The organism is Halotalea alkalilenta (assembly GCF_001648175.1).
In the GTDB taxonomy this organism is placed as follows: Bacteria; Pseudomonadota; Gammaproteobacteria; order Pseudomonadales; family Halomonadaceae; genus Halotalea; species Halotalea alkalilenta_A.
The window spans coordinates 2,272,630-2,727,868 of sequence record NZ_CP015243.1; the positions used below are offsets into that span (position 1 = coordinate 2,272,630).

419 protein-coding genes, 2 tRNA genes, 5 pseudogenes and 1 riboswitch (2 of these 427 running past the window's edge) are annotated in these 455,239 nt (G+C 64.5%); of the genes and pseudogenes, 246 read left to right on the forward strand and 180 right to left on the reverse strand.

The genetic code is table 11. The features are described 5' to 3' along the window. On the forward strand, positions 1–199 hold the 3' end of the coding sequence (locus A5892_RS10100; RefSeq protein WP_064122694.1) for an NAD(P)H-dependent glycerol-3-phosphate dehydrogenase. Its footprint begins 872 nt before the window's first position; the window shows 199 of its 1,071 coding nt (coding positions 873–1,071); its start codon lies off the left edge, out of view; it ends in the stop codon at positions 197–199. A gap of 41 nt (positions 200–240) precedes the next feature. Continuing rightward, on the forward strand, positions 241–726 hold the full coding sequence (gene sixA, locus A5892_RS10105) for a phosphohistidine phosphatase SixA (RefSeq protein ID WP_064122695.1): 486 nt from the start codon (positions 241–243) through the stop codon (positions 724–726). A gap of 9 nt (positions 727–735) precedes the next feature. Here sixA and A5892_RS10110 read toward each other — a convergent pair whose 3' ends face one another. After that, positions 736–1,674: an AEC family transporter gene (locus tag A5892_RS10110; RefSeq protein ID WP_064122696.1), complete on the reverse strand. Its 939-nt coding sequence runs from the start codon at positions 1,672–1,674 to the stop codon at positions 736–738. Between the two features lie 489 nt (positions 1,675–2,163). Between A5892_RS10110 and A5892_RS10115 the strand changes: the two genes are divergently transcribed. Then, positions 2,164–3,102, forward strand: coding sequence for a patatin-like phospholipase family protein (locus A5892_RS10115; protein ID WP_064122697.1), 939 nt, complete (start codon positions 2,164–2,166; stop codon positions 3,100–3,102). Positions 3,103–3,210: 108 nt separating this feature from the next. Here the strand turns inward: A5892_RS10115 and A5892_RS10120 are convergent, their stop codons facing one another. From A5892_RS10120 to A5892_RS10145, 6 genes are all read right to left on the reverse strand, one after another. Next, the gene (locus A5892_RS10120; protein WP_150123522.1) at positions 3,211–3,957 is read right to left on the reverse strand and encodes a helix-turn-helix transcriptional regulator; all 747 of its coding nucleotides are present in this window, start codon (positions 3,955–3,957) and stop codon (positions 3,211–3,213) included. A 147-nt stretch (positions 3,958–4,104) separates the two neighbouring features. Beyond that, positions 4,105–4,740 carry a YbhB/YbcL family Raf kinase inhibitor-like protein gene (locus A5892_RS10125; RefSeq protein ID WP_064122699.1) on the reverse strand — a complete coding sequence of 212 codons (636 nt, stop codon included), beginning with the start codon at positions 4,738–4,740 and terminating at the stop codon, positions 4,105–4,107. A gap of 470 nt (positions 4,741–5,210) precedes the next feature. Further along, a complete protein-coding gene (locus tag A5892_RS10130) occupies positions 5,211–5,852 on the reverse strand; it encodes a LysE family translocator (RefSeq protein WP_064122700.1) in 642 nt (213 codons plus the stop codon). Positions 5,853–5,940: 88 nt separating this feature from the next. Continuing rightward, the gene (locus tag A5892_RS10135) at positions 5,941–6,801 is read right to left on the reverse strand and encodes a helix-turn-helix transcriptional regulator (protein ID WP_223302621.1); all 861 of its coding nucleotides are present in this window, start codon (positions 6,799–6,801) and stop codon (positions 5,941–5,943) included. Positions 6,802–7,228: 427 nt separating this feature from the next. Next, positions 7,229–8,125, reverse strand: coding sequence for a UTP--glucose-1-phosphate uridylyltransferase GalU (gene galU / locus A5892_RS10140; RefSeq protein ID WP_064122701.1), 897 nt, complete (start codon positions 8,123–8,125; stop codon positions 7,229–7,231). 44 nt (positions 8,126–8,169) lie between these two features. Further along, positions 8,170–8,412 carry a hypothetical protein gene (locus A5892_RS10145; RefSeq protein ID WP_064122702.1) on the reverse strand — a complete coding sequence of 81 codons (243 nt, stop codon included), beginning with the start codon at positions 8,410–8,412 and terminating at the stop codon, positions 8,170–8,172. 845 nt (positions 8,413–9,257) lie between these two features. On the opposite strand from A5892_RS10145, the gene A5892_RS10150 reads away from it, so the two are divergent. The 11 genes from A5892_RS10150 to A5892_RS10200 all read left to right on the forward strand — a co-directional run bounded on the left by A5892_RS10150 (position 9,258) and on the right by A5892_RS10200 (position 23,850). Then, positions 9,258–10,382 carry a polysaccharide export protein gene (locus A5892_RS10150; RefSeq protein WP_150123523.1) on the forward strand — a complete coding sequence of 375 codons (1,125 nt, stop codon included), beginning with the start codon at positions 9,258–9,260 and terminating at the stop codon, positions 10,380–10,382. A gap of 92 nt (positions 10,383–10,474) precedes the next feature. Beyond that, complete coding sequence (locus tag A5892_RS10155) at positions 10,475–12,679, forward strand: polysaccharide biosynthesis tyrosine autokinase (protein ID WP_064122704.1); 2,205 nt, start codon at positions 10,475–10,477, stop codon at positions 12,677–12,679. Between the two features lie 63 nt (positions 12,680–12,742). After that, positions 12,743–13,801: a glycosyltransferase family A protein gene (locus A5892_RS10160; RefSeq protein ID WP_064122705.1), complete on the forward strand. Its 1,059-nt coding sequence runs from the start codon at positions 12,743–12,745 to the stop codon at positions 13,799–13,801. Positions 13,802–13,881: 80 nt separating this feature from the next. Then, positions 13,882–14,976: an EpsG family protein gene (locus tag A5892_RS10165; RefSeq protein WP_064122706.1), complete on the forward strand. Its 1,095-nt coding sequence runs from the start codon at positions 13,882–13,884 to the stop codon at positions 14,974–14,976. A 57-nt stretch (positions 14,977–15,033) separates the two neighbouring features. Continuing rightward, positions 15,034–16,002, forward strand: coding sequence for a glycosyltransferase family 2 protein (locus tag A5892_RS10170; RefSeq protein WP_064122707.1), 969 nt, complete (start codon positions 15,034–15,036; stop codon positions 16,000–16,002). Between the two features lie 120 nt (positions 16,003–16,122). After that, on the forward strand, positions 16,123–16,914 hold the full coding sequence (locus tag A5892_RS10175; RefSeq protein ID WP_064122708.1) for a glycosyltransferase family 2 protein: 792 nt from the start codon (positions 16,123–16,125) through the stop codon (positions 16,912–16,914). 92 nt (positions 16,915–17,006) lie between these two features. Next, positions 17,007–18,515, forward strand: a complete 1,509-nt coding sequence (locus A5892_RS10180) for a lipopolysaccharide biosynthesis protein (protein ID WP_064122709.1) — start codon at positions 17,007–17,009, stop codon at positions 18,513–18,515. 85 nt (positions 18,516–18,600) lie between these two features. After that, positions 18,601–19,953: an undecaprenyl-phosphate glucose phosphotransferase gene (locus tag A5892_RS10185; RefSeq protein WP_064124430.1), complete on the forward strand. Its 1,353-nt coding sequence runs from the start codon at positions 18,601–18,603 to the stop codon at positions 19,951–19,953. Between the two features lie 73 nt (positions 19,954–20,026). Next, positions 20,027–21,037, forward strand: coding sequence for a UDP-glucose 4-epimerase GalE (gene galE, locus A5892_RS10190; protein ID WP_064122710.1), 1,011 nt, complete (start codon positions 20,027–20,029; stop codon positions 21,035–21,037). A 224-nt stretch (positions 21,038–21,261) separates the two neighbouring features. After that, positions 21,262–22,287 carry a helix-turn-helix transcriptional regulator gene (locus A5892_RS10195; RefSeq protein ID WP_064122711.1) on the forward strand — a complete coding sequence of 342 codons (1,026 nt, stop codon included), beginning with the start codon at positions 21,262–21,264 and terminating at the stop codon, positions 22,285–22,287. Positions 22,288–22,869: 582 nt separating this feature from the next. Further along, positions 22,870–23,850 carry an AraC family transcriptional regulator gene (locus A5892_RS10200; RefSeq protein ID WP_064122712.1) on the forward strand — a complete coding sequence of 327 codons (981 nt, stop codon included), beginning with the start codon at positions 22,870–22,872 and terminating at the stop codon, positions 23,848–23,850. Between the two features lie 70 nt (positions 23,851–23,920). Here A5892_RS10200 and A5892_RS10205 read toward each other — a convergent pair whose 3' ends face one another. Both A5892_RS10205 and A5892_RS10210 read right to left on the reverse strand, forming a co-directional pair. Then, positions 23,921–24,274 carry a hypothetical protein gene (locus A5892_RS10205; protein WP_064122713.1) on the reverse strand — a complete coding sequence of 118 codons (354 nt, stop codon included), beginning with the start codon at positions 24,272–24,274 and terminating at the stop codon, positions 23,921–23,923. A 147-nt stretch (positions 24,275–24,421) separates the two neighbouring features. Then, positions 24,422–25,015 (reverse strand): Smr/MutS family protein, encoded by a 594-nt coding sequence (locus A5892_RS10210; RefSeq protein ID WP_064122714.1) that lies wholly within the window; start codon positions 25,013–25,015, stop codon positions 24,422–24,424. A gap of 139 nt (positions 25,016–25,154) precedes the next feature. Between A5892_RS10210 and prmB the strand changes: the two genes are divergently transcribed. The 3 genes from prmB to yccS all read left to right on the forward strand — a co-directional run bounded on the left by prmB (position 25,155) and on the right by yccS (position 29,472). Next, positions 25,155–26,159, forward strand: coding sequence for a 50S ribosomal protein L3 N(5)-glutamine methyltransferase (prmB, locus tag A5892_RS10215; protein ID WP_082890388.1), 1,005 nt, complete (start codon positions 25,155–25,157; stop codon positions 26,157–26,159). After that, positions 26,149–27,240, forward strand: coding sequence for a chorismate synthase (gene aroC / locus A5892_RS10220; protein ID WP_064122715.1), 1,092 nt, complete (start codon positions 26,149–26,151; stop codon positions 27,238–27,240). Before prmB ends, aroC begins: the two co-directional genes overlap by 11 nt. A gap of 63 nt (positions 27,241–27,303) precedes the next feature. Then, positions 27,304–29,472 (forward strand): YccS family putative transporter, encoded by a 2,169-nt coding sequence (yccS, locus tag A5892_RS10225; RefSeq protein WP_064122716.1) that lies wholly within the window; start codon positions 27,304–27,306, stop codon positions 29,470–29,472. A 52-nt stretch (positions 29,473–29,524) separates the two neighbouring features. On the opposite strand, the gene A5892_RS10230 is transcribed toward yccS, so the two are convergent. Together A5892_RS10230 and A5892_RS10235 are read right to left on the reverse strand one after the other, a co-directional pair. Next, positions 29,525–30,433, reverse strand: a complete 909-nt coding sequence (locus A5892_RS10230) for a nucleoside-specific channel-forming protein Tsx (protein ID WP_082890389.1) — start codon at positions 30,431–30,433, stop codon at positions 29,525–29,527. An 84-nt stretch (positions 30,434–30,517) separates the two neighbouring features. Beyond that, positions 30,518–31,441: a LysR family transcriptional regulator gene (locus A5892_RS10235; RefSeq protein ID WP_064122717.1), complete on the reverse strand. Its 924-nt coding sequence runs from the start codon at positions 31,439–31,441 to the stop codon at positions 30,518–30,520. A 262-nt stretch (positions 31,442–31,703) separates the two neighbouring features. Here A5892_RS10235 and leuC point away from each other — a divergent pair, with 262 nt between their 5' ends. The 12 genes from leuC (at position 31,704) to A5892_RS10295 (ending at position 44,571) form a co-directional block, all read left to right on the forward strand. Continuing rightward, positions 31,704–33,155, forward strand: coding sequence for a 3-isopropylmalate dehydratase large subunit (gene leuC / locus A5892_RS10240; protein WP_064122718.1), 1,452 nt, complete (start codon positions 31,704–31,706; stop codon positions 33,153–33,155). 16 nt (positions 33,156–33,171) lie between these two features. Then, positions 33,172–33,813 carry a 3-isopropylmalate dehydratase small subunit gene (leuD, locus tag A5892_RS10245; protein WP_064122719.1) on the forward strand — a complete coding sequence of 214 codons (642 nt, stop codon included), beginning with the start codon at positions 33,172–33,174 and terminating at the stop codon, positions 33,811–33,813. A gap of 27 nt (positions 33,814–33,840) precedes the next feature. Continuing rightward, positions 33,841–34,923, forward strand: coding sequence for a 3-isopropylmalate dehydrogenase (leuB, locus tag A5892_RS10250; protein WP_064124432.1), 1,083 nt, complete (start codon positions 33,841–33,843; stop codon positions 34,921–34,923). Between the two features lie 189 nt (positions 34,924–35,112). Further along, positions 35,113–36,225, forward strand: coding sequence for an aspartate-semialdehyde dehydrogenase (gene asd / locus A5892_RS10255; RefSeq protein ID WP_064122720.1), 1,113 nt, complete (start codon positions 35,113–35,115; stop codon positions 36,223–36,225). Between the two features lie 150 nt (positions 36,226–36,375). Further along, a complete protein-coding gene (gene truA / locus A5892_RS10260) occupies positions 36,376–37,317 on the forward strand; it encodes a tRNA pseudouridine(38-40) synthase TruA (protein WP_064122721.1) in 942 nt (313 codons plus the stop codon). Beyond that, the gene (locus A5892_RS10265; protein ID WP_064122722.1) at positions 37,314–37,937 is read left to right on the forward strand and encodes a phosphoribosylanthranilate isomerase; all 624 of its coding nucleotides are present in this window, start codon (positions 37,314–37,316) and stop codon (positions 37,935–37,937) included. Before truA ends, A5892_RS10265 begins: the two co-directional genes overlap by 4 nt. A gap of 124 nt (positions 37,938–38,061) precedes the next feature. Then, positions 38,062–38,985, forward strand: coding sequence for an acetyl-CoA carboxylase, carboxyltransferase subunit beta (accD, locus tag A5892_RS10270; RefSeq protein WP_064122723.1), 924 nt, complete (start codon positions 38,062–38,064; stop codon positions 38,983–38,985). A 55-nt stretch (positions 38,986–39,040) separates the two neighbouring features. Beyond that, the gene (gene folC / locus A5892_RS10275; RefSeq protein ID WP_064122724.1) at positions 39,041–40,342 is read left to right on the forward strand and encodes a bifunctional tetrahydrofolate synthase/dihydrofolate synthase; all 1,302 of its coding nucleotides are present in this window, start codon (positions 39,041–39,043) and stop codon (positions 40,340–40,342) included. A 30-nt stretch (positions 40,343–40,372) separates the two neighbouring features. After that, a complete protein-coding gene (locus A5892_RS10280) occupies positions 40,373–41,254 on the forward strand; it encodes an SPOR domain-containing protein (protein ID WP_064122725.1) in 882 nt (293 codons plus the stop codon). Further along, positions 41,251–41,781, forward strand: coding sequence for a CvpA family protein (locus A5892_RS10285; RefSeq protein ID WP_064122726.1), 531 nt, complete (start codon positions 41,251–41,253; stop codon positions 41,779–41,781). The genes A5892_RS10280 and A5892_RS10285 overlap by 4 nt, the downstream gene beginning before the upstream one ends. Before the next feature lie 26 nt (positions 41,782–41,807). Then, a complete protein-coding gene (purF, locus tag A5892_RS10290) occupies positions 41,808–43,322 on the forward strand; it encodes an amidophosphoribosyltransferase (protein ID WP_064122727.1) in 1,515 nt (504 codons plus the stop codon). A gap of 46 nt (positions 43,323–43,368) precedes the next feature. Continuing rightward, the gene (locus A5892_RS10295; RefSeq protein ID WP_064122728.1) at positions 43,369–44,571 is read left to right on the forward strand and encodes an O-succinylhomoserine sulfhydrylase; all 1,203 of its coding nucleotides are present in this window, start codon (positions 43,369–43,371) and stop codon (positions 44,569–44,571) included. A 102-nt stretch (positions 44,572–44,673) separates the two neighbouring features. On the opposite strand, the gene A5892_RS10300 is transcribed toward A5892_RS10295, so the two are convergent. Beyond that, positions 44,674–45,684 carry a LysR family transcriptional regulator gene (locus A5892_RS10300; RefSeq protein WP_064122729.1) on the reverse strand — a complete coding sequence of 337 codons (1,011 nt, stop codon included), beginning with the start codon at positions 45,682–45,684 and terminating at the stop codon, positions 44,674–44,676. A gap of 186 nt (positions 45,685–45,870) precedes the next feature. Here A5892_RS10300 and A5892_RS10305 point away from each other — a divergent pair, with 186 nt between their 5' ends. After that, positions 45,871–47,196 carry a D-amino acid dehydrogenase gene (locus tag A5892_RS10305; protein ID WP_411431765.1) on the forward strand — a complete coding sequence of 442 codons (1,326 nt, stop codon included), beginning with the start codon at positions 45,871–45,873 and terminating at the stop codon, positions 47,194–47,196. 91 nt (positions 47,197–47,287) lie between these two features. Here A5892_RS10305 and A5892_RS10310 read toward each other — a convergent pair whose 3' ends face one another. Continuing rightward, positions 47,288–48,478, reverse strand: coding sequence for an amino acid aminotransferase (locus A5892_RS10310; protein ID WP_064122731.1), 1,191 nt, complete (start codon positions 48,476–48,478; stop codon positions 47,288–47,290). A 194-nt stretch (positions 48,479–48,672) separates the two neighbouring features. Between A5892_RS10310 and slyA the strand changes: the two genes are divergently transcribed. The 3 genes from slyA to A5892_RS10325 all read left to right on the forward strand — a co-directional run bounded on the left by slyA (position 48,673) and on the right by A5892_RS10325 (position 51,355). After that, positions 48,673–49,128, forward strand: a complete 456-nt coding sequence (slyA, locus tag A5892_RS10315; RefSeq protein ID WP_064122732.1) for a transcriptional regulator SlyA — start codon at positions 48,673–48,675, stop codon at positions 49,126–49,128. A gap of 78 nt (positions 49,129–49,206) precedes the next feature. Further along, positions 49,207–50,268 carry an HlyD family secretion protein gene (locus A5892_RS10320; RefSeq protein ID WP_064122733.1) on the forward strand — a complete coding sequence of 354 codons (1,062 nt, stop codon included), beginning with the start codon at positions 49,207–49,209 and terminating at the stop codon, positions 50,266–50,268. A gap of 52 nt (positions 50,269–50,320) precedes the next feature. Beyond that, positions 50,321–51,355 carry a DUF2955 domain-containing protein gene (locus A5892_RS10325; RefSeq protein ID WP_064122734.1) on the forward strand — a complete coding sequence of 345 codons (1,035 nt, stop codon included), beginning with the start codon at positions 50,321–50,323 and terminating at the stop codon, positions 51,353–51,355. A gap of 54 nt (positions 51,356–51,409) precedes the next feature. Here A5892_RS10325 and cfa read toward each other — a convergent pair whose 3' ends face one another. Then, a complete protein-coding gene (gene cfa / locus A5892_RS10330) occupies positions 51,410–52,561 on the reverse strand; it encodes a cyclopropane fatty acyl phospholipid synthase (RefSeq protein WP_064122735.1) in 1,152 nt (383 codons plus the stop codon). Between the two features lie 152 nt (positions 52,562–52,713). Further along, complete coding sequence (locus tag A5892_RS20480; protein ID WP_190295590.1) at positions 52,714–52,857, reverse strand: hypothetical protein; 144 nt, start codon at positions 52,855–52,857, stop codon at positions 52,714–52,716. Between the two features lie 46 nt (positions 52,858–52,903). Between A5892_RS20480 and A5892_RS10335 the strand changes: the two genes are divergently transcribed. Next, on the forward strand, positions 52,904–53,206 hold the full coding sequence (locus A5892_RS10335) for an MTH1187 family thiamine-binding protein (RefSeq protein WP_064122736.1): 303 nt from the start codon (positions 52,904–52,906) through the stop codon (positions 53,204–53,206). Between the two features lies 1 nt (position 53,207). Here the strand turns inward: A5892_RS10335 and A5892_RS10340 are convergent, their stop codons facing one another. Together A5892_RS10340 and A5892_RS10345 are read right to left on the reverse strand one after the other, a co-directional pair. Further along, positions 53,208–53,549, reverse strand: coding sequence for a hypothetical protein (locus A5892_RS10340; RefSeq protein WP_064122737.1), 342 nt, complete (start codon positions 53,547–53,549; stop codon positions 53,208–53,210). Continuing rightward, complete coding sequence (locus tag A5892_RS10345) at positions 53,546–54,463, reverse strand: LysR family transcriptional regulator ArgP (RefSeq protein ID WP_064122738.1); 918 nt, start codon at positions 54,461–54,463, stop codon at positions 53,546–53,548. The genes A5892_RS10340 and A5892_RS10345 overlap by 4 nt, the downstream gene beginning before the upstream one ends. An 89-nt stretch (positions 54,464–54,552) precedes the next feature. Here A5892_RS10345 and A5892_RS10350 point away from each other — a divergent pair, with 89 nt between their 5' ends. After that, the gene (locus tag A5892_RS10350; protein ID WP_064122739.1) at positions 54,553–55,158 is read left to right on the forward strand and encodes a LysE/ArgO family amino acid transporter; all 606 of its coding nucleotides are present in this window, start codon (positions 54,553–54,555) and stop codon (positions 55,156–55,158) included. A gap of 10 nt (positions 55,159–55,168) precedes the next feature. On the opposite strand, the gene A5892_RS10355 is transcribed toward A5892_RS10350, so the two are convergent. The 4 genes from A5892_RS10355 to A5892_RS10370 all read right to left on the reverse strand — a co-directional run bounded on the left by A5892_RS10355 (position 55,169) and on the right by A5892_RS10370 (position 58,613). Beyond that, positions 55,169–55,912 (reverse strand): SIMPL domain-containing protein, encoded by a 744-nt coding sequence (locus A5892_RS10355; RefSeq protein WP_064122740.1) that lies wholly within the window; start codon positions 55,910–55,912, stop codon positions 55,169–55,171. A gap of 26 nt (positions 55,913–55,938) precedes the next feature. Beyond that, positions 55,939–56,541, reverse strand: coding sequence for a cob(I)yrinic acid a,c-diamide adenosyltransferase (cobO, locus tag A5892_RS10360; protein WP_064122741.1), 603 nt, complete (start codon positions 56,539–56,541; stop codon positions 55,939–55,941). Positions 56,542–56,631: 90 nt separating this feature from the next. Continuing rightward, positions 56,632–57,879, reverse strand: a complete 1,248-nt coding sequence (locus tag A5892_RS10365) for a NupC/NupG family nucleoside CNT transporter (RefSeq protein ID WP_064122742.1) — start codon at positions 57,877–57,879, stop codon at positions 56,632–56,634. Positions 57,880–57,974: 95 nt separating this feature from the next. Beyond that, positions 57,975–58,613, reverse strand: a complete 639-nt coding sequence (locus tag A5892_RS10370; protein ID WP_064122743.1) for an SH3 domain-containing protein — start codon at positions 58,611–58,613, stop codon at positions 57,975–57,977. Positions 58,614–58,809: 196 nt separating this feature from the next. Between A5892_RS10370 and serS the strand changes: the two genes are divergently transcribed. Then, positions 58,810–60,093, forward strand: coding sequence for a serine--tRNA ligase (gene serS / locus A5892_RS10375; RefSeq protein WP_064122744.1), 1,284 nt, complete (start codon positions 58,810–58,812; stop codon positions 60,091–60,093). A 102-nt stretch (positions 60,094–60,195) separates the two neighbouring features. After that, complete coding sequence (cobA, locus tag A5892_RS10380; protein WP_082890391.1) at positions 60,196–61,383, forward strand: uroporphyrinogen-III C-methyltransferase; 1,188 nt, start codon at positions 60,196–60,198, stop codon at positions 61,381–61,383. Between the two features lie 41 nt (positions 61,384–61,424). On the opposite strand, the gene A5892_RS10385 is transcribed toward cobA, so the two are convergent. The 4 genes from A5892_RS10385 to A5892_RS20965 all read right to left on the reverse strand — a co-directional run bounded on the left by A5892_RS10385 (position 61,425) and on the right by A5892_RS20965 (position 63,816). Beyond that, positions 61,425–61,634 (reverse strand): hypothetical protein, encoded by a 210-nt coding sequence (locus A5892_RS10385; RefSeq protein WP_064122745.1) that lies wholly within the window; start codon positions 61,632–61,634, stop codon positions 61,425–61,427. After that, positions 61,631–61,939: a hypothetical protein gene (locus A5892_RS10390; protein WP_064122746.1), complete on the reverse strand. Its 309-nt coding sequence runs from the start codon at positions 61,937–61,939 to the stop codon at positions 61,631–61,633. The genes A5892_RS10385 and A5892_RS10390 overlap by 4 nt, the downstream gene beginning before the upstream one ends. 850 nt (positions 61,940–62,789) lie before the next feature. Continuing rightward, positions 62,790–63,605: an amino acid ABC transporter substrate-binding protein gene (locus tag A5892_RS10400; RefSeq protein WP_317627691.1), complete on the reverse strand. Its 816-nt coding sequence runs from the start codon at positions 63,603–63,605 to the stop codon at positions 62,790–62,792. Beyond that, on the reverse strand, positions 63,595–63,816 hold the full coding sequence (locus A5892_RS20965) for a hypothetical protein (protein WP_317627692.1): 222 nt from the start codon (positions 63,814–63,816) through the stop codon (positions 63,595–63,597). The genes A5892_RS10400 and A5892_RS20965 overlap by 11 nt, the downstream gene beginning before the upstream one ends. A 130-nt stretch (positions 63,817–63,946) precedes the next feature. Between A5892_RS20965 and A5892_RS10405 the strand changes: the two genes are divergently transcribed. Continuing rightward, entirely contained in the window at positions 63,947–64,255 is a 309-nt protein-coding gene (locus tag A5892_RS10405; RefSeq protein ID WP_150123525.1) for a hypothetical protein, read from the forward strand. Positions 64,256–64,466: 211 nt separating this feature from the next. Here A5892_RS10405 and A5892_RS10410 read toward each other — a convergent pair whose 3' ends face one another. Both A5892_RS10410 and A5892_RS20485 read right to left on the reverse strand, forming a co-directional pair. Beyond that, positions 64,467–64,721: a hypothetical protein gene (locus A5892_RS10410; protein ID WP_223302622.1), complete on the reverse strand. Its 255-nt coding sequence runs from the start codon at positions 64,719–64,721 to the stop codon at positions 64,467–64,469. Between the two features lie 163 nt (positions 64,722–64,884). Continuing rightward, positions 64,885–65,031, reverse strand: a complete 147-nt coding sequence (locus A5892_RS20485; RefSeq protein ID WP_190295591.1) for a hypothetical protein — start codon at positions 65,029–65,031, stop codon at positions 64,885–64,887. A 20-nt stretch (positions 65,032–65,051) separates the two neighbouring features. Between A5892_RS20485 and A5892_RS10415 the strand changes: the two genes are divergently transcribed. Next, positions 65,052–65,249 carry a hypothetical protein gene (locus A5892_RS10415; protein ID WP_064122749.1) on the forward strand — a complete coding sequence of 66 codons (198 nt, stop codon included), beginning with the start codon at positions 65,052–65,054 and terminating at the stop codon, positions 65,247–65,249. 350 nt (positions 65,250–65,599) lie between these two features. Here the strand turns inward: A5892_RS10415 and A5892_RS20490 are convergent, their stop codons facing one another. The 4 genes from A5892_RS20490 to A5892_RS10430 all read right to left on the reverse strand — a co-directional run bounded on the left by A5892_RS20490 (position 65,600) and on the right by A5892_RS10430 (position 68,940). Continuing rightward, positions 65,600–65,740: a hypothetical protein gene (locus tag A5892_RS20490; RefSeq protein ID WP_190295592.1), complete on the reverse strand. Its 141-nt coding sequence runs from the start codon at positions 65,738–65,740 to the stop codon at positions 65,600–65,602. 227 nt (positions 65,741–65,967) lie between these two features. Then, on the reverse strand, positions 65,968–66,858 hold the full coding sequence (locus tag A5892_RS10420) for a LysR substrate-binding domain-containing protein (RefSeq protein WP_064122750.1): 891 nt from the start codon (positions 66,856–66,858) through the stop codon (positions 65,968–65,970). A 46-nt stretch (positions 66,859–66,904) separates the two neighbouring features. Beyond that, positions 66,905–68,059, reverse strand: coding sequence for an acyl-CoA dehydrogenase family protein (locus tag A5892_RS10425; protein ID WP_064122751.1), 1,155 nt, complete (start codon positions 68,057–68,059; stop codon positions 66,905–66,907). Between the two features lie 50 nt (positions 68,060–68,109). Further along, positions 68,110–68,940: an IclR family transcriptional regulator gene (locus A5892_RS10430; protein ID WP_064122752.1), complete on the reverse strand. Its 831-nt coding sequence runs from the start codon at positions 68,938–68,940 to the stop codon at positions 68,110–68,112. A gap of 280 nt (positions 68,941–69,220) precedes the next feature. On the opposite strand from A5892_RS10430, the gene A5892_RS10435 reads away from it, so the two are divergent. The 12 genes and pseudogenes from A5892_RS10435 (at position 69,221) to A5892_RS10495 (ending at position 84,467) form a co-directional block, all read left to right on the forward strand. Beyond that, positions 69,221–70,009, forward strand: a complete 789-nt coding sequence (locus tag A5892_RS10435; protein ID WP_064122753.1) for an enoyl-CoA hydratase — start codon at positions 69,221–69,223, stop codon at positions 70,007–70,009. Next, positions 70,009–71,535, forward strand: a complete 1,527-nt coding sequence (locus A5892_RS10440) for a 3-hydroxyacyl-CoA dehydrogenase (RefSeq protein ID WP_064122754.1) — start codon at positions 70,009–70,011, stop codon at positions 71,533–71,535. Before A5892_RS10435 ends, A5892_RS10440 begins: the two co-directional genes overlap by 1 nt. A gap of 48 nt (positions 71,536–71,583) precedes the next feature. Beyond that, a complete protein-coding gene (locus A5892_RS10445) occupies positions 71,584–72,807 on the forward strand; it encodes a CaiB/BaiF CoA transferase family protein (protein ID WP_064122755.1) in 1,224 nt (407 codons plus the stop codon). A 55-nt stretch (positions 72,808–72,862) separates the two neighbouring features. Continuing rightward, on the forward strand, positions 72,863–73,615 hold the full coding sequence (locus A5892_RS10450; RefSeq protein WP_064122756.1) for an electron transfer flavoprotein subunit beta/FixA family protein: 753 nt from the start codon (positions 72,863–72,865) through the stop codon (positions 73,613–73,615). Beyond that, positions 73,612–74,547: an electron transfer flavoprotein subunit alpha/FixB family protein gene (locus tag A5892_RS10455; protein WP_064122757.1), complete on the forward strand. Its 936-nt coding sequence runs from the start codon at positions 73,612–73,614 to the stop codon at positions 74,545–74,547. Before A5892_RS10450 ends, A5892_RS10455 begins: the two co-directional genes overlap by 4 nt. Positions 74,548–74,573: 26 nt before the next feature. Further along, on the forward strand, positions 74,574–76,238 hold the full coding sequence (locus A5892_RS10460; protein WP_064124435.1) for an electron transfer flavoprotein-ubiquinone oxidoreductase: 1,665 nt from the start codon (positions 74,574–74,576) through the stop codon (positions 76,236–76,238). A gap of 31 nt (positions 76,239–76,269) precedes the next feature. Next, complete coding sequence (pcaF, locus tag A5892_RS10465) at positions 76,270–77,472, forward strand: 3-oxoadipyl-CoA thiolase (protein ID WP_064122758.1); 1,203 nt, start codon at positions 76,270–76,272, stop codon at positions 77,470–77,472. A gap of 521 nt (positions 77,473–77,993) precedes the next feature. After that, the gene (locus A5892_RS10470; RefSeq protein ID WP_064122759.1) at positions 77,994–79,619 is read left to right on the forward strand and encodes a flavin-containing monooxygenase; all 1,626 of its coding nucleotides are present in this window, start codon (positions 77,994–77,996) and stop codon (positions 79,617–79,619) included. Positions 79,620–79,695: 76 nt separating this feature from the next. Further along, on the forward strand, positions 79,696–81,123 hold the full coding sequence (locus A5892_RS10475; protein ID WP_064122760.1) for an NAD-dependent succinate-semialdehyde dehydrogenase: 1,428 nt from the start codon (positions 79,696–79,698) through the stop codon (positions 81,121–81,123). A 48-nt stretch (positions 81,124–81,171) separates the two neighbouring features. After that, positions 81,172–81,948 carry an SDR family NAD(P)-dependent oxidoreductase gene (locus A5892_RS10480; RefSeq protein WP_064122761.1) on the forward strand — a complete coding sequence of 259 codons (777 nt, stop codon included), beginning with the start codon at positions 81,172–81,174 and terminating at the stop codon, positions 81,946–81,948. 188 nt (positions 81,949–82,136) lie between these two features. Next, entirely contained in the window at positions 82,137–83,048 is a 912-nt protein-coding gene (locus tag A5892_RS10485) for a helix-turn-helix domain-containing protein (RefSeq protein WP_064122762.1), read from the forward strand. Between the two features lie 315 nt (positions 83,049–83,363). Continuing rightward, positions 83,364–84,467, forward strand: a pseudogene (locus A5892_RS10495) (IS3 family transposase). Positions 84,468–84,476: 9 nt separating this feature from the next. Here A5892_RS10495 and A5892_RS10500 read toward each other — a convergent pair. Then, positions 84,477–85,373: an aldo/keto reductase gene (locus A5892_RS10500; RefSeq protein ID WP_082890393.1), complete on the reverse strand. Its 897-nt coding sequence runs from the start codon at positions 85,371–85,373 to the stop codon at positions 84,477–84,479. Positions 85,374–85,514: 141 nt separating this feature from the next. Next, a pseudogene (locus tag A5892_RS10505) lies at positions 85,515–86,153 on the reverse strand (Gfo/Idh/MocA family protein); the annotation flags it as partial. Positions 86,154–86,566: 413 nt separating this feature from the next. Between A5892_RS10505 and A5892_RS10510 the strand changes: the two are divergent. The 3 genes from A5892_RS10510 to A5892_RS10520 all read left to right on the forward strand — a co-directional run bounded on the left by A5892_RS10510 (position 86,567) and on the right by A5892_RS10520 (position 89,568). Then, positions 86,567–87,577 carry an AraC family transcriptional regulator gene (locus A5892_RS10510; RefSeq protein ID WP_223302624.1) on the forward strand — a complete coding sequence of 337 codons (1,011 nt, stop codon included), beginning with the start codon at positions 86,567–86,569 and terminating at the stop codon, positions 87,575–87,577. Between the two features lie 97 nt (positions 87,578–87,674). Further along, positions 87,675–88,481: an MBL fold metallo-hydrolase gene (locus tag A5892_RS10515; protein WP_064122763.1), complete on the forward strand. Its 807-nt coding sequence runs from the start codon at positions 87,675–87,677 to the stop codon at positions 88,479–88,481. Between the two features lie 202 nt (positions 88,482–88,683). Next, the gene (locus A5892_RS10520) at positions 88,684–89,568 is read left to right on the forward strand and encodes an SDR family NAD(P)-dependent oxidoreductase (protein WP_223302625.1); all 885 of its coding nucleotides are present in this window, start codon (positions 88,684–88,686) and stop codon (positions 89,566–89,568) included. Between the two features lie 253 nt (positions 89,569–89,821). On the opposite strand, the gene A5892_RS10525 is transcribed toward A5892_RS10520, so the two are convergent. Beyond that, positions 89,822–90,715 carry a LysR family transcriptional regulator gene (locus A5892_RS10525; RefSeq protein WP_064122764.1) on the reverse strand — a complete coding sequence of 298 codons (894 nt, stop codon included), beginning with the start codon at positions 90,713–90,715 and terminating at the stop codon, positions 89,822–89,824. A gap of 186 nt (positions 90,716–90,901) precedes the next feature. Between A5892_RS10525 and A5892_RS10530 the strand changes: the two genes are divergently transcribed. The 12 genes from A5892_RS10530 to A5892_RS10585 all read left to right on the forward strand — a co-directional run bounded on the left by A5892_RS10530 (position 90,902) and on the right by A5892_RS10585 (position 106,773). Further along, a complete protein-coding gene (locus A5892_RS10530; RefSeq protein WP_190295593.1) occupies positions 90,902–92,455 on the forward strand; it encodes an ABC transporter substrate-binding protein in 1,554 nt (517 codons plus the stop codon). A 12-nt stretch (positions 92,456–92,467) separates the two neighbouring features. After that, complete coding sequence (locus tag A5892_RS10535; RefSeq protein WP_064122766.1) at positions 92,468–93,409, forward strand: ABC transporter permease; 942 nt, start codon at positions 92,468–92,470, stop codon at positions 93,407–93,409. After that, entirely contained in the window at positions 93,406–95,370 is a 1,965-nt protein-coding gene (locus A5892_RS10540) for a dipeptide/oligopeptide/nickel ABC transporter permease/ATP-binding protein (RefSeq protein ID WP_190295594.1), read from the forward strand. The genes A5892_RS10535 and A5892_RS10540 overlap by 4 nt, the downstream gene beginning before the upstream one ends. A 1-nt stretch (position 95,371) precedes the next feature. Further along, positions 95,372–96,493 carry an ABC transporter ATP-binding protein gene (locus A5892_RS10545; RefSeq protein ID WP_064122767.1) on the forward strand — a complete coding sequence of 374 codons (1,122 nt, stop codon included), beginning with the start codon at positions 95,372–95,374 and terminating at the stop codon, positions 96,491–96,493. A gap of 32 nt (positions 96,494–96,525) precedes the next feature. Then, positions 96,526–97,890, forward strand: a complete 1,365-nt coding sequence (locus tag A5892_RS10550) for an LLM class flavin-dependent oxidoreductase (protein ID WP_223302626.1) — start codon at positions 96,526–96,528, stop codon at positions 97,888–97,890. A 128-nt stretch (positions 97,891–98,018) separates the two neighbouring features. After that, on the forward strand, positions 98,019–99,377 hold the full coding sequence (locus A5892_RS10555; protein ID WP_064122769.1) for an LLM class flavin-dependent oxidoreductase: 1,359 nt from the start codon (positions 98,019–98,021) through the stop codon (positions 99,375–99,377). A gap of 34 nt (positions 99,378–99,411) precedes the next feature. Further along, positions 99,412–99,939 (forward strand): flavin reductase family protein, encoded by a 528-nt coding sequence (locus A5892_RS10560; RefSeq protein ID WP_064122770.1) that lies wholly within the window; start codon positions 99,412–99,414, stop codon positions 99,937–99,939. Between the two features lie 462 nt (positions 99,940–100,401). Continuing rightward, the gene (locus tag A5892_RS10565) at positions 100,402–101,904 is read left to right on the forward strand and encodes an ABC transporter substrate-binding protein (RefSeq protein ID WP_190295595.1); all 1,503 of its coding nucleotides are present in this window, start codon (positions 100,402–100,404) and stop codon (positions 101,902–101,904) included. Between the two features lie 59 nt (positions 101,905–101,963). Continuing rightward, positions 101,964–102,881 carry an ABC transporter permease gene (locus tag A5892_RS10570; protein ID WP_064122772.1) on the forward strand — a complete coding sequence of 306 codons (918 nt, stop codon included), beginning with the start codon at positions 101,964–101,966 and terminating at the stop codon, positions 102,879–102,881. Beyond that, positions 102,878–103,762 carry an ABC transporter permease gene (locus A5892_RS10575; RefSeq protein ID WP_064122773.1) on the forward strand — a complete coding sequence of 295 codons (885 nt, stop codon included), beginning with the start codon at positions 102,878–102,880 and terminating at the stop codon, positions 103,760–103,762. Before A5892_RS10570 ends, A5892_RS10575 begins: the two co-directional genes overlap by 4 nt. Positions 103,763–103,771: 9 nt before the next feature. Further along, positions 103,772–105,160 carry a M20 family metallopeptidase gene (locus A5892_RS10580; protein WP_064122774.1) on the forward strand — a complete coding sequence of 463 codons (1,389 nt, stop codon included), beginning with the start codon at positions 103,772–103,774 and terminating at the stop codon, positions 105,158–105,160. After that, entirely contained in the window at positions 105,157–106,773 is a 1,617-nt protein-coding gene (locus tag A5892_RS10585; RefSeq protein ID WP_064122775.1) for a dipeptide ABC transporter ATP-binding protein, read from the forward strand. The genes A5892_RS10580 and A5892_RS10585 overlap by 4 nt, the downstream gene beginning before the upstream one ends. A 421-nt stretch (positions 106,774–107,194) precedes the next feature. Here the strand turns inward: A5892_RS10585 and A5892_RS10590 are convergent. Both A5892_RS10590 and A5892_RS20240 read right to left on the reverse strand, forming a co-directional pair. Then, positions 107,195–107,279 (reverse strand) — tRNA-Leu (locus tag A5892_RS10590). 241 nt (positions 107,280–107,520) lie between these two features. Continuing rightward, positions 107,521–107,784 (reverse strand): hypothetical protein, encoded by a 264-nt coding sequence (locus tag A5892_RS20240; RefSeq protein ID WP_150123526.1) that lies wholly within the window; start codon positions 107,782–107,784, stop codon positions 107,521–107,523. Between the two features lie 483 nt (positions 107,785–108,267). Between A5892_RS20240 and A5892_RS10595 the strand changes: the two genes are divergently transcribed. Continuing rightward, positions 108,268–108,999 carry a double zinc ribbon domain-containing protein gene (locus A5892_RS10595; protein ID WP_064122776.1) on the forward strand — a complete coding sequence of 244 codons (732 nt, stop codon included), beginning with the start codon at positions 108,268–108,270 and terminating at the stop codon, positions 108,997–108,999. 83 nt (positions 109,000–109,082) lie between these two features. Here the strand turns inward: A5892_RS10595 and A5892_RS20495 are convergent, their stop codons facing one another. Both A5892_RS20495 and A5892_RS10600 read right to left on the reverse strand, forming a co-directional pair. Beyond that, positions 109,083–109,253, reverse strand: a complete 171-nt coding sequence (locus tag A5892_RS20495; protein WP_190295596.1) for a hypothetical protein — start codon at positions 109,251–109,253, stop codon at positions 109,083–109,085. A gap of 312 nt (positions 109,254–109,565) precedes the next feature. Continuing rightward, positions 109,566–109,751, reverse strand: a complete 186-nt coding sequence (locus A5892_RS10600; protein ID WP_027349101.1) for a hypothetical protein — start codon at positions 109,749–109,751, stop codon at positions 109,566–109,568. 15 nt (positions 109,752–109,766) lie between these two features. Between A5892_RS10600 and A5892_RS10605 the strand changes: the two genes are divergently transcribed. The 7 genes from A5892_RS10605 to A5892_RS10635 all read left to right on the forward strand — a co-directional run bounded on the left by A5892_RS10605 (position 109,767) and on the right by A5892_RS10635 (position 114,355). After that, on the forward strand, positions 109,767–109,991 hold the full coding sequence (locus A5892_RS10605) for a hypothetical protein (RefSeq protein WP_150123527.1): 225 nt from the start codon (positions 109,767–109,769) through the stop codon (positions 109,989–109,991). A 276-nt stretch (positions 109,992–110,267) separates the two neighbouring features. Further along, complete coding sequence (locus tag A5892_RS10610) at positions 110,268–110,429, forward strand: YqaE/Pmp3 family membrane protein (RefSeq protein ID WP_064122778.1); 162 nt, start codon at positions 110,268–110,270, stop codon at positions 110,427–110,429. Positions 110,430–110,504: 75 nt separating this feature from the next. Continuing rightward, the gene (locus A5892_RS10615; protein WP_150123528.1) at positions 110,505–110,714 is read left to right on the forward strand and encodes a hypothetical protein; all 210 of its coding nucleotides are present in this window, start codon (positions 110,505–110,507) and stop codon (positions 110,712–110,714) included. Positions 110,715–110,761: 47 nt separating this feature from the next. After that, positions 110,762–111,751, forward strand: coding sequence for a serine/threonine protein kinase (locus A5892_RS10620; protein WP_064122780.1), 990 nt, complete (start codon positions 110,762–110,764; stop codon positions 111,749–111,751). Positions 111,752–111,836: 85 nt separating this feature from the next. Beyond that, on the forward strand, positions 111,837–112,394 hold the full coding sequence (folE, locus tag A5892_RS10625; protein WP_064122781.1) for a GTP cyclohydrolase I FolE: 558 nt from the start codon (positions 111,837–111,839) through the stop codon (positions 112,392–112,394). Positions 112,395–112,467: 73 nt separating this feature from the next. Continuing rightward, complete coding sequence (locus A5892_RS10630) at positions 112,468–113,940, forward strand: NAD-dependent succinate-semialdehyde dehydrogenase (protein WP_064122782.1); 1,473 nt, start codon at positions 112,468–112,470, stop codon at positions 113,938–113,940. Positions 113,941–114,118: 178 nt separating this feature from the next. Next, positions 114,119–114,355: a DUF2061 domain-containing protein gene (locus A5892_RS10635; protein WP_064122783.1), complete on the forward strand. Its 237-nt coding sequence runs from the start codon at positions 114,119–114,121 to the stop codon at positions 114,353–114,355. Positions 114,356–114,508: 153 nt separating this feature from the next. On the opposite strand, the gene purH is transcribed toward A5892_RS10635, so the two are convergent. The 8 genes from purH to ppa all read right to left on the reverse strand — a co-directional run bounded on the left by purH (position 114,509) and on the right by ppa (position 123,337). After that, positions 114,509–116,095, reverse strand: a complete 1,587-nt coding sequence (purH, locus tag A5892_RS10640; RefSeq protein ID WP_064122784.1) for a bifunctional phosphoribosylaminoimidazolecarboxamide formyltransferase/IMP cyclohydrolase — start codon at positions 116,093–116,095, stop codon at positions 114,509–114,511. 89 nt (positions 116,096–116,184) lie between these two features. Further along, positions 116,185–116,502 (reverse strand): DNA-binding transcriptional regulator Fis, encoded by a 318-nt coding sequence (gene fis / locus A5892_RS10645; protein ID WP_082890399.1) that lies wholly within the window; start codon positions 116,500–116,502, stop codon positions 116,185–116,187. Beyond that, positions 116,499–117,521 (reverse strand): tRNA dihydrouridine synthase DusB, encoded by a 1,023-nt coding sequence (gene dusB, locus A5892_RS10650; protein ID WP_064122785.1) that lies wholly within the window; start codon positions 117,519–117,521, stop codon positions 116,499–116,501. Before dusB ends, fis begins: the two co-directional genes overlap by 4 nt. Before the next feature lie 132 nt (positions 117,522–117,653). Next, positions 117,654–118,565 (reverse strand): 50S ribosomal protein L11 methyltransferase, encoded by a 912-nt coding sequence (gene prmA / locus A5892_RS10655; RefSeq protein ID WP_064122786.1) that lies wholly within the window; start codon positions 118,563–118,565, stop codon positions 117,654–117,656. A 109-nt stretch (positions 118,566–118,674) separates the two neighbouring features. Then, positions 118,675–120,018: an acetyl-CoA carboxylase biotin carboxylase subunit gene (gene accC / locus A5892_RS10660; protein ID WP_064122787.1), complete on the reverse strand. Its 1,344-nt coding sequence runs from the start codon at positions 120,016–120,018 to the stop codon at positions 118,675–118,677. A gap of 56 nt (positions 120,019–120,074) precedes the next feature. After that, entirely contained in the window at positions 120,075–120,530 is a 456-nt protein-coding gene (accB, locus tag A5892_RS10665) for an acetyl-CoA carboxylase biotin carboxyl carrier protein (protein WP_064122788.1), read from the reverse strand. Between the two features lie 210 nt (positions 120,531–120,740). Beyond that, positions 120,741–122,576 (reverse strand): protein-disulfide reductase DsbD, encoded by a 1,836-nt coding sequence (dsbD, locus tag A5892_RS10670; protein ID WP_064122789.1) that lies wholly within the window; start codon positions 122,574–122,576, stop codon positions 120,741–120,743. A 224-nt stretch (positions 122,577–122,800) separates the two neighbouring features. Then, positions 122,801–123,337, reverse strand: a complete 537-nt coding sequence (gene ppa / locus A5892_RS10675; protein WP_064122790.1) for an inorganic diphosphatase — start codon at positions 123,335–123,337, stop codon at positions 122,801–122,803. A gap of 303 nt (positions 123,338–123,640) precedes the next feature. On the opposite strand from ppa, the gene A5892_RS10680 reads away from it, so the two are divergent. Continuing rightward, complete coding sequence (locus tag A5892_RS10680) at positions 123,641–125,353, forward strand: protein kinase domain-containing protein (RefSeq protein WP_223302881.1); 1,713 nt, start codon at positions 123,641–123,643, stop codon at positions 125,351–125,353. 82 nt (positions 125,354–125,435) lie between these two features. Here the strand turns inward: A5892_RS10680 and A5892_RS10685 are convergent, their stop codons facing one another. After that, on the reverse strand, positions 125,436–126,704 hold the full coding sequence (locus tag A5892_RS10685) for a 6-phosphofructokinase (protein WP_064122791.1): 1,269 nt from the start codon (positions 126,702–126,704) through the stop codon (positions 125,436–125,438). Between the two features lie 283 nt (positions 126,705–126,987). On the opposite strand from A5892_RS10685, the gene mpl reads away from it, so the two are divergent. Further along, entirely contained in the window at positions 126,988–128,370 is a 1,383-nt protein-coding gene (gene mpl, locus A5892_RS10690; RefSeq protein ID WP_064122792.1) for a UDP-N-acetylmuramate:L-alanyl-gamma-D-glutamyl-meso-diaminopimelate ligase, read from the forward strand. 68 nt (positions 128,371–128,438) lie between these two features. Here the strand turns inward: mpl and A5892_RS10695 are convergent, their stop codons facing one another. Next, the gene (locus tag A5892_RS10695) at positions 128,439–129,851 is read right to left on the reverse strand and encodes a bifunctional DedA family/phosphatase PAP2 family protein (protein ID WP_064122793.1); all 1,413 of its coding nucleotides are present in this window, start codon (positions 129,849–129,851) and stop codon (positions 128,439–128,441) included. Positions 129,852–130,069: 218 nt separating this feature from the next. On the opposite strand from A5892_RS10695, the gene A5892_RS10700 reads away from it, so the two are divergent. The 12 genes from A5892_RS10700 to lipA all read left to right on the forward strand — a co-directional run bounded on the left by A5892_RS10700 (position 130,070) and on the right by lipA (position 141,654). Next, positions 130,070–131,365 (forward strand): glutamate-5-semialdehyde dehydrogenase, encoded by a 1,296-nt coding sequence (locus A5892_RS10700; RefSeq protein WP_064122794.1) that lies wholly within the window; start codon positions 130,070–130,072, stop codon positions 131,363–131,365. A 13-nt stretch (positions 131,366–131,378) separates the two neighbouring features. Then, the gene (gene nadD, locus A5892_RS10705; protein ID WP_064122795.1) at positions 131,379–132,023 is read left to right on the forward strand and encodes a nicotinate-nucleotide adenylyltransferase; all 645 of its coding nucleotides are present in this window, start codon (positions 131,379–131,381) and stop codon (positions 132,021–132,023) included. Between the two features lie 124 nt (positions 132,024–132,147). Next, the gene (rsfS, locus tag A5892_RS10710) at positions 132,148–132,498 is read left to right on the forward strand and encodes a ribosome silencing factor (RefSeq protein ID WP_064122796.1); all 351 of its coding nucleotides are present in this window, start codon (positions 132,148–132,150) and stop codon (positions 132,496–132,498) included. Next, positions 132,495–132,962 (forward strand): 23S rRNA (pseudouridine(1915)-N(3))-methyltransferase RlmH, encoded by a 468-nt coding sequence (gene rlmH, locus A5892_RS10715; RefSeq protein WP_064122797.1) that lies wholly within the window; start codon positions 132,495–132,497, stop codon positions 132,960–132,962. The genes rsfS and rlmH overlap by 4 nt, the downstream gene beginning before the upstream one ends. A 103-nt stretch (positions 132,963–133,065) precedes the next feature. Then, a complete protein-coding gene (gene mrdA, locus A5892_RS10720; RefSeq protein WP_064122798.1) occupies positions 133,066–134,976 on the forward strand; it encodes a penicillin-binding protein 2 in 1,911 nt (636 codons plus the stop codon). Positions 134,977–135,012: 36 nt separating this feature from the next. Next, positions 135,013–136,149: a rod shape-determining protein RodA gene (gene rodA, locus A5892_RS10725; protein WP_064122799.1), complete on the forward strand. Its 1,137-nt coding sequence runs from the start codon at positions 135,013–135,015 to the stop codon at positions 136,147–136,149. 88 nt (positions 136,150–136,237) lie between these two features. Beyond that, positions 136,238–137,275 carry a lytic murein transglycosylase B gene (gene mltB, locus A5892_RS10730; protein WP_223302628.1) on the forward strand — a complete coding sequence of 346 codons (1,038 nt, stop codon included), beginning with the start codon at positions 136,238–136,240 and terminating at the stop codon, positions 137,273–137,275. Further along, the gene (locus A5892_RS20970; protein WP_082890402.1) at positions 137,272–138,144 is read left to right on the forward strand and encodes a septal ring lytic transglycosylase RlpA family protein; all 873 of its coding nucleotides are present in this window, start codon (positions 137,272–137,274) and stop codon (positions 138,142–138,144) included. Before mltB ends, A5892_RS20970 begins: the two co-directional genes overlap by 4 nt. A gap of 85 nt (positions 138,145–138,229) precedes the next feature. Next, positions 138,230–139,468 carry a D-alanyl-D-alanine carboxypeptidase family protein gene (locus A5892_RS10740; protein WP_082890403.1) on the forward strand — a complete coding sequence of 413 codons (1,239 nt, stop codon included), beginning with the start codon at positions 138,230–138,232 and terminating at the stop codon, positions 139,466–139,468. A gap of 106 nt (positions 139,469–139,574) precedes the next feature. Then, entirely contained in the window at positions 139,575–139,889 is a 315-nt protein-coding gene (locus A5892_RS10745; protein ID WP_064122800.1) for an HP0495 family protein, read from the forward strand. Continuing rightward, a complete protein-coding gene (gene lipB / locus A5892_RS10750; protein WP_064122801.1) occupies positions 139,886–140,671 on the forward strand; it encodes a lipoyl(octanoyl) transferase LipB in 786 nt (261 codons plus the stop codon). Before A5892_RS10745 ends, lipB begins: the two co-directional genes overlap by 4 nt. Continuing rightward, the gene (lipA, locus tag A5892_RS10755) at positions 140,668–141,654 is read left to right on the forward strand and encodes a lipoyl synthase (protein ID WP_064122802.1); all 987 of its coding nucleotides are present in this window, start codon (positions 140,668–140,670) and stop codon (positions 141,652–141,654) included. The genes lipB and lipA overlap by 4 nt, the downstream gene beginning before the upstream one ends. Positions 141,655–141,743: 89 nt before the next feature. Here lipA and A5892_RS10760 read toward each other — a convergent pair whose 3' ends face one another. Continuing rightward, positions 141,744–142,085 (reverse strand): HopJ type III effector protein, encoded by a 342-nt coding sequence (locus tag A5892_RS10760; protein WP_064122803.1) that lies wholly within the window; start codon positions 142,083–142,085, stop codon positions 141,744–141,746. Between the two features lie 160 nt (positions 142,086–142,245). Here A5892_RS10760 and msrP point away from each other — a divergent pair, with 160 nt between their 5' ends. Together msrP and A5892_RS10770 are read left to right on the forward strand one after the other, a co-directional pair. Beyond that, positions 142,246–143,268, forward strand: coding sequence for a protein-methionine-sulfoxide reductase catalytic subunit MsrP (gene msrP / locus A5892_RS10765; RefSeq protein WP_064122804.1), 1,023 nt, complete (start codon positions 142,246–142,248; stop codon positions 143,266–143,268). Continuing rightward, entirely contained in the window at positions 143,265–143,927 is a 663-nt protein-coding gene (locus tag A5892_RS10770; protein WP_223302629.1) for a ferric reductase-like transmembrane domain-containing protein, read from the forward strand. The genes msrP and A5892_RS10770 overlap by 4 nt, the downstream gene beginning before the upstream one ends. Here A5892_RS10770 and A5892_RS10775 read toward each other — a convergent pair. Then, entirely contained in the window at positions 143,911–144,936 is a 1,026-nt protein-coding gene (locus tag A5892_RS10775) for a zinc-binding alcohol dehydrogenase family protein (RefSeq protein ID WP_064122805.1), read from the reverse strand. The two genes, A5892_RS10770 and A5892_RS10775, sit on opposite strands and share 17 nt — an antisense overlap. Positions 144,937–145,026: 90 nt before the next feature. Then, entirely contained in the window at positions 145,027–146,286 is a 1,260-nt protein-coding gene (locus A5892_RS10780; protein ID WP_064122806.1) for a metal-dependent hydrolase family protein, read from the reverse strand. Between the two features lie 177 nt (positions 146,287–146,463). Here A5892_RS10780 and A5892_RS10785 point away from each other — a divergent pair, with 177 nt between their 5' ends. Continuing rightward, positions 146,464–147,087 (forward strand): NUDIX hydrolase, encoded by a 624-nt coding sequence (locus A5892_RS10785; protein WP_064124445.1) that lies wholly within the window; start codon positions 146,464–146,466, stop codon positions 147,085–147,087. Between the two features lie 148 nt (positions 147,088–147,235). Here the strand turns inward: A5892_RS10785 and A5892_RS10790 are convergent, their stop codons facing one another. The 3 genes from A5892_RS10790 to pyk all read right to left on the reverse strand — a co-directional run bounded on the left by A5892_RS10790 (position 147,236) and on the right by pyk (position 149,707). Further along, positions 147,236–147,703, reverse strand: coding sequence for a GNAT family N-acetyltransferase (locus A5892_RS10790; protein WP_223302630.1), 468 nt, complete (start codon positions 147,701–147,703; stop codon positions 147,236–147,238). 68 nt (positions 147,704–147,771) lie between these two features. Next, positions 147,772–148,245, reverse strand: a complete 474-nt coding sequence (locus tag A5892_RS10795; RefSeq protein ID WP_064122807.1) for a methylglyoxal synthase — start codon at positions 148,243–148,245, stop codon at positions 147,772–147,774. Beyond that, on the reverse strand, positions 148,238–149,707 hold the full coding sequence (gene pyk / locus A5892_RS10800) for a pyruvate kinase (protein WP_064122808.1): 1,470 nt from the start codon (positions 149,705–149,707) through the stop codon (positions 148,238–148,240). Before pyk ends, A5892_RS10795 begins: the two co-directional genes overlap by 8 nt. A gap of 377 nt (positions 149,708–150,084) precedes the next feature. On the opposite strand from pyk, the gene topA reads away from it, so the two are divergent. The 4 genes from topA (at position 150,085) to A5892_RS10820 (ending at position 155,059) form a co-directional block, all read left to right on the forward strand. Continuing rightward, positions 150,085–152,706 carry a type I DNA topoisomerase gene (gene topA, locus A5892_RS10805; protein ID WP_064122809.1) on the forward strand — a complete coding sequence of 874 codons (2,622 nt, stop codon included), beginning with the start codon at positions 150,085–150,087 and terminating at the stop codon, positions 152,704–152,706. 13 nt (positions 152,707–152,719) lie between these two features. Further along, positions 152,720–153,175, forward strand: coding sequence for a DUF6586 family protein (locus A5892_RS10810; protein WP_064122810.1), 456 nt, complete (start codon positions 152,720–152,722; stop codon positions 153,173–153,175). Between the two features lie 102 nt (positions 153,176–153,277). Next, positions 153,278–153,520 carry a hypothetical protein gene (locus tag A5892_RS10815; RefSeq protein WP_027349140.1) on the forward strand — a complete coding sequence of 81 codons (243 nt, stop codon included), beginning with the start codon at positions 153,278–153,280 and terminating at the stop codon, positions 153,518–153,520. A gap of 747 nt (positions 153,521–154,267) precedes the next feature. Then, a complete protein-coding gene (locus tag A5892_RS10820; protein ID WP_064122811.1) occupies positions 154,268–155,059 on the forward strand; it encodes a hypothetical protein in 792 nt (263 codons plus the stop codon). Here the strand turns inward: A5892_RS10820 and A5892_RS10825 are convergent. From A5892_RS10825 to A5892_RS10910, 19 genes are all read right to left on the reverse strand, one after another. Next, positions 155,024–155,305, reverse strand: a complete 282-nt coding sequence (locus A5892_RS10825) for a DUF2274 domain-containing protein (protein ID WP_064122812.1) — start codon at positions 155,303–155,305, stop codon at positions 155,024–155,026. The genes A5892_RS10820 and A5892_RS10825 overlap by 36 nt on opposite strands. Continuing rightward, positions 155,302–156,594 (reverse strand): TrbI/VirB10 family protein, encoded by a 1,293-nt coding sequence (locus A5892_RS10830; protein WP_064122813.1) that lies wholly within the window; start codon positions 156,592–156,594, stop codon positions 155,302–155,304. The genes A5892_RS10825 and A5892_RS10830 overlap by 4 nt, the downstream gene beginning before the upstream one ends. Positions 156,595–156,596: 2 nt before the next feature. Next, complete coding sequence (gene trbG, locus A5892_RS10835; protein WP_064122814.1) at positions 156,597–157,589, reverse strand: P-type conjugative transfer protein TrbG; 993 nt, start codon at positions 157,587–157,589, stop codon at positions 156,597–156,599. Beyond that, a complete protein-coding gene (gene trbF, locus A5892_RS10840; RefSeq protein WP_064122815.1) occupies positions 157,586–158,290 on the reverse strand; it encodes a conjugal transfer protein TrbF in 705 nt (234 codons plus the stop codon). The genes trbG and trbF overlap by 4 nt, the downstream gene beginning before the upstream one ends. Positions 158,291–158,308: 18 nt before the next feature. Continuing rightward, a complete protein-coding gene (trbL, locus tag A5892_RS10845) occupies positions 158,309–159,706 on the reverse strand; it encodes a P-type conjugative transfer protein TrbL (RefSeq protein WP_064122816.1) in 1,398 nt (465 codons plus the stop codon). Next, positions 159,703–159,993, reverse strand: a complete 291-nt coding sequence (locus tag A5892_RS10850) for a hypothetical protein (protein ID WP_064122817.1) — start codon at positions 159,991–159,993, stop codon at positions 159,703–159,705. Before A5892_RS10850 ends, trbL begins: the two co-directional genes overlap by 4 nt. A gap of 12 nt (positions 159,994–160,005) precedes the next feature. Beyond that, on the reverse strand, positions 160,006–160,734 hold the full coding sequence (gene trbJ / locus A5892_RS10855; RefSeq protein WP_064122818.1) for a P-type conjugative transfer protein TrbJ: 729 nt from the start codon (positions 160,732–160,734) through the stop codon (positions 160,006–160,008). Continuing rightward, a complete protein-coding gene (trbE, locus tag A5892_RS10860; protein ID WP_064122819.1) occupies positions 160,731–163,220 on the reverse strand; it encodes a conjugal transfer protein TrbE in 2,490 nt (829 codons plus the stop codon). Before trbE ends, trbJ begins: the two co-directional genes overlap by 4 nt. A 10-nt stretch (positions 163,221–163,230) precedes the next feature. Further along, positions 163,231–163,515 carry a VirB3 family type IV secretion system protein gene (locus A5892_RS10865; protein ID WP_064122820.1) on the reverse strand — a complete coding sequence of 95 codons (285 nt, stop codon included), beginning with the start codon at positions 163,513–163,515 and terminating at the stop codon, positions 163,231–163,233. Continuing rightward, complete coding sequence (locus A5892_RS10870) at positions 163,512–163,889, reverse strand: TrbC/VirB2 family protein (protein ID WP_064122821.1); 378 nt, start codon at positions 163,887–163,889, stop codon at positions 163,512–163,514. The genes A5892_RS10865 and A5892_RS10870 overlap by 4 nt, the downstream gene beginning before the upstream one ends. Beyond that, positions 163,886–164,956, reverse strand: coding sequence for a P-type conjugative transfer ATPase TrbB (gene trbB / locus A5892_RS10875; RefSeq protein ID WP_064122822.1), 1,071 nt, complete (start codon positions 164,954–164,956; stop codon positions 163,886–163,888). Before trbB ends, A5892_RS10870 begins: the two co-directional genes overlap by 4 nt. After that, entirely contained in the window at positions 164,953–165,429 is a 477-nt protein-coding gene (locus A5892_RS10880; RefSeq protein ID WP_064122823.1) for a ribbon-helix-helix protein, CopG family, read from the reverse strand. Before A5892_RS10880 ends, trbB begins: the two co-directional genes overlap by 4 nt. Next, positions 165,426–167,438 (reverse strand): conjugal transfer protein TraG, encoded by a 2,013-nt coding sequence (locus tag A5892_RS10885; protein WP_064122824.1) that lies wholly within the window; start codon positions 167,436–167,438, stop codon positions 165,426–165,428. The genes A5892_RS10880 and A5892_RS10885 overlap by 4 nt, the downstream gene beginning before the upstream one ends. A gap of 236 nt (positions 167,439–167,674) precedes the next feature. Next, the gene (locus tag A5892_RS10890) at positions 167,675–167,938 is read right to left on the reverse strand and encodes an EexN family lipoprotein (protein WP_064122825.1); all 264 of its coding nucleotides are present in this window, start codon (positions 167,936–167,938) and stop codon (positions 167,675–167,677) included. 8 nt (positions 167,939–167,946) lie between these two features. Further along, positions 167,947–168,879 (reverse strand): LysR family transcriptional regulator, encoded by a 933-nt coding sequence (locus A5892_RS10895; protein ID WP_064122826.1) that lies wholly within the window; start codon positions 168,877–168,879, stop codon positions 167,947–167,949. An 8-nt stretch (positions 168,880–168,887) separates the two neighbouring features. Then, the gene (locus tag A5892_RS20755) at positions 168,888–169,460 is read right to left on the reverse strand and encodes an MFS transporter (RefSeq protein WP_223302631.1); all 573 of its coding nucleotides are present in this window, start codon (positions 169,458–169,460) and stop codon (positions 168,888–168,890) included. A 20-nt stretch (positions 169,461–169,480) separates the two neighbouring features. Further along, a complete protein-coding gene (locus A5892_RS20760) occupies positions 169,481–170,086 on the reverse strand; it encodes an MFS transporter (RefSeq protein ID WP_223302632.1) in 606 nt (201 codons plus the stop codon). Beyond that, entirely contained in the window at positions 170,083–171,201 is a 1,119-nt protein-coding gene (locus tag A5892_RS10905) for an alkene reductase (RefSeq protein ID WP_064122827.1), read from the reverse strand. Before A5892_RS10905 ends, A5892_RS20760 begins: the two co-directional genes overlap by 4 nt. Before the next feature lie 3 nt (positions 171,202–171,204). Continuing rightward, entirely contained in the window at positions 171,205–172,536 is a 1,332-nt protein-coding gene (locus A5892_RS10910; RefSeq protein WP_223302633.1) for an SGNH/GDSL hydrolase family protein, read from the reverse strand. A gap of 122 nt (positions 172,537–172,658) precedes the next feature. Between A5892_RS10910 and A5892_RS10915 the strand changes: the two genes are divergently transcribed. Continuing rightward, positions 172,659–173,570, forward strand: a complete 912-nt coding sequence (locus tag A5892_RS10915) for a LysR substrate-binding domain-containing protein (protein ID WP_064122828.1) — start codon at positions 172,659–172,661, stop codon at positions 173,568–173,570. A 129-nt stretch (positions 173,571–173,699) separates the two neighbouring features. On the opposite strand, the pseudogene A5892_RS21080 reads toward A5892_RS10915, so the two are convergent. The 3 genes and pseudogenes from A5892_RS21080 to A5892_RS10925 all read right to left on the reverse strand — a co-directional run. Continuing rightward, positions 173,700–173,813: pseudogene (locus A5892_RS21080) on the reverse strand (LysR family transcriptional regulator); the annotation flags it as partial. Between the two features lie 22 nt (positions 173,814–173,835). Then, entirely contained in the window at positions 173,836–175,008 is a 1,173-nt protein-coding gene (locus tag A5892_RS10920) for an MFS transporter (RefSeq protein WP_064122829.1), read from the reverse strand. Continuing rightward, a complete protein-coding gene (locus A5892_RS10925; RefSeq protein WP_064122830.1) occupies positions 175,005–175,544 on the reverse strand; it encodes an NAD(P)H-dependent oxidoreductase in 540 nt (179 codons plus the stop codon). The genes A5892_RS10920 and A5892_RS10925 overlap by 4 nt, the downstream gene beginning before the upstream one ends. A gap of 78 nt (positions 175,545–175,622) precedes the next feature. Here A5892_RS10925 and A5892_RS10930 point away from each other — a divergent pair, with 78 nt between their 5' ends. Then, complete coding sequence (locus tag A5892_RS10930; RefSeq protein WP_064122831.1) at positions 175,623–176,636, forward strand: metal-dependent hydrolase; 1,014 nt, start codon at positions 175,623–175,625, stop codon at positions 176,634–176,636. A 27-nt stretch (positions 176,637–176,663) separates the two neighbouring features. Further along, complete coding sequence (locus tag A5892_RS10935) at positions 176,664–177,053, forward strand: ArsR/SmtB family transcription factor (RefSeq protein WP_064124448.1); 390 nt, start codon at positions 176,664–176,666, stop codon at positions 177,051–177,053. Positions 177,054–177,083: 30 nt separating this feature from the next. Here the strand turns inward: A5892_RS10935 and A5892_RS10940 are convergent, their stop codons facing one another. From A5892_RS10940 to A5892_RS10980, 9 genes are all read right to left on the reverse strand, one after another. Beyond that, entirely contained in the window at positions 177,084–179,078 is a 1,995-nt protein-coding gene (locus tag A5892_RS10940) for a relaxase/mobilization nuclease and DUF3363 domain-containing protein (protein ID WP_064122832.1), read from the reverse strand. Positions 179,079–179,514: 436 nt separating this feature from the next. After that, complete coding sequence (locus tag A5892_RS10945) at positions 179,515–180,114, reverse strand: S26 family signal peptidase (RefSeq protein WP_064122833.1); 600 nt, start codon at positions 180,112–180,114, stop codon at positions 179,515–179,517. Further along, a complete protein-coding gene (locus tag A5892_RS10950; RefSeq protein WP_043213136.1) occupies positions 180,111–180,668 on the reverse strand; it encodes a DUF2840 domain-containing protein in 558 nt (185 codons plus the stop codon). Before A5892_RS10950 ends, A5892_RS10945 begins: the two co-directional genes overlap by 4 nt. Next, the gene (locus A5892_RS10955) at positions 180,665–180,928 is read right to left on the reverse strand and encodes a hypothetical protein (RefSeq protein ID WP_064124449.1); all 264 of its coding nucleotides are present in this window, start codon (positions 180,926–180,928) and stop codon (positions 180,665–180,667) included. The genes A5892_RS10950 and A5892_RS10955 overlap by 4 nt, the downstream gene beginning before the upstream one ends. After that, positions 180,925–181,563, reverse strand: a complete 639-nt coding sequence (parA, locus tag A5892_RS10960; protein ID WP_064122834.1) for a ParA family partition ATPase — start codon at positions 181,561–181,563, stop codon at positions 180,925–180,927. Before parA ends, A5892_RS10955 begins: the two co-directional genes overlap by 4 nt. 241 nt (positions 181,564–181,804) lie before the next feature. Continuing rightward, entirely contained in the window at positions 181,805–182,662 is an 858-nt protein-coding gene (locus tag A5892_RS10965) for a replication initiator protein A (RefSeq protein WP_190295597.1), read from the reverse strand. A 26-nt stretch (positions 182,663–182,688) separates the two neighbouring features. Next, positions 182,689–182,973: a helix-turn-helix transcriptional regulator gene (locus tag A5892_RS10970; protein WP_011657225.1), complete on the reverse strand. Its 285-nt coding sequence runs from the start codon at positions 182,971–182,973 to the stop codon at positions 182,689–182,691. 75 nt (positions 182,974–183,048) lie between these two features. Beyond that, a complete protein-coding gene (locus A5892_RS10975) occupies positions 183,049–183,846 on the reverse strand; it encodes a DUF2285 domain-containing protein (protein ID WP_064122836.1) in 798 nt (265 codons plus the stop codon). A 336-nt stretch (positions 183,847–184,182) separates the two neighbouring features. Next, on the reverse strand, positions 184,183–184,533 hold the full coding sequence (locus A5892_RS10980; RefSeq protein ID WP_064122837.1) for a DUF2958 domain-containing protein: 351 nt from the start codon (positions 184,531–184,533) through the stop codon (positions 184,183–184,185). A 318-nt stretch (positions 184,534–184,851) separates the two neighbouring features. Here A5892_RS10980 and A5892_RS10985 point away from each other — a divergent pair, with 318 nt between their 5' ends. Continuing rightward, positions 184,852–185,145 (forward strand): helix-turn-helix domain-containing protein, encoded by a 294-nt coding sequence (locus tag A5892_RS10985; RefSeq protein ID WP_082890406.1) that lies wholly within the window; start codon positions 184,852–184,854, stop codon positions 185,143–185,145. Between the two features lie 70 nt (positions 185,146–185,215). On the opposite strand, the gene A5892_RS10990 is transcribed toward A5892_RS10985, so the two are convergent. The 4 genes from A5892_RS10990 to A5892_RS11005 form a co-directional block, all read right to left on the reverse strand. Continuing rightward, positions 185,216–185,530 (reverse strand): DUF736 domain-containing protein, encoded by a 315-nt coding sequence (locus A5892_RS10990; RefSeq protein WP_033959579.1) that lies wholly within the window; start codon positions 185,528–185,530, stop codon positions 185,216–185,218. A gap of 783 nt (positions 185,531–186,313) precedes the next feature. Further along, positions 186,314–186,499, reverse strand: a complete 186-nt coding sequence (locus A5892_RS10995; RefSeq protein ID WP_064122839.1) for a hypothetical protein — start codon at positions 186,497–186,499, stop codon at positions 186,314–186,316. A gap of 62 nt (positions 186,500–186,561) precedes the next feature. Further along, complete coding sequence (locus tag A5892_RS11000; protein ID WP_064122840.1) at positions 186,562–188,610, reverse strand: ParB/RepB/Spo0J family partition protein; 2,049 nt, start codon at positions 188,608–188,610, stop codon at positions 186,562–186,564. Positions 188,611–188,688: 78 nt separating this feature from the next. Then, a complete protein-coding gene (locus tag A5892_RS11005) occupies positions 188,689–189,516 on the reverse strand; it encodes a DUF932 domain-containing protein (protein WP_064122841.1) in 828 nt (275 codons plus the stop codon). Positions 189,517–190,276: 760 nt separating this feature from the next. On the opposite strand from A5892_RS11005, the pseudogene A5892_RS20765 reads away from it, so the two are divergent. The 9 genes and pseudogenes from A5892_RS20765 (at position 190,277) to A5892_RS21020 (ending at position 201,981) form a co-directional block, all read left to right on the forward strand. Then, positions 190,277–190,725, forward strand: a pseudogene (locus tag A5892_RS20765) (DUF6988 family protein). Between the two features lie 253 nt (positions 190,726–190,978). Next, positions 190,979–192,133 carry an AAA family ATPase gene (locus tag A5892_RS11015; protein ID WP_064122842.1) on the forward strand — a complete coding sequence of 385 codons (1,155 nt, stop codon included), beginning with the start codon at positions 190,979–190,981 and terminating at the stop codon, positions 192,131–192,133. Beyond that, positions 192,130–194,355 carry a S8 family peptidase gene (locus A5892_RS11020; protein ID WP_019184004.1) on the forward strand — a complete coding sequence of 742 codons (2,226 nt, stop codon included), beginning with the start codon at positions 192,130–192,132 and terminating at the stop codon, positions 194,353–194,355. Before A5892_RS11015 ends, A5892_RS11020 begins: the two co-directional genes overlap by 4 nt. Before the next feature lie 54 nt (positions 194,356–194,409). Further along, positions 194,410–195,189: a hypothetical protein gene (locus tag A5892_RS11025; RefSeq protein WP_064122843.1), complete on the forward strand. Its 780-nt coding sequence runs from the start codon at positions 194,410–194,412 to the stop codon at positions 195,187–195,189. After that, positions 195,186–195,779, forward strand: a complete 594-nt coding sequence (locus A5892_RS11030) for a hypothetical protein (protein ID WP_064122844.1) — start codon at positions 195,186–195,188, stop codon at positions 195,777–195,779. The genes A5892_RS11025 and A5892_RS11030 overlap by 4 nt, the downstream gene beginning before the upstream one ends. Positions 195,780–195,782: 3 nt before the next feature. Beyond that, a complete protein-coding gene (locus A5892_RS11035) occupies positions 195,783–199,211 on the forward strand; it encodes a UvrD-helicase domain-containing protein (protein WP_064122845.1) in 3,429 nt (1,142 codons plus the stop codon). Between the two features lie 96 nt (positions 199,212–199,307). Then, positions 199,308–200,237 (forward strand): multiubiquitin domain-containing protein, encoded by a 930-nt coding sequence (locus A5892_RS11040; protein ID WP_064122846.1) that lies wholly within the window; start codon positions 199,308–199,310, stop codon positions 200,235–200,237. Next, positions 200,237–201,643, forward strand: coding sequence for a ThiF family adenylyltransferase (locus tag A5892_RS11045; RefSeq protein WP_064122847.1), 1,407 nt, complete (start codon positions 200,237–200,239; stop codon positions 201,641–201,643). The genes A5892_RS11040 and A5892_RS11045 overlap by 1 nt, the downstream gene beginning before the upstream one ends. Positions 201,644–201,798: 155 nt before the next feature. Beyond that, entirely contained in the window at positions 201,799–201,981 is a 183-nt protein-coding gene (locus A5892_RS21020; protein ID WP_230626872.1) for a DUF6527 family protein, read from the forward strand. Here A5892_RS21020 and A5892_RS11050 read toward each other — a convergent pair. The 3 genes from A5892_RS11050 to lexA all read right to left on the reverse strand — a co-directional run bounded on the left by A5892_RS11050 (position 201,939) and on the right by lexA (position 204,765). Beyond that, positions 201,939–202,688 carry a DUF1016 N-terminal domain-containing protein gene (locus A5892_RS11050; RefSeq protein ID WP_223302635.1) on the reverse strand — a complete coding sequence of 250 codons (750 nt, stop codon included), beginning with the start codon at positions 202,686–202,688 and terminating at the stop codon, positions 201,939–201,941. The genes A5892_RS21020 and A5892_RS11050 overlap by 43 nt on opposite strands. Continuing rightward, positions 202,685–203,884, reverse strand: a complete 1,200-nt coding sequence (locus tag A5892_RS11055) for a tyrosine-type recombinase/integrase (RefSeq protein WP_064122849.1) — start codon at positions 203,882–203,884, stop codon at positions 202,685–202,687. Before A5892_RS11055 ends, A5892_RS11050 begins: the two co-directional genes overlap by 4 nt. A gap of 251 nt (positions 203,885–204,135) precedes the next feature. Next, positions 204,136–204,765: a transcriptional repressor LexA gene (gene lexA / locus A5892_RS11060; protein WP_064122850.1), complete on the reverse strand. Its 630-nt coding sequence runs from the start codon at positions 204,763–204,765 to the stop codon at positions 204,136–204,138. Positions 204,766–205,032: 267 nt separating this feature from the next. Between lexA and nagZ the strand changes: the two genes are divergently transcribed. The 4 genes from nagZ (at position 205,033) to A5892_RS11080 (ending at position 211,013) form a co-directional block, all read left to right on the forward strand. Next, on the forward strand, positions 205,033–206,061 hold the full coding sequence (gene nagZ, locus A5892_RS11065; RefSeq protein ID WP_064122851.1) for a beta-N-acetylhexosaminidase: 1,029 nt from the start codon (positions 205,033–205,035) through the stop codon (positions 206,059–206,061). Positions 206,062–206,105: 44 nt separating this feature from the next. Next, entirely contained in the window at positions 206,106–206,687 is a 582-nt protein-coding gene (locus A5892_RS11070) for a hypoxanthine-guanine phosphoribosyltransferase (protein ID WP_064122852.1), read from the forward strand. Between the two features lie 341 nt (positions 206,688–207,028). Then, entirely contained in the window at positions 207,029–209,692 is a 2,664-nt protein-coding gene (gene mprF / locus A5892_RS11075; protein ID WP_082890409.1) for a bifunctional lysylphosphatidylglycerol flippase/synthetase MprF, read from the forward strand. A 1-nt stretch (position 209,693) separates the two neighbouring features. Beyond that, positions 209,694–211,013, forward strand: a complete 1,320-nt coding sequence (locus A5892_RS11080) for a virulence factor family protein (protein ID WP_064122853.1) — start codon at positions 209,694–209,696, stop codon at positions 211,011–211,013. A gap of 61 nt (positions 211,014–211,074) precedes the next feature. On the opposite strand, the gene mfd is transcribed toward A5892_RS11080, so the two are convergent. Then, the gene (mfd, locus tag A5892_RS11085) at positions 211,075–214,560 is read right to left on the reverse strand and encodes a transcription-repair coupling factor (RefSeq protein WP_064122854.1); all 3,486 of its coding nucleotides are present in this window, start codon (positions 214,558–214,560) and stop codon (positions 211,075–211,077) included. A gap of 251 nt (positions 214,561–214,811) precedes the next feature. Here mfd and A5892_RS11090 point away from each other — a divergent pair, with 251 nt between their 5' ends. Together A5892_RS11090 and sthA are read left to right on the forward strand one after the other, a co-directional pair. Then, entirely contained in the window at positions 214,812–215,726 is a 915-nt protein-coding gene (locus A5892_RS11090; protein WP_064122855.1) for an FAD:protein FMN transferase, read from the forward strand. Positions 215,727–215,766: 40 nt separating this feature from the next. Then, positions 215,767–217,176 (forward strand): Si-specific NAD(P)(+) transhydrogenase, encoded by a 1,410-nt coding sequence (sthA, locus tag A5892_RS11095; protein WP_064122856.1) that lies wholly within the window; start codon positions 215,767–215,769, stop codon positions 217,174–217,176. A 1-nt stretch (position 217,177) separates the two neighbouring features. Here sthA and A5892_RS11100 read toward each other — a convergent pair whose 3' ends face one another. Further along, positions 217,178–218,062 (reverse strand): hypothetical protein, encoded by an 885-nt coding sequence (locus A5892_RS11100; protein ID WP_064122857.1) that lies wholly within the window; start codon positions 218,060–218,062, stop codon positions 217,178–217,180. Positions 218,063–218,484: 422 nt separating this feature from the next. On the opposite strand from A5892_RS11100, the gene A5892_RS11105 reads away from it, so the two are divergent. From A5892_RS11105 to murB, 9 genes are all read left to right on the forward strand, one after another. Further along, positions 218,485–219,723 carry a lipoprotein-releasing ABC transporter permease subunit gene (locus tag A5892_RS11105; RefSeq protein ID WP_064122858.1) on the forward strand — a complete coding sequence of 413 codons (1,239 nt, stop codon included), beginning with the start codon at positions 218,485–218,487 and terminating at the stop codon, positions 219,721–219,723. Then, a complete protein-coding gene (locus A5892_RS11110; protein ID WP_064122859.1) occupies positions 219,716–220,396 on the forward strand; it encodes an ABC transporter ATP-binding protein in 681 nt (226 codons plus the stop codon). The genes A5892_RS11105 and A5892_RS11110 overlap by 8 nt, the downstream gene beginning before the upstream one ends. 150 nt (positions 220,397–220,546) lie before the next feature. Further along, positions 220,547–222,868 carry a DNA internalization-related competence protein ComEC/Rec2 gene (locus tag A5892_RS11115; RefSeq protein ID WP_064122860.1) on the forward strand — a complete coding sequence of 774 codons (2,322 nt, stop codon included), beginning with the start codon at positions 220,547–220,549 and terminating at the stop codon, positions 222,866–222,868. Between the two features lie 57 nt (positions 222,869–222,925). Next, positions 222,926–224,674, forward strand: a complete 1,749-nt coding sequence (gene msbA, locus A5892_RS11120; protein WP_064122861.1) for a lipid A export permease/ATP-binding protein MsbA — start codon at positions 222,926–222,928, stop codon at positions 224,672–224,674. Continuing rightward, entirely contained in the window at positions 224,671–225,714 is a 1,044-nt protein-coding gene (gene lpxK, locus A5892_RS11125; protein WP_064122862.1) for a tetraacyldisaccharide 4'-kinase, read from the forward strand. Before msbA ends, lpxK begins: the two co-directional genes overlap by 4 nt. Before the next feature lie 52 nt (positions 225,715–225,766). Next, positions 225,767–225,997, forward strand: a complete 231-nt coding sequence (locus A5892_RS11130; protein ID WP_064122863.1) for a Trm112 family protein — start codon at positions 225,767–225,769, stop codon at positions 225,995–225,997. Positions 225,998–226,007: 10 nt separating this feature from the next. Continuing rightward, complete coding sequence (gene kdsB, locus A5892_RS11135; RefSeq protein WP_064122864.1) at positions 226,008–226,814, forward strand: 3-deoxy-manno-octulosonate cytidylyltransferase; 807 nt, start codon at positions 226,008–226,010, stop codon at positions 226,812–226,814. After that, positions 226,811–227,326 carry a low molecular weight protein-tyrosine-phosphatase gene (locus tag A5892_RS11140; protein ID WP_190295599.1) on the forward strand — a complete coding sequence of 172 codons (516 nt, stop codon included), beginning with the start codon at positions 226,811–226,813 and terminating at the stop codon, positions 227,324–227,326. Before kdsB ends, A5892_RS11140 begins: the two co-directional genes overlap by 4 nt. Continuing rightward, entirely contained in the window at positions 227,323–228,351 is a 1,029-nt protein-coding gene (gene murB / locus A5892_RS11145) for a UDP-N-acetylmuramate dehydrogenase (protein WP_223302636.1), read from the forward strand. The genes A5892_RS11140 and murB overlap by 4 nt, the downstream gene beginning before the upstream one ends. Positions 228,352–228,435: 84 nt before the next feature. Here the strand turns inward: murB and rne are convergent, their stop codons facing one another. After that, positions 228,436–231,777, reverse strand: a complete 3,342-nt coding sequence (rne, locus tag A5892_RS11150) for a ribonuclease E (RefSeq protein ID WP_064122866.1) — start codon at positions 231,775–231,777, stop codon at positions 228,436–228,438. Positions 231,778–232,478: 701 nt separating this feature from the next. Here rne and A5892_RS11155 point away from each other — a divergent pair. From A5892_RS11155 to sppA, 3 genes are all read left to right on the forward strand, one after another. After that, a complete protein-coding gene (locus tag A5892_RS11155) occupies positions 232,479–233,471 on the forward strand; it encodes an RluA family pseudouridine synthase (RefSeq protein ID WP_223302637.1) in 993 nt (330 codons plus the stop codon). Positions 233,472–233,566: 95 nt separating this feature from the next. Further along, on the forward strand, positions 233,567–234,262 hold the full coding sequence (locus tag A5892_RS11160; RefSeq protein WP_064122867.1) for an HAD family hydrolase: 696 nt from the start codon (positions 233,567–233,569) through the stop codon (positions 234,260–234,262). 31 nt (positions 234,263–234,293) lie between these two features. Further along, positions 234,294–235,340 carry a signal peptide peptidase SppA gene (gene sppA, locus A5892_RS11165; RefSeq protein WP_064122868.1) on the forward strand — a complete coding sequence of 349 codons (1,047 nt, stop codon included), beginning with the start codon at positions 234,294–234,296 and terminating at the stop codon, positions 235,338–235,340. Positions 235,341–235,343: 3 nt separating this feature from the next. Here the strand turns inward: sppA and A5892_RS11170 are convergent, their stop codons facing one another. Then, positions 235,344–235,925 carry a Maf family protein gene (locus A5892_RS11170; RefSeq protein WP_064124453.1) on the reverse strand — a complete coding sequence of 194 codons (582 nt, stop codon included), beginning with the start codon at positions 235,923–235,925 and terminating at the stop codon, positions 235,344–235,346. Between the two features lie 108 nt (positions 235,926–236,033). On the opposite strand from A5892_RS11170, the gene A5892_RS11175 reads away from it, so the two are divergent. The 17 genes from A5892_RS11175 (at position 236,034) to A5892_RS11255 (ending at position 251,788) form a co-directional block, all read left to right on the forward strand. Then, the gene (locus tag A5892_RS11175; RefSeq protein WP_064122869.1) at positions 236,034–236,552 is read left to right on the forward strand and encodes a YceD family protein; all 519 of its coding nucleotides are present in this window, start codon (positions 236,034–236,036) and stop codon (positions 236,550–236,552) included. 46 nt (positions 236,553–236,598) lie between these two features. Further along, positions 236,599–236,775 (forward strand): 50S ribosomal protein L32, encoded by a 177-nt coding sequence (rpmF, locus tag A5892_RS11180; protein ID WP_027349662.1) that lies wholly within the window; start codon positions 236,599–236,601, stop codon positions 236,773–236,775. A gap of 49 nt (positions 236,776–236,824) precedes the next feature. Then, on the forward strand, positions 236,825–237,853 hold the full coding sequence (gene plsX / locus A5892_RS11185; protein WP_064124454.1) for a phosphate acyltransferase PlsX: 1,029 nt from the start codon (positions 236,825–236,827) through the stop codon (positions 237,851–237,853). 81 nt (positions 237,854–237,934) lie between these two features. Next, positions 237,935–238,894: an ACP S-malonyltransferase gene (fabD, locus tag A5892_RS11190; protein ID WP_064122870.1), complete on the forward strand. Its 960-nt coding sequence runs from the start codon at positions 237,935–237,937 to the stop codon at positions 238,892–238,894. A gap of 6 nt (positions 238,895–238,900) precedes the next feature. Beyond that, complete coding sequence (gene fabG, locus A5892_RS11195; protein ID WP_064122871.1) at positions 238,901–239,644, forward strand: 3-oxoacyl-ACP reductase FabG; 744 nt, start codon at positions 238,901–238,903, stop codon at positions 239,642–239,644. Between the two features lie 97 nt (positions 239,645–239,741). Further along, a complete protein-coding gene (gene acpP / locus A5892_RS11200; protein ID WP_027349658.1) occupies positions 239,742–239,975 on the forward strand; it encodes an acyl carrier protein in 234 nt (77 codons plus the stop codon). A gap of 408 nt (positions 239,976–240,383) precedes the next feature. Beyond that, the gene (gene fabF / locus A5892_RS11205) at positions 240,384–241,616 is read left to right on the forward strand and encodes a beta-ketoacyl-ACP synthase II (protein ID WP_064124455.1); all 1,233 of its coding nucleotides are present in this window, start codon (positions 240,384–240,386) and stop codon (positions 241,614–241,616) included. Between the two features lie 63 nt (positions 241,617–241,679). Next, the gene (gene pabC / locus A5892_RS11210; protein WP_223302638.1) at positions 241,680–242,462 is read left to right on the forward strand and encodes an aminodeoxychorismate lyase; all 783 of its coding nucleotides are present in this window, start codon (positions 241,680–241,682) and stop codon (positions 242,460–242,462) included. A 36-nt stretch (positions 242,463–242,498) separates the two neighbouring features. Further along, a complete protein-coding gene (gene mltG, locus A5892_RS11215) occupies positions 242,499–243,581 on the forward strand; it encodes an endolytic transglycosylase MltG (RefSeq protein ID WP_064122873.1) in 1,083 nt (360 codons plus the stop codon). Positions 243,582–243,592: 11 nt separating this feature from the next. Then, a complete protein-coding gene (gene tmk / locus A5892_RS11220) occupies positions 243,593–244,255 on the forward strand; it encodes a dTMP kinase (RefSeq protein ID WP_064122874.1) in 663 nt (220 codons plus the stop codon). Further along, a complete protein-coding gene (holB, locus tag A5892_RS11225) occupies positions 244,252–245,262 on the forward strand; it encodes a DNA polymerase III subunit delta' (protein ID WP_082890413.1) in 1,011 nt (336 codons plus the stop codon). Before tmk ends, holB begins: the two co-directional genes overlap by 4 nt. Before the next feature lie 37 nt (positions 245,263–245,299). Further along, positions 245,300–246,127, forward strand: coding sequence for a TatD family hydrolase (locus A5892_RS11230; RefSeq protein ID WP_223302639.1), 828 nt, complete (start codon positions 245,300–245,302; stop codon positions 246,125–246,127). A 10-nt stretch (positions 246,128–246,137) separates the two neighbouring features. Continuing rightward, positions 246,138–248,333 carry an ATP-dependent helicase gene (locus A5892_RS11235; protein ID WP_223302640.1) on the forward strand — a complete coding sequence of 732 codons (2,196 nt, stop codon included), beginning with the start codon at positions 246,138–246,140 and terminating at the stop codon, positions 248,331–248,333. Positions 248,334–248,396: 63 nt separating this feature from the next. Beyond that, positions 248,397–249,230, forward strand: coding sequence for a sulfurtransferase (locus A5892_RS11240; protein ID WP_064122875.1), 834 nt, complete (start codon positions 248,397–248,399; stop codon positions 249,228–249,230). Between the two features lie 265 nt (positions 249,231–249,495). Next, positions 249,496–250,200 carry a protein TolQ gene (gene tolQ, locus A5892_RS11245; RefSeq protein WP_064122876.1) on the forward strand — a complete coding sequence of 235 codons (705 nt, stop codon included), beginning with the start codon at positions 249,496–249,498 and terminating at the stop codon, positions 250,198–250,200. A 12-nt stretch (positions 250,201–250,212) separates the two neighbouring features. Then, positions 250,213–250,644: a protein TolR gene (gene tolR / locus A5892_RS11250; protein WP_064122877.1), complete on the forward strand. Its 432-nt coding sequence runs from the start codon at positions 250,213–250,215 to the stop codon at positions 250,642–250,644. A 10-nt stretch (positions 250,645–250,654) separates the two neighbouring features. Continuing rightward, positions 250,655–251,788: an energy transducer TonB gene (locus A5892_RS11255; RefSeq protein ID WP_064122878.1), complete on the forward strand. Its 1,134-nt coding sequence runs from the start codon at positions 250,655–250,657 to the stop codon at positions 251,786–251,788. Between the two features lie 71 nt (positions 251,789–251,859). Here A5892_RS11255 and A5892_RS11260 read toward each other — a convergent pair whose 3' ends face one another. The 8 genes from A5892_RS11260 to A5892_RS11295 form a co-directional block, all read right to left on the reverse strand. Beyond that, a complete protein-coding gene (locus A5892_RS11260; protein WP_064122879.1) occupies positions 251,860–252,636 on the reverse strand; it encodes an ABC transporter ATP-binding protein in 777 nt (258 codons plus the stop codon). Then, positions 252,633–253,466: an ABC transporter ATP-binding protein gene (locus tag A5892_RS11265; protein ID WP_064122880.1), complete on the reverse strand. Its 834-nt coding sequence runs from the start codon at positions 253,464–253,466 to the stop codon at positions 252,633–252,635. The genes A5892_RS11260 and A5892_RS11265 overlap by 4 nt, the downstream gene beginning before the upstream one ends. Further along, positions 253,463–254,377 carry a nickel transporter permease gene (gene nikC, locus A5892_RS11270; RefSeq protein WP_064122881.1) on the reverse strand — a complete coding sequence of 305 codons (915 nt, stop codon included), beginning with the start codon at positions 254,375–254,377 and terminating at the stop codon, positions 253,463–253,465. The genes A5892_RS11265 and nikC overlap by 4 nt, the downstream gene beginning before the upstream one ends. Beyond that, positions 254,374–255,444: an ABC transporter permease gene (locus A5892_RS11275; RefSeq protein ID WP_064122882.1), complete on the reverse strand. Its 1,071-nt coding sequence runs from the start codon at positions 255,442–255,444 to the stop codon at positions 254,374–254,376. The genes nikC and A5892_RS11275 overlap by 4 nt, the downstream gene beginning before the upstream one ends. A gap of 3 nt (positions 255,445–255,447) precedes the next feature. Continuing rightward, positions 255,448–257,061 (reverse strand): ABC transporter substrate-binding protein, encoded by a 1,614-nt coding sequence (locus A5892_RS11280; RefSeq protein WP_064122883.1) that lies wholly within the window; start codon positions 257,059–257,061, stop codon positions 255,448–255,450. 68 nt (positions 257,062–257,129) lie between these two features. Then, positions 257,130–258,194, reverse strand: coding sequence for a dipeptidase (locus tag A5892_RS11285; protein WP_064122884.1), 1,065 nt, complete (start codon positions 258,192–258,194; stop codon positions 257,130–257,132). 209 nt (positions 258,195–258,403) lie between these two features. Continuing rightward, on the reverse strand, positions 258,404–259,216 hold the full coding sequence (gene xthA / locus A5892_RS11290; protein WP_064122885.1) for an exodeoxyribonuclease III: 813 nt from the start codon (positions 259,214–259,216) through the stop codon (positions 258,404–258,406). 2 nt (positions 259,217–259,218) lie between these two features. Further along, the gene (locus tag A5892_RS11295; protein WP_064122886.1) at positions 259,219–259,461 is read right to left on the reverse strand and encodes a hypothetical protein; all 243 of its coding nucleotides are present in this window, start codon (positions 259,459–259,461) and stop codon (positions 259,219–259,221) included. A 258-nt stretch (positions 259,462–259,719) separates the two neighbouring features. Here A5892_RS11295 and rhlB point away from each other — a divergent pair, with 258 nt between their 5' ends. Both rhlB and dinG read left to right on the forward strand, forming a co-directional pair. Continuing rightward, the gene (rhlB, locus tag A5892_RS11300) at positions 259,720–261,096 is read left to right on the forward strand and encodes an ATP-dependent RNA helicase RhlB (RefSeq protein WP_082890414.1); all 1,377 of its coding nucleotides are present in this window, start codon (positions 259,720–259,722) and stop codon (positions 261,094–261,096) included. 66 nt (positions 261,097–261,162) lie between these two features. Continuing rightward, positions 261,163–263,331 (forward strand): ATP-dependent DNA helicase DinG, encoded by a 2,169-nt coding sequence (gene dinG / locus A5892_RS11305; RefSeq protein WP_064122887.1) that lies wholly within the window; start codon positions 261,163–261,165, stop codon positions 263,329–263,331. Positions 263,332–263,370: 39 nt separating this feature from the next. Here the strand turns inward: dinG and A5892_RS11310 are convergent, their stop codons facing one another. Further along, positions 263,371–264,447: a 3-deoxy-7-phosphoheptulonate synthase gene (locus A5892_RS11310; RefSeq protein ID WP_064122888.1), complete on the reverse strand. Its 1,077-nt coding sequence runs from the start codon at positions 264,445–264,447 to the stop codon at positions 263,371–263,373. 354 nt (positions 264,448–264,801) lie between these two features. Here A5892_RS11310 and rpoE point away from each other — a divergent pair, with 354 nt between their 5' ends. From rpoE to A5892_RS11335, 5 genes are all read left to right on the forward strand, one after another. Then, positions 264,802–265,422, forward strand: a complete 621-nt coding sequence (gene rpoE, locus A5892_RS11315; protein ID WP_027349638.1) for an RNA polymerase sigma factor RpoE — start codon at positions 264,802–264,804, stop codon at positions 265,420–265,422. A 93-nt stretch (positions 265,423–265,515) separates the two neighbouring features. Beyond that, the gene (locus tag A5892_RS11320) at positions 265,516–266,229 is read left to right on the forward strand and encodes a sigma-E factor negative regulatory protein (protein WP_064122889.1); all 714 of its coding nucleotides are present in this window, start codon (positions 265,516–265,518) and stop codon (positions 266,227–266,229) included. A gap of 161 nt (positions 266,230–266,390) precedes the next feature. Continuing rightward, positions 266,391–267,251, forward strand: coding sequence for a MucB/RseB C-terminal domain-containing protein (locus A5892_RS11325; RefSeq protein ID WP_190295600.1), 861 nt, complete (start codon positions 266,391–266,393; stop codon positions 267,249–267,251). Positions 267,252–267,359: 108 nt separating this feature from the next. Beyond that, positions 267,360–268,823, forward strand: coding sequence for a DegQ family serine endoprotease (locus A5892_RS11330; protein WP_082890415.1), 1,464 nt, complete (start codon positions 267,360–267,362; stop codon positions 268,821–268,823). A gap of 261 nt (positions 268,824–269,084) precedes the next feature. Continuing rightward, positions 269,085–269,831, forward strand: a complete 747-nt coding sequence (locus A5892_RS11335; protein WP_082890416.1) for a helix-turn-helix transcriptional regulator — start codon at positions 269,085–269,087, stop codon at positions 269,829–269,831. Here A5892_RS11335 and A5892_RS19860 read toward each other — a convergent pair. Continuing rightward, positions 269,788–270,489 (reverse strand): acyl-homoserine-lactone synthase, encoded by a 702-nt coding sequence (locus A5892_RS19860; protein WP_082890417.1) that lies wholly within the window; start codon positions 270,487–270,489, stop codon positions 269,788–269,790. The genes A5892_RS11335 and A5892_RS19860 overlap by 44 nt on opposite strands. 329 nt (positions 270,490–270,818) lie before the next feature. Here A5892_RS19860 and lepA point away from each other — a divergent pair, with 329 nt between their 5' ends. The 12 genes from lepA (at position 270,819) to A5892_RS11395 (ending at position 286,564) form a co-directional block, all read left to right on the forward strand. After that, positions 270,819–272,636, forward strand: a complete 1,818-nt coding sequence (gene lepA, locus A5892_RS11340) for a translation elongation factor 4 (protein ID WP_064122892.1) — start codon at positions 270,819–270,821, stop codon at positions 272,634–272,636. A gap of 41 nt (positions 272,637–272,677) precedes the next feature. Continuing rightward, positions 272,678–273,436, forward strand: a complete 759-nt coding sequence (gene lepB / locus A5892_RS11345; protein WP_064122893.1) for a signal peptidase I — start codon at positions 272,678–272,680, stop codon at positions 273,434–273,436. A gap of 49 nt (positions 273,437–273,485) precedes the next feature. Continuing rightward, positions 273,486–274,175, forward strand: coding sequence for a ribonuclease III (gene rnc / locus A5892_RS11350; protein ID WP_064122894.1), 690 nt, complete (start codon positions 273,486–273,488; stop codon positions 274,173–274,175). After that, the gene (gene era, locus A5892_RS11355) at positions 274,175–275,110 is read left to right on the forward strand and encodes a GTPase Era (RefSeq protein ID WP_064122895.1); all 936 of its coding nucleotides are present in this window, start codon (positions 274,175–274,177) and stop codon (positions 275,108–275,110) included. The genes rnc and era overlap by 1 nt, the downstream gene beginning before the upstream one ends. A 28-nt stretch (positions 275,111–275,138) precedes the next feature. Then, entirely contained in the window at positions 275,139–275,855 is a 717-nt protein-coding gene (recO, locus tag A5892_RS11360) for a DNA repair protein RecO (protein ID WP_064122896.1), read from the forward strand. A gap of 68 nt (positions 275,856–275,923) precedes the next feature. Further along, the gene (locus A5892_RS11365) at positions 275,924–276,715 is read left to right on the forward strand and encodes a hypothetical protein (protein WP_064122897.1); all 792 of its coding nucleotides are present in this window, start codon (positions 275,924–275,926) and stop codon (positions 276,713–276,715) included. Between the two features lie 37 nt (positions 276,716–276,752). Further along, the gene (gene cysM / locus A5892_RS11370) at positions 276,753–277,658 is read left to right on the forward strand and encodes a cysteine synthase CysM (RefSeq protein WP_064122898.1); all 906 of its coding nucleotides are present in this window, start codon (positions 276,753–276,755) and stop codon (positions 277,656–277,658) included. Between the two features lie 104 nt (positions 277,659–277,762). Beyond that, positions 277,763–279,010, forward strand: a complete 1,248-nt coding sequence (locus tag A5892_RS11375; protein WP_223302641.1) for a TRAM domain-containing protein — start codon at positions 277,763–277,765, stop codon at positions 279,008–279,010. A gap of 64 nt (positions 279,011–279,074) precedes the next feature. After that, positions 279,075–281,339, forward strand: a complete 2,265-nt coding sequence (gene relA / locus A5892_RS11380; RefSeq protein WP_064122900.1) for a GTP diphosphokinase — start codon at positions 279,075–279,077, stop codon at positions 281,337–281,339. After that, the gene (mazG, locus tag A5892_RS11385) at positions 281,326–282,156 is read left to right on the forward strand and encodes a nucleoside triphosphate pyrophosphohydrolase (protein WP_064122901.1); all 831 of its coding nucleotides are present in this window, start codon (positions 281,326–281,328) and stop codon (positions 282,154–282,156) included. Before relA ends, mazG begins: the two co-directional genes overlap by 14 nt. Before the next feature lie 265 nt (positions 282,157–282,421). Continuing rightward, positions 282,422–285,118: a phosphoenolpyruvate carboxylase gene (gene ppc, locus A5892_RS11390; RefSeq protein ID WP_064122902.1), complete on the forward strand. Its 2,697-nt coding sequence runs from the start codon at positions 282,422–282,424 to the stop codon at positions 285,116–285,118. A 150-nt stretch (positions 285,119–285,268) separates the two neighbouring features. Next, positions 285,269–286,564 carry a PQQ-dependent sugar dehydrogenase gene (locus A5892_RS11395; protein ID WP_064122903.1) on the forward strand — a complete coding sequence of 432 codons (1,296 nt, stop codon included), beginning with the start codon at positions 285,269–285,271 and terminating at the stop codon, positions 286,562–286,564. A gap of 29 nt (positions 286,565–286,593) precedes the next feature. On the opposite strand, the gene A5892_RS11400 is transcribed toward A5892_RS11395, so the two are convergent. After that, a complete protein-coding gene (locus A5892_RS11400; protein ID WP_064122904.1) occupies positions 286,594–288,576 on the reverse strand; it encodes a DNA topoisomerase 3 in 1,983 nt (660 codons plus the stop codon). 72 nt (positions 288,577–288,648) lie between these two features. Continuing rightward, the gene (locus tag A5892_RS11405; RefSeq protein WP_064122905.1) at positions 288,649–290,544 is read right to left on the reverse strand and encodes a hypothetical protein; all 1,896 of its coding nucleotides are present in this window, start codon (positions 290,542–290,544) and stop codon (positions 288,649–288,651) included. Between the two features lie 163 nt (positions 290,545–290,707). Here A5892_RS11405 and A5892_RS11410 point away from each other — a divergent pair, with 163 nt between their 5' ends. After that, entirely contained in the window at positions 290,708–292,519 is a 1,812-nt protein-coding gene (locus A5892_RS11410) for an SEC-C domain-containing protein (protein ID WP_064122906.1), read from the forward strand. Positions 292,520–292,623: 104 nt separating this feature from the next. Here the strand turns inward: A5892_RS11410 and A5892_RS11415 are convergent, their stop codons facing one another. Beyond that, positions 292,624–293,988 (reverse strand): AmpG family muropeptide MFS transporter, encoded by a 1,365-nt coding sequence (locus A5892_RS11415; RefSeq protein ID WP_064122907.1) that lies wholly within the window; start codon positions 293,986–293,988, stop codon positions 292,624–292,626. Between the two features lie 83 nt (positions 293,989–294,071). After that, positions 294,072–295,781 carry a proline--tRNA ligase gene (locus A5892_RS11420; RefSeq protein ID WP_064122908.1) on the reverse strand — a complete coding sequence of 570 codons (1,710 nt, stop codon included), beginning with the start codon at positions 295,779–295,781 and terminating at the stop codon, positions 294,072–294,074. Between the two features lie 502 nt (positions 295,782–296,283). Here A5892_RS11420 and A5892_RS11425 point away from each other — a divergent pair. Then, the gene (locus A5892_RS11425; protein WP_082890418.1) at positions 296,284–297,774 is read left to right on the forward strand and encodes an SLC13 family permease; all 1,491 of its coding nucleotides are present in this window, start codon (positions 296,284–296,286) and stop codon (positions 297,772–297,774) included. A gap of 118 nt (positions 297,775–297,892) precedes the next feature. Continuing rightward, positions 297,893–298,627, forward strand: coding sequence for an RNA polymerase sigma factor FliA (fliA, locus tag A5892_RS11430; RefSeq protein WP_064122909.1), 735 nt, complete (start codon positions 297,893–297,895; stop codon positions 298,625–298,627). Positions 298,628–298,638: 11 nt separating this feature from the next. Here fliA and A5892_RS11435 read toward each other — a convergent pair whose 3' ends face one another. Then, positions 298,639–299,250, reverse strand: coding sequence for a TetR family transcriptional regulator (locus A5892_RS11435; protein ID WP_064122910.1), 612 nt, complete (start codon positions 299,248–299,250; stop codon positions 298,639–298,641). Between the two features lie 200 nt (positions 299,251–299,450). On the opposite strand from A5892_RS11435, the gene A5892_RS11440 reads away from it, so the two are divergent. From A5892_RS11440 to A5892_RS11455, 4 genes are all read left to right on the forward strand, one after another. Then, a complete protein-coding gene (locus tag A5892_RS11440) occupies positions 299,451–300,656 on the forward strand; it encodes an efflux RND transporter periplasmic adaptor subunit (protein ID WP_064122911.1) in 1,206 nt (401 codons plus the stop codon). 11 nt (positions 300,657–300,667) lie between these two features. Further along, a complete protein-coding gene (locus A5892_RS11445) occupies positions 300,668–303,874 on the forward strand; it encodes an efflux RND transporter permease subunit (RefSeq protein ID WP_064122912.1) in 3,207 nt (1,068 codons plus the stop codon). Between the two features lie 238 nt (positions 303,875–304,112). Then, on the forward strand, positions 304,113–305,345 hold the full coding sequence (locus A5892_RS11450; RefSeq protein ID WP_064122913.1) for a pyridoxal-phosphate-dependent aminotransferase family protein: 1,233 nt from the start codon (positions 304,113–304,115) through the stop codon (positions 305,343–305,345). Further along, positions 305,342–306,574, forward strand: a complete 1,233-nt coding sequence (locus A5892_RS11455; protein WP_064122914.1) for an allantoate amidohydrolase — start codon at positions 305,342–305,344, stop codon at positions 306,572–306,574. The genes A5892_RS11450 and A5892_RS11455 overlap by 4 nt, the downstream gene beginning before the upstream one ends. Positions 306,575–306,612: 38 nt before the next feature. Here A5892_RS11455 and uraD read toward each other — a convergent pair whose 3' ends face one another. Next, a complete protein-coding gene (gene uraD, locus A5892_RS11460; RefSeq protein WP_064124461.1) occupies positions 306,613–307,134 on the reverse strand; it encodes a 2-oxo-4-hydroxy-4-carboxy-5-ureidoimidazoline decarboxylase in 522 nt (173 codons plus the stop codon). Between the two features lie 162 nt (positions 307,135–307,296). Between uraD and uraH the strand changes: the two genes are divergently transcribed. Beyond that, positions 307,297–307,626 (forward strand): hydroxyisourate hydrolase, encoded by a 330-nt coding sequence (uraH, locus tag A5892_RS11465; protein WP_064122915.1) that lies wholly within the window; start codon positions 307,297–307,299, stop codon positions 307,624–307,626. Positions 307,627–307,863: 237 nt separating this feature from the next. Here the strand turns inward: uraH and A5892_RS19865 are convergent, their stop codons facing one another. The 5 genes from A5892_RS19865 to xdhA form a co-directional block, all read right to left on the reverse strand. Next, positions 307,864–308,913 carry an alpha/beta hydrolase family protein gene (locus A5892_RS19865; protein ID WP_082890420.1) on the reverse strand — a complete coding sequence of 350 codons (1,050 nt, stop codon included), beginning with the start codon at positions 308,911–308,913 and terminating at the stop codon, positions 307,864–307,866. Between the two features lie 543 nt (positions 308,914–309,456). Then, positions 309,457–310,773 carry a guanine deaminase gene (gene guaD, locus A5892_RS11470; protein WP_064122916.1) on the reverse strand — a complete coding sequence of 439 codons (1,317 nt, stop codon included), beginning with the start codon at positions 310,771–310,773 and terminating at the stop codon, positions 309,457–309,459. After that, positions 310,770–311,642 carry a xanthine dehydrogenase accessory protein XdhC gene (xdhC, locus tag A5892_RS11475; protein WP_064122917.1) on the reverse strand — a complete coding sequence of 291 codons (873 nt, stop codon included), beginning with the start codon at positions 311,640–311,642 and terminating at the stop codon, positions 310,770–310,772. Before xdhC ends, guaD begins: the two co-directional genes overlap by 4 nt. Next, positions 311,639–314,095 (reverse strand): xanthine dehydrogenase molybdopterin binding subunit, encoded by a 2,457-nt coding sequence (gene xdhB / locus A5892_RS11480; protein ID WP_064122918.1) that lies wholly within the window; start codon positions 314,093–314,095, stop codon positions 311,639–311,641. The genes xdhC and xdhB overlap by 4 nt, the downstream gene beginning before the upstream one ends. Then, entirely contained in the window at positions 314,095–315,498 is a 1,404-nt protein-coding gene (gene xdhA / locus A5892_RS11485) for a xanthine dehydrogenase small subunit (RefSeq protein WP_064122919.1), read from the reverse strand. The genes xdhB and xdhA overlap by 1 nt, the downstream gene beginning before the upstream one ends. A 302-nt stretch (positions 315,499–315,800) precedes the next feature. Between xdhA and A5892_RS11490 the strand changes: the two genes are divergently transcribed. The 6 genes from A5892_RS11490 to A5892_RS11515 all read left to right on the forward strand — a co-directional run bounded on the left by A5892_RS11490 (position 315,801) and on the right by A5892_RS11515 (position 320,977). Next, positions 315,801–316,664, forward strand: coding sequence for a MurR/RpiR family transcriptional regulator (locus A5892_RS11490; RefSeq protein ID WP_064122920.1), 864 nt, complete (start codon positions 315,801–315,803; stop codon positions 316,662–316,664). A gap of 209 nt (positions 316,665–316,873) precedes the next feature. Further along, positions 316,874–317,704: a transporter substrate-binding domain-containing protein gene (locus tag A5892_RS11495; RefSeq protein ID WP_064124462.1), complete on the forward strand. Its 831-nt coding sequence runs from the start codon at positions 316,874–316,876 to the stop codon at positions 317,702–317,704. Between the two features lie 65 nt (positions 317,705–317,769). Beyond that, positions 317,770–318,438 (forward strand): amino acid ABC transporter permease, encoded by a 669-nt coding sequence (locus A5892_RS11500; RefSeq protein ID WP_064122921.1) that lies wholly within the window; start codon positions 317,770–317,772, stop codon positions 318,436–318,438. Continuing rightward, the gene (locus A5892_RS11505; protein WP_190295601.1) at positions 318,435–319,091 is read left to right on the forward strand and encodes an amino acid ABC transporter permease; all 657 of its coding nucleotides are present in this window, start codon (positions 318,435–318,437) and stop codon (positions 319,089–319,091) included. Before A5892_RS11500 ends, A5892_RS11505 begins: the two co-directional genes overlap by 4 nt. After that, on the forward strand, positions 319,072–319,800 hold the full coding sequence (locus A5892_RS11510) for an amino acid ABC transporter ATP-binding protein (RefSeq protein ID WP_027349263.1): 729 nt from the start codon (positions 319,072–319,074) through the stop codon (positions 319,798–319,800). The genes A5892_RS11505 and A5892_RS11510 overlap by 20 nt, the downstream gene beginning before the upstream one ends. A gap of 37 nt (positions 319,801–319,837) precedes the next feature. Next, entirely contained in the window at positions 319,838–320,977 is a 1,140-nt protein-coding gene (locus tag A5892_RS11515) for an amidase (RefSeq protein ID WP_064122922.1), read from the forward strand. A 192-nt stretch (positions 320,978–321,169) separates the two neighbouring features. Here A5892_RS11515 and puuE read toward each other — a convergent pair whose 3' ends face one another. Genes puuE through A5892_RS11530 form a run of 3 tightly spaced genes read right to left on the reverse strand, consistent with a single transcriptional unit; the run spans position 321,170 to position 323,646 of the window. Further along, complete coding sequence (gene puuE, locus A5892_RS11520) at positions 321,170–322,108, reverse strand: allantoinase PuuE (protein WP_064122923.1); 939 nt, start codon at positions 322,106–322,108, stop codon at positions 321,170–321,172. Positions 322,109–322,135: 27 nt separating this feature from the next. Then, positions 322,136–322,870 carry an aspartate/glutamate racemase family protein gene (locus tag A5892_RS11525; protein ID WP_064122924.1) on the reverse strand — a complete coding sequence of 245 codons (735 nt, stop codon included), beginning with the start codon at positions 322,868–322,870 and terminating at the stop codon, positions 322,136–322,138. Between the two features lie 59 nt (positions 322,871–322,929). Further along, entirely contained in the window at positions 322,930–323,646 is a 717-nt protein-coding gene (locus A5892_RS11530) for a GntR family transcriptional regulator (protein ID WP_082890421.1), read from the reverse strand. A 472-nt stretch (positions 323,647–324,118) separates the two neighbouring features. Between A5892_RS11530 and A5892_RS11535 the strand changes: the two genes are divergently transcribed. Continuing rightward, positions 324,119–325,540 carry an NCS1 family nucleobase:cation symporter-1 gene (locus A5892_RS11535; protein ID WP_150123530.1) on the forward strand — a complete coding sequence of 474 codons (1,422 nt, stop codon included), beginning with the start codon at positions 324,119–324,121 and terminating at the stop codon, positions 325,538–325,540. Between the two features lie 224 nt (positions 325,541–325,764). Here A5892_RS11535 and A5892_RS11540 read toward each other — a convergent pair whose 3' ends face one another. Beyond that, positions 325,765–327,261 carry a CoA-acylating methylmalonate-semialdehyde dehydrogenase gene (locus A5892_RS11540; RefSeq protein ID WP_064124465.1) on the reverse strand — a complete coding sequence of 499 codons (1,497 nt, stop codon included), beginning with the start codon at positions 327,259–327,261 and terminating at the stop codon, positions 325,765–325,767. Positions 327,262–327,787: 526 nt separating this feature from the next. Here A5892_RS11540 and A5892_RS11545 point away from each other — a divergent pair. The 8 genes from A5892_RS11545 to A5892_RS11580 all read left to right on the forward strand — a co-directional run bounded on the left by A5892_RS11545 (position 327,788) and on the right by A5892_RS11580 (position 335,997). Then, complete coding sequence (locus tag A5892_RS11545) at positions 327,788–328,681, forward strand: OmpA family protein (protein WP_027349255.1); 894 nt, start codon at positions 327,788–327,790, stop codon at positions 328,679–328,681. 191 nt (positions 328,682–328,872) lie between these two features. Beyond that, positions 328,873–330,774 (forward strand): threonine--tRNA ligase, encoded by a 1,902-nt coding sequence (thrS, locus tag A5892_RS11550; RefSeq protein ID WP_064122926.1) that lies wholly within the window; start codon positions 328,873–328,875, stop codon positions 330,772–330,774. 69 nt (positions 330,775–330,843) lie between these two features. Continuing rightward, the gene (infC, locus tag A5892_RS11555; RefSeq protein ID WP_211266599.1) at positions 330,844–331,344 is read left to right on the forward strand and encodes a translation initiation factor IF-3; all 501 of its coding nucleotides are present in this window, start codon (positions 330,844–330,846) and stop codon (positions 331,342–331,344) included. Positions 331,345–331,455: 111 nt separating this feature from the next. Next, positions 331,456–331,650, forward strand: a complete 195-nt coding sequence (gene rpmI / locus A5892_RS11560) for a 50S ribosomal protein L35 (RefSeq protein WP_027349252.1) — start codon at positions 331,456–331,458, stop codon at positions 331,648–331,650. 36 nt (positions 331,651–331,686) lie between these two features. Continuing rightward, positions 331,687–332,040, forward strand: a complete 354-nt coding sequence (gene rplT, locus A5892_RS11565; RefSeq protein ID WP_027349251.1) for a 50S ribosomal protein L20 — start codon at positions 331,687–331,689, stop codon at positions 332,038–332,040. Positions 332,041–332,206: 166 nt separating this feature from the next. Further along, positions 332,207–333,208, forward strand: a complete 1,002-nt coding sequence (pheS, locus tag A5892_RS11570; protein ID WP_064122927.1) for a phenylalanine--tRNA ligase subunit alpha — start codon at positions 332,207–332,209, stop codon at positions 333,206–333,208. A gap of 51 nt (positions 333,209–333,259) precedes the next feature. Then, positions 333,260–335,656, forward strand: coding sequence for a phenylalanine--tRNA ligase subunit beta (pheT, locus tag A5892_RS11575; protein ID WP_064122928.1), 2,397 nt, complete (start codon positions 333,260–333,262; stop codon positions 335,654–335,656). Positions 335,657–335,682: 26 nt separating this feature from the next. Further along, positions 335,683–335,997, forward strand: a complete 315-nt coding sequence (locus tag A5892_RS11580; RefSeq protein WP_064122929.1) for an integration host factor subunit alpha — start codon at positions 335,683–335,685, stop codon at positions 335,995–335,997. 90 nt (positions 335,998–336,087) lie between these two features. On the opposite strand, the gene tatA is transcribed toward A5892_RS11580, so the two are convergent. Next, on the reverse strand, positions 336,088–336,279 hold the full coding sequence (tatA, locus tag A5892_RS11585) for a twin-arginine translocase TatA/TatE family subunit (RefSeq protein WP_064122930.1): 192 nt from the start codon (positions 336,277–336,279) through the stop codon (positions 336,088–336,090). 150 nt (positions 336,280–336,429) lie between these two features. Between tatA and A5892_RS11590 the strand changes: the two genes are divergently transcribed. Beyond that, positions 336,430–336,876 carry a flavodoxin domain-containing protein gene (locus tag A5892_RS11590; RefSeq protein ID WP_064122931.1) on the forward strand — a complete coding sequence of 149 codons (447 nt, stop codon included), beginning with the start codon at positions 336,430–336,432 and terminating at the stop codon, positions 336,874–336,876. Between the two features lie 61 nt (positions 336,877–336,937). On the opposite strand, the gene ppnN is transcribed toward A5892_RS11590, so the two are convergent. Both ppnN and A5892_RS11600 read right to left on the reverse strand, forming a co-directional pair. Then, positions 336,938–338,353: a nucleotide 5'-monophosphate nucleosidase PpnN gene (ppnN, locus tag A5892_RS11595; protein ID WP_064122932.1), complete on the reverse strand. Its 1,416-nt coding sequence runs from the start codon at positions 338,351–338,353 to the stop codon at positions 336,938–336,940. Positions 338,354–338,391: 38 nt separating this feature from the next. Beyond that, positions 338,392–338,673: a hypothetical protein gene (locus A5892_RS11600; RefSeq protein WP_064122933.1), complete on the reverse strand. Its 282-nt coding sequence runs from the start codon at positions 338,671–338,673 to the stop codon at positions 338,392–338,394. Between the two features lie 157 nt (positions 338,674–338,830). On the opposite strand from A5892_RS11600, the gene A5892_RS11605 reads away from it, so the two are divergent. Further along, complete coding sequence (locus A5892_RS11605) at positions 338,831–339,757, forward strand: LysR family transcriptional regulator (RefSeq protein ID WP_064122934.1); 927 nt, start codon at positions 338,831–338,833, stop codon at positions 339,755–339,757. 634 nt (positions 339,758–340,391) lie between these two features. Here the strand turns inward: A5892_RS11605 and A5892_RS11615 are convergent. Then, positions 340,392–341,009, reverse strand: coding sequence for a CBS domain-containing protein (locus A5892_RS11615; RefSeq protein WP_064122936.1), 618 nt, complete (start codon positions 341,007–341,009; stop codon positions 340,392–340,394). Between the two features lie 234 nt (positions 341,010–341,243). Beyond that, a complete protein-coding gene (locus tag A5892_RS11620) occupies positions 341,244–341,747 on the reverse strand; it encodes a hypothetical protein (RefSeq protein ID WP_064122937.1) in 504 nt (167 codons plus the stop codon). Positions 341,748–341,978: 231 nt separating this feature from the next. On the opposite strand from A5892_RS11620, the gene A5892_RS11625 reads away from it, so the two are divergent. Further along, entirely contained in the window at positions 341,979–342,542 is a 564-nt protein-coding gene (locus A5892_RS11625; RefSeq protein ID WP_064122938.1) for a hypothetical protein, read from the forward strand. A gap of 16 nt (positions 342,543–342,558) precedes the next feature. Here the strand turns inward: A5892_RS11625 and A5892_RS11630 are convergent, their stop codons facing one another. Next, entirely contained in the window at positions 342,559–342,828 is a 270-nt protein-coding gene (locus A5892_RS11630; protein ID WP_150123531.1) for a hypothetical protein, read from the reverse strand. Positions 342,829–343,071: 243 nt separating this feature from the next. On the opposite strand from A5892_RS11630, the gene A5892_RS11635 reads away from it, so the two are divergent. Continuing rightward, positions 343,072–344,493: an ethanolamine ammonia-lyase subunit EutB gene (locus A5892_RS11635; protein WP_064122940.1), complete on the forward strand. Its 1,422-nt coding sequence runs from the start codon at positions 343,072–343,074 to the stop codon at positions 344,491–344,493. Continuing rightward, the gene (gene eutC / locus A5892_RS11640) at positions 344,490–345,299 is read left to right on the forward strand and encodes an ethanolamine ammonia-lyase subunit EutC (protein ID WP_064122941.1); all 810 of its coding nucleotides are present in this window, start codon (positions 344,490–344,492) and stop codon (positions 345,297–345,299) included. The genes A5892_RS11635 and eutC overlap by 4 nt, the downstream gene beginning before the upstream one ends. Before the next feature lie 9 nt (positions 345,300–345,308). Here the strand turns inward: eutC and A5892_RS11645 are convergent, their stop codons facing one another. The 4 genes from A5892_RS11645 to cobW form a co-directional block, all read right to left on the reverse strand. After that, positions 345,309–346,814, reverse strand: coding sequence for a cobyric acid synthase (locus tag A5892_RS11645; protein ID WP_064122942.1), 1,506 nt, complete (start codon positions 346,812–346,814; stop codon positions 345,309–345,311). Between the two features lie 53 nt (positions 346,815–346,867). Next, on the reverse strand, positions 346,868–347,323 hold the full coding sequence (locus A5892_RS11650; protein WP_064122943.1) for a universal stress protein: 456 nt from the start codon (positions 347,321–347,323) through the stop codon (positions 346,868–346,870). 85 nt (positions 347,324–347,408) lie between these two features. After that, complete coding sequence (cobN, locus tag A5892_RS11655) at positions 347,409–351,275, reverse strand: cobaltochelatase subunit CobN (RefSeq protein ID WP_064122944.1); 3,867 nt, start codon at positions 351,273–351,275, stop codon at positions 347,409–347,411. 10 nt (positions 351,276–351,285) lie between these two features. Further along, positions 351,286–352,365, reverse strand: a complete 1,080-nt coding sequence (cobW, locus tag A5892_RS11660) for a cobalamin biosynthesis protein CobW (protein ID WP_064122945.1) — start codon at positions 352,363–352,365, stop codon at positions 351,286–351,288. A gap of 121 nt (positions 352,366–352,486) precedes the next feature. Here cobW and A5892_RS11665 point away from each other — a divergent pair, with 121 nt between their 5' ends. After that, positions 352,487–353,791: an MFS transporter gene (locus A5892_RS11665; protein ID WP_223302642.1), complete on the forward strand. Its 1,305-nt coding sequence runs from the start codon at positions 352,487–352,489 to the stop codon at positions 353,789–353,791. Here A5892_RS11665 and A5892_RS11670 read toward each other — a convergent pair. The 4 genes from A5892_RS11670 to A5892_RS11685 are packed head-to-tail and all read right to left on the reverse strand — an operon-like array spanning position 353,788 to position 357,822. After that, positions 353,788–354,189: a cobalamin biosynthesis protein gene (locus A5892_RS11670; protein WP_082890422.1), complete on the reverse strand. Its 402-nt coding sequence runs from the start codon at positions 354,187–354,189 to the stop codon at positions 353,788–353,790. The genes A5892_RS11665 and A5892_RS11670 overlap by 4 nt on opposite strands. Beyond that, complete coding sequence (locus A5892_RS11675) at positions 354,186–355,487, reverse strand: cobyrinate a,c-diamide synthase (protein ID WP_064122946.1); 1,302 nt, start codon at positions 355,485–355,487, stop codon at positions 354,186–354,188. Before A5892_RS11675 ends, A5892_RS11670 begins: the two co-directional genes overlap by 4 nt. Further along, positions 355,487–356,095, reverse strand: a complete 609-nt coding sequence (gene cobO / locus A5892_RS11680; protein ID WP_064122947.1) for a cob(I)yrinic acid a,c-diamide adenosyltransferase — start codon at positions 356,093–356,095, stop codon at positions 355,487–355,489. The genes A5892_RS11675 and cobO (A5892_RS11680) overlap by 1 nt, the downstream gene beginning before the upstream one ends. After that, on the reverse strand, positions 356,092–357,822 hold the full coding sequence (locus A5892_RS11685) for an AAA family ATPase (RefSeq protein ID WP_064122948.1): 1,731 nt from the start codon (positions 357,820–357,822) through the stop codon (positions 356,092–356,094). Before A5892_RS11685 ends, cobO (A5892_RS11680) begins: the two co-directional genes overlap by 4 nt. Positions 357,823–357,999: 177 nt before the next feature. Then, a riboswitch (cobalamin riboswitch) is annotated at positions 358,000–358,208 on the reverse strand. Between the two features lie 91 nt (positions 358,209–358,299). Between A5892_RS11685 and cobT the strand changes: the two genes are divergently transcribed. The 8 genes and pseudogenes from cobT (at position 358,300) to A5892_RS11725 (ending at position 364,155) form a co-directional block, all read left to right on the forward strand. Then, positions 358,300–359,388: a nicotinate-nucleotide--dimethylbenzimidazole phosphoribosyltransferase gene (cobT, locus tag A5892_RS11690; protein ID WP_064122949.1), complete on the forward strand. Its 1,089-nt coding sequence runs from the start codon at positions 358,300–358,302 to the stop codon at positions 359,386–359,388. Beyond that, positions 359,385–360,176: an adenosylcobinamide-GDP ribazoletransferase gene (cobS, locus tag A5892_RS11695; RefSeq protein ID WP_064122950.1), complete on the forward strand. Its 792-nt coding sequence runs from the start codon at positions 359,385–359,387 to the stop codon at positions 360,174–360,176. Before cobT ends, cobS begins: the two co-directional genes overlap by 4 nt. 10 nt (positions 360,177–360,186) lie before the next feature. Further along, complete coding sequence (gene cobU, locus A5892_RS11700) at positions 360,187–360,708, forward strand: bifunctional adenosylcobinamide kinase/adenosylcobinamide-phosphate guanylyltransferase (protein WP_064122951.1); 522 nt, start codon at positions 360,187–360,189, stop codon at positions 360,706–360,708. A 7-nt stretch (positions 360,709–360,715) separates the two neighbouring features. Continuing rightward, positions 360,716–361,243, forward strand: a pseudogene (locus tag A5892_RS21025) (histidine phosphatase family protein); the annotation flags it as partial. A 94-nt stretch (positions 361,244–361,337) separates the two neighbouring features. Continuing rightward, positions 361,338–362,270: an adenosylcobinamide-phosphate synthase CbiB gene (cbiB, locus tag A5892_RS11710; protein ID WP_064122953.1), complete on the forward strand. Its 933-nt coding sequence runs from the start codon at positions 361,338–361,340 to the stop codon at positions 362,268–362,270. Between the two features lie 14 nt (positions 362,271–362,284). Beyond that, a complete protein-coding gene (gene bluB / locus A5892_RS11715; protein WP_064122954.1) occupies positions 362,285–362,941 on the forward strand; it encodes a 5,6-dimethylbenzimidazole synthase in 657 nt (218 codons plus the stop codon). A gap of 99 nt (positions 362,942–363,040) precedes the next feature. After that, a complete protein-coding gene (locus A5892_RS11720; RefSeq protein WP_064122955.1) occupies positions 363,041–363,559 on the forward strand; it encodes a hypothetical protein in 519 nt (172 codons plus the stop codon). Between the two features lie 92 nt (positions 363,560–363,651). Then, positions 363,652–364,155, forward strand: a complete 504-nt coding sequence (locus A5892_RS11725) for a GNAT family N-acetyltransferase (protein ID WP_064122956.1) — start codon at positions 363,652–363,654, stop codon at positions 364,153–364,155. 2 nt (positions 364,156–364,157) lie between these two features. Here the strand turns inward: A5892_RS11725 and A5892_RS11730 are convergent, their stop codons facing one another. Beyond that, complete coding sequence (locus A5892_RS11730; RefSeq protein WP_064122957.1) at positions 364,158–364,850, reverse strand: class I SAM-dependent methyltransferase; 693 nt, start codon at positions 364,848–364,850, stop codon at positions 364,158–364,160. A gap of 212 nt (positions 364,851–365,062) precedes the next feature. On the opposite strand from A5892_RS11730, the gene A5892_RS11735 reads away from it, so the two are divergent. From A5892_RS11735 to A5892_RS11745, 3 genes are all read left to right on the forward strand, one after another. Then, the gene (locus tag A5892_RS11735; RefSeq protein WP_064122958.1) at positions 365,063–365,290 is read left to right on the forward strand and encodes a DUF1737 domain-containing protein; all 228 of its coding nucleotides are present in this window, start codon (positions 365,063–365,065) and stop codon (positions 365,288–365,290) included. Between the two features lie 111 nt (positions 365,291–365,401). Further along, positions 365,402–365,593, forward strand: coding sequence for a YaiA family protein (locus tag A5892_RS11740; protein ID WP_064122959.1), 192 nt, complete (start codon positions 365,402–365,404; stop codon positions 365,591–365,593). Positions 365,594–365,659: 66 nt separating this feature from the next. Next, positions 365,660–365,995: a hypothetical protein gene (locus A5892_RS11745; RefSeq protein WP_064122960.1), complete on the forward strand. Its 336-nt coding sequence runs from the start codon at positions 365,660–365,662 to the stop codon at positions 365,993–365,995. Between the two features lie 125 nt (positions 365,996–366,120). Here A5892_RS11745 and A5892_RS11750 read toward each other — a convergent pair whose 3' ends face one another. After that, a complete protein-coding gene (locus A5892_RS11750; protein WP_064122961.1) occupies positions 366,121–366,474 on the reverse strand; it encodes a hypothetical protein in 354 nt (117 codons plus the stop codon). Positions 366,475–366,845: 371 nt separating this feature from the next. Next, complete coding sequence (locus tag A5892_RS20260) at positions 366,846–367,091, reverse strand: hypothetical protein (RefSeq protein ID WP_150123533.1); 246 nt, start codon at positions 367,089–367,091, stop codon at positions 366,846–366,848. Between the two features lie 44 nt (positions 367,092–367,135). On the opposite strand from A5892_RS20260, the gene metE reads away from it, so the two are divergent. Then, positions 367,136–369,439, forward strand: a complete 2,304-nt coding sequence (metE, locus tag A5892_RS11760) for a 5-methyltetrahydropteroyltriglutamate--homocysteine S-methyltransferase (RefSeq protein ID WP_064122963.1) — start codon at positions 367,136–367,138, stop codon at positions 369,437–369,439. A gap of 27 nt (positions 369,440–369,466) precedes the next feature. Here metE and A5892_RS11765 read toward each other — a convergent pair whose 3' ends face one another. The 4 genes from A5892_RS11765 to A5892_RS11780 all read right to left on the reverse strand — a co-directional run bounded on the left by A5892_RS11765 (position 369,467) and on the right by A5892_RS11780 (position 373,667). Beyond that, positions 369,467–370,960 (reverse strand): tripartite tricarboxylate transporter permease, encoded by a 1,494-nt coding sequence (locus A5892_RS11765; RefSeq protein WP_064122964.1) that lies wholly within the window; start codon positions 370,958–370,960, stop codon positions 369,467–369,469. A 31-nt stretch (positions 370,961–370,991) separates the two neighbouring features. Beyond that, positions 370,992–371,423 carry a tripartite tricarboxylate transporter TctB family protein gene (locus A5892_RS11770; protein WP_064122965.1) on the reverse strand — a complete coding sequence of 144 codons (432 nt, stop codon included), beginning with the start codon at positions 371,421–371,423 and terminating at the stop codon, positions 370,992–370,994. A gap of 20 nt (positions 371,424–371,443) precedes the next feature. Continuing rightward, on the reverse strand, positions 371,444–372,391 hold the full coding sequence (locus A5892_RS11775) for a tripartite tricarboxylate transporter substrate binding protein (RefSeq protein ID WP_064122966.1): 948 nt from the start codon (positions 372,389–372,391) through the stop codon (positions 371,444–371,446). A 349-nt stretch (positions 372,392–372,740) separates the two neighbouring features. After that, positions 372,741–373,667, reverse strand: a complete 927-nt coding sequence (locus A5892_RS11780) for a TauD/TfdA dioxygenase family protein (RefSeq protein WP_064122967.1) — start codon at positions 373,665–373,667, stop codon at positions 372,741–372,743. A 369-nt stretch (positions 373,668–374,036) separates the two neighbouring features. On the opposite strand from A5892_RS11780, the gene A5892_RS11785 reads away from it, so the two are divergent. Genes A5892_RS11785 through A5892_RS11795 form a run of 3 tightly spaced genes read left to right on the forward strand, consistent with a single transcriptional unit; the run spans position 374,037 to position 376,748 of the window. Continuing rightward, positions 374,037–375,074, forward strand: a complete 1,038-nt coding sequence (locus A5892_RS11785; RefSeq protein WP_064122968.1) for an ABC transporter substrate-binding protein — start codon at positions 374,037–374,039, stop codon at positions 375,072–375,074. Further along, entirely contained in the window at positions 375,061–375,876 is an 816-nt protein-coding gene (locus A5892_RS11790) for an ABC transporter ATP-binding protein (RefSeq protein ID WP_064122969.1), read from the forward strand. Before A5892_RS11785 ends, A5892_RS11790 begins: the two co-directional genes overlap by 14 nt. Then, positions 375,873–376,748, forward strand: a complete 876-nt coding sequence (locus A5892_RS11795; protein ID WP_064122970.1) for an ABC transporter permease — start codon at positions 375,873–375,875, stop codon at positions 376,746–376,748. The genes A5892_RS11790 and A5892_RS11795 overlap by 4 nt, the downstream gene beginning before the upstream one ends. A gap of 55 nt (positions 376,749–376,803) precedes the next feature. Here the strand turns inward: A5892_RS11795 and A5892_RS11800 are convergent, their stop codons facing one another. The 4 genes from A5892_RS11800 to A5892_RS11815 all read right to left on the reverse strand — a co-directional run bounded on the left by A5892_RS11800 (position 376,804) and on the right by A5892_RS11815 (position 379,077). Then, positions 376,804–377,193: a hypothetical protein gene (locus tag A5892_RS11800; RefSeq protein ID WP_064122971.1), complete on the reverse strand. Its 390-nt coding sequence runs from the start codon at positions 377,191–377,193 to the stop codon at positions 376,804–376,806. A 31-nt stretch (positions 377,194–377,224) separates the two neighbouring features. Beyond that, a complete protein-coding gene (locus tag A5892_RS11805) occupies positions 377,225–377,734 on the reverse strand; it encodes a hypothetical protein (protein ID WP_064122972.1) in 510 nt (169 codons plus the stop codon). 151 nt (positions 377,735–377,885) lie between these two features. Beyond that, positions 377,886–378,356, reverse strand: a complete 471-nt coding sequence (locus A5892_RS11810; protein WP_064122973.1) for a universal stress protein — start codon at positions 378,354–378,356, stop codon at positions 377,886–377,888. Between the two features lie 250 nt (positions 378,357–378,606). Continuing rightward, positions 378,607–379,077 (reverse strand): universal stress protein, encoded by a 471-nt coding sequence (locus tag A5892_RS11815; RefSeq protein WP_064122974.1) that lies wholly within the window; start codon positions 379,075–379,077, stop codon positions 378,607–378,609. Between the two features lie 339 nt (positions 379,078–379,416). Here A5892_RS11815 and A5892_RS11820 point away from each other — a divergent pair, with 339 nt between their 5' ends. From A5892_RS11820 to A5892_RS11835, 4 genes are all read left to right on the forward strand, one after another. Next, positions 379,417–379,899: a hypothetical protein gene (locus A5892_RS11820; protein ID WP_064122975.1), complete on the forward strand. Its 483-nt coding sequence runs from the start codon at positions 379,417–379,419 to the stop codon at positions 379,897–379,899. A gap of 117 nt (positions 379,900–380,016) precedes the next feature. Then, positions 380,017–380,424 (forward strand): hypothetical protein, encoded by a 408-nt coding sequence (locus A5892_RS11825; RefSeq protein ID WP_064122976.1) that lies wholly within the window; start codon positions 380,017–380,019, stop codon positions 380,422–380,424. A gap of 260 nt (positions 380,425–380,684) precedes the next feature. Continuing rightward, positions 380,685–382,193: an argininosuccinate lyase gene (locus tag A5892_RS11830; RefSeq protein WP_064122977.1), complete on the forward strand. Its 1,509-nt coding sequence runs from the start codon at positions 380,685–380,687 to the stop codon at positions 382,191–382,193. A gap of 157 nt (positions 382,194–382,350) precedes the next feature. Beyond that, positions 382,351–382,686, forward strand: coding sequence for a hypothetical protein (locus A5892_RS11835; protein ID WP_064122978.1), 336 nt, complete (start codon positions 382,351–382,353; stop codon positions 382,684–382,686). Between the two features lie 1,265 nt (positions 382,687–383,951). On the opposite strand, the gene A5892_RS11840 is transcribed toward A5892_RS11835, so the two are convergent. The 3 genes from A5892_RS11840 to A5892_RS11850 form a co-directional block, all read right to left on the reverse strand. Continuing rightward, entirely contained in the window at positions 383,952–385,406 is a 1,455-nt protein-coding gene (locus A5892_RS11840; RefSeq protein ID WP_082890426.1) for a CoA transferase, read from the reverse strand. A 95-nt stretch (positions 385,407–385,501) separates the two neighbouring features. Beyond that, a complete protein-coding gene (locus tag A5892_RS11845) occupies positions 385,502–387,085 on the reverse strand; it encodes a sodium:solute symporter family transporter (protein ID WP_082890427.1) in 1,584 nt (527 codons plus the stop codon). Continuing rightward, a complete protein-coding gene (locus A5892_RS11850) occupies positions 387,079–387,336 on the reverse strand; it encodes a DUF485 domain-containing protein (RefSeq protein ID WP_064122979.1) in 258 nt (85 codons plus the stop codon). Before A5892_RS11850 ends, A5892_RS11845 begins: the two co-directional genes overlap by 7 nt. Before the next feature lie 423 nt (positions 387,337–387,759). Here A5892_RS11850 and A5892_RS11855 point away from each other — a divergent pair, with 423 nt between their 5' ends. Continuing rightward, positions 387,760–388,680 (forward strand): LysR family transcriptional regulator, encoded by a 921-nt coding sequence (locus A5892_RS11855; protein ID WP_082890428.1) that lies wholly within the window; start codon positions 387,760–387,762, stop codon positions 388,678–388,680. Positions 388,681–388,851: 171 nt separating this feature from the next. On the opposite strand, the gene A5892_RS11860 is transcribed toward A5892_RS11855, so the two are convergent. After that, positions 388,852–388,928 (reverse strand) — tRNA-Pro (locus tag A5892_RS11860). Positions 388,929–389,006: 78 nt separating this feature from the next. Continuing rightward, entirely contained in the window at positions 389,007–389,165 is a 159-nt protein-coding gene (locus A5892_RS19670; RefSeq protein ID WP_043446121.1) for a YqaE/Pmp3 family membrane protein, read from the reverse strand. Positions 389,166–389,328: 163 nt separating this feature from the next. On the opposite strand from A5892_RS19670, the gene A5892_RS11865 reads away from it, so the two are divergent. Further along, a complete protein-coding gene (locus A5892_RS11865) occupies positions 389,329–389,751 on the forward strand; it encodes a CidA/LrgA family protein (RefSeq protein ID WP_223302643.1) in 423 nt (140 codons plus the stop codon). Further along, complete coding sequence (locus A5892_RS11870) at positions 389,748–390,476, forward strand: LrgB family protein (RefSeq protein ID WP_064122980.1); 729 nt, start codon at positions 389,748–389,750, stop codon at positions 390,474–390,476. The genes A5892_RS11865 and A5892_RS11870 overlap by 4 nt, the downstream gene beginning before the upstream one ends. Here the strand turns inward: A5892_RS11870 and rarD are convergent. Then, positions 390,454–391,359 (reverse strand): EamA family transporter RarD, encoded by a 906-nt coding sequence (gene rarD, locus A5892_RS11875; protein WP_064122981.1) that lies wholly within the window; start codon positions 391,357–391,359, stop codon positions 390,454–390,456. The genes A5892_RS11870 and rarD overlap by 23 nt on opposite strands. Beyond that, positions 391,356–391,490 carry a hypothetical protein gene (locus A5892_RS20910; RefSeq protein WP_263281377.1) on the reverse strand — a complete coding sequence of 45 codons (135 nt, stop codon included), beginning with the start codon at positions 391,488–391,490 and terminating at the stop codon, positions 391,356–391,358. Before A5892_RS20910 ends, rarD begins: the two co-directional genes overlap by 4 nt. A gap of 159 nt (positions 391,491–391,649) precedes the next feature. On the opposite strand from A5892_RS20910, the gene A5892_RS11880 reads away from it, so the two are divergent. Genes A5892_RS11880 through A5892_RS20500 form a run of 3 tightly spaced genes read left to right on the forward strand, consistent with a single transcriptional unit; the run spans position 391,650 to position 392,972 of the window. Beyond that, positions 391,650–392,432 (forward strand): amidohydrolase, encoded by a 783-nt coding sequence (locus A5892_RS11880; protein WP_064122982.1) that lies wholly within the window; start codon positions 391,650–391,652, stop codon positions 392,430–392,432. Positions 392,433–392,489: 57 nt separating this feature from the next. Beyond that, complete coding sequence (locus A5892_RS11885) at positions 392,490–392,789, forward strand: hypothetical protein (RefSeq protein WP_064122983.1); 300 nt, start codon at positions 392,490–392,492, stop codon at positions 392,787–392,789. An 18-nt stretch (positions 392,790–392,807) separates the two neighbouring features. Next, entirely contained in the window at positions 392,808–392,972 is a 165-nt protein-coding gene (locus tag A5892_RS20500; RefSeq protein ID WP_155834136.1) for a hypothetical protein, read from the forward strand. Positions 392,973–393,063: 91 nt separating this feature from the next. Here the strand turns inward: A5892_RS20500 and ycaO are convergent, their stop codons facing one another. The 7 genes from ycaO to gloB all read right to left on the reverse strand — a co-directional run bounded on the left by ycaO (position 393,064) and on the right by gloB (position 402,709). Beyond that, positions 393,064–394,803: a 30S ribosomal protein S12 methylthiotransferase accessory factor YcaO gene (gene ycaO, locus A5892_RS11890; RefSeq protein ID WP_064122984.1), complete on the reverse strand. Its 1,740-nt coding sequence runs from the start codon at positions 394,801–394,803 to the stop codon at positions 393,064–393,066. 132 nt (positions 394,804–394,935) lie between these two features. Further along, positions 394,936–396,570 (reverse strand): ABC transporter ATP-binding protein, encoded by a 1,635-nt coding sequence (locus tag A5892_RS11895; RefSeq protein WP_064122985.1) that lies wholly within the window; start codon positions 396,568–396,570, stop codon positions 394,936–394,938. Beyond that, entirely contained in the window at positions 396,567–397,646 is a 1,080-nt protein-coding gene (locus A5892_RS11900; protein WP_064122986.1) for an ABC transporter permease, read from the reverse strand. The genes A5892_RS11895 and A5892_RS11900 overlap by 4 nt, the downstream gene beginning before the upstream one ends. A gap of 2 nt (positions 397,647–397,648) precedes the next feature. After that, on the reverse strand, positions 397,649–398,716 hold the full coding sequence (locus A5892_RS11905) for a microcin C ABC transporter permease YejB (protein ID WP_064122987.1): 1,068 nt from the start codon (positions 398,714–398,716) through the stop codon (positions 397,649–397,651). Beyond that, complete coding sequence (locus A5892_RS11910; protein WP_223302644.1) at positions 398,713–400,560, reverse strand: extracellular solute-binding protein; 1,848 nt, start codon at positions 400,558–400,560, stop codon at positions 398,713–398,715. Before A5892_RS11910 ends, A5892_RS11905 begins: the two co-directional genes overlap by 4 nt. Before the next feature lie 96 nt (positions 400,561–400,656). Further along, positions 400,657–401,775 (reverse strand): transglycosylase SLT domain-containing protein, encoded by a 1,119-nt coding sequence (locus A5892_RS11915; protein ID WP_064122988.1) that lies wholly within the window; start codon positions 401,773–401,775, stop codon positions 400,657–400,659. A 115-nt stretch (positions 401,776–401,890) separates the two neighbouring features. Continuing rightward, a complete protein-coding gene (gene gloB, locus A5892_RS11920) occupies positions 401,891–402,709 on the reverse strand; it encodes a hydroxyacylglutathione hydrolase (RefSeq protein WP_064122989.1) in 819 nt (272 codons plus the stop codon). Positions 402,710–402,845: 136 nt separating this feature from the next. On the opposite strand from gloB, the gene A5892_RS11925 reads away from it, so the two are divergent. The 7 genes from A5892_RS11925 to A5892_RS11955 all read left to right on the forward strand — a co-directional run bounded on the left by A5892_RS11925 (position 402,846) and on the right by A5892_RS11955 (position 408,317). Further along, complete coding sequence (locus A5892_RS11925; protein ID WP_064122990.1) at positions 402,846–403,640, forward strand: methyltransferase domain-containing protein; 795 nt, start codon at positions 402,846–402,848, stop codon at positions 403,638–403,640. Then, on the forward strand, positions 403,627–404,133 hold the full coding sequence (gene rnhA, locus A5892_RS11930; RefSeq protein ID WP_411431749.1) for a ribonuclease HI: 507 nt from the start codon (positions 403,627–403,629) through the stop codon (positions 404,131–404,133). Before A5892_RS11925 ends, rnhA begins: the two co-directional genes overlap by 14 nt. Before the next feature lie 43 nt (positions 404,134–404,176). Further along, complete coding sequence (gene dnaQ, locus A5892_RS11935; protein WP_064122992.1) at positions 404,177–404,920, forward strand: DNA polymerase III subunit epsilon; 744 nt, start codon at positions 404,177–404,179, stop codon at positions 404,918–404,920. Next, positions 404,913–405,722: an NAD(+) diphosphatase gene (nudC, locus tag A5892_RS11940; protein WP_082890431.1), complete on the forward strand. Its 810-nt coding sequence runs from the start codon at positions 404,913–404,915 to the stop codon at positions 405,720–405,722. Before dnaQ ends, nudC begins: the two co-directional genes overlap by 8 nt. Before the next feature lie 77 nt (positions 405,723–405,799). Further along, on the forward strand, positions 405,800–406,846 hold the full coding sequence (gene sohB / locus A5892_RS11945) for a protease SohB (protein WP_064122993.1): 1,047 nt from the start codon (positions 405,800–405,802) through the stop codon (positions 406,844–406,846). A gap of 5 nt (positions 406,847–406,851) precedes the next feature. Further along, positions 406,852–407,511: a 7-cyano-7-deazaguanine/7-aminomethyl-7-deazaguanine transporter gene (locus tag A5892_RS11950; protein ID WP_064122994.1), complete on the forward strand. Its 660-nt coding sequence runs from the start codon at positions 406,852–406,854 to the stop codon at positions 407,509–407,511. 29 nt (positions 407,512–407,540) lie between these two features. Continuing rightward, positions 407,541–408,317, forward strand: a complete 777-nt coding sequence (locus A5892_RS11955) for an alpha/beta fold hydrolase (RefSeq protein WP_064122995.1) — start codon at positions 407,541–407,543, stop codon at positions 408,315–408,317. A 48-nt stretch (positions 408,318–408,365) separates the two neighbouring features. Here A5892_RS11955 and mntR read toward each other — a convergent pair whose 3' ends face one another. Further along, on the reverse strand, positions 408,366–408,809 hold the full coding sequence (mntR, locus tag A5892_RS11960) for a manganese-binding transcriptional regulator MntR (RefSeq protein WP_064122996.1): 444 nt from the start codon (positions 408,807–408,809) through the stop codon (positions 408,366–408,368). A gap of 301 nt (positions 408,810–409,110) precedes the next feature. On the opposite strand from mntR, the gene A5892_RS11965 reads away from it, so the two are divergent. The 5 genes from A5892_RS11965 (at position 409,111) to cysB (ending at position 413,839) form a co-directional block, all read left to right on the forward strand. Beyond that, positions 409,111–410,280 (forward strand): Re/Si-specific NAD(P)(+) transhydrogenase subunit alpha, encoded by a 1,170-nt coding sequence (locus A5892_RS11965; protein ID WP_064122997.1) that lies wholly within the window; start codon positions 409,111–409,113, stop codon positions 410,278–410,280. Then, complete coding sequence (locus tag A5892_RS11970) at positions 410,277–410,705, forward strand: NAD(P) transhydrogenase subunit alpha (protein ID WP_064122998.1); 429 nt, start codon at positions 410,277–410,279, stop codon at positions 410,703–410,705. Before A5892_RS11965 ends, A5892_RS11970 begins: the two co-directional genes overlap by 4 nt. Next, positions 410,698–412,095: an NAD(P)(+) transhydrogenase (Re/Si-specific) subunit beta gene (locus A5892_RS11975; RefSeq protein WP_064122999.1), complete on the forward strand. Its 1,398-nt coding sequence runs from the start codon at positions 410,698–410,700 to the stop codon at positions 412,093–412,095. Before A5892_RS11970 ends, A5892_RS11975 begins: the two co-directional genes overlap by 8 nt. Before the next feature lie 118 nt (positions 412,096–412,213). After that, the gene (locus A5892_RS11980) at positions 412,214–412,522 is read left to right on the forward strand and encodes a winged helix-turn-helix domain-containing protein (protein ID WP_223302645.1); all 309 of its coding nucleotides are present in this window, start codon (positions 412,214–412,216) and stop codon (positions 412,520–412,522) included. 345 nt (positions 412,523–412,867) lie between these two features. Then, positions 412,868–413,839 (forward strand): HTH-type transcriptional regulator CysB, encoded by a 972-nt coding sequence (cysB, locus tag A5892_RS11985; RefSeq protein WP_064123000.1) that lies wholly within the window; start codon positions 412,868–412,870, stop codon positions 413,837–413,839. A 76-nt stretch (positions 413,840–413,915) separates the two neighbouring features. On the opposite strand, the gene A5892_RS11990 is transcribed toward cysB, so the two are convergent. From A5892_RS11990 to A5892_RS12000, 3 genes are read right to left on the reverse strand one after another with little or no spacing between them, the layout of a single operon-like run. Next, entirely contained in the window at positions 413,916–414,869 is a 954-nt protein-coding gene (locus A5892_RS11990; RefSeq protein ID WP_064123001.1) for an aliphatic sulfonate ABC transporter substrate-binding protein, read from the reverse strand. Further along, a complete protein-coding gene (locus A5892_RS11995; RefSeq protein ID WP_064123002.1) occupies positions 414,869–415,663 on the reverse strand; it encodes an ABC transporter ATP-binding protein in 795 nt (264 codons plus the stop codon). Before A5892_RS11995 ends, A5892_RS11990 begins: the two co-directional genes overlap by 1 nt. Before the next feature lie 24 nt (positions 415,664–415,687). Then, entirely contained in the window at positions 415,688–416,797 is a 1,110-nt protein-coding gene (locus tag A5892_RS12000; RefSeq protein WP_064123003.1) for an ABC transporter substrate-binding protein, read from the reverse strand. Positions 416,798–417,005: 208 nt separating this feature from the next. Between A5892_RS12000 and A5892_RS12005 the strand changes: the two genes are divergently transcribed. The 3 genes from A5892_RS12005 (at position 417,006) to A5892_RS12015 (ending at position 420,327) form a co-directional block, all read left to right on the forward strand. Next, complete coding sequence (locus tag A5892_RS12005) at positions 417,006–418,037, forward strand: ABC transporter permease (RefSeq protein ID WP_064123004.1); 1,032 nt, start codon at positions 417,006–417,008, stop codon at positions 418,035–418,037. Between the two features lie 111 nt (positions 418,038–418,148). Then, positions 418,149–419,132, forward strand: coding sequence for an ABC transporter substrate-binding protein (locus A5892_RS12010; RefSeq protein ID WP_064123005.1), 984 nt, complete (start codon positions 418,149–418,151; stop codon positions 419,130–419,132). A 49-nt stretch (positions 419,133–419,181) separates the two neighbouring features. Next, positions 419,182–420,327 (forward strand): acyl-CoA dehydrogenase family protein, encoded by a 1,146-nt coding sequence (locus A5892_RS12015; protein ID WP_150123534.1) that lies wholly within the window; start codon positions 419,182–419,184, stop codon positions 420,325–420,327. Between the two features lie 37 nt (positions 420,328–420,364). Here A5892_RS12015 and A5892_RS12020 read toward each other — a convergent pair whose 3' ends face one another. Further along, positions 420,365–421,321, reverse strand: coding sequence for an ABC transporter substrate-binding protein (locus A5892_RS12020; protein ID WP_223302646.1), 957 nt, complete (start codon positions 421,319–421,321; stop codon positions 420,365–420,367). 476 nt (positions 421,322–421,797) lie between these two features. On the opposite strand from A5892_RS12020, the gene A5892_RS12025 reads away from it, so the two are divergent. The 8 genes from A5892_RS12025 to yidD all read left to right on the forward strand — a co-directional run bounded on the left by A5892_RS12025 (position 421,798) and on the right by yidD (position 428,370). After that, on the forward strand, positions 421,798–422,715 hold the full coding sequence (locus tag A5892_RS12025) for an ABC transporter substrate-binding protein (RefSeq protein ID WP_223302647.1): 918 nt from the start codon (positions 421,798–421,800) through the stop codon (positions 422,713–422,715). Beyond that, positions 422,712–423,350 (forward strand): cysteine dioxygenase, encoded by a 639-nt coding sequence (locus A5892_RS12030; RefSeq protein ID WP_064123008.1) that lies wholly within the window; start codon positions 422,712–422,714, stop codon positions 423,348–423,350. Before A5892_RS12025 ends, A5892_RS12030 begins: the two co-directional genes overlap by 4 nt. Then, a complete protein-coding gene (locus tag A5892_RS12035) occupies positions 423,347–424,999 on the forward strand; it encodes a rhodanese-like domain-containing protein (protein ID WP_064123009.1) in 1,653 nt (550 codons plus the stop codon). The genes A5892_RS12030 and A5892_RS12035 overlap by 4 nt, the downstream gene beginning before the upstream one ends. Before the next feature lie 79 nt (positions 425,000–425,078). Then, entirely contained in the window at positions 425,079–426,176 is a 1,098-nt protein-coding gene (locus tag A5892_RS12040) for an LLM class flavin-dependent oxidoreductase (protein WP_064123010.1), read from the forward strand. 30 nt (positions 426,177–426,206) lie between these two features. After that, on the forward strand, positions 426,207–426,995 hold the full coding sequence (locus A5892_RS12045; protein ID WP_064123011.1) for a class II aldolase/adducin family protein: 789 nt from the start codon (positions 426,207–426,209) through the stop codon (positions 426,993–426,995). A 90-nt stretch (positions 426,996–427,085) separates the two neighbouring features. After that, positions 427,086–427,556: a Fur family transcriptional regulator gene (locus A5892_RS12050; protein WP_027349174.1), complete on the forward strand. Its 471-nt coding sequence runs from the start codon at positions 427,086–427,088 to the stop codon at positions 427,554–427,556. A 48-nt stretch (positions 427,557–427,604) separates the two neighbouring features. After that, positions 427,605–428,048 (forward strand): phosphoribosyl-AMP cyclohydrolase, encoded by a 444-nt coding sequence (hisI, locus tag A5892_RS12055; RefSeq protein ID WP_064123012.1) that lies wholly within the window; start codon positions 427,605–427,607, stop codon positions 428,046–428,048. Further along, on the forward strand, positions 428,035–428,370 hold the full coding sequence (gene yidD, locus A5892_RS12060; RefSeq protein WP_064123013.1) for a membrane protein insertion efficiency factor YidD: 336 nt from the start codon (positions 428,035–428,037) through the stop codon (positions 428,368–428,370). Before hisI ends, yidD begins: the two co-directional genes overlap by 14 nt. Here yidD and A5892_RS12065 read toward each other — a convergent pair whose 3' ends face one another. Further along, complete coding sequence (locus A5892_RS12065; RefSeq protein ID WP_064123014.1) at positions 428,371–428,787, reverse strand: SufE family protein; 417 nt, start codon at positions 428,785–428,787, stop codon at positions 428,371–428,373. Between the two features lie 63 nt (positions 428,788–428,850). Further along, positions 428,851–430,002 carry a tyrosine-type recombinase/integrase gene (locus A5892_RS12070; protein ID WP_411431750.1) on the reverse strand — a complete coding sequence of 384 codons (1,152 nt, stop codon included), beginning with the start codon at positions 430,000–430,002 and terminating at the stop codon, positions 428,851–428,853. Between the two features lie 269 nt (positions 430,003–430,271). Here A5892_RS12070 and A5892_RS12075 point away from each other — a divergent pair, with 269 nt between their 5' ends. After that, complete coding sequence (locus A5892_RS12075; RefSeq protein ID WP_064123015.1) at positions 430,272–431,672, forward strand: amidase family protein; 1,401 nt, start codon at positions 430,272–430,274, stop codon at positions 431,670–431,672. A 17-nt stretch (positions 431,673–431,689) separates the two neighbouring features. Here the strand turns inward: A5892_RS12075 and A5892_RS12080 are convergent, their stop codons facing one another. The 6 genes from A5892_RS12080 to A5892_RS12105 all read right to left on the reverse strand — a co-directional run bounded on the left by A5892_RS12080 (position 431,690) and on the right by A5892_RS12105 (position 436,416). Continuing rightward, the gene (locus A5892_RS12080; RefSeq protein WP_064123016.1) at positions 431,690–431,941 is read right to left on the reverse strand and encodes a hypothetical protein; all 252 of its coding nucleotides are present in this window, start codon (positions 431,939–431,941) and stop codon (positions 431,690–431,692) included. Positions 431,942–432,197: 256 nt separating this feature from the next. Beyond that, positions 432,198–432,668, reverse strand: a complete 471-nt coding sequence (locus tag A5892_RS12085; RefSeq protein WP_064123017.1) for a nuclear transport factor 2 family protein — start codon at positions 432,666–432,668, stop codon at positions 432,198–432,200. Between the two features lie 119 nt (positions 432,669–432,787). Then, complete coding sequence (gene cynS, locus A5892_RS12090) at positions 432,788–433,276, reverse strand: cyanase (RefSeq protein WP_064123018.1); 489 nt, start codon at positions 433,274–433,276, stop codon at positions 432,788–432,790. Further along, on the reverse strand, positions 433,273–434,298 hold the full coding sequence (locus tag A5892_RS12095; RefSeq protein WP_223302648.1) for an ABC transporter ATP-binding protein: 1,026 nt from the start codon (positions 434,296–434,298) through the stop codon (positions 433,273–433,275). Before A5892_RS12095 ends, cynS begins: the two co-directional genes overlap by 4 nt. A 10-nt stretch (positions 434,299–434,308) precedes the next feature. Next, complete coding sequence (gene ntrB / locus A5892_RS12100; protein WP_064123019.1) at positions 434,309–435,148, reverse strand: nitrate ABC transporter permease; 840 nt, start codon at positions 435,146–435,148, stop codon at positions 434,309–434,311. Beyond that, positions 435,145–436,416, reverse strand: a complete 1,272-nt coding sequence (locus tag A5892_RS12105) for a CmpA/NrtA family ABC transporter substrate-binding protein (RefSeq protein WP_223302649.1) — start codon at positions 436,414–436,416, stop codon at positions 435,145–435,147. Before A5892_RS12105 ends, ntrB begins: the two co-directional genes overlap by 4 nt. 290 nt (positions 436,417–436,706) lie before the next feature. Here A5892_RS12105 and A5892_RS12110 point away from each other — a divergent pair, with 290 nt between their 5' ends. Together A5892_RS12110 and A5892_RS12115 are read left to right on the forward strand one after the other, a co-directional pair. Then, a complete protein-coding gene (locus A5892_RS12110) occupies positions 436,707–438,617 on the forward strand; it encodes a sigma 54-interacting transcriptional regulator (protein WP_064123021.1) in 1,911 nt (636 codons plus the stop codon). Positions 438,618–438,930: 313 nt separating this feature from the next. After that, positions 438,931–439,896: a DNA-binding protein gene (locus A5892_RS12115; RefSeq protein ID WP_064123022.1), complete on the forward strand. Its 966-nt coding sequence runs from the start codon at positions 438,931–438,933 to the stop codon at positions 439,894–439,896. A 181-nt stretch (positions 439,897–440,077) separates the two neighbouring features. On the opposite strand, the gene A5892_RS12120 is transcribed toward A5892_RS12115, so the two are convergent. The 3 genes from A5892_RS12120 to nfuA all read right to left on the reverse strand — a co-directional run bounded on the left by A5892_RS12120 (position 440,078) and on the right by nfuA (position 443,616). After that, a complete protein-coding gene (locus A5892_RS12120) occupies positions 440,078–441,421 on the reverse strand; it encodes a DUF445 domain-containing protein (RefSeq protein WP_064123023.1) in 1,344 nt (447 codons plus the stop codon). A 34-nt stretch (positions 441,422–441,455) separates the two neighbouring features. Next, complete coding sequence (locus tag A5892_RS12125) at positions 441,456–442,766, reverse strand: Nramp family divalent metal transporter (protein ID WP_064123024.1); 1,311 nt, start codon at positions 442,764–442,766, stop codon at positions 441,456–441,458. A gap of 235 nt (positions 442,767–443,001) precedes the next feature. Beyond that, a complete protein-coding gene (gene nfuA / locus A5892_RS12130) occupies positions 443,002–443,616 on the reverse strand; it encodes a Fe-S biogenesis protein NfuA (protein ID WP_064123025.1) in 615 nt (204 codons plus the stop codon). A gap of 325 nt (positions 443,617–443,941) precedes the next feature. Here nfuA and metH point away from each other — a divergent pair, with 325 nt between their 5' ends. Both metH and rlmA read left to right on the forward strand, forming a co-directional pair. Then, positions 443,942–447,655 carry a methionine synthase gene (metH, locus tag A5892_RS12135; RefSeq protein WP_064123026.1) on the forward strand — a complete coding sequence of 1,238 codons (3,714 nt, stop codon included), beginning with the start codon at positions 443,942–443,944 and terminating at the stop codon, positions 447,653–447,655. Between the two features lie 52 nt (positions 447,656–447,707). Then, positions 447,708–448,571, forward strand: a complete 864-nt coding sequence (rlmA, locus tag A5892_RS12140) for a 23S rRNA (guanine(745)-N(1))-methyltransferase (RefSeq protein ID WP_223302650.1) — start codon at positions 447,708–447,710, stop codon at positions 448,569–448,571. Between the two features lie 12 nt (positions 448,572–448,583). Here the strand turns inward: rlmA and smrA are convergent, their stop codons facing one another. Continuing rightward, the gene (gene smrA, locus A5892_RS12145) at positions 448,584–449,177 is read right to left on the reverse strand and encodes a DNA endonuclease SmrA (RefSeq protein WP_150123535.1); all 594 of its coding nucleotides are present in this window, start codon (positions 449,175–449,177) and stop codon (positions 448,584–448,586) included. Beyond that, a complete protein-coding gene (locus A5892_RS12150) occupies positions 449,174–450,490 on the reverse strand; it encodes a YihY family inner membrane protein (protein WP_190295602.1) in 1,317 nt (438 codons plus the stop codon). Before A5892_RS12150 ends, smrA begins: the two co-directional genes overlap by 4 nt. A 197-nt stretch (positions 450,491–450,687) precedes the next feature. Between A5892_RS12150 and wrbA the strand changes: the two genes are divergently transcribed. Together wrbA and pdxH are read left to right on the forward strand one after the other, a co-directional pair. Further along, on the forward strand, positions 450,688–451,281 hold the full coding sequence (wrbA, locus tag A5892_RS12155) for an NAD(P)H:quinone oxidoreductase (protein WP_064123027.1): 594 nt from the start codon (positions 450,688–450,690) through the stop codon (positions 451,279–451,281). Between the two features lie 45 nt (positions 451,282–451,326). Continuing rightward, the gene (pdxH, locus tag A5892_RS12160) at positions 451,327–451,971 is read left to right on the forward strand and encodes a pyridoxamine 5'-phosphate oxidase (RefSeq protein WP_064123028.1); all 645 of its coding nucleotides are present in this window, start codon (positions 451,327–451,329) and stop codon (positions 451,969–451,971) included. A gap of 32 nt (positions 451,972–452,003) precedes the next feature. On the opposite strand, the gene A5892_RS12165 is transcribed toward pdxH, so the two are convergent. After that, complete coding sequence (locus A5892_RS12165; RefSeq protein WP_064123029.1) at positions 452,004–452,681, reverse strand: dienelactone hydrolase family protein; 678 nt, start codon at positions 452,679–452,681, stop codon at positions 452,004–452,006. An 84-nt stretch (positions 452,682–452,765) separates the two neighbouring features. After that, on the reverse strand, positions 452,766–455,239 hold the 3' portion of the coding sequence (locus A5892_RS12170) for a bifunctional acetate--CoA ligase family protein/GNAT family N-acetyltransferase (RefSeq protein WP_223302651.1). The gene runs 388 nt beyond the window's last position; 2,474 of the gene's 2,862 nt are visible here — the last part of the coding sequence; the start codon falls outside the window, past its right edge; it ends in the stop codon at positions 452,766–452,768.

Below are 455,239 nucleotides of genomic sequence, written 5' to 3' on the forward strand. Positions count from 1 at the left end.
CTACGCCAAGTCCCAGCGGGAAGGCATCTACATGCCGCTGGTCGATGGCCTCTATCACGTGATGTTCGAGGGCGTCGCTCCCTCCGAGATGGCACGAGCGCTGATGCGTAGCGACCATTCGAGCGATGTCGAGTTCACCCTGTCCAGGGAGGAGGCGCGTCGCGCCCATCAACGGCTCGACCAAGGCCCGATCCCATGAATGCCGGCCCGACATCGGGCCGGTCTTGAAAGGAGAACCGCATGAAGCTCTATGTGATGCGCCATGGCGAAGCGCTATCGGGCAGCCCCGATCCCGAACGTCGGCTCAGCGAACTCGGCGTGCGCGAGGCCAACGCCAGCGCCAATTGGCTCGCCGAGGCGCTGGGAGAGGCGGCGTCGCGGCTCGAGATCGTCTCCAGCCCCTATGAGCGGGCCCAACGCACCGCGCGGGAGGTGGCGCGCGGGCTTGGCATCGAGCGCTCGCTGGTGCTGCCACTGCTCACACCCGATGCGCCGGTCGAGGCGGTGATCGAGTGGCTGGGCGAGCAGCCAGGGGACGGGGACTGGCTGGTGGTCAGCCATATGCCGTTGGTCGCCGAGCTGGTCGGCCGGCTGGTCGATGGCAATACGCGCGCACGGCGGCCGATGTCCACCGCCGAAGTCGTCGAACTGGAGGCCGATGTCTGGGCCGCCGGCTGTGCGACCCTTGAGCGTTACTATCTGCCGAGTCCGCTGCCAAGCCCGTGACCCGGGTGCCTAACCGATCAGCTGGATCACGAACAGGCCAAAGGTGATCGTCACCACCGAGATCAGCGTGGTCAGCGCGATCACGCTGGCGGCGAGCCGTGCATTGGCGCCCATCGACTGCGCCATGATGAAGCCGGCCGCCGCGCTGGGGCTTGCGAAGTAGAGAAACAGCATGCCGAGTTCCGGGCCGCGAAATCCGCAGGCCCAGGCGCCCAGGGTGGAAAGAAGCGGCAGCCAGACCATCTTCAGCAGGCTGGCTTCGATCGTCGCCCGTCCGGTATCGCGAAAGGCGGCAAGCGATAGCGTGCCGCCGATGCACAAAAGCGCCAGCGGCAGGGTGAGGCTTGCGAAGTAATGGCCGGTGGTGGAGACCCACGAAGGCATCGGCAGGCCGAGCGAGCGCCAGCAGAAGGCGGCGAACACCGAGAGGATCAAGGGGTTCTTCGCCATGCCAAGCAGGATGTTGCCGACGCTGACCCGCCGCTCCGGCCGATAGAGCGAGAGCACCAGCACCGAGAGCGCGTTGTAGAGTGGAATCAGCGTCGCTATCAGCAGGGCGCCGACGCTCAATCCGTAGCTGCCGTACATGCCGCCGGCGAAGGCGAGGCCGAGAATCGCCCCGTTGCCCCGAAACGCGCCCTGGACGAACGCGCCGCGGTCGGCGCGCTCCACCCAGCGCAGCGCCCATAGCCAGCTGAGCAGGAAAGTCGCCAGGGTGGCGATGGCGAAATAGACCGGCAGCCACGGCTCGATGGCGCTGAGATCGGCTTCGAGCGTGTTGAGGAAGATCATCACCGGCATCGCGCCGCGAAATACCAGCGCCGAGGCGGTATCGATGAAAGGACGGTCGATCCAGCGCCAGCGCTTGAGGACGACGCCGAGCATCAGCATCGAGAAGATCGGCAGGGTGACGTCGAGGGTTCGGGCAAGGGTTTCCAGCAGGCTCATGGTGATTTCCTCGCGGGCGCTTGAGCCCCGTCCGGCGCTGCCTCCGGGGTGAACGGCAATGAACTGCCACGCCGCGGCCCGAGGCGGCGTGGGCGCGGGCTTCCACCTAGAGGGTCAGGAAGGCGAACAGCAGGGCCGCGGCGGCGATCAGCAGGAAGAGCGGCGAGCGCCAGCGGCGCGAGGAAGAGGGTCGTGACACGATATCGTCCTGGTTGTTGTGTGGATGGCGATGACGGCGGGCGGGCGAAGCTCGCCCCTGCGCGACCGACGTTCTAACATGGGCCGCCTGTGGGCAACGACGCCTGGCCCGGCTGGGTCAAGGCGACCATCGTAGACGATTTCACTACCCGGAACGAGCCGCCCCGCGTCCCACCGGGGCAGCGTTCGGGAGAACCGCATGGAGATGGCCGAGCTGAGACGTAGACGTGAAGCGGCTGCGCCCCGCTATCCGAGCTTCGAAGCGGCGCTGGCGACGCGCGGGGGCGTCTCATGAGCCCCCGCGCGGTGCTCGCGCTCGGCAGCGGTGGGGCGCGAGGCTATGCCCACATCGGCGTGATCGAGGAGGTCGAGTCGCGCGGCTACGAGATCGCTGCGATCTCCGGCTGCTCGATGGGCGCGGTGATCGGTGGTATTTATGCCGCCGGGCACCTCGACGACTATCGCGACTGGGTCTGCCGGCTAGGCTATCTCGACGTGCTCCGTCTGGTCGATCTGACCTGGAGCGGTGCAGGTACGATGCGCGCCGGCCGGGTGATGGGGCATCTCGGCAAGTGGCTGGAGGGAATCGACATCGAGTCGCTGCCGATCCCGTTCACCAGCGTCGCCACCGATCTGGTCCGCCAGCGCGAGGTATGGTTCCAGCGCGGCTCGCTGATGCGTGCGATTCGTGCGTCGATCGCAATCCCAGGCGTGATCACGCCGGTGAGCATCGATGACCGGCTGCTGGTCGACGGTGGCCTGGTCAATCCGCTGCCGATCCTGCCGACGCTTTCGGTGCGCAACGACCTGGTGATCGCGGTCAATGTCACCGCGCTCTCGCCGCAGAACGTGGGTATCGACCAGCTGCTGCCGGCGGCGCTGCGAGAGGAGCTGGACGGCGACCGGCGCACGCGCTTTCCCTGGCGCTGGCGCAAGAGGGCGCTGGATGCGCCGGCGGCGCCGTCCAGCGAGCGCCCGAGCCATCGTCGCCGCGCACAGGCACTGGGCAGGATCGAACTGATCCTGCGCTCCTTCGACATCACCCAGGCATCGCTTGCGAGCTACAAGATCGCCGGTAGTCCGCCTGATGTGCTGATCGAGATTCCCAAGACCGTGTGCGGCAGCTACGAATTCCATCGTGCCGCGGAGCTGATCGTGCTTGGCCGCTACCTGGCGGCTAAGGCGCTCGATCGCTACGAGGAGGGGGCCGCGGGCCATTCATTGGCTTGAGGAATTGGTCTCTGCGGAATTGGTCTGCGGAATTGGTTCGAAGAGACGAATCCAGGATATCACCAAGGTAGCGGTGCCGGCCGCGATGGCGACAGGGCCGCTCTTCTGTCAACGAACGGCAGAAGGCAGGTAGCCGAAGCGTGCGCGGAATCGGTCGGCGAAACGCGCGCGAGACTGGTATCCGCAGGCCTGCGCAATGCTGGGAATGCTCCAGGATGTCGTCTGGAGCAGCATCATGGCATGGTGCATGCGGATGTCGACCAGTAGATCCTCGAAGCGCACGCTTTCGCCTGCCAAGCGACGTCGCAGTGTGGCTTCGCTCATCGCCAATGCACGTCCCGCCTCATGCGCCGTCCAGCGCTGATCCGGCGCTTCGCCAAGCAATCTGCGCAAGCGCCCGGCCGTGCCGCTTTGCTTTGCGTCCATGAAGGCATGGCCTCGTTCAGTGAGGGCCAGGAGAAAGTCCATTAACCGGTACTTGAGCCGTTCGTCGCTCACACGCTTGGCTTCCACGCTTTCGATCACGCACCGGAACGTCGATTCCAGATCGTCATCCAACCATGCCTGCCGATAAGACTCCCGGTTGCCATTGTTCGGTGGGGGCGGGGAGTGATCACGGTGAAATGCCTCCAGCAAGGTTGTCGAGATCGTCAGGAAAATAGAGCGGAAGCGCTTCTCCTGGCCTCCCGGCGTTTTCAGCAAATCGGCACATGCGCCCGGCTCGACGAGCAGCAACGACGCCTGTGCGTCGACCGATAGCGGGCTGACAGCATCATCGAGATCGAGTCGCCCCGCGACGACGAGAAGCACGGTGGCGTCGTGGAACAGAAATCGTGGCGTGTGCTGGGCCTGCATCAGGACAGGCTGCGCAAGACTGCAAAGGCCACGCCGCAGCACCGGTGCGCCAGAGGGCGACGACCAGTGCGTGCGGATGACTGCTTCCGTCGGGACGGAAGCAGTCCGACGTGGCGATGCCGTGACCGGCTTTCGTTTGCTCACAGGTCAATCAAGAGGTACGGATGGGTTGAGGCGATACAGGCCGGTCAGACTGGCTTGCCCCAGCACCGGCGCGGCGGCCAGGGCCGCGCGTACGCTGGCACCCGTCAGCGGTCCGTCCACGGCAAGCGTAGGCGTTGCCAGCGCATAGACCGTGAAGATGTAGCGATGAACCAACCTGTCGTTCCAGGGCGGGCATGGCCCATCGTAGCCATAGTATTCGCCCTTCATCTGTGCGTCGTCGGCAAACCAGGCGGTGTAGTCGTTGATGCCATGACGCAAGCCATCGGCAGCAAGAGGGCCAGGCTTGCCGCGTGGCGTCACACCGCTGGAATGCGAGCCGGCCTCGATCTGCGTGATGCCGGCGGGAATGTCGAGCAGCAGCCAGTGGAAGAAGTCGATGCGCGGTAGCTCGACAGGCACTTCGCGGCCTTCCTGGTTCACATCGTCTCCTCGGCTTGGAACATCAGGGTCGTGGCAGATGATCACGAAGGATTGCGTGCCTTCGGGGATGTCACTCCATGCTAAGTGCGGGTTTCGGTTCGACGACAGTGCAACGTGTGCGGCGGCATCGGGTATCCCAAAAGCGAATTCGCCAGGAATCGCTTGGCCGTCCTGGAAGCTGTAGCTGATGAGTTGCATGTGAGGTTTCGTCCTGGGCGTCGATGAAAGAGGGCGATATTACGCAAGGCTGCGCACAGTACGGAATTCTAGGGCCGCATGGATTTTTGAAAACGTCACATCCAGTCAATCATTTTCCCTATCCAGTCAATGTGATCGCTTTTGCTTCGTTTCCCTGATTGTCGGCGACGAATTCCAGATGCAGCGCATATGACGGTGCTGGTTCCTTTCAGTCCCTCTGCGGATACCACATGGTGCTCGATGCTACGAGCTTTGGAAGACACGTCTCCAATACCTGAGAAGTGTGCTGGAACGGCTATCGGCGGGTGTCTCGAGCGTCCCGTGACTCGCCAGATAGTCGGGCGCGGCGACCAGTGGCAGCCGGTAGTCGCCAAGATGCCCGTCCTCCCCTTGCATCGTTGCTGGTTTGGCGCGCCATTTTTCTGCGGTGCCTGAAGGTGAGACTTCGCGCCTGCGGTATCGCGTGGTTCTCAACGCACCAGGAGTAGGAGGACACCCACCGCCAGCAGGATCAGCATGGCGCCGGAAATGCGTTCAAGCCACGGCAGCGCTCGCGCAAAGCGACGCAGGACGGCGTGGTTGCCGATCATGACCGCGACCAGCAGATCCCACAGCAGCACGACGCTGAACATCCAGGTGCCGTAGATCGCCTTCCAGCCGCTGCTGGCGTGTGGCCCCGTCAGCATCGCGGCCAGACTGGCGTAGAACAGCGCATTCTTGGGGTTGAGGATGCCCGACAGGAAGCCCATGCCGGCGGCGCGGCGCCACGCGCCGAAGCGAAGGCTGGATCGTGCGGCGTGCCTATCCTTGGCTGGTACATTTGTCAGGTCGCTGGTGCCGGCATAGCGAATGAACAGCCCTCCGAGATAGAGCAAGTAGATGCAGCCGGCCAGTTGAAGGATCACGAACCAGGCGCTGTCTGGTTTCAGTGCGGCGGTGCCGGCGAAGGCGGCCACGATGAACACGCCATTGGCGACGGCGATTCCTAGGCAGGCGCCGCTGGCGACCCGCCAGCCGGCGCACAACGAGGTGCGGGCGATCAGGAAGAAGTCGGGGCCGGGAGAAAGCAGCGCCAGGAAATGCGCTGCGGCAATCATCAGGAAAGGCTGCATTCAGGACATACTCGTAGCTTTTCTACGCAGTGTGCGAGTCGGGGCACTTTCTGTATTGAAGAAAATTGCAGCCGCGCCGCTTGCGGCGTCAGGCTCTGAAGCGGCCGGGCGTCACCCCGGCATGCGCCTTGAACACCCGCTGAAAATGGGCCTGGTCGGCGAAGCCGAGATGCAGGGCTATGTCTGCAAGACGGTCTCCGCTGCGAATCCAGTCCCTGGCGAGATTGACACGATGGTTGAGCTGCCAGGCGTGCGGCGTCATGCCGGTGACGGCGCGGAACGCTCGGATCACCTGATAGCGGCTCATGCCTGCCAGGCCTGCCAACTCGTCCAAGGTGGCACTGGCGGTGGGCGAAGCATATAGATGGTCCAGGGCGGGCCGAATCTGCTTCGCCAGGTCCGATGGCACGACCGGGCCTTCGATAGAGAGCCCCTGTTCGGTGTCGTAGTCTCCGACGAACTCGATCAGCGCGGCTTCTTTCTCGATCGGGTCGCCTTCCTCGAACAGCAGCGCGTTGAGTCGGCAGAAGCGCGCATAGACCGCCGGGGCGGTCACGATGCGTACAGGCTCGTCTTCCATCGCGTCGGTTCTGGTGTACTCCCGCCGAATAGCCTGGAGCCAGGCGGCGTCCAGGTGCAGCATCTGGTAGCTCCAGGCGGTATCGGGAGCCGGGTTGCACGCATGGACACGCGATGCGGGCACGTAGACGAGCGTTCCAGGGGACAGGGAGACCGGGCCATTGGCGGCGCCGGTGAAAACGCTGGTGCCGCCATCGACGGCGCCAATTGAAAAGGTCGGGTGATGGTGGCGCTTGTAGCAGGCCCGGCTTTGGCAGGCCCGGCGGCTCTCGGCGAAGGGCAACACCGGATCGCGCCAGAATGCTTGGGTATCGCTGCGCTGGGCCGCACAGTTTGGACGGCTAGTCATCGTTTCGAGATCGACGTCCATACAGGTCTCGCAAATCGTTGTTAAAAAAAAGTGTGGTGTCTCGGCAACAGTCATCCCCCGGATCGCTGGCAATATTAACTTTCGAGCCTCAAACAAGCATTCATTAGCGTCCCCGGCCAAGCAACATGGCCGGGCCGTGCTGTTGTGCTGCGCATCGAGGCCTTGCGCGCATCCCTGCTGGATGAAGCCGAAGGCGCCGACATGCTGATGCCGCCTCGCCAGAAGCCAATTTTTGAACTACGCCACCACAGGCTCGGAACGAGCGTCGGCGCTGGGGTCTTGGTTCGACTCGGCCCGTTGCTCTCCGGCTATCCGAGCATCCTGCGCAAGCGATGCGAGTCGAAGGACACGAACGGCTGGTGGCCAGGCTTACCGCGAACGATGGTAGGCCCGGCTCACCACGGAGGTTTTTTTCTGTGAGCAGATATCAGTCGGTGTACTTGGCGAGGATCTCCTTGAACTCCTTGCCGAACTTCGGATGACGCTTGGCGAACGACAGCGTCGCCTCGAGATAGCCGAGCTGGAAGCCGCAGTCGTAGGTATCGCCGACCATCCGATAGGCATCGACGCCGCCCTGGGCACGCAGCTGGTCGATCGCGTCGGTCAGCTGGATCTCGCCGCCGGCCCCTGGGGCGGTCTGCTCGAGCAGGGCGAAGATCTCGCCGGGCAGCAGGTAGCGGCCGATCACCGCGAGCGTCGAGGGCTCCTCGCCGGGTTTCGGCTTCTCGACCATGCCGGTGATCATCGCGCTCTCGCCGGGGGCGGGGGCATCGCCTTCGAGTGCGACGATGCCGTACTTGTAGGCGACTTCCCTGGGCACGTTCTCGACCATGATCTGGGCGTGCCGGGTGCGATCGAAGGCGTTGATCATCCCGCCGAGGTCGTTGGGCACCTGGTGGGCGAAGGTGCAGCCATCGGCGTCGACCAGCACGTCGGGCAGCATCACCACGAAGGGCTCGTCGCCGACCACGGGCTTGGCGCAGAGCACGGCGTGGCCGAGGCCGAGGGGTTCGGGCTGACGGACGCTGATGATGGTGACGTCATCGGGGATGATGTTGCGCAGCTCCTCGAGCAGCTCGGTCTTGCCCTTGGCCTCGAGCTGGGTCTCGAGCTCGAAGTGCTTGTCGAAGTGGTTTTCGATCGCGGCCTTGGCGGAGTGGGTGACCAGCACGATCTCCTTGATACCGGCGGCGACGGCCTCCTCGACGACGTACTGGATCACCGGCTTGTCGACGATGGTGATCATCTCTTTGGGGATCGCCTTGGAGGCGGGCAGGCAGCGGGTGCCGAAACCTGCAACGGGAAGCACGGCCTTGCGGATCATTTGAAGCCCTCCTTGGGCTGGGGCGAGAGCATCGTCTGCAGTACTCACTGAGTGCCGGTGGTACCGGTCGGCTGTGCGGTGCCGTTACCGCTGTCTCCGGAAGAGAGCAGCAGGATGCCTATCGCCGCCGCGGAGATCGCCACGGCGCCAGCTATCTCTCCAGTGGAGTAGCTCGGCGCCGCGCTGCCGGCGCCGTCGCCGGGAGTGATCGGTTCCTGCGCGATAGCGGTGACGCTGATCGCGCAGAGTAAAGGAAGTGAAGAGAGCAATAGCGGCATTCGTTTCATCGGGAACCTCATTTATCGATGGAAGTGCGACGTTGGCCCGCGGTGTCCGACGAGCGTGCTCGTCATCGCCGTGTTCGCAAGGATGTTAGGGGCGCCAAATAATAAATGGCAACTTACGTCAGGCTGGGACGAATCCCCTGGTTGGATTCTTCGTGATTTTAATTTTTGATTGCCAATCAAGGCCTTTTCAATCGTCCGTGTTGACACGATTTGCAGACTGGAATCAAAACGTCGGAAAAATACGCGGAAATGGGATATTACGTAGGGAGGCTGACATTTTTTGAATCTGGTGCCCCTTTTCAGGCAGTGTAGACTGACCTTAGTCGATACGTGGTGTCCAAAAACGAAATCTTATCGACCCAAGCTGGAAAAATCAGGGAACGTGTCGATGGAGAAAGGGATGGGATTCCGTTGTTATGTCCCCGTGATGGAAAGATAAGTAAAAAATCCTGAAATACAATGGGTTATGCATCCGCATGGTGGGCATTCATGCGGTCTGGGATAAATAGAATAGTGTTTGGGATAACGGTCGTCGGGGCTTGTGAAAAAAGCCTTGCGAACCCCTTTCGTCAATGAAATATCGAATATTCCATCAGGCTGAAATGAGCACTGAGGGCGGTAGCGTGGTAGCGCCTGGAGAAAGGTCGACAACCTTGACGACACGTCACATGCCTATGTTTAAACATTTAAGTTTCGATGTTTTATACGCAGGGTATGTGTTCTCGAATCCGTTTCTTAACCTGAGTGACACCCGATGGCAGTCACTGCGGTGCAGGGCCGCAGGACAATCGCCGGCAATGAAAGTGTGACTCTGATAAATCAACTCGATGGGCCGAGGAACACGTATGAAACGTCGATGCCGTCAGTGGCTACTATCCATTTGTTTCGTCCCGGCGATCGCGGGCTGCGCCTTCGCTCCAGGGGGCGCGATACCTTACGACACCGCGGGCGACGACATCGACGAGTTGGTCGACATCGAGCCGATCACGCTTGGCCTGGTGCGCGCCCAGGCCGCCGAAAGCGCTCGGCAGGGCGCACTCAACGATCGCTCGCTGACCTCTTCGCGCTCGCTCGCCCCGGACTACAGCTATCGCATCGGGCCGGGCGACATCCTCTCGGTGATCGTCTATGACCATCCAGAGCTGACCAACCCGGCGGGCAGCGATCAGAGCCCGGAGCAGTCGGGCAATGTGGTCGAGCCGGACGGCACGCTCTATTACCCCTATATCGGTCGGATCAGGGTGGCGGGGCTCACCGCCCTCGAGGTGCGCGACGAGCTGGCTCGTCGGCTCGCTGATGGGTATATCGCATCACCGCAGATCTCGGTCAGGGTCGCTGCGTTCAATTCCCAGAAGGCCTACGTCACGGGCTCGGTGGACAGGCCCGGCGCGCAGATGATCACTAATGTGCCGCTCACCATCCTCGATGCGGTCGCGGCGGCCGGCGGCCTCAGCGACGCTGCCGACTGGCACAACGTGGTGCTGACCCATCGCGGGCAGGATATCCGGCTCTCGGTATTCGACATGCTGCAACGTGGCGACTTCGCCCAGAACCGCCTGCTCGAAGATGGCGACGTGCTCCACGTCCCCGAAGTCGGCAACCAGAAGGTCTACGTCCTCGGCGAAGTGATCCAGCCGCGAGCGATCTCGATGGGCAATACCCGCTACTCGTTGACCGATGCGCTCTCCCAGAGCGGTGGAATCAACGAGGGCAGCGCCAACGCCACCGGGATCTTCGTGATTCGCCGGGCACCGGAGGGCAGCCAGAAGATGGCCACGGTCTATCAGCTCGACGCGCGCAACAGCGCCGCGCTGATGCTCGGCACTGAATTCATGCTCAAGCCCACCGACATCGTCTACGTCACTACTACTGCGCTCGGCCGCTGGAACCGCACCATCAGCCTGCTGCTGCCTTCAGTGGGGTCGATCTACGACATCTCCCGAACCACTCAGAACGTACGCGACCTCTGATCGCCTCGCGTGACTGGCGGCGGGGCTCGCCCCGCCATGCATTCGACCAACCGCCTGCTCCTTTGGAGCGGGACCGTACAGGACGAGACCCCATGACCGTCGAAATCCGCAACATACCGCCGAGCCAGACCGCGCCCACGAGCGAGGAGGAGATCGATCTCAACCGCATCGCTGGGCTCATCGTCGATCACAAATGGACCATCATCGGCGTCACTGCGCTGTTCGCGACGCTAGGCACGCTCTATGCGCTGCTGGCCACGCCGATCTACCAGTCCGATGCGCTGGTCCAGGTGGAGAAGGAGAGTCCGCTTACCACCCCGATGCTCAACGTCAACTCACTGCTCGGTGACTCCTTGCCGCAGGCCGACGGAGAGCGACGGATCATGATGTCGCGCCACGTGCTCGGCCAAGCCGTGACGGACGAGCGTCTGGACGTGATGATCGAACCCAAGCTGGTACCGCTGATCGGCGGCTTCCTGGTTCGCAACGAGTTCCCTCGTCCGGAATTCGCCCGCGGCAGCAGCATGGTCTGGGCGGGGGAGGGGATTGGCGTCGGCCATTTGGACGTCGACCCGGTCTATCAGGGCGAGCCCTTCACCCTGCGTGTGGTCGATGCCCAGAGCTACGCGCTGTCGTTCGAAGGCAGGATGCTCGGCATCGGGGTGATCGATGAGCCCGCATCGTTTCTCGATGGCAAGGTCAACCTGACCGTCGATCGGATCGAGGCGCCAACCGGCGCCGAGTTCGACATCACCCAGAGTTCCGTGCTGGTGGCGGTGGATGACCTGCGCAAGCGCTTCTCGGTCGCCGCCGAAGGCCAAGAGACCGGTGTGATGTCGCTCTACCTGAACGATCCCGATCCCGAGCGCGCTCGCCGGGCACTGAGCTCGATCGTCCAGCTCTACCTGGCACAGAACATCGAGCGCTCCAGCGCCCAGGCGGCGCAGAGTCTCGAGTTCCTGCAGCAGCAGATTCCCAAGATCCGCGACCAGCTGGACCAGGCGGAGAACGCGCTGAGCCAGTATCGCACCCAGCACGGCAGCATCGACCTGCCGCTCGAGAACCAATCGATCCTGCAGCGCCTGGTCAACGTCGACAGCCAGATCACCGATCTCGAGTTCAGCGAGGCGGACATCTCGACGCGCTTCCAGCGCAACCACCCGACCTACGCGGCGCTGTTGCAGAAGAAGAGCCAGCTGCAGCGCGAGCGGGACTCACTCAATCGCCAGATCAACGGGCTGCCCGACACCCAGCAGCAGATGCTGCGGATGCAGCGTGACGTAGGGGTCAACCAGGAAGTCTACGTCCAGCTGATGAACCGTATGGAAGAGGCCAACATCGCCCGGGCCAGCACCGTCGGCAACGTAAGGATCATCGATGACGCCAGCGTCAAGCCGACGCCGATCTCTCCGAAGCGCGCGCTGATCGTGGTGATCTCGCTGCTGCTCGGCGCGATCATCGGCGTGGTCTGGGTGGTGCTGCGCGGAATCTTCAATCGCGGGGTAGAGAGCGCCGAGGAGATAGAAGGGCTCGATCTGCCCGTCTACACCACCGTGCCGGCCTCCAGCGAGCAGGCCAAGCTCACCCGCAAGGTCAAGAGCGGCAAGAAAGACAAGCTGGTCAGCGCCGATCTGCTGGCGCGGCGCTTCCCTGGTGACCAGTCGATCGAAGCGCTGCGCAACCTGCGTACCAGCCTGCACTTCGCGATGCTCGAGTCGCGGGACAAGGCGCTGATGATCACCGGGCCCAGCCCCGACATCGGCAAGAGCTTCGTGTGCATGAACCTCGCCGCGGTGTGCGCCCAGGCCGGCCAGCGGGTGCTGCTGATCGACGCCGACATGCGCAAGGGCTATCTCCACCACACCTTCAAGCTTTCCGGTCGCCCGGGGCTTTCGGAGCTGCTTTCCAACACGGCGACCCAGGCGGAGGTGATCCATCCGACCGGTATCGAAGGGCTGGACCTGCTGCCGCGCGGCGGCCTGCCGCCCAACCCCTCCGAGCTTCTGATGCAGCCGAGCCTGCAGCTCCTGCTCGAGAGCGCCAAGGACAGCTATGACCTGGTGATCATCGACAGTCCGCCGGTTCTCGCGGTCACCGACGCCGGGATCATCGGCCATCAGGTCGGCACTACGCTCTTGGTCGCACGGTTCCAGCGCAACACCCGCAAAGAGATCGACGTCGCCCGCAAGCGTCTGGTCAATGCGGGAGTCTCGGTGAAAGGGGTGATCCTCAATGCCGTCGAGCGCAAGGCCACCACGGTCTACAGCTATGGCCACTACGAGTATCGCTACGGCTAGAGGCTCGAGCCGGTCGCCGGGCGAGCGCCCGGCGTATCACCCGCCTGGACTAGGAGGAGTTGGATGGAGTCGGTCGAAATCTCAGTGATCGTGCCGGTCTACAACGTCGAGGCCTATATCGAGGAAGCGATGGTGTCGCTGCTCGATCAGCTGACGGCGGGGGTCGAAGTGATCGTGGTCGACGATGGCAGTCCCGACGGCTCGATCGGCCTGGTCCGCAGGGTGCTCGAGAGATACCCGCAGTGGCGCGACCAGGTACGGATCGTCACCCAGCGCAATGCCGGGGTGAGTGCCGCGCGCAATCGCGGCATCGCGCTCGCCGAGGGGCGCTATCTCGCCTTCCTCGATCCCGACGACCTGCTGCTGAAAGGCTATTTCGAGGCGCTCGGCGCGGTGCTGCGGGAGCATCCCGAGGTCGAGGTGGTCGGCTTCAATGCGATCTACTTCACCCACAGCGAGCGCGGCGAACCGCGCGGCACCCGGGCGCTCGACATCCATCGCGAGCCACGCCACTACCGCGCCGGCGCCCCGGATGCCGAGGCCCGGATGGCGCAGGTGATCCACTCGGGGCAGTGGTATGTCTGGGCCGGCCTCTACCATCGTCGGCTGTTCGACGGCAGGGAGTTCGATCGAACGCTTTCGATGTTCGAAGACGCGATGCTGATCCCCGAACTCTATCTGGCGGCCGGTGAGATCGTCTGTCTCGACCGCGCGCTGCTTGGTTACCGGATCAATCCCTCCAGCGCGGTCAACAGCGTCGCCGAGCGTCAGCTCGATGATATCCGCCGGGTGATCGCCCGCTACCGTGAGCTGGTGCGCGCGCATCGCGGCGAGCAGCGCTCCAACCACGCGCTGTCGGTGTTCTGCGGGCTGGTGCGCGACTACCACTTCACCCTCCAGCGCCGTTATCCGCTGCGCCGTGCGGTGGAGATGATGCGCGGTGAGTTCGCTTTACTGATCGAAGGCCGCCCGGACCTTGACCAGGCGCTGGCCGACCACCTTGCCGGGCTCGAGTTCAAGCGGCGCTCGCTGTTTCGACATCCCTATCTCTACAACCTGAGCAAGCGCCTGGCGCTGCAGCTGCGCGCGCTGTCGCGCGGGCAGCGTCCGCGAATCGCCTAGGGCGTGCCGAGATGCCCCGGCGCCATGCCTTGCTCGACGTCCACCACCCAGGCCACGCGAATCGTGAGATCGAGGGGACAATGCTCAATCCCATCATGTTCTACCTCTGTTACATCGCGCTCGGGTTCATCTCGTTTCTGAGCTGCGTGCTCCTCGGTGTGGTCCGCCAGCGCCGATGGGGTGTGACGGTGTTCTACTGCCTGATCGTCGCGATGGTCCTGCTGGTGGGCATGCGCGGCCTGCAGGTCGGCACCGATACCTGGCAGTTCGCCAGCTGGGTCTCGGCATCGAACTCGGTCACCGACGTGATCTTCTGGGTCGAGGTGGTCTACTTCGGCCTGGGCGTGCTCGGCTACAAGCTCGGTGGGATGCAGTTCTACCTGCTGCTCACCGCGGCGGTGACGATCGGCTGTCTGTTCGCTGGCCAGCGGCGCCTGCTGCTGCTGCACCGTGATGCGGTGGAGCAATTCGGCCTCGGGCTGGTGCTGCCCTTGGCATTCTTCCTCACCATCTCGGCTTCCACCTTCATCTTCCTGGTCGCCAATCAGGTCCGCCAGGCGATGGCGGTGGGGTTCTTGCTGCTGGCGATCAGTTTCCTGATCGAGCGGCGCATGGTCGCGGTCTGCTGCTGCCTGTTTCTGATGATGTTCTCCCACGTGGCCAGCATCATGATGATCCCGGTGATCCTGCTGGTCAGGCCGCTGAAGACCTCGCAGCCGATGTTCGTGGTCTCGATGGTGATGTTGATCCTCGGATGCGCCCAAGTGTTCAGGCTGGTGGTGGAGTCGTCCGGGATCGATTACGTGGCCGAGCGTATCCGCGAGGGGATCTACACCGAGACCAAGCTCTCGATCTACTTCAAGACCGTGGTGCTCTATTTGTTCGCCACGCTGTTCACCTTCCTCAAGCTGCCGAACCGAAACCGCGTCTACGTCTATGTGCTCAATATCTATCTGCTGGTGGTCGGCATCTCGGGCATGGCGATCGAGTTCGGCGAGGGCGCCAACCGGATCCAGCGTTTCGTCGTCCTGCTGCTGCCGGTACTGACCGTGATGGCGATGACGGCCGCGCGAAACAAGCAGCAGCTTTTCTACCTCATCTCGGCGACCAGCATTCTCTATTTCTTCTTCGTCATAGCCAACGGCTCGTTTCGAGCCACGCTGGGGCTCTACTAGAGCGTGTAGACACGCCCTTGGCCTGCATTCCTTTTTCCCCATCAGCGAGAAGCGCGCATGAAGATCAGCGTGATCATTCCTGTCTATAACGTGCGGGACTACCTCGATGCCTGTCTCGACTCGGTCGCCGGCGCGATCGATGCCATGCCGGCCCAGTGGCGCGGGGCGGTCGAGGTCCTGGTGATCAACGACGGCTCCACCGATGGCTCCGAGCGGCTCGCGATGAGCCACTGCGAACTCAGGGGGTGGCGCTACTTCAGTCAGCCCAATGCTGGCCTCTCGGCTGCGCGCAACGTGGGGATAGAGCAGAGCGGTGGCGACTATCTGACCTTCATCGACTCCGATGACCTGATCGCGGTGGATTTCTTCTCGCACCACGTCGAGGTGCTCAAGGCACTTGCTCCCGACTGCCTGACCATGGGGTCGTATCGCTTCGACGATGCGGGCGTGCGGGTCGCGGTCAATCCGTCGCCCTCGCCACGCGTCACCGGCAGCGACTGGATGATGATGCTGCCGAAGACCACCTGGGCGCGCTTTTACAAGCGCGAGCTGTTCGATGGGGTGCGCTTTCCGGTCGGCAAACTGTTCGAGGACATGGCGACCACGCCGCTGCTCAAGCAGGCGGTGTCGAGGCACGTCTACTCCCCGGGGGAGTACTACGGCTATCGGCGCCGGGTAGGGTCGATCACCAGGAGCACGTTGAACAAGCAGTTCGATGCGATCGAGGCGATCGCGCAGCTGCGCACCGAGCTGCCCGTCGAGGACTTCGACCGACTGCTGGTCAGCGAGAGCTTCTCCGTGCTGATCCCCTTCGCCCGCGCCGTACCGAGACGCGAGTGGGCACTGTTTCGAGATCACTGGTCGGCGGCGCTGGCGCTGTTTCCCGCCACCGGCTGGCGCGCGATGGCGCAGCATCTGCGCCACTACGGCTTCCAGCGTGACCGCTCGCTGGTCTCCTTCGCGATCCTGAAAGTCCTTTCGATCTTTCGCTCGAGTGCCAGTACCGCCCCGCGCAAGGCCGAGTAGCCCAGGGCGAGGGTGCACGCACCCGAGCCGCCATTTCTTTTCCCATACACCGCGTTTTCTCGCTCTATCGATGCGAGAAGGCGCCCCGTTGCCTCTGACTCGAACCTGGAGAGAACGACCATGGACTTGAGCATCGTGATTCTGAGTTGGAACGAGTTGGGCGTGCTCGATCGCTGCCTCGACTCTTTCTACGACCGTTTCGACTTCTCTACCGGTGAGATCATTTTGATCGACAATGGATCCACCGATGGCACCCTGGTGCATGTCAACCAGCGCTATCCCAAGGTCATCACTTATCGCTTCGAGCACAACATGGGGGTCAGCGTCTCGCGCAACAAGGCCGTGGAGCTCTCCAGTGGCCGGTTCATCATGACGCTGGACAACGACACCATCATCGATGACTGTCACTTCGTCGAAGCGATCGACAACCATTACAAGCGCTATCCGGAAACCGGCGTGCTGGGTTTCAAGCTGCTCAACTCGGATGGCAGTTTCCAGCAGTCCTTCCGGCGCTTCCCAGGCTGGATCCAGCCTTTCGCCGCCCGCGTCGAAGTGCTGCAGAAGATTCCGTTCTTCGCCAATGTGCAGAACCGCCACATGATGAGCGATCTCGACCCCGCAAGCCTCGAATTCCCTCTGGTGGTGGACTACATGCTCGGCGCCAACCAGATCTATCGCCGCGCGCTGTTCGACAAGCTCGAAGGCTACGATTCGAAGATCTTCTATGGCCCGGAGGACTTCGACTTCTGCATGCGGGCGGGGCGGCTGGGACTGGTCAATTACGTCAGCGACACCTTGAGCATCACCCATGCTTATCAGCGTAAGACCAAGAAGAAATTCAGCCGGATGACCCTCAGGCACTTCTATTACTACTACTACGTGATGATGAAAAATGGCGTGCGCCACGGCTGAACTTCCAGAACAAAAACCGAGGTGAGCAGAACAAGGGATGCGGCGCTACATGCCGTCGACCATCGCGGATTCGTGCAAGGGCGGCCGTCACGATGCTGAAGAAAAAACTGATCATCACTACTGGCAACCAGGTCTATGGCATCCTGCTCGGCTTCCTGGTAGTGCCGATTTACCTGCACTACCTGGGTGTCGAGGCCTATGGCCTGGTCGGCCTGTTCGCGATGACCCTGGCCTGGCTTGCGGTGCTCGACGCGGGCATCGGCGCCGGGATCATCCGCGAGAGTGCGAGATTCAAGTCCGGCGCGGTCGAAAGCGGCGACTACTCCGCGGTCATCCGGCTGCTCGCACGATTCTTCCTCGCCACCAGCATCATTTTAGTGCTGGTCGGGGTGCCGCTTTCGCCGTGGATCGCCACCGGTTGGCTCAACGTGGAGCGTCTGGAGCACTCGAGCGTGGTGGTGGCACTGATCTCGATCATCGTATCGGTGGCGGCGCGCTGGCAGTCCGAGCCTTTTCGCAACGTGCTGGTGGGCCATGAAGAGCAGATATGGCTGAGCTGCTTCAATGCGGTGGCGCTGTCGCTCAAATACCTGGGCGGCGCCCTGATGGTCTGGTTGCGCCCGGGAGACATCGAGGCTTTCTTCTACTACCAGGGCGTCGTGGCGCTGTTCGAGGCGCTGGTGATCCGCATCAAGGGCGGTCGCTACGTGCCTGCGGCCGCGGCGCTGCGTAAGCCGATCCGTGAGCTTTTGGCACCGCTGCTCGGCTTCATGCTCGGTGCGGCCTTCGCCAACGTTGCCTGGATCGCGATGACCCAGGTCGACAAAGTGAGCCTGTCGAAGTTCATAAGCCTCGAGTCGTTCGGCGTCTTCAGCACTACCACGATCGCCGCCAGCGCGGTGATGATGCTCAACCTGCCTTTCTACCAGATCGTTCTGCCGCGGCTGACCGCGCTCAAGGCAGCGGGCGACGAGCAGGGCTTTTTCGACTTCTTCCGCCTCGCCACCCAGATCACCGTCGCGGTGATCACCGCGGTGGCCAGCTGCATGGCGCTGTTCTCCTACCATCTGCTCTGGCTCTGGACCGGCAACGCCGAGGTCGCCGCCATGGGGGCTTCGGTGCTCGCGCTCTACGTGGTCGGCAACGCGCTGCAGGTGATCTACACCTTCTGCTACAGCCTCCAGTACGCCTGCGGCAACCTGACGTTCAACACCCGCGCCTTCGCCTGCTTCCTGCCAGTGTTCGTGCCGGTGATCGTCTGGGCGGCCTATCACTACGGCGCAGTGGGCACTGGCGCTGCCTGGGTCGGGATCAATCTGTTTTTGCTTTTCGTCTGGTCGAGGGTGGTCTTCGCTCGCTTCGTCGACGCCGCGTTCTATCGGCGCTGGATGGTCGCCGACGTGCTGCCGTTGATGCTGCTCGGCCTGCTGGTGCCGTTCGGCTTCTACTGGGCGCTGCCGGAGGCGGTGTGGGCCGGGCGTCTATCGACGCTGCTGACCCTACTCGTGCTCGGCGTCTGCGCGCTGTCGGCAGCGCTCAGCGCCCTCTACCTGCGGGTCAATCTTGCCGCGCTGCTGGCCCGTCGCCCTCGTTGGGGCTGAGCGCCATGCGCAGGCGTTTTCCATCGCGATCGTCGGTGGCGATCGCATCCTCTTCATCCGCCGTCCATCGTTCAAGGTGTCGATCATGAAAACCACCAACCCGATCCGTGGCCTCGCGCCCGTCGCCGATCTAGCGGCGATCTTCTCCGCTGGTTGGATCTGCTACTCGGTGCTGTTCGATGAGTACCTGCTCGCCAACGACTATTTCCTGTTTTTGAGCGGTATCTCGCTGCTGGTGATGTGCGCCAACCTGTGGCTCGGCGGCTACAGCAAATGGCGCAACACCTCGCTGGTCGAACGCACGGTGCGGCTGATCAAGGTCTGGGCGATCGTCTTCGTGCTGATGAGCGTGGTGCTGCTGTTCAGCGGCCACCAGAGCCCGGAGCCGCGTACCTGGCTGCTGTTCACCATGCCGCTGTCCTTCGCCTTCGTCTGTGCGCTGCGCGCTGCGTTGATGGGGCTTTCGCTCTACTACCACTCGCGCCCGCGTCATCGTAAGCCAGTGCTGCTGGTGGGCCCGGCGGGCTCGGTGATGACGGTGGCGCGCAATCTGCGTCGCAATGCCCACGAGGGCTACGGCATCGCCGGGGTTTGCCGGCTGCGCCCAGGTACTGCATTCGATGCCCAGGCAATGGCCTGGCTGGCGCGCCAGGTGAGCCGCAAGCAGGCGCAAGAAGTGTGGATCTGCATGCCGTTCTCGGACAGCGCGGTGATCGCACCGATCATGCATGCGCTGCGCCACTCCACCGTGCAGATCCGGCTGATTCCTGAGTTCGCACCGCTGCGGCTGATCAATTTCCAGGTCAATCGGGTCTCGGGCCTGCACGCGTTCGACCTCAGCGTCACCTCGATGACCGGCTGGGCGTCGTTCAGCAAGCGTCTCGAGGACATCGTCATCTCGGCGCTGATCCTGGCGCTGATCTCACCGGTGATGATCGGTTTGGCGATCGGGGTCAAGCTGACCTCGCCAGGCCCGATCTTCTACCGCCAGGAGCGGGTCGGCTGGAATGGAAGGCCGTTCAATATGCTCAAGTTCCGCTCGATGCCGGTCGATGCCGAGAAGGCCGGCGTGCAGTGGGGCAACGCCAAGGGCAAGACCACCACGCGATTCGGCGCCTTCATTCGCCGTACCAGCCTCGACGAGCTGCCGCAGTTCATCAACGTGTTCCTCGGTGACATGTCGATCGTAGGTCCTCGTCCCGAGCGCACGGTGTTCGTCGAGCAGTTCAAGGAGGAGGTGCCCAACTACATGAAGAAGCATATGGTCAAGGCAGGGATCACCGGCTGGGCCCAGGTCAACGGCTGGCGTGGCGATACCCGGCTCGACAAGCGAATAGAATGCGACCTTTGGTACATCGAGAACTGGTCGCTGGTGCTCGACGTCAGGATCATCCTGGCCACTGCGTTCAAAGTGTTCACCGACAAGACCGCCTATTGACCTGGCAGCGGCGGGTCGCCTTCGAGGGCGGCACGCAAGCGCGGCTTCATTCATCCAGCAGGGAGAGACCCGCATGATCCTAGTCACCGGAGGCGCAGGCTACATCGGCTCGCACACCGTCCTGGTACTGCTCGAGGCCGGCTACGAAGTGGTCGTCTACGACAATCTCTGCAACGGCTCCCGCGAGGCGGTTCGCCGGGTCGAGACGCTCAGCGGCAAGCGCGTTGCCTTTGAGCAGGGCGACATCCGCGACCGTGCCCGGCTAGACGAGGTGCTCGGGCGCTACCCGATCGAGGCGGCGATCCACTTCGCCGGGCTCAAGGCGGTCGGCGAGAGCATGGTCAAGCCGCTCGAGTACTTCGACAACAACGTCGCCGGCAGCACTCATCTGCTGCAGGCGATGGCAGACGCTGGCGTATTCAAGATCGTCTTCAGCTCCTCGGCGACCGTCTATGGCGATCCGGGGACACCGGTGTTCAGCGAGGAGATGCCGACCGGCACGCCGACCAACAACTACGGCTACACCAAGCTGGTGGTCGAGGAGCTGTTGAAGAAGCTCCAGGCCGCCGACCCGCGCTGGCGTGTCGCGCTGCTGCGCTACTTCAACCCGGTCGGTGCCCACGAGAGCGGCACGATCGGCGAGGACCCGGCGGGCGAGCCCAACAACCTGCTGCCCTATATCGCCCAGGTGGCGGTCGGCAAGCGCGAGCAGCTGCGGGTGTTCGGTGACGACTATCCGACCGCGGACGGCACCTGCCTGCGCGACTACATCCATGTGATGGATCTAGCCGAAGGGCATGTACGCGCCCTCGATGCGCTGGCGCGGATCGACGGGGTGGGGATCTGGAACCTCGGCGGCGGTCGCGGTCATTCGGTGCTGGAGATGATCGATGCCTTCGCGCGGGCCAGCGGTCGCGAGATTCCCTACGTGGTCGCGCCTCGCCGCGCGGGCGACCTGGCGCAGTTCTGGGCCGACCCGAGCAAGGCCAAGCACGAGCTCGACTGGCAGACCAGGCGCGGCCTCGAAGAGATGATGCAGGACACCTGGCGCTGGCAGTCGCAAAATCCCGACGGCTATCGCTAGTCCCTGGCTTGGCTTGTGAGGCGTCGACAGGCTTCACCAGCCCCCGCTTTCTCCCCCTTTCCTCCGGGCGCTCGTCCGGCGGTTTGACGTATTCCTCGGCATTCTCCGACTCGCCTCGAATCACTTCTCCGTACGCGCGCTCAGGCTTTCTGATTCGCAGCGCTGTCGCACGGAGGTAAGAGCGCGTGCTCGGCATTCGATTCCAATCATAAGGAGAAGCGAACGTGTCTCCGGCAGCCAGGCATCAAGACTCCGACCCGGGTAGAAGCAGCGGTAACTATGAGAGCAAGCTGGCGCAGTGGCTCTTGGGCATCAATACCGCCCAGGTCGTCCAGAGCGGCGGTGGTGAAGGTGGGCCGGCGTTCAGCTGGCGCGAGTCGGAGCAAAGTGGCGATAGCGTGATCGCCGGTTCCTTGAAGAGCGAGGAGACCCGTTTCAACCGCACCGCAAGCTGTATCGCGCTGGCCCCCGACCATCTGTTGATCCTGCTGGTCGAGCGCGGTGAATTCATCAGCAACGTCTATGGCGAAGAACGCTTGGTCCACCAGGGTGACCTGATGATCCAGGACGCCTCTCAACCTTGCAGCCTGCGCTTCGACCCGCAGTTGGGACCCGCGATTGCGTGTGAGTTTCTCTATCTGGTGCTCTCGCGCAGCGTGCTTGGCTATCTCGAAGGGCTCGAGCGCTTGCACGGACGTGTGGTGCCGAGGGGCGAGCCGCTCAACCACCTGCTCGGTGGCCACCTTAAGCTTTTGCTGAGTATCGCCGACCAGCTCAGCGAGGAAGAGCGACGCTGTGCCGGGCGCGGCACGGTGGGGTTCTTCGTGCATGCGCTCGAGCTGCTCTGCGGCCGCGTGCGTGCGCAGCCGGAGCCGGCCAATGCGCTGCTCAGCGGCATCTGCACCTACATCGAGCAGCACCTCGACCAGCCGCTCGATGTGGGTACGCTGTGCCGGCGATTCGGGATCTCGCGCTCGAGCCTCTATCGCCTGTTCGAGCCGCTGGGCGGCATCGCCACGCACATTCGCCACCGCCGATTGATTCGCGCACGCCAGTACCTGCTCTCGCCCGCTCATTCGCATCTGAGCATCGCCGCCATCGCGCGCCGCTGCGGACTGGAAGCGAACACCTTCACCCGGCTCTTCAACCAGACTTATGGGGTGTCCCCGCGGGAGGCCAGGATCATGGCGATCAAGCTGGGAGGCGATCCGCTCAAGCTGGCGCAGACGATCTGGCGCGACGCTCCCTGAGCGCCGACGCGGGACGCGTTGTAGGAATTTTCTCATAGTCGAAGGCGGCTGATTCTCTTGCCTGGGAAGAGTGTTAAATTTCTTTCGGCGGCGCATCGGACATAATGAGAAAAAATAATATATAGAGGTCCAGAATGTCTCATCGAGGCGCCATTACGTTTCGTGTAGCCAGTTTTAATTTGAACGAAATGGACGATCTATGAGATGAAAATGGGATGGTCATGAGGCCTAAGAGATTCCTACACTAAAGTCATAAACCAGACGCGGTGTAGGGACATGCATCGGTCTCGCTCCCTGTCCGGTAGTGGCTGGCGATACCCGCCGTCACTGGGGTGGGAGGGGTGTCAGATGGCTTGGCGGGATTTCCCATTGGCCGTTGAATGCGTCGATTCGAAGCGATCATCGCGCAGGCAAGAGGTTGCTGTTATTTAGATTTTTACATGAAATAAATAAATAATCCGCCGCTCGCGAGGTTTTATGTATCTCTCTGGTGGGGGCAAAAATACAGGCATCCAATGAAAGGGGAGTGTCATGACCATGATTGCCGGGTGTTCAAAGCTCGAAGAAATAAATGAAAAACAAATGTTCGAACGGAAGCTGGCCAGCTGGTTAATCGGTGTGCGTTCGGTCGAGGCCATGCAATCCCCTTGGAAGGGCAGCGCTTCAAGCTTCTCCTGGCATGCGCGGGGAGAGTATTTCTCGAGCCTGGTGGCCGGGACGGTGACGATGGGGGGGCAGTCGGTCAACCGTGGCATCTCGAGCCTGGCGCTGGCCCCTGACCACCTGCTGCTGCTGCTGGTGATCGAAGGCGAATTCATCAGCAGCGTCTATGGCGAAGAGCATCCGGTGCGCCAGGGTGACCTGATGTTCCAGGACGCCTCCCAGCCCTGCAGCTTCCGCTTTGCCCGTGAGTTCGGTGCGCCGCGCGCCTGCTCGATGCGCTACTTGATCCTGCCGCGCGAAATGCTCGGTCTCGACGGCAACGTTGCCCAGCTGCATGGCAAGGTGGTGCGTCACGGTCGTCCGCTGGCGACGCTGCTCGAGCGCTATCTGGCCGCTTTGCTGGCCTTGGGTAGCGAGCTCGGAGAAGAGGACAACGAGACGATCGGGCGTGCCACGGTCGAAATGCTCAAGCCGCTGCTGGCACCGCTGTTCGCCGCTAAAGAAGAGGGCGCGCTGGTAGCCAATTCGACTCTGTGCGCGATTTGCGCCCATATTGAGCACAATCTTGAAACCGCGCTCTCGGTCGACAGCCTCTGCCGGCGCTTCGCGCTCTCACGCTCGAGTCTTTATCGCCTGTTCGAGCCGCTGGGTGGAATCGCATCCTACATCCGCAGCCGCCGCTTGGTGCGCGCACGCCAGTACCTGCTGTCGCCGGCGCTTTCCCACCTCAGCATCATCGCCATCGCGCGCCGCTGCGGCCTGGAAGCCAACACCTTCACTCGGCTGTTCAGCCAGGCTTACGGCGTTTCTCCCCGCGATGCCCGGACCATGGCGATCAAGTATCGCAACCACCCCGAGCAGCTCGCCCAGGCAGTGGTACTGAATCACAGCGCTTCCTGACTCCACGACGCTCTCTTTCGAACCGCCCGGCCTAGCCGGGCGTTCGTGTTTTTGGCGCCGATGAAACCGATCAGGCACCTCGCATAGCGCCGAACCAGGGGCCACCGCCTTCGCGCATCGATGGCGGATAGAGCCGTTCGTAGCGCTGGCGAGCGTAGGCATCGGCGAACAGCTGGTGATAGAGCGCATCCGCAGTGCCCGCGCCTGTGAATGGGACGATAGCGAGTATCTCGAGCAGCCCGATGTCGCGTAGCGACTCGACCTCCGCTGTGTCGGCGCGGAGATAGCCCATCCAGCCATGCTCGCTTTCGACCTCGAGCAGCGGATCACGCTCGAGGGGAACGAGCAGATGGGTCAGGCCACGCTGGGCAAAGGCGGTCTCCAACCAGTCGCGATGCGACGCGCAGACGATCAGATCGAACATGCTGGGATCTCGCCAAGATATAAGGGGGCAAAGCGTTCGCTGGCCGCACGGATCACATCTTGCTAACGATCCGTGGGTGGAGAAAGGCAATGGGACGAAGGGAGCAAAGACAGGGACAAGGATGCGGCCAGGGGCCGCGCTCGGGGCTTAGCGGGCGCGCTTGAGCAGCACGTAGAGGGCGCCGGTGCCGCCGTCGCCGGGCGTGGCGGAACTGAAGGCGAGCACTTCAGGCCACTCCCGCAGCCAAGCGTTGACGTGGCTTTTGATCAGCGGATGACCGGCGGCGGCGCTCCACGCCTTGCCGTGCACCACCAGTACGCAGCGCAGGTGCTGCTCGAGCGCATCACCGAGAAACCCCTCGAGTTCGCGGCGTGCCTCCTCGACGCTGTAGCCGTGCAGGTCGAGCCCCGCCTGCCACTCGATCTCGCCGCGCTTGAGCCGCGTGATCAGGCGCTGGTCGAGATCGTTCAGCGCGAACAGCAGCGGCTGCGAGGGGCTCACCGGTTCGACCCGGCCGTCGCTCAGCCGGGAGGGCGCGTCGAGCGGGCGGTCGAGCGTTTCGGCGGCGCGGCGGCGCGCCTCGATCGCGTCGCGCTCGGAGGCTGAGCTGCGGCGGCCGGGATCGGCGCGGTTGCGCAGCTCGGCCTTGAGGCGTTCGACCCCTGCTTTGCGCAGGGCGCGGCGAAACAGTGCGGCTTCGTCTTCTTCTGCGCTGGATCGGTCGAGGTCGTCGTCGGACATACCGGTCTCCTGTGCTGTGCGCTTCGACGGCGGGGCAAACCAGCCGCGCAGTATAGCGGCTCGCTGCTGGCTTGGCTGTTGCTCGGCTGCGCGGAAGGTTAAACTGACCTTCCTCTGAATCGCCTACCTGCGGATGCCGATGTCGAACACCGTCCCACCGTCGTCTTTCTCGCTCGCCCCCCTCGATCCGCTCGCCGATACCGACGAGGCCCTGGCCGAGGAGCTCCTGACCCTGCGCGACTGCCTGCGCTGGTGTGCCAGCGCCTTCGCCCATGGGCAGCAGGGCAAGCCGCTCTACTATGGCCATGGTACCGACAATGCCTGGGACGAGGCAGTCGCGCTGGTGCTCGGCGCGCTGCGCCTGCCACCCGACAGCGGTAACGAAGTGCTCGACGCGCGGCTGCTGCGCGGCGAGCGTGAGCGAATCATCGCGCTGGCCCGGCTGCGGGTCGAGCAGCGACTACCGCTGCCCTATCTGCTGGGCGAGGCGCACTTCGCCGGCCACTTGTTCTGCGTCGATGCTCGGGTACTGATCCCTCGTTCGCCGATCGCCGAGCTGATCGAGGACGGCTTCTCTGCCTGGTTCCCCGAGCGCGACCCGGCAAGCGTGCTCGATCTCTGCACTGGCTGTGGCTGCATCGGTATCGCCGCTGCGCTGGCGCTGCCGACCAGCGAGGTGATCCTCGCCGACCTGAGCCAGGATGCGCTGGCGGTGGCGAGACGCAACATCACCCGCTTCGAGCTCGGTGGCAGGGTCAAGGCGGTCCACTCCGATCTGTTCTCGGCGCTCGAGGGGCGGCGCTTCGAACTGATCGTCTGCAATCCGCCTTACGTCGATGCCCGTGATCTCGCCAACATGCCCGCCGAGTTCCGCCACGAGCCGGCGCTGGCGCTCGGCTCCGGAGCCGATGGCCTCGAACTCACCCGTCGGCTGCTGCGCGAGGCGCGCGCGCATCTCACCGACGACGGTGTGCTGATCACCGAAGTGGGCAACTCCGAACGCCAGCTGGTCGAGGCCTTCCCCGAACTGCCTTTCGTCTGGGTCGAGTTCGAGCGCGGCGGCCACGGCGTGTTCGCGCTCACCGCCCGGGATCTCGACGCGCTTTCCACCGATATGCACCAGGAAGACTCCGATGTCCGGTAACACCTTCGGTACTCTGTTCACCGTCACTACCGCAGGCGAAAGCCACGGCCCAGCGCTGGTCGCGATCGTCGATGGCTGCCCCCCGGGGCTGCCGCTCGAAGCGGCCGATCTTCAGCGCGATCTCGACCGTCGCCGCCCCGGCAGCTCGCGCCATACCACCCAGCGGCGCGAGGCCGACGAGGTCAGGATTCTCTCCGGGGTGTTCGAAGGCATGACCACCGGCACCCCGATCGCGCTGCTGATCGAGAACACCGACCAGCGCTCGAAGGACTACTCGAAGATCAAAGACCAGTTCCGTCCGGCCCACGCCGACTACACCTACCACCACAAGTACGGCCGGCGTGACTATCGCGGCGGCGGTCGCTCCAGCGCCCGCGAGACGGCGATGCGGGTCGCCGCCGGGGCGATCGCCAAGCGGCTGCTGGCTCGCCACGGCGTCCAGGTGCGTGGCTACATGAGCCGGCTCGGTCCGATCGAGCTGCCGTTCGTCGCTTGGGAGGGGGTCGACGACAATCCTTTCTTCTGCGCCGACCCGTCGAAGCTCGACCAGCTCGATGCCTACATGGAGCAGCTGCGACGCGACCAGGACTCGATCGGTGCCGAGATCACCGTGGTCGCCGAAGGCGTGCCGCCGGGTCTCGGCGAGCCGGTGTTCGACCGTCTCGATGCCGATCTGGCCCATGCGCTGATGGGAATCAACGCGGTCAAGGGGGTCGAGATCGGTGCGGGCTTCGCCTCGGTCGCCCAGCGCGGCAGCGAGCATCGTGACGAGCTCACCCCCGAGGGGTTCCTCTCCAACAACGCAGGCGGGGTGCTCGGCGGCATTTCCAGCGGCCAGCCGATCGTCGCCCGGCTGGCGCTCAAGCCGACCTCGTCGATCACTACACCGGGCCGCTCGATCGATGTCCGAGGCCAGGCGGTCGAGGTGATCACCAAGGGGCGCCACGACCCTTGCGTCGGTATCCGCGCGACGCCGATCGCTGAGGCGATGATGGCGCTGACCCTGGTCGATCACTGGCTGCGCCACCGGGCGCAGAATGCCGACGTGCACGTCGACACCCCGGTGCTCGGCCAGCGCTGAAGGCGTTTCCGGTTCGTCACCGCGCCCGCTGCGGGGCGCCCGTCGCGGGAGATCGATTTCGTCATGCCGCTGCCTTCCCCGGTCGCCTCGCTGCGCAGGCTCTGGACCCTGGACAAGTTCGCACCGAGCGCCCGGGTCTTCGTCGCCCTGGTCGGTGCGCTCGGTTTCAGCCTCTGGCAGGGGGAGCCGGCGCACATGGTGGCGCTGTTTCTCGGCATCATCGCCTGTGCGCTGGCCGAGACCGACGATGGCTGGCGCGGGCGGCTGCGCGCGCTGGCCTTTACCCTGGCCTGCTTCACCATCGCCGCCTTCGCGGTCGAACTGCTGTTTCCCTATCCGCTGCTCTTCGCCCTCGGCCTTGGTGCCACCGCCTTCAGCCTGACCCTGCTCGGTGCGCTGGGGGCGCGCTACGCCACGATCTGTACCGCCACGCTGATCCTGGCCATCTACACCATGATCAGCGTCGAGCAGCGCGGCGTGGTCTTCGATGCGCTATGGCGAGAGCCGCTGGCGTTGGTCAGCGGGGCGGCTTGGTATGGGCTGGTCTCGGTACTTTGGCAGGTCTGCTTCGCCCACCAGCCGGTGAAGCTGCGCATGGTGCGGGTGCTCAAGCTGCTCGGCGACTACCTGGTGCTCAAGGCCTCGCTGTTCGAGCCGGTGAGAGGGGTCGACCTGGAGGCGCGGCGGATCGAGCTGGCGCGCCAGAACGCGCGGGTGGTGGAGGCGCTCAATCTCGCCAAGGAGGCGCTGTTCAGTCGCCTGCAGGGCCGGCGGCCCGATGGTCGGCTCAGCCGCTACCTGCGGCTCTACTTCATCATCCAGGACCTCCATGAGCGGGCCACCTCGACCCACTACCCCTACGCGGCGCTGACCGAGGCTTTCTTCCATAGCGACGTGCTGTTCCGCTGCCAGCGGCTGCTGAGCCGCCAAGGGGTGGCATGTCGCGGGCTGGGCCAGGCGATGCTGATGCGCCGGCATTTCGACCATCGTGAAAGCGAACAGGCGCTCGAGGACCTGCGTGCCTCGCTCGACCAGCTCGGTTCGGGCTCGGACCCCTCGCAGCGGGGCCTTTTGCGCTCGCTCGATGCGCTGGCGAGGAACCTCACCGAGCTCGAGCGCCAGCTGGCGCTGGCCGACAACCCCGAGGCGCTCGACGCGGCGCACGACCCCAGCCTGTTCGATCGCTCGCCGCAGGGGCTGCGCGACGGCTGGGAGCGCGTGCGGATGCAGCTGACCCCGCGCTCGGAGATTTTCCGCCACGCTTGCCGTCTCTCGGCGGCGCTGGTGGCGGGTTATGGCGCGTTACACCTGATCCACCCGACCCAAGGGTACTGGATCCTGCTCACCACCCTGTTCGTCTGTCGTCCGAGCTATGGCGCCACGCTGCGTACCCTGCGCCAGCGCGTGGTCGGCACGATCATCGGGCTGCTGGTGGGGTGGGCGTCGATCACGCTGTTCCCCGCCCCGATGCTGCAGGCGATCCTCGCGGTGGCGGCGGGGGTGGTGTTCTTCGCCACCCGTGAGAACCGCTATACCCTCGCCACCGCCGCGATCACGCTGCTGGTGCTGTGCTGCTTCAACCAGATCGGCGATGGCTTCGGCCTGATTCTGCCCCGGCTGCTCGATACCCTGCTCGGTGCGGGGCTGGCCGGGCTCGCGGTGCTGCTGGTGCTGCCCGACTGGCGGGGCCGGAGTCTCGAGCGCCAGGCCGCCACCTCGCTCGAGCGCGCAGCGGGCTACCTGGGCGAGATCGTGCATCAGTTCCAAAGCGGCCGGCGCGATGACCTCGCCTATCGGCTCGCCCGGCGTGACGCCCACAACGCCGATGCCGCGTTCTCGGCGCTATTGGGCAACATCCTGCTCGAGCCGCAGCGCCATCGGAGCGAAGCCGAGCCTGCGCTGCGTTTCTTGATCCAGTCCCACAGCCTGCTGGGACACCTGTCGGCGCTGGGTGCGCATCGTGACAGGATCAGGATATCGACCGAGCACGACCCGCTGGCCACGACCGCGAGCGAGATCGTTCAAGCGTTGGAAGCGATCGCCGCCGGACTGCGCGGGAGCGGGGAGCGGCGCTGGCTGTCGGCGTGCGAGCGGCGCCAGCCGGCGGTATCGGAAGAGAGCGTGGGAGAAGAGAACGATGCGCGGCGCCTGGCGATAACGCAGTTGGAGCTGATCCAGGCGCTGCTGGTGCCGCTCGACGATGCGGCGCGCAAGCTGGTCGCGGACGCCTGAGCGCCGCGAACCATGTCAAGCACCGTAGGGTTGGGCGGTAGTCGGACCTTACCTAGAACTTGTAGCCGGCGATCAAGTAGTAGCCCCAGCCGTTGGATGAAACCCTGAACGGGCCGTCGCCGAAGTCCAGCTGGGTGCCGTCCTTCCACTGGCCGCCGTTGTGCCAGTAACGCGCCACCGCCGAGAACTGCCAGTGGGTGTAACCGAGCGAGAGGATGTTGGTCGCCGCCAGCGAGTTGTTGGTGCGAATCGGCGACTCGTCGCCCAGGTCGGAGCCGAAGTCGTAGTTGGCGAAGCCGATCCAGTTCAGCGAACCGCCCCACAGGTCGGCGAGCGGATAGAAGTACTTGATCTTGAAACGGTAGCCATCCCAGCTGTTCTCGTTCTCGGCGCCGTAGTTCTCCCACTGGTAGCGCGCATAGATGTTGGCCGAGAGGCCGAGCTTGGTACCGGTGTCGATGTCGGTGCCGAGACCGAGGAAGAGGGTGTTCTGGCGATTGTCGCTGTTGTGGCCCCAGTCGAAGATGTAGTTGCTGGCGATGTAGAACTCGTTGAACGGGCCGAAGCCGAGCTTGCGACCGGTCATTTCGTCGATCGAGAGCCTCGGTTCAACCTCCAGGAACATCGGCGAACCGTCGTCCCAGATCCCGCTGTCGGCGGCGTTGCCGATGCCGAAGAACTTGGGAAAGTCGATGTAGCCGTAGACGTCGAGCGGGCCCTTGCGACCGAAGAACTCGTACTCGAGATAGAGATCGTCGACCTTCTGGGGACCGAATCGGGTATGGCCGCTGCCGACTACGTTGACCGCCTGGTTGAGCCAGTCGGAAAGATAAGGGCTGCGGCTATCGTCGGTGGCCTGGTAGCTGAGTGTCTCGCCGCTGGCATCGTCCGACTGGGCGAAAAGGGGGAGCGGCGCGAAAGCGGCGAGGGTGGCGCCGGCGCCGACGAGGATGGCCTTCATTATGTTGTCGTCCCTTGCAGAGTGCGGTCGTTTTTGTTGATCCGGCTGGTGGATCCGGTCGACCCGATTAAACCTGCATTTGAGCTATTTGTTAACTCCTTCGTGAACACTTGTTCCGTGCGCAGTGCTGCCGTTAGCAGCGCGCTCGCGTTCGAGCAGCGCGATCATTCGCCGCGCCGCGCCGGAAAGCGTGCGGCCGCGATGGTGGAGGTAGCCGAGCGGGCGCAGCAGCGGCGGATGGACCAAGGGCAGCGGGCGCATGCCTTCATCGATCATGGTCTCCGGCAGCACGCTCCAGCCGAGCCCGATCGAAACCATCATCTTCAATGTCTCCAGGTAGTTGGTCGACATCGCGATGCGCACCTTGAGCCCCTGGCGGGCGAAGTGCTCGGTGACGATGGTGCGGGTGAAGGTCTGCTCGCCGGGCAGCACCGCGTCGAAATCAGCGAGCATCGACAGATCGAGCCCTGGGGCCGTGAGCAGCGGGTGCTCCGGTCCGCAGACGTAGCGCAGCCGATCGATCCATACCGGCTGCACCAGCAGGCTCTGGTGCGGCGAGGGGGCCAGGGTCACCACCGCGAGCTCGAGGCTGCCGTCGAGCACCCCCTGGTAGGCCTGTTCCGAATCCAAAAAACGCAGCTCCATGTGCACGTTGGGATGGCGCTGGGTGAACGCCTTGAGCAGCGGCGGCAGGCGATGCAGGCCGACGTGGTGGCTGGTGGCGAGGCTCAATCGGCCGCCCACTTCGCCGTCGATGTCGGAAAGCTCGCGCCGGGTCTCATCCACCATGGTGATGATCTGGCGCGCCCTGGGCAGCAGCCGCTGGCCGCCATCGGTAAGGGTGACGCGACGCTGGATGCGGTCGAACAAACGCTGGCCGAGCAGCTCCTCGAGCACCGCGATGCGCTTGCTCACCGCGGGCTGGGTGAGGTGCAGGCGCTCGGCGGCGAGCGAGAACGAGCCGGTTTCGGCGACGGCGAGAAAGGCGATGAGGCTTTGGGTGTCCATCCTGCGAACTCGATGACGGGGCGTTTGGGCAAGTATATCCTTTTGGAATGGCTCGAATAACTAACATGAATTGCTTTTATTCATGGGAAGTCGATAGGATAGGCATATATCGCAAGGCATGGCGAAAAACGCAAAGTTCATTGCGGCTACATCGCCAGGGTAGGAAAGTTACTTTCAATAAGAGCTTGTATGAGCCCTTTTTCTGTCTTCCCTCATGGCTGTCCGTGGCCGGAGCGAGGACGACGCGTTGAGGAGATAGGCAATGGCAGCCCAGACACTCTATGACAAGCTGTGGGACTCGCATCTGGTGAGTTCCCGTGACGACGGTACTTCGCTGCTCTATATCGATCGCCAGCTGCTCCACGAAGTGACCTCCCCGCAGGCCTTCGAGGGCCTGCGTCTTTCCGGGCGCAAGCCCTGGCGGCTGGACGCCAACCTGGCTACCGCCGACCACAACGTGCCGACCACGTTGATCGAGCGTCGGGCCGGCGTGGCCGGGATCCAGGACGACGTCTCGCGGATCCAGGTCCAGACGCTGGACGACAACTGCGACGACTTCGGTATCGAGCTCTACTCGATCAACGACCTGCGTCAGGGCATCGTCCATGTGGTCGGGCCGGAGCAGGGCGCGACCCTGCCCGGGATGACGGTGGTCTGCGGTGACTCCCATACCTCGACCCACGGCGCGTTCGCCGCGCTTTCCCATGGTATCGGCACCTCCGAGGTCGAGCATGTGCTCGCCACCCAGTGCCTGCTGCAGCGCAAGATGAAGAACATGCAGGTGCGCGTCGAGGGCGAGCTGGGCCGCGGCGTTACCGCCAAGGACATCGTGCTCGCGGTGATCGGCGAGATCGGCACCGCGGGTGGTACTGGCTATGCGATCGAGTTCGCCGGCTCCGCGATCCGCGCGCTCTCGATGGAAGGGCGGATGACGATCTGCAACATGGCGATCGAAGCGGGTGCCAGGGTCGGTCTGGTCGCGGTCGACCAGACCACCATCGATTACATCGGCGGTCGCCCCTTCGCGCCCAGCGCCGAACAGTGGGAGGCCGCGGTGGCCTACTGGCGTGGCCTGGTCTCCGACCCGGGCGCGCATTTCGACAAGGTGGTCGAACTCGACGCCAGCACCATCGAGCCGCAGGTGACCTGGGGCACCAGCCCCGAAATGGTGGTCGGGATTCGCGGCCAGGTGCCTGATCCGATGGATGCCGAGAGCGATACCCGCCGCCGTGGGATCGAACGGGCGCTGGAGTACATGGGGCTGTCCGCCGGCCAGGCGATCACCGATATCCGGCTCGATCGGGTATTCATCGGCTCGTGCACCAACTCGCGGATCGAGGACCTGCGCGAGGCCGCGCGGGTGGCCAAGGGCCGGCGCGTCGCCTCGACGATCAAGCAGGCGATGGTGGTGCCGGGTTCAGGCCTGGTGAAGAGGCAGGCCGAGAAGGAAGGGCTCGACAAGGTGTTCATCGAGGCGGGCTTCGAATGGCGCGAGCCGGGCTGCTCGATGTGCCTGGCGATGAACGCCGACAAGCTCGGCGCCGGCGAGCACTGTGCCTCGACCTCCAATCGCAATTTCGAGGGCCGGCAAGGCTACGGCGGGCGTACCCACCTGGTCAGCCCGGCGATGGCGGCGGCGGCGGCGATCGCCGGCCATTTCGTCGATGTGCGCGAATTCGACCATACCCCGGCGCCCCAGGCGCTGAGCGCCTGAGCAAGGGAGCAGAGAGATGCAGAAATTCGTTCGCAAAGCGGGTCTGGTGGCGCCGATGGATCGCGCCAACGTCGATACCGACCTGATCATTCCCAAGCAGTTTCTGAAGTCGATCAAGCGCAGCGGCTTCGGTCCCAACCTGTTCGACGAGCTGCGCTATCTCGACGAGGGTTTTCCGGGCCAGGACTGCAGCCAGCGGCCGAAGAACCCCGACTTCGTGCTCAACCAGCCTCGCTATCAGGGGGCAAGCGTACTGCTGGCGCGGGCCAACTTCGGCTGTGGCAGCTCGCGCGAGCACGCTCCCTGGGCGCTGGAGGATTTCGGCTTCCGCGTGGTGATTGCGCCGAGCTTCGCCGATATCTTCTTCAACAACGCGTTCAAGAACGGGCTGCTGCTGATCACCCTGAGCGATGAGAAGGTCGAGCAGCTGTTCGCCGAGCTCTACGCGCATGAGGGGTATCGTCTCGATATCGATCTTGCCAATCAGGTGATCAATACGCCTTCAGGTGAGAGCATCGCCTTCGAGGTCGACGCCTTTCGCAAGTACTGCCTCGAGAACGGGCTCGACGACATCGGCATCACGCTCGAGCAGGCCGATGCGATCCGAACGTTCGAGGCGCGCCATCGCGCCAGCCAGCCGTGGCTGTTCCGCGGCTGATGGAGAGACTTTTCTTTGGATGACGAGATGAAAGACCAGATTCTGATTCTGCCCGGCGACGGCATCGGCCCCGAGATCACCTTTGAAGCGGTCAAGATTATCAAGGCGTGTCAATCGGCCGGGCTCGACGTCGAGCTCGGCTACGGCAAGGTCGGCGGCGACGCGATCGATGCCACCGGCCACCCGCTGCCCGATGAAACGCTCGACGCCGCGCGCGGCGCGCGGGCGATCCTGCTCGGTGCGGTCGGCGGTCCCAAATGGGACAAGCTCGAGGACATCTCGCGGCGACCCGAAAAGGGGCTGCTCGGGATTCGCAAGGCGCTCAACCTGTTCGGCAACCTGCGCCCGGCGATCCTCTATCCGCAGTTGGCCTCGGCGTCGAGCCTCAAGCCCGAGATAGTGGCCGGGCTCGACATCATGATCGTGCGCGAGCTTACCGGCGGGATCTACTTCGGCCAGCCGCGCGGCTTCAGCGAGCGTGATGGCGGGGTGCGCTACGGCTACAACACCTACGTCTACGACGAGGAGGAGATTCGCCGGATCGGCCGGGTCGCCTTCGAAATGGCACGCAAGCGCAGCAAGCGGGTCTGCTCGGTGGACAAGGCCAATGTGCTCGAGGTCACCATGCTGTGGCGGGAAGTGATCACCGAGCTTGCCAAGGAGTACCCCGACGTCGAGCTGAGTCACATGTACGTCGACAACGCGGCGATGCAGCTGGTCCGTGCGCCGAAGCAGTTCGACGTGATCGTCACCGGCAACATGTTCGGCGACATCCTTTCTGATGAGGCGGCGATGCTGACCGGCTCGATCGGCATGCTGCCCTCGGCTTCGCTCAACGAGCGCGGGCAGGGGATGTTCGAGCCCTGCCACGGTAGCGCGCCCGACATCGCCGGGCAGAATCTCGCCAATCCGCTGGCGACGATCCTTTCGGTGGCGATGATGCTGCGCTACTCGTTCGACCAGCCGGCGCTGGCGGCAAGGATCGAGGCGGCGGTCGGCGAGGTGCTCGACCAGGGCCTGCGCACCGCGGATATCGCCGCGCCAGGGGATCGCCAGGTGAGCACCCGCGAGATGGGCGATGCGGTGCTGGCCGCTTTCCAGGCCGGTTGAGGATTGGGTTGAAAACAGCCCCTGGGTGCGGTTGAAAGTCGCTCGCCGTGCCCCAAGGGATCAACGACGGTCGCTTCGGTGTCCGTCCCGCGCCGTCGTCTCGCCGGTCGAGACGACGGGCGAAGTACATTCATGGCCGCCTCGTGCGTGCGGCCATGCAGCGATCCGTGATGGATCAGCGAGGAGAATATGCTCAAGGTAGGTTTCGTTGGTTGGCGTGGCATGGTCGGTTCGGTGCTGATGCAGCGGATGGGGGAGGAGAACGATTTCGCCGGTATCGAGCCGACGTTCTTCTCTACCTCCCAGGCGGGCCGCCCGGGTCCCGACATCGGTGTCGCGGTGCCTCCGTTGGAGGATGCCTTCGACATCGAGGCGCTCAAGTCCCTCGATGTGATCGTCACCTGCCAGGGCGGCGACTATACCAAGGAGATCTATCCCCGGCTGCGCCAGGCGGGCTTCGACGGCTACTGGATCGACGCGGCCAGCACCCTGCGCATGGATGATCGCGCGGTGATCGTGCTCGACCCGGTCAATCGGCAGGTGATCGACGAGAGTCTCGACCGCGGGGTCAAGACCTACGTCGGTGGCAACTGCACGGTGAGCCTTGCGTTGATGGGGCTCGGCGGGCTGTTCGAGGCGGGCTTGGTCGAGTGGATGACCTCGATGACCTACCAGGCCGCCTCCGGCGCCGGCGCCCAGAACATGCGCGAGCTGCTGGCCCAGATGCAGGGGCTCAGCGGCGCGGTGGCGGGGGAGCTTGCCGACCCGGCCAGCGCGATCCTCGACATCGATCGCAAGGTCACCGCGGCGATGCGCGACGGCTCGCTGCCAACCGAGCGCTTCGGCGCGCCGCTCGCAGGCTCGCTGCTGCCGTGGATCGACAGCCGGCTGGACAATGGCCAGAGCAAGGAGGAGTGGAAGGGCGGCGTCGAGACCAACAAGATCCTCGGTCTTGCCCAAGGCACCATTCCGGTCGACGGCCTCTGCGTGCGGATCGGTGCGATGCGCTGCCATGCCCAGGCGTTCACCATCAAGCTCAAGGCCGACGTGCCGCTCGACGAGATCGAAGCGCGGATCGGCGAGCACAACCAATGGGTCAGCGTGGTGCCCAACGACAAGCCGGAGACCCTGGCCCAGCTCACCCCGGCCGCGGTCACCGGTACTCTCCAGGTCCCGGTGGGGCGGCTGCGCAAGCTGGCGATGGGCGCAGAGTACCTCTGCGCCTTCTCGGTGGGTGACCAACTGCTGTGGGGGGCCGCGGAGCCGCTGCGGCGGATGCTCACGATCCTGCGCGAGCGTTGATGGCGGATGGGGCATAGGCGATAATCCCAAGGACCAGGCGGTGCGTTCGATTCCCCGGCGCGCCATCGAAGCAAGGGCAGGCCATGGCCTGCCCTTGCGCTTTTCCCCACCGAGCGCCTGGCGCTCGCCTGAGCCGAGTCCACCGTACCGATGTCGCTGTTTGCCCCGCTCGATGAATCCTCGCCCTTGACCGGGCGCATCGCCCTCGGGATCGAATACGAAGGCAGCGCCTACTATGGCTGGCAGCGCCTGCGCCACGGTCCTTCGGTGCAGCAGACGCTGGAGGAGGCGCTGGCGCGGGTCGCCCGCGCGCCCGTCGAGCTGGTGGTGAGTGGACGCACCGACACCGGCGTCCATGCCAGCCGCCAGATCGCCCACTTCGATGCGCCGTCGCCGCGCAGCCAGAAGGCCTGGGTGATGGGAGCCAATGCCAACCTGCCACGCGACGTGCGCGTGCACTGGGCGGTGTCGGTGGCCGATGATTTCCATGCGCGCGCCAGCGCCATCGCCCGGCGCTATCGCTACCTGATCTACAATGCCGCCAGCGCCCCGGCGCTGGGCAGCCGACAGCTCACCTGGCACCGCACCCCGCTCGACGAGCGGCGGATGCACGCCGCGGCCCAGGTCTTGGTCGGCGAACACGACTTCTCCGCCTTCCGCGCTGCCAAGTGCCAGTCGAGCACGCCCTGGCGCCACCTCCACTTCATCGAGGTGCGCCGTTTCGGCCCGCTGGTGATGATCGACGTCCAGGCCAATGCGTTCCTGCATCACATGATCCGCAACATCGCCGGGACCTTGCTCGCGATCGGCGACGGCCGGCGGCCGGTGGAGTGGTGCGCCGAGCTGCTCGCCGATGGCGTGCGCGCGGTGGCCGGCGCGACCGCGCCGGCCCAGGGGCTACACTTCATCGATGCCAGGTACGCGGCGATCGAGTGGCTGCCGCGTACGCCGCTGGGGCCGCTGCCGCTGGCCTTTCTCGGCGAGTGGAGCGGCGAGCGGGAGGTGCCGATCGGTGAGTATCTGCGCCGGATTCGCAAGCGTCGCGCGGTCGCCGCCCGCCCATGTACCCAGACGGAGGGCCTCGACGAATGAGGACCAGGATCAAGTTCTGCGGGCTGACCCGCGAAGATGACGTCGATGCGGCGGTCGAGGCGGGTGCCGATGCGTTGGGCTTCGTGCTCTGGCCCGGCAGCAAGCGCGCGGTGACCCTCGAGCGGCTCGAGGCGCTGAGCGCCAGGGTGCCGCCCTTCGTCGCCCGGGTGGGGCTGTTCGTCGATCAGGATGCCGAAGTCATCGCGGCGGCCGCGCCCTGTCTCGACCTGCTCCAGTTCCATGGCGACGAGCCGCCGCAGGCATGCGCCGGATTCGGCACCCCCTGGCTCAAGGCGCTGCGGATGCGCGAGGGGCTCGATCTCGACGCCGCGGCGCAGCGCTACGCCGGTGCCCGCGGGCTGCTGCTCGACGCCTGGCGTCCCGGCGTTCCCGGTGGCACCGGTGAGACCTTCGACTGGGCGCGGATTCCCGCGTGGCTCGCTTCGCGCATCGTGCTCGCCGGCGGGCTCGACGCTGGCAACGTGGCCGAGGCGATTACCCGGGTGCGCCCCTATGCGGTCGATGTCTCCGGTGGCATCGAGGCTGCGCCCGGGCGCAAGGATCACGAGCGGATGGCGGCCTTCGCCGCCGCGGTGCGGATGGCCGATCGCTCAGACTGAAGCTCGTTCGCTACCACTTTATGCCGCTGCACCGTTACAATGACGCCCTCGGAGCCATTGCCTCCGACCCTTTTTCCACCCCCGCGTCGCGGGGCTGAACACGCTTTAGGGATACCCTGAGTTCATGAGCTGGCTGGATAAAATCGTACCGTCGATGGGCCGCACCCGCCGTGCCGATCGGCGCAACAGTATTCCCGACGGTCTATGGCACAAGTGCCCGAAATGCGAGGCGGTGCTCTATCGACCGGAACTCGAGCGCCACGACAACGTCTGTCCCAAATGCGATCACCATCTGCGCATGGGAGCGCGCAAGCGCCTCAACTGGTTTCTCGACGAAGAGGGCCGGGAGGAGCTGCTCGAGGATCTGATGCCGGTCGACCGGCTCAAGTTCCGCGACTCCAAGCGCTACAAGGATCGTCTCGCGGCGGCGCAGAAGGATACCGGCGAAAACGATGCGCTGATCAGCATGCGCGGTCGACTCAACGGCCTCGAGGTGGTGGTGGTGGCGTTCGAGTTCGGCTTCATGGGCGGCTCGATGGGCAGCGTGGTCGGTGAGAAGTTCGCCCGCGCCGCGGAGCTCGCCCTCGAACAGCGCATTCCGCTCGTCTGTTTCTCCGCCAGCGGCGGGGCGAGGATGCAGGAGGCGCTGTTCTCGCTGATGCAGATGGCCAAGACTTCCGCGGCGCTCGAGAGGCTGCGCGAGAACGGCATCCCTTACGTCTCGGTGCTCACCGACCCGGTATTCGGTGGGGTTTCCGCCTCGCTGGCGATGCTCGGTGACATCAACGTCGCCGAGCCCAACGCGCTGATCGGCTTCGCCGGCCCCCGGGTGATCGAGCAGACCGTGCGCGAGAAGCTTCCCGAAGGCTTCCAGCGCAGTGAGTTCCTGCTCGAGCATGGCACCGTCGACATGATCATCCACCGTTCGCAGCTCAAGGAATCGCTGGGGCGGATGTTGCGCAAGCTGGTCGCGGCGCCGGTCGCGCCGCCGCTCGAGCGGGCCCCAGTGGACGCCGACGCGGACTGGCCTTCCGACGTCGAGCCTTGATCGTGACTTGCGCCCGCGCCACCCGTAGTCGTCATTCGTCGAGAGGCATCGCCTGATGTCGGTCAACCATGGCGAAGCGCTCGAGCATTGGCTCGAGCGCCTCGCTCGCCAGCATCCGCTGACCATCGATCTCGGCCTCGAGCGAGTGGCTGGGGTCGCGGCCCGCCTCGGCCTGCTCGAGGTACCGCTGGCACCCCGGGTGATCACCGTCGCCGGCACCAACGGCAAGGGTTCGACCGTGGCGATGATCGAGTCCTGCGCGCGGGCCCACGGGCTGAGCTGTGTGAGCTACACCTCGCCTCACCTGCTGCGCTACAACGAGCGGGTGCGGGTCGACGGTCGCGAGATCGGCGATGAAGAGCTGATCACAGCCTTCGAGCGAATCGAGGCCGCCAGGCGCCAGGGTGACGAGATCAGCCTCAGCTACTTCGAGGTCGGCACGCTTGCCGCCGCCCTGGTGGTCAAGCAACGTGCGCCGGATATCGCCGTGCTCGAGGTCGGTCTCGGCGGCCGACTCGACGCGGTCAATCTGTTCGACGCCGACGTCGCCGTCGTCACCACCATCGCCCAGGATCATGCCGAGTATCTCGGCACCGATCTCGAGGTCATCGGCCGTGAGAAGGCCGGCATCATGCGCGCCGGCGCCTGTGCCGTGCTCGGCAGCCGCTCGATGCCGGTCTCCGTCGCGGCCCGCGCCGCAGCCGTCGGCGTCGCCCGCCTCGCCACCCTGGGAGAGACGTTCGACCATGCCCGCGACGCCGAGTCCGGCTGGCGCTGGCGCGGCGAGGATGCCAGCGGCGCTGCGCTCTCCTTCGCCCCGCTGCCGGACCCAGGACTGCCGCTCGACAATGCTGCGAGCGCTGTGCAGGCGCTGGTGCTCGCCGGCGTGCCTCTCGAACACGAGCGGCTGGTCGCCGGCTTCGCCGAAGTCCATCTGCCCGGCCGGCTGCAGCGGATCCAGCGCTGGTGGCTGGATGTCGCCCACAATCCCCATGCCGCACGCTATCTGGCCGAGCGGCTGCGTGAACGCGATCGGCACCAGCCACGCCAAGGCAGGCGGCTGGTGCTGTTGGCGATGCTTGGCGACAAGGATGCCGATGGGGTGATCGAGGCACTGATGCCGGTGGTGGATGGCTGGGTCTGTGCCGGTCTAGATGGCGAGCGGGGCCGTTCGGGCGCCGATCTGGTCGCAAGGATATCCGCCCAGGGCGGTGACGTGTTCGAGGTCGCCGAGGGGGTGGTGGAGGCGATCGAGTGGATCGAGGCCGATCCACAGTCCGCGGGGGACGAAGTGCTGGTATGTGGGTCGTTCTTCACCGTATCGAAGGCGCTCGAGTGGCTGCAGGAGCGTGTCTGAGCGCGCAGGCTTAAGGCAAGGAGTGTGCGGATGAAATATGGGATACGGGAAAGGATCATCGGCGGCATCATTCTGATCGCGCTGGCGGTGATCGTGGTGCCGATGTTCTTCGGCAGTCCGAGCGAGCGGGAGTCGGGGCCGGGACCGACGATGACGATCAACCAGCAGCCGATCGAGGTGCCACAGCGCGATATCGCGCCGCCGCAGTCCGAACTATCCTCCGCGCCCGACGACGGCTCCGATCCCTCAGCGGACGTCTCTCAATATGCCCAGCTGCTGCCGGAAGAAACCCCATCCGGCAATGGCGCGACGGTCGAGCCCGAGGCGGCGGCATCGGCCGGCGCGGCCCAGGAGCCCGCTCCTGCGGCCAACGCGCCCGCCGAGCCGACACCGATAACCCCGGTGCAGGCGCCCGAGCGTCCGGCACCCCCGCTGCAGCAGGCCGAGGCACCCGCGCCTCCCGCGGCCGCACCGTCCGCGCCAGCCCAGGCGCCCGAGCGTCCGGCGGCTGCGCCCCCCCAGCAGGCGCCCAGCCGCAGCGAGCCGAGCGCTTCGCAAGGCAGCGGGTCGCTCGCTTCCAGTGATCCGATCATGGCCGCCGCCAACCGTCATCGCGGTGACAGCGGTGCCAGCAGTCCATCCGCGGGCTCATCCTCCAGCGCCGCCGCGCCTTCGAGTGGCAACTGGTCGGTGCAGGCCGGCAGCTTCGGCCAGGGCGCCAATGCCGATCGCCTGGTCGAACAGCTGCGTGGCCTTGGCTTCGACGCCTACAAGATCTCTCGCGGTGCCAACAGCGTGGTGATGGTTGGCCCGTTCCAAAGTTCGGAAGCCGGCGAGAGTGCGCGCCAGCAGCTCCAGCAGCGCGCTAACATCAACGGCTTCGTGGTTCGCAATACCGGTAACGCTGGATGAGTCTGACCTGGCTCGACTGGGTCTTCATCGCGATCCTGGCACTTTGCGTGCTGCTGGGCGCGATGCGCGGCCTGATCCGCGAGGGCCTGGGGCTGGTGGTGTGGATCGTTGCGCTGCTGACTGCGCGAGCCTTCTGCATCCAGGTGGGTGAGCTGTTCGTCGACTACATCGATAATCCGAGCGTGCGTGTGGTGGTCGGTTTCGTGCTGGTCACCTTCGTGGTGGTGATTCTTGGCGGCCTCTGCATTCGATTGCTCAACGCGATGGTCGAATGGGTCGGAATGGGCAGTTTCAACCGCGTGCTCGGGGCGTTGTTCGGCGCGGCCAAGGGCAGTGCGGTGCTGGCGCTGATCGGCGTGGTGATCCCGCTCACGCCGTTCGCCCAGATGGAGGCCTGGCAGGGGTCGCAGCTGCGTCCGATGGTGGCGAGTCTGCAACAGGTGATCGTCGATCAGTACCAGCGGCTCCAGGAGCGTCAGTCCCCGCTCGAAGAGCTGCGCCAAGATCGGAGCGTTCCGGTCACATGAGGTTCAACTAACGAGGTGGAAACGCGATGTGCGGTATCGTAGGCCTGATGGCCAACTCGATGGTCAACCAGGCGCTGTATGACGCGCTGACGGTCCTGCAGCACCGTGGACAGGACGCTGCAGGGATGATGACCCTCGACCAGGGTCGCTTCCTGCTGCGCAAGAGCAACGGACTGGTGCGTGACGTGTTCCGCACCCGTCACATGAAGCGTTTGCAGGGCAACGTCGGCATCGGCCACGTTCGCTATCCCACGGCGGGCTCCTCCTCCGAAGCCGAATCGCAGCCGTTCTACGTCAACTCGCCCTACGGCATCTCGCTGGTGCACAACGGCAACCTGACCAACTCCGAGCAGCTGCAGCAGGAGCTGTTCAGTACCGACCTGCGCCATATCAACACCAGTTCCGACTCCGAGGTGCTGGTCAACGTCTTCGCCCACGAGCTTGGCAAGCAAGGCCACGACCTCGGCCCCGACGACGTGTTCGACGCGGTGCGCCGGGTGCACAGGCGCTGCAAGGGCGGGTACGCGGCGCTCGCGATCATCAACGGCCTTGGCATGGTGGCGTTCCGCGACCCCAACGGCATCCGCCCGATCGTGTTCGGCAAGCGCGATACCGACCAGGGGCCGGAGTTCATGATCGCCTCCGAATCGGTGGCGCTGGACGTCGCCGGCTTCGAGCTGATCCGCGACATCGGGCCGGGCGAGGCGGTGTTCATCGACCTCGAGCGCAACCTCTTCACCCGTGAGTGCTACGAGGCGCCGCGCTTCACGCCGTGCATCTTCGAGTACGTCTATCTCGCCCGCCCCGATTCCGTCCTCGATGGCGCCAGCGTCTATCGCACCCGGATGCGGATGGGGCTCAAGCTCGCCGAGAAGATCAGGCGTGAGTGGGTCGATCATGACATCGACGTGGTGATACCGATCCCGGACACCAGCCGTACCGCGGCGCTGGAGCTTGCCCAGCATCTCGGTGTGACCTACCGCGAAGGATTCATCAAGAACCGCTATATCGGCCGTACCTTCATCATGCCGGGTCAGACCATGCGCGAGAAGTCGGTGCGCCAGAAGCTCAACACCGCCGACATCGAGTTCCAGGGCAAGAACGTGCTGCTGGTCGACGACTCGATCGTGCGTGGTACCACCTGCAACGAGATCATCCAGATGGCCCGCGAGGCGGGGGCGAACAAGGTCTACTTCGCTTCGGCCGCACCCGCGGTCCGCTATCCCAACGTCTATGGGATCGATATGCCGGTGGCGATGGAGCTGATCGGCCATGGCCGCACCGATCAGGAGGTCGGCGAGTTGATCGGCGCCGACCGGCTGATCTATCAGGACCTCGATGATCTCAAGGCGGCCTGCCGGGAGGTCAATCCCAGGCTCACCGAGTTCGACTGCTCGGTGTTCGACGGCCGCTACGTGACTGGCGACATCGACGCCGACTATCTGGCCAACCTCGAGCTTTCGCGCAGCGACGCCGCCAAGAGCCGCCAGGAGAGCGGGGCGGTGATCGAGCTGCACAACGACATCGACGGCGACGAATGAATCCGAGCGGCGCCCGAGGGCGCCGCGTGGTCTAAGGAGAACGATGATGAGCGAGCAGGACCTGGACCCCGAGGAGTTCGCGCTCGATACCTTGGGTATCCGCGCGGGTCACCAGCGCACTTTCGAACAAGAGCACGCCGAGCCGATCTTTCCGACCTCGAGCTTCGTCTACGCAAGCGCCGCCGAGGCCGCGCGCAAGTTCTCCGGCGAGGAGCCGGGCAACGTCTACTCCCGCTTCACCAATCCGACGGTGCAGACCTTCGAGCGCCGCCTGGCCGCGCTCGAGGGCGCCAAGCGTGCGGTGGCGACCAGCTCCGGCATGGCGGCGATCCTCTGCACTGGGCTCGCGCTGCTCGAGGCTGGCGACGAGATCGTCGCTTCGCGCTCGCTGTTCGGCTCGTCGGTCAGCCTGCTGGCCAAGTACTTCGGCAAGTTCGGTGTCACCACTCGCTTCGTCGAACTCTCCGATCTCGATGCCTGGGAAAGCGCGATCAGCGAAAAGACCAAGCTGCTGTTCGCCGAGACGCCGTCCAATCCGCTTTCCGAACTGGTCGATATCGCAGGCCTTGCCGAGATCGCTCATCGTCACGGCGCGCGGCTGGTGATCGACAACTGCTTCTGCACCCCCGCGCTGCAGCGCCCGCTCGAGCTCGGTGCCGACCTGGTGGTGCACTCGGCGACCAAGTATCTCGATGGACAGGGCAGGGCGATCGGCGGTGCGGTGGTCGGCAACGACGAGCAAGCGTTGGAAGAGATCTTCGGGGTGGTGCGCACCTGCGGACCCTGCATGAGTCCGTTCAATGCCTGGATCTTCCTCAAGGGGCTCGAGACCCTTGGCCTGAGGATGCGTGCTCACTGCGACGCCGCGCTCAGGCTCGCCCGCTGGCTCGAAGCCCAGCCGGCGGTGACCCGGGTCTACTACAGCGGGCTCGAATCGCATCCCCAGCACGAGCTGGCCAAGCGCCAGCAGCGTGGCTTCGGTGCGGTGCTCGGTGTCGAGCTCGCCGGCGGGCAGCCGGCGGCGTGGCAGGTCATCGACTCGACCCGGATGATCTCGATCACCGGCAACCTCGGTGACGTCAAGACCACGATCACCCATCCGGCGACCACCACCCACGGCAAGCTCAGCGACGAGCAGAAGGCCGCTGCCGGGATCACCCCGGGGCTGCTGCGGATCGCGGTCGGCCTCGAGGCGATCGAGGACATCCAGCGGGATCTCGCCCGTGGCCTCGATGCGCTGGCTCGTTGACGCGCGCAAGCGATGAGTTGAAGTCCAGCGGGCCGCCTCAGGGCGGCCCGCTGCGTTTCTGACTTCGGGCTCGCCTGCGCGGGTCATCCAGGTGGCGCTGGGTCACAGCGGGGTGTTCTCGCCGATCGGTGTATGACTCGGTGCGAGCCTCGGCGGCTGGTCATCGACGAATCCGTACATGTCGGCGAAGCCTGGTATGTCGCGCTCCCACAGCGGGGGATGGCCGCCGATCATCGATTGCAGGCAGTCGATGAAGCCGCGGGTCTTCTGGGCCAGGAACTGGCGATGGGGATAGACCACGTGCAGATCCGCCCACGGCAGCAGCTTGAGCGTCGGCAGCAGCGGCACCAGGCGCTCCTGGTGGATCGCCTCGCTCGCGCTGAAGGCGGGAACGACACCGAAGCAGAGCCCGTCGAGTATCGCCCCGAGCAGCATTTCCGGGTCATTGGCCATGTAGCGTGACTTGATGCTCGCCTTCTCGACCACGCCGCTGGCGGTGATGTAGTTGACCCGGTCGAGGATCATTCCGTCGCGGGCGTAGATCACCGCCGGGCACTTGATCAGTTCGTCGAGGGTCGAAGGCATCCCATAGCGCTCGATGAAGGCCGGCGCCGCGACCAGGACCGGGCGATTGCGGGCCAGGGGGCGGGCGATCAGCGAAGAATCGCGCAGCTGGGTGATGCGGATGGCGAGATCGTAGCCGCCTCCGATCAGATCGATGATCTGGTCCTCGAGACGCAGATCGATATGCATCTGCGGGTATTGGCGCAGGTACTGGCGCAGCACCTTGGGCAGGAAGTGGCGGCCGAAATTGCTCGGTACCGAGATCTTCAACGTGCCGAGCGGCTCATGCTGGCTCAGCTGGGCGAGCTCCTCGACGCTTTCCATCGCCTCGCGCATGCGCAGCGCGTGGGGGTAGATGGCGTTGCCTAGCCCGGTAAGCGATACGCTGCGGGTGGATCGGTTGAACAGCCTGACCTGCAGCTCCTCCTCCAGCTGGCCGATCTGCTTCGAAATCACCGAGCGGTTGACGTTGCGGTGATCCGCCGCGCGGCTGAAGCTGCCGGCCTCGACTACGTCGGCGAAGAGCAGCAGCCGGGATGCCTTGTCCATTGATTTTCGAACTCCTTGCGATGCTTCTCGACCCTCCGACGTGAGCGAAGAAGCTCGGCGTAGATGATCGTCTCGTTGTGGTTGGTGATTTTAGGATAGAGCTCCGAGGACTGGGGGAAATAAAGCAACATGGCTGGAAATGAGGGGCGATAAAGGAAAATATCGCTGGATGGCTGACTCTATACTCTGCCAGTTCGCAAACATCGCCCCCCTGGGCTTCCCGCAGGTCACAATCAACAAGGGACCAGCATGCACGTACTCGTTCTCGGCAGTGGCGTCATCGGCGTCACTAGCGCCTACTATCTCGCGCGCCTTGGGCATCAGGTTACCGTGGTCGACCGCCAGCCCGCTCCGGCGCTGGAAACCAGCTTCGGCAACGCAGGCCAGGCGTCGTTCGCGATGTCCTCGCCGTGGGGCGCGCCTGGTATTCCAGCCAAGGCGGCGAAATGGCTGCTGCAGCGCCATGCGCCGCTGAAGATCCAGCCGAGTCTCGACCCCGCGATGCTGCGTTTCATGATCCGCATGTATGCCAACTGTACCCCGGAACGCTACGCGATCAACAAAGAACGCATGCTGCGGGTGGCGGAGCACAGCCGTATCTGCCTCGATGAGATTCGAAGCGCCACCGGCATCGACTACGAAGGGCGCCAGCGCGGTTTGCTGCAGCTGTTCAGAGACGATGCGCAAGTCGAGGCCGCGGCCAAGGACATGCGGGTGCTCGAGGAGTGCGGCCTTCGTCACCGCTTGCTGTCCGAGGCGCAGTGCGTCGAAGTCGAACCAGCGCTGGCCCGGGTGCCCGGCAAGTTCCGTGCCGGCCTGCACATGCCCGACGACCAGACCGGCGACTGCTATCTGTTCACCACGCGGCTGGCCGAATACTGCGTTGAGCGCTATGGCGTGGAGTTCCGCTTCGGTGTCGCGGTGCGCGGTCTCGAGCGCGATGGCGATCGGATCGGCGGCGTAATCACCGATCAGGGGCGGCTGAGCGCCGATGCCTACGTGCTGGCGCTCGGCAGCTATTCACCGCTGGTGGCCAAGAGCGTCGATATCCAGCTGCCGATCTATCCGGTCAAGGGCTATAGCCTCACTTTGCCGGTCACCGACGAGCAGGGCGCACCGCAGTCGACGGTGATGGACGAGCGCTTCAAGGTGGCGATTACCCGCTTCAACGATCGTATCCGCGTCGGTGGTACCGCCGAGCTCGCGGCCTTCGATCTTGGCCTGCCGGCTAAGCGTCGTCAGACGCTTGAGATGGTGGTGGGGGATGTGTTCCCGAGCGGTGGGGACCTCGATCGGGCGACTTTCTGGAGCGGCCTGCGGCCGATGACGCCCGACTCCACGCCGTTGATCGGCGCGACGCCCTACGCCAACCTATGGCTCAACACCGGGCATGGCACGCTGGGTTGGACGATGAGCTGTGGCAGCGGCCATCTGCTCGCCGAGCTGGTCGAGGGGCGCGCGCCTTCGATCGATACCGCCGGGCTCGACCTGAGCCGCTATCGCGCGGCTTGATCGCGATCCTCGGATGAAACGACGCCCTCGCAGCGATGAGCTGCGAGGGCGTTCTTTCTTCGTCTGCCGCTCGGGCGGCCGGCGGAGTGAGTTACTGGCAAACCGCGGCGAAGGCGCGGGCGACGTAGTCGAGCTGCTCCCGGCGCAGCCCGGCGACGTTGGCCCGGCCCGAGCGCACCATGTAGATGGCGAACTCGTCGCGTAGCCGGTCGACCTGCTCGGGCGAGAGGCCGGTGTAGGAGAACATCCCTCGCTGGTGTGCGACGTGGGCGAAGCGTTCGCTCAGCCCGAACGGTGCCAGCGAGTCGACGAAGGCGCGGCGCAGGCCGTTGATCCGTTCGCGCATCTCGTCGACCTCGGCGACCCAGCGGCTGCGCAGCTCGGGATCACCGAGGATCTCGGCGACCACTGCGCCGCCGTGGGCCGGCGGGTTGGAGTAGTTCTCGCGCGCGGTGATCGCCGCCTGCGAGCGGACGTTCTCCATCTGCTCCTGGTTCTTGGCGATCAGGATGAAGCAGCCGGTACGCTCGCGATAGATGCCGAAGTTCTTCGAGCACGAACTGGTGATGATCATCTCGTCCAGCGACTCGGCGAGCAGGCGAGTGCCGAAGGCGTCCTCGTCGAGGCCGTCACCGAAGCCCTGGTAGGCGAAATCGACCAGCGGCAGCAGGCCGCGACGCTGGATCAGCGCCAGTACCTGGCGCCACTGATCATGATCGAGATCGAAGCCGCTCGGGTTGTGGCAGCAGGCGTGCAGCAGGACGACGTCGCCCTCGGGCGCCTGCTCGAGTGCCGAGATCATGCCTTCGAAGTCGAGCTGGTTATCGGCGCTGACGTAAGGGTAGCGATGCATGTCGAGCCCGGCGGCCTCGAAGATGCCGAGATGGTTCGGCCAGGTCGGGTCGGAGAGCCAGATGCTCTTGCCGGGCAGGTTGGCCTTGATGAAGTCCGCGGCAAGCCGCAGCGCGCCGGTGCCGCCGGGCGACTGGGTGGCGCTGGCGCGATGGGCGTCGAGTACCGGCGAGCGCTCACCGAGTACCAGCGACAGCACGGCATCGGTATAGCGGGGATCACCATGGGAGCCGATATAGCTCTTGGTACGCTCCTGCTCCAGCAGGCGTGCCTCGGCGAGCTTGACGCTCTCGAGCACCGGAGTGTCGCCGCGATCGTTGCGATAGACACCTACACCTAGATCGACCTTGACGGGATTGGTGTCTTGCCGGAACGCATCGATGAGACCGAGGATGGCGTCTCCAGGAACACGGGCGATCTGCTCGAACATGGTGGCTTGACTACCTCGTACTGGACCGCGTGCCGTAGGCGGCAGCGGGGGTGGTGGAATGTTGGGGCCATCACTATGCCACTGCGGCAAGGTGGCTTCCACCGGCAATCGGCAGGGAGGGTTGGGAGAGGGTTGGGAAAAAAACTTATCCTGCTTAGGTTTTTATTGAGCAGGATAAGCTTTATCATGGCTGAATGATCGACCTGGACCGTTTTTCCCAACGCCCGCTCGGCATGCGCCTGGCGATGCTGGTGCGCCACTGGCGCGCCGCCATCGATGAGCGCATGCAGCCGCTAGGGCTCACCCAGTCCCGCTGGGCACTGCTGTTCCAACTCGAGCACCTCGGCGATGGGGCGATCCAGTCGAGCCTGGCCGCGGCGCTCGGCATCGAACTGCCGTCGCTGATGCGCACCCTCGAGCAGCTCGAAGCCGAGGGGCTGATCATGCGCACGCGCAGCGCCGAGGATCGCCGCGCTCGCTGCGTCGCGCTCACCCAGCAGGGGCGCGAGCGGCTGAATGCCGCGCGCAGCGTCGAGGCCCGTGTGCAGCGCGAACTGCTCTCTGGGCTCGATGACGAAGAGCGTCGCCTGCTCGACCGACTGATTGAACACCTGACCATCAACCTCGCCGACCTCAGGCGCGATGATTGAGCCCGTAGCGGGTGATCGGGCCTGACGCCGTCAGCACCAGCATCGAAATCGACAACTGCAAGTACCGAGAAATAGTCCATGACCCCCGAGCAGCGCTTCAATCGCTGGGTGCAGACCGCACTGCTGGTCTTCACCGCAGCCTTTGTCTACTTCATCGTCGCCGATACCCATATGCCGATGACACCAGAATCGCGTTTGCTGCGTCCGGTGGTTCCGGTGGCACCGCAGGTGGGTGGACGCGTCAGCGAGGTGATGGTGCGTAACAACCAGCACGTGCGAAAGGGCGAGCCGCTGTTTCGCATCGATGATCGCAGCTATCGGCTGGCGGTGGTCGAAGCAGAGCTCGCGCTCGAGCAGGCCGAGCGCGAGAACAAGGAGCTCGACGCCCAGATCGCATCGGCCGAGGCGGATCTGCGTGCCACCCAGGTCGAAGCCGAAAACCAGGCCCGGGACCTGAAGCGCTACGAGGCACTCGCCGCCAGACAGAGTATCGCCGCCCAGGTTCGCGACCAGACGCTGGCCGCCTACCGCAGCGCCGAGGCCCAGGTGAGCGCTGCCCAGGCCAGGATCAGCGAGCTGCGGACCCAGCGTGGTGAGACCGGGGAAGACAACCTGCGTTTGCGCCAGGCGCGTAACTCGCTCGATCGCGCTCGCTTGGAGCTCGACTACACCGAGGTGCGTGCTGATCTCGACGGCGTGGTCAGCAATCTCCAGTTGAGCGCCGGCGACTATGTCGCGACCGGCTCGGCCGCGCTGGCGCTGGTTGGAGACCGCCCCGATCTGGTCGCCGACTTCCGCGAGAAGAGCCTGCGCTACGCCCACTCGGGCACCGCTGCCGCGGTGACCTTCGACGGCCTGCCCGGACAGGTCTTCGACGCCCGCGTCGAGGGTTACGATGCCGGTGTGCGCAATGGCCAGTTCCTCGCCGACGGCATGCTCGCCGACCCGATCGAATCCGATCGCTGGGTACGCGACGCCCAGCGCATGCGTGTCCACGTGGGCCTAGTGGATGTCCCCGAACGGGCGCTGCCGACCGGCGCACGGGCCACGGTGCAGCTCTATCCCGGCGACAACCCGCTGGCGCACCTGCTGGGCCGCGTCCAGATCCATCTGATCAGCCTGGTCCACTATGTCTACTGAGAGCGGCGTACGGGATGGCCGCCGCTACGTAGCCCGGCTGCGGTGGTCACGGATGTTCCCACTGGCCGATCATCCGCTCGGGCGCAACGATCTGCGCCAGTGCCTGCGCATCGCCACGGCGGCGACGCTGGGTTTCACCATCTGTAAGCTGTTCGACTGGAACTATGGCGTGTTCTTCACCGTCTATCCGGTGCTGCTGGTCGGATTGGTCCCCGTGTTCAACGCCCATGTCGCTCGCCAGTTCGTCGCCGCCGCGATGATCAATAGTGTCGAGGTGGGACTGATCGCAGGTTTCTTCAGCCACCTGCCATTGGTGATGACGCTGGTGGTGTTCGCGCTGTTCTTCGTTCGATTCAGGCTGATGAGCCGCGGCCTGCTGTTCTTGTTCGGCGCCTCGAGCCTGGTCAGCCTCAGCGTGATGTTCCACTTCGCCAGCTACGAGACCACCGACCTGCACGACATGCTGACCAGCAACGTGGTGGCGAGCTCGATGGCGGTGGTGCTGGCTGCGCTGGTGACCTATCTGTTTCCCGATGTCGAGCCGCGCAAGCCGCCGCCCCGAGTGCACAAGCCGGCCAACCGGATTCGCCACGAGACGCTGATCGGGACCATCGCAGCCACGCTCTCTTTCGTGGTCTTCCAGGTGCTGGATCTGGAGGACTCGCTCTCCGCCCAGGTCGCCTCGATCCTGATCCTGTTCCCGATGCACTATCGCGGGGTGATCATCGCCGCGCGCTGGCGGGCGATGGGGATCATCCTGGGCTGCTGCTTCGGTCTGGTCGTGCAGCTGGTGCTCTACGATTTTTCCGACCAGCTGCTGCTGGTGCTGCCGCTGCTCTGGGTGTGCCTGATGATCGGGGCGCGGATGCACGTGACCGAGAAGGTCGGGTCAGGGGTCGGTTTCGGTACCATGACGACCGTGGGCATTCTCTTCGGCCAGTATCTCGAACCCAACCAGGACCTGGTCTACAGCGATCTCTACCGGATCCTCTCGGTATGCGTGTCGCTGGTGGTGACCGTGACGGTGGTATTCATCTTGCACTTGCTGCTCAATCGGTTTCCCTCCACCCGGCTCGAGATCGACTGACACCCATCAGCGGCCCTAAGGCCGCTGATGGGTTGGATGGCTCGCTGCCCGCGCTCAGCGCGGTGCGTCGTAGCGTCCTTCGCGGCGGTTGGAGAACACCACCTGCCAGAGCTGGATGTCGCGAGCGCGGAAGGCGCCGGCGCAGATCAGCAGGTAGTAGCGGAACATCCGATAGGTGCGCTCATCGTAGTTCGCGCTGATCGAAGGCCAGGCGCTTTCGAAGTTGGCGTGCCAGGCCATCAGGGTGCGGTCGTAGTCGGCGCCGAAATTCTGCCAGTCCTCCATTACGAAAAGCTCTTCGCTCGGTTTCACCAGCTGAACGATCGAGGGCAGGATGCCGTTGGGGAAGATGTACTTGTTGATCCACGGATCGGCGCCGACGTGGGTGGCGTTGCTGCCGATGGTGTGGAGCAGGAACAGGCCGTCCTCGGCGAGCAGGTTCTTCACCGCCCGGAAGTAGGTCGGATAGTTCTTGTGCCCGACGTGCTCGAACATACCGATCGAGACGATTCGGTCGAAACAGCCGCTCAGGTCGCGATAGTCCTCGAGGATGATTTCCACCGGCAGGCCCTCGCAGCGCTTCTTGGCATAGGCGGCCTGCTCCTTGGAAATGGTGATGCCGGTGACCTGGCAGCCATAGTGCTTGGCCGCGTGATAGGCGAAGCTGCCCCATCCGCAGCCGATGTCGAGCACCTTCATGCCTGGTTCGAGGCCGAGCTTGCGGGCGGCGAGGTCGAGCTTGGCCAGCTGTGCCTGGTGCAGGTCGGTGGCTTCTTTCCAATAGCCGCACGAGTAGCACATGGTCTCGTCGAGCATGCGTTCGAACAGGTCGTTGCCGAGATCGTAGTGCTTCTCGCCGACGATGAAGGCGCGGGTCTTGCTCTGAAGATTGATGAAGCCGGCCCGCAGGGTATAGAAGAGATGATGCAGCGGATTCTCCGCGCGCTGGCCGAGACCGTGGCGCAGCATGCGCAGGATCATCTCGTCGATCTGCTCGCAGTCCCACTGGCCATCCATGTAGGACTCGCCGAGTCCCAGCGAGCCGCTGCGTATCACTCTGCCGAAGAAGGCGGGGTCGTGGACTTGGATATCCCAGGGATTGTCGCCGTTGATCGCGACGCCGGAGCCCTCGAGCAGGGACTCGGTAAGGCGTCGGCTGCGCGTGTCGGGCAGCTCGCTTGAATCGAAAGCAGTATTGCTGGCCATGACTCCTCCCCGTTGAACACCCTTCCCGATAGGACGTATGGACACATCTATGCGTGTCTTCCCTGGCGCGGCCGAGGCGGTTCATGGGAGATGGAACGGCCTTGCGCTCGCGCTAAACCTCGCTGAATCTTAAAACAGGCTTGGCAATCCTGCTAATCATTGTCGGCTATTACATCGATCGACGGTTTCAAGTTCGCCTCCTTGGGCGCCGAACCCGTTTTGTGATCGGCCGCTATGCAGGCGAAGATGAGGGTTTCCAGCTTGGCACAGGCAAGCGAAATGGCGGAAATCGACATTCGCTGCGTCCACTGCGCCAGCGGTAAACGACTCGGAGGTAGCGAAATGAAGGTCATCGTCGATTTATGCGTGGTGCCGCTCGGGGTCGGCGTCTCGGTCTCGCCCCACGTCGCCGCCTGCCAGCGGGTGCTCGAGGAGGCGGGGCTCGAGCACCGGATGCATGCGTACGGCACTAACATCGAAGGAGAGTGGGACGAGGTGTTCGGGGCGATCAAGCGCTGCCACCAGGTGGTTCACGAGATGGGCGCGCCGAGGATCACCACCACGCTCAAGCTCGGCACGCGCATCGACCGGGAGCAGAGCATGGACGATAAGGTCGAGAGCGTGCGCCGTCTGCTCGAGTCGTGACTCATGCCCGCTGGCATCGATAGACCAGGACGCCGAAGCCGGAGTCGCCCTCGATCTCGGCGCTGACCAGGCGCCCGCGTGCGATAGCGGCGGGTGGCAGGGCAAGGCGTGGCTGCGCTGGCTGCCATTCGTAGGCGACCGGCTTGCCGCCACATTGCTCGGTGGCCATCGCCACCGCCTGCGCTTCGGCCTGGGGGGCGTCGGCCGCCGCGGTCTCGATCGATGCGCTGGATGGGGAAGAGGGCCCGCTTGCGCAGCCCGCCAGCATATGGAGCAGCCCAAGCGCAATGGCGCTCTGGAGCGCCCGGCGCTGGGGATGGCCGCATCTTCGTGCTGGGGTCATGGCGTTCTCCTTGCCTGCGCTGCGCCCGTTTCGGCCCCGAGCAGCCACTGCGCCGCTCGGGCGAGCAGATGGTCGGTCAGGGTGTCGAGCAGCTGGCCGCCCTGGCGCCAATGGTGCCAGTAGAGCGGCACCACGATCCGCGTGTCCCATTCGAGCACCGCCAGCTCGCCGGCCTCGATCGCTTCGCGCGCCTGCAATTCGGGTATCAGCCCGTAGCATAGACCGTTTCTCACCATCGCCAGGAAGCCTGGCGAAGAGGGGCAGCGGTGGTGGGGAAAGGCCGCGGTAACGCCGTGCTCGGCGAGATAGCGGTGCTGCAGGTGGTCATCGTTGCCGTAGATCACCGTCGGCGCCCGGGTCAAGGCGCTCTCGTCGATGCCATCGGCAAAGTAGCGGTCGATGAATCCAGGGGTCGCCATCGGCAGATAGCGCATGCCACCGAGGAAGTGCGCCCGCGCGCCCTGCACCGCGCGCGGCGATGCGCAGACGCAGGCCGCCACTTCACCATCGCGCATGCGGCTCAGCGCCTGGTCCTGATCCTCGATCACCAGATCGAACAGCACCTCGTGCTGGCGGCCGAAATCTCCACTGGCGTCGAACCACCAAGTGGCGAGGCTGTCGGCGTTCACCGCGATACGCATCCGCTGGCCGCCTTCGCCCAGCGCCGGCAGGGTGTCGACCAGGTCGTACTCGAGCAAGCGCACCTGCTGGACGTGGTTGAGCAGCCGCTGTCCGGTTTCGGTTGGCGCAAGACGCGGCGCACGCACCAGCACCGGCTGTCCGAGCCGCGCCTCGAGCAGTTTGATTCGCTGCGATACCGCCGACTGGGTCAGGCCCAGCGCTCGGGCGCCGCGCTCGAAGCCGCCTTGATCGATCACCGCGCTGAGCGCCTCGAGGAGTTTATAGTCGATCATCGATTAGCCTAATGGGGTATTAGGTGAATTAGTTTAATTGATGATAGTCAGGTCGCGTATGTTTGTCGCTCGATCACGAGGGTAGAGAGATGAGCATGCTGGCATCGTGGCTGGACGGGTGGATCATGGGGCTCGGGCTGATCGTGGCGATCGGTGCACAGAATGCCTACGTGCTGCAGCAGGGCATGCGTGGGCGCCATCCCTGGATGGTCGCCTCGATCTGTACCCTTTGCGACGTGGGGCTCACCGCGCTGGGTGTGTTCGGTGTCGCGAGCGCGCTGCAGGCCTGGCCCAAGGCGACGCGGATGCTCGCTTGGGCCGCCGCTGCGCTACTGCTGCTGCTCGCGGGTCAAGCATTCTGGCGGGCGGTGTTCCAGCGCCGGGGACTGCATCCGCTCGACGCGCCGGCGGGTTCGCGGCTGGCCACGCTGTTCGCCACGCTGGCGGTGAGCCTGCTCAATCCCCACGTCTATCTGGATACGGTGGCGATGCTCGGCGGCATCGGCGCGACCAGGCCGTCGCCGCTGGGGTTCGTGATCGGCGCGGCGTGCGCATCGGCGGCCTGGTTCTTCTCCCTCGTCGCTGGCGCTCGACGGTTCGCCGCGACCCTCGCCTCGGCGCGGTCATGGCGCTGGATCGATGGCGCGATCGGCACCGTTCTCCTGGCGATCGCGATCAGGCTGCTGCACGGCTGAGGGGCGAACGTCACTCCTCGAGCGCGTAGCGCAAAATGATCCGGGCCTCGACGCCGATTTCGCCGGGATTGTAGTCGACCGCGTCGGCGGCGCGACTTTCGGCCATCGCCATCATCCTCGGCTGGAAGTGCGGGGCCTCTCCCTCGACCGCCTCGAGCACCGGGCCCAGCTCGAGCGAGAGGCTCGCGGCGATCGCCCGTGCCTTGCCCTCAGCGCGGGCGACGGCCGCGGCCAGCGCACGATCCTCGACCGCGCCACGATCGGCGACGTCGTAGCTCACCCCGTCGAGGCGGTCGACGCCGGCTTGGGTCAATGCTTCGAGCACGGTGGGCAGCCGGTCGAGCTGTTCGATGTCGAGCTGGATCGGACGTTCGACACTGATCCGGCTGCGGTTCGGCTGCCCATCGCTGCTGGCGTAGAGCATCTCGGGTTGAATGCTGATGCTGCCGGCGTGGATGCGCTCACGCGCGACGCCTGCGGCAACCAGCGTATCGATCAGTTGGGACATTCGGCGCTCCAGCGCGCTGCGCGCTTGCTCCAGCTCGCCTGGCGCCGCGCTTTCGCCCTCGTCACGCAGCGGAGTCTTCTCCCACAGGGTGGCGTTCAGTCCTGCGCGATCGGGCACGATCTGCACTTGGCCCTCACCGCTGACTTCGAGCGTGGCGGGCTTGGCCTGAGCGGCCAGGGGCAGCGCGAGTGCACAGGCGCAAAGCACCCCGAGGGTCAGGCGGCGGGACAACGTGGTGGTGGTCATGTCGGGCTTCCTTGTCGGGTGGGGCATCAGTAGTCGATGCCCCGGCGGGCCTTGAGCCCCTGGTTGAAGGCGTGGCGCGTTTCCTGCATCTCGGTGATGGTATCGGCCATCTCGAGCAGCTCGCGGTGGGCATTACGGCCGGTGATGATCACCGTCTGCTCGGGGGGGCGGTGGGCCAGCGCGCGCATCACCCTTTGGACATCGAGATAGCCGAATTTGAGCATGTAGGTGAGCTCGTCGAGCACCACCAGGTAGCGGCTCGGGTCGGTCATCATCCGCTCGGCGTGGGCCCAGGTCGCCTCGCAAGCGGCCCGATCGGTATCGCGGTTCTGGGTTTCCCAGGTGAAGCCGGTGGCCATCACCACGACCTCCAGCTGGGGATCGTCGGCGAGCCGCTGGCGCTCGCCGCACTCCCATTCTCCCTTGATGAACTGCACCACGCCGACGCCATAGCCATAGCCCAGCGCGCGGGCCACCGTGCCCCAGGCCGCGGTGGTCTTGCCCTTGCCGTTGCCGGTGAAGACCAGCAGCAGCCCGCGCTCGACGCTGGCGGCGGCGACCTTGGCATCGACGTGCTGCTTGAGTTTCTCCATTGCGCGCTTGTGGCGGCGCTGACGCTCGTCGCTCATCCCGGGGCCTCCTGTGCATGCGGTTCGGCATGCATCATAGCGCGTACGTCGCGCCAGGACGTGTCGACGAGAGTCCTGGCCCGGGATGGCTCAAAGCGCGAGCAGCAGCCCCGCCAGGCAGGCGCTCATCAGGTTCGAGAGCGTGCCCGCGAGCACCGCCTTGAGGCCGAGGGAGGCGACGTCGCCGCGGCGATTGGGGGCGATGACGCCGAGACCGCCGAGCAGGATCGCGACCGAGCTCAGGTTGGCGAATCCGCACAGCGCGAAGATCACGATGGCCTGGGAGTGGGGCGTCAGCGAATCACGCACCGCGACGAAGTCGATGTAGGCGACGAATTCGTTGAGGATGGTCTTCTGGCCGATCAGGCTGCCGGCGGTGATCGCCTCGTCCCAGGGGATGCCGATCAGGAAGGCGAGCGGCGCGAAGCAGTAGCCGAGGATCAGCTGCAGCGACAGCTCCTCGATCCCGAACCAGCCGCCGATGGAGCCGACCATGCCATTGAACAGGGCGATCAGCGCGACGAAGGCGATCAGCATCGCGCCGACATTGACGGCGAGGCGCAGTCCGTCGCTGGCTCCCGCCGCGGCGGCGTCGATGACGTTGCGCGGACCTTGCTGCTGGGCATCGTCCGGCTCTACTTCTTCGAGCCGCTGGTGGGGGCGGCCGGTCTCGGGGATTATCAGCTTGGCCATCAGCAGCCCGCCGGGAGCGGCCATGAAGGAGGCGGCAAGCAGGTAGTTGAGATCGATACCGAGTGCGGCATAGCCGCCGAGTGTGGAGCCCGCGACGCTCGCGAGCCCGCCAGCCATCACCGCGAAGAGCTCCGAGCGGGTCATCTTCGGTACGAAAGGCTTGACCACCAGGGGGGCTTCGGACTGGCCGACGAAGATGTTCGCCGCCGAGTTGAGCGACTCGGCGCGGCTGGTGCCTAGGGCGAGCTGCAGGCCGCGGCCGATCACGTTGATCACCCAGCGCATGACGCCGAGGTAATAGAGCACCGCGATCAACGAGGAAAAGAACACGATGATCGGCAGTACCCGGAAGGCGAAGACGAAGCCGCCATTGCCGAAGACCTCGAACATCTGAGGGCTGACCAGACCGCCGAAGAGAAAACTGATCCCGGCGTCAGCGGAGCCGAGCACGGCCTGCACGCCATTGCTGATCCATTGCAGCAGCTGACCGCCCCAATCGGTATAGAGCACGACTACGCCGATCAGCGCTTGAATGGCAAAGGCAATGGATACCGTGCGCAGGCGGATCGCCCGGCGATTTTCGCTGAAGAGCAGGGCAATACCGATCAGCACAGCGATGCCGATCACCCCCATGAGTATGTTCATCGCGTTACCAGATTGTTGATTGTGGTCGTTAAGCTGGCGAGTGTGAACGAAGGTTCTGCGGATTTGAAGCAGTTGTTCAAGGCCGTCGTGCGCGGTCAATGAATCGGAGCGAGCAGCGCCTCGCGAACCCAGCCAGGTGCGGCGTCAGATGCGGTTATTCGTACCCAGCCGTCGCGTCGGGCATGGATCGTCACCGTCTCATTCAGGCGCAGCGCGCCGACCTGTGGAGCCCCTGGGCCTGGATAGTTGAATACCCCGGCTTGATCGACCGCTGCGCGGGCCTGGGCGAGCACGCCGTCGGCGTTCGCGGGGGGAGTAGGTGTAGTAGTCGTGGGCTGCTCGGCGCCCATCGGGCGGCAGACCAGCGAACGGGGTGCGGCGAGCTGCTGCTGGAGTGCATCGACCTGGAGCGATAGCTGGTCGACCAGCGTGGCGAGGCGCTGGTTGGCGGCGACCAGCGCCGCGACCGACTGGCGCTGATCGCCATAGCCATCGAAGCCGCCGTAGTAGCCCCGGTTGAAGCCGATGCCGACGCCGATCGGTGCCCGGGAGGCGGCCGCGAGCGCCTGTCGGTTGGCCGCATCCACTTCGGAAAGGTCCAGGCGTGGGGTGCCGCCGGCGTTGAGCGCGGGCGGCTGTTCGCAGATCAGGCGCTGTTCGGACTGGGCCAGCGCCGGGGTGCAGGCCAGCGGCAGGGCGAGAAGCAGCAGCGCGGTCGGGAGGCTGGGGCGCATGTCGATCTCCTCGCCAGTTGAAAGTCACGCAGGGCCAAGGCCCGGGTCCGAAGGTGGCATCAGAGTACCCGAGCGGCTCGATCGGTGACAGCCGCATGCCCGAGCCCGCTGGGCATGGAGCGCGAGGCCGCTTTTCCCTACAATGCGAGTTCGGCGCCGTTGGCGTCTTCCCTCTCGAACCCTGGAAAGTAGCCCGATGCTCGATCCCAAACTGCTGCGCAGCGACCTCGAAGGTGTCGCTGCACGTCTCGCCCTCCGCGGATTTTCACTCGATCTGCAGCGGATCTCCTCGCTCGAGTCCCGGCGTCGCGAGTTGCAGACCCGGGTGGAGGAGCTGCAGGGCGAGCGCAACGCCCGCTCCAAGGCGATCGGCCAGGCCAAGGCCAAGGGAGAGGATGTGGCGCCTCTGCTCGCCGAGGTCGAGTCGCTCAAGGGGCGTCTCGGCGATGCCTCGGGGCAGCTCGATGAGTTGCAGGTGGAGTTCGACTCGATCCTCGCCGGATTGCCCAATCTGCCCCACGACAGCGTGCCGCCAGGGAAAGATGAAAGCGACAATCTCGAGGTCGCGCGCTGGGGCGAGCCGCGAGCGTTCGAGTTCGAACCACGCGACCATACCGATCTCGGCGGGCTCTACGGTGGGCTCGACTTCGAGGCCGCGGCGAAGCTCACCGGCTCGCGCTTCGTGGTGATGCGCGGTGAGGTCGCGAGGCTTCACCGCGCGTTGACCCAGTTCATGCTCGACAAGCAGACCCTCGATCACGGCTACGAAGAGCACTACGTGCCCTACATGGTCAACGCCGCCTCGCTCCAGGGCACCGGGCAGTTGCCCAAGTTCGCCGAGGACCTTTTCGCGCTCGAGGGCGAGCAGGACTATCGGCTGATCCCCACCGCCGAAGTGCCGTTGACCAACCTGGTGCGTGGCGAGATCCTGCCGGCCGAACGGCTGCCGCTCAAGCTCACCGCGCACACGCCGTGCTTTCGCAGTGAAGCGGGGGCCTATGGTCGCGACACCCGTGGAATGATCCGCCAGCACCAGTTCGACAAGGTCGAGATGGTCCAGGTGTGCGCGCCGGAGCACTCCTACGAGGTGCTCGAGGAGATGCGTGGCCACGCCGAGGCGGTGCTTCAGGCGCTGGGCCTGCCTTACCGGGTGGTCGCGCTGTGCGGTGGCGATCTCGGCTTCTCCGCCGCCAAGACCTATGACCTGGAAGTGTGGTTGCCGAGCCAGCGGACCTATCGTGAGATCTCGTCGATTTCCAACTGCGAGGACTTCCAGGCCCGGCGGATGCAGGCGCGCTTTCGCAGCGCCAGCGACAAGAAACCGCGACTGGTGCATACCCTCAACGGTTCGGGGCTGGCGGTCGGACGCTGCCTGATCGCGGTGATGGAGAACTACCAGCGCGTCGATGGTTCGATCGAGGTGCCCGAGGCGCTGCGTGGCTACATGGGTGGGGTCGATCGGATCAATTCGCCGCGCTGAGCGGCGGCTCGCAGTCGACCAGCTTTGGCCGCGCTCCGGTGTGGCATTATCATTTCGGGCCCGGCATCGCTGCCGGACGCATCGTGCTTACCGGGATAACGCATGGCTCTAGACCTGATCTGTTCCCTGCGCTTTTTCGATCTCCGCCTCTTCGGCGGCGGGCGGGAAGCGCTGGCCATTGCCGAGCGCCTTGGCGACCTGAGGCTTCGCATCCATGCGCAGTCCCTCGCTGGAGGACTGTCGGCCCTGGCTGCCTCGCGTGGCTGGGCGATCGAATCAATGCCGCCTTCCCCTGCGCGTGGGCAGTGCTGGCTGGTCGCGACCGGTGACCCGCTGCAGGACGACGAACTCGTGGCGCTGGCCGAACGGGCCGGCGTTGCCGTTTTCGTGCCGCGTTGGCCCGAGCGCTCGAGCGTCCGGCTGCCGCTCGAGGTTGGGCGCGCGCCCGACTCATCCGCCGCTTCGTCGCGCAACCGCTTTCAGCCTGGCCGGGTCAGCCTGGTCGGTGCCGGTCCCGGCGATCCGGAGCTTCTGACCCTCAAGGCGTTGGCTCGACTGCGTGAAGCCGAGGTGCTGATCCATGATCGACTGGTCAGTGATGAGGTGCTGGCGCTGGCCGCCCCTGGCGCTCGACGGCTCTACGTCGGCAAGGCGCGCTCGCGCCACAGCGTACCTCAGGAGGGGATCAACCAGGCGCTGGTCGACTGGGCGCGTGCCGGATATCGGGTGGTGCGGCTCAAGGGCGGTGATCCGTTCGTCTTCGGCCGCGGTGGCGAGGAGCTCGAGCGCCTCGCCGAGGCCGGGATCGATTTCGAGGTGATCCCGGGAATCACCGCGGCGATCGGGGTCTCTGCCTATACCGGTATCCCGCTGACCCACCGTGATCACGCCCAGTCGGTGCGATTCATCACTGGCCATCTAAGCAATGGCAGCATCGATCTAGACTGGCCGACCCTGGCGGCTCCTGGTCAGACGCTGGTGTTCTACATGGGGCTGGGTAGCCTCGAGGTGATCGCCCGCCAATTGATCGAGCACGGGATGGGCCCGGACACGCCAATCGCACTGGTCGAGCAGGGCACCACCGCGCGCCAGCGCGTCCACGTCGATACGCTGGCTGGTATTGCAGCCAGCATCACGGGGCTCGATATCGCGCCGCCGACGTTGATCGTGGTAGGTGGGGTAGTCTCGCTGTATCGCTCGCTCTCATGGTTCGAGCGCGCCAGCGCCGCGAGCCTCGGGTGGCGCAACGGCAAGCATCCGAGCCCGCTGGATCGCGCCGGCGAGGCCTGAAAGCGCCTCCCGGCAGTTTCAAAACAGGGGGAGCGGTCGGATCAGCGCAGCGCCGGTAGCGCATGCTGGAAGTACAGCGCCGCGAGCGCTAGTGCGACGGGAATCGTTATCACCATCGTGACCACCAGATACCAGCGCCGCTCCTCGCTGTGCAGGATCTTGCGATAGCGGTGTTCATGGACCCGGTCACCCTGATCGAGCCGGCGCAGCCGTTCGCGCGCGCTCGAAGCGGAAAAAGGCCGCCAGCTCACGGCGTGCTGCTTTGTGGCTGCTGCTGTCGCCTGAGCTGGTCGAGTCCCTGCTGAGACTGGTTCAAACGCTGGCGGTCGAGGCGCTCGGAGGTTTCAGTCGGCCCCTGGTTCGAGTTGAGACGACTGCGCTGTTGCTGGACATCCCGCTGGGTACGGTTGATCTGATTCTGGCGCTGGCTCTGTTCGAAGCGCTGCTGGGGGGATTGCACCGCAGTGCCGCTGCTCTGGGCCAGTGAAGGGCTGGCCCAGAGCGCCGCCAGAGCGAATGGCGCTGCCCAGCGGGCGATGAATGAGAAAGGTTTCATGTTCAAAGCTCGCATCGAGGATGGTGATGCCTGCCCGAGGAGCCGCCAAGGATGGCTCATTGGATCAGGCGGAGAGCCGCTGCGAATCGAGGGGCTGGATGCGTCTGATCTGGATCTCCTCGCGCAGTGCCATCTCGTACGCGGCTTGGCGGAATTCCGCCATGGTACATATCTCGTGGCCGTTTGGGCAGCACAACATGCTGTCGTCAGGCATGGGCTCCGGCCAGTGGAGCGGGGAATTGCAGATCTGGCATTTCGCGCCTTTGAATGGCGACTCTTTCTTAGTGATTGGCATAGCGGCTGCCTCCTAGCGATTGTTTGCTCTTCCTGAGCGACTTCCTCAATTGCGTTCGCCCAATGACCGGGCCGGACGCAGTGACCATGACGCCGTCGGCGCAGATCTGAGGAGGTGAAACATTGTGCCTATGTTGTACACGGCTTTGCCACTTTTGCGCCATTGGCCAATAGTTTGCCCAGGGTTTCGCCCGTGGACTCGCCGCGTCGCGCACGTTCTGCTCCACCTTTCCGTGTCGCTGGCCACTACTCTGCCAGGGCGTGTTGTCATTTCAGTGACGAAGGCAGCGGCCGGCTCGTTTACAAAAAGTTACTCTGGCGGTGCGAACTAAACCCGAGAGCTCCTGTCTATTTAATCGCAAGACATCCTTCTGGGTTATTTGGCCCCTTGAAACAAGGGGCTTTTCTTTTTCCAGAGAGGCCAATAGCAGGGGCCAGCAGAGAGTGCATTATCGATGTTTTCCCTGCTGCCTCCCAGGCAGCATTCCCTGCGTACTTGAGCCCAGCGTTCGCTGGGCTTTTTTTCGCCCCGGGCCCGGGGCATCGAGCGCGACGGTCAGCGCACCGGCGGAGCGTACTGGATGCCGCCTGCGTTCCACAGGGCGTTGACGCCACGGGGAATGCCGAGGGGAGACTGCTCTCCGACGGTTCGCTCATAGACCTCGGCGTAGTTGCCCACCAGCTTGACGATGTTGTAGGCCCAGTCGTTGGATAGCCCCAGCTGCTCACCGAAGTTGCCGTCCTGGCCGAGCAGACGGGCGATGTCGGGATTGGGTGGCTGGTCACGCATCTGGTCGACGTTCTCGCTGGTCACGCCCAGCTCCTCGGCGTTGAGCATCGCGTAGAGCGTCCAGCTCACCACTTTGCCCCAGTCCTCGTCACCGCGACGAACCATCGGTGCCAGTGGCTCCTTGGAGATCCGTTCGGGGAGGATTTCCGCGCCTTCCGGATCGGCCAGGTGGGTGCGCAGCCCAGCGAGCTGAGAGGCATCGGAGGTCAGCACGTCGCAGCGCCCACCGTCGAACGCACTGACCAGCACGTCCGGTGTCTCCGCGGTGACGGGCTGGTAGCTCATGCCATGGGCGCCGAAGTAGTCCTGCATATTCAGCTCATGGGTGCTCCCCGAGGTGATGCAGACCGTGGCGCCGTCCAGCTCGCTGAGGCTTGAGACGCCGAGTGATTTCTTCACCAAAAATCCCTCGCCATCGTAGAAGGTCACGCCGCCGGGAAAGGTGAGTCCCAGGCTATTGTCCCTCGCTGCGGTCCAGGTGGTGTTGCGAGACAGCAGGTCCACCTCGCCTCCTTGAAGCACGGTGAAGCGTTCGGTGGAGGTCAATGCGCGGTAGATGACCTTGTCCGGATCACCCAGCACCGCGGCGGCGTCCCCGGCAGAGTTCCACGTCGATACCTGTCCAGCGGCCTTGCTGGTCCGGCGCGGAGAAACCGCTGATTCCCGGACTGACGCCGCAAGCTACGCTGTCACGCTGCTTGACCTGGTCGAGCGTGGCGGCGGCGCTGGCCTGTGACCACCACAATAGAGCGGCACCTGCGAAACCGAATACCGTCAACTTGGCAACACGCATTCATCTCTCCTCTTTGTTATGGACCACTGGCGATCAGCCAGGGCAAAGCAACGAATAATGAATGCAAATCATGTGCCGGTCGGGCAGGGCGCAGGACCTTTCAAGTTACTGTTGATCTCGCAACCCTGCGGTGGAAACGGCGTTCACCAGCGAAAGTCATCCTCGCTCGTTGTCACTGCTGCGCATCGACAAGTGCCAGGCGCATGACAAGTGCAAGGGGCGATCGCATGATGGCAAGGAAAGCATTCCAATACAGAGGGGGATCATGACCGCGGCCAAACTAGGACGAATCGCCGTCAACTGCGTGATCATAACCGTCGCGATGTTCTTGGGCGGATGGTTGAGCTACGGGAGCCTGGAAAAGGTCTGGCGTATTCTGCTGGCGGTCAGCCTGTTGTCCTGCGTGATCATCAATCTGAGCATCCTGAAGTCACCTTAGTGTGGAGCGCTTATGCGCACAGGCGCTCTTTGCGATCACCAATGAAATCCGATCGCCGATGAGGACATGGCAGTGATGATCGAGCTGGGGAGCAGGCTGCTGCCGGGCTTTACGCACAGAACCCGCCGGAGCGGGTTAGCTGGGTATTCGGTTGGCGCAAACCGCGCTGCCGGCGGGGCTCGAAGACTCGGCGGCTAGACCGAGCCCGCGCTTAGTTCGTGCCGGAGGTACCGGTGGTGCCGGTGGTCCCTGTCGTGCCAGTCGTTCCACCCGTGCCGGAAGTACCGGTGGCCGAGACTGCGGTGCCGACCATCGTCGAGGCAGTGGAAGGTGCGCCCTGCGCGACCGGCGCGGGTGAGGACGATGCGGCTGCGCCTCCGGCCTCCGCGCCGGCTTCCTGCGCCCAGGTGGGAAGAGCGAAGAGCGAGGCGAACGCCGCGCCCGCAAGCATGGATCGGATTTTCATTGCATGAATCTCCTGGCCGAAAAGAAATGGAAGACAGATCTACGGCTTTAGGATATTCGACCAAAGATGACCGCGTCATTAAGAGTCACCAAAGAGACGCATTAATATACCAAAATGCTACAAAGTGGCTCAGCTGAGCGGGGTTTGTGCAATTGTTCGAAGCTCAAATGGATTCGACGTTTTCATCGCCAATATCGTCATTCGTCGAATCCCACGGACGCTGCTTGGCCCATCTTTGGTCGCGCCCATCGAACAAAGCTTGCATGCGTAATGGCCCTATTCCACCTTGTCCCTGGCTGGAAATATCCATCGACTCCAGGGAGGTGCTGGATGAAAAAGCGCTACGTCGTAGAGAACCGCTTGTCCGCAGCGGTGGGCTTGACGAATCCGGCGGTGGAAAGCATGAAAAGCGACAGATATCCCGGCTGGGTCATCGTCGAACGCCGGGGAGGGCGTGAAGTCAGGGGGCCCTTCTCATCGCTCTCCGAGGCGCAGGCACGGGCGAGCGAGATGAACGGCGGTCAATGACTGCGTCTCTCGCAAAGCGCGTCGGATCAGGGGCACTCGTCCAGGCCGCATTCCCTACGGGGCGGGCGGCATGCATCGGCGCGGGAGCAGGGGATGGAGTCAGCGATTGGTACCGATCATCAAGTATCGGGGATTCAGTGGGCTTCTAGTCCTTTGCCACTCTTGTACCCTGTTGCCAGGCAGGCATCGTGGAGGGTGCCCTCCGCCCTGTTCCAGGTTCTGCGCCACGGCGCGATAATGGGAGGTGCCTGCCGCTGATCATTGGCTACTGATGATGGCGCCAGAACGGAGCCCGTAGCGCTGCGTTCTGGTGTCCTGTCAGCTGTCTTGCCCGGAGGCGTCCGCTCTCCTCAAGTCCATACCGGCTCATTCGGCATGTCCGGCGGCTCCTGCGGTGGCGGATTGAGCGGCGGCTCGGATGGCGGCTCCGGTTCGGGGGGCGGCGCGGGAGGAGGCTGATCGTCCGGCGGAATCGGGAATGGATCGCTCATGGCGCTCTCCGTTTGGCGGGTTCATTCAAAGCGTAGCAGTGTTCTGAACAGTGGTTCGTGCTTTATGTCTTGGGCGCGTCCGTTCAATAAGCTTGGGCAATCTTTTAATAGCAACGCCGCTTTTGGTAGTTCTGCCTCGCTCGTACTCTTTTTCTTATTGCAGCCCGCCATTGGCCGGTGACGACGCCCGCCGTCGCAGTCCAGCGATGCGGTTGGCCACCGAGCCGCTAGAACTTGCCCCGCTTTCGCAGTTCGATCAGCGCATAGACATGCTCGAGCACGCTCGCCATGACTGGATCATGCTTGTCGTCGTGGCGCAGGCACATGATCAGCGGAGAGCTCAATCCCGCGGTGCTGATCCCTTCATAGACCACATCCTCGCGCACCAGCCGCCGTACGGTGCGTGGTACCAGCGTGATCCCCATCTCGCAGGCGACCAGGCCGATCGCGGTTTGCAGTTCGTTGGTCTCTTGCAGCACCTCGATGTGCAAACCTCGCTGGTGGAACATGCCCAGTACGACATCGGCATAGCTCGGTCTCGGCCGGGCGGGGTAGACGATCAACGGCTCCTCGGCGAGGCGCTCGATCGAGGGACGGGTGCCGACCAGCGGGTGGCGGGCGGGCAGGGCGGCGAGTACCGGTTCTTCGAACAGCACCTCTTGGCGCACGCCGGGGCCATCGAGCCAGATCCGGCCGAAGCCGATATCGATCTGGCCACTGTGCAGCGCCGCGACCTGCTGCACTGAGGTCATCTCCTGCAGCACGATCTCCAGTGCATCGATCTGGCGCAGCCGGCGTACCAGGGTGGGCAGCTGGCCATAAAAGGAGGAAGGCACGAAGCCGATGCCGAGTCTGCGTTTGCCCTTGCGCGCGAGGCGCTGGGTCGCCTCGATGCTGAAGCTGAGTCTCTCCAGCAGCTGGGTGGCGATGCCGCACGCGGCGTGCACCTGCTCGGCGGCGCGGACGATCTGTCGACGCCGCCGCAGACGCTCGTGGCACTGGCCGTGAAGCTCGCCGGCGCACCGCTCGAGATTCTCGAGCACGTTGGCCATGTGCCTTCGGTCGAGGCGCCGCAGGTGTTCGCCGCTCGTCTCGATGCGTGGCTTGCGCCCGCGCATGCCCCGGCGTCGGCGTAATCGGTCGGGGCGGACGAGCGGGGGGCCTTTACTGCTGGGCTTCCCGAATCATGTTGCGGGAAATGATGACCTGCTGAATTTGGGTGGTGCCTTCATACAAGCGGAAAAGCCTGACGTCACGGTAGAAACGCTCTACCGCGTAGTCGCTGACATAGCCCGCGCCACCGTGGATCTGGACGCCGCGATCCGCCACTCGACTACACATTTCAGTGGCAAACATCTTGGCGCAGGATGCTTCGGTACTGACACTGAGGCCATCGTCACGTTTGCGGGCGGCATCCAGCACCATGCATTTGGCGGCATAAATTTCAGCCTTGCTGTCGGCCAGCATTCCCTGAATCAGCTGGAATTCCGAGATCGGGCGGCCGAACTGCTTTCTCTCCATCGCATACCTGAGCGAATCATCGAGCACCCGCTCCGCCGCGCCAACCGCAATGGCTGCGATATGCAAGCGCCCCTTGTCCAGCACCTTCATGGCGGTCTTGAAGCCAACGCCTTCGTCTTCACCGATCAAGGCGCTGGCCGGCACCCGTACGTTTTCGAAGATGACGTCGGCTGTATGGGCGCCTTTCTGCCCCATTTTCTTATCGCATTTGCCGACCGTGATGCCCGGCGTGGTGGCCTCGACGATGAAAGCGCTGATGCCTTTGGCTCCCTTGAGCTCGGGATTGGTGCGGGCCATGACGGTGAATATGCCAGCGTGGGGTGCGTTGGTGATGTAGCGTTTGGTGCCGTTGATCAGGTAGTGATCGCCATCTCGAACAGCGGTGGTTCTCAGCGAAGCGGCATCGGAGCCAGAATCCGGCTCGGTCAGGCAGAAGGAGCTGAGGATTTCCCCGCTGGCCAATTTCGGCAGATAGGTGGCTTTCTGCTCTTCGGTGCCATCGAGCAGGATGCCGATGGAGCCGATACCGTTGTTGGTGCCAATGAATGAACGGAACGCCGGAGACGTGCGTCCCAGCTCGAAGGCGATATTGACCTCCTCTTCCATGGTGACACCGAGACCACCGAATTCTTCGGGAATGGTGAGGCCGAACAGGCCCATGTCACGCATCTGCGATACGATGTCTTCAGGGATTTCGTCGGTTTCCGCTACCTCTTCCTCTCTGGGAATGAGCGCCTCATTGACGAAGCTACGAATTGAATCAAGAAGAATATGCATCGTTTCTTGATCACGAATCATCTGTACTTCTCCCTTGTGAATGAGGCGATTTTAAAAGCAGCTTGAATGCTTCATCTCGTTTCGGCTTCGATGTTATTGACTATCTGCACCAGTCTGGGGCCAATGACGTCTTCGAGTTTTTCCCGTGATACCTGAAACTCGGGACCACCGCAGTTGAACGAGAGAATGCCTAGCTGCGGATGATGGAATGGAACGGCAGCGGCATTGACCTTTCTCTGCCATTCGCCGATCGACAGGCAATAGCCATAGTCCGCGTAGTCCCTGAAGGAGCGTTCCAGCGCTTTTCGAATCTCGGGCCACTCAGTGGGGAAGCGCTCTTTGATATGGTCCATCAGCAGCTCGGCCTCTGCGCTGGGCATGGCCGCCAGGCACGCACGACCCGCGGCGCTTTGATGAATCGGCAGGCGCGTTCCGATCTGGCGGCGCATCGTGGCGCTGGAGGTACTCTGGACGACATCGAGATAGACCATATCCAGGCGGTCCTGCGCCGACATCGCTACGGTAGCTTCGACCTCATTGGCGAGCGCCACCATCATCGGCTGGGCGATGGAGCGGATGGGAAGGTTGGAGATCATCGCATAGCCGAACGACATCACGCCGACGTCGAGCTGGTACCTGCCCCTCGGTAGCTGTCGCAGGTAGCCCAACCGCGCCAGTGTGTAGGTGAGGCGACTGATGGTCGGACGTGGCAACCCCGTCTTCCGGGCCAGATCCAGGTTGCTCAGCACGCTGTCACGCGGGGAGAAGCAGCGCAGGAGTTCCAATCCTCGCGCCAGGGCGGTGACGAACTGCCGGTCTTTTTCCTGCTCTTGCGTGGCGTTCATCGGGTCTATCAAGACAGTTAAATCGCCCTGAATGTCGGCTTTACCCACCTTGATCACCCTCGGCTGCTCTGACTGGTGTGCGACTCATCTTGTACCTCCCAATTTCGCAATGTCAATTTAACAAAATGATTGTCTGCATAGCGGACTTTATTTCTCTGGCATCAATGGATCGGGATGTCTCCTCTGTTTTTTATAAACAATTGATTATAATCACATTTTTATAAATATACTTGAGTCGCGTTGACAGATATGCAAGCACGACCTAGCATTTTTTGACTTTATCGAAATTAATGTCCGCATAGCGAACATTGTGGCGCTGTGCATCAGGAGAGTCAAGATGAGCGATCACCAAGATTCGGCTGTGAGCCTGGAATCGCTGGATGGCGGGGTGGCGGTAGTGCGCATCCATCGTCCCGAAGTCAAGAACGCGCTGAATGCAGCCGTGCGGCGCCAGTTGGCTGAACAATTCACGCTCTTGGCCCAGCGCCAGGATGTTCGTACCATCGTGCTGACGGGGGGAGATGACTTCTTCGTCGCTGGTGCCGATGTCAGGGAGTTCGCTTCGTCCTCCCCGACACAGATGTACCAACGCCACAATGAAAGGCTTTGGGAGCCGGTCGGTCGCTGCCCTAAACCGGTGATTGCGGCGGTGAATGGCTTCGCCCTGGGGGGAGGATGCGAGCTGGCTATGCATTGCGACATGATCGTAGCCGGCGAGTCCGCGCGGTTCGGCCAGCCCGAAGTGAAACTCGGCCTGATACCCGGCGCGGGCGGCACCCAGCGTCTCGTTCGAGCGGTGGGCAAATTCCAAGCGATGCGCATGCTGATGACCGGTTGCATGGTCGGTGCGTTTGATGCGCTGCGCATGGGCCTGGTCAGTGAAGTGGTCGCTGATGATCAGACGCTTGCGCGCGCTAAGGCGCTTGCCCACGAGGTTGCGGGAATGCCGGCGCTTGCGATCGAGCAGATCAAGGAAGTCGTGCTGTCAGGCGCCGACCTGCCTTTGGAGAATGCGCTGCTGCTCGAGCGTAAGGCCTTCCAGCTGCTTTTCGATACCGCCGACCAGAAAGAAGGTGCCGCCGCGTTTTTAGAAAAACGTAAGCCCAACTACCAGGGAGAGCTTTGATGTCGCGCTCACTGACCCGGATGGGCATCGTTGGTACCGGCGTGATGGGGGCGGGTATCGCGCAAATTGCCGCGCAGGCGGGCCTTGAGGTGTATTTGTTCGACAGCCGTGAGGGCCTGGCGAGTGCCGCTCGCGATGGGCTCGGCAATACGCTTGAGAAGCTTGCGAGCAAGGGAAAGATTTCTTCTGACTCGGCGCGAGCCGCGCTGTCTCGATTGAAAGTCGTCGAGTCGATGGAAGGGCTTGCGGATTGCGATGTGGTGGTCGAGGCGATCATCGAAAACCTGGAGATCAAGCGGGATCTGTTCGCCGCTTTGGAAGAGGTGGTGACCTCTGACTGCCTGCTGGCGACGAATACCTCTTCGTTATCCGTGACATCGATTGCTTCGGGTTTGCGAATGCCCAGCCGAGTGGCCGGTTTTCACTTCTTCAACCCCGTGCCGCTGATGAAGGTCGTGGAGGTCATCGGCGGAATCGATACCGATGCAGCCACCGTCGATGCATTGCTCGAGTTGGCGCAGCGCCTGGGTCATACCGGAGTGCGTGCCAAGGACACCCCCGGTTTCATCGTCAATCATGCAGGGCGTGCCTACAGCACCGAAGGCTTGAAGATCCTCGAGGAAGGCGTCGCACGACCTGAGGATATCGACCGTATCCTCAGGGAAGGGGCAGGGTTTCGGATGGGACCTTTGGAGCTCTTCGACCTGACCGGGCTCGATGTGTCGCATCCGGCGATGGAGTCCATTTACGAGCAGTTCTATCACGACCCACGCTATCGCCCATCCTACATTTCTCGGCAGATGCTGAAAGGGGGCCGGCTCGGGCGCAAGACGGGCACTGGTTTCTACCAGTACGAAGCGGGAAAGAAGGATGCTTCACCGACCCAGCCAGTGCCGCGGGTCGACAGCCTGCCACCCGTCTGGGTGGGTTGCAGTGACAGCGCCGTGCACCGGGAAGTGGGGTCGCTGCTCGATTCGCTGGGCGGCAAGGTGGAAGGTGGCGAGCGTCCGAGCGATGAGGCGCTTTGTCTGTTGCTACCGTTCGGTGACGATGCGGTGAGCGCGAGCGTGCGTTTCTCGAGCGATCCGGCTCGCACCGTATGTCTCGACGCTTCGATCGATCTCGCCCGCCACAGGACCTTGATGGCGACCCAGGTGACCCGCAGGGAGATGCTCGATGCCGCTCACGCGATGATGTCGACCGATGGCGTCGGCGTCACCGTCATTCGAGATAGCGTCGGTTTCGTCGCGCAGCGAGTGCTTGCAAGCGTCGTCAATCTGGCCTGTGAGATCGCTCAGCGGCAGATCGCCAGTCCCGGGGACATCGATAAGGCCGTGCGGCTGGGGTTGAACTATCCCCAGGGGCCGCTGCAGTGGGGTGATGCGCTAGGTGCGAAACGAATACTGGCCATTCTCGAGCGCATGCTCGAACTGACCGGCGATCCACGTTATCGCCCCAGTGCGTGGCTGCGTCGCCGCGCGGTATTAGGTCTCTCTCTCTCGTCTCAAGAACCCTCCGTATGCTGACATCGTGATTTTTATTAAAAGTTTCAATAATTATCGATAGGTGAGTTGATGGGCGCACTTACTGGTATTCGTGTTCTTGACTTGAGTCGGGTGCTGGCAGGTCCCTGGTGCAGCCAGATCCTTGCCGATCTCGGGGCCGACGTGATCAAGATCGAGCGTGTCGGGGCGGGTGACGATACCCGTGCCTGGGGCCCCCCCTATATGAAATCGCCAAGCGGAGAGGAGACCTCCGAGGCATCTTATTACCAGTCTTCCAATCGGAATAAGCGCTCCGTGGCGGTCGATATCTCTTGCGCTGAGGGCCAAGAGATCGTGCGTGCCCTGGCGGCCGAGAGCGATGTCTTCATTGAAAATTTCAAAGCTGGTTCATTGAAGAAGTATGGGCTGGATTATGAAGCCCTGTCAGAGGTGAACCCCCGGCTGGTCTACTGCTCCATTACCGGCTTCGGCCAGACTGGCCCGCGCGCGCGCGAACCCGGTTATGACTTCATCGTCCAGGGTACGGGGGGGCTGATGAGCATTACCGGTGAGCGTGATGACCTGCCTGGCGGTGGCCCCCAGAAGGTCGGGGTCGCGGTGGCGGATGTGATGACGGGGCTCTATTCGGTCATCGCCATTCAAGCGGCGCTCCTGGCACGCGAGAAAATCGGCAAGGGGCAATACTGCGATATGGCGCTGCTGGACGTGCAGGTGGCAGCCTTGGGCAATCAAAGCCAGAACTATCTGAGCACGGGGGTTTCTCCAGGTCGCTATGGGAATGCCCATGCCAATATCGTTCCATACAATGTGTTTCGTGCCGTCGATCAGGATTTCATCATTGCCTGTGGCAATGATCATCAATTCATCGCGCTATGCAATGCCATCGGCCTGCCTGAATTTCCGCTGGATCCACGATTTTCCAAAAACGAGGATCGGGTCAGGAATCGTGCGGACGTCACGAGGATCTTGAGTGACCATTTCAAGCAGGATAAGGCTAAGGTTTGGGTTGACAAGATATACAGCGTTGGCGTCCCTGTGGGGCTGATCAATGATATCGCCGGGGCGCTAGCGGAGCCCCAGGTGGAAGCGCGTGGGATGGTGGTCAATATCCCTCATTGCATGAATCCTGATTTCAAGATGGTCGGTAGTCCAATCAAACTGTCGGCCACCCCGGTGGAATATACGAGGCCTGCTCCTTTGCTGGGTGAAGATACGGATGTCGTGCTCAGTGAGTTTATTGGTATTAGCTCGGAACAACTTTCCATCCTGAAAAGCAAGCGGGTCATTGGTTAGGTCTCGAAGAGAGCGCTTTGACGATTTCGAAGCTCAAGTTCTGGAGGAGTCAGGTATGAAAGTACTCGTCGCGATCAAACGCGTCATCGATTACAACGTCAAGATTCGGGTCAAGTCGGACCACTCCGACGTCGACCTGACCAATGTCAAGATGGCGATGAATCCCTTCTGCGAGATCGCTGTGGAAGAGGCGGTGCGCTTGAAGGAGAAGGGGGTGGCCACGGAGGTGGTCGTGGTAACCATCGGGCCGAAGGCCGCCCAGGAGCAGTTGCGCACCGCGCTGGCACTAGGTGCCGATCGCGCCATCCACGTCGAGACCGAGCTGCGCGTCGAGTCGCTGGGCGCCGCCAGGGCGTTGGCCAAGATAGTCGAACAAGAGCAGCCGGGCCTGGTGATCCTCGGCAAGCAGGCGATCGATACCGACAACAACCAGACCGGGCAGATGCTCGCTGCGCTGACCGGGCTGCCCCAGGGTACTTTCGCCTCCGAAGTGGTGATGGAAGGGGAAAGGCTGCGTGTGACCCGCGAGATTGATGGCGGGCTGGAGACCCTGGAACTGACCCTGCCGGCGATCGTCACCACCGACCTGCGCCTGAACGAGCCGCGCTACGCGAAGCTCCCCGACATCATGAAGGCCAAGAAGAAGCCACTGGAGGTCAGGACGCCCGCGGATCTCGGCGTCGAGTTGGCGAGCAGGATCAAGCTGCTCAAGGTCGAGCCGCCGGCCGAGCGTCAAGCGGGCATCAAGGTGGGGTCGGTGGACGAGCTGATCGACAAGCTGAAGAACGAAGCGAAGGTGATCTCATGAGCATCCTGGTTCTGGCCGAACATCACAACGGCGTCCTGGCCGACGCCACCGCCCACGTCGTCGCGGCGGCTCGACAGATCGGCGGTGAGCTCCACGTGCTGGTGGTCGGCGAGAGCGTCGCCGCCATCGCCGAGGCCGCGAGCAAGCTCGATGGGGTGAGCAAGGTGCTGGTGGCCGATCACGCCAACTATGCCCACCTGCTGGCGGAGCCTACCGCTGCGCTGCTGGCGCAGCTGGCCGACGACTATGGCCATGTGCTGGCGGCCGCCTCCACCACCGGTAAGAACGTGTTGCCGCGGCTCGCCGCGCTCAAGGGCGTCGGCCAGATCTCCGAGATCATCGCCGTGCAGGGCGTCGATACCTTCAAACGGCCGATCTACGCCGGCAACGCCATCGCTACCGTGCAGAGCGAGGACACCCTCAAGGTGATCACCGTGCGTGCCACTGCCTTCGACGCCGTGGCTGCAACGCAAAGTGGCGGCGGTGCGGCCATCGAGGCGATCGATTTCGTGGCGAACAACGACCAGTCCACTTTCATCGAGGAGCAGCTGGCCGAGAGCGATCGACCCGAGCTGGGCTCGGCCAAGGTGGTGATTTCCGGCGGGCGCGGCATGGGCAGCAGCGAGAACTTCCAGCTGCTCGAGCGTATCGCCGACAAGCTCGGTGCCGCCATCGGTGCCTCTCGGGCCGCGGTGGATGCCGGCTTCGCGCCGAACGACATGCAGGTCGGCCAGACCGGCAAGATCGTGGCCCCGGAGCTCTACATCGCCGTGGGCATCAGCGGTGCCATCCAGCACCTGGCCGGCATGAAGGACGCCAAGGTGATCGTGGCGATCAACAAAGACGAGGACGCACCGATTTTCCAGGTGGCGGACTATGGCCTGGTCGCTGATCTGTTCGAGGCCTTGCCCGCTCTGGAACGGCAACTCTAACGCCCGCGCTGATGAAGGAGCTTTCGGTGGAGCAGGTAGAACGCGACGCAATGGAGTTCGATGTGGTGATCGTCGGCGCCGGGCCTTCTGGCCTGTCGGCGGCCTGCCGGCTGATGCAGCAGGCCGGCGAGGCGGGGCGTGAGCTGACGGTCTGCGTGGTGGAGAAGGGCTCCGAGGTGGGCGCCCATATCCTCTCGGGGGCGATCTTCGAGCCTCGCGCCTTGCAGGAGCTATTCCCCGACTGGAAGGAGCGCGGCGCGCCGCTCACCACCCCGGCCGTTCGCGACGAGGTCTATCTGCTCAAGGACGACACCAAGGCCGTGAAACTGCCCAATGCCCTGGTACCGCCGAGCATGCACAACACCGGCGGTGACATCACTCGCTACGTGATCAGCGCCGGCAACCTGTGTCGCTGGCTGGCGGAGCAGGCCGAGGGACTGGGCGTGGAGATATTCCCCGGCTTCGCCGCCCAGGAGGCGATCATCGAGGACGGCGTGGTACGCGGCATCGTCATCGGCGACATGGGCGTGGCGGCGGATGGCACCCCGCAGGACGGCTATACGCCGGGCATGGAGCTGCGCGCCAAGTACACCCTGTTCGCCGAGGGCTCGCGTGGCCACCTGGGCAAGCGGTTGATCGAGCGCTTCAAGCTCGATCAGGGTCGCGATCCCCAGCACTATGGCATCGGCTTGAAGGAGCTTTGGGACATTCCCGCCGAAAAGCACCAGCCCGGCTTGATCCTCCATGGCTCCGGCTGGCCCCTGGACAAGCAGACCCAGGGCGGGTGGTTTCTCTATCACGCCGAGAATCGGCAGGTCGTGGTTGGCTTGATCGTGGATCTCTCCTACCGCAATCCCTGGCTGTCACCGTTCGATGAGTTCCAGCGGCTGAAGCACCATCCGGTGCTCAAGCACCAGCTCGAGGGCGGCGAGCGGGTCGCCTACGGCGCCCGCGCGATCACCAAGGGCGGCTTGAACTGCCTGCCGAAGATGACCTTTCCCGGCGGGCTGCTGATCGGCTGCGACGCCGGTACGCTGAACTTCGCCAAGATCAAGGGGCTGCACACCGCCATGAAGTCGGGCCTGGTGGCGGGGGAGACGGTCTTCGAGGCGATGATCTCAGGCGATGAGGGCGGCCAGGAGCTGAGCGCCTTCACCGCGAAGTGGGAACGGAGCTGGGCCCATGCCGAGCTGGAGGCCAGCGCCAGTTTCGGCTCGGCCATCCATAAGTACGGCACCGTGCTGGGCGGGGCCTACAACTTCACCAACCAGCTGCTCGGTGGGCGGCTGCCCAATCCCCACGACACCACCGCGGATCACGCCACCCTCAAGCCCGCCGGCGAGTGCGAGAAGATCGTTTATCCCAAGCCCGACGGCAAGCTCTCGTTCGACAAGCTCTCCTCGGTGTTTCTGTCCAATACCAACCATGAGGAGAACCAGCCCTGCCACCTCAGGTTGACCGATCCCGAGCTGCCGATCCGCGAAAATCTGCCCAGGTATGCCGAACCCGCCCAGCGCTACTGCCCGGCGGGGGTCTACGAAGTGGTCGAGGACGATCATGGCAAACCGCGATTCCAGATCAACTTCCAGAACTGCGTGCACTGCAAGACCTGCGACATCAAGGACCCGGCCCAGAACATCACCTGGGTAGCGCCGGAGGGCGGCGGCGGCCCGAACTATCCGAACATGTGAAACAGCCTCTTCACTTCCACAGGACGAAATCATGAGCGACGTTTATCTCTGCCATCCACGGCGCACCGCCATCGGCCGCTTCGGGGGATCCCTGTCCAGCGTGCGTCCCGACGATATGGCGGCTTCGATCATCAAGGCGGTGCTGGCCGGGGCACCGCAGCTGGATCCGGCGGCGATAGAAGAGGTGTTCATGGGCTGCGCCAACCAGGCCGGCGAGGACAACCGCAACGTGGCGCGCATGTCCGCGCTGTTGGCCGGGCTGCCGACCTCGGTGCCCGGCACTACCCTCAACCGCCTGTGCGGCTCGGGCATGGATGCGGTGGGCACCGCCTACCGCGCGATCAAAAGCGGCGAGATGGGGCTGGCCCTGGCTGGCGGCGTGGAGTCCATGTCGCGCGCGCCCTATGTGTTGGGCAAGGCCGACAGCGCCTTTTCCCGCGGCCAGCAGATCGAGGACACCACCATCGGCTGGCGTTTCATCAACCCGCTGATGAAGAAGGTCTACGGCGTCGACTCCATGCCGGAGACCGCCGAGAACGTCGCCGAGCAGTTTTGCATATCCAGAGAGGACCAGGACGCCTTCGCCCTGCGCTCACAGCAAAAGGCGGCGGTGGCTCGGAAGAGCGGGCGCTTTGCCGAGGAGATCACCGCCATCGAGATCCCGCGGCGCAAGCAGGAGCCGTTGATCTTCGATACCGACGAGCACCCGCGCGAGACCAGCCTCGAGATGCTCCAAAGCCTGAAGGCACCCTTCCGCCAAGGTGGCAGTGTCACTGCCGGCAATGCCTCGGGGGTCAACGACGGTGCCGCCGCCATGCTGGTGGCGAACCAGGAGACGGTGACCAAGTTCGGCCTCGAGCCCATGGCGCGGATCCTCGGCATGGCCACCGCCGGCGTCGAGCCGCGCATCATGGGGTATGGTCCGGTGCCCGCGGTCAATCGGCTGCTCGCGCGCACCGGCGTCTCCCTCGATGAGATCGACGTGATCGAGCTCAACGAGGCCTTCGCCGCCCAGGCGTTGGCTTGCATGCGCGACCTGGGCCTCGCGGACGACGACCCGCGGGTCAATCCCAACGGCGGCGCCATCGCCCTGGGCCACCCGCTGGGTATGTCTGGTGCCCGTTTGCTGCTGACCGCCGCCCATGAACTGCGCCTGCACGGCAAGCGCTACGCGCTGTGCACCATGTGCGTGGGCGTTGGCCAGGGGATTGCGACCTTGATCGAGCGGGTCTGACCCAGGGCCTGGTTCAAAGCCTGAGTGCTTGACCGGGGCAGGGGCGATGATGAGTAGCGTACGCCGGCAGCTCGTCATCGCTTCGCCCGTGGGTTGAAAGAAATGCTCGATCCCGCTGATGGCGCGTCAGGCGCCTGAATAACATGGGTATATTTTCTATGAATAATAATATCTAAGACTAAAGACCTATAAAGAATTCATCGTTTTTGGACAAGGGCTGACTCATAGACATAAGTCTAGGGAAGTAGGCTGGTTCAATTCAAAGGTGAATATCTTCAATATCGAAGTGCGGACAGTCATCACTATTCATCCTATGAAATCACCTTGTGTGATTGATCTTCAAAGATAGCGGCTTGATAGATCATTTTATTCGCACGCTGACCTGTACACAAAGAAGGTCAGGACGGATCGACTCGTCTTTGGAAAATGGGAAAAGGCGATCTCGGTTCATGGAGATACCCTCCAATGACAATAAATTTCATGAAATTTCATATGGATCGATATTTTGAAGGAGGTGTGATGTGAGTGATGAGAAGCACGTTGACGCAATTGTCGTCGGAGCCGGGTTCAGCGGTCTGTACATGCTCAAGAAGCTGCGTGACGAGCTAGGGCTCGATGTCGTGCTGTTCGACAAGGCGGGCGATGTGGGAGGCACCTGGTACTGGAACCGCTATCCTGGCGCACTGTCTGATACCGAAGCCTATTTGTATGTCTATTCATGGGACAAGGAACTCCTTCAAGATCATGCCATCACGCATCATTATGCGAATCAACCGACGATCATTGGTTATTTGAAAAATGTCGCCGCTCGGCATGATCTGAGAAAGAACATCGTATTCAATACAGGCATTTCGTCAGCCATCTATGACGAAAAAAACGGCCTTTGGCATGTTACTACCGACAAAGATGACGACTATACCTGTCGCCATTTCGTCACGGCGCTGGGGCTGCTGTCGGCTTCCAACGTTCCGAATATCGAAGGGCGGGAGACCTTCAAAGGGCAGAGCTATCACTCCGCACAGTGGCCTGAAGGGGTCAACTTGGAAGGAAAGAAAGTGGGGGTGATCGGCACCGGTTCGACCGGCACCCAGATCATTACCGCCATCGCCCCTGTCGTAGGCGCGTTGACCGTATTTCAGCGTAGTGCCCAATACACGGTTCCCGCAGGGAACGGGCCCGTCGCAGAAGAGTATGAAAAAGCAATCAAGGAAAACTACGATGAAATATGGGAGGGCGTTTGGAATTCCAGCCTGGGCTTTGGGCTGAATGAGACCTCGCGCTCCCTACACGATGTTTCCGAAGAAGAGCGTGATGCCATCTTTCAACAGGCATGGAAGAAAGGCGGCGGCTTCCGCTTCATGTTCGAGACCTTCGGTGATATTGCAACCGATGAAGTCGCGAATAAATATGCGCAGGACTTCATTCGTCGAAAAATTAGAGAAATCGTCAAGGATCCGGTCACGGCTGAAAAGCTCTGCCCCAAGGATTTGTATGCCAAGCGTCCGATATGTGACAGTGGTTACTATTCAGTCTACAACCAAGATAATGTAAGTCTCGTCGATGTGAAGGCGAATCCGATCAAGAGAATCACGCCGAACGGGATTCTGACCGAAGATGGCGTCGAGCATGCACTGGATGTCATCATCTTCGCCACGGGTTTTGATGCCGTAGATGGTAACTACACGAAATTCGAGGTTCGCGGACGTGGTGGGAAAGACCTGAAAGAACACTGGAAAGAAGGTCCTTCCAGCTATCTGGGGATGTTCAATAACGGATATCCCAATATGTACATGGTGCTTGGTCCGAATGGACCTTTCTCCAACCTGCCGCCCGCCATCGAGCTCGAGGTCAGGTTCATCAGTGATCTGATCAAGCATGCCGAAGAGCAAGGGTTCGCCACGGTAGAGGCGACGGGCAAGGCGGTCTCGACATGGTCCGATGCCTGCGACGAGATTGCGCACATGACCCTTTTCCCCAAAGCGGAGTCATGGATATTCGGCGCCAACATTCCGGGCAAGAAGAATCAAGTATATTTTTATATGGGGGGCATCAAGGCATTCAAAGAGGCGCTGGAGCGAACCAAGCTGAATGGTTATGAAGGGTTGACGCTGACCTATGCGAACGTAGAAAAAGCCGGGACCGCATAACGATATCCTATCGACGTCGTGGACCGGTCGGAATTGAGGTCCACATTCGGATAAGTTTTCATCAAAGGGGTTCAGTATGTATGCGGATCTTGGTTTGTTCATCAATGGAAGGCTCGTCAATATTGAAGGCGGGGATAGATCGTCCGTCCATAACCCGGCCAATGATGAGGTCATCGGGAGCTTTCCCAACGCCTCGGTGAGCGATCTCGATGATGCTTTGGCATCCGCCGAACGGGCTTTCTCCACTTGGAAAAATAGCTCGCCTCTCGATCGCAATGCCGTACTCCACCAGGTGGCAATGAAAATCAGGCAAGGCTATGAACCCATCGCCAGGAAGCTGACCCTGGAGCAGGGCAAGCCTTTTGCTGAGGCTGTGGCGGAGGTGCTGTCGTGTGCCGAGCATGCTGATTGGCATGCACAAGAGTGCAGAAGAATCTACGGCCGCGTCATTCCCGCGCGCGATTCATCCGTACAGCAAGTGGTCATTCGTGAGCCGGTCGGCGTATGTGTGGCTTTTTCACCTTGGAACTTTCCCTTTAGCCAAGCCTTCAGGAAAGTCGTGGCTGCGATCGGCGCTGGCTGTACCTTGATACTGAAAGGTTCCAGTGATACACCCGCCTCGGTACTGGAAATAGCGAAGCTGTTTCATGATGCGGGATTACCGGATGGCGTCTTGAATGTCGTCTCCGGTGATTCATCGATGATTTCTGAATATCTGATCGCCTCACCGATAATAAAAAAGATTTCCTTTACAGGATCGACGCCTATCGGTAAGCGGCTGGCATCCTTGGCCGGCGCTCACATGAAGAAGTGTTCTATGGAACTGGGCGGACATGCGCCCGTCATCGTATGCGATGACGCCGATATCGATAATGCGGTCAAGCGACTGGTGCCTTTCAAATTCAGGAATGCCGGGCAGGTCTGCATATCCCCGTCGAGATTCTATGTCCAAGCCAATGTCTATGAGGAGTTTTTGGACAAGTTCGCCAAGCTCGCCAGCGGGATCAAGGTGGGGCCTGGGTGGGAGACGAATTCCACGATGGGGCCCTTGGTTCATGCCAGGCGAATTCAGGAGATGGAGGAATTCGTGGATGACGCGAAGCGCTTTGGCGCGAGAATTGCCTTAGGGGGAACGAGACATGGCAGCGCTGGAAATTACTTCGATCCAACAGTCATCGCTGATGTTCCTGAGCACGCCAAACTGATGACCGATGAACCTTTCGGCCCTGTCGCAGGCATTGCTCCATTTCAGCGTGTCGAGGATGCGGTAGCCTCAGCCAATAGCCTGCCGTATGGGTTGGCCTCCTATGCCTTCACGACATCGATAGAAAACTCGCATTTTATCTCAAGGTCTTTGGAAGCCGGTATGGTTTCAATTAACCATATCGGTTTAGCGCTGGCGGAAACGCCATTTGGTGGAGTGAAAGACAGTGGCTATGGGCGTGAAGGTGGCGCTGAAACTTTTGATGACTATTTGACGAGCAAGTTCATCACCCAGAAATAATCATCTGATTCGCGACATCAATGCTTTTTGAATGGGGAGTACCAGCGTATGAGCCTCGAAGGAAAGGTGGCACTCGTTACTGGTGCCGGCAGAGGGATTGGCGAGGGCATCGCAACGGCACTGGCCCAGGCGGGGGCGTCAGTCGCGGTTGCCGACATCGATATCGCCATTTCCCAGCAGACATCGGACCGGTTGAAGAGAAGCGGCTGGGACAGCCTGGCGCTCCAAGTCGATGTGACCGACAAGAAATCGGTTTCCAAGATGATAGCGGATGTCGAGCAGCATTACGGAAAGGTCGATATCGCAGTCAATAACGCTGGCATCGTGAGCCTGTATCCGATCGGTGATCTTGCGCCCGAGGAGTGGGATAAAGTCCTCGCGGTCAATGCGAAAGGGGTTTTTCTCTGCACCCAGGCGGAAATCACTTCGATGAGAAAGCAGGGGTATGGGAGAATCATCAATATATCTTCGATTGCCGGGAAAAGCGGTTTCCCCGAACTTTCTCATTATTCGGCATCGAAGTTCGCTGTCATCGGCTTTACCAATGCCGTTGCCAAAGAGGTAGCGACAGAGGGGATTACAGTGAATGCACTTTGTCCTGGGATAGTGGGGACGGGGATGTGGCGTGGAGAAACGGGCCTTTCCGCAAGATGGGCCTTGGAGGGTGAAACTGAAGAAGCGTCTTGGCAACGTCACCAGAAAACCTTTCTCCCGCAGGGGGTTGCACAGACCCCGGAAGACATGGGGCAACTGGCGGTGTACTTGGCCAGTGCGCCGCATGTGACCGGTCAAGCCATTGCGGTAGATGGTGGTTTTTCAATTTAAGTGATCCATTTCAATAGTCTATATTCATATGAAATGAATGGAGAGGGGAGTCATCGCCTGTCTGGGCCACGAGTTGGCCTGGACGCATTGTACTATAGTTTATTTGAAGACATGCTCGATCTATTGTATAAGTGGCTATTAGTCTTATCCAGTAGTTTTTCTTATATGGTAGGACGAGGGGTTCTTATATGAACGCTACTCTCTTGACACCCGACAAAATGTTGGATGTTATTCCCGGGAAGGTCACTTGCGCTGGCACCGTAGGTGCCGGTCGTCACCTTCCCGTGTCGTTCAGGGGGTATCAGTTCGATAAAACCGAAGTTGTCATCCCGAGTTTGCGTGATTATAAGCTGGTCAGGTGGAAGAAAGGTTCTCAGAATTTGGGGTTCTTCGAGAATGGCAGCTGGAAAAAGTCTTCGGCTGCTGATGGAAATATCACCCTGCTCTCCAGAGGAAGCGCTTCAAGCTGGTATTGGATGAATGATATCGAGGTAACTCATATTTATATATCCCATGGCTTGATCAATAAAATCGCCAATGAAACGTTTGATCGCGATGTGGATGATCTTTCCATAAGGCACTATCCTTTGGTTGACGATGAGATACTGTCCAGGTTGATGTCGACGTATGAGGATGAGTGTTTGAGCACCGCTGCCGGAAGCAGCATCTATCTTCAGACTCTTGAAGTGCAAATGTGCATACACCTGATAAGAAACTACGCCCAGTGCTCGCTCAAGGATGTTTTTCGCACATCAAAACTTTCCGACAGAAAGAAGAAGCTGTTGGAAGAGTATATTGAAGAAAATCTGTCTACAGCCCTGTCGGTTCAAGCGCTTGCAGATGTGGCGGGGCTTAGTCAATCGCATTTCATCCGTGTCTTTGCTTCAGACTATGGATGCTCCCCGCACTATTATGTTCAAGCGCGACGTCTTCATCGCGCGAAACAATTGCTGTCCTCTTCTTCATCCTTGCCGATCAAGGCCATCGCGCTTGAATGTGGGTTTTCTGATCAGAGTCATATGACCAGGGTGCTCAAGAGCAAACTGTCGTTGACGCCCAAACAATACAGAGACCAGTGTTTCAGCAAGATGACGAGATGACCAAGGGCCGTCGAGGCGAGTCAATCGTTTCGCTCGTTTTCCATATCACCGCTCGCCATGACGTCGTTGTTCATTCACAGCATGCATCCCAGCTACCGCCCTGAATCGACCCTCATCCTGCATTTCTCAGCAGCCATCCCGGGTATTCGATCGGCAACCTGCTGACAGCGTCGAGCGCCGACATGTCTTCATCGTCCAGTACGACCGCGGTGGCCTGAACGTTCTCGAGCAGTTGCTCGACTCGTTTCGACGTCCCCCCGCACTTGAGTAGCAGGCAGCTTTGGAGTCCAATCCCGAACGAGAAGGAGATTGGACGTGAAGAAGCGTTTCAGCGAAGAACAGATCATCGGCTTCCTGCGTGAGGCCGAGGCCGGCCTGCCGGTCAAGGAGCTGTGCCGCCGGCATGGCTTCAGCGAGGCGTCGTACTACCTGTGGCGCAGCAAGTTCGGCGGGATGAATGTTTCCGAAGCCAAGCGGCTCAAGGAACTCGAAGTCGAGAATGCGCGTCTGAAGAAGCTGCTGGCCGAGCAAGTCCTCGAGAACGAGGTGATCAAGGACGTACTGCGAAAAAAATGGTGAGCGCACCGGCCCGTCGTGAGCAGGTGCGCTACATGGTCGGAAAAGGACTCAGCGAGCGGCGCGCTTTGCGCGCGGTGGGCATGAGCGCCAGCGCACTGCGTTACACACCTCGTCCGGATCGCAATGTCGAACTGCGGGCGCAGATCCAGGCATTGGCGCATCGGCACAAGCGCTACGGCGTGGGCATGATCTATCTCAAGCTGCGGCAAGGCGGCCATACCGTGAATTACAAACGCGTGGAGCGGCTGTATCAGCACGCGAAGCTGCAGGTGCGGAGACGCAAGCGCAAGAAGGTGCCGGTGAGCGAGCGGCAACCGCTGATCCGTCCGGTTGCGGCCAATGAAGTGTGGTCGATGGACTTCATCTTCGACCGCACGGCCGACGGCCGCGTCATCAAGTGCCTGGTGATCGTGGACGACGCGAGCCACGAAGCTGTGGCGATCGAAGTCGAACGCGCGATTTCCGGGCACGGGGTCAGTCGTGTGCTCGACCGCCTGGCGCTAAGCCGTGGCCTGCCGAAGGTGGTCCGAACGGACAACGGCAAGGAGTTCTGCGGCAAGGCGATGGTGGCCTGGGCGCACGAGCGGGGCGTGATGCTGCGCTTGATCCAGCCGGGCAAGCCGAATCAAAACGCTTACGTCGAGTCCTTCAACGGGCGCCTGCGCGACGAATGCCTCAACGAACACTGGTTCCCGACGCTGCTGCATGCCCGAAGCGAGATCGAGCGCTGGCGGCGGGAATACAACGAGGAACGACCAAAGAAATCACTCGGCGGGCTGACGCCCGCCGCCCACGCAAAACAACTGGCAGAAGCTCAGCTACAGTAACCCCGGGCTCTAAATGGTCCCGCTACTGAAAGCGGGGGGACGTCGGTTTCGCACCGATGATGACGGTGGAGACGACCGGCTGTTTCAACAACCAGGCGATCGCAATCTGCGCCGGACGGCAGCCGTGCTTCTCCGCGATGGTGTTCAACACCTCGATCAGCGGTGCACCTCTGACGCGATCGATCGGTGGGAAGTCCAGCTCTGTCTGTCTGCCACCCTCGCCGGTGCCACCGCCGGAGTATTTTCCGCTCAGATACCCGCCCGCGAGCGGACTCCAGACCATGAGACCGACCTGTTCAGAGGCGAGCAAGGGGACGATATCGCGCTCGACGTCGCGGCCTACCAGCGTGTAGTACGCCTGCAGCGAAGTGATAGGCGCGAGTTGGTGGGCACGGGCGATCCCGATCGCTTTCATGATCTGCCAAGCGGCCCAGTTCGACAGTCCAACGTAGCGGACGTCGCCGGCGCGCACGAGTGTATCGAGTGCCTCCAGCGTTTCCTCGATCGGTGTCGCCGGGTCGAAAGCGTGGATTTGATAGAGGTCGACATGGTCGACTCCTAGCCGGGCGAGACTGGCACGGCATTCGCCCAGGATGTGCCGGCGCGAAGTGCCTTGCCTGTTCGGTCCCTGGCCCATGGAAGCCGCGGCCTTGGTGGCAATCACGACGTCCTCCCGTGCGACATTGAGGTTGCGCAAGCACTGGCCCAGGATCTCTTCGCTGCGTCCATTGGCATAGACGTTCGCTGTATCGAAGAGGTTGATGCCCGCACCGAGCGCGGCCTCGACCAGCGCATCGGCATCCTCCTGTTCCAACCTGCCGACTTGCCCCCAGAGGCCGTCGGTGCCGCCGAAGGTCATGGCACCGAAGCAGAGCTCCGATACGAACAACCCGCTGTTACCCAGTTTGCGCATGCGCATCACGCACCTCCTGAAATGGATTTCAACACCAGTGGTCTACTGCGTCGCACACCCGGCGAACCGGTTCGGGGCAGGGCATACGCTGAGACCATCTCGGCGCTCGACCTCGAGCGCCGATGGGAGCGATCGAATCGCGCGCTCTTAGCTACCGATGAGCGCTCGCCGGCCCGACTGCGCCGCTTGCTCGACCGCGGCAACCAGGCGGCTGTTGTGAAGTGCGTGAGCGAACCCGGGCGTCCGGTAGCTGCCCGCGATGAGATCACGCGCGAGAGAGGCGTAGACCTCGCCTACGTTGATCGCAGCTCCCGTCCAGAAGCCGGCGGCGGCTGTTGGACCAACACCGGTGGCGACAGGTGCATCGGGTGCTGCGAACTCGACGCTTGCCGAGAGGGTGAGATCACCGACTTGCGCGCCGGTTAGGTGGCTGCCGGTGACCTTCAGCCAACCGTGCGATCCACGGATGTCGAAGACGAAATTGGCCTCATCCGGCGGTACGCCGGCCAGGACCTGGACCGAGACAGGGGCGCCGCTTGCGGTCTTGGCGATCAGGTCGACGTGATCGGCAACATCGCGAACCGAGGTTTCGCCGGTATCGACGATGGCGATCTCCGGCCAGAGAAGCTCGGTGCGCGCGTCGACTTCCGTGATCTCGCCGAGCACGGCCTCGATCACGTCCAGGACATGAGCCGTGGTGATGGTCATGAAGCTTGCGCCGGAAGCCGCCTTGTTGAAGTAGTCATATGCGCTGGTCGACTGCGGGCCGTAGCCGAAGGTCGTCGCGCTGACTCGTGCCTTCCCGACGGGTCGCCACTGCCTTCAGAACCAGCGAAGGCTGCGATTCGAGCGCCGGTATGTGCGATGCCCCAGCCCAGCTCGCTTGCGTGTCCGCCCCTATGATTCCAACACGGAACTTGTTGTCCGACATGTCTCTATACTCCGCTATGTCTGCGCTCGGACACCGATTGGCGCCGTTGCTGGAATATAGTGATTGTCTTCCACTGCGAGCTATGTGGATCCTCTCAGCGATTGGCTCGCTACGCTCATTCGTGCGCAATGCTGACTCTAGCGGTGGGCGTTACCTCGACGGCGAAATGCAGTTGTCCGGGATGTCGTTTGAGATGATCGAGCGCGCTCTTAATAGGATATGCATAGTGCTTGGCGCTGTTCGCTGGTGAACTGGAGCAGGATCTCGGATGGGATGCCTGCCAACCGAACACGACCCGGAAGCGTTGCCGGTGCGGGTCTTCAAGTATCGATCACTCGAATCAGGACTTGTGGCTCTCATGATGAAACCAAAGTTTTCCGACCTTATGAACGTCATCGAACGCCATGCCCGGTATGATTACCTGACGCCGATCGACGGGCTCAAAGTGGGTCGAACCGACCAGCCTTCCGAAGTGAGCCATTCCATCTATCAACCCTCCTTCGGACTGGTCGCCCGTGGCGTGAAGGAGTTGATGGTTGGCGAGACCCCATTTCGCTACGCTGCAGCGGAGTCCTTGCTGTGCGCCGCCGACGTCCCGGTCACTTCGCAGGTCACCGAAGCCAGTCCATCCGCCCCCTATCTTGCGATCCATCTCGACATCGATCCGGCCGTCGTCGCTGAGCTTCTCCGCGAACGGTCCGGTCATCGACCAAAGGCGGACGATACTCTGATTGCAGGCAAGTACCCACTCGACCCGGAGCTTTTCGATCCTCTGATTCGATTGCTCTCGCTGCTGGAGCGACCACGCGACATACCGGTCATGGCGCCGCTGATCCGGCGGGAGATCATTTGGAAGCTGTTGCATACCGAACATGGTCCGCTGCTCAGTCAGCTCGCTTTCGCCAATGGCCACGCCACGAGAATCGGGCGGACAACGGCCTGGATCAGAGAGCACTACGCCGCGGCGCTGAGTATCCCGGAGCTCGCCGCGAAAGCGAACATGAGCGTTCCGAGCTTTCACCGGCATTTCAAGGCGGTGACGTCGATGTCGCCGGTCCAGTTCCAAAAGCGTGTACGGCTACAGGAGGCGCGTCGGTATCTTTCCGGGGCCGACACGATCTCGTCCGTGGCCTATGACGTGGGCTATGGAAGCGTGTCGCAGTTCAATCGCGATTATCGTCGCCTCTTCAACCTGACGCCGAGCGACGATGCCGCAGCGCTACGCGCCACTCTCAAGCGTGAGCTTGGCAATGTCCGACAATCCGCCGCCTCGAACTGAGATCCAAAGCGTGGGCGTTCGCCGCTTGTGGTCGCGGCAAACGCGCCGACGCAGCGGGCACCCATCAACGGCCTGCGGGCCTTTTGAGGTAAGTACGATGGTATATCTCAAGCGAGGGCCTACCCTGGTGCATCGGACATACCGATGCCTCATCGCGTGGGCTTGTGGCACTCTTTTGTTCTGCGCAGCCGCATTTGCCGATGCCGCGGCGCAGCCGTCTCAACGCACCATCGACAAATTCCGCTCAGCAAGTGGCGACATCACCGTCAGCCCGGTACGGCAGATGAGCGTGGTGATCGAGGGGCCAGGCGGCGTCATCTATACCGATCCTACCGGGGGCCTTGCCCGATATTCGGACTATCCCGCCCCTGACGTCATCTTGATCTCGCACGAGCATGATGAGCATTTTGATGCGGACACGCTGGCGGCTATCGTTGGCCCCGACACGCAACTAGTCGTGCCGCCTTATGTCATGCAAAGGCTGCCCGTGGGTTTGAGAGGCGCCGCCGTCTCGCTGGCGAATGGTGAAAAGTCCGATTTCGGATCGATCGAGGTGGAAGCGATCCCGGCTTATGGCATCAATGGAAGATCCGAGCGTTGGCATCCTCGCGGGCGGGGAAATGGCTACGTGCTCACCGTCGATGGCCGCAGGATCTATGTCGCTGGTTCAACCGACGCTACGCCCGAGATGCTGCAGCTAAGCGATATCTATCTTGCTCTCTTGCCTCTCTACCCACCCTACGCGTTGGGGCCCGACGCCGCGGTGCGTGCGGTTTTGACCTTAATGCCTGAATTTACCTATATCTATCAATACAGAAGTGTACGCACGCGCAATGAATTCTTGCGAAAGATCGAAAGTGCGTCGACGGAATCAAACATCATCGCACGTAATATAGATTCCTGAGCCCAGTTCATTGCTCATTATTTCATTGTCCTTGAGTGGTAACCCCACTCGGCTGGTGGCGCTCATGCCAGACGGTTAATTCAATAGAGTATCTGACCGATATTTGATTCGATCTGCATATTCATGCATATCAATGGGATTTATTATCGCAATTATCGGTAGATCATAAAGGTGTTGAATTTTTACATTGAGAGAGCATCCCATGCGAAATGAAGACCCAATTGGAATCACCAGGCGAAATATGCTGATCGGTACAGCCACTGGCATTGCGGCAATGGCGGCATCTGCGGGTAACGCCTCTATGCAAGAAATGCCCGGCACCGGTCAAGAGATGAAAGATAGCCGAGTGAATGAGCTGGTTGGCAAACGCGTGCTGGTGACAGGCGCCTCGCGAGGCATCGGTGCCGGCATCGCATTGGCGTTTGCGGATAGGGGAGCGGACGTCGTCATTACCTATTTGCATTCGACCGACAAGGCGGCGGAAGTCGTCCGGGCCATCAAGGCGAGAGGTCGGCGTGGTCTGGCCGTTCAGGCTGACAGTGCTGATCCGGCGGCCGTGCGGCGCTCGGTTGAAGATACGGTCAACGGACTCGGTGGCCTCGACATTCTCGTCAACAATGTCGGCATCTCCCGCTCTGGGCCGCTGGCGGAAATGAGCTTCGCCGATATCGACGCGGTCTTGAACGTCAACGCACGCGCCGCCGCTCTCGCCTCGCAAGCGGCTATCCCGCATCTCAAGCAGGGCGGGCGCATCATCACCGTCGGCTCGTGCCTCGCCGAACGTGTTCCGTATCCCAACCTGACGATCTATTCGATGTCGAAGTCCGCGCTCCTCGCTTTCACCCGAGGCCTTGCTCGTGAGCTCGGGCCTCGAGATATCACCGTGAATCTGGTTCAACCGGGGCCGATCGACACCGACCAGAACCCGGCCGATGGCGAGTGGGCCGAGCCGAATCGCCGCCTGACATCGCTTGGCCGCTACGGCAGTCCGGCCGACATAGCGGCTGCAGTGACATTCCTTGCAAGTCCCTCCGCTCACTTCATGACCGGGTCCGTGGTCACTGTGGACGCTGGCTTCAATGCCTGAACGGGGATACTGGATACGTGCAGTGGGCCCGATCGATATCGGTTCCTGCGATGGTTGCTGGTCACGAGCTCAGCGACAGCGTTGGTTCGTCCGCCGATGACGCATCGAGCTACTGAAGCGGACTACCGCGTCGCAGTAGCTGTATCTAAAGCACTCATCCGCCGGCAGCTACTGCTATGGGTGTGGCGAAGCTCAACCATGTGCAATCCTGCATAACTTCTATTCATGCAGGGCATCGCGCTGCCTCTTACGTTCAGCCCGCGGGATATGAATTCGCCATGGAGATGATGTGTTCAGAAAGAAGATTTGCCATCAATGTCTTGGGCTTATGGACATTGCGCAGCAGATAGACCGGTGTGGATATGGGTGTCGAAAAGCGTAAGACGCGGGACTTTCTGGGATCGTGTAGCCGTGCCGACTCCTCATCGAGGAGGCCTATCCCTGCGCCGGCTTCGACGACCTTGCACATCATCGCACCGAGCGAGATCTCGATCTTGCTGGAAAATCCATAGCCGCGCATCAGCATCATCGCCTCGAAATTACGCTGCAACTCATCTGGCGCACTAAGAGTGATGATGCGGCACTCGTCTAGATCGGAGAAATCGATTTCTCGCTTTGCCGCCAAAGGATGTCCCTTGGGCAGAATGCATACGGCGTTGAGATCAAAAAGCTTGGTTTTTTCGAGATTTGCATCCTCCGATCGCGCTTGGGAAATGCCCAGGTCGAGTTCGCCCCGCGCCACGAGCTGAACCGTTTCCGGTGAACTCCGACTGCGGAAGGCGAGCGTGGCATCGGGGTAGTTACGCATGAATTTGGCCGTCGCCTGCGGCAGCCAGGAAATCGACAGTGCGGGAATGCAGCTGATTTCGAGTCGAGCATGCTCCATCTGCTGCAGGTTGCGGGCGAAGGCTTCGAGATGCGCGTAGCCGTCCGTCATCCGCGAGGCTTCCAGATAGAGCGCCCGGCCTTCATCGGTTGCCTGCAATCCTTTGATGCCTCGCAGGAATAGCTGAACACCTAACTCATTTTCCAATATTTTCAATGACTTGCTCACGGCAGGCTGGGAGAGGTCCAGCTTTTCCGCAGCGGCGGTCACGGAGCCGCATTCGATCACAGCGACGAAAACCTCGAACTGCCGGTAGTTCACAATGCATAACTCCAGGATATGAACGCCATGATTTTATGAGTTGACGTAAAGTTTGGCCGGCGATAACGTTCCTTCAGATCGATGCGCCGAGGTGGGCGCCGCATCCAGAAAACAACAAGCCGTGGAGCAAGGCCACTTGGCCCTGCAAGCGACAGAATATCTACAACTATAACAACAGGATCTTCTATGCAACCGCTTCTTTTTTTTGGATTTTTCGTCAGAAGAATAACTTTGGCGCTGCTCATTGCCACGGCCTTTCCGATTGCCGCACAGGCTGCTCCTGATGGCAGTCTCACCATCGCAGTGGGGGCCGACGCTACGACGTTCCATCCGCATGTCAATTCGCTGCCGGTTGGTAACGCCGTCGACATGTTGGTGTTCGAACAGCTCTTCCGCATGGGCGAAGACAATAGCGTCGTTGCGCAGCTGGCCGAAAGCTGGGGCTGGTCCGAGGATGGGATGACCTTCAGTGTCCAGGTCGAGACCGGGCATGTCTTTTCCAACGGTGATCCACTCGATGCTCAAGCGATTGCCGCCTCCTTCAATCAGTTGCTAGATCCCAATAGCGGGTCGATCTATGCCGGACTTTATGCCTCGCTAGGCCGTGCCGAGGCGCAGGGTGAAGATACGGTCGTTTTCCATTTGAACGAAAAGAACGGCCATATTCTGATGCTGCTGGCCAACAGCGCAGCCGGGATCATCGACGTCAAGGCGAATGCCGAGATGGGCGCGGGCTATGGCCGCAAACCGATTGGATCCGGCCCTTATATCGTCGATGAGTTCATCGGTGGCGAGCGCTTCAGTCTCGTCCCGAACCCTCTATACAAAGGTGACTTCGCCGCGACGCTCGAGAAGATCACTTTCATGTCGGTGCCCGAAGACGGCGCGCGCATGGCGCTGATCGAAACCGGCGAGGTGGATATCGTCGATCGCGTACCCGCGGATTCGATCGAAGCGGTGAACGACTCCGGCTTGGCCAAAGTCATCCTGCCGGACAGCATGTTCTCGATCAGTATGGAACTGATCAATTCCGGGGCGCTTGCGGATCCGAGGGTGCGCGAGGCGTTGAACATATCGATAGATCGCGAGGGTATGATCCAGGGCATTCTCGGTGGCCTGGCGACGCCTTCCGTCGGCATGGTCGGGCCCGGTACGGAGGATGCGTTGCGCGCGACCTTTGCGCCAAAACCCTATGATCCGGCCAGGGCCAGGGAGCTATTGGCCGAGGCGGGCTATGGCCCCGGCAAACCGCTGCCCTTGGTGGTGACCTGTCCGAATGGCCGTTACATCAAGGATTCCCAGGTCTGTCAGGCGCTGGCGGCGCAGTGGCAAGCGATCGGTATCGACGCCAAGCCACAGGTGATGGATCTGTCGAACTGGTCGGCCAATAGTCGTTTGCCTTTGGCCGAACGCAAAGACGATATGACCATGGTCGGCCGCGCCACGGCGGGGATCGATTTCACCTTGTATCGGCTGTTCAAGACCGGGGTGAGCACCAATATCTCGGGCTTCAGCGACCCCGAAGTCGACAGGCTGCTGGCCGAAGGGCGGGCATCCAGTGATGCCGATGCGCAGAAGCGGATCTACGGCGAGATCCAGCAGATCATCTGGGATGCGAATCCCTATGTCTTCCTCTGGTATCAGAAACAGGCGCTGGGAGTCGCGGACCGGGTGAAGAACTTCATCATCCGTCCCGATGAAACCATGGTCTTCGACAATGTGTCGGTATCGGATAGCTGAGAGGAGCGATGAATGTACGTCCTCAGGCGCCTACTCGTCGCGGTCCCCACACTCTTTGCCGTCAGTATCCTGGCATTCTGGTTCGTCGACATGATTCCCGGCGACCCTGCCGCCCAGCTGGCGGGGAACATGGCCTCGGATGAGGAAATCGCGGCCATCCGCGGCCATCTCGGGCTCGATCGCTCGCCGATCGCGCGCTATGGCCTGTTTCTGAAAGGCATCGTCGATCCGGAGATCGCTGTCTCGTATCGCACTAGCCGCCCTGTGGTACAGGAAATCGGCGAGCGTTTGCCGAAAACGCTCATCGTCGCGGTCGGCGGACTGGTTCTAGGGGTAGTGTTCGGCGTCGTCACCGGCGTGATCTGCGCCCTGCGTCAGGGCGGCTGGTTCGACGCCATCGTGACGACCATCACTCTGGCCGGGATTTCGATGCCGATCTATTGGCTCGGTTTGCTGTGCATCTGGCTTTTCGCGGTGGAGCTGCGCTGGTTGCCAGCGGCAGGGGCGACGACGCCCTGGCACTTCGTGCTGCCGGTGGTGGTGGTGGCGACGCGCCCGGCTGCGCTGTTCAGCCGTCTGGTGACCGCCAATCTGCTGGAAGTGATGGGCAAGGATTATCTCGATACCGCGCGTTCCAAAGGGCTGAGCGAAACTCGCGTCATCGTGCGCCATGCGTTGCGCAATTCGCTGGTGGCCGCGGTCAGCGTCGCGGGCGTGCAGTTCGGTGGGATGCTCGGCGGATCCGTGGTGACCGAGACCGTCTTTGGCATCCCTGGACTCGGACGCTTGTTGGTGGAGGCGGTCGGCAGCTCCGACTATCCGGTGATCCAGTATTGCGTGCTGATGTTCGCCGCCGTGTTCATCGTCATCAATCTCGCCGTCGACCTGATCGGCCAATGGCTCGATCCCCGCACGCACGAAAAGTCGGCAGCCACGGGGTATGGACGCCCATGACCGTTCCCATCTCCGAAGATCTCTGTGCAACGCACATGCCGAGGCGTCGCAAACCTTCCTTCCAGCTGCTGCGGCGGCTGCTATCCTCGCCCAAGGGCGCGATCGGTCTCGGTATCGTCACCATCATGGTCTTCATCGCGCTGTTCGGCCCCCTCATCGCGCCGCTCGATCCCTACCAGCAGGATTTCCTCGCCACCCTGAAGGGGCCCTCTGCCGCGCATTGGTTCGGAACGGATCAGCTCGGCCGCGACCAGTTCAGCCGGATCCTGTACGGGGCGCACGCTTCGCTCGGGATCGGCATCGGTGGCGTCGCCGTGGCCTTCCTGTTCGGCGTTCCACTCGGTCTCGCGGCGGCATGGTTTCGCGGCTGGCTCGACCAATGGGTGATGCGCTGCGTCGACATCATGCTCAGCTTTCCCGATATCGTCTTCGCGCTGGCGCTCGTCGCTCTGCTGGGGCCGAGTACGACGAACGTGATCATCGCCGTCGGCGTGGTCTCGATCCCGGTGTTCATCCGCACCGCGCGCGCCGTCGCGCTCAGCACCCTGGCTGAACCTTTCGTCGAGGGCAGCGTAGCGCTTGGCTGTTCTCCATTGCGGGTGATGGCGCGGCATGTGCTGCCCAACATCGCGGGGATTCTGGTGACGCTGTCGAGCCTGCTGTTCGCCTCGACGCTGCTGACGGCTTCGGGGCTGAGCTTCCTCGGGCTCGGCACCCAGCCACCCGAACCCGAATGGGGCGCGATGCTGGGCGAAAGCCGCTCCTATATCCGCAGCCACCCCTACATGGCGACTTTCCCCGGCTTGTTTCTCGCGTTCTCGGCGCTTGGCTTCAATCTGCTCGGCGAGGAGCTTCGCAATATCTACGACCCTACCGCCTCGAAGACGCGGCGTGTGCGTTGGTGGCGCAGGCTTCGGGCGAAACCTGGCCGTGAACGATCAGCAGGCAGCGTTGCCGCGCCGGCGCTGGGGGCGGGGCAGGCGGACGTTCTGGTTCGCGCACGTGATCTGGAGGTGTCCTATCTGACCGATTCAGGTGCGCTGCCCGCCGTACGCGGAGTCAGCTTCACGCTGCGTCGGGGGCGCACGCTGGCGGTCGTCGGCGAATCGGGCTCGGGCAAAAGCACGCTGCTGCGGGCGGTTGGCACCATTTTGCCGCGCGGACAGGCCCGGATCACCGCTGGCATCCTTGCGATCGAAGGCGAAAATGTCGACGCCATGTCGGCCACTCGGCTGCAGCAGCTGCGCCGCAGCCATATTGGCGTAGTGTTCCAGGATGCATCGAGCGCGCTGAATCCGGTCATGACCGTGGGAGCGCAGTTGATCGAAGCGATCCTGTCGGGCAATCCGATGCCCAAAGCGCAGGCCCGCAGCCGTGCGGTGGAACTTCTTACCGCGGTGCAGATCGCGGACCCGAAGCAGCGGCTCGATCAATATCCACATCAGTTTTCGGGTGGGATGAAGCAGCGCATCGTCATCGCCATCGCGCTGGCCCAGGATCCCGATATTCTGCTGGCGGATGAACCGACCTCGGCGCTGGACGTAACGATTCAACAGCAGATCCTCGTGCTGCTGCGTCGAATGCAGTTGGAAAATCGGATGGCGATGATGCTGGTGACCCACGATCTCGGGCTGGTGTCGCGCTACGCCGATGATGTGGCGGTGATCTACGGCGGCCGGATCGTCGAGACCGGTTCGGTCGAGGATGTGTTCCGCCATCCGTTGCATCCCTATACCCAGGCGTTGCGGGCGGCGGCGCCGACGCTGCATGGCGCAGGCGAGGGCAAGCGGCTGATGGCGATCACCGGTGACCCGCCGATGCTCGGGCAGTTCCCGCCGGGATGCAGCTTCGCCCCGCGCTGCAGCCGCGCCCAAGGGCGCGCTCGATGCCAGACCCAGGCCCCCGCAGCGCGCGCCGTCGGCGGTCAGCTGGTTGCTTGCCATTTCGCCGAGGAGCGCTGAGATGCCCTATGGCGATGCCTCGAGCGACGTGATCCTGAGCATACGCGGCCTGTCGGTCGAGTTCACCCTGCCGCGCCCGCTGTTCAGCAAGGCGCCCGGCCGCCGCGTGCAGGCCGTCGACGACGTCAGTTTCGACGTGCCGCGCGGATCTTGCTTCGGCATCGTGGGGGAATCCGGTTCGGGTAAAAGTACGCTGGCGCGTGCGATCACCGGCCTGGTGCAGGTCTCGGCGGGCGAGATCCTGCTGGACCAACAGCCGATCCAGTCGCTGAAGCCGCGTGAAAAGCGCAAGCTCCGGCGGCGAATACAGATGGTGCTGCAGGACCCCCGGGCCTCGCTCGACCCGCGTCAGACGGTCTACGAGGTTCTGCGCGAGGCGCTGATCGTCCACGGTATCGAGCGCAGTCGCGAAGGTCAGCGGCGGCGGATCGCACAGGCGATTCGTCAGGTCGGGCTGAATGTCGCGCATCTAGGGCGCTACTCGAACGAACTTTCAGGCGGGCAACGACAGCGCGTCGCCATCGCGCGGGCAATCATCTGCGAGCCGGAAATCGTGGTTCTGGACGAGCCGGTCAGCGCGCTGGACGTGTCCGTACAGGCGCAGATCATCAACCTTCTGGTTGATTTGCAGGAAACGCTCGGGCTGACCTATCTGTTCATCACCCATGATCTGGCGCTGGTCAGCCGGTTCGCCGATGCGACCGGGGTGATGTATCTGGGCCGGTTCGTCGAGCATGGTCCGACTCGACGGGTGTGCGACGCGCCTGCCCATCCCTATACCGACAGCCTGCTCTCGATCGTGGCGCAAGACGACCCGGAAGCGGCAAGGGCCAACCCCGTGCGCTTGCTCGAAGGCCAGGTGCCCAGTCCGCTTGCGCTTCCTACGGGCTGTGCTTTCCACACCCGTTGCCTCCATGCCCGAACGTTAGCGACGCATACGGACCCGCACAGGCTGGTGATCGCGGACGGGCATCGCTTGCCACGTCTTTGCGTCGAGATGCGCCCACAGGCTGGGCCGCGTGGTGGCACCCGCGCTACGCCCGAAGACTGTCTTTGCCATTTTCCTCTTCGCCGCGCGCCGGCGCAGACATCCGAACCGCAAATGCCGGTGGCAGGCCGGTAATGGAGATCAAAATGACGCAACCGAGATCGATGATGAAGATAGGCATCAACATGGTGCAAAACGGCGGCCATAGTTCTGGCTGGCGCCATCTGGATGCCGACCCCGACATCGCCAATGATTTCGAAGGCTATGCCCGGATCATCAAGATGGCCGAGGATGCCAAGATCCATTTCGTTTTCCTCGCCGATGGCGCGGCGGTGCGCATCCCGCACAGCAATGCCGAAGAGCTTAGCTATCATGGCCATATCGACAGGTTCGAGCCGCTGACGCTATTGGCGGCGCTGGCCGCGATCACGTCGAAGATCGGGCTGATCTGCACGGCATCGACCACCTATAACGAACCCTATACGCTGGCGAGGAAGTACGCCTCACTCGACCATATCAGCCACGGTCGGGCGGGCTGGAATCTGGTGACCGGCTGGAGCGAGGACGAGTCGCTGAACTTCAATCGCGATACGCTGATGGAGCATGCGCAACGCTACGCGAGAGCGAACGAGTTCGTCGATGTGGTCACCGGTCTGTGGGACAGCTTCGACGATGACGCCTTCATTGCAAACAAGGCCAGCGGGCAGTATTTCCGCCCCGAAGGCATGCATGTGCTGAACCACCAGGGTGAGTTCTACAAAGTGCGCGGCCCGCTGAACCTGCGTCGCTCGCCACAGGGGCATCCGGTGATCGCGCAGGCCGGCAGTTCGGTGCCCGGGCGCGACCTCGGAGCGCGGGTCGCGGACATCATCTATACGGGACAGAAGGACCTGCAACTGGCGCAGGAATTCTTCGCGGATATGAAGGCAAGAGTAGCGGCGGCGGGCCGCGACCCGTCCCAGGTGCTGGTGATGCCGGGCCTGATGCCGATCATCGGCGCGACCGAGGCCGAAGCGCAGGCCCGGATGGCGGAGCTCAAGTCCCTCGTCCACCCCGAGGTGGGGATGCAGCTCATTTCCAAGACCTTCGGCGATCTGAGCCATCTTGATCCGGAGGACCCGGTGCCTTTGCCGCTGCCGGAATCGAATGGGGTCAAGAGCGCGCGCGATCAATGGGAGCGCCGCCTGCGGGAAAAACCGATGACGGTGCGTCAGGTCTATGAAGAGATATCCCTCTCCTCAGGGCACTGCGTGGTTTGTGGAACCGTCGAAACCATCGCCGATCACATGCAGCGCTGGTTCGAAAGCGGTGCCTGCGACGGCTGGAACCTGATGGCTCCCTATTTCCCGAGTGGCGCCGAGGACTTCATCACCAAGCTCATCCCGGAACTGAAGCGGCGTGGCATATTCCATCGCGAATATGAAGGAGAGACCTTGCGCGCTAATCTCGGTCTAAACCCGGTTCCCGACCTGAAAAACAAATCGAACGATGGGCGCTCGAAAAGCGATGATCGTATTTCGATGTCGAACTGAGTCCTCTCTACCCGCGCTCTTGCGGGAGAGATTGTCGAAAAGTGTGATGTCTTCGATTCGATATCACAGGTGCGTTTCGCAGTGAAACCGCAGTGCCCGACCTTGTTCCTGCCAGGAAAGGAAAAACCATGGCCCAGACTCGCCAAATAAAGCTCGGATTATCCTGTCGATACCTGGGTTATCACGTCGCCGCCTGGCGTCACCCGGACGTTCCGTCGGGTGGCGCGCTCAGCCTGCAACACTTTCTCAAGGTCGCAAGAAAGGCCGAAGCTGAAAAGATCGACATGATCTTCTTCGCAGACAGCGTAGGTGTACGCGAGGACGACCTGCCGCCTGGTTCCGCCGCCCGCAGCATGAAGAATGCGGAGCTGGAACCAACCACGCTGTTGTCGGCTATCGCCGCTTGCACGCAAAGCATCGGTCTCGTGGCGACCGCATCGACAAGCTACAACGAGCCGTTCAACGTCGCCCGCCGCTATGCCTCGCTCGATCACATCTCCGGGGGGCGGGCCGGCTGGAACGTCGTCACCTCTTGGTCTGAGCAGGAGGCCTGGAATTTCGGCCGTGACCAGCATTTCGATTACGACACGCGCTATGCGATGGCGGATGAATTCGTCGATGTCGTGGCGGGACTGTGGGACAGCTGGGAACCGGACGCCTTCTTGCGGGACAAGCAAAGTGGCCTGTTCTATGACCCGGAGAAGCTGCACATCCTCAATCACCAGGGGCGCTTCTACAGGGTCAGAGGGCCGCTGAACTCGGCGCGCACGCCGCAGGGAAGACCCATCATCGTGCAGGCCGGAGGCTCCGAGCCGGGGCGGGATCTTGGCGCGCGGGCGGCAGACGTCATCTACTCCTCTGCCCATTCGATCGAGAAAGCGCAGGCCTATTATGCCGACATGAAGGCCCGCGTGGCTGCCTATGGTCGCGATCCCTCCGAGCTCCTGATCATGCCCGGCGTGACTTTCTATGTCGGCGAAACGATGGAGCGGGCCAAAGCCAAGCAAGACTTGTTGCAGCAATTGATCGAGCCGCAGGTGGGCCTGTCGATCCTTTACCACCATTTTGGTGACCTGCGCGATTACGATATCGATGGTCCACTGCCGGAGCCCAAGCATGCCAAGGTCAAGTCACTGGCCGACAGTCTTTACCAGATGGCGCAGGAGAATAATCTGACGATCCGGGATGTCTACCTGACGGTGGCGGCGGGAAATTCTGGCTGGACCATCGTGGGGACGCCTGAGTCGATCGTCGACGAACTGCAGAGTTGGTCGGAAAAAAATGCCGCGGATGGATTCAATATCTGCCCCGCGACGCTGCCCAACGGCATGGAAGACGTCGCTGAATTCATCCTGCCGGAGCTGCGTGCGCGCGGCATGTTCCGCACCGAATACGAAGGCCCGACGCTGCGCGAGAACCTCGGATTGGCGCTGCCGGAACTGGGTGACATCGTCTCACGCCATGGCCGCAAGGTCGTATCACTATGAGCATGCCGCGCGGGCGATATCGGGAGTGGGCCGAATGACGACAGTGACCGACAACGTCGTGGAAGGGGACGCCGCCACCTTTCGCGGATTGTGGCGCGGTGTTGGTTCGACCGTGGCGTTGATCGCTACCGAGTGGGAAGGGCAGCGTCATGCCATGCTGGCAACCGCGGTTACTTCGGTGTCGATGGAGCCGCCTTCGCTGCTGATCTGCGTGAACCGTGCAGCTTCGGCCCACGACGCATTGACGCGCAGGGGAGCGTTTTCGCTCGGCATTCTCGGCCACGCAGTGCGCGATCTGGCGGCGGCGATTGGACGCGCCTCGGGGCCTGAGCGGTTTGCGCAAGGGGATTGGCACGGCCTCGCGGCCGCCGGACGGCAGACCGATGGCCTGCCGTGGCTTGGTCAGGCGCAGGCAACGCTTTTTTGCGTGACCGATCAGCGTTTCGATTATGGTACCCATACCGGCCTGATCGCCCGCATCGACCGGGCGATCGGAACCTCGGGCGACGATCCACTGATCTATTGCCAAGGCAGCTACGGGCGGTTTTCCGCAGGGATGTGATCCCGGCGCACGTTCTACAGCATGGAGATACCGTAGGTCGGTACTGCCAAAGGCGATGTGTTCGTCGACAAAGAGGTGATCGGGCCTGACAGCTGGAGCTTTAGCGAGTCATGCAGACATATCACTCTCGCTCGATGGAATGCTCGATCGAGATGGTGGAAAAAGGGTCCAAGAAGCCTTACAAGAGATCATGGCTATGCGGCATGCTCCTCCGGCATTAATTCAACAGATGTGTTGCACATGGAGTCCGCAACCGCCATCCGAGTTTGTCGCAGAGTGGGGGGATCTGAACGCCAAGCGGGAGTCGATGCCGAAGGACGCTGCATGAAAAAGTAACGGCGTCAGGCATCGTCCATGTTGACAGTCCCCAGGCTTTAAAGAACTATAGATACAACATTACGTTCCTTAGGGTAACGTTTCTAAAAACAATAAAGGCGTCACGATCCTTCAATAGGAATGGATATGAAACGAACTCTTGCTTATACCGCCGCGATTGTTCTTGGCCTGGGTGCGGTGCCTGCAGTGGCCGGACCATCGGACAATTCGCTGGTCTGGGCTTCCGACAGCATGCCATCCAGTATCGACTTCTATACCCATACGATTCGTGAGGGTATCGTTCTCGGACACCACATCTGGGACACGCTGATCTATCGCAATAACGACACTAACCAGATCGAACCGCATCTGGCCGAATCTTTCGAGTGGATCGACGACACCACGATAGAATTCAAACTGCGACATGGGGTCAAGTTCCATGACGGCAGCGACTTTACGGCGGATGATGTCGTCGGCACGGTCGAATATGTGACTTCCCACGCGACTGTTCAGTCGATCTTCTTTCTCGAAGGAGCTGAGAAGATCGATGACTATACCGTGCGGTTGAAGACCAAAGGCGTGTTTCCCGCCGTGCTGGAATATCTTGCCAACGTCCTTCCGATCTATCCGTCGGATTATTATGCCGAGGTCGGACCTGAGGGTATGTCGCGCCAGCCCATCGGCACCGGGCCCTATCGCGTGACCGACGTCGTCGCCGGCGAGCGGGTGAAGATGGAAGCCTTCCCCGACTATTTCGGCGGCGTGAAGGGCAAGCCTTCTATCGAAAAGCTGGAATTCCGTCGTATCGCAGAGTTCAACACACAAGCCATCGAGCTGATGACCGGCAACCTGGACTGGATCTGGCGCGTCCCGCCGGATGCGGTACAGCAGTTCGAGGGCCAGTCGCAGCTCAAGGTCGAATCCGGTGACACGCTGCGCATCGGCTTCATCGGCATGGATGCCGCAGGTCGCACCGGTGACACTGCGCTGAAGAATCTCGAGGTGCGCCGTGCGATCAACCATGCCATTAATCGCGACGGCATCCGCGAAGCGATGATCGGCCCTGGTTCGCAGACCATCGACACTGCCTGTGCACCACCTCAGTTCGGCTGCATCGCGACCGAGGTCACCACCTATGACTACGACCCCGCGAAAGCGAGGGAGATGCTGGCCGAAGCGGGCTATCCCGACGGATTTTCGCTCGACTTCTATGGTTATCGCGACCGTCCCGTGGTCGAGGCGATCATCGGCGATCTGGCTGCTGTGGGTATCAGGGCGAACCTGACCATGCTGCAGGCCTCGGCCATCGCGCAGGCTCGGACCGAGGGACGCACGCCGATGTGGTTCCAGGCGTGGGGGTCGTCCTCGATCCTGGATGTCAGTGCGGGACCGGGCTACTGGTATGACGGGTCCTCCGTCGACTATGCCCGCGATGCCGAAACGACGGCGCTGCTTAACGAAGGCAACACCACCATCGATCCCGAAGCCCGCAAGGCCGCTTATGCCAAGGCGCTCGGGCGCATCTCGGATCAGGCGTTCCAGGTGCCGATCTTCACCTATGCACTGAACTACGTTTACGACGGCAAGCTGAATTTCACCCCCGTGCCCGACGAGACGCCACGCTTTTTCGAAGCGAGCTGGAACGAGTGATCCCATGTCCCGCGCCGGTTCCGGCGCGGGACCCTCCCACTATCGGTGATCGGTGAGACATGGCTCGATATCTGATGCAGCGGATCGGTCTGGCGCTGCTCGTCTGCGTTGCCGTTTCGCTTTTGGCCTTCACCCTTCTGAACGCGTCGGGCGACGTCGCGATCGCGGTGGCGGGCGAGGAAGCCACCGCCGCCCAGATCGAGGCGATCCGCGAAGATCTGGGTCTCAACCGGCCGCTGGCGGTGCGTTATGGCGAATGGTTGGCCAGCGCGGTACAGGGGGATTTCGGTAACTCGCTATTTTTCCGACAGCCGGTGGCCGAGCTGATCGCATACCGGCTGCCCAATACCATGACGCTGGCGGTGATGGCGCTTGGCGTCATGCTCGCGCTGTCGGTTCCCTTGGGCGTCGCGGCCGCACTGAAGCCCAATAGCATCATCGACCGCGCCGCGATGCTGATCGCGGTACTGGGGCAGGCCATGCCCAATTTCTGGTTCGCGTTGATCCTGATCGTGGTGTTTTCGCTGACCCTGGGCATCGCGCCGCCGTCGGGCTCGGCCACGCTGGGGCATTTCGTGCTGCCCGCCATCGCGCTTGGATATTACTCCACCCCGCCGATGATGCGGCTGATCCGGCAGGGCATGATCGAGGCGCTGTCTTCCGACTACATTCGCACAGCCCGGGCCAAGGGCATCAGCGGTTGGAAAGTGGTGTTCAAGCATGCGCTGCGCAACGCGGTCATCCCGGTGGTTTCGCTGACCGCCGTGCAGTTCGGCAATATGCTGGGTGGATCGGTGGTGATCGAGACGGTGTTCGGCATTCAAGGGCTCGGCTTCCTGGCATGGGAATCCATCTCGCGCATGGACCTGCCAGTGGTGCAGGCGGTGCTACTGATCGTCGCCGTCTTCTACGTCGTCATGGTCCTGCTGGCCGACTTCATCAACGCCTGGCTCGACCCGAGGATCCGTACCCAATGAACGGTCCGGAACTCATCCTCCCCAAAACGCGCCGCAAGGGTTTTGCCGCCCGCGCCTTCGCCAACCCGGCCTTCCTCTGCGGCGCGGTCGTGCTGGGCCTGATCTTCGTCATGGCGGTCTTTGCGCCCTTGATCGCGCCTTACGATCCGCTGGCGCAGAACATGACGAACCGCACCGCTTCGCCCTTCTGGCTGGCAGGGGCGGACTGGGCGCATCCCTTCGGCACCGACGGTCTGGGCCGTGATTATCTGAGCCGGATCATCTATGGCGCGCGCATCTCGTTGCTGATCGGGATATTCACCGTGATCACCTCAGGGATCATCGGCACCGTGATGGGGGTGTTGGCGGGCTATTTCGGCGGCAAGGTCGATCTGGTGATCAATTTCCTGATCATGACGCGCCTGACGCTGCCGGTCATCATGGTGGCGCTGGCGGTAGTCGCGATCTTCGGCGGCTCGCTCATCGTCGTCGTGTTGGTGCTGGGACTATTGCTGTGGGACCGCTTCGCGGTCGTCATACGCTCCGCGGTGATGCAGATCCGCAATCAGGAGTACATCCAGGCCGCGCAGTCGATGGGTTATTCCACCCCGAAGCTGCTGGTCAAGGAACTATTGCCCAACATCTTCGATCGCTTCGCCGTCATCGCTACTTTCGAAATGGCGCACGCGATCCTGCTCGAGGCCTCGCTGTCCTTCCTCGGTCTTGGCGTTCAACCGCCGACACCCTCATGGGGCCTGATGGTGGCCGAGGGGCGCCAATATCTACTGTTCGACAGCTGGCTGATCCTGATCCCCGGTGCCGCAATCTGCGTTCTGGTGCTGGCGATCAACATGATGGGCGATGCTTTGCGCGATGTGCTGGCCCCCGAAAACAGGAACTGAGAGACCGACATGACCCGTTCGACCGTTGTCGCCGATGCCGGAGCCTATGTGACCGGAGGTGCCTTTCTGAACGAGATGCGGGAGCGCCTGGCGATCCCGTCCGAAAGCCCTCGCGAAGACAGCGCCCCTGACCACCTGCGCTATCTGAACGAACAGATGCGCCCAATGCTTGAAGGCATGGGCTTCACCTGCCGGATTCTGCCGAACCCGAAGCTCGAGCGTGTCCCCGTGATGTTCGCCGAGCGGATCGAGGACTCGTCCCAGCCCACCATTCTGACCTATGGCCATGGTGACGTACTGTGGGGCATGGCAGGCGACTGGAAGGAGGACCGCAGCCCGTGGGAGGCGACGCTTGCCGACGAGCGCATCTATGGCCGGGGTGCCGTCGACAACAAGGGACAGCACACGATCAACCTCGCCGCGCTGCGTCTGGTGCTGGAAGCGCGTGGCCGTCTTGGTTTCAACGTCAAGGTGCTGATCGAGATGGGCGAGGAATCCGGTTCTCCGGGTCTTGCCGAGATCGCGCAGGACCACAAGGACCTGCTGGCGGCGGACGTGCTGATCGCGTCTGACGGGCCGCGCGTTTCGACCCATGTGCCGACGGTGTTCCTTGGCGCACGCGGCGGGCACGGGTTCCATCTGATCTGCGAGCTGCGTGACGGCGCGTATCACTCCGGCAACTGGGGGGGGCTGCTGCCCAACGCGGGCATCCGTCTGGCCCACGCGCTGGCCACGATCACCGACGCCAAGGGACGGATCAACATCCGCGAATGGACACCGGGCGCGATTCCCGCGAACGTTCATGCCGCGCTGAAGAATATCGAGATGGAAGTTGGCCCCGACGATCCCGAGACCGACCCCTCATGGGGCGAGCCGAACCTGACCGGTCCCGAGCAGGTCTATGGCTGGTGCAACTTCGAGGTGCTGGCCTACCATTGCGGCCGCCCCGAAGCTCCGGTGAACGCCATTCCCGGCTCGGCAAAGGCCACCTGCCAGCTTCGCTATGTCGTCGGCGTGGACCGCGAACGCATCCTGCCTGCCCTGCGCGAACATCTGGATGCAAACGGCTTCCAGGATATCCGCATCCAGCCTATGGATCGTGGCTTCTTCCGCGCCACCCGCACCGACCCCGACAATGCCTGGACCCGTCTGGTGGTGGCCTCGATCAAACGAACCACCGGCAAGGAGCCCGCGGTTCAGCCGAACTTCGGCGGCTCGCTTCCCAACGAGGTGTTTGCCGAAACGCTTGGCATGCCTACCATCTGGATCCCGCATTCGCACCCGTCCTGTTCGCAGCACGCGCCGGACGAACACATGATGGTCAGCGTTGCAAAAGAGGCGGCGGAGATGATGGCCGGTCTGTTCTGGGACATCGGTGAAGGAAAGCTGCGGCCATGACGCAGGCCGTCCTATCGGTGCGTGGCCTTACGGTCGATCTGCCCAAAAATGGTGATCGTCCCCATGCGGTCAGCGGCCTTTCCTTCGACATCCACCCGAACGAGATCGTCTGCGTGGTGGGCGAAAGCGGTTCGGGCAAGTCGGTCACAGCCTTCACCGCAATGGGTCTGTTGCCCAAGGCACTGAAGCCTTCGGGCGGGCAGATGCTGTTCGAGGGACGGGATCTGCTGAAGATGTCGGGCCGTGAACACGCTCGGTTGCGCGGCAAGCGCATTGCAATGGTGTTTCAGGAGCCCATGACCGCGCTGAATCCCTGCTTTACCGTAGGTGACCAGATCGAGGAGATCTTCACGGCCCACACCGAGTTGGCTAAAGCCGAACGCAAGGCTCGTACGATGGCCCTGCTGGAGGAGGTTCGCCTTCCTGACCCGTCTCGCATCTATTCAAGCTTTCCGCATCAGCTTTCGGGCGGGCAGCGCCAGCGTATCGTGATCGCCATCGCGCTTGCGATGGACCCGACGCTACTGATCGCGGACGAGCCGACGACAGCGCTGGACGTGACGACGCAGGCGCAGATTTTGTCGATGTTCAAGACTTTGAAATCTTCGCACAGTGCGGGAATCCTGTTCGTCACACACGATTTCGATGTGGTGGCGGAAATCGCGGATCGTGTCGTGGTGATGCAAAAGGGCCTCATCGTCGAACAGGGCAGCGCGGATGAGGTGCTGAACGATCCCCAGCACCCTTATACCCGCCAGCTTATCGCCGCCGTCCCTCGTAAGCGCGAGGATACGCCCGAACCGCTGAGTGACGAGATCGCGCTGCGTGTGCAAGGGCTGAAGAAGAGCTATCACGTCGCCGGCACGCTGACGAGGAGGGCGCGCACGGTTCACGCGCTGCACCCGACGGATTTCACCGTCCGCAAGGGTGAGACGCTGGGCATCGTCGGCGAAAGCGGCTCGGGCAAGACGACGTTGGTGCGCTGTCTGATCCGCCTGCTGGACCCCGACGACGGTGCGATCTGGATCGGCAACCGCAACTTCGCACAAGGCTCGCGGGCGAGCCTGCGGGCTGCGAGGAAGGACATCCAAATCGTCTTTCAGGACCCCTATGGATCGCTCAATCCCCGGCGCTCGATCGGCGAGCAGCTGATCGGCGCACCGATGAACTTCGGCGTCTCGCGCAGCGTCGCCTGGGAGCGTGCAAAGCGGCTGATGAAGATCGTGAGGCTGGAGGAGGAGGCGCTCTACCGCTATCCGTCACAGTTCTCGGGCGGGCAGCGTCAACGTATCTGCATCGCACGCGCGTTGATGGTCGAACCCAAGATCCTGATCGCGGACGAAGCGGTGTCCGCACTGGACGTGTCGGTGCAAAAAGAGGTGCTGCTGCTCCTGGCCGACATCAAGCGCAACATGGGACTGACGATTTTGTTCATCACCCACGACCTGCGTGTCGCCGCGCAAATCTGTGACAACCTGATCGTGATGAGCAAAGGCGGTATCGTGGAGCGTGGGACCGTGGCCGAGGTTTTCGGCAATCCGCAGCAGCCCTATACCCGCCAGCTTCTGTCGGCCATGCCGGGACGCAAGTGGGAGACGCCGGATTTGGCGTGACGAAAAGGGATAGGGTGCGAAGCCGGACCTTAATTATTAGTAATATGAAATAATGGCTTGTCGTTGCGGCACCACGTCGACATTGCTCCGCTCAGCCATGCGCATAGGCGAGTCAGCAACTCTGAGCTGGAAATACTACTTTGGATAGCTGAGTCCATGTGCGTTCCCAACAGGCTTGAACGGGTTCCGCTTCTGGGCTGCCGCTCATGTTGGTGGATGCATTGGGCAGGATTGTCCATAGCATTCGACAAGAATAGTGCCGCATAGTGTAGGTACCGAGAAGTACGCACACCTCGCGCCTCATCGTGTCAGGGATGCGGTCGAGAAACTCGATTCACAATCCACTCACACGCAAAATCCTGTGCTGTTGGATGATTTTCTGGAACGAAGGAAAAGAGTAGGAAGAACAATTATTTAGAAATGGTGCCGGCCATGGGACTCGAACCCACACACCTTTCGGCACAGGAACCTAAATCCTGCGTGTCTACCAATTCCACCAAGCCGGCACGGCGGGCGACATTATGCCTGCCGAGGCTTGGTGAGTAAAGAGTCATCAACGCCCGGTGCGCAGGGGCCGTGTGCTTCGGGCGCTCCTTACGGTGTTTCCCTCGCAAGTCGGAGTTGCGCTCGGACCTCTGCATAGGGGCAGTGCGGGGCAGCGCACTCGTTATGCTGGGGCGGTGTGGGGGATGTTGAAAAGGCCCAGTGATACGTGGATAGGCCTCGATCTAGTGACAGGATCCGTTTTCATGCGCTGCTCAAGGACTCGAAGAGTTCTTTCACGCTTTTTCTGTCTGTCTTGACGGTGATTTCCACGCAGTCGGCCAGTTGATTGATTATGAATATGCCAGGCTTGGACTGAGGTTTTTTTCTCAAGGTATTTCTGTCATATAGGTAGGCGTGCACATAGATGGACCCCTTGCACCGTGATCCATAAGACTCCAGCGCTTTGCGCAATTCTCCTATGGTTCTTTTCTGGCCAATATGGAAAGGCGACTTTTGATCGTACACGATGATCTCTCCCTGCCGATTGAGAGCTATACGGTATATCACAGGGTTTTCAGCAGAAGAGGTCATTTAAATTATGTTTTTTAGATGTTTTTGTAAAATGAATTGGCGATGGATGAAATGGTGGTCTGGGGGACGAAATGAACGACTGGGGTGGGTTAACAACGGCGCCACTGGATGAAATAATCGTTCGGTTAATGGTCAAGGTATAACCGGTAAACCCTCGTTTCGCCCAATGCTGTTATCAGCTTCAGGAAGATTCGAATATCGCCTTGCAGCGATTCACCCATTGAAAAGCCGGTATTCAAAAGACGGATGCAGTCAGCCGGCGTGGCAACTTGAACCGACGTACCTGAAGATGCCGCAACAGTTACGGGGTGTTCGCCATGCCTTTCGTTGCGGGTCGGGCCCAATGGAAGGATCGGCCTCAAGCAAGCCATTCGCGCGACGATGGAAAGATTGGGTCGGCGCGAGTGAGGAGGCGGGATGCGGGTATTTCCTTGGTGGGAGAGGGCGCTGCTGCGCCTGCTTCCTGGACATTGCCCCTTGTGTCTGGGCGTGCCACTGCGTGGGATGCCATGGTGCGCTGCGTGTTTCGCGGCGCTGCCGCGCAACCGGGCGGCGTGTCTTGGCTGCGCCGAGCCGCTGCCGGGCGGTGCGCGTGGCTTGCACTGCTCACGCTGTTTGAGCGCGCCGCCGTTGATGAGCTCGAGCAGGGCGCCGCTGGTGTTTTGCGATGAGATCGCTTGGCTGGTGAGGCGCTTCAAGTTCGAGGGGGACTTCCGTGCCGGACGTCTGCTGGTGGAGTTGGCGCTGACGGTGCTGATCGAGTCCGATGAGCGGGACTGGGGCGCGCGATTCGACGTACTGCTGGCGGTGCCTTCGGACGCAGTGCGCGTCCGCGAGCGCGGATTCGACCATGCCGACTGGCTGGCCCGACGCTTCGCCAGGCGGGTCGGCATGCCCCTGCTGCGCGCACGGCGCCTGCGGGCAACCGGCAGTCAGCGTGGGCTCGGACGTCGGGCGAGGCAGCGCAATCTCACTGAGGTCTTTAGCTTGGCCATCTCACCTCCGCCTCGTGTGCTGCTGTTCGATGATGTGATGACGACAGGCGCGACGTTCGAGGCGCTGGCGCAGTGCTGCTTCGATGCGGGATGCCTCGAGGTTGCGGCGCTGGCGCTTGCGCGCACGCCACGGAGTCTGCCGACCAGGCGATGAGGGGCAGAGCAAACGCAGGCGGAAGTTGGTACAGGAGCGATGCGTCCCGGCGATGACAGGCCATCGCCGGGAACCTCGCCGGCTCAGGCGGCAGTGACCGCGCGGTTGAGCGATTCGGCGACGGCAATGGCGCTTTCCCGGGACTCATGGCGGCTGAGCGCGGCGTCGTCACGGGGCGTGCGGCGAACCACCAGCCAGTAGGCCGGGGCAGGATCTGCGTCATGGAGATAATAGGGAATGACGGCGTGATGCATGGCGGAGCCCTCTAGTTATTCGTTGTTGGCGACACACCTTACTACCTTAGTCGGGCTGGGCTGCTCAGGCCAACGTCCAAGTGGGGTGGTATGTACCAAATTGGCGTGATGGCGTCTTGGGGCTCGGATGCCAGGTGCTACCTGCGCTCAGATAGGGTTAATTCCGCCAGGCGGATGGTGCGTTCATGCTTGTAGGACATTTCCTCCAGGCAGGTGACGATGGATAAATTTACCTGGCTAGTGGCGCTGATGTTCATCCTGGCGCTTGGCCTGACCCTCTACGTCAGGATGTATTGAGTCCTCGAGCAGGGGCTAGCCGCGTCCGCGCTTGCGTTTGGCGCGACGGCGATTGCGAGACAGGCGCACCTCGGGAGAAGGAAAGACCCAGACCTTGGCGATGATGAAGACGAGCAGTATGAGGATCGCCAGGGCTAGACCGAGATAGGGAAGAATGCCGGCCAGCCATAGGAGCGGCGCTTCCGAATCAGCGGTTTGCATTGCATGGACTCCTTGATGACGAAAGCCGAATGGACGCCGCTGCCAATGATTCCAGGTGGTGGCAGCGATGACGAAGGGCTGAATTTCATGATCACAAACGCAGGTGCGCGTCATGCGCTGCTCGCGATGGCATCCGGTGCCGTACTGCTGCTTTCCGGATGCGCATCCCAGCAGACCAACGAAGCGATCCAGGGCACCGCAGAGATCACTCGCGCAGTATTGCAAGTGTTCACGCTGTGATCGTGGTGGTCGATTCGTCGGCTGCAGGTCGCGCGAGTGTACCTAGGTGCACTGACAGCGTCGATGGCAGGTGAGAGGCTAAGCAAGAGCAAGGAGCGCTGCAAGCGCAGGATGCGAGTCGAAGATCGAGGTTCCTGACGTTTTCACTCTTCTTTCGACCCACTTCGTTCGTTGAAGTGGGTTTTTTTTCGTCCATCGCCTTTGATATGGGGCATTCTATGGCGGTGTTGGTCGCCGCTCGAGTTTCACGCCCCCGCGCTCTTGGATGGATGCTCCATGTGCTTTTTCTTCTACGTGCTCGATGTGATCCTGCCCCCGCTGAGCGTCTATTTTCAGACCGGACTGAGCACCACCCTGCTGCTCAATCTGCTGCTGACCCTGCTGGGCTGGGTGCCGGGAATCATCCACGCGCTGATGGTCACCGGTGAACTTTGTTGAGCAATGCGTCGCCGAAGGGCGCTCGAGCTCCTATACTGTCGGGCTCTCGATGCGGCCCAGAATGCGATGATATCGATGCCCACACTGCTTAACCTGTCGATACTGGCGCTGGCCTCGCTGCCGGTGCTGTGGCGCTGGTGGCAGTGGTGCCGGCGGGGAGGCGCGTGGTGGCCGCGGCGCGACGATGAGCCACAGCGGCGCGCGTTCGCGCGCGAGGTGAAAGGGCCGCTGTTCGCCTCGCTGAGCCTGGCCGTCCTTGCCATGCTGGTGCTCCACCACCGGTGAGACCGTTCGCCTGGCAGTGAGATTGTCCTCCTAGCTTCGGAGACCCGATGCCACCCGATATCCGCCCCCCACCTTTTTCAACTCTCGATCCGATGATGATCGCCGACGCGATCGAATCCCTGGGCTTTTCGCTCGGTTCGGAGCCGTTCGCGCTGAACAGCTACGAGAACCGGGTAGTCTCGTTTCGCGACGACGATGGCGGGCGCTGGGTGGCGAAGTTCTATCGCCCCGGGCGCTGGTCGAATGCCGCGATCCTCGACGAGCATGCGCTGCTAGGGCGGCTCGAGACCGATGGGGTGCCGGTTGGGCCGCTATGGCGCGACGCCGGTGGGAGAAGCCTGTTCGAGTTTTCCGATCAGCGCCTGGCGATCTTCGCCCAGGTCCCCGGGCGGGCGCCGTCGCTGGACGACCCCGCCCAGCTGTTCGCGCTGGGGGAGGTGATCGGCAGGATGCACGCCAGCGCGCAGTCGCTGGAGCTTCTCCACCGTCCGCATTTCGATGCGGTGTCGAGCTGCAGCGCCAGCCGCGAAACGGTGCTGACCAGTGGTCGGCTGCGCGGGCGGCTCGCCACCGATTACGCCGACATCTCCGCGCGGCTGATCGAGTCGATCGAATCCCTGCGCCTGCCTGATGCCGCCTCGATCCTGGTGCATGGCGACTGTCATGTCGGCAATCTGCTCGGTGACGGTGAGCACTTCGCCCTGGTCGATTTCGACGACTGCATGTACGCCCCGGCGGTGCAGGACCTATGGATGTTGCTCGGTGACGATCACGAGCAGGGCTGGCGTGCGCAGCTCGAAGAGCTGGTGGAGGGCTACGAGCAGTACCGCTCGTTCGATCGCGCCGAGATCCAGTGGATCGAACTGCTGCGCAGCGTCAGGCTGATGCGCCACGCTGCTTGGCTGCTGGCGCGCTGGGACGATCCTGCGTTCCCCCGCGCTTTCCCTTGGGTCGAGGGCGATGGTTTCTGGCATGATCAGCTGCGCGCACTCGAGCTCCAACGGGTGGCGATCGCGCGCAAACCTTGGCTGGCATGAGTGCGATGCCAGCGCGGAATGGCTAGAATGAGCCCTTTTCGAGCGGCGCGGGCCGCCGCTTCACGTACCTTCCGGACCCCCAACGATGACAGACCAACTCGCTCGCCACTATCGCGCCGTTATCAGTGAGCTCGGCGAAGATCCCACCCGAGAGGGCCTGCGCGATACTCCCGAGCGCGCCGCCAAGGCCATGCAGTTTCTCACCTATGGCTACCGGCAGACGCTGGAGGAGATCGTCAATGGCGCAGTGTTCAGCTCATCGACCGATGAGCTGGTGCTGGTCAAGGACATCGAGCTCTATTCGCTCTGCGAGCACCACATGCTGCCGTTCATCGGTCGTTGCCACATTGGCTACCTGCCCAGCGGCAAGGTGCTGGGGTTGTCGAAGTTCGCCCGTATCGTCGACATGTACGCCCGCAGGCTGCAGATCCAGGAGGAGCTGACCCACCAGATCGCCTCGGCGGTGGCCGAAGTCACCGGTGCCGCAGGGGTGGGGGTGATCATCGAAGCGCGCCACATGTGCATGATGATGCGCGGCGTGCAGAAGCAGAACTCGAGCATGAAGACCTCGGTGATGCTCGGGGAGATGCGCGAGAATCTCAATACCCGCCAGGAGTTCCTGACCCTGGTGGGCACACGCTAGGGCGTGTCGTCACGCCCTAGTCCGTCCGCCTGCACCGTGGTGCGCGGCCGGATCCGATACGAGGAGCAAGGCCATGCAAGCGTTGAGTTCAAGGCTGAATGACGAGGCGCTCTTTCGTCCCCATGCGTTCATCGATGGCAGCTGGGTCGCCGCGGACAGCGGCGCGCAGATCGATGTCGATGATCCGGCGAGCGGCGAGATCATCGCCCAGGTGCCGAAGCTAGGCCGTGAAGAGGCCGAGCGCGCGATCGCCGCGGCCCATGCCGCTTTCCCCGCCTGGCGGGCCAGAACCGCGCTCGAGCGCGCGGACATCCTGATGCGCTGGTACGAGCTGATGCTCGAGCACAAGCGCGACCTCGCCATGATCATGACCCTCGAGCAGGGCAAACCGCTGGCCGAGGCCGAAGGTGAGATCGTCTACGCGGCGAGCTTCATGCGCTGGTTCGCAGAGGAGGCGCGGCGTAGCTACGGCGACACCATCCCGGGTGCCAAGGCCGACCAGCGGATCCTGGTGCTCAAGCAGCCGGTTGGCGTGGTCGGTGCGATCACACCATGGAACTTCCCTTCCTCGATGATCACCCGCAAGGCCGCGGCGGCGCTGGCCGCGGGCTGTCCGATCGTGATCAAGCCGGCGAGCCAGACGCCGCTCTCGGCCACGGCGCTGGCAGCGCTGGCCGAGCGCGCCGGGGTGCCACGAGGGGTGTTCAACGTACTGCCCGGCTCGGCCGCGGAGATCGCCGCCGCGCTGACCGAGTCACCGCTGGTGCGCAAGATCACCTTCACCGGCTCCACCGAGGTGGGCAGCCGGTTGATGAGCCAGGCCGCGGCCCATGTGCAGAAGATTTCGCTCGAGCTCGGCGGCAACGCGCCTTTCATCGTCTTCGACGATGCCGATCTCGATGCCGCGGTGCAGGGGGCGATGGCATCGAAGTTCCGCAACGCGGGCCAGACCTGCGTTTGCACCAATCGCTTCCTGGTCCAGAGCGGCGTGATCAACGCCTTCAGCGAAAAGCTCGCCGCGGCGATGCACCATGAGCTCAAGGTAGGGCCCGGTACGCAGGAGGGGATCAATATCGGCCCGATGATCGACCAGAACGCGGTGGAGAAGGTCGGCGAGCACGTCCAGGATGCGCTCGACAAGGGCGCCGAACTGCTGCTCGGCGGCCAGCCGCACAGCCTCGGCGGACGTTTCTTCACCCCGACCCTGATCAACGGTGCCACCGCCGAGATGAAGGTGGCGAGAGAAGAGACCTTTGGTCCGCTGGCGGCAGTGTTCTCGTTCGAAAGCGAAGAGCAGGCGATCGCGATGGCCAACGATACCGAGTTCGGCCTGGCCGCCTACTTCTATTCCCGCGACCTGGGCCGGGTCTGGCGCGTCGCCGAGGCGCTCGACTACGGCATGGTGGGGATCAATGAAGGGCTGATCTCCAACGCAGCCGCTCCTTTCGGCGGCGTCAAGGCCTCCGGGCTTGGACGCGAGGGGTCGAAGTACGGTCTCGATGAGTACCAGGAGACCAAGTACCTGTGCATCAATATCGGTAGCTGACGGCTTCGGAGCGCCCGGCAAGCGAAAAAAGCTGCCGGGCGCTTTTTTCATTCTGTTAATTAACCTGGGTTGATCAAGAGTCGCTTGATGAAAAAAGCCATCCTGGGCTATCTTTGAGTCATGGGATCAACTTGATCGACTCGCCTTGCGAGACGTTACGCGACCGGAGGTAGATGCGATGATCAAGCAAATGAACTTCGGCATGCTGCATTTCTCTGTCACCTTCGCGGTGTTCTTCGCGCTGACTCGCGACCCGTGGCTCAGCGGTCTGGCATCGCTCATCGCTCCGCTGCTCAATCTGGTCGCGGGTGGGGCAGCCGGTGCGTTGAACCAGCGCCTTTTCCGTCCCGAACTGAAGCCCTGCCGGATTCGTTCGACCGATCAAGAGCGCCGCCCGCGTGACCATGTGCACTGACATCCGCCCGGGGTCGATGACCCCGCGGTGAACGCGCCGCTCGCATCGAGCGGCGAGAAACAGAAGAGCCCCGGGGAGCGTTAGCACGCTTCCTCGGGGCTTTTCTCTTTTCCGGCTTCGCGCGCGGCCCTGCCGGAGCGGGCCGCGGTTGGATCAATGGCGGAAGTGGCGCATGCCGGTGAAGACCATGGCGATGCCCGCTTCGTCGGCGGCCTCGATCACTTCCGAGTCACGCATCGAGCCACCTGGCTGAATCACCGCGGTGATCCCCGCCTGGGCGGCGTTGTCGATGCCATCGCGGAAGGGGAAGAAGGCGTCGCTGGCCATCACCGAGCCAGGCACTTCGAGACCGGCGTGCTCGGCCTTGATCGCCGCGATTCGCGCCGAATTGACCCGACTCATCTGGCCGGCGCCGACGCCGATGGTTTGGCGGGACTTGGCATAGACGATTGCGTTGGATTTGACGAACTTGGCTACTTTCCAGGCGAAGATCAAATCATGCAGCTCTTGCTCGCTCGGTGCGCGCTGGGTGACGACCTTGAGCTCTTCGGCATCGATCATCCCGGTATCCCGGCTTTGCACCAGCAGGCCCCCGGTGACTCGCTTGTAGTCCCAGGCAGGGAGCCGCTCGGCACCCCATTCGCCACACTCGAGCAGGCGCACGTTGGCCTTGGGGGCTACGGCATCGCGCGCTGCCTGGCTGATTCTGGGGGCGATGATCACCTCGACGAACTGGCGCTCGATGATCGCCTTGGCGGTGTCGCCATCGAGTTCACGGTTGAAGGCGATGATCCCACCGAAGGCCGACTCGGTGTCGGTGGCGAAGGCGCGCTCGTAAGCCTTGAGGATGCCGCCCTCGGCATCCGGTACTACCGCCACGCCGCAGGGATTGGCATGTTTGACGATCACGCAGGCGGGCTTGCTGAACGCCTTGACGCACTCGAGCGCGGCGTCGGTATCGGCGACGTTGTTGAACGATAGCGCCTTGCCCTGCAGCTGTTTTGCGGTCGCGACCGAAGCCTCGGCAGGCGCGGGTTCGGTGTAGAAGGCGGCGCGCTGGTGGGGGTTCTCGCCGTAGCGCATCTCCTGGCGCTTGACGAAGCGCTCACCCCAGGTGCGCGGGAAGCTGGCCTGCTCTCCCTCGACGCGCAGGCCGAGGTAGTTGGCGATCGCCGCGTCATAGGCCGCGGTATGCTCGAATGCTTTGACCGCCAGATCGAAGCGCAGCGCCTGTTCGACGCCGCCGTCGTTGCGCTCGAGCGCATCGAGGATGCGGGGGTAGTCGGTGCTCGAGACCACGATGGTGGTATGGGCATGGTTCTTGGCGCAGGCGCGAACCATGGTTGGACCGCCGATGTCGATGTTCTCGATCGCATCCTCGAGGGTGCAATCGGGATTGGCGACGGTGCGCTCGAACGGATAGAGGTTGACCACCACCATGTCGATCGGCGCGATGTCGTGTGCCGCCATCACGGCATCATCCTGGCCACGCCGGCCGAGGATGCCGCCATGGATCTTCGGATGCAGGGTCTTGACCCGACCGTCCATGATTTCAGGGAAGCCGGTGTGCGCCGAGACTTCGGTGACGCGGATGCCTTCGCTTTCGAGCAGGCGATAGGTACCGCCGGTGGAGAGGAGTTCTACGCCTCGGGCGTCGAGGGCTCGGGCCAGATCGACGATGCCGGTCTTGTCGGAAACGCTCAGCAGCGCGCGACGCACGGGGGAGATGCTTATGCTCATGGGAGACTCGCAGGCTCGGGTGGTGGGGGGAAATCTCAATGGCGACGGTGCCCGACCCGGGCGAAGGCGGGACGGGCACCGTCATCGAATCAGAGCAGGCCGTGCTGCTTGAGCTTCTTGCGTAGCGTGCCGCGATTGAGACCGAGCAGCTGGGACGCCGCGGTCTGGTTGTCGTTGACGTGGGCCATGACGCTGGCGAGCAGCGGCGCTTCGACCTCGCTGAGCACCATCTGGTAGAGATCGGTGACGCTCTCGCCGTCGAGATGCTCGAAATAGCGTTGCATGGTCAGCGCCACCGTCTCCCTCAGCGTGGCCTGGCCGTCTGTCGCGTGGCCGGCATCGAGCGCTTCGACGGATTCGTCGGCGATCGTTGCCTGTTCGAGGAGTACGGGAGGTCTGTCGTTCATTGGATCGTGCTTCCGTCGGACGCTGCGTCTTTCGGCGCGGTGGAAAAATAACGATTGATGTAGACGAGCTGGGCGGTGCTCGTTTCCAGCGCATTGAAGTCGGCGCGAGCGCGGGCACCATGGGTAAGCGTAGCGAGATACCAGCCAATGTGCTTGCGCGCGACGCGAATACCCATGTGTTCGCCGTAGTGTTCGTAGAGCGCGAGAAGATGCTCGTGCATGGTCGCTTCGCGCTCGGCAAGCGTCGGCGCTGGCAGCCGCTCGCCGTGGCGCAGGTAGTGATCGATCTCGCGGAAGATCCAAGGGTTGCCCTGGGCGCCTCGCCCGATCATCAGCGCATCCGCGGCGGTGACGGCGAGCACGTGAGCGGCCTTTTCCGGCGAATCGACGTCACCGTTGGCGATCACCGGGATCTTGACCGCTGCCTTGATCGCACGGATCGTCTCGTACTCGGCCGTCCCCTGGAACTTCTGCGATCGAGTGCGGCCGTGCACCGCCAGTGCCTGGATGCCGAGCGACTCGGCGAGACGGGCGATGCGGACCCCATTGCGGCTTTCATCGCACCAGCCGGTGCGAATCTTCAAGGTCACCGGCACGCTGACCGCGCCGACCACGGCGCTGAGAATCTCGCCGACCAGCGCTTCGTCACGCAGTAGCGCCGAGCCTGCGGCCTTGTTGCAGACCTTCTTCGCCGGACAGCCCATGTTGATGTCGATCACTTCGGCGCCGTGGTCGGCGTTGGCCTTCGCCGCGTCGGCCAGCATCCGCGGGTCGCCGCCGGCGATCTGTACCACCCTCGGGCCCAGCTCGCCCCTGTGGTCGAGGCGGAGCCTGGACTTGGGAGTGTGCCATAGCTTTCGATCCGAGGTGACCATCTCCGATACCGCCAGTCCCGCGCCGAGACGCCGGCACAGGGCGCGGAAAGGGCGATCGGTGACGCCGGCCATCGGGGCCAGTACCAGGCGATTGGCGAGCGTGTGGGCGCCGATGCGAAACGGCGCGACGGCGGATGAGGTCATCGACGGTATTTAGGGAACTATGAGAGGGCGCCTATGATAGCCGCCTGGCCTGGGTTGTTGAAGCTACCCCAGACGAAAAGGGCAAAATGACGTACGCAGCGTCCGCGGCGCGCGACGCTGCGACGGCCTCGATCAGCGCGGTCGGCGCCCGGCGATGCGGACCCAGCCCTCGCGTTCCTCGACCTCATCGACCACCAGGCCCTGCTCGGCATAGGCGTCGCAGATTCCGTTCGCTTGGTTGGCGAGGATGCCGGAGAGCGCGAAGCGTCCACCCGGGCTCAGGCGCCCAGCGATCATCGGCGCGAGCTCGACTAGCGGCCCGGCGAGGATGTTGGCGGTGATCAGATCGTACTCGCGTTCGGGCGCCTCCTCGGGGAAATGAAGCGCAAAGCGGGCATCGATGATCTGGTTGCGCTCGGCATTGTCGCGGCTCGCTTGCAGTGCCTGGGGGTCGATATCGGTGCCGTCGGCGAAAGCGGCGCCGAGCTTGAGCGCGGCGATGAAGAGGATGCCCGAGCCGCAGCCGATGTCGAGCAGTTCGCGGTCGTCGAGTTCGCCGTCCACCGCCAATCCGTCCAGCCACTCGAGGCACAGCGCGGTGGTCGGGTGGGTGCCGGTGCCGAAGGCCAGGCCCGGATCGAGCAGCAGGTTGACCGCATTGGGCTCGGGAGCCTCGAACCAGCTCGGTACGATCCACAGCCGCTGGCCCATTTTCAACGGCTCGAACCCATCCATCCACTCGCGGCTCCAGTCACGGTCCTGGAGGATCTCGTACTCGATCTCGGGGCAGGGGGTGTCGGGTTCGATCGCCGCCCACTGAGCGCTAACCCGCTCGAGCATCGCCTCGATCCCTTCCAGATCGTCGTAGAGGCCGGTGAGCACGGTTTCGGCCCATAGCGGCGTGGTGCCGAGCTCGGGCTCGTAGAGCGGGCGATCCTCGGCATCTTCCAGGGTGATTGCAGAAGCGCCCTCGTCGAGCAGCAGCGATTCGAGGGTCTCGGCGTGGCTGGGGTCGATGCGTGCCTTGAGCTGTAGCCAGGCCATGCTGGGCTCCTTGTCTGTCTTTGGGTCTATGGCTGCGATGCGCCAGGCGGTAACGACGCGGGGGAGGCGCCGATCGATCGACGCCTCCCCCGTGCGATTCCCGGTAGCCTCAGCTGAGGCCCAGCTTGTGCTCGAGGTAGTGGATATTGACCCCACCACGGGCGAAGGCTTCGTCCCGGACCAGATCCTGCTGCAGCGCGATGTTGGTCTTGATCCCTTCGACCAGCAGTTCGTCGAGCGCGTTGCGCATTCGCGTCATCGCGCTCTCGCGATCTTCACCGTAGGTGATCAGCTTACCGATCAGTGAGTCGTAGTTCGGCGGCACCGTGTAGCCGGTATAGAGGTGCGAGTCCATCCGCACACCGAGGCCACCCGGGGCATGGTAGAACTCGATCTTGCCAGGCGACGGCATGAAGGTGCGTGCGTCCTCGGCGTTGATTCGGCATTCGAAGGCGTGGCCGCGCAGCTCGACGTCCTCCTGGCGGATCGACAGCGGCAGGCCGGAGGCGATGCGCAGCTGTTCCCTGACGATGTCGATGCCGGTGACCATCTCGGTGACCGGGTGCTCGACCTGCACGCGCGTGTTCATCTCGATGAAGAAGAATTCGCCGTTCTCGTAGAGGAACTCGAAGGTGCCCGCGCCGCGATAGCCGATCTTCAGACAGGCATCGACACAGGCCTTGAGCACCTGGGCACGCGCGGTGGCATCGACGTGGGGGGCGGGGGCCTCCTCGAGCACCTTCTGGTGGCGGCGCTGCAGCGAGCAGTCGCGGTCGAACAGGTGGATCGCGTTGCCCTGGCCGTCGGCCAGTACCTGGACTTCGATATGGCGCGGACGCTCGAGATACTTCTCCATGTAGACCACGTCGGAGCCGAAAGCGGCGTTGGCCTCGTTCTTGGTGATCGCCACCGAGGAGGCCAGCTGGGAGGCATCGCGAACCACGCGCATGCCACGGCCGCCGCCGCCGGCGGCGGCCTTGATCATCACCGGGAAACCGATCCGCTTGGCGATCTCGAGCTGCTCGTGCTCATCGTCCGGCAGTGGACCATCGGAGCCGGGCACGGTCGGCACGCCCGCCGCCTTCATCGATTCGATCGCCGATACCTTGTCGCCCATCAGCCGGATCACGTCGGCGGTGGGGCCGACGAAGATGAAACCGGAGCGCTCGACCTGCTCGGCGAAATTGGCATTCTCGGAAAGGAAGCCGTAGCCGGGGTGGATCGCCTGGGCGTCGGTGACCTCGGCGGCGGAGATCAGCGCCGGGATGTTGAGATAGGAGGCGCTCGATGGTGCGGGGCCGATGCAGACCGCTTCATCGGCAAGGCGCACGTGGATCAGGTCGCGGTCGGCCTTGGAGTGGGCGGCGACGGTCTTGATCCCGAGCTCCTTGCATGCGCGTAGGATACGCAGTGCGATTTCGCCACGGTTGGCGATCAGTACCTTTTGCAACATGGGGCTACTCGCTGGATGGATTGAGTGGACGCTTTCGCTTTCAGTCTGCGAACAGCTCAACCGATCACGATCATGGGCTGGTCGTACTCGACCGGCTCGCCATCTTCCACCAGGATCGCCTCGATGACGCCATCCTTGTCGGCTTCGATCTGGTTCATCATCTTCATCGCCTCGACGATGCAGATGGTGTCACCGCGCTTGACGCTCTGGCCCACTTCGACGAATGCCTTGGCGCCAGGGGCGGGCGCGCGGTAGAAGGTGCCCACCATCGGCGAGGTGACCTGGTGGCCGGTCGGCGCCGCGGGTGCCGCGGCAGGCGCTTCGGCCGCGGCAGCAGGGACAGGCGCGGCGGTCGGCTGGGCGTAGTAGGTGGCGCTCGGCATCTGCATCGGCTGGCCGCCGGTGAAGTTACGGCTGATGCGCACGGACTCCTCGCCCTCTTGGATTTCGATTTCGCTGATGTTGGATTCTTCGAGCAGCTCGATCAGTTTCTTGACTTTGCGAATGTCCATGGGCGGTCCTGTGAAATATCCGGGGTGAATGCGCAAAGCGCGTAACGGCCTGGCAGGGACGTCAATGCGAAGCTCTTCGGTGGCCGCTGTTAACCTTGTCGCCAACCGTGAAGATACCTGCACGATACTCGACGTTTGCCCTAATGAGGCGGTGATGGCGGAGTGTGCCGAAAAACCTTGGGGCTGTCCAGTGGGCCTGGCGACGGGGATTCAGGGCCTGGCCAGCCGTACTGCACGCTCCAATGCCGCCTCAAGCGAGCTGGCGGAAGGTTCGCCCTGCACGCGCAGGTCGCCTCGTTCTCCGCTGGCGTCGAAGAACAGAAGCGTCGGCGGGCCGAACAGCCCATAGCGCGCAAGCAGCCCGCGGGCGTCGTCGGAGTCGTCGGTGAGATCGAAGCGTACCCGCTCGAAGCCCTCGAGCAGTGCGCTGATCTCGGCGCGGGGGAACAGCTCGCCCTCGATGCGCTTGCAGCTCACGCACCAGTCGGCGTAGAGGTCGACCAGCAGCGGCCTGCCGGCCTCGCGGGCGCGCGCCGCTGCGGCATCGAGTTCGGCAAGGCGTGTGATGGTGGCGAAGCTCGGCGCCGAGGTCGCGGCGATCGAGCGCTCGCTGTCCACGCCTGCCAGCGGGCGCAGCGGGTCGTTTTGCCCCATCGCCGCGCCGATCACGCAGGCGCCGGACCAGAGCGCCAGCGCCACGGCCAGGGCGCGCAGCAGCGGTGCGGTGGTGCTTTCCAGCGCGCCGAGGGCGAGAGCCGCGGCGATACCGAGTACGCCCCAGCCGAACAGTACCAGCGAGCCCGGCAGCCAGGCCGAGACCAGCCACAGTGCGACCCCGAGCAGGGCGATGGCGCAGAGCATGCGCACCCGTTCCATCCACATGCCCCGACTTGGCAGGATGCTGGCGCCGAACACGCAGACCAGGATCAGCGGCACGCCCATGCCGAGGCCCAGGGCGAAAAGCGCGAGTGCGCCATGGGTCGCGTTCCCGGTGGTCGAGAGATAGGCAAGGATCCCGGCGAGCGGCGCCGACAGGCACGGAGTGACGATCAGCGTCGATACTGCGCCGGCCAGGACCAGGCCGCCGGGGCCAAGCCTGCGCAGCCGCTCCTCCAGCGCGTTTATCCGATTGCCGAACCCGGTGCTGGGCGGTCGCAGCCAGTCGAGCGTCCAGGCGGCGAGGAGGACGAAAACCGCGGCGAAGGGCACCACCACCCAGGGCGACTGCAGCCGCGCCTGCAGATTGAAGCCGGCGCCGAGCAGGCCGATCACCAGGCCGAGCAGGGTATAGGCGGCGACCATCCCGCCGACGTAGCAGCACGAGAGCGCAAGCGCGCGGCGCCGGGAGGGTGCGCGACCGACCACCAGAGCGGATACGATCGGTAGCATCGGCAGCACGCAGGGGGTGAAGGTGAGCCCCAGCCCGGCGAGGAACAGAAGGCCCAGTCGCCAGAGCGAGATACCGTCGTTGCGCTGGGCGGGCGCGGTGGCCGGCTCGGCCTGGAGCGGTGTGTCGAATATTGCCGGGCGCTCGCCGAAGTCGACCGAGAAAGTGCGCCGTTCGGGCGGGTAGCAGAGTCCCGCCTCGGCGCAGCCCTGGTACTCGAGGGTCAGCTGCAGCGCGCCGGAGGCCGGGGCCTGCTCGATCGGAACGCTGAACTCGAGGCGCTGGTGATAGACGTTGACGTCGCCCATGTAGGGGTCGGACTTGAACTCGCCGACCGGCAGCGCCGGCTCACCGAGTATCACATCCGGCTGGTCGGTGCTCACCGCGATGCGATGGCGATAGAGATAGTAGCCGGGCGCGATCTCGGCGCCGAACCAGGCGCGCTTGCCTTCGCGCCATGTGTGGAACCTGAAGGCCCGGTCGACCGGGAGGAAGCCGTCGCGGTCGTCGGCGAAGGCGCTGGGGCCGACGCTCTCGCTCGCGGGGTTGCTCATCGCACCCTGGGGGGGAGCGTCTTCGGTGAACAGCGAGGAGGCCTGGGCGGGGGCAAGGCCGAGCAGCAGGATCAGGCCCAGCAGCAGGGGCGCGAGGTGGCGCATGTCGAAACCTCGAGGCGCGGCGGGAGGGCTTGGCGTCATCGTTGGTCCATCGTCGGTTCATCGATGGCGCATCAGGCGGCACTTCGCCGGGACGGGTGCCATCCTGCGCCCCTGTCGTCACCAGTGCGGCCGGTGGACGAATCGAAGGGACACGACGCGGGGGAGGTCAAAAAGCTCAGGGAAGCGCATGGCTTCCCTGAGGGGGCACGGCGGTTGCGAAGGGCTCAGGCCTTGTCGGCGTCGAACGCTTTCTGGGCCTTGACGATCGCCTTGCGAGCCTCGTCGATATCGCCCCAGGAGTCGATCTTGACCCACTTGCCTTTCTCGAGGTCTTTGTAGTTCTCGAAGAAATGCGCGATCTGCTGGCGCAGCAGTTCGGGCAGGTCGTGGATGTTCTCCACCGCATCATAAAGCGTGGTCAGCTTGCCGTGAGGCACGCAGATCAGTTTGGCATCCTCGCCGGCCTCGTCGGTCATGTGCAGCACGCCCAGGGGGCGGGCGCGCACCACGCTGCCCGGCTGCACCGGGTAGGGGGTGACCACCAGCGCGTCGAGGGGGTCGCCGTCGTCGGCCAGCGTCTGGGGAATGAACCCGTAGTTGGCCGGATAGAACATCGGCGTGGCCATGAAACGATCGACCATCAGGCAATCCAGGTCCTTGTCGACCTCGTACTTGATCGGCGAGTGGTTGGCCGGGATCTCGATCACTACGTAGAGATCGTCGGGAAGGCTCTTGCCGGCTGGAATGGCTTTGAAACTCATCGATGGGTCCTTGATGAACCTAGGGTGTCTTTCAATACGCTGGGCAGAGTATACGAACAGGCCCAAGGGATTACCAACCCGCCGCCACCGAGGCAACTTTTTGAGATAATCCGGCATGTCGCTCTGCGGTGAATGGGCTTTTATGGCAAGCTCTGGAACTACGGTGGTATCTCGCGCCAGCGCCCTCGCGGCGCCTGGACGATCGAATTGGAACGAGGGAGCGTTCGGGACGTGGCAAGCGATTTAGCACTCAGTGTCGGGCAGGCCTTCGTCACCTCCGAACGGCGCCACCATCGTTCATCCATGGCCACCCAGGTGCCCGATGGCGAGCTGCTCGCCGGGCGCGGCGCCTGCGCGGTGATCGCCGACTCCCCGTGGCGCAACGCGATCGCGCGGCAGGCGGCGGATCTCGCCGTGCGCGGATTTCTCGCCGATTACTTCTCAACGCCGCTGGATTGGAACGTCAAGCATGCGGCCACCCGCGTGCTGCGCGCGCTCAACGGCTGGTGCTACAGCCAGAGCCGCTTCGTCTCCGGCGGCAGCTACGTCAGCGCCTTCTCGGGACTGATCCTGCTCAAGGACCAAGGGCATCTGTTCCACGCCGGCGACACCTTGGTGTTTCGCCTGCGCGGCGCTGAGTTCGAGCAGCTTACCCGTGACCACGTCACCGATCTCGGCGGCTACCGCTACCCTTCCCGGGCGCTGGGCATGGACGCCAGTCTCGACATCGACTATCTCAACCTGCCGCTGGCCCAGGGCGATCTGTTTCTGTTCACCACCCAGGCGATGCGGGGAACGCTGTCGCCGAGCGACTACGTCCAGTTGATCAGCCAGGATGCGAGCGATCTCGACGGTGCCTGCGAGCGGCTCGCTGCCCGGGCGGTTGAGATGGCGAGCCTGCGCGGCTACGGCGCCGAGGCGCTGTGCTTCCAGCTGGTGCGTATCGATCGGCTCGGCAGCAGTGACGCTAGCGCTTCCCGTGGGGTGCTGGGCGATGGCTTGGAGCCTCCCGGTGAACTCGACGTAGGCGACGAGCTCGATGGCTATTGGGTCGAGGAGGTGCTGGCGCGCACCGACAGGGTGAGGGTCTATCGGGTGCGCGACGCCGCGAGCGGCGAGCGCTTGCTGCTCAAGGCGCCGAGCCCCCAGCTGTCGGAGCGCAGCAGCTACCTGCGCCACTTCGTCTACCAGCGCGACCTGGTCAAGCGGCTGCGCTCGCCCTTCGTCAACCGTTTGGTCGAGTTCAAGCGCCCGCCGACCCGTTACTACTATCTGATGCGCTTCGTCGAGGGCGAGCTGCTCGGCGATTGGATCCGCGGGCACGTCGCCGCTGGGCTCGAGCAGCGCCTGGACATCGCGCGGCAGCTGACCAAGGCGGTCGGTGCGCTGCACCGGCGCGAGGTGATCCATCAAGGGGTGCACCCCGACGCCTTCATCGTCGACCAGCACGGCCAGGTGGTGCTGATCGATTTCTCCTCGTGCTGCGCACGCGACACCGGTACCACCGCGGCGGTGGCGCTTGCGCGCGAGGTCGGGCTTTCGGCGTTCAGCGCGCCCGAGTACGCCCTCGATGGTGAAGTGGGACGGCGCAGCGATCAGTTCTCGCTGGCGGCTCTGATCTACTGGCTGCTGAGCTATTCCGATGCCAGCGAACGGGGAATGAAGGCTCGCCTGGGCCTCGCCCAGGGTAGCGATAGGGGCGGGCACTTGCCGTTTCAGACCCCGATGCAGAGCCTGCGCACCGAGATGGACCTGGAGACGCTGCACTACCGACCGGTACGCCGGCTGGTGCCCGAGGTGCCGGAGTCCCTCGACCTGGCGCTTGAGCGTGCGCTGTCGCCTCGCCGCGAGCTGCGTTTCCGGCGGCTCTCCGAGCTGCTGGTGGCGCTACGCGCGGGGCATGATCCGGCGCCGCGTGCCGGGGGGGCCTGGCGTCAGGTGCGCCAGGTAAGGCAGTGGCAGCTGATCGCTACGGTGCTGCTGGTGATCCTGCTGATCAACTGGTGGCTCGGCTAGCTTGGCGCGCTGACGAAAGCGGGGCCCACCCGATGCGCTCGGGTGGGCCCCGCCGGAGCTTCCGGGCTCGTGCCCAGTCGGGCTAGATCGAGAACGGTGGCAGCTTGGGTGCCACCAGCGCTCGCTTGAGCTCGGCGACCTTGGGCAGGCCATTTTCATAAGGCGGGTAGGCTTCGCCCGCGATCAGCGCAGTGAAGTAGCGCCGTCCGGCTTCACTGATGCCGAAGCCGTCCTCGCGCAGGTATTCGGCCGGCATCATCTTCTCGCGGTTGGCGATCTCCTCCAGCGGCGCATCGAACAGCTCCCAGGCGTAGGGTGCATCGCTCACCCGCCGGATCGCCGGCATCACCGCGTTCTTGCCCTCCAGCGCGCATTCCACCGCGCGCACCCCGACCGCATAGGCCTGGTCGACATCGACCTGCGAGGCGATATGGCGTGCGGCGCGCTGCAGATAGTCCGCTACCGCCCAATGGTACTTGTAGCCGAGTTCCTCCTTGACCATCCCGGCCAGTACCGGGGCGACTCCGCCGAGCTGGCTGTGGCCGAAGGCATCGACCAGTCCGGTATCGGCGAGGAACTTGCCTTCCGCGTCGCGCACGCCTTCGGAGGCGACGATCACGCAGTAGCCGCAGCGCTCGACGGTCTGCTTGATCTTGGCCATTACCTTGGCGCGGTCGAACGCCACTTCGGGCAGCAGTACCAGGTGGGGCGGCTGCTCCTCTCCCTCGCCGGCCAGGCCCGCGGCGGCAGCGATCCAGCCGGCGTGGCGGCCCATCACCTCGAGGATGAACACCTTGGTCGAGGTGGAGCACATCGAGGCGACATCGAGCGCGGCCTCGCGGGTCGATACCGCGACGTACTTGGCCACCGAGCCGAAGCCGGGCGAGTTGTCGGTCAGCGGCAGGTCGTTGTCGATGGTCTTGGCGACGTGGATCGCCTGTAGCGGATAGCCCATGCGCTCGGAAAGCTGGGAGATCTTCAAGCAGGTGTCGGCGCTGTCGCCTCCACCGTTGTAGAAGAAGTAGCGGATGTCATGGGCCTTGAACACTTCGATCAGGCGTTCGTACTGGGCGCGGTGGGTGTCGATCGATTTCAGCTTGTAGCGGCAGGAGCCGAACGCGCCCCCCGGGGTGTGACGCAATGCGGCGATCGCTTCGCTGCTCTCCTGGGAGGTGTCGATCAGCTCCTCGGTGAGCGCGCCGATGATGCCATTGCGTCCGGCATAGAGGGTCTGGATCCGGTCACTGTGGCGGCGACAGGTCTCGATCACTCCGCAGGCGCTGGCGTTGATCACGGCGGTGACGCCGCCGGACTGGGCATAGAAAGCGTTGTAGCGCTTGGTTTGGGTCATGTGTCTCTCTCGTCGACTGTGTCGCGGGTCGCGTCCGCTGCGTTCGCGTTTCTCCTGCTCGGTGGCAGGTACGCGACGGCGGTTTCTTGGTCGGCGGCAGCTCGAAGCGCCGCCCTCGCATCATACCCAAACCGGGGCGCGCTGACAGTGAAGGCGCGTGGCACAACCTCCCAGGATCACGACCAGGCGTACTAGAGTGCGCTGGCACGTCCTGGCCTTCGAAGCCGCAACCCGTCATGTTAGGCTGCGCGCTCGATCGGTCATCTGGTACGGGACTCCATTCATGCACGTCCATATCCTCGGTATCTGCGGCACTTTCATGGGCAGCCTCGCCCTGCTCGCGCGAGCGCAGGGGCACCGGGTCAGCGGCTCTGATGCCAATGTGTATCCGCCGATGAGCCTGCTGCTCGCGCGCGAGGGGATCGCGTTGACCGACGGCTATCACGCGGCCAACCTAGATCCGGTGCCCGATCTGGTGGTGATCGGCAATGCGATGACCCGGAGCAATCCCGAAGTCGAGGCGGTGCTCTCGCGTCGTCTGCCCTACGTCAGCGGCCCGCAGTGGCTGCGCGAGTCGGTGCTCGGTACGCGCCCGGTGCTGGCGGTGGCCGGCACGCACGGCAAGACCACCACGGCGAGCATGCTGGCCTGGATCCTCGAATGCGCGGGGCTCGCCCCGGGCTTTTTGATCGGCGGTGTGCCAGGCAACTTCGAGCTCTCCGCTCGGCTCGGCGATGCGACGGCGCCTTTCGTGGTCGAGGCGGACGAGTACGACAGCGCGTTCTTCGACAAACGCTCCAAATTCGTCCATTACCGCCCGGACATCGCGGTACTCAACAATCTCGAGTTCGACCACGCGGACATCTTCGACGACCTGGCGGCGATCGAGCGTCAGTTCCATCACCTGGTCCGCACGGTACCGGCAAACGGCCGGCTGCTGGTCGCCGACGACGAGCCGGCGCTCGACCGGGTGCTGACGCGCGGCTGCTGGACGCCGGTCGAGCGTTTCGGCGAGCGCGAGGATTCGCCCTGGGGGCTGCGTCTGGAGAGCTGCGACGGCAGCCGCTTCACCCTGCGCGGCATGGGCCAGCAGGCGAGCATAGCTTGGCAGCTGAGCGGCGTTCACAACGTGCGTAACGCCTTGGCGGCGTCGGCCGCCGCCGCCGCGGTCGGGGTAGGGCTTGCGGACTGCGCCGCGGCGCTGGCGACGTTCCAGCCGCCGCGCCGGCGCCAGGAGCTTCGTGGGGTGGTGGGTGGGGTCGGGGTGATCGACGATTTCGCCCATCACCCCACCGCGATCAAGCTCACCCTGGAGGGCATGCGCGCAGCGCTCGGACGCCATCGCGCCGAGGGTGAGCCGGGCAGGCTCTTGGCGGTGATCGAGCCGCGTTCCAATACGATGAAGCTCGGTGCGATGCGCGAGCGCCTGGCGCAGAGCGTGGACGCCGCCGATCGGGTCTACTGGTACCAGCCGCCAGGGCTTGGCTGGTCGCTCGACGAAGTCGCCGCGCAGTGCCGACCGCCCGCCGAGGTACACATCGAACTCGATCGACTGATCGAGGCGCTGGTCGTCGAGGCGCGTCCGGGCGATCGGATCGTGGTGATGAGCAATGGTAGTTTCGGCGGGCTACATGAACGGCTGCTGCGGGCGCTCGAGGCACGCTGAGCTTTGCCAGGCCATTAGGATGAGCGCCACCCGCCCAGGCGGGTGGCGCTTTTTCGTGCGCTCGATGTTCAGGCCTGGGGCAGGAAGAGCATGCGCGCCAGCAGCAGCACGATCGAAAGCCCGAGGACCCAGGGCCAGTGTTGCCACGACAGCCGCTGCTGGGCGTGGTACTGGTAGCTGATCCGCACCGTCGAACAGACCATCAGGCCGACCAGCGCGCCGCCGATCAGATCGCTCGCCCAGTGAACCCCGTAGGCGAGCCGCGATATCGCCATCAGCATGATCAAAAGCGTCGCCGCCCAGTAGGGCCAGCTGCGCTGGCTGCGTGGCAGCCGCTGGGCGACGAAGGCCGCGGCCAGGCCGTATACCACCACTGCGGCGGAGGTGTGGGCGCTGGGGTAGGAGAACGAATTGGCGAGGTGGTCCGGCGTGTCCGGACGGACGCGCTGGATCACCTGCTTGAGCACGGTGTTGAGCAGGCTGATCAGGCCGAGTGCGAGCATCCAGTGGAGCAGCACCGCGTAGTAGCGCCGATACAGCCACCACACAAGCCAAGGCAGGGTGAAGGCGGCGATGCCGTAGGTATCGCCGATCAGATCGAAATGGCTGGCGATCGACAACGGCCAGCCGAGCTTGGCCAGTTCGATGAACATCGCCTGGCCGCGTAGGTCCATCACCAGCGGCTCACGCCCGTGGAGCAGTACCACCCCGGTCCAGACGATGAACAGAAATCCCGTCGCCAGCAGCAGCGCGAGGGAGGCCAGCGGCGGCTCGCGGCCGGGAAACCTGCCATTGAGCCGGCGCCACAGCCGGCGTCCGGCGTTGCTCTGCCGGGCCCATCCCAAGGCGCTGCGATAGCCGATGCCGGGGCGATCGAACAGCCTGCGCAGCCAGGAAAAGGTAAGTATCGCCAGCAGCGTGACGAAGGCGAACTCGATCAGCCACACCATGGTGTCGTGGGAGAGGGCGAGGTTCGCGCTCCAGGCCTGGCCCAGGTAGTAGCCGGGAAGGATGTACAGCGGCGCCCAGCCCAGCGCTGAAAGCGCGTTGACCAGCGCGAAGCGGCGCCGCGGCATGCACATCATGCCGGCGACCATCGGGATGATCGGCCGTACCGGACCGACGAAGCGGCCGAGCAGCACCGAGAGCGTACCGTAGCGATGGAAGAACAGCTGGCCGCGCTCCAACCACTCTGGATGGCGATTCAGCGGCCAGAGCTTGGGGATCCGATGACGCTGGCTGGCGCCCAGCCAGTAGCTCAGGCCGTCGCCGATGGTGGCGCCGAGCGCGCCGCTCAACAGCACCAGCGGTACCGAGAGCTGGACGCTGCCGGCCAGCGAGGCCGCCATGGTCATCATTACCGCACCCGGCAGGATCAGCCCGATTATCGCCAGCGACTCCAGCGCTGCGAGAATGCCGATGAGCAGCAGCAGCGCCCAAGGGGTCTGGGTCAGCGGCTCGACCCAAGCGACCAAATTCATCCGTGTTCTCCCGCGATCCGATCGAAGGCCTCGTGTTCCGGCGCAAGGGCCGCCGGGCGAGGCCGCCAGAGTGTAGCCGAATAGACACCTTTGCGTCCTGACCGGGGATGAAGGCCGGTGGGGTGTTTTTGTGCCGCCCGTTCGAGTGGCTTATAGTGGCGCGATCCAAGCACCGTCGCCGATCCGGCGCCGGTACCTGACGCGATTCGGAGCATCGGATGTCACATCACATCGACTCATCCTCCTCGCAGGCGTCCAGTGAACTGGCGCGCTATATGCAAGCGCTTGGCGCCCGCGCCCGCGCCGCCGCGAGCGTACTGGCGCTGGCCGACAGCGGGCAGAAGAACGCCGCGCTCGCCTGCATCGGCGAGCGACTGGAGGCCGGTCGCGAGGCGCTGAAGGCGGCCAACCGCGAGGATCTGGCGCTCGCCCGCGAGCGCGGCCTGGCCAGTGCGCTGCTCGATCGTCTCGAACTCACCGACGCCAGGATCGATGCGATGATCCAGGGGCTCGCCACGGTCGCCTCGCTCGACGACCCGGTCGGCGCGATCGATGGGTTGAAGCGCCGCCCCAACGGCCTGCGGATCGGCAAGATGCGCGTGCCGATCGGCGTGATCGGGATCATCTACGAGTCGCGTCCCAACGTCACCGTCGATGCCGCCGCGCTGTGCCTCAAGTCCGGCAATGCCTGCATCCTCCGCGGCGGCTCGGAGGCGAGCCGCTCCAACGCGCTGATCGGTGAGTGCGTAAGCCTCGGCATCGAGGATGCCGGTCTGCCGCGGGAAGCGGTCCAGGTGGTCGGCACTTCCGATCGCGCGGCGGTGGGCGAGCTGGTGCGGATGCGCGAATCGATCGACCTGATCATTCCGCGCGGCGGGCGCTCGCTGATCGAGCGGGTGAGCGAGGAGGCGAAGATCCCGGTGCTCAAGCACCTGGATGGCAACTGCCACGTGTTCGTCGATGCCAGTGCCGAGCTCGAGCGGGCGCTGGAGATCGCCTTCAATGCCAAGACCTATCGCTACGGCATCTGCGGCGCGATGGAGACGCTGCTGGTCGATGTGTCGATCGCCGAGGCGTTCCTGCCACGGATCGCCGAGCGGCTTATCGACCATGGTGTCGAGCTGCGGGGCTGCGAGCGGGCGCGCGCGCTGGTGCCTTCGATGCTGGCGGCCAGCGAAGAGGATTGGTACACCGAGTATCTCGGCCCGACTCTGGCGGTAAGGGTGGTCGACGGCGCCGAAGCGGCGATCGAACACATCAATCACTACGGTTCGCACCATACCGACGCGATCGTCACCGAGCACCTCGCGCGCAGCGAGCGCTTCCTCGCCGCGGTCGATTCGAGCTCAGTGATGGTCAACGCGCCTACCTGCTTCGCCGACGGTGCCGAGTACGGCCTCGGTGCCGAGATCGGGATCTCCACCGACAAGCTGCACGCCAGGGGCCCGGTCGGCCTCGAAGGGCTGACCACCCAGAAGTACGTGGTGCTCGGCGAGGGGCAGCTGCGTGGCTGAGCCGAGGGTAGCGATGCTCGGTGGGACCTTCGATCCGGTTCACATCGGTCATCTGCGTTCGGCGGTGGAGCTGTGCGAAGCGCTGGCGCTCGATCGTGTCCACTTGGTGGTCAACCGCCAGCCGCCTCACCGTGCGACGCCCGGGGTATCCGCGCGCGATCGTCTGGCGATGGTCGCCGCGGGCGCCAGCGATACGCCGGGTCTTATCGTCGACGATCGCGAGATCGAACGCGATGGGCCTTCCTATTCGCTTGCCACGCTTGAGTCGCTGCGCGCCGAGTATGGCGAGCACGCCCGCCTGGTGATGGCGATCGGCATGGACGCTTTTCGCCATCTCGCCGAATGGTACCGCCCGGAGGCGCTGTTCGAGCAGGCCCACGTAGTGGTGATCGAGCGTCCCGGCTCCTCCTTCACTCCCTCTGCGGCGCTCACCGCGTTGATCGAGCCGCGCCGCTGCGACTCGATCGAGTCATTGATGGTCAAGCCGCACGGCGGCTTTCTCCATTTGCCGCTGCCGAACCCGATCAAGGTCTCGGCGACCGAGTTGCGCGAGCGGATCGACAGCGGGCGCTCGATTCGCTACCTGGTGCCCGAGGCGGTCGAACGGCTGATCGTTCAGCGCGGGCTTTATCGCCACGGCGGCAGCGCGGGCCGATGACAATCTCCGTCGCCGAGGGGGCGTTCGCCCACGCTTGAGGGTAGAATGCATCCCTTCACTCGCGGACCTCTCTGGTCCGCGCTTAAAACTGCCTCAAGGGGCTCGCCTCAATTCGATGGTTAACATGCAGACAGATGCGCTTTCTTCACTGGTCACCGATGCGCTCGAGGAACTCAAGGCGCAGGAAATCGTCGAACTCGATGTCGCCGAGCTGACCAACGTCACCGACGTGATGATCGTCGCCAGTGGCACTTCGAGCCGCCACGTCAGCGCGCTCGCCGGCAATGTGGTCGAGAAGGCCAAGCAGCAGGGCGTAATGCCGCTCGGCGTCGAAGGCCGCAACGGCGCTGAGTGGGTGCTGGTCGATCTCGGCGACGTCGTGGTCCACGTGATGATGCCGGAGACTCGCAAGCTCTACGATCTCGAGAAGCTCTGGAGCGACCTGCCGATGGACCGGGGCGACGCGCGGCAGTGAAACTTCGCGTCCTCGCCGTCGGTACGCGGATGCCCGGCTGGGTCGCTGAAGGGGTCGAGGAGTATCGCAAGCGGATGCCACGCGAGTGTTCGCTCTTGATCGAAGAGATTCCTCCCGGGCCGCGCGGCAAGAATGCCGACGTCGCCCGGGCGATCACCCAGGAGGGTGATCGCATGCTGGCCCGACTCGATGCCGATCTCCAGATCGTCGCCCTCGACGTCCAGGGGCGCCCCTGGAGCACGCCCGAGCTTGCCACTCGACTCGACGGCTGGAAACTCGACGGTCGCGACGTGGCGCTGCTCATCGGTGGGCCGGACGGCCTCGATCCGCGCTGCCTGGCGCGCGCCGATGCGCGCTGGTCGCTGTCGCGGCTGACGCTGCCGCACCCCCTGGTGCGCGTGGTGCTCGCCGAGCAGCTCTATCGTGCCTGGACGCTGTCGATCGGCCACCCTTATCACCGCTGACCGCGCGAGCCCATTTTGCGCGTTGGCCGAGACATCTGGCGTGTGTTGACGATGTACCGACTGCCACCGATCTTCTCCCTCCGTACTGGGAAGCATCCTGCCGATGGGTAATGGTTTTCTGCGCCGCCTGCGCAATGGCGGGAACCGGCCTTCGCAGATCAAGGATTCCGCCGCCGAAGTGAGCCTGTTCCGGCGCCGCTGCTTCGCCGCGGTCGCGCTGATCGTGGTACTTACCGGTGTGCTGGTCGCGCGGATGGTGTTCCTGCAGGTCTACCAGCATGAACTGTTCGCCACCCGCTCGGAGAACAACCGGGTGCGCGTCGAGCCGCTGCCGCCGACTCGCGGATTGATCTTCGACCGCAACGGCGAGCTGCTGGCCGAGAACCGGCCGACCTACAACCTGATGCTGACCCGTGAGCAGGCCGGCGACGTTAGCCGGACCGTCGAACTGCTGGTCGAGGTGCTCGGCCTGCCCAGTGAGATGAGCGAGACCCTGCTCGAGCGCTCGCGCCAGCGCCAGCGCCCTTATCAGTCGGCGCTGCTGCTCAGCGATCTCAGCGAGGGGCAGATCGCCCGGCTCGCGCTCAACCGCTATCGGTTGCCGGGCGTTGAGGTCGAAGCCCAGCTGCTGCGCTACTACCCGCAAAGCATGGTGATGTCCCACGTTCTCGGCTATGTCGGGCGGATTAGCCAGGAGGACCTCGAGCGGCTCGATTCGAGCAACTATGCCGGTACCCACTTCGTCGGCAAGAGCGGGGTCGAGCGCTTCTACGAGGATATCCTGCATGGCCAGGTCGGGCTGCGCCGGGTCGAAACCAACGCTCGAGGGCGAGTGCTCGGCGAGATCGATCGTACCGCGCCGATCAAGGGCAAGGACCTGACCCTGACCGTCGACAGCGGGCTCCAGCAGCTCGGTGCCAAACTGCTCGACGGGCGGCGGGGAGCGATCGTCGCGATCGAGCCGAAGACCGGCGCGATTCTGGCGATGGTCTCCTCGCCCGGCTTCGATGCCAACGCCTTCGTCACCGGGATCAGCCACGCCGATTATCAGAAGCTGCAGAACGACAAGGACCTGCCGCTCTACAGCCGGGCCTTTCGCGGCGAGTACCCGCCGGCCTCGACGGTCAAGCCGTTCATGGCGCTGGCCGGGCTGCAAAGCGGAGTGATGCGCCCCGGCGACACCATCTTCGACCCCGGCTACTACCAGCTGCCCAACGACCCGCACCGCTATCGCAACTGGCAGCGGTGGGGGCACGGGCGCGTCGACATGCACAGGGCGCTGCTGGTCTCCAACGATACCTACTTCTTCGGCCTCGCCCATTCGCTCGGCATCGATCGGATCTCCGCCTTCATGCATCGCTTCGGCTATGGCGAGAACGACGCGCTCGACGTATGGGGCGCGCGCAGTGGGCTGATGCCGAGCCGCGACTGGAAGCGTGGCCGCTACAACCAGGCCTGGTATCCCGGCGAGACGCTCTCCGCCGGGATCGGCCAGGGCTACTGGCTGGCGACGCCCTTGCAGATGGCTTCCTCGGCCGCGGTGCTCGCCAACCGCGGTAAGTCGGTGCGTCCGCATCTGGTCGCGGCGATTGGCGATCAGGAGATTCTCCCGCCGTTCCCGGACTCTCCGGAGGATGTCGAGCTCGATGACCCGCGCTGGTGGGACCTGGTGATCCAGGCGCTCAAGGACGTCGCCGACACCTCCGCGGTGCTGAGCCAGGGTCGCCAATACACCTTGGCGGCCAAGACCGGCACCGCGCAGGTGTTCACCGTCGCCCAGGATGCGCGCTACGACGCTGCCGAGGTCGCCGAGCGGCTGCGCGACCACGCGCTGTTCACCGGCTTCGCACCGGTCGAGGATCCCGAGATCGCGGTGTCGGTGATCGTCGAGAACGGCGGTTGGGGCGGTCGGGTGGCGGGACCGATCGGCCGTGCGATGATCGACGCCTGGATGCAGCCTGGGGCTGATCACGAGGTGAAGATCCCCGGACGGGACGATGGCCATGACCTATGATGCGTGCGCCATCCCAGGGCGCGGAGGGGAGTCTGCATGATCAGTGGATGGAAACGCAGCTACCGGCGTCGCCGGGAGGGGGCGTGGCGATTCGGCTGGAACGCCTTGCATCTCGATCCCTGGCTCCTGTTCGCGCTGCTGTTGACCATGGCCGGCGGCCTGGTGGTGCTCTACAGCGCCTCGGGCGAGATGGTCGAGCGGGTCGAGGCGCAGTCGCTGCGCTTCGTCGGTGCGCTGGTGGTGATGGCGGTGATCGCGCAGATTCCGCCGAGCACGATGATGCGCTGGACCCCGGTGCTCTACGTCACGGTGACGCTGCTGCTGGTCGCCGTAGACGTCAGCGGCTATCACGCGATGGGCGCCCAGCGCTGGCTCGAGATACCCGGACTTGGCCGCTTCCAGCCCTCCGAACTGATGAAGCTGGTGATGCCGATGACGCTTGCTGCGTTCCTGGCCCGTCGCCCGCTGCCGCTGTCATGGAAGGACCTGGGCATCTGCCTGGTGCTGATGCTGATCCCGGTGGTGCTGATCCTCGAGCAGCCTGACCTGGGTACCGCGATGCTGGTGATGTTCGCCGCCGGCTTCGTGATTCTCTTCGCCGGCCTCTCCTGGCGGCTGATCCTGCTCTGCCTGCTGGTCGCCGCCGCCGCGCTGCCGCTGATGTGGCTCTACATGCACGACTACCAGCGCCAGCGGGTGTTGACCTTCATCAATCCCGAGAGCGATCCGCTCGGGGCCGGCTGGAACATCATCCAGTCGAAGACCGCGATCGGCTCTGGCGGGGTGTTCGGCAAGGGATGGATGGACGGTACCCAGTCGCAGCTGCAGTTCTTGCCCGAACGGCATACCGACTTCATCGTCGCGGTGCTGGCCGAGGAGTTCGGCCTGGTCGGCGTCTGCCTGCTGCTGCTTTGCTACCTGATGATCGTCGGCCGGGGCCTGGTGCTGGCGGTGCGTGCCCAGGACACCTTCGGTCGGCTGCTGGCCGGCAGCCTGGTGCTTACCTTCTTCATCTACGTAGTGGTCAATATCGGTATGGTCAGCGGGCTCTTGCCGGTGGTCGGCGTGCCGCTGCCGTTGATCAGCTACGGCGGTACCGCCAGCGTGACCTTGTTAGCGGGCTTCGGTATTCTGATGGCGATTGGCACTCACCGTAAGTTGTTGCCGCGATAGGATTACTGGTCAGCAAACGCCAATCGCCAGGGACAGCACCCGCCGGTGCGGCGACGCCGTGCAGGCAAACGATTCAGGAGAGCAATAGGTGACGATCGACCTTCGGGCCGCCCCGGCGACACCCCTTCGCAGCCGTATCGGGCTATTCACCGCGGCACTCGTCGCCGCTTGCATCGCACCGCAGGCCTTGGCTGCCGACTACGATCCGGCGAACCGCTCCGAGGTCGCCGAGATGGTGCGCAAGCTGACCGGAGAAGGGTTGGACTCCGCCGAGCTTTCGCGGGTCATGACCGACGCCCGGCGTTCGCAATCGGTGCTCGATGCGATGTCGCGTCCGGCCGAGCGGCACCTGCGCTGGGACCAGTATCGCCAGATATTCATCCAGCCGGCCCGGATCAGCCGCGGCGTTCAGTTCGTCGCCGAGCATCTCGACGCCTTCGAGCGTGCCGAGCGGGACTACGGCGTGCCGCGTGAGGTGATCGCTGCGATCATCGGCATCGAGACCGACTACGGCCGGGTCACCGGCAACCACCGGGTGATCGATGCGCTGTCGACGCTGGCCTTCGACTATCCGCCGAGGCAGCCATTCTTTCGCAAGGAGCTCGAAGCCTACCTGACCCTGACCGAGGAGCAAGGGCTCGATCCCCTGTCGTTCAAAGGCTCCTACGCTGGAGCGATGGGCTATCCGCAGTTCATGCCTTCGAGCTACCAGGCCTACGCGGTCGACTTCGATGGCGACGGTGTGCGCGACCTGTGGCGCGAGCCGGTCGACGCGATCGGCAGCGTGGCCAACTACTTCGCCGGCCACGGTTGGGTCCAGGGCCTTGCGGTGGCGGCACCGGCGCGGGGACCTTCGAGCCCTCCCGAAGGGGTCGAGGTCAATTCGATCGAGCGTCCGGCCCAGCGTATCGCGTCGCTGGCCGATCACGGGATCGTCTCCACCGCTGAGCTGCCGGAGGATCTGCCGGTGACGCCGATCGCGCTCGACTTCGCCGATGGGCACTACGAGTACCTGCTCGGCACCGAGAATTTCTACGTGATCACTCGCTACAATCGCAGTCACCTCTACGCGATGGCGGTGACGACGCTGGCGGAGTCGATCAAGGAGGCGCTCGAGCGGCAATGAAACCGACCCATTCGATCAAAGGCTGCGGCGCGCTCGCCTGTGTGCTCGTCCTGCTCGGCGGCTGCGCCAGCGGCGGTGGCAGTGGGCGCTACGCTTCGAGCCAGGATGCCTATCCCACGGACGGGCGCGATCTCTCCCAGGTGCCTGATGCGGTACCCAAGGTCGAGCCGCTCGCAGCCAGCGGCAACCGGCCGGTCTACCAGGTCCTCGGCAAGAGCTATCAGGTGATGAGCGATGCCCGTGGGTACTCGGCCACCGGGATCGCCTCCTTCTATGGCACCAAGTTCCACGGTTACGACACCGCCAGCGGTGAGCGCTACGACATGTATGCGATGTCGGCGGCTCATCGCAGCCTGCCGCTGCCGACCTACGCCCGGGTGACCAACCTCGACAACCAGCGCAGCGTGATCGTCAAGGTCAACGATCGCGGGCCCTTCCATGACGATCGGCTGATCGATCTTTCCTATGCCGCGGCCTATCGCCTCGACGTGCTGGCCCGTGGCACCGCCAGGGTCAAGGTCGAGGCGATCGATCCGGCCAGCTGGCCTGGCGAGCAAGACGTTCGCCGGATCGCCTCGACACCGACATCGACCCCGGCAGCACCGCCGAGTGCCGGGATCGATCGCAGCGCGCCGAGCGGCGCACCGATCTTCCTTCAGGTAGCGGCGCTGGGCTCGGCGCAGAACGCCGCGCGGCTGCGCGATTCGTTGCAAAGCCGTCTTTCGCAGCCGGTGCGCATCAGCGAGAATGGCGCGCTACACCGGGTGCAGGTTGGTCCCTTCACAGATCCGACCGCGCTCGAGACGGTGCGCGCAAGGCTCGCGGAGGCGGGCTACTTGGATCCGCTGCTGGTCAACGGCAGTGGCTGAGGTGGCCTACCACGACGTCGCGCGATGGATGACCGTCGCCTCGACCCACGTTGCAACGCCTACGACTGGAAATGAGTAAAGTCCTATGATTCTGCATGCTTCACCCGTGCGTCGCTGGCGCAGGCTGACCCTGGTGGCGCTGTTCGGTGCCTCGACCTCCACCGTGCTGTTCGTTGCCACCTCCGCCATCGCGCAAGCGCCGACTCCGGATGCCCAGCCGACGGCGGGGCCGACCCTCAACCCACTCAACATGGTGCCGGCTCCGCCCAGCCTGGCCGCCACCTCCTGGGTGCTGATGGATGCCAAGAGCGGCGACATCATCCTCGAGCAGAACGCCCACCAGCGTCTGCCGCCCGCCAGCCTGACCAAGCTGATGACCGCCTACATCGCCGAGTACGAGATCGAGGCCGGACGGCTGAACGAGAGCGATATGGCGCGGGTCAGCGAGAACGCATGGCGCACCGGCGGCTCGAGGATGTTCCTCAACGTCAACACCAATGTCAGCATCGGCGACCTGATGCGTGGGATCGTGGTGCAGTCGGGCAACGACGCAAGCGTTGCGATGGCCGAGCACATCGCCGGCAGCGAGGATGCCTTCGCCCAGCTGATGAACCAGCATGCGCAGATGCTCGGCATGAAGAACACCCACTTCATGAACGCCACCGGGCTGCCCCACGACGAGCACTATACCTCCGCCTACGATCTGGCCGACCTGTCGCGCCACATCATCCTCGACTTCCCCGAGCACTATTCGCTCTATGAAGAGCGCGAGTTCACCTACAACGGTATCCGCCAGCCCAACCGCAACCTGCTGCTGTGGCGCGATGGCCGGGTCGATGGACTGAAGACCGGGCACACCGAAGCCGCGGGTTACTGCCTGGCGGCCTCGGCGGTCGACGGCGACACTCGGCTGATCGCCGTGGTGATGGGGACCAACTCGGAGGAGGCGCGTGCCCAGGAGACCATGAAGCTGCTCTCCTACGGTTTCCGCTACTACCATACCCAGCGTCTCTTCGATGCCGGCCACGTGGTCAGCAACGCCCGGGTCTGGGGCGGTAGCCAGAACAACGTGCCGGTCGGTTTTCCCGATGAGGTCTACGTGACCCTGCCCCAGGGCGACGGCGAGCTGACCCAGCGGGTCGAGCTCTCCTCTGACATCGAGGCGCCGGTGGCCGCCGGGCAGGAGCTCGGGACCCTGACCGTGATGCGTGGCGACGACGAGATCGCGACCCGTCCGCTGGTCGCGCTCGAAGCGGTCGAGGAGGGCGGTTTCATCAAGCAGGCCTGGGACAAGCTGGTTCGTTTCGTCACCAGCTTCTTCTGATCTTGTCCGCTGCCTGGCCGCGGCCGGGCAGCGTGCTTGTGACGTTCTCCGCTGGCTCGCGTAGAATGCAATCATTTCGAGCCAAGCAGCGATGGGAGCCTAGGCGATGACTTCTCCTTCCAGACCCGGCCAGTCCTCGGTGATTTCGGGTGACGGCGGCCAGCCGGCGCCGAAGATCGAATTTCCCACCGACTATTCGCTCAAGATCGTTGGCGACAGTGACGAGGGCTTCTGCGACGACATGCTCGACATCGTCGAGCGCTTCGATCCGACCCTCGACCGTAGCCGTGCAAGCCATCAGGACAGTCGCAACGGGCGCTTCCGCTCGCTGCGGGTGACCATCACCGCGACCGGTCAGGCGCAGCTCTCGGCGCTGTTCTCAGCGCTCAAGGCGAGCGGTCGCGTGCACATGGTGATATGAACGGCGTCGCGAACCAAGCCCTTGCGCGGCCGGCTGCCTCGGACTCCCCCCAGGCGTCGGGCACGCATCCGATCGAGGTCTATCGGCTCGGCCTTGTCGACTATCCCGACACGCTCGCGGCGATGCGCGCCTACACGGACGAACGCGGCCCGGATGATCCGGATCAGATATGGGTGGTCGAGCATCCGCCGGTGTTCACCCAGGGTCAGGCAGGGCGCGCAGAGCACCTGCTCGAGGTCGGTGACATCCCGGTGGTGCAGGCCGATCGCGGTGGGCAAGTCACCTACCATGGTCCCGGGCAGCTGGTCTTCTATCTGCTGCTCGATCTCAAGCGCTGCGGTCTGGGCGTGCGCGCGCTGGTCAGCGCGATCGAGCGCGCGGTGATAGATGCGCTCGCCAGCCACCGTATCGAGGCTTATGCGCGCCCGGACGCGCCCGGCGTGTACGTGCGCGCGCCGGCTGGCGGAGAAGCCAAGGTGGCATCGCTGGGGCTCAGGGTACGCCGGGGCTGCAGCTTTCATGGAGTGGCGTACAATGTCGATATGGATCTGCGGCCATTCAACCGTATCGATCCCTGCGGCTACGCTGGCATGCGTATGACCCAATTGAGTGAGCTCGCAGCCGCGCCGGTGTCGCTCGACATCGAAGCGGACCGCTGGCTCGAGGCTTTCGCCGCCGCCTTGGCGGACGGCGGCGATCGCCGACCCGTGACGCTTCGCCCCACAACCGGCCTGCCGGACTGCCTGGCAGACATTTCCCGACGTCCAGGATGTGACAGATGAGCGAGAGCATCGCCAAGCCCGTTACCGTGGCCAACCCGAATCGCGTCGAGCGCGGCGTCAAGCTGCGCGGCGCGGAAAAGGTGGCTCGCATTCCGGTCAAGGTGATCCCGACCGAGACGCTGCCGAAGAAGCCCGACTGGCTTCGGGTCCGCATGCCGATCTCCCCCGAGGTCACCCGGATCAAACAGACGCTGCGCAAGCACGGATTGCACACCGTGTGCGAGGAAGCCTCCTGCCCGAACCTCGGCGAGTGCTTCAGCGGTGGCACTGCCACTTTCATGATCATGGGCGACATCTGCACCCGTCGCTGCCCGTTCTGCGACGTCGCCCACGGCAGGCCCAACGCGCTGAACGCCGAAGAACCTCGCGAGCTCGCCGAGGCGATCGCCGAGATGCGGCTCAAGTACGTGGTGATCACCTCGGTCGACCGTGACGACCTGCGCGATGGCGGCGCCCGCCATTTCGTCGATTGCATCCGTGAGATCCGCGCCCGCAGTCCGCACATCGAGATCGAGACCCTGGTGCCGGACTTTCGCGGACGCATGGACGTGGCGCTGGAGATTCTCTCCGAGCAGCCGCCCAACGTGTTCAACCACAACCTCGAAACCGTGCCCTCGCTCTATCGCAAGGTGCGGCCAGGCGCCGACTACCAATGGTCGCTCGACCTGCTCAAGCGCTACAAGGCCGCGCGCCCCGAGGTGCTGACCAAGTCCGGGCTGATGGTCGGGGTCGGCGAGACCGACGAGCAGATCATCGAAGTGATGCGCGACCTGCGCGCCCACGACGTCGATATGCTGACCATCGGCCAGTACATGCAGCCCTCGCGTAGCCACCTGGCGATCGACCGCTGGGTGCCGCCCGCAACCTTCGCCCAGTACGCCAAGGCGGGTTACGAGATGGGGTTCACCCATGTCGCCTCCGGGCCGCTGGTGCGCTCGAGCTATCACGCCGACAAGCAGGCCCATGGCGTCGAAGTGAAATGAAAGGCGAAATGCGGTAGACGCCGAGGTGGTGCAACGCAAACGGCTCGGGGAGCTTCTCCCCGGGCCGTTTGCGTTGCACCAGCCTGCGTTCAGTCTCGCCGCGCCAGCGGGTCGCCGTGGAGTCGCACGCCGTCGAGTCCATGGATCGCCAGGGCGCGGATGTTGGCGTGGTCGTGACCTTCGGGATCGGCGAGCACGTGGCGATAGTGCTCACCGAAGGCGCGCAGTGCCTCGTGGTTTTCGAGTCCCTCCAGTAGCGCCAGTGCCAGTACCCGGCACGAGCCCTGGTTGTCGTCGATGCCGTTGCTGACGCCGCCGTTGTCGAAGGCGGTAGGGGTGAAGCGGTAGTGGGTCTCGATGAAGGCGAGGGTATCGGCGAAGCAGTGGCTCTCGCGGGCGAGGGCGCGGCGGAAGTCGGCGATCGGGAGCATACTGGGTTCCTTGGGCGAAAAGCAGCCAAGCTATCCAGCTGGACGCTCGGCGTCCAGCGCCTGATGCGGGATTCGAGCAGTGCTCACTGAATGAATGGTTTCGCTGCGATGGGTTCTAATCCCGGAAGGGGATCATTCGTTCACGCCGAGGAGAAGCCGGATGTTGATCAGACGCGGGGAGCGCTCGCACGCGCTCGAGCACGAGGTGACACCGGAGCGGGTGTATCAAGACTTCAGGCGGGAGCGCCGGCGAGTGCTGGCCGGTGCGCTGGGGCTCGGTGCTGCCTGTGCGCTGCCGCGCGCCTTCGCGGCGGCGGGCGGCTATGACGATGTCGATCCGGGCAGCGCACCTGACTGGCTCGATCGAAGGCTCGCGGACGCTCGCTGGAAGGCGGTCGAGCCTGGCCCGGAGGACCGCCTGACCCCGTTCGACGATGTCACCCATTACAATAATTTCTACGAATTCGGCAGCGGCAAGGACGATCCGGCGCGCTACGCGGGCGGGCTGGTCACCGAGCCCTGGAGCGTGGTGATCGACGGTGAGGTCGCGCGTCCCGGGCGGTTGGCGCTCGAGGATGTGGTCGGCGAGTCAAGGCTCGAGGAGCGGATCTACCGGCTGCGCTGCGTCGAGGCCTGGTCGATGGTGATCCCCTGGCTCGGCGTTCCGCTCGCTGACCTGCTCGCACGGGTCGAGCCGACCAGCAAGGCCCGCTTCGTGCGCTTCGAAAGTCTGCATGATCCCGAGCAGATGCCGGGACAGCGTTCGCGCTATGGATTGATCGACTGGCCCTACACGGAAGGGCTCAGGCTCGATGAGGCGATGCACCCGCTGACCCTGCTCGCGGTGGGACTCTATGGTCACTCGCTGCCGAATCAGAACGGCGCCCCGCTGCGCCTGGTGGTGCCGTGGAAGTATGGCTTCAAGGGTGCCAAGTCGATCGTGCGCATCTCGCTCACCGAAACCCAGCCACGCACGAGCTGGCAGAGCCTTGCCCCCAACGAGTACGGCTTCTATGCCAACGTCAATCCCGAGGTCGACCATCCGCGCTGGAGCCAGGCCTGTGAGCGTCGCCTGCCCAGCGGCCTGTTTCGGCCCAACCTGATCGAGACCCGGATGTTCAATGGCTATGCCGACCAGGTCGCGAGTCTCTACCAGGGGATGGACTTGAGGGCCGATTATTGAGCCGGCCGGGGAGCCAGCTGCGCCACCCTCGCCTGCTGCTGGGCTTTCGCATCGTGGTATTCGCGCTCGCCATCGCTTGGCCGCTGGGCTGGGCCTGGCGAGTGGCGCAGGGGGCGGCGGGGCCGGATCCCGGACGCTACCTGCTGCTCGAGTTCGGTATCGGCGCGTTGACGCTGCTGCTGCTGGTGCTTGCGCTCACCCCGCTGGCGAAACTCACCGGCTGGCCGGGGTTCGGGCTGGTTCGCCGCCAGCTGGGCGTATGGGCCTTCGTCTACGCATTCGCCCACTTCGCCTGCTACCTGCTGTTCATCATCGGCCTCGAGCCCGCGCTGCTGCTCGCCGATTTCAGCCGCAGGCCCTACATCATCGTCGGGGCGGCAGCGCTGCTGCTGCTTGGCGTGCTCGCCGCCACCTCGCCGCAGGCGATGGTGAGGCGGCTGAAAAAGCGCTGGAAGCCGCTGCACCGTCTGGTCTACCTGGCGCTGGCCCTGGTGCTTTTGCATTTCTTCTGGATCGTGCGCGCCGATCTCGGTGAGTGGGGGCGATATGCGCTGATCGCGCTGGGATTGATGCTGCTGCGCTGGCCGCCGCTGGCGCGGCGGCTGGGAGGATGGCGCCGCGCCAGCGGCGCCAGGACGGAGATCAATCGGCGACGGTGAGCACCAGCTTGCCGATCGCATGGCCCGATTCGAGCCGGCGGTGGGCCTCGGCCAGGTTGTCGACGCTGAGCGGCCCGATCACCTCGCTCAGGGTGCTGCGCAGGTGGCCCGCGTCGATCAGTTCAGCGAGCCTGGCCAGGATTTCGCCCTGGCGTTCGGGGAAGTAGTCGTGCAGCGCACGGGCGAACATGAGCTCCCAGGCGAAGCTCGCCGCCTTGATCTGGAAAGCGTTGACGTCGACCTGCTTCTTGGTCTCGGCGATCGCGACGACGCGGCCGAATGGGCGGATCAGCTGGGTCATGTTGTCCCAGTGGTCGCCGATGTCGTGACAGCAGTAGATGTAGTCGACCTGCTCGATGCCTTCAGCGGCGAGTGCGTCCACCAGTCGGTGGTGATCGACCACCAGGTCGGCGCCCATCTCTTTGCACCATTCCACCGACATTTCCCGCGAGGCGGTAGCGATGACCCGCAGATCGGTCAGTTGCTTCGCCAGCTGGATCACCATCGAGCCGACGCCGCCTGCACCGTTGATCACCAGCAGCGTCTCCTGGGCTCGTCCTGCGCCTGCTTGCGCAGCCGGTCTCGGCTCATCCCGCAGCTCGAGGCCGAGCACGTCGAAAAGCCCCTCCCACGCGGTCAGCGCGGTGAGCGGCAGCGCCGCTGCCTCTTCGATCTCGAGGCTCTCGGGCGCCTTGGCGACGAGGCGCGCATCGACGCATTGGTACTCGGCGTCGCTTCCCGGGCGGCTGACATCGCCCGCATAGTAGACCTTGTCACCGATCGCGAAGCCCCGCGCCTGCTCACCGAGCGCCTCGACCACCCCCACTGCATCCCAGCCGATCACCTTCGACTCCGTCGCCGAGCGCCTGATCTTGGTGTCGACCGGATTGACCGAGATCGCTTGGATCTTGATCAGCAGGTCCCGTGGCCCCGGCGCAGGTTTAGGCTCTTCCCGCTCGATGAAGGCTTGCTCGAGCTCTGGCTTACCGGTGATGGCGATGGCTTTCATCTGTTTGCCTCTTTTGGTCAGCGTGGATGCCCGTAGGTCACGGGCAGATACGAACCATATGGGGGCTGCCGGGCGAGGGACCAAGCCGGATCAGTCAGCGCGCTGTTTCACGATGCGCCCGGCTTGGATGATCATCTCGAGCCGTTCGCCCTGGCCGAGCAGGCAGTCGATCGAAGCCAGCGGGTCGCCATCCACCACCAGCAGGTCTGCGATCGCGCCGTTCGCCAGGCACCCCAGCTCGCCTGAGCGCTCAAGCAGGCGAGCGGCGACGCTGGTCGCCGAACGCAGCGCCTCGAGATTGCCGAGCAGCTTTGCGCGTATGCGTAGCTCCTCGCTCTGGTATTGGTGCATCTCGCCGAGCAGGTCCGAGCCGTAGCCCATTGGCACGCCCGCCTCGGCGTAGCGTAGCAGCGCTTCGCGACCTGCGCCTCGCACCGCCTCGATCTTCGCCACCGAGGCGGCTGGAAGGCCATAGCGTTCGCCGTGCTTGGCGAGCATCTCGTAGGTGACCTGGGTCGGCACCACGAACGTCCCCAGTTCGGCCATCCTCCGCGCGGTTTCGGCATCGGCCAGGTTGCCGTGCTCGATACTGCGTACTCCGCATTCGATCGCTCGGCGGATGGCGCGCGAGGTATAGGCGTGGGCCATGACGTAGGTGTTGGCCGCCTCGGCTTCATCCACGATGGCCCGGATCTCCGCTTCACTGTATTGGGTGTTGGCGATCGGGTCGGTGGGCGAGGCGACACCGCCCGATGCCATGATCTTGATCTGGCTGGCGCCCTGCTGCAGCTCCTCGCGCACTGCCAGGCGCACCGCCTCGACTCCGTCGACCACCCGGGCGATAGCGCCGGCGCGGAAGCAGCACGAGCAGGGTTCGGTCATCAACAGCTCGCCACGGGCACGGAAGTCGCCGTGTCCGCCGGTCTGCGACAGCGCCTTGCCGGAGGCGAATATCCTTGGTCCTGCGATGAGGCCCTGCTCGACCGCCTGGGCCAGTGCCCAGTCGGCGCCCCCGGCGTCGCGGACGCTGGTGAACCCGCGCGCCAGCATCGCTGCGATGATCGGCACCGCGCGCAGGGTCACCAATGCATTGGGGACCCGGGCGTTGAGCCCGAGATTGGCATTGGCCGCCAGTACGTGGACATGGCAGTCGATCAGCCCCGGCATCAGCGTCTTGCCCTGGATGTCGATGATCCGGTCATGGGGTTCGGCGAGGGCGATCTGACCGGCGGACACAGCGATGATGCGATCGCCTTCGACCACCAGGTCGAGCCCGCTGCGATAGCGGCCGTCGTCGGGGTCGAGCAGCCGCGCGTTGGTGAAGATCAGCCGGGGGAGGCGAGGGCTCATCAACAGGCTCCTTGGAAACGGATACGGTCATGGTAGAGGAATGCGCCGAGGGTGCTGGCCGCGGCGGCAGCGGTTCGATCTTCATCCGGGTTCTTGCCACCGGTTTCATCCCGCGCTGGGGCGCGGGGCATGGATGGACTAGTCTAGTCGGGTGATTCAACCAGGATAGAGATGATCATGTCCCACGATTGGGTCGATTTCGCCAAGCGCCTGCGCGCCATTGCCCAGACCGGGCAGACCTACACCGACAATCGCTACGAGCTCGAGCGCTACCAGGAACTCGAGCGGCTCACCAACCAGATGTTCGCAGTGCTCGCCGAGACGCCGGTGGCGCGGGTCGAGCAGCTGTTCATCCCCGATCGAGGCTATGCCACGCCCAAGGTGGACGTACGCGGGGCGGTGTTCCGCGATGACCGCGTGCTGCTGGTACGCGAGCAGCGCGACCGGCGCTGGACCCTGCCCGGCGGCTGGGCCGATGTATGCGAGCCGCCGTCGAGCTGCGTGCTGCGCGAGATCCACGAGGAGTCTGGCTACTTCGCGGTCAACCCGCGTCTCGCCCTGCTGCGCGATCGCAGCCTCCACCCCTATCTGCCGGTGACGCCTGAACACATCTACAAACTGTTCTACGTCTGCGATGAAGTGGAAGGTGGAGGTTTCGTGCCCAACAACGAGACCGACGCGGCCGATTTCTTCGCCCTCAACGCGCTGCCCGAGCTTTCGCTCGGCCGCACGCTGGAGAAAGACATCCACCATCTCTGGGCCTTCGCCAGCGGCGAGGTCGACCGGGTGCATTCGGACTGACCGCGATTGGCGCGAGGCCTACCGAGGGATCGTTGCTGAGCGCACTTTGGCGCGGCTTTCGGTAGCGCAGCGTATCGCCCAGTGGCGTTCGAGCTAGAGGGCCAGAAGCTTTACGAGCCAGGATGTCGCGGTCGCTTGACCCGTGAGATCAGGCCTTAACGCCGAGCAGCCGGCGCCACGGCTGCATCGCCGAGGCGTTGAAGCCATGGCGGGCGTAGAAGCGCTGTGCGGTGAGGTTGTCGCCGTCGGTCAAAAGCGTCACCCGGCGGCAGCCCTCCCGCTCGGCCAGCGCAACGGCTGCCTCGAGCAGCCGGCCGCCGATGCCCTCGCCGCGGGCGGCGGGGGTGACCACCATGTCTTCGAGCATCGCCACTTTCGCGCCCAGCGCGGTGGAGAGGGTGAACAGCAGCCCGACCATGCCGAGCACCTCGTCACCTTGCCTTGCCACCAGGATCCGGCCGAGGGCCGGCGCATCGATGATCATTTCCAGGCCGCGGAGCTGGGCGTCGGGGTCCGGCGCGAAGTCGCTCTCCTGGGCGAACAACAGCCCGAGCAGGGCGCTGAGCTCGGGCAGCATCCCGGGCGTGGCGGGAACGATCTCGATCGGTCGCGGCATCGCGAGACCTCGTGCGAACAGGCGATGAGAGGATGAGAAATAGCGCGCTGCATATTGCTACGCGAGTTTCAGATACGGCTGGCGACCCACTCGGCTGCGTCGGGAATCGCGATCGGATAGTCCTTGGACATCGACGGGGCCTCGAACATGAAGTCGGCAGTGGCGACGTTGGTCGCCACCGGCACGTTCCACAGCGCGGCCAGGCGCAGCAGCGCCTTGACGTCGGGATCGTGCGGCTGGGGTGAGAACGGATCCCAGAAGAACACCAGCACGTCGAGGCGCTGCTCGCTGATTCGCGCGCCGATCTGCTGGTCTCCTCCGAGCGGTCCGCTCATCACCCCTTCGACTTCGAGTCCCAGTGCATCCGCGAGCCGCTTGGCGGTGGTGCCGGTGCCGAGCAGCGAGTGGCGCGAGAGCGTCTCGCGCCATTTGCCCGCCCAGCCGATCAGTTCGTCCTTCTTCGCATCGTGGGCGACCAGCGCAATGCGCTTGCGTGCCGGCAGCACTCTCGATGCGTGGCGGGTCGGGCGCTGGTCAGCCAATTTTCTCACCGACCTGGACGATCTTCATCACGTTGGTTCCGCCCTGAGCGGAGTGATGATCGCCGCGGGTGAGGATTACGAAGTCGCCCTTGTCGGCGAGCCCGCGCTTGCCGAGTTCATCGATCACGCGGCTGTTGACCTCGGCGGAGGGCATGCTGTCGGCGTCGAACAGCACCGGCAGTACGCCGCGGAACAGCGCCATGCGACGCAGCGTGCTCGGGTTGCTCGAGAGTGCGACGATCGGCAGGCCCGAGCGGATCCGGGAGGCGATCAGCGGGGTGTGGCCGGTCTCGGTGAGACAGGCGATCACCGCGACCCCCTGCAGGTGGTTGGCGGCGTACATCGCCGACAGCGCCACGGTTTCGTCGATGCGATGGAAAGTGTCCTTGATCCGGTGCTTGGACTCCTGCGCGGCGCGCTCGCGCTCGGCGCCGAGGCAGCAGCGGTCCATCGCCTTGATCGTCTCGACCGGGAACTTGCCGGCCGCGGTCTCGGCCGAACACATCACCGCGTCGGTGCCGTCGAGTACCGCGTTGGCGACATCGAACACTTCGGCGCGGGTCGGCAGGGGCGACTCGATCATCGACTCCATCATCTGGGTGGCGGTGATCACCAGCCGATCGAGCGTGCGGGCGCGGGCGATCATCCGCTTCTGTACCCCGATCAGCTGGGCGTCGCCGATCTCGACGCCGAGATCGCCGCGAGCGACCATCACCGCGTCGGAGGCGAGGATGATGCCATCGAGGGTCTCGTCGTCGGCGACCGCCTCGGCGCGCTCGACCTTGGCCACCAGGCCGATGTTGCGTCCGGCGTCGCCGAGCAGGTCGCGGGCGAGACGCATGTCATCGCCCGAGCGTGGGAACGAGACCGCGAGGTAGTCGACCTCGAGGGCCACTGCGGTCAGCATGTCCTCCTTGTCCTTCTCGGTCAGCGCCGAGGCGGAGAGGCCGCCGCCCTGCTTGTTGATTCCCTTGTTGTTGGAAAGCTTGCCGCCGACCTGGACCTTGCATTCGATCCGCGGCGGCGCCACCTTGATCACCTCGAACACCACCCGACCGTCATCGAGCAGCAGCACGTCTCCAGGGACGACGTCGTCGGCGAGCGCTTTGTAGTCGCAGCCGACCTGGTACTGGTCGCCCTCGTCACGACCGAGGGAGACGTCGATCACGAAGTTGGCGCCGTCTTCCAGCTCCACCGGGCCGTCTTTGAAGCGGGCGATGCGGATCTTCGGGCCCTGCAGGTCGCCGAGGATGGCGACGTTGCGGGCGTAGCGCTCCGCAGCGGCGCGTACCGCGTCGACCCGCTTGCGATGATCGTCCGCGCTGCCATGGGAGAAGTTGAGCCGGACCACGTCGACCCCCGCCTTGATCATCGCATCGAGCACGCCGGGTCGATCGCTGGCCGGACCGAGGGTGGCGACGATTTTCGTGCGGCGAATCGGTACATGTTGGGATTGCGACATCAAGTGGTCTCCTTGCGCATCTATGCGTCAGTCATGCGTCAGTGTAATTGTCCGTAATTTAACGGATTTGTGCGTGCCGGGCGACTCGACCAAAAGGGTGTGGCGGCGAATATGGTAGTTGGAATCCGTTCATTCTCTACTTTCGGCGCTGGGGCGTCACTGGTTTTCCGCGCTGCTTCGCGTGCGCAAAAGAGCAACTCGTGCTTCCTTTATTCAGCCGCACCGATCGAGCCGCAATGATCCTGCATACGGGTTCGCTCGAAGGGCGGCAGTTGGCGAAGCGTCCCAGGCTAGGTTAGGGTAGGCGCATTTTTCCCGGGCTGGTCGCGAACGACTTGAGCCCCGCCGCTGAACGCGGCGCAACGAGATGGAGCGCTATGGGTAAGTCACTGGTGATCGTCGAGTCGCCGGCCAAGGCCAAGACCATCAATAAATACCTCGGTAACGACTTCGTCGTGAAGTCGAGCGTCGGCCACATCCGCGACCTGCCCAGCGGTGGCAAGGGTGCGAGCGATCCGGCCGAGCGTGCGCGTCAGGCGGCCACCACCCGCAAGATGAGCGCGGAGGAGAAAGTCGAGTACCGGCGGCAGAAGTCGCGCGAGCAGCTGGTGCGGCGGATGGGGGTCGATCCCGAGCATGACTGGCGGGCGCATTACGAAGTGCTGCCGGGTAAGGAGAAAGTCGTCGAGGAGCTCAAGCGCCTGGCGGAGAAGGCCGACACCGTCTATCTCGCGACCGACTTGGACCGCGAAGGTGAGGCGATCGCCTGGCACCTGCGCGAGACCATCGGCGGCGATGAAACCCGCTACAAGCGGGTGGTGTTCAACGAGATCACCAAGAATGCGATTCGCCAGGCCTTCGAGGCGCCGGGCACGCTGCAGATGGACCGTGTCCAGGCGCAGCAGGCCCGGCGTTTCCTCGACCGGGTGGTCGGGTTCATGGTCTCGCCACTGCTGTGGGCGAAGGTCGCGCGCGGGCTCTCCGCGGGGCGAGTGCAGTCGGTGGCGGTACGGCTGATCGTCGATCGCGAGCGCGAGATTCGTGCCTTCGTCCCCGAAGAATACTGGGACGTGCACGCCGATCTGGCCGCGCCGACCGGTGAGGCCATCCGCTTCGAGCTGGCACGCAAGGACGGCGAGGCGTTTCGCCCGACCAGCGAAGCCGAGACGCTCGCCGCGATCGAAGGGCTGCGCAAGGCACGGCTTGCGATCACCAATCGCGAAGACAAACCGACTTCCAGCAAGCCGGGCGCGCCCTACATCACCTCGACGCTGCAGCAGGCGGCCAGCGGCCGGCTCGGCTTCTCGGTGAAAAAGACCATGACGCTGGCCCAGCGGCTTTATGAAGCGGGCTACATCACCTACATGCGTACCGATTCGACCAACCTGTCGAACGATGCGATCGAGATGGCGCGCGCCCACATCGAGGCGCAGTTCGGCGAGCGCTACCTGCCGGCGCAGCCCAACCGCTACGCCAGCAAGGACGGCGCCCAGGAGGCGCACGAAGCGATTCGCCCCACCGAGGTCAAGCGTTCGGCGGGGGCGCTCGAAGGCATGGAGCGTGACGCCGAGCGGCTCTACGAGCTGATCTGGCGCCAGTTCGTCGCTTGCCAGATGACCCCGGCGCAGTATCTCTCCAGCACCCTGAGCGTCGAGGTCGATGGTTTCGAGCTGCGCGCCAAGGGGCGGGTGCTCAAGTTCGACGGCTATACCCGGGTCTCGGTCCCGGCCGGACGCCAGGCCGAGGACCAGGCGCTGCCCGATCTCGATCCCGGCACGCCGCTGGAGCTGGTCCAGCTCGATCCCCAGCAGCACTTCACCAAGCCGAGCCCGCGCTACACTGAAGCGAGCCTGGTCAAGGAGCTCGAGAAGCGCGGCATCGGCCGGCCCTCGACCTATGCCTCGATCATTTCGACGATTCAGGAGCGCGGCTACGTGGTGCTCGAGAATCGGCGCTTCTATGCCGAGACCCTCGGTGAGATCGTCACCGACCGGCTGGTCGAGTCGTTCAACGACCTGCTCGACTACAGTTTCACCGCGCGGATGGAGGACGAACTCGATCGGGTGGCCGGCGGCGAGCGCCGTTGGATCGACCTGCTCGATAGTTTCTACGCCGACTTCAAAGGCCAGCTCGACCACGCCGAGGGCGAGGATGGGATGCGGCCCAACCTGCCGATTCCCACCGACATCGATTGCCCCACCTGCGGGCGCAAGATGCAGATTCGCATTGCCTCCACCGGTGTGTTCCTCGGCTGCTCGGGCTACAACCTGCCGCCGAAGGAGCGCTGCAAGACCACCATCGACCTGATTCCAGGCGACGAGGTGGTGCCCGCCGACGCAGGCGATGAGGCCGAGACCGATGCGCTGCGGGCACGCCGGCGTAATCCCCGCACCGGCAACGCGATGGACAGCTATCTGATCGATGAGCATCGCAAGCTGCACCTGAGCAACGACGACGACGGCTACTACGAGATCGAGGAAGGGCGATTCAAGCTCAAGGGCTATGAAGGGCCGACGCTCGAATGCGACAAGTGCGGCGCCGAGATGCAGCTGCGCTCGGGGCGTTTCGGCAAGTACTTCGCCTGCACCAACACGGCCTGTGGCAATACCCGCAAACTGCTCAAGAGCGGCGAGCCGGCACCGCCCAAGATGGAGCCGGTGCCGATGCCCGAGCTGCGCTGCCAGAAGGTCGATGACCACTACGTGCTGCGCGACGGTGCCAGCGGCCTGTTCCTGGCCGCGAGCGGTTTTCCCAAGAACCGCGAGACACGTGCGCCGCTGGTCGCCGAGCTGGTGGCGCATCGCGACGAGCTGCCGGAGAAGTATCTTTTCCTGCTCGACGCCCCCAAGGCCGACCCCGATGGCCAGCCGGCGCAGATCCGCTTCTCGCGCAAGACCAAGAGCCAGTACGTGATGAGCGAGGTCGACGGCAAGCCGACCGGCTGGCGCGCGATGTACGAGGACGGGCGCTGGCGGGTAGAGGACAAGCGCAAGGGCTGACGAGGAGGCCGGTGTGGAAGCACGTCGTCGTACCAACCAATTGCTGTATCGCGCCGATTTGCTGTTGGGGCAGCCAGCGGTGGGCGATGTCGAGCAGCAGCTCGTCGATGCCCGCCGGGCGGCGCTGGAGGAGGGGGCGCTGGCGCTGATCGACCTGGCACTCGATGCCTTGGTGGCCGAGCTGCTCCGTCTTCCCACTTGGCCGCAAGGCGGGTGGCGCAGTGGACTGATCCAAGGCGCGGATGACAATGCCGAGCTCTCGCGGCTTTCGGCGGCGCTGCTGTCGCCTGAGGGTGAGCTGAGAGCGCTGGGAGAAAGCCTCGAGGCTTTGCGTGGTTTCGAGGTCAAGGCGCCGGTACGCCCGGGAATGATCGCGGTGGGCAACGCCCAGCGCCCGTCCGTCGAGATGAGCCTCGTACGACTCAAGGCGTTGACCAACGAGCTGCGCGAGAGCGCGCTGGAGTGGTGAGTCTGTCACCCGGTTGACAGCGATGTTAGACTGGTCATAAGCAACGGCCACTGATCGTTTATCCAGTCGGTGGTCGTTTCACGTTTAGACCGAGGTGACTCAATGTCCGATACCGCGATACTGGAAATCGTCGAGCTACCCGATGGAGAAGTCGTACTACGGCCCTCGGAGGGAGACGGCGAGGCGCTGGTCAGCGTGCGCTTTTCCGAGCAGGCCCTCGAACTGCTGCGCGACACCCGCTTCGAAGTGGCGCGTGAGATGATCGATCACGCCATCACCCGCACCAAGCTGTGGGAAGAGGGCGAGGTGATCGAGGAGCAGGGCGATCGGGTGACCATGCACTGACTGTGCGCTGAAAGGCGCTGGGCCGGCGGCCTGGCGGCGACGACCGTTGGAGTGGATGGCGCTCGAATCCTGAACGAACTACGAATCTTGAACGAACTAAAAGGGACGCCTCGGCGTCCCTTTAGACTGCTGACAAAGTATTTGAAGACGCCACGATGGTTTCTAGCCGCCTCTGAGAGCGCGCTGGACGGCAATCGTTTGCACCGGGGTTTGCGACATGGATGTCGCAAAAGGCGCGCCCGGACAGGGACGTCCATGCGCGCCGACCCGAGGGCAAACGATTGATCGGCCAGGGTTTCGCGATCTCGTGGCGGCGCGTCCCCTTTCGGGGGGAGCGCGAGGGGACCGCCCCTCGCATCTAAGCGAGCAAAAGGTGCGTCAGGCCCCAAACGGTTCTCGACTCGCCAGGATCGAGAGCGTCGCTGGGTCAAAAAATGGCCAGTGTCAAGCCCCTTGCATGCCAGTCACAAGGGGCAAAACCACAATTGAGACAGCAGGTTAGCGCTCCATCCGGGTGACTTTGGGACGAGCACCGGCATTCGCTGGGGGCCACATAGGAGCTTCAGGAAAACCAGCTGGATCGTGCTGCATCGTCGAGAATGACGGTTGCACGAGTGGCCTAGCGTTCAATGATAGTGCAAAGCTTCGACACGATCGATAGTGGCTCACGCCAAAGCCCCGAGCATTTGCAGAGGTCGCCGGCATCGCCATGATGATGAAAAAATCTAGCTGGGGACAGAGGACGAGATGGCTACAGCAAGCAATGCGATTCCATGGGGGCCGGTCCGATCTACGCTGACCGAGAAGTTCAGTTTTGGCGACATCAAACAGATCGTCGGATACGGCGATCTGGACATGTCCCGTATCGCGCACCTCGAACAAAAGCCACAGAATGGCGCATCGAAGTCCCAGCTCCTGAGCGAGATCGACAAACAGGTCGGTGCGATGGATGACAAGTGTCGTAACGCTTTTGTCTCCATCTGTTGCGAAGAAATGATGCGCCGCAAGTCCGATGTCATAGAGGAGCTGGATCGGGTCCTTTCGCGCGTGGGCTGGAAGTTCTCCGGTACGTCCCTGGTCCCTGTTGATATTTTCGATATCGCAGAACTGGCCGACATCCCCGAAGCGGCACATGCGGATATCCAGAAAGCGGCGAGCAGGCTGCGCGATGGCGACTTGAGTGGCGCTCTCTCGGCCGCCTGCGGAGCCCTGGATGCCGTTACCAGCGACATTTATGGTCGGTATCGCCTAGGCGATCCCGGAAAGGCATCGTTCCAGGAGCGTATCAAGAAGTCCATCGACGCCTTGGAGGTGAAAGACAGCTTGATGCGGGAACTGGCCGAGATCGGATGGTCTGAATCTGACTACAAACCACTGTCCGCGAACATCGAAGGCTCATTGAATCAAGCAGCGTTCGTGATGCAGAAGCTGCGTTCCGATATGGGCGATGTCCACGGGACGAAGCCCGTCATCACAGCACTGGTGTATGACTCCATCAAATGGTCATCCCTGCTGCTGAGAGTCTTGGCGATCCGTTAGAGGGTGCCCGGGCGCTACACCCTTCCGCGCCACCGTGCCACGGCGAAACCCCCGATCCCCCGCCATGAAGGCTTCCAGCATGTGCGGGATCAGCGTCGCTGCATCGACAGCTTCGCCATAGGTTTGCGCATGGAGCTGTGCATAGCGGTCGAGGTCGGCTTTCAGGCTGGCAGGGCAGGCAAAGGTCAGCTTGACGCTGCTGCTGGACGGCAGCGGCCCCAAGCGCAACTTCTTGGTCGTGCTCATCGTGATGTTCCTCGGTTGAACATGAGCGGCTGGTAGGGGCGAAGCGTCAAATCGCGCGCGACGATGATCCGCACCGGCAGGCCCGGCCGACTGGTCAAGGTCGGCTGGATGTTCATGTTGCGCCGGGTCATCTCCTGGCCGACCTGATTGATACTGTCCTGCGCGCTGTCACGCCCGGCGATGATGATGCGATCGCCGTCCTGCCGGTTCTCCGGCGCGGCCAGTTCGGCACCGACGCCCAATAGCGTCGTCAGCGCCGCCCCGGCGAAGATGCGGCCCCAGTGGTAGTCCACGCCGTCTTCCAGGCCGGCATAGCCAGCCGGGTCGGTGCCGACCAGGTTGTCCAGTGTCAGCGAAGACGTGTCCGGCAGGATGATCCGGTTCCAGACGACTTGAACCCGGCTCTGGCCGTAGCTCACCTGGCTGTTGTAGCGGCCCAGGATGCGCGAACCCTGCGGGATCAGCAGGAAACGCCCAGTGGCCGTGTCATAGACCGGCTCCGTGACCGTGGCGATCACGTCGCCCGGCAAGTCCGACTTGATGCCCGTCACCAGCGCAGCGGCGACCACCGTTCCGGCCATGACCTGATACGGCGAAGCCGGCAGGGTCAGGTTGCCGGAGTTACGGGTTTCCGTAGATGCGCCTTGCAGGAATGCCTCTTTCTGCTCCTGCCGGTTCTGTACGGCGGTCTGATCGGCGGGCTGGGCCGCCGTCGAGGCCGGCCCGGCCGCCATCGGATCGAAGGCCGCATTGGCAGAGAAGCCCGGCGCAGCGGCAACCTGCGACTGTGCCACCGGCGCGGCGCCTTGTGTGCCCGAGCGGAAGAACACGGACGAGGCGGCCGCTTCCTCGGCCTCCTTCAAGCGGGCCAGGCGCTCGGCCTCGGCCGGGTCGTGGCCGGGTGGCGCGTAGCCGACTGCCGGTTGCTGCTGCGCATTGACGATGGCCGGCCCAAGGTCGCCCGGCAGCGGCGGCCCCAGCTCGGGCACGTCGGGGGGCAAGGCGGGCGGCAGTTGGGAATAGTCGGTCGGCAGCCGCTCCAGCCCTTCGGAGCGCGACACGCGATCGACGTTGTACAGCTCGGTGGATTCGCCAGCGCCGCGCCGCTGTGGTTGCAGCGACCACATCAGCGCGCCCAGCACGGCGACCGACAGGCTGCCGGCGAGGATCGCCAGCACGCGCCGGTTCAACCGTGTGACCGGGCGCGGCTGGGCGCGTAGCGTCACCGTTTCCGGGGCCACCTTGTCCGCCTGCGGGATGGCAAGGTCGGGAGTGTCGTCCTGGCTCATGCTCAATTCCTCCGCGCCACGCCGTCGGTGCGCTCGATCCGCACCACGTCGCCCCTGTCCCCGCCCAGGCGCAGCTCGGCCGCGCCGAACAGCCGATCCACGATGTAATACGGCGAACGGAAACGGTAGTTCACCAGTTGTCCGTCACCTTGCGCGCCGATGACGAACAAGGGCGGCAGTTCGCCCTGGGCGATGCCGGCCGGGAACTGGATATAGACCTTCTCGCCGTCATCGAAGGCGCGCAGCGGTTTCCACGACGGATGGCTGCCGCTGATCGCGTAGCGGAAGCGGATGCGCTCCAGCGAAAGCCCGGTATCGACCGGCGCGGCCGTCTGTGCGGCCTGCACCTGGCGCTGCAAGGCCAGCATCCGGTCGCGCGGGTAGTCCCAGGAGACGGATGCCATCCATGCCCGCTCGGTCGAGGTCAGCTCCAGCAGATAGGTGCGGCGATTGGTGGTGATGACCAGATTCGTCTTGAGGCCCGAACGCACGGGCTTGACCAGCACATTGACGCGCAGCTCGCCGCCGCCGCCGCTGGACGTGTCGCCGACGATCCAGCGCACGGTATCGCCGGCGGCCACCGTCACCAGTTCCTCGCCGGGCTGGAGCGAAACCACGGTCACGCGCCCCGGCGCGGCATAGACTTGGTACAGCGCGCCGTCCGTGAACGGCCAGACCTGGATCGCATTGACATAGCCCTCGCGTGTGGGCGCCACCCGCGCCTCCGTGTTGGCCTTGGACACGCGCACGGTTTCGTCGGCCGGTTCCGGTGCAGGCTCGGCGTCCTCGCCATCCGGCAGCGGTTTCAACTGCGCCGGCAGCGCCAACGGCTCGGGCAAGGCGACGACTTCCACCGGCGCCGGCGGCTCGGGGATGAACTGCGCCTCCACCGGCTCGTCAAGGGGGATGACGGGCGGCGGCTTGCCCTGCGTGGCGCAGCCCGCCAGGGCCAGCAGCATCAAAGGGAAAGCGTAAAAACGGACAAGCGATTTCATGGTTTGGCTCCATCGGAAGAATCCAGCTCGCGGCTCCACGACAGACCATTGACGTAGATGCCCAGGGGATTGCGGCGCAGGCGTTCTTCGGTGCGCGGGGTTTGCAGCACGATGGACACCACGGCCGTCCACCGCTCCAGCCCGGCGGCCGCTCCGTTGACGTAGCGGCGTTCCGTCCAGCGCACGTTGAACGACGTGTCGCTGGCGCGCACGACGCTGGTGATCTGCACCGTCACCGTTTCCTTGCCGACGCGGGTGAAGGGGTCGTTGGTGCGGGCGTAGTCGTTGAGCACCGCCGCGCCCTTGTCGGTGCTGTAGTCGTAGGCATCGAGCCAGTTCTGCCGCACCACGATGGGGTCGATGGACAGCGAACGCACCAGCGTCACGAAGCGCGCCAGGTGGTGCGCGATCTGCGCGTCGGCGGGCCGGTACGGCGTGGCGGCCTCGCCCACGGCGCGCACCTGCCCGGCCTGATCGACCTCGATGACATAGGGGGTGACGATGGACTGCGCCGAGCGCCACACCAGGCCGGCGGCCATCAGCAGCGCGAGCACCAGGCAGCCGAAGGCCATCAGTCGCCAGTTCTTCGCCTGCACGCGCGCCGAGCCGATACGGTCGTCCCACACCTGCGCGGCGGCTTGATAGGGAGTGGCAGGCTGCGGCGTGTCGGCGTAGCGCACCTGCGGTCGTTTGAATCGCATGGGTGTTCTCCTTGAAGGTCAGGTGTCGGAATCACGCAGGCTCGGGCCTTGCCCGGAGCCGCCGCCGTTGCCACCGCGCAGCGTGTGGGCGGCGGTGGTGGCGGCATGGGTGATCTGCTGGCGGCGGTGCATCCGCTTGGCCCAGGCGGGTTGCTCCTGCTTCTGCGAGCTGGCGGCACCGTCGGCGGCCTGGCCGGGGCCATCAGTGCCACCAGATGTGGCCCCTGCGCCGCCGTCGGCCTCCGCGCCGTTCCATCCGGCGCGGAAAGGGCCGGCCATCTTCTGCCCAGCAGCGGAAGCGCCGGACGCGGCGCGGCGGCCCGCCGCCTGCGCGCCGGTCTTGGCGACGTTGCCCATACCAGCCATCGCCCCTTTGGCCCCGCCGCCCGCAGCGGCGGAACCGGCCCGGAATGCCGCACCGGCGCTGCCGGCAGCAGAAGTCGCGGCACGCGCGCCGCTGCCTGCGAGCTTGGCGGCGGCCGGCGCCATGCGTGCCCCGGCGGCTACGGCACCGCCTACGCCGGTCGCGGCGGCGCCGATGGCGACGGCCGTGCCGGCAGCGCCGACAGCGCCGACAGCGGCACCGGCCATCGCGCCCGCGCCGAGCTGCGGCGCACCGGACACCAGCCCCGTGGCGATGCCCGGCCCGAAGATCCCCAGCGCCAGCAGCGCGAGCGACGCCAGCATGATGACCAGCGCATGGTCGATGGATGGTTCGTCGGGATGCACCTGGAACTCGGCGAACAGTCCCGAACCGATGCCGACGATGACGGCGAGCACCAGCACCTTGATGCCCGACGACACCACGTTGCCGAGCACTTTTTCCGCCAGGAAGCTCGTCTTGTTCCAGAGCGCGAACGGCACCAGCACGAAGCCGGCCAGCGTTGTCAGCTTGAACTCGATCAGCGTGATGAAAAGCTGGATCGCCAGCACGAAGAAGCATAGGACGACCACCAGCCACGCCAGGAACATCACCGCGATGGCATCAAGGTTCACGAACACTTCGGGAAAGCCCGCCATGTCGCCGACTTGCTCCAGGATCGGCGCGGCGGCGTCGATGCCGGTCTTGGCCAGCCGCCCAGGCTGAAGAAAGTTCTCCATCGTGATGGCCGAGCCGGTGGCCGTAATCCCCAGGCCGGCGAACGAGCGGAACACGATGCCCGCCAGCCAGTTGAAGTTGCCGATGATGTAGGCAAAGGCGCCGACGTAGAGCACCTTGCGCAGCAGCTTGGCGATCACGTCCTCGCCCTGGCCGGTGGCGTGGCTCATCGCCCAGTACAAACCGGCGATGGTCATGTCGATGACGATCAGCGTGGCGGTCAGGAACGCCACTTCGCCTTGCAGCAGCCCGAACCCCGAGTCGATGTAGCGTGAGAACGTATCGAGGAAGCGGTCGATGATGGTCACGTCGTTCATGGCGTCTCCCCTCCGATGGGTTCATCGAAGGTGGGCGGAATGGGCGGCAGCTCGGCCAGCGTCCGGTACTCGTCAGGCCCGGTCTGGCCGGCGAAGAAGCGCCGGCGGAAGGCTTCGGCGGCCGCCTGGCAAGCGTCCTCGCCCACGGCTTGCCGGTCGGCCGCGCATTGCGCACGCAATGCCTTGAGCCGCACGGGATCGGCGGCCAAGGCGTCGGCCAGGCTCTCGGTGGGCCGCTGGCCGCAGGCAGCCAGCAGCACGGTCAGCAGGACGGAAGCGCATCGCATGGCCGCCTCCGGTCAGTTGCCGTAGAAATCCACGCGCTGCGGCGTGTACGGCGTTCCGGTGCCCAGGAAGCGCCGCCGCACTTCGCGGGCGCGCTCGGTGGCCGCCGCTTGGCGTGCCAGTTCAAGCGAGGTCGCACGGTCTTGCGTGATCTGGAGCTGCTGGGACTGGATCGACTGCTTGGCCTGGAGCGCGAGAAGCTGGTTCGTCGCCTGCATGGCTTGCAGCGCGCCGGTGGCCGACTGGCTCTGGCTCACGAGGTCGGCCAGCGCGCCTTCGTCTTCGCGCAAGTTCTGCGACACCTGCGCCTGCATCCGCATCGCCGTATGCAGGCCATCGAGCGTGTTCTTCCACCGCTCTCGGGCATCGCGGAACATCTGGTCGCCGCTGACGGTGGCGGCGTACTGCTCGGGGTGCAGCCGCGCGAAATCGCGGTCGAGATTCTGCACGTCGTAAGCCAGCCCCTGCGCCTCGGCGATCAGACGCTCGGTGGTGGCGAGCGTCGAGCGCAGCCGGTTGACGATGTTGAAGTCCAGATTCGCCAGGTTGCGCGCCTGGTTCATCAGCATCTGGGCTTCGTTCTGGAGTTGCTGAATCTGGTTGTTGATCTGCTCCAGCGTGCGGATGGCCGTCAGCGTGTTCTGCACGAGGTTCGTGGGATCGACCACGACCCATTGCGCATGAACGGTGGAAGCGGTGCAAAGCATGGCCGCGACGGTCGCCGCGAGAAGACGCTTCTTCATGGCAGGTTCTCCTGTGGTTGGGAAAGGAACGAAGCGGCCGCCGGTGCGGACGGCAGCAGGCTGGCGGCCCAGTCGAGGCCGCGATGGCGCAGCCACGCGCCAGCGAAGCCGGGTGCGCCGGCCTGTGTCAGCACGCGGTCGATGTCGCGTTGGTCTTGCGGAGTGGATGCGCCGGCGAACGCAAGCGCGGCCGGCCCCAGGTCGAGGTCGAACAGGCGATTGCCCAAGCGCGATTGGTAGTAGTAATCGCGCTTGGGTTCGGCGGTGGCGACGATCTCGATCTGCCGGCTGTTGAGGCCGAAACCCTCGTAGATCGTGCGAATCTGCGGTTCTGTCGCCTGCGGATTAGGTAAGAAAATCCGACTGGCGCAGCTCTCGATGATCGCGGGTGCGATGGTCGAATCCTTGATGTCCGCCAGCGATTGCGTGGCGAAGATGACGCTGACGTTCCTTTTCCTGAGCGTCTTAAGCCACTGGCGGATGCGTGCGGCGAAGGCTGGTTCATCGAGGAACAGCCACGCTTCATCCAGAATCAGCAGCGTGGGCGTACCGTTGAAACGCTCGTCGAAGCGGGCGAACAGGTAGTGCAGCACCGCCTGCACGGCGGCGGGGCTGTGCATCAGTTCTTCCATCTCGAAGCCCTGCACGTCGGCCATGCCCAGCCGATCGCGGTCGGCATCCAGCAGCTTGCCGTGGGCACCGCCCAGCACATACGGCGACAGCGCCTGCCGCAGCGCGTTCGATTGCAGCAACACGGAAAGCCCGGTCAGCGTGCGCTGCTCCGGCGGCGCACCCGCGAGGCTGCCCAGGGCCGACCAGATGGCCACCTTCTCGTCGGGGCCGACGGTCACGCCTTCGTGCAGCAGGCGGCCTTCCACCCATTCGGCCGCCCAGGTGCGATAGCCTTCGCCGTCGATGCGGGCCAGCGGCTGGAAGGCAATGCCGCCATCGGCGCCGAGGTCGTAGTGCTCGCCGCCCAAGCCCAACACAGTCGCCCGCATGGAGCGGCCCATGTCGAAAGCGAAGATCCGCGAGCCGGGATAGCGCCGGAACTGCATCGCCAGGATGGCAAGCAGTACCGACTTGCCCATGCCGGTCGGCCCGGCGACCAGTGTGTGGCCCACGTCGCCGATGTGAGTGACCAAGCGAAAAGGCGTCGCGCCATCGGTGCGGGTGACGATCAGCGGCGGGCCGTCGAGGTGGTCGTTCTTCTCCGGCCCAGCCCATACCGCCGACAGCGGCATCATGTGCGCCAGATTCAGCGTCGAGACGATGGGCTGGCGCACGTTCGCATAGGCATTGCCGGGAATGGACGACAGCCACGCATCGACGGCATTGAGGGTTTCGGGGATGGTCACGAAACCCCGGCCCTGGATGACGCGCTCCACCATGCGCAGCTTCTCGTCGGCCGCGGCCGGGTCGGCATCGAGCACCGTCACCGTGGCGGTGAGATAGCCGAAGGCCACCTGATCGCCGCCCAGCTCCTGCAAGGCGGCATCGGCGTCGGCCGCCTTGTTGCTGGCGTCGGTATCGACCAGCGGGCTTTCCTGCTGGAAGATCGTTTCGCGTAGCAGCGCGACGACGTTCTTCCGTTTCGCAAACCACTGGCGGCGCAGGCGGCCGAGTTCTTTTTCCGCCTCGGCTTTGTCCATGCAGAGGAAGCGCGTACTCCAGCGGTAGCCAAAGCCCAGGCGGTTGAGGTCGTCCAGAATCCCGGGCCACGTCGAAGTCGGAAAGCCTCGCACCGACACCACGCGCAGGTGTTGGTCGCCCAGCGTGGGCGCGAGGCCGCCGACCAAGGCGGAATCGGTCAGCAGCGCGTCGATGTGGAACGGCACTTCGGGAACCGCCAACCGATAGCGCCGCGTTGAAACCGTGGCGTGCAGGTAGGTCAACGTCTCTGCATCATCGAGCCAGGCGATTTCCGGCATCACGCCATCGAGCAGGTCGAACACGCGATCGGTTTCCGCCACGAAGGTATCGAGCCGGCCACGCCAGTCCACGCCGTCGCCGGGCGTGTTCTCGTAGAGCAGCCTGGCGGCGCGGGCGCGGGATTCCTCCGGCGGCAGGTACGCGAGCGTCAGGTGATAGGCGCTCTCGAAGTGATGCCCGTTCGGCCGCGAAACGCTCCCCCGGAGCGTTTCGTCCTCGGCCTCACCCTCGAAGGCCGCGCGGCGTTCTTCATCGATCAGCCAAGACAGCGGCTCGGGAAAGTCGGAGTGCGGGTAGTCCGCCGCCGGCCGGCGCTCGGCCTCGATGAACAAGGCCCAGCCCGAGCCCAGCCGGCGTAGCGCGTTGTTCAACCGCGCCGTGGTGGCGATCAGCTCGCCTTGCGTGGCGCTATCGAGGTCGGGTCCACGGAAACGGGCTGAGCGCTGAAAGCTACCGTCCTTGTTCAAGACAACACCCGGCGCGATCAGCCCGGCCCAGGGCAGCCAGTCGGCCAGCAGCGCAGGCCGCTGGCGGTATTCGGCAAGGTTCAGCATGGCATCCCCCTCACACGTCCAGCAGCGGCTTGTGCTTGATGTGCCGGGCGAAGACCTGCATGAACTGCGGATCGACGCGAGCGCCCCAGACCGCCAGCGAATGGCCGACGATCCAGAGCACCACGCCGGGAATCCACAGTTGCAGGCCCAGCCCGACGGCGGCGGCCAGCGTGCCGTTGGCGATCGCCACGGTGCGCGGCGCACCGCCCAGCAGGATCGGCTCGGTCAGCGAGCGATGCAGCGGAATCTCGAAACCGGACGCGAAAGCCGGTGCGCCTTCGTTGGCGGCACTCATACGACCGCCCCGCCGGAGAAGCTGAAGAAGGACAGGAAGAACGACGACGCGGCGAACGCGATGGATAGGCCGAAGACGATCTGGATCAGCTTGCGGAAGCCGCCCGACGTGTCGCCGAAGGCGAGCGCCAGGCCCGTGGCAATGATGATGATGACGGCGACGATGCGCGCGACCGGCCCCTGGATCGACTCCAGGATGGATTGCAGCGGCCCTTCCCACGGCATCGAGGAACCGGCGGCCTGTGCCGTGCCGGCCAGGAACAGCAGCAGCGCGGCCAGCAGTAGCCCCTGCCCCGCAGGGCGGGCGACGCTGCCCAGCCGTGCGAGGTTGGGAAGCGGTTTTACGGAAAAGCGGAAAGCATGGACGTGCGTCATGGCAGTTCTCCAGGTTGGTCAGGGGACGGGAAAAGCGCAGCAGCATCGGCTGCGAGAGGAACCGGCGGCAGCTCGGGAAACGGCGTTTCCAGCGCGTCCGCCAGGCGATAGCCCGTGCCGTCGAAGCCGGCGACACGGGAAATGGTTTCGACGTGGCGCTTGCGGCCACGGCCAGCGATGTGGATCACCACGTTGACCGCTTCGGCGATCAGGGCGCGGGGCGGATTCACCGCCACTTCGAGGATCAGTTGCTCCAACCGCAGCAACGCGCCCAGCGCGGAACCGGCGTGGATGGTGGCGATGCCGCCAGGGTGGCCGGTGCCCCATACCTTGATGAGGTCGAGGGCTTCGCCGCCGCGCACTTCGCCGACGATCACGCGATCCGGGCGCAGGCGCATCGTGGCGCGCACCAGCTCCTGCATCGACACCACGCCCGCGCGGGTGCGCAGCGGTACATGGTCGCGGGCCGCGCATTGCAGCTCGATGGTGTCTTCGAGCACCAGCACGCGGTCGCCGGTAGCGGCGATCTCGGCCAGCAGCGCGTTCGCCAGCGTGGTCTTGCCTGTGCTGGTGCCGCCTGCGATCAGGATGTTCTGCCGCTCGCGCACCGCGCGGCGCAAGAAGTCCGCTTGGCCGGCGGTGAGGATGCCGTCGGCCACATAGCGATCCAGGCCAATGATGCTCACGGCGCGCTTGCGCAGCGCGAACGCCGGGCCGGGCGCGGCCGGCGGCAGAATGCCCTCGAAGCGTTCGCCCGTCTCGGGCAACTCGGCGGTCAGCAGCGGCTGGCCGCGATGCACTTCCGCGCCGACGTGGGCAGCGACCAGGCGGATGATGCGTTCGCCATCGGCTTCGGGCAGTTCCACGCCCAACGGCGCGCGGCCCGACGACAACCGATCCACCCACAGGGTGTGATCGGGATTAAGCATGATTTCCACCACGTCCGAGTCTTCCAGCGCGGCGGCGATCAGCGGCCCCATTGCGGTGCGCAGCATCTGGATGCGGCGATCCAGCGAAGTCGCGGCCGACGAACGCGGCTCGGGCGGCATCTGCGGAACGGCGCTCATGAGGCACGCACCGCAGCACGTTCATGGGCTTCGGCCAACGCCGCCGCGTCGCCCATCCGCATCGGGTCGGGATGCAGTTCCTCCACCACGTCCCGCACCAGGCTGCGGCCGCGCAGCAGGTGGCGGCCGAGTTGTTCGACGAACTGCTCGAAGCGGGCCTTGCCTTGGGCGCGGACCGCGTCCTGATGGGCTTCGGGAACCGGCGTGCTGACGGTCAGGAAGTAGCGGATGAACAGCGCCAGCGTCTCGATCTGGATGTTCTGGTCGCGCTCCATGCGTTCGGCCTGACGCGACAGGCGATCCAGCCGCTTGGCAATGGCAGCCTCGCGCTGATCGCCCGCGTCGGGAGACAGCCAGGACGCCAGGGCAGCGGCAACGATGCTGGACTTCGACACGCCTTTCTTGGCGGCCAGTTCATCGAGGCGCTTGGCGTGCTCGGGCTGGATGAACAGATTGAGGCGGTATTGGCTCATAAGTCGATTCCGTCGTTGGGGTCGAGGGAAGCCAGCCGGGCCGTGCGCTGCATGGCCGGATCGAGCTGGCCGGGAAGCGCGGCAAAGGCAGGCAGCGGCAAGTCGTCGTCGTCATCGAGCAGCCCCAGGTCATTGCCTGCGGACAGCGGTTCGGGGCTGTATTCGGTGACTTCGGTTAGCTCCGGCTGCCGACGCGGGCCGCCGTCATCGGTGCCGCCCAGGTCGTCGGCGGATGTCCTGGCCGGTGCGACGGGGACGGTGGGAATCGCCAGGCCGCTCCAGTCGTCGGGGCGAGCCGGCGGCGCGTCGGCGTAGCGCCCGGCCGCGAGCGCGGGCGGGGACAAGACACGCTGCTTGAAGTTGGCGTCGGCGTAGTAGCGCAGCTTCTTCGCCTTGATCGGCGCGACGCTGGACACCATCACCACGGATTCATCGGGCGGAAGCTGCATCACTTCGCCAGGCGTCAGCAGCGGCCGCGCGGTTTCCTGCCGCGACACCATCAGGTGCCCCAGCCACGGTGCCAGCCGGTGGCCGGCGTAGTTGCGCTGCGCGCGCAGTTCGGTCGCGGTACCGAGCGTCTCGGAGATCCGTTTCGCCGTGCGTTCGTCGTTCGTGGCGAACGTCACCCGGACGTGGCAGTTGTCGAGGATGGAATGGTTCTGGCCGTAGGCTTTGTCGATCTGGTTCAGGCTTTGGGCGATGAGGAAGCTGCGGATGCCGTAGCCGGCCATGAAGGCCAGCGCCGTCTCGAAGAAGTCCAGGCGCCCCAGCGCCGGAAACTCATCGAGCATCAGCAGCAGCTTGTGCCGGCGCTCAATGCCGTCGCTGCCATCCAGCGATTCAGTAAGCCGCCGTCCGATCTGGTTGAGGATCAACCGGATCAGCGGCTTGGTGCGGCTAATGTCCGAAGGTGGCACCACCAGGTACAGCGACACCGGATACTCGGATGCAATCAGGTCGGCGATGCGCCAGTCGCAGCGTGACGTGACTTCGGCCACCGTGGGATCGCGGTACAAGCCGAGGAACGACATGGCCGTGCTCAAGACGCCCGACCGCTCGTTGTCCGACTTGTTGAGCACTTCGCGCGCAGCGGATGCGACAACCGGATGCGGTGCATCTCCAAGATGCCGCGTGGTCATCATCCGATGCAGCGTCAGCTCGAACGGGCAAGCCGGGTCGCTGAGGAAGTTGGCGACACCGCGCAGCGTTTTGTCCTCGCCCGCGTAGAGCACATGCAGGATGGCGCCGACCAGCAGCGCGTGACTGGTCTTCTCCCAGTGGTTGCGCTTCTCCAACGCGCCTTCGGGATCGACCAGGATATCGGCGATGTTCTGCACGTCGCGCACTTCATGCGCGCCGCGCCGTACCTCCAGCAGCGGGTTGTAGGCCGCCGACTGGGCATCGGTCGGGTTGAACAGCAGGCAATGCGAGAAACGCGAACGCCAGCCGGCCGTGATCTGCCAGTTCTCGCCCTTGATGTCGTGGATGACGGCGGATGCGGGCCAGGACAGCAGCGTCGGCACCACCAGGCCGACACCTTTGCCCGAGCGCGTGGGCGCGAAGGTCAGGACGTGTTCCGGGCCTTCGTGCCGCAGGTACTGGCCGCGATGCAGGCCGAGGAACACGCCGGCGGGCTGTATCAGCCCGGCCTTGCGAATGTCATCCGCATCGGCCCAGCGTGCCGAGCCGTAGGTCGTGACCAGCTTGGCCTGTCGCGAGCGCCACACCGACATGGCGATGGCGACGACAACGGCCACCAGGCCGCTGCCGCCCGCGATAGCCCCGCCAATGTCGAAGACATGCGGCGCATAGGCATCGAAGAAGAACCACCACTCGAACAGCTTCCACGGGTAGTAAACCGGCGTGCCGAAGAAATCAAACCAGGGCGAGCCAAGGCGTAGCTGATAGCCCAATGCGGCGGCTGTCCATTGCGTGGCACCCCACACACCGGCGATCACGATGCCGAAGACGGCGGCGATCTGCCCGAACAGCACGCCCTGACCTTGCATAGACTGGCCTCCGATATTTCCTGCGCTGATTCCTCGTTCGAGAACGGCACAAGGACGTGCCGCATAGCGCGAGGATCAGTGCCGGGCCGGTGCCAGTCAAAGACCGTTATCGGAAGAAAGGTCGAGTAAAAAGCAAGATTTCGCGCAGGAGCGCAGGCAGAAAAAACGCCGCAAGCGATGGCGCGTTGCGGCGTGTCGAGCAAGAAATCGGAAGATTCTTAGCGAAGCGCCTACGATCAGAACTTGGGCGGATTCTCCGGTGGTGTATAGGGCACCGTGCCGTCGCCGTAGAACCGCTTGCGTGTGGCTTCGGCGACCCGGTTGCATAGCACGTCACCCAATCTGGGCCGATCTGTTCTGCATTGCTGGCGAAGCTCTTTCAGCCGTTCGGGGTCGGCGGCCAGTTCCTCAACCGTCGGAATGTCTGTCTGTTGGGGTGTCTCTGACTGGTGGCAGGCCGTCAGCGCTACGGCCAGCAGAAACGGGATGGTCTTCTTCATGGCTTGGGTTACTCCGCACGATGGGAATGGCGGCCCGGCACGGGCCTGCTGGCCTTGGGAGATTCGATGACCTGCACCCGCTCGATGAAGTGAGCCAGCGTCTCCGACGGTTCGCCAGCCGGACGCAGTAAATAGGTGGTGAGCACGGGCGAGCGGCCGGTCAAAGGCCGCGCCACGACGCCGGACTCCCGACTGGCTTCAATGTGTGCGGCACCTGTCAGACCCAGGCCGAAGCCTGCTGATACCAGAGCCATCATCAAGTCGCAGGAAGCCACCCGCTCTGCCACCAGCGGTTCCATGTCCACGCGGCGCAGAACGCGCTCGATTTGCCGCGCGTGACCTTCGCACGCTTGCGGGTCGCACAGCACCAGTGGATAGCGCAGCAATTCTTCCAAGGGGATGTGCTTGTGTGCCAGCAAGGGATGCCGCGCCGGCACCGCCACCATCAGCGCATCACTCCAAACCGCCTCGGCCGCAATGCCATCGCCGACCTCATCGGACTGGGCGAACCCCACGTCGTACAGGTCGTCATGCAGCCCCTTGATCTGCTGCGACAGCGGCACCTCGAACAGACGGATTTCGACTTCCGGTTCTTCCTGCCGGCACAGCGCCAGCATAGCCGGCAGGCGTGAAGGCGTGATGCCGTCGGATAATGCGACGCGCAACTGGCCGTGGAAACCGTTGGCTGCCGCTTTCACGCTATCTCGTGCCTGCTGCAAGGCGGTAAACACGCGCGGCACGTGTTCCAGGAACAGCTTGCCCGCGCGGGTAAGCCGTGTGCTGCGAGTGGTGCGGGCAAACAGCACCACGCCCAGTTCTTCCTCCAGTTCCTTGATGGCGCGCGACAGCGGCGACTGTTCGATGTGCAGTTTCTCCGCCGCGCGGGCGAAGTGGAGTTCTTCGGCAACGGCTAGGAAACAGCGCAGGTGGCGTAGTTCCATTTCTGCTCCTATGCCTGCGTCGTTCGTGCTGCCGGAGCGGCTTTCGATTTCGCGATGAGCCACGCGAGGGGCCATTGCGCGATCAATGCCAGGCCCACGCCTGCCCAGGGCGTCAACGCCATGTCGTCCTGCGCCACCAACGCGCTGCCCAGCGTTTCTCCCAGCGCGATGCCAAGATTGAATGCGGAGATGTTCAGTGCGGAAGCAAAGCCCACCGCATGGGGCGTCCAGCGTTCTGCTGTCTCCAGCATGCCGGCCTGAAAGCCCGGCGACATGCCAAAGGCCAGGAATCCCCAAACGAACAGTAGCGCCAACATCGGTATCCGATATGGCATCAGCAGTACCAGCGCGATGAGTGTCAGCGATAGCCCGGTCAGCATCCATCGCAGCGTCGCTGTCCAGCCCCAGTGAGCCGCCCAACGGCCGCCTATGAGATTGCCCGCGAGGGTCGCAGCACCGAATGCAACCAGCAGCATACTGGCCGCGCGGATCGAAAAGCCGGTGATGTCTGTCAGGATGGGCGTGATGAACGTGAAGGCCGAAAAGCTGGAGCCAAAGCCCAAAACAGTAATGCTCATCATCGCCAGGATTTCAGGGCGCGTCAGCGCCGCCAGTTGGGTGCTGGTGCGTCCTGCCCCCGCGCAGGCAAGTCGGGCACCCAGCGTAAGGTCGCCAGCCAGCCCAATGCCGCCAGCAATGCGACGGCAAAGAAAGGCAGCCTCCAGCCCAGGCCGTTACCGATCAGGCTGCCCAGCGGCACGCCAATCACCATTGCCAGCGTCAGCCCGGCGAACATCAGCGCGATGGCCCGGCTGGCCTGTCCCTCGGGAACCAGTCGCGCCGCCACGGTCGCGCCAATGGCGAAGAAGCTGCCGTGCGCGACCGCCGTCACGATGCGTCCGGCCAGCAGCATGGCGTAGCTGTGTGAAAGCGCCGACACCAGGTTGCCTAGCAGGAATACTGCAACCAATCCGAGCAGGACAGGCTTGCTTGGCTGTCGCGCCAATCCCAGCACCACGAGGGGCGTTCCGATGGCCAGGGCCAGCGCATAGAACCCGACCAGCCCTCCTGCCTGCGCCAATGGCACGCCCAAATCGGCAGCGATCGCGGGCAGCACGCCCACGACGATGAACTCGGCCACGCCGATGGCAAACGCCGTGACGGCCAGTGCCCAGATGCCGGGATGACGCTGGCGGGAGAGGATCATCGCTCACCGTTTCCCGCTGCTGCGAATGGATAGTCCGTGTAGCCCGCCGCATCACCGCCGAAGAAACGGCTGGCATCGGGCTCGTTCAGCGGCAGTCCCTGGCGCAGGCGTTCGGGCAGATCGGGATTGGCGAGGAAGGAACGGCCGAAGCCGATCAGGTCGGCCCAGCCGTTGCGCAGCGCGGCTTCGGCACGCTCGACCGTGTACTTGCCGGCGTAGATCAGCGTGCCGCCGTAGACGAGCCGCAGCGCTTCCTTGAACGCAGCCGGCATCTCCGGCGCATCCTCCCAATCGGCTTCGGCGATGTGGATGTAGGCCACGCCAATGCCGTCAAGCACCTTGGCCGCACCCAGGTAGGTAGCCTGCGGTGTGTCGTCCACCGCGCCCTGCAATGTCGTCAGCGGCGCCAGCCGCACGCCGACACGCTCGCGCCCAACCACCGCTACCACAGCTTCGGTGACTTCGCGCAGAAAGCGCAGCCGATTGGACAGCGAGCCACCGTAGCCGTCGGTGCGCGTGTTGGCCTGCGAGTCGATGAACTGATTGATGAGATAGCCGTTGGCACCGTGCAGCTCCACGCCATCGAAGCCGGCCGCCATCGCATTGCGTACGGCGGCAGCGAAATCCTGCACCACTTGCGCGATCCCGGCTTCGGACAATGCCTGCGGTGCGGAGTGCTGCACCATTTCGCCGATACCGGCTTTCGGCCCCTTGCCCTCTGGGTCGATGAAAACCTTGACGCCTTCGGCCACCAGCGACGACGACGAAACCGGCGCCAAGCCGCCCGGTTGCAGCGAGACGTGCGAGACGCGGCCGACATGCCACAACTGCGTGAAGATGCGGCCGCCAGCGGCATGCACGGCGTCGGTCACGCCGCGCCAGCCGGCCACCTGCTCAGGGCTGTGGATGCCCGGCGTCCAGGCATAGCCCTGACCTTGCTGGCTGATCTGCGTGCCTTCGGTGACGATCAACCCCGCGGATGCACGCTGGGCGTAATACTCGGCCATCAGCGCGGTGGGCACGTTCCCGCTGGCGGCACGCGAACGGGTCATCGGCGGCATGACGATGCGGTTGGGCAGTTCAAGATCGCCCAGGCGATAAGGTGTGAACAGCATGGCTCAAGGCTCCTGTGGCGAAATGGCGGCGGGTGTTGCGGCCGTCGCAGGCGTTGCGCCAAGACCGGGCAACAAAGCATCGAGATCGACGGCATCGGCCATTGCCCGGTTGCCTTCGTCGCCGGGATGGAGCCGGTCGCCCGAGTCGAAGCGCGCGGCCATGCGTGCCGGATGTGTGGAATCGCGTAGGACCGCATCGAAGTCGATGACGGCATCGAATGCGCCACTGTTGCGAATCCAGTCGTTCACCTGCCGGCGCAGGGCGTCCTTGTCGGGGTGGTAGTAGTCCTCCAGTGGCGTACCGGGCAGCGCCCCCTCGAACGGCGCGAGCGTCGTGCCGATGACGCGAAGCCCCCGGCTGCGGGCCTGCTCGATCAACTGGCGGTAGCCTGCCGTCAGGGCATCCAACGTGGGACGCGGCGTATCGCGTGCGAAGGCGGTGCCGGGCCAGGCGATGTCGTTGATACCGAGCATCACGATGACGCTGCGCGCGCCTGGCTGCGCCAGCACGTCACGCTCCAGCCGTGCCAGCGCGTTGACGCCCATGCCGTCGGACAGCAGGCGCGCGCCGGAGATGCCGGCATTGACGACGGCCACGCCATGCGGCGCCAGACGCGCGGCCAGGAAGTCCGGCCAACGGCTGTCCTGGTCCAGACTGGCCGTGGCGCCGTCGGTGATGGAGTCGCCGATGACCACGACGGCATGTGCCGCTTGTGCGGTCTCAACCTGAATGCCTGCCAGCAGCGGACGGGCCGTGGTGCTCTGGTGAACACGATCCGTCATCCGCAGCGTGGATGCTCCGGTCTGATCCCCGGCAACGATCCAGCCCGTCTGGCGGCCATCCCAGTGAAACGTCGTGACCGGCGTGGCCTGCGGCACATGCAGGCTGACGACCACCTGCGCCAGCGCAGGAACCGACAAGGCCACGGGGTCGCTGATCAGCGACGCGCCCGGAAGAATCGTCGCCGCCTCCTGCCCGCCGAACGTCATCAGGCGCAGGCTGTCAGCGGCAACGGCGCCGTTTTCGGTTGGCCAGGCGATGGTGGCCTTGCCCACGACGACTGGCTCGCGACCGTAGGTGTTGGACAACACGAGGCGCAGGCGTTGTCCGCCCAGGCTGATGCGCGCGATCTGGCGCACGGTCTGGTCATGCAGTACCGCCGGGACATTGGTGGGAAACAGAAAGTCTGAATCCCAGATGGGTTGCGGGCTTGCCTGCCAAGTCGCCACCCAGGCTGGCGCGGCAGCCATCGCAGGTGTGGCGGACATGGCTCCGCCTGCCGCAACCGCCAAGGTCAGCATGGCCGAAGCAGAAGCCCTGGAAAGCGATTTCATGATTTTTCCCTTTTGGTGAACTCAACGCCTATTGATGTAAAAATCATGAACTCAAAGACCGAATTGGAATAGACTGACCCAAGGAACATCATTTGTGAATTAAAATCACCCAAGAGGCACATATGGCACGAGTGGAAGCCAACCGATCCGGCGAACTGGAAGTGTTCGTGCGCGTCATCGAGCTGGGCGGTTTCTCCGCCGCCGCCCGCGCCTGTGGCATGACGCCTTCGGCTGTCAGCAAGTTGGTCGCGCGCCTGGAGCAGCGCCTGGGCACACGGCTGGTGAACCGCTCCACCCGGCAACTCCAACTGACGCCCGAAGGCTGCGCGTTCTACGAACGCGGCGTGCGCATCCTGGCCGACCTGGAAGAAGCCGAGCGCTGCGCCAGCGAGCACACCGCGCCGCGCGGCCGGCTGCGGGTCAATGCCAACGTGCCTTTCGGGCATCACTTCCTGCTGCCGCTGGCCCCCGAGTTCCTGGCGCGCCATCCCGATGTGACGCTGGACATCGTGCTGACCGATGAAGTCATCGACATCCTGGAGCAGCGCACCGACGTAGCCGTGCGTGCCGGCCCGCTGAAAAGCTCGAATCTGGTAGCGCGCAAGCTCGGCGCCACGCGCATGGTGATCGTCGGCACGCCCGACTACCTGGCGCGCCATGGCACGCCGGCCACGCCGGCCGAACTGCTGGCCCACAACCGCCTGGGCGCGAACTACGTGCGGGCGCAGCCTGGCTGGCCGCTGCGACAAGGCGGCGAGGACATCGTGGTGCCCGTGACCGGCAACGCGCAGGCCAGCGATGGCGAGGCGCTGCGTCGGCTGGCCCTGGCCGGCCTGGGGTTGGCGCGCCTGGCCGCCTTCCAGGTGCGCGAGGACATCCTCGCCGGTCGATTGCTGCCGGTACTCGAAGACTGCAATCCCGGCGACGTCGAGGAAGTGCATGCCGTGTACGTCGGCCAGGGCGGCTATCTGCCGCTGCGCGTGCGTGCCTTCCTGGACTTTCTGGCCGAGAAGGTTGATGTCGGTACGCATTGATCGAATTCGGCGACACCGCACGTCCTGCAAAACAGAGAACACGCGCGACACATGATCGAAGAACAGTTTGCCCGCGCGTGTCAGCCGCGTGGTGCGGGCGAACAGCGCCACACCCATTTCTTCTTCCAGTTCCTTGATGGCGCGCGACAAGGGCGACTGCTCGATATGCAGTCGCTCTGCCGCGCGGGCGAAGTGCAGTCCTTCGGCGACGGCCAGGAAGCAGCGCAGATGGCGAAATTCCATATGCCTTTCCTCCGTCGATGCTTCAGTTGCCTGCTTGCCGCATGGCCCAGGTGCCGCCGACAAGCGCGGTGACCGTCAGCACCAGCGCGAACAGCGTGGCCCCCGACGCCAATCCCACCGCATCCATCAGGAAGCCCGTCGCGACCGGCAGCAAGCCGGCCGGAATGTAGCCACCGATGTTGAGCACAGCATTGGCCTGGGCGCGATGGCTGTCCGGGACATGCAGGCCGATCAGGGTCAATCCACCCAATTGGCCCAGCCCTTGGCCGGCGCCGGCGAGCAGCGCTGATGCGATTAACGCCGGCACCAGGGAAGCGTGAATCGCCAATACCAATGCCGCCATCGACAGCACCGTCGCCGTAGCGCTGGCGGCGAAGATGCGCCGTATCGGCCACTGGCGCACCGCGAACTGCACGCCGGTGGCGGTCAGGAACATCGCACATGCCATTCCGCCGGCCAGCAGTGGGCTGCGCACATCGAGCAGATGCGACAGCAGCGAAGGCCCCAGCGCCAATACAAAAGACGTGGCGGTGATGCCGGGGCCGAAGGTGGCAATACCACAGGCGACCTGCCGGCGGTTGGCCTGCGGCACCGTGGGCAGGCGCAGCCGTGCGGGGCCGGACGCGACCGGACGGCGCAGCGGCAGCCACCACACGATGCCCAGCGCACTGAGCAATACCAGCGCCTCGATGCCGAAGATCGGCAGCACCGGCTGCGCCAGGCTTTGTGCAAGGCCCCCAGCCAGCAAAGGCCCAAGCCCGGCGCCCAGCACCATCGCCACCGAAGCCAGGAGCGCCGCCCGTCGCTTGTGTTCGGCGCCGCCCATATCGACCACCGCCGCCATGCCCGCCGAGACGATCACGCCCACCGCGATACCGGCCAAGAGCCTGCCGATCGCCAGCATCGTGATCGAGGTGGCCGAAGCGAACAGCAGACACGCCACCAAGGCAGCCAACAGCCCTGGAATGAGGACGAGCTTGCGGCCGTAACGATCGGATAGCTGGCCGGCGATCAGCAGCGTCCCCAGCAAACCCGCGATGTAGAGCGCGAAGATGACCGTCAGCACGCCTGATGAGAACCCAAGCTGCTGCTGCCAATGCACATACAGCGGCGTGGGCGAGTTGGACAGCATGAACACGGCCGTCACCACCCAGGCGGCGGCCCAAAGGCCGGATGGCGCAGGCGTGGCTTTCATCGGGAAGCCCTCTCGCCTTGCTGCACATGAGCGCGATACGCCAGGGCATTGGCAGCCAGTTGCTGGTCGTCGATATCGCCCACGCCATTGAGAAAAAAGCCCGGCAGATAACGCATGCCCACGCGCAGGGCGGTGACCTCGAACGGGCTGGTCAGCTCGTCCATCGTCCGTCCGTAGCGGCCATCCTTCCGATAGTCCTCTGGCTTCGACCAAGTGGACACCGCGATGCCCAGTTGCTTGCCCTTGAGCGCATCCCCACCGTGGCCGTAGGCCCAGCCGTGTTCGAGGACAACATCCAGCCACTTCTTCAACAGCGGCGGGCAGTTGTACCAGTGGAAAGGGAACTGCAAGACGATGCGCTCATGCGATGCCAGCCGTTGCTGTTCGGCCTGCACGTCGATCACCTCGTCGGGATAGCGACCATACAGGTCATCCACTGCAATGCTCGGCTCCTGCCGCAGCGCGGCAATCCACTTTGCATTGATACGCGACTGCGAAAGGTCGGGGTGGGCGACGATCACCAAGGGGTTGGACACAATAGGCTCCTATACGAGTTTTATCGTACTATACTCTAGTTCGATAAATCTCGTACAGCAACAAGGTTCGGCACTGACATGGATTCACTGACCCAGATCGCTCTTGGAAGCACCGTCGCGGCGCTTGCCGTACCTGCCAGACATCGACGGGCAGCATTGCTGGTCGGAGCGTTGCTGGGAACGCTGCCAGACCTCGATACGCTGCCGCTGATGCTGATCGACGATCCGGTCACGCGCATGACCTGGCACCGCGCGCCCTCCCACTCGCTGCTGGTGCTGCCGTTCGTGGGATGGTTGATCTGGGCCGTGCTGCGGTGGCGCTGGCTTCCCGTGCAGCAAGCGCCGCAACGCTGGATGTGGGCGACCCAACTGGCTTTGTTGACGCACCCGCTGCTGGACAGCTTCACCGCTTACGGCACGCAGTTGATATGGCCGTTGCCCATTGGCCCGATGTCACTGTCGAGCATGTTCATCGTCGATCCCGGCTATACCGTGCCGCTGCTCCTTGGCGTGCTGCTTGCCGCTTGGGTCGGCGCGCGGCGGGTCGGTGCCGCCTGCCTGCTGGTCGGCCTGCTGTTGAGTTCGGGCTACCTTGGATGGTCGCTGCTCGCAAAGGGCATGGTCGAACGGGACGCCGTTGCGGCCTTGTCCGTTACAGGCCAGCAGCATGCACCGCGATTCTCGATACCGATGCCGCTCACGACGCTGGTGTGGCGCATCGTTGTGATGACGCCTGATGGTTATCTGGTCGGTGAACGGTCGCTATTGGCCGGCCGTGAACCGATGCAGTTTCACGCCTATGTCTCCGACACCGAAGCACTGGCCGCAGTGCGGAACTTGCCGGTGGTCGAGCGTCTGACATGGTTCAATGGTGGATATATGCGTGCAAGGGTGGATGATGATCGTCGCCTAGTGTTGTCTGACCTTCGCATGGGACAAGAGCCGGGCTACCTTTTCAACTTCGTGGTCGCGGAACGCACTGGGGATCAGTGGGGCGCAGTCTCGCCGCCACAGCAATTGCCCTCCGAAATGGATCTCCGAAGTACCCTGTCAGGACTCTGGACACGACTGTGGAACAAACCTGTTCGATAAATGTCGTACAGTTGCTACAATCAGCCGATGAGCACCGTCAGAAAAACCGAATCGGTTGCGGTTGGCGGCGAACCCGCTGACCTGCCAGACCCGTTGCCGGAACCGGCTATCGCAGACCTGCGCCTTGAGGCCATCCTGGGCGCACTGGCTGATCCCCTGCGCCTGACCATCGTGCGCAAGCTGATGCTGGAAGCGCAGGCATACGATCATCCATGCGGTTGGTTCGGGTTCGACCGCCCCAAGTCGTCGCTGACTCACCACTTCAAGGCGCTGCGCGAGGCGGGGGTGATCCGCCAGCGGCAGTATGGGCTGGAGCGGCGCAGTCGGCTGCGCAGCGAAGACCTCGAAGCGCGCTTTCCGGGATTGCTTGCCCTCGTCGCCAATTGGCGACCGCCATCTGGCAAGAAGCAAGGTTAGTCCTTGCCCTTGCCCTTGCACCGGCACCCGCTAACCGATAGATGGGCCGCGCGCTCGTCCAACCTCCCACGATACCCCGCCACCGCGCACCGTTGCGGCGAGCTGCTGCCCCAGCCGCTGTTCGATCACCGGCCGCCACGGCACCAGGCTGAATCCCATGCCGTCATCCAGCATCGCGTAGCGACCGCTGGCGAGCATGACGGAGCGCCGGTAGATGCCGGCCACGCGCTGCCCGTCCGTTACTGGGCGATGTTCCAGGCCGGTTTCAGCGGCAATGTCCTTCGCCGCCTGCGCCAGTTCCCGGTTGCGCAGCGTCCCCAGCAGGTTCCGGGCGAGGATCACGCGCTGACCGCGCAGTTGGGCCAGCCCCTGTTCGGCCAAGAAGTCGGCGCGCTGTTGCAGAGCGTTCTTGACCTCGCGGCCAAAGCCTAGGTCGCCCAGTCCACGGCCGCCGCCGATCAGTTGCTGGTCGAGCCAAGTGGCGCCGATCACGCGGGTCTGCCGCTCAATGGGCAGGTGCGATTTCAGTTCCACCGCCACACCGCCCAGGCGCTGGGCATCGTACTGGCGGCCACGTTCCGGCAGGTCGTCCTGCACCTTCCATAGCCCTTCGGCCACGCGCTCCACGATGCCGGCCCGGCGCAGGGCTTCCAGCCGGCGGACGTGCGCCGCGACGACTTCCTGCGGATCGCCGCCGGGCTTGGCCCGGCCCTGTTCGATCGCCAGGTGATAATCGGCGCGGTATAGGCCATCGCTCGCCAGCGCGCCGATGTTCTTGTCGGCGGCGCGAACTTCGGCGGAACCGCGTACCTCCACTACGGCGCCGGTCGGATAGTTCGCCAGCTCGTCACGGGCGTTCAACGCGACGTAGTGGGCCTTGCCGTCCACGCCGTCGATGACCAGATAGCCGCGGTCATGCAACTCGTCGGCCAGCCCCTTGGCAGCGACGCGGCCGACGATGGTACGGCCGTCGTCGCCCGGCTCGAACACCCCCAGCTCGCGCGGCTGGCCGCTCATGGCGCGCTGCATGGTGCGGATGATGTCGCCGCGCTCACCCAAGGCGCGCAACGTCTTCTCGGTATCGGCGTGAACCGCCCAGGTGCCGGGCTGCGTCTCGTCGGCCAGGCCCAGGCGCTGCAAGCGTTGCAGCCGGCCGATAAGCAGCAGGCGCTGGCGTTGCAGCCGGGGTTCGTTGAAGCGTTCGATCTGCACCCAGCCATCCTCGTCGGCCCCGCGTTGCAGCGTGCGGTCGAGGCTCGTCCACCGCTCTCGCTCCACTTCGCGCTGCAAGGTCTGCTGGATCTCCAGTTCGGTACGCGGCCCCAGCCATTCCGTCGCCAGTTCGGCGGCACGATGGCGGAAGCCGTGGGCGATGTAGTCGCCCGCGATGATGAGGTCTTTGCCGGTGTCGTCGCGTCCGCGCACGATCAAATGCGTGTGCGGGTTGTCGGTGTTCCAGTGATCGACCGCCACCCAATCCAGCCGCGTCCCCAGGTCGGCTTCCATCCGATTCACCAGATGCCGGGTGTAGGTGCGCAGGTCGTCCAGCTCGGCGCCGTCCTCCGGGGAGACGATGAAGCGGAAATGGTGCCGGTCGTCGGCGGCCCGCTCCTTGAAGGCATCAAGGTCGGCTTCGTCGGTCTGCGGCCCGTAGGCCCGGCCAGGTTCGCCATCGCGGCCCGCGCCGTCGCGCTCGATGTAGCGCAGGTGCTTGGCGAGCGACTGCGGGCTGGCGTTGCGCTGGTTGACCAGCAGGGTCTTGATGGTCACGCGCCGCGACATGGGCGTCAGCTTCGCGCCCGCGAAACGCGCCGCCGTGTGGCCGCGCCCAAGCCGTGAACCGGGGCGCTGGCCGGCGTGTGCGCCGCTGCCGCCGGCTGCGGAATGGCGCACCGCCGACTTGCCGCTGCTGGCCTTGCCAGCCTGCTTGAGCACCTTGGAAACGAAGCTCTGGCCCTGGCCCTTGCCCCGGTTCTTCGGGGCGCTGGGACGCACGCGGAAATCGTCGTCGCGGCGGTCGGTCATGGCTGCGCTCTCCGCAAGCCACGGCGTGTCCTGTCGTGCGAAGCACGCGGAGATGCCTGCATTGGCGCGGGCCTCGCGCCCCACGCGGCACGGCGGCGAAGCCGCTGCGTGCCGCGCCACCCCCATGTGCAGACAGGCTTTCGACGCGGCCCAGTGCCGCGTCCTTTTGTCTTGCCTTCCGCCTGTGCCCTTCGCTGTCGCTCCGGGCGTCGGCGGCCCGGCGGCGCTGTGCTGCTTGCAGCCAGCCCGCCGGCGAACGCGCCAATGGCCGCAGGCCGGGCGCGTTCGAGGCAAGACGCCTGCACGGTGGACGGCTGCGCCGGATGTTGCGCGAAGTGCGGCGCGGATGCGCTCGCACTGCACGCGCGACGACACGGCGGCGGCCAGGGGGACGACACGCCTGATGGCACGATGAAGCGCAGCGAATCGGCAGCCATCATGGGCGTGTCTCCAGCCAGACCGGATGCGCGACGCCGATCACGGCGGATGCGCTGACCGGCCCGAAATAGCGGCTGTCGAACGACGCCGGATTGGTCACGCTCAACAGGAACAGTTCGCCAGGTTCGAGGCGGCGGCATTGCCGCCAGGATGGCAGCGGGCGGCCCAGCCGATCGGCAGGCAGCACGGTGGCCGCAGGCGCGCCGTCGATGTGGACGATGCCGCCAGCGATGCACACTTCCTGCGACGCGACCGCGCCCACACGTTTGAGCAGCGGAACGCGGGTCGGCAGGTAGCCGCGCTGCGCAGCCAGCATGGCGGCCCTGTCGGGCAGCGGCACCAGCACGATGCTGTCCACGGACAGCGGACGTGGCAGCGAGGCGGTGCGCGGGTCGAACGGTTCGATGCGATACCAGCCGACCGCCACGCTGTCGGACGGGTTGTAGGTCAGACGCGGCAGCGGCGACACGAAAGCCGCCCAGGCCAGCGCAGCGAGGCCGACGGCGGCGAAGCCCGCCAGCACGATGCGAACGCGCAGGCGCGAGCGAGGATGCGGCGCGGCTTCGTGCGTGCATGTGGTGTTGGATTGGGTCGTCATGGCAGCGCCCTTCCGGCCAGCCAGGCGGCGTGCCGCTCGGCGGTGTATTCGGGCAGCGCCAGGCGGGCCGCCAGACGGTTGCCCAGCGTGCGCCAGTACGCAGGCGACACGTCGATGGCGGCGATGCCTTGCGCGTCGATGTCGTCGATGCGTTCCAGCACGGCACGCACCGCGTTTTCGCCTTCGGCGTGCAGCAGCAGGCGTGCGCCCGGCCGCACGCCAGGGATGCGCTGCATGTCGTCCAGCGGCGTGGCGGCTTGCATCACCATGAGTTGCCAGCGGATCGTGCCGTAGTCGTTTGCTTCCCAGCGCACGCGGCAGAACATTGCACGCGGCAGGAACACCGCGCAGCGCCGCCAGCGGTCGAGCCGCAGCGTGCGCGCCGGCTCGCCGAAACGCAGGTAGAGCTTGAATCGCGGTTCGATGTAGGCGAGGGATACGCGAGTCAGCGGCACGCTGCCAGCCTGGCCGGCGAGCGTCGAAAGCGAAGGCGGCGGCGCAGCAGCCGGTGCAGCCGTCGCCGCGTGAGCGGCAGGCAAGGCGGATGCGTTCATGGCAGGTTCTCCATGCGGTTCTCGGGAAACTCCCGCTCCAGCAAGCCGCGCAGCAGTTCGGCCACGGTCACGCCCTGGCCGAAGGCGGCGATCTTGATGCGCGCGCGCAGCGCGGGCGTCACGTCGAGTGTCAGGCGAGCCGTGTAAAGGTCGCCTTTGTTGAGCGCATCGGCATCGCCCTGGCGAATCCATGCCTCGGCGTGCGGATTCGCGGGCGGACGTGCGCCGATGCCGACGCGCTTGCTGCGCGGGCCGCTCATGTCGGCCACCGCAGCAGTTCATCGGTAAGCGCGGCGATCTCGCGTGCGGCGGCGCTGTCCGGCGCGGTTTCGCGTGCAAGCCGGCCAGCGGCCACGCTGTCGGCGAAGACGATGCGCTGGCGCACCTCGGTGCGCAGCGCCGGCAGCGGCTGTTCAGCCAGCGATTGCCGCGCTTCTCGGCCGATGATGGTGGTACTGACGCGCCGGTTGATGACGAAGGCCGCGCGCAGCGCAGGCCGAAAGACTTGTGCCTCGCGGATCAGTGCCACCATCTCGGAGCTGGCCCACAGGTCATACGGGCTGGGCTGCACGGGAATCAGCACGCGCTCGGCCGCCAGCAGCGCGGAGCGCGCCAGGGCGGCGATGCGCGGGGGGCCATCGATGATGACGTGATCGGCGCGGCGCGCCAGCTCGGGCGCTTCCTGGTGCAGAGTTTCGCGGGCGAGGCCCACGGCGCTGAACAGCCGTGGCAAGCCTTGCTGGCTTCTGCGCTGCGTCCAGTCCAGCGAGGAACCCTGCGGGTCGGCGTCCAGCAGGATGACGTGCAGACCGCGCATCGCCAGCTCGCCAGCGATGTGGGTGGCGAGCGTGGTCTTGCCGACACCGCCTTTCTGGTTGAGAAACGCGAAGATCATGGCGCGGCCCTCCCTGCTGGAAAGCCGGCCTGGCCGTGCCGTTTCGTGGTTGTCCACCGAAACGGCACGCTTCTACTAAAAGTTAGAGATTTATAGTTAGGTAAGTTAGAGGGGACGCAAACCCTCGCCGTTACTGGCTTTGCGGCGTTTTCGTACTCCTGATAGCACGATAGGCGTACTCCCGATAGCACGATACCCGGTACTCCTGATAGCACGAGGCCGTCCACACCTTTTCCCGCAGTTATCCCCGTGCCGTGAACGGCACGGGCCGGAAGGTCAGCAGTTCCAGCCTTTCGCCCGGCATCGGCTCGATGCCCAGGACGTAGCCGGGCAGCGACTGACGCGCGACCAGCACGCGCAGGTCGTAGGCGAAGTCCGAGAAGCGCGCCGCGCTGCCGGACTTGCGGTGCAGATGCCGGAAGTCGAATTGCCAGCCGTGTTCCTGCCGCCCGCCGTGCTTGCGCACCAGGCGGTACAGCCAGCGTTCGATGCCGCCCTTCAAGCGGAAATAGGCCGGGTCGATGGTCAGCACCAGGGCGGCATCGAGCACGCCGGCATAGAACCAGTCCGGCAGGATCAGCTCGATGCCCAGCGGCGTGCCGCTGGCGTCGGCCAGCTCGCGCCATTCGTTCACCCAGGAGAAGCGATGCAGGCGCCGGCCGGTGGTTTCGCGGATGGAAGTCGCCACGCTGGTCGATTGCAGCCGGTCGAGCGCGGCTTTCAGGCGCTGGTAGTCGTTGAGGGACGTGCCGCGCCCGATGAAGCGCAGGATTTCGTAGGGCGTGGCGTGTATCAAGCGCGACGGGCGAATGCCTGCGTCGCGCGCCTCCACGATCTGCGACGCGGCCCATATCAGCACGTCGGCATCCCATATCGTGGCGATGCCGTGCTCGGCCGTGCCTTCCACGCGGATGGTGATGTTCCCGCTGCGGAAGTCGATCGGCGCCGTGCGCCGCGACTTCGCCAGCGAGAAGAACGGAAAGGCCATCAAGTCCTGGCTGTCGCGCGGCGCCATGCCGTCGCCCGGCAGCGCGCGGAACAGGTCGAGCTGTTCCCGCTGCTGCGATCGCTGCCCCGACGGCAGCGATGGGCTGGACATGACGATGGCCACCGGCGAGCCGACGATCAGCGGCCATCACGGTAGTCGCCCGCGTGACGCTCGGCATATTCCGGGTCGGACGTGGCCTCGTAGCTGCGTTGGTCGGCCCAGGCATCGAGGTCGGACACCGCGTACATGACGCGGCGGCCGAACTTGCGGAACTTCGGGCCGCCGCCGATCACGCGCTGTTTCTCTAACGTGCGCGGCGACAGCCGCAGGTACTCGGCGGCTTCGTCGTTGGTCAGATAGCGTTGGGGCTGCACGGGCGCAGCGACAGCAGCGGCGGCAGGCCGCAAGGGAGCGGGTCGCATGGGATGTACCTCCATCAAGCCCGGCCACACCACGCGGCCGGATAGAGGCACTTTCAAGAAAGCAAGGCTTCTTGCTCAGGGACGTTTTGCAGGGGATGCAGAACGTCCCTGTGCAACGGGCGGAAGCTGTGCAAGGCGACGATAGCCGCCGCGCATCAGCGCATCGCCCCGGCGCACCAGCCGGCGAACGCGGGCGCGCAAGGCACTGTCGGCGTACCAGTCGTCGGCGACGGCATCGACGCCGAACAGCCCTTCGGCCACGTCGCGCAGGGACGCGCCCGCGAGGGTGCCGTCGAGCGCCTGGAGCGTGTTCAACTCCAGCAATGTGGCGAGTGTCGGTCGTGGCCGTGCCATTCCCGCGGGTAAGGCGTCGCCAGCGATGGCCAGCTTGTCCAGCTCGGCCGCCAGTGCCTGATAGCGGACGCACGGTGTGGCGCAGGCGCGGATGGCATAGGCGTAGGCCATGCCATCGCTCAGGTCGGGTGCCAGTGCGAAGCGCAGGCAGCAGCCCGGCCAACATGTCAGCAGCACCAGGCGCTTGCCATCGTGGATCAGATGCTTCTGGCCGGGAATGCGCCAGAACGCGAAGGCCACCGCGTCGGGTGGCGGGTCGGCGTCCGGGTAGAGCTGCACCACCGCATCGTGATCGGGGAACCAGGCCGGATGCGCGTCGCGCGCATCCAGGGCGGGATCTTCCAGCAGGCGCAGTCCCCAGCGCCCGGCGGCCTCTGGCCGGCGGCGCCGACGCAGCCAGTCGCGGCGGTAGTCGGGGTGGCGCCGCAGGTATTCCCAGGCCAGCGCGGGGCCGTCGAGGTGCAGCGTGTAGAGATACGCGGCGGTCGGATACCAGTGTTCGGCGCTCGGGTCAGCCATGACGCAGCCTCCTGTCATTCAGCAGGAACGTCGCCACGGATTCCGCCGTGCGGGAGCTATCGAGTCGCCATCAAGTCGTCATCGAAATCGGGATAAGCTGTAACTGCTGGTGTCAAGACTGATTCGCTCCAGGGCATTGCGGAAATCGTCTGAATGCGACGGCTGCGGGGCCACGAAAATGGCGCGCAGCATGAAGCACCGTGCAGCAGCCCGCACCAAAGATCATGACTGTTTGCAACAGAACGCACCGCTTCGGTGCAAGAGTGTGGATTCAGACCGCCCAAGTCTTGGGTAAGACTGAAATAGTCAGAATGCGCTGCCGTTGGCTGGGACTGCTCAGTCGGTGATCGAGCCGTTTTCCTCGGCCAGCCGCAGGTACTCCGACAGCTGCCGCACGGGCTGGAAGTAGCGATCGCGCATCACAGGTTGCTTATGCGGCCCGACGATGGACGCCAGATCGGACAGCTTCACATGGCCCAGACCGGGCATGCCTATTCCCAGGTCGATCAGCCCCCATGCCGTATCGCCATCAGCCGGGTCGAGCGCGGCCAGCAGCCAGGTGGCGTGCGCGTCAGGGGTGAACAGTCGCACCGTCGGCATCGGGTCGATGCCCCGATCAGCGGCGCGTGCCGCGCCGACGGCGAGCAGTTGCGCCCGCTGTTCAGCGGTGACGAGCGGCTGGGTCATGGCCCGAATCCCCACGCATCCGAGGATGCACGGATACGATTTTCCACCGAAGCGCGGAACCGCCGAAGCGGATGCGTGCTTTGGCGGAAAAGCACGAAAGCACAAGCCATTGAATCCGTACATGCACGGAAACGAAGAAGCGGAATTGCGCAGGCCAGGAAAGACACGGATGCGGTTCCCCGATTCTGTCGGAATCCGCCCATGCGGATTTCTGCAAAGGCACGAATACGGAAATCAACGACACCAAATGCGCACTATAGTTTGTAGCCCTATAGTGCGCAATCGGCTGTCATCTTGGTTTTCTAAGGAAAACCATAGGTGGCGGCGAAAAACTCTTTGGCGACGGCAATACGGACGGTCAGGAAAGCGCGCGGCTTGAGCCAGGAAGCGTTCTCCGACGTGTCCAGCCGTACCTATCTGAGTTTGCTGGAGCGCGACCTGAAAAGCCCGACCATGCACAAGCTGACCGAGCTGTGCGAGGTCATGGACGTGCATCCGCTCACGTTGCTGACGCTGGCCTATGCCGGCGACAGCACGCGCAAGGCCGATCAGCTTCTGGCGCAGGTGCGCCAGGAGCTTGAGGCGGTGTTGAAGGAACGCGACACGCCGTAGGCGCGTGCGTGAGGTGCTGCGCCAGCAGCACGGCGCCCCGCCGCAATGGGCGGGGCACGGTGGGCGGCCGTCAGGCCGCCTTGGGCTTGCTGCGCGACCAGATCAGGTCGTGCGTGCCGTCCTCGTTCTCGATCAGGCGGGCATAGACCGTCGCCGGGAACGAAGGATCGTCGAGGGATACGGACACGTAGGGCCGCCCGGCTTCGCTGGTCTTCTTCCACGCCGCGCCGATGTCGTGGCCGGCCGCCTGAAGGCGGAAGTCGGGGGCGTTCTCGGTGTCGCCCTTGTCGTTGGGAATCAGCTTGACCTTGACGTTGAGGGTCAGGGTGCGGAGCTGGCCGGTGAAGCCGTCTTTCTCTGCGGTGAAGGTGCCGATATTAGCCATGATGTTTCTCCTTTCGGGTTGAACAAGGTCGCGCCAGTGCGTCCTTGTTGTGATCCGGCCGGCGGGGGATGGGCTGGCCGCACCGCGCAGCGGTCGCAACACCGTGGAGAGCCTGGAAGCGAAAAGAATTTGTCCCGCGAGGAATGCGCGCAGCGCAGGGGAAATTGTTTTCGCTGGAAGGTTGCGGCCATGAAGCCCAAGGCACAGCCGTTCCCTCGCCAGGATTCACGACAAGCCAAGGACGCACCGGCCGCCCGCTCCCGAATGGAGACGTGGCCGACTCGGCATCCCCGCATGACGGCTTCACTGGCTTGCGCCCTGCCGCGGGCAAGGCCAATACCCCAACGACGAGCGAGAACGCTCCTTGCCGCAGATTGCGGCGACGGGCTTGAGGCGTGGCGTGGATGCTCCATAGCGAAGCCGGGCGGCGTGTCGGTGAACCGTCCTTCGTGACGTACAGGCGCGAACTGCCAGCGTCGAGGACGGCACGCTTTGGCACAACCTGCCGCAGCAAGCCGGGGCGTAGCCCCACAAGCCCCGCCCATTGCGGCGGGGCGCCATCGAAACCTTGCCCACGTCAGCGGGAGCCGATGGCTGTACCGCGTGCAAGGCACTTGCACGTCCGCCATGTCGCCGCCTGGTCGAAGGCGGCGACGTGGCGATTTTGCTTTGGACGCTGGAACCGGGCGCGGCCACCGCTGCGCCCGGATCTTCGACCACCGGCCCAAAGGCGGAACGGCTTGGGGCCGGTGCTGCTCGTTATTCCTTGATTTCGATGATCCACTACACCGAACGCGGCAAGAGCTGGCCGCTGATGGGGTGAATGTCGGTGAGGTCGGCGCAGGCCGTCCAGCCGGGGGGCGGACGGTAGCCGCGCACGTCGCCTTCGCCGTGCCAGCGGCGGGCGCGCACCGTGCCAGGTGCATAGATCGCCGCCATGCGCGGGCGGCTGGTGGGGGTGCGGGTCATGGGGGCTTCTCCTTCAAGCGAAGCGCCCCGGTCGAGGCCGGGGCGCTTGCCTTCGGCGCGGGTCAAGCGGCCAGTGCCTCGGCGGGTTCATCCGCCATTGCCTCGGCTTCCTCCGGGGCTTCCTGCGCCTGCGTTTCCTCCGGCGCAGCTTCCGGGCCTTCGGCCTTGAAGATGGCGGGCATCCAGCCCGTGCCATCGGCCAGCCGTTCCGCCTCGCTGGCAATGTCGGCCTTCTTCAACTTCGCCAACCGGGTAGCGTGCGACGGCGCGAACTCGCCCACGGCTTCCAGAATCACCGCCTTGGAAACGTGCTTGAAGTAGCCGTCGGCGGTGGGCTGCCACCATGCGGCCATATCCAGCCCCACGGCCTGCGCCAGTTCCGCGCCCGGCTGGTGCGCCGTGGCGCGAGGCGTCACCACGTCCACGGTCGCCGCCACGCATACCGCCAGCAGCCGCACCAGTTCGCCTTGCCCCATCGCCAGCAGCGCGGCGAACAGTTCGGCGCTGTCCTGCGGCAGCGCTTCGCCCGCGACCTGCTGCAATTCGCGCAGGGCCACGGCAGCGGGCGACTCGGGCCAATCGGGGGCCATGCCTTCCAGCCGGCCTTGCACTTTCAGGCTCACGCCTAGCGGCAAATCGTGGCCGTAATGGTTGTCCTGCAAGACGGTCTGCACCATGCCATGCACCAGCGCGGCCAGCGCGACGTGCGGATGCCGGGCGACTTCGATTTGCAGCGCGGCAGTGCGATGCGCGCTCAAGCGCTGCGCCAGCCGGTCGGACAGGCTCGCGGCCTGGGGCTGCTCGGTGTCCTCGCCTTCGTCGTCGTTCCCGGCTTCGCCTTCCGCGCTGCCGAACCCCTGCCGCAAGCGTTCCAGCGTGCGCAGCGCCTTGGCTTCGGCTTCGCGCAGCAGCCCGCGATGAATCACGGCTTCGCCGCTGCGGTCGAGGGTGACGATGGCACCGGCCACGGCGCGTACGTCCGGGGCGTAACCCTGCAAGGCTTCCTCCACGGCTTGCAGTTCTCCGGCGACCTGTTCGCGGCGCGGTTCCAGCGCTTCGGTCTTGTCCTCGTCCTCGGCGTCGTAGGCTTCTTCCAGTTCGGCGTCGATCTTGTCGAGGCGGGTTTGCAGCGAGGCGAGGCGGCGGGCTTCGCGGGCGTTCGGTTCGCGGCGCTGGCGTGGCGCGTTCTGGAACGCCTGCCGCTCGGCGTAGCTCATGTGCGGCACGGCTTCCACCCACGCCCAACCCTCGACGCGCACGTCCCCGGCCAGCGCATCCAGCTTGCCGCGCACCAGCGTTTCCAGCAGCGCGGCGTCGGTCAGGTAGGTTCCGGCGTCGCCTTCCGCGAACAGGTCGCGGCGGATGCCGCCGCCCGCTGCCGTGTAGGCGTCCAGCCCGGCGAAGCGCACCAGCGGATGCGTGGCGTCGATTTCGCGTTCGGTCAGGCGTTCGCGCAGCGCGGACGCGCCACGCTGCCATTCGGGCGCACCGTAGAACGCGGCTTCCTGCGCGGCGTGGTCGTCGGTGATGGTCAGGGCCATCAACTGTTCCAGGGTGACGGCTCCGGCCCGGTAGTCGGCCAGCAGGCGCGGCGAGACGTTGGCCAGCTTCAAGCGGCGCTGCACCACCAGCGGGGACACGCCGAAGTCGGCGGCAATGTCTTCGATGGGGCGGCGTTCCTTGACCAGTGCGGCGAACGCCTCGAACTGGTCGGCCGGGTGCATCTGCTCGCGCAGCAGGTTTTCCGCGAGGCTGACGGTACGGGCCGAAGCGTCCGGCACCAGCAGGCACGGCACCTCAAAGTCGGCGGCGACGCGCTTCTTCTTCGCCAGCAGCTTCAATGCGGTCAGGCGGCGGTCGCCGGCCACGACTTCATATTGTTCGCCATCGGCGGTGAGAATGACGACGAGATTTTGCAGCAGGCCAATGCGGGCGATGCTCGCGGCCAGTTCGGGAATGGACAGGCGCGGGGTCTTGCGTGCGTTGCGCTTGGAGCGGCGCGGCAGCAACTGCGAGAGCGGAACCAAAATCAGGTTCTTGGTCGGGTCGGCCACCTCCAACGGCGCGGCGGTTTCGATGGCGCGGGTTTCGGTTTGGGTAACGGCGTTCATGGTGATAACTCCTAGCGGTTGGGATGCAGCAGCGAGAGAAGCGGCAAGGGCTGCTGCCTGCCCCTGCCGCGTGGGGATTCAGGCTTTCAACTGGCGCATGCCGTCGGCCAGCAGCCAAAGCGCACGGTTGAGGCGGATGTTCTGGTCGATGCCCTGCACCGGGCGGGTTTGCTGGCGGCGTCCGTTGGCGCTGCGCCCGCGCAGGCCGCCTTGGGTCAGGTTCTCTTGCGTGCGGTTGAACACGCTCCACAAGTCCGGGCGGCGGTCATCAAAGCGGCGCGGCATCAGGATTTGCGATTCCGTGATGGGCGCGGGCTTGTCGGGGTCGTCGTACTTGAGGGCCAGCGCGGCGCGGGCGAACACTTCGGATTCGCCATCGTTCAAGGTGATGGCGCGCATGGAATCGCGGGATTCCTTCACCCGGTCGAAGCCGCTCAACACTTCGTAAGCGCCTTCGATGACGTGCCCGGCCACGTCGCCTTTGTGGGGTACGCGCACATCGGCCACGGTGTCCCCGAATACCAATCCGTTCTGGCAGACAAAGCGCAGCAAGCCAGCCAACAATTGATAGCTGCTGGTGCCGTCGTGCGAGTTCAGCAGGACGATTTCATTGGCTTCTGCATCGTTGATCTGATTGGCATGGCGCAGTCGGATCATGTGCTTGGTGAAGTCGCGGCGGTCTTCGCTGCGGACGCGGGTCTGCGCCACCATGAAGGGCTGGAACCCTTCCTTGCGAAGCTCCGTCAGCACGGCGGCGGTGGGGATATAGGCGTACCGCTCGGAACGGCTTTCGTGCGGCGCGTCCGCGAAGATGGACGGGGCCACACGGCGGATTTGGTCATCGGACAGCGGGTAATCGCTGCGCAGCGACGGGGAACGGGAAGCGAATCGGGATGCGAGTTGCATTGCATTTCTCCTGACGAAAAGGGTTTGCTGTTCAAACCGCACACCGGATTCCTAGATTCGGAGCCCAGCCTTTCGGCTGTTCGGTGCGGTCGGCACGAGGAACCCGGTTGGCCCTGTTGCCACCGTCTTTCCTGAGTTCATCGCCCGCGACGGTCAGGAGCGCGCGGACGGGGGCCGTCAAGGAGACAAGCGCAGGGTTGGTGCGGCCCGCAGGCGCAGCCGAGGACACGGCCCTGCGCGCCTTGACGGCACACGGGAGCGGGCTACGGTCGCGGGTAAGGTGATGAAGTCAGGGGAGACGGCTGGACAAGGCAACGGCCATCCCTGTGTGCCGACCGCACGCAAGCGAAGCGCGCAGGCCCGAAGCTGGAAGCCGGGCCGAAGGCGTCAGCCGAGCGGAGCGAGGAAACGATGGAAGCCCGACAAGGGCGAGACTCGCGCAGCGAGGCTCGATGCGCTACGCGCACGACAGCGCGACCGGCCATTGCTCAGATGGCCGGGGACGCCCGAACGCAAAGAGGCCTTTACGATGACGCCATGCCCGAGACAGAACACGCCGATTCCAACGATCCCCTGGAACACATGCTCCAGCGCTCGGAGGCCTTGCACGAACGGTTCAACGAACTGCTCGACGACGCCGAGTTCGACGGCTCTCCACGCGGCGCGACAGCTCTGGGCATGTGCCTAGTCGTCAACGAACACGCAACAGCCGTGCATGCTATTGATGGCGCTGGGCATGCCGACATCAGCCGTCGGCCTGATGCGGCTGCAGTTCAAAGCGCTGACCCGCGCGATGTGGCTCATCTATGCGGCCCCCGAGACAGCGATCGAGAAACGGTCGGCCCCGCTCACACGGGAAGCCGAACAGGCCGCCAAGAATTTGCCCAGCGCAAAGGGCATGATCGATCAGATCGGCAAGCGCGTCGGACAGGATGCGCCGGCAGCAGCCCATCAGACGCAGGTCCACTTCAAGGGCATCTCCTGGAACGCCATGAACTCGTTTATGCACGGTGGCATCCATCCCCTGCGATGCAATGCCGATGGCTTCCCCGTGCATCTGGCCTGGAGGTGCTGCGCAACTCGAACGGCCTGAGGACCATGATCGCCATGATGATGGCCATCCTCACCGGCGATGAAGCCATCACCATTCCGATGAGCAAGGCCCAGCCGGCGTTCGCCGACTGCCCGCCGGACTTGCTCAAGCCCTGATGGCCGGTCATACGACACCACGCCCGACCAGGCGCGCCTCGCGCGCATAGGCGCTCAGGCGCTCAGGCGCTTCTCAGCGTGGAATTGCAGATCACGCTAGACGGCAAACCTGCCAGTCGACGACCGCGCTGTGACCGCCACTGCCGCAGCCTCTCTTACCACTTGACCTCGCTTTATGAGATAATTACTTTAGTCCATTGAAGAATTTTTATTTTTCAATATAAATCAATGAGTTATCAAGGTTGCGGGCGAAATGAGAGAAGAGCAGTCAGATTTAGCCCAGATGGTCCGCCTGGCTTTGGCCGAGCAGAGTGAGGATGTGCGCCTGTTCACGGCGCGGCTGGTCCGCAAGTACCGAGGGACGGCGCCCGACTTGGCCGAGCAGCTCGAACTGTTCCTGAAGTCGAAGCCAGTACGCAGTGTCTCTCCCATGCGCAAGCTGTCGCCTCAGCCGCCAACGGCCCACGCCTTGCCGGTTGACGACGAATCCCGTCTCTCTCTCCTGAAGGTGTTCAAGGACGAACCGACGAGAGATGCGCCGCTGCTGTCCAGCGATGTCGAGGATTCACTGGGGCAACTCATCGCCGAGCGCCGGCAGAGCGATCGACTTCAGGCCATGGGGCTGACGCCGACCCGCTCGGCCATCTTTGTGGGGCCGCCCGGGGTCGGCAAGACACTCACGGCCCGCTGGCTGGCCGCGCAATTGAAGGTGCCGCTGTACGTGCTCGACCTGACAGCCGTGATGAGCAGCCTGCTGGGCAAGAGCGGCACCAACCTGCGGACGGCCATCGATTTCGCCAAGCGCGAGCCTTGCGTGCTGCTGCTGGACGAAATCGACGCTATCGCCAAGCGACGCAGCGATGACAGCGACGTAGGCGAACTCAAGCGCCTGGTCACGGTGATCCTGCAAGAAGTCGACGAATGGCCTGCCAGCAGTGTATTGCTGGCGGCCACCAACCACCCGGAACTGATCGATCCGGCGCTGTGGCGACGCTTCGACCTGGTGGTCCAGTTCAAGACGCCCGATGAACAGGCGGTCAAGGAAGCCATCAAGCGATTCCTGGGGCCGGACTACGCCCTTTTTGCCCGTTGGATCGACATCCTGGTGTTTGCATTCGCCGGCCATTCGTTCAGCGACATCGAGCGCGACGTGCAGCGCTTCCGGCGTGCCGTGGCGCTGGGCACGACCACCGACGCTGATCTGGTCGAAGACTTCATGAAGGCGCGTGCTTTGGCGCTCGATAGGCAGGGCCGCATCGACCTGGCAGTGATGCTGGCTAAGCAGACCCGCCTGTCCCAGCACACTGTTTCCGACATCACCGGGGTGAGCCGGGACACGATCCGAAAGTACACCAATGAGACGTCTGCGGTACGAAAGGCCGCACAACGGAGAAAGGCTGACGCATGAGCCAAACCAATTTCCTGATCGGTCGTGGCGAGCTGCTGACCCATGACATCGTCGGCCCGAAGCGCATGCCAGGCAAGGCCGAGGTCTACACGTTCGCGCAGGCGCGGGAGCGAATGGTTCCTCAGTTCCGCAGTGCAAGCAAGGCGCTGGACGAGCTATCTGCTGACGCTTGCCCGGGCGACTTCGCGGTAGCCCGGCTGATGATGAATCCCAGCTTCATCGCGCGCTCGTATTTTCCGACAGGACTGCTGCGTAGTACGGGACTGGAGTCCATCGGGAGCCGTACCGTCAAGGTCAAGCCGCAGGCCTGGACCCGCAAGGGGCAGCCGCATGAAACCACAACGACCGAACTGTTTGTCGCCGGCAAGCGCCAGGCTTTCCGCAACCTCTCCCGATGGACGGAAACCATTGAGGCGGAATCCGACGAGGGCGAAGATCTTGCCCACATCGAACAGTTTGCCGCCTTTGCGCCAGCAGAGCGAATCGTGGGCCTCGGCGGCCCGAAGGATCGCTTTTTCGAAGTAGGCCTACATCTGCTACCGGATGAAGACCCGGGCCTAATCCAGAAGGCTTTCGTGAAGTTCGCGCAGCGGGAAGGCGTGAAGGTCCACAGTGAAGTCGATTTCATCGCCGGCAATCTGTGGTTCGTGCCGGTCGAGGGCAAGCCGCGCGACATTGAGCGGTTGGCCAGCTTCGCCTTCGTGCGGGTGATCCGTCCCGTGCCAAAGCTGCGTGGTATCCGTCCCTTGCAACGCAGCGGTGGGCCCTCAGTGGGATGCAGCCTCCCCACCGAACAGGCCCTTTCATCCGAACCTCGTGTCGCCATCCTGGACGGTGGCCTGCCCAAGCACCATCCGATCGGCCCCTGGCTGCGCTCGTACCGCAAGCTCGACGAAGACGCCGACGATGATCCGGACGGTCCGGAGCATGGCTTGGGCGTGACCTCGGCCGTGCTGTTCGGTCCGATCCAGCCCAACGGTACGGCCGGCAGGCCGTTCGCCCCGGTGGACCATCTGCGCGTGCTGGACCAGGAGGCGGGCGGCGAAGATCCATTGGAGTTGTATCGCACACTCGGTCTCATCGAGCAGGTTCTGCTGTCGAGGTCCTACGAGTTCATCAACCTGAGCCTGGGCCCCGATCTCGAAGTGGAGGACCGGGAAGTCCACGCTTGGACGTCCGTTATCGACGAGTTGCTCAGCGACGGCGACACGCTCATGACGGTGGCCGTTGGCAATAACGGAGACCGGGACCGCGAGCTCGGCTACAACCGCGTGCAGGTTCCATCGGATTGCGTGAATGCGCTCGCGGTCGGCGCGGCCGACGACACCGATGCTGGCTGGGCACGCGCGCCCTACAGCGCGATCGGGCCGGGCCGCAGCCCTGGCGTTATCAAGCCAGACCTGATGGCGTTCGGTGGCAACCCAGCAGCCAAATACTTTCATGTGTTGGCGCCGAACGTGAAGCCGGTGCTGACGCCGCAGTTGGGTACCAGCTTCGCGGCTCCGTACCTGCTGCGTAGCGCGGTCGGCGTACGCGCGATCCTGGGCGGAGATCTGACGCCACTCGCCATCAAGGCCCTTCTGGTTCACGCCGCCGATCCTGGCGAGCATGATCCGGTCGAAGTGGGTTGGGGCAAGATTCCTGAGGACACCCTCGACATTATCACCTGCCCGGATGGTGTGGCCCGCGTGGTCTACCAGGGCGAGCTCAAGCCCAGTAAGTACTTGCGTGCCAGCCTGCCGCTGCCCAAGGAAGGACTGCTCGGCAATGTGCGTCTGAAGGCGACGTTCTGCTATGCCTCACCCACCGATCCGCAGGATGCCGCGGCCTACACCAAGGCCGGCCTCGAAGTCGTCTTCCGGCCCAACGACGAGAAGATCAAGGACGGCAAGAGCAACGCGGATACCAAGGGCTTCTTCGACTTGAAGAAGTTCGCCACCGAGCAGGAGCGGCGTTCGGATCAGGGCAAATGGGAAACTGTGCTGCACGGGGCCAAGACCTTCCGTGGCTCCAGCCTCAAGAACCCCGTTTTCGACATCCACTACAACGCCCGCGACGGCGGCGGCCGGGCCACCACTGGTGCCGAGAAGATCCGCTATGCACTGATCCTCTCGGTCGAGGCCCCGAAGCATGCTGATCTCTACAACGACATCTTGCGTGCCTATGCCAAAACCCTCGTGCCGATCCAGCCGCAGGTGTCCTTGCCGATTCGTGTTCGGTGACGGTGGAAAAGAAAACGCATGTATAGAGCGGGCTGACGGGCAAGGAGAAGATCGATGCCGAAACCCTTGAGAAGCAAGGACAAAAACGGGGAGCCGTTCGCGCGACCACCGGAGATCGACGCCTGTTTGCAGAGGCTGGAGTCGATCGATGCCGCGACACGCCTGCAGGCCTTCACCGTCGCGTCGAGGAAGAGCGACGGCTATGTGCCATCGGAAGCACTGACGTATTTCCTGCGGCGCGCCCATGCGACGGGCGCAAAGGACGAGTTCAAGCAGCTTTTCGGACTGCTCATAAAGCGCGTCGGGCAGTCTCTGTTTGCATCGATCCCGGACTCTCGTATGGCCGGGGCACAAGACATCCGAGAAGAGGTCATGAGCCGATTCGCTGAGCGAATTGCCAAGGACTGCAGCGGCCGCTTCGCTATGCTGGATTTCTTTGAAGTGCGGTTCGACCTAGCATTCGCCCGGTTCCGCAAGACCGTGTTGAGGCAGATTGGTCCGGCCTCGGTCCTTACAGTGCCGCTGTCCACGGATGACGATGAGGGTCAGGACATTTCACCGGAGGTCGAGGCAGCAGCGGCCGACTTCCTCGGAGGCGACCCTCAAAAAATTGACGACCCGGCTTTCCGGTTGGAGTTGGACGCTGCGATTGACGCATTACCAGACGATCAGAGACGGGTCGTTGGCTTGCTACGGCAAGGCTTCCAGATCGACTCGAAGGACCCGAACATCATGACTATCGCGAAAATGCTCCAGTGCGATGAGAGAACCGTGCGCAATCGCCGCGACCGTGCCTACAAGACCCTCAGGTCTGTTCTGCAGGAGGACGCATGAGTACGTCAAAGCCTTTCGCTGCAGACGAGGAATCTGTGCTGATGGCGTTCTCCATGGAGCCCAACCATGGCCGGGAAACGCTTGAACGCTACATTAGGGAGTACCCGCAGCATGCGACCGCGCTGATCGACTGTTCGATCGATCTGCTTTATGAGGCGCCAGAAGGCGATGTTCCGGCGACCGAAGTGCCGGACAGCGCGGTTGATAAGGCCTGGCAGCGATTCGAGCGGGCTGTCCAGCAGCCCGATGCGGAGGTTGCGAATCCGTTCACCAAGCTCAATACGAGCAGCTTCAAGTCGCTCGCACGCAGCCTGGACGTCAGTAATCTCTTCCTCATGCGGGTGCGCGATCGGGCCATTCGTACTGCCACCATTCCTGCCCGATTCGTCGAGAAGCTTGCGTCAGAACTGGGTGTCACCGTTCAAGCTGTGAACGCATACCTGCTGGGGCCACCGGGCATGGTTTCCGGACACGCTTTTCGGTCAAATGTGAAGCCGAGTGTGGGCGAGCAGATCACGTTCGACCAAGCTGTCGCGACTTCACAACTCACGCCGGAACAGCAGGCGACGCTAAAGGCACTGTCGGACTGAACGATGGACGCCACCGAGGCCGCTCGACTGGAAGCAGAACGCCTGCACCGTGCGAACGTCGCGGCCGGCGGAGATCCGACCCGGCCTTTAGTGTTTGCGCTTCAGGAAGCCTCAAATCGCGGCTTGGATGTGTACGCGCTGCGAGAAGGAGACCCACAGCTTAAGGGAGGCAAAGCCACGTTCGACTGTCAGGCTGGAGGCATCCTCTACGAGGATCGTGGATCGGACTTCGAGCGTGCGTTTTTGATTGCACACGAACTCGGCCATGTCGTGCTGGAAGGTGGCACACTCGACGTGGTAACGGTGTATGTCGAGTCCGACCGATCGCTGGAGGACGCGCCGGTGGGCGTCGATCGTGTCCTTGACTACGGGGCGCGCGAGCGACGTGAAGTGAAGATGGACCTCTTCGCGCGCGAGTTCCTGCTGCCGCGCTCCGTGTTGCGCGACTTGCATATCTACGACGGGCTGGGATCCGACGCGATCGCGACGCGCTTCGGCGCACCGCTCGCTGTGGTGCAGCAGCAGCTCCTGGATGCACTGCTGCTGCCACCCGTCGGGGAGCCGCACCCCGCGGGCGTCCGCGCGGCGGCGGGTCCGCTCACCCCAGACCACACGCAGGCTCAGGCGGCCGCACATAGGGGCTTGGCATTCCAGCTGCAGGCAGGGCCGGGCACCGGCAAGACGCGGACGCTTGTTCGCCGCATCGAAGTGTTGCTTGCGGATGGCGTCGATCCCACCACGATCCTGGTACTCACTTTCTCCAACAAGGCGGCCAATGAACTGTGCGAGAGGATTGCTGCGAGAAACCCTGTTGCGGCGGCAGCGATGTGGATTGGCACATTCCACGCATTCGGCCTGGACATCGTTCGCCGTTTCCATGACCGACTCGGACTGCCCGCAGACCCGCGTCTGATTGACCGGACGGAGGCCATTGAACTCCTGGAGGACGAGTTTCCGCGGCTCGACCTGAAGCACTATCGCAATCTCTGGGACCCAGCCCTGGATTTGAGCGACATGCTGAGCGCGATCTCACGCGCCAAGGATGAGGTCATCGATGCTGCGGGTTATCGCGCCCTCGCGCAGTCTATGGCGATCCAGGTGGGGGCCGACCAGGACGCCGCGGTCCGCGCGCAGAAGTGCCAGGAGGTCGCCATGCTCTTCGAGGCGTACGAACGGCTGCTGACCGCGCGCCACCTACTGGACTTCGGTGACCTGGTAGCGCTGCCGGTGCGTCTTGTCGAGGGTAGCGCCGAGGTCAGGGACGCACTACGTGCTCGCCATGAGCATGTGCTGGTAGATGAATACCAAGATGTCAACCGCGCCTCGGTCCGGCTCCTGAAGGCCATCGTCGACGGCGGCCGCAACCTGTGGGTTGTCGGCGATGCACGCCAGTCCATCTACCGCTTCCGCGGCGCCTCCGCGACAAACATCGCACGCTTTGCGATCGATTTTCCCGGCGCGCAGGCCGCGCAGCTTGGCATTAACTATCGCTCCGACGAGCGGATCGTCAATGTGTTCACCGAGTTCGCGCGCGGCATGCAAGCATCCGCCGGTGCGTTGCCGCTGAACCTGCAGGCCGAACGTGGCTCTACAGGAGCAGGGGTTGAGCTTCGCGTTGCCGGATCGCCTAGCGATGAAGTCTCCGCGATTGCAGCGTCGATCACGGCCCTGCACGAGCAGGGTATTGCCTATGGTGACCAAGCGGTGCTGTGCGCATCCAACGCGCGCCTGAACGCCATTGCCGAAGGCCTTGAGGCCAGGGGCATTCCCGCGCTGCACTTGGGTAGCTTGTTTGAGAGGCCGGAAATCAAGGATCTGCTGGCGTTGCTCTCGCTGGTGACCGACCCGCGGGCGGCCGCGATGGTGCGCGTGGCAACCATGGCTCGGCACCAAATGCCCTTGAAGGATGTCATGCGGGTCATTGAGCGGCTGCGGACGACGAATCCAGCTTCGCTGGATTGGTTGGCAATACACGCCGGAGTGGATGGCCTGGCAGACGGCAGTCGAGAAGCGCTCTCTCGCCTGTCCGCGCTCTTTGCAGGTGTGAACGCATCGACCGACCCCTGGCTCTTACTTGCTGGATGGACGATCGATGGTCTCGGACTCGCGAAGACGCTTTATTTGGCTGGTGATCCGCAGAGTCGCATGCAATGTCTGGCTGTCTGGCAGTTCTTGAACTTCTGTCGCCGGCAGCCAAGAGGCCAAGGCATGCCAGTGGTTCGCCTGCTTGATCGCGTCAGGCGGTTAGTTCTGCTCTCTGAGGATCGTGGATTGAGCCAGTTGCCCCGCAGTGCCGAGAACATCGAAGCAGTGCGCCTGATGACCATCCACGGAAGCAAGGGGCTGGAGTTCGATGTCGTTCATTTACCTGGCATGGTAACGTCCGGCCTACCGCGCAACAACGTGCCGCCGCGTTGTCTTCCGCCGGACGGTCTGATCCATGGTTCGGAGGGACTGACCGGCATCGAGGCGGTGAAGGCCGGCCACGACGAGGAAGAAGAGTGCTTGTTCTTCGTAGCGCTTTCGCGAGCGCGCGATAGGCTGCAGCTGTATGCCTACGCCAGGCAGGCAGATGGTCGTACGCGTAGCGCCTCCAAGTTTATCGCCCCGATCGACCGACTCCTTGTTCGTCCGGTACCGGTGCCGTTGCAAGCCGGCTCGACATCGACGGGCACGCCGCTCGCCATCACATGGCAAGGGCGTCCCCAATGGACCGACATCCAGGTCAACCTCTTCGAGCGGTGCCCGCGCCGCTTCTTGTACACGCACGTGCTGAGGCTTGGAGGTCGGCGAACTGAAACCGCATTCATGAAGATGCACAACGTCGTGAGCGACGTGTTCGATTGGTTGAAACGGGAGCACGAGACGACAAGTCCCACGGTCGACGAGCTGGCAGCACGCTTCGAGGAGGCCTGGTGCTCCAAGGGTGCGACAGAGCATGGATATGCGGAGGACTACCGCCGCATCGGCAAGCGGCTCGTCGATTTCCTCATCGAGAGCCGGAATCGTGACGTGGCCGCGCCGGCGCCACCGATCTCGCTGGGTTGGGCCGAGGGCGAGATCCTCGTAACCCCGGATGGTGTAGCTCACGGAGCCGGTGGCCGGGTCACGGTGCGGCGCGTCATGACGGGCAAGCAGCGCTCGAACGCCTTCGATGATATTGAGTACACAATTCTCCAACTCGCCGCTGTCCAGGCTTATGGACCACATGCGCAGGTCGAGGTGACCTACCTCACCAGCGAAACCATCCAGCCGATGGAAATCACGTCGCGCAAGCTGGAATCCAGGCGCGAGAAGCTGCAGACCTTCCTTCAGGCAATGCAGGCCGGGCAGTTCCCCTCTAAGCCCGAGGCTCGTAGCTGTCCGCGCTGCCCGCACTTCTTCCTCTGCGGCGAGTTGCCCGGAGGGGGGTGGGTACAAGAAAAACTTTGATCGACCTTTCCGGTCTGGCGCTGGGCTGCGATTGACCAAGTAAGGGGCTAGAAAACCTGCAATCCCGCAGATGACGGCTCCCTATGAGGCAATCAAATGCAAACCAAAACCACCAGCGGTGATGACCGCTTCGATGTCGAAGATGTTGCTGCGGCGATCCGCGAAGGCCGCAGCCTGCGGCCAGCGGCGCTCTACCGGATCGTCGTCCTGGACGACCAGCTCCACGAACGTCACGTCGATCTCTCCGATCCGGTGCCGACCGGGCGCCAGATCCTCCAGGCCGCCGGATCGCGCCCGGCCGATGAGTACAGCGTTTATGCGATTTTGACCTCTGGCGAGTTCGAGGACCTGCGTCTGGACGAAACCTACGATCTGCGCGGCCGCGGTGCGGAACGTTTCGTCATCTTCCAGACCGATCGCGCGTTCAAGTTCACGATCGATGACCGGCAACTGGAGTGGGGCAAGCCCAGCATCAGCGGCCGCGTGCTCAAGGCGCTGGCCGGTGTCCCGCCAGAGACCTACGACGTCTATCTCGAAGTGCGTGGCGGGGGCCAGGACATTCTGATCCGCGACGGCGACCTGATCGATCTGGGTAAGCCGGGCATCGAGCGCTTCATCACGCTGATCCGTGACACCACTGAGGGGCTGCTCACGCTGCCCGAAGCGGACCAGCGCTATCTGAGCAGCCATGGCGTGGCTTTCGAGATGGTGAGCGACGGTGCGCACACGGGCGTCATCTTCAAGCAGTTGCCGCTGCCCTCCGGAAAGCTCAACCACGCCACGGCCGATGTGCTCGTTCTCCTGCCGCCGGGCTATCCCGATGTTGCGCCGGACATGTTCTATTGCGACCCGTGGCTGACGCTGCAAAGCGTTGGGCGCTACCCGACCTGCGCTGACCAGGCCCACGCGTTCCAGGGCCGCAGCTGGCAGCGCTGGTCGCGCCACAACACAGCGTGGCGCCCGGGCATCGACGGCCTGCACACTATGCTCAAGCGCATCGAGCACGCCCTGGCGGAGGCGAAGTGATGTCGCCGGCCGCTCTGGACATCGTCCTGCTGGAGCCGCACGAGGCGGCCCTGCGCTTGCTGCTGCAAAGGGAAAACGGTGCCGAGGCGTCCGCCTACGTGCTGTTCGGCAAGGCTGACGTCTCGGCAGACCCCTGGTCGGGAGTGCCTCGCACCAGATTGATCTCGCACGAAGTCATCCCCGTCGCGGCCGATGAAATGGTCTCCGCATCGCCTGTCCATGTCACATGGTCCACCCGAGGCTTCATGCGCATTCTCGGCATCGCGAAAGAACGGGGCTTGGTTGCGGGCCTGGTACACACGCATCCGAACGCGGCAGCGTTCTTCTCCGACCAGGATGACCGAAACGAGTCGGAGCTGGCCCGGACGACGTTCAACAAGGGCGTTTCCGGCCTAGCCAGCATGGTGTTCGGCCGCGATGACGCCATCGCGGGCAGGCTCTGGACTGCACCCGGCAAGACGGTCATGGCATCCTCGATCTCGCTGGTAGGAAGCCAGATCAAGATCGCGCGCACGGTGGCTGCGGCTGACGAAGATCAATTCCTGGCGCGGCAGGCCGCGCTCTTCGGCCAAGGGTTCAATCCAGTCGTGCGCGGGCTGCGGGTGGGTGTCGTAGGGGGCGGCGGCACGGGCAGTGCTGTCGCGATGCTATTGGCGCGGCTGGGCGTCGGCTTTCTGGGGCTGGTGGACAAAGACACCATTGATGTCACCAATCTCAACCGCGTGCATGGCTCGCGCACCGCAGATGTGGACGCCGGCTTGGCCAAGGTGGACATCCTCGCGCGCGAGATTCGCGCCGCGGGTCTCGGCACCCAGGTCGTCACCAAAGAGGAGTGGGTCGGCCATCCTGATCTGCGCGATCTGCTGCGCTCCTGCGACGTGCTGTTCGGCTGTACCGACGACCATCAGGGGCGGCTGACGCTCAACCGCCTGGCGCACTACTACGGCATCCCGCTGATCGATGTGGGCCTGCGCATGCGCGCGGCACGCAGCGGCGCGGACTACGACATGACGGGGCGCGTGTCGACGATTGGGCCCGGCAAACCTTGTCTCATGTGTCTGGGAGTAGCCGATCCGCGCCGCGCTGCGGCCGAAGGACTCCGGCGCAGCGACCCGGCCGAGTTCGAGCGGCGTAAGGCGGAAGCCTATGTGGACGGCGGCGGCGACCCGGCGCCTGCGGTGGTCACGTTCACCACGGCCATCGCCTGCGCGGCCGTCGATGAACTCATTCAGGGACTGACCGGTTTTCGCGGTCCTGCGGGCATGTCGCACAACAGGATTCGCCGCTTTGACCGCGTAGAGGATCGCACCATGACCTGCCGACCCTTGGCGTCTTGCCCGGTTTGTGCCAGCCAGGCGAGCTGGGGACGCGGCGATGTCAACCCATTTCTTGGCGTTATCGGATGACCATGAAGCGACTTATCGCGCGAGCGCTGCACCGGCTCGGGTGGCTGCAGTACAACCTGCTCGTTTACCCGGTCGCGCAGCATCCGGGCAATAATGCCGTGCCGCCGGGAGAGCTGTGGCTGGTCATCGACACCGGCGTCAAGAAGTGGGCTTGCATGAGCTGCCCCGGCGGTTGTGGCGTGCAGATATCACTTTCCCTTAACCCGGATCGACGACCCCGGTGGTCTGTCGAAACAGACTTCTGGGGGCGACCAACCATGTCCCCCTCCATCCACCAGCATCGGGCATGTTCCTGTCACTTCTGGGTAAAGAAGGGTTTGATCGAGTGGTGCCGGTAGAGACCCACCCGGCACCATGTCTGGCCGATACGCAATCGACGCTGTCGTCGGCAAAGGTGCAGCCTTTGCCAAGCTCCGGGAGAAATCCACCATCCGCTGGTCGACTGCTGTTTAAGATCAGATTCCGAATATTCGTCCTTGAGGTTCAGTGACTCCAACTCATACGAGCTCTTGATTGCATCGTCAGGCTTTGGCGGTGCGCTCATAGAAGTGGCTTGCCGATCTGCCATTCGAGCTGGCGCACCGCGCAGCGCCTCGGCCTCGTAAAACCGACGGGTATGGTCATCCTTGACCGCCAGCAGCCGGACATAGGCCGACCACAGCAACGTGAAGACCAGGGCCAGTTCGGAGAGGTCAAATTTCCGAGACAGCGTCTCGGAAATTGCCTCAAGGGGGTAAGCGGCAAAGAAGCGCCGCATGTTTTCCAGGTTGTCCGGGTTGAACCCGCGCCCAAAGCGCGCCGTCAGACCGGCGGACAACCGCGCCATCAACTGCTCGCCGTAACCGGCCCGCCGCCTGCCTTCTGCTCGGCTTCGACGATCCGGCGGCCAATCTCTCAATAGCTGGTCGTCATCAGCGCATTGACACTGCCCGCCGCTGCTTGGCGCGCGGCATCCAGCAGTTCCACGATGCCGCCGTGGATGCCAGCATAGCCAGCCCCGGTAAGGCGGCGGGTTCCCTACTGCTGCGGGCGTCTTCCTTGTCATGCTGTCACCTCCATAGAACGGGACGCCCCGGTAATCGCCAGCCGCCGATTCGCCACCAGCTCGGCGGCATCCCGCACCGGCTTGTCCTCGGTATGTACGTAGTGCATAAACATCGCCACGGTCTTGTGACCTGTGAGCTTCATGCCCACTTTGGTTGGCACGCCTGAGTTGGCAATGTCGGTCGTCGCTCGATGGCGGATGCCGTGCGTGCCGACGTGCGGCACGCCGGCGGCCTTGAGTACGCGCTTCCAACCGCCGTAGTGTTCTCCATGCGTCAAATGCCGGGCCGGGTCGTTGGGCGATGGCAGGACGTAGGGGCAGCCTTCCCGGCGCGGCGCCGTCGAAAGCAGCCGATAGGCTTCCTCGCTCATGGGTTTGGAAATGCCGCCGGTCTTGCTGTCGGGCCAGACGACGCGGCGCTTCTCCAGATCAACCCAGTCCCATTCGAGCGGGCAGATTTCGGAGCGGCGGGCGGCAAACTCGAATTGCAGGCGGATCGCCAGCGGGATGACGTAGTTCTCCAGCCCTTCTGCCTCCAGATGCTCCAGATGCCGGAAGATCCGCACCAGTTCATCGTCCACGATGAGCCGGGTTTCCTTGCCGGGCGGGAACATCGGGACGTGGCGGCACGGATTGGTGCCGTCCGGGCGCAGCCCCCACACTTCGGCTAGGTTGAACATCTTGCGCAGCACGCCGAAGGTGCGGTTGGCCTCTGCCGGCTTGTGGGCCAGCTTCTTCATCAGCGCCGCCACGTCCGGGCGCTTCACATCCTGCACCTTCATCCGGCCCATGATCGGGATGATGCAACGGTCGATAACGCCCTGGTAGCCGCGCTGCGTGCTGGGCTTGTTGCGCTGCTTGGAGTAGTCCTCCATGAAGGTGCTGCAATACTCCTTCATGGTCGGTGCCTTGCGGGCGGCATTCTTGGCCGCGCTGGGATCGCCGCCCCGGCGAACCTCGGCCAACCACTCCTGCGCCATGAAGCGGGCCTGATCGACCGTCAGTTCCCCGTACTGGCCCAGGGCGGGCTTGCGGCGCTCGCCGGCGTTCGTGCGGTACTGGAGCATGAACACCTTGCGGCCTGCCGGGGTGATCTTGCACAGGAAGCCGGGCACCACGGTGTCCCGGAGTTCGACGGCCTGCGCCTGGGGCTTGGCGGCATCGACGGCGGACTTGGTGAGTTTGATTCTTGCCATGATGACTCCTCGGAACCCCGGTTTCCAAGAGCCACATGGGAGCCACGCGACCGGAAGCCGGGTCAAGTTTCGGAAAGCACCGGCATATGATGGACGCGCCTAAGTCCTTGATAAACCTTCCATAGCGGGCTTGGGCGTAGTCCAGCGAAGTGCCGGGCTGGAGTCATCGTCAAACAAAAAAGGTTTGTCATTAATCTGAAGGGACGCCACGGCGTCCCTTCAGCATGCTGGTCGCTCGAGAACCGGAGCGCTCAGTGCAGCCCTTGGCCGCTGTCGCCGCGAATGATACCGACGCCGATACCCTCGATCTCGAGCTGCTCACGCTGCCCGTCAACCTCGATCGGCGCGAAGTCGGGATTCTCGGCGATCAGCCGAATACGGCCAGCGCTGCGCTCGAAGCGCTTCACCGTGACCTCTTCGCCGAGCCTCGCGACCACGATCTGTCCGTTACGCACCTCGCTGGTGCGATGGACCGCGAGCAGGTCGCCGTCGAGGATGCCGGCGTCGCGCATCGAAAGCCCCCGCACTCGCAGCAGGTAGTCGGCGCGAGGAGTGAAGTAGTCCGCCGGCAGCGGGCAGTAGCGATCGACGTGCTCGGCGGCGAGGATCGGGCTGCCGGCCGCGACCTGGCCGATCACCGCGAGCCCGCGCTCTTCCGCGGGCAGGGCGGAGAGCACGCGGATACCGCGAGAGGCGCCGGGAATCATCTCGATCACCCCCTTGCGCTTGAGCGCCTTGAGATGCTCTTCCGCGGCGTTGGCCGAGCGGAACCCCAGCGCGCGGGCGATCTCGGCGCGGGTCGGCGGGTAGCCATGGCTGGCCAGGGTCTCGTTGATGAAATCGAGCACGTCTTGCTGACGCTGGGTGAGGGGCTTGGTCATTGCATCGGGCCTGTGATGGCGTCTATAGACTGTGATTGTATCCAGTATATTCGCCGGCGCAAGCGAGAGGGCGATAATTTTGTGTCGCCACAAGCGCTTAGCGCTGTTTTCCTGGCCGTTGGGGGGCAGGCAGCCGGCCGGGACGGGGGGAGTGGGCAGGGACGTGCCGCTTCGATGTACGTCGCCGGTGGCAGCACCTAGAATGGATAAGGTCCTCGCCGCGACCTGCAAGTCAATCCTTCTCGCGGCCCCGACCCGGAGAAACGCATGTCCGCCCAACTTGGCCCAGTGATGCTCGATCTCGCCTCGATGGCGCTCGACGACGAGGAGCGCGAGTTGCTCATGCACCCCGCCGTCGGCGGGGTGATCCTTTTCACCCGCAACCTGGAGTCGCCCGCCCAGGCGCGCGGTCTGTGCGAGTCGATTCGCGAGCTGCGCCCGCAGCTTTTGATCGCGGTGGATCACGAGGGAGGACGCGTCCAACGGCTGCGCACCGGGGTCACCCGGCTGCCGCCGATGGCGGCGTTCGACCGCCTGCATGCCGAGGCGCCCGAGTCGACGCTCGCGCTGTTGCGCGATACCGGCTGGCTGATGGGGCTCGAACTCGCGGCCTGCGGGTTCGATTTCTCCTTCGCGCCGGTGCTCGATGTCGATGACGATCGCTGCCCGGCGATCGGTGACCGCGCCTTCTCCGCCGACCCTGAGCGTGTCGCGCTGCTGGCCGGGGCGCTGATCGATGGGCTCGATGAAGCCGGTATGGTGGCACTCGGCAAGCACTACCCTGGCCATGGCGGGGTCGACGTCGACTCGCACCATGAGTTGCCGATCGATCCGCGGCCGTTCGAAGCGCTGCGCGCTCACGACCTGGTACCGTTCGAACGGCTATCCCCACGACTCGGTGGCGTGATGCCGTCGCATGTCCGCTATATCGCGTTCGACGATCAGCCGGCGGGCTTTTCGGTCCGCTGGCTCGAGTATCTGCGCAGCGAGATCGGCTTCCGCGGCGCGGTGCTTTCGGACGATCTCGGCATGCAGGGCGCGCATTTCGCCGGCTCTCCCGCCGATCGCGCGCAGCGTGCGCTGGAAGCCGGCTGTGACATGGTGCTGATCTGCAATGACCGCGCCGCCGCGCTGGCGGTGCTCGAAGCGGTCAGCTACGATCCGGTGCGCTCGCGGCGACTCAACGCTCTGCGTTACGATCATCCCCGCCCCGATCTAGGCTCCGTCGACGCGCTCGGCCGCTGGCGTACCACCCACGTGCAGCTCGAACAGCTCGCCGAAGAGCATGGCTACTGAGCCAGCCACTCAATCGACAACCCAGTAGACACCCATTGAACAAGATGCCTGACACTGCCCCTTTCGATCCTCAACGTCATCGTCTCGACATGCAGGCCTTGATGGACCAGGCCGATTGTCTGGTCACCCTCGATGAGATCGAGCGCGCGCTCGATCAGATGGCCGCCGAGATAGGCGAACGCCTCGGCGACGAGCTGCCGCTGTTCTTCTGCATCATGAACGGCGGCTTGATCACCACCGGGCATCTGCTCACCCGGCTCGGCTTCCCGCTCGAGATAGACTACATGCACGCCACCCGCTATCGCGGCGGCCTGCGCGGTGGCGAGCTGTTCTGGCGGGTATCGCCGGAGCGGCCGATGGTCGGTCGTCATGTAGTGATCGTCGACGACATCCTCGACGAGGGCGCGACGCTGGCGGCGATCATCAACCATTGCGAGAAGGCCGGCGCCGCCAGTGTCTCCACCGCGGTGCTGGTCGAAAAGCGCCACGACCGCAAGGCGGTGCCGGGGCTGCGGGCCGATTTCTGCGGCCTCGAGGTCGAGGATCGCTACGTGTTCGGCTTCGGTATGGACTACCAGGGGTACTGGCGCAACGCACCGGGTATCTTCGCGCCCAAGGGGCTCTAGCCCAAGGGCCGGCCAAGCCGGGGTCGGCCTGGCGAGGAGAGCGGCTGATCGCTGCCCGTTGCCAGCCTGCGGCGAGCTCGTCGGATAGCCCCGGGTGGACGGATGGGCTGAAGTTGCGCTCGACACCGGGGCGGGGTTCGCTGGTGGGTGACGCCTTATAATCGCGCCGACGGCGAACTTCTGATCTTTCCCCGCGTCTACATTAGCGCTATCGTCTGGCCCCGCCGGGGGCGCCTCCTCGCTCGCACCTCGGCAGGCATCGAGGAGATCATGTTGCTACCGAGTTCGTCCTGGCTTCGACGCGCATCCTCGCGCGCCTGCGGCGATGGAAACATCTGCGAATGACTGATCAGATCGAGCGTGATGGATCGCCGCGCACCGCGGGCGATCCTGCGTCATCCCCTGTCGCCAGACGGGCCCATGCAGTCCTCCCATGGCGTCTTATCGAGCGAATCACCGCCTACCGGCAGTCGATCGGAATCTTCTTCACTTTGCTGGTCTTCGTCGTCGCGCTGGCGGTTTGCTGGCACATGCTCGAAGAAGTCAATCCCGAGCTCTTGAGAGGCGCGATCTACAGCGTGCCGATCAGCGCCGTGCTGCTTTCGCTGATCGCCGCCTCGGCCAGCTACGTGATGCTGCTCGGCTACGAATGGTCGGCGGCGCGCTATGCGGGCGTGCGCCTGCCGCCCGCGGCGTTGGTCGCAGGTGGAGCCTGCGCCTCGGCGATCGGCAATGCGATCGGGCTATCGATGCTCTCCGGTGGCGCGGTGCGTTGCCGGCTCTACTTTCGCCATGGCCTCGGCACCGTCGAGGTGGCGAGGATGTCGGTATTCGTAAGCCTGGCGCTCGGTTTCGCCTTGCCGCCGCTGGCCGCGGCGGCGGCGCTGCTCGACCTGAACGCGGCCTCTCGGGCGCTGCGGCTGCCGACGCCGATGGTGGTGGCGATCGCCTCTGGGGTGTTCGCGCTCTATGCGCTGGTGATCGCGATCCTCTGGTGGCAGCGCCTGCCGGAGCGGCCGACGCCGGATTCGCGGCTGTTTCGCCTCGGACGTTGGTCGTGGCGGCTGCCCGGGGTCAGGCTCTCGCTCCTGCAGCTGGTGATCACCCTGCTGGATGTGATCTTCGCCGCGACCGTACTCTACCTGCTGCTGCCCAGCTCTCCGCCATTCAGCACCTTTTTGCTGGTCTACCTGCTCGCGCTCGCCGCTGGCGTGCTCAGCCACGTGCCCGGCGGCATCGGGGTGTTCGAGGCGATCATCCTCGCGGCCTTCGCCAGCGAAGTGGGCGCGGCACCCCTGACCGCGGCGCTACTGCTCTACCGGGCGATCTACGTGCTGCTGCCGCTGATCCTTGCTTGTCTCACCCTGCTGCTCAGTGAAGGGCGCCGCTACCTGCCGGCACGCTCGACCATGCGCACAGCCTCGGGGCTGGCGGCACCGGTGCTTTCGCTGATGGTGTTCTTCTCCGGCGTGGTGCTGCTGTTCTCGGGGGTCACGCCTGAGTTCGGCTCGCGGCTCGAGACGCTCGGCTTCTTCCTGCCGCATCGGCTGATCGATGCTTCGCACTTCGCCGCCAGTCTGATCGGGGTGCTCTGCCTGCTGCTGGCGCGCGGGCTGCGCCGTCGGCTCTCGGCCGCCTGGGCGCTGACGCTGGCGCTGCTGGTGATCTCCAGTGCGCTGTCGCTGCTCAAAGGACTCGCCTTCGCCGAGTCGGCGGTGACGATGGGCACCGCGCTGCTGCTGCTGGTGTTTCGTGACGCTTTCTATCGTCGCAGCCGGCTCTTGGCGCTGCCGATTTCGGCACGCTATCTCGCCGCGAGCTTTTGCGTGGTGCTCGCCTCGGTGTGGCTGATGTTCTTCGTCTACCAGGACGTACCCTATCGCAACGAGCTTTGGTGGCAGTTCGCGCTGGATGCTGAGGTGCCGCGGGCGCTGCGCGCGGTGCTCGGCAGCAGCCTGCTGCTCGGGGTGATTGCGCTGGGCTGGCTGATGCGTCCGCATCCTCAGGCGCTGAGCATGCCGACCAAGGGCGAGCTGGAGGAGGCGCTGGAGATCGTCAAGCGCTCCTCCCAGCCCGAAGGTGGGCTGGTGATGAGTGGCGACAAGGCGCTGATGTTCAACGACGCACGCAGCGCGTTTTTGATGTATGGCCGCCGCGGGCGCAGCATGGTCGCGCTGTTCGATCCGATCGGTGAGCCCCTCGATCGCGCCGGGCTGATCTGGACCTTTCGCGATCTTTGCGACGAGCACGGCTCGCGTCCGGTGTTCTATCAGGTCCGGGCGGAGAACTTGCCCTACTACATGGACATCGGGCTGACCGCGGTCAAGCTCGGTGAGGAGGCGCTGGTCGATCTCGATGGATTCGATCTCGATGCCAAGCAGAAGAAGGACCTGCGCTATACCTGGAACCGCGCTCAGCGAGATGGGCTCGCGCTCGAGGTGTTCGAGGCCGGGGAAGCACCGCTCGACCAGCTGGCATCGATTTCAACCGCCTGGCTCGAAACCCGGCGCGTGCGCGAGAAGGGATTTTCGCTGGGCTGCTTCGACCCCGAGTACCTGCGCCATTTCCGCATCGCGGTGATCCGCCACGACGGCCGCATCGTCGCCTTCGCCAACCTGCTCGAGACCGAGCGCGGCGAGACCGCGAGCATCGACCTGATGCGCTCGCTGCCCGAGGCGCCGAAGCTGACCATGGAGTTTCTGATGATCGGCCTGATCCTGCGCTGCAAGGCCAAGGGAATGCGCTACTTCAGCCTCGGGATGGTGCCGTTGGCCGGATTGCAGCCTCGCCGCGGCGCACCGATGACCCAGCGCCTCGGCGCGATGATCTTCCGGCGCGGCGAGCAGTTCTACAATTTCCAGGGCCTCAAGCGGTTCAAGGACAAGTTCGACCCGCGCTGGGAACCTCGCTACATGGCGGTGCCGGCGGGTCTGGACCCGTTGGTGGCGCTGACCGATACCGCCGCGTTGATCGCAGGCGGCTTCACTGGACTGGTGAAGCGTTGAGATGAGTAGAGCACCACGAGGTGGCCGGCGCGCAGCGCTGGTGCGGGCGCTATGGGGGCTGGCCTTACTGGTGCTGGCGATGGGAGCGGCGGGCTATTGGTGGCTAGAGCGTCCGCCGCCCCAGGCCAGTGTCGAGGTCCGCACGCTGGAAGACGGCGCGCGGCTGGTAGTGGCGAACCCCCCGGGGGCGGTCACCGCGAGGGTCGTCGTCGCCGCCACCGCGCGCGAGCGGCTCGATCCGGCGCGGCTCGAAAGCCTGGCCGAGCGCACCGATGCCAGGTTGGTCGAGTTCGAGCTGGTATCCGACGGCAGCTGCGCCGACCAGCGCCGGCGCTTCGCTCAGGCCAGCGAAGCGCTGGGCGGCGAGCCGACGGTGGTCGCCGGGATCGGCCCCGCGGCGACCTTCGCCTACCGCTGGCTCGCAGAGCAGCGCAGCGACTCCTCCCAGGCGCTCTCCGCCGGACTCGACGTCGAGCACGGCGACTGCGCGGAACCGCTGCCGGCGCAAGCGCCCCACGGGGTGTGGAACATCGTCTGGAACAACGGTGTCGAGGATGCCACGGGGCTGTTCGTGCGCGGTCTCGAGCATACCCAGGTACGCACCACCATCGGCGACTATGCCGCCGATCTCCCGACCCTGGCCGCCGAGCAGCTGCAGGCGATGCTGATCGGTGCGCGCGCGGATCTACCGGTGATCGAGCTGCCTTCCGCCCAGGTCGAGGGCGGCAGCGGCGCGCATGGCGACACGGTGACGCTTTACTATTCGGGAGACGGTGGCTGGCGCGACCTCGACAAGGTCACTGGCGAGTACCTCGCCGCCCACGGCTACCCGGTAGTGGGCGTCGATACGTTGAAGCTGTTCTGGCAGCACAGGAGCCCCGAGCAGAGCGCGGCGGATCTCGCCCAGCTGATGCAGCGCTATCGCGAGAAATGGGGCGCGCGACACTTCGTGCTCGCCGGCTACTCGTTCGGCGCCGACATCATGCCGGCCCTCTACAACCGACTCTCCGCCGAGGACCAGGCGGCGGTCTCGTCGATCATCCTGATCGCTTTCTCCGACACCGCCGACTTCGAGATCGCGGTCGAGGGCTGGCTCGGTGCCAAAGGCAGCGAAACCAGAACCGGCCCGGAGCTTGCCAGGATTGCGCCGGACAAGATCGCCTGCATCTTCGGTGAGGAGGAGGCGGGCGATAGCGGCTGCAACCAGCCCGGCGCGGTGGGCGAGAAGATCGGCCTGCCGGGAGGGCATCACTTCGACCAGGACTACGACCGCCTCGCCCAGGTGATGATCGCAGCGATCGACAAGCGCCGCGCTCAGTAGCCGGGGCTTATCGTCGGACAGGGCGCCCCGGGCGCCCTTTTTGCGTTGCGCGTCGGCCGCTTCAGGCGGCTTCGACCCGGCTGCGATCGAGTCGTTCGAGCAGTGCCTCGATCTGCTTGAAGCGCTGCTCGACGTCTTCCATCTGCGCCTGGATGCGCAGGGTCTGGGCGCCGTCGAGGCGATAGCGCTCGGGTTCGCGCTGGATCAAGGTGACCAGGGCCATCGGATCGACGCTCGGGCGGTCGCCGAAGATCAGCCGGCCACGCTCGGGCCCGGCCTCGATGCGCGCGACGCCCAGGCGCTCGGCGAGCGGCTTGAGCCGCGCCTGGCGGAACAGGTGCTTGACCGGTTCGGGGAGAATGCCGAAGCGGTCGATCATCTCGACCTGCAGTTCGCGCAGCTCCGCATCGAGGCGTGCGTTACTGATCCGCTTGTACATCACCAGGCGCTGCTGCACGTCGGGAAGGTAGTCGTCGGGGATCAGCGCTGGGACGCCGAGGCTGATCTCGACGCCTTGGGTGATCGGCGCGTCGAGGTTCGGCGTCTTGCCGGCCCGGATCGCCTTCACCGCGCGGTCGAGCATCTCCATGTAGAGTCCGTAGCCGATCGTCTCGATCTGGCCGCTCTGCTCCTCGCCGAGCAGTTCGCCGGCGCCGCGGATCTCGAGATCGTGACTGGCGAGGTTGAAGCCTGCGCCCAGCGCATCGGATTGGCTGATCGCTTCGAGCCGCTTGGTCGCGTCGCTGGTGATCTGGCGCGGCGGTGGAGTGAGCAGGTAGGCATAGGCTTGGTGGTGGGAGCGACCGACCCTGCCGCGCAGCTGGTGAAGCTGGGCGAGGCCGAACTTGTCGGCGCGCTCGATCACGATGGTGTTGGCACTCGGCACGTCGATGCCGGTCTCGATGATGGTGGAGCAGACCAGTACGTTGAAGCGCTTGTGGTAGAAATCGCTCATCACCCGCTCCAGCGCGCGCTCGGCGAGCTGGCCGTGGGCGATGCCGACCCGCGCATCGGGCACCAGCTCGCGCAGCTTCTCGGCGGTGGCCTCGATGGTCTTGACCTCGTTGTGCAGGTAGTAGACCTGGCCGCCGCGCAGGATCTCGCGCAGGATCGCCTCCTTGAGCACCGACTCGTCGCGCTGCTGGACGAAGGTCTTGACCGAAAGCCTGCGCGCCGGCGGGGTGCTGATGATCGACAGGTCGCGCATGCCGCTCATCGCCATCGACAGCGTGCGCGGAATCGGCGTGGCGGTCATGGTGAGCACGTCGACCTCGGCGCGCATCGCCTTCAGCCTTTCCTTCTGGCTCACCCCGAAGCGGTGCTCCTCGTCGATGATCACCAACCCCAGGTTGGCGAACTCGACATTGCGCCCGAGCAGCTTGTGGGTGCCGATGACGATGTCGGCCTGGCCTTCGCGCAGCCGCTCGATCGCTTTGTCGTGGGCCTTGCCGCTGTTGAAGCGCGACAGCAGCTCGATCGAGATCGCAGTCTCGGCGAAGCGGTCGCGGAAGTTCTCGAAATGCTGCTGGGCCAGTAGCGTGGTCGGCACCAGCACCGCGACCTGACGACCGGAGTTGACCGCGAGAAAGGCCGCGCGCATCGCGACTTCGGTCTTGCCGAAGCCCACGTCCCCGCACACCACGCGATCCATCGGCCGGGGCGAGGTCATGTCCTCGATCACCGCTTGGATCGCGACTCGTTGGTCGGGCGTCTCCTCGAACGGGAAAGTGGCGGTGAAGCGCTGGTACTGTTCGTCCGGCGGCTGGCAGGCGAAACCTTCGCGGGCCTCACGCCGGGCATAGACGTCGAGCAGTTCGGCGGCGGTATCGCGGATCTTTTCCGCGGCGCGCTTGCGCGCTTTTTCCCACTGGTCGCTGCCGAGCTTGTTGAGCGGCGCATGCTCGTCGCTCACGCCGTTGTAGCGAGAAATCTGATCGAGCGCGTCGATCGGCACGTAGAGCTTGGCGCCGTCGGCGTACTCGAGTGCCAGGAACTCGGCCTGCTGGCCGCCGGCCTCGATCCGCTCGAGCCCGAGATAGCGCCCGACCCCATGGGCGCGATGGACCACCGGCGAGCCAGCGCGCAGCTCGGAAAGATGACGGATCAACAATTCGTCGTCGTCGGTGGCACGGACCTGCTGTCGGCGGCGCTGGCGGACGATATCGCCGAACAGCTCGTTCTCGGTGACGATCGCGACCCGCTCGTGCTCGAGGCGTACGCCGCTCTCGATAGCGCCGAAGGTGATCATCACCGGCTGATCGGAGTCGAGGAACGCCTGCCAGCTCTCGGCTTCGGCGAGGCGTAGCCGCAGCGGCGCGAGGGTCTCCTCGAGCGACTCCTGGCGGCCGCGGGTCTCGGCGACGAACAGTACGCGGTCCCCGGCCTCGAGGCTGGTCCGCAGGAAGCCTTCCAGCGCGCGCAGCGGCTTGGCGCTGCGCGCGTCGATCGCCACCTGCGGGATCGACTCGGTGGCGAACGCCACCGCGTGGGGATGCGCTTCGCGCTCGAGTTGCACCCTTGGATGGCGCTTGATCTCGGCGAACAGCGCCTCGACCGGGATGAACGCGCGGTGCGGCGGCAGCAAGGGTCTGGTCGGGTCGACGCCGAGGTTGTCGAACCGCGACACGATCGAGTACCAGTGGTGCTCGGCGGCCTCGAACACGCCGGGGGTGAGGGCGAGGCGCAGTCCGTCACCGAAGTGCTCGAATAAACTCGAGGTCCGTTCGAAGAACAGCGGCAGGTACTGTTCGAGCCCGGGCGAGGGGATGCCCGACAGCGCGTCGACGTACAGCGGCGAGCGGCGCGGGTCGACGTCGAACAGGGTCTCGAAGCCTTCGCGGAAGCGGGCGATCGCCTCCGGGGTGAGCGGATACTCGTGTGCCGGCAGCAGCTCGATCTCTTCGATCTTGTCGAGCGAGCGCTGGCTCTCGGGATCGAAGGTGCGAAGGGTATCGATCTCGTCATCGAACAGATCGATGCGCAGCGGCGCCCGTGAACCGACCGGGTAGAGATCGATCAGGGCGCCGCGAAAGGCGTATTCGCCGGGTTCGAACACCGTCTCCACCGCGCGATAGCCGCTACGGCTGAGCTGTTCGCGAAACCGCTCGCGCTCGAAATGGTCATTCACCGCCAGGCGCATCGCCTGCACCGCCACGTAGTCCGGCGGTGGCAGTCGCTGCATCAGGGTATTGATCGGTACCAGTACGATCGATGCGTCACCGCGATGCAGGTTCCTCAGCGTGCGCAGTCGCATCGAGACGATGTCCCGATGGGGTGAGAAGCTGTCGTAGGGCAGCGTTTCCCAATCCGGAAAGGAGAGGATCGTTTGTTCCGGGCTGGCGAAGAAACCTATCGCCGCCTCCAGGCGCTGAGCGGCAGCGGTGTCCTGGGTGATCACCAGCAGCGGCGTCTTTTCTTCGGCGGCGAGGCGTGCAAGGGCCAGCGCGTCCGCGGCGCCGTCGGGAAGCTGCCAGAAGCGGGTCTCCCTCGCGTTGCGGGGCGGGGGAGGCGTCAGGGGCGATACGAGAGCGGATGAAGAGTCGGGCATGGACGTTGTCGAGACGGCCTTTTTCTCGTGGGTGTCAGCCCGCGCCGCGATGGCGGCGCAAAGGCGAGCGGACGGGGCGCCAGGCGGGCGCGCCCTCGGACGGCAAGACACTATACCGCCGGCAAGGGTAAATGTACTCCCCCGCGGTCGCTGACGCTGGACAAGCTGGCGCCGCTGACGGCAGGCTGTGGCCCGGAGCTCGCTTGCGCGAGCGCTCGCGGGTGGAGGCGGGACGATCGATGAGGTATCCGATGAGGGCTGCGCGGGCGTTGATCCTGCTTGCCATGGTCACGCTGCTCGGCGTGATCGCGCTGTTGGTGGCGATGCTGTGGCCGGCGTCCAACAGCGAGCCTGGGCTCAGGTTCAGTGGGGTCTCCGACGGCGGCGGCTATCGGCTGGTGATTCCCGGCACCTACACGCCGGATCAGGCCGAGCGGCTCAAGCGCTTGATCGGTGCGCGGCTCGAGGAGGTCGATGAGCGCTTCTCGCTGAAGCGCGCCGATAGCGAGGTGGGCCGCCTGGCCCGCGCTCCGCTCGGCGAGGCAGTACCGATCAGTGCCGGCTTGGCGAGTGTGATCGGCGCGCTCTACGCCGCCAGGGAGCTGAGCGGTGGCGCATACGCCGCCTTGTCGCCTACCCCGCTGAGCGCATGGTGGCAGCCGCAGTCGCCAGCGCTCGAGTGGATCGATCGCTTCGTTTGGCATCCCCCAGGTCCAAGCGCCCTGCTATCGTTCGATGATCGAGCGCTACCTTTCGCCCCGGCTCGCCTGGCGGTCGATCGGTTGATCGGTGGGATAGGCGCCGATGCGCTCGCCGATGCGCTCGACAGCGCAGGGGTGGAGCGCTATCGGATCGAAGTGCAGGGTACCGTACGGGTGCGCGGCGGCCCCTGGCCATTCGCGCTCGACGGGGCCGGCTTGCTCTCGCTCGATCACGCGGCGGTGGCCTGGGCCCAGGGCGCGGACGGCACGCAGTGGCTGGTGATCGCGCACCAGGCGCAGGCCGCCCGGCTCACCGCCGATATCCTCGCGGCCGTCGATGCGCAATCCGCCTTCGCACTGGCGCAGCGGCACGGCTGGGCCGTGCGCAGCGTGAATGGCGCGGGGCGAGTCTGGATCAGTAGCGCGTTCGATCGAGTCGAAGTCGAGCAGCCAACGATGCGCTGATGCGCTCAGCACTCTCAAGCGACCAACAGCGAGGCGTCAGATGACAGTATTCAGCTACGACGTGGTGGTGATCGGGACCGGTCCCGCCGGGGAGAGTGCGGCGCTCAATGCCGCCAAGCACGGCAAGCGGGTCGCAGTGGTCGAGCGTCGTCCGGTGGTCGGAGGCAATTGCACCCATAACGGCACGATTCCTTCCAAGACACTGCGTCACACGGTGAAGCAGATCGTCGATTTCAACACCGGGAGGCTGTTTCGCGAGGTCGGCGAGCCGCGGGTCTTCCCGGTGCCCAAGGTGCTCGAACGCTCGCGCCGGGTGATCGAGGAGCAGGTCGAGATGCGTACTCATTTCTACGCCCGCAATCGGATCGACGTGCATTCTGGCCATGCCCGCTTCAAGGATGCCAACACTTTGGTGATCGATCCTCATGACGAGGAGGGCAGCGTCACGCTCAAGTTCACCAGCGCGGTGATCGCCACCGGTTCACGTCCCTACCGGCCCGCGGACATCGACTTCGACCATCCGCGGATCTACTGCGCGGACAAGATACTCACCCTCGAGCACACTCCGCGCAGCCTGATCATCTATGGCGCTGGCGTGATCGGCTGCGAGTATGCGTCGATCTTCTCCGGGCTCGGGGTCCGGGTCGAACTGATCGACAACCGCGATCGGCTGCTGTCGTTTCTCGATGACGAGATCAGCGATGCGCTCTCCTACCATCTGCGCAGCAGCCACGGCGTGCTGGTTCGCCACAAGGAGGAGTACGAGCGGGTCGAGACCGACGACCGGGGAGTGGTGCTCTACCTGCGCTCCGGCAAGCGGCTGCGCGCCGATGCGCTGATGTGGGCCAACGGTCGCACCGGCAATACCGACGACCTGGGCCTCGACGCGATCGGGCTCAAGCCCAACTCGCGCGGCCAGCTCTCGGTCGACGACCACTACCGTACCGAGATCGAGCACATCTACGCCGCCGGCGACGTGATCGGCTGGCCCAGTCTGGCCAGCGCGGCCTATGGGCAGGGCCGCTCGGCCTCCGCCGATCTGCTCGAAAGCCCGCAGTTCAAGCTGGTCGACGACATTCCCACCGGCATCTACACCATCCCCGAGATCAGCTCGCTCGGCCACACCGAGCGCGAACTGACCGACCAGCGCCGGCCCTACGAGGTGGGTGTCGCGATGTTCAAGGAAACCGCGCGGGCGCAGATCACCGGCGATACCGTCGGCATGCTCAAACTGTTGTTCGACCCCGAGAGCCACGAGATCCTCGGTATTCACTGCTTCGGTGACCAGGCCTCGGAGATCGTTCACATCGGCCAGGCGATCATGAATCAGCCCGCCGGGGCCAACACCATCGACTACTTCGTCAACACGACCTTCAATTACCCGACCATGGCCGAAGCCTATCGTACCGCTGCGCTCAACGGCCTCAATCGGGTCGAAGGACTGATCTGAGTCAAGCCCCGCGATAGCGATGGATACGCAGGCTCGGCAGGTAGGGCTCGTCCTCGAGCCGGGCATCGCGCCGCCGCGCGCGGGAGCGCTCCGCCGGCGGGCTGGCGGGCGGCAGGTTGTGATCGGGCAGCCGAGGGCTGCGCTCGCGCTCGCCCGGTGGCAGCACCAGCGGCAGGGCGACGTTCATCGCCTGGCGGGTATGGCCATCTTCGAGTGGTTCGCGAAAGAACAGGTTGGCGCGCATCACCGGCGCCTGGTTCTGCACCTGGGCGAGTATCTCCGCGCTGGGCAGGGCGGCGAGGCGCTGGTATTGGATTCGAACGTGCGGCGCATCGAGATCGAGGCGCTTGAGCCGCTCCTCGGCCTCGGCGACGCTGAGCCGCTTGATCGAGCGGCCGCTCGAGTACCAGGCCATCCGCACCCTGGCGACCGGGGCTGCGGCGAGGGGAATGCGGCGCCAGCACTGCTTGAGGTGCAAACGTGCCATCCCACGGCCCTTGAGATGATCGTGGAGCAGCGGATGACGAAATGGCAGGGTCGCCTTGATCTCGGCGATCATGCCGGGGGCCTGGGCCTTGATCTGCTTGATCAATGCGCCGAAGGCGTCCTTGCGTGCATTCACTGCCTCGACCCGCTGCAGCAGCGCTGCGTCGGCGGCGATCAGCCCCACATAGCTGCGCGTCGCGCGGCCGTCCTGCCCGTCCTGGTACCAGAAGTCGGTGAGCGCCGCGCGCAGCCACGCCTCGGGGTTCTGTGCCGGTTCCAGCTGCCAGCTCGGCAGTCCGGCACTGGCGAAGGCGGCGGCGAGTTCGAGGCTCTGCTCGATCAGATGATCGAATGCGTGTTCCAGCTCGGCGAGCAAGCGGTACTCAGGGGTGGGGGTCATGGTGGCTCTCCCGATGCGTTCGTATACCGTTATCTCACGCATATTGTCGGTCGACAACCGGTGGATTCGATCGGCGCTGGTCCGGCCCGATCACTCGAGTTGGCCGCCTGCGTGGCGCGCGCGCGGCAAGCCCAGGGGCGCGCCGGTTTCGCCCGGCAATGCCTGGCTTGACTGAAATCGCCCATCGGGATTCCGAGCAACCGATGCATGGTGGTGAAAAAGTTCGTACCATGGGCGCCCTTCGACGTCGGGTGCGTGCGTCGCGCACCGGGGACGTGGGCGCTGAACGCTTCGATCCTACGCTGGTCGAAGTCCGAGCACTGCGCGTTCAATCATCGCCGCCTCGCTTGCCGTTACCGCGGTGGGTGGGTAGCTAGATGCAGGCGCGCGGTCGACCGAGCCTTTCCCAGGAATCAACACGCATGCTGGATCGCATTCCTTTTCTGATTGGGCTTCGCTATACGCGAGCCAAACGGCGCAACCACTTCATTTCGTTCATCTCGATGACTTCGATGCTCGGCCTTACCCTCGGGGTGGCGGTGCTGATCCTGGTGCTATCGGTGATGAACGGTTTCGATCATGAGCTGCGCTCGCGGGTGCTCGGCATGGTGCCGCACACCAAGATCGAGCAGCAGGGCGGGGTCCAGGACTGGCAGGCATTTTCCCGCCAGCTCGAGCAGTACCCCCACGTGATCGCCTCGGCCCCCTACGTCGAGCAGCAGGGTATGTTCACCTCGCGAGGGCGCAACTCCGGTGCCCAGGTCACCGGGATCGATCCGGCGCTCGAGCCCAAGGTCTCGATCGTCGCCAACCACATGGTCCAGGGCGATCTCAACGATTTGCAGCCGGGCAGCTGGAACGTGGTGCTGGGTGAGCTGCTCGCTCGCTCGCTCGGTGTCGGCGTCGGCGATCGGGTAACCCTGCTGGTGCCGGAGGCGTCGATCACCCCCGGCGGCGTGTTCCCTCGCCTGCGTGCGTTCACCGTCAGCGGCATCTTCAGCGTCGGTGCCCAGCTCGACGGCAGCCTGGCCTACGCCAACCTGCAGGATATGCAGGCCCTGGCCCGGCTCGATGCGCCCCAAGGCATCCGCTTGCAGCTCGATGATCTGTTCCAGGCCCACCGGGTGACCCAGCAGATCATCGATCAGCTGCCCTACGGATTCCGTGGGATGGACTGGACCTATACCCAGGGCAACCTGTTCCAGGCGATCCAGATGGAGAAGCACTTGATCGGCCTGCTGCTGACGGTGATCGTCGCGGTGGCGGCGTTCAATATCGTCTCCACCCTGGTGATGGTGGTCACCGACAAGCGCGCCGATATCGCCATCCTGCGCACCCTCGGGGCGACGCCGCGGACGATCATGGGGATCTTCGTGGTCCAAGGGTTGACCATCGGGCTGGTCGGCATCCTGCTTGGCCTGGTGTTCGGCGTGCTGCTGGCGCTGTCGATCTCGGAGATCATCGCCTGGGTGCAGAACGTCTTCGGTATCCAGTTCCTCGACCCCAACGTCTACTTCATCAGCTACCTGCCTTCGCGCATCGAGCTCTCCGATCTCGGCGTGATCGTTGGCGTGGCTTTCGTACTGAGTTTCCTGTCCACGCTGTATCCGGCCTGGCGCGCATCCCGCGTGCAGCCGGCGGAGGTGCTGCGCTATGAGTGAGCTGATGCTCGAATGCCGCGACCTGTCCCGGGTCTATCGGGAAGGGCCGCAGGATCTCACCGTGCTCTCGGAGCTAGAGCTCAGGGTCAACGCCGGTGAGCGGGTGGCGATCATCGGCAGTTCCGGCTCCGGGAAGACCACGCTGCTCAACCTGCTTGGCGGACTGGATACTCCCTCCAGCGGTGAAGTGCGCGTGGCCGGGACATCGCTTGCGTCGCTCGGCGAGGCCGAGCTCGGCCGCTTTCGCAATCGCCATATCGGCTTCGTCTACCAGTTCCATCACCTGCTCGCTGAGTTCACCGCGCTTGAGAACATCGCCATGCCGCTGGTGATCCGCGGGCTGACGCGCCGCGAGGCGAGAGTCAAGGCCGAGCAGCTGCTCGAGCGAGTGGGCATGGCGCCGCGCGGCGAGCACAAGCCCGGCGAGCTCTCCGGCGGCGAGCGCCAGCGCGTGGCGATTGCCCGCTCCTTGGTCACCGACCCGAGCCTGGTACTGATGGACGAGCCGACCGGCAATCTGGACCAGACCACTGCTGGGCGGATCCTCGACATGCTCGACGAGATCGCAAGCCAGAGCCGCTGCGCCTTCGTGATCGTCACCCACGATCCGCTGATCGCCTCTCACCAGGACCGCGTTCTGCGTCTCGACGGTGGCAAGTTGAACCCGCAGTGATCGCGTATCGGGCGCGACATCGTGCCCGATCCCGCCCCTGGCCGACCAACGCCGCCCCCTATCGGGGCGGCGTTTGCGTTCCAGGCTACGGGCTCAATCCCGCGCCAATCGTGCCGTTGAATCGAGCATCGGATCGCGACGGGAGGCGCAATGTGGGCGTGGATGGGGGCCGCGAGCGCGACGCTGTCGATCCTCGCCGGCGCAGCACTCGGCATCGGTATCGAGGATGGCCGCTGGACGTCACTCGCTTGGAGCGGGCTGCTCGCGTCGCTGTTATGCGCCTTGGTCTGTCTGCCCGTGCGCTTGAGCATGATGCTGGCGCTCTTCACGCTGGCGCTGGCCCATGGCTTGAGCGCGGTCGACCGCCGCCTGCCGGAGGGGCTCGCCCAGCAGACCCTCTCGCTCGAGGGGCGAATCGTCGAGCTTGAGTGGCGAGAGGATGGCAGTGCGCGCCTCGTGCTGGTGCTCGACAGCTGCGCGCCCATCGATTCCTCCTTGCCCGGCTGCGCCCGACTCTCCCGGGTACGCCTGAGCTGGTTCGCACCGCCCGAGCTGGCGGTGGGCGAGCGCTGGCGAGTGAGTGCGCGCCTGCGTCCGGCCCACGGCTTGGCCAATCCCGACGCTTTCGACTACGGCGCTTGGTTGATGCGTCAGTCCATCGGTGCGACCGGCGGTGTGCGAGCGGCGCCGGGTGCCGTGCGGCTCGCCGCGCCGCGCGCTTCGGCTCGCGCTTGGCTCGAGCGCAGAGTGTCGACGCACATCGAGGCACCGGCCGCGCTGCGCTGGGCCCGAGGCCTGGTGCTCGGTGATGCCAGCGCGTTCGGCCCATCGGATTGGTCGCTGCTCAACGACACCGGCACTACCCACCTGGTGGTGGTCTCCGGCATGCACGTCGGGATGGTCTCGCTTTGGGCACTGGGTGCCGCCCGTTTGGCAGCGAGGCTCTTCACCCCGGGGAGCTGGCGGCAGGCCCGCTGGCCTTGGCTGCTGGCGCTGGGGGTGTCGTTTTGCTACGTCGCGCTTTCCGGCTTTGGTCCGCCGGCGACGAGGGCCTGGGTGATGGCGGTCGCGGTTGCCTGGGCGGCGAGTGGGCAACACGCGTTCGCTTCCTTCACCGGCTGGTGGCTGGCGCTCGGCTTGCTGGTGCTGTTCGACCCGTTGGTGATTCTTCGCCCGGGCCTGTGGCTTTCGTTCATCGCCGTCGCCGCATTGCTGATCGGCTGGCGCTGGCGGCGCAGGCGCAGCGGTCCGCTTGCGCTCCTGCATACCCAACTCACCCTCGGTGTGCTGCTCGACGGCGCGGCGCTGTTCTCTTTCGGGCGGCTTGCGCCGCTGTCGCTGCCGCTCAACCTGGTGGCGATCCCGTGGGTCACGATGGTACTGATGCCGCTCGGCCTGCTGGGCACGCTCTGCGCGCTGTTGCCCTCGGTCGAACCGGCCAGGACGATCTGGCTGCTGTTCGCGCTCGCCGTGGCGGCCTTCGAGGGAGTGCTCGCCCTGGCCGCCGGGGCGGCCCCGGGGTGGGAGCCGCCGGCCGCGCGGGTGTTACCGATCGCGGCTCTGATGGTCTCGATCGGCACGCTCTGGCTGCTGCCCGGGTTCTCGCTGCGCTGGCGGCTGGTGGTGAGCATCGCGCTGTTGCCGCTGGTGCTGGCTCCGCTGAGGTCGCCGCAGCTGCCGGAGGGCGCTTTTCGGCTCACGCTCTACGATGTCGGCCAGGGGCAGCTGGCGGAGATCGAGACCCGCAGCCATCGGCTGCTCTACGACGCAGGCCCACGCACCTTCGGCGGCTTCGTCGCCCTGGAGCGGCTATGGCCGCCGGGGCGGCGATTCGATCTGGCGGTGATCAGCCACGCTGATCTCGACCACGCCGGAGGGGTGGCCGCGCTGCTCGATCGTCACCGGGTCGCCCGCTGGCGCGCACCGCTGCTCGAAAGCCTGCGTTTGCCGCCGACGCTGGCGGCGACGCTTGCCTTCTCCGCTTGCCGTGCCGGTGAGGCGTGGCGTTGGGATGGGGTGACCTTCCGCTTTCTCTGGCCGCCTGTCGAGGAGCCATTGAGCAGCGAAGAGAACCAGCGCTCCTGCGTGCTGTCGATTGAAGGTGAGGGCGGCCGCGTGCTGCTGCTCGGCGATATCGACCAGCGGATCGAGCACCGGCTGCTGCCTGTGCTTTCCGCGCCCCTGGTCGCGATGGTCAGCGCTCATCATGGCAGCGCGAGCTCTTCCGCGCGGGCGCTGCTGGTGCGTGCTCGTCCGCAGCACGTGCTGCACAGCGCGGGTTACTTCAATGCCTTCAGGCATCCCGCCGACGCCGCGGTGAGAAGGATCGACGAGTGGGCGGGATGTCAGTGGAACACCGCCATCGATGGCGCGCTCAGGCTCACCGTCGGCGCCGGCGGCGGCAGGGTGGAGGCCGAGCGAAACCCGCGCGGTGTCGGCCCCGAATGTGTTGGGGTATCATCCAGCCCCTGAATGGAGCGACACGACCGACCGATCGCCGTGGCGGTCGCAAGACCCTGGGAGAGACTCTTGGATCAAACTTCTAGCTGGGCGCTCTATCGCCGTCTGCTTACCTATGTGAAGCCGCTCTGGAAGGGATTCGCGCTTTCGCTGCTGGGCTATGCGATCTATGCGGCTTCCAGTACCTGGATCGCGGACATGATGCGCAGGCTCGTCGATGGCATCCAGAACCCGTCATCGGATTTTCGCTACCTGCTGCCGCTGTTCATCATCGGCATGTTCGCGCTGCGGGGCGTGGGTACCTTCCTCGGCACTTACTGCATGGACTACGTTGCCCGCAAGGTGGTCCACGAACTGCGGGTCGACGTGTTCCGCAACATGCTCAAGCTGCCGGGGCGCTTCTTCGACCAGCACTCGAGCGGACACCTGCTGTCGCGGGTCACCTATCACGTCGAGCAGGTCACCGGGGCTGCGACCAAGGCGCTCACGGTGATCATGCAGGAGGGCTTGTTCGTGATCGGCCTGACCAGCTACCTGCTTTGGACCAATTGGCGACTGACCCTGGTGTTTCTCGCCATCACGCCGCTGATCGGGCTGGTGGTCAACTTCGCCGGCCGCCGGTTTCGGCGCTTGTCCCGGCGCATCCAGCGCTCGGTGGGCGAGGTCACCCACGTCGCCTCCGAGGTGCTCACCGGCTATCGCGTGGTGCGCACCCATGGCGCTGAGGAGCACGAGTACCAGCGCTTTCGCGCGGTCAGCGAGTACAACCGCCAGCAGAGCATGAAGGAGGCGCTGACCCGCGCGGTCAGCGCGCCGGTGATCCAGACCCTGGTCGCGGTCGCGCTGGCCTTCCTGGTCTGGCTTGCGATGGCGCCGGGGCTGATTCGCGAGATGACGCCGGGGCAGTTCGTCGCCTTCATCACTGCCGCGGCGATGATGGCCAAACCGGTCAAGTCGCTGTCCGAGATCAACGGTATGATCCAGAAGGGGCTCGCTGCCGCGCAGGAGCTGTTCGATATTCTCGACCGACCGAAGGAGTCCGACCAGGGCAGCTACGATCCTGGTCGCGTCCAAGGCCGGGTACGCTTCGAGCATGTCGGTTTTCGCTATGAAGAGGATGGCCAGCAGGTACTCGAGGACATCGACTTCGACGTCGAGCCCGGCGAGATGATCGCGCTGGTCGGACGCTCGGGCAGCGGCAAGAGTACGCTGATCAACCTGCTGCCGCGCTTCTACCACCCCAGCGAAGGGCGGCTGCTGCTCGATGGGGTGCCGGTCGAGGACTATAGCCTCGCTGCGCTGCGTCGCCAGCTGTCGCTGGTCAACCAGCAGGTCACCTTGTTCAATGCCAGCATCGCCGACAACATCGCCTACGGGATCGATCATCCCGACCGCGAGGCGATCGTCGCCGCGGCCAAGGCCGCCTATGCCGATGAGTTCATCTCGCGTCTGCCGCAGGGCTACGACACCTTGATCGGCGATAACGGATTGATGCTCTCCGGTGGCCAGCGCCAGCGTCTGGCGATCGCGCGGGCGATCTTCCGCGACGCGCCGATCTTGATCCTCGATGAGGCGACCTCGGCGCTGGACACCGAGTCCGAGCGCTTCATCCAGAAGGCGCTCGAGACCGTCTGCCAGGAGCGTACCACCTTCGTCATCGCCCACCGGCTCTCGACCATCGAGAAGGCCGATCGGATCATGGTGCTCGACCACGGCCGGCTGATCGAGAGCGGTACCCACCGCGAGCTGCTCGCGCTCGACGGTGCCTACGCAGCATTGCATCGGATCCAGTTCAACGAGGAGAGGGTCGAGGCATGAGCCTTGGCTCGCGGTTCGAGCAGGGGTGGTACCGGGGCGCTCGCTGGACGGCGTGGCTCACCCCGCTCGAGTATCTCTACCGCATGGTGGTGGCCAGGCGCAGGGCGCGCTACCGCGCCGCCCCTTCGAGCCGCTATCGGGCGTCGGTGCCGGTGATCGTGGTGGGCAATCTCACCGTCGGTGGCACCGGCAAGTCGCCGCTGGTCGCCTGGCTGGTCGAGCTGCTGCGCGAAGAGGGTTGGCGCCCCGGGATCGTTTCGCGCGGCTATGGCGGCAAGGCCGAGGTGTATCCGCTGCGGGTCGAGGCCGATACCGACCCCCGGGTCGCCGGCGACGAACCGGTGATGCTGGCGCGCCAGACCGGGGTGCCGCTGGTGGTGGCGCCGAAGCGTGCGAGCGCGGTGGCGATGCTGGTCGAGGATGGCTGCGATATCGTGGTCAGCGATGACGGCCTGCAGCACTATGCGCTCGAGCGTGATCTCGAACTGGTGGTGGTCGATGGCGCCCGCGGTTTCGGCAACGGTCGCTGCCTGCCGGCCGGGCCGCTGCGCGAGCCCCTGGCCCGGCTCGACGAGGTCGATGCGGTGCTGGTCAACGGCGAGCCAGCCATGCCGATGCCAGCAGGCTTTCATCGCGCACGACTGGTACCGGTCGCTTTTCGCCGCCTGAGCGACGATGCGCGCTGGCCGCTCGAACCTTTGCCTTTCTCGGTGCCGGTCCATGCACTGGCCGGGATCGGCAATCCCGAGCGCTTCTTCGCCAGCCTGGAGGCGCTGGGTGTCGAATGTCGCCGCCATCCCTTCGCCGACCACCACCGTTTTACCCCCGAGGATCTCGACTTCGGCGATGATCTGCCGCGAGTGATGACCGCCAAGGACGCAGTGAAGTGTCGTCCTTTCGCCGACCCGGGCTGCTGGGCGCTGGACGTCGAGCTGCAGCCGGAGCCGGCGTTCGCCGAGATGCTGCGCGATCGTCTCAAGACGCTGGGCCCGCCTTCGCATGGTCGAGCTGGGGTCGATGCCGTCGTCGGTTTACCATGACGATAAGATCCCACCGTTCGTTCAAACGTTCGTTCAAAGAAGGAATTCAACGATGGACAAGGAGCTGCTGGCGATGCTGGTTTGCCCACAAAGCCAAGGCAAGCTGGAATACGACCGCGAGCGAGAGGAGTTGATCTGCCGCGAGAGCGGTTTGGCCTATCCGATCCGCGATGGCATCCCGGTGATGCTGGTCGAGGAGGCGCGGCTGCTCGAGGTCGAGGAGAAGCTTGGCAAGCCGCGTCTCGAACCGCCCGCGCTGGGCCTGGACCAGCCGCGTGGGTGAGGAGGCCGCGATGGACGAGCCGCTGTTCGAACGAGGATTCTGGGTGGTGATTCCGGCGCGCTTCGCCTCGGCCCGGCTGCCGGGCAAGCCGCTGGTCGAGATCGCCGGCATGCCGATGATCGAGCACGTCTGGCGCCGGGCCTGCGCCTCGAGCGCCCACCGGGTAGTGATCGCGACCGATGATGAGCGTATCGAGCGGGTCGCGCGCGACTTCGGCGCCGAGGTGATGCTGACCTCGCCGGATCACGAGAACGGCACCTCGCGCTTGGCCGAGGTGGCCGAGCGGTTCGAGCTGCCGGCCGATACCCGGGTGGTCAATGTCCAGGGCGACGAGCCGCTGCTGCCGTCGACGCTGATCGACCTGGTCGCCGAGAGCCTCTTGGCCAACCCCGAGGCGTCGATCGCGACCCTCGCAGAGCCGATCAGCGACCCTGAGACCCTGGCGCGCGCAAGCGTGGTCAAGGTGGTGCGCGACCAGCTGGGGCGTGCGCTCTACTTCTCCCGTGCGCCGATTCCCTGGCAGCGTGAAAGCTGGGGCGACGAGGGGCCCGGGTCGCTCGACTCCCTGCCGACGCCGGCGAGATTCGATGCCGGCTGGCTGCGCCACATCGGGCTCTATGGCTATCGCGTCGGTTTCCTTCAGCGCTACGCCGGCTGGCCGCCCGCACCGATAGAACAGCTCGAACAGCTGGAACAGCTGCGCGCGCTCTACTACGGCCACCGTATCCAGGTCGAGGTCACGCCGGTCGAGTATCCGGCTGGTATCGATACTCCCGAGGACCTTGCCCGGGTTCGGCGCCTGCTGGAGGGGCGATGAGCGCGCCGGAAAGCCATGCAGTTGCCGAGGTGAGCGTGCTGTTCGTCTGCCTGGGCAACATCTGCCGCTCGCCGACGGCCGAGGGCGTGTTTCGCCATCGGCTCGCGCAGCGTGGGCTCTCTTCTCGGGTAGCGGTCGATTCATGCGGTACCGGCGGCTATCACCGCGGCGAGCCGCCGGATGCCCGCGCGCGTCGTGAGGCGCGAGCCCGCGGCATGCCGATCGACGATCTTCGCGCCAGGGGGCTGATCCAGCGCGATTTCGCTCGCTTCGACTATCTGCTGGCGATGGACCGCGCCAATCTCGATACGCTAAAGCGCCTCGCCCCGGCGGACTTCACCGGGCGCATCGCGCTGCTGCTCGACTTCGCGGCCGGGCATCGGGGCGGGGAGATTCCCGATCCCTACTTCGGCGCTGACGACGGCTTCGGCCAGGTATTCGAGCTGGTCGAGGCGGGATGCGCGGGCCTGATCGCCGAGCTCTGCTCTCGGTTTGGATGGCGGCAAGCTTGAAGATCATTGCCAACGCGCCGCTCGATGCGGCCAATACCCTAGGTTTTTCCGCCTTCGCCGAATGGCTGGTACGGCCGGCCGACCTCGCTGAGCTGCGTGGCTCGCTGGCGTTGGCGCGCCGATCCGGCTGGCCTGTGACCCTGCTCGGTGGTGGCAGCAACGTGGTGCTTTTCCCTCGTTTGGAAGGACTGGTCGTGATCCCGAGCGGCGTTCGCCGCTGGTTCGAGATCGACGGCGAGGAAGCGCGTCTGCATGTGGAGGCAGGGGTGGACTGGCCGACGCTGGTGGAGGAGGTCGCGCGAGCCGGCTGGTGGGGCCTTGAGAACCTGGCGCTGATTCCCGGACGCGCGGGCGCCGCCCCGGTGCAGAATATCGGTGCCTATGGCGTCGAGCTCGCCGACTGCCTCGAGGCGGTCCACGTGGTCGATCTGGCCGACGGTCGCTATCGGGTGATGGCTCGCGACGCTTGTGGCTTCGGCTATCGCGAGAGTCGATTCAAGAACGAGTTGAGCGGACGGGTGGCGATCGTCCGGCTGGTGCTGAGAGTGTCACGAAAGGCCCGGGCTAAGCTTGGCTATGGAGATCTGGCCGAGCGGGCGGCTGGTGCCGTCCATCCTCTGCAGGTGGTGGAGGCGGTCAGCGCGATTCGCCGCGAGAAGCTGCCCGATCCCGCCCGTCTCGCCAATGTCGGCAGCTTCTTCAAGAATCCAGTGGTCTCGCTCGAGCAGGCCGAGCGGCTGCGTGTCGAGCATCCCCAGCTGCCTTGCTATCCGGCGCAAGGGGGAGTCAAGCTCGCCGCCGGCTGGCTGATCGAGCATTGCGGTTTCAAAGGCACGCGCAGCGCGGCGTTCGGCGTGCACGATCGCCAGGCGCTGGTGCTGGTGCACTTCGGTGGTGGCAAGGCTTGCGAACTGATCGCTTTTGCCGCACGGATCTCTGCCGAGGTGGAACGCCGGTTCGGGGTCAGGCTCGAACCCGAACCGCGCAGGCTTGGGCAGGAGGTTTCCCCCGGGCTGGTGGTCTAGCCGACGGTGTGATCCAAAAAAACCCGGCCATGGCCGGGTTTCGTCGTTCGAACGGGTAGGAGCCGGCAGGCGGCTCCCACAGCGTCAGTGGTCGTGCTTCTCCTGCTGCTGACGACGCTGTTCACGCGGGTCATTGTGAGCACGGCGGCGCGAGCGGCGCTGGTTGGCCTGTTCGGCGGTTTCGGCCGCAGCGTCGGCCGCCGGGGCGGTGGCATCGGCTTTGACCGCAGCGTCGGGCTTCGCTTCGCTTCGCTCTGCGACCTTGTCTTCACTGGCTTTGGCCTGAGCCGCGGGCTTGGCCTCATGCTTGGCGTCGCTGGCCTTGGCCGGAGCCTCATGCTTGGCTTCGGCCGCGCTGGCTTTGACCTGAACCTTGGGCTTGGCCTCATGCTTGGCTTCGGCCGCGCCGGCTTTGACCTCAACCTCGGGCTCCACCTCGTGCTTGGCTTCGCTGGCCTTGGCCGGAGCCTCGGGCTTCGCCTCATGCATGCCTTCTGTCTTCACGTCGCCGGCTTTTTCCTTGGCCCCGGGCGCCATGCTCGGCTGGTCCGATTCCTGGCCCGGCATGCCGACCTTGCCGACGGGTTCGCTGGCTTCATCGGTTGGCGCCGCGGTGGCGGAGTCGGGAAGCTGACGCGAGGGCTCGACGATTGAAGGACCGCTGCCACGAGGACTGGCAGGAGTGGCCAGCTGCGCCTCGTTCTGGTCGTTCTGGTCGTTCTGGTCGTGCGACGAGCGTGCGGGTGCTTTGCTCTCCACGTCCTTGACCTCGGCGCTCGCCGCTGGCTCGCTCACCGGGACCGCAGGATAGGCGATTCCACCTTCCGCTGCGGCCGCGTTGGCGAGGATCGCGCTGCCGGAGGCCGGCTTCGTTGCGGCCTGGCGCTCGTCGGTCGCGGTGCTTTCGCCCGGTGCCGGCGCGCTGTCGCGACCGAAAGTGCGGTTGCCGCCTTGGACTTCGCGCTCCTGGCGGCGCTGCGAGCCGCGCGGGTTACGAGGCCGCTCCTGTGGTTGCGCGTCGCTGCTTTGGGGTTGCTCCGCGCCGTCCTGGGGTTCGGGCGTTTGTGCGACCGGCGCGACTGTCGTCTCGTCTGCACCATCCTTCGCTGCCGCGGCCTGCAGGTGCTGCTGCTCGGCGATCGCATCGGGATTGAGCGCACGGGTGCGGGTACGCTTGCGCGGGTTGTTGCGCGTGCGCTTGGGCTGGTTGGCAGTGTCCTGCTCGACAGGCGCATCGGGCTGGACGGGCTGCTTGCGAGCTTCAGCGCGGCCGCTCTGGCGCTCCTGATCGCGCGGGGGCGCGCTCTCTTTCACCGGCTGGGTATCGCGTCCAACGGTCGGTTTTTCGCGCGCGCTCGGCTCGACCACCTTGTCGGTGTCACGCGGGCGGCGTGACTCTTGGCGGGCGCCCTCCGGGGTCTTGCCGCGTGCGTCTTCGCCACGCTCATCGCGGCGCGGGCGACGCTGGCGGCCGCCGTCGCGCTCTTCCTTCACCCGCTGCTCGGTCGGCTCCCGGGCCTGTTCGCGCGCGCCTTGGCCACCGTTGGTGTCGCGGCGCGAGCCGTTGCCCTGGCCGTTGCCACGGGTAGCGTTGCCCGGCGCCCGCTTGGAAGTGGCGGCGCTTTGCTGCTTGGCACCGGCGTCACGCTCGGCATCGCTGGTCGCAGCTTCGCCGCCCAGGATGCGCCCCATGCTGCGTACCAGACGGGTGATGAAGCCGCCTTCGCTGGTAGCCGGCGCGGCTGGCGCTGCCTGCGCTGCCGGCGCGGTCGGGGCTGGCTCCGCCAGGACGGGCTCCTCGATCAGCGACGAAGGCGCCGGGGTGGTGTGGCTTACGGTCTTGACCGCGGCCTCGGTGCGCGCGGCTACCTTGCCGATACCGCTTTCGACCACCGGTGCCTCGTAGTGGGTATCCAGCTCGAAGCTCGACTTGCCGAGCTCCTCTTCCTCGATCTGGTCGTCACGCAGGCGCTGCACATCGTAGTGCGGGGTGTCCATGTCGGGCTCGGGCAGGAGCATCACCCGCACGCCCTGGCGCCGCTCGATTTCGGCGAGGACGTGGCGCTTTTCGTTGAGCAGGTAGGTCGCGACCGGTACCGGCAGCACCGCGCGAATCTGGGCGCTGCGATCCTTCATCGCCTCTTCTTCGATCAGGCGCAGGATCGACAGCGACAGCGAGCGGACGTCGCGGATGGTGCCTTGGCCATTGCAGCGCGGGCAGACCACGCCGCTGGTCTCGCCGAGCGAGGGGCGCAGGCGCTGGCGCGACATCTCCATCAGACCGAAGCGCGAGATACGCCCGACCTGCACTCGAGCACGGTCGAGCTTGAGCGCGTCGCGCATGCGGTTCTCGACTTCGCGCTGGTTCTTCGCCGGCGACATGTCGATGAAATCGATCACCACCAGTCCGCCGGAGTCGCGCAGGCGCAGCTGGCGTGCGATCTCGTCGGCGGCCTCGAGGTTGGTTTGCAGCGCGGTTTCCTCGATATCGCCGCCGCGAGTGGCACGCGCGGAGTTGATGTCGATCGACACCAGCGCTTCGGTGTTGTCGATCACGATCGCGCCGCCGGAGGGGAGCTTCACCTCGCGCTGGTAGGCGGTCTCGATCTGCGACTCGATCTGGAAGCGAGAGAACAGCGGCACTTCATCCTGGTAGAGCTTGATCTTCTGCTGGTAGCTCGGCATCACCTGCTGGACGAAGCCAAGCGCCTCGGCATAGACGCTTTCTCCATCGATCAGCACTTCGCCGATATCCTGGCGCAGGTAGTCACGCATCGCGCGGATGATGACGTTGGACTCGCGGTAGATCAGGAAGGGGGCGGAGCGCTGGTTGGCCTCCTCGGTGATCGCTTCCCAGACCTGGACCAGGTAGTCGAGGTCCCACTGCAGCTCCTCGCTCGATCGCCCGATGCCAGCGGTACGCACGATCACGCCCATCTTGTCGGGCAGGCGCAGGTCGTTCATCGCCTCTTTCAACTGGCTGCGCTCATCACCCTCGATGCGTCGGGAAATACCTCCGGCACGGGGGTTGTTGGGCATCAGTACGAGGAACCGGCCGGCCAGGCTGATGAAGGTGGTCAGCGCCGCACCTTTGTTGCCGCGCTCTTCCTTGTCGACCTGGACGATGATCTCCTGGCCTTCCTTGAGCACTTCGCGGATGTTGGGGCGACCGCCGGAGGAGGGGTCCTTGACGAAGTATTCGCGGGCGACTTCCTTGAGCGGCAGGAAGCCGTGGCGTTCGGCGCCGAAATCGACGAAGGCGGCCTCGAGGCTCGGTTCTACCCGAGTGATCCTGGCGCGATAGATGTTGGCCTTCTTCTGTTCACGAGCACCTGATTCGATGTCGAGGTCGTAAAGGCGTTGTCCATCCACCAGAGCGACGCGAAGCTCCTCGGGCTGCGTCGCATTGATGAGCATTCTTTTCATATCGTCTCGCTGACTTAGTCGCGCCGGGCGACGGGCGTCGGCGAACCGCTTGGTGCTTCGTGTTGTGCTCAGCGCATGTCGGGTGGTGCGTCCTGCACGTCCTACGATCGGACCGCGTCCGCGGAGCCGAGGTGGAGACGAACAAGGTGTGCAAGGTTGGTCATGATGAGTACGAGGCGGTGAGCGGAACGTGTTGCGGTGGCAATGCGCCATCCGGTTCCGCGGTCGACCGCCAGACACCTGGCATTCGTCGATTCGATGACGCCGACTCCGGCACGGGATGATGGTAAGTACCCGTACATTTCGAAACCGGGCGTTTCGTTTTTTCGCGCCTAGTGCACGCTGTGCCGGCCCGCTGAAGGGTCGGTCCCTGCAAGACCGAGCCGTCGAGCCGCTCGTGGCGGTTGCTCGCACGGTGGTTTTGGCCTTGTCGTGCAACGTGTGTTCAGCGCGTTCTATATCGTTTGCCAGGCCCGCATGTCCTTGATCTCGCGGGCGCTTTGGGTGCAGCGGCGATGCCGCCGCTTACCCCATGTAGGCAGGCGGAATATACCAACAAAGGCCTGGGCGAGCAATTGGCGTCGGCGGCGCGACAATCGGCTAGAATGGCCGATCAAGCCGCGAGGGCGCTTCGTTTGGAGCACCGCGGCAATGGAGGCTCGCGACGGCGTCGCGGGTCTTTGGCGAGACAGGGGAGCGGTATGGGCGACAAGCAGGAGACGCAGGCGCAGTCCACGCAGGGGCAATCCATGCAGGGGCAGGGCGTGCAATGGCTGGAGGTCAACGAGGGGCAGCATGGTCAGCGGCTCGACAACTACCTCCTCGGTCGGCTGAAGGGGGCGCCGAAGTCGCTCGTCTATAGGATCATTCGTCGCGGCGAGGTGCGGGTCAACAAGGGGCGCGCCAAGGCCGAGACCCGGCTTGCGACCGGCGACATGGTCAGGGTGCCACCGCTGCGCCTGGCACCGGAAGAGGCGGTGCAGGAAGTCTCCGAAAATCTGAAGAATCTGCTCGCCAGCAGCGTGCTGGCCGAGTCCCACGATTGGCTGGCGATCAACAAGCCGGCGGGGCTCGCCGTGCACGGCGGCAGCGGTGTGAAGATCGGGTTGATCGAGGCGCTGAGGCAGGTCCGCTACGACTTGCCTTTTCTCGAACTGGTGCATCGTCTCGATCGCGACACCTCGGGATGTCTGCTGCTGGCCAAGAGTCGCGAGGGGCTTTTGGCGCTCAACACGGCGATCAAGGACAAGCACATGGACAAGCGCTATCTCGCGCTGGTCGAAGGGCGCTGGCCCGCGCGTCGCGACTGGGTCGCCGCGCCTCTCGCCCGTTACGACGCAGGCAACGGCGAGCGCCGGGTGCGGGTGGAGCGCGACGGCAAGCGTTCGCGCACGCTGTTCAACGTGCGTGAGACATTCGTGCGCGCCACCTTGGTCGAGGCATCGCCGATCACCGGGCGGACCCACCAGATTCGCGTCCATGCCGCCCACGTCGGGCATCCGCTGCTCAACGACGCTAAGTACGGCAGTCACGAAGGGGTGCGGATCAGCGCGCAGCTCGGGCTCGATCGGCTGTTCCTGCACGCTCACTCGCTCGGTTTCGAGGATCCGCGCAGCGGGCGACCGATCGAGCTCAAGGCGCGCCTCGACCCGGCGCTCGACGCCGTGCTCGTGCGCGCTCGCGAGGCGCGCTGATCGAGGGGCCGGGATGCGTATTGAGCTCGCCGACGCGCTCCCCTCGGGACGAACGGCGAGGGTCGGGGAAAATCTTGAGGGCGAGGACGGGATAAATGCGCTATCGGCTGGTGATCTTCGATTGGGACGGCACGTTGATGGATTCGGTCGCGCGGATCGTCGCGGCGATGCAGCGCGCCGGGCGCGAGCTGGGAATGGGAGAGTTCGCGCCGCAGCAGGTTCGTGACATCGTGGGGCTGGGGCTGCCGGAGGCGATCTCGACACTGGCGCCCGGGCTCTGCCCCGAGCGTGCCGAGGCGCTGCGCCAGCGCTACGTCGAGCATTTCGTCGCCGCCGAGACGCAGGCGCCGGACACTCGCTTCTTTTCCGGTGTGGAGGAGGGGCTGGGTGCGCTGCATCGCCAGGGCATGCGGCTCGCGGTGGCGACCGGGAAGAGCCGGCGCGGACTCGACCGGGCGCTGGACAAGGCGGCCGGGGTGGCGGGTTTTTTCGAGGCCAGCCGTACCGCCGACCTGACCCGCTCGAAGCCCGATCCGCTGATGCTGGCCGAGCTGTTGGAGGAGACCGGTGTCGACGTAGAGCAGGCGCTGATGGTCGGGGATAGCGAATACGACCTGGCGATGGCCCGGGCGCTCGGCATGGACGCGGTCGGGGTCGCATGGGGCGTTCACGCGCCACAGCGACTGATGCGTCAGGCGCCGCTATGGGTCTGCGAGGATTTCGCCGCGCTGGTCGACTGGCTGGGCGGGGGCGCTATGCGCTCCCGGATACCTGGTGCGGTCGCGATGTGATCTTTTGGAGTCAGCTGGCAGGAAGCGTGCAATGAGCAATGAACGAAACGAATGGGACGAGCCGGCGGGCGGTGAGCGCATGGCGAAGACGCAAGCTGCGTCCGATGCCTCGGGAGCCGCGGCGGTGAGCGAGGCCCAGGCGCGGGCGACGCTGATCCGCCTGGCCGAGGAGATGCTGGTCGAACGGCGCCGCTCGCGGCGCTGGCGGCTCTTCTTCCGCTTGGTCAAGCTGGTGATCTGGTTGGTCATCTTCGCCGGCATCATTTGGGCGGTGATGCGCTACGACGGCGACGCCGGCGTGGTCGGTCCCCACGTCGGGGTGGTCGAGATCGACGGCGTGATCTCCGATGATAGCGAGGCCAGTGCCGAGCGCATCATAGAAGGGCTCGACGCCGCTTGGACCAGCTCGGCCCAGGCGGTGGTGCTGCACATCAATAGCCCTGGCGGCACCCCGGTGCAGGCGCAGCGAATCTACGCCGAAGTGATGCGCTTGCGCGATGCCGGAGACAAGCCGATCTATGCGGTGATCGAGGATCTTGGCGCCAGCGGCGCCTACTACGTCGCCTCGGCGGCCGAGCGGATCTACGCCTCGCCCTCGAGCCTGGTCGGCTCGATCGGGGTGATCCACGCCGGCTTCGGGCTGGAGGGGGCGATCGATAAGCTGGGCATCGAACGTCGCGTGTTCACCGCCGGCGAGAACAAGGACCTGCTCGATCCATTCAGGCCGGTGACGCCCCGGCAGCAGGCGTTCTGGCAGCAGGTGCTCGATACCACGCATCGTCAGTTCGTCGACGCGGTGAAGGCAGGGCGCGGGGATCGTCTGGCGGACGACCCGGAGCTGTTCAGTGGCCTGGTCTGGAGCGGTGAGCAGGCGATGTCGCTGGGGCTGGTCGATGAGTTGCAGAGCTTCGATCAGGTGATCCGGGCCCAGGTCGGTGACGCCACTGCCTACGTCGACTACACCCCCAAGGTCGATCCGTTGGAAAGAGTGGCCCAGCGCCTTGGTGTCGTGGCGGCGAGCTTCCTCGGTCTCGAGCTCGAAACCTCACGCTCGCCTCTGCGTTATCAGCTGCGCTGAGCCTCACCTGGCGCCGAGCGGGTCCAGGCCCGCCCGGCGCAGCATTGCGCAGAGTCGAATCAGGGGCAGGCCGATCAGCGTATTCGGATCATCGCCCTCGAAACGCTCGAACAGTGCGATGCCCAGCCCCTCCATGCGAAAGGCGCCTGCGCAGTCCAGCGGCCGTTCGCGCGCGACGTAGCGCTCGATCTCATCCGCGCTCAGGCCTCTGAACACCACGTCGAAGCGCTCCACCGCGCTCTGGTGCGTGCCGCTGCGTCCATCGGCCAGCGCAAGCCCGGTATGGAAGCTCACCCGCTGGCCGGAAAAGCCGCGTAGCTGCTCGCGGGCGGCGGCCTCGCTGCCAGGCTTGCCCAGGGTGAGTCCGTTGAAGGCGCAGACCTGGTCCGAGCCGATCACCAGCGCTTGCGGGTGCTCCCGGGCTACCTTCCAGGCTTTCTCAAGCGCCAGTCTTGCCGCCAGCGCTTCGGCGGATTCATGCTCTCCGGGGGTTTCGTCGATCTCCGGTGAGACGCAGTGATAGTCCATTCCCAGGCGGTCGAGCAGCGCTCGGCGATAGGGCGAGGAGCTGGCGAGAATCAGCATCGGCGGCGGTGTGTCGTTCAAGCGGGGCTTCCATGGCGGGGTGATCGGTAGATATGGTGCGCGGCGCGCTTTGACAGGCGCCTGGACAGTCCCTATTATTGCGCGCCTATGTCAACCATGCGAATTCCCCACACCGTCGAGCCCTACCGGCTGGCCGCCAACGCCGAGCGACTGGAAGGCCTGATCCCGCTCGCTTCGATGCCGCGTTTGGTTGATGCGCTCGGCGAGCAGCAAGGCGACTGCCGGGTGCGCCTCGCCTTCGATGTCGACGCTCAGCGCCAGCGTCATATCGATGGCAGGCTCGAAGCGCGGGTGACGATGCACTGCCAGCGTTGCCTGCAGCCGATGGAGGTCGAGGTCGAAAGCGACTTCCTGCTCGCGATGGTCTCGAGCGACGCCCTCGCGGCGGAGCTGCCGAAGCGTTATGAGCCGGTGCTGGTCGAAAACGAACAGCTTCAGCTGCTGCCGGTGGTCGAGGACGAACTGCTCCTCAGCCTCCCGCAGGTGGTCTATCACGATGATGCCGATTGCGGCGTCTCGCGCGACCAGCTGCAGAGCGGCAAAGCCGTCGAGGACGACAGGACCAACCCATTCAGCGTGCTGCGTTCGCTGAAGGACAAACCTTGATTCTCCGGGCGCCCTGCGCTCGGACACTACCCGTAGGAGATTCAACATGGCCGTTCAACAGAATCGCAAGACCCGCTCCAAGCGCGGCATGCGTCGTGCCCACGATGCCCTCAGCGCTCCGGCGCTGGCCCAGGACAAAGAGACCGGCACTACCCATCGCCGTCACCACGTCTCTCCCGACGGCTTCTATCGTGGCCGCAAGGTCGTCGACGTCGACGCCTGAGCGCGGCGTCGACCGGCCGCGGCACGGCTGATTCCAGCGCTTGCGGGCGGTGCGTATCGCCATCGATGCGATGGGCGGGGACTTCGGTCCCCGCGTCATCGTCAGGGGCTGCTTCGAGGCGCTCAAGCGCGATGCTTCGCTGTCGCTTTTGCTTTTCGGTAGTCGAGCCTCTCTCGATGAAGCCTTCGATGCCTTGCCGCGCGCCATGGCGCCGCTGCGAGAGCGGATTTCGCTTCGCTACGTCGAGCGCAGCTTTTCCTCCGCGGAACTTCCCTCCCATGCCCTGCGCGGGCGCTATCTCAGTGATCACGATGCCTCAAGTCTCCATGCCTCGATTCGTGCGGTCGAGCGCGGCGAAGCCATGGGCTGCGTCAGCGCCGGGGACACCGGTGCGCTGATGGCGGTGGCGCGTCACTGCCTCGGCATGCTGGAAGGTATCGTTCGCCCGGCGATCAGTTCGGCGATCCCCACCATCGGCGAGCGGCCCTGCTACGTGCTCGATCTCGGCGCCAATGTCGATTGCCAGCCGCGCCACCTGCTGCAGTTCGCTCGCATGGGGGCCGAGATGGTCAGCGTGGTCGATGGCATCGAGCGGCCCAGGGTGGCGCTGCTCAACATCGGCTCGGAGACCCGCAAGGGTAGCCGCTTGGTGCGCGAGACCGATGCGTTGCTGCGCGCGCTCGATGCGCCGCGCTTCGACTACCAGGGCTTCGTCGAGGGAGATGGCATCTATGCGGGCAGCATCGACGTGATCGTTTGCGACGGGTTCGTCGGTAATGTGGCGCTGAAGACCAGCGAGGGGCTTGCCAAGATGCTCGGGCGCAAGCTGCAGGTGACCTTCGAGGCGAACTGGCGCACTCGACTGGTGAGCTTTCTCGCCCGTCCGGCGCTGTCGCGCTTTCGTCGTGAGATCGATCCGGTGCGCTACAATGGTGCCAGTCTGCTCGGCCTCTCCGCGACCGTGGTCAAGAGTCACGGGGGAGCCGATGCGCTCGGCTTCTCGTACGCGATCTCGAGGGCCGTGACCGAGGTCTCGGGGCGCCTGCCCGCCAGGCTCGCCGAGGGGCTGGCGAAGTGACCGCCTCATTCCAGGCTGTGATCCGAGGCGCTAATCCCTTGGGTCCAGATCATTCGATCGCATACAGATAGGTACTTCCAGATGACCGCTAACCTCGCTTTCGTCTTCCCCGGTCAGGGCTCCCAGCATCTCGGTATGCTGCGGGAGCTCGCCGAGCGCTACAGCGTGGTGCGCAGCACGTTCGAAGAAGCCTCCAGTGCCCTGGGTTTCGATCTTTGGCACACCGTTCAGGAAGGCAGCCCCGAGGCGCTCAACGCCACGGCGGTGACCCAGCCGGCCCTGCTTACCGCAAGCGTTGCGATCTGGCGGGTCTGGCAGGAGCTCGAAGGCCCCCGCCCGACGCTGATGGCGGGGCACAGTCTCGGCGAGTACAGTGCGATGGTCTGCGCCGGCACGCTTGGTTTCGCCGACGGTGTGCGTCTGGTGCGCCTGCGTGGGGAGGCGATGCAGGCGGCGGTGCCCGAAGGGGTCGGCGCGATGGCGGCGATTCTCGGTCTGGACGACGCTCAGGTAGAAGTGGCTTGCCGTGAGGCCTCGCAGGGCGATATCGTCGCGGCGGTGAACTACAACTCACCGGGGCAGGTGGTGATCGCCGGGCATCGGGCGGCTGTCGAACGTGCCATCGCGGCGTGCCAGCAGGCGGGCGCCAAGCGGGCGCTGCCGTTGCCGGTATCGGTGCCGTCTCACTGCGAACTGATGCGCCCTGCGGCGCTGCGGCTCGGTGCCGCGCTTGCCGAGCTCGAGGTCAAGCCGCCACGCTATCCGGTGATACAGAACGTGGATGCGCAGAGCCACGATGACGTGGAAGTGCTGGTGGCGCGACTGGTCGAGCAGCTCTATCGGCCGGTGCGCTGGTCCTCCTGCGTCGAGGCGCTGGTTGAGCAAGGCTCGCGGGTGTTCATCGAGTGTGGTCCCGGTAAGGTGCTGACAGGTCTCAACAAGCGCATCGACCGGCGGATCAAGGGGCTCGCGGTGAATGACCCTGAGTCCCTGACGAGCGCGCTGGAGCTTGCGCGCGAAGAGAACGAAGAGAGCGAGTGACTGGATATGGCGAGTGAAAAGAAGGTGGCGCTGGTGACCGGCGCTAGTCGTGGGATCGGGCGTGCGGTGGCCCGCCAGCTGGGGAGCCAGGGGTTCTTCGTGATCGGTACCGCGACCAGCGACGCCGGTGCCGAAAGGATCAGTGCCGATCTCGCCGAGCATGGCGTCGAGGGGCAAGGGGCAACGCTCGAAGTCAATGACGCCGCCGCGGTCACGGCGCTGGTCAGCGACATCACCGAGCGCTTCGGTGTCCCGCTAGTACTGGTCAACAACGCCGGGATCACTCGCGACAATCTGCTCATGCGGATGAGCGAGGAGCAGTGGGACGAGGTGCTGGACACCAACTTGAAGTCGGTCTACCGGCTCTCCAAGGCTTGTCTTCGCGGGATGACCCGTGCGCGCTACGGCCGTATCATCAACGTAAGTTCGGTGGTCGCGACCTTCGGCAACCTGGGGCAGGCCAACTACGCCGCGGCGAAGGCCGGGATGGAAGGGTTCAGCCGCGCGCTTGCTCGCGAAGTAGCCTCGCGCAACATTACCGTCAACTGTGTCGCTCCCGGCTTCATCGCCAGCGACATGACCGAGGTCTTGCCCGAAGCGCAGCGTGACGCGCTGCTTGGGCAGATTCCGCTCGCCCGCCTGGGCAAGCCGGAAGAAATCGCTGCCGCTGTCGGCTTTCTGGCCAGCGATGCCGCCGCTTATGTCACCGGTGAAACTCTGCACGTCAACGGTGGCATGAACATGCGTTGATCGCCCCCGGTGGCGTTGTTGCGTCACTCTGGAGCGGTCTATAAACTACCGTCAGTCTTGAACCGGCGGAATCCGTACTATTAGGAGCACAGACAACATGAGTACCATTGAAGAGCGCGTCAAGAAGGTCGTGGCCGAGCGCCTGAACGTCAAGGAAGAAGAGATTCAGAACAGCTCTTCTTTCACTGAAGACCTGGGTGCTGACTCGCTCGACACCGTTGAGCTGGTAATGGCTCTGGAAGAGGAATTCGATACTGAAATTCCCGACGAAGAAGCCGAGAAAATCACTACCGTGCAAGAAGCGATCGACTACATCAACGCTCACCAGTGAGCGTATGACGCGACGCCTCGGGTTGGCGTTCGCGTCGTGTTATCGATGACCGCCGCGCGTCTTGTACGCAGGAAAAACCGCTCCATCGGAGCGGTTTTTTCATATCCAAAGCCTCGGGCGAGATGACCTGAGCTTGCTTTGGATACCCACCCGCCGGGGCTTTGGCCGCCTGGATTGCGTGGTTGGAGTGCGAGGGGCCGAATCGGCGTTCGAACGAGGTGCATTTGACGCTATAATCTCCGCTTCGATTACGCTCTCCCCGAGGGTGTCATCGGGTAGAGAGGGCGGCGTGCAGTTGGCAGTGCCGTTCCCGCTCCCGCAGCGCGACTTGAATCGTCGCATCCAGGTCGCGGCACAATCAGAGAGCGGCGCTTGCGCCGCGTTAGAGCAAGGTTTGGAGGAGTGATGATGCCTCGCAGGAGAGTCGTAGTGACCGGACTCGGTATGCTGACCCCGGTCGGCAACACCGTCGATGAGAGCTGGTCGAACATCTTGAAGGGCAAGAGCGGCATTGGTCCGATCGAGCACTTCGATGCTTCCACTTTCAATACCCGGTTCTGTGGCTCGATCAAGGACTTCGACCCGACGCCCTATCTCAATCCGAAGGAAGCGCGCAAGGTCGATCTGTTCATCCAGTACGGGCTCGCCGCCGCTGCACAGGCGATCGCCGACTCGAGGATAGTCTGCAGCGAAGACAACGCACATCGTATCGGCGTCGCCATCGGTTCGGGGATCGGTGGCCTGCCGATGATCGAGAACAACCATACGGCGCTGATCAATGGCGGCGCGCGTCGCGTCTCGCCGTTCTTCGTCCCTGGCTCGATCATCAACATGGTGGCGGGCAACCTGGCGATCCAGTACGGCTTCACCGGGCCTAACATCGCGATCACCACCGCCTGTACCACTGGCACCCATAACATCGGCTACTCCGCACGCACCATCGCCTACGGCGACGCCGACGTGATGGTCTGCGGCGGCTCCGAGATGGCCTCCTCGCCGCTCGGCATCGGCGGCTTTTCCGCGGCCCGCGCGCTCTCCACCCGCAACGACGATCCGCAGGCCGCCAGCCGCCCGTGGGATCGCGGTCGCGATGGCTTCGTACTCTCCGATGGCGCCGGGGTGATGGTGCTCGAGGAGTACGAACATGCCGTCGCTCGCGGCGCGACCATCTATGCCGAACTCAAGGGCTTCGGCATGAGCGACGACGCCTATCACATCACCTCGCCGAACGGCACCGGTGCCGAGATGGCGATGCGCAATGCGATTCGTGATTCAGGCATAGCGCCGGAGTCGTTGCAGTACATCAACGCCCACGGCACTTCGACCATGGCCGGCGACGTCGCCGAGAGTCAGGCGGTCGAACGGGTGATGGGCGAGGCCTCCAAGCAGGTCGCGGTGAGCTCGACCAAGTCGATGATCGGCCATCTGCTCGGCGCCGCCGGCGCGGTCGAGGCGATCTTCTGCGTGCTCGCGCTGCGTGACCAGATCGCGCCGCCGACGATCAACCTCGACGAGCCCGACGAGGGCTGCAACCTCGATTACGTACCCCACGTCGCCCGCGAGATGCATATCGACCACGCGCTCTCCAACTCATTCGGCTTCGGCGGCACCAACGGCTCACTGCTGTTCGGCCGGGTGTGAGGCCTTGGGGATGAGGCAGGCATGAGCGAGCCCGGCGGGGCGAATCGAGCGAGGAGCGAAGCGATGCTGCCCTTCGACGATCGCGGGCTGGCCTATGGTGACGGCGTGTTCGAAACCGTGCTGGTGCGCGATCATCGCCCGACCCTCTGGCAGGCCCACCATGCCCGGCTGATACGCGGTTGCGAAGTGCTTGGCATGCGGGCTCCCGATCGCGATGCGCTGGAGGCCGCCTTCGCCGGCGCCCCTGGTCTCAAGGTGACCAAACTGATCGTCACCCGCGGCAGCGGCGGCCGCGGCTATTTGCCGCCGGCGCAGCCGAAGGTCAGGCTGCGCTGGCGCTCGACGGCGTTCGCCCCTGATACCGCGCGCTGGAGCGCGGGCGTCGAGGTGGGGCTCTGCCGGCTGCGCCTGTCCCGTCAGCCGGCGCTGGCCGGCATCAAGCACCTCAACCGGCTGGAGAACGTGCTTGCCCGGGCGGAGTGGCGCGAGGAGAAGATCGCCGAGGGTCTGCTCGCCGATCAGCAAGGATGGCTGACCGAGGCGACGGCGATGAACCTTTGCTGGCACGATGGACGCCGCTGGTTCACGCCGCCGCTCGAGCAGTGCGGCGTCGCGGGCACGCTACGTGCGGCGCTGCTCGAGGCAGGCCTGCTCGAGATCGCGCCGCTGCATCTCGACGAGCTGGCGCGCGCCCGGGCACTGTGCCTGATCAACTCGGTGCAGGGGCTGTGGCCGCTGCGCCGGCTGCACTTCCCCATCCAGCGGGAGCCGTTCGAACCGCCATTGGCCGATGCCCATCTCGCGCTGCAGCGCAGCGCCCATCAACTGCTCGGGTATCATCGCTGAGCGCCGCGACATCATTACGGGTCCGATATCATCGTCATGCGTTTGCTCAAATCGTTTTTTCTTCTGTTGCTGGTGCTCGCCGTCGTGCTTACCGGCGGGTACTACTACTGGCGCCACCAGCTCGATGCACCGATCACGCTGTCGCAGCCCGAAATCTACGAAGTGCGCCCGGGCGACGGTGCCCGGGCGACGCTGGCCCGGCTCGAATCCCTCGGGGTGATCGCCGAGCAGTGGCCGTTCAAGCTGCTCGGGCTGGTCGAGCCCGAGCGACTGACCGGGCTGAGGGTAGGGGAGTTCATGCTCGAGCCGGGCATGAGCGGGCGCGAACTGCTGGCCAAGCTTTCGAGCAACGATGTGGTCACCTACACCGTGACCATCCCCGAGGGGCGAACCTTTGCTCAGATGAGAGGCCTGCTCGACGCGGCGCCGAAACTCGAGCACCAGAGCGCCGGTCTCGATGACGAGGCGCTGATGGAGGCCCTGGGATACGCCGGCGAGCACCCTGAAGGGCGGTTCTTCCCCGCGACCTATCGCTATCGAAAGGGCGACAGCGACCTCGAGCTCTTCAGCCAGGCCTACCGGCTGATGAGCCGCGAACTCGAGCGCGCCTGGGCATCGCGCGTCGAAGGGCTGCCTTACGACGATCCCTATCAGGCGCTGATCATGGCATCGTTGATCGAGCAGGAGACCGGCGCACCGGAGGAGCGAAGAGAGATCGCCGGGGTCTTCGTGCGTCGACTCGAGCGCGGCATGCGCCTGCAGACCGACCCGACCGTCGTCTACGGGCTCGGCATGGCCAGCGGCCAGGGGCTTACAAGACGCGATCTGGCTGCCGATAATCCCTACAACACCTACCGTATCGACGGGCTGCCGCCGACCCCGATCGCGTTGCCAGGCCGGGCGTCGATCGAGGCGGCATTGGATCCGGCGCCCGGGGATACCTACTACTTCGTTGCGATGGGCAACGGTCGGCATCGGTTCTCCCGTACCCTCGCCGAGCACAACGCGGCGGTGCAGCGCTACATACGCGACCGCCGCGGCGCGGCGCAGGAGGGTGATGCACCGCCTTTGGGCAGCGGTGCGGGCGTGACCGAGAGCGCAGGCGAACAGACACCTTGAGGAGCAGCGCGATGAACCCGAGCGACGATAGTGCCAGGGGGCGCTTCATCACCCTCGAGGGCGGTGAGGGGGTCGGCAAGAGCACCAACGTCGATTTCGTCGTCGAGCATCTGCGCGGCCGCGGCCTGGAGGTGGTGCGCACCCGTGAACCCGGTGGTAGCCCACGCGCCGAACGTATCCGCACCCTGCTGCTCGACCCCGCGGCGGACGAACCGCTCGATCAGACCGCGGAGCTTTTGCTGATGTTCGCCGCTCGCGCCCAGCACCTGGCGATGACCATCCTCCCCGCGCTCGACCGCGGAGCTTTCGTAGTCTGCGATCGCTTCACCGATGCCACCTACGCATACCAGGGCGCCGGCCGGGGTATCGATCGGGGAGCGATCGAGATGCTCGAACGCCTGGTTCAGCGCGGCCTCGAACCCGATCTTACGCTGCTGCTCGACATGCCGGTGGAGGCCGCGCTCGCTCGGATGATCGCCCGCGGCGCCACGCTCGATCGATTCGAGACGCAGGCGCCTGCGTTCTTTTGCGCCGTGCGTGAAGGCTATCGCCACCGCTACGAGGCGGCACCGCAACGTTTCGAATTGATCGATGCCGCCCCTGCGCTGGCGCAGGTCCAGGCCGCGATCGCCGCGGCGCTCGACCGGCGCCTGGCGCAGTGGGGGACGATATGAGCGAGCGCGAGGTGGATCGACCGCTGTCCTGGCAGCGTGACGACTGGCATCGGCTGGTCGAGCTGATCGAGCGCGAGCGGCTGCCCCATGCGCTGCTGCTCGCCGGGCCCGCCGGGCTCGGCAAGGGCCACTTCGCCGAGCTGGTCATCGCGCGGCTTTTGTGCGCCGCACCGCACCAGGCGACCATGGGAGCGGTCGCCTGCGGGCGTTGCCATGGATGCTCGATGCGCCTTGCCGGTCACCACCCTGACCTGCTCACCGTGGCACCGGCCGACCAGGGGCGGCTGATCCGCATCGACACGGTACGGGGGATCAACGACTTCCTTGCCCAGACCGCGCAGCAGGGCGGCTATCGGATCGTACGCCTCAACGGCGCCGAGGCGATGACCATCGGAGCGGCCAATGCGCTGCTCAAGAGGCTCGAGGAGCCCGGCCCCCGTACCCTGTTCCTGCTGCTCTCGGATATGCCCTCGCGGGTGATGCCGACGGTGCTCAGCCGCTGCCAGCGCTGGAGCTTCACTGCGCCGAGCTTCGATGAATGCCTGCCGTGGCTGGTCGAGCGGCTGGCCGGCGAAGATGATGCGCGATTCTGGTGGCGGGTTGCCGGTGGCATGCCGCTGGCCGCCGTGGCGCAGGGAGAGAGCGAGGCGCGCAAGCTGCGTCAGCGACTCACCGAGCTCTTCGATGCGCTGGTGCGGGGCGCGGAGCCGGTGGCCGAGGCTGCGCGCCTCGACCGCCAGCAGCTCGGTACGATCCTTGGCTACGGTATCAGCTGGCTCGAAGACCTCATTCGCCTGGGGCTTTCCGGCAACGTCGAGTCGCTGCGCAATCCCGATCTGCTGTCGCTTTATCGCCAGGCGGTGAAGAACGCCCGGGTGCGCGATTGGTTCCGCCTGCTCGACTACGCGCGTGAACAGCGCCGGCTGATCGCCCAGGGCAGCAATCCCAATCCCCGGCTGGTCCTCGAGGCCTGGCTGATCCGCTGGGCGGCGCTGCTGCGCTCGTAAGCCCTGGTGCGATGTCGAATCCAACCATGAGAACGCCATGACTCGAAGCTTCACTGCGTCCGCGGCACCGATGGCCCAGCCGCACTTCGTCGACTCCCACTGTCATCTCGACCGGCTCGATCTCGCGCGCTACCAGGGTAGCCTCGACGCGGCGATCGACGCAGCCGTCGAGGCGGGCGTCGGCCGGATTCTCGCCATGGCGACCGACCTGGACGACCTGCCCGGGCTGGTCGAGATCGCCCGCAGGCATCGCTGCGTCGAGATCGCCGCCGGCGTGCATCCCCTCAAAGCACTCGAGCAGGAGCCGAGCCTCGATGAGATCCGCGCCTGTATCGAGCGCTTCGCGCCGGTCGCGGTGGGTGAGATCGGCCTGGACTTCGCCGATACCGAGGCGGCGGTGCCGTTCGAGACCCAGCGCCTGCGCTTTCGCAATCACCTGATCGCGGCCACCGAGGCGGAACTGCCGGTCAGCGTGCATACCCGCGCCGCCGGGGAAGAGACGCTGGCCTTGATCCGCGCGCACGCAAGCCCAGACGTAGGGGGCGTGCTGCACTGCTTCACCGATGATATCGGCATCGCCCGAGAGGCGATCCGGCTCGGTTTCTACGTCTCGCTTTCAGGCATCGTTACCTTCCATCGTGCGGAGAACGTCCGCGAGCTGGCGCGCCGCCTCCCGCTCGATCGGCTGCTGATCGAGACCGACAGCCCCTGGCTTGCGCCGGTGCCTCATCGCGGTAGCCCCAACGAGCCGCGTCACGTGGTCGAAGTGGCGAAGACCATTGCCGAGGTGCGCGGTATCAGTCTCGACGAGGTGAGGATGCAGACCAGCGCCAACTTCTATCAACTGTTCTCGCGTGTGCGCTGAACGCTCCATAGTGAGCCTCAGCGCCACGCGCAGGGCGCTGCTCGAGCGGCTGAGCGAAGAGCAGCGCGCGGTGGTCGCCCACCGCCAGGGACATGCGCGTGTCGCTGCGGTGGCGGGGGCCGGCAAGACCTCGACCCTGGCCGCCAGGGTCATGGCGCTGCTCGACGATGGTGCCGACCCCGAGCGGATGCTGGTATTGATGTTCAACCGTGCGGCCCGCGACGAGTTCGCCACCCGTCTCCAGAGCCTCGCCGCACCGGGACAGCGGCTGCCCCGGGTGCGCACTTTCCACTCGATCGGGCATCGCCTTTGCGGCTCGCTGACCCGCTGGGGGGTGCTGCCGGCACGGCGGTTGATCGAAGCGGAGTGGCAGCGCGAGCGGCTCGCCCGCCAAGCGATGGTACGTACCCTCGAGGAGTATCCCGAGCTCGGCGAGGAGGCGCTCGAACCCGAGCGGCTCGAGGCGTTCGGTCATTTCTGCGAGCGGGTCAAGGGCGAGCTGGTAGCGCCGGAGCAGATGGTCGAGAGCGACGACTTCGGGGCCGAGACGCGCCATTTCCCCACCGCCTATCGAATGCATGAGTCACTGCTCGAGGCGCAGGGGCTGATGACCTACGCCGATCTGCTGCATCACCCGCTGCGGGCGCTAGCGCGCGATCCATCGCTGCGCTTGCGGATCCAGGGCTTCCTCGACCATGTGATCGTCGATGAATACCAGGACATCAACGAGGCGCAGCTGCGCCTGCTGGCGCTGCTCGCCGCCCCCCATGGCGAGGTGATGGCGGTGGGCGATGCCAACCAGTGCATCTACGAATGGCGCGGTGCCAGGGTCGATGCGATGCTCGAGCGCTTCGACCGCTGCTTCGGCAAACCGACCGACTATCCGCTCTCCTACACCTTTCGCCACGGCCACGCGCTGGCGCTGCTCGCCAACCATGCGATCGCCGCCAATCGCCGCCGGCCCGACCAACTCACGCTTGCCGCACCGGGCACGCCGCAGACGACGATCGAGGCCCGAAGCGGGGCGAGGGCGCTGATCGAGACGCTCGAAGCGTGGCGCGACCTGGGTCGTCCGCTCGACCAGGCGGCGGTGCTGGTGCGCAGCTGGACGCTGAGCGTGCCGGTGCAGCTGCGGCTGCTGCGTGCGGGCATTCCCTTCCAGCTCGGCCGTGAGGATCGCTTCGTCTTCCGCCTGCCGCTGGTCCGTGCGCTCGCCGGCTACCTCGAGCTTGCGCTGCAGCCGCGGCTTCTCGCCGATCCTGCGCATCTGATGTTGCTGTTCTCCCAGCCGGCCACCTTCGTCGCTCGAGAGCGCCTCGAGCGGATCTGCCATCGACTGGCCGAGTCGCAGCGATGGCTGGCCCGCGAGGATGCGCTGCTGGAGGGGCTCAAACCGATCCAGCGGCGCAACCTGAAAAAGCGCTGGTCGCTTTTGTGCGAACTGCCGCGGCTGGCCCAGTGGTCGCCAGCCCGGCTGCTCGCCAAGGTGATCGAAACCCTCGACGCGGAGAAGCTGCTGCGTCGCGCCGCCGCGCGCAGGGAGAAAGGCGAGGAGGACGTGCGCCTGCTCGACGTGCTGCTCGAACAGGCCGGAGAGCTCGCCGACGATACCGCCGCCTTCGTCGCGCTGTTGAAGAATCCGGTGGAGGCGCGTACCGACGGCGTGGTGATCTCGACCATCCACGGTGCCAAGGGGCTCGAGTGGCCGCTGGTCGCGGTGTGGGGGCTCAATGAGGAGGATTGCCCGCTCTATGGGCGTGAAATGCCGTTGAGTCCATCGGGGCTGGAAGAGGAGCGCCGGCTGTTCTACGTCGCGGTCACCAGGGCCCAGGAGCGCTTGGCGCTGTTCAACGACGGCGGTGAGCGTCGCCCGAGCCGGTTCCTCGCCGAGAGCGGCTGGGAGGCCTGCGCTGCGGTCGCCGAGGCGATGGCGGCGGGGGCGGACACTCCGGTCGCGGTGGCTGACCCTGCGCTGGTGGAACGCTATCTCTGTGCTTTCGGTCATACGCTGCCGCTGCGCCAGGGCGATCGCCCGTCGCTGCCGGCAGGCTGGCGACCCGGTGATTGGATCGAGCACGCCACCTTCGGACGCGGCGAGATAGAGCTGGTCGAAGGGGAGGGTGAGCGCTGCATTCTGGAGGTACGCTTCTCGACCGCCGGCAAGCGGCGCCTGCTCGCCGCCCGCGCGCCGATCGAGCCTGGCTGAGCCTTGGCGAGAGGGCGTGGCGAGCGCATTATCGGGAATGATGGCAAACCAAGAGGAGCTTCCATGCATTCACCGCTGGTCGATGTCGCCACCCTCGAGGCCTGGCTCAACGAGTCCCCGCCGCCGCTGCTGTTCGACTGCCGGGCGAGGCTCAACGACACCGGCTCCGGGCGCGCCGCTTGGCTCGAGGCCCGCCTGCCCGGTGCTGATCACCTCGATCTCGACCGTGACCTATCGGCACCGATGCGCGAGGACGGCGCCGGTGGGCGTCATCCGCTGCCGAGCGCTGAACGCTTCGCCGAGACGCTTCGCGCTCACGTCGTGGAGCCGGGCCGAAGAGTCGTCGTCTACGACGACACTGGAGGCCAGATCGCTGCCGCTCGGGCATGGTGGATGCTGCGCTGGGCCGGGCATCGTAACGTTCATCTGCTCGATGGCGGTTGGCAGGCCTGGTGCCAGGCGGGCCTGCCCGTCGATCATGGCGAGCCCGATGCGGCGGCGGCGGCCAGCCAGTGGCAGCCGTCCTTCGATGACTCGATGATCGCCAGCGCCGATGAGGTCGCCAGCGGTGAAGCGGTGCTGCTGGATGCCCGGGCGCTCGAGCGCTTTCGCGGCGAGGTCGAACCGCTCGACCCGATCGCTGGGCACATTCCCCGCGCACGCAGCCTGCCGAGCAGCGCGACGCTGGACGCGGCGGGGCGCTGGCGAGACGCCGCTGCGCTGCGCGCACTGCTGCCCGAAGGCGAAGATGTGATCGGCTACTGCGGCTCGGGGGTGAGCGCCTGCCAGCTGATTCTTGCCCACGCGATCGCCGGGTTGCCGTTGCCCAGGCTATATCCAGGCTCTTGGAGCGAGTGGAGCCGCACTCCCGGCCGCCCGGTGGCGACCGGGGACTGAGCGGCCCGGCCGCATCGCGTCGATTCTTCGGTGCTTTTGGCTCGCACCGCTCGAACGGTGGGCGGGCATCCGGCCCGGCACTTGGTCTCGAGAGTGGCCGTGCTACACTGTTGCGCGGCGTCGCTCGGCGCCGGTGCCTGGCTGCGTCCGCCGTGGGAACTCTCCCTTCGACGCGCTAGGATTACCTCTCTGGGTCGTTTGATAATTGTTAGCATTTAGATTATCTTGCGCCCGTTACGTCGAACGTACATTACAGAGATTGACCATGAATGAAACGGTACCGGTAGAGCACTCGATGTCGATCATCTCGCTGATCATGCAGGCCAGCGGGGTGGTGCAAGTGGTGATGGCGATCCTGACCCTGTTCTCGATCGTCTCCTGGGTGCTGATCTTCCGTCGCGGCGCTGCCATTCGTCGCGCCCATCGCGAGTTCGAGTCGTTCGAAACGCGTTTCTGGTCCGGGGTCGATCTCAACGAGCTCTACCGTGAAGTGCCGGAGCAGCCCGAGGGTGCGGCGCATCTGTTCCGCGCAGGGTTTCGTGAGTTCAACCGGCTGCTGCCGAAATCCCGTGACGACGCATCGGTGCTCGCCGGGGTCGAACGCTCGATGCGCGTGGCGCTCTCGCGCGAAGAGGCGCGTCTCGGTCAGCACCTGCCGATTCTCGCGTCGATCTCCTCCTCCAGCCCGTACATCGGCCTGTTCGGTACCGTCTGGGGGATCATGGGGTCGTTCCAGTCGCTCTCCTACGCCCAGCAGGCGACGCTCGCAACCGTCGCTCCCTGGATCGCCGAGGCGCTGGTAGCGACCGCGATGGGGCTGTTCGCGGCGATTCCCGCGGTCATCGCATACAACCGCTTCACCTCGACCTCCGAGCGTCTGCTTGGCCGCTACGAGGATTTCGCCGAGGAGTTCTATTCGATCCTCTATCGCAATCTGCACAGCGGTCGAGTGCGCAAAGAAGCCGCCTGAGGAGTAGCCGCCATGTATGGACCCTTCAGCCGGCGCGGCAAGCGCAAGCTTTCCAGCGAGATCAACGTCGTTCCATTCATCGACGTCATGCTGGTGCTGCTGGTGATCTTCATGATTACCGCGCCAATGATGAACCAGGGTGTGGAAGTCGAGCTGCCGCAGGCCAGCGCCGAGCCGATCGACAGCGATACGCCGCCGCTGATCGTCTCGGTCGACAGCAACGGCGAGTACTACATGAGCCGTGACGGGGACAACACTCCGGTATCCCTGGAGAGCCTCGGTGCCCAGGTGCAGAGCGTGCTCGCCGAACAGCCTCAGACACCCGTGATGGTGCGTGGTGATCGCAACGTCTCCTATGGCCAGGTCATCACCCTGATGGCGACCCTCCAGAGCGCCGGAGTTCCCAACGTAGGATTGGTCTCCGAGCCAGGCTCTGGCAACTAAAGGCACGAGAATGTCCCGTTACCAGCAACCAGCCCTGAGCGGCGGTCTCTTCTTCGGCCAGTTCGACGACGCAGAGCGCGCTCAGCCGCGCTTGTTGCTCGCTCCTCTTGGCGCGGAAGTCCCCTCCGGCATGGTGATCGACACTCGGCTGCCGGATTCGGGGGTACTGGTGAGCGGCATCAGTCCGGCAGTCGATCGTAGCGAGGAAATTTCGCTCGATTGGGTGCCGGGCGCGAGCGCTGGTGATATCGCAGAGCACCGCGGCGGTGCCAATGGGTGGGGCGCGCCTGCGATCGCCGGAGCGCTGCTGGTTCATGCAAGCGTCGTCGCACTGATGCTCTGGCAAGGCGCGGCGGAGAACCAGATCGTGGTCGAGCCGCCGAGCGGTGGCGTGATCCATGCCACGATGGTGGAGGATCCCGCAATCGCCGAGGCCGAAGCGCAGGCCGAGGCCCAGGCCCAGGCGGAAGCTCAAGCTCAAGCCCAGGCGGAAGCTCAAGCCCAAGCGGAAGCTCAAGCCCAAGCGGAAGCTCAAGCCCAAGCGGAAGCCCAAGCTCAGGCGGAAGCTCAAGCCCAGGCAGAAGCCCAAGCCCAGGCAGAAGCCCAAGCCCAGGCGGAAGCTCAAGCCCTGGCGGAAGCGCAGGCAAGAGCCCAAGCGCAGGAACAGGCTCGCCAGCAAGCGCAAGCCAGGGCGCAGGAGCAGGCTCGCGCGGCTGAAGCTCAGCGGCAGGCTCAGCAGGCGGAAGCCGCGGCCCGGGCAGAGGCTGAAGCCGCCGCTCGGGCGCAAGCCGAGGCCGCCGCAAGGGCCCAGGCCGAGGCGGCCGCTCGCGCCGAGGCGAACCGCGCCGCTGCGGCCCAGGGCAATACGCCTGAGAGACTGGCGTCGCCACCGGCTGCGACCAATCGGGTCGAGCCCAACTATCCCCGGCTCGCGCTTTCGCGTGGGTTGCAAGGGCGCGTGGTGGTGCGTTTCACTATTCGCCAGGATGGCAGCGTCGATCCCGGTTCGATCAGCGTGGTGAGTTCGAGCAGCTCGCTGTTCGAGCAGGCGGCGCTGGAGGCGATCGCCAAGTGGCGTTTCCAGCCGCGGCCGCGCCCCGGCATCGTCGAGCAGCCTATCGAGTTCCGACTGCAGGGACGTTGAGCCGCAGGCAGGCGCTCTCGATCGTTCGCTTGGTATCTTCGACTACCCCGGCCCATGGCCGGGGTAGTCGTTCATGGGCGGGTGGCGGCAGTGTGGGCGGGGGTTTCGCGCACGAAGCCTTGGCTCGCGATCAGCAGTCGCCGGGTGTAGTCGCTTTCGGCATTGCCCTGGCGCAGCGCCTGGACATCGAGTTTTTCCACTTCCCGGCCGTCCCGCATCACGCTGAGCCGCTCGCAGAGGTGGGCGACCACGGCGAGATCGTGGCTGACCATCAGGTAGGTGAGGCCGCGTTCCGCGCGCAGGCGTTCGAGCAGGTTGAGCACCTCGGCCTGCACCGAGGCATCCAGCGCAGAGGTAGGCTCGTCGAGCAGTAGTATGCTGGGTTCCAGAATCAGCGCTCGGGCGATCGCCACGCGCTGGCGCTGGCCGCCGGAGAGCTGGTGGGGATAGCGATATCGGAATGCCTCACCCAGCCCGACGTCCGCGAGCACGCTGGCGACGCGCTGGTCCTGGTCGCCGACACGATGGATCTGGAGCGGCTCGGAGAGCAGGCGATCGACGGTATGGTGAGGATGCAGCGACGCGTAGGGATCCTGGAAAACCATCTGCAGCCGCCGGCGCTGTGCACGCACCCGGCGTGCTGAGAGGCGTTCGCCCTGGATCTCGATGTGGCCGGAGGCGATCGGCGCGAGGCCGACGATGGCGCGCAAGAGCGTCGACTTGCCCGAGCCCGATTCTCCCACCAGCCCGTAAGCGCTGCCCGCTTCGACCTCCAAAGAGACGTCTTCGAGCGCGGTGAAGTCGCCATAGCGAACGCTGAGCCGGTCGATTGTGATCATCTTGCTCATTGCAGCCACTCCGCGCGTCGCTCGAGGGTCGGCAGCGGATGCCGTGGCCGGTCCAGCTGTGGCACGCAGTCGAGCAGGCCCAGGGTGTAAGGGTGGCGAGCCTGATCCAGTCTGGCCGAGTCGAGGGTCTCCACCACCTGGCCTGCGTACATCACCAGCACCCGGTCGCAAAAGGAGGCGACCAGGCGCAGGTCGTGGGAAATCAGCACCAGTCCCATGCCGCGCTGGGTGACCAGGTCATCGATCACCCTGAGTACGTCGAGCTGCACGGTAACGTCCAGCGCGGAAGTGGGTTCGTCTGCGATCAGGAGCTCGGGCTGGTTGACCAGCATCATGGCGATCATCGCCCGCTGGCCCATGCCGCCGGAGACCTCGTGGGGATAGAGGTCGAAGACTCGCTGGGGATCGCGAATGCTTACCGCCTCGAGCATCCCGAGCGCTCTGCGCCTGGCCTCGGCGCGGGAGATCCTGCGCTGGGCGTGCAGTGCCTCGACGATCTGCTGGCCGATCCGAGCGACCGGGTTGAGCGAATACTTGGGGTCCTGCATCACCATTGCCATGCGCGCACCGCGCAATTTGCGCCGATCCGATGCCGCTGCCTGGAGCAGGTCGATGCCGTCGAAGCGTAGCTTCGTCGCCTCGATTCTCGCCTGCGGCGGCGTCAGTCCCATGATCGCCCGGCTGGTCTGGGATTTACCCGAGCCTGACTCGCCGACGATGCCCAGACGCTCACGGCCGAGGGTGAAGGAGACGTCGCGCACGGCGGTGATCAGGCCGCGGCGGCTGGGATAGTGGATCGACAGGTTTTCGACCTCGAGCAGCGGTGTCATTCGCGCTCCCCCCTGGGATCCAGCGCGTCGCGCAGGCCGTCGCCGAGCAGGTTGAAGCCGAGGCTCACGATCAGGATCGCGACGCCGGGGGCTGCGGCCACCCACCATTGATCGAGGATGAAGCGGCGCCCCGAGGCGATCATCGCGCCCCATTCGGCCATTGGCGGCTGTGCGCCGAGGCCGAGGAAGCCGAGCCCCGCAGCGGTGAGGATGATGCCTGCCATGTCGAGGGTCACCCGCACGATCAGCGAGGCGAGGCACAGCGGCATCACGTGGCGCAGCACGATGCGCAGCGGCGAGGCGCCCATCAGCCGGACCGCGGCGACATAGTCGCAGTCGCGCACGCTCAGCGTCTCGGCACGGGCGATACGCGCATAGGGTGGCCAGGAGGTGATCGCGATGGCGATCACCGCATTCTGGATACCAGGACCCAGCGCGGCGACGAAGGCCAGCGCCAGGATCAGTTTGGGAAAGGCGAGGAAGATATCGGTGATCCGCATCAGCACCGCATCCACCCAGCCGCCCGCGTAGCCCGCGACGGTGCCGACCAGCAGGCCGACCGGGGCGGCGAGGATCATCACCAGCGATACCACCATCAGCGTTGGACGCGCGCCGTGAATCAGCCGCGAGAGGATGTCTCTGCCTTGGTCGTCGGTACCGAGCCAGTGCGCGGCACTCGGTGGCAGCAGCCGTTGGCCGAGGCCGCCGGTGGTGGGCGAGTAGGGTGCGATCAAATCGGCGAACAGGGCGATCGCGATCAAAGCGAGAATGATCGAAAGCCCCACCAGTGCCAGCCGGTTGGAGGCGAAACTCAGCCATAGCGCTTTATAGCGGTGAAGCCTGGCCTGGCCTCTCGAGCGAGGTACTTGGGCCGTTGCATTCGCCAAGGCGGGCGTCGCGTGTTCGTTCATCGGCGTCGAGTCCTTGGATCCAGGGTGCGGTAGAGCAGGTCGGAGAACAGGTTGAGGCCGATGAAGATCGCGCCGATCACCACCGTTCCGCCGAGCACCGCGTTCATGTCGGCGTTCGCCAGTGCGTTGGTGATGTAGAGTCCGAGTCCCGGCCAGGAGAATACCGTCTCGGTGAGCACCGAACCTTCCAGCAGCCCGGCATAGGAAAGCGCGATCACCGTGACCAGCGGCACGGCGGCGTTGCGCAGCGCATGGCGCCAGATGATCGTTCGCTCCGGGAGACCCTTGGCGCGAGCGGCGACGATGTACTCCTGGGACAGCTCGTGAAGCATGAAGCTGCGTGTCATCCGGCTGATGTACGCGAGCGAGAAGTAGCCGAGCAGCGCCGACGGCAGTGCCAGGTGCGAGACGATGTTGGCGAAAGCGCTCCAATCGCCGCGCAGCAGCGCGTCGAGCGAGTAGATCCCGGTCAGGGGTGTGAAGGTGTACTCGAACACCACATCGATCCTGCCGGGCCCCGAGACCCAACCGAGCTTGGCATAGAACAGCAGCAGCGCGAGCAGGCCGAGCCAGAAGATCGGGATCGAGTAGCCGAGCAGGCCGACGACGCGCACCAGCTGGTCGATCAGGCCACCTCTTCGTACCGCCGCCAGTACGCCCAGCGGTACGCCGAACAGTACGCCGATCAGCGTGCCGTAGGTGGCGAGCTCGAGTGTCGCCGGGAACACGCGGAAGATATCGTCGAGCACCGGCCGGCTGGTCAGCACCGACTGGCCCAGCTCACCCTGCGCCACCCGGGCGACGTAAATGCCGAACTGCTCGATCAGCGGGCGGTCGAGCCCCATTTCGATCCGGGTCCGCTCGACGACTTGGGCCGAGGCGCGATCGCCCACTACCGCCAGCACCGGATCGACCGGAATGACCCGGCCAATGAAGAAGGTCATCGCCAGCAGCCCGAGCAGCGTGGTGGCGAGCATCACGACGAAGCGCACCAGCGCGAAGAGCCGGCCGCGCGCGCGCCGCGGTCGGCTCAGCGCTGGCTGGAGCACTGCGTTCGGCCCAGCCATGCGCTACTCCTTGCTGACGTTGTAGACGTAGTTGGTGTCGAACGATGGCCCAAGGCGATAGCCCTGCACGCCGTTGGCGACCGCGGCGACTTCGGTCTGCTGGAACAGGAACACATAGGGACCCTGCTCACGAACCTTGCGCTGGAGGTCGTCGTAGAGCGCGATGCGTGCATCGGTATCGGATTCGAGCACCGCGGCGCGGGATTCCTGGGTCAGCTCGGGGATGTCCCAGGAATTGCGCCAGGCCAAGGTGGAGACCCCGGAATCATCGGCGTTGTCCGGGTTGCTGGCGAAGGTGTCGGCATTGGTGTGCGGATCCCAGTAGTCGACGCCCCATTGGCCGATGTACATGTCGTGGCTGCGCGCGCGGTACTTGGTCAGCGTCTGCGCGCCGTCGCCGGGGATGATCTCGAGTCGCACGCCCGCCTCGGCCATGGTCTGCTGCACCGACTCGGCGATACCGGTGACCGGCTGGGTGTTGCGCACATCCATGGTGATCGAGAAGCCGTCGCCGAGCCCGGCTTCGGCGAGCAGCGACCTGGCCTTGTCGACGTCGAGATGGTAAGGCGACTCTTCGCTTGCGCCGAGCATGCCCTTGGGCAGGAAGTTCTGGTGGATCTCGCCGATGCCCTTGATCAGTGAGGCCTGGATGCCGTCGTAGTCGACCAGGTACTTGAACGCCTCGCGGACCTCGGGCTTGGCCAACTCCGGGTGCTTCTGGTTGAGGCTGAAGTAGTAGATGGTGCCCTTGGGTGCGCTGATCACCCGCACCGTATCGAGGTTGGCGATCTGATCGAGGTCGTTGGGCTGCAGGTTGCGGGCGACGTCGATGTCGCCGGACTGCAGCATCAGCCGTTGGGTCGCGCTCTCTCGCACGTTGCGATAGATCACCCGGGTGAGCTTGGCCTGTTCGCCGTGATAGCGCTCGTTGCGTTCGAGCACCAGGATCTCGTTGGGCCGCCAGTCACGGATGGTCATCGGTCCTGAGCCGGCATAGTGGGTGCGCAGCCAGCCGTTGCCGAAATCTCCGTCACGCGCTTCGGCTTCGACCAGCTGGCGGTCGACCACCGCGGCGACGTTGGCGGTCAGGCAGTTGAGCACGAAGCTCGGCGCATAGGCTTGGTCGGTTTCGAACACGAAGGTGCGCGCGTCGGTGGCGCGTGCGCGTGATTCCACGTTCTCCGGGGTCAGGCCGAACTGGGTGAGGATGAATGCCGGGCTCTTGTCGAGCTTCACCGCGCGCTGGATCGACCAGGCGACGTCGTCGGCGGTGATCGGATTGCCCGAGGCGAAGGTCATGCCGTCGCGCAGGGTGAAGGTGAAGGTGCGGCCATCTTCGGAGACTTTCCACTCCTCGGCGAGGTCGTTGACCAGCTGCGAGGGATCGTCGATATCGAGGCGTACCAGTCGGTCGTAGCTGTTGCCGAGCATTTCACCGGCGCTGATTTCGAACGCCTCCGCGGGGTCCAGCCCGATGATATCGTCGATCGCCCAGGCTTGAACCAGCGTATCGGGCGGTGTCGCAGCCAAGGCGCGCCCGGCGAAGGGCATGCTGAGCGTGGCGGCGATGACGAGGCAGGCTTGGATCCGGCGCAGTTGTCCCCAGTCGATGGTCATTACGATGATCCTTGTGATTGTGTCGTGGTTGTAGAATCACTCGTTGTCACGATTGTCGCCAACGTCTTTCAGTCGCAGCGCCTCTTCCAGCATTCACCGAGCACCCGTAGCCAGTTGCTGCGGCAGATCGCCTCGAGCATGGCGGCGTCGTAGCCGGCGGTGGCGAGCGTATCGACCAGGTTGGGCAGTCCAGCGGCATCCTTGATCCCGGCTGGAATGGGTGCGCCATCGAAGTCCGAACCCAGCGCCACGCAGTCGATCCCGACCCGCTCGATCAGGTAGTCGAGATGGTGGCGCAGCACGTCCAGTGGAGTGGCCGGATTGGCCCGGGCATCGGCGCGCAGCATGGTGGTGGCATAGTTGAGTCCGACCAGCCCCCGGCGCTCGCGGATCGCGTCTAGCTGGCGATCGGTCAGGTTGCGCGCCACCGGGACCAGTGCGTGGGGATTGGAATGGCTGGCCACCAGCGGTGCCTGGCTGAGTTCGGCGACGTCCCAGAAGCCACGCTCGGTGATGTGGGCGAGGTCGATCATCACGCCGAGCCGGTCGCACTCGCGCACCAGCCGGCGACCGGCATCGGTAAGCCCGGGGCCTGTATCCGGGCTCATCGGGAAGGCGAACGGCACGCCATGGCCGAAGGCATTGTTGCGGCTCCATACCGGCCCCAGCGAGCGCATCCCGGCGGCATGAAACAGCTCCAACGTCTCCAGCCCTTCATCCAGCGGCTCGCAACCCTCCATGTGCAGCACCGCGGCGAAGCTGCCGGCTTCGATCGCTGATTCGATCTGCTCGACGCTGGTGCACAGTCGCCAGCCGCCTGCACGTTCTATGCGCTTGGCGATCGCGACGAAGGCGGTCGCCACGTCGAGCGCGCGGTGGCGTTCCACCGGGGCGGCGAGGGGGCTGGCGTAGTGGCCTCGGGCATCGGGTCGGGAAGGGGCGAGGTCGTGACGGTCTGAAGGAACGTAGATCGCGCAAAGACCACCGACCAGCCCGCCGCGTCGCGCGCGGGGCAGGTCGAGCTGGCCTTGGGGAGTTCCATCGATGAAGGCGGCGACCGGGTCGTCGCCCTGACAGGCTAGCTGCCAAAGTCTGAGCAAGACATCGTTGTGGCCATCGAAGACTGGCTGCATCCCACTCTCATCCGCTGTTTATGTCGTTATCGTCACGGCGTCCGGTCGACACCGGCGATGAATCGACTATGAACCCAAGCGGGTCGATGGCGCAACCAGGGCGGCGGGCGGCGGCGAGTCGGTATCGGGATTCAGGCGAGGGCAGGGCGGCGGGGGAAAATGGGCTTCGGCGGAGGACGATCCGTGCGGGCATCGTCCTCCCGCTGGCTTCAACGGCGCAGTTCGGTCCAGACCGGTGCGTGGTCGGAGGGTCTTTCCATGCCGCGCAGAGGGTAGTCGATGCCGACGTCGACGACGTGGGGGGCGAGCGTCGCCGACAGCATGATCAAATCGATGCGCAGCCCCCGCTTGGGCTCGCGTTCGAAGCCCTTGGAGCGATAGTCGAACCAGCTGAAGCGGTCGCTGGACTGAGGATGCAAGCAGCGATAGCTGTCGATCAGCCCCCACTGATGGAGCTTCGACAGCCAGCCCCGCTCCTCTGGCTGGAAGCTGGTCTTGCCCTCGCGCAGCCAGCGCTTGCGAGCATCTTCGCCGATGCCGATGTCCTGGTCCTCGGGCGAGATGTTGAAATCCCCCATCACTGCGATGGCGTCGCCGGGCTGGTGACGGCGGTCCAGCGTTTCGCTGAGCTGGGCGTAGAACCGGCGCTTGTGCGGATACTTGGTGGGGTGGGCGATGTTCTCACCCTGGGGGAAGTAGCCGTTGTAGACGGTGAGCTCGCCGAACTCGCTTTCAAGGCGCACCGCGATCATCCGCCGCTGGGCGTCCTCGGTGTCGCCGTCGAGACCGTAGCGGACCTCGAGCGGCGCCTGGCGGGTCAGCATCGCCACGCCATAGTGGCCCTTCTGGCCGTGATAGTGGACGTGATAGCCCAGCGCACGCACGGATTCGAGCGGGAACTCGTCGTCGTGAACCTTGGTTTCCTGTAGCCCGATCACGTCCGGGGCATGCTTCTCGACCAGCGCGGCGAGCTGATGGGGGCGCGCACGCAGTCCATTGATGTTGAATGATACGAGCTTCATCGTCAGCGACCTTCCCCCTCGTCGCTGGATGCGGCACCGTGAACGTCGAGCGTCGGTGCGTCCTTCTGGCGCTCGAGCTTGCGTGCCGCCTGGAGCTTGCGCTGGTCGCGCTTCTTCTGCAGGTAGCGACGCGAGGACACGACCTGGTCGGGGTTCTCGTGACGCCACTTCTTGTAGTCCTTGCGGCGTCCGGTGCGGATCGTTACACGATCGGCGATCGAACGGGTCTTTTTCCTGCGGGTCATCCAAGCTCTCTCGCTGGCCGGTGGTTGACAGACGCCCTTGGCGTCGAGTGCTGTGCGTTGGTTGATGGGATTCTACCAATTCAGCGCATGCGCTGTCGCATTGGTCGACATCGTGCGCTCAGGGTGGGCTCTGGTACACTGAGCGCCCTGCGTGTGAGCGACACGCACCCCGTCGCCCGCTGTGCCGCGGGAGTTCGCGTCTCCACTTCCCGACCGAGGAGGTGGACCGCCCTTTGTCAATCAACCGATCGAGATGCCATGAGCGAGTCGGAAAAGACCTCACCGCCGACCCAGAGCGACAATCACAAGCCCAAGCGCCGCCGTCGCAAGCCCCGCCAGAACGCAGCGGGAGAAGCCCGTCGCCAGCAGCGCGAGCGGGCACCGCGAGCTGCTGTTTCGCAGGATAGCGAGACGCCGGCCGCGCCGCCGGCGCCGCCAGTGAGTGCAGCCCCCGCTGTCCTTGCCTCGGTTCCGCCGCGGGCGGGGCAGTGGCGATTCCAGGATTTCGATCTGCCCACCCCGCTGATGCGGGCGATCAACGATCTCAGCTTCCAGTACTGCACCCCGATCCAGGGGGAAGCGCTCAAGCACACCCTGCTCGGTGGCGACGTGGTCGGCAAGGCGCAGACCGGTACCGGCAAGACTGCGGCGTTTCTGATCTCGATCTTCACCTATTTCCTCGAAGAGGAGCGTCCGGACGGCCAGAAGCCCGGCGCGCCGCGCGCGCTGATCGTCGCCCCGACCCGGGAACTGGCGCTGCAGATCGAGAAGGATGCTCGCCAGCTTGCCCGCTACACCGACCTTGAAGTGGTCAGCGCGGTCGGCGGCATGGAGTACCAGAAGCAGCAGCAGCAGTTGAAGAAGACCCTCGACGTGCTGATCGCCACGCCCGGACGGCTGCTCGACTTCCACCAGAAGCGTGACGTCGATCTTTCCCAGGTCGAGGTGCTGGTGCTCGACGAGGCCGACCGGATGCTGTCGATGGGCTTCATTCCCGACGTCAAGCGGATCATCCGCTCGACGCCGAAGAAGGAAGAGCGCCAGACCTTCCTGTTCTCGGCGACCTTCACCCAGGACATCCTCAATCTGGCCAGCCAGTGGACCTTCGATGCCGCCTACGTCGAGATCGCGTCCGAGAGCCAGACCGCGACCAACGTCGAGCAGCGGGTCTACATGGTCAGCGACCGCGACAAGGTGAGGCTCTTGACCAACCTGCTCAAGCAGGACGAGCTCGACCGGGTGATGGTGTTCGCCAACCAGAAGTACGTGGTCCGTGAGCTCGACGAGACCCTGCGCAAGGCCGGCATCAACGTGGCCATGCTTTCCGGCGACGTGCCGCAGAGGCAGCGCATTCGCACCCTCGAGGAGTTCCGCGAGGGCAAGGTGGCGGTGCTGGTGGCGACCGATGTCGCCGGACGCGGGATCCACATCTCCGATGTCTCCCATGTGATCAACTACACCTTGCCCGAGGATCCCGAGGACTACGTCCATCGGATCGGACGCACCGGGCGCGCTGGCGCGAAGGGCACATCGATCAGTTTCGTCGGCGAGGAGGATGCCTTCGCGCTGCCGGAGATCGAGTCGTTCATCAAGGACAAACTGCCTTGCGAGCATCCGCCCGAGGGGCTGCTCTGAGCGCGCAGGCCTTGGGCCACTCGGTAGACCGTGCCGTGCCCGGCTGCGTGGCGAGCGCCTGAATCGATGCTAGAACCGGCGCTCAAGCAAGAGATCCAGGAGGCTTATCGGCGGGTGCTCGAGGCGCTTGCGCTCAAGCCCCGCTATGGCCAGAAGCTGATGATCGCCGAGATCGCGCGCACGCTCGGCGGGATCGAACGCGACGAGCAGGGAGGCCGGGTCGGCAACCAGCACATCTGTGTGCTCGAGGCCGGCACCGGCACCGGCAAGACGCTCGCCTACCTGCTCGCCGCGCTGCCGATCGCCAAGGCGCGCGGCAAGCGGCTGGTGATCTCCACCGCCACCGTTGCGCTGCAGGAGCAGGTGCTTCACCAGGACCTGCCCGCGCTCAAAGCGCACAGCGGGATTTCATTCGATTTCGCCCTGGCCAAGGGGCGTGGGCGCTACCTGTGTCTCAGCCGGCTCGAGCAGGTGCTCGATGGCGCGGAAGCCAATCCCACGCTTTCGCTGTTCGAGCGCCAGCTGGCCAGCGGCGACGAGCGCCTCAACGAGCTGGCCACCGAGCTGGCCGGTGCCTACGCCAACGGCCGCTGGGAGGGTGATCGCGACAGCTGGCCGGAGGCGATCGAGGATCGTTACTGGCGCCAGCTGACCATCGATCATCGCCAGTGCACCAATCGTCGTTGCGGTCACTTCGCCGCCTGCGCCTTCTTCCGCGCTCGCAAACGTGTCGAAGAAGCCGATGTGATCGTCTCCAACCATGACCTGGTGCTCGCCGATCTCGCCCTTGGTGGTGGGATGGTGCTGCCGGCGCCGAAGGAGTGCTTCTACGTCTTCGACGAGGCGCATCACCTGCCGGATAAAGCGCTCGATCATTTCCATCAGCGTCTGCCCCTGCATGCTGCGGGACGCTGGCTGAATTTGTTGAAGAAATCACTGACCGACCTGACCACTGCGCTCGCGGTGCAGCCGGTGATCAAGCGTCTGCTCGCCACGCTGCCCGAGGCGCTGAACGCGATCGAGCCGCGTCTCGATGAGGCGCTGCGGTTGGGGCGTAGTCTCGAGGCGGCGCTGCCGGCGCAGGAGTTGCACGATGGCGTTCGGCGCCAGCACCGTTTCGAGATGGGCCGGGCGCCGGATGCGCTGCGCGAACTGGCGGGTGCCTTGGTGCTGCCCTTCGCCTCGCTGGCAAGGGCGTTGGAGGGAATTCTCGATATCCTGCGCGAGAGCCTCGATCCGGACAAATCGACCGGGCTCGCTCGCGAGCAGGCGGAACAGTGGCTGCCGCTGATCGCGCTGCTGCACGGGCGCGCGCTCGAGGCGCATGCGCTGTGGCAAGCGTTCGCGGTGGCCGACGTCGAAGCCGACCAGCCTCCGCAGGCCCGCTGGCTGCAGTTCGAAGCGGCGCGCGAAGGCGCGGGAGAAGAGCTGGTCTATGCTGCCTCCCCGGTCAGCGCCGCCCAGACCCTCGCCCAGCATCTATGGGGACGCTGTTTTGGTGCGGTGCTGACTTCGGCGACCCTGACCGCACTGGGCGGTTTCGAACGCACCCAGGAGCGTGCGGGGCTTGCCAATCGGTATCGCTACCAGCGTCTGCCGAGCCCGTTCGACTATTCCCGCGCGGTGCTCTCGGTGCCGCGCGAGGCGGTCGATCCCGCCAGCCGCGAGCGGCACGAGCGCTCGATCATCGACTTCGTCGCCGGGCTCGAGGAGCAGGGCGCGGTGCTGGTGCTGTTCTCGTCGCGTCGCCAGCTGCGCGCGGTGGAGCAGGCACTGTTCGACGCCGAGGAGAGTCGCGAGCGCGCCAGGTCGATACTGGTCCAGGACCAGATCCCCCGGCGCGAGCTGCTCGAGCGCCACCGCAGGCGGATCGATGAAGGCAAGGGCAGCATCATCTTCGGCCTGGCCAGCTTCGCCGAAGGCATCGACCTACCGGGTGAGTACCTCACCCATGTGGTGATCACCCGGCTGCCATTCGCGGTGCCCGACGATCCGGTAGGCGCGACGCTCGCCGAATGGATCGAAAGCCGAGGTGGCAACGCCTTCATGCGGATCACCGTACCGGATGCCTCGGTGAGGCTGGTACAGGCTTGCGGTCGGCTGATTCGCAAGGAAGTCGATAGTGGGAGGATCACGCTGCTCGATCGCCGGGTGCTGACCAAGCGCTATGGCAAGGCGCTGCTCGACTCACTGCCGCCGTTCAGGCGTGAAATCGATGGTATCGAGCAGAACTGAGCCCCCGGTGTGCATGACGGCCGGGGGCCGGGGCTTTCATCAGCCTGCGATGCGCCGCTTCAGCGGCTCGTGCAGCCGGTCGGCGAGCTCGCTGAGACGTTCCTCGGTGGTTGCCCAATCGATGCAGGCGTCGGTGACCGATACGCCGTAGGCGAGCTGGCTACGGTCAGCCGGGATCTTCTGCGCTCCCCAGTGGAGATGGGATTCGATCATCAGGCCGATGATCGACCGGTTGCCCTCGAGGATCTGCTGGGCGACGTTCTCGATCACCAGCGGCTGCAGTTCCGGATCCTTGTTCGAGTTGGCGTGCGAGCAGTCGATCATCAGGTTGGGCTTGAGTCCCGCGCTTTCGAGTTCGCGCTCTGCCAGCGAGACGCTGACGCTGTCGTAGTTGGGCTTGCCGTTGCCGCCGCGCAGCACCGCATGGCCATAGGCGTTGCCGCGGGTGGTGATCACCGCGACCTGGCCGCGCTGATCGATGCCGAGGAAGCTGTGCGAGTGGGCCACCGACTTGAGCGCATTGACCGCGACGTCGAGGCTGCCATCGGTGCCGTTCTTGAACCCGACCGGTCCTGAGAGCCCCGAGGCCATCTCGCGGTGGGTTTGCGATTCGGTGGTGCGGGCGCCGATCGCCGACCAGCTGATGCAGTCCTGCAGGTACTGCGGCGAGATTGGGTCGAGCGCCTCGGTGGCGAGCGGTACGCCGAGCTCGGAGAGCTCCACCAGCAGCCGGCGGGCAATGGTGAGGCCATCCTGGATGGCGAAGCTGTCGTCCATGTAGGGGTCGTTGATCAGGCCTTTCCAGCCCACCGTGGTGCGTGGTTTCTCGAAGTAGGCGCGCATCACCAGGAAGAGGTCGTCACCGACGCGGGAGGAGAGTTCGCGCAGGCGCATGGCATACTCGCGCGCCGCCTCTACGTCGTGGATGGAGCAGGGACCAACCACTACCAGGAGGCGCGGGTCCTCACGGTCGAGGATCCGCTGGATGGTGCGGCGGCTCTCTATCACGGTGCGCTCGGCGCGCTCTCCAAGGGGCAGCGACTGCTTGAGCGCTTCGGGAGTGATCAACACGTCCTGCGCGAGGACGTTGAGGTTGTTGACTTGCTGTTCTGACATGTTCGACCTGTCGACGGGATGAAGCGTCGGTCACGGGTTGGCTCGACGCTCGAAGCTTAAGGTAGCGACGAAAAGCAGCGGCGGAAGGGGCGGCTGGGGCGAATTCATCGGAGCGATATCTTAGCATGGAACTCAGCGATCACTCCGAGGTCCAACGGACGGGCTGAGTTGGGTCCATTGGTATAAGCTAGGAACAAGGGTAGCGTTTCGTCATTTTCATCTTTTTTCGACCCGGAGCCGGGTCGTGCCGTGAACTTCAAAGGGCCTGTCATTCGAGCCTGCACGGCACCAGCGCGATGATCGCGCAGGCCTCATGGGTATGGCTCCGGCGGTAGCATTCAAGGGGATACGTCGATGACGACCAAGGTGACCGACCAGCAGTTGGTCGAGCGGGCTCAGGCGGGAGACAGCCGGGCGTTCGACTTGCTGGTCAAGAAGTACCAGCACAAGATCATCGGCCTGATCGGGCGCTACGTGCACGATCAGGCCGAGGTGTACGACGTCGCGCAGGAAGCCTTCATCAAGGCGTATCGGGCGTTGGACAAGTTTCGCAACGAAAGCGCCTTCTATACCTGGATGTACCGGATCGCGATCAATACGGCGAAGAACCATCTGGTGGCCCGGGGCAGGCGCCCGCCGGGCAGCGATCTGGACATCAGCGACGCCGAGGTGCTCGATGTGAGTGGCCGGCTCGCCGACATCGAGACCCCGGAGGCCGCCATTGCCCGCGACCAGCTCGAGGCGGCCGTGTTCGAGGCGATCGAGAACCTGCCCGAGGACCTGCGTACCGCCATTACCCTGCGCGAGCTCGATGGCCTCGCCTACGAGGATATCGCCAATGTGATGCAGTGCCCGGTGGGCACCGTGCGCTCGCGAATATTCCGCGCTCGCGAGGCAATCGACCATCGGATCCGGGACATGCTCGAGCCGGATTTCAGCCGCGGGAATCAGACCGCAGCGCGCGAATTCGACTGATGATCAATGCATGTAACTAAACTTTTCTCCGTCTCCGATGTCTAGTTTTGCAGATCGTGGACCCGTGAAAGCATCGAGTATGAGGATGTGGCAATGAATCAAAAGGTCAGAGAGTCACTCTCCGCCGTGATGGACGGCGAAGGCGACGAACTCGAACTCAGACGCGTTCTCAGGGCACTCGCCAAGACTCCCGAAGAGGGTGACGCATGGCGGCGCTACCACGTTGCGCGCAGCGTGATGCGGCGCGAACGCGATATCGACGTCACCGTCGATCTTTCCGCCGCCATTCGTGCGCGGATCGACGCCCAGCAGCCCCCCGCCGCCGTGCGCGAGGGACGCGAGGAAGGCACCGTGCGACGCCACGGATCCGGGCCGTTCTCCTTCATGGGAGGCGCCGCGGTGGCCGCCGCAGTGAGCCTGATGGTGATCACCGGTGTGCAGGTCTATCGCGGTGTCGGTCAGGCGCCTGCCGATATCCCAAGCTTCGCCTCCAACGAGGAAAATGCGCAGAGCGGCTCAGGCTTCGGCGGTTTTCCTGGCGCAGGCCAGCTCCAGGGCGGCGCCACGCCGGTCGGCTTTGCCGGCTTCCAGCCGCGTGACGGGGTAGTGCCGGTGGGCGCGCGCAGCGGTGGACTGTTCCCGGTCTTCGATGGAGAAGAGCAGGGCATCGATACGCAGCAGCAGGCTCGCCTGCTCCAAGGCTTCTTCGATCAGCACGCCCAGCAGGCCGATTTCCAGCCGCAGGGCCAGTGGTCTCCCTCCGCCCGGTTCCTCGGGCCCGTCGAGGGTATGTCGAGCGCTCCCTAATGATGGCGGGTCGTATCTCGGGCGCCCGTTGCGGCGCCCTGGTTGCCGGCACTTTTCTTTTCCTCCTGTTGTCCTTTTCCTTCCAGGCACGCGGCGACGTGCAAGTTCGGTCGCCGTCCGGCCAAGTCTTCCTCGACTGCTCGAGCCTGAAGGATGCCTATGTGGATCGGCACTCGGGACAGGAGGCGTTTGCCCGTACCCTGCTTGCGGTTCGCTGCTTCAACTATCGGATGCTGGTGGTGCGCGCGAGCGCGGCTGGAATGAAGGCCTTCGAGCTCGAGCATGGGGTGGGCGAGGAGGGTGAGCGCGCGGCGATCAAGGCGCTCGACGGCGAGATGCAGCCCGGACTGCGCCGGTTGGAGGGCGGGCTGCCCAGCATCCTTCAGTTGGCGGCTCCGGATGTATCGGCGGCGGCGCTCGCCGAGCATTACCGCTTCGAGCTCATCGGACGCGCTCGAATCGCCGATCGTCCGGTCATTGTGATCGATGCGGTGCCCATGGACGAGCTCAGATACGCGCAGCGCTTCTGGCTCGACTCGCACAGTGGCTTGCCGCTCAAGAGATTGACCATCGATCTCGCTGGGCGAGTGGTGGAGACCCTCCAGGTGGTGCGCCTCGAGCAGCTTGAGGCGTTCGATGGCCGACTGGCGGTGAACTCGGCGATGCCTGTCGACGGCGGTACAGGGGTGTCCTGGCTGCCCGAGGGTTTCGTCGCCCGTGGTCAAGCCGCGGTGGAGCTCGCTGGGGAACGAATGGAGTCGAGGCTTTATGGTGATGGGCTTTCGAGTCTCAGCGTCTTCGTCGGACCCTGGCTCGACGCGGCGGCGCTGCCGGCGGGCCTGCATGCGCTTGGCGCCTCCAAGGCGATGGTGCGCCATTTGGGCGTGAAAGGTAGCGGCTACCAAGTGGTGGTGGTGGGCGAGGTGCCCGATCCGGTGCTGGTGCAGGTCGCCGAAGGGGTGGCGCCTGCGGATGATGGGCACTCAACGCAGGGAGGGCGATCAAATTTTCGCCGCGAATGAACCTCGTCCACCGTTGGCAGTCAATGTGGTCGGATGATCTTAAAAATATTTTAAGGTTGTTGGGGCCGGTATCGGTCAACAAGTCGAAAAACAGCAGGAGTAACCAAGATGCAGGTCGTGAAGCGACGGATGTCCCTGATGGTGGTGGCGCTTGCCTCCGTAGCCGCCATGCAGCAACCAGCGTTCGCCCAGGATGCCGGGACCTCTTCCCCGCCCGCGGCGGCGACTCAGCAGCTGCCCAACTTCACCGTTTTGGTCCAGCGGGCCGCGCCCGCGGTGGTCAACATCTCGACCACTCGGGAGGCTTCTTCACCCCGGGGCGGCATGAATGACCAGCAGATTCCCGAGATATTCCGGCGCTTCTTCGGCGATCAGCTGCCGCCGGGGTTCGGTGGACCCGGTGGCGGCGCGACCCCGCGAAGCGAGCTGCGTTCGCTGGGCTCGGGCTTCATCATCAGCGACGATGGCTACATCCTCACCAATGCGCACGTCGTCGCGGACGCCGATACCATCAGGGTCAGGCTCAACGATCGTCGCGAGCTGGACGCAGAGCTGATCGGTACCGATCCCAAGACGGACGTCGCGCTGATCAAGGTCGATGCCAGCGATCTGCCGGTGCTGTCGATCGGCAACTCCGACGAACTCCAGACCGGTGAGTGGGTGGCGGCGATCGGATCGCCGTTCGGCTTCGATCACTCGGTCACCGCCGGTATCGTCAGCGCGATCAACCGCACCTTGCCCTCCGACGCCTATGTTCCCTTCATCCAGACCGATGTCGCGATCAATCCGGGTAACTCCGGCGGGCCGCTGTTCAACCTGCAGGGGCAGGTGGTCGGGATCAATTCCCAGATATTCACCCGCAGTGGTGGATTCATGGGGCTATCGTTTGCGATCCCGATCAACGTAGCGATGGACATCGCCGACCAGCTCAGGCAGGACGGTCGTGTCCATCGTGGATGGCTGGGCGTGGTGATCCAGCCGGTGTCGCGTGATCTCGCCGACTCCTTCGGGCTCGGTGAGCCACGCGGGGCGCTGATCTCCCAGCTCGCCAGCGGCGGCCCCGCGGCCCAGGGCGGGCTGCGTCCCGGCGATATCGTACTGAGCGTCGACGGACGCGAGGTGGAGAGCTCCGAAGCGTTACCGCGCGAGATCGGTCGCGCCACGCCAGGCAGTGAGGTGACGCTCGGCATTCTCCGCGATGGCTCTGAGCGCAGCTTGAAGGTGACGGTGGGCGACTGGCCGGATAGCGAGCAGACGGCGCAGAGCGATTCAAGCAGTGCTCAACAGAGCGGCATCGGCATCGCGGTATCGCCGCTGAACCCTGAGCAGCTCGAAGAGGCGGGGGTGGAGCACGGCGTACTGGTCCAGCAGGTCGTGCCCGACGGCGCCGCCGCCCAGGCTGGGATTCAACCCGGTGACGTAATCATCGACATCGATCGCCAAGCGATCGACTCCGTCGACAAGCTGCGCGAGGTCATCGCTGATCTGCCGCGCGACCGCGCCGTAGCGGTGCGTATCGCCCGCGGCGATGCCCAGCTGTTTACCGCGTTGCGCATGGGCAGTGGAGAGTAAGGGCGGCATTCTTCTTATGATTCTCTAGCCCTCGTGCGGGCTGCATCGGTGCAGCCCGCATGCTCGTCATCCCCTCTCGTATTATCGGATTGACCATTACCAGTTGACGGAACCTCTCTGACCTTATGCTTGTTGAGGTTTTGCGCCCCATGTCCTAGGTATGATACATACTGATTCACTCTACTAGGTTCCTTGTCTCGGTCTGGTATGAGCTTGGTCCGAATTTGTGAACGTATAACACTTGAAAAGTAAGGGGGCGACATGCTGAGCATTTTTGGTCAAGGCAGTTCATGTGTCTTGAGCAGCAGCCACCCGGCACTGGCTGAAGTGGGGCATCGTCTTGAGCATCGGATGCGCGAGTTTGAGATGGACAACTTCGCGTATTTGTTGACGGATCGAAACTTCTCAAGGCGCCCCTTTATCATTTCGACTTATCCTAAAGAATGGCTTGAAATCTATACTTATGGTCATTATTACCTGAATGATCCCGTCATTCGCCACGCATTCACACGTGTCACGCCTTTTTCCTGGCAGGCGGGAGAGCGACGGGATCTGATTGAGTATGATGGCGAAGTATTTCATCAGTCGAGTCGTTTCAAGATAGATGCGGGTTACACCTTCGTGGTCAGAGGCGGACTTGGGGAAATGGGAGCGTTGAGTATATGCAGATCCGAGAAGAAGGCTGATTTCGAACAGAATATCTTGCGGCGTTCGGGAGATTTGCAAATGCTATTGCTTCAGGCGCATGAGGTGGCGAGTGATGCATTTTTTGCTGATGATCCACGGGTCAACTCCATCGACCAGTATCATTTGAGCGATCGGGAAAAAAGTGTTGTGCACTGGGCCGCTCAGGGGAAAACTTACCATGAAATAGGTATTATCTTGGGATTTAAAGAGCGCACGATAAAGAAATACATGGCGTCGGTTGTTTCAAAACTCGAAGTCGCCAACGCCAAGCATGCCATTAGCAAGAGTATTGAGCTTCAGTTGATTTCTTCGCGCTCATGATCTCGCTATCCTCTGGGTTCAGAACAATTTCCATGGGCCATTTGTCTAGTGTGGAGCCTTGGGTAAGAGAGGTAGAGAGTATCTTGTTGTATAATTTTTTTTGTGAGTCCCCGTCGATCTTGAGATTTAACAGATAGACGGGGTCATTTTTTTCGGAAGCACCAATTTCCATTACATCGAAATTCCAACCGCTATTTTTTAGTATTCGATGCATAGCCTTACTTACAACTGTAATAATACTTTCAAGATTTTCATTGATGCCATAGTTGATCATTGCAAGGAATAAAAATAGGGAGGGTTGAGGGCTTTGCTTAGGGAGCATTCTAGCCCTTTCCTTGTCAACGAAAAAACGGCTGGATTCGACAATGGTGGGTTTGGCTACCCGTGGGTGATTAAAAAAATCACGGAACGGTCCATCAAGCATGTAGGGTTTTTCTGTGGGTATGAAGCGAACACTGCATAAAAGCTGTTCTCCCATGCGCCCGACTAGATAAACAGTATCATGGTTGTCGAATTGATCGAATTCATATTGCCCGAATACATTGACTTTCCACTTCATGCGATCTTTGAAGGTGATCTTCCGCAGCTGGTAGAGATCTGCTCGTTGTACATGTGGAATGTCATCATAAGTAATGTGCTCAAATCGGATGGTGTGCATTGTGCGCTCCTGCGTAAATGAATTTTATTATCCCGATCATAAATGATGGCTGCGGACACGAAAGATGGGCATGTACTTTAGTGCATGGCGGTGGAGAGCGAAGCAGAAGTATAGACGTTCCTTTCTTTGTTTCCTGTGTTTATGTACAGTATTCGGGCAAGGGGACGATGAGTCGAAGCATCGACGGCTCAGTTGGGCGGTGAAAAGGCACGCTGTCTGTTACTGCCGTGCGTGCATCGGTACAATGCCCCATCCCCGCGCGCCATCAAGCACATAGCACCCGGTCAAGGGCTCTATCGGCGCGCACCTAGCTACCCCGGAAGCACTTCATGGCAAACGACCCAACCCGTCCGATATTGAGCCATATTCGGAACTTTTCGATCATCGCCCACATCGACCACGGCAAGTCCACCCTGGCGGACCGGATCATCCAGATCTGCGGAGGGCTGAGCGACCGCGAACTCAAGGAGCAGGTGCTCGACTCGATGGACATCGAGCGTGAGCGTGGAATCACCATCAAAGCGCAGTCGGTGACCCTCGACTACCAGGCCGAGGATGGCCAGGTCTATCAGCTCAATTTCATCGACACCCCGGGACACGTCGACTTTTCCTATGAAGTGTCGCGCTCGCTCTATGCCTGCGAGGGCGCGCTGCTGGTGGTCGACGCCGCGCAAGGGGTCGAGGCGCAGTCCGTCGCCAATTGCTATACCGCGATCGAGCAAGGGCTCGAGGTGCTGCCGGTGCTGAACAAGATGGACCTGCCGCAGGCGGACCCAGAGGCCGTCTCGCACCAGATCGAGGAGATCATTGGGCTGGACGCCACCGACGCCTGTCGCGTCTCGGCCAAGAGCGGGCTGGGCATGGAGGGGCTGCTCGAGCGCCTGGTGCGTGACATCCCGCCGCCGAAGGGCGATGTGGACGCACCGCTGCAGGCGCTGATCATCGACTCCTGGTTCGATAATTACCTCGGCGTGGTCTCGTTGATCCGGCTGTTCGACGGCACGCTGAAAAAAGGCGACAAGGTGCTGATGAAGTCCACCGGGCGCAACTGGGAAGCCTCCGCGGTGGGGATTTTCACGCCCAAGCGCACCGAGACCGGCGTGCTGCGCGCCGGTGAGGTGGGATTTCTGGTCGCAGGAATCAAGGACATCCACGGCGCGCCGGTGGGCGACACCATCACCCTCGCCAAGACGCCTCAGGTGCCTCGCCTGCCGGGCTTCCAGAAGGTCAAGCCCCAGGTCTACGCCGGGATGTTCCCGATCAGCTCCGATGACTACGAGGACTTCCGCGACGCGCTCGAGAAGCTGGCGCTCAACGATGCCTCGCTCGGCTATGTGCCGGAGAACTCCGATGCGCTCGGTTTCGGTTTCCGTGTCGGCTTCCTCGGCACCCTGCACATGGAGATCGTCCAGGAGCGGCTCGAGCGCGAGTACAACCTCGACCTGCTGACCACTGCGCCGACGGTGGTCTATGAACTGGCGATGGATTCCGGCGAGACCCTCTACATCTCCAACCCGTCGAAGCTCCCGGACATGGCGAGCGTCAGCGAGATGCGCGAACCGATCGCGAGGGCGAGCATCCTGGTGCCGCAGGAATACGTCGGCAACGTGATCACCGAGTGCATCAATCGTCGCGGTGTGCAGCTCGACCTGCAGGTGCTCGGCAACCAGATGCAGCTCACCTACGAACTGCCGATGAGCGAAGTGGTGATGGACTTCTTCGATCGCCTGAAGTCGATCTCCAAGGGCTATGCCTCGCTCGACTACAGCTTCGAGCGCTTCGAGGCGGCCAAGCTGGTGCGTCTCGACGTCCTGATCAATGGTGATAGGGTCGACGCCCTGGCGGTGATCATCCACCGCGACCATGCCCAGACCCGCGGTCGGGTGCTGGTCGAAAAGATGAAAGAGCTGATCCCGCGGCAGATGTTCGATGTCGCGATCCAGGCGGCGATCGGTGGGCACGTGATCGCGCGCTCCACGGTCAAGGCGCTGCGCAAGAACGTCACCGCGAAGTGCTACGGTGGCGACGTATCGCGTAAGAAGAAGCTGCTCGAGAAGCAGAAAGAGGGCAAGAAGCGCATGAAGCAGGTGGGGCGTGTGGAAATCCCCCAGGATGCCTTCCTGGCCGTTCTCAAGACCAGTGACTGAGCCTCTCGGGGCCGCTCACGCTGACGGGAATCGTTGTCGAGATGGATTTTTCGTTGCTTTTGGTGATCGCCGTGCTGGTGACCGGCGCGGTCTGGCTTTGCGATGTGCTCTGGCTGCGCCGCCGCCGTCGCGCGAATGGCGTGGTCGACGATGCCTCGCACCAGCCCTGGTACGTCGAGTATTCACGCTCGTTCTTTCCGGTACTGCTGGTGGTGTTGGTGGTGCGCTCGTTCGTGATCGAGCCGTTCCAGATTCCCTCCGGCTCGATGGAGCCGACCCTGGACATCGGTGACTTCATCGTGGTGAGCAAGTTCAGCTATGGGATGCGCCTGCCGGTGATCAACACCAAGATAGTCCCCACCGGCGAGCCTCAGCGCGGCGATGTGATGGTGTTCCGCTATCCGCCCGATCCCAGCGTCAACTTCATCAAGCGCGTCGTTGGGTTGCCGGGCGACCACGTCCGCTATGTCGACAAGCGCCTCTACATCAACGGCGAGCTGGTCGAGAAGGACTTCGTCTCCAACCAGGTTCCGGCCAACCCTGGCGAGGAGCTGTGGTTGGAGACCCTGGGCGACGTCACCCACAGCATCTACAACAATCCGCGCGACCCCGGCCGCGGTTTCGAGGGCCGGGTGCCCGAAGGCGAATATTTCGTGATGGGCGACAACCGCGACCATTCGAGCGATAGCCGCTATTGGGGCTTCGTGCCCGAGGGCAACGTCGTTGGCCGGGCCTTCGCGGTGTGGATGCATTGGGGCAGTGGACTGCCCAGCTTCTCGGCAGCGAGAATGATCCATTGAGCGCATCGATCGTGCGTCCCAACTATCATCAAGAGATTCGAATCGACCCGTGAGTAGCTCCCTGCAGGCGTTCGCCAAGCGCATCGGCCACCATTTCGACGACATCGGTCATCTGGAACTGGCTCTGACCCATCGCAGCTTCGGCGGCCGCAACAATGAACGGATCGAGTTCCTTGGTGACTCGATCGTCAACTTCATCATCGGCGAGGCGCTCTATCAGCGCTTTCCCCTGGCCCGCGAAGGGCAGCTGTCACGGCTGCGCGCTCGCTTGGTCAAGGGCCAGACGCTCGCCGAGCTGGCGCGGGAAGTATCGCTCGGCGAGCACTTGCGCCTCGGTTCGGGAGAGATGAAAAGCGGTGGTCACCGCCGTGAGTCGATCCTCGCCGACGCGATGGAGGCGGTGATCGGTGCGATCTACATCGACGCCGGGATGGAGGCGGTCAAGCGCTGCGTGCTGGCCTGGTACGCCGAGCGCCTCGAGGCCACCAGCCTCGACGATACGCTCAAGGATCCCAAGACCCGGCTGCAGGAGTTCCTCCAGTCGCGTCAGGTTCCGCTGCCGCGCTACGAAGTGATGGCGATCGAGGGCGAGGCGCATGAGCAGACCTTCACCGTGAACTGCCACGTCGCAAGCCTGGACGCACCCACCCGCGGGATCGGCCCGAGCCGGCGTCATGCCGAGCAAGAGGCCGCCGAGCGCGCGATCGCGCTGCTCGAGCCGCAGAAACGGAGGTCGTGATGGACGACACCACCAACCAGGCCGACGCAGCCGGCGAGCAGCGCTGCGGCTTCGTCGCCATCGTCGGCCGGCCCAACGTCGGCAAGTCGACGCTGATGAACCGCATCCTCGGCCAGAAGATCTCGATCACCTCGCGCCGTCCCCAGACCACCCGTCACCAGGTGATGGGGGTCAAGACCGAAGGGGATACCCAGACGGTCTTCGTCGACACGCCCGGCATGCACATCATGGGCAAGGATCGCAACCGTGCGATCAACCAGTTCATGAACCAGACCGCGACCCAGGCGCTGCGCGGGGTCGACTGTGTGGTATTCATCATCGACAGGACCCGTTGGACCGAGGAGGACCAGATCGTCCTCGACCGCCTCGCCCCTTTGGAGGTGCCGGTGATCCTCGCGGTGAACAAGGTCGACTGGCTCAAGGACAAGTCGACGCTGCTGCCCTGGCTCGAGCAGGTGGCCGGCAAGCGCGCATTCACCGCGATCCTGCCGATCTCGGCCAAGAACGGCACCGGCGTCGACGCGCTGGAGGCAGAAGTCGGCCGTCATCTGTCGGTCGGCCCGCACTATTTTCCGAGTGACCAGGTCACCGACAAGAGCGAACGCTTCATCGCCGCTGAGCTCGTCCGCGAGAAGGTGATGCGCCAGCTCGGCGACGAGCTGCCCTACCAGATGACCGTCGAGATCGAGGAGTTTCGCGATGAAGGCCGGGTGGTGCACATTAGCGCACTGATGCTGGTCGAGCGTGAGGGCCAGAAGAAGATCCTGATCGGCGAGGGCGGCGAGCGGATCAAGCAGATCGGCAGCGAGGCGCGTATCGATATGGAGCGCACCTTCGGCGCCAAGGTGATGCTCAAGCTATGGGTCAAGGTGAAACGTGGCTGGTCCGACGACGCTCGCGCGTTGAAGAGCTTAGGCTACGATTTCGAAGAGTGATTAGAAGGCGTCGTGGAGAGCCGAGACGATGGCGCTGCAGCCTGCCTTCCTTTTGCACCGTCGCCCCTATCGGGAGACCAGCGCGCTGGTCGACCTGCTGACCTTCGAGCACGGGCTGGTGCGCGGCGTCGCCCGCGGCGTGGCGCGTCCCGGGAGCCGCTCGCGCGGTGCGCTGCAGCCGTTCACCCCGCTGCACGTCGCCTGGCGCGGAGAACGCGAACTGAAGACGCTGACCCTGATCGAGTCCACCCGCGCAGGGGTGATGCTCGCGGGGGAGGGGCTGCTTTGTGCGCTTTATGCCAATGAACTGCTCTATCGCTGCCTGCCGCGTGAGTTCGCGGTCGAGGCGCTGTTCGCCCACTACGGTGCGCTGCTCGAGGCACTGCCGACGCCTGGGCTGCGTGCGCCCGGGCTGCGTCGGCTCGAGATCACGCTGCTCGAGGCCCTTGACGCCGAGCCGCTTTTTTTGAGCATCGATGGCGATCGCCCACTCGAGCCCCAGCTACGCTATGGGTATGATGCGTCCGCTCGCCGTTTCCGCCCGATTGCCGATGGACACCAGGGCGTGGATGGCCGCACGCTGCGGCTGCTCGCCCACGGAGACTGGGAGGCGCCGGGTCTCGCCGGTGCGGCCAAGTGGCTGCTTCGCGAAGCGCTGGCACCGCTGCTCGGCGCACGGCCGCTGCGCTCGCGCGCACTGCTCCAGTCACTGGTGGAGCGGCGCCGAGCGATGCCGGCGGATTGATTGGGGTAGCTTGTTCGACCAATAGCGTCGGCGTTGCGCCGACCCTCATCATTATCCAGGTACCTGCCATGCATCCTTTGCGGATCCAGCTCGGTTTCGATCTTGACCCCCTGATTCACCTGGGGCGGGGCGATGAGCCCGAGCACCATGCCGGCTGTCTGCACAGCGCGCTGAACGCGCTCGACGGCGGTGCCGACTTCGTCTGCGCAAGCCTGGATTCGGACCCTGCCACTCGCACGGCGCTCGCGACGCTTGCGCCGCTGGTGCGTTCGAGGCTGTTGCTCGCCACCGTGACCGATAAGGCGGCCCTGGCCTTCGCCGCGAAGCTGCGTCCCGCCCAGCTTTGCCTGCGTGAGGTGCCCGACCCGGCGGTGCTGGCCGAGCTGGCCAGCTGGGTAGAGGCGGAGTCCTGCGAGCTGCTCGCTTGGCTGCCGGCGGATACCGACCCCGCCCGGCTCGAGAGCATCGCCCGGGCGGGCATCAAAGGGGTGCGTATCGATGCGCTGCCCTGGTCGAGCGCTCGCAACGTGGCGCGCGAGCGAGCCCGAGGCCGGCTCGAGGCGCTGGTCGAGGCCGCCTGCGAGGCGGATCTGTTCGTGCACCTGTGCAAGGTCACCACCCCGCGCTGCGCCGAGGAGGCGGCGACCATCGGCGGCGTCTCGGCGGTCGAGATAGGCGCGGGGCTGCTCCCGCGCGCGCTCGATCGCGGCCTGCGTCCCGCCCTCGAGGGGCTGGCCCAGACCCTGGTTGCGGCCCAGGAGGCGGGGCTCGCGCTGGCGCTGGACGAACACGAACATCATCACGATCACGATCACGATCACGATCACGATCACGGGCCTGGCTGCGGCTGCGGTCACTGACCGTCGCCGCCGTGGCCCGGTTGAGAAGGACACCACCATGCACTTTCCAGCACTCGAAGAAGTGATCGGCAACACGCCGCTGGTACGCTTGAAGCGGATCGGCGCGGGGCGCGACAATCTGCTCCTCGCCAAGCTCGAAGGCCACAATCCGGCCGGTTCGGTGAAAGACCGCGCGGCGCTGTCGCTGATCGAAGGCGCCGAGACGCGCGGCGAGATCGCGCCGGGCGACACCTTGATCGAGGCGACCTCCGGCAACACCGGGATCGCGCTGGCGATGGCGGCGACGATCAAGGGCTATCGCATGGTACTGATCATGCCGGCCAACGCCAGTGAGGAGCGCAAGCAGGCGATGGCCGCCTATGGCGCTGAGCTGATCGAGGTGGATCGCGAGGCGGGCATGGAAGGCGCGCGCGATCTCGCTGCGCGCATGGTCGCCGAAGGACAGGGCAAGACGCTCGACCAGTTCGGCAATCCGGACAATCCGCTGGCCCACTATCGCGGCACCGGCCCCGAGATCTGGCGCCAGACCGAGGGACGGATCACCCACTTCGTCAGCTCGATGGGCACTACCGGGACGATCATGGGCGTTTCGCGCTATCTGAAGGAACAGCGCGAGGAGATCCAGGTGATTGGCCTGCAACCGAGCGATGGCGCCAGTATTCCTGGTATCCGCCGCTGGCCGGAGGCTTATCGTCCATCGATCTTCGATCCGGCGCGGGTCGATCGGATACTCGACATAAGCCAGCAGGAGGCCGAAGAGCAGATGCGCCGGCTCGCTCGCGAGGAGGGAATCTTCGCCGGAGTTTCTTCCGGTGGGGCGCTTGCGGGCGCGCTCCGGGTCGCTGAAGAGACCGAGGGCGCGGTGATCGTATTCGTGGTCTGCGACCGCGGTGATCGCTACCTTTCCACCGGGCTGTTCGCCCGCGCTGGCGAGGGACGCTGAGCGTGGCGCTCGGCAAGCGCAGGCCCGCGCGTAGCCCCGGGGAGGGGCGCCGTGGCGCCAAGCCTCCAACCGCCGAAGTCGCGAGGCAGGAGGCTGGCGAGGGTTTGGACGCGCTCGAGGTCCTGCGGCTTTCCCACGATGGGCGGGGGATCGCCCGCGACGCTCAAGGCAAGACGATATTCATCGATCGTGCCCTGCCGGGAGAGCGGGTCGACGTGCGGCGGCATCGCCAGCGGCGGCGCTTCGACGAGGCCCATCCGGTGCAGGTGGCGCGGCCCAGTGCCGCCAGGGTGGTCCCGGCTTGCGTCCATTTCGAGGTGTGTGGTGGCTGTTCGCTGCAGCATCTGGAAATCAGCGCACAGCGCGAGCACAAGTCCGGGGTGCTGGTCGAGCACCTTCATCGGGCGCGGCTCGACGTCCCAGCGGTGGAGCTGCTCGCCGGCGAGGCCTACGGCTATCGACGCAGGGCCCGGCTCGGGGTCAAGCTCGATGGCGAGGGCCGGCTGCGCTTCGGGTTCAGGCGGCGCCAGAGCGAGCGTCTGTTCGATATCGAGCAGTGTCCGGTGCTGCTGCCCGGGCTCGAGGTTTTGCTCGCCCCGCTGCGCGAATGCCTGCAACGGCTCGAGGCGCCGCGCCAGCTCGGCCATATCGAACTGATCGCGGGTGACGATGCCATCGCGCTCAAGCTGCGCCAGCTCAAACCGGTTGCGGCGGATGAAAGCCGCTGGCGCGTCTTCGCCGAGGCCCACGATCTGGTGCTGATCTTCGATCGTGGCGAGCCTTCGGCGCTGCCTACGCTGCACTACCGGCTCGATGTCGCGGGGCGTAGCCTGGCGATGGGTTTTCAGCCGGGTGACTTCCTCCAGGTCAATGGCGCGGTCAACCGCCAGCTGGTCGGTGCCGCGCTCGACTGGCTGGCATTGCCCGCTGGCGCACGACTGCTCGATCTGTTCGCCGGGGTCGGCAACTTTGGCCTGCCGTTCGCCGCGACCGGTGTGCGGGTCGCCGCTATCGAAGGCAGCGCGGCGATGGTCGAGCGGGTCAGCGCCAACGCTCGTACGCTTGGGCTCGGGATATCCACCCGGGCGATGGACTTGGGCCAGGCCCCGGCGGTAGAGGATGTCGATGCGGTGCTGCTCGATCCGCCTCGCGACGGCGCGCAGAATGTGTGCAAGGCGCTCGCGAGTGCCGGGCCTGAGCGAGTACTCTATGTATCCTGTGACCCGGCGACACTGGCGCGCGACGCGGCGCTTTTGGTCGCGGGCGGTTACCGGCTCGTGCGCATCGCCTTGGTCGATATGTTTCCCCAGACGCCGCATCTCGAGTCGCTTTCGCTTTTCGAGCGTCGGTGACCCGCTGCGGCGGCGGCCATCCAGACAATAATCGAAGCTCATCAGGAGGCTGGAGGTATCGGTCATGGTCAAGGTACGTGAGGATCAGCCGCTGCTGGCGGACGGGCGAGTCGATATTCCGGCGTGGGTCGAGCATCTCAACCAGGAAGTCCGGCTGAGCGACCCCTCGGAGCTGCGCCGTGCGTGCGAGTTCGCCGAGCAGATCACCCGTGATGCCGCCAAGCGTTACCCGGCGTGGCGCGAGGTGGGCTCCAACTTCCGCGCAGGGCTCGAGATCGCCGACATCCTGTCCGAGCTGCATCTCGACCAGCCGACGCTGGTCGCGGCGGTTCTTTATCGCTGCGTGCGCAAGGAGCTGACCAGCCTGGATGAGGTCGAGCGGCTGTTCGGCACCGAGGTCGCGGGGTTGATCGACGGGGTGCTCAAGATGGCCGCGATCAGCCAGCTCCAGGCGCCGCAGAGCGGGCTCTCCCAGCACAACCAGCAAGAGAACCTGCGCAAGATGCTGGTGACCATGATCGACGACGTGCGCGTCGCCCTGATCAAGATCGCCGAGCGCACCACCATGCTGCGCCAAGTGCGCAACGACTCGCGCGAGAAGTGCCAGCGGGTCGCGCGCGAGGTGTTCGATATCTACGCACCGCTCGCCCATCGTCTCGGCATCGGCCAGATCAAGTGGGAGCTCGAAGACCTGTCGTTTCGCTATCTGCACGAGGCCGAGTACAAGGCGATCGCCAAGCAGCTGGCCGAGAAGCGGCTCGACCGGGACCACTACATCGGCGAGGTCAAGTCGACCATCACCGGACTGCTCGAGGCCCAGGGCATCGCGCGCTACCAGGTCGACGGCCGGGCGAAGCACATCTACTCGATCTGGCGGAAGATGAAGCGCAAGCGGATAGACTTCTCCCAGGTCTATGACGTCCGCGCGGTACGTGTGCTGGTGCCCGAGGTGGCCGACTGCTACACCGTGCTGGGGCTGATCCATTCGCGTTGGCACCACGTCCCCAACGAGTTCGACGACTACATCGCCAATCCCAAGCGCAACGGCTACCAGTCGCTGCATACCGCGGTGCTCGGTCCCGATCACAAGGTGCTCGAGATCCAGATCCGGACCTTCGCCATGCACGAGGATGCGGAGCTCGGCGTTTGCGCCCACTGGCGCTACAAGGGTACCGACGTCGATTCGCGCAGCTCCGGCTACGAGCAGAAGATCGCCTGGCTGCGCCAGGTGCTCGAATGGCAAGAGGAGGTCGGTGAGATCAATGACCTGAGCGAGGGTCTCCAGGTCGATATCGCCCCCGACAGGATCTACGTCTTCACCCCCGATGGCCACGTCATCGACATGCCGAAGGTGTCGACGCCGATCGACTTCGCCTACCGGGTGCATACCGAGATCGGCCATCGCTGCCGCGGCGCCAAGGTCGATGGAAGGATCGTGCCGCTCACCTACCGGCTCAAGACTGGCCAGCAGGTCGAGATCCTCACCGCCACCCAGGGTGGGCCGAGCCGGGACTGGCTCAATCCCGGCCTGGGTTACGCCAAGACCTCGCGCGCCCGGGCCAAGATCCAGGCCTGGTTCAAGCAGCAGGCGCGCGGCCAGAACCTCGAGGAGGGCAAGGCGCTGCTCGAGCGCGAGTTCCGCCGCCTCGATCTCGATGGCCTCGATCGCGAACGCCTCGCCCAGGCGGTCAACTACCCGACTCCCGACGACATGTACGCGGCGATCGGTGCCGGCGACCTGCGCGTCGGCCAGGTGCTCTCGCAGGCCCAGCAGCTGTTCGGCGACACCGACGACCAGGAGCAGCTCGACCGCCTGCTGACCCGCTCCCGGCGTGGCGCCAAGGAGCCCCAGGACGCGATCACCGTGCTTGGGGTCGGCAACCTCAAGACCCAGATGGCCAACTGCTGCCATCCGGTGCCGGGCGACCAGATCGTTGGCTTCATCACCCATGGCCGCGGCGTCACCGTGCACCGCGAGGACTGCCCCAACATCCTGCAGCTGCGTCTCGACGAGCCGAGCCGGATCGTCCACGTCGAGTGGGGCTCGAGCCAGGCGAGCGTCTATGCGGTCGATATCGAAGTGCTGGCCTGGGATCGTACCGGGCTGCTGCGCGACGTGATCGGCGTGCTCTCGACCGAGAAGGCCAACGTGCTGGCGGTGAATACCCAGACCGATCGGGAGGACAATCTCGCGCGGCTACGGATCACCCTCGAAGTCTCCGGGCTCGAGCTGCTCGGGCGGATATTCAATCGTATTCAGCAGCTCGCCAACGTGATGGACGTGCGTCGGCTGCGCCAGGGAGGAAAGCAGGAAAATGTCGCGGGTTGAGGGCGCGGGGAGCGAACGCCATGGGCTCGACGATCTACTCGAGCTGATGGCGGTGCTGCGTGACGAGCGGGAAGGCTGTCCCTGGGATGTCGAACAGCGCTGGGAAACCATCGCGCCGCATACCCTCGAGGAGGCTTACGAGGTGGTCGATGCGATCGAGCGCGGTGCATTCGGTGAGCTGAAGCTCGAGCTGGGTGATCTGCTGTTCCAGGTGGTCTACTACGCCCAGTTCGCCCGCGAGGAGGGGCGTTTCGATTTTCTGGATGTGGTCGACGGCCTGGTGCGCAAGATGATCGTCCGTCACCCCCACGTCTTTCCCGAGGGACGACTCGACTCTCGTCGCGAGAATCTTCCCGCCCGTACGCTGAGCCAGGCCCAGATAGGAGAGAGGTGGGAGCGGCGCAAGGCTTCGGAGCGCGATGCCCGTGCCGAGCGCTCCAGCGCTTCCGTGCTCGATGACATCCCGCTGGCGCTGCCCGCGCTGAGTCGGGCGGCCAAGCTCTCGCGCCGCGCCTCCAGGCTTGGTTTCGACTGGCCGGACCATACCGGGGCGCTCGACAAAGTCGACGAGGAGCTTGCGGAGGTGCGCGAGGCGATCGCCGCCTCGAACCATGATGCGATAGAGGACGAGCTCGGCGATCTGCTCTTCGCCACCGCCACGCTCGCAGGCAAGCTCGGCGTCGATCCCGAGCGCGCGCTGAGGCGCGCAGGGGCCAAGTTCGAACGGCGTTTTCGCGGCGTCGAGGCGCGCTGCCGGCCGGGTGACGGTCTTGATACGCTGGAGCGCCATTGGCAGGCGGTGAAGAGCGAGGAGTGAAGGTGAAGCAGCGGATGCGTCGGGAAGTACACTAATTCGGAAGCACACCAATTCGGTGGTTATATTACTAAAGTATTATCCTTTTAGCCCCGAATTCGGGGCATGAAATTCCCCTTTTTGTCTTTGTTTACGTAATCATGCGCTGTCGATGTTTGCTGTTCCGGTATCGCCCGGGTAGCTTACATCGATGGAGCGCAACGGGCGGGCGGTCGTCTCGCCCCCCAACGCTCCTTTGGAATCTAAAGGATACCCATGGAGACCGTCGATGCGTCACACCCTGCCCGTCGCCACAGAAGGCAATGACCTCAACGAATCGTTGCGAGAGAACGTACGCATTCTTGGCGATATCCTGGGGCGGACCATCACCTCGGATCTCGGCGAGCCTTTCCTCGAGCGCATCGAACGCATCCGCGCTCTGGCCAAACAGGGTCGCAACGACAGCAGTGATAGCAGTGACAGCGGCGAGAGCCCAAAGGCGCTGATCGACTACTTAGGCTCGCTGCCCGACGAGGACCTGCTGCCGGTCACTCGCGCCTTCAACCAGTTTCTCAACTTCGCCAACATCGCCGAACAGCACCACCGTGCCAGCGTGCGGCGGGTTGAGGACTATCGGCCCAACCTGCAACCAGAGGACCTGGGACGGCTTTTCGAGCGGGTCATCGACGACGGCGTCGACGCCGGCACCCTGCGCGAGACGCTCACGTCCATGCGCGTCGAGCTGGTGCTCACCGCTCATCCCACCGAAGTGGTGCGGCGCACCTTGATCCAGAAGTACGACATGATCGACGACTGCCTCGCTGAGCTCGAAGCCACCCGGGGCTACCCGGAGCGGCGCGAGCGGCTGCTCGAGCGCTTGGCCGAGCTGATCAGCCAGGCCTGGCACACCGACGAGATTCGCCGGGTGCGCCCGACTCCCGTCGATGAGGCGCGCTGGGGGTTCGCTGTGATCGAGAACTCGCTGTGGCAAGCGCTGCCCGAGTTCTATCGTGATCTCGACCAGCGCTTGCTGGCGATCGGCGAACAGCGGCTGCCGCTCGATGCATCACCCTTGCGCTTCGCCTCCTGGATGGGGGGAGATCGTGACGGCAACCCCAATGTCACCGCGAAAGTCACCGAAGAGGTGCTGCTGCTCGCCCGCTGGATGGCGGCGGATCTCTACCTGCGCGATCTCGAGGCGCTGCGGGTGGAGCTCTCGATGTGGCAGGCCAGCGACGAGCTCAAGGCCGAGGTCGGTGATGTCGACGAACCCTATCGCGCGCTGATCAAGCAGCTGATCAAGCGGCTGCAGGCTACTCGCGAGGCGCTGCGTGCGCGGCTCGACGGCGAGCGCTCGAATACCGAGGTGGCGCTGATCGAGACCGGTGAACAGCTGCTTGTCCCGCTGAAGCTCTGCTATCGCTCGCTGCTCGAGTGCGGCATGCAGAGCATCGCCAACGGTGCGCTGCTCGATACCCTGCGTCGGATCGCCTGCTTCGGTGTGACCCTGACCAAGCTCGATATCCGCCAGGAGTCCGAACGCCACACCCAGGTGATGGTGGAGCTGGTCGAGGAGCTGTTCGGTGAAGACTACTCGACCTGGGACGAGGCGCGTCGGCAGCAGTTCCTGGTCCGCGAGCTGGAGTCCAAACGTCCGCTGCTGCCGCGCGACTGGCACGGCTCGGATCAGGTTCGCGAGGTGCTCGATACCTTCCGGGTGATCGCCGCGTCGCGTGCCGAAGCCTTGGGCAGCTACGTGATCTCGATGGCAGGGCAGGCCTCGGACGTGCTCACCGTGGCCTTGCTGATGAAGGAGGCCGGCGGCCCCAGGCTTCCGATCTCGCCGCTGTTCGAAACCCTCGACGACCTCGACCGCTCGGGCCCGGTGATCGAGCGGCTGCTCGATATTCCGGTCTACCGCCGGCTGATCGGCGATCGCCAGGAGGTGATGATCGGCTATTCCGATTCGGCCAAGGACGCCGGGCAGCTCGCCGCTGCCTGGGCGCAGTATCGCGCCCAGGAGGCGCTGGTGCGGATCTGCCAGCGCCAAGGGGTGGCGCTGACGCTGTTCCACGGCCGCGGTGGCACCGTTGGCCGCGGCGGCGGGCCGGTGCACGCGGCGATCCTCTCCCAGCCGCCCGGTTCGGTAAGTGGCAGTCTCAGGGTCACCGAGCAAGGCGAGATGATCCGCTTCAAGTTCGGCCAGCCCGACATCGCCTCTCGCAACATGGAGATCTACGTCGGTGCGGTGCTCGAGGCCACGCTCGCACCGCCGCCTGCGCCGCGACCGGAGTGGCGCGAGGAGATGGACCGGCTGGCCGAGATCGCCCACCGGGTCTACGTCGGCGTGGTGCGTGAGAATGCCGATTTCGTTCCTTACTTCCGCGCGCTGACGCCCGAGGGCGCGTTGGGGCGGCTGCCGCTCGGCTCACGTCCGGCCAAGCGCCGCCAGGAAGGCGGGGTTGAGACCCTGCGGGCGATTCCATGGATCTTCGCCTGGACCCAGACCCGGCTGATGCTGCCGGCCTGGCTCGGCAGTGACGAAGCCTTCGCCATGCGACTCGCCGATCCCGAAGGGCGTCGCCGGATCGAGGAGATGCGTCGCGACTGGCCGTTCTTCGGCACCTATCTCGACCTGCTCGAGATGCTGCTGGCCAAGTCCGACGCCTCGCTCACCGCCTACTACGAGCAGCGGCTGGTCGATGCCCCTGAGCTGCGCGTGCTTGGCGCTACGCTGCGCGAGCGGTTGGGCCGGCTGATCGACCAACTGCTCGAGATCAGCGGCCAGCGCGTGTTGCTCGAGCATTCGCCGTTGATCCGTCAGGCCATCGCGGTACGCAATCCCTACATCGACCCGCTGCATGGTCTCCAGGCCGAGCTGCTGCGGCGCTCGCGCGATGCCGAGCAGAGCATCTCCCCGGTGCTCGAGCGCGCGCTGATGGTCACCATGGCCGGGATCGCCGCGGGGCTGCGCAACACTGGCTGAGGCGAGGGCTTCTTCATCGTCGAAACGAACGCCGGTCATGCACCGGCGTTATTGTTTTCCCGCCAGGGGCCAAAGGGGCACCAGGCGCTCGCGAGCAGGATGAGTCGACTACGCTGAAAGGTGGATCGTTCAGTCGACAAGGAGAGTCCGATGCGCCGAATCATGCTGTTGCTGGTCCTACCGCTCGCTGCCTGCGGCGATACCGCCCGGCATACGGTCGAGGAGGGAAGCGGTCCCAATCCGGTTCTGCCCGAGGAGCGCCGTGAATGGTTCCCGACCCTCAACGTCGCCGAGGCGATCGGTTGGCCCGACGGCGCGCTGCCCGCGGCGGCCGAGGGGCTCGCCGTGAATGCCTACGCACAGGGGCTCGATCATCCCCGCTGGCTCTATCTGCTGCCCAATGGCGACGTGCTGGTGGCCGAGAGCAACGCCCCCGCCGACAGCGGCGTCTCGAGTCTCAAGAACTGGGTCGCTGGGCTTTTCAAGTCGAAGGCCGGCGCCGGTGCCGAGAGCGCCGATCGGATAACGCTGCTACGCGATGGGGATGGCGACGGCGTCGCCGAGCAGCGCCACGTGCTGCTCGATGAGCTCCATTCGCCTTTCGGCATGGCGCTGGTCGGGGAGTGGCTCTACGTGGCCAACGCGGATGCGCTGGTGAGGGTGCCCTACCGAGAGGGTGACACGCGGATCGATTCGACGCCCGAAGTGGTGACCGAGCTGCCCAGCGAGATCAATCACCACTGGACCAAGAACGTGATCGCAAGCCCGGATGGCGAGCACCTCTACGTCACCGTCGGCTCGAACAGCAACGTGGGCGAGAACGGCCTCGACCAGGAAGAAGGTCGCGCGGCGATCTGGGAAGTCGACATCGCGAGCGGCGACAAGCGGCTCTTCGCCACCGGCCTGCGCAACCCCAATGGCATGGATTGGGAGCCTGAGAGCGGCGCCCTGTGGACGGTAGTCAACGAGCGCGATGAGCTGGGCAGCGACCTGGTGCCCGATTACGCCACCGAGGTGGTCGACGGTGCCTTCTATGGCTGGCCGTACAGCTACTTCGGCCAGCACGTCGACGCGCGGGTCTCGCCCCAGCAACCCGAGCTGGTCGCCACCGCTCGGGTGCCGGACTATGCCCTCGGCCCGCACACGGCCTCGCTCGGGTTGGCCTTCGCTCGCAACCCCGCGCTGCCGGAGCGCTTCCAGCAAGGCATGTTCATCGGCCAGCACGGCTCCTGGAACCGCAAGCCGCACAGTGGCTATCGGGTAGTGTTCATACCCTTCGCCGAAGGGCGGCCCGCCGGTGACCCGGTCGAGGTGCTGGGCGGCTTTCTCGATGACCAGGATCGTGCCCAGGGGCGCCCGGTCGGGGTGATCCAGGGGGCGGATCGTTCATTGCTGGTCGCCGACGACGTCGGCAACGCCATCTGGCGGGTCAGTCAGGCCCAGTAGCCGCGCCTGCCCGGCCGAGCGCGAGGCGTTCAGCCGGGCTTGGCGGCACTGGCGCGCCGCCGGCGAGGTGCGGTGCGCTTGTGCTTGCCGGTGCTCTTGGCGCTGCCTTTGCCGCCACGTCGCTGCTTGGCCTCGGGGAGCGCGAGGGTGGCGCTCTGCGCCAGCGCGGCGCGCATGCGGGCTACGTCGGCCTCGCCGAGCAACTCGCGCAGCTCGGTGATCAGCATCTCCATGAACGGCGCCGAACGGCGCCGACCCTCGCAGATCAGGCTCAGCTCCTGCTCCCATAGCGCGGTACGCTCCGGTCGCGTCGCGCTCTCCGGCAGGGCATCGACCAGCGCTCGGCCCGCCCGGGTGGCGCGCAGCGCGCCTTGGGCGCGTACCACCAGGGCGCGCTTGATCAGCGTCTCGATGATTCCCGCGCGGGTCGCTTCGGTGCCGAGCCCATCGGTCTCGCGCAGCGTGCGGCGCACCTCGGGATCCTCCACGTAGCGGGCAACGTGGGTCATCGCGTTGAGCAGGCTGGCATCGTTGAACGGTGCCGGTGGCTGGGTCATCCGGTCGTCGATGCCGTGGTCGGTCACCTGGGCGGCCTCGCCTTGACGCAGGGGGGGCAGCGGCGGGCTCTCCGCCTGGACGGTGAACAGCGGTTTCCAGCCTTCGACCTTGATCTCGCGGCCCTGGGCGAGAAACGGCTCTGCGGGCCGCGCGTGATCGAGCGGCGCCTCGAACAGTGCCTTGACCTCGAGATACTCATGGTCGGGATAGAACTGAGCCAGGACGTTGCGCACCACCAGCCGATAGACCGATGTCTGCGCAGGCGATAGCCGGCTCCATTGCGGCGCGCGTCCGGTGGGTGCCAGGGCATGGTGGGCGGTGATCTTGCCATCGTCGAACGCCTTGCCGCGCAGGCGCATGTCGGCGCCGCCGAGCCACTGGGCGAGGGTGGCGTCGCCGCGACAGGCGGCATCGAGCGTGGCTGCGGCGGTGTCGAGGAAGTTGACCGGCAGGTGGCGGCAGTCGGAGCGTGGATAGGTGATCAGCTGGTGACGTTCGTAGAGCGCCTGGGCCGCATCGAGCACCTGTTGTGCCGAGAGCTTGTGGCGACGTGCGGCGTCGACCTGCAGCGTGGACAGCGAGTAGGGCATCGGTGCGCGCTGGCGCTTGGGCTTGCGTTCCAGTTGGGCGAGACGCGCCGCCGCCCCAGGCAGGGTCGCGGCGAAGTCCTCGGCGATCTCGCGGGCGAGCAGCCGGCCCTCTTCGTCGATGCGCTTCTCGGCCTGCAGGCGCTCGCGCTCGAGCGGCTGCCACCAGGCTCGGGTGACGCCTCCCTGGGTGCGGAAATCGGCCCACAGCACATGAAAGGGCACCGGCACGAAGGCCTCGATCGCCGCATCGCGCCTGGCGATCAGGCCGAGGACCGGTGTCTGCACCCGGCCGACCGAGAGCACGCCGTCGTGGCCGGCGCGCTTGCCGATCAGCGTCCAGGCGCGCGACAGGTTGATGCCATAGAGCCAGTCGGCGCGAGAGCGGCTCTGGGCCGCTTCGAACAGCGCGTCGAACTCGGCGTTGTCGCGCATCGCGCCGAGCGCCTTGCGCACCGCGGACTCGTTCATGTCGTTGATCAGCAGCCGTTTCACCGGACCGCGCCAGCCAAGGTAGTCGAGGGTCTCCTGCACCAGCAGCTGGCCCTCGCGGTCGGGGTCGCCGGCGTGGACGACCTCGCTGGCACTCTTGATCAAGCGCTTGAGCACCGCGAGCTGGGCCCGGCTCTTGGGGCGCGGCATCAGCTGCCAGGTAGCCGGAATGATCGGCAGGTGGTCGAGCGCCCAATGCTTGTAGCGCGGGTCATAGGCATCGGGGGGTGCCTGTTCGAGCAGATGGCCGAAGCACCAACTGATGACCAGGCCCTGGGCCGCCAGATGGCCTTCACGGTTGTCGAAGCGATACTGTGGGCAGGCGGCGGCGATGGCGCGGGCGAGGCTCGGTTTCTCAGCGATGATCAGGCGCATGAAGGGCGGGATCCGATGATATGGGCTTATGTACAGTATACGGCCGGCGCGTGCGCCCGTCTCGCCGGCATTTCAGCGGTCGAACGCCTGACGCGCCATGACCAACGCACGGTACCAGTGACGCGGCGTACGGCCGATCGGCGGCATTCGGTGGCTGAGGAAGCTGACCGGGCTGCGGCTCGACTGCTCGTACTTCGAGAGCATCTCCAGGGTGCCCTGGCGGGCGCCGTACTGGCGATGGAGGAACTCGATCGCCGCCGGTTCGAGTTCGACCTGGTAGTGGCGCACCAGCGCGAGCGCGAGCGACTCGGCGCTGCGCGACAGATCGTCGTCGACCTCCTTGACCATCGCGGCGCCCAGCGCGGCCTTGGTGGCGGCCGAGTAGCCGGGCTCGAGGCTGGTGAAATCGGCGGCATTGGTCGAGTTGATCGCCCGCTGCACCTCGGGGCGAGAGAGGTGGATATGGGGCTCCAGCGCCAGCGCGATCTCGATCGCCAAGCGCTTGGCGCTGTCGGTATCGACGCTCAACGCCGCCTGCGGGGTCTCGTGGGGCAGCCGTGCGCGCAGGCTGGGGCGTGCGTGCAACTGCCTGATCAGGCGAGCGAGCTGGGCGCAGATCTGGGTCTTTGCGTGGTCGTCGAGGACGATCACACTCTCGCGGATGCGCAGTCCACGTCGCCCCGGGCCGAGGCGCAGGCGGGTTTCCTGGTCGGAGCTGCGTGAGGAGATCCGCTCCCAGCGCTGGCTGGCACGTAGCAGCGTGGCATGGTGGCGACCGACCTCGTCGTAGCCGTCGCGCATATGACGGAACAGGCGCATGGCATTGGCGAGCACGTCGGCCTGCTCGCGCAGCGCGGCGCGGTCGGCTTGGGGTTCAGCGGCGAGTTTGGTGACGCGCGCCGCGAGATCCTCGATCGCCTCGCGGGAACGTTCGAGCAGCACCTCGGCGCGCAGCCCCGAGGCGGCATCCTCGACCAGGGTGTCGGACGCTTCGGCGAGATAGACCGTCAGCGCCTTGAGCCGGGAGAGGCCGAGCGCTTGGCTGATCCGGTAACGGGCCCTGGCCTGCTCCAGGGCATCCAATGCCTGGGCCAGCCGCCAGCGGCCGCGGTATTCGAACACCAGCATTGGGATCTCGCGGCCGTTGATCAGCTCGAAGGCAAGGGTCAGCATCTCCTCGACGTCGGCGAGCGTCATCAGCAGCTCGTCATCCTGCTCGATCGCAGCCAGCACCCGCTCGATGAAGTTCTCGCCGCGGGGCACCCCGCTGTCCAGATCCGGCGTGCGGCCGTAGAAGCGCTCGCGCAGCAGTGCCGCGGCTTCGGGGGCCAGCTCGCCGAGCTCGGTGAGCTGCGGCTCGATGTGGCCGGAGTGGGCAGCGATCAGGTCGTTGATCCGTGACTTGAGCCCGATGCGCCGGTAAGTGTCGATGTCGGCCAGCGCCCGTGCGCTCTCGGTGTCCCCGATCAGCTCGCGCACCGCGAGTTCGATGCCGTCGGAGGAGAGATCCTGCTTGCGCAGCAGCATCATTGCCGCCTCGCGCCGGCGGGCATCCCCCTCCAGCCGCTCGACCTCGAGATCGCGGGTCATCATGATCAGCTCGGGCAGGGCATCTATGACCCGGGTGATCTGACGTTCGACCTTGCGGTAGCGTCCGGTGTGACGGTAGTTGTTGACTATGGTGGTGAGGATCCCGGCGACGCTGGTGACCACCGCGAAGAAGATGAAGAACAGCAGGTTGCCCACGGTCGGCAGATGACCATAGCCGATGTAGTAGCCGCCGATCGCACCGATGAAGGTCACCGGACCGCCGATCCACAGCAGGTTGAGCAGGCTCGAGCTCCAGGGTACCTTCTCCACCGCCTGGCTGATCCGGCGAATGCGATCGCGCCCTTCGCGCTCCAGGCGCACCCGTGGCGTATCCTCGGCCATGCGCGCGCGTGGCGTGCGTTTGAACGGCAGTGACATCGCGAGAGTCCAACGGCAGGGCCGAGTCGGTAAAGCCTCGGCATGAACAGACGCGCACGTTACCATTGCGACCAATGCGCCCGCTACCGCCATGGTTTGACTCCTCTAGGTGCGAGGAGGAAGGTGGGGCTTGGCGCGATCCAACAGCCGATGGGAGGGTGCCATGCTTGCCGCCTGGGTGGATCATCTGCTCGGCTACGCCTCCGGCGCGCTGAGTGCGGTACGCCGCGACGAGCGCTATCCGAGCCTGATGCGCTGGGCCCGGCGCGAGGGTGCCGAGCTGCTCGGCGGCGATCTTGCGCTGGCCCAGGCGCTGGCGCCGCCGCTTTGGAACCAGACCCCGCTGCTGCGCCTCGACTTCGCCTGCGAGCCGCTGGCGCCTCCGGCGCTGGACGAGCCCTGTTGGTGCGACAGTGGCCACCCTTATCGCCGATGCTGTGCGACGGTGGCGTTTCCGGGAGGCGTTCCCGCTCATTTGATGTGGATGCTGTCGCTGTGCCAGTGGCGCGGACCTCGCCTGCGCGCCGCGCTCGAGCGCGAGCTGGCCCCGGACCAGGCACTGCTCGAGGCGGGGGTGATCGCCGCCGAGAGCGGCCAGCTCGGACGCGCCCAGCTGCTGCTCGAAGCGCTCTTCGCCCGCGCCGATAACGTTCCGGCACCGGTGCAGTCCGAGTACGCTTTCGAGCGTCTCGCCGAGCTCTATCAAGAGCGTGGCTTTCACCGCAAGCAGGCTGCGCTGATCGACTCGGCCCTGGGCCACGGGCCTGCCTTCCTGCGCGGCGCGGCGCTCGAGCGATTGGTGCTTGCCCATCTCGAGAGCGACGACCTGGAAAGCGCGCGCGATGCCTTCATGCGCGCGCTGCGCACGATTCCCGATGCGCCGGTGCTGGCCTATCTCGAAACCATGCTGCTATTGCAGGAAGGCCAGCAGGAGAAGGCGCGCCAGCGGGCTGATTTCTGGTATCGGCGACTGCTGCGCAGCAGCGATGTGGACCCGGCTGAGCTGGGCTTCGTTCACGAACTCGCGGTCGATCCGGCCGGGACGCTTGCCGAGGAGCTGATCAGCTCGGATGAGGAGCTGGCGCTGCCGCTGTCGCGACTGAGGAGCACGCTGGCGCGGCTGCCCTCGGCACTGCCGCCGACCCTGGTGGCCAACCAGGCCGGGCGGCTCGAGTACCTGCCAAGCAAGCTCGATGGCGCCTACTACACGGCGTGGTCATCGCAGCTGGGCCCCGCTGATCCGGAGCAGGACGGGATCAATGATCTGTGGCACAACGCTTCGGACTGGCTGCTGGCGCTCAGCGAGCATCCTGAATGGCTGAGCTCCCCGCTGGTGCTGCAGGAGCTGGCGATGGCGCTCTCCAGCCGCTTCGGCAGCCTGCCCTGGATGGTCGAGCCGTTCTTCGCGCCGCTGGCCAAGCGTCTGGAAAGCTGGCTCGGGGGGATCGAAAGGCAGGGTCGGCAGTTCCTCTGGGAGGAGGGCGACAACCAGGCGATCTATCTGTTCGGTCTGTCGCTGGTGGTCGGTATGGAGCGCGGTGACCGGCAGCGTTCGCGGCGGATCGCCGAGCGGCTGCTCAAGCTCGACGGTGAGGATAATCTCGGGCTGCGGGAATTGGTGCTAGAGCAGCTTCTGCGCGAAGGGCGCGATCTCGATGCGCTGGCGCTGACCGAGACCAGCGACGCTGAAAGCGCCGATTGGCTTGGCCTCTATCTGGGGCGCGCGCTGGCGCTCTACCGGCTGGGCCGGCAGGCCGAAGCGGCGGAGCTGATTCGTCGAGTGCAGCGGGCCAACCGCCACATGATCAACCTGATGCTCCAGTCGCGCCCCCGGCCCGAGAGCTTCGATCAGGCACTGGCGCGCCCGGGATCGCGCGCGCAGGCCTGGCAGTACCGGGTGCTGCTGCGTGAGCGCTGGATGGAGACACCGGGGGCGATCGCCTGGCTCAGGCAGTTCGTCCAGCCGCGTGGCTGACCCTTGCTATCCGAGCCCGCCGTCGAAACCCAAATCATGCGGAGCTTCGACTCGCCGTTGGCCCTTGGCCAGTGGCGAGTCGAAAAAGCACGTCGAAATAGCCTCTAAGACGTCGAGGCAGGCTCGCTGAATCTTCGATCCCGCGCGATCCAGGCCGCGAGTGCCACCGCGGGGAGCCCGAGCAGCGAGACGTAGACGAAGAAGCTCGGATAGCCGATCGCCTCGACCAGCGCCCCTGAGAAGCCACCGATGAACTTGCCCGGCAGGGTCATGATCGAGGAGAACAGCGCGTACTGGGTGGCGGTATAGGCACGAGAGGTGAGCCCGGAAAGAAAGGCGATGAAAATCGCGCTGGCCATGCCGTTGGTCAGGTTGTCGCCGGTGATGGTCACCACCAGCATCCATAGATTGGCGCCGGAGAGCGCCAGCTGGGCAAACAATAGATTGGTCGCAGCGACCAAGGCCGCTGCGATCCACAGCAGCGGACGTACTCCGTAGCGGGCGGCGAGCAGGCCACCGAGCACGCCGCCGAGCAAGGTCATGGCGAGGCCGAAGAGCCCGGTCACCTCGCCGATCCGCTGGGCCGAGAAGCCGAGATCGACGTAGAGCGGATTGGCCATCGCGGCCATCGACAGGTCGCTGATTCGAAACAGGCCGATGAATACCAGTAGCGCCAGGGCGTACCAGCCGAAGCGAGTGAAGAAGTCGGTGAACGGGCAGATGATCGCGCCGACGCACCAGGCGCCGGCTCGCTTCAGCGTGCGCGGCCAGCCACGGGTGCGACGCAGGAAGGCGCGCACCTTGGGTTCACGGGCAAGCTGCGCGGCCAGCGGCGGGCGTGGTGGCTCGGGGCGCAGCAGTACGGTGAGCATGCCGACCACGGCGAGCCCCGCCATGCCCAGGTAGGCGATCGACCAGGAGTAGTTGCCGGCCAGCGCCAGTGCGCCGGCTCCCGCGGCGAGCAGCCCGCCGCGATAGCCGATGATGTAGACCGAGGACATCGCCGCCTGCAGGCTCTCCTCGGCCGATTCGATCCTGAAGGCATCGACCACGATGTCCTGGGTCGCCGCGCCGAAGGCGACCATCAGCGCCAGCCAGGCGATCAGCAGCAGGTGGTGTGCGGGCTCGACCAGTGCCATGCCGACCAGGCCGAGCAGGATCAGCGCTTGGGCGGCGAGCATCCAGCCTCGTCGGTGGCCGAGCAGGCGGCACAGCAGCGGCAGCGGCAGCCGGTCGACCACCGGCGCCCAGAAGAACTTGATCGAATAGAGGATGCCGATCCACGAAAAGTAGCCGATCGTCGCCACCTCGACTCCCGACATGCGCAGCCTCGCGCCGAGCGTCGAGAACACCAGCAGGAAAGGAAGGCCGGCCGAAAAGCCGAGGAACAGCATGGTCAGCACTTCGGGGCGGCGATAGACCGCAAGCGTTTGGCGCCAGGATCTGCGCGACATAGGCGTGACGGGCATCGATCGGTCTCGGCGGGCCGCGGTGTCGCGACGCGCAGCGGCGAAACGGAACGAGCCGCCCTCGCGGGCGGCTCGCGAAGGGCTCAGCGATTCAGGCGTTCGCGCAGGAAGTCGATGATTCCCGCCTGCGCCACCATGGTGGCGTCGGTATCGCGACGGCCCTTGTATTCGAGCTCGCCATTGTCGAGGCCGCGATCGCCGATCACCACCCGATGGGGGATGCCGATCAGTTCGAGGTCGGCGAACTTGTTGCCCGGGCGCAGGTCTCGGTCATCGAGCAGCACGTCGAAGCCGGCGGCGACGAGATCGGTGTAGAGCGCCTCGCTGGCCTGGCGTACGCGTTCGGATTTGTGCGCGTTCATCGGCACCAGTACCACCTCGAACGGCGCCAGCGCATCGGTCCAGATGATTCCCGCTTCGTCGTGGTTCTGCTCGATCGCCGCGGCTACCACCCGGGTGACGCCAATGCCGTAGCAACCCATCGTCAGTGTCCGCGCCTTGCCTTGCTCGTCGAGCACCGTGGCGTTCATCGCCTTGGAGTACTTGTCGCCGAGCTGGAACACGTGGCCGACCTCGATACCGCGTACGATCTTGAGCGTGCCCTGTCCATCCGGGGCGCGGTCGCCCTCGACGACGTTGCGCAGGTCGGCGATCCGCGGCAGCGGCAGGTCGCGCTCCCAGTTGATCCCGAAGTAGTGCTTGCCATCGCGGTTGGCGCCGGCGCCGAAGTCGGTCATCAAAGCGACCTCTCGGTCGATCACGATCGGTAGTTCAAGCCCCACCGGCCCGAGGGAGCCGAAGCCGGCGCCGACCGCGGCGCGTACTTCCTCGTCGCTGGCCATGGTCAAGGGCGTGGCGACTTCGGGCTGGTGCTCGGCCTTGACCTCGTTGAGCTCATGGTCGCCACGGACCAGCAGTGCCACCAGGCCGTCTTCGCTGCCCTTGACGATCAGTGTCTTGACCGTCTTCTCGATCGCAAGGCCATGCTTCTCGACCAGTGCAGCGATGGTCTTGGCGTCCGGCGTGTCGACCAGACGCAGCTCCTCGCTCGGTGCCGGGCGCTCACTCTGCTCGAAGTAGGCTTCGGCCTTCTCCATGTTGGCGGCGTAGCTGGAGCCGGTCGAAAACACCACGGCATCCTCCCCGGACTGGGCGAGGACGTGGAACTCGTGGGAGCCTTCGCCACCGATCGAACCGTTGTCGGCGATCACCGCGCGAAAATCGAGGCCGAGCCGGGTGAATATCCGGGTATAGGCGTCGTACATCGCCTGATAGGTGACTTCTAGGGACGCCTGGTCGCTATGGAACGAGTAGGCGTCCTTCATGATGAACTCGCGCGAGCGCATCACCCCGAAGCGTGGGCGTATCTCGTCACGGAATTTGGTCTGGATCTGGTAGAAGTTGACCGGCAGCTGCTTGTAGGAGTTGATCTCGCGACGCACCAGGTCGGTGATCACCTCTTCGTGGGTCGGGCCGACGCAGAAATCGCGCTGATGGCGGTCCTTGAGCCTGAGCAGCTCCGGACCGTACTGGGTCCAGCGGCCCGACTCCTGCCATAGCTCGCCCGGCTGTACCGCCGGCATCAGTAGCTCTTGGGCGCCGGCGCGATCCATCTCCTCGCGCACGATACGCTCGACCTTGCGCAGCGTGCGCAAGCCGATCGGAAGCCAAGTATAGAGGCCGGAGGCGAGGCGACGGATCATCCCTGCGCGCAGCATCAGCTGGTGGCTGACCACCTCGGCGTCGGCGGGTGTTTCCTTCAGAGTCGAGATCAAGAGTTGGCTGGCACGCATCTACCCGGTATTCCCTCGGCGTGAGCCCCGGCGCATTCGGCGGCGGAGCTGTGATTTGGCGTATTGGCCGGCCATTGTACGGCCAAGCCGCGCGCGGCGGCAAAGTCGCTGGCAAGTGGCGTGCGCCGGAGGTTGGCATCGACCCCGCGCGGGTGGGAGAGCCGATGCGCCGCTGGGCTGGGACCAATGAGCCGGCTTTCCAGTCGTGCCCGGCATCGATGCCGAGCCGGCTCTGTGAGGACCTCGGCATCAGGCTTGCTCGAGCGCATTGGTTTAAATCCGACTTAAGCTTTTGGCGCGTGTCTCCCGCTGAAAGCGGGGCAGGCCGGAGGGTGGACTCGGATTTACGATGTCGTGGCTGAAAACGGTTCCTTAGCTGAGCTTGTGACTGCGCCGAAAGTGGTAGATGGATCGCTGGCAGCGGCTCGTTCGCCTCAGGTATAAACCGCCCCTTTCGTCCGAGCGTCTGGCCTGGACATTGAGAAGCGGAGCCATCATTGAGATGAATACCTCGACGACCCGTGGCGCGGAGCATGCCAGTGGGGAAGCGGCGACGCCGCCTGGCGCCTATACCCGCACCCGCCTGCTCGGCCTCCTGGGAGGACCGCTGCTCGCACTGCTGGTCTATTGGCTGCTGCCCGAAGAGCAGCTTGGCCATGCCGGCCGCGGGGTGCTCGCCTGTACCGCGCTGATCGCGGTCTACTGGGTCACCGAGGCGCTGCCGATGGCCGCCACCGCGTTGATCCCGCTGTTTCTGATGCCGCTGCTGCAGGCCGCGCCGATCGACGTGGTCGCGCCTGCCTATGGCAACCCGGTGGTGTTCATGTACATGGGCGGCTTCGTGCTGGCACTGGCGATCCAGAAATGGAACCTGCATCGGCGCATAGCGCTGTCGATCATCGATGCCATCGGCACCGCCAGCCACCGTATCGTGTTCGGGGTGATGCTCTCGACTGCGCTTTTGACCATGTTCATCTCCAATGCGGCGACCGCGCTGATGATGCTGCCGGTGGCGTTAGCGCTGATCAGGGAGATGCGTGACAAGGAGATCCTTGTCGGGCGCGACTTGAGCTGCTTCGCCAAGAGCTTGCTGCTCGCGGTGGCCTACACGGCGACGATCGGAGGCCTCGCCACGCTGGTCGCCGCGGTGCCCAACGCAGTGCTCTCCGCGCTTGCCCGCGACCAGCTCGGGCGCGAGGTGACCTTCGCCCAGTGGCTTGCCTTCGCCGGACCGGTCGCATTGATCATGCTGGTGTTCCTCTACTTCTATCTCACTCGGCTCAAGTTCCGGGTCGCTCACCAGGCCGCCGGCAGCGTCGAGTTCATCAAGCGGGAGCGCCGTGGCCTCGGACCGATGGGCCGGGAGGAGAAGATCGTCGCCGTGGTGTTCGTCGCCACCGCCTTCCTCTGGGTGTTCAAGTCATTCATCGGTCTGGGTTTTCTCCATGACGCGGCGGTATCGATGGCCGCGACGGTGGCGCTTTTCGCACTGCCGAGCCGCAGGCCGGGCGAGCGTATCCTCGAATGGGAAGACATGCGTGGGCTGCCGTGGGGCGTGCTTATCCTGTTCGGCGGAGGCCTGGCGCTGGCGGCGAGCTTCGGCCAGGCGGGGGTCAATGACTGGATCGGCGAGTCGCTGGCGATGCTCGAGAACTACACCGCCTTCATCGTGATCGCGCTTTTGACCGTGATCGTGCTGGCGATGACCGAGATCCTCTCCAACACAGCGGTGGCCAACCTGGTGCTGCCCCTGTGCGTTGGGCTGGGCGCTGCGATCGGCATGGATCCCTTGCCGTTGATGGCCGCGGTGGCGCTGGCCGCGGGGTCCTGCTACATGCTGCCGGTGGCGACCCCGCCGAACACTGCGGTGTTCAGTTCGGGTGAGCTGGACATCAAGGATATGGCGGGCGCCGGGGTGTGGCTCAACCTGCTGTCGGTGATCGTGATCACCCTGGCGGTCTACTACTGGCTGCCGATGACGCTCGGTAGCTGATCGCGAGTCTCGGTGCTTGAGTCGATGAAACGACGCAAAAGCACCGATTCATGACCCTTGGTCGGGTCATCGACGATTCGACAATCCCAATGACATCCACCGGTCATTGGGAGTCTTCATGTCCAGCGTCTCGTCTTCATCCTCCGTACTCGCATCCTCTCATGGACGTATCGCGCACCATCAGCGACTGCTGCAGATGGTGCGTTGCGCCGCACGCAGATTGCAGGTCCAGGCGCGCTTGCCGCTCAGTGTCGAGCTAGACGATCTCATCCAAGCCGGGATGCTCGGACTGCTCGAAGCGGAGCGGCGCTACGACGACAGCCTGGGTGCGTGCTTTGAGACCTATGCCAGCCGCCGCATCCAGGGCGCGATGCTCGATGAGCTGCGCTCCCGGGACTGGCTGCCGCGCAGCGTGCGGCGCCAGGCGCGGGAGGCGGAGCGAGTCAGCCTGAGCCTGGAGCAGCGCTACGGCGGCGCGGTGCGTGAGCGCGAAATCGCTGAGGTGATGGAGATTCCGCTGGCCGCCTACCAGCGCCACCTGAACGATGCCCAGTGCGGTCAATTGCTGGCTTACCAGGAGGAGGGCGGTGGCGAGATCGAGCCGCCGGCAGGGGCGACGGCTGGACCGGACGAGCGGCTATTGGAGGAGGAGCGCAAACGTCTGCTGCGCGAAGCGCTGGTCGCACTCGAAGATCCCCGCGAGCGCGAAGCGCTGTCGCTTCATCATCTACACGGGATGAGCCTGCGCCAGATAGGCGAGCGCTTGGGCGTCAGCGAGTCGAGGGTATGCCAGCTCCATCGGCGAGCAATGGTCAAGCTGCGCAATTGGCTCGCCGTTCATCATCCGGGCTGATGCGCAGGGAGTCAGACCGTGAGCCGAGAGAACAAGAGATCGATGACACGCGCTCCCTCATCGCTGAGCGAATAGCTGTCGGGTGCACGCAGCCAGTCGTAGACCGCCCCCATCATCGCCAGGTGCACCAAGCGTGCCGCCGTGTCCGGCGGCACGCCTTCGGCCAGCAGGCCTTCGCGGTCGGCACGCTCGAACTGACGCTGGATCAGCATCAGGGTGTCGCGGGCGCTGTCCTTCTCACGGCAGGTGGATGAGAGTTCGTCGAAGAATTCGCAGCGATAGACGATGATGGTATATATGCGTCGATAGCGGGGCTCTTCGCAGCGGCTCATCGCCAGCTTGAGCACCGCCTTCAGCCCTTCGATCGGATGGTCGCGAAGGCCTTCGTCGGTGAGGTCGTCGAGCATCTGCTGCAGTGGGAGCTTGGCCCGGTCGATCAGCGCTTCGAGCAGTGATACTTTGTTCTCGAAATGCCAGTACACTGCACCGCGAGTCATTCCCGCACGGCGAGCGATCTGTTCGAGCGACGTTGTCGAGACCCCTTTCTCGAAGAATATCTCCTCGGCTGCGTCGAGCAGTATCGATCGAGTGGCTTCGGCCTCTGCCTTGGTGCGTCTTGCCATCGTCCTTCCATCGTCTGGGCATGTACTGCGTTCATGATAGCGCACTTGGTTTACATACATACATGATTGCATCTAAAATCTCGTGCACAAGTTCTCACCACTGTAGACGTCCACTTAGTGCTACCTTGGTCTGGCATCGCCGCTTCCGTGATGCTGCGAACTCTTCCGTTGGGCACACTCCATCAAGAAGCGAAGGGATCATGCTCCAGATAATCAAAGCCAAGCGCACGGCGTGGGGATTGGCCGGGTTCATCGCGCTCGCCACCGCAGGCTGCGGTAACGACGGCAATCAGCAACAGCAGCAGGGTCAGCAGGAGGCCCCCGCCCATCCGGCGCAGGTCTACCAGATCTCCTCGCGAAACATCGAACTCGACAAGTCCTATCCCGCGATGATCCGCAGCGACACCGCGGCGAGCGTGCTGGCGCGGGTTCAGGGCGTGCTCGAGGAGCAGCACTTCCAGCCGGGCCAGCTGGTGGAGAAGGGAGATCCGCTGTTCACCATCGAACGCGCCACCTACGCCGCCGCGGTGGCCCAGCAGCGTGCCAACCTCGCCAGTGCGCAGGCTGACCTCAGCAATGCCCAGCGCGACAACCAGCGCTATCAGCAGCTGTTCCAGCGCGGCGCGATCAGTGCTCAGCAGCGTGACACCGCGTCCAACACCTTCGAGACCTCTCGCGCCGCGGTCGAACAGGCGCGCGCCGCGCTCGAAAGTGCCCAGATCGATCTCGACTACACCACCGTCCGCGCGCCGGTCAGCGGGCTGGTCAGTCTCAACGAAGTCAACGTCGGTAACCTGGTCAGTTCGGGCACCGAACTCGCCACGGTGACGCCGCTCGATCCGCTCGAGGTTCGCTTCCAGCTGCCCCAGTCGGATGCGATGCAGCTGCGCCAGCAACAGAGCCGCAGCGGCACGCCGCCGGTTCGGGCGAACCTCGAGGTGCCCAGCGCCGTCGGCCAGTCCGCCCAGCTCGATGGAACCCTCGACTTCATCGGTGCACGGGTCGACGAGGGTACCAGCAGCGTCCAGGCGCGCGCACGCTTCTCGAACCCGGATGGCATCTTCCTGCCCGGACAGTTCGTTCGCGTCCGGCTCCAGGATCTGATGCGCTTCGACGTCTTCGCGGTACCCGAGATCGCGGTCACCCAGGGCTTGATGGGACCGCAGCTGTACGTTCTCGACGACAACAACTCGATCACCTCGCGCTCCGTGGTGCCGGGCGAGGTTGCCGGTCATTGGCAGATCATCAGCGAAGGCCTGCAGCGCGGTGACCGTGTCGTCGTCAGCGATCCTGGTGGCCTCAACGTCGGTGATCGAATCGATCCGCAGCCATTCGATGGCAACCCTGACCAGCGCTCGGCCCAGCAGGGCGCGGACGAGTCCTCCGACGACGCAGACAGCGAGTAACGGGACCGCGGATGAATATTTCCAACTTCTTCATCAATAGGCCGGTCTTCGCCTCCGTCATCTCGATCATCATTACGCTGGTCGGGTTGATGGCGATGCGGATCCTGCCGATCGCCCAGTACCCGGAGGTGGTGCCGCCCGAGGTTTCGGTGCAGGCCACGTTCCCAGGGGCGAATGCCGAGACCGTCGCCGAGACGGTGGCCGCGCCGATCGCCCAGGAGATCAACGGCGTCGAGAACATGCTCTACATGACCTCGACCAGCTCCGACAACGGCGTGATGCAAATGCGGATCAGCTTCGCCATCGGTTCGGATGGCGACGTCAATACCATCAACGTCAACAACCGCGTGCAGCGCGCGCTCTCTCAGCTGCCCGAATCGGTGCAGTCCCAGGGGGTGCAGGTCGAGCTGAGCTCGAGCGACATCCTGATGCTGGTGTCGCTGACCTCGGATCAGTACAACAACATCTTCATGCAGAACTACGCCACGCTGAACATCCTCGACGAGCTGCGCCAGATCGAAGGCGTCGGTGAAGCCGAGGTGCTCGGCGGTGGCGAGTTCGCCATGCGGGTGTGGATGGATCCGGACAAGCTGGCCCAGTACGACTTCACCCCAAGTGAGGTGTCGGCGGCCATCCAGGCGCAGAACACCGAGATTCCAGCGGGCAGTCTCGCCGCCGCGCCGCAGTCGAACCCGCGCGCCTATACCTACACCATCTCGGCGGGCGGTCGACTCACCTCGGCCGAAGAGTTCCGCAACATCCTGCTGCGCACCAACGCCGACGGCTCGTCCCTGCGTCTGCGCGATGTCGCCCGGATCGAGCTGGGCGCATCGTTCTACGGTATCGACGCGCGGCTCAACGGCGCCGCCATGGCGCCGATCATCATCAACCAGCAGCCCGGTGCCAACGCGGTGCAGACCGCGGAGCGCGTCAAGACGTTGATGGCCGATCTCGCCCAGCGATTCCCGCCGGGACTGAACTATGAGGTGCCCTACGACACCACGCTGTTCATCAATGCCTCGATCGAGTCGGTGACCCATACCTTCATCGAAGCGCTGATCCTGGTCGCGGTGATCGTGTTCGTGTTCCTGCAGAACTGGCGCACCACGGTGATCGCGATGTCGGTAGTACCGATATCGGTAGTCGGCACTTTCGCGGGGATGTACCTGCTCGACTTCTCGATCAACCTGCTCTCGCTGTTCGGGATGATCCTGGCGATCGGTATCGTTGTCGACGACGCGATACTGGTGGTCGAGAACATCGAGAGGATCATCGAAGAGGACGATGAGATATCGATCCACGATGCGACCATCGAAGCGATGCGTGAGGTGGGCGGGCCGATCATCGCGACCTCGTTCATCATGGCTTCGGTGTTCGTGCCGGTGGGGTTCCTCGGCGGCTTGACCGGGCAGATCTACCAGCAGTTCGCGATCACCATCGCGATATCGGTAGCGATTTCCGCGCTGGTCGCGCTGACCTTCACTCCGTCGATGTCGTCGATCCTGCTGCAGCGCAAGAGCGATCAGCGCGACAACGTGGTGACCCGGGTGCTCAAGGCGCCGTTCAAGATATTCGACCGGGTGTTCGAGAAGATCACCCAGGTGTATCTGTGGATGGTTCGCCTGTTCGTGCGCTTCTGGCTCGCCACCATCGCGATCATGGTCGCGCTCACCGCCTTCTCGTTCTGGCTCTACGAGCAGTCTCCGACCACGCTGATTCCGGAGACCGACCAAGGGGTGTTCATCACCGCGATCAACCTGCCCAACGGCTCCTCGGTGGCTCGCACCCAGGAATACATGGCCACGCTGAGCGATAAGATCGAAGAGATGCCGGGCGTCCGCTCGGTGGCGGCGATCGCCGGTTACGACATGCTCTCTCAGGCGGTCAACACCGCGCGCGGGGTCATGTTCATCAGTCTGAATCCTTGGGATCAGCGTGACGTCGCGGTCGAGCAGTTGATCGGGCAGGTGATGCAGGCCGGGGCGAGTACCCCTGGTGGCACCGCGATGGCGTTCAACATGCCGCCGATCCTGGGTCTCTCGACCACCGGCGGCTTCGAGGGCTTCCTCACCTCGCTGCAGGGCGCGTCCAGCGACGAGCTCAGCCAGGCGTCGATACAGGTGATGCAGGCGGCCAACCAGCGTCCTGAGCTGGCCCAGGTGTTCACTACCTTCGACGTCAGCGTGCCTTCGTACCGTGCGAGCATCGACCAGGAGAAAGCGACCGGCTACGGTGTTTCTCTCACCGATCTGAACAGCACGCTGTCGAGCACGCTGGGTAACGCGTTCGTCAACTACTTCACCTATCAGGGGCGCAACTTCCAGGTCTACCTGCAAAACGAGGATGACTTCCGCAGCACGCCCGAGGACCTCAACCGGATCTACGTGCGCAGCAGCACCACCGGTGACCGGATTCCGATCTCGGAGTTCGTCACCCTCGAGCGGCAGAACGCGCCCTCGGTGGTGACTCGCTTCAACGTCTATTCGGCGGCCAAGTTCCAGGGTAGTCCGGCTCCCGGCTACAGCTCGGGCCAGGCGGTCGAGGCGATGGAGCAGGTGGTGCAGGAGACGCTCGGCAGCGGTTGGACGATGGAGTGGAGTGGCACCACCTACCAGGAGGTCAACACCGGAGACGCCGCGTTCCTGGCCGTGATCTTCGGCCTGCTGATGGTGTTTTTGATCCTCGCCGCCCAGTACGAGAGCTGGACCACGCCGCTGGCGGTCATCACCGCGGTGCCGTTCGCCTTCTTCGGCGCGGTAGTGGCGGTCTACCTGCGGGGGCTCGATGTCAGCGTCTATGTCGAGGTAGGGTTGCTGGTGGTCGTGGGGCTGGCGGCGAAGAACGCGATCCTGATCGTCGAATTCGCCGAGCTGCAGCGAAAGGACCGGGGCTTGACCATTTCCCAGGCCGCGATCGAAGCCGCCCATCTGCGTTTTCGTCCGATCGTGATGACCTCGCTCGCGTTCATCTTCGGCGTACTGCCCCTGGCGCTGGCCAGTGGCGCGAGCGATACCAGCAGCCATCACATCGGGACCACGGTGGTGGGTGGGATGCTGTCGGTCGCCATCCTGGCGAGCATCTTCGTGCCTTCCTGCTATGCGATGATTGCCCACGCTCAGGTTTGGGTGGCGAAGAAGCGCGGCAAGGATACCAACCACCAAGTGAAAAACGGTGGGGATGGCGAGACGCCAGCTGGAGGGCAGACGCCCAGCCACTGAAGTCATATCGCTTTTCGCTCCACCCTTACGGGCCACGGCAATGCCGTGGCCTTTTTCGTGCTGGGGTCCCTTGGAGACTGGACGCCGGCGTCGTTCATGGGTGGAATGGAAATCTCCTGGATGCTTTTGAAACGAAGGTTTCCGTTATAGTATTTGCTGAAACCTGTGTATTTTTCGCGGCCGGCTTCGAATGGGTCGCGTCCATCCTCATCGACCCTTCTGCCGGAGCATTCGACCGATGCTGACTCGCCCGATAGATCCCCCTCACCGTCTGCTGATGGGGCCTGGTCCGATCAATGCCGACCCCCGCGTGCTGAGGGCGATGTCGGCCCAGCTGGTGGGTCAGTACGATCCGGTGATGACCGCCTACATGAATGAGACCATGGCGCTCTATCGCGAGGTGTTCCGCACCGGCAATGAGGCGACGCTGGTCATCGATGGCACGTCGCGCGCGGGAATCGAAGCGGCGCTGATATCGCTGATCGAGCCGGGTGACCGGGTGCTGGTGCCGGTGTTCGGGCGATTCGGCCATCTGCTGCGCGAGATCGCCGAACGTTGCCAGGCCGAGGTAGTGCTGCGCGAGGTGGAGTGGGGCGCGGTCTTCACCAGTGAGGCGATCGAGCGGGCGATCGTCGAGACCCGGCCTAAGGTGCTCGCCCTGGTCCAGGGCGATACCTCGACCACCATGTGCCAGCCACTCGACGAGATCGGCGAGATCTGCCGCCGTCATGACGTACTTTTCTACACGGACGTCACCGCATCGCTCGGGGGCAATGCCTTCGAGATGGACGCTTGGGGTGTCGATGCGGCGACCGCTGGGCTCCAGAAGTGCCTTGCTGGCCCGGCCGGCAGCTCTCCGATCTCGCTCTCCCCGCGTGCCGTCGAGCGGATCCGCTCGCGCGCCAGCGTCGAGGCCGGGCTGCGCGGCGAGGGCGAAGCAGCGGGCTGCGCTCGGCGTATCCGCTCCAACTACTTCGACCTGGCGATGATCCTCGACTACTGGAGCGAGAAGCGCCTCAATCACCATACCGAGGCGACCACCATGCTGTACGGCGCGCGCGAATGCGCTCGGCTGCTGGTCGAGGAGGGAATCCAGAGCGCGATCGAGCGCCACCGTCTGCATGGTTCGGCGATGCTGGCAGGGGTCATCGGTCTCGGGCTCGAAGTATTCGGCGATGTCGAGCACAAGATGAACAACGTCGTCGGGGTCTACATCCCGGATGGCGTGGATGGAGAGGCGCTGCGCGGGGCGCTGCTCAGTGACTATGCGATCGAGATCGGCACCTCTTTCGGCCCGCTCCACGGGCGCATCTGGCGTATCGGTACGATGGGCTACAACGCACGCAAGGATACCGTGCTGACCACGCTTGCCGCCCTCGAGCAGGTGCTTCGACAGGCCGGTGTCCCGGTCACCGGCGGCGGTGGCGTGGGCGCTGCCCAGGAAATCTACCAACAGGAGCGAAACGGATGATGCTCGACGCCCAGGCGGTACTCGCCGGCTGCGATCGTCTGGCGACCCTCTCGAGTCTCGAAGACGGTATCGAGCGGGTCTATCTCTCAAGCGAACATGCGCGGGCCAACCAGTTGGTCGGCGAGTGGGCCGAGTCAGCGGGTATGCGCACCTGGCAGGATGCGGCCGGCAATCTCTGCGCCCGTTTGGAGGGGCGCCGTCCTGGCATGCCCGCCTTGCTGCTCGCTTCTCACCTCGACACGGTGCCCCATGCCGGCCGCTACGACGGCATTCTCGGCGTGCTGGTCGCGATCGCGGTGATCGGCCGGCTCAAGCGCGACAAGCGCCAGCTGCCCTTTGCCGTGGAGCTCGCGGGCTTCGCCGACGAGGAGGGCACTCGCTTTGGCGCTACACTGCTCGGCAGCCGGGCGCTGGCGGGCAGCTGGGACCCCGATTGGTGGCAGCTGACCGACGCCAAGGGAATCAGTCTCGAGCAGGCGTTTTCAGCGTTCGGCCTCGATCCCGCACGTGTCGGCGAAGCGGCGCGGGATCCCGCATCGCTGATAGGCTACCTGGAGGTCCATATCGAGCAGGGGCCGGTGCTGGAGGCGCGTGACCGCGCGCTCGGGGTGGTCACCTCGATCGCGGGTGCCCGTCGTTTCGCCGTCACCCTGGAGGGGCAGGCCGGGCACGCGGGTACCAACCCGTTCGCGCTGCGTCACGATGCGCTGTGTGCCGCCAGCGAAGCAGTGTTGTCGATCGAGACGCTATCGCGGGCGGCCGGCTGTGTCGGTACCGTGGGCCAGCTCACTGTCTCCCCGGGGGCGGTCAATGTGATTCCCGGCCGGGTCGATTTTTCCATCGACCTGCGTGGAGAGGAGGATGCCACTCGTGACCGCGTCTGGCATGCGATCGATGAGACCCTGTCGCGGATCGGTGAGGCCCGGGGAGTGTCGGTGAGTCGCCGGGAGACCCACCGGGCATCGGCTCAGCTCTGCTCCCCGCGGCTTCAGGAGATCGTCGCCGAGGGTATTCGCGCCACCGGCGACACGGCGCCGCTGCGTCTGTTCAGCGGCGCAGGCCACGACGCCATGGCAGTCGGTGCGCTTACCGAGGTGGGAATGCTCTTCGTGCGCTGCGCAGGCGGAATCAGCCATCATCCCGACGAGGCGGTGAGCCAGCAGGATGTCGCTCGCGCCATCGACGCGCTCGAGGCCTCGGTACTGGCACTGGCGCGGCGCTGCGACTGAGCTCGCACCGATCCGCCGCGCGCGGCGGATCGGTGCGTTCATGCGACCAGCTGGCTCAGCCGAAGCCGTGCGATGCGGTCGATCTGCGCCAGCGCCTCGGTGAACTCCTGGTCGGATTCACGCGGCAGGCGGCGCTCCATTTCCGCCAGGATCCGATCGGCGTCGAGCCCGGCCACTGCAATGATGAAGGGAAAACCGTGGCGCTCCCGATAGGCGCGGTTGAGCTCGGTCATTCGCTCGATCTTGGCGCTGCTCGCCTCGCTCAGACCGGCACCGCGCTGTTCGCGCTGGGAGTCCAGGGTCAACGACTCAAGCCTGCGGCCGCCAAGCTCGGGGTGGGCCAGAACCAGCGCCCGCTTGGCCTCGACCGAGGCGACGGCGACCTGGTGGCGAAACCTCTCCACCAGGGTCTCGAAGTCACCAAAGGGGCGCTCGCGGTGGGCGAGCTCGGCGACCCACGACGAATGCTCGTAGACGCCGCCCAGGCGGGCGACGAACTCGTCTCGCTCCAGTCGCTCCAGTTCGGCCAGCGGCCAGGGGGCGGGCGAAGTCTGATGCATGGCGATTCTCTCGTAAAAGCGCCGCGAAAGCGGCGGTGTGATGATGCAATCGGCGATCGACAATCGCGATCACCGCTCGATTCGACCGGTTCGCGCTCCCTTCCAGAGCCCGTTACAACGGTGCATGACAGCACCCGATGAATGCCAGGAGGCAGTAACCGCATGACCCGACTTTCGACCCATGTCCTCGACCAGCGCAACGGCAAGCCGGCCGCGGGTGTCCTGGTGACGCTCACGCGAGTGGGAGACCCTGAGCCCATCGCACGGCTGCGCACCAACGCTGACGGCCGCCTCGACGCACCGCTGTTGGAAGAGGGTGAAGGCGGCACCTACCAGCTGGAGTTCGAGGTCAAGGACTACTTCGAGGCCAGCGGTGTCTCTTCACCGTTTCTCGACCGGGTGCCGGTACAGGTCACGCTCGCCGCGACCGAGTCCTACCACGTACCGCTTTTGATCACTCCTTGGTCGTACAGCGTCTATCGCGGCAGCTGAGACTAATCTTTATTAGAAGAGAATGATGCATAATTTATATATAATGATCAACATGTTATGTTGAATCAGCTTGCCTGCCGATGATAGAGGCTGTTGCTCTGATTCCGCCACTGTGTCCAGATTGGTCCATCCATCTGGACGCAGCCCCGTGAGCGTTATCAGATGCAACATGAGCATATCGCTGTTCTACGCGATCGACCTCATTGCTGCTCACATAGTAAGGCAAGGATTATTCGCTTAGTTTTCTACTATTCTCCGTATCTCTTCGGCAGCATATTCGGTGAGCATTTCATGTCCGCCGTCAAATATGTTTAGTGATAGATGCTTGTAATCCCTCTCATAAAAAACACCTCTATCGCCGAGAAATTTATCGAAGGATGGAGACGCAGCTCTTGTTAAGAGATCTGCTGTCTGCTCTGCGCTCACTAAATGCTCCCAATCTCCGCCTTCATGCTTTACCATCTTATTATAAAATAAAATCGAGTGTGATATGGGTACAGCGCCTTGGTAGCCGTCGTTTAGTCCAGCATAAATTATCAGCGAAGGGTATCTTTTGTTTTCAAGCTCCCAGCGTAGAGGAGATCTTGCCTTCACCTCTTCTTGATTCAACGTCTCAACTGACCTGGTACAATTGAATATATCATCGGCATATTTTCGATTATTTGCTTTAGACTGCCAGTACCATGCTCCTAGGTCGCTGATAGGAACCCAGGCTATATAGGCTTTTGCTGGTATTTTTTCTTTAAGATATGCTCCCAAGGTTGCATATCCTCCACCAGACGCACCTATGACAATAATATTATCCATGTCTACATTCATATTGTTTAAACTATACGATATGGCATCGTTTATATCATCGATGACATCGTCACTTAGACAGGCATTAGAATTGTTGTTTGGCCCTTGCATATGTGGATGAATATAGTTCCAATTGTTTTCAGCCGAAAGGATGGAAAGCGGATCGTTTTGATCATATCCGCCTGACCATGTATGTAGACTTACAATCAGTGGTCGAGAGGAAGCGTCAGCAGATTTAAATATATAGGCTGGCTGATTTCGTTCGGGTGTGATGATGCTTTCAAATCTGTCATCCCAGTTTCTTTTTCTAGTGTCATCCCAAAGATTATCTATTGAAGATAATTTAGTGAATACTTTTGGGCCAATAGTTGCACCCATGGCTCCAACAGCCATTAAAATTATTGAGGAGGATGCTATTAAAATCGATTTCTTGAATTTCATAGGAGCCTGAGGAGGGAAAATTAACCAAGTGATATCATTTGGTATCATTTTGACACAATTCTTGGGGCCTTGTACATGACTTTTTAATAAACTCTTAAGTCAAGGCGCTAGGTCAGCACCGGGTGCAGAAACAGGCTCAGACTGATGCCGTCGACGTCCTCAGTCGCTGGTTAGACCAGTTGTTGGCTGATTCATCTATACCCACTCTTCGGTTCGGTCATCGTGGTGACAACTACAGAGGCCTATCCTCGATGAAATGCGCTGCCACCTAGAATGGCACCTAAGGCTATACGTGGCCCGGTATGCCTACCTTCCATTCAATCGTGCTCGAAGCTGAGCTTGCGTCTGGAGAATGCTGGTTGGGGAAAGGGGCATGGTCAAATGTTGGTAAGCTCAAGTCGAGGCGCTCATTCAGCCGCCGCTTCGCGACGGTTCGCCGCGTGCGGCGGGCTGTGACCAGCCGCGCGCGGCGGGGATCGAGAGGCTGGCCAGGATCGCGGTGAGGCCGACGGTGACGATCGACGATGAGAATATCTCGCGCAGCGCTTCGCAGTCCCGCCAGTGCCTGGGGATCCACCCCGCCCTGGCGGGTCAATCAGCGCGTCGGTAGCGCGGCTCGCCCATCACGTAAGTGCAGGCGACGCAGCGGTCGTCGCCGAGCATCATCAGGTCGAACAGCAGTTCGTCGAGACGTGACTCGCGGCTCTCTCGCTTGCGCGCCATCAGCGGTGTGCCGGCGGTGTCGAGTATCACCACATCGGCCTCGTTGCCGGGTGCGAAGCTGCCCACATGCCGCTCGATACCCAGCGTGCGGGCGTTGCCGAGGGTGAGGCGGTAGAACGCCTGCCACACCGGCAGCGGGTAGCCGTTGAGCTGGCAGACCTTGTAGGCATCCTGGAGCGTCTGCAGTTGGGAGAGGCTGGTACCGGCACCGATGTCGGTGGCAAGGGCCAGGTTGACGCCCTGGGCGCGCGCCGCGCGCCAGTCGAACAGGCCGCTGCCGAGGAACAAATTGGAGCTGGGGCAGACGGTGATCGCCGCGTCGGCTTCGCGCAGGCGGCGGCGCACGCTGTCATCGATGTGGATGGCGTGGCCGAAGAAGCAGCGGCTCCTCAGCAGTCCGGCGCGAGCGTAGACGTCCAGATAGTCGTCGGCCTCGGGGTAGAGGCTTGCGACCCATTCGATCTCGGCGCGGTTCTCGCTCAGGTGGGTCTGCATCGCAATGCCGGGGAAGTCATCGAGGAAGCGCCCGGCGGCGGCCAGCTGTTCGGGGCTCGAAGTCGGCGCGAAGCGCGGCGAGAGTACGTATTCGAGACGGCCGTTGTCGTGCCAGCGCTCGAGCAGCCGGCGTGAGTCGGCGATGCCCTTGACCGGATCGTCGCGCAGCGCCTCGGGGGCGTTGCGGTCCATCAGCACCTTGCCGGTCATCAGCCGCATGTCGTAGCGCTTGGCGGCGGTGAACAGCGCCTCGACCGAGTTCTCGTGGCTGGTGGCGAAGACCATCGCGCAGGTGGTGCCGTGGCGCAGCTGTTCGTCGATGAACGCCTCGGCGATCCGGTCGGCATAGTCACGATCGCGAAAGCGCGACTCTTCGGGGAAGGTGTAGTTGTTCAACCAGTCGAGCAGCTGTCGGCCATAGGAGGCGATGATTCCGAGCTGGGCGAAATGCAGATGGGCGTCGATGAAGCCCGGCATGATCAGCCGTTGGGGATAGTGCTCCAGCACGGTGTCGGCGTGCAGGGTCGGCAACAGCGTCTCGGCATCATCGAGTGCCGCTATCCGCCCGTTCTCGATCACCAGCAGGCCGTCGGCGAAATAGCCGAGGCTGCCCTCGCGCGGCCGGTCTTCGTCGCCCGGGTCGTCGAGAAAGTGGAGGATGGGGCCGCGAAGCGCACGCCGCATGGTCATCGGTCTGTATCCTGATCTGTTGGTGGGGGGCTGGCCTCGAGCAGCTCGAGCGAGGCGCCATCCAGGCCGCGCCGGGTTTGCATCGGGCGGGCGGGCGCCATCGCCAGCAGTTCCGCGGCGACCGCGAGGGCGATCTCGGCCGGGCGCTTGCGCCCGGCGCAGGCGGCGCCGATCGGGCAGCGTACTTGGTCGAGCCGCGCGTCGTCGAAGCCGCGAGTGGCCAGCCGATGGCGAAAGCGCGACCATTTGGTCTTCGACCCGATGAGGCCGATCGAAGCCAGGTCGTCGCGCGCCAGCAGCGCCTCGATCAGCCGCTCGTCCTCGAGGTGATCGTGGGTCATCACCAGGCAGTGGCTGCCGGGCACGAGCCGTGCCGCTGCCTCGGTGTCGAAGCTCTGGTGCACCCGGGTGCGCGGGCCATGATCGAGACTCGCCGCCTCGCGTGCCGCACGGCGGGAGTCGAACCAATCCAGCCGCCACGGCAGCTCGCGGACCAGGCGTTCCAGCGCGATACCGACATGACCGGCCCCGAACAGTGCCAAGCGCAGCTCGGCGCCTGGATAGCACTCGAGCAGCGCGGCCAGATGCCCCCCGCAGCATTGCTGGGCGCGAGCGCCGAGGGCGAATCGTTCGAGCCGGATGTCCGGTTGGCCCCGAGCGAGCAGCGCGCGGGCGCTTTCGATCAGCTGCTGCTCGAAGCGCCCGCCGCCGAGGGTATCGTAGTGACGCTCCAGGGCCACCACCATCTTGGCCCCGGGTTCACGAGGAGTGGAGCCCGCGCAGGCGACCAGCGAGACCAGTACGTGCGGCTCGCCGTCGCGCTGCAGCTGCGCCAGCGCGTCGCTCCAGCCGAGCGGCGTATCGCTCACGTCTGCACCTGCGCGGCGACGCGCGGCGTCTTCGCCATATCGATCTCGCGCATCGCCTGACAAGCGAACAGCACCCGCTCCGGGGTCGCCGGGGTGTCGAGGCGGGGATTGAGCCGATAGTCACCGATGCTCGAGATCGCATCGCGCAGTGCCGCCCAGGCCGAGATCGCGAGCATGAATGGCGGCTCGCCCACCGCCTTGGAGCGATAGATCGTCACCTCCGAGTTGGGATGTCCCTCGAGCAGCGCGACGCGGAAATCGATCGGCGCATCATCGAACGCGGGAATCTTGTAGGTCGAAGGGTTGACGGTGGTCAGCTGCCCCTCGGCGTTCCACTTGAGCTCCTCGCTGGTCAGCCAGCCGAGACCCTGGATGTAGCCGCCTTCCACCTGCCCGAGGTCGATCGCAGGATTGAGCGACTCACCGACGTCGTGGAGGATGTCGGCGCGCACCACCCGGTACTCACCGCTGAGGCTATCGATCTCGACCTCGCTCACCGCGGCGCCGTAGGCGAAGTAGTAGAACGGCCGGCCGCGCGCGGCGCGCTTGTCGTAGCCGATCTTGGGGGTGGAGTAATGCCCCTCGGCGAACAGCGCCACCCTCGCCATGTAGGCCTGCTGGACCAGTGCCGCCCAATCGAGTCGGAAGGATTCCCCTTCGAGCGTGGTCGCGCGCAGCTCACCGTCGGCCAGCGCGAGTGAGTCGGGCGCGAGCGCATGCCGCTCGGCGGCGAACGCGTAGAGGCGAGATCGCAGGGTCAGCGCCGCCTCGCGCGCCGCCATCGCGTTCAGGTCGGCGCCGGAGGAGGCAGCGGTCGGCGAGGTGTTGGGCACTTTGTCGGTACGCGTCGCACTGATTCGCACCAGTTCGAGGGGAAGGCCGAGTTCTCGCGCCACCACCTGGCATACCTTGGTATGCAGCCCCTGTCCCATCTCGGTGCCGCCGTGGTTGGCCAGGACGCTGCCGTCGGTATAGATGCGCACCAGGGCGCCCGCCTGGTTGAGGTGGGCGGCGGTGAACGAGATGCCGAACTTGACCGGGGTCAGCGCCAGCCCACGTTTTACCACCGGGCTGGCCGCGTTGTACTGGCGGATCTGCTGCCGGCGCGTGCGGTAGTCGCTGTCGCGCTCCAGCTGCTCGACCAGCGACTGGATCAGGTGCTGCTCGATGCGCTGGCCGTAGTGGGTCTCGTCCCGGCCCGGCGCGTAGAGATTGCGCTTGCGCACGTCTAGGGGGTCGAGGCCGAGGCGGCGCGCGATGTCGTCCAGCGCGTTCTCGATCGGCATCATCCCCTGGGGGCCGCCGAAGCCGCGAAAGGCGGTGTTGGAGGCGGTGTGGGTCATCGCCCGGTGGCCGGTCACCCTGGCGCTGCCGAGATAGTAGGCGTTGTCGGCGTGAAACATCGCGCGGTCGACCACACCTTCGGAAAGATCCGGTGAGTGGCCGCAGTCGCCGATCAGCTCGATCTCCGCGCCGTGGATCAGGCCGTCGTCGTCGAAGCCGATCCGGTAGCGGTTATGGAATGGATGGCGCTTGCCGGTAAAGCGCATGTCGGTTTCGCGCGGCATGCGGAACTTGACCGCGCGCCCGGTTCGCCAGGCCGCCAGCGCGGCCAGCGCGCCGAGCGCGGCCGCCTGGCTCTCCTTGCCACCGAAGCCGCCGCCCATGCGGCGCACCTCGGCGACGATCCGATGCAGCGGCAGCCCCAACACCTCGGCGACCAGTTTCTGCACTTCGCTCGGATGCTGGCTCGAGGTGAGGATTCGCAGGCCGTCGTCGTCCCACGGCTCGGCGAGGGCGATCTGCCCCTCGAGATAGAAATGCTCCTGGCCACCGATGAACTGCTCGCCCTCGACGTGGTGGGGCGCGGCCTCGAGCGCTTGGCGCCAATCCCCTTCGGGGCCTGCGTGGCGCTGCTCCGAGGTGCCGTTGTCGTCGGCCAGCACGCCGGTGCGGTCGAGCGGCGCGGGAGTGGCCCGGCACTGGACGTGCTCAGGCAGCACGGTGAGCCCCTGGCGAACCGCCTCGACCGGGTCGAGGGAGGGGATGCGATCGACGTACTCGACCGAGGCCAGGGCGACAGCCTGGCGCGCCGCGCGCAGGCTGGTGGCGACCACCGCGAACAGCGCCTGACCGGCATAGCGCACCTCACCCTCGGCGAGCAGCGGGTCGCCGGGGTAGACCGCGCCGACTTCGTTGTGGCCGGGAATGTCCGCCGCGGTGAGTACCTCGACCACCCCCGGGGCACGGCGAACCGCATCCAGCGCAAGGCGCCCGAGCCCGGCGCTGGCGCGGCTGGAGAGGCCGATGGCGAGGTGCAGGAGGCCGCTCGGCTCGGTGAGGTCATCGATGTAGGAGGCTCGCCCGGTGACGTGCCCGACGGCGCTGTCGTGGGCCGGAGAGGCATTGTCGCTGCCCGCCCGGCGAGCGGGTAGACCTATGAGGCTGCGCATCAGTGGATCTCCGTGGCGACATGGGGCTCGGCGAGCTGCAGACGAAGCCGTTCGAGCAGATTGCCCGCCGCGGTGAGACGGTAGTCGCTGCTGGCACGGGCGTCGCTCAGCGGGGTGAACTCGCGTGCGATTGCCGCGCGCGCGGCGGCGACGGCGGCCTCGTCGAGCGGGTGGTCTTCAAGCTCGGCTTCGGTTTCGAGCGCCCGTTTGGGCGTGGCCGCCATGCCGCCGAAGGCGACCCGGACACCGCGCAGATGGCCATCGTCGAGCCGCAGGCGTATCGCCATCAGCACCGCCGAGATATCGTCGTCGCGGCGCTTGGAGAGCTTCCATACCTTGAGCTGTTCGCCATCGCTCAGGCGTGGCAGCCAGATTGCCTGAATGTACTCGCCAGGGGCGAGGGCGGTGCGGCGATAGTCGAGGAAGAAGTCGCTCAGCGCCATCTCCCGTACGCCATTGTCGCCGCTGATCCTCAGCCGCGCGTCGAGGGCGAGCAGCACCGGCGGGGTATCGCCGATCGGCGAGGCATTGGCGACGTTGCCGGCGAGGGTGCCGCGATTGCGTACCTGCTGCGAGCCGAGCCGGTCGAGCAGCCGCGCGAAGGCGGGATAGTGGCGCTCCAGCAGCGGTGCGAGCCGGGTGTAGGTGACGCCGGCGCCGACCCACCAGCCGTCATCGTGCTGCTCGATCGTCTGCAGCGCATCGATCCGGGTGAGGTCGATGACTTGGGGAAAGTCAGCTAGCCGAATCGTCGACTCGAGCATCAGGTCGGTGCCGCCGGCGACCAGCCGCGCATCGGGGTGGCGCTTCAGTAGCGCATCGAGCTCCGCCAGGGTGGCCGGGCGATGAAAGGCGCGCGCATCGTTGCTCGCATCACTGGTGAAGGGTTGGACTTGATCGATCCAGTCGGGAACCACACCGGCGGTCTCGCGCATTGCCAGCGCCGCCGCCCGGATCGGCCGATAGCCTGTACAGCGGCAGAGGTTGCCGCCAAGCGCCACGGCGAGGCGGTGGTCGTCCAGCGGCTCGGGATCGTGGTAGAGAGTGAATAGCGACATGATGAAGCCAGGCGTGCAGAAACCGCACTGGCTGCCATGATGATCGACCATCGCGCGCTGGACTGGATGGAGCGCCTCGCCCTTGGCCAGGCCCTCGACGGTGACCACATCGAGTCCCTCGAGCTGCCAGGCCGGCAGGATGCAGGCGTTGACCGACTCGAAGCGGGCGTCCGGGCCCCGGCCGGGATCGCGCAACGCGACGGTGCAGGCGCCGCAGTCGCCCGAGGCGCAGCCTTCCTTGGTACCGCAACGCTTGAGCGTTTCACGCAGCAGCACCAGAGCGGATTCATGGGGTGCCACTTCGGCGATTTCTACGATTTCGCCGTTGAGTCTGAACTGGAGCATTGCGCTGTCTCCGGTACTAGCCTTCGTCGGAGCGGGGATCGGCTCCGGCGAGAGCGGTGAAGCCTTTTATCATGCTCCCGCGCTATCGCGGGCAGCGCGAGCGGAGCGCTTGATTGTTCGATCAGGCACTGCAACGCTCGTTTCAACGGCCGGGATTCTCAAATTCCTATAAAGTGTTCTCCCGCGCAAGCGGCTTCTCCCCGCCTTGCGGCGCACTGAAGGCGCAAGGCGGCGTCAGTGCTTGGCTGTCCGTCAAATTACAAATTTCAGCGCAGCGTGCGCTCAATTCAGGAACGGTTGGAATGAACATTCATATCGGGCAGCGGATCGACCGCCACTATGCCGATCTCTCGCCCCAGGAGCAGCGGGTGGCCGACTTCATTCTCGATCATTTCGACGATTTCGCCGTCTACAACGCCGCCGAGCTGGCGCGGCTCACCGGGGTCTCCAAGGCAACTGTAAGCCGCCTGTTCAAGCGCCTCGGCTTCGACAGCTTCCGTGAGGTCAAGGATCACGCAAGAGAGCTGCGCAGTCTCGGCGTGCCGCTGGCGAGCAGTAGCGGCGAGGGGGGCGCGCCGCAAGGGTTCGTCTCCCACTTCGAACGCGAGCAGAACAACCTGCGGCGCTGTCTCGACCATCTCTCCGAGAGCCGCTTCGAAGCGGCGGTCTCGCTGCTTTGCGGAGCACGACGGATACTGGTGCTGGGATTTCGCAATAGCTATCCGATCGCGCTGCATTTTCGCCAGCAGATGATTCAGTGCCGGACCGACGTGCATCTCGCTCCGCAGCCAGGGCAGTCGCTCGGTGAGGAGCTGGCCGGCCTCGGCAGCGGGGACTTGGTCGTGCTGTTCGGATTTCGCCGGCGGCTGAAAGGCTTTTCCAGGCTGCTCGATACGCTCGCACATCGTCAAGTGCCGGTGCTGCTGGTCGGCGATGCCACCATGCGCCGCCATGCCGAGCAGGCCAACGTATGGCTCGAAGCGCCGCTCGACAGCGTCTCGGCCTTCGACAGCTACGCCGCGGCGATGAGCCTGGTCTGCGTGCTTGCGAATGGCGCGCTGCATCGACAGCTTCGCCTCGGCAGGATGCGTATCGCCGAGATCGGTGACTACTACGAGCAGCTCGATGAGCTCGAGGAGGGCGCTGGCTCATCGGTGCACCAGTAAGGGGCGAATGATCGATGGGTTGGCTGTCTTTTGGTGCGTTGTCCTCTTCAGCGCAGCGTGCTGCCGCGATGTGATCGCCGCAGGCGCGGGGTGTCGCGAAGGAGGTGGGATTGGCACGTCGATTGCTTAACGATCGTTGCAAGAATCAAAATTAATAAAACTATCGTTTCATGTTCGATCGCGCTGCTTCGCTCACTCTGGAGACCTTCATGACTCTCAACCTGCCTCAACGCTCGTCGCGCCTCGCCGTCATTCGCCGCTGGTGTGCATCCCTCACGTGCGCTCTGCTCGCTTTCGGCGCGGTTCAGGCCAGCGCCGCCGATCTCGCCACGATCGAGGAGCGCGGCGTTCTGCGTGTCGCGGTACCCCAGGACTATCCGCCCTTCGGCTCGATCGGCGCCGATCTCGAACCGCAAGGCTACGACATCGATACCGCCCGCTATCTCGCCGAGCAGATCGGGGTCGAACTGGAGCTGGTGCCGGTGACCAGCGCCAACCGGATTCCCTATCTCACCAGCGACCGCGCCGATTTGGTGATCTCTTCGCTCGGCAAGACCCCGGAGCGGGAGCAGGCCATCGACTTCTCCAGCGCCTACGCGCCGTTCTTCTATGGGGTGTTCTCCGCCACCGAGGAGCCGGAGATGAGCGGCCCGGAGGCGCTTGCGGGCAAGACCGTCGGTGCCACCCGTGGTGCGCTCGAGGAGATCAAGCTCACCGAGGTGGCGCCATCGAGCACCACGCTGCGCCGCTACGAGGATAACGCCACTACGCTTTCCGCCTTCACCTCTGGCCAGGTCGATTACGTCGCCACCGGCAGCCCCGTCGCGGCCGCGCTCGCGACCCGGGGCGGCGCGCGCACGCCGCATCTGGTGCTGACGCTTCAGGATTCGCCTTGCTACATCGGGATCAGCAAGGGCAACCAGGCGCTGAAGGAAAAAGTCGATAGCCTGATCGCCGCAGGGCTCGCCGACGGCACCTTCGATGCGATGTCCGAGCGTTGGTTCGGCATGCCGCTGCCCGAGAGCATGCGCAGCCTTTGACCCTTTCGAAATCGACCTCTCCATGCCGCTGGCCTGATGCCAGCGGTCACAGGGCCTAAATCAACATGCTCGATTTTCTCTCACTGCTGCCCTACTGGCAGGTGTTCGTCGAGGGCATCGTCACCACCTTGTGGGTGACCGTAATCGCGACCCTGCTCGGCCTTGCCATCGCGGTGCCGTTCGCCTGGCTTCGGCTCGAAGGACCGCGCGTCCTCTCGGTGCTGATCGGCACCTACGTCGAGCTGATCCGCAACACGCCTTTCATCGTCCAGCTGTTCTTCATCTACTTCGGGCTGCCGGCGCTCGATCTGCGCCTCTCGGCGACCAGCTGTGCGCTGATCGCGATGACGCTCAACCTCACCGCCTATGCCACCGAGATCATTCGCGCGGGGATTGGCGCGGTGCCCAAAGGGCAGAGGGAGGCGGCGCGAGTGCTCGGCATGTCGCCGCTGCAGTGCTATCGCCATGTCGTGCTGGTGCCGGCGTTGAGCCGGATTTACCCGGCGCTGACCAGCCAGTGCATCATCGTGATGCTCGGCTCGGCGGTGATCTCCCAGATCTCGGTGGAGGAGCTCACCTACGCCGCCAACTTCATCCAGTCTCGCAATTTCAGAAGCTTCGAGACCTACATCGTCGCGACGTTCTGCTACCTGGGGATCGCGATCGCGATGCGCCAGAGCTTCGAGTACATCGGTCGGCGCCTGTTCGGCTTTCTGCAAGGGGAACAGCGATGATCGATTTCACCCTATGGGACATTCTTGGTCACCTGCTGAGGGCGATGCGCTGGACGCTGGCGCTGTCGATCATCGCCTTCGTCGGCGGCGGCCTGGTCGGCGCGCTGCTCACCTGGTGGCGGACATCCCAGATCAAGGCGTTGCAGCTGCTGGTTCGCGGCTACGTCGAGCTGTTCCAGGGCACGCCGCTACTGATGCAGCTTTTCCTCATCTTCTTCGGGCTCTCTGCACTGGGGATCAACCTTTCCGCCTGGACCGCGGCAACCATTGCGCTGACCTTGTTCACCAGCGCCTTCGTCTGCGATATCTGGCGCGGCTCGATCGAGGCGATTCCCGCCGGACAGTGGCAGGCGGCTCGGGTGCTGGGCATGAGCCGGCTCCAGACCCTACGCCATGTAGTGCTGGGGCAGGCGGTGAGAATTGCGATCGCCCCCACGGTCGGTTTTTCGGTCCAGGTGATCAAAGGCACTGCGCTGGCCTCGGTGATCGGCTTCACCGAACTGACCCGCACCGCGACGATGCTCAACAACGCAGCTTTCATGCCGTTCACCATCTTCGGTCTGCTGGCGCTTTGCTATTTCTGCCTTTGCTACCCTCTATCCCGCTATGCCCGCTATCTGGAGAAACGCCTCGATGTCCATGGTTCGCGTTGACGCACTCTACAAGTCCTTCGGCGCCAATCAGGTGCTCAAAGGCATCGACCTTCGCATCCAGGAGGGCGAGGTGGTATCCATCATCGGCCGTAGCGGCTCGGGAAAAAGCACGCTGCTGCGCTGCCTCAACCAGCTCGAGCTGCACGACAGCGGCAGTATCGAGATCAATGGCAAGCGCCTGGATGGCGAGGCGATGAGCGCCCGCCAGCTGAGCGAACATGTCGGCATGATCTTCCAGAGCTTCAATCTGTTTCCTCACCGCCGGGTCGGCGAGAACGTGATGCTGGCGCCGATGGTGGTGAGGGGTGAATCGCGCGAGGCGGTAGAGCCCCGTGCGCGGGCGCTGCTCGAGTCGGTTGGCCTGGGGGAGAAGTTTGACGCCTGGCCGGGGCAGCTCTCCGGTGGACAGCAGCAGCGGGTAGCGATCGCCCGCGCCCTGGCGATGGCGCCGAAGGTGCTGCTTTGCGATGAGATCACCTCCGCCCTCGACCCCGAACTGGTGGGCGAGGTGCTCCGGGTGCTCGAGAAGCTCGCCGTCGATGGCATGACCCTGGTACTGGTCACCCACGAGATGCGCTTCGCCCGCGAGGTGGGCAGCCGGGTGGTGTTCATGCATCAGGGCAAGATCCATGAGCAGGGCGATGCCAAGCGAGTGCTGGACGACCCGCAAACGCCGGAGCTCAAGCAGTTTCTCGCCTCGACGCGCTGAGCGCGCGAGCCGTTTCCAGTGATGAAGGCAAGTGAAGATGACTGACGAAAGCGCGGTATGGGTCACCGATGGTCCCAGGATCGAGGGCGCGAGCGAAGGACCACTGCGCGGCCAGCGCCTGGCGGTCAAGGACCTGTTCGAGATCGAGGGGTACGTCACCGGTGCGGGAAACCCTGACTGGCGCGCCAGCCATGCGGCGGCGACGCACACCGCAAGTGCAGTGGGCAAGCTGCTCGACGCCGGTGCCGAGATGGTCGGCAAGACCCAGACCGACGAGCTCGCCTACAGTCTCAACGGTGCCAACGTTCACTACGGCACGCCGGTCAACCCGGCCGCGCCCGACCGGCTGCCCGGTGGGTCGAGCTCGGGGTCGGCGGTCGCGGTGGCGGCGGGCGAGGCCGATATTGGCTTGGGTACCGATACCGGCGGTTCGATCCGGGTGCCATCGAGCTACTGCGGGCTGTACGGGCTGCGCCCCAGCTGGGGGGCGATCGAAAGCGACGGCCTGGTCGCGCTCGCGCCGCGCTTCGACACGGTCGGCTTCATGTGTCGGCAAGCGGAGCTGCTCGCCCGGGTCGGTGACGTGCTGCTGCCGTCGCAGCCGCTGCGAAAGTTCTCCGCCGTCCGGGTACTCGTGCCACAGGGGGTGGATTTCGATGCCGCCCGGGTGTCCGCGCAGTTCGAGCGACTCGGCCTCGCCCTGGATGCAAGGCCGCTCGATGCCGATACCATGGGCCGGGCCAGCGAGGCGTTCAGGGTACTGCAGGGCCGCGAGATCTGGCGCACCCACGGTGAGTGGATCACCCGGACCCAGCCGCGCTTCGCCGATGACATCCAGGCGCGCATCGAGTGGTGTGCGGGTCTCGACGCCGGCGCTGAAAGCGAAGCACAGCGGGCCGCGGCCCGAATCGTCGAGCGGCTGCGCGAATGGAGCGAAGACGGTGAGCGCGCGCTCTGCCTGCCCAGTACCCCCGGTGCATCGCCGCTGCTGGACCTGGCCGGCGTCGAACTCGCGCGCTATCGCGAGCGGCTGATGGGAATGACCGCGCTGGGCGGGCTGTGGGGGGCCGCGGTGCTCGCTTTGCCATGGCTCGAGGATCAGGGGGCGCCTTGGGGCGTATCGTTGATCGCCGCGCCGGGTGGGGACCGCAGCCTGCTCGCTCTGCTCGAGCATTGAGCCTTCCAACACCTGCGCGCTGCGAGCGGGGCGGGTGCTGGACGGCAGTCATTGTCGGTAATATACCGTTATCTTGGTACCTGGATGAGGCGTTAGGATACTGCGAGCCGATCCGTGCGGCGTCTTGATCGAGGCGGTGAAAAAAGCGCGCCCAGGGCCGGGCATTCGCTCGGCCTTCGGCGTTAGTCTGTCTCAGCGCTCGGGTTGATAGGGGTGATGTTCGATCCAGTGGCGGGCGATGTCGATCCTGCGGGTGACCCAGACCCGGTCATGGGCTTCGATATGATCGAGGAAACGCTGCAGTGCGCGAAAGCGCCCGGGACGACCGACCAGTCGGGCGTGCAGGCCGATCGACATCATTTTCGGTGCGGTTTCGCCTTCGGCATAGAGCACGTCGAAGGTGTCGCGCAGATAGGCGAAGAACTGATCACCGCTGTTGAAGCCGCCGGGGCTTGAGAAGCGCATGTCGTTGGCGTCGAGGGTGTAGGGCACGATCAGGTGCGCCTGGCGCGCGCCGTCGCTGGTCTCCACCTCGGTCCACAGTGGCAGGTCGTCGCCGTAGTAGTCGCTGTCGTAGAGGAAGCCGCCGTGCTCGACCACCAGGCGCCGGGTATTGGGGCTGTCTCGCCCGGTGTACCAGCCGAGCGGTGCCGAGCCTGTGAGGCGGGTGATGATCTCGACTGCGCGCTCGAGGTGCTCGCGCTCGAGATTTACCGAGGCATCCTGATAGTGCAGCCAGCGCCAGCCGTGGCTTGCGATCTCGTGATCGCGCTCGATCAGCGCCTGGGTGATCTCCGGGCAGCGCTCCAGTGCCATGGCGACGCCGAAGGCGGTGAGCGGCAGGCCGCGGCGTTCGAATTCATCGAGAATGCGCCAGACGCCGGCACGGGAGCCGTATTCGTAGATCGACTCCATGCTCATGTGGCGATCGGGAAAGGCCTGGGCGCCGACGATCTCGGACAGGAACACTTCACTCTGGCGATCGCCATGCAGCACGCAGTTCTCGCTGCCTTCCTCGACGTTGAGCACGAACTGTACCGCGATGCGGGCACCATTCGGCCATTTCGGATCGGGCGGATTGCCTGCGTAGCCGCGCAGGTCGCGGGGATAGGTCGTCGTCTGCTGGACCATGGATGGATTTCCTCGGGCAGGGTGGGATCAGCGGCGGGCGAGGGCGGCGAAGGCACCCTGGATCGGTTTGGCCGGCGGCGCGGTACGGTCGAAACGCTTGGCCGGGCGCAATCCTAGATGAGCAAGTCCCTCGAGCAGCTGGACCCCCGCGGCGACGCCGTCGATCACCGGCACTCGCAGCTCGGCACTGATCCAGTCGGTGAGATCGGCCATGCCGGCGCAGCCCAGCACCAGGGTGTCGATGCCGTCCTCGTCCAGCGCCCGGCGACACTCATCGAGCAGTCGGCCGCGGCTTCCATCGTCGGTGTCTTCCAGGCTGGCGACCGGGATCTCGCAGGCGCGCAGTCGGGAACAGGCGCGCTCCAGGCCGCTTTCGCGCACGACCCGTTCGATGATCGGTAGCGTTCGGCCAAGCGTGGTCACCACCGAGAAGCGGGTGCCCAGGGCGGCTGCGGTGCGCATCGCCGCCTCGGCGATGCCGAACACGGGCACGTCGGCGAGCTCGCGCGCGGCGAGAACGCCCGGGTCGCCGAAGCAGGCGACCAGGATACCGTCGCTGCCACCTTCGCGCTGGATCAGGTCGACCTGCTCGAGCAGCCCGGGCACGGCGAGCGCTTCATCGAAGTGGCTCTCGAGCGAGGCTGGGCCGTGACGCGAGGTGAGGGTGACGATCTGCGCCTGGCGACTGGCGCGCTCGGCCGCGATGGCGATCTTCTCGCTCATCGCGGTGCTGGTGTTGGGGTTGATGACGTGCAGTCTCATCGCGTGATTCTCGGTTCGTGTAGCTCTTCCGTCCGGCCTGGCGGTCTGCCGGACGTGGATCAGGAAGCGGCGAACAGCCGCTCGAAGTCAGGCTCGGCCACGGTGTCCTGGGTGAAATCCAATCCGCTGACGATCTCCTCCAGGTGGGCGCTCATCCACTGGGACGCCGCCACGGGATCGCGCGACTCCACCAGGGCGAGCAGTTCATCGTGGCTGCAGGTGCAGCCGGTGTGCCGGGAGTCGCCGTAGACCGCGATGATCAGCGAGCTGCGGGAAACCAGCTGCGAGATGAAATCCAGTAGCGACTCGTTGCCGGTCAGGGCGACCAGGCCCGTATGGAACTGCCCCGATAGCCGGATTGCCTCCGAGCGGCGGCGCTGCGTCAGGGCCTGGCGCTCGGCCTCGGTCAGCTGGCGAAGACGCACCAGGTCCTTTGCGGTGTGACGCTCGACCACTGAGATCATCGCGCTGCTTTCGAGCATCCTGCGGGCGTCGAAGACGTCGTGGGCCTCCGTCGGAGAGGGGTGGCTGATCTGCGCGCCGCGGTTGGGCACCAGCGTCACCAGGCGCTCGAGCGCGAGACGTTGCAACACCCGGCGGATGCCGGTTCGACTGATCTTGAACGCGCTCGCCAGGGCGTCCTCCGGCAGCCGGGCGCCGGGCGGCAGCTTGTGCTCGACGATCGCCTCCCATAACGCGCGATAGATGGCGTCGTCGCGGCGGCCGGCACCAGTCATGCTGGCGTTGAAGAGATGGAACTGGCGCATCGCGCTCATGACGTCTCCATGTCGGGTGCTGGATCGGCGCTCGGGTCTCCGATCGATGATGAATTCCTACCGATGGTTAGCTAGGCAACCTTCATGCCATCCCAGTCCGGCCGCGATGGCGGCGCGGGAAGGAAACAAAAACCGAGAAAATAGTATACAAAAATGTTCACGTTTGGTGCGCCAATCGAGTCGATCGCACTGTCGTAGTGCCAATGGCAACGCGATCGGTAGCCTCTCGATGTAAGAGAGGCGGGCTCAGGCGTGAGGAGAGCGCCCGCTGCCGGGGCGCGCGCGCTGTGTCCTCGAGTTGGCACGATGATTGTATACGATATTGGATGTAAGGCATTGGTCCGCTGCCGGGCCTTTCAATTCCAATCAACCTCGGTAACTCGACATGCCCCAACCTTCAGATAGCCGGCTGCAGGCGCCGACTGCCATGGGTGCAACAGCCACTGCCCTGGATGGCGATGCCGCAGTCCCCATGCCTAAGCCTGGCTACAGCGAGCGTCTCTACAACGCTGACCTGGGACCGGTGAAGCAGGACTGGAGCGCCTACAACATCTTCGCCTTCTGGCTTTCCGACGTGCACAGCGTCGGCGGCTACGTGGTCGCGGCCAGTCTCTTCGCCCTTGGTCTCGCCGGCTGGCAGGTGATGACCTCCCTGGTGGTCGGGATCTGTATCGTCCAATTCTTCGCCAATTTGATGGCGCGCCCATCGCAGCAGGCCGCGGTGCCGTTCCCGGTGATCTGCCGGATCTCCTTCGGAGTGTTCGGTGCCAACGTGCCGGCGCTGATCCGCGGACTGATCGCACTGGTCTGGTATGGGATCCAGACCTTCCTCGCCTCCAACGCCCTGACCATCGTGCTGCTGCGCTTCTTTCCCTCGCTGGGCGAGCTGGCCAATGGACAGTTCCTCGGGCTCTCCGCGCTGGGTTGGCTGAGCTTCATGCTGCTTTGGCTGCTGCAGGCGATGGTGTTCTGGCACGGCATGCAGGCGATCCGGCGCTTCATCGACTGGAGCGGTCCTGCGGTCTACATCGCGATGTTCGTGCTCGCCGGTTGGCTGCTCTACCACGCTGGTTGGGACAACGTGAGCTTCACGCTCAGTGATCAGGTGCTGTCACCCAGCCAGCAGGCCTGGCAGATGATCATCGCGGCGGTGATCGTCGCCGGGTACTTCGCTGGCCCGACGCTCAACTTCGGTGACTTCAGCCGCTACTGCCGTAGCATGGCGGCGGTGAAAAAGGGCAACTTCTGGGGACTGCCGGTCAACTTCGTGGTCTTCGCCGCCACTACCGTGATGATGGTCTCGGCCACTCTGCCGGTGTTCGGCGAGATGATCGATGACCCGATCGAGACCGTGGCCCGGCTCGACAACACCTATGTGGCGCTGATCGGCGCGCTGACCTTCGTCACCACCACGGTGGGAATCAACATCGTCGCCAACTTCGTCGCGCCGGCGTTCGATTTCGCCAACGTGGCGCCAAGGCTGATCAGCTTTCGTACCGGCGGCCTCATCGCCGCGGTCGGCTCGGTGTTCCTGATGCCGTGGAAGCTCTTCAACAATCCCGAGCTCATCCACTACACCGTGGGCGCGCTCGCCGCGGTCATCGGTCCGCTCTACGGCATTTTGCTGGTCGATTTCTACCGGGTACGCCGCGGCCTGATCGACGTCGATGGATTGTTCTCCACCGATCCCAAGGGGACCTATTGGTACAAGAACGGGGTCAATCCGAGAGCGATCAAGGCGTTGATCCCCGCCGCCATCGTTGCCCTGGGAATCAACTTCGGCCCTCAGTTTGGTGACCTGCACTACTTCTCGCTGTTCATCGGTGGGATCGTCGGTGCGCTTTGCTACGCTTGGTTCGCCCGCGACATCAAGGCCAGCTACGCGGGACGCTGAGTTCGAGGGTGGGAAGGTTGCCGAAAAATGACCGGCTGGATTCAGGGCTGGACGGGTGTCGGAGCAGCGAAAAGGGGGCGCCCGATGGCGCTCCCTTTCCCTTTTGCGTTGCTATCCACGTGCGGTGATCCGCACGATCAGGTTCGTCTAGACAGCGGCGCCGGGAGGCTCGAAAGGATGATGCCCGCAGAAGGCTGCGGGCATCATGGGTGGGTGGCGATGGATCAGAGCGTGGGCATGCTGTAGTGGTTGGTGCGCTCCCTGAGGCCTGACGGCCAGCGCGCGGTCACCGTCTTCATCCGGGTGTAGAAACGCACCCCGTCCGGGCCGTGGACATGCAGCGCGCCGAAGATCGAACGCTTCCAGCCACCGAAACTGTGGAAGGCCATCGGTACCGGGATCGGCACGTTGACCCCGACCATCCCGACCTGGATCTGCTCGCAGTACTGCCGCGCGCTGTCTCCGTCGCGGGTGAAGATCGCGGTGCCATTGCCGAACTCGTGGGCGTTGACCATCGCCACCGCCTCATCGAAGCTCGCTGCCCGGGCGATCGCCAGTACCGGTCCGAAGATCTCTTCGTCGTAGATCCGCATGCCGGGCTTGACCTGATCGAACAGCGTACCGCCGATGAAATAGCCACCGCTCTGGTCATCGAGCTCGCGACCGTCGCGGACCAGCTCGGCGCCTTCCTCGACCCCGGCGGCGATGTAGGCGCGGACCTTGTCGAGGTGCTGACCGGTCACCAGCGGTCCCATGTCGTGGTCGGGGCCCTCGACGATGCTCTGGCCGACCCGCAGGCCGTCGAGCCGCGACAGCAGCTTCTCGCGCAGCAGCGAAGCGGTCTCGTCACCGACCGGTACGGCGACCGAGATCGCCATGCATCGCTCGCCGGCGCTGCCGTAGGCGGCGCCCATCAGTGCATCGGCGGCCTGGTCGAGGTCGGCATCGGGCATGATCACCATGTGGTTCTTGGCCCCGCCGAGGGCCTGCACGCGCTTGCCGTGCTGCGAGCCGGTGGCGTAGACGTATTCGGCGATCGGGGTGGAGCCGACGAAGCTGACCGCCTGGACGCGCGGATCGGTGAGCAGGGTATCGACCGCTTCCTTGTCACCGTTGATCAGGTTGAGTACGCCGTCGGGAAGGCCTGCCTCGGTGAACAGCTCGACGATGCGCAGGGTCGCCGAGGGGTCCTTCTCCGAGGGCTTGAGCACGAAGGTGTTGCCGGCGGCGATGGCGATCGGGAACATCCACAGCGGCACCATGGCCGGGAAGTTGAACGGGGTGATGCCGGCGCAGACGCCGAGCGGTTGCATCATCGAGAAGCTGTCGACCCCGGTGCCGACGTTGAGCGAGTGCTCGCCCTTTTGCAGATGGGGCATGCCGCAGGCGAACTCGACCACTTCGATGCCGCGGGTGAGCTCGCCGCGGGCGTCCGACAGCACCTTGCCGTGTTCGGAGGCGATCAGGCGTGCGATCTCGTCGGTGTGCTCCTCGAGCAGGGCCTTGTACTTGAACAGCACGCGGGAGCGCTTGAGCGGGGAGGTGGCGGCCCAACCGGGAAAGGCCTTGGCGGCGGCTTGGATGGCGCTCTCGGTATCGGCCTTTGAGGCCAGCGATACTTCGGCGGACTGGGTGCCGGTGGAGGGGTTGAAGACCGCAGCGGTGCGGGTGGAGTCGAGGCCCGTCATGCGGCCGTCGATGTAGTGCTGGATGCGCTTCATGAGAACGAAAACCCCCTGGTTGGAACTGATTGTGATGATCCGAGGATAAGCCGCGCGGATGTCGAAATAGGTATTCAATCGCTGACGTTCGAGTGGGAATGTGGTTGAGCGTCATTGTCGTTTAGCGACAATTATATCTCTGGCCTTATTTCCAGCGTGCGAAATCAACGCATTGTGGCTATCCTTCTGCTCGATGCCGAACACGATGGGAATCGCTTTGGTGTGAGACCGAACGTGGGCCGGGGTCTCGTTGCAGTACTCGTTCGATCGTTTCCGCATAGAAGTGGCGGCGATTGAAAACGCTGTTCGAGTATTGCATCATGCTCTCGCTTGGGGCACTTTGTGCTCGCCAGAAGGAGTATGGAGCGCTCGGCCGTAAGGGCGTTCCACGGGCCGAGACGGCATGGATGAGCTTCCTGCGGAAGCGTTTCGAGTAAATAGTCCAGGCTGGTCGGGTCGCCTAATAAATCGGAATCGCTCGAGTAACACTTCGTTACGATGGCGTTGTATCAAGAAGGAGTCTTGCATGAACAAATCTGCGACTGGCTTACTGCTAGGGTCCGCCCTGGTGCTGGGGCTGTCTGGCTGTGCCAGCTCGAATCAGTCCCCGACTGGCTCTAGCGCCTCACCGTGGTACCAGAACAAAGTCGTCTGCGGCATCGCAGGCGGTCTGATCGGCGGCGGCCTTGGCTACTCCGTCAGCGGTAGCAGCGACGAAGAAACCGGTGCTGCCATCGGTGCTGTGGCGGGTGCTACCGCTGCTGCGCTGCTGTGCAAATCTCCGGATACCGGCGTTGCGGATTCCGATGGCGATGGCGTCCCGGATGACATCGACGAGTGCCCGGGTACTCCGGCTGGCGTTGCTGTAGACGCTCGTGGTTGCCCGCTCGACACCGACGGCGACGGCGTACCGGATTACATGGACGAATGCCCCGGAACTCCGGCTGGCGTTGAAGTCGACGCGCGCGGTTGCCCGCTCGACTCCGACGGTGACGGCGTGCCGGACTACATGGACCAGTGCCCGGATACCCCGGCCGGCGTTGAAGTCAACGCTCTCGGCTGCCCGGCCAACCTGGTGCTCCGTGACATCCACTTCGCGTTCGACTCGTACGAGCTGACCGACGACTCCAAGCAGACCCTCAATGTGGTCGCCGAACGTCTGTCCGCCAACCCGAACGTCAGCGTTCGCGTCGAAGGCCACACCGACTCCGTCGGCACCGCGGCCTACAACCAGCGCCTGTCCAAGCAGCGTGCCGACTCGGTGGCCGAATACCTGTCCACCCAGGGTGTCGACTCCGCTCGCTTGACCACCGAAGGCTTCGGCTTCACCCGTCCGGTGGCGTCCAACGACACCGCCGAAGGGCGTGCGCAGAACCGTCGTGTGGAAATCGCACCGATCGAGAACGGCTCCAGCAACTAAGCCGGCTGTGCGATGATCAAAGGGGCGCCTTCGGGCGCCCCTTTTTCGTTTTGATCCCACCGCTTCCCGATGGTGGACGTTGTGGCTGGCGCGCTGCTAAAGTCGCACCTCTTCTTCGCTTCCAGGCACTTGCGTGCATCATTCAAGTGCGCCCTGGTATGGCGCACCACTGAATAGTTAAGGATTTACCCATGCCCACCATTACGCTGCCGGATGGCAGCCAGCGCAATTTCGATGCTCCCGTCACCATCATGCAGATCGCCGAGTCGATCGGTCCAGGGCTGGCCAAGGCCGCCGTGGCCGGCAGGATCGATGGCGTGCTGGTCGACACCGCCGATGTAGTCGATCGCGACGCCCAGGTGAGCATCGTCACGATCAAGGACCGCGAGGGGTTGGAGATTGTTCGTCACTCCTGCGCGCACCTGGTGGGCCACGCAGTGAAGCAGCTCTATCCCGAAGCCAAGATGGCGATCGGGCCGGTGATCGAAGATGGTTTCTATTACGACATCGACTTTGGCCATTCGATCACTCCCGATGATCTCAAAGCGATCGAGGAGCGCATGCAAGCGCTGATCGACCGCGACTACGAAGTCGAGAGGGTATACGTCGATCGCGACCAAGCGATGCGCACCTTCGTCGAGCGCGACGAGCCCTACAAGCAGGAGTTGGTCTCTGGCATTCCCGAAGGCGAGACCATTCGCCTCTACCATCACCAGGAATACGTCGACATGTGCCGCGGACCGCACGTGCCGAACACCCGGTTGATCAAAGCGTTCAAGCTGCTCAAACTGGCCGGTGCCTACTGGCGCGGCGACGCCTCCAAGCCGATGCTGACTCGTATCTACGGCACGGCTTGGGAAGACAAGAAGGCGCTCAAGGCCTACCTGCATCGGCTCGAGGAAGCCGAGAAGCGCGACCATCGCAAGATCGCGCGCAAGCTCGATCTCTTTCACCAGCAGGAAGAGGCGCCGGGCATGGTGTTCTGGCACCCGCGGGGCTGGGCGCTGTGGCAGGCGGTCGAGCAGTACATGCGCGAGGTCTACAAGGATGGCGGCTACCAGGAGATCCGTACGCCCCAGGTGATGGATGTGAGCCTGTGGAAGAAGTCCGGCCACTGGGACAACTATGCCGAGAACATGTTCTTCACCGAGTCGGAGAAGCGCGAGTACGCGCTCAAGCCGATGAACTGTCCCGGCCATGTCCAGGTGTTCAACTCAGGCCTGCGTAGCTATCGCGAACTGCCGATACGCTATGGCGAGTTCGGTGCCTGCCATCGCAACGAGCCCTCGGGGGCGCTCCATGGCATCATGCGTGTGCGCGCCTTCACCCAGGACGATGGTCATATCTTCTGCACCGAGGAGCAGATCGAGTCCGAGGTCACCGCTTTCCACGCCCAGGCGCTGAAGGTCTATGCCGATTTCGGTTTCGACGATATCGCGGTGAAGATCGCGCTGCGCCCGGACAAGCGCATCGGCAGCGAGGAGGCATGGGACCATGCCGAGAACGCACTGCGTTCGGCGCTATCCGCGTGCGGTGTCGAGTGGCAGGAGCTGCTGGGAGAGGGCGCCTTCTATGGTCCCAAGATCGAGTACCATATGAAGGACTGCCTCGGCCGTGAATGGCAGGTGGGGACCATGCAGGTCGACCCGATGATGCCTGCACGCCTGGGTGCCCAGTACGTTGCCGAGGACGGCAGCCGCAGGACGCCGATCATGCTCCACCGCGCGATCGTCGGTTCCTTCGAGCGCTTCATCGGTATCCTGATCGAGCACCATTCGGGGGCGATGCCGACCTGGCTCGCGCCGGTGCAGGCGGTGGTGATGAACATCACCGATGCCCAGGCCGGGTACGTGAGCGAGTCCGTTGGCTTCTTGCAGCGAAACGGGATCCGTGTCAAGGCGGACTTGAGAAACGAGAAGATCGGCTTTAAAATTCGGGAACATACGCTGCAAAAAATTCCCTATTTACTTGTCGTCGGTGACAAGGAGGTAGAGAATCGCACCGTCGCGGTCAGAACGCGCAGTGGTGAGGATTTGGGAGCGCTCTCCCTCGACTCTCTGCTTGAACGGCTCAAGGCCGAGTGCGCGAAGTGACCGTTCCAAACTGACTACGGAGATGTAGAGATCAAGCGGAACAATCAACGCGGACGCCCGCAGGAAAAACTGCCTCCCATCAACGATCGCATTCGCGCCGACGAGGTCCGCCTCATCGACCCCGAAGGTGAGCAGCTCGGCGTAGTGCCGATGCGCGACGCCTTGGCCAAGGCCGAGGAAGCTGGGCTCGATCTGGTACAGATTTCCAACGGCGAGCCGATCGTCTGCAAGATCATGGACTACGGCAAGTTCGTCTTCGAGCAGAAAAAACAGAAGTCTGCGCAGAAGAAGAAGCAGAAGCAGGTCCAGATCAAAGAGGTCAAGTTCCGTCCAGGGACTGACGAGGGAGACTATCAGGTCAAGCTCCGCAACCTGATGCGCTTTCTCGAAGACGGGGACAAAGGCAAGGTCACGCTGCGCTTCCGCGGCCGTGAGATGGCACACCAGGACCTCGGCCGCAAGCTGATGGAACGCATCGAGAGCGATCTCGGTGACTTGGTGGTGGTCGAATCACGCCCCCGCATGGAAGGTCGCCAGATGACCATGATGCTGGCCCCTAAGAAGAAGTGATCCGGCGGCGGTACAACGGATGCCTGGTGGGTGCTTGCGTAGCCACCGGGAATCGGCCCCGGGTTTTCTAAACAAAGCGGCGTTCTTCGCTGCAATGGAGTTTTTCACCCCATGCCTAAGATCAAGAGCAATCGTGGCGCGGCCAAGCGCTTCAAGAAGACTGCCAACGGCTTCAAGCACAAGCAGTCCTTTCGCAGCCACATCCTGACTCACAAGTCGACCAAGCGTAAGCGTCAGCTGCGCGGGATGAAGCAGCTGCACGCGGCTGATCGTCAGCTGATCGCCCGTATGCTGCCGAACCTCTAAGCTCGGTCAACTTCGTAAACTCGTCAGGAGAACATCATGCCCCGCGTCAAACGTGGTGTCACAGCGCACCGTCGTCACAAGAAGATCCTCAAGCAGGCCAAAGGCTATTACGGCGCTCGTTCGCGCGTCTTCCGCGTAGCCAAGCAGGCCGTGATCAAAGCCGGTCAGTACGCCTATCGCGACCGTCGTCAGCGCAAGCGTCAGTTCCGTGCCCTGTGGATCGCTCGTATCAATGCGGCTGCCCGCATCCATGGCCTGTCCTACAGCCGTTTCGTCGCAGGCCTGAAGAAGGCTGGCGTCGAAATCGACCGCAAGGTGCTCGCGGATCTGGCGGTTCACGAGAAGGCTGCCTTCGGCGCCATCGTCGAGAAGGCCAAGGCCGCTCAGTGAGCCGCGTCCCATCGACTTCTGGTCGATAGAGACGCCGGTGCCTGGCACCGAAGGGGGGAAGAGCGGCTGCTCTTCCCCCCGTTTTTTGTCGAGGTCCGGGCGGCTGCCTTGCTCGGGCTTGGAGGCGTGCAAGACACGCCGAGCATTCAAGACTTCGGAGAAACCGATGGATCATCTGTCCGCGCTGGTCGACGAGGCGCGTACCGCCGTTGCCGCCGTTGATTCGACTCAGGCGCTCGACGAGGTGCGGGTTCGATTCCTGGGCAAGAAGGGCGCTTTGACCCTGGAGCTCAAAGGGCTCGGCAAGCTCAGCCCGGAGCAGCGCCCGGCGGCAGGCGAGGCGATCAACCAGGCCAAGCAGGCGGTTTCCTCGCTGCTCGACGCCAAGCGCGAGATGCTCGAGCGCGCGGCGCTCGATGCCAAGCTCGCCGCAGAACGGATCGATGTCACTCTGCCGGGGCGTGGCGAGCGGCCGGGGGGGTTGCATCCGGTGACCCGCACGCTCGAGCGGGTCGAGCAACTGTTCTGCGAGATCGGCTACAGCGTTGCCGAAGGGCCTGAAATCGAAGACGACTATCATAACTTCGAGGCGCTCAACATCCCTTCCCATCACCCTGCGCGGGCGATGCACGACACCTTCTACTTCGACGCCGGCTACCTGCTGCGTACCCACACCTCGCCGGTGCAGGTCCGTACGATGGAGCAGCAAGCGCCGCCTTTGCGCATCGTTTGTCCGGGACGGGTCTATCGTTGCGACTCCGATGTCACCCACAGCCCGATGTTCCACCAGATCGAAGGTCTCTTCGTCGACGAGAACGTAAGCCTCGCGGACCTCAAGGGCACCATCGAGGCATTCCTGCGCGCCTTCTTCGAAGGCGATGAGATCGAGGTGCGCTTCCGGCCATCCTATTTTCCCTTCACCGAGCCTTCGGCCGAGGTCGACATTCGAATCCAGCGCGAGGGACGGGGCGCCTACAGCGGCTGGCTCGAAGTCATGGGCTGCGGCATGGTCAATCCCAAGGTGTTCGAATACGTCGGTATCGACCCCGAGCGCTATTCCGGTTTCGCCTTCGGCATGGGCGCGGAGAGGTTGGCGATGCTGCGCTACGGCGTGGGCGATCTACGGCTCTTCTTCGACAACGACCTGCGCTTCCTGCGCCAGTTCTGAGCTTTTCAGTCTTGGAACCCTGAACATTCGCTGCGAGACAAGCGAGGCAACATGAAGTTTTCAGAACAGTGGTTGCGCCAGTGGGTGTCGCCGGCGCTGGATATCCAAGGAATTGCCGACCAGATCACCATGGCCGGTCTCGAGGTCGACTCGGTCGAAGCGGTCGCTCCGGCCTTCAGCGATGTAGTGATAGCTCGGGTCGACGCGCTCGAGCGGCATCCCGATGCCGACAAACTGAGCATCTGCCAGGTCGACGATGGAGAAAATCGCTGGCAGGTGGTGTGCGGGGTGCCCAACGTCGCCGCCGGGCAGCGGGTGGCGCTGGCGAGGGTTGGAGCGCTGCTGCCGGGCGGATTGAAGATCAAGAAGGCCAAGCTGCGCGGTGTCGAGTCCCACGGCATGCTCTGCGGCGCTTCCGAGCTCGGTCTCGAGGAGCAGCACTCGAGCGGAATCATGGTGCTGCCCGAGGACGCGCCGATAGGCACGCTGCTGCGCGACTGGATGAAGCTGGACGACAGCGTGGTCGATGTCGACCTCACCCCCAACCGCGGCGACTGCCTGAGCCTGCGCGGGCTGGCTCGCGAGGTTGGCGTGCTCAACCGGCTGGCGGTGCAGGAGCCCGAGATTCCCGCGGTGGAGGTGCGCAGCGAGCGGACTTTTCCGATCCGCATCGAGGCCTTCGATGCCTGTCCTCGCCTGGCCACTCGGGTGGTCGAAGGAGTCGATGCCTCGGCACCGACGCCGCTTTGGATGCAGGAGCGACTGCGGCGCAGCGGAGTGCGCTCGATCGATCTGATCGTCGACATTACCAACTACGTGATGCTCGAGCTCGGCCAGCCGCTGCACGGCTGCGATCTCGACCAGCTCGAAGAGTATCTCTGCGTGCGGATGGGAAGAGAAGGTGAGCGGCTGACCTTGCTCGATGGTCAGGAAATGACACTGCGCGCGGACACCGTGGTCATCGGCGACGCCAAAGGGCCGCTGGAAATCGCCGGGATCATGGGCGGCGAGCGCTCAGGGGTCACCGCCAGCACGCGCAACGTGCTGCTCGAGGCTGCGTTCTTCACGCCACTTGCGATGGCCGGCAAGGCGCGTTCCTATGGCCTGCACACCGATGCCTCCCAGCGTTTCGAGCGCGGGGTCGACATCGCTCTACAGGAGCTGGCGATCGAGCGTGCCACAGCGCTTCTGGTCACGCTTGCCGGTGGACGGCCAGGTCCTTTGGTCACCCTCGCCGATGAGACGCAGCTGCCCAGTCGCGACGACGTCCTGCTCGATCACGGCCAGGTCGAGCGCCTGCTCGGCATCGCGCTCGAAGCGGGCGAGATCGAGGACATCCTGGTGCGGCTCGGCTTCTCGCTGAGCGTCGAGAGCGAGGGCCGCTGGCGGGTGGCAGTGCCGAGCTGGCGTTTCGACGTCACCCAGGCGGCGGATCTGATCGAGGAGCTGGCCCGTGTCCACGGCTACGATCGTCTCCCGGTGCACTACCCGAGCGCGCATCTCGCGCCGGTTCCAAGATCCGAGGCCCAGCGCTCCAAGGCGCTGCTGCGCGACCAGCTGATCGCGCGTGGCTACCAAGAGGCGATCACCTACAGCTTCGTCGCCCCCGAGTTGCAGGCGCGGTTGCTGCCCGATGCCCTCGCCCCGAGCCTGGCCAATCCTATCTCGGTCGATATGTCAGTGATGCGCGCCGGCCTCTGGCCGGGACTGATCAAGGCGCTGGGCCACAACCTCAACCGGCAGCAGAGCCGGGTGCGGATGTTCGAGATCGGCATGGTGTTCGAAGGGCAGTGCGGCGAATCGCTCGTCCAGACCCAGCGGGTCGGTGGCGTGGTCTGTGGGTCCCGTGATCCCGAGGGTTGGAGCGCGCGCCGCGATGCGGTCGACTTCTTCGATCTCAAAGGCGACGTCGAGAGCCTCCTCGCACTGGGCGGCGACGCCGCCAGCTGGCGCTTTGAGTCCGCGGAGCATCCCGCGCTGCATCCGGGCCAGAGCGCGCGGATCCTGCGTCGAGTCGATGGCGAGGAGCGCACCGCCGGCTGGATCGGCGCGCTGCACCCCGGGCTTCGTGCCGCGCTCGGCATCAAGATCGAGGTGTTCCTGTTCGAGCTCGATCTGGGCCTGTTGCAGGCCGGTACGCTGCCCGAGTTCTCAAGCCTCTCGCGTTTCCCCGAGGTGCGTCGCGATCTGGCGTTGGTCGCTGATCAGGCGCTGCCGGTGGCATCGCTGCTCGAGGCGATGCGCACGAGCGCTGGCGAGTGGTTGAGCGATCTGCGCTTGTTCGATGTCTACCAGGGCAAAGGAGTGGAAGAGGGGCGTAAGAGCCTTGCGCTAGGCTTGACCTGGCAACATCCTTCGCGCACGCTCAACGATGAAGAGATCGAAGGGTTCGTCAAGGCGGTCGTCGTGGGCGTTGAACAACGCTTCGGGGTGACGCTGAGACGCTAGGTCGACTGTCAACGAGGAAGATCGCGATGAGCGCTTTGACCAAGGCGGAGCTAGCCGAGCACCTGAACGTGTCGCTGAACCTGTCGAAGAGGGACTCCAAGATGCTGGTGGAGACGTTCTTCGATGAGATTCGTGGCTGCCTGCGAGAAAACGAGCAGGTCAAGCTGTCCGGGTTCGGCAACTTCGATCTGCGTGACAAGCGTGAGCGACCCGGGCGGAATCCGAAAACCGGCGAGGAGATCCCGATCTCTGCGCGAAGGGTAGTGACCTTCCGCCCGGGGCAGAAGCTCAAGAGTCAGGTGGAGCTGCATGCTGCCGCTGCAGGTCAGCCGCAGGAGTGACCTTTGCTCGCGGCGAATGAAGACGCCCGCTCCTTTGGAGCGGGCGTCTTCGTCTTGGCTGGCCTTAGCCGCTGGGGACAGGGGTCGGGCTCATTGCTGGTCTGGCTTGCGTGGCGCGTCGGCTGTGTCAGGTGCCGCCTCGTCATCCTTCACCGCACTCTTGAATGCTTTTATCGCTGTACCGAGATCGCCGCCGGCAGAGCGAAGCCGATTGGTGCCGAATACCAGGAGGATCACGGCGAGGGTGACCAGCAGATGACCGATGGAAAGACCGGAAAGCATGTTGGGATCCCCGATGTGGTTTCATTTGGTTAAGACTAATAAAAGTTTTCGCTCGGCGCCACCCGTGCCGACAAGATCGCGCGCAGATCGCTGTGCTAGCATGCCGGCGTTCGCGCGCTCTGCGCGTGGTCTGATCAATGGAGGAGTTGCATGCCGACTGCCAGAATCTTCGTCGCCACCGTCTTCGGCGGTGCGCTGGATGTCGCCGAGGAGATCGCTCCACTACTGCGCGAGGCGGGGTTCGAAGTCACCATTTTCGACCAGCCGGTGCTCGAGGCGTTGACCGACCCGCTGCCGGATCTGGCGCTTTTCTGCATCAGCACCACCGGCTGCGGTGATTTTCCCGGCAACTTCGTTGCGTTCGTCCAGGCGTTGGATGAGCGCGGCGCGGCGCTGCAAGGCCTGCGCTATGGCTTGATCGCGATAGGTGACAGCAGCTATCCGACCTTCTGCGGCGCAGGGCGTCGGCTGGACGGGCTTCTGGCCGAATACGGCGCGAAGCGGCTGGGAGAGCGCCTGGAGATCGATGCGATGGAGGTGCTCCATCCCGACGAGGAAGGCGTGGCCTGGGCCGAGCGCTGGATCGAGCAACTCTAGCTGCGTGTCGGCACGCCCGGCGCGGGGGCGCCGCGCCGCAGCGGCGGCGCGGCGCGGCGAATCATCCCAGGGTGTAGCAGGGCACGTACTCGCTGCCCGGCAGTTTCATCCGCTGTTGAGCGACAAAGGACTCGAGCAGCGCGTCCAGGTGCTTCATCAGCCATGGTTCCGCGGTCAGGCGGAAAGGGCCATGCTGCTCGATCGCCTCGATACCCTGCGCCTTGACGTTGCCGGCGACGATGCCGGAAAAAGCGCGGCGCAGGTTGGCAGCGAGCGCCGAGACGCTCTGGTTGCGATGCAGGGCAAGGTCGGCCATCGCCTTGTGGGTGGGGATGAACGGCTGCTGGAAGTCGTCGGGAACCTTGAGCCGCCAATTGAAGTAGAACGCATCTTTCTGTTCGCGACGGAAGTTGGTGACCTCGGCGATACCGTTTTTCACCTGCATCGCGACTTCATGGGGATCGTCGATGATGATCCGATAGCGATTGCGCGCCTTTTCGCCCAGGGTCGCCGCGATGAACTCATCGATGCGCGCGAAGTACTCGGCGCTGGAGGCGGGGCCGGTGAAGATCACCGGGAAGGGGAGATCCTGGTTGTCCGGGTGAAGCAGGATGCCGAGCAGATAGAGGATCTCCTCGGCGGTGCCGACGCCGCCGGGGAAGACGATGATCGCGTGGCCGACACGCACGAAGGCTTCCAGGCGCTTCTCGATGTCGGGCATGATCATCAGTTCATTGACGATCGGATTGGGAGATTCGGCGGCGATGATCCCTGGCTCCGAGATGCCCAGGTAGCGGCTCTCGCGGTAGCGCTGCTTGGCGTGGGCGACGTTGGCGCCCTTCATCGGTCCCTTCATCGCCCCGGGGCCGCAGCCGGTGCAGATGTCCATCGTCCGCAGGCCGAGCTGGTAGCCCACCGCCTTGCTGTAGTCGTACTCGACCCTCGAGATCGAGTGACCGCCCCAGCACACCACCAGGCGCGGCTCGACCGAGGGTTTGAACATCCTGGCATTGCGCAATAGCTCGAAGATCCCGTTGGTGATCGTCTCGCTCTCGCTGAGCCGCTCACCGCCGAGACCCGATGCGCCGCGGCGCATCATCTCCTGGGTGGCGCGCGAGTAGGCGAGATCACGCAGTACCGCCGAGAGCTGCTCGCGAATACCGCGGATCATCTTGCCATCGACGAAGGCGTGCGCCGGTGCGTTGTCGATCTTGAGCCTGACCCCGCGGTCTTCCTGCAGCACCTCGATGTCGAAGCCCGGGTAACGCTCGAGCACGCTGCGCGCGTCGTCGGTGACGGCGCCTGCGTTGAGGATCGCCAGCGCGCATTGGCGCAGCACGTCGTGCACCCCCTGGGTGGAGGAGTCACGCAGATACTGGACCTCCATCTGCGACAGGACCTCGAGGCTGCCCTCGGGAGAGATGATGGTGGAAAAGGTCTCTACGCTGGAATTCGTGTCTACGGCGGAGTTGTGCATGGTCGATTCCTGGTTGGAACTGGTGGCGAGGGTGGCGTTCACGCCAGGGAGAGAGCCTGGCGCCAGAGGCTTGCGATCTGTTCTTGGTCGCCATCGCTCATCGCATCCTGGGCGAAGGTGTGTTCCAGCCACTGCCAGTAGCTGGCGTCGAAATCCTCCGCATTGACCCCCTCGGGATCGTAATCGGCCATTTCCAATACCAGCTCTACCTGGGGAATCATGTAGCCGAGCGAAAACAGGTCGCTCTCCTCGGCCTCGCGCTCCATACCGAGCAGGACGTTCTTGATCTGGTCGCCGCGCAGGGCGAAAGGGTCAGGCATACCGCTCCATCCTCATCGAAGTCATCGCCAGCGGGCCCTACCACCGGCCTCCCGCTCTCCAAGCCTAACATGCGAGCATACCGGGTCGGGCCTGGACGGTGAAAAATCTGATATGATTTAAGCACTTCTCCAGATCGGGTATATGTCGACCCTACCCATGTTCAACGCTCTCTATTTTCGCACCTTCATCACGCTGGTCGAGACCGGCAGCTTCACGCTCACCGCCCGCACGCTGGAGATGACCCAGCCGGGCGTCAGTCAGCACGTGCGCAAGCTCGAAGCCTATCTCGGCAGGACCCTGCTGCGCCGCCAGGGGCGTCGCTTCACCCTTACCGAAGCGGGCCGGCGGGCCTACGACTATGCGCTGCGTCTGTTCGCCGAGCACGAGAAGTTCCGCCACGCCCTGGACGATGAGTCGATCCATAGCGGCGAATGCCGGATCGCGAGCCCCGCAAGCGTCGGGCTGATGTTCTATCCCTTCACGCTCGGCTACCAGCAGCTGCATCCGGAGCTCACGGTCAACTACACCTTCGCCTACAGCGCTGAAATCGTGAAGGATCTGCTCGCCGGTCGCTATGATCTTGGCCTGGTGACCGAGACGCCGCGCCATGCGGATACCGATCTCGAGTTCGAGCTCTGGCACCACGAGCCGCTCTGTCTGGTGGTGCCGGCCGATTTTCGCGGTGCGGACTTCAGCGAGCTGCTCGCGCTCGGCTTCATCAACTATTCCAACGGTGTCGCCAACGCAGCCCGCCTCCTGCGTGGCAACTTTGCTTCCGAGTTCCGCTCGATGAGCCACTTTCCCAACAAGGGCGTGGTCAGCGAAGTGGGGCAGGTGCTCGACGCGGTCGCACGTGGGCTCGGCTTCACCGTGATATCCCGCTCAGTGCTGGAGACCTCGCCGTGGCAGCGGCAGGTCAGGGAGGTGGCGCTCAGCCACCCGGTCTATGAAGAGATATTCATCGTCCGCCGCACCGATGTCGATCTGCCGAGGCGCTACGAACAGCTGCTCGAAGAGTATCGCCAGCAGCGCCACGCCGAGCTCTATGGACTGCAGGAAGCCCCCCAGCTGCCCGAGGAGTGATTGTGCGCGTCCTGCTGCCCTGCGTTCAGCATGGCAGCGGACGTCTTTTTTATACCGTTATCTTGTCGTTAGGCTATCCAAGTACTTGCCGACTCCGCCGGAAGTGGCTTCTCCCCGCTGGATTGCATCACTTCGTCCCGAGTTGCATCACCGCATCTTTTCATCCCTCGATCAGCCACTTTCCACGACTAATGGATAAGCGGCCAAGGTAGAATGACGCCGGCAGTCCGTATCATTGGCAATCCATGACGATTCGCGCACAAGCTGGCTCGGCGTGCCCGCCGAGTGCGAGACGTTCGTGCCATGAGTACGGTTGCGGGGCTTCATCAAGCGGGAGGGGAGCGGGCATGTTGGATGATCGGACGGGGCTCAATCGTTCTATGCAGCGGCGTTTCCTCGTCGCCTCCAAGTCCGCCCGTCATGATCCGAGATTCCCGGTCAGAAGGGCACGCCGGACCAGGTTTCTATCGGACGGTGCGTACTTTCTGCTGCTCGGCTCGTTGGCAGGGGTGTTCGCGCTGGCGGCTCTGCTGGTGAAATTGATTCGGGGATGAGGTGCGTGACCGGTGCGGACACGGCCGACATGTACCCGCCCCGAAGGTCACCAACCATCGGGGCGGGCGGTCAGGCGGTGTCAGAGATCGTGGCCGAGCACCACCGAGCGGATCGCCGAGAAGCTGTGCGCCTCGGGAGGGTGCTCGAGGTCGACGCCCAGTGCGGCGCTGACGTCACGTGCCGAGATCACCCCGCGTATGGCAGGGGCGTCAGCGCTCTCGTCGTCGAGGATCAAGATGTGATGCTCGCCGGAATCCCGCAACGTCTGCACTACGTCGCCCAGGTTGGCCTGGCAGAGCCGTCGATACGGAATCGCCCGTAGGTTGTCGCGCTTGATCATGATCATCTCGACCGTGACATCGCTGTAGGGCACTTCGTAGCTCTGCGCCGCCACTGTCAACCAGCGCCCTCCGACCAGAATGCGCGCGGTGAGGATGCCGACGAATGCGCCGTTGTCGTTGAGCACCACCAGCATGTGCACGTCGCTGTTCTTCATCGTCGTCAACGCCAGCTTGGCGCGTGAGCCCGAGTAGATGGTCTGGGCGCGGGTCTGGGCGAAGTCGGTCATCAGCGAGGTGGCCGGACTATGCATGCCCAGTTCCAGCTCGGAGCCGAGCTGAGGAGGGCGCGAGAGGCGGGATACCTCCTTGAGTCCGACCAGTGGCAGGGTGCTGTAATCGGTAGGGGGAACGACCATGGCATGCTCCTTAGGGTCCCGGGGGCGATGCCTCGGGAGGAAGCTGTCGGATTGAATATTATTCAGTTTTGAATAAGCTCTCCCGGCCGAGTATAGGCCTGGTAGAAGGTCAATCCAACGTTTGAGCATCGATGTTCGCCCCCGACATTAGATCTAGTGCGGGAGCGGGCGGCCCGGGCGCGATCGTCCCGGGTGCGGGAGGGGCGCCCTCGGAGCCGAGGACGCATGGGCGCGTCAGACCTGCATGTGCGCTTTGTAGTTCTGTACCGCATCGACGAAGGTAACGAAGCGGATGTCGCCGGCTGCGTCCTGGCGATCCACCCGGCTGCTCATCGCCATGCCGCGCTGGATCGATATCTGGTCGAATAGCTCGAGCGTGATCGAATAGGCCGGGCGTTCCCCCGGTGGAATCCGGCCGTGCTCCAGGGTGAAGCTCTCGAGCATCGTCGCGCGCACGCGGGTGGTGCCTCCCTCGCTGATCACCCGGCGGATGAACAGCCATCCCTCGCAGGCCAGCGTGCTGCCATCCTCCTGCTCACGCTCAAACAGGGTGCGATAGCAGGCGCCTTCAGCGGCAGCGCGGCCGGCCATGCTGCGATAGGCCTCGGCCAGCTTGCTGGCCATCGCCCCGGACCCTTCGAGCTTGCGCACCGCGGCACCGTGCTCGCGGCCCAGGCGGTCCTGTTCCTGGAAGCGTTGCCAACGGCGGTAATCGTTGAGAAGTGTGGAGCCAGTCATCGGAATTCCTTGCTAGGCCGTGCGTGGACGCAGGTCCCAGGCGATCATGCCCGGTAAGCTGCGGCAGGTTGGGGATTGTCGCACTCCACCGGGGAGCTGCCTAGCGGTGCGTCGATCGGGCGGGGGTAGCTGCGCCCGATCGCCCCAGTCACCGATTTGCGACGCGGGGTGGAAGTTTGGCTTATAGTGACCGTTGTTTTTTACGCTCGATCAATCGAACTGGATTTCGCGATGAAAAAAACGCTGCTGGCAGGTGGTTTGGCCGTCATGGCAACGCTCTCGGGCTGTGCGACTTCGCACAATGTGATGTCGCGTGAGGTGGAGAGCGCCCAAGGTGTCAACGTGGTTAACACGGATCAAGGCAATGTGATCGGCTCGATCAGCATGCGTCGGGATTTAGTCTCGGCCGAGGAGCCTCAGGTCGCGGCTTGCCTTGCCAGTAACGTGCAGCACACCAATCGTGACCAGAGCGCCGCGGCCCTGCCTTCGCAGCCGGGTCAGGCGGTGGTCACGGAAGGCAGCGTGCGCGATGAGCCGCAGACCCAGCGGATCAGCGGCTGGGGAGAGGTAGGGGAGCAGACTTTGGCCTACCGGCTGGAACTGCAGACCCTCGGCGACAGCAACTACTACTTCTTCGATCAGCTCGGTCTCGCCTCCACGCGCAGCGACGATGTCAGCGACTATCGACCGCTCGGCGCCTGGGAGCGCGAGACCCCGACCGCGGTGTACCAGGCGCTTTCCGCCACCGCCGACCGGGTCCAGCAGTGTCTGATCCAGTCCACGCCCGCGGCATAGCTGCGTCTCGCACCGCTCAGCGCGGTGCGAGCGTCCAGCCCATCTGGTTGAGGCAGTTGTCGACGCTCGAATCGCCTGGATTGGTGTAGAAACGGGTGCCGATGCCCATGGTCGAAATGCTCAGCCCCAGGCCGAACTCGTTGTCCAGGCTCGCGCGCCTCAGCCCTGAGTCGACGAAAGCCTGGCAGTCGGCCTGGTCTCCGGCCAGATCCTGGTGGGTGGAGTTGGGCCGGTGCCAATCCAGCGACGTGCATGCCGAGCAAGTCAGCGCGATGATGAGCAACACTCCCCGAGCCACGTCCCGGTCCTCGCGATAGCCACTGTAGCGCCTCGGCAAAAGAAGAGGCTTCGTCCGGTATACTCCATTGCGCAGCGCGAAACGAGCCCGAGAGCCCCGTCTCCGGGGCTTTTCAGACCTTTCGACTAGACGCTCGCACCTGGCGTGGCATCGCCGCGGCGATTGACTTGGCGAATGGCGCGGCGGAGTCTGGTCCTGCAGATAACGACAAGCATGCAAGTAGGAGAGTCGATGGGCGCATATCATATCGACGTCGGTGGACGTCGCTATCGCTTCGATCATCTTGGTGCGCTGATGGCGGCGGCGTCGCCGCGCCGGTCGGGAGACGAGCTTGCCGGCGTCGCGGCAGCCAGTGCGGAGGAGCGGGTTGCCGCCCAGCTGGCGCTGGCCGATCAGCCGCTCGATGTCTTTCTCGAGCAGCCGTTGATTCCCTATGAGGAAGACGAGATCACTCGGCTGATCTTCGATCGTCACGACCGTGGTGCCTTCGCCCCGGTCGCGGGGCTCAGCGTCGGCGAGTTTCGTGACTGGCTGCTATCGCCGGCGGCGAACGCTCAGAGCCTGGCTGCGCTTGCCGCTGGCCTCACCCCCGAAATGGTCGCCGCGGTTTCCAAGCTGATGCGGATCCAGGATCTGGTTTTAGTGGCGCGCAAATGCCGGGTGGTGACCCGCTTTCGCAACACCATCGGGCTCGAGGGACGTATTTCGACCCGGCTGCAGCCCAACCACCCGACCGATCATCCGACCGGGATCGCGGCGAGTATTCTCGATGGGCTGCTCTACGCCAGCGGCGATGCGGTGATCGGGATCAACCCGGCGACCGACAACACCGGCGCGGTGATCACCCTGCTCAAGATGCTCGATGAAATCATCCAGCGCTACGAGATCCCGACCCAGAGCTGCGTACTTACCCACGTCACTACCGCGATCGCGGCGATCGAGCGCGGCGCGCCGACCGACCTGGTGTTCCAATCGATCGCTGGTAGCGAGGCGGCCAACCGCGGCTTCGGCATCGATCTCGCGCTGCTGCGCGAAGGGCGCGAGGCGGCGCTTTCGCTTTCACGCGGCGAGCTTGGCGACAACGTGATGTATTTCGAGACCGGCCAAGGCAGCGCGCTCTCGGCGGATGCTCATCACGGGCTCGACCAGCAGACCCTCGAGGCGCGCGCCTACGCGGTGGCGCGTGAGTTCAAGCCGCTGCTGGTCAATACGGTGGTCGGTTTCATCGGCCCCGAGTACCTGTTCGATGGCAAGCAGATCATTCGCGCCGGTCTCGAGGATCACTTCTGCGGCAAGCTGCTCGGCGTGCCGATGGGCTGCGATATCTGCTACACCAACCATGCCGAAGCCGACCAGGACGACATGGACACCCTGCTGACCCTGCTCGGCGCCGCCGGTTGCAACTACATCATGGGCATCCCCGGGTCGGACGACATCATGCTCAACTACCAGACCACCTCGTTTCATGATGCGCTCTACCTGCGCGAAGTGCTCGGGCTGCGCCCGGCGCCGGAGTTCGAGCGCTGGCTCGAGGAGAGCGGCATCTACGTCCATGGTGAAGGGGTGAGGGTGGCCGGCGAGCTGCCGCCGCGGTTCCAGCGAGTGCTGGACGACGCCGGCGCGGCCGTCCTCGAGCGAGGGCGGCACGCATGAGCGAACCAGGCAGCGAGCACTCCTCGGTGGTGATAGCCAATCCGTGGCGCCGGCTTCGCCAGCATACCGACGCGCGCATCGGCCTCGGGCGTGCCGGCGGCAGCCTGCCGACCGCCGCCCAGCTGGCGTTCCAGCTCGACCATGCCCAGGCCCGTGACGCAGTGCATCTGGCACTCGACACCGAGCGGATGATCGAAGGGCTGGCCAAGCGCTTTCCGCTTGCGCTGCGGCTGCACAGCGTGGCGCGCGATCGCAGCGAGTACCTGCGCCGCCCCGATTATGGCCGCCGCCTGGATGCCGAGTCCGAAGCCCAGCTGGCGGCGCTCGATCGCGCGCCATGTGATCTGTCGATCTGCGTGGTGGACGGGCTCTCGGCCAGGGCGATCCACGAGCATGCTCTGGCGTTTCTCGATGTCGCCTTGCCCAAGCTCGAACACCTGGGACTGCGGGCGGGGCCGGCGGCGTTGATCGAGCAGGGCAGGGTGGCGGTGGGTGATCCGGTCGGTGCGGCGCTGCGCGCACGGATGAGCGTGGTGCTGGTCGGCGAGCGTCCCGGCTTGAGCTCGCCCGACAGCCTCGGCGTCTACTTCACCTGGGACCCGCGCCCCGGCAGGCGCGACAGCGAACGCAATTGCATCTCCAACATTCGCCCGCGCGGGCAGAGCTTCGAGGCCGCCGCGCAGCTGCTCGCCTATCTGGCACGCGAAGCCTGCGCGCTCGGCGCCTCGGGGATAACGCTCAAGGATGACAGCGTCGCTGACTCAGAACTTGGCGACGGGCACCAAGGTAATTTCCTCTTGTCCTGAGCCTTGCCGCTAGGTTTGGGCGGCGCGGTAGAGCGGCGCGAGCAGCGGCTCTTCGAGGCAGCCCGGGCGCAGCGATGCGGCCAGCGCATCGGCGAGGCGGTCGATCTCATGCTCGCGCTGCATGCGGTAGTCGAAAGGCTCCGGCCGTTCGAGCCCGGCCCAGCCAAGCAGCGCCGCCAGTGCCTCGGGATGGTCGAAGAGCCCGTGCAGGTAGCTGCCGAGCACTCGATCGTCCATTGAGCGCTGGCCCTCCAGGCGCCCATCGTCGAGCTGGAAGGCCGCAAGCGGCGCGGCTGTCCGCGCGCTCTCGCCGACATGGATCTCATAACCCTCGATGCGCGCCTCGCCCCCACCGAGCAGGCTGCGGCCGCCGACCCGGCGAAGGGTCTTGTCCGCGGTGAGCAGGGTGCTGTGTTCGAGCAGGCCGAGCCCTTCGCTGCTGCCTGCCGGTCCTTCGACCCCGCCGGGATCGTCGATCCGGTGGCCGAGCATCTGGTAGCCGCCGCAGATTCCGAGCACTTTGCCGCCATAGCGCAGGTGACGCTCGATGTAACCCTGCCAGCCGCGCGCTCGCAGCCAGGCCAGATCGGCTCGAGTGTTCTTGCTTCCCGGCAGGATGAGCAGGTCGGCGGGCCCCGCCAGTTCGGGGCGCTTGGCGAAGCGCAGCGATACCCCAGGGTGCAGGCGCAGCGGGTCGAAGTCGGTATCGTTGCTGATCCGCGGTGGGCTCGCCACCACCACCTGGAATTCGCCGCGCTGGGTGTCGCCGCCGCGCGACAGTCCGTCCTCGGCCTCCAGGTGGAACTCCTCCAGGTAGGGCACTACCGCCAGCACCGGCTTGCCGGTATGCGCCTCGAGCCACGCGAGCCCGGGTTCGAGCAGTTCGGGGTCGCCGCGAAACCGATTGATCACGAAGCCGCGGACGCGCTCGCGCTCTGCTTCGCAGAGCAGCGCCAGGGTGCCGACCAAGTGGGCGAATACGCCGCCGCGGTCGATGTCGCTGACCAGGATCACCGGGCAGTCCACCGCCTCGGCGAAGCCCATGTTGGCGATGTCGTTGGCGCGCAGGTTGATCTCCGCTGGACTGCCGGCGCCCTCCACCAGCACCAGGTCATAGTCGCTTTCGAGTTCGCCGTGCAGCTCGACCACGGTCTCGAGCAGACGCGGCTTGAGCGCCTGATAGGCGCGAGCGGGATAGTGGCCGATCGCCCGTCCACGCACGATGACCTGGGCGCCTGTGTCGGAGTTGGGCTTGAGCAGAATCGGATTGAAGGCGGTCAGTGCCGGCACTCCGGCGGCCTGGGCCTGGACCGCCTGGGCCCGACCGATTTCACCGCCATCTTCGGCCACTGCGCTGTTGAGCGCCATATTCTGCGGTTTGAACGGGGCGACCTTGCGGCCCTGCCGTGCATGGAGCCGGCACAGCGCGGTGACCAGTGCGCTCTTGCCGGCGTCCGAGGTGGTGCCTTGGACCATCAGCGTGGTGCTGGCGCGAAAGCGAGGCGTGTCGGGCATGTGACGCGGGCTCCAGGCGAGCGGGGCGCTCATGTTAGCAAAGCACGCGGCGCTCAGTCCTCGATGCCGAGCTTGTTCCTCGCCACCACCAGCACGTCGCAGGGCGCGTGGCGGGCAAGCCGCGCGGTACCGCCGCCGTCGAAGAACAGCGCCAGGGTATGGCGCGACTCGCCGCCGAGAATCAATAGCTCGAAGCCCTGCTCCTCGATCTCCGCGCCGATCTGTTCGTTGATCGACCCTCCCCGCAGGCGCAGCTGTCCCGGAGCGATGGGTGTTTCGAGCTGCTCGTTGAGCCGCTCGCGCCAGCCTTCGGCGGCTTCGATCAGTGTGGCGGGATCGGTCGGTAGCTCCGCGACCGCGCCTCGGAACGCGATTCGCCCTCCGCGCTCGACCACATGGAGCAGAGCGAGCCGGTCGCCCATCACTGCGGCGAAGCGCTGGGCGTGTTCGATCAGCGCAATGGCGAAGGGCGCATCGAGATCGACGGCAACGAGGATCTTGCGTGACATGGCAAACTCTCCGCAGTGGGCATCGGTAATTTTTTGCAACTCCCAGTCTAGCGCAGGCAGGTGGCCAATGAGGAACGCACTAAACTCAATCCATGCGCTCCTCGCTGTCGTCGATCTCGAGCAGCATCGCTTCCAGCCGCTCGCGGCGCGATGGTTCGACCCGCCACATCCCACGCTGCGCCGCTTCCAGCAGGCGCTCGCCGATCTCCCGGCCGGCCTGGGGGTTGTGGTTGGCGAAGAACTCGCGGTTGAGCGGCGCTTCGAGCAGCGAGTCCTGGATCAGGTCGTACTGGTAATCATCGACGATCCCGGTAGTGGCGTCGAAGCCGAACAGATAGTCGACGCTAGCGGCCATCTCGAACGCGCCCTTGTAGCCATGCCTGCGCATCGCTGCCTGCCACTTCGGGTTGAGTAGCCGCGCGCGTACCACCCGGTTCAACTCCTCCTTCAGCGCCCGCACCCGGGGCCGGGCCGGATCGGCATGGTCGCCGAAGTAGAGCGCCGGCCGGCGGCCCTGCAGGGCGTTCGCCGCTGCCGCCATGCCGCCCTGGAACTGGGCGTAGTCGCCGGAGTCGAGCAGGTCATGCTCGCGGTTGTCCTGGTTGTGCAGGATCGCATCCAGCCCGGCGAGCCGAGTCTCGAACGCATCGAAGTCGGCGCTGCCTTCGCTGGCGCCGTCGAGGCTCTGGCCGTAGGCGTAGCCGCCCCACTGGACGTAAGCGCCGCCGAGATCGCGCTCGCGCTCCCAGCTACCGCTGTCGAGCAGTCCCTGGATCCCCGCGCCGTAGGCGCCCGGCATGGCGCCGAAGATGCGATAGCTGGCCCGACGCCATGCGGTCGGAGGTGATTCGCCCCGGCGCTGGAGTTCGGCGGCGCGGGTTTCGACCGCCGCCCGGATCGAATTGCCATCGCCCGGCTCCTGATAGTCGGCAAGCTTGCGTACCGCGGCGTCGAACAGGGCGATGACGTTGGGGAAGGCATCGCGGAACAGTCCCGAGACCCTGAGCGTGACGTCGACCCTCGGGCGGCCGAGCTGGAAGGCCGGGATGATCCGGAAGTCGATCAGCCGCTGGCTGCCCGCCGCCCATACGGGCTCGATCCCGATCAGCGCCATCGCCTGGGCGATGTCGTCGCCGCCGGTGCGCATCGTCGCGGTGCCCCATACCGAGAGGCCGAGGCTGCGCGGATAGTCGCCGTGCTCCTGCAGGTAGCGCTCGATCAGCGCGTCGGCCACCTGCTGGCCCAGCGCCCAGGCGGTCTTGGACGGGATCGCGCGACTATCGACGGCGTAGAAGTTGCGCCCGGTGGGCAGTACGTCGAGCCGCCCGCGGGTCGGCGCACCGCTCGGCCCAGGGTCGACGAAGCGCCCGGCCAGGGCCTCGAGCAGCGCAAAGCGTTCGTTGGTCGCACTGCGCTCGAGCGCCGGCAGCAGCGACGCACGGGCGAAGTCGAGCACTGCGCGGGTCGTGGGCAGTGCCGCCAGTGACTCGCGGGCGTCCTCGCCGCCGGTTTCGAGGAGGATGTCGACCCATCCTCGCGCCAGCGCCTCCAAACGCTCGCGGGTGTCGCCGGTGGTGATCCATGGCGAAGCCACGGCCGCGCTCAGGGCGGCGGGGCGCGGTCCCTGCCAGCGCCCCTTGGCCGGGGCCAGTGGATCGTAGTCCCCGGGCAGGCCGAGATCCTTGGCCAGTGCGTGGAGCAGCCCGCACTCCGCAGCCTGCCCGCCGCGCGGCAGGCGCAGCAGTGCGACCAGCGTCTCGACCAGCTCCGCGCGCGCCGGCAGTTCGCCGAGCACGTGCAGGCCGTTGCGGATCGAAGCCTCCTTGATTTCGCACAGGTAGGCGTCGAGCTCCTCGAGCAGCGCCTGGTCGTCACCTTCGGCATCGAGGCCCAGCTCCTCGGCCAGGTGGGTTTCGCGCACCTTGGCCGCGATCAGCGTCTTGAGCCTCGCCTCCCGGCGCGGATCGACACCCAGCGCCTGGTAGTACTCATCGGCGAGCTCCTCGAGCTCGGCAAGCTCGCCGTAGGTCTCGGCGCGTGCCATCGGCGGCATCAGGTGATCGATGATCACCGCCTGGGCGCGCCGCTTGGCCTGGGCGCCCTCGCCTGGATCGTTGACGATGAATGGATAGACGTGGGGCAGTGGACCGAGGGCGATCTCCGGCCAGCAGGCGTTCGAGAGCGCCCCGCCCTTGCCTGGCAGCCACTCGAGGTTGCCGTGCTTGCCGACGTGGACCACTGCATCTGCCTGGAAGCGCTCGCGCAGCCAGAAGTAGAACGCCAGGTAGCCGTGGGGCGGCACCAGGTCGGGATCGTGGTAGAGCGCCTGCTGGTCGATGTCGAAGCCGCGCGCCGGCTGCACGCCGACGAACACGGCGCCGAATCGCCGGCCGCTGATCGTAAAGCGCCCGCTCGCGCCTTCGGCGCGAAAGCGCGGATCCTCAAAGGGCGCGCCCCAGCGTTCCAGCACTGCACTCTGGCACTCCTGCGGCAGACGCTCGAAGTGGCACAGGTACTGCTCGAGCGGCAGGCTCTCGCTGCTTGGGCGGTAGGCGAGGCCATCGAGCTGGTTGGTCACCGTGGCGCGCAGGTCTTCGAGCAGCGCATCGCCATCCTCAGGAGCGCCCTCGATCGCATAGCCCGCTTGCTCGAGCCAGCGCAGCAGGTTGATCGATGAGGCCGGGGTGTCGAGACCGACGCCGTTGCCGATCCGTGCATCGCTGGATGGATAGTTGGCCAGCACCAGGGCGATGCGTTTTTCGGCGTTGTCGAGTCTGGCGAGGCGGATCCAGGCCGCGGCGAGCCGGGCAACGAAGTTCGCCCGTTCAGGGTCGAGGACGAAGCGCACGCTGTTGATCTGGCTGCGCTCGTGGCGCAGGGCAAGGCTTTTGAACGCTACCGCCCGGGTGATGATCCGGCCGTCGAGTTCGGGCAGGGTGACCTGCATGGCGAGATCGCGCGCGCGTAGTCCTCGGGCCTGACACGCCCACTCTTCGCGGGTGGTGCTGGCGAGCACCAACTGGAGCACCGGCACGCGACGCGAGAAGGGGCAATGGTATTCGCTCGGTTCAGCGGCGCTGCCGTCGTTGAGCTTTGATCCGATCGCAAAACCGGTGGCGTTGAAGATCAGCGCGCTCTCGCTGCGTTCGAGCAGGTGGTTGAGCGTCTCCAGGCAGCCGGCCTCCTTGAGCGAGGCGACCGCCAGCGGCAGCGTATTGAGCCCGGCCCGGTCGAGCACCTCGAGCAGGGCGTCGAACATCCCGGTGTCGGCGGCCTGCAAATGGCTGCGGTAGAGCACCAGCAGTACGCTCGGGCGGTCGGCGACTTCGCGCGAGCGCCACTCGGCCTGCCACTCCTCAAGGGTCGCTTCGCCCCGTCGAGGGTGATAGAGCAGCGCGCGCGGCAGCACTCGCGGTTCGCGCCAGCGGCAGGCGCCGGGTTCGAGCAGCTCGGCGCGGAGGAAGTCGTAGAGCGCCTGGGCGTTGACGCGTCCGCCCTCGCGCAGGTAGCGCCAGGCCCGATAGGCGCACTGCGCGCCGGCGTTGCCGGCTTCGAGCAGGCTCTTGTCCTCGTAGTCCTCGCCGGGTACCACGATCAGGCGACGCCCAGGGTGGTTCGACCACTCGATTAGCTGCTCGAGGCCGTAGCGCCAGTAGCTGGCGCCACCGAGCAGCGACAGCACCACCACCTCGGTACCGTTCGGCGCCTCGGCCGAGCGCGCGTCCAGCACCTTGTCGACGTAGAGATCGAACGCGGCCGGCTTGACCAGGTTGAGCCAGTTGGCCAGGCGTAGCGATGGGTAGCCGGCCGGCAGCGCTTCGGCGGTGTCGGCGAGCAGGCTCAGGGTGCTGTCGGCGGCGGAGAGGATCACCAGCCGCGCGGGCTGCTGGTCGAGATCGACGATCCCCTCATCATCGCTGAATCCTCCTGGCTGGGCGGCGAAAAGATGCATGGTGACCTCGTCAGGCCGTGGCGGGGGCGAGGTGGCGCTCGATCGCCTCGCGGTCGAGTTCGCGACCGATCACCACCAGCCGGGTGGCTCGCTGCTCCTGCTCGCGCCAGGGGCGATCGAAGTGACGCTGCAGGCGAGCGCCGACGGCATGGATGACCTGGCGCATTGGCTTGCCGGTGTCGACGAAGCCTTTGACCCGGTAGATCGCATGCGCACCGATCAGCTCGGCGAGCAGCGACTCAAGCCGCTCGGAGTCCACCCGGCCGAGCTCGATCACCAGCCCGTCGAAGTCGTCGTGGGCGTGATGGTGGTCATGGCCCTCGGCGTGATGGTGATCGTGGTGGGTATGAAGCCGATCGATCCGCGCCTCTGCTTCGAGCCCGAGTCCGGTGATCGTCTTGGGGTCGCACTCACCGTGGGCGAGGAACAGCGTCTTGACGCTGGCCGGCAGACGCGCGGCGAGGCTATCGGCCACGCGCGCGCGCGCGGGCTCGTCGAGCAGGTCGCTCTTGCTCACCACCACCAGATCGGCCGCACCGAGCTGGTCGTCGAGCAGCTCGGCGAGGGTCGGGTCGTGGTCGAGGCTTTCGTCCGCCAGGCGCTGGGCCTCGACCCGCTGCTCGGAGTCGGCCATGCGACCGGCGGCGAAGGCGGGCCCATCGACCACCGTGATCACCGCATCGACGGTGCACGAGCGCTTGATCTCGGGCCAGTTGAAGGCCTGTACCAATGGCTTGGGCAGCGCCAGCCCGGAGGTCTCGATCAGGATATGGTCGATCTCGTCGCGACGCTCGACCAGCTCGAGCATCACCGGCAGAAACTCTTCCTCGACGGTACAACAGATGCAGCCGTTGGCGAGTTCGTAGATTCCACCGCGACCCGCTTGCTCCTCGGCGGCGCAGTTCTCCACCGCGCAGCCGCGCAGCAGCTCGGCGTCGACGTCCAGTTCACCGAACTCATTGACGATCACCGCGATGCGCTTGCCCTGGGCGCGCTTGAGCAGCCCGGAGAGCAGGGTGGTCTTGCCGCTGCCGAGAAAGCCGGTGACCACGGTGGCGGGAATCTTGGCGAGGTTGGGGGTATGGGGCATGAGGCTATCCTTGGCGAGTGAATTGATTGGGCGCTGCCGACCGGCGTATGGTTAACCCAAATTTAACTATGTCGGTGAGCGACCGCTGTTGCCGCTGGCGCCGCTGATGAGAGGAGCTCCCTTGTCGCCCGCTTCGCGCTCCAAGCGCCGTGGTTCCAAACTTCCAGCCGCTTCTCCCTCTCTCGAGGCACAAACCGAGCGACGGCTCGAAGACGAATTCGGCGCGCTGGTCGAGCCGCGCTACATCGAACGTGGCACCCGCGCCTACCGGAGCACCATGCTGGCGCTGTTCTCCGCCGGCTTCGCCACCTTTGCGCTGCTCTACTGCGTGCAGCCGCTGATGCCGGTGCTGTCGGACGCCTTCGCCATCGATGCGGCGCGTTCGAGCCTGGTGCTTTCGGTCTCCACCGCGACCCTGGCGCTGGGCCTGCTGGTCACCGGGCCGATCTCGGACGCGGTGGGGCGCAAGCAGGTGATGTCGGTGTCGCTGCTCGCCGCTGCGCTGTTCACCCTGCTCGGCGCGCTGATGCCGAGCTGGGGCGGGGTACTGGCGATGCGTGCGCTGGTCGGGCTGTCGCTTGCCGGACTCGCCGCGGTGGCGATGACCTACCTGGGCGAGGAGGTTTCGCCGCGCGCCCTCGGGGTGTCGATGGGGCTCTACATCGGCGGCAACGCGATCGGTGGGATGAGCGGGCGGCTGATCAGCGGCGTGCTGGTCGATTTCATCTCCTGGCGCGCCACCCTGATGGTGCTCGGTGCGGTGTCGCTGGTCAGCGCACTCGCCTTCATCCGCATGCTGCCTCCTTCGCGCAACTTCTCTCCCCGCCGTCTCGATCCGCGCACCCTGCAGGATGGCTTCGTCCGTCACTTCCGCGACCCTGGGCTGCCGTGGCTGTTCCTCCAGTCGTTTCTGCTGATGGGCGGCTTCGTCACCCTGTTCAACTACCTCGGTTACCGCCTGCTCGGCGCGCCCTACGGCTATAGCCAGAGCGTGGTCGGGCTGATCTCGGTGGTCTATCTCTCCGGCATCTACAGCTCCGCCTGGGGCGGGGCGCTGGCCGACCGGCTCGGCCGGCCTAGGGTGTTCTGGTGGTTCGTTGCCCTGATGCTGGCGGGGCTTGCGCTCACACTGTCGACGCCGATCGTGGTGGTGTTCGCCGGTGTGCTGCTGTTCACCTTCGGCTTCTTCGCCGCTCATTCCACCGCCTCCAGCTGGGTAGGCAAGCGCGCACCGGTAGCGCGCGCCCAGGCGTCCTCACTCTATCTGTTCAACTACTACCTCGGCTCTTCGCTCGCCGGCACCAGCGGTGGCTTCTTCTGGCATCTCGCCGGATGGCCGGGCGTGGCCGGTTTCATCGCAGCGCTCTTGCTGGTCGCCTTGCTGGTCGCTTGGTTCAAGCTGCACGCGCTGCGCGAAGGCGTTTAGCCGCGCGCTTCGGCGATCGCCACCGTGGCTGCCTGGGAGCGCAGCGTCGCAAGCCGCAGCGCCGGGGGCTCCACGCCATGCTCTGACAGTGAGGCCAGTGCCGCCGCCTCGGCGACGCTCGGGCTGCCGAACAGCCGCGAGGCGAGGGGCGAATGCTGGCGCACCCCGGGGGTCGCGGCCAGCCGCTCGGCCGGCCAGAGTTCGACCGTCCAGCCGAAGCGCGATGCCAGCGCCTCGAGCTGGCTCGCCCCACGCTTGGCTTCGATGCTCGCAAGCCAGCTGACCGCTTTCGGCGCCAGGCCTGCCTCGCCGAGCCCGGCTTCGACCAGACGCACCAGTTCGCCGATTTCGCAGTGACGTCGAAAGCCGACGCCTAGGGCATAGCGCATGCTGGTCATGACGGGGCGAACAGCGTGCCGATCGCCTGCGGATTGGAGGCGAAGTAAAGATGCAAGTAGCTCGCGGTTAGCCGCCCTTGGCGGTAGATCGCCTCGCCCGGCGCTGGATGGCTCGGGCGAATGCCGTGGGCGATCGGTGCCGGCATGTCGTAGCTGCGCGAGCGATGGTGGGCATGACCGCGGATTTCGCCCTCGGGCAGCGCTGCGCTCTGCATGCCTTGGCAGCCGGAGCGGTCGCGCATCTCGCCTCGTCCAGGCAGTACTCCGGCCATCCGGTGCGTTCGCCCGTCGAGATCGCGCAGGCTGTCGAGCAGGTAGAGCATCCCGCCGCACTCGGCGAGGATCGGCTTGTCCTCGGCATGGAAGGCGCGCAGCGCCGCCGCCATCGGCGTATTGGCCGCCAGACGCTCGGCGTGCAGTTCGGGGTAGCCGCCGGGCAGCCACAGCGCCTCGGCCTCGGGGGGGGCAGTGTCGACGAGCGGTGAGAAGAACGAAAGCCGAGCGCCCATCGCTTCGAGCAAGCGCAGGTTGGCTGGATAGACGAAGCTGAACGCTTGGTCGCGAGCGATCGCGATGCGGACCCCTTCGAGCATGCGCGGCGCCGGTGGCAGCGTCTCTGGCGCGGGGAAGGCGATCGGCGCGGGCAGCTCGGCGAGGCGGCCATCAACCAGCGCGCTCGCCGCTGCGATGATGATCCGTTCGAGGTCGGGCTGCTCGTCCGGCGGTACAAGGCCCAGATGTCGGCCTGGTAGCGCCAGCGCTTGATCGCGCGGCAGCGCGGCGAGCAGCGGCGTCTCGGGCGGCAGCGCCTGCTCGATCAGCGCGCGATGGCGCTCGCTGCCGAGCTGGTTGGCGACGACTCCGGCGAGCTTAAGCTCCGGGCGATAGTGGGCGAGGCCATGGGCGATGGCGGCGACACTCTGGGCCATGCCGCGCGCGTTGATCACCGCCACCACTGGAATGCCCAGCGCGATCGCGAGGTCCGCGCTCGAGGGCGAGCCGTCGAAAAGCCCCATCGCGCCCTCGATCAGGATCAGGTCTGCGCTGGCGGCCGCCAGGTGCAGCGCTTCTCGACAGCGTGCCTCGCCGGTCATCCATAGATCCAGCGGTTCGACCGGGGTGCCGGCGGCGCGCTCGAGAATCAAAGGATCCAGATAGTCGGGGCCGGTCTTGAATATCCGCACCCGGCGTCCGCGCTCGCGATGCAGCCGCGCCAGCGCAGCGGTCACCGTGGTCTTGCCTTGGCCCGAGGCGAATGCCGAGATGAACAGCGCTGGGCAGTGGGGCGCTTTACTCATCAGTACTCGATCCCCGGCTGGGCCTTGACCCCGAGGCGGAACGCATGGCGCTCGTCGGCGACCGCGCTGATGGTGTCGGCGATCTCGGTCAGTGCGTTGGCCATGGTGCGGCCGGTGATGATCACGTTCTGCTCGCGCGGGCGCCCGCTAAGTGCGGCCGCGACCCGCTGAGCATCGAGATGGCCGTACTTGAGCATGTAGGAGAGTTCGTCGAACACCAGGATCTGGTAGCCCGGATCGACCAGCATCCGTTCGGCGAGCTCCCAGGCCGCCTCGGCGGCTTCCCGGTCGCGGGCCAGGTCCTGGGTCTCCCAGCTGAAGCCGTGGCCCATGACGTGGAAATCGACCCGCGGATGGTCACGGAAGAACAGATGCTCTCCGGTTTCGCGTCGTCCCTTGATGAACTGGATCACTCCGCCGCGCTGGCCGTGGCCGAGCGCGCGGGCGAGGGTACCGAAGGCGGAGCTGCTCTTGCCCTTGCCATTGCCCTTGAGCAGGATGAGCACGCCTCTGCTCTCTTGGGCGCGGGCGATGCGCTCGTCGACCACCCGTTTCTTCGCCGCCATCCTGGTCCGGTGGGCCTGTTGAACCGATTGGTCGTCGCTCATCGCCTTGCTCCTCGATCGTCGCGGCCTTCATCGAGCCTTTGGTAGTCGCCGCCGAGCACTTCGGCGAGCGATCTGGCGCGGCCGAGAAGCACCCGGCCGCGCTCGCTGTCGATCACCCGCAGACGACCTGGCCAACGGCGTTGGTTGGAGAAGTCCTCGCGGCAGCGTCCGTCGCCGATCAGCCAGGTGTCGAGCGCGACATCCGGCAGGCGGCGGCGTCGCTGGTCGAGCATCCGCCGCCCCTCGGCGAGCGCATCGCACAGCGGGGTGCCCCCCCTGGCTTGCCGCCGTGCGAGGCGCTCGGCGAGATCGCCCGGCGCGCGGCGAGCGTCGCAGATCCAATCAAGGCGCCCGGCGCCGAAGCCGAGCAGGGCGAAGCGCTGACGAAAGCGGCGGCTGCGTCGCGCGATCCCAAGTACCAAACCTGCGGCGGCATCGAGCGCGCGATGAGAGAGCGTCGAGGCGGAGAGATCGAGCAGCACCAGGGTCTGCCCCGGCGTCCGCGCGGCGGGCGCATGGCGGGCCAGGGCGCGCAGCGGCCCCGGCCCGCGATTGGCCGCCATACTTAAGGTGGTGAACCAGTCGACCGGCCCGCGCGCAGAGGCAGCAGCGGTTCGCTTCGCGCCGCGGTAGGAATGCGGTCGCGATGGCGCGGTGGGCGCAGGCAAGCGGGTATCGCGTCGCTCTGGCTGGGGATGACGCTGTGCGCTACAGCCTTCGCCATCGCCGCGCGGCGCGGCGCGCGTTCCCGGGTCGTGCCCTGCGCCGGAGGGGAGCAGCGAGCTTGCGCTTCTTCCGCCGCCCGGCACGGGGGTGGAGGGCGGTGTCGAAGCCGGTGGTGGTGCGGCGGTGGCGTCGAGACGGTGGTCGAGCACCAGCGGCTCGACCGCATCGATATCCTCCACGGCGACCTCGAGACGATGGGAAAGCGCCGCCTGGGCGCGTGCGGCGCGTTGCCAGGCGATGTCGGCGCGCAGCCCGTCGACCTGGGCCGCGATGCAGCGCTCGGCGATCAGCCGCTCGAGCTTGGCTGCGATGGCGACATCGGGCAGCCTCTCCCGTGCCTCGAGCAGGCGCTGCCTGAGCGCGCGAGTGGCATCGGCGTGGCGGGCGATGAAGGCTTCGGGGTCGGCCTCGAAGGCGAGGCGGGCGCGGACGATGTCGATCCGTGCCTCGACCCCGGTGTACGCCTCCATGGCCACCGACAGCCCGAAACGGTCGCAGAGCTGCGGGCGCAGCGCGCCTTCTTCGGGGTTCATCGTTCCGATCAAAACGAAGCGCGAGGAGTGGGCGTGGCTCAGCCCGTCGCGTTCGACTCGGTTGACGTTCGAGGCGGCGACGTCGAGGAGCAGATCGACCAGCGCGTCGTCGAGCAGGTTGACCTCGTCGATGTAGAGCACGCCGCCGTCGGCGGCGGCGAATAGCCCGGGCTGGAAGGCCAGCGCGCGGTCGCGCAGCGCGCGCTCGAGATCGAGCGAACCGGTCAGCCGCTCCGCGCTGGCACCGAGCGGCAGGTCGACGAAGCGGGCAGTGGAGGAGGGCAGCAGGTCGGCGAGCCCGCGGGCGAGGGTCGACTTGGCCACCCCGCGCGGGCCCTGGATCAGCACACCACCGAGACGCGGTTCCACGGTGGCGAGCAGCAGGGCGCGTTTGAGCATCTCCTGGCCGACTACCGCGACGAACGGAAAGCCAGGTGTTGGTTCGGCTGGGGCGGTGGCAGCGCTCATCGGACATTGCTCGCGATCGGCCCGGCGCGCAAAGCGACGGTTGGGTGATCGCTCCGGCATGGCGGGAGGGGCGAAAGGCGGGCGGCGAGTGGCTACGAGCGCACGGCGATTCGCCGTGCGCTCGTAGCGAGGAATGCTTCTCGGCGCGCCGCGCATCGTCCCGTGCGCATGGCAGAGCGTGGTTATCGTCCCAAGGCCGGTCTCCGGGCTGACGAGGTGGTGAGATGGCTCACCCGCGCCATGCGCCTTCCCGTCGGCCTTGACGCTCGACAGTGGCTTCGCATGGAGCACTCGATCACCGTTGCGGGGACAGCAGCGAATTCACATCGCTTTCCCGATTATCCTCGCGAGCTTGCAGGCGAGGCACCTTGGATCGGACCTATCCTAGGGTGGCGCATCCGAGCGCGTCAATCGAGCTTGAGCTGACCGGGCGCGATTGCTATGTTCATCCGCCTTTCTCCACCCCGGGCACGCCCAATGACCTGCGAGCTTTCGTCCTCCGCCATTTCCGCCTCCTTGGTCGCTGCGCTGGCGGCGCGGCTGCCCGCTGCCCGGTTCGAGGCGATCCAGGCCCGCATCGACGCCAAGACCAAGCCGCTCGGCGCGCTCGGCGCGCTCGAGGAGCTGGCCCAGCGGCTGGTGGCGCTGGCCGAGCTGCGCGGTGTCACCACCGCCGAGCGGCTGGCCGCGCCGAGGATGCTGGTGTTCGCGGCCGACCACGGTATCGCAAGCGAGGGGGTATCGATCACTTCGAGTGCCGTGACCAGGCAGATGGTCGGCAACTTCCTGGCCGGGGGCGCCTCGGTCAACGTCTTCTGCCGGCAGGTCGGAATGGCGCTCGAGGTGGTCGACTGCGGCATCCTCGCTGCGCTGCCGGCCAGTGAGGGCTTGGTCGAGCGGCGGCTCGGCGATGGTACCCAGGCGCTGCACCAAGCGGCGGCGATGACCCGTGAGCAGGCCTTGCTCGGGCTCGACAACGGCCGGCGGCTGGCGCTGGAGCGAGCCGAGCGGGGCATGGACCTGCTCGGCGTCGGCGAGATGGGGATCGGCAACACCACTGCCGCTGCCGCGTTGATGGCGGCGCTGACGGGGTTCTCCGTCGACGCCTGCGTCGGACGCGGTACCGGGGTCGATCTTGGTACCCTGCTGCGCAAGAAGCAGTTGGTGATCCGTGCATTGGCGCTGCACCAGGGGCCGGCGGGAGGTGATCCGCTCGAGCTGGCGGCGCGCCTTGGGGGCTTCGAGATAGTCACCATGGCGGGAGCGCTGATCGGTGCCGCCGAAAGCGCGGTGCCGGTGCTGCTCGATGGTTTCGTCTCCTGTGTCGCGGCTCTCCTGGCCTGTGCGCTGGTGCCGGCGGTGCGAGACTACCTGCTGTTCGCCCACTGCTCGAGCGAGAAGGGCCACGCTCTGCTGCTCGAGTGGCTCGAAGCCAAGCCGTTGATGCAGCTTGGCTTGCGTATCGGCGAGGGGGCGGGGGGCGCGCTTGCGCTGCCGCTTTTGCGCGCGGCGCTGTCTTTTTATGATCAGATGGCCAGCTTCGAGGAAGCGGGCGTCAAGGTATGAACCGCGCTGGAGTTCGCCGCCGCGCCGCTGTGGAGGCGCGCCTGTTCGGCCTTGCGGTCGGCTTCCTCACCCGGCTGCCGGTGCCAGGCGGGCGGGCCGATGAGGGCCAGATGGCTAGCTGCCGTCGCTACTTCGGCTTGGTGGGCCTGCTTCTAGGGCTGCTTGCTACGCTTTTTTATACCGTTATCTCGAATGTTTTACCAATCTGGGTGGCAGCGACGGCGACCTTGACCCTGTTGATCATCCTCACCGGGGGGTTGCATGAGGATGGGCTTGCCGATACCGCCGATGGCATCGGTGGGGGATGGACCGCTGAGCGTCGCCTCGAGATCATGAAGGACTCGCGCCTCGGCAGCTACGGGGCGCTGGCGCTGATCTGCGCTTTCGCGCTGCGTCTTGGGCTGCTGGTCACGCTGGCGGCCGAGCCGGGGGCGATCGCCGCCGGCTTGATCCTCGGCGCCTCGCTGAGCCGAATAGCGGCCACCTCGATGATCTCGCTGCTGCCCTATGCACGCCTCGAGCAAAGCAAAGTGGTCGCGCTCAGCGCAGCGCAATCGCGCTTCGATCTCTGCCTGCTCATCGGGAGCGGAGTACTCTTTGCGCTGTTGTTGAGCGGCTTCTTCTCGACCTTGCTACTGCTGTTGGCGCTGGCCGCGCTGCTCGCGCTGCTGCGGCAGTGGTTCAAGCGCCGCATCGGCGGTTTCACCGGCGATACCCTGGGGGCCACCCAGCAGGGCGCCGAAATCCTCATCTACCTGGTGCTGGCGATACGGCTCGGCGGCACCTGAAGGAGTCACTATGCTCGAACTGGTGCTCGGCGGGATGCGCTCCGGCAAGAGCCTGCACGCGGAGCGGCTGGCCGCCTCGAGTGGACTGGAAGTCCACTACATCGCCACTGCGCAAGCGGGGGACGACGAGATGCGCGCGCGTATCGCACAGCACCGCAGCCGCCGCCCGTCCGGCTGGCGGCTGCATGAGTCCCCGCTGGCGCTGGCCGAGACGATCGAGCGCGAAGCCAGACAAACGCGGCTGCTGCTGGTCGATTGCCTCACCCTATGGGTGAGCAACCAGCTGATGGAGGCGCCGGAACAGCTCGAGGAGCGCAGCGCCGCGCTGGTCGCGGCGCTCGCCGCTGCACCGGGGCGAATCGTGGTGGTATCCAACGAGGTGGGGCAAGGGGGCGTGCCAATGAACGCGCTGGCTCGTCGATTCGTCGACCTGAGCGGTGTCCTCCACCAGCGGATCGCCGAGCGGGCAGAGCGTGTCTGGTGGGTGGTGGCGGGGCTACCGCAGTGTCTCAAGGGGCGCCCGGATGCATAGCCACGAGATGGTGATCGACTGCCTGAGACACGGCGCCTGCGAGGGGGTTTCGAGTCTGCGCGGTCGCACCGATGTGGCGCTCAGCCCGCAGGGGCGGGTCGCGTTCGAGCGGGCGGCGCTTCGCTTGCGGCCTCCCGATCGTCTGGTGAGCTCGCCGCTGAAGCGCTGCCGCGAGAGCGCCGAGCAGCTGTCGCAGCGCTGGGCGCTGCCGTTGGAGATCGATCAGGAGCTCGAGGAGATCGACTTCGGCGCCTGGGACGGGGTGCCGCTCGAACGCATCGCCCGTGATCACCCCGAAGAGCTGGCTGCGTTCTGGGCCGACCCCAATGCGGCGCCTCCGCCGGGAGGAGAGCCGATGGCCGCGTTTCGCGCTCGCATCGAGCGCGCCTGGCAGCGCTTGGTTTCTCCGTGCTGCGAGCGGGTGGTGGTGATCACCCATGCCGGTGTGATCAAGGGGTGGCTCGTGGCGCACCTGGGGCTGCCCGGACTCGACGCCGCGCGGCTGGCGACGCTGGGACTCGACTACGCCGGGCTTGTGCGCTTCCGGGTCGGTGTGGATCACGCACCCCCCATCGACGGTGGGTCAGGCTCGAGCACTTCGGCGCCCCTCAAGGCGTGGAGGAGGGACAATGACCACCCTGGCGGCGCTGCTGCTTGGCTGTCTGCTCGACCGCTTGTGCGGCGAACCGCTGCGCTGGCATCCGCTGATCGGCCTGGGTCGTTGGATCGGCCTGGTCGAGGCGCGCGCGCATGGCGAGCGCCATGCGCGTGCCAGGGGCCTGCTTGCCTGGGTGCTGGTGGTGGCGGGCCCTGTGGCGGTGGCGGTAGTGCTCCAGGGCGTGCTGAATGGAACGCTGCTCTATGTGCTGGTGGCGGCGCTGGTGGTCTATCTGTCGATCGGTTGGCACAGCCTGATCGAGCATGCCGGCCAAGTGGCCGAGCCGCTGCGCCATGGCGAACTCGATCAGGCGCGTGGGGCGCTCGCGATGATCGTTAGTCGCGACACCGCCGAACTCGACGAGACCGGCATCGCTACCGCAGCTACCGAGTCAGTGCTCGAGAACGGCAGCGATGCGATCTACGCGGCGCTTTTCTGGTTCGCACTCCTGGGGTTGCCGGGCGTGGTGCTGTATCGCTGCGCCAATACTCTGGACGCGATGTGGGGCTACAAGAATCCTCGCTACCGCCAGTTTGGCTGGGCCGCCGCACGAATCGATGACCTGCTCAACTGGATTCCGGCGCGTCTCACCGTATTCGCCTATGCCTGTGCGAGCGGCAGTGCGAGCGCCGCACGGCTCGCCCTCGACTGCGCCTGGCGCCAGGGGCGTCGCTGGAAGAGCCCGAATGCGGGGCCGGTGATGGCGGCGGGCGCGGGCGCGCTCGGGCTGCTTCTAGGTGGGCCGAGCCGCTATCACGGCGTGCTTCAGGAGCGCGGCGACCTTGGCCAAGGTCGCACCGCCAAAGCCGCCGACATCCTGCGCGCGTGCCGTCTGATCGATCGCGCGCTGATCTTTTGGCTGGTGCTGCTCAGCGCCGTATTGCTGTTCGCCAGAGCTTACTGACCAGGAGAATGCCGATGGAGTTTGGTTTCGACCCAGCCGAACGTCGCGGTGTGTACCGAGCGATCGAGGAGCGGCGCGATATGCGTCACTTTCTTTCCACACCGATCGATGAAGCGGTGCTGACACGGCTGATCAATGCGGCCCATCTCGCGCCCAGCGTCGGCTACATGCAGCCTTGGCGTTTCGTGAGGGTCCGCGATGCCCAGCGCCGCGCCGCGCTGGCGGCGCTGGTCGACCGCGAGCGTGAGGCGACCGCCGAGGCGCTTGGCGAACGCGGTGCCGAGTTCATGCGGCTCAAGGTCGAAGGCATCAGAGAGTGCGCCGAGGTGCTGGTGGTCGCGCTCGGGTCCGGTCGCGAGCGCTACGTATTCGGCCGGCGCACGCTGCCGCAGATGGATCTCGCGTCTGCCAGCTGCGCGATTCAGAACCTTTGGCTTGCCGCGCGCGCAGAGGGGCTCGGCATGGGCTGGGTATCGCTGTTCGAGCCGTGCGCCGTGCGTGATGTGATCCAGGCTCCTGCGGGAGTCGAGCCGATCGCGATCCTCTGCCTTGGCCATGTCGAGCGCTTCTATCCCGGGCCGATGCTCGAGCTCGAGGGATGGGACCGACGTCGTCCGCTGGATGAAGTGGTGATGGAGGATCGTTGGGACGAAATCGACGCGAGTCGGTGAGAATCGAAATAGTTGTCTATATTGGCTTGGGTATTGAAACGCCGCTGGAATGCGGCGCCGTCATAGCCGTGGAGATCACGGATCACGCAGGAGGATGTGATGCTCAAACCAACCAAAACGATTCTCGCCGCCGCCATGGCAGGTTCCCTGGCTGTACTCGCGGGCTGCTCCAGCAGTGCGCCCGAGGTGCAGGATCCAAACGCGCAGGCGATTGGACAGATCGAGCCCGCGGCTTACGAGAACACCTCGGTCGGCTATACGCTGACCTATCCGAAGAGCTGGGGCACCCAGGTCCAGCCGGAGGATACCTTGGAATGGAACGGCAGGCCGTTGCCGGCCGAAAACGTGGTGGTGTTCAATTACCAGCCACAGCAGGCGAATGCCCAACCCGAGCCGCTGCTGGTGCTCGCAGTGTACAGTCGCGACCAGCTCGAGAAGCTGGTCACCGAAGTGGGTGGGGACTTCGTCCAGCCGATCGTGCTGGGCACCAAGGACGACAAGGTGCTTACCGCCTATCAGCGCGGCGCCAATCCATATCCTCCGGCGTCCACCGCTGGGCAGCAGTTCGCCGCGAGGCTGCTCACCCCCGAGCAGCTGCAGAGCGCGATCAGCTGGTAGCGCGACAGGTAGTCTTGTCGTGACGATGCCCCGCCTCGGCGGGGCATCGCTGTTTTTGGCTCTAGCGACAAACCAGCAAGAGGGGGAATGGGATGAATCATGCACGGTGGCAGGTGGCGTCCTTCAACGAGTTGAGCGCCGAACGGCTCTACGCGCTGCTGCGACTGCGCGCCGAGGTGTTCGTGGTCGAGCAGGCCTGTGCATTCCTCGACCTCGATGGACTCGACACCGAGCCGGATACACTGCACCTGATGGGATTCGACCAGCACGGCGAGCTGGCGCGCTACGCCCGCTTGCTCGGCCCGCAGGGATGCGGCGGCGGCAATGGAGAAGTAGCGATCGGCCGCGTCGTCTGCGCTCGAGCGGCGCGAGGAAATGGCCAAGGGCACGGACTAATCGCCCGCGCGATGGAGGAGATGGCCGAGCGCTGGCCGGGGAGGGTGATCAAGCTCTCGGCTCAAGCGCATCTGCAGGGGTTCTATGCTGGCCACGGCTTCGTAGTCGAGGGGGAAACCTATCTCGAGGATGGAATCCCTCACGTCGAGATGCGCCGCCCGCCATCCGGCGGGGCACCAGTGCGTGTCAACACGCCCTAGCGTCAGTCGTTGGGCAGCTGAACCAGGGTGAAAAGGCCGAACGGCGGAATCGGTGTGCGGGTCGCGGTGCGCAGATCCTCTTCCGAGAGGATCGACTCCATCGCGAAGTCCGGGTGCCAGCCCAGTTTGCGCGACGCCGGCGCAAGCGCTCTCTCGGCCAGCAGCCGCGCACCTTTCTCGGCCTGGAAGTGATTGACCATCAAAAGCCAACCGCCGGGTTTGACCACCCTGCGCATCTCGCTGATCAGTCGATCCGGATTGGGCACCACAGACGCTACGAACATCGCGACGGCGATGTCGAACGACCTGGAGTCGAAGCCGGTCTCCTCGGCGTTGAGTTCGAGCAGCGCATCGACATTGGTGATGCCATGCTCGGTGACCCGTGCACGGGCCTTGGCGAGCATTTCAGGAGAGAGATCGATACCGGTGATGCACTTGCTTTGCGCATAGTGGGGAAGTGCGAGGCCGGTGCCCACGCCCACCTCGAGCACCCGCTTCCCGGGAAGGGCATTGACCGCCTCGACCGCGCGGCGCCGGCCAGGACCCGAAACCCCGCCGAAGACCCGGTCGTAAACCCCGGCCCAGCGCTTGTAGGCAGAGATGATGGAAGCGTTGTCGAGCGCGGAATGCGGCGCATGTCGAGCGGGTTTGGAATTGGAATAGTCGATCTTCTTCGAATTTCGCATATCGTCCATGTCATCATCTGGTCAGAAAGGGCGAGAGCGGAGGGCGAAGTGGCAGCGCAGCCCCTGACGCCTTGGCGTAGACTACTAGGTTAACAGCTGGTGGATATAAAATCGGGGATTTTCCTTGTTGCTTGCACACTCGTCACGGCTGCAAAAGAGGGTTGGACGAGCCTCCCGCTTCCGAAGTAACCCAGCCACCTATTTTTTCCAGGAGTAGCACAATGGCTAGCGAATCCGAGAGATCGAATGAACAGAGGCTCGATTACATGCTTCTCACCTCGGTCAACAAAGACGAATTGAACCGTAAAGTCAGTCAGGCCCTGCGCGACGGATACAAACTGCATGGCTCGCCGGTGATCAATCTGTCGAACAACAAGAACATCTATTTCGCCCAAGCAGTGATATGGACGAACTCATCAGACCCTTTTCATCAAGAACCGAATTTTTGAGGCTGTCCATAGGGTATCGGTCGTACCCTTTCGGCGGCATTCGCACCAGTGTCTATACTCCTCTCTGAGAGGTATCGGAAGCCGCAGAACTCAGGTGAAAGGAGGTCTACCATGCCAGACAATCCCGGTTACCCACGCGAGGCCAAGATCGTCGAAGTGACGAAGGGTGACTCATCGCAGGGGGTGGTGAGCTTCGAGCTACGCGGTGTCACCCCTGATGCCGGCCTGCTTCTGAGCGAGCATCCTTCGATGGAGGATGCGCTCGAGGCGAAGCGGCGCTACGAGGACGAGTCATTGGAATAGTCGTGCGGTGTGGTCGATTGCCATGCCGGACATCTCGTCCCAGGCGCGAAAATGAGGAGCCGAACCATGGATGACAGGCGTATCCGCTCGAATAGAGGGCGAGACGAGGATGAAGATATCGATACTCATGTAGACGCGAGCGCAAGGAATATCGAGGCGCTCGATCCAGACGCGATCGATGGCAATGCCAGTAGCGAGCATGCGTCCGATCTACCCGATGAGTTCGACGATTACGTCGAACTGGTGCAGGAGCGTGGGCTGGACGAAGACGAGCGAGCGCTGCAGGAAAAAGAGCGATATCTCGAGCAGCAAACTGAAACCACCGATGCCGATGAAGAGGGTATCGAGGCCAGCATCAAACGGCTGGACTTCGAAGAAGACGACGAGCAGGGGCGGCAGTAGCGCCTGACGCTCTGCACGCAGCGGCGCGCCCCTCAAGGGCGTCAAAGCCCGTTGCGTGCTTCGACTCGCCGCGCTGGTCCGGGGTGCTCGGGCACGCGCACCCATCAGCCGCGGCTTCGACGCGGCTATTGAGTCACGCAAGACCTGACCACGCCGATGAGTCCGAAGTCGTCCCCATAGCGCTGCCTCAATAGCAGAATGCTCTTGCCTCGGGCCTCCGGCAGCGACCTGGCGATCGTCGCGATCGAATAGACCTTGCGCGGGTCTCCGGAATGGCGGACGTACTCGCAGGTGTACTGGTGCGCGCGTAGCGACACCGAGTGCTGGAGGCGATAAGCGGGCCAGCACAGCACCACCGTGCAGAACTCCCAGAGCGCGGCCCGCTGGACGCGGCCGGCGAAAGTCCAGGCCGAGGCGTGCAGCAGCCCGGCGAACAGATAGGCAAGGACCAGGAGGGCGACGAGCGAGGGTAGAAGCATCGGGGGCCGCCGGTTCGAAACGTTGAAGCGCTCGACGTTAGGCACCTTTGGAGCGCATTTCAAGCATTAGATCGCCGCCATCGACGATTACTCAGCCATCGGCTCGACCACCGCTGGAGCGCTCGGGTCACTTTATCTTGATAAGAAAATCTAATGACTGGATCTGTGGATCATTTTTTACGATAAAGGCCGTGTCCAGTACCGCTTTACACCAGTTTCAATCTATACAACTCGATGACCGGCCTCTTACAGTGGTTACAGATGAGGCGAAGGATGCTGAAAGGGCATCAAGGACGATGCCAGGGAATCTGGTTCAGGCCAACGAGCATACCGTGGAAAGGGAATCCCCTTCGCCTCATCGGTTTAAAGATTCAATCGTCTGCAGGATTGAAATCGTCAATTTCATCCCCTGTGAAGGAATCGACGATGCGGCAAGGATGCCGATGAAGCAGTCGTATCACCCAGACCGCCCTTTTACAGGGCGGTTTTTCTTTATCACCAACCGATCCCCCGGTAGGACGCTGGATACCGAGTACCGGCAGCACCTCGACGCCGAGTCCGGATGATGAATTTAGTTCAACTGCATCTCCCATTAGTTGCGTTTGATTGATGATCATCCGCTCGCCATGCTGGTCGGCTCAACCTTCAGCGGGAGTCGGCGATGACCATTTCTCACACCTTGGGGTTTCCGCGCATCGGGCGCGATCGCGAGTTGAAGCGCGCCCTGGAGCGCTATTGGCGCGCAGAGTGCTCCGAGGATGAGCTGCGTGAGACCGGCAAGGCGCTGCGCGCAAGCCACTGGCGGATCCAGGCGCAGGCCGGAATCGAACTGCTGCCGGTGGGAGATTTCGCCTGGTACGACCAGGTGCTCACCCATACCCTGATGGTCGGTGCGGTACCGCCGCGGTTTCGTCACGCAGACGACGGGCTCGGTCTGGATACGCTGTTCGCCATGGGGCGGGGCCTGGTGCGCACCGAATGCGGCTGCGCCGGCGACGGCGCCCAGGCGCAGGAAATGACCAAGTGGTTCGACACCAATTACCACTATCTGGTGCCGGAGCTCGAGGCCGAGCAGCGCTTCCACCTGGGCTGGCATCAGCTGTTCGAGGAGGTCGAGGAGGCCATCGCATTGGGTCATCGGGTCAAGCCGGTGCTGCTTGGCCCCCTGACCTATCTGTGGCTGAGCAAATGCGGCGGTCGCGAGTTCGACAAGCTGGCTCTGCTCGATCGCCTGCTGCCGGTCTATCACGAGATTTTCACAAGGCTTGCCGGGCTTGGCGTCGACTGGGTGCAGATCGACGAGCCGGCGCTGGTGCTGGATCTGCCCGATGAATGGCGCCAGGCCTATCGCAGCGCCTACCACATGCTGCGCCAACGAGATGTGAAGCTGCTCCTCACTACCTATTTCGGCCCACTAGAGGACAATCTCGAACTGGCCGCGGGGCTGCCGGTGGATGGCCTCCATCTCGATCTGGTTCGCGGCGATGGCCAGCTCGACCAGCTGCTCTCGTCGGCTGCCTTCGACGGCGATAAGGTGCTCTCGCTCGGCGTGGTCGACGGGCGCAACGTATGGCGCTGCGATCTGGATCGCGCGCTCGAGCAGCTCGCACGCGCGCGCCGCGTGCTTAATGATCGGCTCTGGGTCGCGCCTTCTTGCTCGCTGCTCCACGTTCCAGTGGATCTCGAGCGCGAAACCGGGCTCGACGATGAGCTGCGCCAATGGCTCGCCTTCGCGATCCAGAAGTGCGCTGAAGTGGCCCTTTTGACCCGCGCGGCGCGAGGGGAGGAGAGCGACGAAGTCGAACTCGCCCTGCGCGAGAGTCGCGCGGTGCAATCGGCACGCAGTGTTTCCCGGCGCATCCACCGTGCCGAGGTCAAAGCGCGAGTCGAAGGCATACGCGATGCCCAGGCCCAGAGAAGCGCTCCCTTCGCGCAGCGCATCGAGGCCCAGCGCCGCAAACTGGCACTGCCAAAGCTTCCGACCACGACGATCGGATCGTTCCCGCAGACCAGCGAAGTAAGGCGCACGCGCTCGGCCTACCGGCAGGGCCGGCTCGATGAGGCCGACTACCTGCGCGCGATGCGCGATGAGATCGGCAAGGTCGTTGCCTTCCAGGAACGAGTCGGCCTCGATGTGCTGGTACACGGCGAGCCCGAGCGCAACGATATGGTCGAGTACTTCGCCGAACAGCTCGAAGGCTACCTGATCACCCGCTTCGGCTGGGTGCAGAGCTACGGCTCGCGCTGCGTCAAGCCGGCGATCATCTATGGCGACATCACCCGGCCCGCGCCGATGACCGTCGATTGGATCAGCTATGCGCAAAGCCTGAGCAAAAAGCCGATGAAGGGCATGCTGACCGGCCCGGTGACCATGCTGGCATGGTCCTTCCCGCGTGAGGACGTCTGCCGTGAAACCCAGGCGCAGCAGCTCGCCCTGGCGCTGCGCGACGAGGTCTGCGACCTGGAAGCGGCCGGCATCGATATCATCCAGATCGACGAAGCGGCCTTTCGTGAAATCCTGCCGCTGCGCCGGCGCGACTGGCAGCATTACCTCGACTGGGCGGTCAAGGCTTTCCGGATTGCCAGCAGCGGGGTGAAGGACTCGACGCAGATTCACACCCACATGTGCTACAGCGAGTTCAACCAGATCATCGAAGCGATCGCGGCGATGGACGCCGACGTGATCACTATCGAGACTTCCCGTTCGCAGATGGAGCTGCTGCGCGCCTTCGAGGCGTTCGAGTACCCCAATCAGATCGGACCCGGCGTCTACGACATCCACTCGCCGCGCGTGCCGAGCGTGGCGGAGATGGTCGAGCTGCTCGAGAAGGCGGCGGTGGTGCTGCCGGTCGAGCGGCTGTGGGTCAACCCCGACTGCGGACTGAAGACCCGCGGCTGGCCGGAAACCGAAGCGGCGCTTGTAAACATGGTGGATGCGGCGAGATCCGTCCGACGTATCCTTTAGTCGGCAGCCCATGACCGCGGCCCGCGATCATGGGCGTCGCGTCCTGAGCCACTTGAACAGCGGAGAAAGCAGGGTCGCAAGCGCCAGCAGCAGCAGCACGGCGGTGACCGGGCGGGTGTAGAAGATCTCCAGACTGCCCTGGGACATGATCAGTGCGCGCCTCAGGTTGCTCTCCATCATCGGCCCAAGGATCATTCCCAGCACCAGCGGGGCGACCGGGAAATCGTAGCGCTTCATCGCATAGCCGAGCATGCCGGCGAGGAACATCACGATCACATCGAAGAACTGGTTGTTGAGCGCGTAGGCGCCGACCACGCAGAGCACCAGAATCACCGGAATCATCAGGCCGATCGGCACGCTCAGGATCCGGGTGAACAGCCTGATGCAGCTCCAGCCGATGACGAAGATCAATACATTGGCCAGCAGCATGCCGATGAACAACGTGTAGACCAGCGGGCCGTTGTTCTCGAACAGCATCGGTCCGGGCTGAAGACCTTGCACCAGCAGAGCCCCGAGCAGCACCGCGGTGACCGCGTCGCCGGGGATGCCGAGGGTCAGCAGCGGCACCATCGCACCGCCGGTGAGACTGTTATTGGCGGCCTCAGGGGCGGCGACGCCCTTGAGCGAGCCCTTGCCGAAGCCCTCGGGGTCCTTGTCGAAGCGTTTGGCTTCGTTGTAGGCGACGAAGGCGGCGACATCGGCGCCCGCGCCGGGAATCATCCCGATTCCGGTGCCGATCCCGGTCGAACGCAAGAGCGTCACGATCAGCGACTTGAACTCCTTCCAGCTGAGACCGGCCTTGTCTTTCACGGTCTTCACCATCTGGCCGGTGGCTGCTCGTACCGCGCTCGATCCTTCCATCATCCGAAACACTTCCGACATGGCGAACAGTCCGATCATCACGGCGATGAAGCTGATGCCGCCGAGCAGATGCAAACTGTCTCCGCTGAAGCGGGTGATACCGCTGATCGGGTCGAGACCTATGGTGGCGAGCAGGAGTCCGGCGAACCCGGAAATCAGCCCCTTGACCATCGAGCCGCTCGACAACGTCGAGATGATGGACAGGCCGAACAGGGCCAGGGCGAAGGTTTCCGGTGCGCTGAAGCGCAGGGCGAAGGCGGCCAACTGGGGCGCGACCAGGATCAGTACCAGTACGCTGATGAAGCCACCGATGGAGGAGCAAAGGGTGGATATCTGCAGCGCTTTGTAGGCCTCGCCCTTGCGGGTCATTGGGTAGCCGTCCAGTACGGTCGCCGCGGCCGCCGGTGAACCCGGTGTATTGATCAGGATCGCGGTGATCGAGCCGCCGTACATCGAACCGAAATACACCCCGATCAGGAACAAGATGCCGGTGGCCGCCTCCATCGCGAAGGTCAACGGCAGCAACAATGCCACGCCCATGGTGGAAGTCAGCCCGGGCAAGGAGCCTACGATGATCCCGACCACCACGCCGAGCAGCAGGAACAGCAGTACTTGCCACTGCGTCGCGAGCATCAGCCCTTGCCCCAACATCTCTAGCATCTTTGACTCCTTGCGCAGTGGTCCGTCTGGTTCATTGCCAAAGCTGGCCAGGAAGCACTTCTATTCCGAGCAATACGGTGAAGAACAGCTGGATGAAGCCAACCAGTCCCAGCGGCAGCAGGATCAGCACCCAGGGGCTGCGCACACCGACGTAGGCGAGCATCGATGGCGCGAGCACCAGGGTGGAGAGCACGAAGCCCAGCCAAGGAAGAGCGGCGACGTAGACCGCGCCGATCGCCATGCCGACCAGGCTCCTGGCGGGCGCGCCGCCGGCGTCGGTGGACGGTCTTCGGCTCAGTGCCAGGGTGAGGCCCAGCAGGATCAGCGCGCCGGTATAAAGGCGTGGCAGGAAGGCTGGGCCGGTACGCTCGATCCCTGGATCGCGAAAGCCGAAGGTGGCGATGAAGGCGGCGGCCGCGACCAGCACGATGATCATACCCAGCGTAAGATTGCGTGTGTTCATGGAGCGCTCCTGGCTAGGGCTCAAGGGGCGAGGCCGAGGGTGGAAAGGGTGCGCTCGAAGAACACCGCCTGCTCATCGAGGAAGCTTGCGAACTCGGCCGGTGGGAGAATCTGGATGCCGAAACCGCGGCTGGCCATGAATGCTTGGAACTCGCTGGATTGCGCCGCCTCGGCGAAGGCTGCGGCCAACTGGTCTATTCGCTCCTGAGGGGTGCCCGCCGGAACCACCAGGCCACGCCAAGTGCCGAACGCTGGGGTGTCCACACCGGCCTCGGTGAAGGTGGGCGCCTGAGGCAGCGCTTCGATGCGCTGCTCGGCCATCACCCCGAGTATCTTGAATTCTCCGCTGTTCACGTAGGGGAGCACCTCGGCGGCACTGACACTGACGGCATCGATATGGCCGCCGAGCAGGGCGGTGATCGCCGGTGCCGCCCCTTCGTAGGGCACGTGGGTGTAGCGGGTGTCGGTGGCGTGGCCGAAGGTTTCGGCGGCGACGTGCCAGATCGAGCCGGTGCCGGAATTGCCCATCAACAGGGCATTCGGGTGCTCCCTGGCATAGTCGAGGAACTCGTTGATCGTGTCGTAGGGGGCGTCCCAGCGTACGGTGATCGCCGCCGGGTCGTAGTTGACCAGCATGATCGGTGCGAAGCCGCGGTGGTCGATGTCAGCCAGCCCCAGCGACTTGAGAATCGCCAGCTCCGCGACCACCATGGTGAGCGTCTCGCCATCCGCTGGTGCGTTGGCGCCCTGGAACATGCCGATCGCGCTGCTCGCCCCGGGCAGGTTCTTGACCCCGATCGGCGCGCCCAGCGCTGGCTCGGCCTGGGTCGCCAGTACCCGCGCGACCGTGTCGGTGCCGCCGCCCGGCGCGGTCGGCACGATCAGGGTGAGCGGCCGTTGCTGGCCCTCGCCATCGCCGCCGCAGCCGTGGATCATCAGCAGTGCGAGCAGCAGTAGAGCTCTTTTCATTCGACTCCCCGTCGATGCGCACGCCATGCCCGCTAGCCTGCGGGCCTAGCACGGCGATGGAGGAAGCCCTGCGATGGGCGACCCGGGGATGATTGAAAAGTATTACTAATAAGGCAACTAGACCAAGGTCCGAGCCAGTCTCATCTCGGTCGCAGCCGATGCATGAAAGCCGGCGGTGGCCTAGAGGGGCGAGGGCGCTTGTACGCAGTCGCGCTCAATTTCCGGCGCAGGGTGATTAGTGGTCGACTATCGGCTTTTCACCTAAGCCGGCCAATCGAAGACATTAGCGGCTGGGCGGGACGCGCGGCTTGCTTGACCACGCCACCAAGCCCACTCATCGAAGTACTAGTCATGCTCCTGCATGGCTCGTGCTCAATTCGGCGTGCAGGTGGAGAAACGGCCTGTCGCCCTTGATCGTTACCCGCTCTCCATAGCGCGGGTGGGGATGGTAATCGTAGATCGCCAGGTGCTGCGTGCTGCGGTTGTCCCAGAATGCGACCGAGTTCGGGCGCCACTGAAAGCGGACCTGGAATTCCGGGCGCTCGAGATGGCGGTAGAGCAACTCGAGCAAATCGCGGCTTTCGTCGAGCGAAAGCTCCTGGATGGCATGGGTAAAACCGCGATTGACGAACAAAATCTTGCGACCAGTCTCAGGGTGGGTGCGAACCACCGGGTGCACTGCACGCGGATAGTCGGTGCCATTGCGATAGCCTTGGGCGCTACGGTCGAGCAACGGTTTATTGCCCTGCCGGCGGCGATAGGTCGACTCTCCCGAGTGCTCGGCGGTGAGGCCCTCGAGGAAGCGCTGGAAGGCGGGGGAGAGCGCGTCGAATGCGGCTGCGGCGCTGGCGAACAGCGTATCTCCCCCGACCGGCGGGGTCTTGGTCAGGTAGAGAATGCTGCCGAGCGGCGGCTCTTCATCGCAGGAGACGTCCGAGTGCCAACGGTCCCCGGTCACCGAACGCTTTTCACCGCGCTGCACCGCGCGATCGTCGAGACTCGAATTCTCGTCGGCGGCGATCGGCATGATCTCGGGATGGCCTTCGGGGCCGACGACATGGGGGTGGATGTGCAGTTCACCGAACCTTCTCCCTAGCGCCACATGACGTTCGCGAGACAGCTGCTGGTCGCGGAAGAACAGCACCTGGTAGCGATTGAGCGCTTCACGCAGCGCAAGATACTTATGCTGGTCGAGTTCGGCAGACAGATCGATTCCTTCGACGAAAGCGCCGATGATGGGTGTGGCGGGGGTCAGCGAAAAAGATGTTTGGCTCATGGCGGATTGGCACTCTGCGCTTGCCTGACAGGGAAGGGGGAGATATCGATGGACATGCAAGGTATTTGAGACGCGACGGCCCATCAGTCTAGTCACAACATTCAGCATGAAGAACTACACATAGATAATGTCGTTATTCCGTATGTCGCATAAGCGTTGCCTAAAATCCGCTGATGTTCCCCGGCTCGTCACGCTTGGTCGGTAGGCGCGGGTGTTGAGATCGACGCCAAGTCATTTCCAATAAATTCATTCCATTTCGATATTACTTATTCTCTGGTCATCGATAACTTCAGAGCTTTTTATACCTTATCGCCTAATAACGAAGGCGTTATCTTGTCGAGTCCCTCGTGTCGTATTTAGGAGTTCTCGATGTTCTTGCCTTTGCCACGCGCCCGATTCATCCATCGCCTAATGCTCGGCGCGCTTGCGCTGGCCTTGGCGACCGCCTTCTCGCTTGGCAGCCGTGCCCAAGCGGACGAGCGACTCACCATCGGGGAACAGTTCGGCCTGCCTTACCTCCTGTTCTTCGTCATGCGCGATCAAGGATTGATCGAGAAACATGCAGCCGACCGTGGGGTCGAAGGCCTGGAAGTGGACTGGCGGCAGATCTCCGGTGGTGCGCAGATGAACTCGGCGCTGCTCTCCGGCTCGATCGATATCGGTGCCGCCGGGGTCGGTCCGCTCCTGACCCTGTGGGATCGAACCTACGGTAACGCCGATGTCCGTGCGATCGCTGCGCTCGGTAGTGCTCCGATCGAACTGGTCACCAACCAGGAACGGATCAAGAGTCTCGCTGACTTCACCGCACAGGACCGCATCGCGGTACCGGCAACCTCGGTTTCGGTCCAGTCACGCATATTGCAGATGGCCGCGGCCAAACAGTTCGGCGAGGACCAGTGGCAGCGGCTCGAGCCGCTCACAGTGTCGATGTCGCATCCCGAGGCAGCGGCGGCGATCATCTCGGGCGGCACCGAGATTACCGGGCATATGGCCAATCCCCCATTCAACTACCAGGAACTCGAACGCCCCAACACCCATGTCGTACTGAGCTCCTACGATGTGCTTGGTGACAATGCTTCGGCCAATCTCGCTTTCGCCACCAAGCGCTTCCGCGAAAGCCGCCCGGAGGTCTATGCCGCTTTCCTCGATGCACTCGAGGACGCCTCGCGCTTTATCGCCGCCCATCCGGCGGAGTCGGCGGAGACCTTCAAGCGGGTCACGGGCTCGAATCTCGACACCGGTTTCGTTACTTCACTGCTCGAGAAGCCCGAGTTCAACTTCGCCATCACACCGCGGCACACCTATCCGCTCGCTGAATTCATGCATCGCGTCGGCGCGATCAAGCAAAACCCGCAGTCGTGGCAGGACTATTTCTTCCCAGAGGTGCACGCAGATGGCGGCAGTTGAGCAGAGCCTTCCCCGGTCCGCGCCGCTGGCGGAAAGCGCGCCCGCGCCGCTGCTGCGCGCTGAGGCGGTCGATCTCGAGTACCGGGATGGTGGGCGGCAAGTCCAGGCGACTCATCAGGTGAGTTTCGAGCTCTACCCAGCGGATCGGTTCGTCCTGCTTGGCCCCTCCGGCTGCGGTAAATCCACCCTGCTCAAAGCGGTGGCGGGATTCATGCGTCCGGCTGCCGGGCGGATCGTTCTCGATGGCCGACCGGTAGAAGGCCCAGGGGCGGATCGCATCGTGGTGTTTCAAGAGTTCGATCAGTTGCCGCCTTGGAAGACGGTGTTGCAGAACGTGATGTTCCCGCTCGTCGCCTCGCGCGTGCTCAAGCGCTCGGACGCGCGGGAGCGGGCGCTCGACTGTCTCGACAAGGTCGGTCTTTCTCGTTTCCGCGATGCCTATCCGCACCAGCTGTCCGGAGGGATGAAGCAGCGCGTGGCAATCGCACGCGCGCTGGCGATGCAGCCCAAGATCCTGCTGATGGATGAGCCCTTCGCCGCGCTCGACGCCCTGACCCGGCGCAAGATGCAAGAAGAGCTGCTCGCGCTGTGGGACGAGGTGCGTTTCACCTTGCTGTTCGTCACTCACTCGATCGAGGAAGCGATGGTGGTGGGCAATCGTACCTTGCTGCTCTCACCGCACCCTGGGCGCGTGCGCGCTGAACTCGACTGTACTGAGTTCGGGCTCGAAAGCGGCGGCAGCGAAGCATTCCAGCGCAAGGCGCAGCACATCCATTCTCTATTGTTCGAGGTACCGCGATGAAAACCACCCCACCGATTCGCGGGGAGTACGAATACACTCTCGAGCCATTGCCGGAGCGGCGTCAGGTCAGGGTGCTGGACTGGCGAGCGCGGCTCGGCGAACAGGGCTGGCTGCGCAAGCTCTTGATCGTGGCCCTGCTGGTGTTGGGCTGGGAGCTGATCGCGCGTCACTTCGCCAATCCGCTGCTGCTGCCCAGTGCCAGCGATACTTTGACAGCGGTGACGGGGGGCCTGGCCAGCGGAGAACTGCCGGTGCGGGTATGGGGATCCTTGGCAGTCCTGCTCAAGGGCTATGCGATCGGCATCGTGCTCGCGCTGGCATTGACCTCGCTGGCGGTGATGACCCGCTTCGGCCGTGACCTGCTGTCGACCCTGACCTCCATGTTCAGCCCGCTGCCGGCGATCGCGCTGCTACCGATCGCGCTTTTGTGGTTCGGTCTTGGTGAGGGTAGCTTGATCTTCGTGCTCGTCCACTCGGTGCTGTGGCCGATGGCGCTCAACGTCTTCACCGGTTTCCAGAGCGTGTCACCGACGCTGAAGATGGCCGGCCGTAACTACGGACTGCGCGGGCCACGCTTGGTCGCGCACATCCTTATTCCAGCAGCGCTGCCGTCGATCTTTTCCGGGCTCAGGATCGGCTGGGCATTCTCCTGGCGCACGCTGATCGCAGCGGAGATGGTATTCGGCGCTTCCAGCGGCCAAGGCGGCCTCGGTTGGTACATCTATCAGAACCGCAACGAACTGATCACCGACAACGTGTTCGCAGGGCTCGCGATGGTGATCGTGATCGGTCTGCTGGTAGAGAACCTACTCTTCGATAATCTCGAGCGCTTGACCGTTCGACGCTGGGGAATGAGTGCCGAGCAGCATTAGGCTTGTTCTGAACGATCGCCGAGCGCAGAGGTTATGCGGGAAACGAGACTGGCACTCACTTTTTCTGTCGCAGCTCGAATCCCCTGAGTACCACGAAGGCGATCAAGGTGCACAAGAACACGACCAGATACATCCAGGCGATGCTCTGCAGCGTGCCCACTACGGTACGGTAGATCTCGAGCGTCCAGCGCTCGGCATTGAGTGCGAGTTGGGATTCATCCGAGCTCGGCGGATTGATGTAGCGCTCCAAGCTATAGATGCGAACTCCACCAGAGACCCCGACGACGTAGGCGGCAAAGGTGATGTAACGATGCCAGGCGGCGCTTATGTCCGCATTGATGATTCGCGTGAGAATCGCATTGATCGAGCTGTCGAACAGTTTGACGACGCCATAGGAGACGAGCAGGGCGACCACGAAAGTCGCCAGCAATAGAGTGAAGAACATGCAGCACCCTCTTTCGACGTTTCCTGATCCATCAGCTCATCTCCGGTCGCTTCTTCGCCCGGGCTAATCTCTTGCGAATGTTCTCGGGTATTGGACCGATGGTGTAGTCCTTTACGTACTGGCCAGTCGTAGCCTTGCAGGTTGCCGCACGTAACCGGTAATCCTGTTCGATCTGGACCCACTTTTCGCAAAATGCGATTTCCTGATCGAAGTCCCGGGCCTTGCGGCTCAGGATCGCGACGCGGAGAAAGGCATCGGGTTTTACCGCGGGGGGAGCCTCGCTTTGCTCAAGGCCGGACACTGCCTGCCAATAGCGAGAGCCCTCCTCGATAGCCGCTGCCTTCATCGCATCCAGGTCGTGTTTGTGCGCCTCGATATCGATGGTCATGGCTTTTTTCGATGATGCGGCAACCGATAAAGAAGTCGAATCCTGTGACAGTACCTCTTTGGCCAGCGCCGCCACATCCACTGGGGATGGGGCGGTTTGCCGGTCCGTCGAGTTCGACTTGCCGATGCTCAGCAGTTTCTTGACCCACTTCACCTTATCTCCTTAGCCAGCGGCGATGCATGCGCGGGGAATGAGATGAAGCCAGGGTAGCGAGAACGCTCGAGGAGGACCACAGCGGAGCGACGGCGAATACCATCGTTCGCAACGCTTTCCCATCGACCCCGGTGTCGCGGCATGGCTCGGTCTACCCTCGCGAGGTGAGCACGGGAATGGGGGAGCTTCGCACCACGCGCTCTGCCGTCGAACCCACCAGTACGCGCTCCAGGCCGCTTCGACCATGGGTTCCCAGGATGATCATGTCGGCTCCGACCCGCTGGGCTTCACCGATGATGATTTCGTAGGCCACACCACCGGAAACCACACGGCTTTCGATATCTTTCAGGCCATTTTCATCATCTGATTGGAAATTAAGGGCGACGAATTCGCTCAGTTTTTTCTCGGCCTCCTTGACTATCTCTCCATTGAGTTGCCCTGGATCCACACCGGAAGCCAGAAGAGGATCTTGCCAATAAAGCGAGCTGTCGACGAGGCTCGCGACATGGATGACATACAGCTTGGCGCCGGAAAGCTGGGCAAGCGTAGCGGCGATCGACGACGCCTTGGCCGAGCCTTTCGAGAAATCAGTGGCGAACAGCAGGGTATTCAATGAGTTCATGACCGTCTCCATTATTGCGTTGGTGGCGTGTGGATGCGTCGAGGCTTGGGAACAAACGCTTTCCTACATTATTTCAGTTGGGCAGGAGTGGATAGATCGCATCCTGAAGCGAATTGCCGCATCGCGACCAAAGTCTACTCTCCCGGCTCTCGGCGCTTAGTGCCGAAAAGCTCCCAACTCGCTGCATCGAGTCGAAGGTCTACCGCTACCTCACCGCTCGGCACTCCCACGCTCATCACGCACCGGCTGCTCATCCTCGGGAGGTGAGCACCGGTATGGGGGAACTGCGCATTACCCGCTCAGCCGTCGATCCCATCAGTACGCGCTCCAAACCGCTGCGCCCATGCGTGCCCAATATGATGATGTCGGCACCGATTCTCTCAGCCTCTTCGATGATCGATTCATGGGGCATGCTCGCTTTGATCACACGGCTTTCGAGGTTCTCCACGACACCTGTTTCAGCGGATTTGAAGTAGCGGGTGACGAACTCGTCCAATGCCTTCTCGGATTCCTTGACGATCGTTTCATTCATCCGTTTCTCATCGGCGCCGGATACGGCGAAGTCGGTAGCCCCATAGAGGAATCTCTCGATCAGGATGGCGGCATGGATGACATGCAACCTGGCCCCGGAGAGCCGCGCGAGCGTGGCCGCGGCCGCGGAAGCCTTGGCGGCGCCGGAGGAGAAATCGGTGGCGAACAATAGTGTCTTCAGCGAGCTCATGGTCGTCTCCAGTCTACTGGTCGACTGCGTGATAGCCTTTTTCGATCCTTATAGGTTCTTTCCAGGCGATGCCCTTTCACCTTATGCCAGCTGCAACTGAGTGGATAGCCGCCGCCTTGACGCAAATTGTCGCACTGCGATCAAAGTTCAATCCCCATGGGTGGCCGCTCGCGCCTTAACCTGCGCTATCGCCGCAGGGTCGTTTGCGTCTTAGGATGGTAGGCCAGGACCGAGACGTCGCTTCAAGGAACAGCGCTTGGCCTCGTCGTCTCGCCACCTTTCCCGATCGGTGCCACGGAAAGCCGAAACCTGATCATCCGCGATCCCCAGGAGCGTTTTGTGCCGGACATAGATGACTTGCGAACAGCGTACAAGAAGAAAAACGATATCCTCCGCCGCCATTGGGAGGATATGGAGAACCTGGCTCTTCAGCTCGAGCAGGGATTTGCAGAGTATCTGGGAGTCTCTGGCCAGCACCTTCAACTGGGCGATGAGCGTATCCCTTATGTCGAAATAGGCCGCAACGAGGGAGGGGAATTCGTTTCCCATCGCAATGGTGGGCTGCAGCGTGATCAGGACAAACTCCTGGTGATGTTCAGGATCGCCGTCGATGAGGCGCCAGAGGCCTACCCGAAAGAGCTTCTCCTGATAGATATCACGATCAGGAAGGTGAATGAGGCATTTCTCGTCGCCTTCGAAGATGGCAAGGGCGCGCATCCCACGTCTATCCAGAAAAGCGTCGAAGATGAGGAGCTCGCGTTGGTATACGAGCGAATTTCCGAGGTCCTGCTCGAGAGGCTGAATTTCGACGACCTTGCCTAGGAGTTCCTGTGAAGACTGAAAATAACTAATTGAATAAAAAAAATAACGGCAACGAGCAATTGGGTTACCTCCTATGTCCTAGGCTCCTCCCTGAATGGAAAATTCAGGGATGGTGATATGAAGAAACAGTTCTCGGTTTTGCTTTTCTCCTCTCTGGTCGCCCTTGCGGGCACCTCCACTGCGATTGCACAGACCAGCACCACGACGACGGGCAGCGCGCAGACTGCGACACCCACCGAGCAGCAGACGCAAACGCCTGCGGGCACGGCTTCCCAGAATGACCAGAACGGCATGGATAGCTCGACCAGCCAGCAGCCCGGTGGAAATCTGGGCGAGGATGGCGTGAACGAGGGGCAGTCGGCGCAAGGAGGGCAGGGAGCCGCCACTGGCACGCAAGGCGCTGCCGACAGCAATCAGCAGCGTGATATGCAGCCAGAAGACGAGAACAGCATCGACGGCATCAGGCAGAAGGCCTCCGATACCTATGATAGTGCGAAGGAGAAAGTCCAGAGCCTCGGTAACTAAGCGTCTCGGTGACTCTCTCGGTAACCAATGGATAAGAAGGATGTCGTGCTGAGTGCGTCACTTTTCCCGCCCCTTATTGCAAAGGGGCGGGAATTTCATCCTCAATCCTGCGAGACGAACAAGGGCGAGAGAATGGAAAGCCTCGCGATGTTCGATCCATATACGACCATCGGTATCACGAGCTGTGATGGACTATGGGAGCATTTTCTTCAGCTGTCTGATAATTAAGATGAAAAGCTCTCTCCCATATCGAGCACAGCATGAAACACTCCTTGACGACCTTGGGCCTTGCCGTGGCTATGACCTGCTCCTTGAAGCTAGGGGCCGCCGACACTTCCCCACGCGATGAGTTTTTTTGGCTGGGGGAGATCAACAAGGCTTCCGTGGTGATCAATAGTGAACAAGGGTTGCTCGACGAAACCCTGGCACCCGAGTTGGCGGCGGCGATCGCCCAGGTGCTGGAGCAAGGACGAGCGCCCGGCGCCGCGCGCCCCTCGACGGTGATCACTTTCGAGCCACTGTTGATCCAGGCTGCGGGGGAGGAGGTGACCCTGCTGCACGCGGGTCGTTCCAGCCAGGACATGCATGCGACCTACCGATCCGCCATGCTGCGGGACAAGCTGCTCGAACTGGCTGCGCAGCTGCATCAAGCCACCGGCACGCTGGTGGCGCTGGCGGACCAGCATGCCGAGACCATCGTGCCCAACTACACCAATGGCGTGGCGGCGCAGCCCAACAGCTTCGGTCACTATCTATTGGGTCATGCCGCGGGTCTGCAGCGAGATGCCCAGCGCATCCGGGAAGCCTACGCTCGCATCGATCGATCTCCCATGGGCACTACCGTGCTCAACGGCACCGGATGGCCGCTGGATCGTCAGCGCATGGCCGACTATCTGGGCTTTTCCGCTCTGCTGGACAATGCCTATGACGCTTCGCAGATCGCCTCCATGGAGCAGCCGGTGGAGGTTGCTGGCATCGTCACCAGCATCGCGCTGCATGCCGGCAACTTCATCGAGGACGTGCTGACGCAGTACGCCCAGACCCAGCCTTGGATTCTGCTGGAAGAGGGCGCAGACAACACCTATGTATCGAGCGCAATGCCGCAGAAGCGAAATCCCGGCCTGCTCAACAGCACGCGCAGCGATGCATCGACGGCCTTGACCCTGGCCATGGGCCCGGTAATCCAGACGCACAACATCACCCCAGGCATGAGCGACCCCAAAGACATCGGACGTAATGCCGCGATGGTGGACAGCGCCATCTCGGTATTGAACAAATGGGATCGCGTCCTCCGGGCCCTGGTGATCGACTCCCAGCGGGCACTCGAGGAGCTGAACAGCGATTGGACCGCTTCGCAGGAGCTGGCCGACGTACTGATGCGCGAGCATGGTCTGCCTTTCCGTGTCGGTCACCACTTCGCGTCAGAGGTGGTGTCCTATGCCAAGCAGCACAGCATCAAACCGCTGGATTTTCCCTACACCGAGGCGCAGCGCATCTATGCGCAGAGCGTAGGACACGATGGTCATCCGACCGAACTACCAATCAGCGAGGAGCGCTTTCGCGCCGCGCTCGATCCAGCGGCCATCGTCCGCAATAGAGCGACGATCGGTGGTCCACAGCCTGCTGAGATGGAGCGCATGCTGGCCGCCGCCAGCGAGGACCTGAGCGCCCAGCAGTCATGGATCACCGAGCGCCGGGCGCAGATCGATCAGGCCCTGGCCACATTGGATCAGGATTTCGCTCGTCTGGCCGAGAGGGCCTCGCGCTGAGAGGTCGAGCGAAAGATGGGGCAAAGGAGCGATTTTCTTTCGACCAGGGGGGGTCAACTCCTTGGTGGGATTGAAGATGGACTCCGCTTGGGGGCTTGTCGGCCATTGGAGGCGGCGCTATAAGGTTTGGCTTTGAACCCCAAGTGAGGAGCAGTCGATGCGCAACGTTGGCAAGAATTGGTTGGTGGCGGCCATTGTCGTGCTGCTGGGCGCCTGCGCCAGTCGGGGCTCCTACATGCAGCCTTATCACGTGAACCAGATCCAGCCGGGGGTCACGACCGCCAGCCAGATGGTTGCGCGCTTCGGTGAACCGCAGGAGCGCAGCCAGGACGCCCAGGGCCGGCCAGTGATGCGTTGGGTCTATGAGTCGATCAACCCGTTCGGCCGTCTGCGCGAGCGCCAAGTGCTCGAGGCCACCCTGAACAACGATCAGCGGGTGGCGAGCTATCGGATGAACGAGGGTAGTGGCCGGGCGGCTGCCCAGCTGCCCTGAATCCCGCGGTATCGCCATCTAAACAGGCGGGCGTCCGCTGGGTGCAGCTACACACACTTCACCGACCAAGAAGGGGCGCCACCTGCTACAGGTGGCGCCCCATTTCGATTTCACGACGACCGGCATTTGCTCGTGCCATTCGGTTGCTCACTATCACGACCTGATTAACTAATCCTAATGCGCTTGCGCTCGAAGTATCGGGAGCTCTCCGCCGCGGCCGCTGATGCGCCCCTTCATCTGATTTTTTTGAGTAAGGGGAGAGTAAGAGAAGCTCATAAAGACTGTGTAGCGTCACTAACTTGGCATGCGTGGAGATTTTTACTTCAACGGATAGCCAGACGGGCTCCGCCGTCGCTTTCCCGGGTCTTGCTCGGCCGGCGAGCCCAGCTCCCAGCAAGCCGCACGCTCCTGTGACGCTCACGACGACGAGGGCATGGCCGTGAAAGATCACATCCACGTTTGGATCTCTGTTGGCACGTTGTACATGATTGCGCTGGCGCTATTTCTGACAGCATGAACCAGCGGCGTGCTGATATCCCTTGCCGTGGGATAGCTGCAGGCCGTCGGTTCACGCAGCGACATCACCCAACAAGCTCTCGTAGGGGATCTTCATCCCTTCGTGCAGCTGCTTGATCATGCGCAGGCTCAGTTTGCGCTTTCATTGCGCTCGATCAGGATGGCGAGGATTTACCATCTCGTCGACTCGTGAATACCGACAAAGCGAATCCAGGCGACCTGTCAGGTACAGCGAACGGCGACGATGACCTAGTATTCGTTGCCGCCGGTGATGATAGGTCGTTTTTCATCTGTATTAGCTCATGTGGCGTTCCATTGCATGTTTTGTAATCAACAGGAGATCTAGGGCTACTAGCCTAAAGTCTGTTGCACCTTTGATTGATCAATATTTCATCCACCGACAATGCAGGAGATAGCCGTGCGTAAAATACCAATGCTCACCGCAGGGGCATCACTGCTGGTATCGCTCTACTCCGGCGTGGCCCTGAGCCAGACAGCGTCAGTCACACCGGGATCGGAAGCTGGTGCAGCTGCCCCGACGCTGTCCAGCGCTCCGGTAGTCAATGTCCCTTCAGCGGCTTCGACGACTGCCGGCACCTTGGCGGCTACTGCCGGCACGACCGGTACCAATGGAACAACCGGTACGACTGGAACTACTGGCACTTCAGGCACCAACTGAGTGACCAAGGATAACCCCATAGAGCCCGCCGCCCTTTAAAGCGGCGGGCTTTTCTATGTGGTGGGCAATCTCAGTCGAGCCACGCAGCCCGCCCGCTGCCCAATTCGGGAGTCGTTCCGAACCAGCGGGGCGGTGTCTCGGACATACGAACCACTGGTCCCAAGCTTTTGAGATCGCCCCAGCAGGTTCCGTCATCGCGCACCGAAAGCGCCTCGAACTCTCGAGGGGTCAGCCGGCCGGGCGCGTGGTCGAATCGCGCCAGCAGGCCTTGACGTTGCAGGAGCATGGCGGACTGGCACAAAGACACCTGCACGCGGTAAGTTCCGCCTTCCCTGGCGCGGCGCGCCAGCGCGATCATCGCGCCGAAGGTTCCGAGAAAACCGGTGATGAAATCGCACATGAAGACCGGTGTCAGCTTGGGTTGACCTGCGCCGACCGCCATGCCTTGGGTGTGGCATATGCCTGTTACGGCCTGCGCCACCTGATCCCAGCCAGCCCGCTCAGCAAATGGTCCGCCGGAGCCAAAGCAGTTGACGCTGACATGCACGAGGCCCGGGCGGAGCGTTGTTAGTTCATCGACGCCAAAGCCGTGGGCCTGGAGCCGGCCCGGCCGATAACCATCGATGAATACATCGGCGTCTCGCACCAGTTCCCGCAGTCGCCGCGCTTCGTCGGCACGGGTGAAGTCGAGAAAGCAGCTGCGCTTGCCATGGCTCGTGTCGCGAACGAAAGCCGGTACCTGGGGCAATGAGGGTGCCGTCACCATCAGTACATCGGCGCCGTGCTCGGCCATGCCGAGGCCCGCAGTCGGACCGGCCAGGATACGTGTCAGGTCCAGTACCCGAATCCCCGATGCGGGCTGGTTGCCCCCAGGCAGCGGCTGCGGGGCGCTATCCGCGAGCTTGGTGATCTCCACGACCGGGCGAGACGCCAGATAGGCCCCATGCGGGTGCGCCAACCATTCCTCCGGTGTGCGAATCTTACCTGCGCAAGCGTGCGCAGTGGCAATCGCATCCTCGAGCTCATCCGAATTCCATCGGCTCACGCCTTCGGCCACCGACTCCGGGGTACTCTCGCAGCCCAGTACGTCCAGCACGCGCCGCTCCAGATGCGGCAAGTTGGTGTGCGGCAGAACCCATCGACCATCGGCTGCACGCCAAGGCTGCGTGAGCGAGATCATGTGCCTGAATTCCGGCGATGAAGGGATCGGCTGATACTTCCCCAGCGCATCGCGCCTGAGCGTCATGTCGCCGCCCGCCAGCGAGGTTGCCGCTGCCGCCCGCACATCCACGCTGATGGACTGGCGACGCCCCGTTCGAAGCTCCCAGAGATCGTTGGCGGCTACCGCGCGGGCCGCCAGCGCATCGGCCGACGTCTCCCCGATGCGAAACGGAGACTGGAACAGGGGATCCTCACCGGTGATCGTGACTTCTCCCTGCTTCAGCGGCTTCGCGGCTCGAATCTCCATGAGCTCGGCAAAGGCAGCTGTTCGTCCCATGGCATGAGTGGTTCCTTCATCGCTCATTGTTCAAACTCCTGTGCTCTCGACTTCCAGTTCGGCTGCCGCTTTGTCATGGCAAGGCAGATTCGATTGCGTTGAATACTGCGCTACCGCTTGGGTCAGGCGCCGGCCACCGGCGTGGGGACGCGCGATGACTGCGTCGCCAGCGAGGCGATGAGACAGACGGTGAAGGCAAGCGGAACGGTTACCAATGCCGGTGGATCAATGGGGAACACCGGCTGCGCATACCCCAGTACCTTCACCCACACGGATGGTCCGAGCACGGTAAACAGCAGGGAGGAAGCAAGGCCCACACCACCGCCCAGGACGGCACCGAAAGGAGTCATCTTCTTCCAGTAAATAGCCAGGATCAGTACCGGGAATGTCGAGGAGCATGCGATCGAAAACGCCAGGCTGATCATGTAGGCCACGTTTTGGTTGCGAAAGGCAATCCCGAGCAGGACCGCCAGTGCGCCCAACACGACCGTTGCGATCTTGACGATCCGAATCTCGTCCGGAGCATCCGAACCATGGCGCTTGAACAACGCCCCGTAGATGTCATGGCTGACCGCCGACGCGCCGGAAAGGGTCAGACCAGCCACGACGGCGAGGATCGTGGCGAAAGCGATGGCGGAGACCGCGCCGAACATCACGTCGCCGCCGAGCAGGTGCGACAGATGGAGTGCCGCGGTGTTACCTCCGCCGATCAAAGCGCCGTTCGCATCGAGGTATCCGGAATGGTCGCGTAGCAGGGCCAACGCGCCGAAGCCGATGATGAAGATCATCGCGTAGAAGCAGTTCATGAACGCCGTGGCCCACAACACAGAGCTTCGCGCCGCCTTGGCGTCCGGTACGGTGAAAAAACGCATGAGTACGTGTGGCAGACCCGCTGTGCCCAGCATCAGCGCGATTCCCAGCGAAATACCGGAGACAGGATCCCTCGCCAGAGCCTGGGGAATCAGGATGTTTTCCTTCCCTGGGTGCACCTCGACGGCCTTTTGGAGCAGTTCTCTCATACTGAAACCAAACTGCATCATCACGAGCAAGCACATCACTACACCGATGCCCAACATCAGCACCGCCTTGACGATTTGCACCCAAGTAGTCGCCATCATTCCGCCAAAGACGACATAGACGACCATCAGCACACCAACCAGAATGATGGCGTAGTTATAGTCGATGCCGAACAGCAGTTGAACCAGCTGCCCCGCTCCGACCATCTGTGCAATCAAATAGAAGGCGACGATGATCAGTGAGGCGCAGGCCGAGAAGATGCGTACAGAGTTGCCACTGAGTCTGGAACAGACCACGTCGGTGAAAGTGTACTTACCGAGCTTGCGTAGCTTACTGGCCATCAGGAAGACGACTATCGGTAATCCGGTGGTGTAACCGATCGCATAGACCAGTCCGTCGAAACCTCCGTTGAACACAAGAGCCGTCAGGCCGAGAAAGGCACCCGCAGAAAGTGCATCCCCTGTGATGGCCAAGCCATTTTGAAATCCGGATATGCGGCCACCGGCCGCGTAGAAATCATTGGCGGATGTCGTTTGCTTCGCCGCCCACCAAGTGATGCCGAGCGTGACGGCGATAACGGTGACGAAAAGCAAGAGCGATGTCGGGCTGGTCGCTCCGACAGAGGATTGTGCGGCCATCGCACTGGGCACGAAAGCGGCTGGAAGTATGGAGAGTAGTATTCTCAACATGTCGCTTCTCCCTCAGGGACGGCATTGGCGTGCACAACGTAGATGATCGTCAAAGCTGTTCCGCAGACGATGACGGCAAGCCCGAAGACAAAAGACAGTGGAAGATCGATTATTGGAACATTCCTTCTCAGTTCTTCCGCATGAAAGCAGCTCACAAGGATGAATGAGAGATAGACGAACATCTGCAATGCCGTAAGTGACAGGCCGAATGCCAGAGACTCATTGTCTTTGGTCGCAATAACAGAATTCATTTCCGATCTCCATATAAAAACCCAGCGGTCGAATGAACAGCACAGGTCTCACAGAACAGCTCGGCCTCATTTGAATTCGGTCATTGCTTTATTCAATGGAGCCGTCTTTCACATCAGCGTTGCCTGGGATCATGAGCTGAACCTATGGCTTGGAAGAAACGGTTAATTCTGATGCCAGCGATCTGCCGGACAGATGGATTGGATAGCATGAGATCGGGCACCAAGATTGGGCGCCCTGGTGAAATACAGGTATCGAAATGAAGCGGTAACAGCGTGCTATGCCTTGCAGTCACGCCATTGGCAGCACGTTCATAGGTCCGCGGCTGATCTTCATGGGGTAGGGAAGCTGGCATACCGCTTGCTTGGGATTCACTGAAACGGTCTCACTCCGAGACCAGGCATCAGTTCTAGGGATACCAGCCCATGGAAGTAAATGACCTGATCACATTCGCTACAGTCGCCCGGCATGCCGCCATCACGCGAGCGGCGATAGAACTGAACACGGTGCAGTCCAACGTCACGAGCAGGATCAAGCAGCTTGAAGAAGAGGTCGGCGTTGCACTTTTTGAACGTCACAGTCGAGGAGTTGTCTTGACCAGCGCGGGGCAACGTCTTCTGCCCTATGCCTCGCGTGCGGTGGCCTTGCTTCAGGAAGCGGCGACGGCCGCTCGTGACGATGGCGTAGCGCGGGGGCGCCTGTCGATCGGCTCGATGGAGACCACGGTGGCGATCCGGCTGCCAGAGGTTCTCGCGGCCTATCATTCACAACATCCCGCCGTCGAGTTCGAGGTGAAAACCGGGCCTACAGCTGAGTTGGTACAAAAGGTCATCGATAACGAGGTGGATGGCGCATTCGTCGCCGGACCGGTAGATCACCCTTTATTGTCGGTCGATCACGCATATGAAGAGAACCTGGTGCTGGTAACTTCTCTTCGTTTGCGTGACCCGTCCAAGTTGCACGATGATTCGATGCCGTTGACGGCATTGATGTTCAGAATGGGTTGCTCATATCGTCAGCGTCTCGAGCAATTTCTCACCCAGATCGGGCGGCCGAGCTTTCAACGTCTTGAATTCGGCACGTTGGAGGGCATCCTGGGATGCGTGAGCGCGGATCTCGGCATCACTTTGCTGCCTCGAAGCGTGGTCGAAAAATCAGCACTGGGCGAAAAACTCGCGATGCATGATGTACCGCCGGATATCGCACAGACCCCAACTCTGTTCATCAGGCGGAAAGGGGCCCATGAGTCGACCGCGATGCGGCTTTTCCGCACATGTTTTTCCAGTGCTCCACAAGTCTGCACAGCCGTTGACCGGCCCATCCAGGCCCAATCCATGTTTGCGTAGTTCGCGCAGCCCATGTGGAGCAGTCGCTGTGCCTGCCGATCGAGGCGGGGAGGAGTCCACCCCGACCATGTATTGGGCAGCTCTCAATCCGATCTCGGCGCCGGAGCCATCGTGAAATAAAAAAACCGCCACCCGGCATGATCCGTAAGTGGCGGTTTTGAAATCGATTTTTGGTCGGAGCGACAGGATTCGAACCTGCGACCTCTGCAACCCCATTGCAGCGCGCTACCAAACTGCGCCACGCTCCGAGCCGCGTCTCATGGGCTTGATCCCGAAGACGCTGCGCATACTACCCGGTTGTTCTGAAAAAGAAAAGCGCTTTCGGCTCAGCGGGTGGCGATGACCCAGACGGCGTGGATGATGCCGGGTATATAGCCGAACAGGGTGAGGACGATGTTGATCCAGAACTGTAAGCCGAAGCCGACTTGGAGGAATACGCCGACCGGGGGAAGGATGATGGCGAGAATGATACGAAGCAGATCCATTGATATCTCCTAGAGGTTGGAAAACGGTATCCAACCATTCGCTTGTCCGTGCGGCCGGTGATTATAGACGATGGGAGAACCCCTTGCGGCATCTAAAGCCCAGGTTCAGACTTTTATCCGATTGCCATCCGCGTGGTCAGGGGGTCAAGGATGGTTTAAGTGCATGGCTACCAAAGATCACGGAGGCGCAGGCGCGATGCCACTGCTCGTGGGGATGAGCATTCTGCTCGGCTGTCAGTTGATTGGAGAAGGGGTGGCGAGGGCGATGAACCTGCCGGTACCGGGGCCAGTCATCGGTATGGTGCTTCTGCTGGTGGGGCTGATGCTGTATGGCAAGGTGCCTGAGGGGTTGAGAATGACCACGCGGGGACTGACCCAGCATCTGGCGCTGCTGTTCGTGCCGGCCGGGGTAGGGGTGATGGTCAATTGGCCGTTGATTTCACAGAATTTCGTCGTGCTGACGGTGACGCTATTGGTGTCTACCGTACTGCTGCAGGTCTTCATGGTGCTGTTCATGCGGCGCACGCTGCGTGGCCGGCTCGAGAACCATGATGCCGATCCGGTGTTGAAGGAGAAACGGCGGTGATTCTCACCGAGATCGATACCATCTGGGTCTATCTGTCGGCTTCTCCGCTGCTGTCGCTGTTCCTGACCATCTCTTTCTATCTAGGCTGCTACCAGCTCTGTCGCCGCTTCAGGCTGCTGCGCGGGGTGCACCCGGCGGTGGTGACGATCATCGCGCTGATCTGTCTGCTCCAGCTCACTGGTACTTCCTACCAGAGCTACTTCGAAGGCGCTCAGTTCATTCACTTTTTGCTGGGCCCTGCCACGGTAATGCTGGCCGTGCCGATGTTCGACAACCTGGCCCGGGTACGCAGCATGATGATGCCCTTGCTCAGCGGCTGCATCGCCGCGGTGGTCGCCTCGGCGTTCCTGACGCTCGGCATTGCGACACTGCTTGGAGCGCCCCCTGAGATCATCGCTTCGATGGCACCGAAGTCGGTGACCGTGCCAATCGCAATGGGGGTCGCCGAGAGCCTGGGCGGGATACCGGCGCTGACCGCGGCGATCGTGCTGATTACCGGGATCATCGGTTGCCTGACGGGGCCTTTGGTGTTCCGTGTACTCGGTGTTCACGACCATACGGTGAAAGGCTTCACCATGGGGGCCTCCGCCCATGGCTTTGGCACCGCTCAGAGCTTCGCCAGCATCAGTGCACTGGCGGGGGCATTCTCGGGCCTGGCGATGGGCTGCGTGGGCCTTTCGACCGCCATCATGCTGCCGATATTCATGCGGATTCTCGCGCTCTGACCCGACTGTCGTGCAGGCTGGCGACGGTATAGAGCAGCAGGCCGATCCAGATCATCCCGAAGACCACCAGCTGGATGGGGGCAAGCTGCTCGCCGAGCAGATTGACCGCGATCAGCAGTTGCAGGGTCGGATTGAGGTACATCAGAAAGCCAAGCGTCGAGAGCCTGAGCCGCTGGGTAGCGGCGGCGAAGGCGATCAACGGCAGCGCGGTGAGCACGCCGGAGGAGATCAGCAGCATGCTGATACCCGTCCCGGCACCGAAGTTGCTCTGCCCGGAGGCGGCCGACCAGATGAGTGCGCCAAGCGCGACCGGCAGCAGCACCAGCGTCTCCACCAGCAGGCCGGTGATGCTGTCGAGCGGTATCTGCTTACGAAACAGGCCATAGCAGCCGAAAGTGCCAGCCATTGCCAGCGAGATCCACGGCAGCTCGCCGAGATAGACCAGTTGGACAACGATACCCGCCACCGCAAAGGCGATGGCGAGCTGCTGCAAACGACCGAACCGCTCTCCGAGTACCGCGGTACCGAGCGCCACGCTGATCAATGGCGTGAGGTAGTAACCGAGGCTGGCTTGAATCACATGATGGTTTCCCACCGCCCAGATGAACATCCACCAGTTGCTGCCGATCAGTGCAGCGCACAGTGCGATCCTGCCGAGCAGCACGGGCGAGCGAAACACTTCGAACACCGGGCGCCAGCGGCGCAGCAGGGCGATCACCAGGCACAGGAACACCGCCGACCAGAGTATCCGGTGCGATAGGATTTCACCTGCGGGAACGCTCCCGAACAGCGAGAAGTAGAGCGGAAAGCAGCCCCACATGCCATAGGCCACGAGCCCCAGCAGCACGCCTTCGAGCGGCGTGGCGGAAGGCGCGGCGCTCACGAAGCCAGGGTGCCGTGCGGGTGGGCATCGCGCATGCCGAGACGGTCGCATCCTGAGCGCGCGGCGGTCGCAGCGCAGGGCAGCGGAAAGAGGCTGTCAGCACCGACGCGGTGCAAGCGAAGCTGGGACATTCAGGGACCTGCGGGTGAGAGGAGAGCGTGACTCGAATGCTGCCATCTTAGCCTGCTCACTGTCGGGGTGACAGCAGCCAAGCGTGCGGATCGCCGAGCAGTTGGTTTATCCTCGACCCAACCCCACCGGCATCGTCCGGCACTGCGAGAGGCCTTTCCATGTCCGAGTTGCGAATCACCCTGGTGCAGGCGGATCTGCACTGGGAAGATCCCGTCGCCAACCGTCAGATGATCGAGGAGCTGCTGGTGGACGTCACTGGCAGCGATCTGATCGTCCTGCCAGAAATGTTCTCGACCGGCTTCACCATGAACGCGCAGGCGCTCGCCGAGCCGATGGAGAGCAGCGAAACCGTGGCCTGGATGCGCGAGCAGGCCAGCCGCACCCAGGCGGTGATCACCGGCAGCATCGTGATCCTCGACGATGGCGTTTGCTACAACCGCATGATCTGGGCGACCCCGCAGGGTGAGCTACGCTGGTACGACAAGCGCCATTTGTTCCGCATGGCCGGCGAACACGAGCGCTACGGGATGGGGCGCGAGCGGGTGATCGTCGAACTCAACGGTTTCAAGATCCTGCTCAGCGTCTGCTACGACCTGCGTTTCCCGGTATGGAGCCGCAACGTTGGCAACGAATACGACCTGATGCTCTGCGTCGCCAACTGGCCCTCGGCCCGGCGTATCCCATGGCGCACCCTGCTGCAGGCGCGCGCGATCGAGAACCAGTGCTACGTGATCGGAGTCAACCGGGTTGGCGAAGATGGCAAAGGGCTGCACTACAGCGGCGACTCGATGCTGGTCGACTATCTCGGTGAGCCGCTGATCGATGACGAGCGCGAGATATCCTTCGTACGCACCGGCGTGATCGGCCGTGAAAGTCTCGAGGCTTTCCGAGCCAAGTTTCCCGCCTGGATGGATGCCGATCGCTTCACCATCAGTCCATGACCCATACGGCGGCGGCGTAGTAGAATGCCGCCGTCTTCTCAAATCAGGATCTCATCCATGCGCATAGTGCTGCTTGCGGCACCGCTGATGCTGGCCGCCTGTGCATCGAGCTACCAGCCGATCTCTCCGACCCAATACGCGGCGATGGACTGCGCCCAGCTGAACGCCGAACGAGCCCAGCTACTGCGCTTGTCCGGTAGGGCCGAAGGTGACGGCAGCAATGGCTGGAACAACCTGTCGTCCGGCGATCGCAGCGGTTGGGGCGACCAGAGTGCGATCAATGCCCGCGGCTATCTCGCCCAGCTCGATGCTTATCACTACCAGAAGGGGTGTGGCAGTTCGTCTTCCACCCCCTGAACCCGCAAGGAGCCTCGCTTGACCACTGTCTTCTGGCTGTTGACCATCGCCGCTTTCCTGGTGACCTTCACCAGCTTCATGCTCTACAGCCGCAGCCGCAAACCGCTCTATGGCCGACTCAGCGTGGCCGCGCTGGTGGCGATGTTCGCCTTCGCGACCGTCTCGGTGGCGCTGCGATTCTAGCCCCTCCTGCCATATGCTGAACGCCGCGGCGGGCTCTACCAATGGTGGAGCCCGCCGCGGCGTTTTCATCTACTCGATCTGACCGGCTCGATCAGCGCTGAGCGCTGAGCACCTTGGCGTAGGCTTCGAGCAGTTTGCCGTGGGCAACGGTAGGGCAGGCCGGGTCCAGTGGTCCGAGCCCAGGAAAGCGCAGGCGTCCTTCGGTCAATGCCTGGGCCTGGTCGACGAGCTCGGTGCCGTAGTAGCCAACCAGCGCGCGGCGGAAATCGGCAAGATCGAAGTCGTTGAGCGCCAGATCGAGCGTGTCCGCCAGTGCTCGCAGGGCAAGGCGCTCCTCTGGCTCGAGGTGGCCGGAGGCGAGCACCATGTCGAGCTGCTCTTTCGCTTCATCGAAGCGCTCGAGCGCAAGCATCAGCCACAGCTTCAGCTCGCCTACCCGCAGGCGTGCCCAGGGGGTACCCTTGTCACCGGCGATGCCGGCCCACTCCAGCACTCGCAGCTGCTCGTTGACCGCATGTCCCTCGAGATCGTCGAGCAATGCCTCCCAGTCGTTCGGCTCGGCGTTGGCGAGATCGAACAGGGTGGCGCGATGTTCGAGCGCCTGATTGTTGTTGTTCCAGCGCAGCTCGTCCGGCAGGTAGATCTCCGAGAAGCCAGGTACCAGGATGCGGCAGGCGTAGCCGCCAAGGTCGGTGTACTCGGCGATGTAGACGTCGAAGCCTTCCTCCTCGAGCAGCGCGATCAGCCTTGCCCGTGCGGTGGCGTTATCGTCCTGGTCGTCCCAGTCGGCGAATTCGACATCAGGGGTGTCGGAAAGCAGCGCCCAGCTGACGTAGCCACTCGAGTCGATGAAGTGCAGCTCGAGGTTGTGGGGGTCGCTGACCAGATCCATGTCGCTGGTAGGTGCCGGGAAGCCCTCGAGCTCGTCCAGCGCGCGGCCCTGGAGCAGCTCGGTGAGCGCGCGCTCGAGCGCGACCTGGAAGCGCGGATGGGCGCCGAAGGATGCATAGACACCGCCATCGGCCGGGTTCTGCAGCAGCACGCACATTACCGGGTAGCGTCCGCCGAGCGAGGCGTCCAGCGCCCGCACCGGGAAGCCTGCCGCGTTGAGCGCCTCGAGCCCCTGCTTGATCGTCGGATAGCGGTCGAGCACCGCCTCGGGGACCTCGGGCAGGGCAATGCCGTCGCGCAGGATGCGATTCTTGATCCCGCGTTCGAAGATTTCGGAGAGCCCCTGGACCACCGCTTCATAGCGATTGTTGCCCGCGGACATGCCGTTGGAAACGAACAGGTTGGCGATCACGTTGACCGGTACCAGCACGGTCTCACCGTCGCGCGAGCGCACGTAGGGCAGGGCGCAGACGCCGCGCCCGGAGTCGCCGCCGTTCATGTCGCAGAGCTCGGCGGTCACCAGCTCGCCTTCGTCGGTCTCGGCGAGGTCGTAGCGGGCGCGGGTCCCTTGGTCGAGCAGCTCGGCCGGCATCGGCGCTTCCTCGGCCGGGAACCACTGCTCGTCGCGCTGGTGGATGAAGCCGAACCGCTCGAGCATCGGGGTGAGATAGAAGTCGGCCCACAGATACCGGGTCGACAGCCGCTCGAGCATCTCGCCGAGGGCACTGGCCATCGCCGCCTCGCGGCTGGCCCCCTTGCCGTTGGAGAACACCTGTGGGCAGTCGCGGTCGCGGATGTGCACCGACCAGATGTAGGGCGCGGGATTGAGCCAGCGTGCTTCGACGATGTTGAAGCCGAGCGACTCGATCGCTCCTCGGAGGTTGGAGATCGAGCGCTCGAGCGCTTCGTCCTTACCGGGAATATAGGTCTCTTCGGTCATGACCGGCCCTTCGATGTAATGAGTGCGTGGAGATGGCCGGTGCGCGGCCGGCGATTGTATGGGCGCGAAGCCGCGCACTTTATCACGGCTTTCGCTGCTTTCGTTCGACGGCGATCTCGCGCGTCGCCATGGCTAGGGCTGCTGAACCGACGGCTTCAGCAGCGAGGCCTCGATCAACCCCCGGGTATAGTCGCTGTCAGGGGCGTCGATCAGCGCCTGGCATTCGCGGCACTCGATCAGCCGGCCTTCTTTCAGCACCAGGATACGATGCGCCACTGCCCGCACCACGGCGAGATCGTGGCTGATGAACAAGTAGCTCAATCCGCGCTCTGCCTGTAGCCGGCGCAGCAGCACGATCAGCCGCTTCTGCACCTGGCGGTCGAGTGCCGAGGTCGGTTCGTCGAGGATCAAGAGCTTGGGCTCGAGAATCAGCGAACGTGCCAGCGCGATACGCGCGCGCTGGCCGCCGGAAAACTCATGGGGATAGCGCCCGGCGATGCCGCGGTCCAGCTCCACCGCATCGAGCGTGGTCAACACCCTGTCGTCGACCTGCTCCCGAGTCAGTTCCGGATGGTGGAAGCGCAAGCCTTCGCTGATGATATCGGTGACGCTCATCCGCGGCGACAGCGAGCCATAGGGGTCCTGGAACACCATCGCGATATCGCGGCGACGCCGGCGCAGCGCGGCGTCCTGGAGCAGATCGAGCCGCTCTCCGGCGAACAGGATCTCGCCGCTGGAGGGCACCAGCCGCGCCAGTGCCAGCGCAAGCGTGGACTTGCCCGAGCCGGATTCACCAACGACTCCCAATGTCTCGCCCCGGGCCAGGGTGACATCGATCGGCGAGAGCGCGGTGAAGGCCGGCGCCTGGCGAGCGAACAACCGCCGGTTGGCGCGGTACTCGACGCTCAAGCCCCGGGCATCGAGCAGCGGCTCGGCATCCGCCTCCAGCGGAATCGGGCGGCCGTCCGGCTCGGCGTCGATCAGCGCGCGGGTATAGCTGCTGCCGGGGGCCTCGAAGACCCGCTCGGTATCGCCGTAGTCCTCGGTTCTTCCACGGCACAGCACGCAGACCCGCTGGGCGTGCCGGCGTACCAGGTTGAGATCATGGGTGATCAGCAGCACCCCCATGCCGAGTCGCTCGCGCAGATCCTCGATCAGCGCCAGCACCTCGCGGGCGATGGTGACGTCGAGCGCTGTGGTCGGCTCGTCGGCGATCAGCAGCTTGGGGTCATTGGCGATCGCCATTGCGATCATCACCCGCTGGCGCTGGCCGCCGGAGAGCGCATGGGGGTAGGCATCGATCAGGCGTTCCACCCGCGGTAGCCGGACCAAGCGCAGCAGTTCCAGCACTCGGCGGCGTCGCGCGCCGGCATCCAGCCCCTGGTGCAGCTTGAGCGTCTCGCCGATCTGGCGTCCGACCGTATGCAGCGGATTGAGCGAGCTCATCGGCTCCTGGAAGATCATTCCCACTTCGCCGCCACGCAGGCGGCGCCAGTCGCGCACAGCGAGGTCATCGAGTCGCTGCCCCGCCAGCCAGCGCCCGCCGCCGACCTTGGCCTCGCGCGGCAGCAAGCCGAGTGCGGCGAGTGCGGTGATCGATTTGCCCGAACCGGACTCGCCGACCAGCGCGACCGTCTCGCCCGCGCGCACTTCCAGACTGAGACCATCGACCACTCTCTGGCCGTCGAACTCGACGCAGAGATCTTCGAGGCGCATCACCTCTTCGGCATCGATCGTGGATGCTTGGTTCGGCCGGCTCAACGTCATTGCTTGCCCCCCAGCTCGGTATGGCGGGGATCGAAGGCATCGCGCAGCCCTTCGCCGACGAACACCAATAGCGACAGCAGCAGCGAAAGACTGACGAAGGCGGTGATCCCGAGCCAGGGCGCCTGGAGATTGTTGCGGCCCTGGGCGACCAGCTCACCGAGCGAGGGCGAGCCCGGCGGCAGCCCGAAGCCGAGGAAGTCGAGCGCGGTGAGGGTGCCGATCGCACCGGTGAAGATGAACGGCAGGAAGGTCACCGTCGAGACCATCGCGTTGGGCAGCACGTGGCGCCAGATGATCAGCCTCGAAGGCAGGCCGAGCGCCTTGGCCGCGCGCACGTATTCGAGATTGCGCGCGCGCAGGAACTCGGCCCTCACCACGTCGACGAGCCCGAGCCAGGCGAACAGCAGCATGATCCCGAGCAGCCACCAGATGTTCGGACTGACCAGGCTCGAGAGGATGATCAAGAGGAACAGCATCGGCAGTCCCGACCAGATTTCGAGAAAGCGCTGGCCGAACAGGTCCGCCGCACCGCCGAAGTAACCCTGCATGCCGCCGATCGAGACACCGATGACCACCGCGCCGAGACTGACCCCGAGAGCGAACAGCAGCGACAGGCGCACGCCGTAGAGCACCCGGGCAGCCACATCGCGCCCTTGGTCGTCGGTACCAAGCCAGTGGCGCATGTCGGGAGGAGAGGGCGCAGGTGAGCTGAGCTGCATGTCGAGGGTGCCGTAGGACCAGGGAATCGGCGCGCGCAGCCACCAGCCGTTGGCGTGGATCAGTTCGCCCACCGCCGGATCGCTGAAATCGGTGGTGGTCGGCAGGAAGCCGCCGAAGGTGGTCTCCGGATAGTCGTTCCACATCGGCCAGTACCACTGGCCATCGTATTGGACCACCAGCGGTCGGTCGTTGCAGATCAGCTCGGCTGCGAGCGACACCACGAACAGTCCGATCAAAAGCCATAGCGACAGCCGTGCACGGCGATTGGCGCGAAAGGTCGCGAGCCGACGCTGGGTGATCGGCGAAATCCTATAGCGCGAGTGGGCCCTGGAGCCTGAACGCAACCATGCCAGCATCGTCATTGCTCCCGCGATGAGAAATCGATTCGAGGGTCTATCCACATGTAGGTCAGGTCCGAAAGCAGTTTGAGCACCAAGCCGATCAGCGTGTAGATGAAAAGGGTACCGAAGATCACCGGATAGTCGCGTGAGAGCACTGCCTCGTAGCCGAGCAGACCAAGGCCATCGAGGGAGAAGATCACCTCGATCAGCAGTGAGCCGGTGAGGAAGATGCCGACCAGCGCGGCCGGCATCCCGGCGATGACGATCAGCATCGCGTTGCGGAACACGTGGCCGTAGAGCACCCGCCGCTCGCTTGCCCCTTTGGCGCGCGCGGTGAGCACGTACTGGCGATGGATCTCGTCGAGGAAGCTGTTCTTGGTCAGAAGCGTAAGCGCAGCGAAGCCGCCGATCGCGTTGGCGATCACCGGCAGGGCGATGTGGTGGAGATAGTCGAGCAGTTTGCCGAGCGGGGAGAGCTGATCGAAGTCGGTCGAGGTCAGGCCGCGCATCGGGAACCAGTCGAGGTAGCTACCGCCGGCGAACAGCACGATCAAGAGCGTGGCGAAGAGAAAGCCCGGTATCGCGTAGCCGACCACCACCACCGTCGAGCTCCAGATATCGAAGCGCGAGCCGTGGCCCAGCGCCTTGCGAATGCCCAGCGGGATAGAGATCAGGTAGACCAGCAGGGTGGTCCAGAGCCCAAGCGAGACCGATACCGGCAGTCGCTCCTTGATCAGCTCAATCACCGGCTGACCGCGAAAGAAGCTGTCACCGAAGTCGAAGCGCGCATAGTCCAGGATCATCGAGCCGAAGCGCTGCCACATCGGCTGGTCGAAGCCGAACTGGGCGTTGAGCTGCGCGATGAAGGCGGGATCGACCCCCTCCGTGCCGCGCTGGGCGTCGCTGCCGACGCCGTCGGTGCTGGCGGTGAAGCTCAGGCTGGTATTGCCCATGCCCTGGATCCGCGCGAGCATCTGCTCGACCGGCCCCCCCGGGGCGGCCTGCACGATCAGGAAGTTGAGCAGCATGATGCCGAGCAGGGTCGGTACGATCAGCAGCAGTCGTCGCAGCAGGTAGTCGTTCATGGCTGTTGGTCGTCCTGGGCGGCCTCGACGCGGGAAGCGCGCTGCGAATCCACCCACCAGGCGTCGAGGTCGAGCCCGTAGTCGGGGAAAGGCAGCGGGAAAGCGAGCTTTCTCCAATAGGCGATACGCGCACCGGGGTTGTGGTACTGAGGCACCAGATAGAAGTTCCAGCGCAGCGCACGGTCCAGCGCCCGGGCGTGGGCGTCGAGGGACTCGCGGGAATCGGCGCGGATCAGCGACTCGACCAACTGGTCGATCGCCGGGTTGCGGATGCCAGCGGTATTGCGGCTCTGCGGCCGGTCGGCGTAGTCGCTGGTCCAGAATTCACGCTGCTCGTTACCGGGACTGCTCGACTGGGCGAACGAGCCGATGATCATGTCGTAGTCGTGCTGGGAAATGCGAACCTGGTACTGGCTGGGATCGACCACCCGGACCCGCGCATCGATGCCGATACGGCGAAGGTTACGCACATAGGGCAGCACCATGCGCTGCATCCGACCGTCCCAGAGCAGGATCTCGAACGAGAGCGAGCGTCCTTGGGCATCGACCATGCGATCGTTTTCCACCCTGTAGCCGGCCTCCTCGAGCAGCGCCAGCGCCTGGCGTAGCCGCTCACGCAGGTCGCTGGGCTCCTCGATCGGCAGCGGCTCTTCGAACACCTCGGGCGGCAGCTGGTCGCGCAGCGGCTCGAGCAGCGCCAGCTCCTCGCCTTCCGGCAGCCCGGTAGCCTCCATCTCGGAGCCATCGAACATGCCTCGCGTGCGCCGGTACTGGCTGTAGAACAGGTTGCGGTTCTGCCATTCGAAGTCATAGGCCAGGCCGATCGCGCGGCGTACCCGTGGATCCTGGAACTGGGCACGCCGCAGATTGGGCACGAAAGCCTGGAGCGGCGCGGGGTTGTGGGTCGCCACGACCAGTTGGCCAATCAGCCCGCGTTCCATCGCCGGACCCTGGTAGCCGGTGGCCCAGTTGCTCGCGGTCATCTCGGCTCTCAGATCGATGTTGCCGGCACGAAACGCTTCGAGCGCCACCGAGTCGTCCAGGTAAGTGTCGAATATCAGCCGGTCGATGTTGAAGCGCCCGCGGTTGACCGGCAGGTCGCGCGCCCAGTAGTCAGGGTCGCGCCGATAGACGATCTGGCGGCCTGGATCGAGCCGCTCGATGCGATAGGGGCCCGAGCCAACCGGGATCTCGAGGGTCGGGCGAGAGAAGTCCCGATCCTTCCAATAGTGCGCAGGCAGCACCGGCAGCTGGCCGAGGATCAGCGGAAGCTCAGGGGAGTTGTTCTCAGCGAAGTCGAAATGCACGGTGAGAGGACCTTCCGCGCGCACCGAGGTGACGTCGGCGTAGTAACCGCGAAAGAACGGCGCGCCTTTCTCGACCAGCAGATTGAAGGTGAAGACCACGTCTTCGGCGGTGACCGGCTCGCCATCATGGAAGCGTGCCCGCGGGTCGAGGTCGAACTCCATCCAGCGCCGCTGCGGGTCGAGGCGGATGCCGCTGGCGAGCAGCCCGTACGCGCTGAATATCTCGGCCGGATCCGACACCATCAGGCTGTCGTAGAGATAGCTCTGGCCCAAGTAGTCGATTCCCGCCGCGGCGCTGCCGGTGATGATGAACGGGTTGGTCGAGTTGAAGCTGACCGGCACGGCGCGGGTCAGGCTGCCGCCCTTGGGCGCATTCGGGTTGACGTAGGGGAAGGAGGTGAAGCCGGCCGGCAACCCCGGCTCGCCATAGAGCGACAGGCCGTGCACGGTAGGCACTTGTTCCGGGGAGGCCGCCCACGTCGCGGGAGCGACGGCGAGCAGCGTGAGCAGAGCGAAACGACAGAGGGTACCGATCAAAGCGGTCTTCCTGATCGAGCGGAACGGACACGAGCGCCCACTATAGCGCGCGCCTCGGGGCGCACGCCAACCCCGTATCGGGCGCCCCGGCATCCTTCAGCCGCCGGCCAGCATCAGCGCCTGACCGACGCGCAGCTGGTTGTCGGCGAGCCGATTGCGGCGCTTGATCTCTTCGATCGAAATCCCGGTGCGCGCGCTGATCTCGCTCAGCGTGTCGCCACGGCCGACGATGTAGCGCTGAGGCTGGGCGTCGAAATCGAACTCGGCGAGATTGGTGTCGAAGGTGCGGTGGGCATCGACCGGAATCAGCAGCCCCCGCTGCACCAGGGTACCGCTGTAGGCGGGGTTCAGCGCGCGTAGCTCGTCGAGTTCGATGCCGGCGAGCTCGGCGGCGGTCCTGATATCCAGCGACTGCTCCAGGTCGACCTGGACGAAGGTGGGCTGATCGGGAATCGGCGGCAGGTCGATGCCGTAGCGTCGGGGGTCGGAGACGATCGCCGACAGCGCGAGCAGCTTGGGCACGTAGTCGCGGGTCTCGCGCGGCAGCGCCAGCCCCCAGAAATCGTCCTCCGGACTGCTCGCCAACGCCGCGTTGACCCGTCCCGGACCCGCATTGTAGGCCGCGAGCGTAAGCTCCCAGTCGTCGCCATACCAGTGTCGACGCAGCATCTCGAAATAATCGAGCGCGGCACCGGTGGAGGCGACCACATCGCGTCGTCCGGCGTAGCCGCGGGTGCTGTCGAGCCCCATCTCCCGCGCGGTCGCCGGCATGAACTGCCAGAGCCCACTGGATCCGCCAGGATTGCGCGCGGTCGGGTCGTAGCCGCTCTCGATGAAAGGCAGCAGCGCGAGTTCGCCGGGCATGCCGCGGTCGTCGACCTGCTCGGCGACGTAGCGCAGCCAGGGCGCGGCGCGGCGGGCGAATTGATCGAACATCTGCGGGCGCGCCTCGAACCAGCCGAGCCACTGCTGCACGCGGGGGTCGTCCAGGCGATGATCGAGAGCGAATCCCGAGGCGATCCGCTGCCAGGTGGAGTCGTAGCGGCTGGCGACCTGTCCATAGAGGAAGGCCGTGCGATTTTGCTGCAGCGAGGAGGCGCAAACGCTGGAGGGCATCGTCACCATCATGGCGCTGACCGAGGCGACCCCGATACTGCCCAGCGCGAGTTTGGCATGGATGCGGATACGGCGGGTGACATTCGAAACTATCGGCAAAACTTGATTCCTTCACGCCTTTCTTGAAAAAACTTCTTGAAAAGAAAGGACACATCCAAGCGGTGACCCGCGGGTCACCGCGCTACTTTCACACCGCCAGAAGGCGGCAGGGGAGTCAGAAGTGGTCTTTCCAGTCGCGCAGCAGCGCGAAGGCGTCACGGTCGCTGGCTGGCGCGCGACCGGCGTGCTCGCTCAGCGCCTCGCGCACCCCAGGTGCGTCGTAGCGCATGAACGGATTGACCGCGCGCTCGCGGCCGATCTCGCTGGGCAGCGTCGGCTTGCCCGCATCGCGAAGCGCGCGGGCGCGCTCGAGCGCGGCATCGATCGCGGCGTTGCCGGGTTCGACGCTCTGGGCGAAAGCGAGGTTGGCGAGACTATACTCGTGAGCGCCGAACACCAGCGTCGACGGAGGTAGCTCGCGCAGCCTGGAGAAGTTCGCCTGCATCTGCTCCGCCGTGCCTTCGAACAGGCGTCCGCAGCCGGCGTGGAAGAGGGTGTCGCCGCACAATAGCAGCGGTATCGCATCCTCGATCAGGTAGACGATGTGATCGAGGGTGTGCCCCGGGGTGTGCAACACTCGCACCTTTCGACCGAACAGGGTAAGGACGTCCCCCTCGCCGAGGCGATGATCGATCGCCACCGACTGGCACTCCAGCGGCCCGATCACCTCCGCGCCGTAGCGCTCGACCAGCTCGGTGACGCCGCCGGTATGATCGCGATGATGATGAGTGATCAGGATACGATCGAGCTGGCGCCCGCGTCCCGCCTCGCCATCGAGCCACGCGATCACTGGGGCGGCATCGCCCGGATCGACGACGGTGACGGTATCGGCGTCACCTGCGGTGAGCAACCAGATATAATTGTCCGATAGGGCGGCGAGTGGCTCGACGCTCAAGCGATCAGGACCACCGGGGTGCGCTACGCTCGAAGACATGGCGAGATCTCGTATGGTTGACGCAACGGTTGAACGAAGCGGAAGGCGACGAGGTCGACCAGGTACGCCCTGGACGCCGCTGCAAATGGGCCTGAACCGATGAAAAATCGCCTCACAATGCTTGGAGAGCCTGCTCATGTCAAACCTGCCGTCGGCGCAGACCCTCCAGCTCGCCGAGCGCTACGAGCGCGCGCAGAACTTCTGGGGCAAGCGCCCAGGGCGCGCACTGTGGCGTTTCGAGCGGGCCTGCCTGGGGCCGGTGATCGAACCGCTCATCGGCCTGCACGCGCTGGAGTTCAGCGCTGCCGAACCGCTGCTTCCGCTGGCCCAGATGCGTCATTCGATGCGCTGGGCGGCGGTGCGTGGGCACGCCGAGTCGTCCTCGACGCTGGTCTGTGATCCTTCGAGCCTGCCGCTCGAGGACGAATGTCTCGACCTGGTGATCATCCATCACCTGCTCGAGGTGGTTCCCGAGCCCCACCACCTGCTGCGAGAGGCGGCGCGGGTGATGCTCGACCACGGCAAACTGGTGATCATCGGCTGGCAGCCGCTGGGAATCGGTGCGCTGCGATACCTCGGCCCCAAGCGCAACAAGTCCTTCCCGTTCGACCAGAAGTGGCGCAGCGTACACCGGCTCAAGGATTGGCTGGCGTTTGTCGATTTCGAAATCGAGCGGGTAGACTATTGCGCGTTTTCGCTCTCGCCCCACGGCGGCGGCTGGGAGTCGCTACTGCGCAGATACAACCTGCCGTTCGGCCACAGTTTCGTGATCCTCGCCCGGCGCAAGCGGCTGCGGATGATTCCGCTCAAGCCCCGCTTCGTCCCGAGGCTGATGATCCGGCCCAATCCGATCGGGCTCAACGCCTGCCGTCAGCGTTGCGAAAACGTCCGCCACCAGCCAAGCGAGCATCCGAGCCTTGTCGAAGAATGAGTCGAAGAACGAGCAGTCGAGCGAAAACCCTTTGGGCGGTGAACCGCTGCCGCATGTGACCATCTATACCGACGGCGGCTGCCGCGGAAATCCTGGCCCCGGAGGGTGGGGGGCGGTGCTGATCAGCGGTCCGCACGAGAAGGAGCTCAAGGGCGGCGAGGCGCAGACCACCAACAACCGGATGGAGCTCAGCGCTGCGATCATGGCGCTGCGTACGCTGAACCGGGCGTGCCGGATCGATCTCTGGACCGATTCGGAGTACGTCCGCAACGGGATCACCAAGTGGGTCCACAACTGGATCAAGCGCGGCTGGAAAACCGCCGCCAAGGAGCCGGTGAAGAACGCTGAGCTGTGGCGCGAGCTGTTGGCCGAGTGCGAGCGACACCAGATCGAGTGGCATTGGGTCAAGGGCCACGCCGGGCATCCGGGCAACGAACGCGCCGACCGGCTGGCCAATGATGCGATGGACGAGCTTGCGCAACGCCATCGCTGAAATCTCCAGGGCAAGCGACGACCACGACTGACGGAAGCATACGATGCGCCAGATCATCCTCGATACCGAGACCACAGGGATAGACCCCAACGAAGGCCACCGGCTGATCGAGATCGGTGGCGTGGAAGTGATCAATCGCCGGCTCACCGGTCGTCACTACCACCAGTACATCAATCCCGAGCGCAAGATCGACGTCGAGGCGATCGGGATCCACGGGATCACCGATGAGCGGGTGGCGGGTGAGCCCAAGTTCGCCGAGATCGCCGACGAATTCTGGGCCTTCATCAAGGGGGCGGAGCTGGTGATCCACAACGCCTCGTTCGACGTTGGCTTCATCGATCATGAGCTCAACCGGCTCAACGCCGCGCGCAAAGAGCCGCGCCTCGGGCCTGTGCGTGAACACTGCGGCGTGCTCGACACGCTGAAGCTCGCCCGCGAACGCCACCCTGGCCAGCGCAACAGCCTCGACGCGCTATGCAAGCGCTACGACATCGACAACGCTCATCGCACCCTGCACGGTGCGCTGCTCGATGCCGAGATCCTCGCCGAAGTCTATCTGGCGATGACCGGCGGCCAAACCGCGCTTTTGCTGGGTGGAGCGGAAGGTAGCGAACAGGACGATCAGGCCACCAGCGGCGGCGGCTCGATGCGCAGGGTCGAGCTCTCTCCCGGCCGACTGCGGGTGGTGCGCCCGAGCGAAGACGAGCTCGTCGCCCACCGGGCGAAGCTCGAGACGCTGCGCAACAAGAGCGGAGGCGAATGCCTGTGGGATCGCTTCGATGGCTGAACGATTGCCCTCACTACCGGTCCTCGAACGCGGACTGATCGGCTCCAAGCGGATAGAGCGCGCCCGGACGATCTCGATCGACCAGCGTGGGCGCATCGCACCCGGTGAGCTCGACGGTATCCTCGGTCCGCGGGCCAAGCCCGCCCAGGGAACGATGCCAATCGGTCGCTGGCGCGGCGAGCCGGTGATGGTGCGCATGTTCGACGAAGAGCGCCCCGAATGGCCGGGGGGCCGTGAGTGGTTGGGCCAGCTGCCGGAGTTCATCTACCCGCTGCTCTCCACCGCGCTGCAGGTCGCCACCTGGCGCCGCGACCACCGCTTCTGTGGGCGCTGCGGTACCGCCACGCGCCCGCACGGCCACGAGTTCGCGATGGTCTGCCCCCGCTGCGGCTTTCGTGGCTATCCGCGGATATCTCCCTGCATCATCACCCTGGTGACCTTCGGTCGCGAACTGCTGCTCGCGCGCAGTCCTCGCTTCGCTCCGGGGCGCTTCAGCACCCTGGCCGGATTCATCGAGGCCGGTGAGTCGGCCGAGGAGGCGCTCAGGCGCGAGGTGATGGAGGAGGTCGGTGTCGAGGTCGGCAGGATCAGCTACTTCAAGAGCCAGTCCTGGCCGTTCCCGCACTCGTTCATGCTCGGTTACTACGCCGAGGCGGCGAGCCGCGAAATCCACATCGATGGCATCGAGATCGAGGCGGCCGACTGGTTCATGCCCGAAATGCTGCCGGCGCTGCCGCCCAGCGGTTCGATCTCCCGCGCGCTGATCGATCATTTCGTCAACGGCGTCGCCGCTCGGGACTGACGAGGCCTGCTTCTTCCATGTGCCGGGCCGATGCGGCGCTATCGCCCTTGATCCAAGGGCAACCAAAGGAGAGTTCCATGCTCGATTGGCTTTACGACTACGGTTTGTTCTTCGCCCGGGCGGCGACCGTGGTGATCGCGATCGCGGTGATCATCGCCTTGATCGCAAGGCAGAAGGCGAGCGCCCAACGCCATGGCGGCAAGCTGGTGGTGCTCGATCGCGGCGAGCATTTCCGTCGCCGTCGCGAGAGCCTCGAAGCTGCCCGGCTCGGGCCGGTGCTCGGCGCCAAGGCGCGCAAGCAGTGGGCTAAGCTCGACAAGCGCAAGGCCAAGGAGGAGAAGAAGCGCGCGCCTGAGGACGGCGACGCAGTGGCCTGGGTGATCGATTTCAACGGCGATCTGCGCGCAAGCGCTACGCCGGCGCTGACCGAGCAGGTTTCGAGCCTGCTGCTCGCCGCGCGCGAAGGCGATGAAGTGGTGGTGCGGCTCGAATCCGGCGGCGGTCTGGTCCACGCCTATGGCCTCGCTGCGGCTCAACTCGACCGGCTGCGGGAAGCCAAGCTCAAGCTCACCATCTGCGTCGACAAGGTCGCCGCCAGCGGCGGCTACATGATGGCCTGCTGTGCCGACAGGCTGATCGCCGCACCGTTCGCGGTGGTGGGCTCGATCGGCGTGGTCGCCCAGGTGCCCAACGTCCATCGGCTGCTGAAGAAGCACGACATCGATGTCGAGGTGCTCACCGCCGGCAAGCACAAGCGCACCCTCACCATTCTCGGCGAGAATACCGAGGAGGGACGGGCGAAATTCGTCGAGGACCTGATCGATACCCACGCCCTGTTCAAGGCGTACGTCGGCGCACGCCGCCCGGGCCTTGCGATCGACGAAGTGGCGGATGGTGATATCTGGTACGGAAGCGAGGCGGTGGAGCGGGGGCTGATCGACGAGGTCGGGACCAGCGAAGCCTACCTGCAGCGCCGCGCGGAGGAGGGCAAGGTGTTCGAGCTCGCGTTCAAGCCGACCCGCTCGCTGGCCCAGCGTCTTGGCCGCCAGAGCGCTCGCGCGGTCGAGCGTGGGGTGGAGCGGGCGATAGAAAGGCTGGTCCAGCTCGGCTGGGAGCGGCGCTGAGCCCCATGCTCGCACTCGACAGGCGCCAGCGTCGCCTCGCGCTCACCGCGCTGGTGGCTTTCCACATCCTGATCATCACCGCCAGCAACTACCTAGTGCAGCTACCGGTGGCGCTCTTCGGCCTGCATACCACTTGGGGTGCGTTCAGCTTTCCGTTCATCTTCCTCACCACCGACCTCACCGTGCGGCTGCTCGGCAAGCGCGACGCGCGCATCCTGATCGCCCAGGTGATGGCGCCGGCACTGTTGATCTCCTATGGGGTCTCGGTGCTGTGGCAGGAGGCGCAATTTCGTGGTTTCCAGGCGCTCGGCGAATGGAATCTGTTCGTCGCGCGCATCGCGCTGGCGAGCTTCGGCGCCTATGTGCTCGGTCAACTGCTCGACATCCAGGTGTTCGACCGCCTGCGGCGGCTGCCGCAGTGGTGGGTGGCTCCCGCGGCCTCGACCCTGTTCGGCATGCTGATCGACACCCTGGCGTTCTTCGCCATCGCGTTCCATCACAGCCCCAACGCCTTTATGGCCGAGCACTGGGTGGAGATCGCGCTGGTCGACTACGTGATCAAGCTGAGCATCGGTTTCGCCCTGTTCGTACCGCTGTACGGCGCGCTGCTCAAATGGATACTGGCGCGGCTCGCGAGACCCGAGCGCGTCCAGTCGTTGAATTGAATTCCATCTTCCAAGGAGGCCAGAGATCGATGGCGACCACGCTCTACGCATTGGACAGCGGCGGTGAGTTTCGTGCCCCTCCGCTGGTCGTTCTCCATGGCCTGTTCGGCAGTGCCGACAATTGGCGCTCGCCGATCAAGGCATGGCGCGATAGCCGCCGCGTGATCGCACTCGACCTGCGTAACCATGGCCGCTCACCCCACCTCGACGGCATGGCCTACGACCAGATGGCCGAGGACGTGCTCGAGAGCCTCACCGCACTCGGCGTCGAGCGCTTCGTGCTGCTCGGTCACTCGATGGGCGGCAAGGTGGCGATGAACCTGGCACGGCAGTGCGCTGATCGGGTGGAGCGGCTGATCGTCGCCGACATCGCCCCGGTCGCCTATGCCCACGGCCACGAAGACGTCTTCGCCGCGATGCATGCGGTCGAGCGGGCGAGGGCGCAGAACCGGCGCGAAGCCGATGCGGCGATGGCGCAATACGTGAGCGACGCCGTCACCCGCCAGTTCCTCGCCACCAACCTGATTCGAGGCGAGCAGCAGACGCTCGAATGGCGCGTCGACCTGGCCCGTATCGAGGCGGACTATCCGGCGATCATCGCAGCGCCTGGCGGGCACGATGACTACCCGGGAGCGACCTTGCTGCTGCGCGGCGGTCGTTCGAACTACGTCGATGCCCAGGGCGTCGAGGCGGCGCGGGAGATTTTCCCCGCCCTTCGACTCGAAACCATCGAAGATGCCGGACACTGGCTGCATGCCGAGCGCTTCGATGAATTCAAGGCCAAGGTCGATGCCTTCCTCGGCTGAGCGGGGCGGTCGGCGGAACGCGGGGAAAGAGACAGGGGACAGGGTGTTTCAAAGATCGCGCTTGGTCTCGCCGCGATCGCTGCCGTACTGATCGAGAAAGCGGCGCATCGCCTCTACCGTGGCATCGCTGCAGTGATGCTCGATACCCTCCGAGTCGGCGCGCGCGACGGGCTCGGGTACGCCCATGGTGCGCAGCACATCGAGTACCACCAGGTGACGAGCGGCGACCTTGTGGGCGAGCTCCTCTCCTTCCTCGGTGAGAAAGATACCGCGATAGGGGCGCGCATTGACCAGCCCGTCGCGCTTCAGTTTGGTGACGACCTTGGATACCGCCGCGGGACTGACGCCGAAACGCTCGGCGAGATCGCTTGCCCTCGCTTCGCCCAGATGCTGGTGAAGATGGGCGATCTCCTCCACGTAGTCTTCGACCAGCTCGCGCTGGTGGTCCTGACGTACACGATCGAAGTGTTCGTGGTGAGGCATGGAATTCATGAGCAGCAGGTTCTCTCAGTCGCTCTCAACTAGAGGCACGAAAGTATCACATGGCGTCTTGCGCGAATAGTTCGTTGCCAATCGATGCTGTCGCGCTTCAGCTGCTTTTTGTGCCTCATCGCGTCTTTCCGCCGCCAGATCGACTCCGATTGCCGCTATTGTCCCTGCGCCGTTAAATCATTCGCGAACGCTCCATTCAGGCTAACTGAATAGGTGGGGACGCCATGTTAAAGGTAGATTCAACCTGCGGGCCGCTGTTCTTCGAACCGGCCATGACAATAACGAGCCAAAGGAATAAGCGATGAAAGTCGCAATAACGAGAGAGACGCAGGACGAGGAGACGCGCGTCGCCGCGGTGCCCGACACCGTGAAGCGGCTGCGTGCGTTGAATCTCGAGGTGGTGGTCGAGCGCGGCGCAGGCAGCGCCTCGATGATCACCGACGAAGAGTATGAAGCCGCCGGCGCTACGCTCGCCGAGAGCGCGGCGCAGGCATTGCAGGGCGCCGAGGTGGTGCTCAAGGTGCGCCGGCCGAGTACCGAAGAACTGGCGCTGATCGAGGAGGGGGCGATAGTCCTCGCGGTGATGGACCCCTATGGCCAGGAACAAGCGCTGGATGCCATGGCCAAGGCGGGGATCACCGCATTCGCGATGGAGCTGATGCCGAGGATCACCCGCGCCCAGTCGATGGACGTGCTCTCCTCCCAGGCCAACCTGGCCGGCTATCGCGCGGTGGTCGAGGCCGCCCAGGTCTTCGACCGCGCGCTGCCTCTGATGATGACCGCCGCAGGCACGGTGCCCGCGGCCAAGGTCTTCGTCATGGGGGCGGGTGTTGCCGGGTTGCAGGCGATCGCCACCGCCAAGCGCCTCGGCGCGTCGGTATCCGCCACCGACGTGCGCCCGGCGGCCAAGGAACAGGTGGCTTCCCTCGGTGGCAAGTTCATCGCCGTCGAGGATGAGGAGTTCAAGGCCGCCGAGACCGCCGGCGGCTACGCCAAGGAGATGTCCGCCGAGTACCAGGCCAAGCAAGCCGCGCTGGTCGAGGAGCACATCAGCAAGCAGGACATCGTGATCACCACCGCGCTGATCCCCGGGCGTCCCGCGCCGAAGCTGATCACCAAGGCGATGCTCGCGCGGATGCGTCCTGGTTCGGTGGTGGTCGACCTGGCGGTGGAGCGGGGCGGTAACGTCGAAGGCTCGGTCGCCGATCAGGTGAGCGAGGTCGAGGGGATCAAGCTGATCGGCTACGGCAACCTCGCTGGTCGCATCGCCACCAGTGCATCGCTGCTCTATTCACGCAACCTGCTGGCATTCCTCACCACCTTGGTCGACAAGGAGCAGGGACACCTTGCGATCGACTTCGACGATGCGCTGGTCAAGGCCACCGCGTTGACCCACCAAGGTCGGCGGATCCATCCCAGCTTCGGCGGCGTCGCCGAGGAAGCCGAATCGAACAAGGAGACCCGAGCATGAGCGCTTCTCTCGACCGTGCCCTCGAAGGGCTCGATGCCGCGGTCGCCGCGGTCCATCACGCAGCCTCGAGCGATACCGCGGCGGCCCTGGCCTCCGGCGCGACTGGCGGAATGATCGATCCGTTCGTGTTTCGCCTGGCGATCTTCATTCTCGCCATCCTGGTCGGCTACTACGTGGTCTGGGCGGTGACGCCTGCGCTGCATACGCCGCTGATGGCGGTGACCAATGCGATCTCCTCGGTGATCGTGGTCGGCGCGCTGCTCGCGGTGGGAATCTCGACCAGCGGCTTGGCCACTGGTTTCGGATTCGTCGCCGTGGTGCTCGCCTCGGTCAACATCTTCGGCGGCTTCCTGGTCACCCAGCGGATGCTGGCGATGTACAAGAAGAAAGAGAAACCGGCCAAGCAGGGGAACGATCATGTCTGAGAGTGTCGCTGCGTTCCTCTATCTGGTCTCCGGGGTGCTGTTCATCATGGCCCTGCGTGGCCTGTCGCACCCGACCACCAGCCGGCGGGGCAACCTGCTTGGCATGCTCGGCATGGCGATCGCGATCGTCACCACCCTGGTGCTGGCTGGCCCATCCTTCGGCGGCTTCGCGCTGATCGTGGTCGGCATCGCGCTGGGCGGCGGAATCGGCGCCGTGATCGCCAAACGCATCCCAATGACCGCGATGCCCCAGCTGGTCGCCGCCTTCCACTCGCTGGTAGGTCTGGCCGCGGTGCTGGTCGCCGCTGCCGCGCTCTACGCGCCGACCGCCTTCGGCATCGGCACGCTCGGTGGCATCCACGCCCAGGCGCTGGTCGAGATGGCGATCGGCACCGCGGTGGGTGCGGTCACCTTCACCGGCTCGATCATCGCGTTCCTGAAGCTCGATGGACGGATGTCCGGCAAGCCGATCATGTTGCCCAATCGCCATGCGATCAACATTGGCCTGCTGGTCTCGCTGGTGGTGCTGGTGGGCGTACTGGTGATCACCGAGAGCCACCTGGTGTTCTGGCTGGTCGTACTGGTCGCGCTGGCGCTCGGTGTGCTGCTGATCATCCCGATCGGCGGTGCCGACATGCCGGTGGTGGTGTCGATGCTCAACTCCTACTCGGGCTGGGCCGCGGCCGGCATCGGCTTCACCCTGGGTAACCTTGCGTTGATCATCACCGGTGCCCTGGTCGGCTCCTCGGGAGCGATCCTTTCCTACATCATGTGCAAGGGGATGAATCGCTCCTTCATCTCGGTGATCCTCGGTGGCTTCGGCGCCGATACAGCCAGCGCCGCCGCTGATGACGGCATCGAGCGGGTGGTCAAGCAGGGTTCCGCCGACGATGCGGCGTTTTTGATGAGCAATGCCTCGCGGGTGATCATCGTGCCAGGGTATGGCATGGCGGTGGCCCAGGCCCAGCACGCGCTGCGCGAGCTGGCCGACGTGCTCAAGGCCAACGACGTGGAAGTGAAGTACGCGATCCACCCGGTCGCCGGGCGGATGCCGGGCCATATGAACGTACTGCTGGCCGAGGCCAACGTGCCTTATGACGAAGTCTTCGAGCTCGAGGACATCAACGCCGAGTTCGCCCAGACCGACGTGGTCTACGTGATCGGCGCCAACGACGTCACCAACCCGGCGGCGCGCGATGATCCTTCCTCGCCGATCTTCGGCATGCCGATTCTCGAAGTCGACAGGGCCAAGACCTGCCTGTTCGTCAAGCGTTCGCTCGGTTCGGGCTACGCGGGGATCGACAACGAGCTGTTCTACAAAGACGGCACCATGATGCTGCTCGGCGACGCCAAGAAGATGACCGAAGAGATCGTCAAGGCGATGGCCTGAATGAGCAGGCTGGCTCCCCGGGCGAGAGTCGATTCTCCGACCGGGTGAGCCCAGGCCGGGGTTCCCGCAAGGGAACCCCGGTTTTTTCCGTTTTCGCACTGGCTTGGGAGGCCACCGCATGTCCGTGACCATCAGCAAGACTCGCTCCAGCTTCTACCGCAGGCTCTACGTCGCCTGGCTGATCGACCAGGGCATCGCCAGCGTGCCGTCGATCACCGCATTCACCGGGATGCCGAGGCGCACCGCGCAAGATACCGTCGCCGCGCTCGATGAGTTGGATATCCAATGTGCCTTCGAGCAGCGTGAAGGCGCCCGGCACCAGCAGGGGGAGTACGTGATCCGCGATTGGGGGGCGATTCAGCGTGACTGGGTGAGCGAGCATATCGAGCGAATCGCCGCAGCGCTCGGATACCCGGTGCCGGAATGAGCGAGCGAACGTATGTGGGGACGAGGATGACGGCGGAATGGCAGCTATGTGCGGGCCTAAGAAGTCGCATTCATGCCCTGGCATCCATGACATTTAACATAATATATATTATGCGTATCAACAGAGATCGAGGATGAGAGAGCCATGGCTTGGTTTTGTGTCGGTCGCCACTCTCGATCCACCCGATCCACCCAGCTCCTACGGTGAACCTCGCTTAATTCCAAAAGAGAATAATTGGAGTCTCTTTTATTCCTTACCATTAGGATCAAGCTCGCGTTCAATATCCCCCTGGAACGAATAAGCATGCGCCCGGATCGTCGGGCCACCGTGGGGAGACAACGTCGGATGAAACTGCAACAGCTGCGCTATATCTGGGAAGTCGCGGCCAACAACCTCAATGTGTCGCTCACCGCGAGCAATCTCTACACCTCTCAACCAGGCGTGTCGAAGCAGATTCGCCAGCTCGAGGAAGAGCTCGGCGTCGAGATTTTCGCCCGTCGCGGCAAGCACTTCAGTCATGTGACTGAAAGCGGCCGGCAGATCATCGACATCGCCGGCGAGATCCTGCGCAAGTCCGAGAAGATCAAGCGCATCGCCCAGGAGCACAGCGACGAGCGCAAAGGCAGCCTGTCGATCGCCACCACCCATACCCAAGCGCGCTACTCGCTGCCGCCGATCATCCAGGCCTTCCGCCGCCGCTATCCCGAGGTGTCGCTGCACATTCACCAGGGTACGCCGCGCCAGATCGGCCAGATGGTCTCGGACGGGCAGGCCGACTTCGCCATCTGCACCGAGCCGCTCGACATGTACTCGGACCTGGTCTCGCTGCCGTGCTATCGCTGGAACCGCTGGCTGCTGGTTCCCGAGGATCATCCGCTGTGCGCGGTCGAGCGCCCTACCCTTGCGCAGCTCGCCGAACATCCGTTGGTGACCTATACCTTCGGGTTCACCGGGCGTTCACAGCTCGACGATGCCTTCGACGAAGCCGGGTTGACGCCCGATGTGGTGCTCACCGCGGTGGACGCCGATGTGATCAAGACCTACGTCCGCCTGGGACTCGGCGTCGGCATCGTCGCTCACATGGCGATCGACGCGACCCAGGACGGCGATCTCAGGGCGATCGATGCAAGCCATTTGTTCTCGCACTCGATCACCCGGCTGGCGATACGCCGCGGCACCTTCATGCGCCGCTACATGTTCGATTTCATTCATCGCTTCGCGGCTCATCTCGATGCATCCACGGTCGAGGAAGCGCTGACGACCCCGAGTACCGAGGTCGAGAGGCTGTTTCGTGATATCGAACTGCCCATCCGCTGAAGCGCCGACGAACCGAAGGCGGCAGCGCCACGCACTGCCGCCTTCCATCGTGCTCAGCCCGCTCCGGGTTCGGGGCTCAAGGCGCCGGTCGCCACACCCCGATGCCGCGGGCGTCGACCGGCCGGGGTAGCATGCCGGCTGCGAGAAAAGCGTCCGCCATCCGCTGCTGTACCTCGAGGGCGGCGTCTCCGACCGGTTCGACCGCGTAGCTGCGCCGCTGGTTGGCCTGCTCCACCGCCGAGACGTCGAGCCCGCCCCACAGCGGAGCGAGCCGCTCGGCGGCCTCCTGTGGATTCGCCTTGACCCAAGCCCCCTCTTCCTCAAGCGCCGTGTACAAGGTTTGCAGCACTTCGGGATGGGCATCGGCGAAGCGTTTGCTGGCCAAATAGAAGCGCCGATAATCGGCAAGCCCGTCACTGCCGTCCAGCAGCGCGCGGGTGGGAATCGCTCGCTCGGTCAAGGTCAGGAACGGCTCCCAGGCGATCCAGGCGTCGATGCTGTCGCGCTCGAACGCCGCGCGGGCGTCCGCCGGGGCCAGATAGCTGATCGACACGTCCTGCGGCTCGAGTCCTGCTCGCTTGAGCGCGGAGAGCAGGAAGTAGTGATTGCCGGCCCCCTTGGTCACCGCGATGCGCTTGCCGCGCAGGTCGTCGATCGACTCGATCGGCGAATCACGCTTGACCAGCAGCGCCTGGGCCGAGGGAGACGGACGCTCAGTGGCATAGACTTCGAGCTCGGCACCGGCCGCCTGGGCGAAGATCGGCACGACGTCGGCCACATCGGCGCTGACATCGATACCGCCGACGTTGAGCGCCTCCAGCAACGGCAGCCCGCTGGTGAATTCGTGCCACTCGATCTTGAAACCTTGCTCGGCGAGGCGCCGGTCCAGTTCACCGCTGTCGTGAAGCAGCGTGACCAGGGTGGAGGATCGTTGGTAGCCGATCGAGACCGACTGCTCGGCGGCATGGACACTGCCCATTCCCAGCATGGCCAGACAGACTGCCGAAGAGAAATATTTGAGACCGCGCATCAGGCTGCTCCCAGCAGTTCGAGGATTGCACGTCGCAGCGTGATCATCCGGGGATCATCGCGACGCCGGGGATGAGCGATGCCGACCTCGATCGACTCGAGCAGCCTTGCCGGCCGAGGGCTGAACACCAGCACCCGGTCGGCCATCAGCAAGGCCTCCTCGACATCGTGGGTCACCATCAGGGCGCTGTACTGGCGCTCTTGCCAGAGCGACACCAGCTTGCCCTGCATCCTGATCCGGGTCAGGGAGTCGAGCTTGCCGAGCGGCTCGTCGAGGATCAGCAGCCGCGGCCGGTTGACCAAGGCGCGCGCCAGCGCGGCGCGGCTTGCCATCCCGCCGGAGAGCTGGCGCGGATAGGCGTTGGCGAAGCCCGCCAGGCCGACGCGTTCAAGCTCCTGGGCCACGCGAAGGCGGCCATTGTGGTCGAGTACCCCCTGGGCCTGGAGACCGAGCGCGACGTTGTCCGATACCGTCCGCCAGGGATAGAGCGTCGGATCCTGGAAAACCACCACGCGCGATGGGTCCGGGGCGGTAATTGCAGCGTTATCGGCGAGGATTTCGCCGCAGCGCGGGGCTTCCAGTCCGGCGACCAGCCGCAGCAGCGTCGACTTGCCACAGCCGGACGGGCCAAGCAATGCAAGCGACTCACCGGGCTTGAGTTCGAAGGAAACCTCATCGAGCACGGCAAGCGCCTGCCCATCGAGATCGAAGGCATGGCTGACTGCGCGGATATCGAGATGCAGGCCGCGCGAGCTTGGTGGGTTTAGCGCTGCAGCGGAAGCTTTGCTCGCCATACGACAGAGTCTCCTTGTGGCATATCAGGCGAAGACGTCGAAAGTGATCCCGTCGGCGAAGCGGCGCGAATCGGTGCTCGGCCTCAGCACGCTGATCTTCTTCAAGTCATCGGCGTAATAGACGATCTCGTCGGCAAGCGCCTGCCCGGTAGCACTATGTGCGTGGGTATGATCGCCGAGGATCGCCGCCGTCTCTTCGGCTGTGACGTTCACCGCGTGCTTGATGAACAGCTCGCCGACCTCCTGGCGATGTTCGGCGGCCCAGACGTGGGCATCGAGAATCGCCCGGGTCAATGCCGCAGCGGTGGGCGTGTCGTTGCGCACCAGCGTTCCGGTCATGCCGAGCACGCAGCAGCTGAGATTGGCGTAGTCCTCGACCAGGTTGTTGGAGATCTCGACGAAATCGCCGGAATCCAGCAATCGATAGGCCCAGGGGTCGCTGCCGACCACCGCTTGCACCTCGCCCTTGCGTGCCGCCAGTCCGAGCAGGTCCGCGGGATAGACGCGCCAGTCGATCTCTCGGTTGGGGTCGATGCCATGGCGGTTGAGCATGATCGAGAAGAAATTCTTGCCGGGGTCGGCCATGTCGGTGACCGCCACGGTCTTGCCGCGCAGATCCTCCAGTGCACGCACCTCGCCGTCGGTGGCGGCAAGCAGACGAAGGCATCCGCCGTGGGTCCCCGCGGTGAGCTTGACGTCGAAACCCTGCTCGAGCGCCTTGAGCCAGCGCAGTGCCATACCGACGCCGGCATCCGCCTTGCCGCTGGCGATCGCCTCGAGCAGCACATCGGTGGAATTGCCGAAATTGACGTACTCGACGTCAAGATTGTAGCGGTCGAAGAACCCCTTCTCCTGTGCGATCGTCACCGGTGCGATACAGATCGCGTTGGCATTGGTCGCGAGCGTTACCTGGCGGCGCTGCGGCAGCACCCAGCGCGCACTGTCGGCTGACTGATCTGCGGCTTGGCCGTGCTGCGCCGCATGCTCGTGCGACTGCGCCAGCGCCCTTCGTGGGGCCAGCAGCGAAGCGAGGGGCACGCAGGCGGCAGCGGTACCGAGACCTGCGCCTACACCGATGAAGCGCCGCCTTGAAAGTGAGGTTGCCGAAGGTCCACCCGCATCGAACCAAGTCATCAAGCCGTACTCCGCAAGCCTAGAGAGCAGACAAGCTAACCGCTGACCCACGCCTGGCTAAATCATTTAACGTCATGTTGAAGCTTCTTCGGTGAAAATTTACTTATAACTTCGACGCGGTATGTTTCATCTCATTTGGCTATTTATTCACCGAGCATTCGATTGAATAGAGTGAGTGGCTCTTTCACTGTTTCACTGCGGAGGCGCCATGACGGCCAGAACCATCACCCCGGCGAGTTCTCACATCGACGCCGAGCGGGCGGCGACTCCCGCCAGGCACTGGCGCAGCGGACTGGTCGCGGCGCTGGCCTGGGCCCTGCTCTATGCGTTGATGAAGCTCGTTCCTAACCAGGTGATCGGCTTCGCCGAGCCGCTCTATGTCGCCCAGACCGATGCGATTGCGCTGATCATCGCCGCTGCGCTGTTCGTCGCGGTCGTCTTGAGCCGGTTTGATCCGCCGGTCATCGGCCGCACGCTGCGCAGAATCCATCCTGCCGGCCCCTGGCTGATCGCCCTGGCGATTTTGTTTGGGCTCTGGGAACTCGTCACCGCGAAACTGTCACTGCTCCCGGCCCCTTTCTTCGCCCCGCCCAATGCGCTGGTCGAGGCCTACGCTACTGACTGGTACCGCCTCGGCGACAGCGTGCTGCACTCGCTGCGACTGCTCGCGTTCGGATTCGCTCTCGGTGCCGTATCGGGCTTCTGCACAGGGGTGGCGATTGGCTGGTCACGCGGGCTCGGCTACTGGGTTCACCCGATCCTGCGCTTTCTCGGTCCGGTGCCCTCCACCGCCCTGCTGCCGCTATCGCTTTACTTTTTCCCGTCGAGCTTCTCCGCCGCGATCTTCCTGATCGCCCTGGCCACCTGGTTCCCGGTCACCGTGCTGACCTGGTCGGGCGTGGCCAGCGTCGATACCGCCTATTACGACGTTGCCCGAACCCTTGGCGCGAAGCCCCGCTTTTTGATCTTGCGGGTAGCAATTCCCGCTGCGCTGCCGCACGTTTTCGTCGGTCTGTTCATGGGGCTCGGCGCCTCGTTCTCGGTGCTGGTCGCCGCCGAGATGATGGGGGTCAAGGCCGGGCTCGGCTGGTATCTGCAGTGGGCCCAGGGCTGGGCGGCCTACCCCAACATGTACGCCGCGCTGATCGTCATGGCGCTGATCTTCTCCACGCTCATCACGGCTCTGTTCAGTGTTCGCGACCGCTTGCTCGCCTGGCAGAAAGGAGCGGTCAAATGGTGACCTTACGGGATGCCCACGCCAGTGAGGGCGAGTTCTCCTTCGAAGTGCGCTCCGATCCTTAGCCCCCAAGGCGGCTCCCATGCCGCTTTGCAACCGCAGGAATATCCCTCGATGTCCCGTATCACTCGACGTGGTTTTCTTCACCTTTCTCTCGCCTCGACGGCACTGCTCGCCAGCCACCGCGGCGTAGCCCTGGCCGACGACACGCGCACTACCGATCTGGTCAGACTCGGGTTCGGACGCGGTGGGTTGCCCTTGATCGCCAAGCAGCGCGGCGACTTCGAGCGAAGGCTGGCTGAAAACGGTATTCGCACCGAATGGGTCGGTCCGTTTCCCAATCATGCGCCGTCGATGCAGGCGGTGATCGCCGATGCCGCCGACCTGAGCTTCGGAGGCAGCACCACACCCGCGCTGGCCGCGGTACTCACCGGCGCACCGCTGGTATTCACCCAGTTCATGGTCAGCCATCCACGCACCACTGCGATCATCGTCAAGCGCGACTCGGGGATCGATAGCGTGCGCGACCTGGTCGGCAAAACGGTCGCCGTCAACCGCGCCGGACTCGGCGAATTCCTGCTGGTTGCCGCGCTCGAGAAGTACGGCGTCGATCGCAGCGAGGTGAATGCTATCTACATCAATCCTCCCGAGGCGGGTCCCGCCTTCGCTCAGGGCAAGATCGATGCCTGGTCGATGTGGAGTCCTCAGGTCGATATCGCGCGCAACGATTACGATGGCAAGAACGTGTTCTTCGAAGAGGACGATCTCGATTTCCAGATCGACTTCACTTCCTGGTTAGCGCGTGACGAATGGGCGAAAGCCAATCCCGGACTGGTCCGCGCGGTCAATCAGGCGTTTGCCGAGGAAGCGCACTGGGTCAGCGAACATCCCGAGGAGGCTGAACTGATCGCTCAGCGCGCCGCTGGTTACGACGATCGCACGCGTGACACCTTGACCAAGTTCAAGCGCCGCTACACGCTGCATGACGTACACGACACCGCCTTCCTCGATGAATTTCAGCAAGCCGCCGACTGGCTCAGCGAGCGCGAGATACTCAGGAGCAAGGTAAACGTGCGCGATTACTTGAATGAGAGCTGATCGACAGGTTCTCTATCTACACGGCTTCCCTCCGACAGAGAGCATGACGATGCCCGAGCAGTTCGAATCCCCCCGCGCTGCGCTGAGCGATGAGGCTTTGGCGTCGCTGAGCGCTGCACTGGCCGAAAGCGCCGAGCGCTATGATCGCAGCGGTGATTTCCCCCACGCCAATTTTCGCCTGCTCGCGGACGCCGGCCTTTTGGCGCTCACCGTGCCGGTGGAGCATGGCGGCCAGGGTGCGACGCTTGCCGAGGTCCGCCGGGTGATCGGTGCGGTGGCGCGTGGTGAGCCATCGACCGCGCTAATCCTGGCGATGCAGTATCTGCAGCAATTGGAGCTGCACGCCAGTCCGCGCTGGCCGGCAGAGCTCAAGCGACGCCTGGCGCGCGGCGCGATCGAGAATGGCGAGCTGATCAACGCACTGCGGGTCGAGCCCGATCTCGGTACGCCGCTGCGCGGCGGAGTACCGGCCACTACCGCGCGGCGCAGCGGCGATCACTGGGTGATCAGCGGAGTGAAGCGCTACTCGACCGGCTTCCCGGGGTTGAGCTGGCTCAACGTCTGGGCCGCCAGCGACGATCCCGATCCGCTGGTCGGCTTTTGGCTGGTCCCGGCTGGATCGCCGGGGATCAGCGTCAGCGAGCGCTGGGACCATCTGGGCATGCGTGCGACCAACAGCCACGATGTGCGCTTCGACGAGGTCGAGGTGCCGCTCGATCATGCCGTCGACGTCCGCCCGTTGAGCGAGCTCGTGCCTTCCCAAGGCGACAAGACGCTGTGGCTCAACGTACTGCTGTCCACGCTCTATGACGCGGTGGCGCGCAACGCCCGCGACTGCTTCCGCGATTGGCTCCAATCGCGTGTGCCGACCAATCTGGGCGCCCCTTTGGCGAGCCTGCCGCGCTTCCAGGAGGTCCTCGGGCGGATCGATGGGCTGCTGTTCTCCAACCGGGTGCTGCTCGAGGCTGGCGAGCGCGACGAGCTCGACGGCGTGGAAGCGGCGCAGCTCAAGCGGCTGGTCTGCGAACAGGCGATCGAAGCGGTGTCGATCGCGATCGAGGCGAGCGGTAACCCTGGGCTATCGCGGCGCAGCGCCTTGGAGCGACACTACCGCGATGTGCTCTGCGCAAGGATCCACTCGCCCCAGGCCGACATCGTATTGGTCCAGGCCGGCAAGGCGGCACTGCGGCGATGATCCGATCACCGCGCTGTTGCCATTCGCAGCGCCAGGTTCATGGGCTCTCGGCGAAGAAGTCGTGAGCATCGAGGTGGGTGGGAATCAGTCCCGCCTGCTGGTAGAGGTCGATCACGTTCTGCTGGCGAGCCACCACCTCCGCGCTGATCGGCTCGGGCGTATTGTCGTTGCGCTCGATGGTGGCAGCGGCTACGTCGAGAGGCAGTCCGGTCACCTTGGCGAACGCCTCGGCGTAGGCCTGCCGGTGCTCGCGCCCCCACTCTCGCGCCTGGGCCAACCGTTCGGCGAAGTCATCGAGCGCGGCGCGCTTCTCGGCGAGCGCTGAGTCGCTCGCGACGAAGTAGGTCCTGCTGCGCAAGGTGGCGATCTCTCGGGTGCCCTGCTGCTTGGCGGAAAACGACACATAGGGCTCCCAAGTACCGACCGCATCGACGTCGCCGCGGCTGAGCGCCAACGAGGCCTCGGCCGGGGTCAGGTAGATCAGCGAGACATCGTGCGCCGAAAGTCCCGCCTTGCCGAGCTGGTCGAGCACGATCAAATGCCCGATCGAGCCCCTGGCAACGCCGATCCGCTTGCCGGCGAGATCGCCGACCGAGTGGAGCGCCGCGTCGCCCGGCACGATGATCGACAGGCCATCGGAGTGGTAGGCCGAAAGCGCCTTTGCCTCGAGACCGGCGGCGATCGCGAAGGTCAGCGGTGCGTCGCCGACACTGCCAGCGTCCAGTGAGCCGACCCGCAGCGCCTCGAGCAGCGGCGCCGCGCTGGCGAATTCGTGCCAATTGACCTGGTAGTCGGCGCCCTGCAAAGCGCCGGAGGCCTCGAGGATCGCTTGGGCATTGCCCTTCTGATCGCCGATCTCGAGCGTGGTGGCTGCCTGCGCCGAAAGCGCCGCCCACCAGGGCAGCGCGCAGAGCGAAAGCATCAGCCAGCGACGGCCCCAGCCGGAGCGAAGAGTGTCGGTGCGGTTGGTGAAAATCGGGATCGAGCCAAGCATCAGGCATCTTCCTTGGGAAGGGTTCGAGTGGATTCGCACCCGCGCTTCAAGTCCGCGGATACGTTGGCCACACGCTATGGACTGACTCCGATGCACTGAAATATTCATTTCAGCTATGCAAATTCCCGATATCCGCATATTCAATAATATTCAGACATAAGTGCCATTCATATATGGCCGCCGCAGCGATGATTAATAGCGCTATAAGCAGATATCTCGCGACGATATCAACTCATGCGCAATACATATTTAGATTGTCGCCAACGACTGGTTACCCTCGAATTTCATCGCGGTTTCGCCGACACCTCTTTCTTCTCTCTGGTCCACTTGCGCTTATGCACTCTTTTCTACGCTGGTACGAAGTTCTCTCGCTGCTTTGCCGCCGAACCACCTCCCCTCGCGCAAGCCGACAGTACGGTTTCATGCTGTGCGCCGTGTTCGCTCTGGCGTCGAGTGCATACCTCGTCGATAGCCCCATGGTGCGAGCCGAGCAGCCGCCGGGCCGAACCACGCTGGTGCTGGGTGATCAGGTCAAGACCGTACAGACCTTGGTCGAGGCCGCCGGTGTGATGGAGGATGCGCCTTACGACTATCGCTGGGCGAGCTTCCAGGGCGCGGCGCCGCTGTTCGAGGCGCTTCGCGCAGGTGCGGTGGATACCGCGATGGCGGGAGACTTGCCGGTGCTCGCTGCCGCCAGCGGCGACGCACCAATGAAGATCATCGCCACTCGCCAGGGCGAACCCAGCTCGCTGGGGATCGTGGTCCAGCGCGAGTCGTCGATCGGCTCGGTCGCCGATCTCGAGGGGCGCCAGGTGGTGGTCTCCTCGGCGCGAGGCAGCGTTTCCCAGTACCAGCTCTACGGCGCGCTGCGCGAAGCCGGGCTCGAGCCCGACGACGTCGAAGTACGTTTCGTCCTGCCCACCGATGCGATGGCGGCGTTCAACAGCGGCCAGATCGACGCCTGGGCAACCTTCGATCCCTACTTCGCCATCGCCGTCGAGCAGGGGGCACGCGTATTGCGCGACGGCACCGGGATCAATCCAACGCTTGGCTTCATCACCGCGGCCGAGGGTTCGCTGGAAGATCCGGCCAAGCGCGCAGCCATCGAGGATTTCCTTCAGCGCCTGGCGAGGGCGGGTGATTGGGCTCGCGCCAATCCTGAGCGCTATGGCGCCGCGGTAGCGCGCCAGACCCGGCTTCCAGAGCCTACCGCGCTCGAAGTCAGCCGCCGCTCCGCCTACGCCACCCGAGCCCTGTCCGATCAGGACATCGCCACCTTGCAGCAGCTCGCCGACAGCGCGGTGCGCGACAACATCCTTCCCCGCGCCATCGATGTGGCCGCGCTGAGCGATCAGCGGCTGCTCGAGCAACAACACGCCCCGGAGGCCCCATGACTGAAGCGATCCGCTCTACTTCAAGCGCTGCGCCATCCCCTCAGGGCGGTATCGCTCGGCTGCGCGATTTCGTGATCGATTTTTCGACGCTGCTAGATGCGTCGCCGAGCGAGGCGCAGATTCTCGACCAGGGCGGCGCACTGCTGGCCAGCCTGGTACGCCATGATGACTGGCTGCCGGACGAATACGCCGCTCCCCATCCCGAGTACTACAGCCAGTACCTGCTCTACGCCGATGCCAGCGAGCGATTCTCGGTGGTCAGCTTCGTCTGGGGTCCTGGGCAGCGCACTCCGATTCACGATCACGCGACCTGGGGGCTGATCGGCATGCTGCGTGGCGAGGAGCGCTCGCAGCGCTTCATTCACGATCAGGGCCGCTGGCTGCCCCATCGCCATCCCGACCATCTGCGGCCCGGCGATATCGACCGGCTGTCACCGAGTGCCGGAGACGTCCACCAGGTCAGCAACGCGTTCGACGACCAAGTCTCGATCAGCATCCACGTCTACGGCGGCAACATCGGCGCGATCCGGCGCTCGGTGTTCACTGCCGATGGCGAACGAAAACCCTTCATTTCCGGTTACTCGAACGATCGCATCCCCAATCTATGGGACAGATCCAAGGAGCGCAGACCATGAGCAACGCCCTGCTGGACAAGGCACCCTCCTCCACCGACCGCGCCGACGCCGCAGGCGTTGCGCTTCTCGACTTCGCAAGCGGCGTCGAGCGGATCAAGCGGCGGTTGATCGAAGGCGAAGAGATCGCACTGCTCGACGTCCGCGAGGAGGCTGAGCATGCCACCGGGCATCCCCTGTTCGCGAGCCACCTGGCGCTGTCGAATCTCGAGCTGCACGTGTACGCACGGCTGCCGAGACGCGAGGTGCCGATCGTGACCTTCGACGCCGGCGGCGATGATGATCGCGCGGTGCGCGCGGCGATCCGTCTGCGCGCGCTCGGCTACAGCGACGTGACGGTATTCGAGCAGGGAGTGGCCGGCTGGGTCGCAGGGGGCGGCGAGCCGTTCATCGATGTCAACGCACCGAGCAAGGCGTTCGGCGAGCTGGTCGAGAGCGAGCGCCATACGCCGTCGCTGTCGGCGGACGAGCTCAAGGCACTGATCGAAAGCGATACGCCGCCGGTGATCCTCGATGCCCGCCGCTTCGAGGAGTACCAGAACATGAGCATCCCCACCGGGGTCAGCGTACCCGGTGCCGAGCTCGCGCTGCGGGTAGCGGCGCTGGCGCCGGACCCGGCGACTCGAGTGGTGGTCAACTGTGCCGGTCGTACCCGCAGCATCATCGGTACCCAGTCGCTGATCAACGTCGGCATCCCCAACCGGGTAGAGGCGCTGCGCAACGGTACCATCGGCTGGACGCTCGCCGGGCACGCCCTGGAGCATGGCCAGACTCGCCGCTACACCGACACCGCCGCCGCCCCCGAGCTACGCGCCAAGGCACGCAAGCTTGCCGATCGCGCCGGGGTTCGTCGCGCCGATGAGCGCGTGCTTTCAGGCTTTCGCGCCGATACCGCGCGCACCACCTACTACCTCGACGTGCGCAGTCCGCAGGAGTTCCTCGCCGGCCACCTGGCGGGGTTTCTCAGTGCTCCTGGCGGACAGCTGGTCCAGGAAACCGAGGCGGTGGCCAGCGTGCGCGGTGCGCGGATCGTGCTCAGCGACGATGATGGCGTGCGGGCCAATCTCACCGGCCACTGGCTGGCGCAGATGAACTGGGAAGTATGGGTGCACGACCAGGTCGAGCCGCAGCGGTTGACCGCCCAGGGCTCAAAACCGTCGCTGCCGGCCCACCGCGAAGTGCCTTTGGTGACGCCGCGCCAGCTGGCGCAGTGGCTCGAAGACGGGGAGCCGGTCGGTGTGTTCGATCTGACCTCCAGCGCCAACTACGTCGCCGGCCACATTCCCGGCGCGGCCTACGTACAGCGCGCCGAGCTCGCCCGCCTGCTCGGCGCGGATCGTCCCGAACGGGTGGTGCTCACCTGCGGCAGCAGCCTGCTCGCCGGCTACGCCGCCGCCGAACTGCTCGACCTCGGTTTCGATGACGTCGCGGTGCTCGATGGCGGCAACCAGGCCTGGCGTTCGGAAGGACTGCCGCTGGAGAGCGGTGAAACCCGCCTGCTCTCAGCTCGCCGCGACCGCTATCGCCGTCCCTACGAGGGTCACGACAATCCGCGCGAGGCGATGGAAGCCTACCTGGAGTGGGAATTCGGCCTGGTCGAGCAGCTCCAGCGCGATGGCACCCACGGTTTCAAGGTGCTTGGCCCGGCCTGAGCCGGGCGGATGCAGCACGGCCGCGAATCCGCCGCCAATCACCCCATGTCTGGCCCTCGAGGCCCAAGGAGTATTTTCCATGCCGGTTGAATTCATCGGTTTCGTCGGTAATCACGCAGGCTCCGAAAGCCTCGCCGCCGAAGGCGCACCGCTCGATCTGGATTACGTCGAGACCCTGGCCAAGGCCCAGGAGCAAGGCGGCTTCGATCGCGTATTGCTCGCCTTCCACTCGAACTCTCCAGAGAGCCTGCTGGTCGCCCAGCACGTTGCCGCCCATACCCATCGGCTCGGCCTGATGATCGCCCATCGCCCGGGTTTCAATGCCCCGAGCATCGTCGCCCGCCAGCTCGCCACCCTCGATCACATCAGCCGCGGCAGGACCGCGGTGCACATCATCACCGGTGGTAATGACCAGGAGCTCAAGGCCGATGGCGACTACCTCACCAAGGCGCAGCGCTACGCGCGCGCCAAAGAGTATCTCGACATCCTGCGCGCTGAATGGACCAGCGATGAACCGTTCGACTATCGCGGCGCCTACTATCGCGTCGACGGTGCGCACTCGCAGATCAAGCCGTTCGATCGCGGCCGTGGCATTCCGGTCTACTTCGGCGGTGCCTCCGACGAGGCGATCGAAGTCGCCGGCCGGCACGCCGATATCTATGCACTGTGGGGCGAAAGCCTGGCCCAGGTCGATGAGCTGCTCAACCGCGTGCGCGAGGCAGCGCGCGTCCATCGGCGCTCGCCGCGCTTCAGCCTGTCGCTGCGTCCGATCATCGCCGATACCGAAGAGGCGGCCTGGGACAAGGCGCGGCGGATTCTCGAGCGGGCTCGGGCGCTGCGCGGCGATCATGCCTATGCACCTCCGCAGAACGCCGGCTCCCAGCGGCTGCTCGAGGCGGCCGCCAAGGGCGAGCGGATCGACCAGAGGCTTTGGACCGGGATCGCCGCGCTGACCGGTGCCCAGGGCAACTCAACCGCGCTGGTCGGGACCCCGGAGCAAGTCAGCGAGGCGATGCTCGACTACTACGACCTCGGCATATCCACCTTCCTGATCCGCGGTTTCGACCCGCTGGTCGATGCGATCGACTATGGCCGCGAGCTGCTGCCGCGAGTACACGCCAAGGTGGCCGAACGCGAAAGAGCGACGCAGGTTTCGGCGGGGCTCGCCTCGGCCTGACCCCCCCTTCATTCTTCAGTGGAGAACCCCATGAGTAGCGCTACGGCACAATCGCCACGTCCAGGTTTCGCTCTGCACTACCGCGAGAGCTCGAGCGACATCGAAGCGGAGCGGCTGCATCGCAAGCAGCGCTTGGCGGCGACCTTTCGTCTGTTCGCACGCTATGGCTTCGACCAGGGACTCGCAGGCCACGTCACCGTGCGCGATCCCGAGTTTCCCGAACGTTTCTGGATCAATCCGCTTGGCCAGCACTTCGCGACGATTCGGGTCAGCGACCTGCAGCTGGTCGATCATCAAGGCGAGATCCTGATCGGCGATCGCCCGATCAACAACGCCGGATTCGTGATCCACTCGGCGATCCACGCAGCCCACCCGGAGGTCCTCGCCGCCGCCCACACCCATTCGACCTACGGCAAGGCGTGGGCGGCGCTGGGGCGCCGGCTCGATCCGATCAGCCAGGATGCTTGCGCGTTCTTCGACGACCATGAGGTATTCGATCCCTTTAGCGGGGTCGTGCTCGAACCGAGCGAAGGCGAGCGGCTCGCCGCCACCCTGGGCCGGCGCAAGGCGTTGATCCTCAAGAACCATGGGCTTTTGACCGTGGGACCGACGATCGAGGCGGCGGCCTGGTGGTTCATCAGCATGGACAACGCTGCGCGCACCCAGCTGCTCGCCGAAGCGGCCGGAGAAGTGCAGCTGATCGACGAGCAGACGGCGCGGCTGACCGCAAGCCAGGTCGGCACCCACAAAGGGGGCTATTTCAGCTTCCAGCCGCTCTATCAATGGATCACCCAGGCCGAGCCGGAGCTGCTCGACTAGGTGGCGAAGGAGCCTCCCGCCGGAGGACGTGACGAGTCGCCGTAGCGAAGTGGTATACTATTGCGTCACTGGTCGCGTCCGGGAGACTCCATGCACTGTGATCATACGGCCTCGGCCGAACAGCTGGTCGATATCGCCGAACAGCGCTGCCGCGAACTGGGCGTGCGCTTCACTCCGATTCGCCGCCGCGTGTTCGAGTTGGTCAGCGATACGCCGGGTGGGCTCAAGGCCTACGAACTGCTGGATCGCCTCTCCACCGAACACGCCTCGGCGCGTCCGCCGACGGTCTATCGCGCGCTCGACTTCCTGATGGAGCAAGGGCTGGTCCACCGCATCGAGTCGCAGAACGCGTTCGTCGCCTGCCCCTGCCCCGAGCCACGTCCCGACCATCACGGCGGTTTCCAGCTGATGATCTGCCGCGCCTGCGGACGGGTGGAGGAGATGCACCGGTTGGAGGTCACCGCGCTGATGTCGCAGCTGGTCGCCGAGCATGGCTATACCCTCGAGCGTCAGACCGTCGAACTGGTCGGCCTCTGCCCAGACTGCCGCTCGGCAGCCTGAGCCGCCCTCCTCGCTCCTTTTCGCTTTCGATTCACGGAGAAATCAGTTTTGTCCGCCGCCACTTTCAAAGCCCTCGAAACCGCCGCTCCAGGTGATCGGCTCGCCCTCGATGCCCTGCTCGACGCGATGCCCTGGAACGAAGATGGCCTGGTTCCAGCAATCGCGCAGCAGTACGACGATGGCGAGGTGCTGATGGTGGCGTGGATGAATCGCGACACCCTGCTCGAGACGCTGCGCGAACGGAGGGTCTGCTACTGGTCGCGCTCGCGCGCCAAACCCTGGCGCAAGGGGGAAAGCTCAGGGCAGGTGCAGCAGCTGGTCGAGGCATACCTCGACTGCGACGGCGATACCCTGCTGCTCAAGGTCGACCAGACCGGGCCTGCCTGCCATACCGGCCGGCGCAGCTGCTTCTATACCCGACTCGATGGCGACGGCGGCGAAGTGGTCAGCGCGCCGCTGATCGACCCCGCGACGCTGTATGGCCCCCGCTGAGCCCTCATCACGACTGGTGCGCTGGGTAAGCCGCCCGTTGATCTGGCTGGTCCGCGGCTATCAGTACCTGATCAGCCCACTCCTCGGTCCGCGCTGCCGCTTCTGGCCGAGCTGCTCGAGCTATGCGATCGAGGCGATCGAGACCCACGGGCCGCTGCGCGGGGGCTGGCTGGCGCTGAAGCGAATCCTCAAATGCCACCCTTGGCACCCTGGTGGGGTCGACCCAGTGCCTTCGCGACCGATGCGTTCAAGACCGATGCCTTCGAGAAAGATACCGCCGCGGGATGAAGACGGCTGCGATTGCCATCGGCGGCGGCGCTGATCAGCCCCGCGCCTCGCGCTCGGCCACCTGGTAGATGTGGGCGAGCATCGCATGCAGCCCATTGTTGCGGGTGGGCGAAAGGTGCTGCTCGAGGCCGAGCTGCTTGAATGCGTCAGGGGGGGTCGCAAGGATCTCCTCGGCGGAGCGATCGTTGTAGATCCGCATCACCACCGCGATCAGGCCAGCGACGATCGCCGCGTCGGAAGTGGCATCGAAGTGCAGTACGTCACCCTCGCGCTGGTGATGGATCCAGACATTGGACTGGCAGCCTTCGATCCGGTACTGCGCGACCTTCCACTCATCCGGCAGCGGCGGCAGCTCCCTGCCGAGATCGATGATGTACTGATAGCGGTCCATCCAGTTGTCGAAGAAACCGAACTCTTCGATCAGCTCGGCCTTGGCCTGTTCGGTGCTCATGCCTGCTCCTTGGAAAAATTGGCCGCGATTATAGCGCTGCTCGCGCTTGCCCGGGAGGCTGGTTCAACCGCTGGGTTCGAGCCGATGGCCGGATACTTGCCGCTGCCACTCCTCGGCTTCGGTGTGCAGATAGCGCGCGGTGGTGTCGAGGCGTGCGTGTCGTGCGCTCTGCGCCAGGTAGCGCAGCTCGACGCCGTGCTGGGCCTGGTGGGTGAGCGATGTGTGGCGCAGCCAGTGCGGCGTCGCGGCACGCAGCGCGGCCAGCTGCTCGGGGCGAGCGTCGCCTCGTCGTTCGAGCGCCTGGGCCGCGGCCTGGAAGGCGGCCTTGATCAGCCGGTAGAGCTGGTTGTCGCCGAGCGGACGCTCTCCATCGAGGCCGCGCAGCAGCGGCTCGTGTTCGAAGGCTCCCGGCTGCGCCGCAAGCCCCAGTTCGCCACGCCAGACAGCCAGCGCTTGAAGCATTTCGGCGGGTACCGGCAGCGCCGCTCGCTTGTCACCCTTGCCGGTCACCTCCCACCACCAGTGGCCTTCACGCAGACGAAAGTCGCTCATCCGGGCGGCGGCGATCTCGCTGATCCTCGGTGCGAGCAGGTAGGCGAAGGCGAACACGAAGCGGATCCGCTGGGCCTCGAAACGCGGCCGCCCCGAGGGCGCCGCAGCGGCGCGCTGATCGATCCAGTGCCAGAGCCAGCTCCAAAGCGGCCGTTCCAGGTAGCGTTCGACCCGGCCTTGGCGATTGTCGAGCCGCCGTCCCTTGTCGCGGACCAGCCGGAACGGATTGTGCGCCACCCAGCCCGCCTCCTGCAGCCATGCGAACATTCCCTGCAGGATCACCAGGCTCTGGCGCCGGCTGGCGGCACCGAGCGGGCCGCGAAAAGGACGCCAGTCCGGGTCGCTGCGCCGCCTGGTCGGGCCGATCCAGCGCTCGCTCGGGCGCGGGTCGGCGAGAAAAGCCTCGAAGTCGGCGAGCCGTCTTCGGTCGAGTTCGGAGAGTCCGAGTCCATGATCCGCGAGCCAAAGCAACAGCCGCTCGGCCTCCTTGCGGTAGTGGCGCTGAGTTCGCGGACTGAGCCGGTACTCGGCGAGCCACAGGCCTACCGCGGCCACGTCGTGCTCGGCGTCGATCCGTGCCCCGGCGGGCGCGGGGCGCATGAGCCCGGTGCCCGTCGCTTCTAGCGGCAGGCGCAGTGCGACTTCTCCTCGGGGCTCGGTCACCGTTGCTCCTTGTTCATCCATTCAGTGGTCGATGCGACGCTGACAGTCTAGCGCCGCGCAGGCGCCGGCCCAAGCGACTTGGCCCGCGAGCGGGCCGCGAAGCGCAGCACTGCTGATGTACCCTCTGTTGATGCACCCTCTGTTGTAGTATGACGACTGGGCTTTAACGGGGATGAGTGCGTCGACTCGGCGTCACCCATATCAACGTCCACAACGACATCGATAACGACCATCGACAACAGCCATCGACAACAACAAGGAGCAGATCGATGAGTGAAGTATGGCGCCTCTCGGCGACTGAACTGGCGACACGCATCCGCGGTCGTGAAATCTCGGCATCGGAGGCCGCCGAGGCCGCGCTGTCCCGGCTCGACCAGGTCAATCCAGCGATCAATGCGGTCGTCGACCATGACCCTGAACAAGTGCTGCGCTGCGCCCGCGAGATCGATGTCCGGCTGGCCGAGGGTGAGCGGCTCGGACCGCTCGCTGGTGTGCCGATCACGGTCAAGGTCAATGTCGACCAGCAGGGATTCGCCACCACCAATGGGGTGAAGCTGCAGCGTGAGCTGATCGCCGAACAGGACAACCCGGTGGTCGCCAATCTGAAGCGCGCCGGTGCGGTCATCGTCGGGCGTACCAACACCCCGGCGTTCAGCTACCGCTGGTTCACCGACAACCTGCTCCACGGCGCGACCCTCAACCCACGCGATCCAAGCCTGACCCCGGGCGGCTCATCCGGCGGTGCCGCGGCGGCGGTCACCGCGGGCATCGGCCATCTTGCCCATGGTACCGACATCGCGGGGTCGATTCGCTACCCCGCCGCGGCCTGCGGCGTCCACGGGCTGCGTCCCAGCCTGGGCCGAGTGCCGGCCTTCAACGCCTCCTCGCCGGAGCGCGGAATAGGGCCGCAGCTGATGGCGGTCTCGGGCCCCCTGGCCCGCAGCGTCGCCGACCTGCGCCTCGGTCTCGAGGCGATGGCGAGCTTCGACCCGCGCGACCCCTGGTGGGTGCCGGCGCCGCTGACCGGGCCGCAGGTGGAGAAGCGGGTGGCGCTATGTACTCATCCGGACGGCATGGAGACCGCCCAGGTGCTGGTCGACGCGCTCGAGCGCGCAGGGGCGATCCTTGCCGAATCGGGCTGGCAGGTGGAGCGCCTCGAGCGCCTGCCACCGCTAGAGGAGGCGGCGAAGCTTCAGGTCAAGCTGTGGATGGGGGATGGTTTCGAGGCGATGTGGCGCGCGGCCGAGCGCGAGAACGACCCCGGTGCGCTGGCCGCGCTCGATGGTCAGCGCCAGGTGGCGGAGAGCTTGACCTTGCCGGACTTTTCCGCGGCGCTCACTCGCCGGGCGAGCCTGATCCGCGAATGGCAGCTGTTCCTGGTTCGCTATCCGGTGGTGCTACTTCCCAATGGGGCTGAGCCTGCGTTTCCCAACCAGCTCGATCTCAGTGGCGAAGAGGGCTACCGGAGAGTCTGGAGGTCGCAGATGCCGCAGATCGGCATTCCCCTGCTCGGGCTGCCGGCGCTTTCACTGACCACTGGGCTCGAGGGCAGCGTTCCCGTCGGCGTGCAGCTGCTCTCCTCGCGCTTTCGCGAGGATCTCTGCCTCGCCGCCGCCGAAGCGATCGAGGCCGCCGGCGTACCGGCGGCCCCGATCGATCCCCTCGTCTGACGGTTACAGGCTCAGGGTCACGCCCTGAGCCGCTGAGGCTCCTCGAGCAGCACCATGGTGATCGCACGTAGTGGATTCGCATCACGGGCGCTGCGGGTACGCCCGGTCGCGATCCACTCGCTGCCATTCCAATGCACCGAGATGTGGCGCTCGAAGGCGATCGCCATGGTGGTCTCTATCTCGTTGAGGTAATCACAGGCCGGATACATCGGTAGCTGTTCGGCCAGCGCGGCATTGAGCTCTTCGTTGGTCATCGTGGATACGCTCATCCCCCACCTCCTGCTCTCTTCCCTGCGAAGTGGATCCCCTCTGGCCAGTTAACGGCGAGGCCGTGGGTCGAAGGGCACCGCTCCCCGACTGAAATGAACGCCGCCCTCAAAGAGATATAGTCTGCGTCGCAGATTCGCTCCAGTTTCAAGCGTTTGTGTCACTTTGCCATGCCCCCTCGCTCGGTCGCACCGGCCGGATCCGGCATCCGTTGCTCGGGACGAATGCAAGTGAGCGGCGAGGCCGGTCGAATCAGAATCAGAGCCCGAGCTCGGTGAGGCCTGGGAAGTCGTCCGGACGGGGACCGCTTCCCCAGGTGAATCGGCGCTGCGCCGGGCGTATCTCGACATCGTTGATCGAGGCTTCGCGCCGACGCATCAGGCCATCGCCATCGAATTCCCACTGCTCGTTGCCGTGGGAACGGAACCAGCGGCCATCGGCGTCGCGCCATTCATACTGGAAACGTACCGCGATGCGGTTGGCGTGGAAGGCCCATAGCTCCTTGATGAGCTTGTAGTCGAGCTCTCGCTGCCACTTGCGGGTAAGGAATTCGATGATCGCTGCACGGCCGGAGAAGAACTCGGCGCGGTTTCTCCATACGCTGTCCGGGGTATAGGCGAGCGCGACCTTTTCCGGCTCCTGCAGGTTCCAGGCATCTTCGGCCTTGCGGACCTTCAGCACAGCGCTGTCAAGATCGAAGGGCGGCAAGGGTGGTCGTTGTGATGTCATGACCGGGCTCCTTCACTGGTGATGGAGGCTCGTCTTCACGAGTATGAAGCGGCTGGCGGCGCAGCGAAGGCCGCGCGCCGCCGCGGATGAAACGCGCTCGCTCGATTTTCCTTCGAGCGCTACTTCTCCTTGTAGCCCAGCGCGGGTGCGCCCTCCTCCGGCTGATGGTAGCGATAGGGCAGGAACTTGCCGGACATCACGATCCTGACCCGGTCGCCTGCTTCGTTCGGCTCCCGCTCCATCGACAAATCGAAGTCGATCGCCGACATGATGCCGTCGCCGAACTCCTCGTGGATGTACTCCTTCATCGTGGGCCCGAAGACCATCATCGCCTCATGGAAACGGTAGAGCGTCGGGTCGGTCGGAGGCACGAGGCTCTGCTCTGCGCGATACGGTACCTCCCCGAGCATCTTCTCCTCGGCGGCGCTGAGGCCGAAGAGCTCGGCGGCCTTCCTCGCTTGCGGAGGCGGCAGGCGCATCTGGCCGAGCAAGGCGGTCATGATGTAGAGCTGCGAATAGCCACCGATCGTCTCGGCGATGCTCTTCCAGCTGAGCTCGCCGTCACGCTTTGCGTCGAGGATCTTTTCGGTCAGTTCGGTGCGTTTCACGGTGATTCGTCCTTGGTCGGGTGGGTTGAAGCCGAGTGTGATGAAGCAGCGAATTGTGAAGCGGTGCAGTCCGGTGAGCCGGGATTGCCGGGTATCGCCGCGCCGCTGGTTGGACGAACCCTCGGCACGCTGCGCGCGTTCCACTCCCGGCCTTTGCTGAGTTCGTCATCGAAGCTCGCCGAGCGGGTGACGAGGAAATCCATCAAGTGATTGCGGATGTCGTAGTAGCCAGGCAGCCGGTGAAGGTCATGCCGGATACGCTCCCGCGGCAAGGTGTTCTCGACGATCTCGGCGAATCTCGCCTGGGGACCGTTGGTCATCAGCACGATCCTGTCGGCAAGGTAGATCGCCTCGTCGACGTCATGGGTGATCATCATCGCCGTCTGGCCCGAGTCCAGGCAGATTCGCCTCACCTCGTCCTGAAGCGTCCCACGCGTCAGCGCGTCGAGGGCCGAGAACGGCTCGTCCATCAACAGCGTCTTCGGTTCCAGCGCCAGCGCACGGGCGATGCCGACGCGCTGTTTCATGCCTCCGGAGAGCTCAGCCGGGCGACGCAGCGCCGAGTTGGTCAGCCCGACCAGTTCGATGAAGCGCATCGCGTGCTCGCGCACTCGCTCTCTTGGCCACTTGGGGTGGCGAGCCCCGACGGCATAGGCCACGTTGCCGAGCACCGTCATCCAAGGCAGCAGCGCATGGCCCTGAAAGATCACCGCGCGATCCAGCGAAGGCCCGGAGATCTCCTTGCCGTCGACGATCACCACCCCCGAGGAGGGCTGATCGAGACCGGCGAGGATATTGAGCACGGTGGTCTTGCCGCAGCCGGAATGGCCGATGATGCAGACGAACTCGCCGCGGTCGATCGAAAGCCAGATATCCTCGAAGATGGTCAGCGGCGCGTCCCCCTTGCTCGGATAGCGTTTGGCGATGCCTTCGATGGAGATGAGCTTGTGGTTGGCCGACATCGGGATTTCCATTTCATCGCTGCGCTGGGTACGGGTGGGCGCTAGGGGCGGTGCGGTCATCGATTCGCCCTCATTCCCTGAAGGTGACGAGGCGAGTACAGACGGCGAGCAGGCGGTCGAGCAGCATACCGATCAAACCGATCATCAGGATCGCCACGATCACATTGACGATCGACAGGTTGTTCCACTCGTTCCAGACGAAATAGCCGATACCAGTCCCACCAACGAGCATTTCCGCCGCGACGATGACCAGCCAGGCGATGCCGATGGAGATGCGCATACCGGTGAGAATCGTCGGCGCCGCCGCCGGCAGGATCACCGTGAAGGCACGCTTCAACGGCGGGATCTCCAGGGTACGGGCGACGTTGAGCCATTCCTGGCGCACATTGGCGACACCGAAGGCCGTGTTCATCAGCATCGGCCAGAGCGAGCAGATGAAGATGACGAAGATCGCCGAAGCCGATGAGTCCTGGATCGTGTAGAGCGCAAGCGGCATCCAGGCGAGTGGCGAGATCGGCTTCATGATCTGGATGAAGGGGTTGAGCGCCTTCGAGATCAGCGACGACATGCCGATCAAGAAACCGAGCGGCACAGCGACGAGCAGCGCAAGCATAAAGCCGAGCAGCACCCGGCCCAGCGAATAAGCGAGTTGAAGACCGATCCCTTTGTCGTTCGGCCCGGCATTGTAGAAGGGATCACTGAGGTGCTCCCAGAGCTTGGCGGCAAGATCGAGCGGACCCGGCATCGCCGAGGCTCCCTCGGTGACCTGCGCGCCCATGAGGGCAGCGTATTCCGGATCGAGCCCCTCTGCCCCTGCCCCACCCCGGGTGGTCAAATGCCAGACCACCAGCAGCACGGCGAGGAGAACGACGGACAGGACGCCTGCGCGGAGATTCTCGGAAGCCTTCATGTGTCCCTCCGTCTGATCTCGAACGACTCAAGGTAACCCTCGGGATCGGCTGGATCGAACTGCTTGCCCATCACCGAGAAGGTCTTGGTCGTCTGCTCCGGCGGGGTCATCCCGGATTCGGCCATCAGCCGCTTGGCGTCGGTGGCGAGATATACCTCGCGGGCGATGCTCGCGTAGTCGACCTCACCGCGAATCTGCCCCCAGCGTTTCATCTGGGTCATGATCCAGATCGCGAAGCTCTCCCATGGGAAAGGATCGAAATCGATCCGGGCGGAATCACGCTGGACGCTGCCGAGGCCGTCGGCGTAAGTACCGGTGAGCACCTGTTCGACGACCGTGACCGGTTGGTTGAGGTAGCTGGTCGGTGCGATGGCCTCGGCGATTTCGCGGCGATTGTCGATGTTCGACGCATAGGCGGTCGCCTCGATGATCGCCCTGAGCAGCGCCGCGTAAGTGTTGGGTGCTTGGGTGGCGAACGCTCGGGTCGCCGTGAAGGCGCAGCAGGGATGACCGTCCCACAGCTCCTTCGACAGCATGTGGATGAAGCCGATGCCGTCGTAGACCGCGCGCTGGTTGACCGGATCCGGGGCGAGGAAGCCATCGATGTTGTCGGCGCGCAGGTTGGCGACCATGTCGGGGGGCGGCACGACTCGGATCGAGACATCGGTGTCCGGATTGAGGCCCGCTTCGGCAAGGTAGTAGCGCAGCAGGTAGTTATGCATCGAGTAGTCGAACGGCACGGCGAAGCGCATGCCCTTCCAGTCGGCGGGGTCGCGCCGCTGCTGGTGCTTCATCGCCAGGGTGATCGCCTGGCCGTTGATGTTCTCGATCGCCGGCACCACCATCGGGATGGAACTCGATCCGACGCCCATCGAGATCGCCAGCGGCATCGGCACCAGCATCTGCGAGGCGTCGTATTCACCGTTCAAGGTCATGTCGCGGATCACCGCCCAGCCGGCGGTCTTGATCACGCTGACGTCCAGCCCCTGGCGCTCGTAGAAGCCCATCGGATGGGCCATGATGATTGGCGTGGCGCAGGTGATCGGGATGAAACCGATGTTCAGTCGGGTCTTCTCGAGCGGGCCCGTGCCCTGCGCCAGTACTTCGGAAATCATATCCACCGGCAGCAGCTGCGCGACCGCGGCGGCAGCGGTCGAGGCGCCGACGGCCTTGAGGAAGGCGCGCCGCGAGCGATCCTGAGGGAAGAGCTTGCGTATTATCGCGCTCTCGACGATTCGGGTGATCCGCGTCTCTTCACCATCGGCCACCTTGGCGGCCTCATGCCGAAGTGCCTTTTCGTGTTCGCCCTGGCTTGCATGTCCTCCGCACGAACAAGCGCCGAGACGTGTCTTCGTCTGGAAGGGATCGTCGAAAAGGCCCATGGTCGGTCTGCTCCTGGATGGTCTCGTTGGCTTATCCAGAGCAATCGCCGTGCCATTTCACGATTAAATATTTTATGTGTAAAAAACAATATCTTATCATCTATTCCCTACACCGTGACCGCATCCATATCGTTAAGTGACGATTTTTCGGTTAGCGTCATTACGATAATTCGTTAATCTACGACGATGAACGAGACGCATCCCTCCCCCCTCTAAGCAATGCCGAACTCGCCGAGTTCGCCTCGCTCGCCATGATCGTCGTCGATCCGACGATGGACCGGGTGCGCGGTGCCAACCCCGCGGCGGCGAAGCTGCTCGGCGTCGCCCCGGACACGATAGAGGGGCTGCGCTTCAGCCGCCTCCATCCCGGGCAGGTGCCGGCGCTGATCGTCTTCTCCGAGGCGGTGCTGACGCTTGGGCGCTACTGGACACGGACGCTGACCCCGCGCCACGGCGCCGGCAAGGAGCTGTGCGTCGAGTATCGTGGCGACCGGGTGCCCGGCCCGGATGGCCACGACCTGCTGCTGATCACGATGATCGATCTGCTCGAGCAGGAGCAGCATGCCAAGGACACCGAGGCGAACCGCTTCCTGACCAGCGGTATCGCCGAGTGGCTGCGTATCGACCGGATCTTTCGTGACATCGAACGCGAGAACCAGCTGATCCTCAAAGCGGCGGGAGAAGGCATCTATGGTGTCAACGCCGAAGGCAGGACCACCTTTCTCAATCCCGCCGCCGAGGCACTGCTCGGCTGGCCGGCGGAAGACCTCGTGGGCCGCGACATGCACACCAGCGTCCATCACCATCATGCCGATGGCCGGCACTACCACAATGGCGATTGCCCGATCTACGCGGCCTTTCGCGATGGCGCCGTGCATACCGTGGCGGATGAGGTGTTCTTCCGCCGCGACGGCTCGTCGTTCCCTGTCGAGTACACCTCCACGCCGATCCGCAATCGAGGGGTGATCGTCGGGGCGGTGATCGTCTTTCGTGACGTGACGCTGCGTCGCGAGGGAGAGGAGCGGCTGAGGAACGCGTTGATTGAAGTGGATCGCCTGCGTGAGCGCCTGGAACTGGAAAACGCCTATCTCCAGGAAGAGATCCGCAACGACATCGACCAGCGCGGTATCGTCGGCCAAAGCCCCGCCATCGACGCTATCTGCCAGCAGATCGAGTTGGTCGCCCCAAGTGACGCCAGCGTGCTGATCAGCGGCGAGTCCGGTACCGGCAAGGAGCTGATCGCGCGCGCCATCCATGATGCAAGCGCGCGCAGAGACCGCCCGATGATCCGGGTCAACTGCGCCGCGGTGCCGCGCGATCTGTTCGAGAGCGAGTTCTTCGGTCACGCCAAGGGCGCCTTCACCGGCGCGCTGCGCGATCGCATCGGCCGCTTCGAACTCGCCGATGGAGGAACGCTGTTCCTCGACGAGGTGGGCGAGATCCCCCTCGAGCTCCAGGGCAAGCTGCTGCGCGTGCTCCAGGAGGGCCAGGTGGAGCGCCTCGGCGAGGCGCGAACGCGCCAGGTCGACGTACGCATCATCGCCGCGACCAACCGTGAACTCACCCGCGAGGTACGCGAAGGACGCTTCAGGGAGGATCTCTACTTTCGCCTGAACGTCTTCCCGATCCATGCGGCTCCACTGCGCGAACGGCTGGAGGACGTACCGCTGCTGGTCGCCCACTTCCTGCAGAAACCCGGGCGCAAGGGATTCCTCGACGGGCTGAGCGTCCGCGCTGTCGATATGGCACGACTGCAGAACTACGACTGGCCGGGCAATATCCGCGAATTGCAAAACGTGATCGAGCGAGCGGTGATCCTCGCCCGCGATGGCAAGCTGACGATCGACCTGCCCAATGGACGGGCGATCCAGACTCCCCCGCCGACAGCACCGCCGCGCCCAACCGAGATAAGGCGCGAAAGCGATCGCCGCGCCGCTGAACGTGCCGACATCGAAGCGGCGCTGCGCGCGGCGAATGGCAAGGTCGCAGGACCGGGCGGCGCCGCCGAGCTGCTCGGGGTGAAGCCGACCACCCTCTCCTCGCGGATCAAGACTCTGGCACTGAAACCGTGGAAGTATCGGCCCTAGGCCGTGGATGAAGGCCGTCCGCGCTCGCGAACGCGGCGCTGAAAGCCAGCTCGTACGCGAGTCCGAGGACACGAAACCCGGCCTCCCCGCCCACCGACTCCCGGTACGCGATGAACAATCAAGATAAGAAGGGTAATCTTGAATTTTAAGCCAAAACGTAATGTAAATTTAATAATACGTATTATGCGTAATGGTGACTGAGCATATAGGACTGAGGTAGACTTGATCGAGCGCAGCGTCTCCGGACCTAACTTGCTCCACCCCGCTCGCGCCGCCCCTCCCCGAAGGCATGCAGCAACGGAGATCCACCGACATGGCCCGCATCGGCATCCAGTACGAAGACGTACAGCGAGCGATCGAGACCCTGATCCAGCGAGGAGACGCGCCCAGCGTGCAGCGTATCCGCGATGTGCTCGGCACCGGCAGCTTCACCACCATCAGCGACCATCTGCGCGAATGGCGCAGCCGTCGTGAGGAAAATCGCGATACGCCGCTGCCCCAGGGCATCCCCGAGCGCCTGCAGGACGCGCTGATGGGACTGTGGCAACAAGCCCAGGAAGAGGCCTATGAAGGACTCTCCTTCTATCGTCGCCAAGCCGATGAAGGCGTCAGCGAAGCCAAGGCACAGGCCGAGCAGGCGCAGCGCTATGCCGAGGACACCCAGCAGAGGCTTGCTGCGCTGGGCGAACGACTCGACGCCACCCTCGCCCGGCTCGAGGAGAAGACCTCGGGGCTTGCTCGTACCGAAAGCGAGCTGCACCAGACCCGCGCACTGCTGGAAGAACGCGACCAGCGATTGCAGATGCGCGATACCCAGATCGCCTCGCTGAGCGAGGAGCGCGACCGGCTGGAACGGGAGCACCACCAGGCCGTGGAAGGACTCGAACTCGCCCACCGCAAACGACTCAGCCAGGAAGAAGCCCGCCACGAAACAGCCGAGAGCCGGCTGATGCAACTGCTCGACGCCGCACGGCATGAAAAGGCCGAGCAGGAGAAACAGAGCCGCCGGCGCATGGAGCAGTTGGAAGAAAGAATCAGTCGGCTCAGCACCCAGATCGAAGAACAGCGCCGCGGGCTGCAGGAAGAAGAGCGCAAGCACCGTGACCTGATGCTACACGCCCAGCAGACCGATCAGCTGCTCAACGAAAGCCGTGCACACAATGACCGCCTCGCCCGCGACCTGAGCGAACGTGACAAAGAGCTGGCGCGGGTGAGAACCGAACTACGAGTGTTGCAGGAACGTGCCGCCCGGGCACCGATTCCTCCATTCATCTACTGAGCCCTGCTCTCTTCGCTGACGCACGCACTGCCGCGATTCACTCCGGGCCATTCCGCCTAACCTGCGGGATGGCCCGGAGCGACGAATGTCCGACTGACTGTCAAAGGTCGTGTTTGCGTCGGGATAGATGCCACCGAGGCTCGGGCGCTATTTCTTACTTTTACAAGATAACGGTATAAATTCAATTGCCGAATAGCGCTCTCGTCACTGCGATCAGCAATGCCACGCCGCCTCCCACCACAGCACCGTTGACTCGAATCCACTGTAGGTCGGGCCCGACCTTCTCCTCGATGGTACCGACCAAGCGCTGGGTAGGCATTCGAGCCTCCGAGAGCGATTCACGCACGATGGCGCCAATGAACCCCGGATGATCATCGATCAGCTCGCCGCACCAGCGGCGCAGCCGCGCATCGAAGCGTGCCCTGCCGCTCGGCTCGACCAACTGGCGATCGATCAGTCGGTCGATGCCGCGATCGATATAGCGATTGAGCTGCGAGCCGTCGCTTGCGACTTTTTCCGCCAGCCAGCGCTGGAAAAAAGCCAACCAGCTGCGTGCCCCGCCCTGGCCGACGAACGCCTCGAACAGCGTTTGCTTGCCACGCTCGAGCGCTTGCGCCAGCTTGTGCTCCCCTGGGCGTCCGAGCCTGGCGGCGGTCAGGCGCAGCTGGGCACGCATTCGCAGTCGCAACGGATGACACGGATCGGCCTCCACTTCGACCAACTGCTCACGCGCGGCGCGCAGGATCTGGTCGAGCAGACGTTCGATCTTGTCCCGGTCGTCATCGCCCTGGAGGAACCGCTTGCCCAGCCATACCTTGACCCGCTGCCAGCGCCCCTCCTCCGACAGCGCTTCGAGCTGTTCGAGCAGCATGTCACGCAGCAGGGCGAACAGCTGGGGATCCACCAGCAGCCGATCGAGCAGCCCAAGCGCGCCTTGCCACAGCTGCTCTTCGAGTCGCCGGTCGCTGGCCAACCGACGCAGCAGCGGAGCGAGCTGCTCACGCACGTCGATGCGCTCGACGAGCCGGGCGAGCAGTTCATCGGCCAATGCCTCCACCCGCGGGTCGCCGAGTCGCGCAACCCATTTGACGCATTGGCCACGGGTGAAGCGGCGAAGCGCTTCGCGCCCTTCGCCATGGCGCAACCGCTGGCTGATCAGGTCGGCGAAGGAGAGCTGGGACAAGCGTTCGCGCAGCGCCGCGGGCGAAAGCCACTCCCGCTCGACCATATCGACGATGCCACGGGAAAGCGCCGCACGGCGCTTGGCGATCAGATTGGTATGACGGGAAAGCAGCGGGATCGGTACCCGGCGAAACAGCGCGGTGACCGCGAACCAGTCGGCGACGCTGCCGACCAGTGCCCCTTCGAAGGTGGTGACCAGTATCTGCGCCGCGGTGGATGGCAACCAACCCTGTGCCAGGGTCAGCTCCGCCGCGGCGAAGCCACCGGCGGCAAACCCCAGGGCGACGCCACCGCGGTGGCGCGACAGCCAGCCGCGCGACGAACCTGCGCGCGATGCATCCATGCGGAACTCCAGACTAAGGAGGGAGAGCGAGACGCTACAGCAGCACGAAGGTATCGAACAACAATTTGAGATTGAGCGCCACGATCAAAAGCGCAATCGCCCATGCCAGCACCTTGGTCGACGCCTTGATCGCGAACTCGCCCATGCTTTCGCGCCGCGAGACGAACAGCACCAGCGGGATCACTGCGAAAGGCAGCTGCATCGACAGCACCACCTGGCTCAGGATCAAAAGCCTGCCGACGCCCTGCTCGCCGTATACCGCGACCACGTAGAGCACCGGCAGCACCGCGATCCCACGGGTGATCAGCCGGCGCAGCCAGGGCGCGAGGCGCAAGCGAAGGAACCCCTCCATCACCACCTGCCCCGCCAAGGTGGCAGTGACGGTGGAGTTGATCCCCGAGGCGAGCAGCGCGACGCCGAACAGCGTGGCCGCCGCCCCCACACCGAGCAAGGGTGCGAGCAGCTGGTAGGCGTCTTCGATCTCGACCACCTCCTGGCCCGCACCGTGGAATACCGCGGCGGCGAGGACCAGGATGCCGGCATTGACGAACAGCGCCAGACTCAACGCCAGGGTGCTGTCCCAGGTGGCGAAACGTAACGCTTCGCGTCGACCTTCGACGGTGCGCGGATAGTCCCGGGTCTGCACCAACGCCGAATGCAGGTAGAGATTGTGCGGCATCACCGTCGCCCCGATGATGCCGATCGCGATGTAGAGCATCGCCGGATTGGTGACGATCTCGGCATCGGGCACGAAAAAGCCGCCGACGATTCCTCCGATCGAGGGCGTAGCGAGCACCAGCTCGACCACGAAGCAGCCGAAGATGGTGGCCAGCAGCGTGATCACGAACGCCTCCAACCAGCGAAAGCCTTGGCGTATCAAGGCCAGCAGCAGCAGCGTATCGAGAATGGTGATCACCGCGCCCCAGGCGATCGGGATACCGAACAGCAGCTTGATCGCCACCGCGGTGCCGATCACTTCGGCCAAGTCACAGGCGATGATCGCCAGTTCGCACAGCCCCCACAGCGCCAGGTTGACAGGTTTCGAGCAGTGCTCGCGACAGCTCTGCGCAAGGTCACGATCGGTCGCGATACCGAGCCGCGCGCACAGCGCCTGCAGCAGTACCGCCATCAGGTTGGAAAGCAGGATCACGCAGAGTAGCGAATAGCCGAAACGGGATCCCCCCTCGAGCGAAGTCGCCCAGTTGCCGGGATCCATGTAGCCGACCGAGACCATCGCGCCGGGCCCGGTGAAGGCCAGCAAGCGGCGCGCCCAACCGGCGCCGCGCGGCACGCCGACGCTGCCCCGGCGGATATCGCTATTTTCGTTGGTGACCCTTCGCAGCATCCCGCCCCTCACTTTCGTCCCAAGCTGATTTTTAACTTAGCCAATCCTAGCTTCTATTTACCCAGGTTAAAAGATGACACCGACATCTCAGTCGATGCGGGACGAAGGAATACAACGCCGATGCGGCCCTACGTACGCGGGCCGGCAAAACGACGCCCGCAGTTTTCATCCCGCCCACGAAAAAGACCCGCGACCTGGGGGTCACGGGCCTTCAAGGCGGCTCAACGAGCGCGGATCAGTAAAAGGCGTTGGTGGTGTCGCTGTGGTCGGTGACGTCGCGAATCCCGCGCAGGTCCGGTACACGCTCGAGCAGGGTGCGCTCCACCCCTTCCTTGAGGGTCAGATCCACCGCGGCGCAGCCCTGGCAGCCGCCGCCGAACTGCAGCACGGCTACGCTCTCGCCGGTGATCTCGATCAAGCGGATCTCACCGCCGTGGGAGGCAAGGCCTGGATTGATTTCGCTGTAGAGAACGTAGTTGATCTGGTCTTCCAACGGACTCGAGGCATTGACCTTGGGCATCTTGGCGTTCGGCGCCTTGATCGTCAGCTGCCCACCCATGCGGTCGGCGTTGAAATCGACCACCGCATCCTCGAGAAACGGCTCGCTGTGCGCCTCGATCAACAGCACGAACTTCTCCAGCGGCAGGCGCAGATCGGTAGGCTCCTCCTCGCCGGGACGACAGTAGGCGAGGCAGGTTTCGGCATAGGGCGTGCCGGGCTGGGTGATGAACACGCGCACGCCGATCCCTTCGACGCCCTGTTTCTCGAGCAGCTCGGCGAGATAGTCCTGCGCACTGGCGGTAATCTGAAGGCCGGCACCCTCGATCACGCTCTCTTCGGTATGTTGCATGTCGAACTCTCTGCACTATATGCGGTGACGTTACGAGATGACGTATGGTGTCCATGGTACGCGATCGGCTCGTCGCGGTAAAACCAGAGCGATATTGTCAAGTATGGCGCGCGGGCGTACAGCATGACCGCGGTTCATCCAGCAGCGGAGAAAGATTCATTTCCCTAACGCTTACGCATCCGCGATCCTATACGGCTATTCGCCCGGACCAGGTCGTGCTGGGCCGATGGTGTGGTTTTCGCTACCATCCGGCATCGTCACGACCATCGCCATGACGCTCAGTCACGCCTCCCACCAGCTTGCAGCAGCAGAGAATGCCGTTCCCATGACCCGATCCCCGATCAGCCGCGAGACGACCCTCGCCGAACTCCAAAGCGCACTGCGACAGCGCATCCTGATCCTCGATGGCGGCATGGGCACGATGATCCAGCAGGAGCGTCTCGAAGAGGCGGATTTCCGCGGCGAGCGCTTCGAGCAGTGGCCGAGCGAGGTCAAGGGCAACAACGACCTGCTGGTGTTGACCCAGAGCGCGTTGATCAAATCGCTGCACCGTGCCTATCTCGACGCCGGTGCCGATATCGTCGAGACCAACACCTTCAACAGCACCAGGCTGTCGCAGTCCGACTACGGCATGGAAGTGCTGGTCCCCGAACTCAACCGCGAGGCCGCGCGGATCGCCCGCGAGGCCTGCGACGAAGTCGCCCTGGCCACCGGGGTGCCGCGCTTCGTCGCTGGCGTCCTCGGCCCGACCAGCCGTACCGCCTCGCTTTCCCCCGACGTCAACGATCCGGCCAAACGCAACGTCACCTTCGACCAGCTGCGCGAGAACTACTTCGAGGCGGCCGAGGCGCTGATCGAGGGTGGCTGCGATCTGATCCTGGTCGAGACGATCTTCGATACCCTGAATGCCAAGGCGGCGCTGTTCGCCCTCGACGAGCTGTTCGAGGCGCGCGGCGAAAGGCTGCCGGTGATGATCTCGGGCACTATCACCGACGCCTCCGGGCGCACCCTCTCCGGCCAGACCACCGAGGCGTTCTGGAACTCGGTACGCCACGCCAGGCCGCTGACCATCGGGCTCAACTGCGCGCTCGGCGCCGCCGATCTGCGCCCCTACCTGGAAGAGCTGGCGACCAAGGCCGATACCTTCGTCTCCGCGCACCCCAATGCGGGGCTGCCCAACGAGTTCGGCGAGTACGACCAGAGCGCCGAGGAGATGGCGGCGATCGTGCGCGAGTTCGGTGAAAGCGGGCTGCTAAACGTGATCGGCGGCTGCTGTGGCTCGACGCCGGAGCACATCGCTGCGATCGCCGCGGCGATGCAGGGCCTGGCCCCTCGCGCAGTGCCCGAGATCGCGCCCGCCTGCCGGCTCTCGGGCCTCGAGCCGTTCAACATCGACGCGGACTCGCTGTTCGTCAACGTCGGCGAGCGCACCAACGTCACCGGTTCCGCGCGATTCAAGCGGCTGATCAAGGAAGAAGACTTCACCACCGCGCTCGAGGTCGCGCTCGAGCAGGTGGAGAGCGGCGCCCAGGTGATCGACGTCAACATGGACGAAGGCATGCTCGACTCCCAGGCGGCGATGGTGCAGTTTCTCAACCTGATCGCCTCGGAGCCGGACATCTGCCGGGTGCCGGTGATGATCGACTCCTCCAAGTGGGAGATCATCGAGGCCGGGCTCAAGTGCGTGCAGGGCAAGGCGGTGGTCAACTCGATCTCGCTCAAGGAGGGCGAAGAGGCGTTTCGCCACCACGCCACGCTTTGCCGGCGCTTCGGGGCTGCGATCGTGGTGATGGCCTTCGACGAAGAGGGCCAGGCCGATACCTTCGCGCGCAAGACCGATATCTGCGCCCGCGCTTACCGCATCCTGGTCGAGGAGATCGGCTTTCCCGCCGAGGACATCATCTTCGACCCCAACATCTTCGCCATCGCCACAGGGATCGAAGAGCACGACAACTACGCGGTCGACTTCATCCAGGCGACCCAGTGGATTCGCGATCACCTGCCCCACGCGATGATTTCCGGCGGCGTCTCCAACGTGTCGTTTTCGTTTCGCGGCAACAACCCGGTGCGCGAGGCGATCCACTCGGTGTTCCTCTATCACGCAATCAAGGCCGGGCTGAGCATGGGGATCGTCAATGCCGGCCAGCTCGCGGTCTATGACGACCTGCCCACCGAACTGCGCGAAGCGGTCGAGGACGTGGTGCTCAACCTTCGCCGGGATGGCACCGAACGACTGCTCGAGATCGCCGAGCGCTATCGCGGCGACGGCTCGGGCGGCGCCAAGAAAGAAGACCTGGAGTGGCGCTCCCTGCCGGTCGGAAAACGCATCGAGCATGCGCTGGTCAAGGGCATCACCGTCTTCATCGAGGAGGACACCGAGCTCGCCCGCCAGGAAGCCAGCCGGCCGATCGAGGTGATCGAGGGGCCACTGATGGATGGCATGAACGTGGTCGGCGACCTGTTCGGCGCCGGCAAGATGTTCCTGCCCCAGGTGGTCAAGTCCGCCCGGGTGATGAAGCAGGCGGTGGCCTACCTGATCCCCTACATCGAAGCCGAAAAGAGCGGCGATGCGCAGACCAAGGGCAAGGTGGTGATGGCGACGGTCAAGGGCGATGTCCATGACATCGGCAAGAACATCGTCGGCGTGGTGCTGCAGTGCAACAACTACGAGGTCATCGATCTCGGCGTGATGGTCCCAGCGGAGAGGATCCTCACCACCGCCCGCGAGGTGGGTGCCGACATCATCGGCCTCTCCGGGCTGATCACCCCTTCGCTGGACGAGATGGTCCACGTCGCCAAGGAGATGCAGCGCCAGGGCTTCGAGCTGCCGCTGCTGATCGGTGGCGCGACCACCTCCAAGGCGCACACTGCGGTGAAGATAGAGCCCAACTATGCCTCTCCAGTGGTCTACGTCACCGACGCCTCGCGCGCGGTGGGCGTCGCAAGCCGGCTGCTCTCCCCCACGCTCAAGCCGGCCTACGTCGCCGAGATCCGTGAAGAGTACGAGCGGGTGAGGGAGCGCAACGCCAAGCGTCGGCCGAAGGCCGCCGACCTGAGCTACGCCCAGGCCCGCGCCCACAAGCCCAAGCTGGACTGGGCCGGCTACCAGCCGCCCCGCCCTGGCTTCATCGGGCTTAAGAGCTTCGACGACTACGACCTCAACGAACTGGTCGAGCGGATCGACTGGACCCCGTTCTTCATGAGCTGGCAGCTGGTCGGCAAGTATCCGAAGATCTTCGACGACGAAGTGGTCGGCGAGGCGGCGCGCACGCTGTTCGCTGACGCGCAGAAGATGCTCGCCACGCTGATCGATGAGCGCCACATCCAGGCCCGCGGCGTGATCGGCTTCTGGCCGGCGGCGACGGTGGACGATGACGTGATCGAGGTCTATGCCGACGAGTCGCGTCGCGAGGTGATCCAACGGCTCAACCATATTCGCCAGCAGAGCGCCAAGGGCCCCGGCGGCGTCTGCCTCAGCCTGGCCGACTTCATCGCACCCAAGCAGAGCGGCCGGGACGACTGGATCGGCGGTTTCGCGGTCACCACCGGCCACGGCTGCGACGAGCTCGCCAAGCGCTACGAAGCCGCGGGCGACGACTACAACTCGATCATGGTCAAAGCCCTCGCCGACCGCCTCGCCGAGGCCTTCGCCGAAAGGATGCACGAGCGGGTACGCAAGGAGTTCTGGGGTTACGCTCGGGACGAGGCGCTCGACAACGATGCGCTGATCAACGAGAAGTACCGTGGCATCCGTCCGGCGCCCGGCTATCCGGCCTGCCCCGACCATACCGAGAAGGCGACCCTGTTCACTTTGCTCGAGGCCACCGAGCGCAGCGGGCTCGAGCTGACCGAGAGCTTCGCGATGTGGCCTGCCGCCGCGGTCTCCGGCTGGTACTTCGCCCATCCCGAGTCGCGCTACTTCTCCACCGGCAAGATCGGCAAGGACCAAGTGCAGGCGCTCGCCACCCGCAAAGGCATGTCGCTCGAGACCATGGAGCGCTGGCTCTCGCCGGTGCTCTCCTACAACCCCGACGAATGAGCCGTCCCGCCGCCTTTCCACCCACCCGACGGGCACCGGTGGCAAGGCGGGCATGTCGCGTACAATCAGCGTTCCGTTCACCAGCCGACGTTTCCCGATGCCCTATCGCTGTCCCCTCTGCTTCGAACCGCTGCACGCCGAAGCCACCGGCCTGCGCTGCGCCAATCGCCATCACTTCGATCGTGCCCGCGAAGGTTACGTCCACCTGCTGCCAGTCCAGCGCAAGCACTCCAAGGCCCCCGGGGACGATGCATCGATGATCCAGGCTCGCCGCCGTTTTCTCGACGCAGGCCACTTCGCTGCCCTGCGTGAGGAACTCAGTGCCCGGCTGCTCGCCCGGCAGCCCGGGCGGATGCTGGACATCGGCTGTGGAGAGGGCCACTACACCGGCGCTTTCGCCGAGGCATTGGCGCAGACACCAGCGAATCCACCCAAGATAACGGTATATGGGATGGACATCAGCAAGCCCGCGGTGCGCCTGGCGGCCAAGCGCCATCGCAGCGCCGCCTTCTGCGTCGCCTCGATCCGCGAGCTGCCCTATCTCGACTCAAGCTTCGACCTGGTCAGCCGAATCTACGCACCGAGCGAGCCGAGCGAACTCCACCGCGTGATTCGTCCCGGCGGTGAGCTGCTGATCGTCACGCCCGGCAAGCGCCACCTGCATTCGCTGCGTGAGTTGCTCTACGCACAGGTCCAGGAGCACGACGAGGAAGATCCGCCACCGCCCGGATTCGCGCTGACCGACAGCGCGAAGATCGGCCATCGGATGACGCTCGACGGCGCGCAGGCGCTCGACCTGCTGCGTATGACTCCTTTCGCCTGGCGTGCCGATGAGTCGTTGCGCCAGCAAATCGCAAAAAGGTCGCGCTTTGACTGCGAGGCCGAGTTCCTGATACGCCACTACCGAAGGCTTTGAAACCGGCCCCGGTCAGCCACGGCGCTGCTGATGACGCTCGCGGTTGAGCTGGCGCGCACGCTCGGACTTGCGCAGCACCACGTAGCACGCACCCAGTCCACCATGGCGCGCCTGGGCGGAGCAGTAGGCCTGAACCTCGTCGAACTGGGCCAGCCACTTGGCCACGTAGGAGCGCAATACGTTGGCCGGGGACGCATCCTCCCTGCCCCGCCCGTGAACGATCAGCAGCGAGCGCAGCTGGTGGCTGTGCGCATCGCGAATGAAAGCGAACAGCTCGCGACGGCACTGCTCGAGGGCGCGTCGCTGCAAATGCAGCTGGGCCTCGATCGCATAGCGTCCATGGCTGAGTTTGTCGAACAGCCCGCTTTGGATCCCATCGCGGCGAAAGGCGAGCGGTTGGTCATGGGGCAGCAGCTCGACGAACTCATCGCTGAGGAAGTTGGTCTCCTGGCCGCTTGCCTCAGCGTTGGCCCGGCGGGCCAGCTGCGCCTCGCTCGGACTACGGCGCGCCGCTCGGCTATCGGCCTTGGCTGCACGCCTGACCAGAGGTGTCACATCGGCCATTTCACGTTCGAACAGCCGACGATCGCAATCTTCGAATGTCAATGGTCCGTCTCCTGCGCTGGAGAATGGGCGATCTGGCGTATCGAATCGGGCATCTCGGGCGCACTCTGCGCCGGCTCGAACAGCGTAGCGACAGGCGTATCCAACTGCGCCCGGCTCTGCTCACGGTAGGCCAGCAGCTTTTCGTTCAGTCTTTCTGCGCCGAAGGACGGCAGCAGCTCGCTCGGCGCCGCCTCCAGCGGCAGCGGCCAGGGCAGCTCTTCGATCACCCGCCACAGCGGCAGCGTTTCGAGCGACTGCGCGAGCACCCAGCGCGCCCCTTCCATCTCGGCGATCCAGCCCCGCTCGACCATCGGCGACATCAGGCTGCGATAGCCGCCACCGATCCGTCTGACCAACACCTTGCTGCTGACCGACTCGCCCTTGCGGTGCGCCTCGTGCAGCCAGGCGAGCACCGCCAGCGCCTGCCACAGCGGTGCGAATCGGCGCCACTCCCCGCGCTGGGTCTCGGCAAGCCATGCGATGAACTCAGCGCCGAGCAGGATGATCAGCCAGGAGGTGTAGATCCAGAGCAAGAACAGCGGCACCGCGGCAAAGGCGCCGTAGATCAGCTGGTAGGACGGAAAGTTGGCGACATAGAGACCGAAGCCGAACTTGGCCAGTTCGATCAACAGCGCCGTGAGCACCGCACCGGCAGCGGCGTGATGAAGCCGCACCCGGTAGTTCGGAATCACCATGTAGATGAACAGGAAGGCAAGGAAGCTGAGCAGCGGCGACAGCAACGACAGCAGCATGTCGTTGCTGACGCCTGCGACCGCATCGCTGAACAGCCGCAGCGACGCCACATAGGAAGAGATGACGAAGGCCGCACCGATCAGCAGCGGCCCCAGGGTCAGCACCGCCCAGTACATCAAAAAGCTCGACACCCCGCTGCGAGAGCTGCCCACCTGCCAGATGTCGTTGAAGGCCTGCTCGATGGTGACCATCATCATCACCGCAGTGATGAACAGGAACCCGAGGCCGACGAAGGTCAGGTTGCGCGCCTGGCTTGAGAAGTTGTTCAACTGTTCGAGCACCACCTGCCCGGTGGCCGGCACGAACTGTTGGAACAGGTAGCCCTGGACCTGCTCGCCCACCCCCTGGAACTCAGGCACCGCGGCCAGCATGCTGTAGAGCACGGTACTCAGCGGCACCACCGCGAAGAGTGTGGTGTAGGTCAGCGACGCGGCGGTCTTGAAGCCGCTGTGGCGCATGAAGCGCGAATAGAGCTGCGCCACCGCCTCGCCCAGCCGACGCTGGTCTTGGCCACGCGCAAGCGGCAGCGCCGCCAATCGATGAAGCCAGTTCAGTCGCATGTTCGAGCCCCGCGAGCGATGAGTCCATGCCGGCGTCGGATCGACGACGCCGGCACGAAGCGCGAGCAAGCCGCGCGTTGCCATGATCGAAGCCTATCATAGGCTTGCGACGACACGTTCGCGGCCACCGTGCGGGCCGCTATAATGCCAGCTCACCCAAGGCGGCGAGCCGCAGCCAATCGATCCAAGGAAGCGAGATGCAACCCTACGTGCTGGTGCTCTACTACTCACGCTCCGGTGCCACCCGCCAGCTCGCCGAGGCGCTGGCCACCGGCGTCGAGGAGAATCGCGGCATCGAAGCTCGACTGCGCACCGTGGCACCAGTCTCCAAGGTCTGCGAAAGCGTAGCACCGGAAATCCCCGCCGAGGGGCCGCCGTACGCAACCCTTGACGAGCTGCGAGACTGCGCAGGGCTTGCGATCGGCAGCCCCACCCGCTTCGGCAACATGGCCGCCCCGCTCAAGCACTTCATCGATGAAACCTCGGCGCTGTGGCTCAACGGTGCGCTGATCGACAAACCCGCTACCGCCTTCACTTCCACCGCCAGCATGCACGGTGGCCAGGAGGCGACGCTTCTGAGCATGCTGATACCGCTTTTGCACCACGGCATGGTCTACGCCGGCATCCCCTATAGCGAGGTTGAGCTGCTCGATACCGACGCGGGCGGCACACCCTATGGCGCAAGCCACCTGGCGGGAGCCGACGGCACGCGAGCGCTCACCGACAAGGAACTCAAGCTCGCCCGGCGCCAAGGCAACCGGCTGGGCCGCCTCGCGCTCGCCCTGCGCTGAGCGCGCTGTGTTTGGAATTCAGATCCGCCAGAGGAGCCACACACCATGAATCGTGATATCTCCGACGTCAGGCACGAGTACTCGGGCCATGGCATCGACCCCGACAATACGCCGGGCACCCCCTTCCCGCTCTTTTCGGAGTGGCTGCGCGCCGCCCTGGAGGTGGATCCCGAGGATGCCAACGCAATGACGCTCGCCACCGTCGACGCCGAAGGCACGCCTCATGCCCGTATCGTGCTGCTCAAAGGGTTCGATGAAAGCGGCATGGTCTTCTACACCAACTACCAAAGCCACAAGGGCAGCGAGCTCGATCATGCGCCGAAGGCCGCGCTGGTGTTCTGGTGGCCCAAGCTCTCCCGCCAGGTGCGCATAGAGGGCGCGGTCGAGCGCGTCGAGGCCGAGCTGTCCGATCAGTACTTCGCCTCCCGCCCGCGGGACAGCCAGCTCGGCGCCTGGGTCTCCCAGCAAAGCGTCGAGATTCCCGATCGCCGCTGGCTGGAGGAGCGCTGGAATCGCTTCGCCCAGGCCTATCGCGACCAGCCGGTGGAGCGCCCGCCCCACTGGGGTGGGCTGCGCCTGGTACCGGAGCTGATCGAATTCTGGCAAGGCCAGGGCAATCGCCTCCACGACCGCGTGCGCTACCATCGCCAGGCCAACGGTGACTGGCGCCGAGTCCGCCTGGCTCCCTGAACCGCTGCCCTAGGGCAGCGGCCCGGCGCGAGTCATCCGAGTTCGCGGGCGAAGAACGCCAGCGTGCGCTGCTTGGCCAGCGCAGCGGAAGGGGCGTCGAAGCTGGCGCGCTGGTCGCAGTTGAAGCCGTGCCCGGCGGGATAGATCTGCACCGCCACCTCGGGGTGTCGTTTGGCGACCTCCTCGACACCCTGGAGCGGGATGTGGTCATCGAACTCACCGAAGTGGAGCAGCACCGGCACGCGCGGCAGTTCGTCGACATCGTCGGGGATCCTGCCACCGTAGTAGCCGACCGCGGCGGCCAGGCCGCTCAGGCGGCTCGCGGCAAGCCAAGCGATGCTGCCGCCGAAGCAGTAGCCGACCACGCCGACCTTGGTACCACTCTCGGCCGCGGCATAGTCGATCGCCGCCTGGGTATCGGCCAGGGAGAGATCGAAGCGCAGCTTGCCGAGCAGCTCCCTCGCGCGAACCATGTCCTCTCCTTCATAGCCAAGCTCGACGCCCGGCTCGATACGGTCGAACAGCGCCGGCGCCACCGCGAGATAGCCTTTTGCGGCGAAGCCGTCGGCCACCGAGCGAATGTGGGAATTGACCCCGAAAATCTCCTGCACCACTACCAGCGCTCCCTTGGGAGCACCATCGGGACGGGCCACGTAGGCGCTCAGGGTGGCGCCGTCGCGGGCGGTGAGGGTGATGCTCTCGCTATCCATCTTGCTGCTCCTTTGGTTTTCATCAGTGACTGGGATTCGCATGCGCTGATGCCCGAGGGCAGCGAGCGACCCGCTACGCGGTTTTCAGCCCGGCGAAGTCTCCAGGCGCAGCCGCTGCCAAGCGTCCTCGGGCGGATTGAGCGACAGCCGGGCGATGATCACCTGTTCTTCCATATCGAGCCGCAGCGAAAAACCGAGCCGCTCCAGCAGCCCCCGCATCGCCATGTTGTCGGCCATCACCCGACCGTGCATCTCGAGCACCCCGGTATCGCGGGCATAGTCGATCGCCTTCTCCATCAGCCGGCGGCCGATGCCCCCACGCTGCAGGTCGTCGCGGACGATCACCGAGAATTCGGTGCGCAGGTTGTCGCTGTCGGTATTCAACCGCACCACGCCGAGCATCTCGCCGCTGCCGTCTTCCGCCTGGCTCACCTCCTGGTCATCGTCCAGCCGCGGCTGCTCGTGGCGCTCGAGCACGAAGGCCATTTCACGGTCGTAGTCGATCGCCGCCAGCTGGGCCAGCTCCTTGCGGCTCAGCACCGCCTTGTGCTGGAAGTAGCGAAAGCGAATGCTCTGCGGGCTGAGCCGCGCGTGGAACCGCTCGATCAGCGCCGCGTCCTCGGCGCGCACCGGGCGCAGCACCACACGGTTGCCATCCTCCAGCGCCAGGGTCTCGCGCAGCCCCTCCGGATAAGGGCGGATCGCTTGACGCACCGGCTCGCCAAAATCGAGCGCGTAGTCGATCGCGACCAGTTCGTCCTGCTCGAGTACCAGCGGGTTGATCTCGAGACCGCGCATGTTAGGCAGATCGGCACACATCTGCGACAGCGTCACCAGCAGCCGGCAGAGTCGTTGGATCGACTCCTCGAGACGCCCCTGGCGCCCCTCGAGGCGCTCGACCATCAGTTGGTAGACCTGGCTGCGTTCGATCAACTGGGCGGCCAGCGCCATGTTCAAAGGCGGCAGCGCGACCTGGCGGTCACGCAGTACATCGGTGCGATAGCCGCCGAGGCCGAACACGATCACCGGGCCGAACACCGCATCCTGGGTGATCCCGGTGCAGATCGATAGCGAACGGCGGCCGCGTCGCATCGGCTGGAGGCAAAAACTGTAGAGTTCGCTGGCGGGATGACACTCCGCGACCCGTTCGCGCAACCGCTCGATCGCATCGAACATCGCCTGGGGCGTGGCGACGTCCTGGATCAGGCTGAGGTGCTGGGGGGCCAGGCCGCGGGTATCGAGATGATCACGCTCTCGAAACGGCAGGCAGTGCTCGGCGTGCACCGCCTTGACCGCCAGTGCGCCGAACGCACGCCGGGCGACTTCCATCCCCTCCTGCGCGCTCTGCACGTATTCGCTCTGGGCGATGCCGATGCCATAGGCGTTGAGCACCTGCCCGGTCTCTTCGTGAGTCAGGCTCTCGCGCCCTCGCGTCCGGGCGCGCTCGATCAACGCCTGGGCCCGGGCGCGGAGAGAAGACGAAGTGGCGAAGCCCGCCAGCGCCGGCGTCTCCCACAGCTGCGCTTGCGCCTGTCGATGGGCCTCGAGGCGCAGGAAAGCACGCACCGCGCGCTCGGGGGTCGAGAAGCTGGCGAGATTGGCGCGCGCGAAGCGCTGCTGGATCTCCTCGGCATCGTCGTGGCCCATCCAGGCGGCGAGCACCGGCCGCGACGCACCGGCCGCGGCCTCGATCAGCGCCTCGGCGCTCTCCACCGACCCAGCCAGGCGGGTCGGCGCATGCAGCACCAGCAGCGCATCGACCCCGGGGTCGGCCAACAGTAGCCGAGTCGCCGTGGCGAAGGCCTCGGGCCGGGCCGCACCGCCGAGATCGAGCGGCACCGTCGGCCAGCCCTCGGCGAGCAGCCCCGCCTCGATCAGCGCCCGCTGGGTCAGTTCACTGGGTTCGGCCATCACGCCGCCGCCCAGCACCAGCGCATCGGCGGCGAGCAGCGAGGGCGCCAGGCCGTTGCCGACGATCATCAGGCGAGGACCGCGATAGCCGCGGCCGATCCGGGTGAGCACTTCGAGGCTGTCGTAGATGTCGTCCAGCGCCTCGATTCGCACCGTACCGGCGCGCCTGAGCGCCGCATCGAGAATCATCGCCCGGTGGGGAATCCCCGGCGTCGGTGCCACCCCGAGGCGCTCGGACACGCTGCTGCGGCTGCCGCCGATCGCCAGCACCAGCCGGCGCTTGGAGGCTTCGCGCAGCGCAGTGACGAAATGGCGCGCATCGGTGATCCGCTCGATATGCAAAAGGATCGCCTGTGCCCGCGTGCGCTGGCTGACGAAGTCGAGCATGTCGGAGAGCCGCACGTCGACGCTGTCGCCCAGGGTGATCAGGTGGGAGAGACCGATGCCGCGACCCCGGGACCAGGCATTGATCGCGGCTCCCAGCATCCCCGACTGGCCGAGGTAGGCGAGCCGGCCGCGCAGCGGCGCCTCGGCGGCGAAGGTAGCGTTGAGCCGCGCCTCGGGAACCGCCACACCCAGGCAGTCGGGGCCGATCACCCGGATGCCCAGGCGCAGGGCGATCTCCGAGAGCCGTTCGCGCACCCCTG

Coding starts and splice junctions, on each gene's coding strand:
- A5892_RS10345 (WP_064122738.1), bottom strand. CDS start 54,463: ATGATCGACTATAAACTCCTCGAGGCGCTCAGCGCGGTGATCGATCAA.
- A5892_RS11905 (WP_064122987.1), bottom strand. CDS start 398,716: ATGAACGACTACCTGCTGCGACGACTGCTGCTGATCGTACCGACCCTG.
- A5892_RS10945 (WP_064122833.1), bottom strand. CDS start 180,114: ATGACGACCCAATCCAACACCACATGCACGCACGAAGCCGCGCCGCAT.
- A5892_RS10350 (WP_064122739.1), top strand. CDS start 54,553: ATGAGCATGCTGGCATCGTGGCTGGACGGGTGGATCATGGGGCTCGGG.
- A5892_RS10815 (WP_027349140.1), top strand. CDS start 153,278: ATGTCCGATACCGCGATACTGGAAATCGTCGAGCTACCCGATGGAGAA.
- A5892_RS10995 (WP_064122839.1), bottom strand. CDS start 186,499: ATGACCCGCACCCCCACCAGCCGCCCGCGCATGGCGGCGATCTATGCA.
- A5892_RS11845 (WP_082890427.1), bottom strand. CDS start 387,085: ATGTTGAGAATACTACTCTCCATACTTCCAGCCGCTTTCGTGCCCAGT.
- A5892_RS10825 (WP_064122812.1), bottom strand. CDS start 155,305: ATGAGCACGACCAAGAAGTTGCGCTTGGGGCCGCTGCCGTCCAGCAGC.
- trbF (WP_064122815.1), bottom strand. CDS start 158,290: ATGCGATTCAAACGACCGCAGGTGCGCTACGCCGACACGCCGCAGCCT.
- A5892_RS10930 (WP_064122831.1), top strand. CDS start 175,623: ATGGATTCACTGACCCAGATCGCTCTTGGAAGCACCGTCGCGGCGCTT.
- pheT (WP_064122928.1), top strand. CDS start 333,260: ATGAAGTTTTCAGAACAGTGGTTGCGCCAGTGGGTGTCGCCGGCGCTG.
- leuC (WP_064122718.1), top strand. CDS start 31,704: ATGGCAGCCCAGACACTCTATGACAAGCTGTGGGACTCGCATCTGGTG.
- A5892_RS11530 (WP_082890421.1), bottom strand. CDS start 323,646: ATGAGCGCGATGCGCCAGTTCCATCTCTTCAACGCCAGCATGACTGGT.
- A5892_RS11155 (WP_223302637.1), top strand. CDS start 232,479: ATGGGCGACAAGCAGGAGACGCAGGCGCAGTCCACGCAGGGGCAATCC.
- A5892_RS10950 (WP_043213136.1), bottom strand. CDS start 180,668: ATGAACGCATCCGCCTTGCCTGCCGCTCACGCGGCGACGGCTGCACCG.
- A5892_RS11785 (WP_064122968.1), top strand. CDS start 374,037: ATGTTCTTGCCTTTGCCACGCGCCCGATTCATCCATCGCCTAATGCTC.
- cbiB (WP_064122953.1), top strand. CDS start 361,338: ATGACCACCCTGGCGGCGCTGCTGCTTGGCTGTCTGCTCGACCGCTTG.
- A5892_RS11005 (WP_064122841.1), bottom strand. CDS start 189,516: ATGCAACTCGCATCCCGATTCGCTTCCCGTTCCCCGTCGCTGCGCAGC.
- tatA (WP_064122930.1), bottom strand. CDS start 336,279: ATGCTTTCCGGTCTTTCCATCGGTCATCTGCTGGTCACCCTCGCCGTG.
- A5892_RS11070 (WP_064122852.1), top strand. CDS start 206,106: ATGCCTGACACTGCCCCTTTCGATCCTCAACGTCATCGTCTCGACATG.
- A5892_RS10915 (WP_064122828.1), top strand. CDS start 172,659: ATGGCACGAGTGGAAGCCAACCGATCCGGCGAACTGGAAGTGTTCGTG.
- A5892_RS12010 (WP_064123005.1), top strand. CDS start 418,149: ATGTCCCGTATCACTCGACGTGGTTTTCTTCACCTTTCTCTCGCCTCG.
- A5892_RS11925 (WP_064122990.1), top strand. CDS start 402,846: ATGTCAAACCTGCCGTCGGCGCAGACCCTCCAGCTCGCCGAGCGCTAC.
- A5892_RS10545 (WP_064122767.1), top strand. CDS start 95,372: ATGCCCTATGGCGATGCCTCGAGCGACGTGATCCTGAGCATACGCGGC.
- pheS (WP_064122927.1), top strand. CDS start 332,207: ATGGATCATCTGTCCGCGCTGGTCGACGAGGCGCGTACCGCCGTTGCC.
- cysB (WP_064123000.1), top strand. CDS start 412,868: ATGAAACTGCAACAGCTGCGCTATATCTGGGAAGTCGCGGCCAACAAC.
- holB (WP_082890413.1), top strand. CDS start 244,252: ATGAGCGAGCGCGAGGTGGATCGACCGCTGTCCTGGCAGCGTGACGAC.
- A5892_RS11500 (WP_064122921.1), top strand. CDS start 317,770: ATGCTCGATTTTCTCTCACTGCTGCCCTACTGGCAGGTGTTCGTCGAG.
- A5892_RS10415 (WP_064122749.1), top strand. CDS start 65,052: ATGAAAAAGCGCTACGTCGTAGAGAACCGCTTGTCCGCAGCGGTGGGC.
- xthA (WP_064122885.1), bottom strand. CDS start 259,216: ATGAAGCTCGTATCATTCAACATCAATGGACTGCGTGCGCGCCCCCAT.
- A5892_RS11285 (WP_064122884.1), bottom strand. CDS start 258,194: ATGCAGCCAGTCTTCGATGGCCACAACGATGTCTTGCTCAGACTTTGG.
- A5892_RS11110 (WP_064122859.1), top strand. CDS start 219,716: ATGAGTGAGCTGATGCTCGAATGCCGCGACCTGTCCCGGGTCTATCGG.
- A5892_RS10890 (WP_064122825.1), bottom strand. CDS start 167,938: ATGAAGAAGACCATCCCGTTTCTGCTGGCCGTAGCGCTGACGGCCTGC.
- cobT (WP_064122949.1), top strand. CDS start 358,300: ATGACCTGCGAGCTTTCGTCCTCCGCCATTTCCGCCTCCTTGGTCGCT.
- A5892_RS10445 (WP_064122755.1), top strand. CDS start 71,584: ATGGGCGCACTTACTGGTATTCGTGTTCTTGACTTGAGTCGGGTGCTG.
- serS (WP_064122744.1), top strand. CDS start 58,810: ATGCTCGATCCCAAACTGCTGCGCAGCGACCTCGAAGGTGTCGCTGCA.
- A5892_RS11750 (WP_064122961.1), bottom strand. CDS start 366,474: ATGCTTCTACCCTCGCTCGTCGCCCTCCTGGTCCTTGCCTATCTGTTC.
- A5892_RS11775 (WP_064122966.1), bottom strand. CDS start 372,391: ATGAAAAGAGCTCTACTGCTGCTCGCACTGCTGATGATCCACGGCTGC.
- lepA (WP_064122892.1), top strand. CDS start 270,819: ATGGCAAACGACCCAACCCGTCCGATATTGAGCCATATTCGGAACTTT.
- A5892_RS11455 (WP_064122914.1), top strand. CDS start 305,342: ATGATGCTCGACGCCCAGGCGGTACTCGCCGGCTGCGATCGTCTGGCG.
- A5892_RS10955 (WP_064124449.1), bottom strand. CDS start 180,928: ATGAGCGGCCCGCGCAGCAAGCGCGTCGGCATCGGCGCACGTCCGCCC.
- ycaO (WP_064122984.1), bottom strand. CDS start 394,803: ATGACCGAAGAGACCTATATTCCCGGTAAGGACGAAGCGCTCGAGCGC.
- yccS (WP_064122716.1), top strand. CDS start 27,304: ATGCCGCTGCCTTCCCCGGTCGCCTCGCTGCGCAGGCTCTGGACCCTG.
- A5892_RS10180 (WP_064122709.1), top strand. CDS start 17,007: ATGCTGAAGAAAAAACTGATCATCACTACTGGCAACCAGGTCTATGGC.
- A5892_RS11015 (WP_064122842.1), top strand. CDS start 190,979: ATGAGAGAAGAGCAGTCAGATTTAGCCCAGATGGTCCGCCTGGCTTTG.
- A5892_RS10295 (WP_064122728.1), top strand. CDS start 43,369: ATGAGCGAGCAGGACCTGGACCCCGAGGAGTTCGCGCTCGATACCTTG.
- A5892_RS11030 (WP_064122844.1), top strand. CDS start 195,186: ATGAGTACGTCAAAGCCTTTCGCTGCAGACGAGGAATCTGTGCTGATG.
- A5892_RS10515 (WP_064122763.1), top strand. CDS start 87,675: ATGGTATATCTCAAGCGAGGGCCTACCCTGGTGCATCGGACATACCGA.
- A5892_RS10535 (WP_064122766.1), top strand. CDS start 92,468: ATGTACGTCCTCAGGCGCCTACTCGTCGCGGTCCCCACACTCTTTGCC.
- A5892_RS11580 (WP_064122929.1), top strand. CDS start 335,683: ATGAGCGCTTTGACCAAGGCGGAGCTAGCCGAGCACCTGAACGTGTCG.
- sixA (WP_064122695.1), top strand. CDS start 241: ATGAAGCTCTATGTGATGCGCCATGGCGAAGCGCTATCGGGCAGCCCC.
- A5892_RS11435 (WP_064122910.1), bottom strand. CDS start 299,250: ATGGCAAGACGCACCAAGGCAGAGGCCGAAGCCACTCGATCGATACTG.
- A5892_RS11835 (WP_064122978.1), top strand. CDS start 382,351: ATGCGCAACGTTGGCAAGAATTGGTTGGTGGCGGCCATTGTCGTGCTG.
- ppa (WP_064122790.1), bottom strand. CDS start 123,337: ATGAGTTTCAAAGCCATTCCAGCCGGCAAGAGCCTTCCCGACGATCTC.
- nfuA (WP_064123025.1), bottom strand. CDS start 443,616: ATGCAACATACCGAAGAGAGCGTGATCGAGGGTGCCGGCCTTCAGATT.
- slyA (WP_064122732.1), top strand. CDS start 48,673: ATGATCGACCTGGACCGTTTTTCCCAACGCCCGCTCGGCATGCGCCTG.
- A5892_RS10130 (WP_064122700.1), bottom strand. CDS start 5,852: ATGCAGCCTTTCCTGATGATTGCCGCAGCGCATTTCCTGGCGCTGCTT.
- lexA (WP_064122850.1), bottom strand. CDS start 204,765: ATGACCAAGCCCCTCACCCAGCGTCAGCAAGACGTGCTCGATTTCATC.
- A5892_RS10775 (WP_064122805.1), bottom strand. CDS start 144,936: ATGAAAGCCATCGCCATCACCGGTAAGCCAGAGCTCGAGCAAGCCTTC.
- nudC (WP_082890431.1), top strand. CDS start 404,913: ATGGCTGAACGATTGCCCTCACTACCGGTCCTCGAACGCGGACTGATC.
- A5892_RS11620 (WP_064122937.1), bottom strand. CDS start 341,747: ATGACTGGCTCCACACTTCTCAACGATTACCGCCGTTGGCAACGCTTC.
- A5892_RS10895 (WP_064122826.1), bottom strand. CDS start 168,879: ATGGAACTACGCCACCTGCGCTGTTTCCTAGCCGTTGCCGAAGAACTC.
- A5892_RS11600 (WP_064122933.1), bottom strand. CDS start 338,673: ATGCCTGACCCTTTCGCCCTGCGCGGCGACCAGATCAAGAACGTCCTG.
- A5892_RS11545 (WP_027349255.1), top strand. CDS start 327,788: ATGAACAAATCTGCGACTGGCTTACTGCTAGGGTCCGCCCTGGTGCTG.
- dusB (WP_064122785.1), bottom strand. CDS start 117,521: ATGACCTCATCCGCCGTCGCGCCGTTTCGCATCGGCGCCCACACGCTC.
- A5892_RS11105 (WP_064122858.1), top strand. CDS start 218,485: ATGCTGGATCGCATTCCTTTTCTGATTGGGCTTCGCTATACGCGAGCC.
- A5892_RS12080 (WP_064123016.1), bottom strand. CDS start 431,941: ATGAGCGTATCCACGATGACCAACGAAGAGCTCAATGCCGCGCTGGCC.
- A5892_RS11815 (WP_064122974.1), bottom strand. CDS start 379,077: ATGAGCTCGCTGAAGACACTATTGTTCGCCACCGATTTCTCCTCCGGC.
- A5892_RS10320 (WP_064122733.1), top strand. CDS start 49,207: ATGACCCCCGAGCAGCGCTTCAATCGCTGGGTGCAGACCGCACTGCTG.
- A5892_RS12165 (WP_064123029.1), bottom strand. CDS start 452,681: ATGGATAGCGAGAGCATCACCCTCACCGCCCGCGACGGCGCCACCCTG.
- prmA (WP_064122786.1), bottom strand. CDS start 118,565: ATGGCCTGGCTACAGCTCAAGGCACGCATCGACCCCAGCCACGCCGAG.
- tmk (WP_064122874.1), top strand. CDS start 243,593: ATGAACCCGAGCGACGATAGTGCCAGGGGGCGCTTCATCACCCTCGAG.
- A5892_RS19670 (WP_043446121.1), bottom strand. CDS start 389,165: ATGGATCTGCTTCGTATCATTCTCGCCATCATCCTTCCCCCGGTCGGC.
- A5892_RS10485 (WP_064122762.1), top strand. CDS start 82,137: ATGAACGCTACTCTCTTGACACCCGACAAAATGTTGGATGTTATTCCC.
- A5892_RS10980 (WP_064122837.1), bottom strand. CDS start 184,533: ATGACCCAGCCGCTCGTCACCGCTGAACAGCGGGCGCAACTGCTCGCC.
- accD (WP_064122723.1), top strand. CDS start 38,062: ATGAGCTGGCTGGATAAAATCGTACCGTCGATGGGCCGCACCCGCCGT.
- A5892_RS11675 (WP_064122946.1), bottom strand. CDS start 355,487: ATGAGTAAAGCGCCCCACTGCCCAGCGCTGTTCATCTCGGCATTCGCC.
- A5892_RS10740 (WP_082890403.1), top strand. CDS start 138,230: ATGATTCTGCATGCTTCACCCGTGCGTCGCTGGCGCAGGCTGACCCTG.
- A5892_RS10300 (WP_064122729.1), bottom strand. CDS start 45,684: ATGGACAAGGCATCCCGGCTGCTGCTCTTCGCCGACGTAGTCGAGGCC.
- A5892_RS11040 (WP_064122846.1), top strand. CDS start 199,308: ATGCAAACCAAAACCACCAGCGGTGATGACCGCTTCGATGTCGAAGAT.
- A5892_RS11410 (WP_064122906.1), top strand. CDS start 290,708: ATGCTTGCCGCCTGGGTGGATCATCTGCTCGGCTACGCCTCCGGCGCG.
- A5892_RS11735 (WP_064122958.1), top strand. CDS start 365,063: ATGGCTAGCGAATCCGAGAGATCGAATGAACAGAGGCTCGATTACATG.
- A5892_RS11880 (WP_064122982.1), top strand. CDS start 391,650: ATGTCCGAGTTGCGAATCACCCTGGTGCAGGCGGATCTGCACTGGGAA.
- truA (WP_064122721.1), top strand. CDS start 36,376: ATGTCGCTGTTTGCCCCGCTCGATGAATCCTCGCCCTTGACCGGGCGC.
- mpl (WP_064122792.1), top strand. CDS start 126,988: ATGCACGTCCATATCCTCGGTATCTGCGGCACTTTCATGGGCAGCCTC.
- trbG (WP_064122814.1), bottom strand. CDS start 157,589: ATGAAATCGCTTGTCCGTTTTTACGCTTTCCCTTTGATGCTGCTGGCC.
- A5892_RS10165 (WP_064122706.1), top strand. CDS start 13,882: ATGCTCAATCCCATCATGTTCTACCTCTGTTACATCGCGCTCGGGTTC.
- mrdA (WP_064122798.1), top strand. CDS start 133,066: ATGGGTAATGGTTTTCTGCGCCGCCTGCGCAATGGCGGGAACCGGCCT.
- uraD (WP_064124461.1), bottom strand. CDS start 307,134: ATGCATCAGACTTCGCCCGCCCCCTGGCCGCTGGCCGAACTGGAGCGA.
- A5892_RS10790 (WP_223302630.1), bottom strand. CDS start 147,703: ATGCCGCGACCGATCGAGATCGTTCCCGCCACGCCCGGGATGCTGCCC.
- A5892_RS10335 (WP_064122736.1), top strand. CDS start 52,904: ATGAAGGTCATCGTCGATTTATGCGTGGTGCCGCTCGGGGTCGGCGTC.
- A5892_RS11295 (WP_064122886.1), bottom strand. CDS start 259,461: ATGACCCGCAGGAAAAAGACCCGTTCGATCGCCGATCGTGTAACGATC.
- A5892_RS11590 (WP_064122931.1), top strand. CDS start 336,430: ATGCCGACTGCCAGAATCTTCGTCGCCACCGTCTTCGGCGGTGCGCTG.
- A5892_RS11965 (WP_064122997.1), top strand. CDS start 409,111: ATGAAAGTCGCAATAACGAGAGAGACGCAGGACGAGGAGACGCGCGTC.
- A5892_RS10500 (WP_082890393.1), bottom strand. CDS start 85,373: ATGCGCATGCGCAAACTGGGTAACAGCGGGTTGTTCGTATCGGAGCTC.
- sthA (WP_064122856.1), top strand. CDS start 215,767: ATGACAGTATTCAGCTACGACGTGGTGGTGATCGGGACCGGTCCCGCC.
- A5892_RS10175 (WP_064122708.1), top strand. CDS start 16,123: ATGGACTTGAGCATCGTGATTCTGAGTTGGAACGAGTTGGGCGTGCTC.
- A5892_RS10615 (WP_150123528.1), top strand. CDS start 110,505: ATGCCCACACTGCTTAACCTGTCGATACTGGCGCTGGCCTCGCTGCCG.
- metE (WP_064122963.1), top strand. CDS start 367,136: ATGACCATTTCTCACACCTTGGGGTTTCCGCGCATCGGGCGCGATCGC.
- A5892_RS10575 (WP_064122773.1), top strand. CDS start 102,878: ATGAACGGTCCGGAACTCATCCTCCCCAAAACGCGCCGCAAGGGTTTT.
- A5892_RS12040 (WP_064123010.1), top strand. CDS start 425,079: ATGCCGGTTGAATTCATCGGTTTCGTCGGTAATCACGCAGGCTCCGAA.
- A5892_RS11490 (WP_064122920.1), top strand. CDS start 315,801: ATGAACATTCATATCGGGCAGCGGATCGACCGCCACTATGCCGATCTC.
- A5892_RS12050 (WP_027349174.1), top strand. CDS start 427,086: ATGCACTGTGATCATACGGCCTCGGCCGAACAGCTGGTCGATATCGCC.
- cfa (WP_064122735.1), bottom strand. CDS start 52,561: ATGGCCAGCAATACTGCTTTCGATTCAAGCGAGCTGCCCGACACGCGC.
- fliA (WP_064122909.1), top strand. CDS start 297,893: ATGTCCAGCGTCTCGTCTTCATCCTCCGTACTCGCATCCTCTCATGGA.
- cobW (WP_064122945.1), bottom strand. CDS start 352,365: ATGCCCCATACCCCCAACCTCGCCAAGATTCCCGCCACCGTGGTCACC.
- tolR (WP_064122877.1), top strand. CDS start 250,213: ATGTATGGACCCTTCAGCCGGCGCGGCAAGCGCAAGCTTTCCAGCGAG.
- pdxH (WP_064123028.1), top strand. CDS start 451,327: ATGAATCGTGATATCTCCGACGTCAGGCACGAGTACTCGGGCCATGGC.
- A5892_RS10620 (WP_064122780.1), top strand. CDS start 110,762: ATGCCACCCGATATCCGCCCCCCACCTTTTTCAACTCTCGATCCGATG.
- A5892_RS10170 (WP_064122707.1), top strand. CDS start 15,034: ATGAAGATCAGCGTGATCATTCCTGTCTATAACGTGCGGGACTACCTC.
- leuD (WP_064122719.1), top strand. CDS start 33,172: ATGCAGAAATTCGTTCGCAAAGCGGGTCTGGTGGCGCCGATGGATCGC.
- cobN (WP_064122944.1), bottom strand. CDS start 351,275: ATGCATCTTTTCGCCGCCCAGCCAGGAGGATTCAGCGATGATGAGGGG.
- mntR (WP_064122996.1), bottom strand. CDS start 408,809: ATGAATTCCATGCCTCACCACGAACACTTCGATCGTGTACGTCAGGAC.
- A5892_RS11330 (WP_082890415.1), top strand. CDS start 267,360: ATGCAGGTCGTGAAGCGACGGATGTCCCTGATGGTGGTGGCGCTTGCC.
- A5892_RS11420 (WP_064122908.1), bottom strand. CDS start 295,781: ATGCGTGCCAGCCAACTCTTGATCTCGACTCTGAAGGAAACACCCGCC.
- aroC (WP_064122715.1), top strand. CDS start 26,149: ATGTCCGGTAACACCTTCGGTACTCTGTTCACCGTCACTACCGCAGGC.
- A5892_RS11885 (WP_064122983.1), top strand. CDS start 392,490: ATGCGCATAGTGCTGCTTGCGGCACCGCTGATGCTGGCCGCCTGTGCA.
- topA (WP_064122809.1), top strand. CDS start 150,085: ATGGGTAAGTCACTGGTGATCGTCGAGTCGCCGGCCAAGGCCAAGACC.
- A5892_RS20260 (WP_150123533.1), bottom strand. CDS start 367,091: ATGATCATCAATCAAACGCAACTAATGGGAGATGCAGTTGAACTAAAT.
- A5892_RS10635 (WP_064122783.1), top strand. CDS start 114,119: ATGATCAAGCAAATGAACTTCGGCATGCTGCATTTCTCTGTCACCTTC.
- A5892_RS11770 (WP_064122965.1), bottom strand. CDS start 371,423: ATGAACACACGCAATCTTACGCTGGGTATGATCATCGTGCTGGTCGCG.
- A5892_RS11240 (WP_064122875.1), top strand. CDS start 248,397: ATGCATTCACCGCTGGTCGATGTCGCCACCCTCGAGGCCTGGCTCAAC.
- A5892_RS11955 (WP_064122995.1), top strand. CDS start 407,541: ATGGCGACCACGCTCTACGCATTGGACAGCGGCGGTGAGTTTCGTGCC.
- uraH (WP_064122915.1), top strand. CDS start 307,297: ATGACCCGACTTTCGACCCATGTCCTCGACCAGCGCAACGGCAAGCCG.
- A5892_RS11765 (WP_064122964.1), bottom strand. CDS start 370,960: ATGCTAGAGATGTTGGGGCAAGGGCTGATGCTCGCGACGCAGTGGCAA.
- pyk (WP_064122808.1), bottom strand. CDS start 149,707: ATGTCGCAATCCCAACATGTACCGATTCGCCGCACGAAAATCGTCGCC.
- A5892_RS10120 (WP_150123522.1), bottom strand. CDS start 3,957: ATGCAGGCCCAGCACACGCCACGATTTCTGTTCCACGACGCCACCGTG.
- A5892_RS10475 (WP_064122760.1), top strand. CDS start 79,696: ATGTATGCGGATCTTGGTTTGTTCATCAATGGAAGGCTCGTCAATATT.
- A5892_RS10850 (WP_064122817.1), bottom strand. CDS start 159,993: ATGCGATGCGCTTCCGTCCTGCTGACCGTGCTGCTGGCTGCCTGCGGC.
- rhlB (WP_082890414.1), top strand. CDS start 259,720: ATGAGCGAGTCGGAAAAGACCTCACCGCCGACCCAGAGCGACAATCAC.
- leuB (WP_064124432.1), top strand. CDS start 33,841: ATGAAAGACCAGATTCTGATTCTGCCCGGCGACGGCATCGGCCCCGAG.
- cobA (WP_082890391.1), top strand. CDS start 60,196: ATGGCTCTAGACCTGATCTGTTCCCTGCGCTTTTTCGATCTCCGCCTC.
- rpmI (WP_027349252.1), top strand. CDS start 331,456: ATGCCTAAGATCAAGAGCAATCGTGGCGCGGCCAAGCGCTTCAAGAAG.
- A5892_RS12030 (WP_064123008.1), top strand. CDS start 422,712: ATGACTGAAGCGATCCGCTCTACTTCAAGCGCTGCGCCATCCCCTCAG.
- A5892_RS11840 (WP_082890426.1), bottom strand. CDS start 385,406: ATGAGCGATGAAGGAACCACTCATGCCATGGGACGAACAGCTGCCTTT.
- A5892_RS12150 (WP_190295602.1), bottom strand. CDS start 450,490: ATGCGACTGAACTGGCTTCATCGATTGGCGGCGCTGCCGCTTGCGCGT.
- A5892_RS10550 (WP_223302626.1), top strand. CDS start 96,526: ATGAAGATAGGCATCAACATGGTGCAAAACGGCGGCCATAGTTCTGGC.
- A5892_RS20910 (WP_263281377.1), bottom strand. CDS start 391,490: ATGTCCCAGCTTCGCTTGCACCGCGTCGGTGCTGACAGCCTCTTTCCG.
- A5892_RS12115 (WP_064123022.1), top strand. CDS start 438,931: ATGGCCCGCATCGGCATCCAGTACGAAGACGTACAGCGAGCGATCGAG.
- A5892_RS10555 (WP_064122769.1), top strand. CDS start 98,019: ATGGCCCAGACTCGCCAAATAAAGCTCGGATTATCCTGTCGATACCTG.
- A5892_RS10435 (WP_064122753.1), top strand. CDS start 69,221: ATGAGCGATCACCAAGATTCGGCTGTGAGCCTGGAATCGCTGGATGGC.
- A5892_RS11515 (WP_064122922.1), top strand. CDS start 319,838: ATGACTGACGAAAGCGCGGTATGGGTCACCGATGGTCCCAGGATCGAG.
- A5892_RS11980 (WP_223302645.1), top strand. CDS start 412,214: ATGTCCGTGACCATCAGCAAGACTCGCTCCAGCTTCTACCGCAGGCTC.
- recO (WP_064122896.1), top strand. CDS start 275,139: ATGGCGCTGCAGCCTGCCTTCCTTTTGCACCGTCGCCCCTATCGGGAG.
- nagZ (WP_064122851.1), top strand. CDS start 205,033: ATGTCCGCCCAACTTGGCCCAGTGATGCTCGATCTCGCCTCGATGGCG.
- fis (WP_082890399.1), bottom strand. CDS start 116,502: ATGAACGACAGACCTCCCGTACTCCTCGAACAGGCAACGATCGCCGAC.
- A5892_RS10510 (WP_223302624.1), top strand. CDS start 86,567: ATGGGATGCCTGCCAACCGAACACGACCCGGAAGCGTTGCCGGTGCGG.
- A5892_RS10115 (WP_064122697.1), top strand. CDS start 2,164: ATGAGCCCCCGCGCGGTGCTCGCGCTCGGCAGCGGTGGGGCGCGAGGC.
- A5892_RS10145 (WP_064122702.1), bottom strand. CDS start 8,412: ATGAAACGAATGCCGCTATTGCTCTCTTCACTTCCTTTACTCTGCGCG.
- A5892_RS10865 (WP_064122820.1), bottom strand. CDS start 163,515: ATGAGTGCCGCCAACGAAGGCGCACCGGCTTTCGCGTCCGGTTTCGAG.
- accB (WP_064122788.1), bottom strand. CDS start 120,530: ATGGACATTCGCAAAGTCAAGAAACTGATCGAGCTGCTCGAAGAATCC.
- A5892_RS12005 (WP_064123004.1), top strand. CDS start 417,006: ATGACGGCCAGAACCATCACCCCGGCGAGTTCTCACATCGACGCCGAG.
- A5892_RS10450 (WP_064122756.1), top strand. CDS start 72,863: ATGAAAGTACTCGTCGCGATCAAACGCGTCATCGATTACAACGTCAAG.
- A5892_RS10600 (WP_027349101.1), bottom strand. CDS start 109,751: ATGCAAACCGCTGATTCGGAAGCGCCGCTCCTATGGCTGGCCGGCATT.
- folE (WP_064122781.1), top strand. CDS start 111,837: ATGACAGACCAACTCGCTCGCCACTATCGCGCCGTTATCAGTGAGCTC.
- metH (WP_064123026.1), top strand. CDS start 443,942: ATGACCCGATCCCCGATCAGCCGCGAGACGACCCTCGCCGAACTCCAA.
- A5892_RS10585 (WP_064122775.1), top strand. CDS start 105,157: ATGACGCAGGCCGTCCTATCGGTGCGTGGCCTTACGGTCGATCTGCCC.
- A5892_RS12120 (WP_064123023.1), bottom strand. CDS start 441,421: ATGGATGCATCGCGCGCAGGTTCGTCGCGCGGCTGGCTGTCGCGCCAC.
- A5892_RS10570 (WP_064122772.1), top strand. CDS start 101,964: ATGGCTCGATATCTGATGCAGCGGATCGGTCTGGCGCTGCTCGTCTGC.
- A5892_RS11100 (WP_064122857.1), bottom strand. CDS start 218,062: ATGACCCCCACCCCTGAGTACCGCTTGCTCGCCGAGCTGGAACACGCA.
- A5892_RS10230 (WP_082890389.1), bottom strand. CDS start 30,433: ATGAAGGCCATCCTCGTCGGCGCCGGCGCCACCCTCGCCGCTTTCGCG.
- acpP (WP_027349658.1), top strand. CDS start 239,742: ATGAGTACCATTGAAGAGCGCGTCAAGAAGGTCGTGGCCGAGCGCCTG.
- era (WP_064122895.1), top strand. CDS start 274,175: ATGGACGACACCACCAACCAGGCCGACGCAGCCGGCGAGCAGCGCTGC.
- rne (WP_064122866.1), bottom strand. CDS start 231,777: ATGAAAAGAATGCTCATCAATGCGACGCAGCCCGAGGAGCTTCGCGTC.
- xdhA (WP_064122919.1), bottom strand. CDS start 315,498: ATGCTCCAGTTCAGACTCAACGGCGAAATCGTAGAAATCGCCGAAGTG.
- A5892_RS10970 (WP_011657225.1), bottom strand. CDS start 182,973: ATGCGACCCGCTCCCTTGCGGCCTGCCGCCGCTGCTGTCGCTGCGCCC.
- asd (WP_064122720.1), top strand. CDS start 35,113: ATGCTCAAGGTAGGTTTCGTTGGTTGGCGTGGCATGGTCGGTTCGGTG.
- A5892_RS11275 (WP_064122882.1), bottom strand. CDS start 255,444: ATGGCTGGGCCGAACGCAGTGCTCCAGCCAGCGCTGAGCCGACCGCGG.
- fabD (WP_064122870.1), top strand. CDS start 237,935: ATGACCGCTAACCTCGCTTTCGTCTTCCCCGGTCAGGGCTCCCAGCAT.
- fabF (WP_064124455.1), top strand. CDS start 240,384: ATGCCTCGCAGGAGAGTCGTAGTGACCGGACTCGGTATGCTGACCCCG.
- A5892_RS10780 (WP_064122806.1), bottom strand. CDS start 146,286: ATGAGCCCTCGCCTCCCCCGGCTGATCTTCACCAACGCGCGGCTGCTC.
- A5892_RS10390 (WP_064122746.1), bottom strand. CDS start 61,939: ATGAAACCTTTCTCATTCATCGCCCGCTGGGCAGCGCCATTCGCTCTG.
- A5892_RS11825 (WP_064122976.1), top strand. CDS start 380,017: ATGAAGAAACAGTTCTCGGTTTTGCTTTTCTCCTCTCTGGTCGCCCTT.
- A5892_RS10480 (WP_064122761.1), top strand. CDS start 81,172: ATGAGCCTCGAAGGAAAGGTGGCACTCGTTACTGGTGCCGGCAGAGGG.
- A5892_RS11405 (WP_064122905.1), bottom strand. CDS start 290,544: ATGTCACTGCCGTTCAAACGCACGCCACGCGCGCGCATGGCCGAGGAT.
- A5892_RS11855 (WP_082890428.1), top strand. CDS start 387,760: ATGGAAGTAAATGACCTGATCACATTCGCTACAGTCGCCCGGCATGCC.
- A5892_RS11895 (WP_064122985.1), bottom strand. CDS start 396,570: ATGACGTTGAGCCGGCCGAACCAAGCATCCACGATCGATGCCGAAGAG.
- lpxK (WP_064122862.1), top strand. CDS start 224,671: ATGAGCCTTGGCTCGCGGTTCGAGCAGGGGTGGTACCGGGGCGCTCGC.
- A5892_RS10820 (WP_064122811.1), top strand. CDS start 154,268: ATGGCTACAGCAAGCAATGCGATTCCATGGGGGCCGGTCCGATCTACG.
- A5892_RS11445 (WP_064122912.1), top strand. CDS start 300,668: ATGAATATTTCCAACTTCTTCATCAATAGGCCGGTCTTCGCCTCCGTC.
- sohB (WP_064122993.1), top strand. CDS start 405,800: ATGCTCGATTGGCTTTACGACTACGGTTTGTTCTTCGCCCGGGCGGCG.
- A5892_RS11725 (WP_064122956.1), top strand. CDS start 363,652: ATGAATCATGCACGGTGGCAGGTGGCGTCCTTCAACGAGTTGAGCGCC.
- A5892_RS11790 (WP_064122969.1), top strand. CDS start 375,061: ATGGCGGCAGTTGAGCAGAGCCTTCCCCGGTCCGCGCCGCTGGCGGAA.
- purH (WP_064122784.1), bottom strand. CDS start 116,095: ATGAGCATAAGCATCTCCCCCGTGCGTCGCGCGCTGCTGAGCGTTTCC.
- A5892_RS11365 (WP_064122897.1), top strand. CDS start 275,924: ATGCATCCTTTGCGGATCCAGCTCGGTTTCGATCTTGACCCCCTGATT.
- A5892_RS10160 (WP_064122705.1), top strand. CDS start 12,743: ATGGAGTCGGTCGAAATCTCAGTGATCGTGCCGGTCTACAACGTCGAG.
- A5892_RS12065 (WP_064123014.1), bottom strand. CDS start 428,787: ATGAGCACCGAACAGGCCAAGGCCGAGCTGATCGAAGAGTTCGGTTTC.
- trbB (WP_064122822.1), bottom strand. CDS start 164,956: ATGAGCGCCGTTCCGCAGATGCCGCCCGAGCCGCGTTCGTCGGCCGCG.
- A5892_RS12125 (WP_064123024.1), bottom strand. CDS start 442,766: ATGCTGCGAAGGGTCACCAACGAAAATAGCGATATCCGCCGGGGCAGC.
- A5892_RS10935 (WP_064124448.1), top strand. CDS start 176,664: ATGAGCACCGTCAGAAAAACCGAATCGGTTGCGGTTGGCGGCGAACCC.
- pabC (WP_223302638.1), top strand. CDS start 241,680: ATGCTGCCCTTCGACGATCGCGGGCTGGCCTATGGTGACGGCGTGTTC.
- A5892_RS10530 (WP_190295593.1), top strand. CDS start 90,902: ATGCAACCGCTTCTTTTTTTTGGATTTTTCGTCAGAAGAATAACTTTG.
- A5892_RS10285 (WP_064122726.1), top strand. CDS start 41,251: ATGAGTCTGACCTGGCTCGACTGGGTCTTCATCGCGATCCTGGCACTT.
- A5892_RS10185 (WP_064124430.1), top strand. CDS start 18,601: ATGAAAACCACCAACCCGATCCGTGGCCTCGCGCCCGTCGCCGATCTA.
- A5892_RS10425 (WP_064122751.1), bottom strand. CDS start 68,059: ATGATTCGTGATCAAGAAACGATGCATATTCTTCTTGATTCAATTCGT.
- A5892_RS20490 (WP_190295592.1), bottom strand. CDS start 65,740: ATGAGCGATCCATTCCCGATTCCGCCGGACGATCAGCCTCCTCCCGCG.
- A5892_RS20755 (WP_223302631.1), bottom strand. CDS start 169,460: ATGATGAGCATTACTGTTTTGGGCTTTGGCTCCAGCTTTTCGGCCTTC.
- rpmF (WP_027349662.1), top strand. CDS start 236,599: ATGGCCGTTCAACAGAATCGCAAGACCCGCTCCAAGCGCGGCATGCGT.
- A5892_RS12075 (WP_064123015.1), top strand. CDS start 430,272: ATGAGTGAAGTATGGCGCCTCTCGGCGACTGAACTGGCGACACGCATC.
- A5892_RS11115 (WP_064122860.1), top strand. CDS start 220,547: ATGTGGGCGTGGATGGGGGCCGCGAGCGCGACGCTGTCGATCCTCGCC.
- galU (WP_064122701.1), bottom strand. CDS start 8,125: ATGATCCGCAAGGCCGTGCTTCCCGTTGCAGGTTTCGGCACCCGCTGC.
- A5892_RS20970 (WP_082890402.1), top strand. CDS start 137,272: ATGAAACCGACCCATTCGATCAAAGGCTGCGGCGCGCTCGCCTGTGTG.
- yidD (WP_064123013.1), top strand. CDS start 428,035: ATGGCCCCCGCTGAGCCCTCATCACGACTGGTGCGCTGGGTAAGCCGC.
- A5892_RS11975 (WP_064122999.1), top strand. CDS start 410,698: ATGTCTGAGAGTGTCGCTGCGTTCCTCTATCTGGTCTCCGGGGTGCTG.
- kdsB (WP_064122864.1), top strand. CDS start 226,008: ATGGACGAGCCGCTGTTCGAACGAGGATTCTGGGTGGTGATTCCGGCG.
- A5892_RS10885 (WP_064122824.1), bottom strand. CDS start 167,438: ATGCAAGGTCAGGGCGTGCTGTTCGGGCAGATCGCCGCCGTCTTCGGC.
- A5892_RS10125 (WP_064122699.1), bottom strand. CDS start 4,740: ATGCAACTCATCAGCTACAGCTTCCAGGACGGCCAAGCGATTCCTGGC.
- ppnN (WP_064122932.1), bottom strand. CDS start 338,353: ATGCACAACTCCGCCGTAGACACGAATTCCAGCGTAGAGACCTTTTCC.
- A5892_RS12000 (WP_064123003.1), bottom strand. CDS start 416,797: ATGACTTGGTTCGATGCGGGTGGACCTTCGGCAACCTCACTTTCAAGG.
- A5892_RS10990 (WP_033959579.1), bottom strand. CDS start 185,530: ATGGCTAATATCGGCACCTTCACCGCAGAGAAAGACGGCTTCACCGGC.
- A5892_RS11740 (WP_064122959.1), top strand. CDS start 365,402: ATGCCAGACAATCCCGGTTACCCACGCGAGGCCAAGATCGTCGAAGTG.
- A5892_RS11230 (WP_223302639.1), top strand. CDS start 245,300: ATGACTCGAAGCTTCACTGCGTCCGCGGCACCGATGGCCCAGCCGCAC.
- A5892_RS12020 (WP_223302646.1), bottom strand. CDS start 421,321: ATGCTTGGCTCGATCCCGATTTTCACCAACCGCACCGACACTCTTCGC.
- mfd (WP_064122854.1), bottom strand. CDS start 214,560: ATGCCCGACTCTTCATCCGCTCTCGTATCGCCCCTGACGCCTCCCCCG.
- puuE (WP_064122923.1), bottom strand. CDS start 322,108: ATGGTCCAGCAGACGACGACCTATCCCCGCGACCTGCGCGGCTACGCA.
- A5892_RS11395 (WP_064122903.1), top strand. CDS start 285,269: ATGCGCCGAATCATGCTGTTGCTGGTCCTACCGCTCGCTGCCTGCGGC.
- cobU (WP_064122951.1), top strand. CDS start 360,187: ATGCTCGAACTGGTGCTCGGCGGGATGCGCTCCGGCAAGAGCCTGCAC.
- accC (WP_064122787.1), bottom strand. CDS start 120,018: ATGTTGCAAAAGGTACTGATCGCCAACCGTGGCGAAATCGCACTGCGT.
- A5892_RS10235 (WP_064122717.1), bottom strand. CDS start 31,441: ATGGACACCCAAAGCCTCATCGCCTTTCTCGCCGTCGCCGAAACCGGC.
- A5892_RS10365 (WP_064122742.1), bottom strand. CDS start 57,879: ATGAACATACTCATGGGGGTGATCGGCATCGCTGTGCTGATCGGTATT.
- rplT (WP_027349251.1), top strand. CDS start 331,687: ATGCCCCGCGTCAAACGTGGTGTCACAGCGCACCGTCGTCACAAGAAG.
- A5892_RS10785 (WP_064124445.1), top strand. CDS start 146,464: ATGTCCCACGATTGGGTCGATTTCGCCAAGCGCCTGCGCGCCATTGCC.
- A5892_RS12035 (WP_064123009.1), top strand. CDS start 423,347: ATGAGCAACGCCCTGCTGGACAAGGCACCCTCCTCCACCGACCGCGCC.
- A5892_RS20495 (WP_190295596.1), bottom strand. CDS start 109,253: ATGCATCACGCCGTCATTCCCTATTATCTCCATGACGCAGATCCTGCC.
- gloB (WP_064122989.1), bottom strand. CDS start 402,709: ATGTCTTCGAGCGTAGCGCACCCCGGTGGTCCTGATCGCTTGAGCGTC.
- A5892_RS10265 (WP_064122722.1), top strand. CDS start 37,314: ATGAGGACCAGGATCAAGTTCTGCGGGCTGACCCGCGAAGATGACGTC.
- A5892_RS10700 (WP_064122794.1), top strand. CDS start 130,070: ATGTCACATCACATCGACTCATCCTCCTCGCAGGCGTCCAGTGAACTG.
- A5892_RS11415 (WP_064122907.1), bottom strand. CDS start 293,988: ATGCCCGTCACGCCTATGTCGCGCAGATCCTGGCGCCAAACGCTTGCG.
- A5892_RS11160 (WP_064122867.1), top strand. CDS start 233,567: ATGCGCTATCGGCTGGTGATCTTCGATTGGGACGGCACGTTGATGGAT.
- A5892_RS10940 (WP_064122832.1), bottom strand. CDS start 179,078: ATGACCGACCGCCGCGACGACGATTTCCGCGTGCGTCCCAGCGCCCCG.
- cobO (WP_064122947.1), bottom strand. CDS start 356,095: ATGAGCGACGACCAATCGGTTCAACAGGCCCACCGGACCAGGATGGCG.
- A5892_RS10150 (WP_150123523.1), top strand. CDS start 9,258: ATGAAACGTCGATGCCGTCAGTGGCTACTATCCATTTGTTTCGTCCCG.
- A5892_RS11280 (WP_064122883.1), bottom strand. CDS start 257,061: ATGACCATCGACTGGGGACAACTGCGCCGGATCCAAGCCTGCCTCGTC.
- A5892_RS11970 (WP_064122998.1), top strand. CDS start 410,277: ATGAGCGCTTCTCTCGACCGTGCCCTCGAAGGGCTCGATGCCGCGGTC.
- rsfS (WP_064122796.1), top strand. CDS start 132,148: ATGCAGACAGATGCGCTTTCTTCACTGGTCACCGATGCGCTCGAGGAA.
- A5892_RS20760 (WP_223302632.1), bottom strand. CDS start 170,086: ATGATCCTCTCCCGCCAGCGTCATCCCGGCATCTGGGCACTGGCCGTC.
- A5892_RS11995 (WP_064123002.1), bottom strand. CDS start 415,663: ATGGCGAGCAAAGCTTCCGCTGCAGCGCTAAACCCACCAAGCTCGCGC.
- pcaF (WP_064122758.1), top strand. CDS start 76,270: ATGAGCGACGTTTATCTCTGCCATCCACGGCGCACCGCCATCGGCCGC.
- xdhB (WP_064122918.1), bottom strand. CDS start 314,095: ATGCGCAGCCTCATAGGTCTACCCGCTCGCCGGGCGGGCAGCGACAAT.
- A5892_RS11425 (WP_082890418.1), top strand. CDS start 296,284: ATGAATACCTCGACGACCCGTGGCGCGGAGCATGCCAGTGGGGAAGCG.
- A5892_RS10685 (WP_064122791.1), bottom strand. CDS start 126,704: ATGACCCAAACCAAGCGCTACAACGCTTTCTATGCCCAGTCCGGCGGC.
- A5892_RS11090 (WP_064122855.1), top strand. CDS start 214,812: ATGAGGGCTGCGCGGGCGTTGATCCTGCTTGCCATGGTCACGCTGCTC.
- folC (WP_064122724.1), top strand. CDS start 39,041: ATGTCGGTCAACCATGGCGAAGCGCTCGAGCATTGGCTCGAGCGCCTC.
- A5892_RS10630 (WP_064122782.1), top strand. CDS start 112,468: ATGCAAGCGTTGAGTTCAAGGCTGAATGACGAGGCGCTCTTTCGTCCC.
- A5892_RS11650 (WP_064122943.1), bottom strand. CDS start 347,323: ATGTCACGCAAGATCCTCGTTGCCGTCGATCTCGATGCGCCCTTCGCC.
- A5892_RS11320 (WP_064122889.1), top strand. CDS start 265,516: ATGAATCAAAAGGTCAGAGAGTCACTCTCCGCCGTGATGGACGGCGAA.
- A5892_RS11795 (WP_064122970.1), top strand. CDS start 375,873: ATGAAAACCACCCCACCGATTCGCGGGGAGTACGAATACACTCTCGAG.
- A5892_RS10455 (WP_064122757.1), top strand. CDS start 73,612: ATGAGCATCCTGGTTCTGGCCGAACATCACAACGGCGTCCTGGCCGAC.
- A5892_RS11335 (WP_082890416.1), top strand. CDS start 269,085: ATGCTGAGCATTTTTGGTCAAGGCAGTTCATGTGTCTTGAGCAGCAGC.
- A5892_RS10560 (WP_064122770.1), top strand. CDS start 99,412: ATGACGACAGTGACCGACAACGTCGTGGAAGGGGACGCCGCCACCTTT.
- A5892_RS11025 (WP_064122843.1), top strand. CDS start 194,410: ATGCCGAAACCCTTGAGAAGCAAGGACAAAAACGGGGAGCCGTTCGCG.
- A5892_RS12025 (WP_223302647.1), top strand. CDS start 421,798: ATGGTGCGAGCCGAGCAGCCGCCGGGCCGAACCACGCTGGTGCTGGGT.
- A5892_RS11000 (WP_064122840.1), bottom strand. CDS start 188,610: ATGAACGCCGTTACCCAAACCGAAACCCGCGCCATCGAAACCGCCGCG.
- bluB (WP_064122954.1), top strand. CDS start 362,285: ATGGAGTTTGGTTTCGACCCAGCCGAACGTCGCGGTGTGTACCGAGCG.
- wrbA (WP_064123027.1), top strand. CDS start 450,688: ATGCAACCCTACGTGCTGGTGCTCTACTACTCACGCTCCGGTGCCACC.
- A5892_RS11810 (WP_064122973.1), bottom strand. CDS start 378,356: ATGAACTCATTGAATACCCTGCTGTTCGCCACTGATTTCTCGAAAGGC.
- A5892_RS11080 (WP_064122853.1), top strand. CDS start 209,694: ATGAGTAGAGCACCACGAGGTGGCCGGCGCGCAGCGCTGGTGCGGGCG.
- dinG (WP_064122887.1), top strand. CDS start 261,163: ATGCTAGAACCGGCGCTCAAGCAAGAGATCCAGGAGGCTTATCGGCGG.
- eutC (WP_064122941.1), top strand. CDS start 344,490: ATGAGCGAACCAGGCAGCGAGCACTCCTCGGTGGTGATAGCCAATCCG.
- A5892_RS12085 (WP_064123017.1), bottom strand. CDS start 432,668: ATGACATCACAACGACCACCCTTGCCGCCCTTCGATCTTGACAGCGCT.
- A5892_RS11625 (WP_064122938.1), top strand. CDS start 341,979: ATGAAAAAAACGCTGCTGGCAGGTGGTTTGGCCGTCATGGCAACGCTC.
- A5892_RS11800 (WP_064122971.1), bottom strand. CDS start 377,193: ATGTTCTTCACTCTATTGCTGGCGACTTTCGTGGTCGCCCTGCTCGTC.
- A5892_RS12015 (WP_150123534.1), top strand. CDS start 419,182: ATGCCCGAGCAGTTCGAATCCCCCCGCGCTGCGCTGAGCGATGAGGCT.
- dnaQ (WP_064122992.1), top strand. CDS start 404,177: ATGCGCCAGATCATCCTCGATACCGAGACCACAGGGATAGACCCCAAC.
- lepB (WP_064122893.1), top strand. CDS start 272,678: ATGGATTTTTCGTTGCTTTTGGTGATCGCCGTGCTGGTGACCGGCGCG.
- A5892_RS20480 (WP_190295590.1), bottom strand. CDS start 52,857: ATGTCGATTTCCGCCATTTCGCTTGCCTGTGCCAAGCTGGAAACCCTC.
- A5892_RS11400 (WP_064122904.1), bottom strand. CDS start 288,576: ATGCGCCTGATCATCGCTGAGAAACCGAGCCTCGCCCGCGCCATCGCC.
- A5892_RS10135 (WP_223302621.1), bottom strand. CDS start 6,801: ATGGACGTCGATCTCGAAACGATGACTAGCCGTCCAAACTGTGCGGCC.
- A5892_RS10610 (WP_064122778.1), top strand. CDS start 110,268: ATGTGCTTTTTCTTCTACGTGCTCGATGTGATCCTGCCCCCGCTGAGC.
- A5892_RS11265 (WP_064122880.1), bottom strand. CDS start 253,466: ATGACACCGCTGCTCGAGGTCGAAAACCTGTCGATCCACTATCCCAGC.
- A5892_RS11130 (WP_064122863.1), top strand. CDS start 225,767: ATGGACAAGGAGCTGCTGGCGATGCTGGTTTGCCCACAAAGCCAAGGC.
- rpoE (WP_027349638.1), top strand. CDS start 264,802: ATGACGACCAAGGTGACCGACCAGCAGTTGGTCGAGCGGGCTCAGGCG.
- A5892_RS10760 (WP_064122803.1), bottom strand. CDS start 142,085: ATGCTCCCGATCGCCGACTTCCGCCGCGCCCTCGCCCGCGAGAGCCAC.
- A5892_RS11440 (WP_064122911.1), top strand. CDS start 299,451: ATGCTCCAGATAATCAAAGCCAAGCGCACGGCGTGGGGATTGGCCGGG.
- A5892_RS10370 (WP_064122743.1), bottom strand. CDS start 58,613: ATGCGCCCCAGCCTCCCGACCGCGCTGCTGCTTCTCGCCCTGCCGCTG.
- thrS (WP_064122926.1), top strand. CDS start 328,873: ATGCCCACCATTACGCTGCCGGATGGCAGCCAGCGCAATTTCGATGCT.
- A5892_RS11535 (WP_150123530.1), top strand. CDS start 324,119: ATGCCTAAGCCTGGCTACAGCGAGCGTCTCTACAACGCTGACCTGGGA.
- rodA (WP_064122799.1), top strand. CDS start 135,013: ATGATCAGTGGATGGAAACGCAGCTACCGGCGTCGCCGGGAGGGGGCG.
- A5892_RS11635 (WP_064122940.1), top strand. CDS start 343,072: ATGGGCGCATATCATATCGACGTCGGTGGACGTCGCTATCGCTTCGAT.
- A5892_RS20485 (WP_190295591.1), bottom strand. CDS start 65,031: ATGGATATTTCCAGCCAGGGACAAGGTGGAATAGGGCCATTACGCATG.
- A5892_RS11260 (WP_064122879.1), bottom strand. CDS start 252,636: ATGAGCAAGATGATCACAATCGACCGGCTCAGCGTTCGCTATGGCGAC.
- cysM (WP_064122898.1), top strand. CDS start 276,753: ATGCACTTTCCAGCACTCGAAGAAGTGATCGGCAACACGCCGCTGGTA.
- A5892_RS10440 (WP_064122754.1), top strand. CDS start 70,009: ATGTCGCGCTCACTGACCCGGATGGGCATCGTTGGTACCGGCGTGATG.
- cobO (WP_064122741.1), bottom strand. CDS start 56,541: ATGAGCGACGAGCGTCAGCGCCGCCACAAGCGCGCAATGGAGAAACTC.
- mprF (WP_082890409.1), top strand. CDS start 207,029: ATGACTGATCAGATCGAGCGTGATGGATCGCCGCGCACCGCGGGCGAT.
- A5892_RS11495 (WP_064124462.1), top strand. CDS start 316,874: ATGACTCTCAACCTGCCTCAACGCTCGTCGCGCCTCGCCGTCATTCGC.
- A5892_RS10680 (WP_223302881.1), top strand. CDS start 123,641: ATGGCCACCCAGGTGCCCGATGGCGAGCTGCTCGCCGGGCGCGGCGCC.
- A5892_RS11050 (WP_223302635.1), bottom strand. CDS start 202,688: ATGACAAGGAAGACGCCCGCAGCAGTAGGGAACCCGCCGCCTTACCGG.
- A5892_RS10580 (WP_064122774.1), top strand. CDS start 103,772: ATGACCCGTTCGACCGTTGTCGCCGATGCCGGAGCCTATGTGACCGGA.
- guaD (WP_064122916.1), bottom strand. CDS start 310,773: ATGACCATGCGGCGTGCGCTTCGCGGCCCCATCCTCCACTTTCTCGAC.
- A5892_RS11055 (WP_064122849.1), bottom strand. CDS start 203,884: ATGGCAAGAATCAAACTCACCAAGTCCGCCGTCGATGCCGCCAAGCCC.
- A5892_RS10210 (WP_064122714.1), bottom strand. CDS start 25,015: ATGTCCGACGACGACCTCGACCGATCCAGCGCAGAAGAAGACGAAGCC.
- trbJ (WP_064122818.1), bottom strand. CDS start 160,734: ATGAAGAAGCGTCTTCTCGCGGCGACCGTCGCGGCCATGCTTTGCACC.
- trbL (WP_064122816.1), bottom strand. CDS start 159,706: ATGAACGACGTGACCATCATCGACCGCTTCCTCGATACGTTCTCACGC.
- A5892_RS11780 (WP_064122967.1), bottom strand. CDS start 373,667: ATGAGCCAAACATCTTTTTCGCTGACCCCCGCCACACCCATCATCGGC.
- A5892_RS11140 (WP_190295599.1), top strand. CDS start 226,811: ATGAGCGCGCCGGAAAGCCATGCAGTTGCCGAGGTGAGCGTGCTGTTC.
- A5892_RS11045 (WP_064122847.1), top strand. CDS start 200,237: ATGTCGCCGGCCGCTCTGGACATCGTCCTGCTGGAGCCGCACGAGGCG.
- A5892_RS10205 (WP_064122713.1), bottom strand. CDS start 24,274: ATGTTCGATCTGATCGTCTGCGCGTCGCATCGCGACTGGTTGGAGACC.
- rlmA (WP_223302650.1), top strand. CDS start 447,708: ATGTCGCGTACAATCAGCGTTCCGTTCACCAGCCGACGTTTCCCGATG.
- A5892_RS11950 (WP_064122994.1), top strand. CDS start 406,852: ATGCTCGCACTCGACAGGCGCCAGCGTCGCCTCGCGCTCACCGCGCTG.
- A5892_RS11615 (WP_064122936.1), bottom strand. CDS start 341,009: ATGGTCGTTCCCCCTACCGATTACAGCACCCTGCCACTGGTCGGACTC.
- A5892_RS11730 (WP_064122957.1), bottom strand. CDS start 364,850: ATGGACGATATGCGAAATTCGAAGAAGATCGACTATTCCAATTCCAAA.
- ppc (WP_064122902.1), top strand. CDS start 282,422: ATGCGTCACACCCTGCCCGTCGCCACAGAAGGCAATGACCTCAACGAA.
- A5892_RS10905 (WP_064122827.1), bottom strand. CDS start 171,201: ATGCTGTTCACACCTTATCGCCTGGGCGATCTTGAACTGCCCAACCGC.
- A5892_RS10745 (WP_064122800.1), top strand. CDS start 139,575: ATGACTTCTCCTTCCAGACCCGGCCAGTCCTCGGTGATTTCGGGTGAC.
- A5892_RS10155 (WP_064122704.1), top strand. CDS start 10,475: ATGACCGTCGAAATCCGCAACATACCGCCGAGCCAGACCGCGCCCACG.
- A5892_RS10565 (WP_190295595.1), top strand. CDS start 100,402: ATGAAACGAACTCTTGCTTATACCGCCGCGATTGTTCTTGGCCTGGGT.
- A5892_RS19865 (WP_082890420.1), bottom strand. CDS start 308,913: ATGATACCAAATGATATCACTTGGTTAATTTTCCCTCCTCAGGCTCCT.
- nikC (WP_064122881.1), bottom strand. CDS start 254,377: ATGAACGAACACGCGACGCCCGCCTTGGCGAATGCAACGGCCCAAGTA.
- sppA (WP_064122868.1), top strand. CDS start 234,294: ATGAGCAATGAACGAAACGAATGGGACGAGCCGGCGGGCGGTGAGCGC.
- A5892_RS11720 (WP_064122955.1), top strand. CDS start 363,041: ATGCTCAAACCAACCAAAACGATTCTCGCCGCCGCCATGGCAGGTTCC.
- purF (WP_064122727.1), top strand. CDS start 41,808: ATGTGCGGTATCGTAGGCCTGATGGCCAACTCGATGGTCAACCAGGCG.
- prmB (WP_082890388.1), top strand. CDS start 25,155: ATGTCGAACACCGTCCCACCGTCGTCTTTCTCGCTCGCCCCCCTCGAT.
- A5892_RS11645 (WP_064122942.1), bottom strand. CDS start 346,814: ATGCCCGACACGCCTCGCTTTCGCGCCAGCACCACGCTGATGGTCCAA.
- A5892_RS20965 (WP_317627692.1), bottom strand. CDS start 63,816: ATGCGTGTTGCCAAGTTGACGGTATTCGGTTTCGCAGGTGCCGCTCTA.
- A5892_RS10520 (WP_223302625.1), top strand. CDS start 88,684: ATGCGAAATGAAGACCCAATTGGAATCACCAGGCGAAATATGCTGATC.
- A5892_RS11850 (WP_064122979.1), bottom strand. CDS start 387,336: ATGAATTCTGTTATTGCGACCAAAGACAATGAGTCTCTGGCATTCGGC.
- A5892_RS10540 (WP_190295594.1), top strand. CDS start 93,406: ATGACCGTTCCCATCTCCGAAGATCTCTGTGCAACGCACATGCCGAGG.
- galE (WP_064122710.1), top strand. CDS start 20,027: ATGATCCTAGTCACCGGAGGCGCAGGCTACATCGGCTCGCACACCGTC.
- A5892_RS10280 (WP_064122725.1), top strand. CDS start 40,373: ATGAAATATGGGATACGGGAAAGGATCATCGGCGGCATCATTCTGATC.
- A5892_RS11020 (WP_019184004.1), top strand. CDS start 192,130: ATGAGCCAAACCAATTTCCTGATCGGTCGTGGCGAGCTGCTGACCCAT.
- A5892_RS11670 (WP_082890422.1), bottom strand. CDS start 354,189: ATGACCAGCATGCGCTATGCCCTAGGCGTCGGCTTTCGACGTCACTGC.
- A5892_RS10110 (WP_064122696.1), bottom strand. CDS start 1,674: ATGAGCCTGCTGGAAACCCTTGCCCGAACCCTCGACGTCACCCTGCCG.
- A5892_RS10325 (WP_064122734.1), top strand. CDS start 50,321: ATGTTCCCACTGGCCGATCATCCGCTCGGGCGCAACGATCTGCGCCAG.
- msrP (WP_064122804.1), top strand. CDS start 142,246: ATGTTGATCAGACGCGGGGAGCGCTCGCACGCGCTCGAGCACGAGGTG.
- A5892_RS11175 (WP_064122869.1), top strand. CDS start 236,034: ATGTCAACCATGCGAATTCCCCACACCGTCGAGCCCTACCGGCTGGCC.
- A5892_RS10595 (WP_064122776.1), top strand. CDS start 108,268: ATGCGGGTATTTCCTTGGTGGGAGAGGGCGCTGCTGCGCCTGCTTCCT.
- A5892_RS10975 (WP_064122836.1), bottom strand. CDS start 183,846: ATGGCTGACCCGAGCGCCGAACACTGGTATCCGACCGCCGCGTATCTC.
- A5892_RS10870 (WP_064122821.1), bottom strand. CDS start 163,889: ATGACGCACGTCCATGCTTTCCGCTTTTCCGTAAAACCGCTTCCCAAC.
- A5892_RS11745 (WP_064122960.1), top strand. CDS start 365,660: ATGGATGACAGGCGTATCCGCTCGAATAGAGGGCGAGACGAGGATGAA.
- lipB (WP_064122801.1), top strand. CDS start 139,886: ATGAACGGCGTCGCGAACCAAGCCCTTGCGCGGCCGGCTGCCTCGGAC.
- A5892_RS10410 (WP_223302622.1), bottom strand. CDS start 64,721: ATGAAAATCCGATCCATGCTTGCGGGCGCGGCGTTCGCCTCGCTCTTC.
- A5892_RS11605 (WP_064122934.1), top strand. CDS start 338,831: ATGTTCAACGCTCTCTATTTTCGCACCTTCATCACGCTGGTCGAGACC.
- A5892_RS10880 (WP_064122823.1), bottom strand. CDS start 165,429: ATGAGCCAATACCGCCTCAATCTGTTCATCCAGCCCGAGCACGCCAAG.
- trbE (WP_064122819.1), bottom strand. CDS start 163,220: ATGCTGAACCTTGCCGAATACCGCCAGCGGCCTGCGCTGCTGGCCGAC.
- A5892_RS19860 (WP_082890417.1), bottom strand. CDS start 270,489: ATGCACACCATCCGATTTGAGCACATTACTTATGATGACATTCCACAT.
- A5892_RS10420 (WP_064122750.1), bottom strand. CDS start 66,858: ATGCGCGGGCGCAAGCCACGCATCGAGACGAGCGGCGAACACCTGCGG.
- lipA (WP_064122802.1), top strand. CDS start 140,668: ATGAGCGAGAGCATCGCCAAGCCCGTTACCGTGGCCAACCCGAATCGC.
- A5892_RS10830 (WP_064122813.1), bottom strand. CDS start 156,594: ATGAGCCAGGACGACACTCCCGACCTTGCCATCCCGCAGGCGGACAAG.
- A5892_RS11450 (WP_064122913.1), top strand. CDS start 304,113: ATGCTGACTCGCCCGATAGATCCCCCTCACCGTCTGCTGATGGGGCCT.
- mltG (WP_064122873.1), top strand. CDS start 242,499: ATGCGTTTGCTCAAATCGTTTTTTCTTCTGTTGCTGGTGCTCGCCGTC.
- A5892_RS11540 (WP_064124465.1), bottom strand. CDS start 327,261: ATGAAGCGCATCCAGCACTACATCGACGGCCGCATGACGGGCCTCGAC.
- tolQ (WP_064122876.1), top strand. CDS start 249,496: ATGAATGAAACGGTACCGGTAGAGCACTCGATGTCGATCATCTCGCTG.
- A5892_RS11505 (WP_190295601.1), top strand. CDS start 318,435: ATGATCGATTTCACCCTATGGGACATTCTTGGTCACCTGCTGAGGGCG.
- dsbD (WP_064122789.1), bottom strand. CDS start 122,576: ATGCGCCACCTCGCGCCCCTGCTGCTGGGCCTGATCCTGCTGCTCGGC.
- relA (WP_064122900.1), top strand. CDS start 279,075: ATGGTCAAGGTACGTGAGGATCAGCCGCTGCTGGCGGACGGGCGAGTC.
- fabG (WP_064122871.1), top strand. CDS start 238,901: ATGGCGAGTGAAAAGAAGGTGGCGCTGGTGACCGGCGCTAGTCGTGGG.
- cobS (WP_064122950.1), top strand. CDS start 359,385: ATGAACCGCGCTGGAGTTCGCCGCCGCGCCGCTGTGGAGGCGCGCCTG.
- A5892_RS11900 (WP_064122986.1), bottom strand. CDS start 397,646: ATGCTGGCATGGTTGCGTTCAGGCTCCAGGGCCCACTCGCGCTATAGG.
- A5892_RS11310 (WP_064122888.1), bottom strand. CDS start 264,447: ATGTCAGAACAGCAAGTCAACAACCTCAACGTCCTCGCGCAGGACGTG.
- A5892_RS11170 (WP_064124453.1), bottom strand. CDS start 235,925: ATGCTGATTCTCGCCAGCTCCTCGCCCTATCGCCGAGCGCTGCTCGAC.
- A5892_RS11035 (WP_064122845.1), top strand. CDS start 195,783: ATGGACGCCACCGAGGCCGCTCGACTGGAAGCAGAACGCCTGCACCGT.
- A5892_RS10695 (WP_064122793.1), bottom strand. CDS start 129,851: ATGAATTTGGTCGCTTGGGTCGAGCCGCTGACCCAGACCCCTTGGGCG.
- A5892_RS12095 (WP_223302648.1), bottom strand. CDS start 434,298: ATGACCGCACCGCCCCTAGCGCCCACCCGTACCCAGCGCAGCGATGAA.
- A5892_RS10355 (WP_064122740.1), bottom strand. CDS start 55,912: ATGACCACCACCACGTTGTCCCGCCGCCTGACCCTCGGGGTGCTTTGC.
- A5892_RS12045 (WP_064123011.1), top strand. CDS start 426,207: ATGAGTAGCGCTACGGCACAATCGCCACGTCCAGGTTTCGCTCTGCAC.
- A5892_RS10605 (WP_150123527.1), top strand. CDS start 109,767: ATGACGAAAGCCGAATGGACGCCGCTGCCAATGATTCCAGGTGGTGGC.
- A5892_RS10310 (WP_064122731.1), bottom strand. CDS start 48,478: ATGTTCGAGCAGATCGCCCGTGTTCCTGGAGACGCCATCCTCGGTCTC.
- A5892_RS11525 (WP_064122924.1), bottom strand. CDS start 322,870: ATGAGACTGCACGTCATCAACCCCAACACCAGCACCGCGATGAGCGAG.
- nadD (WP_064122795.1), top strand. CDS start 131,379: ATGCTCGGTGGGACCTTCGATCCGGTTCACATCGGTCATCTGCGTTCG.
- A5892_RS10200 (WP_064122712.1), top strand. CDS start 22,870: ATGTTCGAACGGAAGCTGGCCAGCTGGTTAATCGGTGTGCGTTCGGTC.
- A5892_RS21020 (WP_230626872.1), top strand. CDS start 201,799: ATGAGCTGCCCCGGCGGTTGTGGCGTGCAGATATCACTTTCCCTTAAC.
- A5892_RS10910 (WP_223302633.1), bottom strand. CDS start 172,536: ATGAAATCGCTTTCCAGGGCTTCTGCTTCGGCCATGCTGACCTTGGCG.
- A5892_RS11685 (WP_064122948.1), bottom strand. CDS start 357,822: ATGAGCGCTGCCACCGCCCCAGCCGAACCAACACCTGGCTTTCCGTTC.
- A5892_RS10965 (WP_190295597.1), bottom strand. CDS start 182,662: ATGTCCAGCCCATCGCTGCCGTCGGGGCAGCGATCGCAGCAGCGGGAA.
- A5892_RS11990 (WP_064123001.1), bottom strand. CDS start 414,869: ATGCGCGGTCTCAAATATTTCTCTTCGGCAGTCTGTCTGGCCATGCTG.
- A5892_RS11865 (WP_223302643.1), top strand. CDS start 389,329: ATGGCTACCAAAGATCACGGAGGCGCAGGCGCGATGCCACTGCTCGTG.
- A5892_RS11830 (WP_064122977.1), top strand. CDS start 380,685: ATGAAACACTCCTTGACGACCTTGGGCCTTGCCGTGGCTATGACCTGC.
- A5892_RS10340 (WP_064122737.1), bottom strand. CDS start 53,549: ATGACCCCAGCACGAAGATGCGGCCATCCCCAGCGCCGGGCGCTCCAG.
- parA (WP_064122834.1), bottom strand. CDS start 181,563: ATGATCTTCGCGTTTCTCAACCAGAAAGGCGGTGTCGGCAAGACCACG.
- A5892_RS10920 (WP_064122829.1), bottom strand. CDS start 175,008: ATGAAAGCCACGCCTGCGCCATCCGGCCTTTGGGCCGCCGCCTGGGTG.
- ntrB (WP_064123019.1), bottom strand. CDS start 435,148: ATGAAGGCTTCCGAGAATCTCCGCGCAGGCGTCCTGTCCGTCGTTCTC.
- mazG (WP_064122901.1), top strand. CDS start 281,326: ATGTCGCGGGTTGAGGGCGCGGGGAGCGAACGCCATGGGCTCGACGAT.
- A5892_RS11255 (WP_064122878.1), top strand. CDS start 250,655: ATGTCCCGTTACCAGCAACCAGCCCTGAGCGGCGGTCTCTTCTTCGGC.
- A5892_RS11510 (WP_027349263.1), top strand. CDS start 319,072: ATGTCCATGGTTCGCGTTGACGCACTCTACAAGTCCTTCGGCGCCAAT.